This window comes from Nocardia sp. NBC_01327, from assembly GCF_035958815.1.
Classification (GTDB): Bacteria; Actinomycetota; Actinomycetes; order Mycobacteriales; family Mycobacteriaceae; genus Nocardia.
Genome location: NZ_CP108383.1, coordinates 2,418,872 through 2,880,244 on the forward strand (window position 1 = coordinate 2,418,872; position 461,373 = coordinate 2,880,244).

The window sequence follows — 461,373 nt, forward strand, 5'->3', positions numbered from 1 at the left end:
GTACCGCCCTGCTTCGTTAGGGTTTGTGTCAGCGCTGGAACTTAAGTGCTGGGACCTTCTAAGTGATCAGTAGGGCTTGGTGGGACCGAGCCGGTGAGAGAGGGCAGGTATCCGTGACAAATAATCAGGCAGGGGTGCAGATGACATCCGCGACTGCTGGTCTGAACCTCAGTGATTCGGTCTACGAGCGCCTGCTGCGCGAGCGAATCATCTTCCTGGGCAGCCAGGTCGATGACGACATCGCCAACAAGTTGTGCGCGCAGATCCTGCTGCTGTCGGCCGAGGATCCGGAGCGGGATATTTCGCTCTACATCAACTCGCCCGGTGGTTCGGTCACCGCGGGTATGGCCATCTACGACACCATGCAGTTCGCCGAATGCGATATCCGCACCGTCGGTATGGGTTTGGCCGCGTCCATGGGTCAGTTCCTGCTCGCCGCGGGTGCGAAGGGCAAGCGTTTCGCGCTGCCGCATTCGCGCATCATGATGCATCAGCCGTCCGCCGGTATCGGTGGTTCGGCCTCCGATATCGCCATCCAGGCCGAGCAGTTCTCGTACACCAAGCGGGAACTCAATCAGCTGCAGGCGCTGCACACCGGCAAGTCCGTGGAGCAGGTCACCGAGGACGCCGACCGCGACCGCTGGTTCACGCCGACGGAAGCCCTCGAATACGGCTTCATCGACCAGGTGGTCACGCACGCGCGCCAGGCCAACGGCGCCAGCTAGATCACTGCCCACCACACAGACTTTGGAGACGCATATGTCATTCGATCCGCGTGATGCGGGCATTACCTTCGCCGCTGCCGGTGCCCAGCTGCCGCAGTCGCGCTACATCCTGCCCCAGTTCACCGAGCAGACCACCTACGGCGTCAAGACGTCCGACCCGTACAACAAGCTGTTCGAGGAGCGCATCATCTTCCTCGGCGCCCAGGTCGACGACACCTCGGCGAACGACATCATGGCGCAGTTGCTGGTGCTGGAGTCGCAGGACCCCGATCGCGACATCACCATGTACATCAACTCGCCCGGTGGCTCGTTCACCGCGCTGATGGCCATCTACGACACCATGCAGTACGTCCGCGCCGATGTCGTCACGGTGTGCCTGGGCCAGGCCGCCTCCGCGGCCGCCGTGCTGCTCGCCGCCGGCGCCCCCGGCAAGCGGGCCGCACTGCCGAACGCCCGGATTCTGATCCACCAGCCGTCCACCTCGGGCGGTATCCAGGGTCAGGTGTCCGACCTGGAGATCCAGGCCGCGGAGATCGAGCGCATGCGCCGGCTCATGGAAGCCACGCTGGCGCTGCACACCGGCAAGGACGCGGAGACCATCCGCAAGGACACTGATCGCGACAAGATCCTCACCGCCGAACAGGCCAAGGACTACGGCATCGTCGACACGGTGTTCGCGTACCGCAAGCTCAGCGCCCAGAAGTGACGCGCGGGGGTGGCGGGGCCGGTGCGTCCCCGCCACCCGGGCGAGGGTGAGTCCACGCACATGTCCGATGAGAAACGTGCTCAAGTTGTCGCCCTCGGTCGCGAGAAACAGGTACGGTCACTCTAGGGACCTTGGCTCGTGGTTGTCGGCCCGCTTTGATTCAGCCGAAACGCCGTATCCCCCCATCTTGGGGAGACGGCTACGCTTTATAGGTGGCACTTCGCCGGCAGCCAGGACAGACGGTTGCACGCGGACAAGGAAGTAGGGACCCAGGAGATGGCGCGCATCGGTGATGGCGGCGATCTGCTCAAGTGCTCTTTCTGCGGGAAGAGTCAGAAGCAGGTCAAAAAGCTCATTGCGGGACCAGGGGTGTACATCTGCGACGAGTGCATCGATCTGTGCAACGAGATCATCGAGGAGGAGCTCGCCGAAAGCAGCGAGGTCAAACTCGACGAGCTGCCGAAGCCCGCGGAAATCCGCGACTTCCTCGAGCAGTATGTGATCGGGCAGGACACCGCGAAAAGAACGCTCGCGGTCGCGGTGTACAACCACTACAAGCGAATTCAGGCCGGCGACAAGGGTCGTGACTCGCGCGGCGAGACGATCGAGCTGGCCAAGTCGAATATTCTGATGCTGGGGCCGACGGGTTGCGGTAAGACCTATCTGGCGCAGACCCTGGCCAAGATGCTGAACGTGCCGTTCGCCATCGCGGACGCCACCGCACTGACCGAGGCCGGTTATGTCGGTGAGGATGTCGAGAACATCCTGCTCAAGCTGATCCAGGCCGCCGATTACGATGTGAAGCGCGCCGAGACGGGCATCATCTACATCGACGAGGTCGACAAGATCGCCCGCAAGTCGGAGAACCCGTCCATCACCCGTGACGTTTCCGGTGAGGGCGTGCAGCAGGCGCTGCTGAAGATTCTGGAAGGCACCCAGGCTTCGGTGCCGCCGCAGGGCGGTCGCAAGCATCCGCATCAGGAATTCATCCAGATCGACACCACGAATGTGCTGTTCATCGTCGCCGGTGCCTTCGCGGGCCTGGAGCGGATCGTGCAGGATCGAGTCGGCAAGCGCGGCATCGGTTTCGGCGCGGAGGTCCGGTCCAAGGCCGAGATCGATACCGCCGATCACTTCGTCGACGTCATGCCGGAGGACCTGATCAAGTTCGGGCTCATCCCCGAATTCATCGGCCGTCTCCCGGTGGTCGCCTCGGTCACCAACCTGGACAAGGAATCTCTCGTCCGCATTCTGGCCGAGCCGAAGAACGCACTGGTCAAGCAGTACGTGCGCCTGTTCGAAATGGACGGCGTTGACCTGGAATTCACCCAGGACGCCCTGGAAGCCATTGCGGACCAGGCGATTCTGCGTGGCACCGGTGCTCGTGGCCTGCGCGCCATCATGGAGGAGGTCCTCCTCCCGGTCATGTACGACATCCCCAGCCGCGACGATGTCGCCAAGGTCGTCGTCAACGAGGCCACCGTGAACGACAATGTGCTGCCGACCATCGTGCCGCGCAAGCGCCAATCCCCGGAGCGCCGCGAAAAGTCGGCGTAAGGGTTTCCACCAGCTTCGAAACGACAGCGGCTCCGCGAGATTCCTCTCGCGGAGCCGCTGTCGTTTGCCGGCAAATAAGGGCATTTCATGCGCGTTTAGTTGACGCAAGGCGCCGATTGCATGTCACGATTGCGCAGTGATTCTGTTTGCTGGGGAGTTGCCATCGGCGGAGCCGTCAGCGATTGTGTCCCTCTTCTGGATTGCCGCCGCCGCAGTGCTGGCACCGGTAATCTCCCGGCTGCTGCTGCGCGGTGCGGTACCGGGCGTGGTGCTACTGCTGCTGTTCGGTGTACTGCTCGGCCCGCATGCGCTCGGGTGGGCGGGCACCGCCGGCGGCGTCGATCTGCTCAGCGAGCTCGGCCTCGGCATGCTTTTCCTGCTCGCCGGTTATGAACTCGATCCGCGTCTGCTCGGCGGCCACTCCGGCCGCACCGCCTGGCTTACCTGGCTGGCGGGTCTGGTGCTGGCGCTGGGGATGGTCACGCTCTCGGCGACGGATGCCGACTTTCCCGCCCGCATCGCCGTGGCCATCGCCGCGACGTCGACGGCCCTCGGTACGCTGCTGCCGATCGTTAAGAAGGACGGTTTACTCGGAAAGCCGCTGGGCCGAGCGGTTCTCGCGCACGGTGCGGTGGGGGAGCTCGGCCCGGTACTGGCCATGTCGATACTGCTCACCAGTCGCAGTGTGGGCGGCGCGCTCGTGGTGCTGGCCCTGTTCGCGGTGGCGGCGGCGCTCATCGGGCTGGTGCCGCAGCGTATGCTGGACCGAATCCCGGGGCTGGGCCGGCTGCTGGGCGAATCGAGCGGCGGCAGCGAACAATTGCCGGTTCGAGTCGTCTTCCTGCTGCTGTTGACGCTCATGATGGTCGCGGAGGTCTTCGATCTCGATGTAGTGCTGGGTGCGTTCGCGGCAGGTACCATTCTGCGCCGGCTCGTCGCGTCCCAGCCTCCGTCCGCCGGGCATCCAGCACTCGAATCCAGTTTGGAGACCGTCGGTTACGGCGTGCTGATCCCGATCTTCTTCGTGACCTCCGGGATGGGAATCGATGTCAGCGCGGTGACCGCGGCGCCGGGCCTGTGGCTGCTGTTCGTGCTGGCCATCGTGCTGGCACGGGGTATTCCGGTTCTGCTCAGTGAGCGCTTCGTCCCGCATGGCGAGAATCTGTCCTCCCGGCGCGAGCGTGCGCAATTGGCGCTGTACGCGTCCACCGGATTGCCGATCATCGTCGCGGTGACCCAGGTCGCGACGAGTTCGGGTCTGCTGAGCGAGAATCTGGCCTCCACACTCGTCGCGGCCGGCGCCACGACGGTGCTGCTTTTCCCGTTCGCCGCCCGGCTGCTCGGTGACCGGCGCGTCCGCACCGCACCGGACTGAGCGCCATTGCGGGACGGTCGAATCCGATGCGACAGCCATGGCCGACTGCGGCCGGAGGCGGAATGGGGGCCGAGGTGGGCGATTCCGAGGTACTCGACGATGCGTCCGGCGCGCGGTGGCTTGCCCGATCCGCCCTGCCCGCGCTGGTGATCGGAATCGGTTGCGCGCTGATCCTGGTCGCCGTCAATACGGTCGCCGAACGCCTGCGGGATCTGCTCTGGACGACGCTGCCCGCGAGTGCGGGCGTGGACAGCCTGTCCGGTTGGTGGATCTTCGCGATCCTCACCTGCACCGGAATCATCGCGGGGCTGCTGGTGTGGAAGCTGCCCGGTCACGCCGGACCCGATCCGGCCACCATCGACTTGCTCAGCGCTCCGCTGCCGCTGCGAGTGCTGCCGGGTTTGGCGCTGGTCCTGGTCGTGGGCATGGCGGGCGGCGTCAGTCTGGGACCGGAGAATCCGATCACGGCTGTCAATACGGCGCTGGCGGTGTGGCTGGCCGCGCGATGGTGGACACGGCTGCCGAGCGCGGACGCTGCCATGCTCGCGGCGGCGGGGACCGTGGGTGCGCTGTTCGGCACCCCCATCGCCGCCGCGCTGGTGCTCACCGAGATCGCCGCCACCACCGCGGGCGGTCCGCTCTGGAACCGGCTGTTCGCGCCTTTGGTCGCCGCGGGTGCGGGAGCGATGACGACCACGGTCTTCGCGCAGCCCGCCTTCGCTATCGATGTTCCCGGCTATCACGGCCCGCCCGCCCTCGCCGATCTGGTGAGCGGCACCGTCGTCGGGCTCGTGGCGGCGCTGCTGTGCCTGCTGGCGGTGTACGCCTTTCCCTTGGTACACAGCGTATTTCACCGGCTTCGTACTCCGTTTGCGGCCATTGCGGCCGGTGGCGTCGTACTGGGTGCGCTCGGTGCGCTCGGCGGCCACCTGACGCTCTTCAAAGGGCTCGATGAGATGAAAGAGCTGACCGCCCAGGCGGATTCGATGTCGGCTACGCGGCTGGTGCTGATCACCGCGGTCAAACTCGCGGCGCTGGTCGTCGCCGCCTCCTGCGGATTTCGAGGTGGTCGCATCTTCGTGGCCGCGTTCATCGGCGTCGGCGTGGGATCGGTGGCGCACCAGCTTGTTCCGGGAATTCCGCCGGTGGTGGCGCTGGCCTGCGGCGTACTCGGCGCCGTGCTGGTCATCGCCCGCTACGGCTGGCTGGCCCTTTTCATGGGCGCCGTCATCGTCGGTGACTACCAGATCGTGCCGGTGCTGTGCCTGGTCATCGCACCGCTGTGGCTGCTCGTGATGAACCGGCCGCCCATGCTCATCCGCCCCCGGCCCGCCACGAATCCCGTATGAAGGAGATGATTCGGTGCTGCACCTGCGCGTGATTTCGCCGAGCGATCGAACTGCGGAGGTACTCGGCGTACTGGCCGCCGAACCCGGTGCGACCCATGTGACGCTCGCACGCGGCGATGCGCTGGACCCGGTGGGTGATCTGATCGAGGCGGATGTGGCGCGCGCCAGCGCCAATACCGTGCTGGCAGCCCTGTCTGCGCTGGATCTGGTTCGGGTGGGTGGTATTTCGTTCGTACCCGCGGGCACCATGCTGTCCGATGCGGGGGAACGGGCGGAGGCCGCCTCGCCGCTGCGGCCCGACGAAGCCGTGGTGTGGGAGCAGCTGCTGGGGCAGATGCGTGAGGCGTCTCGCTTCACGCCTACCTTTCTGGCCTTCCTGACCATCGCGTTTCTGCTGTCGGCGGTGGGCGTGACGACGGCCTCGCCGCTGACTCTGGTCGGGGCAATGGTTGTCGGCCCCGAATTCCGTCCGCTCGCAGCACTTTCGGTGGGACTGGTGCGCCGAGATCTCCGGCTGATTCGGCGCTCGGCGGCGACGTTGACCGTGTCGTTCCCGGTCTCCATGGCGATCACGGCCGCCGCCACCCTCGTGTGGATTCACCTGGGCTGGATCGGAATCGGTGATGTGGAGAATGCGCGGGCCTTCGATTTCATCTACGAGGTGGGGCCGTTCTCACTCGTCGTCGCACTGCTGGCGGGTGCGGCAGGGATGCTCGCCATGGTCACCTCGACCTCGGCCGTGCTTGTCGGCGTGTTCATTTCGGTGACGACCGTGCCGGCCGCCGGACTCGCCGTGGTGGCGGCTATTGCGGGCAAATGGCATGTCGCGCTGAGCTCGCTGGTGCAGCTGGGCGTCAATCTGACAGGCATCGTGGTCGCAGGGGTAGTGGTCTTGCTCTTCCGCCCGCGTCGATCGGGGCACGAAAAAGCCCGCGGCAGTGCAGGGCTGCCGCGGGCTTCTCGCTACCGATTACTTGTGGCAGGGCTGGGATTCGAACTGCGCCTTGTCGCTGTAGCTGACATTCGGCAGGTACGGACCCATGACTGCTACTTCGTCACCGGGAACCTTGGTGTTCTGGACGGCTTGATCGAATCCGGTGTCCGGCAGCATGTTCCGAATCTGCAGCATGCCGAAGTCGTGGTCCTTGTAGCCGTCGCCATTGGCCGACCATTCGACATAGCCGTAGCCGCAGTCGGTGGTGGCGTTCTTCGGGCGGTCGTCCTTGCGGCTGATGACGATCTGGTAGTTGCCGTCCTGATCGACGGGCACCTGTTCGTCATAGGTGCAGTTCATCACCCTTGTGCTGTAAGGGGATTCGTTCATGCAGAACGAGATGTAGCGGACGTCGCCGGTGCCCATCACGCCGTCGTGGTTGAACGTGCTCGGGTGCGTGGGCATCTTGCCCTTCACGACCGCGACATCGCCGTAACCGCGGTGCAGGATGGAGCGAATGTAGTTGTTGTGCACATTCGGGAAGAAGCCGCCGCCACCGGTACGGGGCGGATTCGACTCCGCGCCGATGGCGTCGTTGCCGGTCCAGGTCTGCAGCAGGAAGGTCCGGTCGTACTGCGGAGTCCATAGCGTCGACCGCTGTGTTGTGAGGTCGGCGTTCGGGTTGTAGACGCCCGGGAACTCGGCACTGACGTCCCGCTTGGTCTGGAACAGCATGCCCGGGGGCGGACTGTCGTAGGTCTTCAGATTCTTGGGGTCCGGCGGCGGGTACACCTGAGCCTGAATGCCGGGCGAATTCGGCAGCGCGTCATGGCTGTCGGCGATCTGATCGGGATAGCGCAGGTCGCTGTAGTTCTCGGTGCTCAGACCGAGGGCTGAGGCCGCCGGCAGGCGGGTGGCGCCGCCGTTCTGCTTCGCGAAATCCTTGGATTCGGTATCGGTGGCATCGCACAGTGCCTGACCGGTCAGCTTGGTGCCGTCGGCCAGGGTCAGGCTGGGCTTCGGCAGTCCGACGCCGCCGGTCAAGTCGGTGTCCTTGTCCGGGATGTAGACCCGGTACAGCATCAGATCGAGCTGATAGGTCTTGCCGTCCGAACCGGTCTCGGTGCCGAGATCGGCCTGCCCGAGCTGGGTTGCGGTGCCGGTGTACAGACTGTTGCGCTGCGGCTCGTTATTGCGCGGATCGCGGGTCGGGAACAGCTGCTGGTTCGTCGCCGGGTCGTAGTTCGCGGCCTGATCCACCGACAGTGTGAACGCGCGCTGTTCATTCGGGACATCGCGCCGCGCGCCCACCACGAACGGGTTCGTGGAACCGGGTGCGGGGGTCATCTGGTAGTCGGCGACGCCGTCGAGGACCGCGCCGAGCTTGTCGTAGGAAATCAGCGAGGAGTACCGCGAATGCGGGAAGGTGCCGTTCAGATCCAGCTTCGAACCCTCGGGGCGGCGCAGGTAGGCGGCCCAGTAGGCGGTGCCGGCGTCCGGGTAGGCGACATTGAACAGTGGGTCCGCGCCGACGGCGCCGTAGTGCCAGAAGCAGTCGCTGAACTGGCCGCCGGTCAGGTCGGTGGTAGCGCCGCCGGAGGAGGCCGCCGCGCTGGAGGTGGTGCCGCTGGAGGAGTCATCGCTCGTGGAGCTGGAGCATGCCGCGACGCTGCTCAGCAGTAGCAATGCGGCAGCACCGGCCTGCCATCGATGTCGGTTTTTGACCAGTGATCTGTGCATCCGCACTCCAGAGGTGGGTTCGAAGGTCATTGAGCTGGGCTCGATTAGCAGGAACCAAGCACCCGGTATTCCACTGGCTATTCTTGGGCAATTCTAAGGTTCGGTGGTCACCAACACGCACCGATTTGGACAAATCGACACTCACCGCATAGGGACACGAACGTCGCTACCGCCCTCACGGGTCAATCGTGTATGGACCTTCACCAGTGCCGGTGCGGGCACGAATCCGCCCGCGAAGAGCGCCTCGCCCTGCCGGAACCACGGGGAGCGCTCGAGCAGCGCCGCCGGTGCGTAGCCGAAGTAGGTGCCGAGTTCCTCGAGATCGGCGGGCGAGGTCATCTTCATCAGTGCGAGGTTGTCGCACTGAGAGATGATGCCCGGGTGCACCTTTGCGGGTCGTTGTGTCGAAAGCAGTAGCCAGAGGCCGAATTTGCGTCCCTCCGCAGCGATTTGGATGAGCCGCTCCCGCACCGCGACCGCGATCGGCGAATCCAGGCGTGGTGAGGCGAGATTGTGCGCCTCGTCGATGACCAGCAGGACCGGCCGGCGCTCCTCACGGCGTTCCCAGAGACTGTCCAGGAGTGAAAGTGCCACTACCAGTTGCTGTTCCGGTGTGGAGAAGCCGCCGAGATCGAGCACCGTGACATCCGGTCGCTCGCCGACGATTTCGGTGACCGCGGGCTCCTGGCGGGCCCAGACCTCCCAGTCCAGCAGTCCGAGGTTCTCTACCCGCTCGGCGAGCCGGCGCTGTGCGGCGTTCTCACCGGCAAGCAGCTGCGGCAGCACATCGAAGAGTTCACCGGACTCGATGATCGAGCGGAGGTGGATGAGTTCGTTGAACTCCTCCCGATCGGCGATCGGATCGATCTGCAGGATGGCGGCTTTCGACGACAGCGGCAGGCCGAGGAAGCGGGCGCGCAATCGCGCACCGGGTTCGCCGTGCGGGCGGAGCACGCGAATATCGCGCTCGCGCAAGGCTTTCGCGGTCGGCCCGGTGGCGTCCGGGTGCAGCTCGCCGAGACGCACGAAATCGGAGTTCGGATCGAAGATCACCACCGGCAGGGCGGTGTGCGCGATGAGTTGTTCGAGCACCACCCCCAGGGCATAGGTCTTACCCGAACCGCTCTGCCCGCACCAGAAGGTGTGCCGGTTGAACCGCTGCGGCAGCAGCCGCGCCGGCCCACCCGGCTGGGTGAGTCCGACGCCGACTTCGAGCATGGCGCCGGTGGTTTCGTGCAGGGTCTCCACCGTCGCGACATCGGCCGCCTCCACCAGACCGTGCTCGAAGGTGTGGCTCGCGCGAGTGTTCATCCCCTCCTCGGTGAGCTCCCCGATCAGGCGTCCGCGCAAGCGCACCGGCGTGGTCTCCGAGCGATCCTCGACGAGTGCGAGCTGGCGGTGCCGATCGCTCACGATGACGATCAGCGATCCGGCGACGAAGGCACTGCCTGCCGCGTTTGCGACGATGAACGATCGTCCATCGTCGGAACGGGCGGACAAGCGCAGGGATTCGGCGGGCATGAGCCGATCCTGACATATGCCAGCGAACTATTGGCAACTTGCGGTCCGGTCATCGATCCCGGTTCAGGTTGCTCGAGCTCAGGCCCACGGCACACGGCAGGAATCCCTACTGAAGCCCTGATCGGTGATGCCGAGGGCGTGATACGCGCGAGCTCGGGAGTTCTCCAGGCCGATCTGATACGTCAGCTCTGTGACACCCTTCGCCCCGAAGCGCAGCTTCAGGTCGGTGACCTGTTCGTCGGTGACGGTGAGCGGGGTGGCGGTCATTGCGTCGGCATAGGCGAGAGCAGCGCGTTCGTCGGCACTGTAGGCGGGGGAGGACGCGTAATCGTCGATGTAGCGGAGCTTGTCGACATCCAGGTCGGAGAGCCGCATGAGCATGGTGCCGAAGTCCACGCACCAGGAGCAGCCGACGGTCCGGGCCACCCGGTAGACGGCGATCTCGCGGACGTTCGCCGGTAATACCGTGCACGCCTTCTCGGCGAGACCTTCGTGCACGGCCGAGGCTACGAAGACACCCGGATGATTCGCGAGCACGGCGAAGGGCTCGGGCACCTCGCCCAGGCGGCGCTTCAGATACCAGTAGACAGCTCGGGTCAGTGGCCCGGCCTGCTTCGGGCTGACGGCGGGGAGTCGGGTGGCGCCCATGGTGGTCTCCTTCGATCCAGGCGGGTGCTGCTTGCACCCCTTGGACGAGATACCGCCACCCGACGTGACGCGTCGATCGGTATGCCGTGTGTCACTCCGCGCTGAGATCGCCGTACGTCGGTGCACCCGCCTTGCGGTAGCTGCTGATCACGACACCGGCAGGCGTGCTGTGGGTTTCGGTGAGAGTGAGACCGGCCGGTTGTGCGCCGTCGGCGAAGAACCGCTTGCCGCTGCCGAGAATGACCGGGAAGGTCAGCACATTCAGGGTGTCCACCAGGCCGAGCGCGAGCAGCGACTGCGCGAGATTGCCGCTGCCGTGCACCTGCAATTCCCGTCCGGGGCGCGCCTTGAGTTCGGCGACCTCCTTGCCGAGATCACCCCGCAGCAGTTCGGCGCCCGACCAGTCGGCATGGTCGAGGGTGCTGGTCGCCACGTACTTGGGCAGCGAATTGAGCTTGGACGCAAGGGGATCGGCCGGGTCGTCGTGCAGCGGCCAGTACGAGGCGAAGATGTCGTAGGTGCGCCGGCCCAGCAGGAAGGCGTCGACCCGATCGAAGACCGAGACCATGAACTCCCCGAAGGCCTCGTCGCCGTAGGGCGCCGACCAGCCGCCGTGGGTGAACCCGCCGCTGGGATCCTCCTGCGGCCCGCCCGGCGCCTGGTACACGCCGTCCAGGGTCACGAACTGGGTGACCGAGAGTTCCATGGTGATCTCCTGTGCTGCCGCCGGCCCGCCTGATGCGAGCGCTTCACCTGTCCTGACGGAGTAGGCGCCGAGAACTCATCGGTTCGGGTGTGCACGATCGACCCATCGGTCTGTTGTCCGTAGAGCTGTTTCCTGTGTGGATCGGTGACAATCGATTTCTCGATCGCGCCCTGACCGGGGATCGCCATTGATCCCCCGTGGTTCGCCGTTGAACCTTTATCCCTTTACCGGAAAATCGGTGCTTGCACTACACCTGTTACGACGGTGCGCGGCAGCGAAATTCATCGTGGCGGCCGAGTACGGGAAGACCCGCCGCGACGTGGGAATCTCAGGGTGAACGGCGCCAGCTCGGGCACGGGCCGGCGTTCGCGCGGGGCGACCAGTATGCAGGCCAGGCCGAGCGCGGGCAGGGCGATGGCGGCGGCGATGCTGAGCCCGTAGCTCACGCCGCTCATGCCGCCGGGGTGGTGGAAGGTGTGATAGATCAGGTGCGGTACGCCGAAGACCAGCCAGCCCAGCCCGGCCACCCGGGCCAGCAGACTGTCCATGAAGTACAGCGCCGCCGCGGTGAAGGCCCCGACCGCGAGGAAGAACGCACCCACGTCCGAGGCGAGATGGTGGTTGTAGGGGCCGTCCATGCTGATCCACTGCATGCCGAAGCCCGGAAAGCTGGTGTACCAGGAGTGCGGTGCGCACACCGCCCACGCGCCGATGATGAAGGCCTGTGCCGTCAGTATGCCCAGCATGATCTGCAGTGCCAGCCACCGCCGCCGGTTCACCTCCAGGCGCATGCGCACCCGGATGCCATCCCCCGTGCCGTGCAAAGAGATTCGCACCGGCCCTCCCGTCCCGCCGTCGAATCGTCAAGTGCTGTCACCGTAATTCGACGAACGGAACGGGGCAATAGGCGAGTAACGCTACTGCTGCTTGGTCAGTGCCATATCGTCCTGGCCCCAGTAGGCGCGCATGGAGACGATCTTGCCCTCGTCGTCGAATTCCATGATGTCGATCGGCGACAGCGTCATCTGCTGGTCGCCGAACTTCGTCACGAGCGTGAAGGATACGGCCGCATGCTTTCCGGCGACCTTCAGGGTGTGGATCTCGGTCTGCCGCTCCGACACATGCTCGAGCGCGGCGTACAGCTCCCGAATGGCCTCGTGCCCGCGCCGGGGCTCGCTGCCGATGGGATCCTCCACGGTCGCGTCCGCCGCATACAGCTTGACGATGTCGTCGGTGGGCCCGGTGGCCACCAACTTCACATACTGTTCGACCACATCACGGGGCTGCGCTGCCATGGAATCTCCCAATTGAATTGACACGTGTTCTACCGCGCGAGCCTAACAGCCGCGGGCCCGGATCGGACCCGTCCGCTTCACTGTCCGGGACTGGGTTATCAGGCGATCAGGGCGCTGTTCACCAGCACCGCCTGGGTGAACAGGGCCCAATCGTTGATGATGTGCGCGCCTGAGGAGACCCAGAGATTCTTGGTGCGGATATAGGCGAGGGTGAGAACCAGCCGGGCGCCGCCGATGATGATGAACGCCTGCGCGAAATTCCAGTCGTAGGTGGGCAGGTGGGCCGCGCCGAACCAGACGGCGCTGACGAGCCAGGCCAGCACGATCGCAGTGCGCCGGGACGGCTTCACCCTGCCGAAGACGAAGGACATCAGTGCGAGGAAGGGCAGCATGGTGAAGACTTCCTCACCGACCAGCTGGATGCCGGTGCCCACATAGAACGCGGCCGTATCGAGTGCGGTGCTCTGCCCGGCGTCCTCCATCACCTCGTTCGAGGCGACGCCGAACAGCGCGCTGACGATCAGGGCCAGTACGAAACTCACCACGATATTGAGCAGTGCGAATCCGAACATGGTGCGCACGTCGCGCCCGCGCACCTCGCGGAACAGGGCGCGCCAGTGGTCCCGGGTGATCAGTGCCAGCGTGAGCAGCGGAATGCCGACGAACAGCGCGCGCGGAATCAGCGCCACGAAATTGTTCGGCTGCGGGATGGCGATCAGTGCCACGAATCCGGCCACGACCGCGATGATGGCCACGACCCACTGCCGGACCGAGAGCGCCACGGGTACACCGTTGTAGAACGGGAAGTCGTCCCCGTCGTTCCGCTCGATCAGCCTGCCGAAGCGGTCCTCGGCGGACGTGCTGTCCGGTGACGGGAGCGCCCGGGTGTGGTGAGTGTTCATGGCGCGCTCCTACCGTTCGACCTTCCCGAAGTGTCATGGTCGCAGCCGCTTGTTACGAGTGGTGACGGGCGCGCGGTCGCACGGTTACGGCCAGGTCAGACCTTCAGCCGGTGGATGCCGGTGTAGGCGTTCATGGTTTCGCCGCGCAGGAAACCGACCAGCGTGAGATCTGCTTCGGCGGCCAGATCCACGGCCAGGGAACTGGGGGCGGAGACCGCGCCGAGGAACGGGATTCCGGCCATCACCGCCTTCTGGACGAGTTCGAAGGAGGCGCGGCTGCTGACCATCAGCAGCAGTTCGTGTGCGGGGATCAGGTTTTCGCGCAGGGCCCAGCCGATGACCTTGTCCACGGCATTGTGGCGGCCCACATCCTCGCGCACCACCAGGACCTCACCGTCGACGGTGAACAGGCCCGCGCCGTGCAGGCCGCCGGTGGCATCGAAAAGCGTTTGGCGGGAGCGGAGTTCACCAGGCAGGTCCGCGAGGGTGTCGGTGGAGATCGAGATGCCGTTCGCGGGCAGGGGGTAGCGGGTGCGCGTGCGGACCTCGTCGAGCGCGGTTTTCCCGCAGAGACCACAGGAGCTGCTGGTGAGAAAGCTGCGCGGGGTGATCGGGACGGGGTGCCGCAATTGCACGTCGAGCACGTTGTAGGTGTTCTGGCCGTTCTCGTCGGTGCCTGCGCAGTAGCGGGCGGTGACGATGTCCTCGAGCTCACCGATAATGCCCTCGGCGAAGAGGAAACCGTGGATGAGGTCGATATCGGCGCCCGGTGTGCGCATGGTGACGGTCAGAGATTTGCCGCCGGTGCGGATCTCCAGCGGCTCCTCTACCACCAGGGTGTCGGGCCGCTGGATATTTCCGGCGGGGGAGATGCGCAGGGTGGGGCGGCGGGCGGTGACTCGGCTCACGACGTCCTATGGGTGTGGCGCTCCAGGCGGATGGTGACCGCCTTGGAGACGGGCGTATTCGACCGCAGCGCAACATGATCCAGTGGAACCAGCGGATTGGTCTCCGGATAGTAGGCGGCGGCGTTACCGCGCGGCGTGGCGTAGCCGACCAGGCGGAAGCCTTCGACCCGGCGTTCGGTGCCGTCGGTCCATTCGGAGATCACGTCGACGAGTTCGTCTTCCGCGAACCCGAATTCGGCGATGTCCTCCGGATGCACCAGGACCACGCGGCGGCCGTTGTGGATACCGCGGTAGCGATCGTCCAGGCCGTAGATGGTGGTGTTGTACTGGTCGTGGCTGCGCAGCGTCTGCAGGATCAGGCGGCCCTGCGGGACCGGGAGCCAGTGCAGATCGTTGGCGGCGAAATTGGCCTTGCCGGTGCCGGTCCGGAATTCGCGGGAGTCCCGCGGCGGATGCGGGAGCTGGAAACCGTTGCGGCCCCGCACCTTCGTGTTGTAGTCGTCGCACCCCGGCACCACACCGGCGATGGCGTCACGGATCTTGTCGTAATCGCGCTGGAATTGCGCCCACGGCACCGAATGCGCCGGCCCGAACAGCGCCTGCGCCAGCTCGCACACGATGGCGACCTCGCTGCGCAGTTCGGTGCCGACCGGCTTCAGGCGACCGGTCGAGAGATGCACCATGGACATCGAATCCTCGACCGAAACCTGTTGGCGCGCACCGCCCTGCATATCCTCGTCGGTGCGGCCCAGGGTCGGCAGGATCAGTGCCGTCCGGCCGTGCACCACATGACTGCGATTGAGCTTCGTCGAAACCTGCACGGTGAGATCGCAATTGCGCAGCGCGGCCTCGGTCACCTCGGTGTCGGGGGTGGCGGAGACGAAATTGCCGCCCATGCCGAAGAACACCTTGCCGACGCCGTCCCGCATGGCGCGGATGGAATTGACTGTGTCCCAGCCGTGTTCACGCGGGCTGCTGATGCCGAACCGATCGTCCAGGGCGTCGAGGAAGGCGTCCGGCATCTTCTCCCAGATGCCCATGGTGCGGTCGCCCTGCACATTCGAATGCCCGCGCACCGGGCAGACACCCGCACCCGGCTTGCCGATCATGCCGCGCATGAGCAGCAGATTGGTGGCCTCCTCGATGGTGGCCACACCGTGCACCTGCTGTGTCAAACCCATTGCCCAGCAGATGATCACGGACCCTGCCTCGGCCAGCAGGGCCGCGGTGCGATCCAGATCCGCGCGGGTCAGGCCGGTGGCCTCCTCGACCACGCCGAGATCGACCGCGCGCATCTGCTTCTCGTATTCGGCGAAACCGGCGGTGTGCGCATTCACGAAGGCGTGATCCACCACGGTGCCGGGCTTGCGGTCCTCGGCCTCGAACAGCAGTTTGCCCAGGCCCTGGAACAGCGCCATATCGCCGCCGAGCCGGATCTGCAGGAAGTCGTCGGCAATGGTGATGCCGCCGGTGAAGCCCTTGACCGTCTGCGGATCCTTGAAGCCGATGAGCCCGGTCTCGGGCAGCGGGTTCACGGCGATCACCTTGGCGCCGTGCGCTTTCGCCTCACCCAGCGCCGACAGCATGCGCGGATGGTTGGTGCCCGGATTCTGCCCGGCCACGATAATGAGATCGGCCTTCTTGAAATCGTCGATCGTCACCGAACCCTTGCCGATGCCGATGGAGGCGGTCAGCGCGGTGCCGGAGGATTCGTGGCACATATTCGAGCAGTCCGGCAGATTGTTGGTGCCGAAGCTGCGCACCAGCAACTGGTACAGGAACGCCGTCTCGTTGGCGGTGCGGCCGGAGGTGTAGAACACCGATTCGTCGGGGGAGGCCAGGGCGTGCAGGTTGTCGGCGATCAGGCGGTAGGCGTCGTCCCAGGCGATGGGGGAGTAGTGGGTGTCGCCGGGGCGCAGCACCATCGGATGGGTGATGCGGCCCTGCTGCCCGAGCCAGTAGCCGGACTTGCCGTCCAGATCCGCGATCGAATGCGCGGCGAAGAATTCCGGGGTGACGGTGCGCAGCGTCGCCTCCTCGGCCACCGCCTTCGCGCCGTTCTCGCAGAATTCCGCGGGGCGGCGGGCGCCGCTGGGTTCCGGCCAGGCGCAGCCCGGGCAGTCGAAGCCGTGCCGCTGATTGACCCGGGTCAGGGTGCGGGCCGTGCGGACGACACCCATCTCCTCGACGGCGCGCTCCAGGGCCACGGTCACCGCTTTGACGCCCGCTGCCGCGGTTTTCGGCGCGGTCACGGTCAGCGCGGCCTCATCGATGTCTTTTTTCGGCGCGGCACGATGCATGGCGACCATTCTCCTCTGCGGCGGGCGGGGTGTCCCAGTAGGTCCTCCGCATCGTAGGCAGACTGCGGTGGCCGCAATCGGACAGCACCCCGGAATAGGGGGCACGACGGGTGCTCGCGGGCGTGAACGCGCGGCGAGCCGGGAGCGATATAGAGGCAACGGAACCGCGCGGTGGGGTGCTGCGGGGCCGTACCATCTAACCAGCGAGGTTACGCCGGATGGACACACCTGCATCTTTCGGTCCGCGCGCCGGTATGCAGTGCCGGCTCGCGAAACTCATACGTGGGGCGAGGAATTCGAGTCGTGCGGCCCGAATCCTCGCCATTCTCGCTGCGCTGTTCGCGCTCGCCGTGCCCGCGGCGATAGGCGCGGCGAACCCTGAAATCATGCTCGCGCCAGCGACTCCGGCCACGGCGCAGCTCGCGGATCGGCTGCCGGTGAAACTGCCTCCGGTTCCGTTGAATTCGCCCGCCACCACTACGCCGCAGCCGTACGACTCCGGCGGCGGCACCCATGACGGCCCCGTCGATCCGTGCGCTGCCGCCGTCTGTCAGCAGCAAGAGTATTGCCCGGACGGGTCGGTCAAGCCCCGGAGCGGGAAGTGTCCTGTGCAACAGGAGTACTGCCCGGATGGCTCGGTCAAACCCGCAAGCGGCCGATGCCCGGTCCAGCAGGAGTACTGCCCCGACGGTTCCGTGAAGCCCGCGAGCGGCAAATGCCCAGCGCAGCAGCAGTACTGCCCGGACGGTTCGGTGAAGCCGTCGAGCGGGACCTGTCCATCAACGCAGCCGACGTACTGCCCGGACGGTTCCGTCAAACCCGCGAGCGGGACGTGTCCGTCGGCGCAACCGACGTACTGTCCCGATGGGTCGGTCAAGCCCGCGAGTGGGGTGTGTCCGTCGGCGCAGCCGGTGCGTTGTCCGGATGGTTCGGCGCAGCCGGCGGGTGGGACGTGCCCGTCGGCGCAGCCGGCATATTGTCCCGATGGGTCGGTCAAGCCCGCGAGTGGGGTGTGTCCGTCGGCGCAGCCGGTGCGTTGTCCGGATGGTTCGGCGCAGCCGGCGGGTGGGACGTGTCCGGCCACGCAGGTGGAGCGTTGTCCGGACGGGGCGGTGAAGCCTGCGGACGGGAAGTGCGCGACGGATACCGGTGGTGTGGGTCCGGTGAATCCGGGGTCCGGTGCCGGGCAGCCGCCGGTGTCGCGATCGCCGGTCACCTCCGGCAATCCGGTGCCGCCTTCGGATCCGGCCACTCCACCGCCTTCGGTCGCCGAGTCGCCGCCGAGTGTGTCGAATGCTCCCGTTCCGGCCGCGACTTCCGGGCTGGAGTTGAATCCTCCTGCCGTAGCGCCGGGTGCGCCCGTGGCGGTCACCGGTCGCGGGTGTGATCCGAATGCGGATGTGCGGCTCTCGATCGGCGGGACGGCCGCCGCCGACACTCGTGCGGGGGCGGACGGCGGGTTCGACGCGACGCTGCCGACCGGCGCCACCGATATCGGCCGGCATCAGGTGACCGCAGAGTGCGGGCCGAAACTGGCTGCGGCGCTGGACGTGGTGCTGGTCAGCCAGGTCGGCGGCAGTGCGGCGACGGCGACGGTACTGCTGTTCTTCCTGCTCATCGGCGGCTGGTTCTACGGTCACCGCCTGGTATCCCATCTGCCCGCTCGGAGGCCACGATGAAGAACCGTCGCGCGCATTGGACCTCGGCTGTTCTGGTGGCCGTATTACTCTGTGCCGCAACCCTGTTCGGCTCCGGGACGAGTGCGGCGGACGCCGGGGTGCGGGCGAACGCCACCATCGACGGCCGGGCCATCGCCGGTGCCGGGGCGAGCAATCCGGTACGCCTGGACCCGGGCAAGGTCACCCAGGTCGTGGTGGAGGTGGTCAACGGTTCCGCCCGGCCGATCACCGTGCGGCGGGTCGATCTCGCCGGACATGTGCTCGGGCTGAACTTCTTCTCGTACTCGACCTCCGTCGAATTGACCGTCGCCGCAGGCACAACCGGGAAACTCACCTACCGGCTGGACCCGGCCGGGCTGGACGGTCAGGCGACCGGATTGATCGGCGCCGACCTCACGGTGATCGGCGCGGACGGCACACCGCTCACCTCCGAGCACACGGTCATCGATGTGCGCGGCTCGCTGGTATCGGTCTACGGCCTGTTCGGGATCATCCTGGCGGTGCTCACCGTCCTCGCCATCGCCGATGCGGCGCTGACCGTTGCGCGCCAGCGCCTTTCGGTCAACCGCTGGCAGCGCGGACTCCGCCTCCTCGCCCCGGGAATCGGCCTGGGCCTGATGATCGGCTTCACCGCCTCCGCAGCCCGCTGGTGGGTCCCCGGCACACCTCTGTGGCTGACCCTCGCCGGAGTAACCGCCGCCGTATTCTTCCTCGCCGGATACCTCTCACCCACCCCCCGCACTCCCAGCGACCTAGACCTGGATGCCGAAGACCTGGCCGCCGCCCGCGAACTCGACGCCCACGGCTACCCGGCCACAAGTGCGCCCGGCCACCCATTTCCCTTGGTCGGCAACGTATTTCAGCCGGATGGCGCGCCTACCGTCGTGTCGGGTACCCCGATCCTGGCCGGGGAGGATGAGCCGACCATTCGGAGCAGCCCTGACCCGCGGCGATTTCGGCCCGGGGGTGCGGTCGGATGAGTGTGCGTGATCTGGATCAGGGGGATATCGCCCGGGTGCGGGCGGCGTTGCCCGGGTACGACATCGGCGGGCAGATCGGCCGGGGCGGGTGCGGGGTGGTGCTGGCGGGGACGCATCGCGGACTGCAGCGACGGGTGGCCATCAAACAGATTCCGCCGCAATTCGCGGATGATATGCAGGTGCGGCGGCGGTTCGTGGCCGAGGCACGGGTGATGGCGGCGCTGGATCATCCGCATGTGGTTCCGGTGTACGACTATGTCGAGCACGAGGATCTGTGCCTGCTGGTCTTGGAGTATCTGCCCGGCGGCACTGTCGAGAACCGGTTCATCACAGCGGGATTCGAGGCGACCGCTGCCGTCGCGGTGGCGCTGTCCTGTGCGGCCGGGCTCGACGCCGCGCACCGGCACGGGATTCTGCATCGCGATGTGAAGCCGTCCAATCTCATGTTCGCCGCCAATGGGACGTTGAAGCTCACCGACTTCGGCATTGCCAAGATCGTCGGCGGGGACGAGACCCTGGTGACCCGCGCCGGCGAGATCATCGGCACCCCGTCCTATATCGCACCGGAACAGGTGCGCGGACAACAGCTTTCGCCCTCGACCGACGTCTACGCGCTGGCCACCATGCTGTACCAGCTGCTCTCCGGCTCGCTGCCCTTCCCGCCCGGCGAGGATGCGCTCGCCATGCTCTTCGCCCACGCCTACGGCGAACCGGTCCCGCTGGGCCGCGTCGCTCCCGGCATCCCGCCGCCGATCGCCGATGCCGTCATGCGCGGTCTGGCCCCCGACCCAGGCGAGCGCTTCGATACCGCCGAATCGTTCGGCATCGCCCTGGCCGAGCCCGCCGCCTTCTGCTGGGGCGCGAATTGGCTCACCCCCATAGGCATTCCGCTCATCGGCGCGGACACAATAGTCGCCGCCGCGACCGGTGGCGCCCGTCCGGCCGCACGCCCCTTCACACCCCCGCCGGGCTCTCCGCCCAGCCCCTTCACACCCCCGCCGTCCCCGCAACCGGTCCACGACCCCCGCCGCACCACCGCCCAATCCCCAGGTCCGATCGACCGCACCCCGAATGGCCCGATCCCACCCGCCCCGCCCCGTGCTTCCGGCCCCGAAACGCCACTGCCACCGCACTACTCGCGCCCCGGCTTCGGCAGAGGCTGGCGCCCCACCCCCAGCGGCTCGACCCCATTCGACGAAGCCAACGAGCCGACCCTCCGCCGAAGCCCCACACCCCCTGCGCCGCAGCCGATTCGGCCCGGCGGAGGTCCGCGCGGCCGGTCGCAAGATGCGGCGAACGCGGAGAGCGGGGCGCGGTCGCCGACTCGCCCGGAGGGAGCCGGCCGTGGGGGCCGAGGGGCCGTGCCGCCGACGTGGACACCTGGCCGGCCGCAGGGTGCGGCGAGCGGGGGAGCCGGGCCGATGCCGCGGGTGCGGCCGGTACAGCCTGTGCAGCACAGTGGGATTCGCCTGGTCGATGTCGATCGCGGTGATCTGGTGCCGATTCGAAAGGTGGTCACTCTGCGCTCGCCGCGGGTGCCGTTCTTCGCCGCGGCGGTCCTCGCCGTGCTGGTCGGCGGCGCGGCAGTGCTCGGAGTGGGTTCCGGACCGCAGCGAGATCTCCCGCCCGCCGGGCAGATTCACCTCGCGGGCATCGACCCGAGCGGCGGGAGCAGAGTCGATCTGGATCTGTCCACACCGGTGCCGCTCGTCCTCACGGGCGCAGACGCCGATACTGCGCGATTGTCACTCAGCGTCTTGGGCGTCCGGCTCGGCGGCGCCGAAACCCCTGTGCGGCAGGGCGCCTCGATCGACCTGCCCGCACCCGTCAACCCCTACGTCCTGGCGGGAGACCTCACCGCCGAATTGGTCCTGTCCCGCAACGGATCCGAAGTCACCACCTACCGATTCGGCGTCCACACCGCCCAGCGCGCCACCACGACCGCCACCGCCATCGCCCTACTCCTGCTGCTCCTGTTCGCCGCCGCCTACACCGAATCGAACGCCCGCACCCTCCGCCACGGCAGCGCCCGCATCACCGCCACTATCGGCCTCACCCTGAGCGCCGCCCTCCTCGCCGTCACTGCCGTCGGCGCCTCCTGGACACTCCTCGGCCGCGAACCCACCCTCCCCGCCGTAATCCTCTGTGCCGCACTAGGAGCCGCCGCCGGCGCCACCTTCGCCGTAGGCTGCCGCCGAATCGGCAAACGCTACCGATACGTCCGAGTCCTCCGCATGCGCGAGCGCGCCTAGCGGCGTGCGCTGCCGGTCCCGGATTGCCGGGTGGTCGTGTCGGCGAGTCAGGAAGCGGCATCCGAATGTGTGGGCGCGCCTGGCGATTTGCGCGCGGAAGCCGGATTCGCCGGTGCGGCTGTGTCGGGGCGGGAAGCCTGCATGCAGTCCGAATGCGCCGGGCACTGTGTGGGCCTGTGCTCGGGATGCGCGGAGACCGTCAGCGCCGGCGGTCCTGGTGGTAGGTGAGGATGCGGTCGCCGACGCGGAGGCTCCAGCCTGCTTTCAGTTCGGAGGGGCGCTGTCCCACGCGTATCCAGTCCTGGCCCGGGCCGGCGACGAAGGTGCCGCCGGGAGTCGCGGCGTCACGCACGAGGACGACGCCGTTCTCGGTGAAGACGTAGGCGTGGATGCGGGATACGTGACGATCGCGCGGGATGACGATCGGGACGGCCGCGCCGCGGCGGACCGAATCGTCGGTCATGGGATCGCGTCCGATCACATAGCGCCGGTCCATCGGATAGATGGCGCCGTCCACGGTGATGAGCGCGCCGTGGGGCGGACCGAGCTTGTCGGTCTCCGGTTCCGGCGTCGCCGCGAGCGGCATCACGCGTGGTGCGGGCGACTGCGCGTTGGGCGACCCGGCCTTCTCCGTGGGCGGGTCGGGTTCCTCGCCGACTGCCGCGACCGCGTGTGTGCCCCCGCCCTCCTCCGCGGCCGCGGCGTTCGAGTTGAACGCCGCCGTCGGCGGCTGGTCCGCCGGGTCGGGTCGCTGTTCGGCGCCGGGTGCCGCGCTCTCCGGCGGCGGTTTCTTGGTGAGATCGAGCGCACCCGCGGAGGGGCGGCGGAGCGGTTCCTCGCTACCCGGTGTGGAGAATCGCGTATGCGAGGGAGTGGGCACCGCAACACGCTTGGTCGAATCGATGGGCGGGACCCCGGAGGTGGGCGTGGCCGGATGAGTCTCGGGCTGCACCGCTTTCGATGACCCCGTATTCGCGGTCCGCGGCGGCGCGGTAATCCCGGTGCGCGGCGCATGCAGCACGAACCCGCCCGCGGCAGCCACACCCGAGCGCAGATCGGTATGCGGAATCTCGGTACCGGCGTCGGTCTCGCCGACCACGGTCACCCGCCGCACCGGATCCCGCAGAATTTCATCGACCCAGGTCATGGCGCGTACACCGGACAGCTGCCGGGTGCCTTCCGGACCATCGACCACCGCCCGCACCGCGCCACGCAGCAGCACCAGCATGCCGCCCGTCGTCGGCGCGACCACCCCGAAGGCCGGTGGCTGCGCATTCCCGCTGCTGAACACCGCCGCAGCCAGCCGCTGCGCGATGGCCACGCCCGGATCGGCCGCGGTCGAGGCCGTCTCGGCCGCACCGAGAATTCGCTCCGTGGACGGACTTTCGCCGGCCAGGAAAATAAGCACACTTCCGAACCGCGCGACCAGCCCTGGCCCGCGTGTCAACCCGACAGTGGTCGGAATCCGCCCCATCCGCGCCTCCTATTCCGGCGCTCATTACATCGTTGCCAAGCATAGGACCGTTCACACGCGCGTGGGATCTGTCCGGAATCGGCGCTTTGTGCGGAGCGGCCCGGGGCGGAACACGCCAGATTCCGGCAATAGTCCCCCGAAGTCGCGGAGCGCGAGCGAGGATCGAGGCAATGTGCCGGTGCATTCGGTTCCGGCAGCGCCGATGAGGACCGCACCCTATGGGCATCAGCAAGAGGAACGGGCAGGCAGCACCGGTAGCCGCTGCACTCGGCATGGCCGCGGCGCTCACCGTGCTGGCCGCACCCGCCGGGGCCACCGCCACCCGGGTGGGCGTGGAGCCCGCCCTCAGCTTCGGCTCGGCGACGAACTACGGCACCGGCTGCACCTACCCGGTCGACGCCTACGTGGACGATCCGTCCACCCCGGTCGGCTTCTACGACAATGGCATCCGCTTCGGCGTAGCCACCCCCTCCGGCAGCATCGCCATAGCGAACTGGACCCCCGCCACCACCGGCGCGCACCGCCTGCAGATCATCCAGCAGACCCCGACCCGCGGGGGTGACGTGGTCCCCTACATCGACCTCACCGTGGGCACCGGCTTGAGCACCGGCTCCGGCTGCAACGTCTTCGGCGGCGGATAGACCCGTTCCGCCGTTCCCGCACACTCTGTCGTCAAACGCGCGGTCCGCACATGCGCTCGCGCTCATCGACCACCCGGCGGCGGATCGCATGGATCCCAGCCGAAAGCATGCCGGGACGACGGGCATTCACGCCGCGGACGCAGATCTCACACACAGGTTCGTGGCCACGCGCTGAATCGCTGTGGTGGGATGCGGCGCCGCTACTCCGCCCGGGTGGGGTGGGTGAAGGCGGCTTCGGCGGCGGGGGTGGCTGCTTTGCGGTCGGAGTCGACGAGGCCGATGCGGGTGCGGCGGTCCAGGAGATCGTCGGGGTCGAGCGCGCCCTCGTGGGTGGTGGCGAAGGCGAATTCGGCTGCTATGACGTCGATTCCGGGAGCCACGGGCTCGGCCAGTTCCGGATGCTGCCGGGCGAGTTCGAGAATGGCGGCGGCTTCGCTGCCGTAGCGCTCGACCAGGCGGGTGGGGGCCTCGATGCGGTCGCGGGCGGCGCCGGAGACCGCGCCGACCAGCGGGAGATCGCGGGTGCGGCAGGGGGCGGCGGTGAGGTGGGCGTGCGCGAGGGCGGCGTCCACGGTGTCCTCGGCCATTTTGCGGTAGGTGGTGAGTTTGCCGCCTACGACGGTGATCACGCCGGTGGGGGAGGTGAGGACGGCGTGCTCGCGGGAGATATCGGCGGTGCTGTTGTCGCCGGTGCGCAGCAGCGGCCGCAGGCCCGCGTAGGTGCCGCGAATATCGTTGCGGGTCAGCGGCTCTCGCAGCACCGTATTGACGGTGTCGAGCAGGAAATCGATTTCCGGCTCGGTGGCATGCGGTACATCCGGCACCGGTCCGGGCGCTTCCTCATCGGTGAGGCCCAGGTACACCCGATTGTGCGCGGCGGGGAAGGCGAAGACGAAACGACTGATGCTGCCCGGAATCGGCACCGTCAGCGAGGCGGTCAGCCCGCCGAAGGCCGCGGCATCGAATACCAGGTGGGTACCGCGAGAGGGCCGCAACTCGATGCTCGGATCCACCTGATCCGCCCACACCCCGGTGGCATTGATGACGGAACGAGCTGTGACGGACAGGGTTTCGCCGGTCATTCGATCCAGCAGCGTCGCCGTGGTCCCGGTGACCTCGCTCGCCTCGACCCGGGTGAGAATCGAGGCCCCGTGCAGCGCCGCCGTGCGTGCGATCGCCACCACGAGACGGGCATCGTCGACCAGCTGCCCGTCCCAGGCGAGCAGTCCGCCGCGCAATCCGGCCCGCCGCACCGTCGGCGCGAGTCGCAGCGCCTCCGCGGCCGCCACGCGCCGAGACCGCGGCAGCACCGACGCCGCCGTACCCGCGGTGCGCCGCAATACGTCTCCGGCCAGGAATCCGGCGCGCACCAGCAGCTTCTGCGCCATGCCGATATTCGGCAGCAGCGGCACCACCTGCGGCAGCGCGCGGGTCAGATGCGGTGCGGTCCGGGTCAGCAGAATATCGCGCTCGACCGCACTCTCGTGGGCGATGCCCACCCCGCCGCTGGCCAGATACCGCAGCCCGCCGTGCACCAGTTTGGAACTCCACCGGCTGGTCCCGAAGGCCAGATCGTGCTTCTCCACCAGCACGGTGCGCAGACCGCGCGAGGCGGCATCGAGCGCCACGCCCACGCCGGTGATGCCGCCGCCGATCACCAGCACGTCGATGGTCCCGCCCGCGCCGAGCGCGAGCAGTTCCCGCTGCCGCCGACCGGCATTGAGCGCCGAGCTGGAGTGAGCCGAAATGCCGCTCATGAGAAGACCTTTCGCTGAGATTCCGAGGGGCCCGGCGCCAGATATCCGTCGATGGCGCGGGTGAGTTCGATATCGAGATGGTCGGAGTCGAGGAAGTCGACGACGGTGCCCGCCGACTGCACCGCGGACTGCGCCAGCAGCAGGAGCATGGCGGCCTGCCGTTCGGCATCGCCGTGCCGAATGGAGCCGTCGCGGTGGCCTTCTCGAATGCTGTCGGCGAACAGTCCGATGAGCGCCCGCTGATTACGCCCGAGCCGCTCGAACACGTAGGTGAGCATGACATCGGCATCGGTGCGGAAGATCTTGGCGAACAGCGGGTTCCGCCGCATCATGGCCCCGCCGCCGACGATCGCGGCCACCAGCCGGGCGCGGGCATTGCCGCCGGCGGGCACGGCCTCGGCAATGATCTCGTGCAATTCGCGCACCAGCAGATCCGCCACCAGCGATCCGGTATCGGCCCAGCGGCGATAGACGGTCGGGCGACTGACGCCGGCTCGGCGCGCGACCTCGGTGAGCGTGGTGCGCCGGACGCCGAATTCGGCCACGCAGGCGCGCGCCGCATCGAGAATCGCCCGATCGACAGCGGAGGACGGTTCGGTCGAAGCCATGGATGCCACCATCGGTAGGGAGGGTTCGTTACTGCTTGACATTCTATGTCAGACTGTAACGCATGGTCGACACACGAGCAGCATCCGCTTCGTCGGGAAACCCGGGCGAGCCGCAGGCCCGCGCGAGTATGGTGTGGGACGCCTGGGGCGACCCGTCCGGACACAAACCGCTGCCCGAAAACATTCGGGGATTGCTCACGCAGGTATTCGGGGTGTCCGCGGATGCGGTGACCCGTCGCGATGAGGGCGACGTGCCGCTACGTGAATCCGCGCTCTCCCCGGATCAACATGCCGGGCTAGTCGCGGTGGTCGGTTCCGAGAACGTATCGCTCGACCACCGCGATCGGCTGCGGCACGCGGGCGGTAAGAGCACACCCGATCTGCTGCGCCGGCGCGCCACCGAGCCGCAGGACGCTCCCGATGCCGTGCTGTTCCCCGGCGATCATGACGAAGTCGCCGCGCTGCTCGAATACTGCAGTGCCGGTGCGATTGCCGTGGTCCCCTTCGGCGGCGGCACCAGCGTCGTCGGCGGACTCGACCCGGCCCGTGGGGCTTTCGCCGCGGTCATCGCCCTGGATCTGCGCCGCCTGGACACCCTCACCGACGTCGACACGATCAGCGGCACCGCCACGCTGGGCGCGGGTATCACCGGCCCGCGAGCCGAGGAACTGCTTGCCGAGCACCGACTTTCGCTCGGGCACTTCCCGCAGAGCTTCGAATTCGCGACCATCGGCGGGTTCGCCGCCACCCGATCCTCGGGCCAGGCGTCGGCCGGTTACGGGCGCTTCGACGATATGATTCAGCGCCTCCGAATCGCCACGCCCAGCGGCACTCTCGACCTCGGCCGCGCCCCCGCCTCGGCCGCCGGACCCGATCTGCGCGAGCTGTTCTCCGGCTCGGAGGGCACGCTCGGCATCATTACCGGGGTCACCCTGCGCGTGCACCCGATCCCGGAGACCACCGCCTACCGGGCCTGGTCGTTCCCCGACTTCGCCACCGGCGCGAACGCGCTGCGCACCGTCATCCAGGCGGGTGCGAATCCCACCGTCATGCGACTGTCCGATGAGGCCGAGACGGGACTCAATCTGGCCCGCGCCGGCGATATCGGCGGCGGTACGGTCGGCGGCTGCCTGGCCATCACCACCTTCGAGGGCAGTGCGTCACATGTCGCGGCCCGCAGCACCGAAGCCTCCAACCTGCTCGCCGCCGCCGGTGGCACCGCACTCGGCGAAACGCCCGCCCGCGAATGGGAGCACGGCCGCTTCTCCGCCCCGTACCTGCGGGATGCGCTGCTGGACGCCGGAATTCTCTGCGAGACCCTCGAAACCGCTACCAGCTGGTCCAATCTCGGCAATCTCAAGGCGAAAGTCACCGCCGCACTGACGGATTCACTCACCGCGCAGGGCACCCCCGCCCTGGTCATGTGCCATATCTCGCACACCTACCAGACCGGCGCCTCGCTCTACTTCACCATTGTCGCCAAGCAGGCCGACGACGCCATCGCCCAATGGGCGCAGGCGAAACGGGCCGTGGGCGATGCGATCGTCGCCGCCTCGGGAACCATCACCCACCACCACGCCGTCGGCGCGGACCACCGCCCGTGGATGACCGCCGAGATCGGCGACCTCGGCGTTCAGGTGCTGCGCGCGGTCAAACAGGCCGTAGACCCCGCCGGAATCCTGAACCCTGGGAAGCTGATTCCGTGAGAGAGATCCACTCGATAGTGCTCGTGACCAACCCGCTGTCCGGTCACGGCAAGGGCGTGCAGGTCGGGATCGCGGCGGCGGACCGGTTCGCGGCGCGCGGTGTCAATGTCACCGAGATCCGCGGCAGTTCGGCGGCCGACACCGAACGGCAGGTGCGGGAGGCCCTCGCCCACCCGGACACCCGCCCCGACGCGGTGGTCGCGGCGGGTGGCGACGGCCTGACCTGCGTGGTGCTGCAGGCACTGGTCGGCACCGGCGTGCCGCTGGGGCTGGTGCCCGGCGGCACCGGCAATGACCTCGCCCGCGAGGTCGCCATCCCCGATGACACCACCGCGGCCGTCGATGTCGTGCTCGGCGGGCGGACCCGGCCCATCGACCTCGGCACCGTGCAGGCCGGGGACGCCACCGTGCCCATGTGGTTCGCCACGGTCACCGGCACCGGTTTCGATGCGCGAGTAACCTTGCGCGCCAATGAATTGCGCTGGCCGAAGGGCCCCATGCGCTATACCGTCGCCGCCCTGCTGGAATTGGTCGGCAAGCTCGCCGTCCCGTACCGCATCGAACTACACGGCTCCCCGGACCACCCGGACGGCACGATCGTCGAACTCGACGCCATCATGGTCGCGGTCGGCAATACCCGCACCTACGGCGGCGGCATGCTCATCTGCCCCGACGCGGTCATCGACGACGGCCTCCTGGACCTGACGGTCGTCGGCTCCATGTCCCGCCTGGATCTGCTCCGCCTGCTTCCGGCCCTGTCCTCGGGCAAGCGCATCGACCATCCCGCCGCCACCCAGTACCGGGCCGCCCGCTTCACCCTGACCGCCCCGAACGCCCCCGCCACCGCGGACGGCGATCCGGCGGGCCTGCTCCCCGCCACCTTCCACGCCCACCCCGGCGCGCTCGAAATCCTCGTGCCCTGAGCACCGGCATTTCTCGGCGAGCCTGAGCCCGCCGAGAAATGCCGGGTCTCCCCGCCGCTTGCGAGCCGTGCGCACCGGTAATCGGAATCGCCCCCTGCGGCTCGTCCGAACAGCGCTCGTCTGGTTCGGACAGCACGGGTTCGGGCTGTGCGGTTGGGACGTGGGCGGTGCGGTTCCTGGTCGAGGTTGGAGTGGCCGCTTATGTGGCTGGGATTGGGGTGCTGGCTGGGGTGAGGGTGCTGGAGAAGGCGCGGACTTTGTCCAGGGCGGTGAGGATGTCGTGGATATCGCGGGGGTCGCCGAGTAGGACGCTGTGGTGCATGAGGAGGGTGTGGTCGCAGTAGTGGTCCGCGCCGGGGAAGGGGCGATCGGTGGCGCGGGCGGTGTTCCAGGTGGCGGCGAAGCGGGGTTTGGTGTGGGGGCGGAGGAGATTGCTGCGGGGCAGGGGGATTCGGGGTGGGTAGACCCTGGTGTGCAGTTCGGCGGTGAGGGCTGCGGCGACCCGTTCGATGGGGGCATTGCCGAAGGTGCCGGGGTCGAAGCGGAGGCCGTACTCGTAGACGGCGCGCCGATTCACCTGTGCCGGAACCGGAATCGGCGTCAGGCCCGGGATCGCGGCGAGTCCGGCCTCCAGCTGCCGTGTCCGGGATTCGCGGTGCGCGTGCTGGGCGTCCAGCCGTGGCAGCTGATCGAGCAGTACCCCGGCGGTCAGCTCCGACATGCAGTAGTTGCCGCCCATGATCTCGCCGAGCTCGACCAGTTCGTATTCGCCGGGCAGCGGATCGTGCGCGCTGTATCCGCGCGAATCGGCGCGCAGCATGAGCATGCGCCGGTACAGCTCCGGACTGTCGGTGATCGCCGCCCCGGCCTCACCTGCCGCGAGGGTTTTGGCCGCACCGAGGCTGAACACCCCGATATCGCCGAAGGTGCCGACGGCCCGGCCCGCCCACTGCGCCCCGTGCGCCTGCGAGCAGTCCTCGATCAATGCCAGACCCATATCGCGGGCCAATTCGGCGAGCTCGTCGATCGGCGCCACGGTGCAGGCCAGATGCACCGCGATCACGGCCCGGGTGCGCCCGGAAACCGCCGCGTACACGTGATCGGCGGTGAGACAGCCGGTTTCGGGATCGACATCGACCAGCACCGGCAGCGCCCCGGCCCGCAGCACCGCGGTGGCAGGCGCGACCCAGGTGACGGCGGGCACGATGACCTCATCCCCGGGGCCGATGCCCAGGGCCTCCAGTGCGATGACCAGCGCACTGGAACCGTGGTCGACACTGACCCCGAACGCCGCACCGTTGTACCGGGCGAACGCCTCCCCGAACAGCCGCTCCCGGGACTTCCCGCCCGCCGGGCTGTACCAGCTCACCGACCAGCGCGAAGAGCGCAGCGCGGCAAGCAGTTCCGCCTCGGTATCGGCGTCGTACTGTGGCCACTGCGGCCACGACACCCCACCACGCACGGGCGCCCCGCCATGAACCGCAAGCATGAAATCTCCTACCGAGCTGATCACTGTCGTACGCGCGGTCGCCGCGCAGAGAAGGTGTGCCGCGCAGCAGATTCCGCGCGCGATATCGTCCGCCGGATCCATGCGGTGCGGCGTGCGAATCAGTGGATGCCGACCGCAGGTGACGCGGGGGAGGGCTGGGCTATGACCTCCAGCGCTTCACGGATCTCCGCTACCGAAACCTGTACCAGCGGGAGGCTTCCGGTCATGGCCGGCCGACCCAGGCTGCGCAGCAGCACGAACGGCACCGAGCCCGGCCGCGCGTCGAGATAGCCCTTCTTGTTGTCCTCCTCCACCACCCCGAGCACATCGGCCACCTGCACCGTGGCCGGCAGCCACGGCTCGACGCCCAGCCCGGCGACGATTTCGTAGTGCACGCTCACCTCGTCGTCGGACAGCCACCCGCGCGCATGCGAGATATGCGCTGCCACCAGCATTCCCACCGCAATCGCGCCGCCGTGCGTAATACCCGCCGCACCGCGCACCCGGTGATCGCAGATTTCGATGGCATGCCCGGCGGTGTGGCCGTATTCCAGGACCAATCCGGCGCGGCGCTCGAACGTATCATCCTGTGTCACCGCGGATTTGGCATCGATGCTCGCATCCAGCAGCCAGGTCAATGCCTTCGGCGCGGCCAGGGAGCCGGAGCCGATGATGGCGCGCAACGGTTCCAGCGCCGCCGGCTGAATGGCAAGGCAATTCTTAGCCATTTCGCAGAAGCCCGAACGGAGTTCGGCCTCCGGCAGCGTCTCGAAAAGCCGCACATCGGCATACACGGCCGTCGGCGCGTAATAGGTGCCGATGTGATTCTTGCCGACCGGGCTGTTGATCGCCTGCTTCAGTGACAGCACCGAATCCATGGCGGCAATGGTGGTGGTCGGCACATGCACCAGCCGCACTCCGCGGAACAGCAGATTCGCCATGAGCCCGGCCAGATTTCCGGGAACGCCGCCGCCGAAGGCCACCACCACCGAGCGCCGGGTCATCCCCGAGCGCAAGGCCTTCTCCATATGTTCCGTCAGGCATGCGAGCGTCTTCATGGACTCACCCGCGCGATGGGTCAGCGTGAGCGACGGAGTATCGCCGGCCAGCCGCTCGATGACAGTGCGGTACAGGCCCAGCACCTGATCGTCGGTCACGAAAACCAGTTTGTCGGCCGCCATTCCGGCAATGCCCTCCGCTATTTCGGCAAGACAATCGTCGCCGAAGGAATACGGATAGGACTGCTCGCCGATCCGAATGGTGCGCGAAGTGATGGCCATTGTCTTGCTCCTGATTCTGCGGCGAACTCGCTCCGAACTTCACTGCCAGCGCCGGTGCTGTCTCGCCGTGCAAATATCGAATGGTGGGTTGCCCTTTGGCAACCGGTGGGATACCCCAGTCATGGGCTGCGCCCCGGGCCGCAACCACTGGCCGGGGCAGCGCCGAGCGCCGGTGCCACTGTCAGGGGTACCGGCGCGGGTGAACTCGGGTGTGGCGGCGGGCCTCCGACCGGTACTGTGCTACTCGAGCCGGGTGGCACGAACCGGCAGTCGATCGGAGAACCGTTGTCCGACAATGAAATCGGAGTACCGACCGCAGAACTGCTGCGCGCGCCGACGCTGGCCGAGTTCATTCGCGAGCGCCGCACCCGGGGCACCTCGCGACATCCGGCCGGCCTGACCCGCAAGCAATTGGCCGAGGCCACCCACGCCAGCCTCGGTTATGTCGCCAAGATCGAACAGGGTGATGCCCTCAATCCCGGTCCGGCGATTCTGGATTCGCTCGCGACCGTGCTGTGCCTGGACTCCGCCGAGCGGGTGCACCTCTACCATCTCGCCCAGCAGCGCCCCACTCCGCCGACCCCGGAGCCGCTGCGTCCGGGCAGTGCCGCGGCGGCCACCGTCCGGACCACTTTGGACGCGCTGCTGCCGCACCTGGCCGCCGCGCTCGACGACGGCTGGCACGTGGTCGACTGCAACAGCGCCTTCGACGAGGCCTTCCCGGGTCTGCGCCGCAGCGGGCACGTACTGCGCTGGATCTTCACCGATCCGCGCGCCCGCATGGTCATCGAGGATTGGGAGCGGGAGGCGCGGCTCATGGCCGGACGCTTCCGCGCCTACGCCGCGCACGCCATGGACCGCGAGGACATCGACCTGCTACTGCGCGAACTCGGCGAGTACGCCGACTTCCGCCGCCTCTGGGAGGACGCGCACGTATCGATCGGCCGCCCGGATTCCGCCTTCCAATTGCGAAATCCGAAGACGGCCACCGTATTCGACGTGGTGGTGCAGCGGTATCGCAGCACCACGCCCGAATCCGCCCATCAGCTGTTCATCGGATTGGTCGGGCGGGGTGTGTGATCAGGCGGGCAGGCCGTCCATGAATGTCCGCAAGAGCGCATTGACCTCCTCCGGATGTGTCAGATTCGCGGCAATGGCGGCGCCGGGAATGGTGTGCGTCTCGGCCCGGCCGCCGAGCGCCTCGGCCAGTTCCCGCATGTCCTCCGGGCTGGTGGCCTGATCGCCGACGCCGCGCAGAATCATTGCGGGACAGTCGATATCGCCGAGCAGCTCGAGCACCGAATCGCGGTTGATCACACAGTCGGCCGCCTGCCGAATGCGCCCGCGATCCTCGGCCAGCCATTTCTCGCGCCACGGCCGCCGGTGCTCCTCGGTCCCGCCGATGGTCAGCGCCGACACCATCTTCATGACCGGGGCGGGCAGTACATACCCGGTCCAGAAGTCCAGTACCTCGCGATACCCCGCCCGGCGCTGCGGGGTCATGGCCGTGGCCGCCGAGCCGATCACGATCAATCCGCGCGTGCGCGGCCGGGCCAGCAGTGTCATCCGCAGCGCGGTGCACGCACCGTGCGCCACTCCGCCGGCCACCACCCGCTCGATGCCGAGGTGATCGGCCACCGCCCAGGCATCGCGTGCCAGGTCCCAATAGCTGAAAGGCGTCCCATCGTCCTCGGTGCGGCCGTGCCCGCGCGAGTCGATGCAGATCAGGCGAATCCGCTCACCCAATTCGGCCCGCTGCAGCTCGAACATCTCCTGGTCCATCAGCATGCTGTGGCCCAGCACAAGTGCCGGTCCTGTCCCTCCCGTGTCGGTGTAGTGGATCTTCGCTCCCCCACGAGCAACGAACGGCATTCTGGGACTTTACGACGTCACCTGGCACACCGGTATGTGAAATGCAATTCAGTCACACATGAAAAGCCCTGTATGCCAGCAGAATCCGGGGCTTGTAGGGAAAGGCCCACCGTCTGCGCAGCGGAACTGCGGGTCGTGGAAGCAGTGCGGCCCACGCAACGTGAATGCAACGAAATGTGGCCTACCCTGGCCCATTTGGGCCAGAACCTGAGAATTGCTTATGGATCCGAGAGAGGCGCCGCAATCGGCGGTAGGCTTGCCTTCGAAGGCGGGGCCTTCGGTGTCCCTCATCCGCCGAAAGCCCCGCCCTTCGGCTTTCTCCGGCACCACCGCGGTTGGTTCCGATTCCCGGCCATCTAGAATCTCACGGTGACCAGCACAGCCTCTGAGAACTCGCGTAATCGTGCCGATGCCCTCCCCAAGAACTGGAATCCCAGTGAGGTAGAGGGTGACATGTACGAGCGCTGGGTAGCCGCTGGTTACTTCCAGGCCGACGCCACCTCCGCCAAGCCCCCGTACTCGATCGTGCTGCCCCCGCCCAATGTGACCGGCAACCTGCACATGGGCCACGCTTTCGACCACACCCTCATGGACATCCTCACCCGCCGCAAGCGCATGCAGGGCTATGAGGTGCTGTGGCTGCCCGGCATGGACCACGCCGGCATCGCCACCCAGTCCGTGGTGGAAAAGCAGCTCGCCGTCGACGGCAAGACCAAGGAAGACTTCGGCCGCGAACTGTTCATCGACAAGGTCTGGGATTGGAAGCGCGAATCCGGCGGCGCCATCCAGGGCCAGATGCGCCGCCTCGGCGACGGCATCGACTGGAGCCGCGACCGCTTCACCATGGACGACGGCCTGTCCCGCGCCGTGCAGACCATCTTCAAGAAGCTCTACGACGCGGGCCTCATCTACCGCGCCGAACGCCTGGTGAACTGGTCGCCGGTACTGCAGACCGGCATCTCCGACCTCGAGGTCACCTACAAGGACGTCGACGGCGAACTGGTGTCGCTGCGCTACGGCTCGCTCAACGACGATGAGCCGCATGTGATTGTCGCCACCACCCGCGTGGAGACCATGCTCGGCGATACCGCGGTCGCGGTGCATCCGGAGGACGAGCGCTACCGGCACCTGGTCGGCACCACCCTCTACCACCCGATCACCGGCCGTCAGATCCCGATCGTCGCCGACGACTACGTCGACCCCGAATTCGGTTCCGGCGCAGTGAAGATCACGCCCGCGCACGACCCCAACGACTTCGAACTCGGACTGCGGCACAACCTGCCGATGCCGACCATCATGGACAAGACCGGCAAGATCGCCGACACCGGAACCGAATTCGACGGTATGGACCGCTTCGAAGCCCGGGTCAAGGTGCGCGAACGCCTCGCCGCCGAGGGCCGCGTGGTCGCCGAGAAGCGTCCCTACAGCCACAGCGTCGGTCACTCCGAGCGCTCCGGCGAACCCATCGAACCGCGCCTGTCCATGCAGTGGTGGGTCAAGGTCGAGACCCTGGCCAAGGCCGCCGGTGACGCGGTCCGCAATGGCGAGGTCAAGATTCACCCCGCCAGCCAGGAACCGCGCTGGTTCGACTGGGTCGACAATATGCACGACTGGACCATTTCCCGGCAGCTGTGGTGGGGCCACCGCATTCCGATCTGGTACGGCCCCGAGGGCCAGGTCGCCTGCGTCGGCCCGGACGAGCAGGCCCCCGAGGGCTGGGTGCAGGACCCGGACGTCCTCGACACCTGGTTCTCCTCCGGCCTGTGGCCCTTCTCCACCATGGGCTGGCCGGACTCCACCGCCGAACTCGAAAAGTTCTATCCCACCAGCGTTCTCGTCACCGGCTACGACATCCTGTTCTTCTGGGTCGCCCGGATGATGATGTTCGGCATGTTCGTCTCCGACGACCCGGTGCTCACCGAGGGCAAGGATCCGCAGCAGAAGCAGGTCCCGTTCCAGGATGTGTTCCTGCACGGCCTGATTCGCGACGAATTCGGCCGCAAGTACTCCAAGTCCAAGGGCATCGGCGTCGACCCGCTGGTGTGGATCGACGAATACGGCGCTGATGCAACACGATTCACCCTCGCGCGCGGCGCGCAGCCCGGCAGTGACCTTTCCGTGGGCACACCGCACGTGACGGCCGCGCGCAGCTTCGTCACCAAACTGTTCAACGCCTCCAAATTCGCGCTCATGAACGGCGCCGAGCCGGGCACGCTCCCGGACCGCGCCGGTCTTACCGACGCCGACCGCTGGATTCTCGACCGGCTCGAAGAGGTTCGCGCCGAAGTGGATTCGAATATCGACCGCTACGAATTCGGCAAGGCGTTCGAAGCGCTCTACCACTACACGTGGGACGAACTCTGCGACTGGTACCTGGAACTGGCCAAGGTGCAGTTCGCCGAATCCGACGAGCGCGCAGCGAGCACCCGCATCGTGCTCGGCAATGTGCTCGACGCCGTGCTGCGGCTGCTGCACCCGGCCATCCCGTTCGTCACCGAGCAACTGTGGCAGGCCCTCACCACTGATGCCGCCGGGGTGCGGACGGGTGGCGAGTCCCTGGTCATCGCGGAGTGGCCGCAGAGCTCCGGCATTGCCACCGATGAGGTTGCGGCCCGCCGCATTTCGGACACGCAGCGGCTCATTACCGAGATCCGCCGGTTCCGCAGCGATCAGGGCCTGGGCGATAAGCAGAAGGTGGCCGCCAAACTGATCGCCATCGACACCGCCGACCTGGTCGCGCAGCAGGCCGAGATCACCAACCTGGCCCGCCTCACCGAGCCCGGCGACGATTTCGCCGCCACCGCCTCCCTCGAGGTGCGGCTCACCAATGCCACCGTCACCGTCGAAATCGATACCTCCGGGACCATCGACCTCGAGGCCGAAGCGCGCCGCTTGGAGAAGGACCTGGCCGCCGCGCGGAAGGAATTGGCAGGCACCACCGCCAAACTCGGCAACGAGGCCTTCCTGGCGAAGGCTCCCGACGAGGTGGTCGCCAAGATCACCGCGCGCAAGGAGATCGCCGAATCCGAAGTCGAGCGCATCGGCGCCCGGCTCGCCGAGCTCGAGAAACTGGCGGTGCGCAAATGAATGCCGAACCCGAACCGCAGTACAACGATGCCGGTCCGCTGATCACCTCGCCGGTGGATCTGGCCGAAATGGCGCTGGTCGAGGCCGAACTCGACAAGCGCTGGCCGGAAACCAAGATCGAGCCGTCGCTGACCCGCATCGCGGCCCTCATGGATGTGCTCGGCTCACCGCAGCACGGCTACCCGGCCATCCAGATCGCCGGCACCAATGGCAAGACCTCGGTCACCCGCATGATCGATTCGCTGCTCACCGCGCTGCACCGGCGCACCGGGCGCATCACCAGCCCGCACCTGCAGCTGGCCACCGAGCGCATCGCCATCGACAATGCGCCCATCACGCCCGGCCAGTACGTCGAGCTGTACCGCGAACTGCTGCCGTTCCTCGAGATGATCGACAAGCAGTCCCTCGCGGCCGGCGGCCCGGCGCTGAGCAAGTTCGAAGTGCTCGTCGCCATGGCCTATGCGAAATTCGCCGAGGCGCCCGTCGATGTCGCGGTCGTCGAAACCGGTATGGGCGGCACCTGGGACGCCACCAATGTGATCGACGGACAGGTCGCCGTCATCACCCCGATCGGCTTGGACCACACCGAGTACCTCGGACCGGATCTGACCTCCATCGCGGGGGAGAAGGCCGGAATCATCAAGAAGGCCCCGGTCGACGAACTGGTCCCGCGCGACACCGTCACCGTCATCGCCGAACAGCAGCCCGAGGTGATGGAGGTGCTGCTCCGCCGCGCCGTCGAGATGGATGCGGCTGTGGCACGCGAGGGTTCGGAGTTCCGGGTGCTCTCGCGCCGGGTCGCCATCGGCGGCCAGGTGCTGGAACTGCAGGGCCTCGGCGGCGTCTACGACGACATCTTCCTGCCGCTGCACGGCGAACACCAGGCGCACAACGCGGTGCTGGCGCTCGCCGCGGTGGAGGCGTTCTTCGGCGCGGGCGCCTCGCGCCAGCTCGATATCGATGCTGTGCGAGCCGGATTCGCCTCCGCCGTCAGCCCCGGCCGCATGGAGCGCATGCGCAGCGCGCCGACCATCTTCCTCGACGCCGCGCACAATCCGCACGGCGCGCAGGCCCTGGCCGCCACGCTCACCAGCGAATTCGAATTCCGCAAACTGGTCGGAGTGGTTGCGGTACTGGGCGATAAGGACGCCGCGGGCATCCTCGACGCGCTCGAACCGATCTTCGACGAGATCGTCGTCACCGAGAACGGTTCTCCTCGCGCCCTGCCCGTCGAGAGCCTGGCCAACCTGGCCGTACAGCGCTTCGGCGATGAGCGGGTGGCCGTCGCCACCGATCTGCCCGACGCCATCGAGACCGCCATCGCCCTCGCCGAAGAAGGCGAGGGTGGCGAACACCTCTCCGGTGCGGGCATCGTGGTCACCGGATCGGTCGTCACCGCCGGGGCGGCCCGCTCGCTGTTCGGAAAGGACCCCGCATGAGTGAGGATCAGCCCTTGGTGCCCGAGGGCGTGCCAGCCCCCGCCACCGACCCGTGGAAGGGCTTCCGCGGCGTCATGGCCGGGACGCTCGTCCTGGAAGCCATCACCGTGCTGCTCGCGCTGCCGGTGGTCGCGACCGTCGGCGGCGGGCTCAAGTGGTGGTCCGTGCTCTACGTGGTCGGCCTGGGTGTGCTGATGTTCCTCGGCGCCGGCGTGCAGCGCCGACCATGGGCCATGGCCTACAACCTCGGCCTCCAGGTCGCCCTGCTGGCAGGCGGGTTCATCCACGTGTCCATCCTGGTCATCGGCGTGGTCTTCGTCGCCGTCTGGCTGTTCATCCTCTTCATCCGGGCGGATGTGAAGAAGCGCATGGAAGCGGGCACATTGCCCAGCCAGCGCATGTCCCAAGCCTGAAATCCGGTCGAACCGGGCGTGGCCGGGGTATGAGCCCCGGCCATCGGTTTTTCCGCAGGCCAACTTCCCAGCTACGGTATGCGCGTGACTGAGCAGACGTTGGTACTCATCAAGCCGGACGGCGTGGCCCGGGGCCTGATCGGGGAGATCATCACCCGGATCGAGCGCAAGGGTCTGAAGTTCGCGGCGCTCAAGCAGGTGAACGTCTCCGAGGAGATCGCCGCGGAGCACTACGCCGAGCACGCCGAGAAGCCTTTCTTCGGTTCGCTCATCGAGTTCATCACCTCCGGCCCGGTCGTCGCGGCCGTGCTGGAAGGCCCCCGGGCCATCGCCGCTTTCCGCCAGATCGCGGGCGGCACCGACCCGGTCGAGAAGGCAGTGACCGGCAGCATCCGTGGCGATTACGCCCTCGAGACCCAGTACAACCTGGTCCACGGCTCCGACTCGCCGGAGTCCGCCAAGCGCGAAATCGCGCTCTGGTTCCCCGAATTCACCCTCTGAGCAAACCTCACGACAGGTCCCGGCACCCTGTACCGGTCGGTACGGGGCCGGGTCCGGCTGTGCTCCGATCCGCGACGCGTGACGCCCATAAGGGGTTCGTGGGCGCGGCGCTCCGAGGTCATGTGGGATACTGGCATCGGAAGTGGCCGCTGCCCGCCGTTTGCGGCAGGTGAGGGTCACATCTGATTGACACCACGGCACGACGGACGATCATCGCTGCCGCCGACGGCTTCAAAGACTCGGCTGTCGGGCGGCCCGCTGGATGAACGCTCGTGCTGTGGGGTTGAGCCAAACCACCCAGGCGCCACGTGACCAGTTAGCCCGAACGACGAAAAAATAGGTGATAACGGGCACGCGGCGCGCAGACCACTGATCTCGCGCCCATGGGCGCGAGGCGAAGACAGCGCCCCCGCGTCGGCCGCGTCACTCTCTGGAGGGACGCGCCCGGGGGCCCAAGGAGATTTCGTGGCCGAAAAAGAGCCGCAGGAAGCAACATCACAGGTGAACGCCGCAGGGGAGGCCGCGGACACACCCCCGGCTGCCGAACAGTTGCCGGAACGGATCCGAGTGCACGCACTGGCGAAGCTGCTGGGAGTCACCAGCAAACGAATCCTGGCCCACCTGACCGAGATGGGCGCCCAGGCCCGCAGCCCGCAATCGAGCCTGGACCGCACCGTCGCCGAGACCGTCCGCGACGCCTTCGGACCCAGAGCCGTCGATCCGGCCCCCGCCACCGTCGAGGAAGCCATCGTCAAGGGCGATGAGCTGGCCGCCGACGAACTGGCCGCCGAAGAGGTCGAGGTCGCGGAAGCCGCCGTGGTTTCCACCCCGCGCAAGCGCGCCCCCAAACTTTTCACCAGCCCGTTCCAGCAGCCGGAGCTCCCGGTCGAGGAGCCGGTGCAGTACCAGCCGTCGGGCCTGGTCGCCCAGCCGCTGTTCCAGTCGCCGGACTTCGCCGCCGCCGAGGAGGCCCGCCGCAAACTGCGGGCCGAGCGCAAGACCAAGGTCGAGGACAAGCCGAAGGCCGAGAAGGCCCAGGTCGTCGAGGACAAGCCGCGCACCGAGGACAAGCCCCCGGCCGAGGAGAAGTTCCAGGCCGCCGAGAAGACCCGCGTCGAGCAGAAGACCAAGGTCGAGGCCAAGGTCGCCGAGGACAAGGCTGCCGAGGACACCTCTTCCGAAGAGGGCGACGACGAGCAGGACTGGGACGGCGAACAGCGCGGTGACGGCGCGTCGCGTCGCCGCCGTCGTGGCCGTCGCGGTCGCGGCCGTGGTCGCGGCGAACAGCACCCGGACGACGAGTCGGGCGAGATCGATCCGGAGATCGAGGATCAGATCCGGGCCGACGCCGAGGCCGAGGCCGAAGACTCCGAGGACGAGGACGACGATTCGGCCGTGCCGGAGGGCTCGAGCAGCCGTCGTCGCCGTCGCCGTCGTCGCCGCAAGGGTGGCGAGGAGGCCGAGCCCGAGGCCGTCTCCGAGGACGATCCGCCGAATACCGTCGTGCACGAGCGGGAGCCGCGCAGCAAGCGCCGCGCCGCCGCCACCAAGGATGTCGACGAGGTGCAGGGCATCAGCGGGTCCACCCGCCTGGAGGCCAAGCGCCAGCGCCGCCGGGACGGTCGTGAGGCCGGCCGCCGTCGCCCGCCGATCCTGACCGAGTCCGAGTTCCTGGCCCGCCGCGAGTCGGTGGATCGGGTGATGGTGGTGCGCGAGAAGCACTTCCAGGACCACCCGACCTCCACCACGCAGGTCGCGGTGCTCGAGGACGGCGTCCTGGTCGAGCACTTCGTGACCAGTACCGGGTCCGCGTCCATGGTGGGCAATGTCTACCTGGGCAAGGTGCAGAACGTGCTGCCGTCCATGGAGGCGGCGTTCGTCGATATCGGCCGTGGCCGCAATGGCGTGCTGTACGCGGGCGAGGTGAACTGGGAGGCCGCCGGTCTCGGTGGCCGCGAGCGCAAGATCGAGCAGGCGCTGCGCCCCGGTGACACCGTGCTGGTGCAGGTCTCCAAGGATCCGGTGGGCCATAAGGGCGCTCGCCTGACCACGCAGATCAGCCTGGCCGGTCGCTTCCTGGTGTACGTGCCCGGTGGCACCTCCACCGGTATCAGCCGCAAGCTGCCCGATACCGAGCGCAAGCGGCTCAAGGAGATCCTGCGCGATATCGTGCCGCAGGATGCCGGCGTCATCATTCGCACCGCGTCCGAGGGTGTCGAAGAGAACGAGCTGGCTCGCGATGTCGAACGGCTGCAGCAGACCTGGCGCACCATCGAGGAGCAGGCCAAGGGCGGCTCGGGTACGCCCAAGACGCTGTACGAAGAGCCGGACCTGCTGGTCAAGGTGGTTCGCGACCTCTTCAACGAGGATTTCTCCAAGCTGGTCATCGAGGGCGACCGCGCCTGGACGACCGTGGAGAACTACATCCGTACCGTCGCCCCGGATCTGCTGGTCCGCGTCGAGAAGTACGACAACAACGGCGTGGACGTCTTCGGCAGTCTCCGCATCGACGAGCAGCTGGCCAAGGCGCTCGACCGCAAGGTGTGGCTGCCCTCGGGCGGCACCCTGGTGATCGACCGCACCGAGGCCATGACGGTGGTCGACGTCAATACGGGCAAGTTCACCGGCGCCGGTGGGTCGAACCTGGAAGAGACCGTCACCCGCAACAATCTGGAGGCGGCCGAGGAGATCGTCCGCCAGATGCGGCTGCGGGATATCGGCGGCATGATCGTCGTCGACTTCATCGATATGGTCCTCGAGTCGAACCGGGATCTGGTGCTGCGCAGGCTGACCGAGGCCCTGGGCCGCGATCGCACGCGTCATCAGGTCTCCGAGGTCACCTCGCTGGGCCTGGTCCAGATGACCCGCAAGAAGCTGGGCACCGGTCTGGTCGAGGCGTTCTCCAGCACCTGTGAGCACTGCCACGGCCGCGGCCTCATCGTGCACAACTACCCGGTGGAATCCGCGCCGGTGGAGGAGGGCGCCGCCCGTCGCGAGGGTTCGCGCCGTCGTCGCAAGGACCGCGGCAATGCGGCTCCGGAGACTGCGGCCGTGCCCGAGCCCGCCGCGCCGGTGGTCGTCGAGGAGACCGCGGAGAGCAAGGAGAAGGCTGCCGCCCGGCGCGCCCATCCGGTCGCGCTCGCCATGGCCTCGCACCACGACGAGGACATGGACGACGCCACCTACGCCGAGCACGCCCTGGCGAATGCCGCGGCCGCGGGTGCGGAAGCCGTGGCCGAATCGGCCGCGGCGCGCTCCGCCGAGTCCGAGGCGGTGCGTCCGGCCGAGCCCGCCAAGGCTTCGACCAACGGAACCTCCTCGCACACAAGCGAATCCGAGGCCGCCGCGGATGCCGTGGTCGCCGAGGAGGCGATCGTGGCCGCCGCCGAGGCCGCGGTGCACGTCACCGAGGCGCAGGCCGCGGCTCCGGTCACCCGGGCGCCCGAGCCGAAGCCGGAGGTGACCGAACCCGCGCAGCCCGCTCGCCGGGCCGGCCGCCGCCGGGTCGCTCGCGCGGTCACGGCTCCGGCCTCCGCCAGTGAGGGCGCGGTGTTCGTGCTCTCCAGCGCGGATCAGCCGCAGACCCCGGGCCTGTCCCTCGCGGATCTGGCCCCGGCCGAGGTGGCTCCGCGAACTCGTCCCCGCCGTCGTGCCGCCGGTCGCCCTGCGGGCGCTCCAGAGGGCGAGAACTGATCATCTGAGTCCGATCCCGGACTCTGTCGTGGCCCCGCCCGTACCTACGGCGGGGCCACGGCTGTTCCCCAGGCCAGACCGGTTTCGCGAGTGTTCATGAGCCCGGAACCCCCGGTTTGGACGCCCCGGCCGTGTCCTGTACTCTTGGACAGTCGCTGCCCCCGGCGACAGCGCTTGCTGTGCGGCATCATTCAGCCAGTAGCGCTGTGAGAACGAGGGCCCGGTTCATGTGTGAACCACTGGCCCGAGGCGGCGGTGAATACCAGACCAGTCGTACGGCGGTTTCCGGTGCGAGCCGGAGGATCAGCCGTGTGAACACAGTGTTGATACAGCACTTGTAACAGGAAGAAGGGCAGCCGACCGATGGCAACGTACGCAATCGTCAAGACCGGCGGAAAGCAGTACAAGGTCGCGGTCGGTGACCTGGTGAAGGTCGAGAAGATCGAGGGTCTGCCGGGCACTTCCGTGTCCCTGGCGCCGGTGCTGCTTGTTGATGGCGCCGAGCTGACCACCGATGCTGACAAGCTGGCGAAGGTCTCCGTGTCCGCCGAGGTCGTCGAACAGACCAAGGGCCCGAAGATCCGCATCCACAAGTTCAAGAACAAGACCGGCTACCACAAGCGTCAGGGCCACCGTCAGAAGCTGACGGTCCTGAAGGTCACCGGCATCAAGTAATCCGACTTGGGGTTCGTCACCCCGGCACGAGGAGTTTGAAATGGCACATAAGAAGGGTGCATCCAGCTCGCGCAATGGTCGCGATTCGAATGCGCAGCGACTCGGCGTCAAGCGTTTCGGCGGCCAGGTCGTCAAGTCCGGCGAGATCCTGGTTCGCCAGCGTGGCACGCACTTCCACCCCGGCGTGAACGTCGGCCGTGGCGGCGACGACACGCTGTTCGCCCTCGAGGCGGGCTCGGTGCAGTTCGGCACCAAGCGTGGTCGCAAGACCATCAACATCGTGGTTCCGGAGCCGGTGTCGGCCTGAGCCGCACTGGAGCTAATCCACACGCACTTCGCGACGCGGGTCAGGGTGATCAACCCTGGCCCGTTTCGCTGTTTTCAGAGTCACACGTCGGCCACCCTGGCCGTGCGATAGCGATCCGACTGTCCTGAAGGAGGATGATCACCGATATGTCCAAATTCATCGACCGTGTCGTATTGCACGTACATGCGGGCAAGGGTGGGCACGGATGTTCCTCGGTACGCCGAGAGAAGTTCATGCCGCTCGGCGGACCCGATGGCGGTAACGGCGGTAATGGCGGGGATGTGATCCTCGAGGTCGACGGCAATATCCACACCCTGCTGGATTTCCACTTCCATCCGCATGCCCGTGGCGGCAACGGCAAACCGGGCGAGGGCAACGACCGCAGCGGTAAGCGCGGCGAGGGCCTGGTGCTGAAGGTGCCGGACGGCACGGTCGTGATGAGCGCCGACGGCGAGATGCTGGCCGATATGGTCGGCGTCGGCACGCAGTTCGTCGCCGCGCTGGGCGGCCGGGGCGGGCTGGGCAATGCCGCGCTGGTCTCGAAGGCGCGCAAGGCGCCCGGTTTCGCGCTGCTCGGTGAGGACGGGCAAGAGCGGGATCTGGTTCTCGAGCTCAAGTCGGTCGCGGATGTGGGCCTGGTGGGCTTCCCGTCGGCCGGTAAGTCGTCACTGGTTTCGGTGCTGTCGGCGGCCAAGCCGAAGATCGCCGACTACCCGTTCACCACACTGGTGCCGAATCTCGGTGTGGTGCAGTCGGGCGACACCACGTTCACCGTGGCCGATGTGCCCGGTCTGATTCCGGGCGCGAGCGAGGGCCGCGGTCTGGGACTCGATTTCCTGCGGCATCTGGAGCGCTGCGCGGTGCTGGCCCATGTGGTGGATTGCGCCACCATGGATCCGGGCCGTGATCCGATCTCCGATGTGGATGCGCTCGAGGCCGAGCTCGCCGCCTACAAGCCGGCGTTGAAGGCCGATGCGGAGCTGGGCGATCTGGCGGATCGTCCGCGCGTGGTCATTCTGAACAAGTCCGATGTCCCCGATGCGGCGGAGCTCGCCGAAATGGTGACCCCGGAGTTCGAGAAGCGCGGCTGGCCGGTGTTCGTCATCTCTGCCGTGAGCCGGGATGGCTTGCGGCCGTTGACCTTCGCGCTGGCGGACCTGATCAAGGAGTACCGCGAGCTGCACCCGAAGGCCGAGGCCAAGCGTGCGGTCATCCGCCCGATCATCAAGGGCGACACCGGTTTCACGGTCATTCGCGATCCCGAGGTCGAGGGCGGGTTCCTGGTCAAGGGCGAGCGCCCGGAGCGCTGGGTGGCGCAGACCCAGTTCGACAACGAAGAGGCCGTGGGTTACCTGGCCGACCGCCTGGCTCGCCTCGGTATCGAGGAGGAGCTGGTCCGGCTGGGCGCCGAGCCCGGTGCGCCGGTGACCATCGGCGATTACTTCTTCGATTGGGAACCGCAGATCTCCGCCGGTGTGGAGGTCATGATGACCCGCCGTGGCGCGGATGCGCGCCTGGATCAGACCGAGCGCATCGGTGCGGCCGAGCGTAAGCATGCTTCGCGTGCGCGCCGTGGCCTGGTGGGCGACGAAGACCAGTAGTTCGAACAGAGGTGTGGTGCAGTGAGTTCGAGTATCACGCGGGTGGATTCGGGGCTCAGTGATGCCCGCCGCGCGATCGCGACGGCGCGCAGTGTGGTCGTCAAGATCGGGTCCTCTGCGCTGACGAGTCTCGAGGGCGGTCTGGAGACCGACCGCCTCGATCGGCTGGCGGATGCGGTGGAAAGCCGCATGCGCGCCGGATCCGATGTGGTGGTGGTCTCCTCGGGTGCGATCGGCGCGGGTATGGCGCCGCTCGGATTGTCCAAGCGGCCCAAGGATCTCGCGACCAAGCAGGCGGCGGCCAGTGTCGGCCAGCTGGCTCTGGCCCATGCCTGGGGCAACTCCTTCGCCCGCTACGACCGGGTGGTCGGGCAGGTGCTGCTGAGCGCCGGTGATTTCGGCCGCCGCGAGCATCACCGCAATGCGCAGCGCACCCTGGATCGGCTGCGCTCACTGCACGCCATTGCCGTGGTGAACGAAAACGACACTGTCGCAACGGAAGAGATCCGCTTCGGCGATAACGACCGGCTGGCCGCCCTGGTGGCGCACCTGGTCGGCGCGGACGCGCTGATCCTGCTCTCCGATGTGGACGGGCTCTACGACGGCGATCCCCGTAAGGGAGCCGCCAATTTCATTCCAGAGGTGCGCAGCAGCGCCGATCTGGACGGCGTAATCGCCGGTAGCGGTGGCGCATTGGGCACCGGCGGCATGGCCTCCAAACTTTCCGCCGCCCGGCTCGCGGCCGATGCCGGTGTGCCGGTACTGCTGGCCGCCGCCTCCGATGCCGCCGCCGCCCTCTCCGGTGCGACCGTCGGCACCGCCTTCGCCGCCCGCCCGGTTCGCCTGTCCGCCCGTAAGTTCTGGGTCCGGCACGCCGCCGACAGCCATGGCGCGGTGCATATCGACGCGGGTGCGGTGCAGGCCGTCGCCGAACGCCGCCGCTCGCTGCTCGCCGCCGGAATCACGAAGGTGGACGGCCGCTTCTACGGTGGCGATGTCATCGATCTCATTGCACCGGACGGCCGTATCGTCGCCCGCGGTGTGGCTGCCTACGACAGCGATGAGCTGGAATCGATGAAAGGTCGTTCCACCGGCGACCTTTCGGACGGCATGCAGCGCCCTGTCGTGCACGCCGACGATCTGGTCAAGCTTTAGCCGAAACTCGCAGCTGCTCAGCGATTTCCAGGAAGACGAAGACGTTGGGGATGCCGTTGGTCGCAGCTCTGATCAGTGAATGACGTTGTCCGGCAACATGAATGGAAATGAATCCATTGTGATTCCGGATCTCCTGAACGTCGCTCCACGGCACCGTTTTCCCGCGCGCGGTCACCTCGTTCCGGTTCAGTGTGATCCACCCGAAGGTGAGCGTCTGCCCGGCTTCGACAGCTGCCAGTGCGCCGGGCAGCTGAGCCTCCCGCACCCGTCCCCAAATGGTCGGCCCCCACCGCCAGACTTCGAGGAATTCGTCGTTGACCTGGTAGTCGATGCCGCTCGGATCGCTCAGTAGGTAGCGGTCGCGCATTGTGACGAGGGGTAGGGCGCCGAGCAGGATGGCATTGGACTGGGCCAGGTCCTGCCGCACTGTCACGGTGTCCCAGCGGAAGACGGCGGCCGTGCCGCTGCTGCTGATCACCGCGCCCTGTTCGAACAGGCTCAGTTGTGCGTCCTTGAATCCGGTGCCCGGTTTCCGGGCGCGCGCGTATTTCACGCGCGCCGGCAGATGCCGTGGCGATCTGAGGACGTTCCTGATTTGCGTGAGGGTCAGCCCGATGCCGACGAGCGCTGTGACACCCAGTGCGCCCGCTGCCCCTTTCGTCACCGTGCCGACGACGAGGAGAGCCGCCACGATCGCAATCGGAATACCGTAGATCCACAGCGGCGATCCGCCGTACCAGCGGTGCGGGTGGGTCGAGAGATGGTGCCCGAGGAGGTGATTCGCGGCGACGGTCAGGGCGGATTCGGAAGGTCGCTGGCGTGCGGGCACATCCGCCGGCCTGGGCCCGGGTTTGTGTTCCCCGCCCGTTCCGGTGCCCCGGTCGGGGTGCAGTTCGACCTCCTGCAACGCCTGGATCGGATCGTGGCTCGGCAACGGGTCCGTATTGCTGTCGACGATCAGCGTCTGCTCGGCGCCTGTCATCGGATTCCTGGCCGTCACTGTGATCCGGTTGTCTGGATCGATCTCCCCGGCGATCTCGATTCTGTGGCCGCCGCGTGGTGCGGGCGGCAATCCGTCGAGGTGCAGGACACCCAGCAGCCGGTTGTGGCTCACGGCGTTGTAGATGCCTTGGAAGACTTCGATGGAGACACGGGATTGATTGTCGGTTGTCGTGGTGACGAAGATCGATTTCCTGCTGGGCAGGCGCGAGCCCCGCGCGATCAGTGGCGCGAATCCGCCGCCCCAGACGGCGATTCCGAGGAACGTCGGAACGCAGTCCAGCAGCGTGTGGTCGCGGACGGTGCCGTCGAGAACGCCGGTGACGGCCGCCAGGCCGAATGCGACGGCTTGCTCCGGCGGCAGGCCGCGATACGGTTCCCGCCCACCGGCGAACTCGGTGATCAGTGCATCGAAGGCTGCCATGCGACTCGCGGCGCCGACCGGGATGACGCGGTCGATATCGCGAGTCGTCAGGCCTGCGTCGGTGATGGCCGCAGTGATGAGTGAGCGACACCGATCCAGCAGATCGGCTGTCATGGAGGCGAATTCGGCGCGGGTGAGCGTTTCGGTGAGAGACAGCTGGTTACCATCCGCGTCAGTGGCGAGGGACGGTAGCTCGATGATGGTGCTGGGCACGCTGGAGAGCTCATGCTTCGCATTTCGGGCGGCCGTGGTGACCCGTAAGAACGCAGGGATATTCAGTCCTAGGTGGATACCGTTGTGCGCGTGGAACTTTCGCAGCAGATGCTGGACGATGCTCATACCCCATTCGTGCCCGCCCAGGGCGTTGTCGCCGCGCACCGCGCGCACCTCGGCGACGCCTCGGTCTATCCGCACCACCGCGACACTGAACGTGCCCCCGCCGAGGTCTGCGACGAGGATCGTCTCCGCAGGCGGGTTGGTGTGCATGGCGTAGGCGAAAGCCGCCGCGCCGGCGTCGCCGACGAGGCGCAGGGGCCGCAGTCCGGCCAGGGTGCAGGCCTGCGTGGTTGCCCGCAGTTCGGCGACGCCGAAGTACGACGGCACCGATATCACCACATCGGTGATCTCCTCGCCCAGTTGAGCTTCCGCGTCGCGCTTGAGTTTCATCAGCACACAGGCGGCGATTTTCGGTGCGCCGAAAGTGCGGCCCTCGTCGGTGAATTGCCATTCGGTGCCGAGCTGTCGCCGCCAGTTGATGGCCGAGCGTCCGGGGTGCGAATGTGCCCGTTCGAATGCTTCCTGTCCGGCGAGCACCCTGCCGCCATCGATGAAGCTGACCACGGTGGACGTGAAGGCGGAGCCTTCCGCGTTCACGAGGATTCGGGGCTGCCCGTCTTCGAGGACGCACATGACCGAGTTCAGCGATCCCAGATCGATTCCCACCACGCGCGCCATGGCCGCCCCCTGCGAGTGTTCCTGTGCGACAGCGAAAATGTCACAGATCGACGGTGCCACAGCCCGGCGGCGCCGACAATCCGAGAATCCGGACGAATCATCACGGACCGGTCGGTCTCCTTTATCACCTTCGGCCGCGTGTCGGGGCGGCGCGGCGTGCGAGGGGCACCGGAAGGCCATGGAAAGGGCAGTGGGCGGGCGCGATTTGCGGGGCATTCTGTAACTGCACCCGGCGCCGCATCGAGATGTGCCCTTCGCCGATAGCGGTTGCCTGGATCCGGCGCGGTCCGCCCTTGCCGCGCCGGGCTCGCGGTCCAGTGGCCGCCCGCGGCGCCGGGTGCGCCCGCACCGCCGTGGAGGTACGCATGTACATACCGCAACCGGACGACACCCAGCTGTCGTGGGCGAATGGCCGTGACAATGCTTTCGTACATCGCCCCCTACTCCCGGACTGGCATGAACTGCTGGCCGCGTTCTGCGGCCATATCGGGGACCAACCCGACGATCATCCCGTGACCCGCTGGGCCCGGGGCCTCGCCGAATTGCATCTGGAGCGCCGGGAACAACCCCGCGATGCCGGTGGCATCGACGAGCTTCGTGCGCAGACAGTCACTTTCATCGACGACTGGGTGGCCAAGCGGGCACGCCGCAGCGTGCTGCGCGGCGAATCGCTCGGCGCCGTCGTCGATGTGATGGCCGCCGCGCATGTGCACGCCGTGTATCTGCTCAAGACGGCGGAGAAGGTATCCGATCACGAAGTGCACGCGGCCTGGTACCGGCTGGCGAAGATGGCGGACGGCTGGACCGATCAGGCAGTGCGGGTCCTGGGTTCCCAGGAACGCCGAAACTCGCCTGCCTACCCACGACTTCAGCGTCCGGCGTGAGAGCGACCCGGCGCTGCCTCGACTTCAGTGACCTGCGGTGTATTCGCTCCTGAGCTGCGCGCGCAAGGCAGCGACGGGAGCTGTGGGGATGAGCGGCCCGGTGACTTCGGAGTGCCGGGTCGGGTGCGGTGGCGTGGTGCTGGAACCCTTTGGTGCGGCGGTTATCCGAGGATTCCGGTGCTGTGCCGATCGTGCCCACACGAGCGGTGATCGGCGCAAGGGGGCCGATCACCGTTCGGGGGTGGGGGTTCGGTCAGGGTGCCGGGCGCGCCTCGAGGATGACATCCGGTGCGGCGGTGGGGACAACGCGGGTGAGGGTGAATCCGCTGCGGGTCAGCAGATTTCGGAAGTCGGCCTCGGTCCGTTCGCGGCCGGTGGCATTGACCAGCATCTCCAGATCGATGAACTTTCCGGCGTGCGGGCGGTGGTGTTCGGGCAACACGATTTCGATGATCAGGACGCGGGCATCCGGTTCCATGGCGTTGCGCACGGTGCGCAGAATGCGTTCGGCCTCCTCATCGGACCAATCGTGAATGATGTGCTTGAGGAGGTAGGCGTCACCGCCCTTGGGCACCGACTCGAAGAAGGATCCGGCGTCGACGGTGAGCCGATCCGCCAGTCCCGCAAGCTCAACCGGTAGCGCCGTCACCACCTCGGGCAGGTCGAAGATGATGCCCCGGGTCAGGGGACTGCGCTGCAGGATGTCGATGAGCAGACTGCCCTCTCCCGCCCCGATATCCACCACCGTCCCGAAACGCCCGAAATCGTATGCGGCGAACAGCGGTTCGGTGGACAGCGTGCTGATGCTCGTCATGGCGCGGTCGAACAGTTCGCCGATATCCCGGTGCGCGGCGGCGTATTCGAAGAATCCCATGCCGTCCAGTGCCGGTCCGACGGCCTGCCCCGTGCGCACCGCGTCGGCGAGATGCGTCCAGTGATTGCGGTGGTACTCGGATCCGAAGAACAGGAACAGGTCTCGCAGCGTCACGGGGGAATCGCTGCGCAGCGCCTGGGACATCCCGGTCAGCGCGTATGACCCGTCCCGCTTCTGGGCGAAGATATCGAAGCTGATCAGTAGTCGCATGAGCCGCCGCAGTCCGTCCTCGTTCACGTCGATCGCGCGGGCCAGTTCGGCCGGGGGCCGGGGACCGTCGACGAGCGCGTCGGCAATCCCGAGCTGGGCGGCGGCGTGGATCGCCTGCGTCAGGAATCCGGTCATCTGCAGTTCGAGAATGGCGATATGCCCGGGCACCAGCCGTCGATGCAGCGCGGCCAGCCCGTCACGGAACCGTCCCAGTGCCCGCAGCAGGGGCAGTGGCGGAATCTTGGATAGTGCGGACGCCATGGTTGGACTCCAGCGGTCGGCGGCAGCGCGGATAGCTGGAGCCTACGCGGGTGCGCAGGCTCCGAGGCGCGTGCACTACGTGCGAGATTCGAGGTTCCGGGTCATGCGTTCGAGGACCGAGACGGCGGTGCGGTATTCGTCATCGCTGATGCCGGCCAGGGAGACCTCGCGGAAGGTGTTCACCTGTGCGGCTACCTCGACGAGGCGGGTGCGGCCGTCGTCGGTGAGGGCGAGGTGATCGGGGGAGGGGCGCTGCGCCCAGCCGTCGGTCAGTACGAGGGTGACCGCGGCGAGGCGATCCTCCTCGGGCGCATTGGCGAACAGCACCGAGTGGACCTCGGTATCGGGCACCTCGGTGCCGTCGCGGATGACATTGAGAACCTGCCAGGCGAGCCGGGTGAGGCCGAATTCGCCGAGGGTGTCCTGCATGTAGTGGGTGATGGCGTGGTCGGTGCGATTGAGCCAGTAGCCGATGGGCTTCATGAGAGTCATTCTCCTTCAGTGGGATTCGATGGGGGCGTGTCGCGGCAGCAGCCGGACCAGACCGCAGCAGACGAGGGTGAGGGCGGCGACGACGGCGAGACTGGTGGCGGCTCCGCCCGCGGTGTGGAAGTAGACGGTGGTGACGGCGGCGGCGCCGAGGCTGTTGGCCAGCTGCTGCACCGCGGTGAGTGAGCCGCTGGCACTGCCGGATTCGGCGGGATCGATATCGCCGAGGGTGACCCGGTAGACGGTGCCGAAGCAGGTGCCGAGGCCGAGGCCGGTGAGGAAGACGGGGGCGAGGAGCAGCCAGGCCGAGATATTCGTGCCGCAGAGCTGGACGAGGGTGAACAGCGCCAGGACGCCGGTCAGGGTGAGTAGCAGCCCGGCCAGTACGAGTGTGCGGCCGAAGCGGTCGAGCAGCCGGTAGGTCGCGATGGACGCGGCAATGATGCCGATCGACAGCGGGACCACGGCGATCGCGGTCTGCCGCGGGGTGCGGTGCAGACCGTTCTGCAGGTACAGGGCGAGCACGAAGAGCAGCCCGGAGGTGGCGGCGAAGTACACCAGGCCCAGTAGCAGACCGGAGGTGAAACCGCGATTGCGCAGCAGGGAGGGTTCGAGCAGCGGATCGGCGGCATGGCGCTGGCGCAGGCAGAACAGCCCGAAGAAGACGAGACCGGCGAGTACGGCGAGGATCGGCCGGGCGATCCAGCCATTGGCCGAACCGTCGATCAGGCCGTAGAGGACGCCGAGCATGGCCGCGCCGAGCAGGGCCGAACCGAGTCCGTCGATGGTGACGGCGCGGTCACCCGGATCGCGGGGCAGCAGCCGGACGGCGAGTGCGGTGGCGAGTCCGCCGAGCACGATATTGATCAGGAAGATGGCGCGCCAGCCGAGGCCGAAAAGGTCTGCGTCGATGAGGAATCCGGCGAGGGTGGGCCCGCTGACGGCGGAGAGGCCGAGCACGGGCGCGAAGACCCCGAATGCCTTGCCGAGTTGATCGCGGGGGAAGACCGCGCCGAGAATGCCGAAGCCCTGCGGGATCAGCAGGGCGCCGAAGGCGCCCTGTATCAAGCGGAAGGTGATGAGCGACGCGGGATCTGCGGCGAGCCCGCAGGCGAGCGAGGCGAGGGTGAAACCGATGATGCCGACGAGGAACAGCCGGCGGCGGCCGTACTTGTCGCCGAGGCAGCCGCCGACCACCAGCAGCACGCCCATGGCGAGAGCGTAAGCGGCGCCGAGCCATTGGATGAGCGCCTCGCCGCCGCCGAGATCGGCGGCAATGGCCGGGGCGGCGAGAGTGGTGATGGTCGAGTCGAGCAGATCGAGAATGGCGGCGAAGAGGACAACCGCGAGGATGGCCCAGCGGGCGCGGGCGGTGCGGTGTGCTTCGGAGACCAGCAGCGAGGACATGAGATGCCTTGGGGGAGAAGGGCCTCGCCGGGACGAGGCCGTGTTCAGGAACGTGTGAACGCGGCGGCGTTGTCCTGAGCCCACTGCCGGAAGGTGCGGGCGGGCTTGCCGAGCAGGGTTTCGGTGGTGTCGGCGATGGTCTCGGGACGTGCGGTGGCGGCGGCCCAATTGGTCAGCAGCGATTCGGCGATACCGGCGGGCATAGCGGCCGACATCTGTTGCAGCGCTTCGTCATGCGTGATGGTGGTGATCGGTATCTCGCGGCCGATGGCGTCGGCGAGGAGGGCGATCTGGGTGCGGAAGGTCAGTGTCTGCCCGCCGGTGAGAGTGACGGTGCGACCGCGCAGTGCGGTGGCGCCGGTGAGGGCGGCGACGGCGATATCGGCGATATCGGCGGTGTGGATGGGCGCGATGCCCGCCTCCGGGTAGGGGTGTTCGATCGGCTGGTGGGTGCCGATGGATCGGGCCCAGCCGAAGGAATTGCTGGCGAAGGCGCCGGGGCGGAGCACGGTGGCGGTGATACCCGAAGCGATGAGCGCGTTTTCGACGGCGTAGTGCTGTGCGCCGATCGGATGTGTTGCGACGTCGGGGGATTCGACCGAGGAGGAGGAGAGCAGCACGATGTGCTCGACTCCGGCGGCGCGGGCCGCGGTGAGGAAGGAATCGACGCCGGCGTGGGCGGCGTAGAGGAAGACCTGGTCGACACCGGTGAGCGCGGCATCGAAGGTTTCGGGGGCGTCGAAGCGCAGCGCGACGGCCTCGACGCCGGCGGGAACGGTGAGGGCGGCCGGGTCGCTGCTGGCGGCGCGCACCGGCAGTCCGGCGGTGTGCAATGCGGTGAGGACGGCGTGGCCTACTTTGCCGCGAGCGCCGGTGACGAGGGTGGTCATGGGGTTCTCCAGGGATCGATGTTCTGTGTTTGTGTACATATGCATGTTGTCATGCACACGTTTGAGAGTCAACACATGTATTCGTTCCTTCATGGATATACGATGTGCATATGACTGTGAAGGACTCGCGCACCGCCGATGAGCTGCTCGATGCTGTCGGCCCGGCATTCGGGAAGCTGCGTCGGACCTCGCTGCTGGAGGTCGAAAACCCCATCTCGGCAAAGGATTTGAGCCGAACGCTGGTGCTCAATCTGATCCAGGAGCACAACCGGGAACCGGGCTCGGAGGTCACCGTCGGCAGGGTCGCCGAACTGCTCGGCACCGATCCTTCGGTGGCCAGTCGCATGGTCAGCGACATCATCAAGGCCGGCTATCTCGTCCGCGCCGCCTCACAGCTGGACGGCCGTCGCACCGTGCTCGAGCTCAGCCCCCAGGGCGAGGAGTTGATGACCCGCTTCCGCAAACATCAGCGCGACGCCTTCGACTACATCACCGCCGACTGGTCCGACAGCGACCGCCTCGACTTCGCCCGCCTCATGCTCCAGTACGTCGACTCACTGGACGCACTCAAAACGCGCGGCCTCGCCAAAGACGCCTGAAGGGCAATCCGGCTCGTCATCCCGGCATGCGTTTTGCCGGGATCCACCGCGCCGCCCAGCATCGACGCCGCGTGGAACCCGGCCAAACGCGCCGGGATGACGGGTGTCCGCTGGGAAGGTGAGTATCGGCGGGGAGTCGTGCGACGGGGACGAGCTAAGAGGGGGTGGCCAGGGCGAAGGGGAGGACGGCGTCGGCGCCGGCGGCGCGGAGGGCGCGGGCGGCCATGGTGAAGGTCCAGCCGGTGTCGGTGAGGGCGTCGACCAGGAGGATGGGGCCCTGGACATCGGTGAGATCCGGTGTCTCCCAGGCATTGTTGAGCGCTGCCACGCGGTGGGCCGAGTTGACGGCGGAGATCGGGGGCAGGTCGGGGCGCAGGTGCAGGATGCCGAGGTCGCGCAGGCGGCCGATTTCGGCGAGGCGGGCGGCCAGTGAGGTGGTCAGCAGGCGGCGGCCGGGGGAGTCCAGGGCGATGACGGCGGTCGGCCGCTCGTTCCAATCCCATTCGCGGAGCACGATGGTGCAGGCCTTGAAGACCTCGTCGGGCACCGGGGCGTCGGGTGCGTCGAGCAGGGCGCGCAGGCGCTGACCCCAGCCGAGGTCGCTGAGGCGGCCGAGCACCCGGCCGACCTCGGGGGCGTCGGAGATCTTGCCCGACAGGGAGATTCCGAGTTTCGCCATACCGGTGGGCCACTGCTTGCGCGGCGCGAGGTCGATGCCGGGGCGGTCCAGCCGGGCGCGAATGGCGGCCAGATCGGTGGCGTCGACGGCGGTGTTCTGGCGGTCGCCGGTGCAATTGTCGCAGCGGCCGCAGCCGGGGGCGCCCGGCAGCAGATCCGGATCGTCGAGCTGACCGCGCAGGAAGTTCATCCGGCACTCGGTGGTCGACTGATAGTCGATCATGGCCTGCTGCTCGGCTTCCCGGGCAATGGTCAGGCGCTCGTAGCGCTCGGTGTCGTACTCCCAGGGCTGGCCGGTATTGAGCCAGCCGCCGCGCACCCGCTGTACCGCGCCGTCCACATCGAGCACCTTGAGCACCATTTCCAGGCGGGAGCGATTGAGCTCCACCAGCGGCTCCAGCGCGGCCGTCGAGAGGGCGCGGTCGGTGCCCAGCGCCGCCAGCACCGAGCGAACGATGTGCTCGCGCGGGAAGGCCACGGAGGCGAAGTAGCTCCAGATCTGGCGGTCCTCCGGCCCGGGCAGCAGCACCACCTCGGCGCGGTCGGTGCCACGGCCGGCGCGGCCGACCTGCTGGTAGTACGAGATCGGCGAGGACGGCGCACCCACGTGCACCACAAAGCCGAGATCGGGTTTGTCGAAACCCATGCCCAGCGCCGAGGTGGCGATGAGCGCCTTGACCTCATTGGCCAGCAGTGCGGTTTCCAGAGCCTCGCGCTCGGTCGGATCGGTCTGCCCCGTGTAGGCGGCGACATGGTGGCCGTGCGAATTCAGCACATCGGCGAGATCGTGCGCGGCGGCGACGGTGAGCGCGTAAACGATTCCCGAGCCCGGCAATTCATGCAGCCGCCTGCTGAGCCATGCGGTGCGCTCCACCGCATCGGGAATGCGCACGACCGACAGGTGCAGCGATTCGCGATCGAGCCCGCCGCGCAAAACCAAAGTGTCGGTGCCGATCTGGGTCGCCACATCGGTGACCACACGATCATTGGCGGTGGCCGTGGTGGCGAGCACCGGCACATCCGAGCCGAGATCGGCGATGAGCGTACGGATTCGGCGATAGTCGGGCCGGAAGTCGTGGCCCCAGTCGGAGACGCAGTGCGCCTCGTCGATCACCACGAGCCCGGCATCGGCGGCCAGCTTGGGCAGCACCGCATCGCGGAAGTCGGGATTGTTCAAACGTTCGGGACTGACCAGCAGCACATCGACCTCGCCCGCGGCGACCTGCGCATGGATATCGTCCCATTCGGTGACGTTGCCCGAATTGATCGTCGCCGCAACAACTCCGGCTCTCTCGGCCGCGACAACCTGGTTGCGCATGAGCGCCAGCAGCGGCGAGACGATCACCGTCGGCCCGCGCCCCGCCGCCCGCAGCAGTTTGGCCGAAATGAAGTACACCGCCGATTTACCCCAGCCGGTGCGCTGCACCACCAGTGCCCGCCGCCGCTGCACCACCAGCGCCTCGATGGCAATCCACTGATCCTCCCGCAGCCGCGCCCGCGGCCCGGCCAGCTCACGCAGCAGCCGTTCCGCATCCTCCCGCAGATCGGTGGAGAGGGTGCTGGTCGGGGTCGCGCCGCTCGAGGTCACGCGCTCCATCGTGCCTCACCGCACCGACACCACGAAGCTCCCGTCGACCCTCGCACCCCGCCGCGCCGTCGGCCGCCCGCGAGCCGAACGACACGCGCGGTGCCTCCGCGGCCGCTCACTGCCGGATTCGGCCACGAGAGAAGCGCTCGGCCGTGCGGTCACCGTGCACCCCCACGAACGCCCCGCCGTCCTTCATCGCGTCGGGTACCGATGGATGCCACTGTTCCCGAGTGACGATTACCGACGTTCCCGAGTGACGGTTACCTCGCCGCCGCGAGGTGCGCGTTCACCATGGTGTCGACCAATGTGTCCAGGGCCGGCCAGGGGAAGCTCGGGCGGTCCTGCCGCAGCGTGATCAATCCGTGCATCCCGGCCCACAGACAGGTCGCGGTGGCGGTGGGGTCCGCACTACCGCAGGCGGCGGCGGCATCGACGAGTAATTGCAGGGTCGGCAGCCCTGGCAGCTGTCCCGCGCTGGGCTCCCACCCCGGTGTGCCTGCGGTGCCGAAGAGCACGCGATAGTGGCCGGGATGCCGCGTGCCGTACTCGACGTAGGCCCGGCAAACCGCCGAAAGTCGTTCACCGGCAGCACTTTCGGGCACGGCATTGCGCGCGGACTCCAGCGTGGCGCGCAGTTCGGTGAATCGCACCTGATACACCGCCGTGAGGAGTTCGCGCCGATCGGCGAAATGCAGGTACACGCTCTGCGGCGCAATCCCGGCCGCCCGAGCGACCGCTCGCAGCGAGAGCGCCTCCTGGCCGTCCAGATCTTCCAGCAGGGTGCTGGCGGCAGCCACCAGCTCGTCCCGCAGCCGGGCACCTTCACCGCGGCGATTGCGGCTGCGTACAGGTTTGTCGGACACCTTGACAGCATAACAAGACAGCCGTCTACTTACATACGTAAGTAGACGGCTGTCTTGTTAGGAAAATCCCATGCTCACAGTCACCCGTGTTGTCCACGCCAGCGTCCTGCTCGATTTCGGCGGAGCCCGCATCCTCACCGATCCGTGGCTCTCCGAACGCCGCTTCTACTACCAGGGCGAGCCGCGCAGCATCGCCACCGCCGCCGACCTGCCCGAACTCGCGGGCATTGTGATCAGCCACGGGCACTACGATCACTGCGATCTCGACGCCCTCATCGAATATCCGGACAAGACAGTGCCTTTCGCGGTGGTCCCGGGTCTCGCGGGACGGGTCCGGGCGGCGGGTTTCGCCAATGTGGTCGAACTCGCACCATGGCAGTCAACGCATCTCGGCCCGATCGAGGTGACCGCCGCGCCTGCCAGTCACGGCGTCCCCGAGGTGACCTTCGTCCTGCGCGCCGACGGCCACACCGTCTACTTCGGCGCCGATACCCTTCGCATCCCCGAACTCGACGAGATCGCCCGCCGTTTTCCGGAGGTGGATCTGGCGCTGCTGCCCATCAATGGTTTGCGGATTCGCCCGCTGCTCAATCATCAGGTGGTCATGGATGCGGCGGAGGCCGCCGATCTGACGCGGTCGCTGCGCCCGCGCCTGGCCGTCCCGATCCACTACGCGTTCACCAGTGGCCCGCTGGGTGACCGGCTGATGACCAAATCGGACCGTAATCGGCCCGATCTCTTCCGTGCTGCCGCAGCGGATCTCGCGCCCGACACCACTGTGCACATTCTGGACACGGGCCGGTCACTGGCGGTATAGAAAAGCTGCTTCGGTGGGCGAAATACGCTGGTTGTCCGGGTTGGATTGCGGTGCGGTCAAGATCGCGCAGAAACCCCGGACGCGGCGGACAATGGGGTACCGGTAGCCGCTCGGCGTCCGGTGAGCAGGGAGACGGTGATGCCGGAGAAGTTTCCGTCGCCCGCGGGGTGGACTCCGCCGGGTGCGCAGTTTCGAAGTAGTGGAAACGTTTCGCGGACCGTGGTCGGTTCGGTGATCTGCCTGGTGGCGACGCCCATCGGGATTGCGTTCTCCGCCAACGGCGCGGCCGATACCAGACAGTGGGTGATTCTCGGGGACTTCTCGGATCGGCTGGGTTCGACCCTGCAGATTCTCCTGGGTGCGGCGCTGTTCCTGCTGGTGGCGGCGCTGGCCGCGTATTCGCCCGTGGGAACCATTGTGGCGGGGCTGGTTTGGGGTGTGCTGCCCGGACTCATCCATATGATCTTCCCGAACGACACCTTCCGGTTGATCGGCGAGATTCCCTTCGTCTCCAGCGATATGCACGTAGCGCTGTTCCAATGGCTGCAGGCGGGATTCCCGTTGATCGTCGGCATTCTCCTGACCGGAGCCGGCGTCGCGACCACTCTGCGGCGGCGCTGACGATCGAACACCTCGAACCGATGATCAGGCAGTAGTGAACCGTCGCACCCACATCGGGTGCGACGGTTCACTATTCAGCCCTTCACGCACAGCACCTGCCGCAGCGTGGCGACCACATCCACCAGATCACCCTGTGCCGCGATAACCTGATCGATGTCCTTGTAGGCCGCCGGAATCTCATCGACCACCCCCGCGTCCTTGCGCGACTCCACCCCCTCGGTCTGCGCGATGAGATCCGCCACCGTGAACTGCCGCTTGGCCGCATTCCGGCTCATCCGCCGCCCCGCCCCATGCGAAGCGGACTGGAACGACGCCGGATTCCCCTTCCCCCGAACCACATACGACCGCGTACCCATGGAGCCGGGGATGAGCGCCAGGTCCCCTGCACCGGCCCGGACCGCACCCTTGCGCGTGACGAGCATGGACATCCCGTCGATGACTTCCTCCGCCACATAGTTGTGATGGCAGGAGATGGTGTCGTCGAAGAGCACCTCGCGACCCGCGAACTCCTCGCGCACCGCCTTGCAGACCAGCGCCAGCATGACGGCCCGATTTCGTGCCGCATACTCCTGCGCCCAGGTCAGATCGCGGCGGTAGGCATCCATCTCCGGTGTACCGGAGAGGAATACGGCCAGATCTCGATCAGGCAGATCATGGTTGTGCGGCAGGGCCCGGGCAACCGACATATGCCGCTCCGCCAGTTCCTTGCCGATATTCCGGCTCCCGGAGTGCAGCAGAATCCACACGCGCTGCTCTGAATCCAGACATACCTCGCAAAAGTGATTGCCTCCGCCGAGGGTTCCCATCTGCTTGTGCGCCTTGGACTCGCGAGACTGGACGGCCGGATCGAGCGAATCGAACGCCTTCCAGAATCGATCCCAGCCCGAACGCAGAGTATTGCTGGCGCGGTGACCGGAGACCTCCGCGTTCAGCCGATTCACATTCACCGAATCCTCGTGTGCGGCAAAGCCGACCGGCACCGCCGCTTCGATCCGCGACCGCAATGCATGCAGATTATCGGGCAGATCCGCGGCAGTGAGCGAAGTGCGAACGGCTTCCATTCCGCAGCCGATATCCACGCCGACCGCAGCAGGCGCGACAGCGTCTTTCATGGCGATCACGGACCCGACAGTCGCACCCTTACCCAGGTGTACATCCGGCATGACCCGTACCCCGTATACCCACTCCAGCTTCGCAATATTGCGCAGCTGCTGCAGCGCGGCCGGCTCGACCTCGTGCTCGTGGGCCCACATAAGGGTCTGCGCTCGGGTACCGCGCAGCTCGACGGGAAACATTGGACTGTCCTTTCATTGGATTGCTACTCACGGTAGGTGCACGACCCGTCCTCGCGCACCGCATTATTCGGTCGAGCAATTCAGCGCAGGCGGAGGCCGTCGGTGATGACGGCGAAGGCGCGTTCCTGGAGGCCGGAGTTCGCGTTGTCGATGTGGACGGCGACGAAGAATCCCTTGAGGATTGTCATGAGTTCGGCGAGGCCGATATCGGCGCGGACGGCTCCGGCTTGCTGGGCGCGCGAGAGCAATTCGCCTATGGCGGTTTGCAGTTCGCGGGCCAGGCCTTCGTAGGCGTTCGCGCGCTGGGGTCCGAGAGCGTCGGCGAGATCGCGCTTGACCCCGCCGCCCGCGACCATGTGCTGCAGGAAGTCGAAGAAGGCGTCCCCGGCGTTCTCGGCGGTCAAGGCCTCCCGGGCGCTACTGGTCATCCGCTCGACGCGGTCCACCATGGCGGCCTCGAAAAGCGCTTCCTTGGTAGGGAAGTGGCGGTACACGGTGCCCGCGCCGACGCCCGCGCGGCGCGCTATCTCGTCGAGGGGTACCGAAATGCCTTCGGCGGCAAAGGCTTCCTGGGCGGCGGCCAGTACCCGCTCGCGATTGCGGCGGGCATCGGCGCGTAGCGGGCGATCCGGCACACCTGGCAGCCTACCGCCCATTGACAAGCGGGGCGAGCGCCCCGAATATTAAACGGGTTATACGTTCCGTTTCAGGAGGCATGATGTCCACTTCCGTAGAAACCCCTCGTGAGCTGGTAGAACGGCTCTTCGAAGTCCTTCCGGCCCGTGATGCCGAAGCGTTTGTCGCACTGTTCGCCCCGGATGCCGTCTTCGAGATCCCGTTTGTGATTCCCGGCTTTCCGAACCGGTTCGAGGGCCGCGAGGAGATTCGCGCGCACCTGGAGCGCTGGTGGTCGCCGCAGCGGCTCTCGGGTGTGGTGGTGCACGGCGTCCACCCGACCATCTATGAGACGTCCGATCCCGAATTGTTCTGGGTGGAAAACGATGTCGAGCTGACCAGGCCGGGCGCCGAGCGCGCCCGGGTGCGCACGTCCGTCAATGTCGTCGGCGTGCGCGACGGGCAGGTGGTGCTGTTCCGCGACTACATGGATACGAATCGCGTCGCCGGGATGATCCAGCTCATGCAGTGAGTGTGACGGGACAGACTCCTCGGATCGCGTGCCAACAGTTAGTGCATTAACTATTATTGCCCTAACGGTAGCGATGGAGGAGGGCTGAGCTGTGGAGATGGATATCGAGGATCCGCTGCGTCTGGACCGGCAGGTGTGTTTTGCGCTCGCGGTGGCCAATCGCGCGGTACTGGCCGTCTACCGGCCGCTGCTCGAACCCATGGGGCTCACACATCCGCAGTATCTGGTGATGCTGGCCCTGTGGGGTGAGGCGCCCATGTCGGTCAAGGACATAGGCGAGGCCATCCAACTCGATTCGCCGACACTGTCACCGCTGCTCAAGCGGCTCGAGGCCGCCGGGCTCATCACCCGGCGCCGGGATACCCACGATGAGCGCAATCTGGTTGTCGATCTGACCGCCGCAGGCCGGGAGCTGCGCAATGACGCGGAGCGGATTCCGCCCGCGGTGGTCGAGCGGCTCGGCGTCAGCCTGGCCGATCTGGAAGACCTGCGCGATGTGCTCAATCGCGTGAACACCGCGGCCCGCCGTGCGTCGGCCGATACGGCGAAGGGAACCCGGTGATGAAGCGTCCCAATCCGATTCAGTGGGTCGGCTACTCCATGGGCGCCCGGCTTCCGGATTCGCTGCAGGAGTGGGTCCGCAATGACCTGACCGGAAAGTTCGCCGTACCAAGGCATCTCGTGCGCGGACTGTTCCCGCTCACCCCGATCTTCGCAGCGTTCCTGCTCTTCCCCGGTGAACTGTGGCTGCGCGGCGCGATGGTCCTGCTGGCCGTCCTGCTGGCAGGTTTCTACATCATCGCCTACATGCCCATGAACAGGGTGCATCGACTGGGAAAGCACGGTCTCCCAGAGGATTTGGAGAATCCCGTCCGCGCCGGCCGCCGAGCGGCCGAGCGCGCTGCCTACGAGGCGCGCTACGGACGCTGAGCGCGACTACTGAATATTCGGGGTGCAGGCCGAGGCGACGACGTGTGCCGCCTGCGGGCTGGCGCTGCCGAGGTCCGGGAACGGCGGGTTGCTCTGGCCGAGTCCGGTGATCGCGGCCTGCTCGGCCTCATCGCGGGAACCGCCTGCGGCCCAGCCGAAAGTGCCGTCCGCGCCCTGGGCGACCGCACCGCAGCCGTCGGTGAAGTGCAGGACGAGAGTGCAGTCGTAGCTGGCGCAGTCGCGAATGGCGGCGGCATCGGCCGACACCTTGCTGCGATCGGTCGAGACGACGGCGGCATTGCGGATCTTGGACACGGCGATGGTGCCGTAGTACTGCGCGGCGGCCTCGGCATTGCCTGCGGCAGCCAGGGCGCAGGCAACGGTTACGGCGGCGGTGAGGGCGGTGGTGCGTACAACCGACAAGAGAATTCCCGATGTTTCAAACAAATGACGGACGTTCGCGATGCTAGCCGCGCCTCGGTCGCCCGGCCAGAAATTCGCCGATCGAGATGCGCTCAGCGGGTGGGGATCCGGGTCAGGGCCCGGCGCAGCGCGGCGAATGCGGCGGCATTGGCGCGCCGGGTTTCCGGCAGGTGCCAGGCCATGGACATGAAGCCGTGGATGGTGCCGTCCCAGCGCTGGATCTCGGTGTCCACCCCGGCTTCGCGCAACAGCCGGCCGTAGACCTCGCCCTCGTCGCGCAGCGGATCGAATTCCGCGGTGGCGATGTACGCGGGCGGGAGCCCGGTGAGATCCGCGCCCAGCGGAGTGGCGTAGGGGTCGTCCGCGTCGGCGGCGTTTTTCAGGTATTGCTCCCAGTACCAGCGCATTTGGGGTGCGGTGGTGAAGTAGCCCTCGGCGTTCTCGGTATAGGAGACGCTGTCGCAGGCCGGGTCCAGCATGGGGTACAGGAGCAGCTGGAAGGCGATATCCGGACCGCCGTTGTCCCGGGCCTGCAGGGCGGCGACGGTGGCGAGATTTCCGCCCGCGCTGTCACCGGCCACCGCGACGCGGGCCGGATCGCCGCCGAGGGATTCGGCATTGTCGGCGACCCAGCGCAGCACGGCGTAGGCATCGTGCGCGGCAGCGGGGAACCGGGCCTCGGGGGCGCGCCGGTAGTCCACCGAAATCACCATCACCCCAGCCTCATTCGCCATGGTGCGGCAGAACCGATCGTGGCTGTCCAGGCTGCAGAGCACAAATCCGCCGCCGTGATAGAAGACCACCACGCCCGGTGTCTTTTCGGCATTCAGCGGCCGATAGAGCCGCACCGGGATCTCGGGGGCATCGACGGGTCCGGGAATGAGCCACTCTTCCACTCCGGCAACGGGAATGGGTTCGACCACCGGTGCGGGCCGGGCGGCGAGGAAGGCGCGCGCTTCGGCGGCGTCGGTCACCTCGGTGCCGAGGGCGGGGAAGGCGGCGGTGGCCGCGTCGACGAAGACTTGCCATTCGGGCGACAGTGGCATCGCGGACTCCTCAGGTGGACAGGGGATTTCGGTTGGAATGGTGCGCCGCCCGCCTCGCAGGTGCGGGCGGCGCACCGATCCGCGCGGAACGTCCGAGACAGCTCCGCGCGGATGGTCTACATACCGCGCGGAATGAACTTGCCCGCGGCGAGCCCGCCGTCGATGGCCACCTCGGCGCCGGTGATGTACCCGGCGGCATCGGAGGCGAGGAAGGCGACCAGTTCGGCGACCTCCTCGGGCAGGCCGGAGCGCTCCAGCGGCAGGTTCGGGAAGCTGCCCGGACCGGTGGTCAGATAGGGGACCATCGGGGTGGCGATGGGGCCGGGGTACACCGAATTGACGCGGATCTGCGACAGCCCCAGCTCCAGCGCGGCGACCTTGCTCAGCCCGCGCAGACCCCACTTGGAGGAGCCGTAGGCGGCGTGGTTCATCAGGCCTTCGAGCCCGGACTGCGAGGAGATATTGACGATGGAACCGCCGCCCGCCTCGATCATGGCCGGGACGACGGCCTTGATGCCGTTGAACGCGCCGATCAGGTTCACCTTCAGAATGCGTTCCAGCTCATCGGAACCGGTCTCCATGAGCGGCTTCATGGTGTAGATGCCGGCATTGTTGACCAGGACGTCGAGCTTGCCGAAGGCCGAGACCGCGGTGCTGACGGCGGCAGCCCAGCTGTCGGTATCGGTGACGTCGTGACGCACGAACAGGGCTGCGCCGCCGAGGGATTCGGCGAGCTCCTTGCCCTCGGACTCCAGCAGATCGCTGATGATCACCTTCGCGCCCCGCTCGACGAACAGGCGTGCCTCGGCAGCGCCCTGACCGCGGGCGGCACCGGTGATCAGTGCGACTTTGCCGTTCAGATCAACCATTTCGGATTCCTTCTACTCGTTTCGACAGTGCTGGTTCGCATTACGGCTTGTTCGTCGGACAACTGCGCGTATTACGGAAGTGGGGGATGACCTTCTCGCCCCACTGGCGGATGGTCTCCATGCACGCCTCCTGCGGCACCGTGCCCATCTGGATGAGGCACAGGATCTCGTCGGCGCCGGCGGCCTGCAGTCGCTCCACATACGCGATGGCGTCCTCGGCGGTGCCGTACGCGTGCTCGGTATTGAAGATGGCGGTGGAGCCGGACTTCACCGGGATCTTGGCCTCGTGCAGGTAGGCGACGTGCTCCTCGGCGGCCTCGCGGATCTTGGCGACCTCGTCGACAGCAGGATCCACGGCTTCGTCGGGTACCGGCCCCGCGCCGTAGTAGTGCTTGATGGCCTGCGCGAAAAACCGCTGCCCGCGCGCCCCGATCTGCCGGGCCCGCTCGCGATCATCGAGCACGATGGTCGGGCACAGCGCGGCGAAATGGTCGTTGACCACGGTCGAGACGAATCGTTCGCCGGTCCGGGCGCTGATCGCGGCGTCGTAGATGCGCCGCAGTTCCGCGATCTCCTCGACCCCGGCGAATCCGAGCACCAGCGCCCCGATGCCGTATTCGGCGGCCAGCCTCAGCGTGTCCTTCCTGGTGCATGCCATGAACAGCGGCGGATGCGGGCGCTGCACCGGCCGCGGCAGCAGATGGTGCGGCTCGATATCCAAAAGCTCACCGTGGTAGGAGAATTCGCCTTCCGGATCCTGCCAGGCGCTCGCGATCAGGCGCAGCGATTCCTCGACCTCCTGAGAGGTGCGGGCGGGATCGACGCCGCACATGGAGGTCTCGACGGCGGTGGCCCCGCGCCCCGCGCCCAGGTTCACCCGCCCGCCCGAGAGCACATCGAGCATGGCGGCGCGTTCGGCGGCGCGCACCGGATGGTTGAAGTTGAAGGGCATGCAGACCACGCCGTGCCCGAGGCGAATCCGCTCGGTCCGCGCGGCGACCCAGGTCAGGAAGATCTCCGGGGCGCTCATATGCGCGTACCACTTGAGCCCGTGGTGCTCGACCGCCCAGACGGTGTCGAAGCCCATCCGATCCGCGAGCACGGCCTGCTCCACCGAGTCGCGCAGCACCTGTGCCTCGTGCTCGGCGGTGGGATTCGCCATCTGTGCTTCGAAGATCATGGAGAACTTCATCCGGGGCTCCCTACCAGCGGCAGGCTCGTCCGGCCGCTATGCCTAACCGGAATACTTCAGGACCCATACCCTCAGGTCATTCGGTTGTCTCAGTGGCCGGGACCACACCGTGCCGCCGTGCATCCCCGGTCTTAGCGTCGGTTCAAACGCTGAGGAAGGACGGGAACCGGTGGGACAGCTGGACGGGAAGGTCGCCCTGATCACGGGTGGTGCGCGGGGTATGGGCGCGGAGCATGTGCGCCGGTTCGTCGCCGAGGGCGCCCGCGTGGTGTTCGGCGATGTGCTCGATGACGAGGGCAAGGCGCTGGCGGCCGAGCTCGGCGCCGCCGTCCACTATGTGCACCACGATGTCACCAGTGAAAGCGACTGGCAGGCAGCGGTTTCCGCGGCCGTGGCCCAGTTCGGACGACTGGACGTGCTGGTCAACAATGCGGGCATCCTGCGGTTCAAGAAGCTGCTGGAGATGAGCCTGGATGAGTGGAACCTCATGCAGAACATCAATGTGACCGGCGCGTTCCTCGGTATCAAGACCGCCGCGCCCGCCATGATCGACTCCGGTGGCGGCGCCATCGTCAACGTCTCCTCGGTCGAGGGTTTTGTCGGCGCGGCCGGGCTCTCCGCCTACAGCGCGAGCAAATTCGCACTGCGCGGGCTCACCAAATCCGCCGCCCGGGAGCTGGGGCACTCGGGAATCCGGGTCAACTCCATTCACCCCGGCGGTATTGCCACACCCATGACCGCGTCCGTCGCCGGTGCGACCGGGCTGGACGGCAATAGTTTCTTCTCCGATCTGCCCATTCCGCGCTGGGGACAGCCCGTGGAGGTGTCCGAAGTGGCGCTCTTCCTGGCTTCCGATGCCTCGAGCTACTGCACCGGCGGCGAATTCGTCGTCGACGGCGGCATGCTCACCAGCTGCGGCTACTAAGGACTGATACTCAATGGAATTCGAATTCGACGTTGTTGTCGTGGGTTCCGGCGCCGCCGGTATGACCGCCGCGCTGACCGCTGCCTACCGGGGCCTGTCGGTGACCCTGATCGAGAAGAGCCGGCTCTTCGGCGGCTCCACCGCGCGCTCCGGCGGCGGCGTGTGGGTGCCCAATAATCCGGTGCTGCAGGCGGCGGGCGTGCCCGACAGCCCCACCATGGCCCGCACCTACCTGAAAGCCGTTGTCGGCGATCGGGTTCCGGAGGCCAAGCAGAACGCCTTCCTGGACAACGGCCCGGAGATGTTCTCCTACATCGGCGCTCGCTCCAAGTACTGGGAGTTCGTCTACGACCGCGGCTATTCCGACTACCACCCGGAGTTCCCCGGCGGTCTGGCGCAGGGCCGCAGCATCGAGCCCGCGGTCATCGACGGACGGCTGCTCGGCGGCGATCTGCACAAGATCAACCAGCCGACCATGTCCGCGCCCAAGGGAATCGCGATCACGGTCAGCGATTTCCACGACCTGAATATGATCGCCCGCACCTGGAACGGCAAGAAGACCGCCATGAAGGTCGGTGCCCGCACCGCGCTGGCCCTGGCCAAGGGCGCGCTGCCGCTGAGCCTCGGCAAAGCCCTCGCGGCCCGGCTGTGGCTGTCCCTGCGTGATGCGGGTGTGCCGGTATGGCTGAATACGCCGCTGACCGAACTGATTACGGAGAACGGCGTCGTGGTCGGCGTGCGCGCCGAGCACGAGGGCCGCCCGGTGGTCATCAAGGCCAAGCGCGGCGTGGTGCTGGCCGCGGGCGGGTTCGAGCACAACCTGGAAATGCGCAAGAAGTACATTGCCGGCCCGCAGTCCACCGAATGGACCGTCGGCGCCATCGAGAATGTCGGCGAAGGCATTGTGGCGGGCCAGAACATCGGCGCGGCAGTCGATCTCATGGATGACGCCTGGTGGGGTCCGTCGGTGCGCAGCCCCGAGGGCCGTCCGCCGTTCTTCTGCCTGGCCGAGCGTTCGCAGCCCGGCGCGATCATGGTGAACAACAATGGTGAGCGCTTCGTCAACGAGTCCGCGCCGTATGTGAACGTCGTGCACAAGATGTACGAGGACGAGGCGGCGGGCACCGGCAGCATTCCGGCGCATTTCATCTTCGATCAGAACTTCCGCGACCGGTACCTGTTCCTGGGCAACTTCCCCAAACGCCCACTGCCGCAGGCATATTTCGACAAGGGCATTATCAAGCAGGCCGACACGCTCGAAGAGCTGGCCGCCAAGCTCGGCGTTCCGGCCGACAAGCTGACCGCGACTGTGCAGCGCTTCAACGGTTTTGCGGCGAACGGCCGCGATGAGGACTATCTGCGCGGCGACTCAGCCTACGACCGCTACTACGGCGATCCGACGGTGAAGCCGAATCCGACCCTGGCTCCGCTGGAGCGCGGGCCGTTCTACGGCGTCGAGATGGTCCCCGGCGATCTCGGCACCAAGGGCGGCCTGGTCACCGACGAGCACTCACGCGTGCTCGACGAGAGCGGCACGGTCATCGCGGGTCTGTACGCGGCGGGCAATAATTCGGCCGCCGTCATGGGCAACGACTACGCCGGTGCCGGCGCGACCATCGGTCCCGCCATGGTGTTCGGCTATATCGCCGCCAACCATCTGGCCGACCAGGAGGCCGTCGAGCCGGCTCCGGTCGCCGAGGCAGCCCCGGCCAAGCGCACTGCCCGGCGTGCTCCGGCACAGAGCGCCACCGCGCAGAACTAGGAGGCTGTCATGGGACGCGTAGAGACCAAGAACGTCATCGTCACCGGTGGCGCCCGGGGTATGGGCGCGGCCTTCGCGCGCAAGCTCGTGGCCGAGGGCGCGACGGTGGTCATCACCGATGTGCTCACCGCCGAGGGCGCCGCGCTTGCGGCCGAACTCGGTGACGCCGCCCTCTTCCTGCCGCTCGACGTCACCGATGAGACGGCCTGGAATGACGTCGTCGCACAGGCCGAAGTGACATTCGGGCCGGTTTCCGGTCTGGTCAACAACGCCGGCATCGTGCACGTGGATCCGATCGAGAAGCTCTCGGAGGCGGACTACCGCAAGGTGATCGACGTCAATCAGGTCGGCGTCTTCCTGGGCATGAAGGCTGTCATCGGCTCCATGCGCAAGGCCGGTGTCGGGTCGATCGTGAATATCTCCTCGACCGGCGGGCTGATCGGCTACTCGAACATTCTCGGGTATGTGGCGTCCAAGTGGGCGGTGCGCGGTATGAGCAAGACCGCCGCTCAGGAGTTCGCCGCCGACAATGTGCGCGTCAACTCCGTGCACCCGGGCATCATCGCCACCGAGATGGTAGCGACTTCCGCACGCTCCCAGTCGATTGCGGCCAATCAGCCCATTGCCCGGCCGGGCACTCCCGAGGAGCTGGCCAACCTGGTGCTGTTCCTCCTCTCGGACGAATCCTCCTACAGCACCGGCTCGGAATTCATTGCCGACGGTGGCTTCACCACCCAATAGCAGTGCCACCTCAGTAAGACAGCTGCGAGACAAGGAAATTGGCAATGAAGGACTTCCACGGCAAAGTCGCCGTCATTACCGGCGCCGGTGCCGGCATCGGCCGGGCGCTCGCCCTCGAACTCGCCCGCGGTGGTGCGCAGCTGGCGCTGTCGGGCCGCAATCTCGAGAGTGTGGCCGAGACCGCGGCGCTGTGCGAGAAGCACGGCGCGAAGGCCCGCGCCTACAAGCTGGACGTCACCGACCGGGCCGCGGTCTACGCGCACGCCGATGAGGTTGTCGCCGACTTCGGCAAGGTCAATATCGTGGTCAACAATGCCGGAGTCTCGTTGACCGCCAATATCGAAGACGTCTCGTGGGAAGACTTCGAGTGGATTTTCAATATCAACTTCTGGGGCACCGCCAATGGCACCAAGGCGTTCCTGCCGCATGTCATCGCCTCCGGTGACGGGCATATCGCCAATGTCTCCAGCATGTTCGGCCTGGTGGCCTGCCCGAGCCAGAGTGGTTACAGCTCGTCGAAGTACGCCATGCACGCCTTCACCGACGCGCTGCGCCAGGAAATGATCATCGCCGGCCACCACGTCGGCGTCTCCAGTGTGCATCCGGGCATGATCAAGACCGAGATCGCCTGGAAGGCACGGGCTTCCGCCAACCGCGACCGCGACGCCCTGGCCGCCAACTTCGACGGCCTGGCCAAGACCTCGCCCGAACAGTGCGCCCAGATCATCGCCAACGGCATGAAGAAGAACAAGCCCCTCATCCTGATCGGCACCGACGCCAAGGCCATGAACTGGATGCGCCGCCTCCTCGGTTCCGCCTACATGAAGCCCCTCACCGCGCAGATGCGCAAGGAGATCTAGCTCCGGCCGCCGCCGCGATCAGCGGCCGGAGCTCCACCGGTAGCCCCGCACACCCCTAGGTGCGGGGCTACCGGCTTATGGTGGCGCCCAAGCGGATTCACGCGGATCGTGCACCATCAGGCCGGGTTGCGGAGTTGGCCCTTGATCACCTTGCCGCCGGCATTGCGGGGGAGGTGATCGGTGAGGACCACCTCGCGGGGGACCTTGTAGCCGGCGAGGCGGGTGCGGGACCATTCGATGACGGCTGCCGGGTCGAGGGTGTGGTCGGAGGTGACGACTACGGCCCGCCCTACTTCGCCCAGGCGTGGGTCGGGGATGCCGACCACCGCTACCTCGCGAATGTCCGGGTGCTGCAGGAGGACTCGTTCGATCTCGGCGGGATAGGCGTTGAAGCCGCCGACGATGAACATATCCTTCAGGCGGTCGGTGATGCGGAGGTAGCCGTCTTCGCCGAGGGTTCCGATATCGCCGGTGTGCAGGTAGCCGTCGGTGTCGATGACGGCGGCGGTGGCTTCCGGATCATCGAGGTAGCCGCGCATGACATTCGGGCCGCGGACGATGATTTCGCCCGGCTCACCGGACACCACATCGGTGCGGTCCCGATCGACAATGCGAATCTCGGTGCCGGGCAGCGGCTTTCCGACCGTCTCCGCCAGCAGTGCGGCGGGGGCGTCGGGTGGGCACACCGTGACCACGCCCACCGATTCGGTGAGGCCGTAGGCCGTGAAGACGTAGGGCACGCCGAGGTCGGAGCGAATGCGCTCCACCAGTTCGGCGGGAATGACCGCACCGCCGGTGCCTGCCAGACGGAGCGAACCGAGAATATGGTCGCGGTGGTCGGCGGCCAGCAGATCCGTGAACAGTGTGGGCGGACCGGCCAATACGGTGACGCGTTCACTCTCGATCAGGCGCAGCGCCTGTTCGGCCTCGAAGCGTTCGACCGGAATCATGGTGGCCGTGCGCAGCAGGCAGGCGATGATGCCCGCCTTGTAGCCGAAGGTGTGCGAGAACGGATTCACCAGCAGATATCGGTCGCGCGGCCGCAGGGTCACCGCATCCGCCCAGCGGCCGAACACCTCCAGGGTCTGCCGGTGCGTGGCGAGCACACCCTTCGGCTCGCCGGTCGTGCCGGAGGTGAAGAGGATGTCGGACAACGATTCCGGATCGACGCTCGCCGCAACCTCCCGCGCGGTCGCGGGCGGCACCACCGTGCCCGGCGCGAGAAACCCTGCCCAGGAACTGATATCCCAGGTGGGCGCGGCCTCGCCGCGCGAATCATCAAGCAGGATCAGGTGTTCCAGAGTCGGGAGCGGCAGACCGGACTCGGCCAGCATCGCCGGATAGTCGTGACCGAGGAACTCCTGCACCGTGCAGACCGCCTTGGCCCGGCTGCGCCGCAGAATCTCGGCCGTCTCCGGACCGCGCAGCCGAGTGCCGATCGGCACCAGCGTGGCCCCCGCGCCGAGCATGCCCAGCGCGGTCACGATCCAGCGATCGCTATTGGGCGCCCACATGCCGACCCGGTCGCCGACCTCGATGCCCGAGGCAATGGCGGCACGCGTCACCGCCCCGACCTGCTCCGCCAGCTCGGCGAAGGTCACGCGCCCGGCCGGACCGGCGATCGCCACCGCATCGGGATAACGCCGCGCTCGCTCCGCCACCAGGGCCGGAATGGTCGAAACCGGGACGGACGCAGCACCGCCGCCGATGGATGCCGCATACCGCCGATCCATGCGCCCATCCTGCCGCAAGACCGTGCCCAGGATGCCCGTTTCCCCCGTGCCATCCCGCTGACCGGGCGTGCCGTGTTTATTTTGCCCTCCGCTTCGCTCCGGGCGGGTTCGCGGCCCTGCTAGCTCGGTCTTCCCTCCTCCGCTCCTCCGCTTCGCTCCCCCGCTCCGTCAGTCCAGACCGAGCCGGGCCGCGAACTTGGGGTGGGTGCCTAGTCGGAATATGTCTACTGGGCCTTTCGCAGCTCTGTGTGTTGTTCGGTTCCGGTGATCGGGATCTGTGTTGGGGGTGAGGGGCGTCACGCGGCACGCTCGATAGCAGGTTCCCGGAGGGTGTGGGACGAGGCGGGGGCGGATGAATTCAGAACATCGAAGGAGTGACATGACCGCCGGAGCGGAGCTTGCGCAGCGACCCGATGTGGCGGCCGACGCCGTGACCGTCGTCGAACTCGACGGCGCTTGCGGGCTGTCGCGGCAGCAGATCGGCGGCAAGGCGTGGAGTATCGATCACATGCGGGCCCTCGGGCTGCCGGTGCCGCCCGCGTTCGTCATCACCACCGAAGGCTGGGCCGATTACACCCGGCGCGGTGCGATCGCCCCGGAGATCTGGGAGCAGGTGCGCGCCGGGATCGCCACCATCGAGCGCGGCACCGGGCGTGAGTTCGGATCGCCGGAGCGGCCGCTGCTGGTCTCGGTGCGCTCGGGTGCGGCCATCTCCATGCCCGGCATGATGGATACCGTCCTGAACCTCGGCATGACCGATGCGGTGCAGCAGGCGCTGGCCGATCAGACGCAGAATCCCGGCTACGCCAACGACACTCGGCAGCGTTTCGTGCACCAGTACCGCGAGACCGTGCTCGGTGACGCGAACGGCGCGGTGCCGCTGGACCCGTGGGATCAGCTGCGCGGCGCCATCGAAGCGGTGTTCCGTTCGTGGGATTCCGCCCGCGCCAAGACCTATCGCCGCAATCGCGGTGTGCCGGACACGCTCGGCACCGCGGTCACCGTGCAGGCCATGGTGTTCGGCAATCTCGACGAGCACTCCGGCACCGGCGTGCTGTTCAGCCGCAACCCCAATACCGGCGACGGTCCCGTATACGGCGAATGGCTGGTCGGCGGGCAGGGCGAGGATGTGGTCTCCGGCCGCCTCACCCCGCGGCCGCTCGACGAGCTGGCGACGACCCAGCCGCAGGTGCACGCCCGGCTGATCGCCGCCACCGAACTGCTCGAACGCGACGGCCGCGATCTGCAGGACATCGAGTTCACCGTCGAATCCGGCACGCTGTGGATGCTGCAGTCGCGCTCGGCCAAACGATCCGCGCGGGCCGCGGTGCGCACCGCTGTCGCCATGGTGGCGGAGGGTTTGATCAGCGCCGACGAGGCCCTCGATCGCATCACGCCCGATCAGGTGCGCGAGGTGCTGCGCCCGGCGTCCGGCGTGACCACCGGGCAGGAACCGCTCGCCCGTGGCGAATCGGCCTGTCCCGGACTGGCTTCCGGTGTGGTCGTCACCGATCCGGATGAGGCCGAAGCGCGTGCGGAGGCCGGTGAGGACGTCATTCTGGTGCGCCCCACCACCAGCCCCGACGATCTGCACGGCATGATCGCCGCCCGCGCCATTGTCACCGAATTGGGCGGCACCACCTCGCATGCCGCACTCGTGAGCCGCGAACTCGGCCGCCCCTGCGTGGTCGGCTGCGGCCCCGGCGTGGTCGCGGCCCTGGTCGGCCGGACCGTCACCGTCGACGGCGGCGCCGGACTGGTGCTGGCGGGCGAGATCGTCGCCAAACCGGTCGAGCAGATCATTCTCGACGATGTCGCGCAGCTGGCCCAGTGGGCGGGTGCGGAGCCCTCGCAGCTGGTGGAACGGCTGGAAGAACGCACCGCTGCTCCGGAAAGCACTGAGCAGGAAGAGGTTTCAGTGGACAGTCCTCTCACCGAACTGGCACTGCTGCGGCTGGTCGGCATCAAGGGCCGGGTGAACGCCGACAATCTGGCGCTCAGTCTCGGCGCGGATGCGGGCGAAATCGCCACGCACTGTGAGGGTCTGGTGACCGCAGGGGTCTGCGCCACCACCCCCGCCGGTTTCCGGCTCACCCCCGAGGGCCGTGCCCGGCTGGAGCAGCTGCTCACCGAGGAGCGCGCCACCGTGGACGCCGCCGCGCTCACGGCCGCGTACGACGAGTTCTGCGTCTACAACGCCGATCTCAAGGTCATCATCACCGACTGGCAGATGAAGGATCCGGCCACCGTCAACGACCATGCCGACGCCGACTACGACGGTGCGGTCCTGGGTCGTCTCACCGACACGCACCAGCGCCTGCGCCCCCTGGTGCAGCGCCTGGGCGCCCTGGCTCCCCGCCTGGTCCGCTACACCGACCGCCTCGACCGTGCCGTCGAGCGCATTGCCGAGGGCGACCACACCTACGTGGCCCGCCCCATCATGGACAGCTACCACACCGTCTGGTTCGAACTCCACGAGGATTTGATCGGACTGTGCGGCCTCACCCGCGCCGAAGAGGCAGCAGCCGGCCGTGCCCACTGATCCGGCGGTGTCTCCCAGTCGTTCAACAGCCCTCGCCGCGCAGCGCTGGATCGATTTCGCCGAGATCGACAATGTTCGTGATCTCGGCGGCCTGCCCGTCACCGGCGGCGGCACAACGCGTTTCGGCATGGTGTTCCGCTCCAGCACACTGCAGCAGGCCACCTGCGAGGATCTGACGCAGCTGCTGGAACCGCTCGGCCTGCGCACGGTCATCGACCTGCGCCTGCCGGACGAGGTGGAACGCGAGGGCTACGGGCTGTTCGCCGATGCGGCCGTCCACATCGCCAACCTGCCGATCCGTAAGTCGGCGCAGTCGTCGCTGGCCGCAAGGGATCTGGTGCCCGATAAGACCCGGGTGGATCTGACCGACCTCTACGGCCAGCTGCTGGCGGGCAGCGGTGAGCACATTGTGGAGGCGGTCCGGCTGATCATCGATCCGGCACGCCGTTCGGTCCTGTTCCACTGTGCCGCAGGCAAAGACCGCACCGGCGTGCTCGCCGCGATCCTGCTGGACGCGGTCGGAGTCACGGCCGAGGCCATTGCCGACGACTACGAGATCACCAACCAGCGTATGCAGCGAGTCCGCGACCGCCTGGACGCACTGCCCTCGTATGCCGGTCTGCCGCAGGCGAATACCGGCATTCTCGCCATCAGTGCCGACGTCATGCTCCGCTTCCTGGAGAACCTGCACGCCGAACATGGCGGCGCGGGCACGTGGCTGCTCGCCCAGGGCCTTTCCGAAGCGGAACTGAGCCGGTTGCGCGACGTGCTGGTCGAACAACCTGCCCGGTAGTACCGCCGGTCAATACACGGTCCCCATCGCGGACCGCACCTCGTCGAGGGTGCGGTCCGCGATCTCGTTCGCACGCCGATTTCCCTCGCGCAGCACCGTATGCGCGAAATCCGGATCCCGCGCCAGTGCGGCACGGCGGCGGCGATGGCCGGCGAAACGGTCGTTCACCGCATCGGCGGTGAGCTTTTTGAGCGCCCCCGCGCCGCTGTCGCCGATTCGATCCGCCAGCACCTTCTCATCGACGCCGGTGCACAGGGCGGCGGTGGTCAGCAGGGCGGAGACGCCCGGCCGCAGCTCCGGATCGAAGCTGATCCGCCGCTCCGAATCCGTGGGCGCGCGCCGGATGAGCGCCGCCGTCTCATCCGCGGTCATGGCCAGCGTGATCGCATTCCCGTAGCTCTTGGACATCTTCCGCCCGTCCAGCCCCGGCACCTCCGGAGCCGGGGTCAGCAGGGCCTCCGGTTCCGGAAAGACCTGCCCGTAGCGCTCATTGAACCGCCGCGCGATCACTCTGGTCAGTTCGACATGGGGCAGATTGTCCTTGCCCACCGGCACCAGATTGCCCTTGCAGAACAGAATGTCGGCGGCCTGATGCACCGGATAGGTCAGCAGCAGCCCGCTCAAAGCCCTACCGGCAGCGGCATGTTCGGCCTTCACCGTCGGATTGCGATGCAGCTCGGCCTCGGTCACCAGGCTGAGGAACGGCAGCATGAGCTGATTGAGCGCCGGTACCGCCGAATGCGTGAAGATCGTCGCCCGGCTCGGGTCGATGCCCGCGGCCACATAGTCCAGCACCGCGTGAAAAACGTTGTCCCGCACCGGACCCAGGCCGTCCCGATCGGTGATCACCTGATAATCGGCGAGAATGACAAAGGTCTCCACCCCGAGATCGTGCAGTCGCACCCGCTCGGAAATCGTGCCGAAGTAATGCCCCAAATGGAGCTGCCCCGTAGGCCGCTCCCCGGTGAGCACCCGGTACCGCCCAGGATTTTCCGCGATATCGGCGCCGAGCCGATCACTGCGCTCCCGTGTAGCCGAAAAAGAATCCATCGCACAGTTCCTATCGCTGAGGGACTGCACGAACCTCGTTCCGCATCACGGAACCCACAGGCTGCGTACAGCCCGTGAACATGATCAGTCGGGCTGCGGTCGCAGCCACCACCATGCCTGTCGGAGGTTCATCACCCCGCCACAATATCAACCCGCCCACCTGCGGGGCGAAAGTATTTCCACCACAGCGCCACCCGTGCGCCCCGGCGCGGCCATAACCAGTCCAGTCTCGGGCACCTGCTGGGTCAGGGGCGGTTGATGAGGATTTTGATGTCCTCGCCAGGGGCCATGAGGGAAAGCAGCCGTTCGGCTTCGGTATGGATGGCGGCCTCATCGGCGGTGGCGAGGGGATGCCACGGGGTGATGTGGAGGGCGGTGCCGGTGCGGGACCACTGGCCGTGGACGAACCCGTCGACCAGGTACATCGGGACGCCGCCGGAGGCGACCTTGGCAATGCGGGCCCGGTCTTCGTCGCTGATCACGCGGGTGCGGTCGTGGTGGCCGAGCAGGGCGTTGTCGAAGGCGGGGAGGAGGCGGACCGGGGCGGGCAGATCGGGGTCGGCCAGGGCCGCGTCGGGGAGGTCGAAGAGTTCTCGGCCGGATTCGTCGCGGTAGACCCGCAGTTGGGGACGCAGGCGTGCGACGACCTCGGCGAGGCGGGTGGTTCCGGCCCATGCCTGGATGTCCGCGACGGTGGCCGGGCCGAATGCTCCCAGGTAGCGAAGGACCATGGTCTCCGGCTGCGGCGATTCCGCGAGGGGCGCGCCCAGCCATTCGTCCGCGAGGGTGACCGCGACGCGGCGATTGCGCCACGCGCCCCACACCCCCGCCTCGGGATTGTGCACCACCGCCAGCATGACACCGAGCGCCTGGGCGAGCCTGCCGGGATGCGGGCTCGGGAAGCGATCCGCGAGCATCCGCCCGAGCTCGGTGCGGGTCAGCGTCCGGCCGGTGAGCAGTTCCTTTCCAGCAGTGGCGAATTCAACCGGATCAACCCCGCCGATCGCCTCCCGGAAGTAGGCCGCCTGCAATGCTGCCTCGATCACCGGCCGCACCGTCGGATACAACCAGCGATAGTCGGCGGCGTCGGCCAGATGTACGGTGCGGCGAATCATGGTGGACCGCACCACACTTCGATCGTGCAGCAGCGCGGCGAGCTCTTCGTGCCGGAAATCGGTCAGCCGAGTCCACAACCCGACGTACGGCCAATTCGCCTCCTGCCCCTGCACCGCGATCAGATGGCGGATGAGATCGCCCGCGGGCATCGAAACCCGTTCGGCCAGCATCTGGCGCACGAGCAGGGTCCGATTCAGCTGGCGCAGCGATATTTCCGTCATGAACACAGTGTCGATCAGAAGTAGGACAGTTTCTGTCCTAGCTTGCGCGGCGGTGTCGTTCCGCTCGATACCCGGCCGAAATCGCTGTCCGGGCGGCGCCGATCGCGCACACTCGGGAGATGAGCGGGTCGGTGACTGCGGGGGCGTTTGCGCGGGTGTTCGAGCCGCGGGGGGAGGGTGGGCGGTGGTATGTCAACGACCACACGGTGATTCGGGCGGGGGACGGGCAGTGGCATCTGTTCGGGATTACGCATCGGGAGCCGGCGGATCCGTTCGATGAGACGGTGTTCGGGCATGCCACCGCGGCGGAATTGGGCGGGCCCTGGGTGCAGGAAGCGCCTGCCTTGACGGTGGACCGGGAGTCGGGGGAGACGCATCTGTGGGCGCCGTTCGTGGTGGCGGAGGGGGCGCGGTATTTCATGTTCTACGACGGGGGCGGGGCGGATCGGACGGCTACCGGAATGTATCTGGCCACCTCGACGGATCTGTTCGAGTGGACCCGGCATCCCGGCGGGCCCTTGTTCCGGGACGGGTATGACGCCCGTGATCCGATGGTGCTGCGTATCGGGGAGTGGTGGGTTATGTACTACTGCGCCACCAGTACTCGCGCGGGCGGCAATCATGTGGTCGCCTACCGGACGAGTTCGGATCTGGTGCGGTGGGGCCCGCGTCGAATCGCCTATACCGATCCGACCGCCGGAACCGAGGCGGGCAATACCGAATCGCCGTTCGTCGTACCGCACGGCGGTTACTGGTACCTGTTCATCGGCCCGCGCCCGGAGTACGTCGGCACCGAGATCTTTCGCAGTACAGACCCTTTTCACTTCCGGCCGCAGGACCGCGTCGGCCATATCGCCGCGCATGCCGCGGAGGTGGTGGCGGACGGGGATTCGTGCTGGATCACCGCCGCCGGCTGGGGGCAGGGCGGAGTCCGGCTGGCTCCCTTGCACTTCCCGGGCTGAGGTCGATCTTCCTCATTCGGGCGTGCCCGACGCGGCGAACTGGGATTCTGGAGTACGAGTCGAGAGTCCACCCACGGTCGGGAGGCAAGGCAATGGCCCGGATCGGCGTTATCAGTATTTCCGATGGCCGTGACTACGTGCACGGGGGAATTGTCGGATTCATTCGTACAGTGGAAGATCGGCTCGTCGCCGCATTGACCGCGGCCGGTCACACGGTAGTGCGCGGGCGCGAACCGGTGGCGAGCAATCAGCAGGCCGTCGCGGTGGCGCGGCGGGTACAGGCCGCCGGGGTGGATCTCACGGTGCTGCACTATGCGGTGTGGGCCTTTCCGCACTTCACCATGCTGGCCGCGGGACAGCTGACGAGTCCGATACTGCTGCTGTCGAATATCGATCCGGTGCAGCCCGGCATGGTGGGCATGCTGGCGGCGGGCGGTGCGCTCGATCAGATCGGGCGCGAGCACGCCCGGCTCTGGGGTGATCCCGCGGACCGGGAACTGATCGAGGCCATCGGGGTGCGGGCGCGCGCCGCCGCCGCGGTGGGGAGTCTGCGGGGCAGTACCTTCGGGCGGATCGGCGGGCGGCCGATGGGCATGAATACCGCGGTGGCCAATACCGACCAGTGGCAGCACACCTTCGGGATCGATGTGGAGGAGATCGATCAGTGGGAGATCGTGCGGCGCGCCGAGCTGGCCGATGCGGGGGAGGCCAAGGGCGCCCGAGAGTGGTTGGAACGCAATACCGCCGGGGTGCACTACGACGGCCGCATACTGACGCCGGAACTGCTGGAGCGGCAGATCTGCTCCTATCTGGCCATGCGCGACCTGATCGCGGAATGGCATCTGGACTTCTCCGGCATCAAGGGCCAGCCGGAACTGACCCAGTACTTCGCCACCATGGACATCACCGAGGCCTTTCTCAACGACCCGTACGACTGGAACGGGCCGAAACAGCCGCACGTCTGCGCCACCGAGGCGGATATGGACGGCGCGCTCACCATGCAGCTGCTCAAGCAGATCTCCGGCACCCCGGTGCTTTTCGCCGATGTCCGGCACTATCACGCCGACCGTGATATCTGGGATCTGTGCAATTCCGGGCAGCACGCCACCTGGTTCGCGGCCCGCAGCGACGATCCCGCCGAGAACCTCGCTCGTGTTCACCTCTATCCGGAGGTGTTCTTCTTCCCCGCCGGTGGTGCGTCGGTGCATCATCTGGCCGCGCCCGGGCAGATGACATTCGCCCGGCTCACCCGTAAGAACGGTGCGTACCGAATGCAGTTGATGCTCGGGGATTTCGAGACCTACGACGATGCCACCAATGAGGCGCTCATGAATCAGTCCACCCGGGAATGGCCGCACGCCTTCGCCCGCCTGGATGCCGAGGCCCCGGATTTCCTGTCCCGCTTCGGCGCCAACCACATTCACGCCGTCCCCGGTGACCGCAGACCCGAGGTGCGGGCCGCCTGCGAGCTACTCGACGTCACCCTCGACGAGTTCAGCAGGGCGAGCTGACATGCTGCTCGGCATCGATATCGGAACCTCCGGATCCAAGGGTGTGCTCGTCGATCACCACGGCATGGTGGATATGAGAGCAGAACGGCCGCACCGGGTCTCGACTCCGCGCCCCGGCTGGGTGGAGCACGATGCGGAGAAGGTGTGGTGGGCGGATTTCGTCGGCATCGCCCGGGAGCTGGTGGCTGCCGCGGACGGCGCGCCCCTCGAGGCGCTCGCGGTGAGCGGGATCGGGCCGTGCCTGCTGCCCGCCGACGCCGACGGCCGGCCGCTGCGGCCCGCCATCCTGTACGGCGTCGATACCCGCGCCGGGATCGAAATCGAGGAACTGACCGCCGAATTGGGCGCGGACACCGTGCTGGAGCGCTCGGGTTCCCCGCTCACCAGTCAGGCGGTCGGCCCGAAACTACGCTGGCTGGCCCGGCACGAGCCGCAGGTCTGGAAAGAGACCCGAATGCTGTTGATGGCCAGCTCCTTTCTGGTCCATCGCCTCACCGGCCGCTATGTGCTCGATCATCAGTCCGCCAGTCAGTGCGTGCCCATGTACGACCTCATGGCCCAGACCTGGGCGACCGATTGGGCCGGTTCGGTGGCGCCCGGCCTGCCGCTGCCCGAATTGGCCTGGCCCACAGAGATAGTCGGTCACGTGACGCCGGAAGCCGCTGCGGCGACCGGCCTTCCGGTGGGTCTGCCCGTCACCACCGGCACCATCGACGCCTGGGCCGAGGCCGCCGGTGTCGGCGTCCGGGAACCGGGCGACGTCATGATCATGTACGGCACCACCCTGTTCCTCACCCAGGTGCTCACGCATCCGCATCCGCACTCCGGCCTCTGGACCACCTGCGGAACCTGGCCCGGCACATACACATCCGCCGCGGGCATGGCGACCTCGGGCGCGATCACCGATTGGCTGCGCGCACTGACCGGCAGCGATTTCGGCGATCTGCTCGACGAGGCCGCCGACGTTCCGCCCGGCAGCCGCGGCCTGCTGGTGCTGCCCTACTTCGCGGGGGAGCGCACGCCCCTCTTCGACGCCGACGCCCGCGGCGTGATCGCCGGATTGACCCTCACCCACCAGCGCGCCGATATCTACCGTGCGGTTCTGGAGGGCATCGGCTACGGCGTCCGTCACAATCTCGAAGTCATGGCCGCCGCGGGCGGTGAGGCGCGTCGCCTCATCGCGGTCGGCGGGGGCACCAAGGGCGGCCTGTGGACCCAGATCGTCTCCGATATCACCGGCCTCCCACAGCAACTGCCCGCCGACACCATCGGCGCGGCCCTCGGCGACGCCCTTCTCGCCGCCGAAGCCATCGGCCTGGACACCTCCACCTGGAACCCGCTCACCACCACTATCGACCCCAACCCGTCCCGCACCGTCCACTACACCCCCTACTACCGCCACTACCGCTCCCTCTACGAATCCACCCGCACCACAGCCCACTTCCTGGCAGCAGAACAGCACCGCGCCGCCTCCCGCGACTGACGGGGGGAGGAGGGGTGCCGCCAGCCCTACCGGCGGGTATGTGCCGGTTGCCCGGCAATCGCGGAACCCGGGACAATCCGGACTTCAGGTGGTATTACTTTCGCGTGGCATGGACGTTGCGGCTCAGCGAGCACGAAGAGGCTGCGCTGTGCGCGCAGGCGGTACTGGAGGGGCGGTCGAAGCAGGAGATCACCCGGGATGCGCTGCGCACCTATCTGGAGCGTCATCGCGCCTGGGAGGGCTTCCTGTCCGACGATACGGTCGTCTACGGGTAGTAGCCGTCACGAATGCGGGCGTAGCGCTCGCGAATCGCCACGCCGACTCCGGGCGCGACGGGATGGAATTCCGTCGGCGCCAATGTCGGCCAGCGCGGCGGTCTCGTCCCGCCCCGCAGCGCCCACGCGGCCTGCCGGGCCGCCCCGAGCGCCACGTACTCGCTCGGATTCGGCACCGAGACAGTCTGTCCGAAGATGGTCGCCGCCGCATGCGCGATGAGCCGTGACCGCGCCGCCCCGCCGATGAGCAGAATCCGGCTCGGCGTGGTCGGCAGGCGGTCGAACGCCTCGGCGATATTGCAGAGCATGCCCTCGATCGCCGCCCGCGCCAGATGATGCGGGCGCATGGTCTCCGGGCGCAGGCCGTGCAGACTTCCGGTGGCATGCGGCAGATTCGGCGTGCGCTCCCCGGCGAGATAGGGCAGCAGCGTCAATCCGTCGGCGCCCGGCGGTGATTGCGCGGCCAGCACCTCCAGCCCGGACAGATCCGTGCCGAGCAGGGTCGCGGTGGCATCGAGCACGCGTGAGGCGTTCAGCGTGCACACCAGGGGCAGGAACGCCCCCGTGGCATCGGCGAAACCATTGACCGCCCCGGAGGCGTCGGCACTGGGACGCCCCGAGCGGGTGAAGACCGTCCCGCTGGTGCCCAGCGACACCACCACATCACCGTCCCCGATGCCCAAACCGAGTGCGGCCGCGGCATTGTCACCGGTTCCGGCCGCCACCAGCCGCCCGCCCGGCGTGCGCCCCGCCACCTCCGCCGGATTCAGCACCCGCGGCAGCGCCGGGGTGCGGCCGCGGAAGGCCAGCGACAGCAGATCGGTGCGATAGTGCCCGGAGGCGGGCGACCAGTATCCGGTGCCCGAGGCATCACCGCGGTCGGTGGTGGTCTCGTCGTGCGGATCACCGCCGCGCAGTTGCCAGGTGAGGTAGTCGTGCGGCAGCAGCACCCGCACGGTGCGGTCGGCGAGCTGCGGTTCGTGATCGGCGAACCAGCGCAGTTTGGCGACGGTATGCGCCGCGAGCGGCACACTGCCGACCGCATCGGCCCACGCCTGCGGGCCGCCGAGTTCGGCGACCAACTGGGTCGCCGCCTCCGCCGAGCGAGTGTCGTTCCACATCAGCGCGTCTCGCACCGGCTGACCGGCGGCGTCCAGCGCCACCAGCCCGTGCTGCTGGCCCGCGACGGCAATGGCCTCGACATCCCGCATCATTCGATCGCAGGCCTGTCTCAGCGCATCCCACCAGATCGACGGCGCGACCTCCGTGCCGTCCGGATGCGGTATCTGGCGCTGCCGCAGGACCGTTCCGGTATCGGCGTCGCACACCACCAGCTTGCAGGATTGAGTCGAAGAATCCACTCCGGCAACGACCGTCATTGGCCTGCCCGTCTCTAGCGTGCCGTGACCCGTCCGGGCCGCAGCTGGATTTTGCGGCCGGTGCCCGCGCGGAAAGTGCGCAGGGCATCACCGAATTCACCGAGCGCGAAATCGTGGGTGATCATGGTGTCGGCATCGATGACGCCTTCGCCCATCAGATCCACGGCTCGCCCGAAACTGTGCAGGACCGCCATCGAACCGACAATGGTGATCTCGTCGTTGTAGATGCGGAAGGGTGAGATGGCCGCGCGCGCCTCCGCCGGCGCGACGCCGAATTGCTGATAGGTGCCGCCGCGCCGAACCCGCGACAGCCCGTCCTCGATGGCCGGAATCGTTCCGCTGCAATCGATGACGATCTCCCAGCCCTCGGGCCGGTCCATATCGTCGGCGGCGACGGTGGCCGCGTCCGCGCCGAGCATGCGCGCGACCGCCAGCCGATCGGGATTGGTGTCCACCACCGATACCGAGGCCGCACCGGCCGCACTGGCCAATTGCAGCATGAGCAGCCCCATGGTGCCCGCACCGTAGATCAGATAGTGCGCCCCGAGTTGCCGCGGCAGCACATCGAATCCGTGCACGGCGCACGAGAGCGGTTCCACCAGAGCGCCGTGCACGGCCGAGAGATGCCCGGGGAGCCGATAACAGTTGGCGGCCGGGACTTTCACGAACTCGGCCATGGCCCCGTCGACGGTATCGCCGATGGCGCCCCAGTTCTCACACAGATTCCCGCGCCCGATCGCGCAGTAATGACAGCGGCCGCAGAACAGCGAGGGATCGACGGCCACCCGATCACCCACCCGGACCCCGGCGGCATCGGCGCCGAGAGCCACGATCTCCCCGGCGAATTCGTGACCCGGGATGATCGGATAGGGCGTGGGCGGGAATTCACCCTCGACAATATGTATATCCGTGCCACAAATTCCGACCGCGTCGACCCGCACCACCGCTTCCCCCGCCCCCGGCGTGGGATCCGGCACCGTATCGACCGAGAACTGTCCAGGCTTCTCGACAACCAGCGCTCGCATACAAATACCATGCACCCGAACGTGGTTCACCAAGTGCGTTTTACCCAATAGAAATCACAACGGTGATGTTCCCCGGTCCTGTTCGCGGAGTGCATTAGGGGAGCGGGGTGCTCGCCGGGTGTGATTGATACCAAAACGCGGTAGTCGCGACATGCGCGTGTTCGAGCGGAAGATAGTGCCCGTCCTCGCGCCAGCCGAGCGCCTGGATGGTGGCGCTCAGACTGTGGTCGAAACAGATCGGATCCGGAATGTGCCAGCGGTACATGCCGAATCGCTGCTGCGGTTCGTAGATCCGCTCGCGCGGCTGCACCTGCACCAGCCCCAGATAAGGCGTCGAGTACGGCAGTTGCATACCGCCCAGATCGAAATTCCAGGCGCCGCCGAAATAGTCCTCGGTCCCGGTGCCGCAGATGGTCGGGAATTCGGTGTCATCGTCCAGATAGAACTTGAGCTCACCCTCACCCCACCAGCCGAGGGCCCGCGGTTCGATCGCCAAATAGGTGCCCACATAGCGGCCCGGCCCGCCGGTTACTTCGACGAGTGGATGGACGGCGGGGGAGCCGAGCGGATCACTGCAGCGCCAGCAGGCATGCAGATATCCGGATGTTTCCGGCACATCCTCTTCGGTATAGGTGATCTGGTAGTAGACCGGCGCGGCGCGCTCGGCGCCATTGTGCAGGGTGATGAGCGCATGCGTACCGAACGGCATGGGCCAGTAGCTGTTCAGCCCGCCCGCCGGCGCGACCACCACCATCTGTGAATTGACCAGCGCCAGTTGGTCCCAGCCATTGCAGAAGAAGTCGCCCAGGGGCACCGCGACGGCGGGTTCGGGCGCGCCGTCCCAGTACATCTGCAGGGTGAAGTGCTGCAGCAGACTGCGATCGGTGGTGAGCCAGAAATGCCGGATCACCCCGGGGCCGGCGATATCGGCGAGGGTGATCGTCTGCCCGGGTTCCAGATCGATCGACGGCGACACCTTCCAGCCGCGGCCGAGTCCCGCGGCCGCGAACGCCCCGGTCCCGGCGATGGCCCGCCCGCCCGCCCCGGGCGCGCCGGTGGGGTTCTCCGGACTGATCGAGCGGGTGCGCCGCCCGTCGAGATGCCAGATCTCCTGCACCATGCGAATTTTCGCACGGTGCCGCCCGGCGTGTCCCCGACATGCCGCAACGGGGTGGTCCCGGAACGCGAAATGCCGGCGTCCTCCCACACGGGGCGCCGGCATTTCAGAGCGTTACTTCAGACGGTCGGTATTAGCTGCCGAACGATCCGGTGGAGATGCCACCGGTCTTGATCAGCTTGTCCTGCAGCGCCTTGTAGGTGCCGGCATCGATGCCCAGCTTCTGCGTGATGTAGTTCGACACCGAGCCGGAGGCCGCCGTGGCCGCGGCGAAGGCCGCGTCCAGGTAGTCCTGCTGCACACCCAGCACCGGACCGAACAGTGACGGATCGGTCACCAGGCCCCGGGCCACCAGCGCATCGAGGGTGGCCTTGTTGCTGGCCGCCAGACGATCGTTGGACGCCAGGTAGTTCGCATTGATCTGGCTCTGCGGCGTGCCCAGGATGGTCATCAGGAACGCGGTCATCATGCCGGTGCGATCCTTGCCCGCGGTGCAGTGGTACAGCACCGCGCCGGAGGAGTTGGCGATCTCCTTGAGCGCCGCGCCGAACTGACCCTGCGAGGTCGGATCATTGACAACCCAAGAGTAGTAGTCGCGCATGTACTGCGCGCCCTTGCCGTCGCCCAGCGCCGCCTGCTGCGCGGCCGGGCCGCCCTGCACGAGCTTGCCGAAGAACACGTAGAAATCGTTGCTCGGATCGTAGATCGGCAGCTGCACGGTCTTGATCGAGGCCGGCACCTTGTCCGGGCTGGCGGCCCGCTCGGTGGGGCTGCGGAAATCGATGATCTCGGTGACGCCCGCGGCGGTCAGCGTCTGCTGATCGGCATCGGTCAGATTGTTGAGTGCGTCGGTGCGGTACACCAGACCGGACTTGATGGTCCCGTTCTGCGCCGTAACCCCGCCGATATCACGGGCATTAGGTGCACCTGCGAGCTTGAAGTCCGCGCCGATCGGAGCCTGGTGCAGGATCGAGATATTCGGGGCGGCGAGCGCGGGGGTGATCCCCGCCGCCGGAAGTACGGCGATGAGCGCGGCGGTTACACCGGTCAGTAGGGTGCCGCGTACTGCGCGCGAAATCGTCACTACAGGTATTCCTTTCAATCACGAGCCGAACAGTGGGTTCCCGGCCCGGGCTTCAAGCCGGGCGGCCGAGGAGATGTCCCCGGCCGCGCGACCTTCGGGAAGCGCCCCAGCGGTCGCCGGGCGCGTCCCGCACGAAGACCCGCGGTTCGGAGCGGGCCTGTCGCGCGAAGTACGTTGTGGTGCAGTGCTATTCGACGTCCGACAGCAGTGTTATGGTGCCCGCCGCGCCGTCGACCCGGACCCGCTGTCCGTCGGCGAGGCCGGTGCTGGCGGTCTTGGTGTCCACCACGCAGGGGACGCCGAACTCGCGCGCCACAATGGCGGCATGGGAGGCGGCGCCGCCGATATCGGTGACCACCGCGCCCGCATAACCGAACATGGCGGTGTGGCCGGTATCGGTGACCGCGGCGACCAGGATGTCGCCGGGCTCGATATCGTCGTCGATCGACAGCACGCGCTTGACGGTGCCCTCGACCACGCCGGGGCTGACGCCGAGACCGGTCAGGACGCCGCCGACCGGCAGTGCGCCGGAGATCTCCTCCGGCTCCCACTCGCCATTGATCACATCGGGCATGCGGACGCCCTGGTAGCGGGTGCGCTCGGCGCGGCGGCGGGCCACGCGCTCCTGCAGATCGGCAGGCGCCCACAGGATTTCGTCGAGGGTCAGGAAGGCCGAATCCTCGATTTCGGTGAGCTTGCCGACCTTGACCAGGCGGGCCGCGCGCTCCTGGGTGGCCATGCGCAGGCCGTTGGTGACCCGCACGACGGCATCGCGAGCACGCTCGCGGTAGACGGTCGCGCCGACCGCCATCTTGGCGGTGCGGCTGGTCGGCTCGGCCACCGGTTCCCGGTGCGGCGCAGGCATTTCCGCGGCGCGACCGGCGGCGGTCACCAGCAGTTCGGGGCGATCGCCGAAGGTGGCGTTGATGAGCTCGCACTCGCCGGGTCCGCGGTGGCCGATCCGGTTCAGCTCCTCGGCGAGGGCCTTGGCGAACTCCGGCGACTTCTCCCGCGCGGCGGCGACATCACCGCTCTTGGCAATGGCCTGCAGTCCGGAGTCCTTGCGGCACAGGGCCGCCAGCCGTTCGACGGCCAGCATGGTCTTGGCCGATTCCAGGCGCTCGAGGTTGATCTTCACCTCGCCCTTGTGCGCGGCGGTCGCCGCGCCGGTCATCATGACGCCGATGGAGGCGGCCTGCCACGCCTGGTTCAGGCGGTCGCGCCACAGCAGTGCGCGGGCGTGCAGCTGCTCATCGGTGAGCTCGGAGATCTGGTCCCGGGTCAGGGTTTCCGCGTGCGAGGCGGCATTGATCAGCTCGGCGGTCTTGCGGTAGCTCAGGGCGGTGGCGCCCACGCGGCCCAGCGCCTTGAAGGTGCCCAGGCGAGCGGCGAAGCCGGTCGACATGGACGGGCGGCCCTTGGGGTGCAGCTCCACATCGCCGATCGCGCCGTAGACATCGCGGCGCACGCTCTCCTCGTCCCAGCCGGGCATGTTCTCCGCGGAGAACACGCCGATGGACGCGTTGATGTACATGTGATGGCCCATGACGCCGGTGACGCGGGAGACCCAGTGCTCCAGCGCGATTCCCTCGATGGCAATCATATGGCCCATGGCCTCGTTGCCGAGCCGGATCGCACCCGCCTGCAGATCGATGGTCAGCGGAGTGAGCGGGCCGGGCAGCGCCTCGGAGGTATTGGTCGCGGTGAACACCGGAATGCGATCGTCGAGCAGATCGTCGAATTCGCCCTGAAGTCCTTCGGGCGCAGACGCTTTCAGCGTGTACCCGTCGGAGGTCGGCGCGTTCTGCGGCACCACGTGCGAGGGCAGCGGGATCGCGCCGCCGCGAGTGCGCAGACCGGAGCCGTCGGCCTTGCGGCCGTGCAGACCGCGCACCACATCGGCGACGGTTTCGCGGGCGGTCCAGCCGTAGCGGAAGCCCCACTCCTCGCGGGCGGCGGCGGTGTCGACCTGAGCGCCGTTCGGGGACGAACGATGCAGCCACGCAGCGTATTTGATGCCCGCGTCCTTCAGCGCGCGGCGCATGTCGTCGCCGGAGACCTCGCCGGGGGCGGCCAGGCCCACCGCGCCGCTGCGCTGCGAGAGCGCGGCCAGCACGAGGAAGCGCTCGAGATCGTCGTAGTGCAGCACCTGCAGGGCGGCATTGCCGCGCGCGCCGGCCAGATTCTCCAGCGTGCGCCAGCTGCCGCTGTCGATGCGGCGGCCGGCGACCAGTGCGGTGCGCACGATGAGCGCATCGACGCCACTGCTCGCCACAATGCGTTCGGTTGTCGAATCCGTGCCTGCCGCAACGGGAACCACCAGTCGCGCACCGGCTTCACGAGCTGCCGAGACGATCGCGGCGATCGCGCGCCCGGCCAGATGCACCACGACCTCCACGCCCGCGACGGCCCGGGCGCAGACCTGCGCATCGGACAGATCGCCGACGGTGACCACAACGCGCGGATCGACCAGACGATTGCGTTGCCGGTCCAGGCCGACGACCTCGTGCCCGGCCGCCAGCAGCATGCGCGCCACGGAACGTCCGCTGGGCTCGGTGACTCCGGTGACCAGAATCCGCATTGACTCTCCTCCTTGAAAGGCGACCCCAACCACAGTGACGCCGTTCACACACCATCCCCAGTGCGCTGCCCGGGGACCGGTCACAGTCCCGGTCAACGGGATCGGAGAGTCGGTGAGCAAGATGGGGCGCTATGCCCCGCCGGTGCCAGCGGGCACCGTGCAGGCATGACAGCGCGGAATTCGGTGACGCCACGGGCGGCCGGCGAGGTGAGCCACTACGACATCGACACCGATGTGGTGATCGTCGGTTACGGTGCGGCGGGTGCGGCGGCCGCCTTCGAGGCCGCTCACACCGGGGCCAAGGTCCTGGTGCTGGACCGTTCGGGCGGACCCGGCGGCGCGTCGGCCATGTCCGGCGGCGAGATCTACCTCGGCGGCGGCACCCCGGTCCAGGTGGCCTGCGGGTTCGACGACACCCCCGAGGATATGGTGGCCTTCCTGACGGCGGCCATGGGCGCGGGCGCGGATATCGCCAAGATCGAGGAGTACAGCGCGGGCAGCGTGGAGCACTTCCACTGGCTGGTCGACCGGGGTGTGCCGTTCAAGCCGACCCTGTGGGACGCGCCGACCTGGGTGCCGCCGACCGATGACGGGCTCATGTGGCTGGGCGAGAACAGCTGGCCCTTCACCGAACTGGCCAAGCCCGCCCCGCGCGGGCACCGGCCGACCGCCAATGACTTCGGCGGCAAGCTGCTGATGGAATGCCTGTCGGGTGCGGCCGAATCCGCCGGTGCCACAGCGCTGTTCGATATGTACGTCACCACGCTGATCGTCTCGGACGACAACATGGTGGTGGGAGTTGTTGCGCGGCAATACGGTAAGGAGATCGTCATCCGCGCCCGCCGCGGCGTGGTGCTCACCACCGGCGGATTCGTCGACAATGACGCCATGCTCGCCGCGCACGCCCCGGAACTGCTCGGCCACACCAAGGTCAGTGCGGGCACTGATGACGGCAGTGGCATCCGCATGGCGCAGGCGCTCGGCGCGGGGGTCCGGCACATGTCCTCCGGCCAGGTGGGCATATCCCTCATCCCCGGTCTGGCCGCGCGCGGCATGGTCGTGAATGCCCGCGGCCAGCGCTTCATGAACGAGGACACCTATCCCGGCCGCATCGGCCAGGCCGCGCTGTACCGCCAGAACATGGGCGGCAGCTGGGCGGGTGATGACACCGCCCTGTGGGTCGTCGTCGACGAGGCGGGTTTCGAGGACGTCCCCGAACCCCAGCGCTGGGGCGTCCAGCCCACCCACGTCGCCGAAACCGCCGAAGAGCTCGAACAACTCACCGGCCTGCCCACCGGATCACTGGCCGGCACCGTCCGCCGCTACAACGAATTCGCCACCGCCGGAGCCGATCTCGACCTCCACAAGGCCGCCCGCTGGCTCCGTCCCCTGACCGCTCCCCTGGCCGCCATCGACGTCAAAGCCGGCATCCGCCCACCCGCCGAAGCGGGCGACCGCCGCGGCACCGGCGCCTCCGTCTTCACCCTCGGCGGCCTCCACACCGACCTCGACGGCCACGTCCTCACCCTCGACAACACCCGCATCCCCGGCCTCTTCGCCGCCGGCCGCGCCACCAACGGCCTCCACGGCATCGGCTACATCTCCGGCACCTCCCTCGGCGACGGCACCTTCTTCGGCCGCCGCGCCGGAACCTCCGCCGCCCGCACCGAATAACCGGTCACCACACAGCCCGTCTCGCAGCCGCACAGCCCTGATGGAGCCTGTGCGGCTGAGACAAAGACTGTGCGGTCGATGAGCGGCGCGTCGGCCGGCTCGACGCGCCGTGTTCGCGCGCTGTGCCGCGACTGAGCCTCTCGCGCAGCCGGCCTCTGATCGTCACGGCCTTCGCAAAGGCTGTGCGGCTCAGGTGGCAGCTCTTCCATCGAAAGAAGCAGCGTCAGGTGCCGGGTCGCGCTGCCCGCCGATGCGGAGCAGGCACGGGCTGCGCTCGAATCGCTGCCCGGCTGGGTGGGGGCGTGTGCGTGTCGCGGGCGAGGTGGTGGCTAACTGCGGGCGACACTCGGGATATGACGGGTGAGCCACCACGTGGGCGGTCTTTCGGAGCGCGGGTTGCTGAGGCATTGCGGGCTGCTGATCGGGCGGTGCGGCCGAATTATGTGGGGGTGGTGGTCGGGGCGATCTTTTTCGCCTGGTCGGTGTCGCCGTCGCTGGTGCCCAGGGAGTGGATGTTTCAGGGGCTGGTGAGTGGGATCAGCGCGGTGATCGGGTACGGGGTGGGGTGTGTGCTGGAGTGGGTGGTGCGGCGGTGGGTGTGGCCGCTGCTGCCGGAGCCGGCGACCGGGTGGCTGCTGCGCTGGCGGCTGTCGGACCGGGCTCGGGAGATCACCAAGCTGGTGATCATGGTGGGTGCGGCGGTCGGGGCGGCCGCGATTCTGGCGCGGTCGGCGCGGTGGCAGCGCGATCTGGAAGTGCTCATGGGAATGAAGCCGACGACCACCTCCAGCTATCTGCGGGCGGAATTGCTGGCGGCGGCGACGGTGGCGCTGGTGATCGGGGCCTACCGCGCGGTGCGGTGGTTGCTGCGCTGGATCATTCGCGTGCTCAATATCGACTGGCGGATTCCACGGGCCATCGCCGCACCGGGCGCGGTGGTCCTGGTGCTGGTGCTCGCCGTGCTGCTGTTCCAGGGTGTGCTCGCGAAAGCCTTCTTCTCCGTGGCGAATTCGGCGTTCAGCGTGCGCAACGGGCACACCTCCGCCGCGGCGGTGCAGCCGACGCTGGCCGAGCGATCCGGCAGTCCCGAATCGCTGGCTCCGTGGAAGACGCTCGGGTCGGAGGGCCGCTGGTTCGTCTCCTATGCGCCGACCGCCGAGCGGATCACACAGGTGACGGGAAGGCCTGCGCGCGAACCGATTCGCGCCTACGCCGGACTGGAGTCCGCGCCCACGGCCGAGGACGTCGCCGATCTCGTGGTGCGCGAACTCGATCGCACACACGCCTGGGAGCGACAGGTCGTCGTGGTGGTGACCACGACCGGCACGGGCTGGGTGGACTCGACCACGGCCGCGGCCATCGAGTACATGTACGGCGGAGATTCCGCCATCGCGGCGACACAGTATTCCTATCTGCCGAGCGTGCTGTCGTTCCTGTCGGACAAGCAGAAGGCCGCCGACGCCGGGCGGCTGCTGGTGCACGCGGTGCACGAGCGCTGGGCCACCCTGCCGCCGGATCATCGGCCGAAATTGCTGGTGTACGGGGAGAGTCTCGGCTCGCAGGGTTCGGAGGCGGCCTTCACCGGACTCGACGACATTCGTACCCTGGTCGACGGGGTGCTGTGGGTCGGGCCGCCGAACTCCAACCGGCTCTGGAGTCAGCTCACCGCCCGCCGCGATCCGGGTACGCCCGAAATCCTGCCCATCTACGCCGACGGCCTCATCGTCCGCTTCGCGGCTGATGCGGAGAATCTGAATCGCCCTGATCGGCAATGGATTTCGCCCCGTGTCGTCTACCTCCAGCATGCCTCGGACCCGATCGTCTGGTGGTCGCCGGATCTGCTCTTCACCCAGCCCGACTGGCTGAAGGAACCGCGCGGCTCCGATGTCTCCAAATCCATCCGCTGGTGGCCCATCGTCACCTTCTGGCAGGTGAGCGCCGATATGGCGCACGCCCAGAAGGTTCCCTCCGGCCACGGCCACCGCTACGGCACCCTGTGCCTCGACGGCTGGGTGGCCGTGGCCCAGCCCGCCGACTGGAATGCCGACCTCTCCGGACGCATTCGACAAGCCCTCGATGAGGACATCGACTGGGAATACGCGCACAAGTAGCGGGATCGGCGGCCCACACGGAGCTGTGTGCGCGCGGCTGCTCCCGCTCGGCCCAGCGCCCTCGTGCTGCCCTCCCGCTGCCGCCCCGCTGCCTGGCAGTGGGGCGGCAGCTCTCCTCTGACCGGGATGAGATTCCGTTGACCGGGACTTTTCCGGCCACCGACTGCCGCACGCCATAGCGTCGGGTGCAGGAACCACTGCACGAGGAGGAAACACCCGCATGACGAACAAGGTGCTCGATCAGGTTCGGGATCTGCTGCCCGCGATCCGGGAACGGGCGGTGCAGGCCGAACAGCAGCGGCGGGTGCCCGACGCCAGCATTGCCGAGCTGACCGAAGCCGGTGTGTTCCGCATGTTGCAGCCCAAGCGTTTCGGCGGCGCGGAGGCCTCCCCGGTGGACTTCTACCAGGTGGTGCGCGCCATCGCGACCGCTTGCCCGTCCACCGCGTGGGTGACCTCGGTGCTCGGCGCCCACCCGTGGCAGCTGGCGCTGTTCGACGATCGCGCACAGCAGGATGTGTGGGGCGAGGACCCGGACATCCGGGTGTCGTCCTCCTACGCGCCGACCGGCAAGCTGACCGCCGTCGAGGGCGGGTTCGAAATGTCCGGTCGCTGGAGCTTCTCCTCCGGCTGTGATCACGCGCAGTGGGTCTTCCTCGGCGCGCTGCTGCCCACCGACAAGGGCATGGACTACTTCACGGTGCTGGTGCCGCGCACCGACTACCGCATCGACGATGTCTGGCACGTCTCCGGACTGGCGGGCACCGGCTCCAATGACATCGTCATCGAGAAGGCCTTCGTCCCGGCCTACCGCATGTACTCCGCGACCGATCAGGCCAATCTCATCGGCCCCGGCCAGGAGGTGAATACCGCTCCGCTGTACAAGATTTCGTTCGGCAGCGTGTTCTCCAACACCATCACCGCCCCGATCATCGGCGCGGCCGAAGGTGCGTACGAGGCGCATATCGAGCGGCAGCGCGAGCGCGTGCGCCTGTCCTACGGCGGCCAGAAGGTCTCCGACGATCCGTTCGCGCATGTGCGAATCGCCCGCGCCGCCAGCGAGATCGACGCCGCCATCCTGCAGATGGAGCGCAATACCTCCGAGCAGCTGCGCTATGCCGAAGCGGGCGAGGAGATCCCGTTCGAGGTCCGCCTGCGCACCCGCCGCGATCAGGTGCGCGGCACCGAACGCGCGCTGGAGGCAATCGATCTGCTGTTCAAGAACTCCGGCGGCCACTCCATCAAGCAGCCGAACCCGATCGAGCGGCACTGGCGTGATGCGCACGCCGGCAGTGTGCACGCCATCAATGACATCGAGCGCGCGCTGGCCATGTTCGGCAAGGGCGCCATGGGCCTCGAGGTCACGGATCGGATGCTGTAAATGACTCTCACCGTGGAGAATACGGAGCGCTGGGTCACCGTCGACGGGCATAAGCTGCGCTATCACGAGGCGGGCTCCGGTGCGCCGCTGGTGCTGCTGCACGGCTCCGGCGCGGGCGTCTCGGGCTGGGCCAATTTCGGCAATAATCTGCCGGTGCTGGCCGAGCACTTCCGCTGCCTGATTCTCGATCAGCCCGGCTTCGGCGCGAGCGAACGCCCGGAGGTGTACGAGCGCAACTACCTTCGCATCGCCGCCGACGCGGTGATCGGGCTGCTGGATGAGCTCGGCATCGAAAAGGCGCACCTGCTCGGCAATTCCATGGGCGGCGGCGTGGCCGCCATGCTCGCGCTGGACCATCCGGGCCGGGTGGACCGCGTGGTGCTCATGGCGCCCGGCGGCGTGGGCGTGAATGTGCTCGGACCCGAACCGTCCGAAGGCATTCGGCGGCTGATGGAATACAACGCGGCCCCCTCCGACGAACGCGCCATGGGCTTCCTGCGCGCCATGGTGTTCAACGAGGCCACGCTCACCCCGGAACTGGTGGCGACCCGCCTCGAGGCCGCCGCCGATCTCCGCGGCCAGGCCGCCCTGCGCGATGCCTACGCCACCTTCTACAACCCGAAGTTCGCCGAACCGCTCCCGCTGTGGGCGCGGCTCAAGAGTCTGCAGCACGAGGTCCTGATGCTGTGGGGCCGCGATGACCGCGTCACCCCCGTCGAGGGCTCGCTCTTCCCGGCTCGGCAGCTGCCGAACTCGGATCTGCGCATCTTCTCCCGCTGCGGCCACTGGGTCCAGGTGGAGCGCAAGGACGCCTTCGAGCGCTCGGTGATCGACTTCCTGAACAACGGTCTGTAGGACACCGGTTCTCGCGCCCGTCCCACGCCCCGAATCCGGGCGCGGGGCGGGCGCGAAGTCGTCTGCGCAAAGTCGGTTTCGCGCCACCGCCGCCGGAGGTAGGTTCCGATGATGACGTGGACAGCGCCCGAGATCGAACGCACCCCGCAGCAGCTCGTCGGTGACGAGCGAGCCATGCTCCAGTCCCTGCTCGACCGCGGCCGCAATGTGCTGCTGTGGAAATGTCAGGGCCTCAACGGAACCCAGCTCGCGACCCGCAGCGTAGAACCCTCCTCGATGTCACTGCTCGGCCTGCTGCGGCATATGACCGAGACCGAGCGCGGCTGGTTCCGCAAGCGAGCGGCCGCCGAAGATCTCGACTACCTCTACTGCACCCTCGGCACCAACGAGGACGGCGACTTCGACGACACCGTGCCCGCCGCGGCCGAGGCGGACTACGCCCGCTACCTCGACGAAATCACCCTGTGCGACAAGGCCGTTGCCACGCTGCCCCTGGATCACACCGTCACCCATCCCCGCACCGGCACCGACCTGTCCCTGCGCTGGATCTATCTCCACATGATCGAGGAGTACGGCCGCCACGCCGGCCACGCCGACCTGCTCCGCGAACGCATCGACGGCGCCACCGGATACTGACCGGCGGCTCGTTCGAACCCTGGTCTCCCCGCAGGGTGCGATAGAGTTGCTGACTGATTGCTGTGTCATGGGCATGAGCCCGTTTCAGGATGGCTCCACGAACACGAGGAGACGGCAGGGATGCAGCAGAACAACGGCGGACCCCGAACCGGCCCGAGCAGGGCGGTGCGGCTCGAATCATTTGGCGGCCCTGAGGTACTCACCGTCCAGGACGTGCCCGAACCCCAGGCGGGCGCCGGGCAGATCCGCGTCCGGGTCGCCGCGGCCGGCTTGAACCCCATGGACTGGTTCATGACCGCGGACGCCGAGACCGCGGCGAGGTTCGGCCTGAGCCTGCCCGCCGGATTCGGCACCGATTACGCGGGGGTCGTCGACCAGGTCGGTGCGGGCGCGAGCGGTTATGCGGTCGGCGACCGGGTGTTCGGGTCGGCCCTGTCCCGAGCCGTCGCAGACTTCGTCGTGGTCGACGCGAACGGGAATATCGCGACCGGCGTCGCCCATCACACCCCGGACCGGGTCGATGATCGCACCGCCGCCACGCTCTCGATCGCGGGCAGCACCGCGTCCGCCGCTCTCGACGTCCTCGATCTCGGTCCCGAGGACACGGTGCTGATCGGCGGCGCGGGCGGCGGGGTCGGCGTATTCGCCGTCCAGCTGGCCCGCATCACGGGCGCGCGAGTCATCGGCACCGGCTCGCCGTCGACCGCGGAGTATCTGCGCAGCCTCGGCGCCGAACCGGTCGCATACGGCGACGGCCTGACCGCCCGGGTCCGCGACCTCGAGGGAGGGCCCGTCACCGCGGCATTGGACCTGCACGGGACGGACACCGTGCATGTCGCACGCGAGCTGGGAATTCCGGATCGTCGCATCTGCACAATTGCGACCGTGGTCGACGGTGTCCCGGCCGCCAATGGAGCCAATGCCGCGCCGGATGCGCTGGAGAACATCGCGCGCCTGGTCGCCTCCGACCGTCTGCACGTCCCGATCGCCGCGGCCTTCCCCATCGAAGACATCCGCGCGGCAGTCGAACTCCAGTCGGCCCGGCACGTCCGCGGCAAGGTCGTGATCGACCTCTAGGCCTAGCATCGCTGCTATGCGGTTCATCATTATCGGTGCGGGTGCGGTCGGTGGCGTCATCGGCGGGAGATTGGCTCAGGGCGGCAATGAGGTGGTGCTCGTCGCGCGCGGAGCGCATCTCACCGCTCTGCGAGAGAACGGGCTGCGGCTCGTGACCCCCAGCGGGACAGCAACACTGGCGGTGCCCGCGATCGCTGATCCTGCCGAACTCGGTGAACTTCGCGCCGATGATCTGCTGGTGCTCGCCGTGAAGTCGCAGGACACGATGGCGGCGGTGGCGCAGTGGGGCCGGGCGCCGGTGGCCGGTGGCGGCACAGCCGCGGACCGGGTTGCGCTGGTGTGCGCGCAGAACGGCGTCGAGAACGAGCGGGTCGCCCAGCGGGTCTTCCGCACTGTCTACGGGCTGTGCGTGTGGTTGCCCGCGACGCATGTGGAGCCGGGGATCGTGGTGGCGCACACCGCTCCGATGAGCGGCATCCTGACACTGGGCCGGTATCCGCACGGAAGCGACTCCGTAATAGGCGAATTCGGAAAACGGCTGGCGGCGAGCAACTTCGACGCCCCTGTGGTCGACGATGTGATGCGCTGGAAGTACGGAAAACTTCTCAACAATCTCGGCAATGCCCTGCTGGCCCTGCTCGATACCAGCACCGACCCGGCGGCGGACCTGTGGCAGGCCTGCCGGGCCGAGGGTGAGGCGGTCCTGAACAAGGCGGGTATCGCCTACAACACCGAAGCCGAACGTCAAGCGGTGCAGGGTGATCGGATGCGGATGCAGTCGATCGAGGGTGCGGCGCGGAACGGCGGCTCGACCTGGCAGAGCCTGGCCCGGGAAACCGGCTCGGTGGAGACCGACTACCTCAATGGGGAGATCGCCCTGCTCGGAAGGCTGCACGGCATAGCGACGCCGGTCAACGATCTGCTGCAGCGACTGGTCACCGAACATGCCCTCGCCCGGCGGCGACCCGGTGATCTGCCGCCGAGCCGACTGCGCGCGATGCTCGGTTGATCGGCACATCCGAAAAGTGTGAGCCGACACAGGCTCACGGCGGACATTGGTGCGACGAGACTCAGAGGGCGTGCTCGTGAGCCCAGGCGGCCACCTGGGTGCGGGAGGTGAAGCCGAGCTTGGTGAGGATGTGTTCGACGTGGGTTTCCGCGGTGCGAATGGAGATCACCAGGTCGGCGGCTATGCGCTTATTGCTGTGGCCGGCGGCGACGAGGCGGGCGACATCCTTTTCGCGGCGGGTCAGGACGCTGGTTTCCGAGGCTGCGGCGGCGGACTTGTGCACGACGCGCTTGGGTGTGGCGGGGACCGGTTCGGGGGCGGGGGCGCTGGTGCGGCCGAGGGCGTAGTCGATCGCCTCGCTGAGGGGCATATTCGCGCCCGCGCCGAAGGCGGAGCGGAAACCCTCCTCGCCCAGGGCATCTCGCACCTTCAGGCGTTCCTTGTCGCCCACGGCGACGGTAATGGTGTGCGCGAGTCGAATGGTGCTGCGCTGCAGTGATTCCGCCGCGCCCAGCAGGGTGGCCGCGCGCAGGTGGTCACCGCCGGCGGAGATCGTCCACGCCAGGCCCTCGAAGGCCGAGGACAGCCAGACGCAGCGATCGAACAGTGCGAGGGCTTCGATAGCGCGACTGTGGAATTCGGCCGAGGCCTCCAGATCGCCCAGCCGCCAGTGATCGATGCCGACCGTCCACAGCGCCAGCCCGCCCAGCAGATGCGAGCCGCTCGCGGTGGTGAGTTCCAGGAAGCGGTTCGCCAGCTCGGTGCGGCCCGGCGCCTCCAGCACCATGGCGCACATGAACGAGAAAGCGTGACTGTCCATTTCGATGGCGTGCTGGCCGTTCGCGGCCGCCAGATCGATGGATTCGCGCCCCAGTTCCAGCGACCGTTCGCGATCGCCGTCGGCGAAGGCGAGCAGCGACCGATCCAGCGCGGCCTCCGCCATGATGTCGGTATCGTCCAGCGACGCAGCCAATTCCAGGCATTCGACGACCAACCGCGCGGCCGACTCCCGGTCGCCCAGCAGCGCCGCCAGGGAGGCGGCCGAGGACAGCGCCTTGGCCCGCTCCGCCGTCGGCTCCGGATTGCGGGCCAGGGCGTCGGTGAGCCAGCGATAGCCCTCGGACAGGAACCGATTGTGCTCCCAGAACGGCCGCAGCACGGTCACCGTGGCAATGGTCTCGAGCGGGTCGTCCTCGAGCCCGGAGCGCAGTGCCGCACGCAGATTCGCGTGTTCGCGGCTCAATTCGCGGAACCAGGCCACATCCGCCGACGTCCAGTACGCGGTCTGCCCGCGCATGGCCAGATCGCGGTAGTGCGTGCGATGGCGGCCGCGCACCGCCGGTGCGTCGCCGCGCTCCCGGAGCCGGTCCGCGGCGAACTGGCGAATCGGCTCCAGCATCGAAAACCGTGCGGTATCACCGTCATAGCGCTGCATGACCACGGATTTGTCGACCAGCCCGGTGAGCGCGTCGATGAGCGATCCGGAGCCGAGCTCGCAGACCGCCTCGGCGGCCTCGATATCGAATCCGCCCGAGAACACCGAAAGCTGTTCCCACAGCCGCTGTTCGGCGGGCGTGCACAGGTTGTAGCTCCAGCGAATGGCGCCCTCGATGGTCTGCTGCCGCTCCGGCGCGGTGCGCGGCCCGGCGCTGAGCAGGCCCATGGTGTCGTCGAGCCGGTGCAGGATCTGTTCGGGGGTGAACATGCGCAGCCGCAGCGCCGCCAATTCCAGTGCCAGCGGCATACCTTCGAGGCGGCGGCAGATCTCGGTCAGCACCGCGCGATTGCCCGCGGTGAGGGTGAATTCGGGATTGGCGGCGCTGGCGCGTTCGATGAACAGCTGCAGCGCATCGCTGTCGCCGTGCGCATCATCGTCGGGCATGGCCAGCGGCGGCACCGTCATCACCTGTTCGCCCGGAATGCCGAGCACCTCGCGACTGGTGGCCAGTACCCGCACATCCGGTGTGGTGGCGATGATCCGGCCGACCAGCGTGGCGCAGGCCTCGATCAGATGCTCGCAATTGTCGAGGATCAGCAGCAGCCGCTTATCGGCCAGGAATTCGGTCAGCCGGGGGAGCGGTGCGGTGGTCTCATCGCTCAGATTCAAGGCCTCGGCGACGCTGAGCGTGACCAGAGTGGGATCCTGCAGATCGGCGAGCTCGACCAGCCAGACTCCGTCGGGAAACGCGCGCGCCACCAGCTGCCCGATCTGCCGGGACAATCGGGTCTTTCCCATACCGCCGGGACCGAGCAGGGTGAGAACCCGAGTGGTGGGCAGCAGCCGTTTCGCGGTAGCCAGCTCGTCGCGACGGCCCACAAAACTGGTGACCTCCGCCGGGAGGTTTCCATTGACACGCCGCGCCATGAGCACCAACCTATGTGATCCGTGACGCTGATTGCCACCGGCGGTGGCATAAACGCAGTTCGCGTCGTTCTGGTAAGTGCTTGCCAAGCACTGTGCCCCCGCTTACAACTCGGCAGGCGCCGAGCAGGGGGTGCCCCGCTCAGGTGTCCGAATTGTCGGTACAACCCATGTGCGGAGCGAATAAGTAGTTAAGCTCGATTCGTGTCGAGCAGACCGCGCCGCGCCCGCCTCGAGGATGTGCACGCCCTAGCCGAGGCCATGCCGCACGTCACCGTCGAACAGGGCCCGGCCGGTAATCCGGTGTACCAGGTGGGCCGCAAATCCTTCATTTTCTTCCGCACTCCCCGGCCGGACGCCTTCGATCCGGACACCGGCGAGCGCTACAGCGATGTCATCGTCTTCTGGGTGCCCTCCGAATCGGACAAACTGGCCCTCGTCCAGGACCCGGATTCGCCGTTCTTCACCACACCGCACTTCCAGGGGCATCTGTCGGTCCTGCTGCGCGCCTCTCGCCTGAAGGAGCTGACGGTCCGGGAACTGGCCGAGGTGATCCAGGACGCCTGGCTCTCCCGGGCGTCCCCGACCCGGGCCCGTCAGTGGCTGGCAGCGCACCCCTAGCCGCGCCGTCGGCCGTTAACCGGACTCACCTGCGGCGCAGCGCTTCTCGGCCGCCAGGGCGTCACACAGCGCCGCGATGATCACCGCGCGCCCGGCCCGGCCCTCGGGTGTCGGAGTCAATGGATAGACGTGCACCAGCCCGGTGCCCTCGTAGTAGTCGGTCTCCACGCCCGCCGCCCGCGCCTTCGCCACCAGCAGTCGCACATCCGGCAGCACGATGTCCCGGGTGCCGCTGAAGATCGTCAGCGGACCCAGGCCGCGTAGGTCGGCGGCCAGCGGGCTGACCCGGGGATCGGACAGGGACAGCTGCCCGCGCCAGTGCTCGATGAAGACCCGCGTGCCCTCCTTGCCGAGCCACGGATCCTCCGGCAGCACCACGTCGATCTCCGGATTGCTCAGCGACAGATCGACCGCGGGCGAAATGAGCACTGTCCGAGGCACACTCAGCTGATGCTCATCGCGCAGCACCACGGCGGTCGAGAGCGCTATCTGCCCGCCCGCCGAATCCCCGGCGAGGCAGACCTCCCCGTACCGGGCCCGATTGTCCAGCACCAGCCCGGCGATCTCGTCGACCACCTCCAGCGCGGTGCCGATGGGAACCAGCGGATAGATGGGAACGGTGACGGTGGTGCCCACCCGGGCGGCGACCTCCGCCGCCAAAGCCCAATGCTGCGGCGCGATTTCATTCACCCAGGCGCCGCCGTGCACGTATACGACATTGCCGCGCACCGGACCGCTGCGCGGCGCGATGGTGTACACCGGCCAGCCCAGGCTGTGATCCACCGACACCACCACATCCGAGCGCAGTCGCCGCGGCGGGCCGTAGCTTTTGGGTCGCAGGCTGCGCTCCCGAAGATGCTTGCGTGCCGCGTCCGGCCTGAGGAACGCCCGGTTGGCTCGAATCACGCGCAGGTACGCGGGGACAACCCAGCGGCTGGCGAAGCTCGGCATCATTGCCTCCTGCGAAGAGTCGTACGCCGTCATCTGGCGACCCTACCGTCGCCGGGCGGCACTGCTATCCGAACAGTGTCTTGATGTCGCTGACCAGCCAGCGGCCGTCCGATTGTTCCTGCAGGGTCATCAGCATCGGAACGACCGTCGCGCCCGGCGTGGGATTGGTCGCGGTCGCCCTGGTCTGCTTGGCGCTGACCAGCACCTCCGCATCGTGCGCGGTCAGGGAGCTCACACCGCAGTGCACATCCGTGACGGAACTGCGCACCTGTGCCTGCACCATCGCCGGCCGCAGCCCGGTCGAGCTCTCGGAGAAGTTCTGATGCCAGGAGCCCGTCGAGCCGTTCAGCACCGCCTTGAAGTAGGGGTCGAGATCGGTGTACGAGTAGGTGGACATGGCCGTCGCGTAATCGCAGGCCGCGCGCCGCGCCGTCACCTCCCGCGCGTCCACATCCGAAACCTGCTGCCGCATTTGGTCGATGGTGCCGGCCCGCTCCTGCGCGGTGTGGTGCTCCTGGGTGTACATGACGAAGAAGGTGACGGCGATGGCCACGCACAGCACCGCCAGCGCCGCCGAGATCACCGGAATCATGGTTGCGGCGCGCGACCGCGGTGCGACCGGAGGCGGCATCGAATATGCCTGTGGCTGCGCCGAATACGGAGGCTGCGATATGGCCATCGGCTGCTGCTGAATCTGGTGCTGCACGATGGGACCCTGCTGCGGTTGCGGTTGCGACTGCGGCGATACGGAGTGCGGCTGCGGTACGTCGTCGGGCGTCGACACTGAATCCCCCTCGCGATGACTGTGCGCAGATGCTATCCCGCCGCGTCGACCTCGGTCAGCTGGTGGCTCATCCGATCCCGTTTGGTACGCAGGTAGTGCACATTGTGTTCGGTGGGCAGCGTCTGCAGGGGAACGCGGCGCCGCACCGCGATGCCGTGCGCCTGCAGGCCGGACTGTTTGGCGGGGTTGTTGCTCAGCAGCAGAACGGAGTTCACGCCGAGGTCGGCCAGGATGCGGGCGGCCGCACCGTAGTCGCGGGCATCGATGGGGAGGCCGAGCTGTACGTTGGCGTCCACGGTATCGGCGCCCTGATCCTGTAATTCGTAGGCGCGCAACTTGTTCAGCAGGCCGATGCCCCGGCCCTCCTGTCCGCGCAGGTAGATCACGACGCCGCGGCCCTGTGCGGCCACCGCCTCCAGCGCGGTGTCGAGCTGTTCGCCGCAGTCGCAGCGCTGGGAGCCGAAGGCATCGCCGGTGAGGCATTCCGAGTGCACCCGGGTGAGGACTTCATCGCCGGCGGGATCGCCGTAGACGAGGGCGAGATGCTCTGTGCCGGAATGCTCATCGGCATAGCCGACCACCCGGAAGTCGCCGAAGCGGGTGGGCAGGCGGGTCTCGACCACCCGCGAGATGCCGTTCTCCAGGCTCTTGCGGTACACGATGAGATCGGCGATGGAGATGATCGGAATACCGTGCGCGCGGGCCATGACCAGCAGTTCGGGCAGCCGCGCCATGGAGCCGTCGTCATTCACGACCTCGGCGATCACTCCGGCCGGTCGCAATCCGGCCAGCCGCATGAGATCGACGGCGGCCTCGGTATGGCCCGGACGTCCCAGTACGCCACGGGAATTCGCGCGCAGCGGAAAGACGTGCCCGGGGCGGGAGAGCTCCTCGGGCCCGGTGCGCGGATCAGCGAGCATTCGCATGGTGCGCGCCCGATCGGCGGCCGAAATCCCGGTGCTGACACCGGAAATCGCATCCACCGACACGGTGTACGCGGTCCCCTTGGGGTCCTGATTGACGGCCGCCATGGGCGGCAGCCGCAGCCGGTCCAGATCCTCGCCCGCCATGGGCACGCAGAGGACGCCGCTGGTGTAGCGCACCAGGAAGGCGATGTTCGCGGGCGTCGCCTTCTCGGCGGCGAGGATCAGATCGCCCTCGTTCTCGCGGTCCTCGTCGTCCACCACGAGCACCATGCCGCCGGCCGCGATCGCGGCCACCGCGGTCGTCACGCTGTCGAGTTCACCGGTCATCGTCGACCACCTCCTCTGGGTATTCCTAATAGAAATATGCGCAGCGCAGAACAACGAGGTGGGGTCCCGCTCACCGGAAAGAAATGCGGAAAGAAAGGTGGCCCGGAGGCGTGCTGCCTCCGGGCCACTTCTCATTCAGCCGGACTGATGCCCGATACGGGTGGTCAGTACGCGGTACCGCCCGTGGCGGGCGTGCGCCCGGCCTTCATGATCACCGCGCCGATGAGCGCGATCACGGCCGCGGCGGCGATGAAGTAGTAGCTGATCTCATAGCCCTTGTCGGAGAAGAGCATCGGGATGTCCTGCAGGACCGTATTCGGTCCCTTCGGGGTCAGCACCGTGACCTCCGCCTTGACCGGGTTGGCATTGAGGAAGGCCGTGGCCACCGCCAATCCGATGCCCGCGCCCATGGATTGCATGACGCCGAGCATGCCCGCGCTGATGCCCTGCTGTTCCGCGGGCACCGCCTCCACCATGAGGTTCGGTGTGGCCGCGTAATAGAGGCCGAACGCGATGCCGAAGATCGCGCTGATCAGCGCCTGCATACCCCAGCCGTGCGAGGTGGTCGCATAGGCGATGGCCGCGCCGACGAAGATGACCAGTGCGAACACCAGCGGCTGGCGCCCGCCCCTGCGGCGAATCCAGAGACCACCGAGGAAGCCGAAGAGCATGGCGATGATCGACTGTGCGACCGCGAGATGCGTGGCGTACTTCAGCAGACTGAAACCATTGCCGTAGGTATAGCCCGGATCCAGTTTCACATCGACCATATTCGGCGGCAGCTGCGAGTAGACGGCCTCCGGCGGCACCTTGACCGCGCCCGGCGGCAGTTCGACGCCCGGCGGCAGTGCGGCCTTCGCCTGAGCTTCGGCCCCGGCCTGTGCCTGCTGCAGCGCACCGGCCTTCACCTGATCCCAGGTGGCGGTCTTGACCTGATCGACGACCTCGGCGGCCGGCGGGGACTGGGTCATATAACCCGTTGCGTAGGACTGGTAGCCGATCATGAGCGAGGCCAGCAGGGCGATGAACAGCAGCACACTCACCCGCGGTGTGAACAGCAGCTTCATATCCATGATCGGGTTCTTCACGCGCATTTCCACGATCGGGAAGAGCACCAGCAGCACCAGGCCGCCGATGAGCCACGCCAGCGTGGACGGCTTGCTCCAGCCCCAGTCCTGGCCGTTGTCCAGGTAGATCAGGGTGAAGACCAGGCCGGCGCCGAGCAGTACCGCACCGACGAGGTCCAGCCGCTGCGGGGTGCGCAGCTTGGATTCCGGGACGATCGCGATCACCAGGGGAATCATCACCACGGTGAAGGCGAACAGGAACCAGAAGATGGAGCGCCAGCTGTAGTGATCGACGATGAAGCCGCCGATCAGCGGGCCGGCCAGCGCCGAGACGCCCAGACCGGTGGAGGCGATGCCCAGGCCGATCGGAACCAGCTTGCGCGGCATCAGGTCTCGAATGAGGCCGTAGGAGATGACCGCTGTCGCAATGGCGGTCGCCTGCAGGCCGCGGCCCAGCAGGAACAGCATCCAGTTGCTGGTGATCGCGCAGATGGCGCAGCCGATCATGAACAGCACGCCGCAGACGAGGAACATCCGCTTCTTGCCGACGATATCGCTGAGCTTGCCGATGACCGGTGAGGTCGCGGCGCCGACGACGCCGAAAATGATGATGGCCCAGTTGATATTCGCGCCGTGGGTCGGGAAGGTGGGCGCGATCTGGCGCAGTGCCGCGGAAACCATGACGTACTGCATGGGTGCGACCTCGGTGAACAGCACGATCACGGCGAGGACGGAGAAGATCCGTAGCTTGGAGGCCCCGTCGAGGCGGCCGGTGTTGTCGTCGGCGCTGGGGGGCGCCGTGGTATCGACGGAGGTAGACATGTGGCGTCCTCCAGATTGGGTGGGTAACACGGTGACGTGAACCGTGTCACAACCCGGGGACGCCGACTATGGGCTAGTCCGTTGAGTGGGACTTTTCTGAATTTGGCCTTTTCACATTCTTGCGGCGGCTACGCTGCCTCGCGAGTTTGTCCAGATCAGCCAGGAGATCGGCGGCGAATTCGCGCTCGGCCTCGTAATGCTTGACGCACCAGCGCAATACCGCGCTCGGATACGCCCAGTCCGGATTGGCGTCCGCGCCGTCGGCATCGATCTGCGCCCGGCGCTGCATGCGCTCGGCGTAATCGATGTGCTGGGTGAGGATTTCGCGCATGCGATCCGGTTCGGCGAGATGTCCGAGCCAAGCCCGCAGCATCACACTGTGTTTCAGGACCGGGGCCTCGACGGGGGAGTTGTTCACCCAGTGCGAGGCGGCTTCGCGGCCGCTGTCGGTAATGGCGTACATGCGCTTACCGCGCATGCCGTCCTCGGAGACCACGGTCCGCGAGGTCGCGTAGCCGTGCTTCTCCAGCCGTTTGAGCTCGGCGTAGATCTGGCTGAAGGAGGGACTCCAGTAGAAGAACTGCAGACTCCAGTCGGCCCACTTCTTCAGGTCGTAACCGGAGAGTTCGTCTGCGTGCGAGAGCATTCCGAGCACGGCCCAGGCTGTGGTGGGCAGATCCGGGATCGGCTGTTCCTCGCCGTGGGCGGGGCGCGTGGCGCCCTCGGTCATAGTCGAACTGTATCGCTCTCGCACGCGCGTTCCTTCTGTGTCCGGTTCGAACATTCGGTCAGCGCCAGTGCGCACGACGCGGGAACAGGGTGCGCCCGGCCTCGTGGGCGACCTCGAGCACAACGCGGGCCAGCCGGTCGTAGCTCATGCCATCGGCGCGACCCGAGAGCGACAGGGCGGCCGGTGCGGTACCGCGGCCCCGCAGCGGCGCTGCGACACAGGCGATTCCGACGACGGCTTCCTCGCGGTCGATGGCGACGCCCTGGCGCAGGCGGATCTGCGCGAGTTCGCGCGAGAGCGCTTCCGGCTCGCAGATGGTGCGCGGGGTCAGGCGCGGCAGCCGCACGCGCAGGGCGGCCTCGGCGATATTGGGCTCGAGACAGGCGAGCATGGCCTTGCCGACACCCGTTGCGTGCGCGGGCATCCGGCCGCCGAGCCGGGTGGGCAGGCTGGAGGCGAAGCGGCCGCCGGCCTTGTCCAGGTAGACGACATCGCGGCCGTCGAGCACCGCGAGGTGGCCGACCATGCCGGTGCGCTGGCTCAATTCGTGCAGCAGCGGGCTGACGGCATCGCGAATCTCGTTGTGATCAGCGGTGAGTCCGCCGAGTTCGAGAGTGCGCATGCCCAGGCGGTAGCCGCCGGAGGTGTGTGCCAGCCAGCGCAGCTTGATCATTTGATCGAGGATGCGGTGCACGGTGGAACGCGGCAGCCCGGTGCGCTCGACCAGGCCGAGCAGGGTGAGCGTGGGGGTGGAGGTGTCGAACGCGTCCAGGATCAGGGTCATCCGCTCGATCATCGAGACGGGGACTTCGGCGCTGGCGTTTCGAGTCTGGTTGGCGCGCATGGGGGTATGAGGGTTTCGAGCTTCCGCGGAGGGGAGCAGTGCGACGGACATTTGAGCCTCCGTTGGTTCCGACATCCAGTCTAGGGATATTCCGATTAGGCATGTGCCGGGTTCGGACCTTGTGCTACCCATCACAGTGCCCTGCACCACACGCTGGGGAATCGGGAGAACTACGTAGCTTTTGTCCCGTTCTACGGATTCATGTCTCGGTGACCGAACCATCATATTGACGCCTCCTCGTCCTGACCTGCTGTTATGACTGACAGCCATATTTCGAACCGAAATAAAGGAGGCGCCGTGGAACCGGTGCTGGAGGTGGATCGCATGCCTACGGAGATCGACCCGACCGCTTTCAAAGCAGTGCTCGGGCGGTTCGCCTCCGGGGTCACTGTGATCACCGCCATTGACGAGGGGGAGCCGGTCGGCTTCGCCTGCCAGTCCTTCGCATCGCTGTCCCTCGAACCGCCGTTGGTGAGCTTCTTCCCCGCCCGGACCTCGAGCACCTGGCCGCGCATTCGGCGCGCCGGGCGGTTCTGCGTGAACATTCTGGCCGATCATCAGACCGAGATCTGCCGCCAGCTCGGCCGCCCCGGCGCCGACAAGTTCGCGGGCGTCGAGTGGACCGGCTCGGAGAACGGGTCGCCACTGCTCACCGGGGCCCTGGCAACGATCGACTGCGAACTGCACGACGAGGTCGACGGCGGTGACCACACGGTGGTGATCGCCCGGGTGACCGGCTTGAACGAGCACTCCGAGGCGGCACCGCTGCTCTTCTACCGCGCGAGCTTCGGACGTCTCGCAGACCGATAGCAACCTCCCGGCCAGTGGGACAGCCATTGTCATCGGCGTCACATCGGCCGCAACCATCAATACAAGGCAAGGGAGAGGAACTCACATGACCACCACGGATGGTGCTGTCACGGAAGTGCGAGTCATCGATGCGGGCGCGCCGCCCACCCGATTCGCGCGCGGCTGGCACTGCCTGGGCCTGGCCGACTCCTTCCGGGACGGAAAGCCGCACACCGTCAAGGCGTTCGGCACCGAGATCGTGGTGTTCGCGGCCGAGGACGGCACCCTGAACGTGCTCAACGCGTACTGCCCGCATATGGGCGGAAACCTCGCCGACGGCACCGTCAAGGGTGATTCGCTGGCCTGTCCGTTCCACGATTGGCGCTGGAACGGCAAGGGCAAGTGCACCGGCATTCCGTACGCGCGCCGCGTACCGCCGCTGGCCCGCACCAAGGCGTGGCCGACCATGGTCGAGAACAAGCAGCTGTTCGTCTGGAACGATCCGGAGAACAAGCAGCCGCCGGCCGAGGCCGCGATTCCGCGCGTGGACGCCGCCTTCGACGAGCAGTGGACCGACTGGACCTGGAACTCCATGATCGTGGACGCCAACTGCCGCGAGGTCATCGACAATGTCGTGGATATGGCGCACTTCTTCTATGTGCACTACGGCTTCCCGACCTTCTTCAAGAACGTCTTCGAGGGCCATATCGCCAGCCAGTACATGACCTCGGTCTCGCGCGAGGACATGATGGGCGCGACCGCGAAAGCGCTGGGCGGCAAGAACGTACTGCAGTCCGAGGCCTCGTACTACGGCCCGTCCTACATGATCGACTACCTCAAGAGCGAGAGCGCGAACGGTCTGGTCGTCGAGGGCTACCTCATCAACTGCCACTACCCGATCAATGAGAACCAGTTCGTGCTCATGTACGGCGCGATCGCCAAGAAGCCCGAGGGCGTCTCGCCCGAACAGGCCGCGGAGATCGCGGAGAAGTTCGTCGGCGGACTCGGCAAGGGCTTCGAGCAGGACGCGAATATCTGGAAGCGCAAGTCGCGCATCAACAATCCGCTGCTGTGCGAGGAGGACGGGCCGGTCTACCAGCTGCGTCGCTGGTACGAGCAGTTCTACACCGATGCGGCCGACGTCACCGAGGAGATGACCACCCGCTTCGAATTCGAGGTGGACACCACCCGCGCGGTCACCGCCTGGGAGGCCGAGGTCGCCGACAATCTCGCCAAGCGCGCAGAAGCCGACGCCGCCGCGGCGCAGGCCTGAGAGGCACTGTCATGGAACAGGTTTCGTGCCGGTCCTGCGGGACCTGCGTGCTGGTGGAGAAATTCAGCCCCCAGCACACCAGCGTGCAATGGAACAACGCCGCCGTCGCGGCCTGCACGGAGCTCTCGACCACCGGCCTGAAATCGCACACCTGCGCAGCCCTGCGCGCCAGCATCGACGAGGCCGTCGCCTCGGGCGCGCTGAGCTCCAGCACGCGTGACGTGGATGTGCGCACCCGCGGCCGGACCCTGACGTAGACGGCCTGCCGCCGCACTGATCGAAATAGACAGCACAGGAATGGAACTGGTGGAGCGATGACCGTGACAGACATCGAACCTAATGCCGCGTCGCTCGACCGCGAAGCGGTAGAGCTCGAGGTCGATGCCGTGCTGGAGTCCGCGCAGGCGAGTGGGATCGCGTCGGTGCGGGTGGTGCGCGTGGTGCGGGAGACCGAGGATGCGGTGTCGATCGAGCTGGCGCCGGAGGCGGCGCATGCCGAGCGGTTCTCCTATAAGCCGGGCCAGTTTCTGACACTGTGCATTCCGAGCGAGCTGACCGGGTCGGTGAGCCGCTGCTATTCGCTCTCCAGCGCGCCGCACGAGGACGGGCCGCTGAAGGTCACCGTCAAGCGGACGGTCGAGGGCTACGGCTCGAACTGGTTGTGCGACAACGCCACCGAGGGCATGTCCCTCGATGTGCTGCCGCCCGCCGGACTGTTCACGCCGGGCTCCCTCGATACCGATCTGCTGCTGTTCGGCGGCGGCAGCGGTATCACCCCGGTGCTGTCGATTCTGAAGTCGGCGCTGGCGCAGGGCTCCGGCCACGTCACGCTGATCTACGCCAATCAGCACGAGAATGCGGTCATCTTCCGCGAGGAACTGGCGGAACTGGCAGCGGCGCACCCGGATCGGCTGCTGGTGCTGCACTGGTTGCAGTCGGTGCAGGGCCTGCCGCGCGTCGAACAGCTTGCCGCACTGGCGAAACCGTGGGCGGCACGCGAGGTGTTCGTCTGCGGGCCCGGACCGTTCATGGACGCGGTCAGCGCCGCCATGACCTCACTCGGCGCGGAGCGCAAGCGCGTCCATGTCGAGAAGTTCGTCTCGCTCTCGGGCAACCCGTTCGAGACCGAGACCACCGCGGTCGATATGGAGGCCGCCGCCGAGGCCGGTGACAATGCCACCGCCCAGGTCGAACTCGATGGCGAAAACCACGAAATCACCTGGCCACGGCAGCAGACACTGTTAGATGTGCTGCTCGCCAAGGGGCTGGAAGCGCCCTACTCGTGCCGCGAAGGCGCGTGCAGCGCCTGCGTGTGCCGGGTGGTCTCCGGCGAAGTCACCATGCGGCGCAATGAAGTTCTCGAAGACGCCGACCTGGAAGACGGCTATGTGCTGGCCTGCCAGGCGGTTCCGGTGACCGACAACGTCTCCGTCACCTATTCCTGATTCCAAGGAGTGTTCACCATGGCTGCTTTCAGCTCTCTCGGCTACGTCCGGGCCCGCATCGCCGATGTCGAGGCCTGGCGCAAGTTCGCCTTCGACACCATCGGTTTCGCCGAGGGGACCGGGCCCAATCCGGACTCGATCTACCTGCGCACCGATGAGCACACCTACCGGCTGGAATTGGTGCCCGGTGAGCGTGACGAGGTCATCGCGGTCGGCTGGCAGGTCGCCGACACCCGCTCGCTGAGTCTGGTGCGCGAGACCCTCGAGAAGGCCGGAATCGCCGTCACCGCGCTATCGGTGGCGGAGGCTGCGAACCGGCATGTCGAAGAGGCCATCAGCTTCGTCGACCTGTCCGGCTTCACCGTCGAGGTCTTCCACGGCCCGCTACTCGATCACACTCCGGTGCTGACCAAGTACGGTGCGCGGTTCGTCAATGGCGATCTGGGTCTCGGCCACGTGGTGCTGCCGGTCCGCGATATCGAGGACGCGCGCAAGTTCTACACCGAGGTCCTGGGTTTCGCCTCGCGCGGTTCGTTCCGCGTCGGCCCGCCCGACCATCCGATCTGGATTCGCTTCATGGGTGTGAACCCGCGCCACCACAGCCTCGCGCTGATTCCGGGCACGCGCGCGGACGGCCCGGGCATCGTGCACATCATGGTCGAGGTCGACTCGCTCGACGATGTGGGCCGGGCGCTCGATCGGGTCACCAAGGCGGGCTACCACCTGTCCTCCACGCTGGGCAGGCACACCAACGACAAGATGATCTCCTTCTATGTCCGCACCCCCGGCAACTGGGATATCGAATTCGGTTGCGAGGGAGCGCTTGTCGGCCCCGACTACGTCGCGGAGGAGATGACCGCGGACAGCTACTGGGGCCATGAATGGGCCCGCGGCTGACCCACCCAGACCAGGCCCGTCGTCCTCGGTGACGGCGGGCCGCCGCGTATCTGCCAGAGCCCCGGCGGTTATGCGGCGAAGTTCGGAGCACAACTGAATATCTCGCAAAGGAGCGACGAACATTGAACCAGCCCAACGCGACACCTGCCGGACCCACTCGCTTCGGCTTCTTCATCGCGCCGTATCACCCGCTCGACGGCAATCCCACCCTGCAGATCCAGCGGGATCTGGAACTGGTGGAACTGGCCGACCGGCTCGGTTATGCCGAAGCCTGGGTCGGTGAACATCATTCCGCCGGAATGGAAATCATCGCCGCCCCCGAGGTATTCCTGGCTGCCGCCGCGCAGCGCACCCAGCAGATCCGGCTGGGCACCGGCGTGAATTCGCTGCCGTACCACCAGCCCATGATGCTCGCCGACCGGCTCGCGCTGGCCGATCATCTCAGCAAGGGCCGCATGATGATGGGCATCGGTCCCGGTCAGCTGGCCTCCGACGCCGCCATGATGGGGGTGCCGCCGGCCCGGCAGCGCGAGATGATGCACGAATCGCTCGAGGCGCTCGCGCCGCTGCTGCGCGGTGAGGTGGTCAGTGCCAAGACGGACTGGTTCGAGCTGAACGACGCCCGTCTGCAACTGCTGCCGTATCAGCAGGACGGCATAGAACTGGCTGTGGCATCGACGATTTCGCCGTCCGGTGCGGTGCTGGCCGGTAAGCACGGCGCGGGGCTGCTTTCACTGGCGGCCTCCGACCCGAGCGGGTACGAGGCGCTCATGCCGAACTGGAAGGTCTACGAGCAGACCATGGCCGCCAACGGCCATACCGTCGATCGCGCCAAGTGGCGGCTCGTCGCGCCCATGCATATCGCGGAGACTCGCGAGCAGGCCAGGCGCGAAGCCGAATGGGGCGTAGGACATCTCGTCGATTACATGAAGCGGCTCAGCGGTATGGAGATGCCGTGGGGCGATACCGCCGCGGCGGCCGTCGAGCAGTGGACCGGGCCCGGGTTCCCGTCCTTCGGCCGCGCCACCATCGGCACCCCCGACGATGCCATCGCCACCATCGAGGCCCTCACCGAGCAGTCCGGCGGCTTCGGCACCTTCCTGGTGCTCGGCCTCAATGTCGCGGACTGGGACGCCACCCAGCGTTCCGCGCGGCTGTTCGCCGAACACGTCATCCCGCACTTCACCCGCGCCAACCGCAATCGTGAGGCCTCGCTGAACTGGGCCAACGACAATAGCGAACGCTTCATGACCGGTCTGCGCGCCGGCATCGAAGCCGCCTTCGAAAAGCACGGCCAAGCCTTGGCCGCCGCACTGCAGCCCGAGGAAGGAAACTGATATGCGCGCGGTAGTCATGCGCAACCGGAAGCTGGTCGTCGACGAGGTCCCCGATCCCGTCCCCGGTCCCGGGCAGGTGCTGGTGGAAACCATCGCCTGCGGAATCTGCGGATCCGACAAGGCCGCACTGGATTACACCGACGATTTCCTGCAGGCGTCGCGGGACAGCGGTGTTCCCACCTTCCTCTTCGATCCGTGCCGCGACATGGTCATGGGTCACGAGCTGTCCGCCCGCGTCATCGGCGCGGGCCCCGACACCCCATTTGTCGAGGGGCAGAACGTGGTTGCCCTGCCGTGGGCGCTGGACACCGCCGGTGGAATCCACGGCGTCGGCTACTCCAACGACTTCCCCGGCGGCTTCGGCGAACGCATGGTGCTCCAGGCCATGGCCCTGGAGCCGATCCCCGAGCACGTGCCCCCGCACGTGGCCGCCATGACCGAACCGCTCGCCGTCGGCTTCGGCAATGTGGCGCGCACCGGCATCGGTCCCGAGGGCACCGGAATCGTCATCGGTTGCGGCCCGGTCGGTTTGGGTGCGGTCGCGGCCCTCGTCGAACGCGGCGTCGCCCCGATCGTGGCCTCCGATCCGTCCAAACTGCGCCGTGAAGCGGCACTGCGGCTGGGCGCGCACCGGGTGGTCGATCCGGCTGTGGAAGATCCGGTCGAGGTGTGGGGCGAACTGGCCTCCCCCGGCCAGCAGCTGCACGTCTGGGTCTGCGCCGGCGTCCCCGGCCTGCTCAACGACCTCATGTACAAGGTCCCGCGGGAAACCAAGATCCTGCAGATCGGCTCGGTCATGACCGATGACGTCATCCGCCCGATCGTCGGCATCTACAAGGACATCTCCCTCCAGATGTGCATGGTCTACCCCCACGAGGAATACGCAAAAACCCTGCACCGCATAGCCGATGGCGTCATCGACGCCGAATCCCTCGTCACCACCCAGGTCGGCTTCGACGGCGTGGCCGACGCCATCGAATCCCTCCGCCACCCCGACGACCACATCCAAATCCTGGTCCGCCCCCACCTGTAACCGCCCGAAACGCAGCCCCGTCGCCAGTCGGGTGCTGCGGTATGGCGGCACATGAACTCCGCACAGCCCGTCTCCAGATCACGCAGCTCCCGTAGGTGCTGTGCGATCCGGAGACGGGCTGTTCGGTTGGTGGTGACTAGCGGTCGGTGAAGGTGATTCGTACTGTGACCGGGGTTGTTTCGAGGGCAGCGAAGGCGGTGCGGGCCAGGGGAGCGAGCAGGGGGTGGGGTGCGAAGGTGCGGGAACGGGCGTCCACGTCGTCCTCGGGGAGGAGGACGGCGGTGCCGGTGCGCCATCGATTGCCCTGGCGGACACGCACATTCGGGTTAGCGGAGATATTCAGACCCCAGCCGGAGCGGAGGCCGTGCTGGCAGATGCCCCAGGCGCCGGATTCGTCGAAGAGCAGGGAGATGGGGACGGTGCGGGGCCGGCCGGACTTGCGGCCGGTGGTCTCGAGTTCGGTGGCCAGGGCGGTGCGGACGCCGATGCGGCCGAGAGCGCGGACGGCCGGGTTCATGACGTAGCGGCCGATAGCGCGTTCGCGCTGGAATTTGCGGGCCTCGCGGGCGGTGGCATTGCGCGGGGCGGGGGAGCGCTTACTGCGGAAGGCGTCGAAACCATTGCGGCGCACCATGGTTACGGCGGTGCGCCAGGGCGAACGATCCGGGTCGGGGTCGTTGCCCGCGCCGAGAATGTGCAGCTGGTCGGTGTGCCACTGCAGATCGAGTGCGCCGTCGAAGGCTTTCAGACCGGAATTGGCGGCCAGCCGCGGGGGCAGGCCGAGCGTAATGGCCGGGGGCCGCAGGGTTTCGGTGCCATTGGTGAGCAGATCCGCTGCGGCGGCGGGGAAGACGGCGGTCGGGCGGCCGAGGCCGACCATATCGCAGGTGGCGGTGGCCACGGCGTCCGACATGGCTGCGCGCGAACGGAATCCGCCGGTGACGGCGATCGGTACGCTGCCCGCCGCGGCGCGCGCCGATTCGGCGTAGTCCAGGAAGTACGCCTCACGCGCCCGCGTGCTGTCCGAGACCGTGCTCGGGCGATCCAGCATCGCCGGGGATTCGTAACTGCCGCCGCTGATTTCGATCATGTCCACGCGTTCGGCGGACAGCTGCTCGATCACGGCGCGCGACTCGTCCTCGGTGAAGCCGCCGCGCTGGAAGTCCGCGGAATTGAGCTTGATGCCCAGTCCGAAGCCGGGGCTCACCGCATCGCGGATGCTGCGCACCACCTCCAGCACGAAGCGCATGCGCCGCTTGGGATCGCCGCCCCAGTCGTCGGTGCGCTGGTTGGAGCGCGGCGACAGGAACTGCGACACCAGGTATCCGTGTGCGCCGTGAATCTGCACGCCGTCGAATCCGGCAGCCTCCGCAATTCGGGCGGACGTGCCGAAACGCCGGATGATGTCGAGGATTTCGTCCTCGGCGAGCGCGCGCGGCGCGGGAATGCCCGGAATGCTCACGCCGATGGCCGACGGCGCTACCGTGCGAGTCCGGGTGACGAGCGGATTCGCCTGGCGGCCAGGGTGATTCAACTGCACCCACACCTTGCTGCCCCCGGCCTTGGCGACCGTGGCCCAGCGGGTGAGCGCGCCGAGGTGCCGTTCGTCCTCCATGGCCACATTGCCCGGTTCACCGCAGTGCCGGCTGTCCACCATCACATTGCCGGTGACGATCAACCCGTACCCACCGGCGCTCCAGCGCGCGTAGAGTCGTTCCAGCCGTTCGTCGGGGGCGTTATCGGCGGTGCCGAGTCCCTCGCTCAGGGCTGATTTCATAATCCGGTTCGGCAGTACCTGGCCACTGGCCAGCGGCAGGGGATCGTGCAGGGTCGTCACGGCTGGGCCCCGATCGTCGTGGAGTGGTGTGGGCGGCGGTCTACACTCGGCGGTAGACCAATCGGTATATTGGAACGGTAGTACACCGATCGGTATACAGCAAGGAAAGGAATATCCATGGGAGCGCGCGACCGCCTCATCGACAGCGCCATTGCTCTCATGCGCTGTAAAGGCATCGCCGGCACCGGTATTTCGCAGCTGCTCGAGCACAGCGGCATCTCCCGCCGCTCGGTCTACCTGAACTTCCCGGGCGGCAAATCCGAACTCGTCGCCGAGGCCACCCGCACCGCGGGTCAGGCCTCCAGCGCACTCATGCGCACCCTCACCGCGGGGGCGGATCTGGCCACCGTCATCGCCGCCTTCCCGGCCATGTGGCGGGAGGTCGTGGTCTCCAGTGATTTCTCGGCCGGCTGCCCGATTGTCGCCGCGGCGCTGGGTCGCAGCGAATCGCCGGAGGCGGCGGATGTGGCGGGAACGACCTTCCTCGAATGGGAGGGGATTCTCGCCGATCGCCTCGAGGCCGAAGCCGTCGAGCCCGAGGCGGCGCGGTCGCTCGCCACCACCATCGTGGCGGCCGTCGAGGGCGCGGTCATCATGTCACTGGCCACCCGCTCCACCGATCCGCTGGAGCGCGCCGGTAAGCAGATGGCTCAGCTGGTCGGCATGTACACCGGCAAGCCCGTCGCCTGAGTCGGCGCGACAGCCGAATCAGCGCGACAGCAGCCGTTCGATCTCACTGCGGGTCGGAATCGACGCGCTGGCGCCGAGTTTCGTGGTCGCGAGCGCGCCCGCGGTGCTCGCCCAGGCCAGCGCGATCTCCGGGCCCTCATGCCAGTGCGCGGCGAGCGCTCCGGTGAAAGTGTCTCCGGCAGCGGTGGTATCGACGACGTTCACCCGCACGCCGGGCTGGGGCAGCGTTATCCCGTCCGGTCCACGGTAGATCGCGCCGTCCGCACCGAGTGTGGTGATCACATGCGGCACCGCGTCCAGGGCCGATCCGAACTGGGCGGCCTCACCCTCATTGACCACCGCGATATCGATCTGCGCCCACAGTTCGTCCGGAAGCTCCTGTACCGGTGAGGGATTGAGCACCACCGTGGTTCCCCGGGCGCGTGCGTGCCGGGCCGCGGCCACCACTGTCGGCACCGGAATCTCCAACTGGCACAGCAGCACATCCGCCGCCGCGATGGCCTCGAGGTCCGCGTGCTCCAACTCGGTCATCCGAGAATTGGCCCCGCCCACCACGATAATGCTGTTCTCACCGTTACCGTCCACCACGATCGCCGCGACCCCGCTGGGCCCGTCCACCCGCCGCAAGCGCGAAACCCCCACGCCCGCATCGTGCAGCACCCGCCGCAGCTCATCGGCGAACACGTCATCGCCCACGGCTCCCACGAACTTCACCTCACCCCCGGCCCGCCGCGCCGCGATCGCCTGATTCGACCCTTTCCCGCCCGGTACCAGCGCGAACCCTTCTCCGGACACCGTCTCCCCGGGCTCTGGCCGCCGCCGCACGGTCGTCACCAAATCCATATTGATGCTGCCCACCACCACAATCCGCGCCATAACCGCGACCCTAGACGAGCAGCCTCCGATCCCGGCTCTACGCGCTCACTCGGGTGTTGCCGGTGCGCGTGCTTCGCCGCTTCCCGGTATCGCTCGGTCGGGCTCGAGCGGTGGGGCGCCGATGGCGCAGTGCACCTTGCACTGTGGGGCTGCTGAGGGTGGGGCGGTGCTTAGGGCGTCGTCGCGGACGGTGAGGAAGGCGAGGACGGCGGCGGCGATCATGAGTGCGGCGCAGGTCAGCAGGGCCATGCGGAAGCCGTGTTCGAATTTCGAGGGGTTGGTGTAGGCATCGCCGGTGAGTCCGGCCAGGGGCGGGATGGCCGCCACCGCAAGCAGTCCCGCCGCGCGGGCGACCGCATTGTTGACTCCGCTGGCGACTCCCGCGTGCCGTTCGTCGGCGGTGGCCAGGACCGTTGCCGTCAGCGGCGCCACCGCCAGGGTCAGGCCGATGCCGAAAACTATGGCGGCGGGCAGGACGACGCCGACATAGGAGGAGTGCGGGCCGATGCGAGTCATGAGCAACATGCCCGCGGCGGCCAGCAGTACGCCCAGGGTGATCGGCTTGCGCGGTCCGATCCGCTGGGCCAGCGCGCCGGAGCGGGCCGAGAAGAAGAGCATCAGCACCGTGCCGGGCAGCATGGCGGTGCCCGCCGCGATCGGACTGAAACCACCGACCACCTGCAGGGTGAGCACCAGGAGGAAGAACACGACGCTCATGGCGCCGTACATGACGAAGGTGACCGCATTGATCGCGGTGAACTGCTTGGAGCCGAACACATCCACCGGCACCATCGGCTGCGGTCCGTCGCCGCGGGCCGAGCGTCGCCGCTCGACCATGACGAATACGACGCCCGCCACCACGCCGACTATCGCGCTGCCCACCACCAGCGCCCGGTTCGAATCCTTTTCCGACATCATGGTCAGCGCATAGGTGATTCCGGCCAGGCACAGCGCCGCCATTGCCGCACCCAGCACATCGAACCTGCCGTGCGCGTTGGCATCCCGGGTCTCGGGCACATGCCGCGCCGTGACCGCGACCACCACCGCCGCCAGCGGGATATTGAGCAGGAACACCCAGCGCCACCCGGCGTACTCGACCAGCCATCCGCCCACGAACGGTCCGATGGCTCCGGCCACGCCGCCCAGACCCGACCACGCACCCACCGCTCGCGCGCGGTCACCGGGGAGGAAGGAGGCCTGGATGATCGCCAGCGATCCGGGTGTCAGCAGCGCACCGCCGACCCCCTGCAGGGCGCGGGCCGCGATGAGCATCGAAATGTCCTGCGCCGCACCGCACAGCGCCGAGGCGATGGCGAACCACACCACCCCGATCAGGAACATCCGCCGCCGCCCGAACCGATCTCCCAGCGCCCCGCCCAGCAGAATCAACCCCGCGAGGGTCAGGGCGTACGCATTGATCGTCCACTGCAACCCGGCCATCGACGATCCGAACTCGTCGGCGATCTTGGGCAGCGCCACATTGACGACGGTCGCATCCAGCATCGCCATCCCGGATCCGAGCACGGTGGCCAGTAGAACCCAACGTCCGGCAGCTGAAGACAGCCTGATGCTCGCGGTCATTGCGCCACCGTAACCCGCCGCAGGGCGGTACGACCGTGGATCGGAATCGGGCGAGCCATGCCGATGCGGAGGGAGTGCGGGCGATCGGACTTACGTCCCGCTGCCGGGCATTGTTCGCGGTGGGCGATGATGCGATGGACCGATAGCGTCACCCGAACTCGCTCAATGGCGGGTCCGACTCGGAAAGTAGGCTGTACCCATGACAGCTTCGACCACCACTGAACTGGACAACGTCCGCGAGGTGGTGCACGCCGCGGCGCGCCGGGCCCGGGTGGCGTCGCGCACGCTCGCCCAGCTCACGACCGCACAGAAGGATGCCGCGCTGCACGCCGCGGCCGATGCGCTGCTCGCCGCCAAGGATCGGCTGCTCGCCGCCAATGGCGAGGACATCGAGATCGCGCGTACCGGTGGCACCGCGGAGGCCCAGCTGGACCGGCTGCGACTGACCGAACCCCGTATCGACGGGATCGCGTCGGGGTTGCGCCAGGTCGCGGGGCTGCCGGATCCGGTGGGCGATGTGGTGCGCGGGTCCACGCTGCCGAACGGCCTGGAGATCCGGCAGGTGCGGGTGCCGCTCGGTGTGGTCGGCATGGTGTACGAGGCGCGCCCCAATGTCACCGTCGACGCCTTCGGGCTGACGCTCAAGTCGGGGAATGCCGCGCTGCTGCGCGGTTCGTCCTCGGCGGTCCGATCCAATGTGGCGCTCGTGACGGTGCTGCGGGAAGCGCTTGCGGCGCAGGGGCTTCCGGAGGATGCCGTACAGCTGCTGCCCGCCGAGGATCGTTCCAGCGTCACGCATCTGATCCAGGCGCGCGGTCTGGTGGATGTGGTCATTCCGCGCGGCGGCGCGGGGCTGATCAATGCCGTGGTGCGCGATGCGCTGGTGCCGACCATCGAGACCGGCACCGGCAACTGCCATATCTACGTGCACCGGGACGCCGATCTGGCGATGGCCGAAGCCATTCTGATCAATGCCAAGACCCGCCGTCCGAGCGTCTGCAATACCGCCGAGACGGTGCTCATCGACGCCGCTGTCGCCGAGACCGCGGTGCCGCGACTGATCAAGGCCCTCGAGGACAAGGGCGTCACCATTCACGGTGACCTGCCCGGCCTGGTGCCCGCCACCGAGACCGACTGGGCCGACGAATACCTGTCCCTGGATATCGCACTCGCGGTCGTCCCCGATCTGGATGCCGCGATCGAGCACATCAACCGGTGGGGCACCGGCCACACCGAAGCCATTGTCACCGGCGATCTGAAGGCCGCCCGCGAATTCACCAACCGGGTGGACGCCGCCGCCGTTATGGTCAACGCCTCCACCGCCTTCACCGACGGCGAACAATTCGGGTTCGGCGCGGAGATCGGCATCTCCACCCAGAAATTGCACGCCCGCGGCCCCATGGGCCTGCCGGAACTGACCTCCACCAAATGGATTGTGTGGGGCGACGGCCACATTCGGGCTGTCTAGAACATTCGAAGAAAGGGCAGCACCCGTGGCTCCTACCGCAGCACCCATTCAGGAGCCGATCTTCTCGTCGGTCGACGATGTGATCGAGCGCCTCGCCGGAACCGGCTACCTGGCCGACAAGGCCACCGCCACTTCGGTTTTCCTCGCCGACCGGCTCGGCAAGCCGCTGCTCATCGAGGGTCCGGCCGGTGTCGGCAAGACCGAACTGTCCAAGGCCGTGGCCGAGGTGGCCGGCGCGGAACTGGTGCGCCTGCAGTGCTACGAGGGTGTGGACGAGGCGCGGGCGCTCTACGAGTGGAACCACGCCAAGCAGATCCTGCGCATTCAGGCCACCTCCGAAAACGACTGGGCGGAAACCAAAGCCGACGTTTTCACCGAGGAGTTCCTGCTCTCGCGGCCGCTGCTGACCGCCATCCGCCGCACCGAGCCGACCGTGCTGCTCATCGACGAAACCGATAAGGCGGACGTCGAGATCGAGGGCCTGCTGCTCGAGGTGTTGAGCGACTTCTCGGTCACCGTGCCGGAACTGGGCACCATCACCGCCACCCGCAAGCCGTTCGTGGTGCTGACCTCCAATGCCACCCGCGAACTGTCGGAGGCGCTCAAGCGTCGCTGCCTCTACCTGCACATCGACTTCCCGGACGAGGATCTCGAGCGCCGCATCCTGGCCAGCCGGGTGCCCGAGCTCAAGCCCGCCATGGCCGCGCAGCTGGTGCGGATCGTGCATGTGCTGCGCGGTATGCAGCTCAAGAAGCTACCGTCGGTCGCCGAATCCATCGACTGGGCAAGGACTCTGCTCGCCCTGGGCGTCAAGGATCTCGACGACAAGACCGTGCGCGCCACGCTCGGAGTGGTGCTCAAGCATCAGGCCGATCACGTGCGCGCCCAGTCCGAGCTGAAGCTGGCCTGAGGCCATGGCCGGCGGTGGATCGAACAAACCCCGGGGGCTCGTGTCCGCGGCCAAGCGCGCCGTGATCGGAGGCGCACCCGGGACCAGACCCGCCGCTGTGCCCGGGCCGGCCGCCGAGTACGGGATCTCCGGGCATCTGGTCGGGTTCGTGGAGGCCTTGCGCGCCCGGGGGATTCCGGTCGGGCCGTCCGAAACCGTGGATGCCGCACAGGTGATGACCGTGCTCGATCTGATGGATCGTGAGGCGCTGCGCGAGGGACTGGCCTGCGCGGTGCTGCGCCGCACCACCCAGCGCGCCACCTACGACGGGCTCTTCGACCTGTGGTTCCCGGCCGCGCTCGGTGAGCGCCTCGGGGCCGAGGAAGTCGAGATCCCGTACAAGCCGGACGGCGCGGTCGACATTATCGAACTGCGGAAGATGCTGGCGGAGTTGCTCGTTCAGAGTCCCTCGCCGGAGCAGGAACGGCAGCTGCAGGCGCTGGCCGCGCAGATGGTCGAGCAGATGGGGCAGTACCAGGGCGCCAGCGGGGAGTCCTTCTCCGCATATCAGGCGCTCAAGGATCTGCAGCCCGAGATTCTCGTGGCCAAGCTGATCGCCGGGCTTTCCGCGGGTATGGATAATTCCGACTTCGATACCGAGGTCGCCCGCCGCACCGCGCGGCAGCGCATCAAATCCTTCCGCGGCACCGTCGAAGCCGAAACCCGCCGCCGGGTCGCCGAACGCATCGGCCGCGAACGGGTCGCCACCTACGGCGTCGCCCGCCAAGCCGAAGACGCCGACTTCCTGCGCATCTCGCAGAACGAACTCGACGATCTGCGCCGCAGCAGTCAGCGCCTGGCCCGAATCCTGGCCTCCCGCCTGGCGTCTCGCCGCCGCCGCTCCCGCCGCGGTGAGATCGATCTGCGCAAGACGCTGCGCAAGTCCATGTCCACCGGTGGCGTCCCCATCAACCTGATCACCCGCAAGCCCCGCCCCGGCCGTCCCGATCTGGTGCTCTTCTGCGATATCTCCGGCTCGGTGGCCGGATTCTCCAGCTTCACCATGGTGCTGGTGAACGCACTGCGCGAACAGTTCTCCCGTGTCCGCATCTTCGCCTTCGTGGATCGCGCCGACGAGGTCACGCACCTGTTCGACCCCACCACCCCGCTCGATCAAATAACGCGCCGCATCTTCACCGAAGCCGACGTCGTAGGCATCGAAGGCCACTCCGACTACGGCTCGGCCCTCGAAGGTTTCGCCGAAAAATTCCCCGACGCCATCACCAGCCGCACCTCCCTGCTCATCCTCGGCGACGCCCGCAACAACTACCGCGACCCCGCCCTGGCCACCCTCGAACAGCTGGTGAGCGTAGCGAAACACGCCTACTGGCTGAACCCGGAAGCCGAGAAAATGTGGGGCACAGGCGATTCCGCCGCCAAGAAATACGCCGAAATAATCGAAATGCACGAATGCCGCTCCGCCCGCCAGCTCACCGCCGTAGTAGGCCGCCTACTCCCCGTCTGAGGAGTAGGCGGGCTACTGCCTCGCCAACCCGAGCGCCCACCGGTCTGGGCTGTGAATCCGCTGGTCACTACCAGCGGGCTTTAAGGAAACCGTAGGTTTCGGGCTCGACAATTAGGGAGTCGTCGAGGTTGTTCGGCGCATTGGTGTTTCGGAGCCGACATGATGCGAGAGTTCATTGCTTATCTGTTGATCGCGCTGGCGTTCGTGGCGCTCATGATGGGTGCGGGGACGTTGGTGGCACGGGCTGACACGCCGTCCGCGGGTGCCGGTGTGGCGGCGCACAGCGTTGTCGTGGCAGGGGTTTCGGGTGCGGCGGCGCCGAAGTGGACTGCCGCCGCGTAACACTGGGATTCGCCCCCGGTAAGCTCGTTTTTTGTGCATACGACAGGGCGCCGCAAGTTGGGGGTGATGGGCGGCACCTTCGACCCCATCCACCATGGACACCTGGTCGCAGCCAGTGAGGTTGCCGATCGGTTCGAGTTGGACGAGGTGCTGTTCGTACCGACGGGCCAGCCGTGGCAGAAGGCTGACCGGTACGTGAGCCCCGCCGAAGACCGCTATCTGATGACGGTCATCGCGACCGCGTCGAATCCGAGCTTCTCCGTCAGTCGCGCCGATATCGAGCGCGGGAAGAAGACCTACACCGTCGATACCCTGCGTGAGCTGCGAGAACTATACGCGGACGCGGATCTCTACTTCATCACCGGTGCCGACGCGCTGGCCAGCATCCTCACCTGGCAGGATTGGGCGGAACTGTTCGAGCTGGCGAAATTCGTGGGAGTGACCCGGCCTGGGTATGAATTGAACATCGACCACCTGGCCGAACACCTCAGCGACTTCCCTGCCGACGCCATCACCATGATCGAGATCCCCGCACTGGCGATCTCCTCCAGTGAATGCCGGCGGCGGGCGAGCGAAGGCCGGCCGGTCTGGTACCTCGTCCCCGACGGGGTCGTGCAATACATATCTAAGCGGCACCTCTACGTGCCGGAAAGCAACGGGAAGGTAGCAGGGTGAGCGCATCCGTCGAAGCGGTGAAGATGGCTACGGTGGCCGCATTGGCGGCCGACGAGAAGCTGGCATCGGACGTAGTGATTCTGGACGTTTCGGAGCAGTTGGTGATCACCGACTGCTTCGTCATCGCGTCCGCGCCGAATGAGCGCCAGGTCAACGCCATCGTCGACAATATCGAGGACCGCCTGCGCGATGCCGGGCACAAGCCGGTGCGCCGCGAGGGCACCCGCGAGGGCCGCTGGGCGCTGCTCGACTACGTCGAGATCGTCATCCACATCCAGCACAATGACGAGCGCGACTTCTACGGCCTCGAGCGTCTGTGGAAGGACTGCCCGCAGGTGCCGGTCGAAGGACTCGACGATCAGCGCGCCAAGGCTCAGACGGCAGAGACCGATGCTTCCGAGGCCGGAGACGCCGAGGCCGGGGAAGAGTAGTGAGCAAGCTTGCCGGCGTCCGCCGGTTGATCCTGTTGCGCCACGGGCAAACCGAATGGAATGCCACCGACCGCATGCAGGGCCAGATCGACACCGAACTCAGTGAAGTCGGCCGGCGCCAGGCCAAGGATTGCGCACCCGAGATGGCATCCAGCGATGTCATCGCCATCATCGCCTCGGATCTGCGGCGCGCGCACGACACCGCGCTCTGCGTCGGCGAACACGCGGGGCTCTCGGTGGTCACCGATGCCCGGCTGCGCGAAACCGACCTCGGCCAGTGGGAGGGTCTGACCCACCACGAGGTCGACGCCATCTCCCCGGGCGCCCGCAAGGAATGGCGGCTCGACGCCACCTTCACCCCGCCCGGCGGCGAATCCAAGCTGCAGGTCGGCGCTCGCGCGCTGCCCCTGGTGCAGGAATTGCTCACCGAGCGCACCGACTGGCCCGGCCGTACCATCATCCTGGTTGCGCACGGCGGGTTGATCGCAGCGCTGACCGCGGCGCTGCTCGAACTCCCGCCGGTGAACTGGCCGGCCCTGGGCGGGCTTGCCAACACCAGCTGGGTACAGCTCACCAGCCACGGTCCGAGCATCGATCGGCCCGGCTGGCGCCTCGATGTGTGGAACGCACTGGCGAAGGTAGCTCCCGATGTCCTCTGACAATCCCGAACGGCACGTCTCCGACGAACTGCTGCGGCAGGCCTCCGAGGTGACGAAGGTCCGGGCGGTACCGGACACCCTGTTCGGCGCTCCCGCCGACAACGCGCCGGTGGCTCCCGCCGCAAGCAGCGAGCCGGTCGAGGCCGAACCGGCCCAGCGGCCGGTGCTGCTGGTCATCGCCGACTCCCTGTCCTACTTCGGGCCCAAGGGCGGACTGGCCGCGGACCATCCCCGCATCTGGCCGAATCTTGTTGCGGCCGAACTGGGCTGGGACGTGGAGCTGGTCGCGCGCATCGGCTGGACCTGCCGGGACGCCTACTGGGCGCTCATCGGCGATCCGCGGGTCTGGGCGACCGTGCCGCGCGCCGGGGCCGTGGTGTTCGCGACGGCCGGTATGGATTCGCTGCCCTCGCCGCTGCCGACCGCGCTGCGCGAGCTGATCCGTTATGTCCGGCCGTCCTCCGTGCGGCGGCAGGTGCGCACCGCCTACAACTGGGTGCAGCCCAAGCTTTCTCCGCTGGGCTGGCCCGTGGCGCTGCCGCCGGCGGTCAGCGTCGACTACCTCGAGCAGTCGCGCAATGCGCTGGCGGGGTTGCGACCAGAGCTGCCGATGATCGCGGTGCTGCCGTCCGTGCACCAGTGTGATGCGTACGCGCGCCACCACAGTGGGCGCGATCCCATGGTGCGGGCCGTGCAGGCCTGGGCCGACGAGAAGTCGATCCCGCTGGTGGATCTCGGTGAAGCCGTGTACGACAACGTCTTCAACGGTGAATCCAACCCGGATGGCATCCACTGGGGCTGGGAGGGCCACAGCGCCGTCGCCCGCGCCATGGTCAAGGTGCTCTCCGAGGTTTCCGCCCGCGAGGTCCGAGCTGTATGAAAGGCGTTGCGCGCGAGGGGTCTGCCGGCCGATGACCGTGGTGGTTGTCACCGACTCGTCGGCCAGTCTGCCCGCCGATCTCGTCGCCGAACTGGGTGTGCTCGCGGTACCGCTGCATGTCCTCGTCGATGACCGGGAAATCCGGGAGGGTATCGACGATTGCGATATCGACTACGGGTCCTCCACTGTCACCACCTCGGGCGCCTCGCCCGGTGATCTGAAGGCCGTGTACGAGCGGGCCTGGGAGCTGAGCGAGGGCGATGGTGTTGTCGCCGTGCATATTTCGCGGCAGCTCTCGGGCACCTGGGAGGCCGGTCGGCAGGCGATTCGCGATATGGACGCGGGGGACCGGGTTCGCCTGGTGGACTCGCTCAGTGCGGGGCTGGGTACCGGGTTGCCGGTGCTGGCCGCCGCACGCCGTGCGCGCGGCGGGGCTGTCCTGGATGTGGTGTACGACGCGGCGGTGGCTGCGGCCGCTCGTGGTCGCGCGTTCATCGTGGTCAATCGGACCGAACAGCTGCGTCGCGGCGGTCGGCTGAGTACCGCCGCGGCCTTCTTCGGGACCGAGCTGGTCACCAAGCCGATTCTGCAGATTGTCGAAGGCCGGCTGGAGTTGCGCGAAAAGGCGCGGACCCGGTCGAAGGCCTTCGCCAAACTCATTGCCGCGGCGGTGGATGCGGCCGGTGACGACGGTGCCGCGGTCGCGGTTCAGCACCTCGGCGCGGAGGAGTCGGCCAACACCATCGCGGCGCAGCTGCGCGACCTCATTCCGGGGATTCGCGAGCTCATCGTCGCGGAATTCGGTCCGACTCTCGGAGTGCATCTCGGCATGGGTGCGGTGGGTGCGCTGGTTGTTCCCGGCGGCTGCGGCTGATCAGCTGACGGTGCAGGTCAGCGCGATCTGCGCGCCCGGGTAGCCCGGGCGGAATCCGGTTGTTCACAACCACTTTCGTTATCCACAGGCTCGGCGAAAGCCCAGGTCGGCGTCGTCGGCTGAACTCGCTCCGGTCATACCGTGGGCCTCATGCCACGAACCGACGAACGTACCGAGGTCCGCCGCCGTCTCGGCGGCCTGTCCGAACCGTCCGGCGCTGCCCCGGAATTCAGCCCGGATTCGGCGCATCCGCCGCGCTGGGATGCGGAATCGCTCGATCCGCCGAGCCCGGCGCCGGTCTCGGCAGGGTGCCGCGCGGACGGGTTCGAGCACGATGCCGCCGACGGCGATCCGGAGCCGCCGCACGAATCATCCACGCCCGCTTGGCTGTCCGAGCCCTGCGGCAGCGTCTCGCTGTGGCACGAGCGATTGGTGCCGGAACGCTTCCGGGGGACCAGATGGGACCCGGGCCCGCGCGGAGTACTGATCCTGGCCGCCGTCGCGGCGCTCGTCGTTGTGCTGACGGCACTGATGTCATTTCAGGAAAGGCCGGTGACACAGGCGGTTCCGCCGATTGCGGTGGCCGGGGAGAGCGCGGGGGCGGAGCCGGAGTCCGGCTCGGGAGAAGGTGCGGCAAATCCGGCGCCGGGGGCCGGGTCGAAAGGTGCTGCGCCCAGTAGTGCTGCGCCCAGTAGTGCTGCGCCCAACGGTGTTGTGCCCAGTGCTGCCGCACCTCGTAGTGCGGTGCCCTACGGTGCTGCACCCGGTAGTGCTGCGCCGGCCGTGCCGCCGAATTCTCCTGGAGCGGTATCGATTCCGGAGGCATCCGCCGGCGACAGGGGACCTGCCGGCACCGTGCCGACCGATATCAACGGACATCCGGCGTCGTCCGGTGAACTTGTCGTCAGCGTCGTGGGCTTGGTCGAACACGGCGGCCTGCGACGTTTCCCCTCCGGAGCTCGTATCGCCGACGCCATTCGCGCGGCCGCCCCGCGCCCCGAAGCCGACCTGTCCGGCCTCAATCTCGCCCAGCACCTCTGCGACGGCGACCAACTCATCATCGGCCGCAACGGCCCCCGCCCAGGCCAGCAGCAGGTCGGCAGCACAGTCGTCAACTCTGCCGGCCCCGCGCCCGCCACCGTGGCAGCCTCGGGCTCACCCCGCCCCTCCGGCCCCGCACCCAAGGTAAACCTCAACACCGCCACCGAAACCCAGCTCGACACCCTCCCCGGCGTAGGCCCCGTCACCGCCCGCGCCATCCTCACCTGGCGCACCACCCACGGCCGCTTCACCTCAGTCGACCAACTCGCCGAAATAGAAGGCATAGGCCCGTCCCGCCTCGCCCGCCTTCGCGCCGCGGTGACCATATGACCGCCCATCGCGCCCGCACACGGAGCCCGTACCTGCGATCGCGCTGCCAGCGGAGACAGCTCTCGCTCGGCCGCAATCGGTTGCTGGTTCGACGATGGACGTCAGTTCGCTGCCGGATCGTCCTCATCCGGAGCGCCTGGTGCCGTGGTGTCGCTGCTCGCCGGCGGCGCAGCAGGTGGTCAGAGTGCACCGGGGAGTACGACCCGGCACCGAGAACGCCGCAGCGGCAGTGGGATCGGAGCGCGTGGGCCGCTTCGTGCTCCTCCTCAGGCTGGGCTGTAGTGGGGGTACCACGATGACGGCGGTTGGCGGCAGACGGCCTGGGGAGAATCGAGGGCCGGGGGAGGTGCCGGGGGAGGATCGAGGTCCGGTGGAATTGCCGGAGGAGTTGGATGCGCGGTTGGTGCCCTCAACGGTGTGTTGTTGGGGGGCAACGATTGTTGCGGTGATTTTGGGGTGGCGGGCGGGGATGGTGTTGGCGGTGGGGTGTGGGGTGGTGGCGGTTGGGTTGTGGGGGTTGGTGATTCGGCGGGCTGCGGGTGGGCGGAGTGCGCGGGGAGTGTGGGTGGTGTTGGCGGCGGTGGTTGTCGGGGCGGGGTTTGCGGCGGCGGGGGGCTGGCAGGAGTACCTGGTGGCGGGGCATCCGCTGCATGAGGTGGCGAATGGGCGGCGGGTGTGGGTGCGGGCGGTGATGTCGGATGATCCGAAGGCGTTGGCGGAGAAGCGGTTCGGTGGGAAGAAGGTGATGGTTCGGGCGGAGTTGGTGGAGTTTCGGGAAGGCGGGGAAGTGGTTCGGGCCGGGGGAGCGGTGGTGGTGATGGCTCCGGAGGCGGGGTGGCGGGGATTGTTGCCGGGGCAGGAGGTGGAATTTCGGGCGAAGGTGAGTCCTCCGTGGCGGTCGGATTTGACGGTGGCGGTATTGCGGGCGGACGGGCCGCCGGTGTCGGTGGGGGAGCCGCCGTGGTGGCAGCGGGTGGCGGGGCGGGTGCGTGGTCACTTCGCCGATGCCGCACAGCGGGCGCTGCCGGATGATGCGGCGGGGCTGCTGCCGGGTCTGGTCATCGGCGATACGTCGCGGCTGACCGAACGGGTGCGGGGGAACTTCGAGGAGACCGATCTGGCGCATCTGACGGCCGTCAGCGGTGCGAATATTACGATTCTGCTTGGGGCGGTGCTGGTTTCGATGCGGGCGCTGACCGTCGATCCGCGGGTGGGCGCGGTGGTGGCGGGGCTCGCGCTGGTGATGTTCGTGATTCTGGCGCGGCCTTCGCCGAGTGTGCTGCGGGCGGCGGTCATGGGTGCGGTGGCGCTGCTCGCCCTGTGTACGGGGCGCCGGAAACAGGCGCTGCCCGCACTGTGCACGGCGATCATCGGATTGCTCGCATGGTCGCCCGCGCTGGCGGTGGATGTCGGGTTCGCACTGTCGGTCCTGGCCACCGCCGGGCTGATTGTGCTCGCCCCTGGATGGTCGGATTGGCTTCGGGCACACGGGTGGTGGCGCATTCCGGCGGACGGGCTCGCCGTCGCGGCGGCGGCATTCGTGGTCACCACACCGGTCGTCATCGCCATGACCGGACACCTCAGCCTGGTCGCCATAGCGGTGAATGTGCTGGTGGAACCGGTCATAGCGCCGATCACCGTGCTTGGCGCGCTGGGCGCGCTACTGGCCTGCCTCTGGACACCGCCGGCCGCCTTCGTCCTGCACTGCACCTCGCCACCACTGTGGTGGCTGCTCACCGTCGCAGATCGGGCGGCCGCACTCGGCGCCTCGGTCGCGCTACCCACCGGAATCCGCTCCGGCCTCATCACCGCGGTGCTGTGCGCCCTCCTGATCACGGCACTACGCCCGCGCTCGCACGGCACGACCATCGAGTCCGGTCCCGCAGTCGAGTCCGGCCCGGCAATCGAGTCCGAATCGGCGGGCCGGGTGTGACGGGTGCGGGAGTTGTCGGGGCGGGCTCGTAGGATCGGGGCGTGAGCCAACGACCCGCACCACTGCATCTTGTGCTCGGCGATGAAGAACTGCTGATCGAGCGGGCGGTATCGGCGATTGCCGCGCAGGCGCGGGCCGCCTCCGAGAATCCGGATTCCATGCCGGTGGACCGGCTGCGGGCCGGTGATGCCAGCACCCCGGAACTCGCTGAACTGCTGAGCCCCTCGCTGTTCGCCGAGGAGCGGGTGATCGTGCTGGAGTCGGCGGCCGAGGCGGGTAAGGATGCGGTAGCGGTGGTCCTGGACGCCGCCGCCTCACCCCCGGAGGGTGCGGTGCTGGTGGTGGTGCACACCGGTGGCGGTCGCGCCAAGGCCATGGTTCCCGCGCTGCAGAAACTGGGCGCGGTCGTGCATCAGGCCGCCAAGCTGACCAAGGCGGGCGAGCGAGTCGAGTTCGTGCGCAATGAATTCCGCGCCGCGAATGTGCGGGTCTCGTCCGATGTGGTCCAGGCGATCATCGAATCGGTCGGCTCCGAACTGCGCGAATTGGCCGCGGCCGCTTCCCAGTTGGCGGCCGACACCGGCGGCAAGATCGATGTGGCCGCCGTGCACCGCTACTACTCCGGCAAGGCCGAGGTCACCGGCTTCGACGTCGCCGACCTCGCGGTCTCCGGCGATCGTCCCGCCGCCATGGAGGCGCTGCGCTGGGCCACCGACCGCGGCGTCCCCGCGGTCCTACTGGCCGACGCCCTCGCCGATTCCGTGCACACCATCGCCCGGGTCGGTTCCGCCGGTCGCGGTGACCCGTTCAAACTCGCGGGCGATCTGGGCATGGCGCCGTGGAAGGTCAAGAAGGCGCAGGCCCAGGCCCGCGGCTGGACCGGCGTGACCATCGGCGCGGCCCTGCAGATCGTCGCGGGCCTGAACGCTGACGTCAAAGGCGGTGCGGCCGACACCAATTACGCCCTCGAACACGCGCTGGCCCGCATTCTCGACCTCCGCGAATCCGCCTAGCTGTCCGGCGACCAGGTGATTTTGCCGCCGGAGAAGTCCTGGGCCTTGCCGCCCTTGTAGTCGTACTCGTCGCCGGTCGGGTAGCCGTAGCGGCCGTTCTCCGCGCCATTGCGCACCCACTCGTCGCGGATGGCGCCCCAGGTGATGTGCGTGCCGGACTTCTGCGAGGAGTAGATGGCGCCGCCCTCGAACATCATGTAGCGGGCATCACCCTTATTGGTGTTGGCCTCATCGGAGATGGGGAAGCCCAGCGGGCTGTTCTCCCAGCCGGCGGCCGCGTACTTGTCGCGAATGGTGCCATTGATCATGTGGGTCCCGGACCCGATCGACCAGTAGATGGACCCGCCCTGGAAATGCTGGAAACGCCCGGGCTTCCCGGTCGCACCCTCATCGACGGTCGGGTACTTCAGCACCCCGGACTCGGAGCCCAGCGCACGCCACTTGTCGCGGATCGCGCCGCCGACGGAATGCGCATCGGTCGCCGGTGTCCAGTAGATCGAGACGCTGTTGGTGAAGTCCTGCTTCTTACCGCCGGCCGCGGCATCGGTCTCCGGACTCGTCGGATCGCCGAACATGCCAGGCCCCCCGGCCTGGTCGTACTCGACCTCGATCGCCCCGCCCACATCGAACGGCCCGATCGGCCGCGCGGCGGCCGTACCGCTCATACCCACGGCGGCAACCCCGAGCCCGGTCGTCAGCGCGACCGCGACCGCTCCGGCGGCCACAGCACCACGGTTCCAAGACGATTTCAAGCGGCGTACCGATGACAAGTGAACTCCCAACGCAGGCGGTATCGAATGCCCCCCGACAGTCGCCGCCATCCTTCCGGGAACTGTCCGGCTCAGCAAGTTCCCAGACCAAATGTCACACATACAACAAAAACCGCCGTGGTCGTCAAAGCCACGGCGGCTGTTCGAAGCATATTTGCCCGATATGTATACCGGGGTTGTCAGCTGACCTTGTAGAAGGAAATCAGCCGAGCTTGTTGACGGCCAGCGACAGCGCCGACTTCTTGTTGGCGGCCTGGTTGGCGTGGATGACGCCCTTCGAGGCAGCCTTGTCGAGGCTCTTGCTCGCGGACTGCAGCAGCTCGATCGCCTTGTCCTTCTCGCCCGCAGCAGCGGCCTCGCGGAACTTGCGGATCGAGGTACGCAGCGCGGACTTGACCGACTGGTTACGCAGACGCGCATCCTCGTTGGTGCGGATCCGCTTCATCTGGGACTTGATGTTGGCCACGCGTGTTTCCTCGTGTTCCTTCGTTTGGTGGTTTATGCGGGAAGCAAAGTCTCCGGGCGCACTACGCAGTCGTAGCGCAGCACCGACGAACGAGGTTACCAGGCAACGACTCGGGCATGAAATCGGCCCCGTTCGCAACGGGGCTGATGCGAGAAATTTACCCCGGTCCAACTGCGTGTTGCTCCTGCGTGATGGACCATTTTGGCATGACCCCCGCTGCAGCCGCACGATCGGCCGCGGCCGCTCACCATTCGAACGGCCGCGTCGAGACCGACGATGCGGCGGTGGGTGTCTTCGCGGGATACCGACCCGGCCGCTACGCCCGGGCTTATGACGAAATGTTCGATCCCACGGGACGGGCGCGCGCTCCCTACAAGGGCATCTATGCCGCGCTGGCCACCATCGACGCATCGGATCTGGCGGCCAGGGCCGAGGCGCTGGCCCGTGCCTTCGTGGACCAGGGCATCACCTTCTCGCTGTCCGGTCAGGAGCGGCCGTTCCCGCTCGATCTGGTGCCCCGAGTAATAGCCGCCACCGAGTGGACCAAACTCGAGCGCGGCATCAAACAGCGCGTGCGGGCGCTCGAGGCCTTCCTGGCCGATGTGTACGGCGAGCAGACCATCCTGCGCGATCAGGTCATCCCCAAACGGCTCGTCACCTCGTGCGCGCATTTCCACCGCGAGGCCACCGGCCTGGTGCCGCCCAACGGTGTGCGCATTCATGTCGCCGGCATCGATGTGATCCGCGACGAACACGGCGATTTCCGTGTGCTGGAAGACAATCTGCGCTCGCCGTCCGGGGTGTCGTATGTGATGGAGAATCGCCGCACCATGGCGCGCGTGTTCCCCGATCTGTTCGCCTCCCATCGGGTGCGGGCCGTCGGCGACTATCCCAGCCAGCTGCTGCGCGCCCTGCGCGCGGCCGCCGCGCCCAATGAAGCCGATCCGACCGTGGTGGTGCTCACCCCCGGCGTCTACAACTCCGCCTATTTCGAACATTCGCTGCTGGCCCGCCAGATGGGTGTCGAATTGGTCGAGGGCCGAGACCTGTTCTGCCGCGACAGCACCGTCTATATGCGCACTACCGCGGGGGAGCGGCAGGTCGATGTCATCTACCGCCGCATCGACGACACCTTCCTCGATCCCATGCAGTTCCGGCCGGATTCGATGCTGGGCGTCGCGGGTGTGCTGAATGCGGCGCGTGCGGGCACGGTGGTGCTGGCCAATGCGGTCGGCAACGGTGTCGGCGACGACAAACTCGTCTACACCTATGTGCCCGCGTTCATCGAGTACTACCTGGGCGAGAAACCGATTCTGCCCAATGTGGATTCGTATCGCTGCTGGGAGCCGGACGAGCGCGACGAGGTGCTCGACCGGGTCGCCGAACTGGTGGTGAAACCGGTGGAGGGTTCCGGCGGCTACGGCATTGTCATCGGCCCCGACGCCAGCCAGAAGGAATTGGATGCCGTGCGCCGAAAAGTGCGCGCCGATCCGCGCGGTTGGATCGCCCAGCCGGTAGTCCAATTGTCCACGGTGCCAAGCAAAATCGGTGGCCGACTAGCGCCGAGGCATGTGGATCTGCGCCCCTTCGCGGTCAATGACGGCGACGATATCTGGGTACTGCCGGGCGGTTTGACCCGTGTGGCACTGCCCGACGGTTCCCTGGTGGTGAATTCCAGCCAGGGCGGCGGCAGTAAGGACACCTGGGTCCTGGCCCCGAGAACCTCTGTGGAAGAACGCGAACTGGCAGGCACGCAGCTGGTGAGCGAACAGCACATCTCGCGTGATCGTGAGCAGTCGCGAGAACCCTCGCCCACTCGGGCAAGTCAACAACAGCAATAGCAACGGCGCTGCTGGGCAGGTGAAGTAATACGTTAGGCGGTCGAATTATGCTGGCGCGCAATGCCGAATCTCTCTTCTGGATCGGTCGTTACGTCGAACGCGCCGAGTACACGGCGCGCATCCTGGATGTGGCGGTGCATCAATTGCTCGAGGAGGCGACGGTCGACCCGGATCGAACATCCCGGGTGCTGTTGCGGGTACTCGGGATCGAAACTCCGGAAGAGGAACTCGATGTGTGGTCGGTGACCGAGCTGGTCGCCTTCGGCCGGGAGCATGACGGCTCCATTGTCGATTCCGTCAGCCGGGCCCGCGAGAATGCCAGGGGTGCAAGGGAAGTCGCCTCGACCGAAATGTGGGAATGTCTAAATTCCACCTATAACGGCCTGGCCGCGGCCGAACGAGCCGCGCGGGCGCTCGGCCCGCACGAGTTCTGCCACTACATCACCGATCGCGCGGCCATGTTCGCCGGACTTTCCGATTCGACGCTGAGCCGCGACGACGGTTATCGATTCCTGCTCCTGGGCCGTTCCATCGAGCGCGTCGATATGACTGTGCGCCTATTGCTTTCGCGTGCGGGCGACCGCACCTCCTCCCCGGCCTGGGTGACCGTGCTGCGGTCCGCCGGTGCGCACGATCCGTATCTGCGCACCCAGCGCGGTGTGCTCGACGCCAATCAGATCGCCGAATTCATCCTGCTGGACCGGCTTTTCCCGCGTTCGGTCTTCCATTCCCTGCGAGTCGCGGAAACCTGTCTGCAGGAACTGGATCAGCGCCCCAACAGCCGATTCGCGGCCCGGCAGGAAGCGCATCGACTACTCGGCCGGGCTCGCAGCGAACTGGAGTTCCTGCCGGCCGCCGTACTGCTCGAGGATCTGCCCGCCCGGCTGCTGTGGTTGCAGGAGACCTGCCGGGAAGTCGGGGAAGCGGTGGCGCTGCAGTACTTTCACGCCGAAACCTGGGTGGCCTGGACCGGTCTGCACGGCCGCAACGGCGCCCTGGTGGAGGAGACGATATGAGCTGGCGGATGCGGGTGGTGCACACCACCGGTTATGTGTACGACGCGCCGGTCTCCCGCTCGTTCAACGAGGCGCGGCTCACCCCGCGCGCGGACAGCCGCCAGAACGTGATCCTGAACCGGGTGGAGACCGTGCCCTCGACCCGCTCCTTCCGCTATGTCGACTATTGGGGCACCGCGGTGACCGCCTTCGACCTGCACGCTCCGCACAGCGAATTGGAGATCACCAGCGCCTCCGTGGTGGAGACCGAACCGTTCGCGGGCCCCGCCGAGGAACTCTCATGGGAGGAGTTGCGCGGCGACGATATCGTCGACCGTTTCGACGAATTGCTCTCGCCCACCGGATATGTCCCGCGCGAGCGCCGGCTGTCCCCGATCGCGCGGCAGCTCTCGCGCGGTGTCCCGCCCGCCAAAGCCGTTGTGCGCGCGGCGGAATGGGTGCATCAGGAAATGACCTACCTGGCCGGGAGCACCTCCGTGCACACCTCGGCCGTACAGGCCTTCGCCGAAAGGCAAGGCGTATGCCAGGACTACGCGCACCTGACCCTGCTGCTGTTGCGGACCATGGGGATTCCCAGCCGATACGTCTCGGGCTATCTGCATCCCGATCCCGCCGCCGAGGTGGGCAATACCGTCGCCGGCCAGATGCACGCCTGGGTGGAGGCCTGGACGGGGCAGTGGTGGGGCTACGACCCGACCAATAATATCCCCGTCACGGAGCAACACGTGTCAGTCGGTGTCGGGCGTGATTACGCGGATGTGCCGCCTCTGAAAGGTATCTTCAGCGGGAGTGGCTCGACCGATCTCGAGGTGGTAGTGGAGATCACCAGGCTCGCATGACCGTAAGTCGGCAGGACACAGATGCTCTCCGCGATAGGCGGGGACGATCCCGGAAGGTGGCTGATGTCTCCTACAGCTCAGGAAGTCGTCGAGGATCTAACCGAGTTAGAAGAGGTTTCGCTGGCGCGGAAGCTGCTCGCCGAGACGTTCGGCACCTTTGTGCTGGTACTCGGCGGTGTCGGCACCGCGGTGATCGCGGGTGACCGGGTGGGCGCGCTCGGAGTCGCGCTGGCCTTCGGGTTGACCCTGCTCTTCCTGGTGTACGCCATCGGACCGATCTCCGGCTGCCATGTGAATCCGGCGGTCACCGTCGGACAGCTGCTGCTGGGCCGGGTCACCGCGGGTGTCGCCGCGGCCTACTGGGTGGCGCAGGTGATCGGCGGTCTGATCGGTGGCGCGGTGATCTACGCCATCGCCAAGAATCTGCCGTCCTACGACCGCGCCACCAACGGGCTCGGCGCCAATGGCTGGGGTGCGCACAGTCCCTCGAAGGTGGAGCTCGGCGGCATCGTCACCAATGGTTACGGCCTGGCCGCGACCATCACCGTCGAGATCATCCTGACCGCGCTGCTGGTGTTCGTGGTGCTGGCCTCCACCGATCAGCTCTCGGATGTGCCGCTGGCAGGTCTGTCGATCGGTTTCACGCTGGCCGTCATCCACCTGATCTCGATCCCGATCGACAACACCTCCGTCAACCCGGCGCGCAGCCTCGGTGTGGCCTTCTATCAGGACGGTGCGCTCGCGCAGGTGTGGGTCTTCCTCGTTTTCCCGCTGGTCGGCGGTGTCCTCGGCGCCCTCGTCTACAGCGGCATCTTCGGTCGCTCCCGCAACCTGGTGAGCTGACAGCTCTTTCGCGATTCGAATGCCCCGTTCCCCGCGGAACGGGGCATTCGCTCGTTCAGTGCCAGTGGTATTCGGCGCACAGCCGGTGCGCGACCCGGTCGAAGATCTTGCGGGGGACGATGGCGCCCTCGCGGCGGATGCCGTCCTCGGGGACATCGAGCACCCGATCCAGGCGCACCCAGCTCGACCGGCCCTCGTGATCCCAGGCGCCGGGGCCGATGCCGACCCAATTGTGGTGGTGCTCATGGTCTTCGTTGGAGGAGAGCATCAGTCCCAGTAGCGTGCCGCGCTCGCGGCCGACGACCAGCACCGGCCGGTCCTTGCCATTGCTGGGGTCCTCCTCGTACGGCACCCAGGTCCAGACGATTTCACCCGGATCGGCACGCCCGTCCAATTGCGGGCTGTAGACGATCATCCGGGCGCGTTCCCCCGAGGGCACCCCGGCCGAGGAGGTCGGCCGGACCGAAACCGGTGGTGCGGGCCGCGCGGCCACCGCGCGCAGGGCCCGGCCCCACATCGAGGAGTTCTGCATCCGCCCGAACAATTTGGGCGCCTGCTGCTTGACGATATGCGTGCCCTGCTCTTTTGCCACGATCCCCAACTGCTTCCCCAGAGCGTTCCACCTGCCGGCCATCTCGGCAGCCTAGTGGCGGATGTCCGGTTTCTCATCCGGGCCGGATTCGCCTGTGCTGAGCGGCGGTTCGCCGCCCGGGTGCTCCACTGGCGAGAGCGGTTCACCGCGCACCGTAGACTTCGGGGTTGACATGCCGCTGTTTCGCCATGCCGAGGAGTGACTCCGATTAGCAGTTTCGCCGATACGACGTTCACCGATCCGTCCCGGATCAGGAACTTCTGCATCATCGCGCACATCGACCACGGGAAATCGACCCTGGCCGACCGCATGCTGCAGCTCACCGGGGTGGTCGACCCGCGGCAGATGCGCGCCCAGTATCTGGACCGCATGGATATCGAGCGGGAACGCGGTATCACCATCAAGGCCCAGAACGTGCGCCTGCCGTGGGTGGTCGATGGTGAGGAATTCGTCCTGCACCTCATCGACACGCCCGGTCACGTGGACTTCACCTACGAGGTGTCGCGTGCGCTCGAGGCCTGCGAGGGTGCGATTCTGCTGGTCGACGCCGCACAGGGGATCGAGGCGCAGACGCTCGCCAACCTGTATCTGGCCATGGACAAGGACCTCACGGTCATCCCGGTGCTGAACAAGATCGACCTGCCTGCCGCGGATCCCGATCGCTATGCCGCCGAGATCGCGCACATCGTCGGCTGTGAGCCCGATGACGTGCTGCGGGTCTCCGGTAAGACCGGTGTCGGCGTGGCCGAACTGCTGAACAAGGTCATCGCGGAGATTCCGGCGCCCGTCGGCAAGGACGACGCGCCCGCCCGCGCACTGATCTTCGACTCGGTCTACGACACCTACCGCGGCGTCATCACGTATGTGCGTGTGGTCGACGGCAGGCTGACCCCGCGGCAGAAGATCAAGATGATGTCCACCGGCGCCACCCATGAGCTGCTGGAGATCGGCATCGTCTCGCCCGAGCCGAAGCCCACCGTGGGCCTGGGCGTCGGCGAGGTCGGTTACCTGATCACCGGTGTGAAGGATGTGCGGCAGTCGAAGGTCGGTGACACCGTCACGACCATGCGCGACGGCGCGACCGAGCCGCTGACCGGCTATCGCGAACCGCGGCCGATGGTCTACTCGGGTCTGTACCCGGTCGACGGCTCCGACTATCCGGACCTGCGCGATGCGCTCGACAAATTGCAGCTCAACGACGCCGCCCTCACCTATGAGCCGGAAACGTCTGTGGCACTTGGCTTCGGCTTCCGCTGCGGCTTCCTCGGACTGCTGCATATGGAGATCACCCGAGAGCGGCTCGAACGCGAGTTCAATCTGGATCTGATCTCCACCGCGCCCAATGTGATCTACCGCGTGGTGCTGGAGGACGGTTCCGAACAGGTTGTCACCAACCCCTCGTACTGGCCCGAGGGCAAGGTCCGCGAGATCTACGAGCCCATCACCAAGTGCACGGTGATCGCGCCCAGTGAATTCATCGGCACCATCATGGAGCTGTGCCAGAACCGCCGCGGCGAGCTGCTCGGTATGGACTACCTGTCCGAGACCCGCGTCGAGATGCGGTACACGCTGCCGATGGCGGAGATCATCTTCGACTTCTTCGATTCGCTGAAGTCGCGCACCCGCGGTTACGCCTCGCTCGACTACGAGGAGGTCGGCGAGCAGGCGGCCGCTCTGGTCAAGGTCGACATCCTGCTGCAGGGTGAGGCGGTGGACGCGTTCTCGGCCATCATGCACAAGGATTCGGCCCAGGCATACGGCCACAAGATGACCAGCAAGCTGCGCGAGCTCATTCCGCGTCAGCAGTTCGAGGTGCCGATCCAGGCGGCCATCGGCTCGAAGGTCATCTCGCGCGAGAACATTCGCGCCATCCGCAAGGACGTGCTCGCCAAGTGCTACGGCGGTGACATCAGCCGTAAGCGCAAGCTGCTGGAGAAGCAGAAGGAGGGCAAGAAGCGGATGAAGACCATCGGCCGCGTCGAGGTCCCGCAGGAAGCCTTCGTGGCGGCGCTGTCCACCGATTCGCCGTCGGACAGCAAGACCAAGAAGTAGAGCGCCGCTTCGGTACTCGTGCCCCGCTGCCATTCGGTAGCGGGGCACGGTGCTGTTCGGGGCCGGACTACTGATTTCGTGAGATCGGGGTAACTCGCCGGGTACGTCCAAAATCGGTTTGGCACACGACCGCCGGCACGCGTGCACGACAGTCCACGGCTCTCGGCCGTGCGCCGAAGGGTCGGAGAGGCGGCCCAGCAATCTGGGGCTTCCGAAGTCATATGCCGGATGACAAGCTATGTGTCGCACCACTGTGCACACCGCCTTCTACCTGGTGGATGTGACAGACCGGGTATCCGGAAATAGGGTGTGAAACGAGTTGAGAACGGCGGTCCGCCAGGTGCGGACCGCCGATCCTTGAGAGTGGAGCTTGTATGACGCGTGACCTGCCCTTCGACGACGCACCAGCTGTGGGCGGCGATGATGCGGGTGACGCCGCGTATCGGATTGCCGACGGGGTCGCGCGCGTGGCGAGGGCGGGCGCATATGTCACCGGCGGAGCTCTCATCGCCTCGGCCGGCACGCGCGGGGGTCCCACCCCGGCGATCGATCACGACAGCCGCAATGTGGGCTGGTCGCAGGTCGATGATCCGCATCCGGACGTGCCCAGCCCGACCCTCACCTTCCCGGATCTGACCGTCGATCGCATGCCGCCCGCGCACGGCGGTTACGGCGGCATCGCGCCGGTCGCGGCGCCGGACGATCATTTCGGCACCGATGCCGGGCTGCTGCCGTCGCACTTCGATGCCAGCTCCATGCCGGATCCGAGCATGGCGGGCTTCCACGGTGTGGGTCTGCCCGATACGGATCTGCCCGCCAGCTTCACCCTGCCGTCCTCGCACGATTACCAGTCGCAGTCCGGTTTCGAGCTACCCGGCGACGGACAGTCCACGGGCCTGCCCTTCGGGGCGCAGCCCGGTCTGCCCGTCGAGGATCAGCAGTTCCAGATTCCGGGCGGGTTCCATCTGCCGGACTTCGACGGACTGCACCTACCCGGCCTGAGCAATGACGGCTTCGCCACGCACGGTTTCGACGGACTGCACCTACCTGGGTTGCCCGGCGGCGGTTTCGGTCAACCCGGTGGTGGTTTCGGTCAACCCGGTGGTGGTTTCGGACAGCCCGGTGGTGGTTTCGGACAGCACGGCGGTGGTTTCGGCCCGCACGGTAGCGGCGAAGGTTTCGGAGACGGTTCGCACGCAGGCATTTTCGACGGTATCGGCAATGGCCCCGTCGGGGTGTACGTCAGCACCGACTGGGCCGTCAATATGCACGTCGGACTCGACGGTGTGCAGTTCGAATCGGATTTGAAGGTCGATGTCGCGGTAGGCAATGTCGGCCACCAGCTCGATCAGTTCACACAGGATATGGGACAGGGGATTTCGCATATCCCCGCCGGTCTGCCGGGCACGCCCGTCGACCCGAACAACCCGTTCGCCTCCGCCGCGGGACTGACCGGCAGCCCGAACTCGGCCGCGAATCCCGCAGGCCCGCAGGCTAATTCGCAGGCATTCGGCGCGGCCGGTCCGGTGAGTGGCCTGCCCGGTTCCCCGGTCGGGGCCGCCGGTGCGCCGGGTCTCGGCGCTGCCGGTACTCCCGGGGCCGCCCCCGGAGCTCCCGGACTCGCCGCTCCCGCCGGTGCGCCTGTGTACAGCGCCCCGAGCGCTCCCGCCTTCGCTCCGGCCGCTCCGCTGCCCGCCGCTGCCGCCCCGATCGCCATCGCCCCGATCGCGCCCGTCGCGGCCGCCCCGGTCTTCATGCCCCCGGTCGCCGTCGCGCAGCCGGTGGTCACCACTCCGCTGCAGACCACGATTCAGCCGGATGCCGCGACGCATCCGATCGCGAATCTCCTGACCACACCCGGCCAGTCGCCACTGACCGCTTCGGCGGCGAATGCCCCGGCGCTGTTCAACCACGCCGGTCCGGTGCTGCTGGCCTCGGGCGCACGCGGTGATTCCGAGCATCCGGTGAGCGCCATCGCCAAGCCGATGCCGCTGACCACCGCGCCCGGTGGGTCGGTACCGCAGATCAGCGTGCCCGCGAAGCCGGACCCGGTGCTCACCACGGCGCCCTCGGTCCCGCCGGTCACCAAGATGCCCGGTATCGATCCGGTGACCAAGGTGCCGGTGCTCACCACCGCTCCCACCGTGCCGACGACTGCGCACGCGCCCGTCACGGTCGCCCCGGTCACGCCGGATCCGGACTCCGATACCACCACGCGCCCGCACTATCCGGCCGATGACACCGACACCCACGGCACCGTGCCGCCGGTCACCGTGCCGAGCGATACCGATTCGGCGCCGACGCATCAGCCGCCGGTCACCAATCCGTCGCCGCCGAGCGTGCCGACCACGCAGCCGGATCTGCCGACTCACGGTGCCCAGCCCCCTGTTTCGCTGGATCCGCCGGTGCCGGTGATGCCGAACGTGGTGCAGCCGCCGACCACCCAGCCGCATGTGCCGGATGCGCCCAAACCGGTGAAACCCGCTGGGGACCCGATAGATTCGGGTCTGCACGTGATGCCGATCGCCGATGATTCCACGCTGCACCCGGTCTTCCTGATGCATGACGGCGGGCTCACGACGGGGCTCATGCCGACCGACACCTCCTTCGCCGACACCCACTATCAGGTACACGGCCCGTTCGATCACACGCTGCTGTGAGCGGTGTCGAACGCCTTGTCGCAGTGAAGAATCCGGATGCGATGGCGCCGCTGCTCGGTCTGCTCGACGAGCTGCTGGAGCCCATCCACGCCGCGGGCCGCGCTGATCTGGCCGGCCGCCTCGGGATCGCGCGCGCCCGGCTCGCCGATCCCCGGGTGCGCCTGGTCGTGGTGGGCGAGTCCAAGAGCGGGATGAGCACGCTGGTCAACAGTCTGATCGGGACGACGGTCAGCGCCACGGAGAATGCCGTCAGTGTGCCGGTGATCGCCGAATACGGGCCGCAGTCCACGGCGACCCTGGTGCGGGTCGGTCCGGGCGGAACCACCGAACGACTGCCGATCGATCCCGGGAACGCGGTGTCCGCCATGGATGCCGAGGGCGTGATCCGCGCCGAATTCACCGAGCCGAGCCCGCTGCTGGCGGAGGGTTTCGTGGTGCTGGACGCACCCGGCTCGCCTGCCGACACCCCGGCCACCTGGTCGCTGCTCGCGGTCGCCGATGCGGTGCTCTATGTCGCGGACGCCGCGGCGCCGTTCACCAGTGGGCAGATCGGGCAGCTGCAGCGCATTCAGCAGGTGTGCCCGACCGTGGTCTGCGTGCTCAACAAGATCGATCAGTCGCCGCAGTGGCCGGAGGTGCAGCAGCACGATCGGCGGCTGCTGGACGCGGCCGGACTGGCCTTCGCCGTCGCGCCCGCCTCGGCGCGGCTGCACGAGCAGGCGGTCGCCACCGGTGATCAGCAGCTGGATCTGGAATCCGGTGTGCCGCAACTGCTCGACCATCTGCGCGGCTATGTGCTCGGCAATGCCGACGCGGTGGCCGCCGACGCCGCGGTGCGCGATATCGGGCTGATCACCGACCATCTGGCGCTGGCCCTGCGGACCGAGGCCGAGACGCTGCGGGATCCGCGCCGCTACGGCGTCATCACCGAGCAGCTGCGGCGCACCCGCGAGGAGGCCGAGCAGCTGCGGCAGCGCAGCGCCAACTGGCAGGTCACCCTCGCCGATGGTGCGGGTGAGCTGATGGCCGATACCGAACACGATCTGCGGCACCGCCTGCGCAGTCTGATCCGTGATGCCGAGTCCGACATCATGAAGCGTGATCCGGTGCGGCGCTGGCACGATTTCGGCGCCGATCTCGATGCCAAGATCTGTGAGGCGGTGGAGGAGAACTTCGTCATCGCGCACTACCGCTCGGTCGAGCTGGCCGAGCAGGTGGCGGCGAAGTTCCCCGACCGCGGCATTCCGACACCTGAACTGCGCCTGGACAATCCGGGTGAGGTGGGTGCGGTGCTGGAGCCGGTGACCTCGCTGGAAACACTGGACAGCGCGAAACCGGCGGTGGCGCAGACGGCGCTGAACACGCTGCGCGGGTCCTACGGTGGCATCCTGATGGTCGGCCTGGCCACCAGCCTGCTGGGCATGTCCCTGGTCAACTGGTATTCGGCCGGCGCGGGTGTGCTGCTCGGCATCAATGCCCTGTGGGACGACCGCAAGAACCGCCGCCAGCGCCGTCAGTCCGAGGCCAAGGTCGCGGTATCGCGCCTCATGGACGATGTGATCTTCCAGGTGAGCAAGGAATCGCGCTACCGCCTGCGGGCCGTACAGCGCAATCTCCGCGACCATTTCACCGAAATCGCCAATGAGACACTGCGTTCGGTGGACGCCTCGCTGCGCGCCGCCGAGGAGGCCGCCGCCGTGCACTCCGGTCAGCGCCGCGAGCAGCGTCTCACCGAAATCGAAGCCGCCCTCGTCCGCCTGCACGACCTCCGCGAACGCGCCGACGCCCGCGGCGGTAACGCCGAGTACTGATCGGCTGCACCGGATCCGATAGTCAGCCCTGCGAGAACCGCCCCGCGCGTATACGCGTGGGGCGGTCCGGAATCTATTGCGGTCGAACGATTTACCGGCCGGGGTGGGCCGGGTGGAACTGGCCGGAGCTGTGTGATTCCTCGGCGCGGATCACGTGCATGACAGCATTGATCAGCGCCAGGTGGGTGAAGGCCTGCGGGAAGTTGCCGAGGTGCCGGCCGGTGCGGGTGTCGATCTCCTCGGCGTAGAGCTTGAGCGGGCTGGCATAGCCGAGCAGGCGCTGGCAGAGTTGTTGTGCGCGTTGCAGTTCGCCGATTTCCACGAGCGCCGACACCAGCCAGAACGAGCAGATGGTGAAGGAGCCCTCCGCGCCGATGAGGCCGTCGTCGGTGGTTTCGGTGCGGTACCGCAGCACCAGCCCGTTCTCGGTGAGCCGGTCGGCGATGGCCAGCACGGTGGCGCGCACGCGGTGATCGTCGGGCGGCAGGAAGCGCAGCAGCGGCACCAGCAGCAGTGAGGCGTCCAGGCTTTCGCTGCCGTAGCTCTGCGTGAACACGCCGTCGGCATTGACACCGTTGTCGAGGATGTCCTGGCGGATCTCGTCGGCGATATCGTGCCACTTCTTGGCGTAGTCGTATTCGCTGTGCAGTTCGGCCAGTTTCGCGCCGCGATCCAGCGCGACCCAGCACATCACCTTGGACGAGGTGAAATGCTGTGGCTCGCCGCGCACCTCCCAGATGCCGCGATCGGGATTGCGCCAGTTCTCGATGGCGGCCTGCACCTGGCGTTCCAGCATGGGCCACAGCGTCTCCGGCACCTGCTGCCGCGACTTCACGTGCAGGTAGACGGAATCCAGAATCGTGCCCCAGATATCGTGCTGTTCCTGGTTGTACGCGCCGTTGCCGATGCGCACCGGTTGCGCGCCGTCATAGCCGGACAGGTGCGGGAGTTCGGTCTCGGTGATCTCACGTTCGCCGCCGATGCCGTAAAGCACCTGCAGCGGAAGGGCTCTGCCGTTTCCGTCGGTGGCGACATCGTGCAGGAAGGCGAAGAAGTCGTCGGCCTCCCGGTCCAGGCCGAGGGTGTACAGACCCCACAGTGCGAAGCTGGAGTCCCGCACCCAGGTGTAGCGGTAGTCCCAATTGCGTTCCCCGCCAGGTGTTTCCGGGAGCGAGGTGGTGGCCGCGGCGAGCAGCGCACCGGTCGGCGCGTAGGTGAGCCCCTTCAGGGTGAGCGCACTGCGCTGCAGGTATCCGCGCCACGGATGATCGGGGAAGCGCCCCAGGGTGATCCACTGCCGCCACGCCTCGGTGGTCTGCCACATCTTGTCCGCGGCGGCCTCGAATGTCTTGGGGGGCGGCAGATCCGACCACGACAGCGCCACGAAGATCTGATCGCCCTCCTTCATGCGGGTGCGGGCCCGAGCCTCCCGGCCCTCCAGTCCGAGGCGCAGATCGGTGGTGATGGTCAGCGTCGGGCAGCTCTCGATATCGCAAGTGGCCGAGGCCTGTTCGTACACATCGCCGCTGTACTCCCAATTGGCCGCCTGCTGGTGGTAGTCGAAGGCCGGTTCGCAGCTCATCTCCAGTTCGACGACGCCGTTCACACACCGCACGGTGCGCAGCAGCATGTGCTCGGCATCCCAATCCATCGGAGTGCGCCTGTGGCTGCGACTGCGTGATCGATTGTTGTGCCAGGGCCCCATGACCAGCGCGTCGCGCACGATGATCCAGCCGGTTTCGGTCTGCCAGGTGGTCTCCACGATCAGTCCGCCGGGCAGATACCGCCGGGCGGCGGGCACATTGCGGCCGTAGGGGCCGAGCCGGAAGTGTCCGGCGCTGCGGTCGAGTGCGGCGCCGAAGATGCTGGGGGAGTCGGGTCGCGGGATGCACATCCACTCCACCGAGCCGTTGCGGGCGATGAGGCAGTTGGTCTCGCAGTCGGAGAGGAATGCGTAATCGTCGATCGGCGGGAAGTTCGAATAGTGCGACTCACCGATGGCGGCCGGGACGTAGCCGTCCGAAAGCTGGGCGTCGGGCCGGTCGAGCGCATCCCGGGGCGGGCCGAGCGTCTCGGACTCGATATCGGCCGCACCGCTACTCAGCGGGCGGTCGTACGACTCCGGTTCGTCATAGGACTCCATAGTCACCATCTTCTGTCCTGTCGGCCCGAATCGTCCACCCTCAGGCTTTCGGCCTAGGGTGGTGTCGTGCATGCGATCGCAGGATGGTGGGACGGCGTCGAACTATGGGTGGCCGGCCTGCCCTTCGTCCCCCAGTTCGCCGTGGTGCTCGCCGCCATGGTGCCGGTCTGTTTCGCCATTGCCTATGTGCTGGATCGAGTGCTGCGAGTTGCGCTGCGTGCGCTGGGCCGTGATCGAGTGGTCGCCCAGGAGGCCGCGGCGCCCGCCGCGCAGCCGCGTCGCATGCGTAAGGAAGCCGCCTGATGCCTCGTTCCCGTGTTCAGCTCGCTCTGTTCGCGCTGCTCGTACTGGTTGTCATCGCCTGGCTCTTCACACGCTGAAGTCCGGCTCGCGCTGAGTTCGCCTGCTATTCATCGGGCGAATCGGACTTCAGGCCCTCATTGTCGGATGCTGCGCGTACGCTGCTGCACCATGTCAACCGATGAAGGCTTGGAACTGGTGACGTTGCTGTCCGAAGAGGATTTCGAAGAGGACGAGCCGCGTCTGATCGCGACTCACTACACGGGCCCCGAAGAGGCGCTCGAAATGGTGAAGGCGGCGCAGCTGCTGGGCCTGGGCGTCCGGCTCAGCAACCGCATCCGCCCCGACGAGGATGATGCCGAGAGTGCCACGGAGGAGTGGGTTCTCGACATTCTGGAGAACCCGCCCGTGGTCGAAGGCGACGAGTAACCGATCTGTACCGACGGCGAATAGCTATGCGGGCCGCATGCCGGTAGCTATTCGTCGTCCCGCTCGCGCCATTCGCTGAACCGCTTGCCGATCTTCGATACGGTCTCACCGACCTCCTGCCCGACGGTCCCCACCGCGGAGCCCACATCGCGGCCGAGATTGCGCACGGCCCGAATGAGCGGGTCTTCCGACTGATCGAAATTCTGCCGGTAGGTGCGCGCGGCCTCCTTCACCTGATCGCTGATGCGGGCGTTCTTGTCCTGCTCCCGCAGCGGATAGCGACCATCCAGAATCCGGTCGTATTCACCGCTCGCGATCCAGCGCCGCAGTTCGGCCGCCCGCAGCACCGAGAACGGGTGCGTCTGCAATTCCAGATTCAGCAGCTTCAGCACCCCGTCGCGCAGATCGCCCGCGCGGTCGTAGGCATCGGCCTGTTCCAGGAATGACGCATGGCTCATCTCGTCCACGCGGGAGCCGCCGGCGAGCTTCATATGCACCCGCACCGAGGCGTCCACGTCCTGTCCGCACAGCAGCCCGGCCCGGTCGCCGGACAGTTCGGATTTGCGGCTCCATTCCATCAGGGCCGCGACAATGGCGCGTAATGCCCAGCCGCCCAAAGGAATCCAGCCGACGCCGTCGGCCAGTCGCATGAGATGCATGAGCATGGTCCGGTACACCGCATGCCCGGACAGGGCGTGCCCGAGCTCGTGCCCGACCACGAATCGCAGCTCCTCGGGATCGAGCAGATCCAGCAGTCCAGTGGTCAGGACGATGAAGGGCCGATCCATGCCGATGGTGAAGGCGTTCACCTCCGGGTCCTGCAGCACGAACATCTCGGGCGTGGTGTTCGCGTCCAGAATGCGCACGGCGTCCTCGCGCAGCTGGTGCACCTTCTTGAACTGCCGCTCGTCCACCCGCACCGCGGTCGCCAGATACATCAGCCGGTACTGACGTTCGGCGAGCAGTCCGGAGAGCGCGCGCAGCAGCGTGTCGAAGCCCGAGAGCGAGCGCAGGGTGACCAACGCGGTGCGGTCGGCGGGATGTTCCCAGGTGCGGGTCGAAATGCCGGGAAAGGTCCGGCGGACCCGATCTGGAGCAGTCATGTATTTCCCCCGTGGGTATGTTCACAGTGATAGGCGGCCCGTTCCGTTTCCTGTGAGACGTTCCGCCCTGCTACAGTCTGCCCCGTGTCGTCGAGTGTTGTGCCCCAGGTCCGCCATGAATTGGCGTTGATCGCTGTGGGCTGCCTCGCGGTCGCTGACATCCTCTGTCGTTGATCGTCAACCGGGCACTACTGCACGTCTGAAGTAGACTGGCGCGCGTTCCTTTTCGCAGTCGTGTCCGATTCCCGACGGCCTTCGGGCTGTAGCGCCACCGTCGCCTTCCTTCTTCGCGACGGGTCTACGGCAGTACCTTCCTTCACCCGCCCCCAGGTCCCCGGGGGTTTCTCGAAAGGTCCACCCGATGTCCAGCAGCTCCAGGCTCTCTCGCCGATCTCTCGTCGCAGTCGCATTGACCGCGGTCGCCGCCACCGTTCTCTCCGCGTGCGGCGGCGGCTCGAGCGACTCCACCGACAAGGGCGCGGTTGCCGACGGCAGTGGCGGCACCCTGAACCTCTACGCCTACTCGGTCCCGAAGCCCGGTTTCGACAATGAGATCCCGGCGTTCAACAAGACCGATGCCGGCAAGGGCGTGAAGTTCCAGCAGTCCTACGGCGCCTCGGGTGATCAGTCCCGCAAGGTGAAGGACGGCGCCGAGGCCGATATCGTCAACTTCTCGGTCGAGCCCGACATCACCCGCCTGGTGGATGCCGGTCTGGTGGATGCGAGCTGGAATGCGGACGCCAACAAGGGAATTCCGTTCGGCTCGGTCGTCGTCATCGCGACCCGCAAGGGCAACCCCAAGGGCATCAAGGACTGGGACGACCTGCTGAAGCCGGGTGTCGAGGTCGTGACCCCGAACCCGTTCTCCTCCGGTTCGGCCAAATGGAACCTGCTGGCCCCGTACGCCGCCAAGAGCGACGGCGGCAAGAACCCGCAGGCCGGTCTGGACTACCTGTCGCAGCTGATCACCAAGGATCACGTGAAGGTGCAGCCGAAGTCGGGCCGTGAAGCCACCGAGACCTTCCTGCAGGGCACCGGTGACGTGCTGCTGAGCTATGAGAGCGAAGCCCTCTTCTCCGAGCGCAACGGCGATCCGATCGAGCACTTCATCCCGCCGACCACCTTCAAGATCGAGAACCCGGTCGCGGTGACCAAGAACAGCAAGAACCCGGCCAAGGCCGTGGCGTTCCACGACTTCATGTTCACCCCGGACGGCCAGAAGGCGTTCGCCGCCGCCGGCCTGCGCCCGGTCGACCCGAAGGTGGCCGCCGACTTCGCCAAGGACTTCCCGACCCCGCAGAAGGAATGGACCATCGCGGACCTGGGCGGCTGGAAGGCTGTGGACAAGGATCTGTTCACTCCCAACACCGGCAGCGTCGCGGTTATCTACGACAAGGCCACCAAGTAGCCGGGTGACCTGGGACACAAGCGATACTCGATAGCGTGAGTGACAGCAGCACGAGCGCCGGGACCACCTCGGGTCCCGGCGTTTCGGTAGACAAGCAACCCAAGCCGGCCCGGTCCTGGCTTCGGGTGACCGGGTCCGTGGGCCCGTTCGGCATCGCCACGGCGGCGCTGTGGCTCAGCATTATCGTGCTGCTGCCGTTGGCGGCACTGACCTACAACTCCTTCGGGAACGGCTGGTCCGGATTCTGGGATGCGGTGAGCGCGCCCGCAGCCATCGATTCGCTGAAGGTGACCATTTTCGTCTCGGTCATCGTGGCGCTCATCAATGTCTTCATGGGCACCCTCATCGCCTGGGTGCTGGTGCGCGATGAGTTCCCGGGCAAATCGATCGTCAACGCACTCATCGATCTGCCGTTCGCACTGCCCACCATCGTGGCCAGCATTGTGCTGCTGGCGCTGTACGGGCCGGAGAGCCCGATCGATATTCAGCTCAATGCGACCCAGCCGGGTCTGGTGGTGGCACTGGCCTTCGTGACGCTGCCGTTCGTGGTGCGTTCGGTGCAGCCGGTGCTCATGGAGGTGGACCGGGAGGTGGAGCAGGCGGCCGCGTCCCTGGGCGCGGACAACTGGACCACCTTCCGCAGCATTGTGCTGCCCACGCTGACCCCGGCCATCATCAGCGGCGGCGGCCTGGCCTTCGCCCGCGCCATCGGTGAGTACGGGTCCGTGGTGCTCATCGGCGGCAATATTCCGCGCGAAACGCAGATGACCTCGCAGTACATCCAGCAGCAGATCGAGGTGGATCGTCCGGTCAATGCGGCGGCGGTCTCCGTTGCGCTGCTGGTGATTTCGTTCGCGACCCTGCTGGTGCTGCGCTTTGCCGCCGACCGCACCGCCCGAAAGGAGCAGGAGGCCCGATGAAACTTGCTCCCTGGACCCGGATTTCGCTGCGCACGATCGTGCTGGTCTATCTGGCCGTACTGCTGATCCTGCCGCTGGGCATTATTCTCTGGCGCACCTTCGGGCACGGTGTCGGTGAGTTCTTCACCTCCATCACCACGCCCGCCGCGGTGTCGGCATTCAATCTCTCGATTCTCATCGTGGCGATCGTGGTGCCGCTGAACGTGGTGTTCGGCGTGCTGACCGCGCTCGCGCTGGTGCGCGGAAAGTTCCCCGGCCGCAACCTGATTCAGGGTCTGGTGGATCTGCCGTTCGCGGTGTCCCCGGTGGTGGTCGGCGTCTCGCTGATCATGCTGTGGGGTGTGAACGGCTGGTTCGGCGGGCTGGAACACCACGGTCTGAAGGTGATCTTCAATCTGCCGGGCATGGTGCTGGCCACCATCTTCGTGACGCTGCCCTTCGTGGTGCGCGAGGTGGAGCCGGTGCTGCACGAGATCGGCGACGATCAGGAGCAGGCCGCCGCGACCCTGGGCGCCTCGCGCTGGCAGACCTTCTGGCGGATCACGCTCCCGGCGATCCGCTGGGGTCTGACCTACGGCATCGTGCTGACCGTGGCGCGTGCGCTCGGCGAATTCGGCGCGGTCATCATGGTCTCCACCGCGCTGCCCGGTAAATCGCAGACGCTGACCCTGCTCGTCGAGGGCCGCTACACCAATGACCACAACACCTTCGGCGCGTACTGCGCGGCGACCCTGCTCATGGGTATCGCCCTGGTCGTCCTTCTGTTGATGACTCTCCTCGAACGGAAGCGGGGCACTGCCAAATGATCACCGTGACCAATGCCAACAAGCGCTACGGCACCTTCGCCGCGCTCGACGACGTCACCCTGGACATCCCGTCCGGTGAGCTGACCGCGCTGCTCGGCCCGTCCGGATCGGGTAAGTCGACGCTGCTGCGTTCGATCGCCGGTCTGGAATCGCTGGACGGCGGCATCGTCACCATTGCCGGAAAAGACGTGACCCGGGTGTCGCCGCAGAAGCGCGATATCGGATTCGTATTCCAGCATTACGCCGCGTTCAAGCACATGACCGTGCGCGACAATGTGGCCTTCGGCTTGAAGATTCGGAAGCGGCCGAAGCCGGAGATCAAGAAGAAGGTCGACGATCTGCTGGAGATCGTCGGGCTGGACGGCTTTCAGCATCGGTATCCGGCGCAGCTCTCGGGTGGTCAGCGGCAGCGTATGGCCCTGGCCCGCGCGCTCGCCGTGGACCCACAGGTGCTGCTGCTGGACGAGCCTTTCGGCGCGCTCGATGCGAAAGTTCGTGCGGACCTGCGCACCTGGCTGCGCCGGCTGCACGAAGAGGTGCACGTCACCACCGTGCTGGTCACTCACGACCAGGAGGAAGCCCTGGATGTGGCCGACCGGATCGCGGTGATGAACAAGGGGCGGATCGAGCAGGTCGGGTCGCCGGAAGATGTATACGACCGTCCCGCAAACGATTTCGTCATGTCGTTCCTGGGCGCGGTGGCCAAGCTCAACGGGCATCTGGTGCGCCCGCACGATATTCGCGTGGGTCGTGATCCGAGCATGGCGCTGGCCGCGCACGAGGGTACGGCGTCCTCCGCCGGTGTCACCCGGGCCACGGTCGAGCGGATTGTCCACCTGGGCTTCGAGGTTCGGGTGGAACTGCGCAATGCGGCCACCGGTGATATTTTCACCGCCCAGGTGACCCGGGGTGACGCCGAGGCGCTGCATCTCGCCGAGGGTGAGACCGTCTACGCTCGCGCGACGCGAATTCCGGAGCTCCCGGTCTCCCGGATCGCGGAAGTCACGGGCGTTCCGGAACTTCCGGTCGCATAGGCGCCGACACACCGAGTGCGGGGGTGCGAAGCTTTCGCATCGCTTTCCCTTTGCCCGCTGCTGGGCGAGGCTGGTAGGGCACCGGCTACCGAGCCGGTCGCGCACCGCCCGCCCAGCAGAAGGCGCACCTCATGGCCTTGACCGAACCCGAAGCGAAAGTGCTTGCCGCGCTTTCCCTCCCGGACCTGCCCGCCGCCCGCACCGTCCGGCAGCTGTGCACCGCAACAGGTCTCACCTCCGGGGCCGCCCGCCGTGCCCTGCACCACCTCTCCGGCGCGGGTCTAGCGCTCGCGACCCGGCACACCCCCGCCACCTGGCAGGCCACCCATCGCGGGCGCCTCACCATCCACACCCCCACCTACCGCGACTACCTCGCCAGTACCCTCACAGTGCCGGAACACCGTCCCCGCACCAGGAGGCCCCCGCTATGCTCGCAGCTTTCTCCATCACCCCGATCGGCGCAGGCGAAGACGTAGGCGAGCCGGTAGCCGCCGCCATCCGGGTAATCCGGGCCAGCGGCCTGCCCAACCGCACCTCGGCCAGCTTCACCGAGATCGAAGGCGACTGGGACGAAGTCTTCGCCGTGATCAAGCAGGCCACCGACGCCGTCATGGCGATCTCCACCCGCTGCAGCGTCGTCATCAAAGCCGATATCCGCCCCGGCCACCCGGACATGCTCACCGCCAAAGTGGAAACGGTGGAACGCTATCTGGCCCAGGACTAGCCGACCGGTCTCCATTGCCGGTGGTCCACGAACCGGGCTGCGGCGGGGCACTCCGACCAGCCCCGGTGATCTTGGTGAGGGCTAGGAGACTGAGGCGGAGTCCGGGACGTAGCGCCAGATGGGGAGTAGCGCTTGGTCGTTCAGCGGGGTGGGGGAGGTGTGGATGGTGGATTCGAGGCGCGTGATTACCGAGGCTGGGTCCAGGCCGGCGCCTATCAGGACCAGGTTGCTGGTGCGGGGTTCGTTGCGGGACCAGGTGGTGGGCTCGATGGTGATGTGGCGGCCGACCATGTGGAGCAGGAACTTTCGGGAGTCTTCGGGGACGGCGAAGGCCAGGACGCCTTTGGCTCGGAAGAGGCCAGGAGGTGGGTCTTCCAGCATTGCGATGAGTTCTCGCGGGTTGAGGTCGGTGGGGCTGGTGAAGGAGACGCTTTGGTACGCGTCGTGCAGGTGATGATGATGATGGCCGCCGCACCCGTGGTCGCCGTCGTGCCCGTGCTGGCCGCTACCGCAGGATTCGCCGCCGTGACTGTCTTCGCCGGATTCGTCGTCGAGGAGTAGTTCGTCGAAGCTGAGTTGCCGGCCGGCCCGCAGTGTGCCCGGATCGCGGGTGGGGATGTCGAAGAGCAGGGCGGGGTCAATGCGGCCGTGGCTGGTGGCGTAGACGGGGACCTGGCCCACCAGGGTGCGGATGTCGGTGTGGAGTTTTTCGAGCGCGGCGGGCGGGACCCGGTCGGCCTTGTTGAGGACGACCAGATCGGCCATGCGCAGGTGCGTATCGAGTTCGGGGTGCTGGGCGCGGCTTTCGGGGAAGTGTTCGGCGTCGACCAGTTCGATCAGGCCGCCGTAGCGAATGCGTGGGTTGTCGCTGCCGGTCACCATGCGGATCAGATTGCGGGGTTCGGCGAGGCCGCTGGCCTCTACGACAATGACGTCGATGCGCTGTTTGGGCTGGGCCAGGCGGTCGAAGAGCTCATCCAGTTCGGTGACATCCACTGCGCAGCAGACACAACCGTTGCCGAGCGAGACCATCGCGTCGACCTGGCCCGCCACCAGCATGGCATCGATATTCACCGCGCCGAAGTCATTGACCACCACGCCTATGCGCAGGTCACGACTGCGCAGGAGGCGATTGAGGAGGGTGGTTTTGCCGGAACCCAGGAAACCGGCCACGATCAGAACTGGTATGCGCCGACTCACTCGGCCCACCCTACCGAGGGGCTGTGCGGTGGACGCAGCATGGCGGAAACGGGCCGGAAATACCGGCGTCCTACCGTGGCGGTCAATCGGACCGATCCCGGAGGTGGCGCAGTGCTGGTGCGGGACATTCTCGACGCGCCGCAGTTGCGCATGCAGCTGCTGCACGGGGACGACGCCGAATTGGCGCGACCCGTGGCCCGGGTGTGCGCGACCGATATGCCTGATCCTCGACCGTTCGTGACGCCGGGCGCGCTGGTCTGCACCGGCTTGATCTGGCGGCAGCAGGCGCAGGATTCGGATCGATATGTGGGACTTCTCGCCGCGGCGGGAGTGGCGGGCATAGTCGCGGGCCAGGCATTGCACGGGCATGTGCCCGAGGATGTGGTGGCGGCGTGCGCGCGCCACGGATTGCCACTGCTGTCCGCACCGCAGAGCGTGCCGTTCAGCCGGATCATCGAATACCTGGCCGAGCAGGCCGCCGAATTACGCTGGCGGCGTGTGCAATCCAGGGTCGATCGGCAGCGCAGACTGCTGGCGGCCGTCGCGGGCGGGAGCAGTGTCGGTGATCTGATCGCCGATATTGCCGTGGAGCAGGAGATTTCGGCATGGCTGGTGACCGCGACCGGCCACGTCATCGCCGGAACCGCACCGCTCACCGAGGCCGACCGCGACCGGATCGTCGCGACCGCGCTCACCGCGCCCCGGCTGCCCGCCGTCACGGGAGGCGCCATGCGGGTACTCCAGGTCGGCGGCGGTGATCGAATCACCGCCTGGTACCTGGTGGTTCGACCGGCTGCCGCGGAGCCGGAAACATTTGCCGCCGATCTGGCCGCCGTCATCGAGTTCTACCGGCAGCGCAGCACCGACCGCCTGCACCTGGATTGGGAACTCGTCGACCGGTTCCCGGCCCCGATGGTGGAGCTGCCCGGCGGATCGGCCGTGGCGGTCGTCTGCGATATCCATCCGCCCGAGACCCTGTCCTCCGTCGGACTCCCGGAAGTGCGTGTGGCACTGCATGATGTGCTGTCCGGCGTCACCACCTCGGTAGACCGGGAGGGCCGGCTCGTCGCGGTGGTGCCGGGCACCCAGGACGACATCGCTGCCACGCTGCGCCACCGAATGGGACGACTCGCGCCCGCGCTCAATGGCATTCGACTCTCCTTCGGTGTCAGCGCCCAGCAGCGCGACGAATCCCTCTCGGGCGCGATCGCGGCCGCCGCGGCCGCCGCCACCGCAGCCGCTGACGACGACACCGCGGTATCCGTCCGCATTGCCGATATCGACACGGCCGTAGGCCTTTTCACTGCGGTCCCCGGCGGCCTGCAGCGCCGCTTCGCCGAACGCGTGCTCGGCCCCGTCGTCGACTACGACCGCAAGACCGGCGCGGGACTACTGGAAACCCTGGAGGTATATCTCGGATGCGAGGGCTCCTGGCGCCAGGCCGCCGACCGAATGCACCTGCACCTCAACACAGTTCGCTACCGCATAGGCCGCGTAGAGGAACTCACCGGCCGCGACCTCGGCCGCATAGACGACCGCCTCGACCTCTACCTGGCCGTCCGCACCCTAACCAGCCACACCGCAGCCTGACCGACTCCCTACCCCGTCTCAGCGCCTGCCCACCCCGTCATTCCGGCGTGCTTTTGGCCGGAATCCACTGCGCTGAGGGAGATCCCGGCCAACAGCACGCCGGGATGACGAGTGGTGTCAGTGCCAAGAAGACAGGTGGTGCCCGTGCCGGACTGGCAGATGCCGGTGCCGGGATGACAGGTGGGGCCAGTGCCGGATTGGCAGGTGCCAAAGCCGGGATGGCGGGTGGTGTCGGTGCCAAGAAGGCAGGTGGTGCCCGTGCCGGACTGGCAGATGCCGGTGCCGGGATGACAGGTGGTGCCAGTGCCGGATTGGCAGGTGCCAAAGCCGGCAGGGCGGGTGGTGTCGGTGCCGGGAGGCGATTGGAATTTCGGTCGCCGGGCCCGGCTGGGTCAGACCGCGCCGGTGTAGGGGTCCCAGGCGGTTCCGGCGGCGGGGGCGTCTTCGCGCAGGACTGCGGCATGGATCAGGCCGTACGGGCGGTCGTCGGCGTAGAAGACCTCGCCGTTGTTCTCGACGCCGAAGCGCGAGAGGTCGAAGTACCAGTGGTGCTTATTGGGGGCCGACATGCGGATCTCGGCGAGGCACGGGTAGGCCTGCAGTGCCGCCTGTCCCATCTCGAACAGCGTCTGCTGCAACGCCTTCGAATGCTGGGTGGCGAATGTGGCGACCATGACGGCGCGAATGCCCGCGTAGGTGGCGTCCCAGTCCTCCGGTGCGGTGGCGAAGCGCCAGCGGGCGGTGAGGCTGGTGGCGAGAATGCGGTCGTAGGCGGGCTCGAGCACGGTGAATTCGTCGGTGAGGAAGTCCGCGAACTCCGAACCGGTGGACTTCAGAATGACCAGATCCTTGACGCCGCCGATCACCCACTCCTGCTGGGCCGCCCCGGTGCCGCTGACGGTGATCGCGGCAATGCGCACCTCCGGCCCGACCCGGGTCCAGGTGTGATCATGTCCGGTCCCGTCGACCGGAACCCTTTGCCACGCATACTCTTCGATCTCGATGCGCGCCGAATCCACCGTCTCGATGTCGTCGACGAAATGCCGGGCCAGCGCCTGCCCGTAGGTTTCGATGCTCCCGTCGCCGTGCGATTTGGCGTACGTGAAGATGGTCTGCTTCTGCGAATCGGTCGGCAGCACCCCGCCCTGATCGCCGACGGTATGCGCCTCGTCGAAAGCCCCACGCAGGCAGGACGATACGTTCAGATCGCGAATCTCGTGCCGCGCGGTGTCGCGGTAGATGCGCACCACCCGGTTCTCGGCCTTGCCGTACTGGTGCGGGCCGAGCACGATCTTGCCGGTCAATTCGGTCATGGTCGCCTCCCGTGGTCGATGAACACCTTGCCCCACTGTGGCGCACCCGAGCCGCCGCACACGCTGGTTCGGCGGACAAAACATCGCCCGCGACACGCCCCGCGGTTGGCGAATCAGACAAACCCCCGGGCGGCTGCGGCTGCCTAGCCTGACCATCAACCGATGCGCCGCAAGGAGCTGCCATGACAACGCCTCATTCCGTCGACACCCGATTGCCCTGGCATCGGCTGTTGGCGTTCGGCATTCAGCATGTGCTGATCATGTACACGGGATGTGTGACCGTGCCGCTGGTCTTCGGTGCGGCCGCGGGTCTCGACAAGTCCACCGTCGGCCTGTTGATCAGCGCCGATCTGCTGGTGGCGGGCATTATCACGCTGGTGCAGAGCCTCGGGCTGGGCCGGTTCGCGGGTGCCCGGCTGCCGATCATCACCGGCGCGACCTTTGTGGCCATGAGTCCGATGATCTTGATCGCCAAGCAGTACGGGCTGCCCGCCGTCTACGGCTCCATGCTCATCGGCGGTCTGGTCGGTATCGCCCTGGCCTGGCCGTTCGCCATGGTGGTTCGCTTCTTCCCGCCGCTGGTCACCGGCACCGTCCTGACCGTCGTCGGTGTTTCGCTCATCGGTGTGGCGGGCGGGCTCATCGTGGGCAGCGATCCCAAATCACCGTCGTTCGGTGCGATCTCGAATATCGTGCTGGCCACCGTGGTCCTGCTCATCGCGCTGGCCGGTACGGTCCTCGGGCGCGGCGTGTGGTCGCAGCTCGGCATTCTCATCGCACTCGTCGCGGGTGTGCTGATCGCCATCCCGATGGGGCTGATCAAGCTCGACGGTGTGTCGAACGCTGCTTGGCTCGGTGCACCGCACGTATTCCACTTCGGCGCACCGCAGTTCCCGATCACCGCGGTGGTGGCCATGAGCATTGTGATGGTCGTGGTCTTCGCCGAATCCACCGCCAGCATGCTTGCCATCGGCGAGATCACCGGAAAGCCTTTGGCGCGAGCCGATCTGGCGCGCGGTCTCATCGGTGACGGTCTGTCGGCCGTACTGGCCGGCGTCTTCAGCTCGTTCGTCGACACCGTGTTCAATCAGAATGTCGGCGCGGTCGCCAGCACCCGGGTGCACAGCCGCTATGTGACGGCCGTCAGCGGTGCGCTGCTGGTGATGCTCGGCCTGGTGCCGCGCTTCGGCGCGATCGTGGCCGCGGTGCCGCAGCCCGTGGTCGGCGGCGTCGGCCTGGTGCTGTTCGCCACCATCGCGGTGATCGGCGTGGACACCCTGCGCCGGGCCGATCTCACCGATCGCGTGAATCTGTCGATTGTCGCGGTCGCCATCGGCGTAGGTCTGGTACCGGTCCTCACCAAGGGCATGTTCGACAAATTCCCCACCTCGGCGCAAATCCTGCTCAACAGCGGAATCGCCCTGGCCGCCGCCACCGCATTCCTGCTCAATCTGCTCTTCAACCACACCAAGCTGGGCGAAATCGCCCGCGGCGCAATCGAACCCGTCCCGGCCGTCCCGGAACCGCAGGACCCGATCGCCGCCTGAAACCCCGCCTCCTCATCGGGGACCGAGGCCGCAGCCTCCGCCGACGCAACCAGCTGGGCGTCGAAGAAGTCTGCGGCCTCGGCTACATCTCCACCAGAACAGTTTCGCCGAGAGGGCTCTCATGGTGGCGACACGCCGACATCCGCCACCGTCAGAGCCCTCTCGATGGGTCTAGCCGCAGGCGTTGACCCATTCGGAGAGGCCGTCGGCGAATTGCTGGCGCTTCCAGATGGGGACCTCGTGTTTGATGCGATCCACCAGGGTCGCGCAGGTGGTGAAGGCTTCCGCGCGATGGGGGGCCGCGACGGCGACCGCGATGGCGAGATCGCCGATGGCGAGCGGGCCGATCCGGTGCACCGCGGCGACCGGGAGGCCGGAGGATTCGGCCACCTCGGCGCATACCCGCCGCAGGAACTTCTCGGCCTCCGGATGCGCCGAATACTCCAGCGTCGAAACCGCTTGGCCGCCATCGTGATTGCGCACCATACCGGTGAAGACCACGACCGCGCCGTGCTCCGGCCCGAGTACCGCCTTCTCGACCTCGGCCGGGTCGAGCGGCTGATCGCTGATCCAGGCGCGCAGTTCGCCGCTGTCACTCATGGCTGCCTCCTCCGGCCACCTGGGCCAGCAGATGTTCGAGAAGTGGTTCCAGCACCGCGATTCCGTCCTTCACCCCACCCGGCGAGCCCGGCAGATTGACGATCACCGTGCGCCGGGACAGTCCGGCAACACCCCGGCTCAGTGCCGCGAGTGGGAATTTCGCGGTGCCACGCTGCCGGATCGCCTCGGCAATGCCGGGCAATTCCCGATCCAGCACGGCGAGAGTCGCCTCCGGCGTCGCATCGGTGGGCGACGCCCCGGTGCCGCCGGTGCTGATCACCAGCGCGGGCTCGCCCGCCAGTGCTTCCGACAACCCGTCCGCGATATCGGCATCGGCGGAAATCAGCGGCCCCCGCACCGAGAACCCCTGTTCCTCGAGCCATTTCACGAGCACCGGCCCGGTGGTGTCCACCCGCGTACCCGCCGCCGCACCGCTCGATGCGACAACCACGGCCGCCGTCCGCCCCGCACCCGCAGCACCCGCCGAAACGACCGTCGAGTTGGCAGTCCCGCCCGCAGCCTCTGTCACCCCGGTCACCGTGTTCACCGGATCGGTCGCAGAGTTTGCGGTGGTGCTGGAACTCCCCGACTGGGTGGTGTCGGCGTGATGGTCGTGCCCGGCCTGATCTGCGGACTGTGAAACCTCGTCCGTCCGGACCCAATGTCCGTGCTTGCCACCATCTTTGGTGAGCACCCGTACCCCGTGCAGGGAGGCCGACGGATCGACCGCCTTGATCATGTCGTGCAGGGTGAGCCCGGCGACCGCGACCGCGGTGAGCGCCTCCATCTCGACCCCGGTGGGCCCCTTGGTCTTCGCGACGGCCTCGATGGTGATCGTGGAATCGGTGAACCCGAAGCTCACATTCACCGAGGAGAGCGCCAGCTGATGGCACAGCGGAATCAGCTCGGACGTCTTCTTCGCGCCATTGATGCCGGCCAGTCGCGCGGTGGTCAGCACATCGGCCTTGGGCATCCCGTCGGCGCGCACCAGCCGCACCACCTCCGCGGTGGTGTGCAGCTCACCGGCCGCAACCGCGACCCGTGCCGTGTCCGCCTTCGCACTCACATCGACCATGCGAGCGCGACCTTCCCGGTCGACGTGGGACAACTCACTCATAACTCCAGCCTGGCACAGCCGTCCCCGCGAGGTCGCGCGGGGGATCCCGGGGCAGGATCACCGAGTGCGCGGGCCGCCCGCACCTCCGCCGGTCGTCATGGCGACGGCGGTCGTATGGCCGGCGGCCGGATAGAGCGCTACCACGTGCAGGGGGGATCGGTGCAGGTCGCATCCCCAGCTGCGCAGGAATGACCGCTTCCGCGCGGGCCGAGGCGCGGTGTGGAGGATGCCGACGCCGACGTGATGTCGCCTCGGCCGGGTGCGTGGGTGGTGCTAGAGCGGCCAGGTGCGGACGAGGGAGCCGGGGGGCAGGTCGGTGGTGGCGGCCGGGATGTCGATCAGGACGTTGGCGTGGGCCATGGCGGCGATGAGGTGGGAGCCCTGGCCGGAGGTGAGTTCTACGCCGTGGTCGGTGGTGCGGCCGCGTAGGAACTGGCGTTTTCCGGCGGGGGAGTGGACCGGATCACGCAGGGGCAGTTCGGAACTGGTGATTTCGGGGAGTCCGGTCAGGGCGCGCAGGATCGGGCGGGCGAAGACCTCGAAGGACACCATGGTGCTCACCGGATTGCCGGGGAAGCTCAGCACCGGAATCCCGCCGATCACGCTCAGGCCCTGCGGACCGCCGGGTTGCATGGCGACATGGCCGAACTCGCCGCCGAGCGGGGTGAGCACATCCTTGACCACCTCGAAGTCGCCCATGGACACGCCACCGGAGGTGAACACCACGTCGGCGGCGGTGACGGCCTCGTCGAGGCGGCGCCGGAACTCCTCCGGATCGTCGGTGGAGTGCGTCAGCGAGACGACCTCGGCGCCATTGTCTTCCAGCGCCGCCGCCAGCGCGATGCCATTGGAGTTGTAGATCTGGCCCGGCAGCAGGCGCAGTCCGGCCTGCACCAGTTCGTCGCCGGTGGTGATCACGGCCGCCCGCACCTTCCGGCGCACGGGGAGTTCGGCCAGGCCGACGGCCGCCAATGCCGCGATGTGCCGGGGCCGCAGGACGGTTCCGGCCGCGGCCAGCAGTTGCCCGGCCCGGACGTCGGTCCCGGGTTCGCGCACGAAATCCCCTGTGGCGCGGCCTCGTTCGATGGTGACCGTTTTCCCGTCGGACTGCGTGTGCTCGACCGGCACCACACAGTCGGCGCCCTGCGGGATCGGCGCTCCCGTCATCACTTTCATGGCCGCGCCCGCGGGAAGCACCGGCGCACCGGTGTTTCCGGCCGCCACCACACCGGCCAGCGGCAGTGTGGCCGGCACGATCGCCACCGAATCCGCCAGCACCGCGTACCCGTCCATGGACGAATTGCGGAACATCGGCAGATCCAGGGGGGAGTACACATCCTGGGTCAGCCGCCGTCCGAGCGCATGCGCCATCGGAACCGGTTCCGTCTCGCGTCCGGCGAGCGGTCGCAGCAAATCCTCGATGCGCTGCCGGTGGTCTTCGACGGAGCGGGCCGGGGCCAGAGTGTGCCGGGAACTCATGCCGGTGAGCCTATACGCGCACGCCGCGGGCGAAACCTTGCCGCCGGACCGGGCAGGGGGTTGCGCGGGCAGACATAATGGTCGAATGACCGTGGTCGCTATGGGGATGCCCGCCGTACGCAGCGGGCGACCCTCGATGGACGGCCGCCCCGACACTCCATACCTGGTGGATCGTTTCGGCCGCACCGCACGCGACCTGCGAGTTTCCATTACCGAGAAGTGCTCGCTGCGGTGTACCTACTGCATGCCGGAAGAGGGTTTACCACCCATTCCGGCCGATGAGCTGCTCACGACCGCCGAGATCGTCCGCCTCGTGGTGCTCGCCGTGCGTGAGATGGGTATTCACGAGGTCCGCTTCACCGGCGGGGAACCGCTCATGCGCCATGACCTGGAGCAGATCATCGCGGGCTGCCGTGCCGAACTGCCGGAGACGCCCATGGCCATGACCACCAATGGCATCGGCCTCGAGCATCGCGCCCGCAAACTTGTCGCGGCCGGGTTGAACCGCATCAATGTCTCCCTCGACACCGTCGACCGCGAGGGCTTCGCCCGCCTCACCCGGCGGGATCGCCTTCCGTCGGTATTCGCTGGTATCCGCGCCGCCCGGCAAGCGGGTCTGACCCCGATCAAGGTCAATGCCGTGCTCATGCGGGAGAACCTCGCCGGTGCCGCCGACCTGCTGCAGTGGTGTATCCAGGAGGGCTGCGAACTCCGCTTCATCGAGGAGATGCCGCTCGATGCCGATCACGAGTGGGCGCGCGCGAACATGATCACCGCGGCCGAACTGCTCGAGGTGCTGGGCACTCGCTTCACACTGACCGAGGCCGGCCGTGAGGACCCCTCCGCACCCGCCGAACGCTGGCAGGTCGACGGCGGCCCGGCAACCGTCGGCATCATCGCCTCGGTGACCCGCAGCTTCTGCGGCGACTGCGACCGCACCCGCCTCACCGCGGACGGCCGAATTCGCTCCTGCCTGTTCAGTGATCAGGAGTACGACGTGCGCGCGGCCCTGCGCTCCGAAGCGACCGACGGTGATATCGCTACGCTGTGGCGCGGTGCCATGTGGAACAAGTGGGCCGGCCATGGCATTGCCGAGGCCGGTTTCGTCCCGCCCGAGCGAACGATGGGAGCCATCGGTGGTTGAGGTCCGTTATTTCGCCGCCATTGCCGACGCGGTCGGCAAACCCGGCGAACTCCTGGATCTCCCCACCGGATCCACCATCGCCGATCTGCGCGCCACCATCACCGCGGCCTACGGCCCGAAGCTCGCACCGATGCTCGCCGTCTGCGCCTACCTGATCGGCGACGAACTCACCCGCGACACCACCACCCCCCTGACCCCCCGCGTCGACGTCCTCCCCCCGTTCGCGGGCGGCTGACCCCTTCTCGGTCACCTGACCAGCAATTATGTAGGTAACGCGCCACGCCCCACCCCGATATCCGGACTGTCCAGTCCGACGATTCGGGAGGTTTCGCTTTGGCGCGACTGTTGCCCGCTCTACTCCTCGGCGCATTCATCATCGCCGCCGTCGCTCTAGCCAATGACGTTTCACTGACAACTCTCCACTGCGGAACGATCGCATTACCGCGTGGTCGCCTCGTGTACTGAATCTCCTTGCCGGACCTGGTTATACAAATGCGCCCGCTGCCTGTGGAAGGCAGCGGGCGCATGGTGTGGAGCGTGGCTTACTTCCACCAGGTGTCGTGCGGGGTGACCGGGACTGCGCGCTTGTGGCGGGTGTTCTGGAAGATCGATTCGACGCGGTCGGCGACTTCCTGGTCGACGTCCTTGCCTTCGAGGTAGTCGTCGATCTGGGAGTACTTGAGGCCCAGGGCTTCCTCGTCGGGGAGGGCGGGGCGGTCGTCCTCGAGGTCGGCGGTGGGGACCTTCTGCCAGACGCTCGGCGGGGCGCCGAGTTCCTGCAGCAGGGCGGCGCCCTGGCGCTTGGTGAGGCCGGTGAGCGGGGTGATATCGACTGCGCCGTCACCGAATTTGGTGAAGAAGCCGGTGACCGCCTCGGCGGCATGGTCGGTGCCGACAACGAGCAGATTCAGCTGACCGGCGATGGCGTACTGCAGCACCATGCGCTCGCGGGCCTTGATATTGCCGCGCACGAAATCACGCAGTCGTGTTGCCCCGCCGAGCAATTCGTCGATGCCGTAGGCGGATTCCTCGGCGGCGGCGTCGGCGCTCGGCTTGACGTTCACCGTGATGGAGCGGTCGGGCTTGATGAAGCGCAGCGCGATCTGCGCGTCCTTCTCATCGGCCTGCTTGCCGTAGGGCAGCCGCACCGCGACGAAGGTCGTTTCACGGCCTTCCGCGCGCAGTTCCTCGGAGGCGATCTGGCACAGCCGCCCGGCCAGTGTGGAGTCCTGGCCGCCGCTGATGCCGAGCACAAAACCTGTCGCCGGTGTCGATCGTAGATAGTCCTTGAGGAAGTCGATGCGCCGCCGCACTTCGGTTTTCGGTTCGATGGCCGGCAGTACGCCTAATTCGGCGATGATCGCTTCGCGCAGGTTGCCCATGGGGGGACACTCTACTGCGCGGTCTCCGGGACGACACGGCGGACGAGGGCCTCCCAATTGTCGCCGACCTGCTGCAGAGTGAAGCCCAGTACTCGAATCTGATGCAGCACCAGTGCGGCGTCGAGCGGAGCCAGCAGCGCGTCCGCGAGCAGCGAGATCTCACCGGGCGCCGCGGCCTGCCGCAACAGTATGGAGACGTGCGTTTTTGTCAGCTGATACGGCGCATTGCCGAAGCGTTCGGGCCGGTCGGTGGCCGCGCGCAGTACATCGCCCTCGATCTCGGTGAAGGACAGCCGCGCCCGTCCGTAGGCGAGCAGCCGATCCAGCGGCGGCGCTCCGGGGCCCAGTGGCGGCGGCCCGAACATGTAGGCGCCCTGCAGGTTTCGATCCGATTCGTCGAGCAGCGCGTACATCAGCCCGGCCCGATTGCCGAAGCGCCGGAATACCGTGCCCTTGCCGACACCGGCGTGTTTGGCGACCGCGTCCATGGTGACCGCATCCGCGCCGAACTCCCGGACGAGTTCAGCGGCCGCGTCCAGCAGCAGCTTTCGATTGCGTGCGGCATCGGCGCGCTCGACGGGTCCGCCATCGGCGAGTGTCACGGGCGGTCCGACGCCCAGGCCCGGTCCGCTGATACTGATGCCCGTCGCCCCGGGTGGGATGCCCGTTGTCACTGTGCCGACCCCTTTGTCGCGTTGGTAAATGGACCGTGGTCCGTTTAATGCTACCGCATCGCATTCTCCCGGAAAGGTATGACGCAGGTCACGTCTTGTGTGCTGCACCCCCGGGAATGCAAACGGACCGCAGTCCGGTTAACCTGTGATGAATCAGCCGCCACCGGCAGCCCCACCCAAGTACGCAGGAGTGATCACCATGTCGCAGACTCGCCTTCTCGCCCTCGTCGGCAGCCTCCGCGCCGCCTCGATCAACCGCCGCCTCGCCGAGGCCGCCGCCCAGACCGCCCCCGAGGGCGTCGAGATCACCCTCTACGAGGGTCTCGGCGATATTCCTTTCTACAACGAGGATCTCGATGTGGAGGGCCAGGTCCCGGCCGCCGCGGTCGCGCTGCGCGCCGCCGTCACCGCCGCCGACGGTCTGCTGCTGCTGACCCCCGAATACAACGGCACGCTGCCCGCCGTCCTCAAGAACGCCATCGACTGGGCCTCCCGCCCCTACGGCGCCGGCTCGCTGAAGGGTAAGCCGACCGCCGTGGTCAGCGCGTCCATCAGTTCGAATGCCGCCAAGTGGTCGCACGGCGACGCGGTCAAGGCGCTGGGTGTCGCGGGCGCGACCGTGGTCGAAGAGGCCTCGCTGCACTTCGGCACCATCGGCCAGCGTTTCGTCGAGACCCATCCGTCCGACGACGCCGAGGCGCTGACCCAGTTGGCCGCCTCCGTGCGCCTGCTGGTCGAGTCGGTGAAAGCGAAGTCGAACGCCTGACGGTAAATATTCGGCAATCATGTCGATCAGTCGCTGAATACAGCGCGATGCCACGGCTTTTCAGTCGTGGCATGCCGCTATTTCGGGCACTTCTGAGCTAACTTCAGCTGATGAAGCTACCGAGTGGCAATACTGCCTGGAGTCGGTGTTGCTTGGCTGCCGTGCTCGCTGTCTCGGCCGTCACGGTGGCGGTCACCGCGGCCGATGCCGGTGCGCAATCGAATGTGCGCCTCTATCTGGGCAATTGGGCCGGATACGTGGTGAAGGGCGATTTCCGCGAGGTCGGCGCGACCTGGACGCAGCCGGAGATCGACTGTCTCAACCCGGGCACACTGCAGCGCGTGGTGCCGTGGGTCGGCCTGAACGGCGCGACCGGACTCGACGGTCATGTGGCGCTGCCGCTCATGCAGACCGGTGTCGAATCGCTCTGTGCCAGTGACGCGGCCTTCTATGCCGCGCTGCCCGGTCTGCAATTGGAGGACGCGGCCGCGGGCCTGTCCTATGCCGACCCCCACCTGTCGAACCTGGTGATGCGGGCCGGCGATCAGGTGTCGAACGCGCTCAGTGGCGTGATGGACGGTGTCTGCGCCCTGCCGCTGCTCGGCGGATTGTGTACTCCCGAAAGGGATGTGGACGCCTGGTGGGAGGGGTACCCCGCGCCGCCGGTCAGCTATGACGATGTCACGACACAACCGGGCGATGTCATGCACTCCACGGTCGGCTGGGACGGGCACAACTACATCATGACGCTGGAGAACCGCACCAAGAATTGGGTGCGCAGCACGGTGCAGCCCTCGGACACGCCCCCGCGCACGGCCGAGATCGTGGTGGAGGGTCACCTCGACGCGGCTCTGCCGGGTTTCGCGCCGATCACCTTCGCCGACGTCGAGATCGACGGCAAACCGCTGTCGGCCTACGACGCGCAGACCTACGGCATTGCCGCCACCAACCGGTTGCTCGCTCCCGGTCCGGTGAACGGCGCCGGCTTCACCATCGGCTGATGGCCGGAACGCGTGCACTCTTTCGCGACACGCCGGGGCGGGTCCGATCTTCCGGATTTTTCGGGCGCGGGATCGGTCCTGCGGTCGCTCCCGGAGCCGCCGGCGCTCGAGTCGCGTGTGGCTCGCGTGAAGGCTGTTGATCAGGGTGAATGGTGTGTTTGCTGAGAATGTGCTGGAGGCAGAAAATGTGATCTGCGCCTCACTTGTGCCAGCTTGCGAATCGAGCGTCCTGGCACTTCGTTCATATGAATTTCACCTTTGTGAGTCGCAACATGTCGTGTCGGAAGATTCTGTCGGCCACTAGGTGTAGTGTCTTGGGAGCTGGAAGGGCATGCGGCGGGACCCTAGAGGGGAGCTGCACGACCTGGGATTTCGGTTCCGCTTCCAGGGGTTTGCGCACTTACAACATGGTTCTTGTTTCAGCCGTGCACAGCATCGGATCTAAGGCAAGGAGAAGGGGATACCAATGACCATCACCGTTTACACCAAGCCCGCTTGTGTCCAGTGCAACGCCACCTACCGCGCGCTCGACAAGGCCGGTGTCCCCTACGACATCATCGACATTTCCGAGAACCCCGAGGCGCGCGACTACGTGATGGCCCTGGGCTACCTGCAGGCCCCCGTCGTCGTCGCCGGTGACAATCACTGGTCGGGCTTTCGCCCGGATCGCATCAAGGCGCTCGCCGACGCTGTCGCCGTCGCCTAGCGGGCCCGGGACCGCCGATCAGGGTCGGCGGGCTCCGCGGGTTCCTTCGGACGAGAGGAGGGGAGATGGCCGAGTTGTCCACGCAGACAGCGAATCTGGTCTACTTCTCCAGCGCATCGGAGAACACGCACCGCTTCGTGGAACGGCTGGGGGTGCCCGCCGTTCGCATACCGCTACATACCGCCGACTCTCTGCGTGTCGACGAACCCTATGTGCTGATCGTTCCGACGTATGGCGGCGGTCGGCACGTACTGGGTGGTGCGCGATCCGATAAGGAATTCGTCCCCCGTCAGGTGGCCAAGTTTCTCAACGATCCGCACAACCGCGCGCTCCTGCGCGGCGTCATCGCGGCCGGCAATACGAACTTCGGCGATACGTACTGCTTTGCGGGCGAAGTGATTTCGCGTAAATGCGCAGTGGAGTACCTGTACCGCTTCGAACTCATGGGAACTGCTGAGGACGTCGAGCGCGTCCGAGAGGGATTGGGATTGTTTTGGCAACGACAACCGCACCGGTCGGAAAGACTGCCCGCGTAGAACGCACCGTGAGTGGCGAGTCCACCGCGGGCATGGACTACCACGCGCTCAACGCGATGCTGAACCTGTACGGCCCGAACGGGGAGATCCAGTTCGAGAAGGATCGCGAGGCCGCGAACCAGTACTTCCTGCAGCACGTCAATCAGAACACTGTCTTCTTCCACAACCTGGACGAGAAGCTCGACTACCTCGTCAAGGAGAACTATTACGAGACAGAGGTTTTGGACCAGTACAGCCGCGACTACATCAAGCGGCTGTTCCAGCAGGCGTACGCCAAGAAGTTCCGCTTCCCGACCTTCCTGGGCGCGTTCAAGTACTACACCTCGTACACGCTGAAGACCTTCGACGGTAAGCGCTATCTGGAGCGTTTCGAAGACCGCGTGTGCATGGTGGCGCTGACGCTGGCCGCCGGTGACGAGGTGCTCGCCGGTGAACTGGTCGAGGAGATCATGTCCGGCCGTTTCCAGCCGGCCACCCCGACCTTCCTCAATTCGGGCAAGAAGCAGCGCGGCGAGCCGGTGTCCTGCTTCCTGCTGCGCATCGAGGACAATATGGAGTCCATCGGGCGCTCCATCAACTCCGCGCTGCAGCTGTCCAAGCGCGGCGGCGGTGTTGCCTTGCTGCTGAGCAATATTCGTGAGACCGGCGCCCCGATCAAGAAGATCGAGAACCAGTCCTCGGGTGTCATCCCGATCATGAAGCTGCTCGAGGATTCCTTCTCCTACGCCAACCAGCTCGGTGCGCGTCAGGGTGCGGGCGCGGTCTACCTGCAGGCCCACCACCCGGACATCTACCGCTTCCTGGACACCAAGCGCGAGAACGCGGACGAGAAGATCCGCATCAAGACGCTCTCGCTGGGTGTGGTCATCCCGGACATCACGTTCGAGCTGGCGAAGAAGAACGAGGACATGTACCTGTTCTCGCCGTACGACGTGGAGCGCATCTACGGCGTGCCGTTCGCCGATATCAATATCACCGAGAAGTACTACGAGATGGTCGACGACAAGCGGATCCGCAAGTCGAAGATCAAAGCGCGCGAGTTCTTCCAGACCATTGCCGAGCTGCAGTTCGAGTCGGGCTACCCGTACATCATGTACGAGGACACCGTGAACCGGGCGAACCCGATCAAGGGCAAGATCACCCACTCGAACCTGTGCTCGGAGATCCTGCAGGTATCGACGCCGTCGCTGTACAACGACGACCTCACCTATTCCAAGGTGGGCAAGGACATTTCGTGCAACCTGGGTTCGCTGAACATTGCGAAGACCATGGATTCGCCGGATCTGGCCAAGTCGATCGAGACCGCGATCCGCGCGCTGACCGCCGTGTCGGACCAGACGCACATCTTCTCGGTGCCCTCGATCGAGCAGGGCAACAACGAGTCGCACGCCATCGGCCTCGGGCAGATGAACCTGCACGGTTATCTGGCGCGTGAGCACGTGCACTACGGGTCCGAAGAGGGCGTCGACTTCACGAACATCTACTTCTATACCGTTGCCTACCACGCGGTCCGGGCGTCGAACCTGATCGCCAAGGAGCGCGGGCAGTACTTCGGCGGATTCCCCGAGTCCAAGTACGCCAGCGGCGAGTACTTCGACAAGTACACCGAGCAGGCCTGGGAGCCCGCCACCGACCGGGTCCGCGAGATCTTCGCCGACGCCGGCGTGCACGTCCCCACCCAGGACGATTGGCGCGAGCTCAAGGCGTCGGTCATGGAGTACGGCATCTACAACCAGAACCTGCAGGCCGTCCCGCCGACCGGTTCCATCTCCTACATCAACCACTCGACCAGTTCGATCCACCCGGTCGCCTCGAAGATCGAGATCCGCAAGGAAGGCAAGATCGGCCGCGTCTACTACCCGGCCCCCTACCTGACCAACGAGAATCTCGAATACTTCCAGGACGCCTACGAAATCGGCTTCGAGAAGGTCATCGACACCTACGCCGCCGCCACCCAGCACGTAGACCAGGGCCTGTCCCTCACCCTGTTCTTCAAGGACAGCGCCACCACCCGCGACGTCAACCGCGCCCAGATCTACGCCTGGCGCAAGGGCATCAAAACCCTCTACTACATCCGCATCCGCCAGATGGCCCTGGAGGGAACCGAAGTCGAGGGCTGCGTGAGCTGCATGCTGTAACCACAGCGATCGAAAAGGGTGCCACCGGTGAAAACCGTTGGCACCCTTCTCGCTTTTCAGAACCCTTCGTTCAGGGGCCGATGCTGGCCATCGGTAATCTCAGGGGCACGACTCGTAGGGGGTCGATGGGTTCGGTGCGGGGGTTCGAGTGGAGACATCGCAGCGGTATCGGCGGTTCGCTGAGTTGGAGGTGCGGGGGTTTTCGCCGTGTTACGAGGAGTGGAGCGGCGGAATCGCTGGTAGCCCACGGATTCTCGGGCTGATCGATCAGCTGCCGGAGCCTCGGCGGCAGCCGAATCTGGTGTTCGGGGCGGCGCGCTATGTGGGCGCGGTGGAGTCGGGTTTCGCGGAGTTCGCGGATTTCCTGATCACCCACTGGGCCGAGGTGTACGAGGTGGCGATGACGCATCGTACGCAGACCAATGAGGCCGGGCGTACCGCCACGCTGTTGCCGGTGCTGAATCTGTATCCCGCGCAGCCGGTGGCGCTGATCGAGTTCGGCGCCTCCGCCGGACTGTGTCTCTATCCGGATCGGTACAGCTACCGCTACGACGACCGGCCGATTCTCGATCCCGCGGACGGGCGTTCGGATGTTGTGCTCTCCTGCACTACTTCCGGGCGTCCGCCCATTCCGGAGGTGCTGCCGCAGGTGGCGTACCGGGCCGGGGTGGATCTCAACCCGCTCGATCTCGCCGATGCCGAGAATCTGCGCTGGCTCGAATGTCTGATCTGGCCCGAACAGCGGGATCGCCTGGTGCGCTTACGAAGTGCGGCGGCGATCGTTCGCCGCGATCCGCCGGAGCTGGTGGCGGGTGATCTGGTGGATGCGATTGCGGACCTGGTTCACGCGGTGCCGCAAGACATTCCGGTCATCGTCTTCGGTAGCGCGGTTCTGACGTATCTGCCGCCGGAGCGCCGCGCTGCCTTCCGGGAGGTCATGCGCGCCCTGCCGTGTCGTTGGATCACCAACGAAGGAACGGCAGTTCTCGATTTCGGTTCGGCCGCACTGCCAGCCGCTCCTGCCGGTATTCGGATGATCACCGCACTGGACGGCGATCCCGTGGCCTACGCGGCCCCGCACGGGCAGACCTTGGACTGGTTCGGCTCGGCGGGGTAGTCCGAATCGGGGTTGCGGGCCGTGGGGCCGGGCACCGCTGTGGCCGGTCCCGGCCCTTGCGGACCGCAATTGTGAAGTGTCCAAGAGGTGCCGCGCGTGGTTCCGGAGGCAGGGCGCCGTCGCTACGCTCGACCTGGTCACGGCATCGAACATCAGGTGCTGCGCGGTCGATACCGTGGCTGGAAACCGAATCGGGACAAGAGCTTCGGAGGTGAGGCCGGGTCCTTCCCTGCCCCCGCAACGAAGGACTGCTGCGAATTCGACACCTCCGGTGCGGCACTGCCGCATTCCCAGCCGGAGGAGTGCCCGCCGAGCGGACGCCCTCGCATCTGCTCGGCGGGTTTCCGCACGTCGCAATGGGTTTCCGGGAATTCCCGGATTTTGTGACCGGCAACAGCGCGTGAGGTCGAAAACCGTGGGTACCCCAAGACTTGTCCGGAATCGAATGTGCAGCAGCGTGATCGGGCCTACATTCGGTCCCCTCACGCCGGGACCACCGTCAGGAGCCACCGTGCCGTACGAACCGATCGATATCAGTCATAAACCCGTATGGGCGGCGGTGTGACGCGGCGGGCGGCGCTGGCCGGGACCGCGGTCGCGCTGGCCTTGGTGGCGGGACTGCCGGGGGCCACGCTGGGCAGTGGGCTGGCGCCGACTCGAATCGCCCTGCAGTCGGTGGCATTTCCCGTGGATGCGGTCGGACCGCACTGGGAGCAGGTGGATGTCCCCTCCGCGGCCATGGGCCGCACCGTCACCGTGGATGTCCTGCGCGGCGCGGGCGCCGGACCCCGCCCGACCCTCTATCTCCTGGACGGCGTCGACGCCAGCAAGGTTTCGGACTGGCTGACCAAGGGCAGCGTGGCGGACTTCTTCGCCGACAAACCCGTCGACGTGGTCCTGCCGACCGGCGGCACCGGCAGCATGTACAGCGATTGGGACAGCCCGGATCCCGCTCTCGGCTGGAATCGCTGGGAGACCTTCCTGACCGCGGAGCTGCCGGGAGTCATCGAGCCCTACCTGCACTCGAACGGTCAGCGCGCCGTCGCGGGCGTGTCGATGGGCGCGCAGGGCGCGATGATGCTCGCGCACCGGCATCCCGGCTTCTACCGGGCCGTAGCGGGTTTGAGCGGTTGCTACTCCACCATGGACGTCATCGGTGCGGCCGTCACCACCATCACCGTGGCCTCGCGCGGCGGCAATGTGACCAATATGTGGGGGCCGCCCGGTACGCCGGAATGGCGTGAGCACGACAGCACCGTGGGTGCGGAAGCCCTGCGCGGCACGGTGATCTACCTCTCGGCCGGATCCGGTATGCCCACTCCCAGTGATCTGTCCGATATCGCGGCCGCCCGGGACGTCATGGGGGCGTTGAAGGAGGCGGGTGGCGGTGTCGCCTTGGAGGCGGGGGCCCGGGCCTGTACCGAACAATTCGCACAGCACCTGAGCGACTTGGGAATTCCCGCCACCGTGCATTACGAGGATGCGGGAATTCACGATTGGGAGGACTTCGCGGCCCAGATCGGCCCGGCGTGGCAGACCCTGGAAACGGCGTTCGAGTCAGTGCCGCAGGCCGTTCCGAGGTAGCCGGCGCAGGCCCGGCCGAATGCGGCCGTCCACGGTGACGATCAGTCCCGCGCGGACGGCCGCCGCGGTGAAGTCGGAGGCCTCGGGCCAGGTGGCCGCGTACTCCATGGCGAGTTCGGCGCCGTCGTCCGGCCCGCCGAGATAGACGGTGACCCGGTGGGTGAGGGCTTCTCCGGAGCTGTCGAACACGGTTTTATTCGCAGCAGTGCTGGTCATAGCGGTGCTCCTCGTCAATGGTGCGGTGGAGATCCGCTGCCGGAGCGGCAGCTGAAGTCTCTGTAACCGACCGTAACTGGAACCTGTTGCTGCTGACCGCGATCCGCGTCCGGCTTGGAAACCTCACAACATTCAGCCCGCCTGATATGTGCGGGCGACCAGCGCGGATCGCAGATACCAGAGTCCGGCCGCCTGGGTCGGATCGAATCCGGTCAGCTGACCGATGCGCTTGAGCCGGTAGTCCACGGTATTGGTGTGCACGTGCAGGATTCGCGCGGTGCGCTGCCGGTTGAGGTTATTGCTGATGTGGGTCCGCAGCGTCTCCAGCAGTTCCGGATGCGCATCGAGCGAATCGAGCAGTGAGCCGAGGTGATCGCGGCCCGGCCCCGGACGGGTGAGCTGATACTCGAGCGCCAGTTCGTCGAAACGGAACAGCCCGCGGGTCAGGCGCAGCCGGTGCACGATATCGAGCAGTTCGTGCGCCTGATCGGCGGCATCCGGAATCTGTTGCGGCGTAGCCGAAACCATGGTCGCGGCAATCGGCACCCGCGCCGCCCGCGAGAGCCGCTCGATCAATTCGTCGAGCTGCTCATCGGGAAGTTCGTTGGCGGGCACCAGAATCGTGCCGCCGTCCACGCTCAGCAGCGACAGCACCTTCCCGGCGTACTTGGTGGCGAGTTCGGCCTGCAGCCGGCGCAGCTTCCGCCGCGCCACCACCGCGCCCTCGACGGTCGGTGAATGCTCCTCCGGATGCTCCGGAATCGATACGGCCAGTACATGATACGAGTCGGCGATCTCGATACCGCACTCGCGGACCATGGTGGAGGTGCTGTGCCCGCCCAGTAGCGCCGAGGTGAGCGTGTGCACGGCGGTGTGGTGTTCGCTGACCACCGAGCGCAGTTCGCGCACATAGGCCCGGGAGACCGCGGAGGTCATGCGGTCCAGCAGTTCCATCACCATTTTCGCGCCGCCCATGATGTTGTCCACATCCGCGGCGGCGATGACGAATTCGGCATTCCCGTCCGGCCCGCTGCGCTGCAGATGCCGCGGCATGGCGCCGGTGATCACCAGATCGGAGCCGATCTTGAAGCCCTCGTGGATGGCGTGGTGGATGGTATCGATGGGTATGCCCTCGCGCGCCCACTGGGCCGCGGCCTCCTCCAGCCGCTTGGTCTTCTCCGGCAGGTCCTGCCCATCGAGCATGCCCACCGCCAGTTCCAGGCACATGCGGGTGATGGTGGTGACATCACCGTGTATGGCATCGCCCGGCAGTGTCCCGCACGGTGCGACGGTCTCGACGAAGTGCCCGACCATATGCCGTGCCAAACCGCGCACATCCTGCAGTGGCGACGACATCGGCGTACCCGAGATAATGAGCCCGGTGCGGGCCGGATTGTCGACGGACATCGGCGACTCCTCCAACCTCCGGAGGCAGGGCCTCCGGTCACGGAACGATAACGCATACCGGGCGGCCCGTGGTGAGGTTGCTTTCGCATTGTGATCGACCGCAGCGGCAAGCCCCGACTTCCGTGACTTCTCACAAGGCCCGGTATCTGCTATTCGAGATGTCCGATGTCGTTGTACTTGAGCAGGCGCAGTCCCGAATGGTCCCGCTCCCAGCGGCTGATCGAGGCATTGGCGAGCTGATTGCTCTCGATCTTGAGGATGGTGGATTCGTCCAGGTCGTCGAGGATGTAGCGGACCATGACGATCACCAGATCGTGCGCGAAAACCAGGACATGGCCCTCCAATTCGGGCAGGAGCGTCCGCAGCCGCAGCGCCACATCGGTCCACGCCTCACCGCCCGGCGGCCGATAGTAGAAGCGGCCCATCAATTCCCGCGCGGCCGCCTCGGCCGGATACCGCCGCTGCACGCCCAGTTCGGTCAGCCCTCCGAGTAAGCCCTGCTCGCGATCCCGCAATCGCTCATCGACCTGCACCGCAGGGGCCCGCCCGGGACGCAGGGCGATCTCGGCGGTCTCCAATGCCCGCACATAGGGCGAACACAGCACCGCATCCACCGAATCCCACTGTCGTGCCAGCCACTTCCCGACCGCACCCGCCTGCGCCCGGCCCAAATCGGAGAGTGGAATGTCGGAATCGCGCAGCCCTAGACCGGATTCCTCCGCCCCCGCTGTGATCGCCCCCGCCAGCGCCGCATTCCCGACACTCTCCCCGTGCCGAACCATCGTGAGCGACTCCAACATCAGTACTCTCTCCGTTCCGCCGATATCGCACTCCATGGTGCGCCGAATCGCACCGAACCGGTGTGATTCGACATGCACACATTGGGGCCTTACCCAGCCACGGCGTTTCAGCGTCCCGATCGCCGCGAAGTGATAGAGCTCGCATTCACCGATCCGGGGGAGTGGTGGCAGATTCGTTCCGACGGCCATCGGGCCGACTGGCAGCCGAATGACAAGGGAAGGCACCGCATGCGAGCTCTGACGTTCGACCGAATCGGCACTCTGGACGCGCTGGCGCTGGGCACCGTGCCCGATCCGGAACCCGCGGCGGGGGAGGTGCTGGTGCGCATTGTCGCCGCCGGTGTGAATCCGAGCGATGTGAAGAATGTGCTGGGTCGCTTCCCGTATACGACGGTGCCGCGGGTGCCCGGCCGTGATTTCGCGGGCGTGGTCGTGGCGGGGCCGGACGAGCTGGTCGGCCGCGAAGTATGGGGCAGCGGAAAGGGATTGGGCTTCACCCGCGACGGCACGCACGCCGAAATGCTGGCCCTTCCGGCGGGCGGCGTCGCGCTCAAGCCGGAAACCCTGACCTTCGAACAGGCCGCGTCCTGCGGAACCCCGTACCTCACCGCGTTCGAAGCCATCGAGCGCGGTGGCGTCACCGCCGGCACCACACTGCTGCTCATCGGACTCGGCGCGGTCGGTAGCGCCGCGCTGGATATCGCACGAGGGCGCGGCGCGGATGTGATTGTCGGAGTGCGCCGTCCGGAACTCGCCGAGAAATTGCGCGGCGAAGGCATCGAGACGGTGCTGCTCGACGATCCGGGCCGACTCGCCGCCACCGTGCACGCGCGCCGTCCGGAAGGCGCCGAGGTCGTCTTCGAAACCACCGGTCACTGGCTTCCCGCCGTGGTGCCGGTGCTCGCCGTCGGCGGCCGAGTCTGCATCATCGCCGCGCCCGCCGACGGCCATGTCCGCGTACCGGTCCTCGATCTGTACCGCCGCGGCGCGGTCATCATCGGCGTCAATTCACTCCTGCACGACGTCGTCGCCAGCGCCGCGTCCCTGGAGAAACTGCGCGTCACCTTCGACTCCGGCGAGCTCCCCGCACCCGACCCGGCGGTGCTGCGCCCACTGGAGGAAGCGGTGCGCGTCTACCACGACCTCAACGGAGGCGCATCCGCCAAATACGTACTCGTCAACCAGAACTGAGTGTTGCGCTACATGCGCACTCCGGCGGGGACGCCGACGGTGATGTCGGCGGGTGGGAGCCAGAGGGTGGCTATGGTGCCGCCGCCGACGGCGGGTTCGATGGAGGCATTGCCGCCGTGGGTCTGGGCTACCCAGGCCACGAGGGCGAGGCCGATGCCATTGCGGCCGGAGCGGCCGGCGGCACCGCGGTCGAAGGGGCTGGCGGACATGACCGGGTCTACGCCGGGACCGTGGTCGCGGACGCTGACTCGGCCCTCGGCGATGTGGACTTCCACAGGGGCGGAACGGTTTACGGCGCCGTGGGTCAGGCCGTTCTCCAGCATGTTCCGGATGGCGAGGCCGAGGAGCTGGGGGTCGCCCACGACGACGGTGGGGTGGGCGGTGACGGTGATGCGGTCGTCGCCGGCTTCCTCGGCGACGGCCTCGGCCAGCTGGTCCAGGCGCAGCAGGGTGCGCTCGGGTTCGGCTATGCCGGTTTGCATTCGGGCGCGGGCGAGCAGGCCGGTGACGAGGCGGGCCATGCGATCGGCCAGTTTCCGGGCTTCGGCCAGAGTCTGTTGCACCTCTTCGGGTTTGGGCCGCGATTCGGTGAGCAGTTTCAAAGTGGTGAGGGGAGTGCGCAATTCGTGTGCGGCATCGCCGAGGAACTGTTCGTGCTCGTCGAGCAGGCGCAGGGCCTGGCGGAGACTGCGGCCGGAGAGCAGATAGGCGGCGGCGGTGGACAGCAGTACCAGCAGGCTGCCGCCGATCGCCAAGGCCCACACCAGCATTCGATGCTGACCGGGATTATCCATGGACTCGCCGCTGGCCAGGATGACCACGAAATTGTCCCAGTCCGTCCAGTACACCGGCGTTCCCGCCACCCGCACCTTCCGCCCGGTGATATCGGTCGAGGTATTGAGCATCGAGGCGTAGAGGTCGCCGTTGGAATGGTCCTCGGTTTGCGTGGCGAGAGTGGTGATCTCGGTATCGCTGGGCATGAGCGAGCGCAGATAGGTGTGCTCCTGCTTCCATGACTCACCCTGCTTGCGCACCAGCACGACCACCGCCGTCGGTCCCTTGGCCAGATCGTCGTCGATCACCGTGGACAGATCCAGCACATTCTTGTCATCGTGCTGGATGGCGCGCGCCAGTCCGCCCGCCACCTTCTCCACCTGACGGTCGGCTTCGATTGCGCGCGAGTGCGAATCGATGGTGGAGGCCACGAATCCGAGCGCCAGCACGGCCGTCGCGGTGATGACGGTGACCAGACCGGTCATCAGCCAGCGCGCCCGCCGCAGCCGGGCCACAGCGGGCAGCCGATGTGAACTCATACCGCTCCACCGATGAGAAACCCGGTGCCACGCACGGTTTCGATCACGCAGGGCTCACCGAGCTTGCGCCGCAACTTCGCCACGACGGCATCCACCACATTCGATGCGGGCTCGGCCATTTCGTCCCAGCAGCATTCGATGAGATCGGTGCGGGTCACCACGCTGCCGAGCCGCGTCGCCATGAGTTCCAGGACGGCGAATTCCTTGGGCGTCAGGGTCAGCATGATCCCGCCCCGCGTCACCCGCCGGCGCATGAGGTCGATATCGATGTCCGCCACCGCGATTCGCGAGGCGGTGGGCTGCTCCCGCCGCCGGCACAGGGCGCGCACCCGCATCACCAGTTCGGGCAGTGCGAACGGTTTGGTCAGATAGTCGTCGGCGCCCTGCTCGAATCCGGCGAGCCGATCATCGAGTCCGTCGCGGCCGGTCAGCATGAGCGCGGGCATGGTGTGCCCCGCGGTCCGGGCCCCGGCGACCAGATCCAGGCCGTCACCGTCGGGCAGGCCGCGATCGACGACCAGGCAGTCGTAGCGATTGATGGCGATCTTGAAATCGGCGTCGGCGATGTCGTACGCGAAGTCGACAGCAAACCCCGCCGATCGCAATCCGGCGGTTACCTCATGACTGAGTTGCTGATCGTCCTCCAACACCAAAACACGCACAGGGCCAGACAGTAAGGCATTCGGAACAGGCGCCCAACGCAGAGAACGCAGGTGGTCGCCGCGAAATGATCGGAAAATGATGGGTAAGGTCGTGAGGGTGAGCCGGACACCTACTTACCGAGGCTGAAATCGGTGCCGGGCATCTGCTCGGCAAACCGATCCGGGGCAGGCCGGCACGACCACTGCGACCTGCTGTGACCGATTGCACGACTGCGGATTTGCGGTCAACGGAGTGCCCGGCCCCACCCTTTTCGGCATTCTCGCAGGACAGTAGGAAGACACAAGGTCTTGTGCTGGCGGATGATCTCCGCCACCAGTAGTAGTGTTCAGGTGAAGGACTTCTGGAACGGGCCGGTGTGCTGGGAAGGGTGAGTGAACAGGCGTGAAACTGATCGATCGGGTATCCGCGATCAACTGGAACCGCGTGCTTGATGAGAAGGATGCGGAGGTCTGGGATCGACTCACCGGCAACTTCTGGTTGCCGGAAAAGGTGCCGGTGTCCAACGACATTCCGTCGTGGGCGACGCTGACCCCCAGCGAGAAGCAGCTGACCATGCGGGTCTTCACCGGCCTCACCCTGCTGGACACCATCCAGGGCACCGTCGGCGCGGTCAGCCTCATCCCGGATGCGCTGACCCCGCACGAAGAAGCGGTCTACACCAATATCGCCTTCATGGAGTCGGTGCACGCCAAGAGCTACAGCCAGATCTTCTCGACGCTGTGCTCCTCCAAGGAGATCGACGAAGCCTTCCGCTGGTCCGAGGAGAATCGGAACCTGCAGCGCAAGGCCGAGATCGTGCTCGGGTACTACAACGGCGAGGACCCGCTCAAGCGCAAGGTGGCCTCCACCCTGCTGGAGAGCTTCCTGTTCTACTCCGGCTTCTACCTGCCGATGCACTGGTCCTCGCGGGCCAAGCTCACCAATACCGCCGATATGATCCGCCTGATCATTCGCGATGAGGCCGTGCACGGCTACTACATCGGCTACAAGTACCAGAAGGGCCTCGAGCTCCGGTCCGAGGCCGAGCGCGACGAACTCAAGTCCTACACCTTCGAGCTGCTGTTCGAGCTGTACGAGAACGAGGTCGAGTACACCCAGGATCTCTACGACGAGGTCGGCCTGACCGAGGACGTCAAGAAGTTCCTGCGCTACAACGCCAACAAGGCCCTGATGAACCTCGGCTACGAGGGCCTGTTCCCCAAGGACGAGTGCGACGTCAACCCCGCCATCCTCTCGGCCCTCTCACCCAATGCCGACGAGAACCACGACTTCTTCTCCGGCTCGGGTTCCAGCTACGTCATCGGCAAGGCCGTCAACACCGAAGACGAAGACTGGGAGTTTTAGTCGCGGAGCTAATTTCGCTCTGTAGGTCATGAAAAACAAAGCCCGGCACTCCGATTCACGGATGCCGGGCTTTTGCATACGGCGGAGCGAAATCTAGCCCGTCACATATCCGTTGAGGGACTTGCGCATATCGTCGAGGAGGGCGCGGGCGGCGGTGATGCCGGAGCCGTGCCAGATGGTGTCCTCGACCACGAAATCGCGGTTGTCGCCGACGACGCTCAGGGATTTCCAATTGTCGCTGTGCATTACCGATTCGCCGTACTTCTGGCCGTCGGCGCCGTCGAACATGATGTAGACGATGTCGCCCTCGAGCTTGTTGCGGTCCGCCTCCGTGCCCAGGGTCGGCACATCGTACGAATCACCGCGCTGCGACTGCGGACGCTGTACGCCGGCATCGCCGAGCACCTGCCCGGCGAAGCTGTTACCGCCTTGCACCTGAATGGATTTCGCGTCGAAGCGCAGGATGGAGGCCTGAGAAAGGTTGGCCGCCTGCGAGTTTCCGGCATCGTGGGCCGCGGTGCGGTAGTCGTCGAGCGCCTTGGCGGCGGCGGTCTTGCGATCGAGCGCCTCGCCGATCGCGCTGAACTGCGCCTGCCAGCCATTGTCGGAGCCGACCAGCACGGTGGGTGCGATGGCCTTCATGGCGTCGTACTCGGGGCCGTCCGAGGCCGCGCCGATAATCAGATCCGGCTTCAGGTCAGCGATTTTCGCGGTATCGGGGCTGCCGACCGCGCCCACACCGGGAATGGCGGAGACGCCCGTGCCCAGGTAGGCGGGCTGCGGTGTCGGGCCGGAAATCGTTGCGGCGCCGACCACTCGCTCCCACAGACCCAGCGCGCAGACCCCGTCCAGCGCCGCGGTGGACAGCACCACCACGCGCTTCGCATCGGCCGGAACATCGGAGGTGCCCGCGGCGTGCGTGATCGTCCGGGTTCCGGAGGTCGCATCGGGGGAACTCGGCAGCGCGCACGCCGTCCGGGTATCGCGCTCCAGTCCCACCACGCCCGCGCCCGCGATGCTGGTGGTGGTCTTCACGATCGCGCTCTCGGCGTCGTCCGACCCTTTACTGCAGCCTGCGAGCAACCCCGCCGGTAGCACCGCCGCCGCGGCCAGAACCGCGCCCCAGGTGCGCAAACGCCGCGCGGGGGTGTGGGTGGAGGCGAACATGTTTCGGGTGGAAGCGGACTCGCGCACCGGCATGGCAGGCAGCGTACATCCGGCGACCGCGACACCCAATTACGACACAGAGTAGGAGCTGCCCGCGACCGGTGTGAGAGCACGGTTTACGATCCTTGGAGCGCTACGCCCCCCGTCGTTCGTCATGCGTCGAACCGGACGCCGGAGCACCGCGTACGAACGACCAGAAGGCACCTGTTCAGGAGGAAGAGTGACTGCCGTAGAGCCACAGCCAGTCCGTGAAGTGGAAGCGGCTCGGCCATACCCGCAACGTGTGGGTCCGAAGGGTTCGTTTATCTACAAGATGGTCACCACGACGGACCCGAAGGTTCTCGGCGTCATGTACCTCGTGACCGCCATGTCCTTCTTCCTCATCGGTGGCCTCATGGCCCTGCTGATGCGCGCCGAGCTCGCCCGACCGGGCATGCAGTTCCTGTCGCCGGAACAGTTCAACCAGCTGTTCACCATGCACGGCACGATCATGCTGCTCTTCTACGCCACCGCGATCGTGTTCGGCTTCGCCAACATCGTGCTGCCGCTGCAGATCGGCGCGCCGGACGTGGCATTCCCGCGACTGAACGCCTTCAGCTACTGGCTGTACCTGTTCGGCGGAACCATGGCCACCGCGGGCTTCGTGACCCCCGGCGGCGCGGCCGACTTCGGCTGGACCGCGTACACCCCGCTGTCGGACATCGTCCACAGCCCGGGCGTCGGCGCCGACCTGTGGATCCTGGGCCTGGCCGTTTCCGGTCTGGGCACCATCCTCGGTGGCGTCAATATGCTCACCACCGTGGTCTGCCTGCGCTGCCCCGGTATGACCATGTTCCGCATGCCGATCTTCACCTGGAACATCGCCGTCACCAGTGTGCTTGTGCTGCTGGCCTTCCCGCTGCTCACCGCGGCGCTGTTCGGCCTGGCGTACGACCGTCACCTGGGTGGTCATATCTATGACCCGGCGAACGGCGGTGCGCTGCTCTACCAGCACTTGTTCTGGTACTTCGGTCATCCAGAGGTGTACATCATCGCCTTGCCGTTCTTCGGCATCGTCTCGGAGATCTTCCCGGTCTTCAGCCGCAAGCCGATCTTCGGTTACACCACGCTGGTCTACGCCACGCTCGGTATCGCCGCGCTGTCCATCGCCGTGTGGGCGCACCACATGTACGCCACCGGCGCCGTGCTGCTGCCGTACTTCTCCTTCATGACGTTCCTCATCGCGGTTCCGACCGGCGTGAAGTTCTTCAACTGGATCGGCACCATGTGGCGAGGTCAGCTGACCTTCGAAACGCCCATGCTGTGGTCCATCGGCTTCCTGGTGACGTTCCTCTTCGGTGGTCTGTCCGGTGTCATCCTGGCCGCCCCGCCGATCGACTTCCACGTCTCCGATACGTACTTCGTGGTCGCGCACTTCCACTACGTGCTCTTCGGCACCATCGTGTTCGCCACCTTCGCGGGCATCTACTTCTGGTTCCCGAAGATCACCGGCCGCATGATGGACGAGCGCCTGGGCAAGTGGCACTTCTGGGCCACCTTCATCGGCTTCCACACCACATTCCTCGTCCAGCACTGGCTGGGCAACGAAGGTATGCCGCGCCGGTACGCCGACTACCTGCCGACCGACGGCTTCACGACCCTGAACACCATCTCCACGATCGGTGCCTTCATCCTGGGTTCGTCGATGCTGCCGTTCATCTGGAACGTCTTCAAGTCCTACCGCTACGGCGAGGTCGTGACCGTGGACGATCCGTGGGGCTACGGCAACTCCCTCGAGTGGGCGACGTCCTGCCCGCCGCCGCGGCACAACTTCTACGAGCTGCCGCGCATCCGCTCCGAGCGTCCCGCGTTCGAGCTGCACTACCCGCACATGGTCGAGCGCATGCGCGCCGAGGCCCATGTCGGCTGGGGCACCAAGTCCCACAATGTGACCGAGCTGGAGAAGGCTTCCCACTAGCCTGAACTGAGCGATACGAACGGCGGCTGTCCTACGACAGCCGCCGTTCGCGTATTCGGAGATCGCCGGGTCGGTGGCCGCGCTGGAATGGGAGCCGCCGTATCCGAAGGGGCCGCGGTCCTCCTGTGACGGCCGTGACGGCGGGCGGCGGGAACCGGGGGCGATTCGCCTGACAGAATGAGCACCGCCCCCATGCGCGGGTGGCCGGTGTTGCGAGGAACGGAGTCATGGATTGAGTACAAGCGCGGAGGGGCGGAGCGCTGACACGACGGTTCTGGTCACGGTCACTGGACCCGACAAACCGGGCGTGACGTCGGTACTCCTCGCGGCACTGTCCAATAACGCCGTCAGTCTGCTGGATGTCGAGCAGGTCGTGATTCGCGGACGCCTCACGCTGGGCGTGCTGGTGTCGTGTCCCACCGATCCCGAAGCGCTGCAGGATCAGCTCGAGGACGCCATGGCCAGCGTCGGCATGAATGTGGATGTGGAGATCGGCGCGGATTCCGTCGCGGGCGCACGCCTGTCCACGCATGCGATCGTGGTGCTGGGCAGTCCGGTCACCGCGCGCGCCTTCAGCGTCATGTCGCGCAAGCTTGCCGCGCAGCGGGTCAATATCGACTCCATTCGCGGTATCGCCGATTATCCGGTGACCGGTCTGGAGCTCATGGTCACCGTGCCGGACTCGGAGGTGGACACCGAGACCTCGCTGCGCACCATGCTGGCCGTGGTGGCCGCCAAGGAGAGCGTGGATATCGCGGTCGAGCGCGCGGGTCTGGCGCGCCGATCCAAGCGGCTCATCGTATTCGACGTGGACTCCACCCTCATTCAGGGCGAGGTCATCGAAATGCTGGCCGCGCACGCCGGTGTCGAGGACGAGGTGCGCGCGGTCACCGAGGCCGCCATGCGCGGTGAGATCGACTTCGCGGAATCGCTGCGCCAGCGCGTGGCCACCCTCGCGGGTCTGGACGCCTCCGTCATCGACGAGGTCGCCGAGCAGATCGAGCTGACCCCGGGCGCCCGCACCACCATTCGCACCCTGCGCCGCATCGGTTTCCGCTGCGGTGTGGTGTCCGGCGGCTTCCGCCAGGTCATCGAACCCCTCGCGCACGAACTGGAATTGGATTTCGTGCAGGCCAACACCCTCGAGGTGATCGACGGCAAACTCACCGGCCGCGTGGTCGGGGAGATCGTGGACCGGGCCGCGAAAGCCGTTGCGCTGCGCCGCTTCGCCGCCGAGACCGGGGTCGCCATGGAGCAGACCGTCGCGGTCGGCGATGGCGCGAACGATATCGACATGCTCAATGCGGCGGGTCTGGGCATCGCGTTCAATGCCAAGCCCGCACTGCGCGAAGTCGCCGATGCCGCACTCTCGCACCCGTTCCTGGATGCCGTGCTCTTCATCCTCGGCGTCACCCGCGCCGAACTCGAGGCCGCCGACGCCCGCGACGGTGGCATCCGCCGCGTCCCGCTGCCCCGCTAGTCCAGCGCCGCGAGCTCAGGTCCGGCCCTGCGCTGTTGTCCCGTTAGTCCGGCGGCGTGAGGTTGGGTTCGCTGCGTGCTGTTGTAGTCCGGCGGCGTGAGGTTGGGTTCGCTGCGTGCTGTTGTAGTCCGGCGGCGTGAGGCTGGGTTTGCAGCCTGCTGTTGTCGTCCGACAGCGCGAGCCTGGGTTTGCAGCGTGCTGTTGCCGACTCGGCGCGCGGGCCGGGCGCCTGCGCTGTCGGCGGCGCCGCCATCGGTAGCGTGGTCGGATACTTCGGCCACGACGATGGGAGGCTGTCCGTGCGGATGCGCACACCACTGGCGGTAGTGATGCTGGGTCTGGCGCTGGCCGGCTGCGGCAGCAGCAATCCGAACGAGGTCGCCGCGACCACCACCAGCTCCGTCGCCAACCCGGCGCCCGCCCCCGTCACCGTGGGTAAGGACTCCGACGGCAAAGACATCCCTTTGCAGGTCGGCCAGGGCCTCGAGGTGAAACTCGCGGCCAACCCCACCACCGGATTCGCCTGGCAGCTGGCCGAATTGGACCAGAACACCGTCAAGGAGAACGGCGGCGCGGAGTACCAGCAGGACCCGAGCCCCGAGGGTATGGCCGGCGTCGGCGGCCAGTCCACCTGGAAGTTCACCGCCACCGCCCCCGGCGCCACCCACCTGCTCCTCGAATACCGCCGCTCCTGGGAGCAGGGCGTGCCCCCAGCCGAAACCTTCGCCCTGAACCTCACCGTCAGCTGACCCCGCGCCATCCCGGCGTGCTTTCGGCCGGGATCCACTGAAACCCATGGCGCGCTGCCTGTGTGGATCCCGGCTAAACCGTGCAGGGATGACGAGAGCCCGTGCAGGGATGACGAGAGCCTGCGCAGGGAAGGCGAGAGCCTGTGCAGGGAAGGCGGGAGCTTTTGCCGGGGAAGGCGACAGCCCGTGCCGGGAAGGCGAGAGTCTCTGCCGGGGAAGGCGAGAGCCTGTGCAGGGAAGGTGAGAGCCTGTGCCGGGATGACGGCCGAGTGGGTTGACGGCGATCGTGTCGGCTCGGTGCGGCGGGCAGCTTTCGGGGTGTGGTTACGCTGGCTAAGAGTTATCGGGTGTGAGGAGTGATGCCGGTGTCAAGCGTTGAGTCCACCATCGATGCCGGGTTCGCGGCGCGGCATGCGGAGTTGGCGCGCGGGTACGGGGGTGGGGGAGACCCGGCGGATCCGGCGCTCGTGCAGGCCATGCAGATGGTGTTGCACATGCCGAAAGCCGATCCGCCGCTGCGCAATGCGCTGCTCGCCGCGGCGGCGACCGCGGTGGTCGCGCTGTGCCTGGACGAGCGGGTCGGACCCGAGGGGGAGTGGCAGGAGCGGTATCTCACCTGGAAGCGGTCGCGGATTCGCAAGGTGGCGCGGCGGGCGCGCGGTGCGCAGTGGCTGGCCGCACAGGAGGTCGACGGGGTGACCGTCGAATTCGCGGGCGCGCAGGCGCGGGCGCTGGTGCCGGGCCCGGTCGGCGATATCGATCCGCGAATAAAACGCCTCCAGATCAGCGGCACCGAATTAGCTTCCGAGGAACCGGAATTGATCACCCCCGGATTTCCGACGCTATGGGTCGATTCGAAATTGGGTATGACAGTAGGTAAGGCCGCCGCGCAGGTCGGGCATGCCAGCATGCTGTTGGCCGGTGCTATGCCGGTGCAGCAGGCGCACGCCTGGGCCGAGCGCGGTTTCCGATGCAACGTTGCCGAAGCCGATCGCGATCTTTGGGCAGAGCTACAGCAGAAGGTGGCCGAGGGAACGGCGGTCGCGGTCCGCGATGCCGGGTTCACCGAGGTGGCGCCCGGTTCGATGACTGTGATTGCGGTTCCGGCGCGTTGAAGGCCCAATGGATGGTGATGGGCTGCTGAACTAGGAGGGTGTCCACGCCGTGGACCGTTCGGTCGGTGCTGGCATATGTGTGCTGCGGGTATCGACTTCATCGGGCGGCAGGAGAAGGATTCGGTGCACGAGTTTCCGCGGGAGGAAACACGGATATGACTACAGTGCTGGTAATTCTCATCGTGTGGGTTGTGCTGTCGGTTCCGGCGGCGCTGCTGCTGGCGCGCATGTTCCGATCGGGCGGCGCCGCGAAACGCGGCCGCAAGGAGCCCGAGCTATCCCCGGGCGCGACGGAATTCGACCGTCACGCCGAGGAATTCACGCACGGACCGCGCGCCGGAGAAGGTGACACGCATCGCGTTTTTCCACCACGTTGACGCGTGAGTGGGGCGGTGGTCCAAGATGGACCCCGTGCCGCAACCGGATCCCGATCTGCTCATCGACTTCAACGATGTGACCGTCCGACGCTCGGGCCATACGCTCGTCGGCCCGGTCACCTGGCAGGTGGAACTCGACGAACGCTGGGTTGTGCTCGGCCCCAACGGCGCCGGCAAGACCTCCCTGCTGCGCATGGCCGCCGCGGAGATGTATCCGACGTCGGGTCAGGCCAATCTGCTCGGCGAGACGCTCGGCAAGGTCGATATCAACGAGTTGCGCCCGCGCATCGGAATCTCCTCCGCCGCGGTGGCCGGCCGCGTCCCGATCGACGAGAAGGTCGCCGATCTGGTGGTGTCGGCCGGTTATGCGGTCATGGGCCGCTGGCGTGAGCAGTACGACGAGATCGATACCGACCGTGCCGTGGACATTCTGGAAAGCCTGGGCGCCGAACATCTTTCCGATCGCACCTACGGCACGCTGTCGGAGGGTGAGCGCAAGCGGGTGCTGATCGCGCGGGCCCTCATGACCGATCCGGAACTGCTGCTGCTGGACGAGCCCGCGGCGGGCCTGGACCTGGGCGGCCGCGAGGAGCTGGTCGAGCGCCTCGGCGATCTGGCCGCGGATGCGGACGCCCCCGCGACCGTGCTGGTCACCCATCACGTGGAGGAGATCCCGCCCGGGTTCACCCACGGCCTGCTGCTCAATGAGGGCAGTGTGGTGGCGCAGGGCCTGCTCGAGGATGTCCTCACCGCCGAGAATCTGAGCGACGCGTTCCGGCAATCGATTGCGCTCGATCGCATCGACGGCCGCTATTTCGCGCGCCGCGCCCAGCGTTTCGGACGGCACCGCAACCGCTGATCAGATATCGCGACTGCTGAATTTCCGTATCCGCGCACGACTTCCGCGCGCTGCCGTTGCATCGTGTGTATTCGACGGGCAAACTATCGGCAACGCTGTCAGTATCGAACTGATCTGGCATGGAAGCGCAATAGCTGAGTATTTGTCGAATTTCGGCGAATATTCGGCATGGGGCGGTGGCGCGGGTGGTTCCACCGCGGACGGAGGGAGCAGGGGATGGGTCGCTTATCCGGTGTCGTGGCGCTCGTGGCCGTCGCACTGTCCGCAGCCGGTTGTGTCGCCGATCCGGCGCCGCCGCACAAGGTTTCGGCCTCCGAATCCGCCGTCGGGATGAGCGCCACCAGCCTGCCGGCGGATCTGCACGGCAAGAGCGTGCTGCTGAGCTACGACAGCGGTTCGGGCGGGACCGCGACCTTCGCCGACGACGGCCGCACCATCACGTATATCGCCGCCGATACCGGCCGCAAGACCACCTCGCCCGTTGTTGTCGAGCCACTCGATACCGGCGTCTTCCTGGTTACCTGGACCGATGAGGGCAGCGGCGCGGTGGTCAGTCAGGTGCAGGACTATCGCACCGGCAAGGTGCAGGGCACCTGGTCCCGTCATTCCGATGCCGCGGCGGCCCCGGCCATCGAAACTCGCACGGGTTCGGTTCACCTGGCGGACTGACAGTCCACCTGGCGGACTGACACCGCACCGGGTTCTGTCCCTGTGCCCTAGCAACCGTTAGGGTGCGAAATGTGAGTGAGACAGTTGCCCAGCCCGATTCCCAGCCTGCCTTCGCGCCCGTGAAGGACGCTTCCACGGTCATGCTGGTGCGCGACGGAGCGCGCGGGCCCGAGGTGTTCCTGCAGCGCCGCGTCGTCGAGATGGCCTTCGCGGCCGGAATGACGGTCTTCCCCGGCGGCGGCGTGGACCGCTCCGATGCCGCCGTCACCCTCGACTGGGCCGGACCCGAACCCGCCTGGTGGGCCGAGCGGTTCGGCACCGATGCCGCGCGCGCCCAGACCCTGGTCTGCGCCGCCGTCCGGGAAACCTTCGAGGAGTGCGGCGTCCTGCTCGCCGGTCCGACCGCCGATACCGTCGTCTCCGACACCTCGATCTACGCCGAGGCGCGCGGGCAGCTGGAACGCCGCGAACTGTCCTTCGCCGAATTCCTCACCCGCGAACACCTGGTCCTGCGTGCCGATCTGCTGCGCCCGTGGGACAACTGGATCACCCCCGAGGTCGAGCCGCGCCGCTACGACACCCGCTTCTTCGTCGCGGTGCTCCCGGAGGGTCAGCTCGCCGACGGCGCCACCTCCGAGGCCGATGTGGTCACCTGGTCCACCCCCGCCGAGGCGATCGCCCGCTGGCAGCAGGGCCTGGACGTACTGCTGCCCCCGACCTGGACCCAGCTCGACGCCCTCCGCGAATTCGGCTCGACCGCAGAGATTCTCGCGGCCACCCGCACCATCGACCCGATCATGCCCATCTACAACCCGGACGGTCACCCGGCCCTGGCCTTCCCCCTCGCCGACCGCTACTTCGCCGACCTCCCCAAGGATGCCCGCCTCCGCGGCTCCCAGCGTCCGGAGTAGCCGCCCACCGGGCTCCGAGGCGGCGCGTCCGCTCAGTTCCTGGCCCACCGCCTGCGAGATGTGCGGGACCGCCACCGGTCCGGGCGCGCGGAATGGACCTCCACCGGGGCCCTCGCTTCGCCGTCCAGGGTGGAGTCGCTGAAACCGGACGTGAAATCTGGTCCCGGCCGTGCACTGTCTGCCTAGCGAGCCGCCTTCTGTAGCAGGCTGTCCGCCGGGACCCGCTCGAACCACGGCCGGGCGCTTTCGATTTCGGCGGCCAGCTGCAGGAGCAGGTATTCGCTGGACGGCGGGCCCACGAACTGGGTGCCCAGGGGCAGGCCCGTCTCGGTCCAGTAGCTGGGGACGCTCATCGCCGGACGGCCGGTGATATTGGCCAGCTGGGTGAAGGGCACGGCCGACAGATTCGCGGTGATCAGGTCGACATAGAAGTCGGTGCGGGACAGCAGCTTTCCCGCGCCCAGCCGGAGCAGTGGCGGCAGCAGTGTGTCCGCGATGGCGGGCGTGCGGTTCTGGCCGATGCGCAGCGCCGGTTCGGCCAGGGTCGGGGTCAGCAGTAGGTCGTAGGTCGAGTGGAATTCGCCGAGTGATCGGGTGTAGGTGTTCCAGCGCCCGTGCGCCGTCATCAGATCCGTGGCGGGGACGGCGCGGCCGACCGCCGCGAGTACCTGGGTGTCGATATCGAAATCGGCGGGGGAGGCCCCCGTGATCCGGCAGGCCTGTGCGAGTTCGGTGGCCGCCGAGGCGGTCCAGACGGTCATGAAGTCCAGCGCCAGCTGCTTGCCGTCGATCACCGGTGCGGCGGGTTCGACTGTGTGACCGAGGCTTTCGAGCAGGTGAGCCATATCCTCGACCGCCCGCACCGCTTCGGGATCGACCGGTGTGCCCTGGGGGGACTCATGGGTGAAGCCGATCCGCAGCCGGCGCGGCAGCTCGGTGACGGCCTCGCGGAACGGGCGTTCGGGGCGCGCCACCATGAAGGGCCCGCCCGGGTCCGGCGGGCTCAGAATGTCGAGCATGACCGCGGTGTCGCGCACACTGCGGGAGATGACACCCTCCGACACCGCACCGAACAGCGGATCGCCGGACAGCGGTCCGCTCGAGACCAGCCCCCGGCCCGCCTTGAGTCCGAACAGGCCGGTGCAGCCGGCCGGGATTCGAATGGATCCGCCGCCATCGCTGGCGCCGGCGACGGGCACGATGCCCGCGGCGACCGCGGCCGCCGAACCGCCCGACGACCCGCCCGGGGTGCGGTTCGGATCCCACGGATTTCGAGTCGCCCCGAATGTCCGGGTCTCGGTGATCGCCTTGCTGCCGAATTCCGGTGTGGTCGTCTTACCGAAGATCACCAGACCGGCCTCGAGCCAGCGCTCGACGGCAGTGCTGTGCCGCTCGGCGCGCACCGCGCGCAGCGGTCCGGTGCCCCCGGAGGTCGGATAACCGGCGTAATCCTGGACGAGATCCTTGATGAGGAACGGCACGCCCGCGAGCGGTCCGGTGCCGGGCCGCTCGGCGAGTTCCTTGCCGACCTCCGGCATCAGCAGGCTCACGAGATCGAGCACCGGATCGACTTCGGCGCAGCGGTCGAGCGCGAGCTGCAGCAGTTCGGCCGCATGCACTTCGCCCCGGGCGACCAGCTCGGCCAATCCGACCGCGTCATGGGCGCGGTACTCGTCGAACCTCATCATTGCCTCCTCACGCCGGGTCACCGATTCGACCCGCACCTTCGAAGAATAGCCGTACCGATCGGTTACGTAACCGCTCGGAACGGTAAAATTTCGCCATGCGTGTACCCGATAAGCTGCCCGCGGTGACCGCGAAGAAGATCGACGGCCGAACGCTGCGCTTTCAGCATCGCCGTCCGGAGCTGCTGGCCGCCGCCACCGAATACGTGCTCGACAACGGCATTCACGATCTCTCCCTCCGCCCGGTCGCCCAGGCCCTCGGGGTCAGTCACGCCACGCTGATCCGGCACTTCGATACCAAGGATGCGCTGCTCGTCGAAATCCTGGACCGGATCCGGACCGATTTCGAGGAGCGACTGCTGTCGGAGGAGATTCGCCGCGTCGATTCGGCCGCCGACCTGCTGCGTGCCGCCTGGCGGCATCTGTGCCGGCCCCGTGAACAGCGCCAGTTCCTGATCCTGTTCGAACTGGTGGCCACCGCCGCCCGCACTCCCGACCACCCGGCGTCCCGGCTGGTCACCGACTGGCTCACGGTCATCGAGCGTGAGCTGGTGCGCTATCACTGGCCTGCCGAAACCACTTCCCGCACAGCCACTTTCATCCTCGCGCAGATCCGGGGTCTGCAGCTCGATCTCATCACCACCGGCGATCGCCGCCGCGTGGACGAGGCCTTCGAGACCACCGTCGAATTGCTGACCGGCGGGTAGTACGGGCAGCAGAGGTGTAGCCCCCTGCCGCATCCCGCTAGGGTGACGCCCGTGGCCGAATTCGTAACCGTGGACCGGGGTGTGGCGGAGGGCGTTGCCGTCCTCCGGATCGCTCGCCCGCCGATGAATCTGATCGATCTGCAGGTGGCCCTGGAGGTTCAGGCCGCCGCCGAGCAGATCGCGGCGGACCCGGCCATTGCGGCGGTGGTCGTCTACGGCGATGAGCGGGTGTTCTCGGCCGGTGATGAGATGGCCGAATTGGCGCGGTTCGGTCCCGAGCAGGCGCAGGCGGTGGTCGCGGATCTGCAGGCGGCCCTGAGCAGTCTGGCCAAGGTGCCGCAGCCGACCGTCGCGGCCATCAGCGGTTACGCGCTGGGCGCGGGACTGGAACTGGCGCTGGGCGCGGACCGTCGGATTATCGGCGACAACGTGAAACTGGGCCTGCCGCAGATCAAGGCCGGACTGATTCCGGTCGCCGGAATCCGCCGGCTGAGTCTGCTCGTCGGCCCCTCGCACGCGAAGGATCTGGTCTACAGCGGCCGCTTCGTGGATGCGAAGGAAGCCGCGAAGATCGGCCTGGTCGACGAGGTGGTCGCGCCCGACGATGTGTTCCAGGCGGCCCTGCGCTGGGCCCGGCAGTTCGCCGGCAGTCCGGCCCTCGCGCTCGCCGCGGCCAAGCGCGTCTTCGAGGCCGGGACGCACGGCCACGATCGCGCCCGCACCGAATGGGTCGCGCTGTTCGGCACCGAAGATCAGCAGGTTGGAACACGTTCTTATTTGGCGGACGGCCCGGGCTCGGCCCGATTCGTGGGCCGATAAGCGGCCCCACCGGGGCGTTCATTAGGCTGCCCTGTTATGACCGTTCGTCCTGAAGACCCCGCGCCCAACCCGCACGCCACCGAGGCGCAGGTCCAGGCCGCGTATTCCGACAACAAGCTCGCGCAGGTCCTCTACCACGACTGGGAAGCGGAGACCTACGACGACAAATGGTCCATCTCCTATGACGAGCGTTGTATCGAGTACGCGCGCGGTCGCTTCGACGCGGTGGTGCCGGATGCGCAGCTGCCGTACGAGCGGGCTCTCGAACTCGGTTGTGGCACCGGCTTCTTCCTGCTGAACCTCATGCAGGGTGGCGTTGCCAAGCGGGGTTCCGTCACGGACCTGTCCCCGGGCATGGTCAAGGTCGCCACCCGCAATGGCCAGAACCTGGGCCTGGATGTGGACGGCCGCGTCGCCGACGCCGAGACCATCCCGTACGAGGACGACACCTTCGACCTTGTTGTCGGTCACGCGGTGCTGCACCACATTCCCGATGTGGAACTGGCGCTCAAGGAATGCCTGCGCGTACTCAAGCCCGGCGGCCGTTTCGTCTTCGCCGGCGAACCGACCACCATCGGCAATATCTACGCGCGCCGCCTGGGCCAGGCCACCTGGAAGGTGACCACCGAGATCACCAAGCTGCCGTTCCTGTCCGATTGGCGTCGCCCGCAGTCGGAGCTGGACGAGTCCTCCCGCGCCGCCGCGCTCGAGGCCGTCGTGGATCTGCACACCTTCGATCCCTCCGACCTGGAGTCGATGGCTCGCAGTGCGGGCGCGGTCGAGGTCAAGGCCGAGACCGAGGAATTCGCCGCCGCTCTCTGGGGCTGGCCGGTGCGTACCTTCGAGGCCGCCGTGCCCGAGGAGAAGCTGACCGTCCGCTACCGGATGGCGCAGTACAAGGCGTGGCTGGGCCTGAGCTGGCTGGACGAGAAGGTCATGCGCCATGTCGTTCCGCGCCAGTTCTTCTACAACGCCATGATCACCGGCGTGAAGCCCGGCAATTCCGCCAAGTAAGAGTGGGCTACGCCTTCCCTCGTGACGATATCGCCTACCTGGGCAGCGCGGCCGCCACGGCCGCGCTGACCGAGGTCGGCGCCTTCGCTCTCACCCCCGCGTCGCTGCTGGCGGATCTGGACAAGGTCCGCCGCACGCACGGTGATCGGACCGCGGCCCTGGTCGAGACGGTCCGGCTGCGCCGCCGCGCCACCGCCAAACTGGCGGGAGCCGAGCAGTGGCTCTTCACCGATGACGCGCTGCAGCAGGCGACACCCTCCGCCGTGGCCCGGCACCGCGCCACTCGTCTGGCCGGTCGGACCGTGCACGACGTAACCTGTTCCATCGGTGCGGAACTCGCCGAATTGGCGCGGGTCTGCCCGGCTGTGATCGGCAGCGACCTGGATGATGTTCGGCTCGCTATTGCCGCGCACAACCTCGGTGTGGCCGCGCTGGGCTCCGGCGCCCGCACCGCCGTGCCGACTGATGCGGGTGGCCCACAGGGGCGAAATGTGTTGCTGGTCAAGGCCGATGCGCTGCGGCCGTGCAGCACCGCCGAGGTGGTAATCGCCGATCCCGCCCGCCGGGCCGACGGCCGCCGCACCCACGATCCGGCCAAACTGCAACCGCCGCTGCCGGATCTGCTGTCCGCCTACGCCGGTCGTGATCTGGCCGTGAAGTGCGCTCCCGGACTGGATTTCGACAGGCTGGGCTGGGCGGGCGAGATCGAGGTGGCCTCGCTCGACGGCGCGGTGCGGGAGGCCTGCCTGTGGTCACCCGGACTGGCGGAATCCGGCGTGACCCGCCGTGCCACGGTGCTCTCCTCCACCCGTGCCCCCGAGGTTCTCACCGACGCCGATCCGGACGAGATTCCCGAGCGGGACCCCGGCGCGTTCATAGTCGACCCCGACGGTGCGATCGTCCGGTCCGGCCTGGTCCGCCACTACGCCGCGAAACACGGTCTGTGGCAATTGGACCCGCGCATCGCCTATCTGACCGGCGACACCGTCCCCGAGGGCGTGCGCGGCTTCCGCATTCTCGACCGAATGGACTTCCGCGAGAAGCCCTTACGCGCCGAGCTGCACCGTCGCGACTGCGGACCGCTCGAGATCCTCACCCGTGGCGTGGATCTCGACCCCGATGCGCTCCGCGCCCGCCTCAAGCCCCGAGGTAAACAGCCGCACACGCTGGTTGTCACCCGCGTCGGCAGCGCGGCCACGGTCTTCCTCTGCGCCACAACCTGATTCGCCGCTAGATACCGTCCACGGCAGCCACGGTGAAGGGCCCCGGAGTGCCGGCGCCGTACGGCCCGTTCTTGTCGAACTGCGAGATGGACACCAGCGCATGGTCTCCCACGTGCACGATGGAGGTGGGGATATCCAGCGCTGGATCCGTGACACGCTGCTGCAGTTCGGCATTCGCCCCGTCATCGGTAATGCGCCAGCGGCTGATGGCATCACTCTTGTTGTGCACCACCCAGAGCGTGTCGCCGCGCAATTCCAGGCCGTCGCCGTCCACCATAGTGCCGCCGTGCAGGCTCACCTCGGAAGTCTGCCCGTTCGGTGCCACCCGATACAGAGCGCCATTGGGCATATCGACCGCGAGTAGATAGCGGCCCGCCGGATCGGCGACGAGGCCATTGAGAGTCATGGGGTTCTGGGCCGCAGCGTCTTTCGCGGAACCGAGATCGCTGAAGGCGGACAGGTCGGCGCGGCCCCCGTGTGCGACCGCGTCATCGAACTGCTGCGGCGTGATGCGATAGATCACCGGTCGCACGCTGTCGGTCAGGTAGACGGTGCCATCCGCGGTGATGGCCAGATCGTTCACGAACGGCTGCGCCTCTCGCACATCGAAGCGGGCGATGAGCGCGCGAGTCCCGGTGTCGTACACCGCGACTCCGTGCGTGTGGTCGATGACCCACAGCCGCCCCGCGGCATCGACCTTCACCCCGTTGGCGGTCTGCCTGCCATCGGTACCGGCGGGCAGGAAGACCTCGGCCTGCTGTGTGCCGGGTGTGGCCCGGTAGACCGCACCGTCGAGGAAGGAGCTCACATAAATCGCCCCGCTACGCGCATCTGCCGCAATGCTTTCCGGGTAAGCCTGCGCGTCGGGCAGTTCATAGGCGGTGCTGATGTGTGTGGCGGGCGAAGTCGCGGCGGGAGCGGCATCCGTGTCATTCGAACAGGCCGCCAGTGTGAGCAGCAGTGCGGCAGGCGCGGCGAATCGGAGTCGTGTCAGGCGGAACATGCGGGTGCCTTCCGATGGCAGTTCGATAGTGGTCACACCATAGTGTGGACACGAACATAGATTAGAGTTCTAATGATCGTCAACACACGAACAGCTAGAAGAGTCGATTACCATGCACCCTGTGACGTCGATGCCCGCCTCCGAGCGCCTGGGTTCCTACATCAAGCGCGCCGAACAGGCCCTTCAGGGCGCGAAGAACCCCGCCCTCAAACCCGCGGGCGTCACCGTCCCCCAATACGCCGCCCTCTTCGTCCTGAGCTCCAACCCCGGCATCTCCGCCGCCGCCCTGGCCCGCGAATGCGGCGTCACCCCACCCACCATGAACACCATCCTGGCCAACCTCCAAGACCGCGCCCTCATCACCCGCACCCCCCACGCCTGGCACAAGAACGTCCTCGAAACCCGCCTCACCGACACCGGCGAACAAACCCTCCGCGACGCCGACCACCGCGCAGTCCGAGTAGAACGCGCCCTGGCCGAAGAATTCACCGCCGCCGAACGCAAAGCCCTGGCGGAGCTACTGGAACGCGCCGCCACCCGCCTCGACTCGATCCGCCCCGAATAGCTCGCCCTACAACGCGGTTCGGCCCCCGGATTGCTCCGGGGGCCGAATCTGCTGCCGTGCGTTTACTTCTTGGTGGGCTTGAAGACGAAGAGTTCGCCGATGCGGGTGGCGACGACGACCTGGCCGTCGGGGCCGATGGTGGTGCCTGCGGTGCTGCCCTGGGCGCCGGGGAGTTCGTGGGAGTCGACGGTGGCGCCGGAGTGGGTGTCGAAGGTGACGAGGTTGAGGTTGTCGCCTATGGGGGCGACGGTGTAGCCGGTGTCGCCGGCGGTTTGGACGGGGTGGCCGCGCAGGGCGAGATCCTTGCGCTCCCAGGCGATTTCGGCGCTGTCGCCATTATCGCGAATGGCCATCAGGTGGCCGTCGTCCCCGGCGGGGATGAGCAGGCCGTCGGCGGCGGATATGGCGCCGCGGGCCGGGAAGCCAAGGTCCTGAACCCATTTGGTGCGGCCGTTCGAGGTGTCCACGGCCAGTAGCCGATTGGTGTTGTCGCCCACGTAGAGGGTGGAGCCGTCGGGGGAGAGGGTGGGGCTGGTGGCGCTGCCGCCGGTGAGCATTTCGGCGCTCCAGTCGCGCTTGATCTCTTTGCCGCTGTAGGTCAGCGCGACAAGATCGGCGGTGCCCTCACCGGGCCGCCAGACGGTGGCGTAGAACCGGCCCGACTTCTCGTCCACCGCTGACACATTCGCGACCGGGCACTGCGGGCCGCCGGTGGCGCAGTCGTCCAGGCCGGAGAAGTCCGGCGGCCGGGGCAGATCCGGATGGGCCAGGAAATCGGGTTCGCCGAGCAGTTGGAAGGTGGAGACCTGGCGGTTGCCGGTCTGCCGGCTCAGCACGTCGACCTGCCCGAACTGGGTCACCGACAGCACATTTCCGTCACCGGTGAACTGCACCGACACCGGAACCCCGGCGGCGGGGGTACGCCAGCGCGGCTGTCCGAGATTATTGAACGCGTTCACACCGCCGTCGTCGCCGACATAGATATTGGTGGCGCCGTCGATGGCCGCCCCGCCCTCGATGGCGCTGATCCCCATGGGATTACAGAACCGCTTGCGCCCGGTCGGCATGAGGAACGAGAAGATATCGCAGGAATCGGTGCGGGTGGTGACCACCACCTGCCCCTCCGGGCCGACCATGGCCGGCTGTGCCAGCGGTCCGCCGACCGGTCGCGACCAGCTCAGTGCGAGGGATCGGGATCCGGTGACCGGACTGGTCGCACTATTGCGGGCATCGTGGAAGGCGACCGGCCACCCCCGGCCCGATCCGACCTTGATGTCGTCGACCGTGGTGCTGCCGCAGGCGCTCAGCGCGAGTACTCCGACCGCCGCCAGCGCGAAGACTCGCGACACCGGCCCCAGCCAGGACGGCCCGCGGCGATCCCGGGTATGACCGATGCGCGGTCCCTGCTGGTCACGTCCGGTCTGCCGCCTGCCGCTTCGCACCTGCTGGTGTCCCTTCTGCCAGTACGGAGTCTGTCGTATGCCGTGGTGGCTGATGCAGCTAAGTGGTGGGGCTGACGCAGCCGGAGCACAGCCTACTTTCGCCGCCCGAGGCCGGGACCGATACCCCGTGCGGAGCACCGATTCGCGGGTCGCGGCAGGTGGGCGTGCAGGGTGCGGAGCTTGTCCGCGGGCAGCGCGCGGCGGGGTTTCGGGATGCGCTATTGCGGTGGGGTCCGGGCGGTTCGGTGCGCGTACACGGCGAGCCGCACGCGGTTGTCGCAACCGGTCTTCTCCATGAGATTGCCGATATGGGTTTTGACGGTGGTGACGCCCAGATGCAGGGCGTCCGCGATCTCCTGATTGCTGAGTCCGTCGCCGACGAGCACCAGCACCTCCCGCTCGCGCGGTGTCAGATCCGCTTGCGCGGGAACAGGTTCCACCGGCTCCCGGGTGGTGACGACCCGATCGACCAGCCGCCGCAGCAGAGGAGGGGAGAACAGCATGTCGCCCTCGGCGGTGCGCCGGATGGCGGTCAGCAACTCGGCGGGTTCGGTGTCCTTGACGAGGTATCCGGTCGCGCCCGCCGCCAGCGCGGGGAACAGATGATCATCGTCATCGAAGGTGGTGAGCACCAGGATGTTCGCGCGGGACCCGGCGCGCACGATGGCCTCGGTCGCCGCGACACCGTCCAGACCGGGCATGCGCAGATCCATCAGAATCAGATCCGGCGCGAGTTCGGCGGCGAGGCGAATGGCCTCGACCCCATTGGCGGCCTCGCCGACCACGCTCAGATCCTCGGTGGATTCGATGAGCATGCGCAGTCCGGCGCGCACCAGCCGCTGATCGTCGACCAGCAATACGGTGATCATGCGCGGTTCTCCCCGTTCGGCAGCCAGGCATCGACGATCCACTCCGAGCCGGTGGCGCCGGCGGTGACCCGGCCGCCCGCGAGCTGAGCCCGTTCCCGCATGCCGATAATGCCGTGCCCGGTCGGCGGATTCGCGACCCGATCCGCCGCGGCACTGCGTACCCGCACCGCTATGCCGCCGTCCATGCCGTCGATTGTGAGCAGGACGGGCGCACCGGGCCGTGCGTGCTTCATCACATTGGTCAGCGATTCCTGCACCAGCCGCAGCAGCGTGAGCCGCCCGATGGCATCCAATCCGCCTACTCCGGTACGGATTTCGGCCGTGACGTCGAACCCGGCCGCCCGCACCCGCTCGACCGCGGCCTCGATCTCGGTGCGCGCCGCCTCCGAATCCACCAGTGCGACTTCACCGAGCGCCGGATCACGCAGCGCGGTCAGCAGCCGCCGAATATCGGTGAGCGCGTCCGAGGCTGTGCCGTGCACATCGTCCAGCACCGCCCGCACCCGCGGATCGGCCTCGGCCACCACATGCCGTGCGACGCCGATGCGCAGCACGATCGAGGCCATATGGTGCGCGACCAGATCATGCAGTTCCCGCGCCAGTGCGCCGCGTTCGACCAGCCGGGTGCGCTGTTCGGCTTCGGCGCGCCGGTTTTCGGCATCGGCGGCGCGCAGGGCCAGATTGGCCGCCAGCTGGCGCTGCCCGCGCAGATACAGCCCGAGCAGCAGCGGCAGCCCGACATAGGTGCTCACCTCGAGAATGAGCGAGGCCCGCGACAGCGACGGATCGTGGAGATTCCAGCGCCCGAACGCCACCGCGAGGGCCCAGCACGCGGCGGCGAGCGCCACGGCCGCCGTGCGATGGGTGCGGCGCACGACATCCACCAGTGCGATCGCCCCGAGGAACGGCACCAGCCCCGACAATCCCCATGCGGGAATCCGGAACAGCGGAACCGCGAGCGCCGACAGTGCGATCGAGACCGTCAGCGGCCACCGGCCACCGAGCGCGAACACCACGCTCGCGGCGACGGACAACACCCAGTAAACCCAGGGCACCCGGTACTGCCCGGGAAAGGTGCTCGCCGCCAGCAGCAGTGGGACCAGAACCAGCGGCAGGCAGCGCACCACCGTCTCGAAATGCTGCCGCGTCCGGATCTCGTTCACGCCCCCACGGTAGGGGACGCGATGAACAAGAGGGTCTGCGGGGAGGGCGGGGCGCGCCGGTAAAAGCGCTGGTTAGCACGTTTCGACAGGCTTCGCCTCCTCCGCTGGGAGGAGGCGGCCCGCCTCTGTCACGGACCCTTCGGAGGAGTTGAGGCAATCGGTCGGCAAACGATGCTGGAGGGGTATCGATAGAAGGAGTGCGCTGTGGTCTCGAGACGAGGCTTTCTCACCGGATTCGCCGTGGCATCGGTGGCTCTCACCGCCGGGTGCACCCGGTCCTCGAGCCCCGTGGTCGTCGCGGGCGGATCACGACCGCTGCCGATCCCGCCGCTGGCCCCGTCCACGGTGGGCTCCGACGGAATTCGCCGCTTCAGCCTGCGGGCCCAAGCGGGCAAAACCGAGATCCTCGCCGGAAAGTCCACGCCCACCTGGGGATTCAACGGCCCCATGCTCGGTCCGACCCTGCGCGCCAAGCGCGGCGAGACGGTGGCCTTCACCGTGCACAATGCGCTGCCGGAGGCGACCACCGTGCACTGGCACGGCATGCATGTCCCCGCCAGTTGTGACGGCGGCCCGCATCAGACCATTCAGCCGGGCGGCACCTGGCAGCCCAGCTGGACCGTGGATCAACCGGCCGCGACGCTCTGGTACCACCCGCATCCGCACGGTGCCACCGAGAAGCACGTCTATCGCGGGCTCGCGGGCATCTTCCTCATCGACGACGAGTCCTCGGCCTTGGATCTGCCCAAAGACTATGGCGTAGACGATATTCCGCTCATCATCCAGGACCGTCGGCTCACGCCCGACGGCGCGCTGGACGAAACCGACCCCTCCGATATCGGCCTGCTCGGCAAGACTATTCTCACCAATGGCATTGCCGGAGCGCATCTTCCAGTTCGCACCGAACGCGTGCGCTTGCGCATTCTCAACGGTTCCTCCGGCCGCATCTACCGTCTGGCATTCTCCGACAATCGCGAATTCCAGATGATCGCCAGCGACGGCGGCCTGCTCACCGCGCCGATTCCCTTGCGCGCCCTCCAGATCAGCCCCGGCGAGCGCGTCGAAATCGTCGTGAGCCTGCGCGGGGGAGACCCGGTCACCCTGCGTTCCCTGCCGATCGAACAGCGCGCGGGCATCAGCAAGGCCGCCGCTTTCGGCTTCGACGACACCTTCGACATCCTGAGTCTGGAACCGGACCAGAAGCTGAAACCCGCTGCACCCCTCCCCAATTCGCTCGTCGCCATTCCAGCCCTGGTAGGGCCCGGCACCCCCGCAACCCGCACCTTCGACCTGCGCTGGCACATGATCAACAACCAGCGCATGGACATGAACCGCATAGACATGACCATTCCCGTGGACACCACCGAAGTCTGGTCCGTCCGCAACAGCGACAACTGGCCCCACAACTTCCACGTCCACGACGTCCAATTCCAGGTCGTTTCCATCGACGGCCAAGCTCCACCCCCGGAACTCTCCGGCTGGAAGGACACCGTCTACACCACCCCGGGCCCCACCTATCTGCTGGCCATGCGCTTCGCCGGCCACAGCGACCCTACTTACCCGTACATGTATCACTGCCATCTGCTATTACACGAAGATCAGGGCATGATGGGCCAATTCCTCGTCCTGGCCCCGGGCCAGCAGCCCGCACCCATGCAGATGGGCATGGGCGAGACGAGCATGCCGGGTATGGACATGCCCGGCATGGAAGGTCACGGCACACACGGTTCCTGAACCAGCGTGTCCACCGCATCCCGACAAGACCCAACCGCATCCCGGCGTATCCGCCCCGTCATCCCGGCATGTTTTCGGCCGGGATCCACACAGTCTGTGCTCCAGCCGTTTTCGTGGATGCGAATCAGCCGTGCGACGCCAGCACGGCGGAGCCGAGCAGTGAGGCGCTGATGGCATCGCCCGCGTATATCCGCATCTGCTCCTCGTAGGCGGCGACTGCGGCGATCGGATCGGCGGGCCTCTCTCCCAAGGCGGCAGCGAGGGTCGCGGCGTCCCGCAGTGCGGTATTCGCGCCGAGCCCGGCGGCCGGGCTCATCGCGTGGATGGCATCGCCGAGCAGCGTCACGCGACCGGCCGGCCGCGGTTCCGGGGCGGCGGCGGTGCGAACGGTCATGGCGGCCACGGTGTTTCGGTCGCTGGTGGCGAAGACCTCGCGCAGCGCGGGATGCCAGTCGCGGGTCGACCGTTCGATGACGGCGAGCGCATCCTGATCCGGATCGTCGGCAGCGTCGAGTCCGAATCGAATGCGCGGGCCGAACACAGCCCAGTACAGGTAGTCGGGGACCGCTGTCAGACCGTTCTCGGGCGTGAACAGCGACTGCCGGAAGGTCATCGAGTCGAGCACCGCCACGAAGCCGTCGGCGAATACGACCGACGTACCGGTCAGCAGATCGACCGGGATGGTATCGCCGAGCGCGCCGGTGAGAACCGTCTTGCCGTAGAGGCAGACCGCGCCGGTATCGGCCGGTTCGGTGTGCGGCAGCCGCTGGCGGCGGATCGTCGAATTGACCCCGTCCGCGGCCACGACCACATCCGCGACCGCGGTGCTCCCGTCCTCGAAGTGCACGGTCACGCCGTCATCGGTTTCGGTGACATGGCTGAGCGCCTTGCCGAAGTGCACCCGATCGGCGATCCCGTCCAGCAGCACCTCGCGCAGTGTCAGCCGATTCGCGCTCAGATCGCCCGCCGCCTCTTCGCCCGGTGCGTCCTCCACTTCCGAAGGCCGCCAGGTCTCGACCGCGCGCCCGCCGATCACACTCATATCCGGGCCGATGAACTGCCCGCCGGTCGTCGTGACCGCGCAGCTCGCCCGGAACAGGTCGTAGCGATCCGCGGGCAGGCACTGCGCGAGACTGCGCTGCCCGGTCTCGTCGATCCGAATGCGGTATCCCTGTGTCCGGCTGCTCGGGCTCGAATCCTTCTCGTAGATATCGAATGCGATCCCGTGCCGTCGCAGCCCCTGACCCATACAGAGTCCGCCCAGCCCCGCACCGATGATGGCAATTCGCAACATAACCAAGGCCTCAATCTCCCCAAAGGGCTCTACAGCTGCACGAACCGTGCCACCTCACCCTGGTGGAGCGCGCTTGCACATGGCTTGCGCGCCGCTGTCGCACCCGCAAGCTGCGAGCGGTATTCCGAGCGGGTATCAATCCCCGCGTCGTCCGCCCTATGAGCGAAGTCATATGGTGGACGCTGAGATCGCCCGCCCCGCCCGATCGGAGCGGTGGGCCGACCAGCGAAAAACAGGAGTAGTTCGTGACGAGCATGTGGGGCGCGCCATTGAGTGCGCGTTGGCGCGGGTCGCGTCGCCAGGATCCGGAGCAGGCGCGTTTCCTGACGGTGGCCTCGGCCAAGTGGGTGCTCGCCAATCGGGCCTACACCCCCTGGTACATCGTGCGGTACTACCGGCTGTGGAAGTTCAAGATGGCCAATCCGCATATCGTGCTGCGCGGCATGGTCTTCCTGGGCCGCAATGTCGAGGTGCACTGCACGCCGGATCTGGCCCGCCTGGAAATCGGCCGCTGGGTGCACATCGGCGACGGCAATGCCATTCGCTGCCACGAGGGTTCGCTGCGCATCGGCGACAAGGTGGTCTTCGGCAAGGACAATGTCGTCAATACCTACCTGGATATCGAAATCGGCGAATCCACCCTGGTCGCGGACTGGTGCTACATCTGCGATTTCGACCATGTCACCGATGACATCAATCTGCCCATCAAGGACCAGGGCATTGTGAAGTCCCCGGTCCGCATCGGCCCCGATACCTGGATCGCCGCCAAGGTCACCGTCCTGCGCAGCACCCGCGTCGGCCGCGGCTGCGTCCTCGGCGCGCACGCCGTGGTGAAGGGCGACGTCCCCGACTACGGCATTGCCGTCGGCGCCCCCGCCCGAGTGGTCAAGAACCGCAAGGACGCCTGGGACGCCGCTGCCGAAGCCCGCGCCGCGCACATGGCCGCCCTCGCTGATATCGAACGTAAGAAGAACGGCGTCACCGCATAGCGCAGCGCCTGTGACAGTGCAGCGCCGCTGACGAATGGCCGGGCCCGGATGCCCGGCCATTGTCGTATCCGCCCGGTACCGTCGGCGGCATGAGTCGTTACGCCGCTTTCCTGCGCGGGATCATGCCGAGCAATCCGAATATGAAGAACGACAAGCTGCGCGGCGTATTCGAGGGGCTCGGCTTCGACGAGGTGAGCACGCTGCTCTCCAGCGGCAATCTGGTGTTCTCCAGCGATGAGACCGATATGCCCGCACTGGAAGACCGGATTCAGCAGGCGCTGCAGGCCGAACTCGGCATCGGCGGCGGAACCTTGATTCGCAGCCGAGAGCAACTGCAGGCGCTGGTGGACCTCGACCCCTTCGCCGGGCTGACCCATTGCCGCGAAACGTATTTGACGGTGACGTTCGTCAAGAACCCCGCGGTGGGTCCGCCCGGAGCCAATACCGAGGAGACGGTGCGCGTGCTCGGCTATGACAAGCACGCTGCCGCGATCCTGTCGGTCATCGACAACACCAATCCGAATACCACGACCTACATGCAGTGGCTGCAGAAGAAGTACGGCAAGGACGTCACCACCCGCACCTTCCTGACCGTGCAGAAGACCTTGAAGAAGCTCGGGTAGCCCCGGCCCGGATTATGCTGTGGCGGTGACTATCGGTCTCCGTAGTGCATGCGCCGGTCTGGCCGCGCTCGCCCTGATGGGTTCGATCGCGGGTATCGCGCAGGCCACCCCGCCCGATGGTGTCACCGGGGTGATTCTGACGCGGACCACGATCGGCGGCACCGACTACATTCTGCGCGAAATCACCATCGCTCCAGGCGGTTCCACCGGCTGGCACTATCACGACGGCACCCTGTACGCGGTCCTGCGGCAGGGGCAGATGAGCCATTTCGACGCGACCTGCGCATCGGATATGACCGGCGGACCGGGCACCACCTTCGTCGAGCGGGCAGGCACGGGCAATATCCACATCGAACGCAATCTGGGCACCGAGCCGCAGATTCTCGATGTGCTGTATGTGCTGCCCGCCGGCAGTCCGCTCTCCGAGGACGCGCCGAACCCGGGCTGCCCGTTCAACTGACGGTTGGCACCTGTCCCGCTCAGTCGCGGACTATGAGTTCGGCGGTGAAAACCTCTGAGGGCGGCCGGATTCCGGTGCGGATCTGGGCGATGAGCAGGCGGGTCGCCGCGACGGCCTGTTCCTCGCGCTTGGTGTCCACCGCGGTGAGCGGCGGGTGGCTCAGGCGGGCGATCATGCCGTCGGCGGTGATCAGGGCGATGGGGCGGCCGGTTGCGGTCAGGGCTGTGGAGACGCCTCGGGCGATCGAATCCAGTGGGGCATAAACACAGTCGGTGTCGGGGAAGCGTCGCAGGAGGTCGGTGGCGGCCTGGTGGCCGGCCGCGACGCGGGCATCGCCGGCGTCCGCGATTGCCACTCGTGGCGGAATGCCCTGGTGGGCACACCAATCCAGGAAGGCGCGGTGCGTTCCGGCGGCGGTCTGGCGGCGGCTGGAGTCGACGATGAGGGCGGGGCGGGTGTATCCGCGTGCCAGGAAATGGCTCATGGCGCACTCCACCGCGCTGCCGCGATCGAGGGAAACCGTTGCCACATCCTGTCTTTCGGTATCTCCGCTGATCAGCACCACGGGGAGGTCGCGGTCGACGAGCGCGGTGACCAGTCCGTCGTCGGGATCCGGATCGACGAGCAGGATGCCGTCCACACTGAGGTTCTGCACCCAATTCTGTTGATCCGAAGGCGGAACGAGGGTGAGCGCATACCCCTGGGCGAGGCTTTCCGCGGCCGCGGCCACGGCGGTGCGCATGTACCAGTCGAGCCGGCTGTCGCGGTCGGCGCTCTCATCGGACATGAGCGAGGCGACAATGGCGAGGGTATTGCCCGCGCCGGTGCGCAGCGCGCGGGCCCGGGGGTCGGCCTGGTATCCGAGGTCGGCGGCGACCTGCTGAATGCGTTCCCGGGTGCGGCTGTCGATGCGGCCCTTGCCGTTCAGGGCGTGCGAGACGGTGGCGACCGATACTCCGGCGGCCCCCGCGACATCGCGAATGGTGGGTCGGGAACCGGCCACCGGTATCTCCTCATCTCGATGCGTTGGCGAACTCGCTGCCCGATGCTACACGCTCTGCCAAAACGTTTTTGCAACACGGTCGTAAAGCGCGTTCACGCCCACGAAATCTGCGGCGCGCAAGCTGTTTCGCACAGGTGCTGAAACGTTTTGGCATCCAGGATCGGAGGCAGCAGATGGCCCATCGCACCGTGTTCACCGACGCCGTCGTCTTTCCGGTGCACGACGAAAGCCTCGATCCCTACCGTGGCTACCTCGTGGCCGATGAGGCGGGAATTCTCCTCGAGACCGGCGCGGGCGACTACCGCCCGCGGTCCGAACAGGAGGCCATCGTCGATCTCGGCGGCGCCCTGGTCTTCCCGGGATTCGTCTCCGCGCACAGTCACCTGTGGCAGAGCGTCTTCCGCGGCGTCGCCGACGGCTGCTCGACCATGGGCTGGATCGGCAAGCTGCACAAGCGATTCGGCGCGGCCATGGAACCGGGCGATATGTATGCCTTCACCAGGCACGGCCAGCACGATCTGCTGCGCCACGGAATCACCCTGGTGTGCAATCACACTCACGAGTTCGGCGGCGGCCCCGCCGAACAGTGGCAGGCGGCGCTCGACGGCCCGCAGCGGACGGTGTACTCGTTCTCGCCCCCGCTGTGGCTCTCGGCCGACGAACGCCTCAGTGAGCTGGACAAATTCATGCACCTCATCGCCGAGGACCGGCATCGCCTGCCCGCGATCTCGGTGAACACCACCGCCCTGCACAGCGTCGAGCAGATGCGCCGCGAGAGCGAGATCCTGCGCGAGCTCGGCCTCGGCCTGCACGCGCACTATCTCGAGGACCCGACAGTGGCTGCCGAACAACAGCATTCGTTCGACGACCTGGTGGCCGCCGATCGCCTCGGCCCCGACACCGTCTTCGCGCACTTCATCCACACCACTCCGCATATTCGCGATACCGCCGCCCGCGCCGGTGCGGCCATGGTCTGGAATCCGCTCTCCAACGGACGCCTCGGCTCCGGCATCGCTGATATTCCGGGCTATCGCGCCGCCGGTCTGCGCATCGGCATGGGCGTCGACGGTCAGGCCAGCGCCGATACCGCCGATCCCTTCCAGAACATGCGCACCGGCCTCTACCTGCTGCGCGCCGCGGCGCAGGACCCGGTCGTGCTCGATGCCCGCACGGTGCTGCGCATGCACACCCTCGACAGCGCCGCCGTGCTCGGCGTCGGTCATCTCGCGGGCAGCCTCGAGGTCGGCAAGGCCGCCGATTTTGTGGTCTGCGATCCGCCCGCGCCGTACACCCACCTGCCGGCCGCGGAACTGTGGCCGTTCGCGGTGCTCTCACTCTCGGCGGCCGATATCACCGATGTGTACGTGGGCGGTCAGCGCGTCAGCGGCGGCACCGCCGATCGTGACCGGGCCCTCGAAAAAGACTGCGGCGCGCGGGTTTCCCGCCTGTACAGCGCCGTCTGAACCATTCCTGCCAGGAAGAAGGAGAACAACCATGTCCGCATCCGTCGATTTCTCACCGATCGAGAGTCTTGTCGCCGACCTGGGTGAGATCGAGCATTCGGTGGACGAGCGCATACTGCGCGCCAAGAGCCGGGACCGCTTCGCGCAGAGCCCACTGCTGCGCGAGGTCATGCGCGGCCTGCTCGCCGATATCTACATCGCCCCGACCTCCAAGGAAGAACTGCGCACCGTCGTGGCTTCCTGTGCGCGCCATCGCATTCCGATCACCATTCGAGGCGGGGGCACCGGCCAGTTCGGTCAGGGCGTTCCGCTGACCGGTGGTGCGGTCATCGATGTCACCGGCATCGTGGGCGTCGTCGGTCAGAAGTTCGGCACCGTCCGGGCCCTGTGCGGCACGCTCATCACCGATATCGACGCCGAAATCCGGCCCACCGGCTGGGAATTGCGCATGCATCCCTCCACCACCCGCAAGGCCACCATCGGCGGCTTCGTCGCGGGCGGTCACGCCGGAATCGGCAGTTGCCAGTGGGGAATTCTGCGCGACCGCGGCAATATCACCGCCATCGAGGTCATGACGGTGGAGGAGGAGCCGCAGCTGATCGAGTTGATCGGCGACGACGTCAATATCGCGCATCACGCGTACGGCGCCACCGGGATCATCACCGAGGTGGAATTGCCGACCGCGCCCGCCTGGAAGTGGCAGGAGCTGATCATCTCCTTCCCCGAATTCTCCCAGGCCGTCCGCTTCTCCATCGACGTCTGCAAGAGCGAGGGCGTCCTGAAGAAAGTGGTGTCCCCGCAACAGCATCCGCTGCCTGCGCTCTACCCCGACCTGGCGCGGTTCGTCCCGGAGGGGCATTCGATGGTGCTCATGATGGCCGCCGAGCAGAGCATGCCCAATGTGGCGGATCTGGTGGCCGACAATGGCGGCGAGATTCGCAATCGCTCCGAGGAGGAGGCGGGCCCGTACCGGCTGCCGCTCTACGAATACACGTGGGGCCATTCGATGATGCATTTCCAGCGCAAGAATCGCAGTCTCATCGGCCTGCTCGCGCTGTACCCGCAGGACGGCCTCTACGAATCGATCATGAAGGTCTGCGAGGAGTTCGCCGATCTGGGCCCGACCCACGTGGAGATGAAGCGCTTCGACGGCGGACTGTCCGCACAGGGATCTCCGGTGTGGGACTTCCAGAGTCAGGAACACCTGGCCGAAGTCACCCGCCGGCTCCAGGAGGCCGGGCTCGTGATCGCGAACACGCACACCCCGACACTGCTCGCCAGCGGAATGAAGCCGTGGGCGCAGGCCGAAGCCGAATTCAAACGCCGCGTCGACCCGCATCGCCTTCTCGCCCAAGGCAAATCCGACGACGAGGTAGAAGACGAGGTCACCCTCTCCACCCAGCTCCCCAACAGCGGCTGGTCCTACAGCCTCACCGACTCCGCCGCGCCCGCCCAAACTACAGCGCCTGTCGAGACTGCTGCGTCCGCTCAAACTCTCGCGCCTGTCGCGGCTGTCGAGACTGTCGCGCCCGCCGAGACTGCTGCCACCGCCCAAACTGCCGCGCCCGCCCAAACTGCCGCGCCCGCCGAGATTGCCGCGCCCGCCGAGATTGCCGCGCCCGCCGAGACTGCCGCAACGATCCAGACCGCTCCGCCCGGCCAGACTGCCCCGACCGCGCAGGCTGTCGCGCCTGCCGAGATCGCCGCGCCCGCACAGACTGTGGAGCAGGTTCGATGACCGCGTGGTGGAGCCGGGCAGGCGCAGCCGCTCTGGCCATTGCCGCGGTCGGCTCACTGGCCGCGTGTTCCTCTTCCTCCGACAGCACCGCGGCTTCCGGATTCACAGGGCCGATCGGCTCGGTGAATCTGAAGGATGTCTGCCCGGCCAAGATCGTCGTGCAGAGCGGCTGGAATCCGGAGTCGGAGTTCGGTTTTCTCTACAACCTGGTCAGCGCGCACCCGAAGATCGACGCCGGGAGCAAGTCTGTCAGCGGCCCGCTGTTCTCGCACGGTGAATACACCGGCGTGGATATCGAAATCCGCGCCGGCGGACCGGCAATCGGCTTCCAGCCGGTCATGTCGCGCATGTATCAGGACCACGACATCATGCTCGGCTCGGTGGACACCGAGCAGGCGGTCTCCACCTCGTCCTCCGCGCCGGTGACCAGCGTCTTCGCGCCGATGGTCAAGAGCCCGCAGATGATCATGTGGGATCCGGCCACCTACCCGCAGGTCAAGACCATCGCCGATCTCAAGGCCACCAAGGCCAAGGTGCTGTACTTCCAGGGCGAGGCGTACATGGACTATCTGACCGGCTCCGGCATTCTCGACAAGGGTCAGGTCGATTCCAGCTACGACGGCACACCCTCGTATTTTGTTGCGGCAGGCGGGAAAGCGGCACAGCAGGGCTTCTCCAGCACCGAGCCGTACGTGTACGAGCACCAGGTACAGGCGTGGAACAAGCCGGTGGCCTACCAGCTCGTCGCCGACGCGGGCTTCCCCACCTACAAGTCGACCGTGGCCGTGCGCACCGGTGACCTGGCGAGCGAATCGGCCTGCCTGAAGAAGCTCGTCCCGGTCCTGCAGCGCAGCCAGGTCGACTTCCTCGGTTCGCCGGATGCCGCGAACAAGGTCATCGTCGACGCGGTCTCGGCCTACAACACCGGCTGGGCCTACGACGACGACAATGCCAAGTTCGCGGTGAAGTCCATGCTGGCGGACGGCATCGTCGGCAATGGAACCGGCTCCGCCATAGGCGATTTCGACCAGGCCCGCGTCGCCAAGATCCTCGACATCACCAAGCCGATCTTCGCCTCGGGCGGCGTCTCCATGGCGGGCACGCTCACCCCCGCCGTGCTGGCCACCAATGAATTCATCGATCCGGCAATCGGATTGACCAAGTGAGGTTCGAGACATGACCACCATGCAGCGTGTCCGGGCCGATCTCGGACCGGAACTCGTCGGATTCGATCAGGCGGCGGTGGTGTTCGGCAACGGCATCCCCGCGCTCGAACAGGTCGATTTGGCCGTCCGCGCAGGCGAATTCGTCAGTATTGTCGGCCCGTCCGGCTGCGGGAAGTCCACGCTGCTGCGGGTGGCGGCCGGACTGCAATCCCTCACCGCCGGTCACGCGCGCATCCAGGCGCGTCGCATCGGATTCGTCTTCCAGGACGCCACCCTGCTGCCCTGGCGGACGGTCCGCCAGAATGTCGCTCTGCCAGGCGAACTCGACAAGCTCGACCGCGCCGAACGCATCAGCCGGGCGGACCGCGCCATCGACAGTGTGGGCCTCACCGGATTCGCAGATCACCTGCCGCACATGCTGTCCGGCGGTATGCGCATGCGAGTCTCGGTGGCCCGCGCCCTCACCTCCGACCCCGAACTGTTCCTCTTCGACGAACCGTTCGGCGCGCTGGACGAGATCACCCGCGAACACCTCAATGACGAGACCGCGAAACTCTTCGCGGACAGGCGATTCGCGGGCCTGTTCGTCACTCACTCGGTCGCCGAGGCGGTCTACCTCTCCACCCGCGTCGTGGTCATGTCCGGCCGCCCGGGCAGGGTCCTCGCGGATATTCCCATCCCGTTCGATCACCCCCGCGAGCGTGCGCTGCGATTCACCCCCGAATTCAATGACATTGCCGCGCACATCAGCGATCTGCTCCGAGGAGGACACAAATGAAGCGCCCCTCCCGTGTGCTCGCCCCGGTGGCAGTCCTGTCGGCGCTGCTCGGCTGCTGGTACCTCATCGCCTACGTGGTCCTGGCCCCGTCCCGCCGTTTCCTCATGCCACCCCCGCAGCAGGTGCTCACCCAGGGCGTCTTCGGCGCCCACTCCGATCAGATGTGGGATGCCCTGGGCCGCACCACCATTGTCGCCCTCACCGGCCTCGCCATCGCCGCGGTCCTGGGCATCGCCTGGGCGACGCTGATGTCCCAGTTCCGCTGGGCCGAAACCGCACTCTTCCCCTACGCGGTTGTCCTGCAGTGCATCCCGATCCTGGCGCTGGTCCCGCTGATCGGCTTCTGGTTCGGCTTCGGCTTCAATGCCCGAGTCCTGGTCTGCGTCCTCATCGCCCTGTTCCCGATCGTCTCCAACACCGTCTTCGGCCTGAAATCCGTAGACGCCGCCCACCGAGACCTGTTCGCCCTACACCACACCGGAACCCTCACCCGCCTGCGCAAACTCGACTTCCCCGCCGCCATGCCCGCGATCTTCGCCGGCCTGCGCATCTCCGCCGGCCTCTCCGTCGTAGGCGCCATAGTCGGCGACGTCTTCTTCAAACAAGGCCAACCCGGCATAGGCGTCCTCATCGACACCTACCGCGCCCGCCTGCAATCCCCCCAACTCTTCGCCGCCATCATCATCGCCTCACTCCTGGGCGTAGCGGTCTTCGTCCTCTTCGGCTGGCTCTCGAAACTAGTGGTCGGCAAGTGGTACCAGCCCACCCGCCAGTGAAGCCCGCACCCCTCGAAAGTCCGCAGGGCACAACAGTTCTCACAGCGCCGCGTACACGGCCTCGATGAGCCGGTAGGCCCGACGGTCGCCGGCCAGCCAGTCGCGCCGCAGATTGGGGATGAAGGCGAACGCGACCTGATTCTCCAGATCTCCGAGGCCGACCGATCCGCCCGCACCCGGATGGCCGAAGACAGTGGCGCGCGCCGACTCCGGGACGATGAAGTTCTGCGACGGCAGCATGTACCCGAGACCGTAGGCGCTCTCCAATTCGAGCACGGCGTCGGTACCGCGGGCGCGTTCACGAGTTGCGTCCCGCAGCAGGCTCGGCGGCAGCAATCGGCCTTGCACCAGCGCGCGATAGAACCCGGCCAGTGCGCGGGCCGTCGTGACCAGACCGGTGCCGGGCCAGCCGCCCGCCAGCACCGCAGGACTGTTGTAGGAGCCGAAGGGGCTTGCGACGGCGCGCAAGATCCTCGATTGCGGATCGCGATAGGCCGCCGACATCCGGGCGACGGTGCCGGCGTCGATGCCCTCAGCTTCGGCCTGCCATACCTGCTGTTCGGCGGGAGGAAACTCCGAGCGTGCCGCTCGCGCACGGACGCCCGCATCCGCACCGATATGCAGATTCGGGGAGATACGCCGGTGCGTGAACTCGCCCACGGTCGAATCGGTATGGCGCCGAACCAATTCGCCGACGAGCCAGCCGAAAGTCAGTGCGTGATAACCGTGCTGAGTTCCGGGCGCCCACTCCGGGGCCTGCGCGGCCAGCAGCGCCGCCATTCCCGCCGCATCGGCGGCTGCGGTCGCATCGATCGTCCGATCGAATGCGGGCACGCCTGCGCGATGAGTCAGCAGATCCGCGGTGGTCGTGGATTCCTTTCCGGCGCAGCCGTATTCGTTCCACCACCGAGCCACCGGGTCATCCATCGCGATGCCGTGTTCCGCGGCGACCATGAGCGCGGCCGTCGCGGTGACAGCCTTGGTGCACGAGAAGGCAATACAGGGCGTATCTCGCTCCCATGCGCTTCCGGTCCGGGAGTCCGCGAGGCCGCCCCACAGGTCGACCACCGGCCGGCCCCGCACGTACACCGCGACCGCGCCGCCGACATTCTGCCCGTCTGCGAAGCTCGATTCGAAGACTTCGCGCACCGCCTGGAACGCCGGATCGGTATGGCCCGTGACGTATGCACCCACCCTTGAATTAGAACACGTTCTAATTCAAGGCAAAAGGGTGTGCCTTGCGAACCGCTACCGGTTCGGCGTGTCGGTTCAGTACGGCTGGTTCGGATCCCGTTCCGGCAGTGGACGTTCCACGATGACCGGGCGACCCATCGGGTTGCGCACTCCGCGTTTGGCGGACTGATAGACCAGTGCGGTCTCCTGCGCCACCACATCCCAGGCGAAATCGGCGGTGAGGCGTTCGCGGGCGGCCCAGGCGCGATCCTGCGCCGCGGCGGGATCGTCGAGGACGGTGCGGACGGCGTCGACGATGCCGTTCACATCGGCGGGCTCGAAGGACGCGCCGGTGACGCCGTCGGTGACCAGATCGCCGAGACCACCGGCGGTCGAGGTGACCAGGGGGGTACCCGCGGCGGCGGCTTCCAGGGCCACGATGCCGAAGGGCTCGTAGCGGCTCGGCAGCACGATCGCGTCGGCGCTGTGCAGCCAGCCGAGCAGATCCGTATGGTCCAGCCGTCCGACAAAATTCACGGCCCGCGCGACCCGATGGGCGCGGGCGCGCTCACGCAGCCAATCGATCTGGGTGCCGATACCGGCAATGGTGAGGGTCGCGCCCGGATGCGCCTTGCGAATACGCGGCAGCGCGGCGATCGCGTCCTGCACACCCTTCTCGTATTCGAGCCTGCCGACATAGAGCAGCCGCGGCGGACCCGAGCGGGGCGCGCGTTCGCGGAAGGTCCAGGAACTCACGTCGATGCCATTGCGAATCACCGTGACCGGTGTCCGCTCCGGCGTGTACAGCCGTTCGACCTCGTCCTTCATGGATGCCGAACAGGTGATGAGCGCATCGGAGTCGTGCGCCAGCCACCACTCGACCGAATGCACCTGCTTGTTCACCCGGCCGGACACCCAGCCGCTGTGCCGTCCGGCCTCGGTGGCGTGAATGGTCGAGACCAGCGGAACGTCGTAGTGCTCGGCCAGGGTGATGCCCGGATGCGCGACCAGCCAGTCGTGCGCGTGCACCACATCCGGCGTCCAGCCCTCGCCGATGCCCGGCTTGTTGAGCGCGATACCGGCCCGCACCATGGCGTGACCCATGGCCAGGGTCCAGGCCAGCATGTCCTCGCCGAAATCGAAGCACGGCGGGTCCTCGGCGACCGCGACCACCAGCACCCCGTCCTCGATGAACGAGTGCGTCGGGTGCGTGGTGGCATCGCTGCCCATGGGCCGCCGGGCCAGCACGACCACTTCGTGCCCGGCGGCGGCCAGCTCCGTGGCCAGGTGATGGACGTGACGGCCCAGCCCACCGACTACGACGGGTGGGTACTCCCACGACACCATCAAGATCTTCATTGGGGTCCTTCTGAGGCGGGGCCGAGCCGGCGCGCATCGAGCGCTGGGAAGAATCCGTCGGCCGCGTACCATCCTGCCGCCAACTGCTCTGCTTTGGCGAGTTGTCCACCGGCGACGGCGGCTGCGATCTCGCGCACCGCGTGGGCGTGTTCATGGGCTCGGTCACGCGCGTAGCCGGCCGCCGAATCCTTCGAGACCATGAAGGCCCAGTCGCTGGAGACGGTCAGAATCGCCTCGCGCAGCAGTTGATCGGCGACCCGGTTACGCAGCCCACCGACCGCGAATTCGCCACTGCCGGAACCGGTTTCGACATGCATCTTGTCCAGGGTGTCCAGCGCCAGCCGGACGATCTCGGCATTGAGCTCGACCAGATCGGACACCTGATCCCCGGCCCAGACGCGCCAATCCTTGCCCGAACCCCAGGACGAGTCGCTGAGCTGCACGGATTCTCCGACATACCCATTGGCCCGGGCATCGGCGAGCGTGCCGACGGTGATGCCCGCCTCGGGCAGCGCGCGCAGCACCTGCTCGAGCCACTGCGGTCCCTCGTGCCACCAGTGCCCGAAGAGCTCGGTGTCGAATGCCGCTACGACCAGGGCTCCCCGGCCGATTCGCGCGGACTCGGCAATGAGCCGCTCGCGCACGGTCGCCACGAAGTCGGCGACATCCTGCCGCACGGCCGCGGCGGCGAGCTGCGGATCGTAGGGCGCCTTGTCCGCACCCTCGACGGTCTTGCCGGTCACCCGCGACGGTTTGAGGCCCGTGGCGTGATCATAGTGATGGAAATCACGGTAGGCGGCATGCCCCGGATACCCGGATTTCGGCGACCACACCCGATAACTGACCTGCAGATCGCGTCCGAACGCCACCACATCCGAATCCCACACCGGTCGCCCGAGCGTGGTGTCGCCGCGCAGCGCGGGACCGTCCACCATGAAATGGGTCACACCGGCGGCGGCGTAACCATGTTCCATTCCGGGCGTGAAACCGCATTCGGGCGCCCAGATTCCGGTGGGCGTGGTGCCCCAGCGCTGCTGTGCGTCGGCCAGTCCCTCGCGGAGCTGGTAGCTGCGCAGCCGCTCGTCCAGCAGCGGCTGGAACGGATGCGCCAGCGGCCCGCCCAGCAATTCGATGGCCTCGGCATCGATGAGCTCGCGCCACACCGGTGACGCACCGTGCCGCCATCGGGTTTCGAAGTCGCTGAGGGCCTCGCCGGCCAGCCGATGCTCATGGCTGCCCAGCGCGACATTGCCCGACATGGCGGCCTCGTCGGCCCGCAGCTGCCAATTGCCCAGCCAGTGGTGCATGGCCGAGAGGCTGTGCGGGTCATCCAGCTGCGCCGCGAGCACCGGCGTGATGCCCAGGCTCAGCAGGTGTGAACGTCCTTCTGCCGCAAGGGTTCTCAGAACCTTCGCCACGGGAAGGTAAGACGCCGCCCAGGATTGGTAGAGCCATTCCTCGCCGACCGGCCAGCGACCGTGATGCGCCAGCCACGGCAGATGGGAGTGCAGGACCAGTGTGAACTGGCCCGGTACGGGAGATTGCTTGCCACTCACGGTTTCACCGCGATGGCGACCAGATCGAGGCTGGCGTCGATATCGGATTCGGTGTCCGCGAGCAGCGCGAAATCATCGGTGCGCACGGCGGCCACATCGGCGGTCAGATCGGCGGGCCACGGCTCACCCGCGAGCGCGCGCTCGATCTGCGCGTCGATGATCGAGCCGCCCCACTTCTCGTCCAGCGCGACCAGTGCCGCGCCGTGGAAGACACCCGCCATGAGTTCCACCTGGAAACCGGCCTCGACGCACAGTTCGGTCAGCTCGGCGGCATTGAGCTCGCGGGTGTGGAACGGGTTGAGCGGGGTGTCGCGGCCGGGGGAGAAGGTGATCCGGTTGGGCGTGCTGATCAGCAGCTTGCCGCCCGGCTTCAGCACCCGCAGGCATTCGCGAACGAACTGCGCCTGATCCCAAAGATGCTCGATGACCTGGAAATTCACCACGACGTCGACGGATTCGTCCTCGAGCGGCAGTGCGGCCAGATTGCCCTGGATCATTTCCACGGCCGGGTACTTGGAACGCACGTGTGCCACGGCGCTGTCGTCGTAGTCGAGGCCGATCACGCGCGCGGCGACCCCGGCGATCATATTGGCGCCGTAGCCTTCTCCGGATCCCGCTTCCAGCACGGTCTTTCCGGCGCAGTGCTCCAGCAGGCGCACATAGGCGATCTCGTGCCGACGGAACCAGTAGTTCTCCTCGGCGATTCCGGGCACCGTCCGTTCACCGGTCAAAGGCAGGGGATCGGTGTGGTTTTCGGTGGGTATCACGGCCTCGCTCATTGGATCGACGTTAGCGGTTGCCCATATCACAGCAGCAGCCGGATCTGTTGATGGAGAAGATCACAGCCTAAGTTACCGGTGAGTAACTTAACGTAGGGTAATCTCCATCGCGAGCTACTTGTGGACGTACGGCCAGTCGATCGTGCGACCGCCACACCCGTGCCATCAGAACAGGAGGTCGACGAAGACCCATGCCTAACATCGTCGTACTGATCAAGCAGGTTCCTGACACCTGGTCCGAGCGCAAGCTGACCGATGGTGACTACACCCTGGACCGCGAGGCCGCCGATGCCATCCTCGACGAGATCAACGAGCGCGCTGTCGAAGAGGCGCTGCTGATCAAGGAGGCCCAGGGCGGCGAGGTGACCGTGCTGGCCATGGGCCCGCAGCGTGCCACCGAGGCCATTCGCAAGGCGCTGTCGATGGGTGCCGACAAGGCCATCCACATCAACGATGCCGCCATCCACGGCTCCGACGCCGTGCAGACCGCCTACGTGCTGGCCGCCGCTCTCGGCCAGATCGAGGGCATCGAACTGGTCATCGCCGGTAACGAGGCCACCGACGGTCGCTCCGGCGCCGTGCCGGCCATCATTGCCGAGTACCTCGGTCTGCCGCAGCTGACCCACCTGCGCAAGCTGGTTGTCGACGGCGAGCGCATCACCGGTGAGCGCGAGACCGACGAAGGCGTTTTCAAGCTCGAGGCCACGCTTCCGGCCATCGTCTCGGTCACCGAGAAGATCAACGAGCCGCGCTTCCCCTCCTTCAAGGGCATCATGGCCGCGAAGAAGAAGGAAGTTCAGACCTTCACGCTGGCCGATCTGGGCGTCGACCCGGAGACCGTCGGTGTTGCGAACGCCGGCACCCAGGTGACCGGTGTGACCCCGAAGCCGGCGCGCACGGCGGGCGAGAAGATCGTCGACGAGGGTGAGGGCGGCCAGCAGATCGCCACCTACCTGGTCGGCCAGAAGATCATCTAAAGCCCCTCGAGCCCAACGAACTTCAGGAGAAAGAACAATGGCAGAAGTACTGGTGCTCGTGGAGCACGCTGACGGTGCACCCAAGAAGGTGACCACCGAACTCCTCACCGCCGCCCGTGGCCTGGGCACCCCGGCCGCTGTCGTCGTTGCCACCCCCGGCACCGCCGACAAGCTGGCCGACGCGCTGGCCGCCGCCGGCGCCGAGAAGATCTACGTCGCGGAATCCGATGAGGCCGAAGGCTTCCTGGTGACCCCGAAGGTCGACGTCCTGGCCGCGCTGTCCGAGTCCGCGACTCCGGCCGCGATCCTGGTCGCCGCCACCGCCGACGGCAAGGAGGTGTCGGGCCGCCTTGCCGCCCGCATCGGCTCCGGCCTGCTCGTGGATGTCATCGCGGTCGACGCCGATGGCACCGTGCAGCACTCCATCTTCGGTGGCGCGTTCACCGTGGCCGCCAAGGCCACCGGCGATGTGCCGGTCATCTCGGTGCGCCCCGGCGCCGTCGAGGCGGCCCCGCAGGCCGGCGCCGGCGAGAAGGTCGTCGTCGAGGTGCCCGCCCAGGAAGAGGGCGTCACCAAGGTCGTCTCGCGTGAGCCGAACGCCGGTGGCGATCGTCCCGAGCTGACCGAGGCCGCGATCGTGGTCTCCGGTGGCCGTGGCGTCGGCTCGGCCGACAACTTCGGCAAGGTCATCGAGCCGCTGGCCGATGCGCTGGGTGCCGCTGTCGGCGCCTCGCGTGCCGCTGTCGACTCGGGCTACTACCCGGGCCAGTTCCAGGTCGGTCAGACCGGTAAGACGGTCTCCCCGCAGCTGTACATCGCCCTCGGCATCTCGGGCGCGATCCAGCACCGCGCCGGCATGCAGACCTCGAAGACCATCGTCGCTGTCAACAAGGACGAGGAAGCCCCCATCTTCGAGATCAGCGATTACGGCATCGTCGGCGACCTGTTCAACGTCGCCCCCCAGCTGACCGAGGCAGTCAAGGCCCACAAGGGCTGAAACACCTCGCGCTGAGCGCAATTCGGTGGCCCCGGCTGGGAAACAGCCGGGGCCACTGGCATTTCCGCCCAGGACTTCAGGGGCAGTGCGGGAGGCTCGTTACGCCTATATCTGAAACGAATTTGCTTTAGATTCGAGTGGCGGCTGCGCGGCTGTGCGGGCTGCTCATCTAGGCTTTCGGTGTGGGCCGATCGGCTCGCAGAGATCGAGATGGCCGGTATGTCTTCCATTCCCGACGTGACCGACGTGGTCGCCGCCCTGCACTGGGACCTGGCCGAGTGGCTGGGGTCCGATGCGCTGCCCAAGGTCTTCGACCGGATCGGCATTGCCCTGGACAATCAGTTCTCGTCGGTGGTGACCACCGGTCAGGCCGTGGATCGGGAGACCTTCCTGGCCGGGATCTGGTCGGCGCGAAATGTGCAGCCGGGGTTGGAGATCGAGGTCTCCGACGTACAGGAGCTGGCCCGCAGCGGCAATCTCATCGTGGTCCGATTCGTTGCCGAGAATGTGGTCGGCGAGGCGCGGTCCGGCCGCCTGGTGACCGCGGTGCTGATGACGGACGGCCGCACCTATCAGTGGCGATCGGTGCACGAGACCGCGGCGCCGGCCGCCTCCTGACGTCCTCGCTCAGGATGATTCGGGGACGCCCACGCAGGTCAGGGTGAAGTAGGAGTACGGGCTGGGGTGCCGCCAGGAGTCGTGGGTGACCTCACCGGGTGACTCGAAACCGAAGTGCCGCAGGAAGATCGCGGTCAACTGCGCGGCCTCGGTGATGGCGGTGGGGTCGGCGGTGTAGTCGCGGGCCTGGACGCCGTCGCCGTAGGGCTTGAAACCCTTGGCGGTCAGCTCGTCCTGCCACTCGTCGCCGTCGCTGACGAGCAGCAGGAGCGTGTCGGGGTACAGCACGATCTGCACCTTGAGCTCGCTGTCGACGGCGCTCGCGTCCCGGTCCTCGTCGTCCTGCTCGTCCTCCTCGTCGAGATCGGTATCGGCCTGCAGCGTGATCACCAGCCGATCGGGCCCGAGTTCCGGATCGGGATCGGCGGTGCCCAGCGCCCACATGCCCAATTGCACGTCGAGCAGGGTGTTCCTCAATGCTTCGGCGACGTCGTCCCAGTTCGAGACGACCTTCTCGCCCATGGCGAACCCGTCCATCCCGGGCCCGTCCTTATCGCCCATCCAGGTGAAGGGCACCTCGGTAAGGTCGTCCTCGAAATCCCAGGCGCGATAGTCCCATTCCTCGAACACCTCGGTCGAGGCCGCGCGCAGGTTGATCTCGCCGGAGTGGTCCATGGACAGCTCGCGGAAGGTCACCTTGTCGCGCCAGCGCACGAAGACATTGCGGCTGCCGCCGAACATCGACGGTTCACCCCACACCTCGATCGCGGCGGCAAGATAGGTCGGGAACTGATCGGGTTCGGCGTGTCCCACGTACATGCCGACGGCATCGTATTCGGGTGCGCCCGGATCGGTCCGGTGATCGTTGTCCGACATCCAGCCGCCGCGCTCGGCCCCCGGGATATCGGCGATCTCGTCGTCATCGTCCACGGTCCAGCCCGCTGTGGTGCAGGCCGTGACCACCGCGGCGCGATCCCACGCGCCGAAGTCGGCGGCCAGCCCCGTCAGTGCGGCGTGAAACTGCTGATCTGTCATCCCTTGCACGGCCGGACCCTATCGCGTCGATCCGGCTGTGCCGCCGAGGCAGCGCCTTGTGTACGGCACCGGATTGCTCGGCCGGTGCGTTTTCGGGCAGGCTGGTTCGATGTCGATCACACTGCCGCCGGAGGTCTCCGACAATATTGCCACGGCATTCGGGGTGCGCGGTCGTGAGTGGTTGCGGGATCTGCCGGGGGTCGTGGCGCAGCGGTGTACGGCCTGGGAGCTCGAGGTGGCGGGGGATGGATTCGGCGGCGGGACGCATTCCTATGTCGCGCCGGTGCGGCGGGCCGACGGATCTTTCGCGGTGTTGAAGGTTCCGGTCGTGGACGAGGAGAACTGCGGCGAGGCGGCCGGAATGTTCTGCTATCGCGGTGAGGGTGCAGTGCGGCTGTACGAATTCGATTCCGCCAGTAGCTCTTTACTACTGGAGTGGGCGCGGCCCGGCACACCCCTGCTCGAGCAGCCGGGATTTCCGAGCCTGGAGGGCCGGGCCGAGAATGTCGGTAAGATCGAGTTCGCGTGCGCGCTGTATCGGCGACTGCGCCGGGAACCGGAAGCAATCCCCGCGGGGTATCCCGCACTGCCCACGGCGGCGGGCATGGTGGAGCAGTGGGCTGAAATGTTCACCGACCCGGAAGCCGCTGTATCGCAGGTGATTCCGGCTCGGCTGCTGGAGCGCGCTGTTGAACGGTGTGGCGAGCTGGCGGTGCCCGACGGCCCGCTGCTCATCGTCAATCGGGATACACATCTCGGCAATATCGTTGCGGCGGAACGGGAGCCCTGGCTGCTGATCGATCCCAAGGCGTATCTGGGTGAAGCCGCGTTCGATGCGGGGTTCCTGGTGATGATCCAGGTGCAGAGCGCTCCGGTCGCCGAACACGCACGCGCGGTGGTGAACCGGACCGCGGCGGCCCTGGACGTCTCGGCGGACCGCGCACACGGCTGGGCCTTCATGCGGTCGATGGAGGAGATCGTCTGGGCGATCGAGGACGACAACCCCACGGACCTGCGCCTGCACCTGGCGGTAGCGACCGCCCTGGCGTAAACCTCAGTGCCGGTGCTGTTCCCGCGCCCGCTCGGTCCGGCTACTGTCCCGCCCGACAACAATGCCGATCGTGCTCGGAATGAGCAGCGCCAGCCCCCACGGCACCGCCACCCAGAACGGCCAGAAGTACCCCGCACCCGTCGCCAGCCAGATGACCAGGCACAGAATATTCACGAACACCCACGGGATCCACATAATGATCACCCAGGTCGGCAACCCACCCCCGCCGCTCCCGCCACCCGCCCCAGACCGGGAAACCCGTTGCACGGGAAGGTCGGACAGCACCGGCGCCAACTCCCCATAGGTCTTGGCCGCATACACCTGCTGCAGTCGCTCATCGAATTCATGCAGATCGATCCTGCCGTCATCCATGGCCGTCTTGAGTTTGGCGACAATCTGCTCGCGATCAGCATCAGACGCCCGCATGTGCTCCTGGCTCACACCAGCCAGCGTAAGTCGCCGCCCGCTCCGCTGTCGCTGCAATAGCTTTCAGGCGCAGTGCAGGGCGGCGAGGAGGGTGGTGAGGATGGGGGAGGGGCGGATGTCGCTGCGGATGACGGCGGAGACGGGGATGCGGAGGGGGTTGCCGGTGAGGCGGAGGATGGCTATGCCTTCGGTTTGGCTGTCGGCGTAGAGGATGGTCCAGGCGTCGGGGCGGTTGATCAGTTCCATGGTGGCGGTGTGGTCCGGGGGGATGGGGGGACCGTAGGCCGGGCCGGTGGGCAGATCGGCGAAGGCGGCGCGGACGACATTGTGCAGCAGCACCTGATCGAGTTCGGGCGGTAGTAGTAATGGGTACGCGCCGAGATCGGCGAGGGTGGCGTCGTCGCGTCCGGCGAGAGGGTGCGCGGTGGAGGTGGCGATGACCAAGTCCTCCACCCAGAGCTTCTCCACGGTCAGTCCGGGCTGATCCACACTCCCTCGGATGAGAGCAAGATCACAGTCGCCGTCCGCTACCGCCTGAATGCGCTGGCGGAAGGGCTTGATGACGAATTCGATCTCCGCACCCGGATGCGCCTCGCGTGCTCCGGCGATGGCGGACAGCGATCTTGTTGCGAAGGACATATTGGCTGCCAGGCGAATCCGCGGCCCGGAGGCCCTTACAGCTGCGCGAATGGCGGATTCCAGGCTCAGCATTTGCTTCGCAAGGGGAAGTAGCCGAGTGGTCGCGTCGGTGGGTACGACCGACCGGGTGGACCGCTCGAACAGGGGTACGCCGAGGTCGCGTTCCAGGCGCGCGATCTGGTGGCTGATGGCCGACTGCGAAATGAAGCAGCGCGTGGCCGCGCGGCTGAAGCTGAGCTCCTCGCAGACGGCGACGAAGTAGGCCAGCTGTCGCAGCTCCACGGCATTTCTCCCATTCATGATCGATCTAGATAAGAGTCATATTGATTATGCGCCCTGACCCCTGGAACAACTGCGTTCCGAATTACGGTTAGTCATGAGAGAAGGAGGCTGTCATGCAGAGTGTGGACGCGGGTATCGAGACCGTCGAGGTCGTCATTGTTGGTTCGGGGTTCGGTGGGCTGTCTGCCGCCAAGCAACTCAATAAGTCGGGAGTTCCGTACGTCCTTATTTCGAGTACCCCCGAACACCTCTTCCAGCCTCTGCTCTACCAAGTTGCGACGGGTGTGCTGGCCTCCGATGAGATCGCACCGCCCATCAAGAACATCCTGAAGCACCACAAGAACGGTCAGACCCGTGTCGGCAAGGTCGTCGCCATCGACGCCGAGGCTGCCGTGCTGACCTATGAAACCGCCGAGGGGCAGCGCAAGATCCGCTACGGCTCGCTCATCGCGGCGACCGGCGCCAGCCAGTCCTACTTCGGCCGTGACGATTTCGCCGAGAAGACGTACTCGCTCAAGACCATCGACGATGCCCGGGACCTGCGCGCGCAGATCGACCGCGTATTCACCGAGGCCAAGGACGCCGATCCGGAGACCCGCCGCCGGCTGCTCAGCTTTGTCGTGGTCGGCGCCGGCGCCACGGGCGTCGAGGTCGCTGGCCAGCTCAAGGAGCTCGCGAAAAGGTACTACCACCAGGATGATTCGGTGATCCTGGTCGAGGGCGCGGGCGTGGTGCTGCCGCCGTTCGGCGGCGGCCTGTCGGAGTACACCAAGAAGTCGCTCACCAAGAGCGGCGTCGAGGTGCTGGTCGACACCTTCGTCACCGATATCGACGAGGGCAAGGTGACCGTCAAGAGCAAGGACGGTGTGGAGCGCGGCATTGCCGCTGAGACCGTGGTGTGGTCGGCGGGCGTGGCCGTGGGCGGTTTCGCGCAACTGCTGGCCGAGGCCACCGGCTGCGAAACCGACAGGGCCGGACGCCTTCTCATCAATCCGGACTGCACCGTCGGCGGCCACGCCGATATCTACGCCATCGGCGATATGACCTCCCTCAAGGGCTACCCCGGCCAGTCGCCGGTCGCCATGCAGGAGGGCCGCCACGTCGCGGACATCATTCGCGGCAAGAAGCACGCCGCCACCGAGTTCAACTACTGGGACAAGGGCAGCATGGCGGTGATCAGCCGTTTCAGCGCCGTCACCAAGCTGAACGACAAGATCAAGTTCACCGGCACCCTCGCCTGGTTCACCTGGCTGGCGGTGCACCTGTTCTACCTCGTCGGCTTCCGCAACCGCTTCGCGGCCGTCTTCTCCTGGCTGGTCGCCTTCATCGGCACCGGCCGCCCCGGCTTCAACGAGGTCCAGAAGACCTCGGCGGCAAAGGATCAGGCCGAACCCCGAGCCGCCTGACCCGCGCCCCGAAATGAGCCGCCCGGCAGTCCCCGCCGGGCGGCTCCTTCGTGTTCGGCCGCAGCTCGTGCCGCTGCTAGCCTGCGAATATGGCTGTTCCTACAACGCGGTTGCTGGTGCTGTCGGTGGTGCGGCTGCTGCAACCGGTGCACGGGTACGACGTGCGGCGCGAATTGTTGTCCTGGCATGCGGATGACTGGGCGAATGTGAAGCCCGGGTCGGTGTACGGGGCTTTGAACACATTGCAGCGCGATGCGCTGATCTCGGTGGATGAGGTGGGGCAGGACGGGGCTCGGCCGGAGCGGACGACGTATCGGCTGACCGCGGAGGGGGAGAAGGAGTTCGGGCAGCTGCTGCGGGATGCGCTGTTCGATGCCGATCAGCTCAAGCATCCGTACTTCGCGACGGTGGCCTTGTTCCCGCATGCGCCGCGGGAGGATGTGGTCGCGGCATTGCGCAGCCGGATTCTGAAGTTCGAGGCGGCGATCGTCTTCCTCGAGCGGGAGGAGCAGCGGATTCTCGCCGGCAGCGGGAAGCCCGAGGAGTCGGAGCCCTTCCATGTGGCCGATGCGGTGCGACTGTCCGCCGATCACACCCGGGCGGATCTGGAGTGGTCGCGAAAAACCCTGCGGCGCATCGAGAGCGGTGAGCTGGATGTGTGGAGCGAGGGGATGGGCGGGTCGATGATCCCTGCCCCGCTCGCTGATTAGTCAAGTCTTAATAGTCAAGCTTGACTAAGCCGCCGATCGTTTCTACGGTAGACATGTGGAAACGACATCACTGGCTCGTCGCCACTCCGCGGAACCGGCGATCCGGGTCCGCGGTCTGGCTCGAACCTTCAAATCCAAAACCGGTGCCGTGCAAGCGGTTACCGGTATCGACTTCGATGTGTACGACGGTGAGATCATCGGCCTGCTCGGCCCCAACGGCGCGGGCAAGACCACTACGCTGCGAATGATCGCCACCCTGCTCGCGCCCAGCGCGGGCGAGGCCACCGTCGCCGGTGCGGATCTGCGTGGTGCACCGCGCACCGTGCGCTCCCGGATCGGCTACGTCCCGCAGGGCGGCTCGACCTCGGATACTGAACTGGTCGAGGACGAATTGATCTTGCAGGCAAGGCTTTTCGGTCTGTCCAAGGCCGAAGCGGTCGCCAATGCGGCGGAGCTGTCCAAGGCCCTGGAGTTCGACGGCATGGGCCGGCGCAAGTGCGGTCAGCTCTCCGGCGGCCAGCGCCGGCGAGTCGATATCGCCCTCGGCATGATTCACCGCCCGTTCCTGATCTACCTGGACGAGCCCACCACCGGGCTCGATCCGCAGAGCCGCGCGAATCTGTGGGAGCACATCCGGCGGCTGCGCGATGAGGGCACCACGGTCGTGCTGACCACCCACTATCTGGAGGAGGCCGACGCCCTCTGCGATCGGGTGCTGGTCATGGATCACGGCGGCATTGTCGCCGAGGGCACGCCCGACGAGCTCAAGCGCCGCATCTCCGGCGATGTGATCAGTCTCGAGATCGGCACTGGCAGTGCCGATCTCGCCCTGGAGATCGCCGAATCGGTGCTTACTGTGCGAAATAGTCTCAATACCGGCGAAAACGGCCGTGCCGGAATGTCTCTCGTCCATCTCACGGTCGATCGGGGTGACGAGGCCGTGGTTCCGCTGCTGCGCGCGCTCGGCGAGAACGGCATCACCCCCGGCGCGCTCACCGTGAAACGCCCCAGCCTCGACGATGTGTTTCTCACACTCACCGGACGATCACTGCGAGAAGGGAACCAGTCATGACATTCGTGCGCGACACCCGGCTGGTGTTCTGGTCCCAGCTGCGATCGAATCTGCGAAATCCGGTGTGGGTCATGATCGGATTGACGCAGCCGATCCTCTATCTCGTGCTGTTCGGACCGCTGGTGAAGGGCGTGTCGTCGTCCTTCGGCGCGAGTTCGGATCCGTGGAAGCTCCTGACTCCGGCGCTGGTCATCCAGATCGGCCTGTTCGGCGCCATGTTCGCCGGGTTCGCCATTGTGTCCGAGCTGCGGTCGGGTGTGATCGAGCGGCAGCGGGTGACGCCCGCCGCGCGTGGCGCTCTGCTCCTGGGCCGTGTCCTCAAGGACATGGTCGTGCTGATCGTGCAGGCGCTGGTGCTGGTCGCGGTGGCAATGCTGGCATTCGATCTGCGGCCCGATCCGCTCGGGCTGGTGCTGTCGGTGCTGCTGATCTCCGTGATGGCGGCCGGTCTGGCGTCGGCGTCGTACGCACTGGGGCTGTGGGCGAAGGAGGAGGGGACTCTCGCCTCGGTGCTCAACTCGGTGTCGGTGCCGATCATGCTGCTGTCGGGCATTCTGCTGCCGATGAGCGTCGGGCCGCAGTGGCTGCAGGACATCGCGAAGGTGAATCCCTTCTCGCATACCGTCGATGCGGCGCGAGCGCTGTTCCGCGGTGACTTCGGCTCCTCCGATGTGTACGTCGGGACCACGGTCACGATCGCCCTGGCTCTGGTGCTCATGGTGATAGGCGCCCGCAGTTTCGCCCGTGAAAACGCCTGACGGCAGGACAGCTCGCCGTGCCATCGGGCTTCGCTCCGAGTGAACGACCTTGACCTGAACTGAGGTTCAGGTTTCACGATGGAGTCATGACGAAGAACAGAAGAGCCCTGATCACGGGCGCCTCGGCGGGATTGGGCCGGGCCGTCGCGCTCGCCCTCGCCGAACAGGGATGGGAATTGATCCTCACCGCACGCGGCGGCGATGAGCTGGACAAGGTCCGCGTCGCAACCGGAGCCCGCGCGGTGGTAGGCGATATCGCCGATCCCGCGCACCGGGACGAACTGGCCGCCGCCCTCGGCTCAGCCCCGCTGGACCTGCTGATCAACAATGCCAGCGCCCTCGGCCCCAGCCCGCTGCCGCCGCTGGACCGCTATCCGATCGGTGAACTCACCGCCGTACTGGATACCAATGTGATCGCACCCCTGGCCGTGCTGCAATCAGCCCTCCCCGCAGTGCGGGCCGCCGCCGGGACGGTGGTGAACATCAGCTCCGATGCCGCGGTGGGCGCGTATCCGGGCTGGGGTGGTTACGGCGCCTCCAAGGCCGCCCTGGACCAGCTCACGGCCGTGCTGGCCGCCGAGAATCCGGACCTGCGGATCTACGCCTTCGATCCGGGGGATATGCGCACCGCCATGCATCAGGCCGCATTCCCCGGGGAGGACATCTCCGACCGTCCCGAGCCGGAAACCGTTGTGCCCGCGCTGCTTCACCTCCTCGAGACCAGGCCGCCGAGCGGGCGCTATCTGGCCTCGGAACTGCCGGTGGTGTCATGACGGTGGGGATGGAGGCGGTGGAGTTCGTCCTGCCCGACGAGCTGTCGGCGACCAGCCCGCCGGAGGCGCGCGGACTGGCGCGGGACGAGGTGCGGCTCATGGTGTGCGAGAACGGTGCCGTGACCCATGCCCGATTCCGGGAACTGCCGGGCTTCCTGCATCCCGGAGACCTTGTGGTGGTGAACAATTCGGCCATGGTCACTGCGGCCGTACCGGCTCGGTACGGCCGGGAAGAAGCGGTGCTGCACTTCTCGACTCCGCTCGACGACGGCCGCTGGGTGGTCGAGCTGCGCGATCCGGGCGGCACGCCCTGGCGCGGAGCCGACCCGGAACCCGGTGCCCACGTACGGCTTCCGGACGGGCACAGCGCCACCCTGCGTGCTCCGTGGCTGCCGGACGCCCAGCGCCTGTGGACCGCCGATATCGATACCGACGTGCCCCGACTGCTGGCCCGGAGCGGGCGGCCGATCACGTATTCGTATGTCCGCGAACGCTGGTCCGCCTCCTATTATCAAACCGTCTTCGGCCGGGAACCGGGCAGTGCGGAAATGCCCAGCGCCGGAAGACCGTTCACCGATGCCCTGGTGACCGAGCTGGTGGCAAGCGGTGTGGGCCTGGCGTCGATCACCCTGCACACGGGTGTTTCCTCGCCGGAATCGGGCGAGCCGCCCAGCCCGGAGCGCTTCGCGGTTCCCGAACTGACCGCCCGGCTGGCGAATCTCACCCGGGAGACGGGCGGACGGGTGGTGGCGGTGGGAACCACCGTGACGCGGGCACTCGAATCCGCCGTCGGCGCTGATGATCTGGTCCATCCGGTATCGGGCTGGACCGATCTGGTACTTGGCGGTGAGCGCCCGACCCGTGTGGTCGACGGGCTGATCACCGGCTGGCATGCGCCCGGTGCGTCGCATCTGCATCTGCTCGAGGCGGTGGCCGGAGCCGAGGTGGTTCGGCAGGCGTATCGGGCCGCGCTCGACGGTGGTTATCTCTGGCACGAATTCGGCGATACGGCCCTGCTCCTGCGTAGCCGACCCGGCGCGAACGAGGGCCGCGCGGTGGCGTAGCCTTCCGTAATTCGCCCTTTGCGGCAGGCTCGCCCGGTGCCTGGAAAGAGCGGTCCGCGGTGGTGAAAACCCCGCTGTACCCAGCCAGGATACGAGCGTTTGTCCTGGTAGAGAACGTTCAGCGGCCCTGCGATGAACTCCGGGTGTGGTGTGCGTCGCGTTCACCGGACTGGCATCGAGCCGCCATCTGACCGTCGCTCCAGCGCATTCTGAGCCTCGTTTGATCAACCGTATGACCACCATGGCAGCGTCGAGCTCCAGCCGGCTCACACCCGCGTCATATGTCACTCCGGAGCCGCTGCGCACGTCGGGCCGCTCCCAGTACTCACTGGTTGTGTCCTCCGATGCGGAGCATCGCGAGGCCGCGCAGCGCCTGCGCTACCAGGTCTTCGCCAATGAGCCGGGATTCACCATCCCGGTCAACGAGAACGGCCTGGACGCAGACCGTTTCGACGACCACTGCGACCACCTGCTGGTGCGAGACGATCTCACCGATCAGTTCGTCGGCTGCTACCGGATGCTGCCGCCCGATAAGGTGACCGCCGCCGGCGGTTACTACACCGCCACCGAATTCGACCTCACCGCAATGGATCCCGCCGGGAACCGGATGGTCGAAATGGGTCGTGCCTGCGTGGTGCCCGATCACCGCAACGGTTCCACGCTGACCCTCATGTGGGCGGGCATCCTGCACTACATCCAGCTCACCGGCTACGAATGGATCATGGGCTGCGTTTCGGTGCCCATGCAGACCACTCCCGAGGAAGCGCCGGGCCGGAATGTGCGGGCCGTGCGTGATCAGCTGCTCGGCAAGTACGCGCTGGAGCCGGAACGCCATGTGCGCCCGTACAACCCGGTGGTCGTCGACGGTCTGACCCTCGACGAGCTGGACGCTCCGGCCCGCCCGAAGCTCCCGCCGCTCATGAGCGGCTACCTGCGCCTGGGTGCGCAGATCTGTGGCGAGCCCGCACACGATCCCGACTTCGCGGTCGCGGACTTCGTTGCGCTGCTGGGCCTTTCGACCATCAACACTCGCTACCTGGAGCGCCTGCAGGGCGCGGTGGCCACTCTCGAGCGGTGATGAATCATGATGCCTGCCTTCCTTTCCCCCGGCGTGGGTTCGCTGCCGTGTCCCCCGGCCGCACCCGCCGCCCACGCCTGGATGCCGTCCAGCCCCTGCGGCCCGGACTGCGTCGAAACCGCCCCTGAGGCCGGAAACCTCCTGGTCGCCGCCCGCGCCCTCGGCGTAGGTGCGGTGCTGGTGAGTTTTCCCGTCGCGCACCTGGCCACACCGCGTCGCTGGCGGACCGCCCTGCACAAGCGGTACGCCCGAACGCTGCTGCACTGCTGCGGAATTCGCCTGCGCATCGTCGACAATCGCGCCGGTGGCGCTGCCACCGGTGATTGCGCCGATTTGACCGGCGTACAGCAGAATTCGCTGTTCGCCGGACCTCGGTCCACGGGTTTGGGCACTGCGGAAGCGGCCGACGCCGAAGCGGCGCCACCAGTGGCCGGCGCTGAGATCGCGGTGCAGTCCGCGACAGCCCGTCAGGTGGAGTTCGCTACGCAGGCTGGGCCTGATTCGGCTGTGGCACAGGGTGATACCGCTGCGCCCGCGCCGCAGGGCCGCCTCATGGTGGCCGGGCATATCGGCTGGACCGATATCTTCGCACTGTCCGCCGTCGAGTCCATGGGTTTCGTGGCCCGTGCCGATATGGTCGATTGGCCGCTGGTCGGCGATATCGCGCGACTGGTGCGGGTGATCCCGATCGAGCGGGAGCGGCTGCGCGCCCTTCCCGGCGTTGTGAACCAGATTGCCGAGCGGCTGGCGGCAGGCGAGCGGGTCGGCCTCTTCCCGGAAGGCACCACCTGGTGCGGCCGTGCCCGTGGTCGCCTGCGCCCCGCGCTCTTCCAGGCCGCCATCGACACCGGCACCCCGGTGCAGCCGATCCGGCTGCGCTACCTGGACGCGCACGGCCAGGTGTCCACTGTCCCGGGTTTCGTGGGTGTGGACACCATGGGCGATTCGGTTCGCCGCGTGCTGCGTTCGCGCGGCATCGTCGCGGAGATCGTGCTGCAACCGCTCGAACTCCCCGGCACCGACCGCCGTGACCTGGCCCGCCGCTGTGAGCGTGCCATTCACGGTGACGCCGTGGACCGCGCCTTCGCCGGCATCGTCCGCCGCGCCGAAGAGGGCGCCGTCCTGCTGGATTCGGAGCGGCACCCCGAACTCCATACCCAGGTAAAGCTCCCCGCCCGCGTGTGAATTCACGTCGATAGCGCCGATCCGCCGTCTTCCCCCGGCGGGTCGGCGCTGTTGTTTTCCAGCAGCCGCTCTAGTCCGGCTGCTGAATCAGCTTCGCGTGCAAGGCTTTGAGGGTCCGCAGGGTGGCCTCCACATCCGCCTCCGGCAGATCCCCGAACCCGTCGACCTCGGACTGCTCGATCAGCGTCTTCGCCCGCGCGAGTAGGTCTTTGCCCGCCGCCGTGAGGGTCAGGGTGTGCTGGCGGCGGGACTGTTCGGAGACCTCCACCTGAATCCAGCCCGCCTGCCTGGCGATATCGATATGCCTGCTCACCGCGCTTTTGGCAATGCCGAGGCGGTCGGCGAGGAGCTGCTGGGAGGGCACGTTCGGCCCGGCTTCGAAGAGCCGCAGAAGTGTGAACTGCCGCAGGCTGATACCCAGCTCGGTGCGGAACATCGCCTCGCCGCGCTTATCGATCAGGGCCACGGTCTGGTGGATGTAGAAGCCGAATTCGCTGTACAGATCGGTCGGCTTCGGCATGCCCGCAGTGTATTCGATCGGCGTTCGAAAGTGAACTGTTCACATGTGAACGATTCTGCGCTACGCTTCTTTCCGGAGCTACTCCCAGGAAGGACTTTGAGATGAGCAATGAGATTCAGACCGCCGGCCGGGCGCGCAACGGTGCGGTATCGATCGCCTACGAGGTCTTCGGGCCCGCCACCGGTGAGCCGATGCTGCTGCTCATGGGCACCGGTATGCAGATGCTCGTGTGGAACGAGGACTTCTGCAATGACCTGGTGCGCGACGGGTTTCAGGTGATTCGCATGGACAACCGTGACGTCGGGCTGTCCACGCACCTTGCCGACGCGGGGGAGCCGGGAATGTTCGACATGATCCTGCGGCCGAAGGCGGCGGCGTCCTATTCACTCGCGGATATGGCCGCCGATGCGGTGGCGGTACTGGATGACATGAGCTGGGACGCAGCGCATATCGTGGGCGGCTCGCTCGGCGGCATGATCGCCCAGACGATGGCGATCGAATTCCCGCGGCGGGTGCGTTCCCTGACCTCCATCATGTCGTCGCCGTCGGCGCGCATCGGCCGTGCGACCATTCGCAACAGCATGCGGGTCGCGGGATTGCTTCAGCAGCCGGTGCATTCCGCGGCCGAGGCGGCTGATCAGATGATCGCGATGTACCGGATGATCGGCACCCCCGCGGAAAACTATCCGCTCGATATCGAATGGCTTCGGGAGGTCGGTGCGGAGAGTTTCCGGCGGGCCTACGATCCGGCGGGCAAACTGCGCCAGCAGGTCGCGCTGCTCGCGGCTCCGGATCGCACCAAAGCCCTTGGCGCAGTCCGTGTACCGACCCTCGTCATGCACGGCACCGCCGATGTGATGATCCGCCCGGAAGGCGGTCGTGCGACCGCGAACGCGGTGCCGGGCGCGAAGCTGGTACTGCTACCGGGCGTCGGGCACGGTGCGTTCCCGAGGGCGGTATGGCCGACGATGATCGACAATATCCGCGCCATCGCGCACTGATCGCCGCATTCCCAGCGTCGGGGGCGATGGCGGTCTATGCGGGTGGGCCTGCGATGCGGGACATGTAGGCGTTGAGCGTTTCGGCGATATGGTCCTCTGCGGCGAACCCGATGTATCCGTCCGGCCGTATGAGGAACGCGATGGTGTCGCCGGGGGTGACGTCGTAGGTGACCTGCAAGATATCGGCGGTCGCGGGCGAATCGAGTGCTACCGCGAGTATCCGGACGGCGATGTCCGAATGGTGTTGGTGTGCAATCGCATTGACTGCATCGGTGGCGTTGCTGCCGAATACGAGGCATGTCAGCTCTGGATCGCGCAGCAGGTCGAAAATCCGCTGCGCCGCACCGCTCTCGAGCTTCAATGGCCCATCCGGCGCGCGGTCGCCGGCTCGCACCTCGCCCGGTGTGGTCCGGTACTCCTCGCTGAGTCCGCGTTCTCGATAGTTGTTGCGCAGCTGGAAGATATCGGGTGTCTCGCCGTGCTCGTCGGCGGTGCTCAGACCCGCCATCAGCCGGGCCGCGATCGGTCGGCGCTCCTGCTCGTAACTGTCGAGCAGGCGGTCCGGTGCGCCCTCGAGCACTGCGGCCAGCTTCCAAGCCAGATTGTGTGAATCCTGAACCGCGGTATTGAGCCCCTGTCCACCGGCGGCCGGAACGGCGTGTGCGGCATCGCCGACGAGGAATACCCGCCCGTCACGGAATCGGCTCGCCAGCCGTTCATTGGTGCGGTGCAGCGTGATCCAGGGTGCGTCGGTGAAGCGCACAGTCGTGTTGCCGGAGCGCTCCTCGAACAGCCGCTGCAGGGTCGAAAGCATCAATTCCGTCGCTTCCTCGTCCGGTGCGAGGGGCGCGACGAATTGGAAGGTATCGGTGCCGGGCAGCGGGCAGATCGATACGCGCGCCGCCGGATCGTCCGGTTTCGACCAGTTGTGCCAGAACTCGCGATCCAGATCGGCGGTGCGCACGTCGGCGGTCAGGAAGCGTTCGTCCTCCCGGGTTATGCCGTCGAACGAGATGCCGAGCAGACCCCGGACGGTACTGGCCGCGCCGTCGGCGGCGATCACATAGGACGCCCGGATCTGTTCGGACGCACCGGATCGCCGGATGGTCGCCGTGACGCCGTCACCATCCTGGTCCACAGTGTCCAGCGCCGAACCGTATTCGACCTCGACGCCCTGTTCGGACAGCGCGCGTCGCAGTATGTCCTCGGTCCGCCACTGCGCGACCATCCACGTCTCGGGGTAGGGGATGGCAGTGGTCGCGACGGGGTCACCGGTGCCGAGAAGTTCGTAAATGGACTTCTCCCACGCCAATTCGCCGGACCGGTAACTGCGCCAGCGCGGAAACCGGCCGCCGGCGGCGAGTATCTCGTCGAGCACTCCGAGCTGCTCGAGCATCTCGAGTGTTCGTGGCTGCAGACCCTTCGCACGTGAAGCGGCGGACGGCCCTTCGGCTTGTTCGAGGAGCCGCACGCCGGCACCGCGCCGCGCCAATCCGAGCGCGGCGACAAGCCCCGCCGGTCCACCGCCCACGACAAGTACCGGAGTCTGCACCGGATCAGTCTTGTCGATGGGTGGCGGCGTCGCGGCCCGGGGTGCTAGTTGCAGCCGGCGAGCAGCTTGTCCATGGCGTCGTGCTCACCGGACGTGATCCATAGTCCGTACGCGGTTTTGACCGCGATCTGCCGCTCGACGTATACGCACCGATAGGCGTTATTGGGCGGCAGCCAGGTCGCCGCGTCGCCATCACCCTTCGCCTCATTGGTCGGCCCGTCGACGGCCTGCAGGTTCAGCGGGTCGTTGGCGAGATCCTGCCTGCGCTCCGCCGTGAGCTGCTGCGCCCCGGTCTGCCAGGCATCGCCGAGCGGAACCATATGATCGATCTGGACCACCGAACTCTTCGGCCCGCGTTGGAAGGCAATGGTTTTGCCCGTATAGACATCGTGCAGCGTGCCCGACTGAATGGTGCAGCCCGAGGCGGGGGAGACGTCGGTGAGATCGCGGCGCAGGATGTCGTCACGGGTATCGCAGCCGTTGTGCCCGCCCGGATCATTGTTGTTATCGGTCCAGGCCGGCCCGAATTGATCTCGGGTGTAACCGGTCATGGCCGCGCGGCCCTTGACCGGCAGTGCGGCCAATTGGGTGCGGGCCTGGGCGGCGCTCACCCCGGCCGGTGGCGCGATGGCCGGCTGACTCCCGGACGGTTGCGCGGCCGCCGGAGCCATCGGAGCCTTGGCCGGTGTGGATGCCTTGCAACCTGCCAGTCCGGGAATGATCAAAGCGCACAACCCGATTGCCACGAAAACCTTCATCAGATGATCCTTCGGTACAGCGCCGATCGTTCCGCCGTCAATGAAAGCAGATCGGCTGGACCGAAGTACCGGCAAGCGCCAAGCTGATCTCCTGACCAAGACTTATTGCGCGCCAACGGCATCCATATCAGATTGTGGCAAATCCTCCGCTAGCTACCGGACTTCGGTGTGAGAGCATCGACCACCAGGGTCAGGGCACGCCGGAAACTCTCGATATCGAGCTCCGGCTCCCACGACTGCTGCAGGATGAAACCCTGGATGATGGCCAGGATGATTCGGGTGAAGGCGTCGGCATCGACCTGATCGGGAACCGTCCCTGCCGCCTGCGCCGCGCGGACGAAGTCCAATGCCAGCGTGCGCTGGCCGATACCCTCGCTGATGGATTGCCGGAGTTGATCGTTGACCAGAGATTCGGCCCACACCTGCACGCCGACACGCCGCCGCTGCTGCTCCTCGGGATCGGCGAGCCATTCGAAATAGCTGTCCAGGAACGAGTGCAGGCTCGCCCGCGGGTCGGCGGTGCGGAGCGCTGTCTCGAGGATTTCGCGCTCGCGCCGATGCCGCTGCTCGGCAACGGCATTCACGATCGATTCCTTGCTGGGATACCAGCAGTACACCGCGCCCGGGCTCAAACCCGCTGTCCGGCAAATATCCTGCATGGTGGTCGCGTGCAGGCCGCGTGTCGCGAAGCATTCCATGGCCGCGTCGATGATCCGGCCGCGCCGCTCCTCGGCCGTGCGGGCGGTCAGGCGGGGCATGCGACTCGGGCGAGGGCCACTCGGTACAGCTCGGAGGCGCGGTCCGGCCGACCGGCCGTGCCGAAGTAGCGCCGTCCGGCCGCAGCGGTCGATTCCTCCCACAGCAGTTCGTAGCCGCGTCCGATCAGGAAGTCGCGCAATTGTTCCGGCCGCAGACCGAAGGTCCACGGCTCGCCGACCGTGGCCACACTGCGCATCCAGCGCGCGGCCTCCGGAAATTCGGTGCTGCCATCGATGACTCCGGCATGCACGAAGGTGAAGACCAGGCGGCTGCCGGGCGCGCTGAGACCGTGCACGATCTCCAGGGTGCGATCGACGGCCTCGGCGGTCAGATAGTTGGTGACGCCTTCCCAGAGGAACAGGGACTGCGCGTCCTCGGCGAATCCGGCTGCCCGGAGCGCGGTTTCGAGATCGTCCCGTTCGAAGTCGACCGCGACGAATCGGACATGGTCGACCGATCTGCCCGAGCGCCGGACGGCGGCGATCTTCTCCGCCTGAGTCTCGTGCCGGTCGATTTCGATCACCTTGACATCGCGCAGCCCGTCCAGTCGCCATGCGCGGCTGTCGAATCCCGCGCCGAGCACCACGAATTGCCGAATCCCGGCCTCGAGAGCCTCCGAGACGGCGTCGTCGATCAGCCGGGTGCGCGCTACGGCAGACGGCCGCGGCCCCGGAAAGGCCAGGTCGTACACGCGCGGCACGATCCGCCCCAGCACCGGTATGCGAGCCAGCGCCGCCACGCCGCGCAGGGGCCCGGACAGGAATGCCGTAGCGAGGGGATCGGTGAACAGTCGTGAATTCGCCGGCTGCGCGGTCTCCATGGCCCGCTGAAGTGCCATGGTCTGCGCGGTGAAGCTCGGTGCCATAAACAGAATATAGATTCTGTTTATGGCCTTCGCAAGAGTTCGCGCGACTCGAATGCGCGAACGACACCGCGACGTAAGTCCGATGCAAGCGGGTCCGCGAACGCTTGACCTATGGCACACAACGACATCCGCACCGGCGCTGCCTCTCTCGCCGGTATGGCAATGACCTTCGAGACCGGATCGGTGCGGTCGAGTGACGGCACGACCATCGGGTATCGGCGCATCGGCGTCGGTCCCGGGGTGGTCCTCGTGCACGGCGCGATGATGACCGGACGGCTCTTCGAACTGCTGGCCCGCATGCTGGCCGATCGCTTCACCGTGTACATCCCCGACCGCCGTGGTCGCGGTCTGAGTGGACCGTTCGGCCCGGACTACAGCATCCAGACGGAGATCGACGACCTCGCCGCCCTGCTTCGAGAGAGCAATGCGCACAATGTCTTCGGGCTCAGCTCCGGTGCGGTGATCGCATTGCACGCCGCGCGGCAGCTGCCGCAGATCACCAAACTCGCACTGTACGAGCCGCCGCTGGCCACCGACGGCGTCTCGCCGACCGCATGGTCGGGCCGCTACGAAAGCGATCTGGACGCAGGCCGGACCGCGTCGGCCTTCGTCTCGGTGCTCAAGGGAACCGGTGACCTCCGGGGCATGGCCCTACTTCCCCGAGTGATTCTGGTGCCGCTGATGGCACTGTTCCTGCGCCTGGACAAGGGCGATTCGGACCACGGCCCGCTCCGCGAACTCATCCCGACGGTCCGATACGACATCGAAGTGGTGCGCGGCGCCGAGCCCGATCTGTCCGTGTTCTCCACACTGCGGTGCGACACCCTGCTGCTCGGTGGCAGCCGGAGTGTCGGATATCTGGGTGTGGCGTTGCGGAAGCTTGCGGCAATACTGCCGAATGCCCGATCCGTCACGCTGAACGGCGTCGGCCACACCGCGACCTTCAATGATGAAAAACCCCAGCTCGCGGCCGCCGAACTGCGTGAGTTCTTCTGAGCGGTCGCGGTATTCATAGAAGGTCCGCATGAAACCCTTCGGTCCGGGGGTGTAGCGGACTAGCCTGTCCACGTAGATGTGTGGCCGGTCGATCGAAGTGGTGATGGGATGGAAAAAGTTATGCCACTGGATCTGCCGCACACTTCGCGCATCTATGACTACTTCCTCGGGGGCAAGGACAACTACGAGGCCGACCGCAAGGCTGCGGAGGAGATTCTGCAGGCGTGGCCGGATATTCGGACCGCGGCGCGGGTGAATCGGCAGTTCATGCAGCGCAGTACGCGGTTCCTGGCCGAGGCGGGGATTCGGCAGTTCCTCGATATCGGGACCGGGATTCCGACCGAGCCGAATCTGCATCAGATCGCGCAGCGGGCCGCTCCGGATGCGCGGGTGGTGTACGTGGACAACGATCCGGTGGTGCTGGCCCACGCGCGGGCGTTGATGCCCGGCGGAACCTCGGGGGCGACAACCTACATCCAGGGGGATGTGACCGATCCGCTGTCCATTCTCGCGGCATTGTCCGGGGTGCTGGATCTGTCCGAGCCGATCGGTTTGAGCATGATCGCGCTGCTGCATTTCGTCGAGGCGAGCATCCCGCTGATCGTGTCGACGTTCCTGGACGCGCTGGCGCCGGGTTCGTTCCTGGTGATCTGCACGATTACCGCCGATTTCGCGCCGGAGCAGGTGGTCGCTGCCCAGGATGTGTATCGCGTGCGTAAGTTGCCGGCGCAGGTGCGGACCCGTGACGAGGTCACCGGGTGGTTCTCCGGCCTGGACCTGGTCGAGCCGGGTGTGGTGCCGCCGCATCGATGGGGTCTGGTGGAGACGACCGAGATCTCCCCGGCCTTCGATGCCAAGGTGTCCTGCTACTGCGGTGTGGGCCGCAAACCCTGATCGGGCGCGGCGCGCGGACCGAGGGAATAACCGACAGCCATCGGCCTGTTGCCGAAACCGTGCGCAGAATCGTTGGGAAATCGTAGACCGCCCGGGGATACCCCAAGGAAGCGCAGGTCAACGATGGGATAGGCTTTGTCGGTCATGAAGTCGGTTTTCCCGGGTCCGGTCGGTGCCCAGACGGTCTACCTCGATCACGCGGCCACAACACCCATGTTCCCGGTCGCTGTCGAGGCAATGAGTGCTGTCCTGGGGTCGGCGGGCAATGCGTCCTCGCTGCACGCCTCCGGGCGCGCCGCGCGGCGGCTGCTCGAGGAGGCTCGGGAGTCGATCGCGGCGGGGCTGGGAGCGCGGCCGTCCGAGGTGATCTTCACCTCCGGCGGGACCGAGAGCGACAATCTCGCCGTCAAGGGCATCTACTGGGCGCGCCGTGACGCCGATCCGAAGCGCACCCGGATTCTGGTCAGCTCGGTCGAGCATCATGCGGTGCTCGATGCGGTCGAGTGGCTGGAGCAGCACGAGGGCGCGCAGATCACCTGGCTGGATCCGGATGCCGAAGGCGTCGTTTCGCCCCGCACCCTGCGCGATGCCCTGGCCGCACATGCCGGTGACACCGCGCTGGTGAGCGTCATGTGGGCCAATAACGAGGTCGGCGCCATTCAGCCCATTGCCGAATTGGCCGCGGTGGCACAGGAATTCGATGTGCCCATGCACAGCGATGCGGTACAGGCGGGCGCGCAACTGCCCATCGCCTTCGGCCGGAGTGGTTTGGCGGCAGCGAGTTTCGCGGGCCACAAGGTCGGCGGGCCGCACGGTGTCGGTGTTCTGCTGCTGGGCCGTCAGGTGCCCGCGGTGCCCATGCTGCACGGCGGCGGGCACGAGCGGGATCTGCGCTCCGGTACCTCGGATGTGCCCGGTGCGGCCGGTCTGGCCGCCGCCATCCGCGAGACCGTCGCCGGAATGTCTACGCGCACACTCGAATTGAACAGACTGCGGGATCGTCTCATCGACGGCGTGTACGCCGAGGTGCCGGAGGCGATTCTCAACGGGCCCACCGGCGACCGCCGGCTGCCCGGCAATGTCCACTTCACGTTCCCCGGCTGTGAGGGCGATTCGCTGCTCATGCTGCTCGATGCCGCCGGGATCGAATGCTCGACCGGATCGGCCTGCAATGCCGGTGTCGCCGGACCCAGCCATGTGCTGCTCGCCATGGGTGTGGATCCGGGACTGGCACGCGGGTCGCTGCGATTCACCCTGGGACACAACTCGACCGACGCCGATGTCGACGCCCTGCTGGCAGTGCTGCCGCAGGTTGTCGAGCGGGCGAAGGCGGCCGGAATGGCCGGCGCGAAAGGAGGCTTCTAGATGCGAGTACTTGCCGCGATGAGTGGTGGTGTGGATTCCGCGGTAGCGGCCGCGCGCGCCGTTGCCGCCGGACACGATGTGGTCGGGGTGCACCTGGCGCTGTCCGCGTCACCGGGCACGCTGCGCACCGGATCGCGCGGTTGCTGCTCCAAGGAGGACGCCGGTGATGCCCGGCGCGCCGCGGACGTGCTCGGAATCCCCTTCTACGTCTGGGATTTCGCCGACCGCTTCAAGGAAGACGTGATCGACGATTTCGTCGCCGCGTACGCCGCCGGGGAAACCCCCAATCCGTGCCTGCGCTGCAACGAGAAGATCAAGTTCTCGGCGCTCGCTGATCGCGCGGTGGCACTGGGCTTCGACGCGGTGGCCACCGGCCACTACGCGCGCCTCGAGGACGGCGTGCTGCGCCGTGCGGTGGACGCCGACAAAGACCAGTCCTATGTGCTCGCGGTGCTCACCGCCGAGCAGCTCTCGCGCGCCATGTTCCCGATCGGCGACACCCCCAAGCCGCAGATTCGCGAGGAGGCCGCCGAGCGCGGCCTGGCCGTCGCGGACAAGCCGGACAGTCACGACATCTGCTTCATTCCCTCCGGTGACACCCAGGCGTTCCTGGGCGCCAAGATCGGTATCCGCCCGGGTGCGCTGCGCGATGCCGACGGCACCAAGCTCGGCGATCACAAGGGCGTGCACGAGTTCACCATCGGCCAGCGCAAGGGCCTGGGCCTGCCCGGCCCGGCGGCCGACGGCAAGCCCCGCTACGTCACCGGCATCGACCCCGACTCGGGCGATGTGCACGTGGGCTCCGCCAAGGACCTCGAGGTGTGGACGGTCCTGGCCGCCCGCGCCATCTGGACCTCCGGCGAGACCCCCGACGGCCCGATCGAATGCGTGGCCCAGGTCCGCGCCCACGGCGGCACCGCCCCCGCGGTCGCCGAGGCCGTCGGCGACGGCCTGATCGTCCGCCTCCGCGAACCCCTCACCGGCGTGGCCCGCGGCCAGGCGGTAGTCCTCTACCGCCCGGACACCGACGGCGACGAGGTCCTCGGCAGCGGCACCATCTCCGGCACCGAGCGCGAACCCCACTCCTACGCAACCGAACTGGTCGCGGACACCGCGCAGTGACACTGGTGGGGTCGTCCCTCGCTCCGCCATGGTCGGTGGCAGTCGAGCGGCCGGTGTAGCGTCCGGCGTGCCGTGATGTCATCGAATGTCGTGGGTGGTGCGGAGCGGTTGTGTGAGTGCTGGATCTGGATGGCCGAGTGATGCGGAGTGGCGCGGATGAGTGACATCGAGACCGGTGGCGGAGTTTTGCGCGGCGGGATCGCGACCGGGGTCGGGTCGTGGCCCGGGACCGAGTCGCGGGAGGCTGCGGCGACCGTGGTGGGGGAGCTGGGGGAGCTGCCGCATCTGGTGGAATTGCCGGGGCGCGGGGTGGGTGCGGACATGATCGGGCGGGTGTCGGCGCTGCTGGTCGATATGCGGTTCGACAGCACCACGCGCGGGTATCGGCTGGCTGTGCGGCCGGGCGCGGTGGCGCGGCGGGCACGCGATTTCCTGCACGCCGATCTCGACGCGCTCGAAGAGGCTTGGGAGACAGCCGGTCTCATGGGGTCCGGGCGGCCGATCAAGGTTCAGGTCACCGGGCCGCTGACGCTCGCCGCCGAGGTGGAATTGCCGCTCGGGCACCGGGTGATCACCGATTCCGGTGCGCTGCGCGATCTTTCGGAATCGCTGGCCGAGGGGTTGGCCACCCATGTCGCCGAGGTCGGTAAGCGACTGTCCACAGATGTGCTGGTGCAGTTGGACGAACCGCTGCTGACCGATGTGCTGGAGGGCTCGCTGAGCGGTGTCAGCATGCTCAATACCGTGCGCGCCATGCCGGAGCCGGAGGCGCTGCACGTCCTCGATACGGTGATCGGCGCGCAGTCGGGGCCGGTGCTGGTGCACAGTTGCGCCGCCAAGCCCCCGCTCGGATTCCTGCGCCGGAGTGGCGCTGCCGCAGTCGGTTTCGATATCTCCACCATCCATACGGCCGATCTCGATCGCATCGGCGAATTGCTGGACGACGGCAGGTATCTGGTCCTCGGGCTGGTGCCGACCACCGCTCCGGACAAGCCCGTCACCTGGCGTGAGATCGCCGAACCCGGTGTGCGGCTGATCGATCGGCTGGGCTTCCGGCGTCGCCTGCTGGCCGAGCAGATTCTGGTCTCCCCGGCCTGCGGGCTGGCGGGCGCACCGCTGTCCTGGGCGCGGCAGGCGCTGAGCCTCGCGGCCGAGACAGCGCGCGTCTACGCGGACGAGCCGGAGTCGATCAACTTCGAATAATCCGGTGCGGCACCGGTATTCACATATCGGCGAGAATGCCCGAGGCGATGCGCGCGGCGGCGGCATTGCACTGCTCGTCGGTGAGTTCGAGGTCGCTCATCATGGTGATGCTCCAGCTGATGGCCAGCAGTGCCTGGCGGGCGTGGAAGACGGCCAGCGCCGCATCGTCCGGCGCTGCCATCAGATCGGCCAGCACCCGGAACTGGTAGCGCAGGCCGACCCCGAACCCGAGTTGGCGGAAGGCGGGCTGGTTTTCGTGCCAGAACCGCATCATGTCCTTGCCCAGGCTGTGCAGCAGCGTGCCGTAGCGGGTGAGGATCTCCTGCGCCCGCTCCCGGCCGGGCGGTGTGGCCTCGGCCCAGGTGACGATGTCGTCGATGCCGCTGCGCAGATCGTCGGAGAGGCTTGCGACAATGTCTTCCTTGGTCCGGAAGTGGTAGTACAGCGCGGCTTTCGTGACGCCGAGCTGTTCGGCGATCTCGCGCAGTGAGGTCTTCTCGTAGCCGTGCTCGCCGAAAAGCTCCATGGCCACGGCGCGAATGCGCTCCCGCGTATCGCTGCGACGCCCGTCCATGGGTCCCTCCGGTCGTATTCGGGTTCCGGTTGCTTGACGACCGGCAAGGGAGCAGCCTAGCGTCGTCGGCAGGCCCGGATAACTAGTCGGGCGGCAAGTTAATTGTACGGGGAGATTTGATATGACCGAGGCAGGGCAAGTACCCGTTGCCGGTGTGGCCATGACGGCGATCGGGGTCGCCGTCATCCGGGCCAGGGAGTCGCAGCGACCGGATCGGCTCTATGACGATCCTTTCGCACAGCTTTTCGTCGACGCCGCGAAACCGTTCTTCGGACAGCGCTGGGATCGGCTGCTGCCACTGGTCGACATGTTCTTCGACGCACGCACCATCGGGGTGCGGCTGGTCGACGATCATGTCGAAGATGCTGTCCGCCAGGGTAATCGGCAGGTTATCATCATAGGCGCCGGGCTCGATACCCGCGCGTTCCGCATGGACCTGCCCGCGGACACCCGCTTCTTCGAGCTCGACCTCCCGGTCACCTTCGACTTCAAGGAGCCGGTGCTGGATCGCGCCGGGGTGACCCCGCGCTACGAAAGGCATGTACTGCCGGTCGATCTGCGCGAGGAGTGGGCCGAACCGCTACTGGCACAGGGCTTCCGGCCGGAGGAGCCGACGCACTGGGTGGACGAGGGCGTGCTCGGCTATCTGACCCGCCCGGATGCACAGCGGGTGGTCGAGAAGATCACCGAATTGTCCGCGCCGGGAAGCCGATTCGGTGTCGCGAAGTTCGCGGTGGACGCGGATACCGGGCCGTACCCGGAACTGCGCCGGCTCGTCTCGGGTGATGATGCCGCTCCCGGCGAGCTGGGTGGTCTTGGCTCCGATATCGGGGACTGGCTGATCGCCAACGGCTGGGACACCGAATTCCGCACCTGGGACGATATGGTCGCCGGATACGGCCGTCCCGCCGGAGATGCTGCTGGTGACCCCACCAACGGCACCATCTTGGCCGTCCGCCGCTGACCGACTCGCGCTGCGCCCGAGCCTGCGCGCCGCGCACGGGGTTGCGCCGGGCGGGCTGGACGCTTGCGCGGGCGCGCGAGCTTGCCTGGGCGCGAATACGTGCGCAGCGAAGCGGTCAGTTGCGCTGATCGCGCTGACGGGAGCCGAAGTAGGGGCGTGCGCCGGGGTGGGCGAGTTGCCAGCGGTCGGGCTTCCCCGAGGGGTAGGCGACGGGAATCTGGTCGCCGATGGATGGCCACTGGTTCACATCCCAGGCGAAACGGCTGTACACCTCGTGCGCGACCACCGACGGCCCGGAGATGCTGCCGCTGAGTGTCACGTACTGCTCGCCGGTGGCGTCCGGGCGCGGACTGACCCCGGTCACGTAGAGCATGCCGGATTCCGGAGCGACCATCTGACCGCCGCCGCCCCGGCCGCGCCGGAAGGCCATGATGGTCGCCACCAGCGCGCCGCCGATCAATATGATGAACGTGAGCTGCATGAGCATGACCCCATGCTAGGCGGACCGGCCGAACATTGGGTCAATGTGGTTGCTGACCAGTTGCTCGGCGGCCCGCCGTAAGGGGTAATCCGGTTCAGCCCGCGGTGATCGCCGCGATGGCCCCGGCCGGTAGCGATGTGGTGGTGCCTGCCGGCAGGGCGGGGCGATCGGCGGGGGTGAGCTCCGAGGTGCCCTTCATGGTCCGCCGCACTCCCCAGACGATGGTGCGCTTGGACTGCGAGCGCCCGTTGCCGCGATCGATCAGCATGCGATTGGCGGTGGTGAAGACCAATTGCGCACCGTGAGTGTTGGTTTCGGGGTTCTGGAAGAGCTGGATGAGGCTGTCTGCCGTCTCGGGGGCGAGATGCTCGTCGATATCGTCGACCATGAGGACGCCGCCGGCGTCGAGCGCGTCCAGCATGGGCGGCAGCAGCCGCAGCATGGCCAGGGTGGCGCTGGACTCGTCGGTGATATCGAAGGCGGTATCGATGCCTTCGTGCGCCAGGCCGAGGCCGACGCCCCGCCGCGCGACCATGCGGGAGTAGAGGGCATCACGCGCACCGAACAGATTCGACAGCTCACGCTGCAGCAGGGTGATAGTGATGCCGTGCTCGAGGAACAGCTCCTCCGCATAACTGGAGGAGGTCGTGCAGGACTCGATTTCCTTTGTGGTGCTGGCAATATCGGTATCGAGGTCGTGCAGATAGTCGGCGTACATGGGATCGTCGCTGGGCAGCAGCAGATCGGTGATACCCAGATCGGCCGAGCGCAGCACCGTCAGCAGGCGTACCGCATGCTCGGTGGAGCGGGAGATGTGGCTGCCCACCCGCTGCGCGATATCGGCCGGATCCGGTTGTCCGCACTGCACTTCCAGCAGTGACTGGAACCAGCGGTAGGCGGGTACCAGGGGTTCGGCGTACAACTGCCCGGACAGGCTGAGCAGCAGGGCATTCGGGCGCACCAGCGGCACCACCGCGCCGAGTCCGTAACGAGCGGCCTCGAACATGGGCCCGATGCGAATATCCTCGCCCGCGCGCTCGAACACGATGCGCTTGCGATTATGCGGGTACGAATGCAGCCATTCGGCGCTCACATCGGCATTGTCGAGCCGGAACCCGTAGGTGTACGGGCACCCCTCGGCGACGAAATGCGCCACGAAGGTCGAAGGGCGGTCCGCGAATCCGAGGTGCGGGGTGCGCACCGGTCCGGAGAAGGGGTCCCAGCCGGTGACCGAGTTCAGCACCGCGTCACGCATGCGGTCCAGGGCGCCGACAAGACTGGATTTGCCCGAGGCGGCGGCGCCGTACACCGCGGTGACCGGAGCGGCGACAGGACCATTGCCGCGGGTGAGCCGCAACTCCTGCGGCTCGGCGAGGGATCGGTGGTTCGCCACCTGAAAACTGCGCAACACCCTGGTCATCCTGCCGGTCGGCGCGCGTTAAAGCCATCCGCCCGTATCGGACACGTGTCGCGCGAACCGTTTTCATCGACACGGCAGTTGACGTGAGCATTGACAGGCAACCGTGAGGCTGCCTATTCTTGCCATGCAACCATTAGGTTGCATATCGCGAGAACGTGGATAGAGGTGCAGGTGGACGAGGTATTCAAGGCACTGGCCGACCCCAGTCGCCGCCGCCTGCTCGACAGCCTGAACGAGCGCACCGGCCAGACCCTGCGGGAGTTGTGCACCGGCCTGGAAATGTCCCGGCAGGCGGTCAGCAAGCATCTGGCCGTCCTGGAGGCGGCCAACCTGGTCACCACCCTGTGGCGCGGCCGCGAAAAGCTGCACTATCTCAATGCCGAACCCGTCAACGCCATCGCCGAGCGCTGGATCAACCGATACGACCGCGGCCGGGTACACGCCCTCGCCGACCTCAAAACCGCATTGGAGAGCGCCACCATGAGTGAGGAATTCGTCTACACCACCTACATCAGGACCACGCCGGAGAAGCTCTGGCAGGCCCTGACCGACCCAGCCTTCACCAAGCGCTACTGGGGCGCCACCTTCGAAACCGATTGGCAGCCCGGCTCACCCATGATCTGGGAGCAGTCCGGCTGGATCGGCAAGGACCCGGAACAGGTGATCGTCACCGCCGACCCCTACCGCACCCTGTCCTACACCTGGCACACCGTAGACCAGGCCTTCGCAGACCAGTTCGGCTTCAGCCCAGAGGATTTCGCCCAACTCGCCGGCGAGCCCCGATCCACCGTGACCTTCGACCTCGTCCCCCTCCGAGACATGGTCAAACTCACCGTCGTACACAACGGCTTCGGCCCCGAAAGCCTCATGCTCTCCGGCATCCGCGAAGGCTGGCCCGCCATCCTCGCCAACCTCAAAACCCTACTCGAAACCGGGGAAACCTTGCCCGAACCAGAGACGACGTCCTAGCTGGAACCAGCAGCGCGGTCGTCCATGCCAGCGTTCCCCCTCTTCCCTCTTCTCTCTCTTCGTGTTTCGTACTTAGTTCTTTGTTCTTGAGAACGGGACCACAGCCGGTCGACCCCGCTGGTACCGCAGGTATCTCTCCCCACTGCGGGAGGTAAATCGGGTACGTCTCTCGACGTGCCCAGCACGGCCATCTCGGGCTTTGCCCGCACCCCCTGCTGACCAACCCCGCCCGGGAGGCAAGGAACCCAGGTGCACCGACCGTTTCGGCATAGAAACCGTCGGTGCACCTGGGTTGCGTGCGGCGAGAGGCGGTGGTGGGTTCCTGGGTGCGGGCAGGGCCCGAGATGGCTGTGCTGGTGGCGTCGGGTGGGGTACCCGATTTACCTCCCGCAGTACGGAGGTACCTGCGGTACCGGCTCGGTCGACCGGCTGTGGTCCGGTTTCAAAGACAAATACGAAAAGACGAAGACCCGAAAAGTGAGGAGCCGGAAGGAATTCGGACAGTGAGGGTTTGGTCTGTCAGGCTGCCTGGTTCTGTTCGGACCATTCGGACTCTACCTCGTTGGGTGTGCGGTAGCCAATCGCTGAGTGCAGCCGAATCTGGTTGTACCGCAACTCGATATAACGAGTGATGTCTTCCTCGGCAGCTGCCCTGGTCCGATAGTGCGTCCGATAGACACGTTCATTCTTCAAGGTCCCGTTGAATGATTCAGCCCAGGCGTTGTCGTAGCAGACCCCGGTCCGCCCCACCGACCGGAGAATGTTCAATTCCTTCGCGACACCGGCGAACTCCGCGGACAGATATTGAGTACCGCGGTCGGAATGGAATACCGTGACCCCTGGCACGAAAGCAACTGTGCGGCAGGCCATTCGCAACGCGTCTGTGACGAGTTCGGCACGCATGTGTTCGGCCATCGCGTAGCCGACTACCTTCTTGGAAAAACAATCCAGCACAGTCGCGAGATAGAGCCAGCCCTCCGCAGTGCGAACGTAGGTGATGTCGCCGACCAGCTTGAGGCCGGGCCGGTCGGCGGTGAAGTCACGCCGTACCAGGTCCAGCAACACGCCTGCGTCGCCGGCAAGGGTCGTGACCGGCCGGAACGGGCGCGGCTGGCAGGCCACCAAACCCAGCTCACGCATGATCGACCGCACCGTCTCCGGATCGGCGATGGTGCCCCACCGGGCGAGCTGAGCGTGGACGCGACGATACCCATACGTGCCGTCGGAATGTTCGAACGCGAATTGAACTTCAGCAGAAAGGATCTCGCGCCGAACAGTAGTCACCGAGACCGATCTGCTCTTCCAATCATAATAGCCGGACCTGGATACTTTCGACCACCTGCACATCCTTGAGACCGGGTAGTTTCCTTCTTCGGATTCGATGAACGCGTACTTCGCGGTCACCGGAACCTCTTCGCGAAGAAGGCCGCCGATTTTCCCAGGAACTCGTTCTCCGCCTCCAACTCTCGCACCCGGCGCTCGAGTTCGGCCAACCGCGCCTTATCAGGTATCGACAACTCCGGCTCCACGACCACATGGGTTTGCCGATAGTTCTTCACCCAGTAGTTCAAGGTCTGCTCGATCAACCCCAACTCGCGCGCAACCTCGGCCACCGTCCGTGACCGCTCGACCACTTCTCTGGCCGCCGCCTCACGAAACTCCGGCGAATACCGCGTATTCCTCCGTGCCACAACAACTCCGTTCGGTGAACCCCGACTCTACTTCGGGGCCACTGTCCGAGAACCTTCCAGCACCTCAAAGATGCCTGGATCACAGGGATCGAAGACCAAGAACCCGAAAGAGCAAGACAGGCAACGGCTTGTAGCACCGTCAGGACCAGCCTGACGGTGTCTACAAGGGGGTGGCCCGCTTATTCGCGGACGGGGGTGGTTTTGCGGGCATCGAGCCAGGCTTGCCGCCGCGCCCGTTGTGCCCGTTCGCGGGTGCGGATCTGGTTCAGGGCACCGGCCATCAGCTCACCGGTGTGGTGCAGGTGATTGACCTGCGGGGTGCCGGTGGGGTCGATATGGGTGGGGGCGATCCACCCGGTCCGGCCCGGAAAGGGTGTGTCTTCGCCCATGACAATGGTTTTCCAGCCGCCGGGGCCGTCGTGGATCATGGCGTGGCACCCATCGCACGCCAAGGTCAGGTTGTCGATATCGGTCGGGCCGCCTTCGGCCCACCCGGTGACATGATGGGCGGCGGACACCGACGCGGGGGCACTGCAGCCGGGGCGGGTGCAGCCCTTGTCGGAGGCGATCAACGCCAGTCGTTGTGCGGGACTGGCCAACCGGTCCCGACCCCGGCCGAGGTAGAGCGGAAGCCCGGCCTTGTTCAGTACTGCGAGCAACGGGCGGGTTCCGGCGGCCAGTTCCAGGGCTTGCGCGATGGTCAGGGTGCCCCCGGTGGCGGTGGTCGCGATCCCGGCACCCCGCTCCACATCTTCCAGGCGCATGGTGATGATCGCTTCGACGGGCAGTCCGCGGTGGGAGCCGAGCTTGGGGCGGTCGAGCTGAAACCGCAGCACCGCCAGCAACGCATCATGGTTGCGTTGCGCGGCCGAGCGGGTATCACGCTCGGCAGCAGCCTTGAGTTTCGTTCGGTCGAGGGTGCGGTCGGCGACCTTCGGGCTATCCGGATCAGCGGGGTTGCACATGCCGGGGCGGGCGAACTTGGCCAGCAACGGTTCCAGGACTTCCCGCAGCGGTTCGGTGATCTCCCCGATCAGCGGTGACATGGCGTCGGCACGCTTGCGGCCCAGAGTCAACCCGCGCATGCGGTCGCGGTCCTTGTCCTGGGTCAAGGTGCCATCCGGATCGATGTGGGCCAGGATGATCTCCCCGAGGTCGATCAGTTTGTCGGGGCTGCCGGTACGCGCGTAGGTGGTCAAAACATCCTGGGCGAGGTCTTTCTGGCCGGGGTCGGCGGCGCAGGGGATGCGCTTGAGGACCTGCGTGATCCGGCGTACATGGTCGACCGAGATCGCCCCGGCCCGTTGGGCTTCGGCGACATACGCCAGTTCCGGTTCCAGGTCCCCGCCGAGGGCGGGTTGCGGGCTGAGCTGTTTGGCGGCGTTGACTCTCGAGGCGGCGTCGGCGTGGGACAGGCGGAGAGTTTGTTCGAGGAATTTGATCGGGGAGGTTGATCCGGCGCGGGCGGCCAGGGAGCGGGTGCAGGTTTCGGTGACGAAGCGGTGTTTGACGGCTTCGAGTTTGCGCATGCTGGTCTCGACCTCGCCCATGAGCGTGATGAATTGTTCGTCGCACAGTGGGGTGAGGGAGGTGTTGAGGAGGTATTCCACGGCGGTATCGAGTGCGTGTGCACTCGATACGATTGTGGTTTCTGCCCCCGGATTCATGCTTCTATTCTACCGTCGGGGAACGGCCCCGGAAAGGCGAATTGTGTTGTGATATAAGGATATTCAGACTGGCGGACCGTCCAGCATCTTTCTCAAGCTTGTTCTTTGTCGTTTCCTCCTTCTTGTCCAGGCGTCCTTTTCTTTGTCCCTTTGTCGCCTATTTCCAAGACCGCAGTGTGCGAAAATTCCTACAGTCGAGGAACCAACCAATGGGAGAATCCAATGACTGGATACGTAGCCACTGCAGAAACCGACATCGCCGCCGCTCCTAAGCAGGTATGGGCTGTCTTGACCGACCCCGAGCACATCCGCGAGTTCATGTTCGGGGCTGAGGTGAGCACTGACTGGCAGGTGAACAGCCCCATTACTTGGAAGGGCGTCTACGAGGGCCGCCCGTATGAGGACAAGGGTGAGTTGCTCGCGGTCGAGCCGGATCGGCTTCTGAAGATGACCCACTACAGCCCGCTCAGTGGCCAGCCGGATGTCCCGGCGAACTATCACACGCTTACCTATGAGCTGACCGGCAATGGTGAGACGACGCACCTGTCGCTGAGTCAGGACAACAATGCCAGCGAGGCAGAGGCCGAGCATTCCCGTGGCATGTGGGAGATGCTCGTGGCCGGTGTCAAGGAAGCCGCTGAACGCGGCTAAACCGCTGCGAGATCAGCGAATTCGTCGATGAGCGGGCTGTGGCGGACGCTGTCCCAGGCCAGGTTCACTTCGCCGGGGGACAGGTCCGCGACTGCGATGTAGGTGATGTCGGGGCGGGTGTAGAAGGTGGCCACCGAGAGCGGCAGGAAGGCGATGCCTCGGCCTACCGCGACATGTTCGAGCTTCTCTTCGACACTGTAGAATACCGGGACGGGGCGGCTTTGTGCACGCGGATCTGTTGCGGCAGCACGCCATTCGGGGAACATGTCCGGATCCTGCAGTAGGTGATCGTCGGCCAGGTCGGACAGCACGACGGATTCCTTGCCTGCCAGGGGGTGATCCGTGGACACCAGGACGACTCGGGGCTCGGTGTAGAGCGGACGGGTGCGCAGGCCCTCCGGATCGATCGGGGGGCGGACGAAGCTGATGTCGACGCGGCCGTCGCGGACGACGGCGGTCTGGTCGTCCCAGGTTGTGCGCACCAGTTCGACAGTGAGCTCGGGGTGGCGGGCGGCCATGGCGCGTACGGGAGCGGACACGATGAGGCCGGGCATGAAGCCGATCGTGAAGGTATCGGTACCGTGGGCGGCGCGAACGGCCCTGCGGTGCAACGCTTGTGCGCCTTCCAGCAGTGGCCGGGCATCGATCAGCAATTGCTCGCCCGCGGCGGTGAGCGCGGTGCCGCGGCGGTCCCGTTCGAACAGCCGCACCCCGAGCTCGTCCTCCAGCGCGCGAATCTGCCGGGACAGCACCGGCTGGGCGATGTAGAGCTGTTCGGCTGCCCGGCCGAAATGCATGTGCTCGGCCACGGCGACGAAGTATCGCAGCTTGCGGAGATCGAGATCGGTCATGATGCCCTCAGGGTATTACAGGGGACGGTTTAGGTCTTGGACGAGTGTGACCTGCGGAAGCGACAGTAGGAGAGCAGTTTCCGACAGCACGAAAGGCTCTCCAATGTCCCTCGCAGGCCAGCATGTAGTAGTTCTCGGCGGCACCTCCGGCATCGGTTTCGCGGTCGCGGCATCCGCCGCGGAGCGGGGCGCGAAGGTCACCGTGGTTTCCAGCAGCCGTGCCAATATCGATCGAACCCTGGCCGAATTGCCCTCGGGCAGTAGCGGTTACGTCGCCGATCTGACCGACGGCAATCGGGTGCGTGCGCTGTTCGAGGAGATCGGCGCGCTCGATCATCTGGTGTACACCGCCGGTGAGGCGCTGCTGCTGTCGCCGCTCGCCGATCTGGATCTCGCCGAGGCGCGAAAGTTCTTCGAGCTCCGCTACTTCGGCGTGCTGGCGGCGGTCCAGGCGGCGGTGCCGCAGCTGCGGCCGGACGGTTCGATCACGCTGACCACCGGTACCGCCGGCCCGCGTCCGGTGCCGGGTTCCACGGTCACCTCCAGCCTGTGCGGTGCGGTGGAGACGCTGGCCCGTGCGCTCGCCGTCGAGCTCGCGCCGATCCGGGTCAATGCCGTCATGCCGGGCGTTGTCCGGTCCCCGCTCTGGGCGTTCCCCGAGGAGGTGCGCGAGCAGTTCTACGCCGACACCGCCGCGAATACTCCGCTGCAAAGGATTGCCGAGGTCGAGGACATCGCGCAGGCGTACCTGTTCTTCCTCACGCAGCCGCATGCGACCGGCACCGTGCTGACGCTGGACGGCGGGGCCGTGCTCGCCTGATCAACGCACCAATCCATACGCGTGCGAGGGCGTGATCCGGACGACCACGCGGCGGTCGGCGACCATGGCCCGGCGGTAATCGTCCCAATCGGGATGCTCGCCGGTGAGTGTGCGGTAGTAGGCCACCAACTCCTCTACCGTCGCATCGTCCGGGTCGGCCGCCACCGGCGAGACCTCGGCCGTGCCCTCGAGCACCGCATAGGACCAGAAGTCGTCACTGCTCACATGCAGCGCAGCCCAGGGCTCGCGGAGCAGATTGAAGTATTTGGCCCGATCGGCCGTGATCGAGATGCGAATGACCCCGTCGTCGCCGGTCCAGTGCAGCACATTGGAGAGCTGCGGGCGACCGTCCTTGCGGAGGGTGGTGAGCACCGACTTGCTGTGCGAGCGCGCGAATTCGACCGCTGTAGCGATGTCCATGACCGGTCCAACCCGCGCTGCGGCGGTGGTGTTCCCCGGGCGCGGGACTGGGCGGAGCGATACCGCGATGATCGCCGCGCAACCCGCGCGACGTGCGGGAATGTCGCGCGAAGGTGTCGGCCGGACCCGCTAATGTGCCTGTTGTGAGCGAATCGGGTATCGAAATCACCCCGGCGAGTGGGGACGAGCGCACCCCTGCGAGCGGGGACGAACGGGTCGAGTGGCAGCAGCTGGCCGAGCTCGTGCGCGATCACCAGTTCCGGTACTACGTGCGGGACGCGGCGATCATCACCGATGGCGAGTTCGATGAGCTGTTCCAGCGGCTGGTCGCGCTGGAGGAGGCGCATCCGGACCTACGCACGCCCGATTCACCGACCCAGGTCGTCGGTGGTGGCTTCACCACCGAATTCGCGCCGGTCGATCACCTCGAGCGGATGTACTCGCTCGACAATGTGTTCAACGAGGAGGAGATGCGGGTCTGGATCAGCCGCGTCGAAACCGAGACGGGGGCGGATACGCACTTCGTGTGCGAGGTCAAGATCGACGGTGTCGCGCTCAATCTCGTCTACGAGGACGGGAAACTGGTGCGCGGCGCCACCCGCGGCGACGGCCGCACAGGCGAGAACGTCACCCTCAATGCCCGCACCATCGACGATATCCCGCACGAGCTGATCGGCACCGACGAGTTCCCGGTGCCGAAGCTGCTCGAGGTGCGCGGTGAGGCGTATATGACGCTGGCCGATTTCGAGGCGCTCAATGCCTCGATCGTCGCGGAAGGTAAAGCGCCGTACGCGAATCCGCGCAATACCGCGGCCGGATCGCTGCGGCAGAAGGATCCCGCGGTCACCGCGCGGCGGCGGCTGCACATGATCTGCCACGGCTTCGGCCGGACCGAAGGCTTCAGCGCCGCATCGCAATACGAGGCCTACCGCGCGCTGGCCGCCTGGGGGCTGCCGGTCTCCGCGCACACCGTGCGGGTGCAGGGCGTGCAGGCGGTGCTCGATCGTGTCGCCTACTGGGGCGAGCACCGCCACGATATCGAGCACGAGATCGACGGCCAGGTGGTCAAGGTCGACGATTTCGCCCTGCAGCGCCGGCTGGGCGCCACCTCACGGGCCCCGCGCTGGGCCATCGCCTACAAATATCCGCCCGAGGAAGCCACCACCAAGCTGCTCGATATCCAGGTGAATGTCGGTCGCACCGGCCGGGTTACGCCGTTCGCTGTCATGGCGCCGGTCAGTATCGCGGGCTCCACCGTCGCCATGGCCACCCTGCACAATGCGTCCGAGGTGAAGCGCAAGGGCGTGCTCATCGGTGACACCGTCACCATCCGCAAGGCCGGTGACGTCATTCCCGAGGTGCTCGGTCCCGTGGTGGACGCCCGCACCGGCGCGGAACGCGAGTTCGTCATGCCGACGCACTGCCCGGAGTGCGGCACCGAACTGGCGCCGGCCAAGGAGGGCGACGCCGATATTCGCTGCCCCAATCAGCAGTACTGCCCGGCGCAGTTGCGGGAGCGGGTCTTTCACGTCGCGGGGCGCGGCGCGTTCGATATCGAAGCGCTCGGCTACGAGGCGGCCATCCATCTGCTCAAGTCCGGCGCCATCAGCGATGAGGGCGAACTGTTCGCCCTCGACGAGGACACGCTGCTCACCACCACACTTTTCACGAACAAGGACGGCACCCTCTCCGCCAATGGTAAACGCCTGCTGCAGAATCTGGACGCCGCCAAGGATCGCCCGCTCTGGCGGGTGCTGGTGGGATTGTCCATCCGGCACGTAGGCCCCACGGCCGCACGGGCTTTGGCGACTGCGTTCGGCAGCATGGACCGGATAAGGGAAGCCTCCGATGAGGAACTGGCCGCCGTCGACGGCGTCGGCCCAACCATTGCCGCCGCACTGCAGGAATGGTTCACCGTGCCCTGGCATATCGATATCGTCGATCGGTGGGCCGCGGCCGGAGTACGCATGGAGGACGAGCGGGACGAATCCATCGAGCGCAATCTCGAGGGTCTCTCGATCGTGGTAACCGGCTCGCTGCAAAGGTTTACCCGGGACGGCGCCAAGGAGGCCATCCTCATCCGGGGCGGCAAGGCCGCCGGATCGGTCTCCAAGAAGACGGCCTTCGTGGTCATCGGCGAGTCTCCCGGTTCCAAGGCGGAGAAGGCCGAGGAACTCGGTGTCCCGATCCTGGACGAGGACGCCTTCGAGCGGCTGCTGGAGGGCGGGCCGGACGCCGTCTCCTGACGGAGTACGGGCCGGTGCGGACGCCGGACGTCCGCACCGGCCCGTGGGGGAGGACCACCGATTGTGCTGGGGGACCGTTGCTGAGGATGGAGTTGTGGTGATGAGTGATGTGCGGATTCGGGATGCCGAGCCCGGCGATTACGCGGCGATCGGCGCATTGACGGTCGACGTGTACGTGGGTGAGGGCTATGTGATGCCCGAAAGCCCCTATGTGGCAGAGCTTGCCGATACCCTTACCCGCGCCGAGGCGGCCGAGATTCTGGTGGCCGTGCAGGACGATACGGTCATCGGCTCGCTGACCATGGCGCGGCCGGGGACGCCGTTCGCCGACATCGCCCGGCCGGGTGAGCTGGAGTTCCGCATGCTGGCCACGGCCAAGCAGGCCCGCGGGTCCGGCGTCGGTACGGCACTGGTGCGCTATGTCATCGAGGCCGCGCGCACCGAAGGCTGTGCGGCCGTGGTGCTCACCACCATGCCCGATATGGTCGACGCCCGGCGCATGTACGAGCGCCTGGGCTTCACCCCAGTGCCCGAACGCGGCTGGAAGACCATGGCTGGCCTGCCGCTGACCGTCATGCGGCTGCCGCTCAGCTGACACGTGGCCGCGCCGGACCGACCGCGCTCGGATCTACGCGGACGCGTCAGCTCACATCAAACTGCCGTCGTAGCACAGGCTTCCGGTGCGCCAGGTGGGGTCCGGCCGCGCGGAATCGAACTTCCACTGGGAGATCGGTGCGGCGGCCTTCCACATCATCGTGCCGTCGCCCGCCCGGACGACCTGGTACACGTCGTCGGTGCCGGGGATGAGCTGATTGGTGACGCAGTAGTCGTTGTAACTGGTGCCGGGTTGCCGTGCGCCCGTGCTGAATTGACCGGCGGGGGCGGTGACGGCCCCCGGATTGCGTACGGTGCTGGCCTTGCCGGTGGAGCCCTCATGGAACCAGTGCGGCGCATCCTGATCGGTGCCGCAGCGGTAGGCGCCGCCGCCCGCGATCACCGTCGCACCGGGCTGATAGGTGGCCCCGGACCACAGGCAGGCCGCGCCTGGGCGTGTCTTACGCTCGTCGGCTTCCGCGAACCCCGCCCCGAAAGTTATTCCGGCAGTGGTCAATACGGCCACAGCCACCGGTGTGAACGCGCCGCGGCGCAGGTTGCGGGTGGTCCGGGTATCGGTCGTGGTAGTCATTCAGCACCAACTCGCTTGCGGGCGGCAGACGGCCCAGCCGGCGCCGTCCGGATTATCGATCGCGTTCCACGTGCTATTGGTATTGCCGCCGCCGTTGCCGGTGCTCGGAGGCGTCTGCGGCGACGAGCCCAGCTCGCGCCGATTCTGCCAATGTTCGTTCTGCCGTTGCGGATTCGCATCGGTGTGGTGATAGCCGAGCGGATCGCCGTGATGGGCGCCGGAGGTATCACGCTGGGAGTTGGCGCCGCCCGGCGACTCGCCGCGCGAATAGGGTTCCGCCGCAGCGGTTCCCGCCGCGATGGTGGCGGCAGCGGTGGCGCCGACCAGTTGCGCCACTGTGACGGATATCCGCCGGGCACGCGATTTCGGTGTCGATCGGTAATTGAGCAAGGCGACTCTGCCTCTCTGTTCGCAGGTGCGCCGCGCGATCGGCGGCTTTTCTACGTAGCTACATAGTAGATGACCTACTGAGCTGAATAGTAGATAAAACCTGAGAATATGACGCGGAGCAGGCGCGACGGCAGGAAAACCCCTGCCCGGCAAACGAATCGCGCCGGTGCGAGAGAGCTCACACCGGCGCGAAAGGGGAGAAAATCAGCCCAGGACGGTGGCGACTATCCCCGCCAGATAACCCAGGCGCGCCACCTCGGAGGGGCGGAAATCGGGACCGCCCGGGCGGCCCAGCATGAGTACCTTGCCGGTATTGCCCAGCGGCGCGGCGGCCAGCTTGGTGTCCATGTCCTTCCACAGCTCCGGCACCCAATCGCCTTCGCCGTCGAGGATGGCCGGCTTCTCGAGCGGCATCCACGGCGCCGAGGACGCCTGTGTGGACGGGGCGCTCTGGCTGCCCACCACGCGGTAGGCGCCCTGCGGGCCCATATCTATGACCGTGCTCCAGCCGACCCGCAGCACCCGCGGTACGCCGTCGACCAGCACCTGCAGCCGGTCGTCGCGTGCATTGGCGACCTGGTCGATGAGCTCGAGTTCGCGATGGGTGTCGAGCATGCCCGAGTACGGGCGCAGCGAATCGACCTGTACGTCGTGTACCGATTCCGCTGCGGTAATGAGGGTGTCCGGAAGTGCGCCCGTCGGAACCTCGACCACTATGTCGTCGATCGCAAAACCGTCACCGCGGTCGACGACATCCAGCGAGAGGATATCGGCGCCTACGGAACCGAGCGCGAGAGCGAGCGAACCGAGACTGCCTGGACGATCCGGAAGTTGCACGCGAAGCAGGTATGACACGTGCCTTCCTTTCTTTCCTGTGCGACCGAGACTTTCGGACGGGTACCCGAGTCCCGCAATATTTACACCCTCCGGTGCGGGTTATCGAATCGAAGCCATGGGTGTGACCTAGGACACTTACCGGTCGGTCACCTATCGATGCGACTGGGTGTCCAACCAAGGTATCGCGGGCGGTGATCCGGCGCCCGATGGCACCTGCCACGGCGGTCCCGGTGCACCCCGCTAGGCTGTCGGATGCCGAATCTTCATGCTCGAACCAGCCGAAAGGGGTCCCGCGGTGCCCGCCATCTCCAGGGACGAGGTCGCACATCTCGCCCGGTTGTCCCGGCTCGCTTTGACCGATGACGAACTCGATCTGTACGCCGGTCAGTTGGATTCCATCCTGACCTACGTCGCGCAGATTTCCGAGGTCGCCGCGGCCGATGTCCCCGCCACCGCCTCCCCGAACCCCGCGACCAATGTGACGCGCCCGGATGTGGAGCAGCCGTGCCTCACGCCTGAGCAGGCGCTCTCCGGTGCGCCCGCGGCCGAGGACCAGCGGTTCCTGGTGCCACAGATTCTGGGAGAGGGTGCATGAGCGAGCGAACAATGGGCGCAGCCGAGCTGACCAAGCTTTCCGCCGCGGAGCTTGCCGAGAAGATCCACGCCCGCGAGGTTTCCTCGGTCGAGGTCACCGAGGCGCACATTCAGCGCATCGGCGAGGTCGACGGCGAGATCAATGCCTTCCTGCACGTGGCGGGTGAGCAGGCGCTGCTGACCGCCGCCGAGGTGGATCGCGCGATCGCCGCAGGCACCGTCGCCTCACCGCTGGCCGGTGTTCCCTTGGCGCTCAAGGACGTTTTCACCACCACCGATATGCCGACCACCTGTGGATCGAAGATCCTCGAGGGCTGGGTCTCGCCGTACGACGCGACGCTGACCACGCGGCTGCGGCAGGCGGGCATCCCGATTCTGGGCAAGACCAATATGGACGAGTTCGCCATGGGCTCCTCCACCGAGAACTCGGCGTACGGCCCGACCCGGAACCCGTGGGATACCACCCGAATTCCGGGCGGCTCCGGCGGTGGTTCGGCGGCGGCGCTCGCCTCCTATCAGGCTCCGCTGGCCATCGGCACCGATACCGGTGGTTCCATTCGCCAGCCCGCCGCGGTCACCGCGACCGTCGGCACCAAGCCCACCTACGGCACCGTCTCGCGGTACGGCCTCATCGCCTGCGCGTCCTCGCTGGATCAGGGTGGGCCGTGCGGTCGCACCGTGCTGGATACCGCGCTGCTGCACGAGGTTATCGCCGGGTACGACCCGCGCGACTCCACCTCGCGCAATGTGCCGGTGCCGCCGGTGGTCGCCGCCGCCCGCGAGGGCGCCAAGGGCGATCTGACCGGTGTGAAGGTCGGTGTGGTGCGCGAGCTGCACTCCGACAGCTACCAGCCGGGTGTCATCAATTCCTTCGATGCCGCTGTGGCGCAGTTGAAGGAGCTCGGCGCCGAGGTGCTGGAGGTGTCCTGCCCGAACTTCGTGCACGCGCTGGCCGCCTACTACCTCATCCTGCCGTCCGAGGTGTCCTCGAACCTGGCGCGCTTCGATTCCATGCGGTACGGGGTGCGCGTCGGTGACGACGGGTCGCACAGTGCGGATCAGGTCATGTCGCTCAGCCGTGCGGCCGGCTTCGGCCCGGAGGTCAAGCGCCGCATCATGATCGGCACCTATGCGCTGTCGGCCGGTTACTACGACGCCTATTACGGTCAGGCGCTGAAGGTCCGCACGCTCATCGCGCGCGACTTCGACCGGGCGTACGAGTCGGTGGATGTGCTGGTCTCGCCGACCAGCCCGTTCACGCCGTGGAAGCTGGGCGAGAAGGTCAACGATCCGCTGGCCATGTACCTGTCCGACCTGTGCACGCTGCCGACCAACCTGGCCGGGCACTGCGGTATGTCGGTCCCGTCCGGGCTGAGCAAGGACGACGGTATGCCGGTGGGTCTGCAGATCATGGCGCCGGCGCTGGCCGATGATCGGCTCTATCGGGTCGGCGCGGCCTACGAGGCGGCGCGCGGCCCGGTCGCTTGAGACCGAGCCCGATCATCTGATCGGACAGGCTGATTCGGCTCCCGGCTGGTTCTTACCGGCCGGGAGCTGTTTTCTTTGCGCCGCGCCGGTTCAGCAGCTGCCGAGTGCCGTGCCCTGATCGGTGCCGTAGCGGTGGCCGTGCCCGGAGGGAGCGTCGAGGGCCCCGAGCAGATCCGCACTGGTCTGAATGAAGCTGACGAAGGGAATCCAGCCGGGGACAGGGGCATCCGGGCGGGTGCCGGTGAGATTCGGTGCGCGCCACAACAATGCCGGAGACCAGCGGACCACGGGGTCGGACGCGTTCGCGAGAATCGTTGCGCCGCTGCGGTGTACCGCACCGGCAGGCGGTCCGGCCCACAGCACCGCGCAGGTGCGGCGCGCCTGATCGGCATCATCGGTGAAGATCGAACTGCCGCCCAGTGCGCCGAGGCTCTGACCGTAGACGTACAGCTTCGGCCGCTGCGGCAGTGTCGAAATCCGTTGTTCGACAGCATCGAACAGGGCGCGGGCGGACTGTTCGGCGGCCTTGCGGCCGAACACGAAGGTCGCCCAGCTGGGCGCCTCCGAATACTGGAGTCCGACCAGCGTCACATCGCCGCCGAAGCGCCGATCGAGACCGGCGGCCGCCTCGCCGTCGATCCAGCCCGACCCGGTCGGCACGGTGACCACCAGATTCCCGCGCTGCAGTCCGCCCGAGCGCTCCAGCTCTCGAATGACCAGCGCCACCCGCGCATTCAGATCCGGCGCGGAATTCAATCCCACATACACCCGCACCGCCTGCGCCGGAGTCCCGGCCACGAACTTGCGCCCCTGCGCGCCCAGAGACGGCCAGCTCGCTGCCGACACCGGGCTACCCGACCTCGACGACGAAATCGGTTGTGACAGGCCCGGATCGACAAAGGCATTCGCCGACGCATAGGCCGCCTTCCGCCAGTCGACAACGGTGGGCACCACCACGAACTGTGCCGCCACCCCGGCACCCAGCAGCAGCGCCAGACTGCGCATCCGGCCCAATCGCCGCACCACCCAGCGGATTCCGAGAATCCCGCCGACCACCACCCCGGTGATCAGCGCCGATCCGACCGCCCACTGCACCCAGTACCAGGGACCGACGGCCGACACCCCCATCGCGCCTCGCAGCCGGTTCTGCCAATCCTGTGCCTGCGCCATCGCGACAAGCACCGCCGCCCCGGCCACCACCAGCGCTGCTCCTCGCCACCGCGCCGCTATGCCATGGAACCCCATCCGCCGCAGGACAATCCGCCCGAGCCCCACCACGGCCAGGCCGAGTAGCACCAGCACCGCGGTCACGACCGCCTGCGCGGTCGGGGTCCGCGGCAACAACCCCGGCGCCAGCGAAGCCAGCACCCCGAACACCACCCCCACCGTGGTCCCCACCCGGGGCATTCCGACTCTCACACGCGCAGGAGGGGGTTCGTATGCGTTGCCCTCCGCACCGATGCGGCCCGGCGCAGTGCTGTGGTTGTTCATTACGCCACCGCCATCACGCGCGGGCGGCTGCCGGAGTTGCGGGCTGCACGGCGGAATGTCACTGCGGCTGCGATGGATCCGATGGTCAGGGCGGCGATTCCGGCGGGGAGGAGGGAGTGGGAGGGGCCGAAGGAGTTGTCGAGGGCCGGTTCGTAGACGGGAACGCCGTAGTGCTGGCGGATGGAGTTGAGGTCTACGAAGGTGCTGGCTACGCCTGCCATGACCTGGCATTCGGCGCGGGAGACGGGGTTGGCGCGGGTATCGCAGGAGGCGTACATGCGCTGTTCCAGTGCGGCGTCGGCGGTTTGGCGGGCCCAGGGGCCGAGGGGGTGGCCGCGGTTGTCGGCGTAGCGGAGCAGGTCGTAGCCGAGATCGTGGGCCTTGCAGGCGAGGTCGAACTCCCGGGGGAGGGGGATGGGGGAGGAGCAGTCGCCGTGCGGGTTGACCAGCATGCCCGCCTCGATGACCGGGCGGTATCCGGCTTCGGTGACGAAGGCCTCGGGGATATCGGACGGGTCGGGCTGTGCGGCAGCCGATTCGAGGATTCCGGCGCGTGCCCCGGCGTCCTCCGCGACCGCCGGTGCGGCTGCGGCGGCGCTCGCGGAAGGCGCGAAAGCTACTGCGACGGAGAACAGTACGGACGCGGCGGTGGCGAGCATGCCGAAGCGGTACAGGCGACCTGGCGTCGACGACGCACTCGCCGCGAGCGGCGGGTCCCGGTCGATGCGAGTGGATACCGACTCTGCCGCGCGGTGATCGGATACCGACACTGCCGCGCGGCGGTCGTCGTGGGAGGTTCGATTGCTGAGGTGGCCGCCGCGATCGGCACTGGTCGCCACGTTCGGTGCGGCGTCGGTGTCGGCGGGCAGGGCTCGGGCGGTGTCACTCGCGAGCGGAGTGGAGTGGGGCGCAGTGACCGGGTCGGACGGGAACGCTCTCATGTGGAATGACGCTAGGAATCAGAGCGATATCCGGGCTTCACGCTGGGGGGCTGTTCCCGCATGGGCGGGGTGGGGGAGCCAAAGGGGCCGGCAGTACTGCGGTATGGGGTGCGAGATCACTCGGGGGTATGACGTGCCGGGCCGCGGAGTTCTCTACCGTCGAGAGCATGGTCGGTAAATTGGCGAAGAGTGGGCGCTCGCCGGCGTCACGGCAGCGGGCGCGGCAGTGGTTCGACGGATTCACGGTGCTGGTCGCGATCATCTTCATCGCGGTCGCGTGGCCGACGCTGCACATCACCCATCAGGTGCCGGCGGCGGCGCAGCCCTTCATCGCCGGGTTCGCGGCCTTCCCGATTCTGCTCATGCGGGTGAATCCCGCTCTGGGATGGGCGGTTTCGGCCGGATCGGCGCTGCTCATCTCGCTCGCGGTGCCGCATCAGCACGGGAACAGTCTGCCGTTCCAGGTGGTGCACATCCTGTGCCTGTTCGCGCTGGTGTTCGCGGTGGCGGTGCGCTCGCCCATGCAGATCGTGGGCGTGGCGTGGCTGGCCACCTCGCTGCTGTTCGCCACCACCATGGCGGCCACCGGGGACAGTTTCGCGCAGGCCGGCCTGGGCTGGCCGATCGCCATTACCGGCCTGGTGGTGCTGGGTCTGCTGGTGCGCTGGGTGGTGGTGTCCCGGCAGGCGCTGCTCAAGCAGGCCGAGGAGACGGATCTGGAGCGGGCCCGCCGCGCCATCCTCGAGGAGAAGGCGCGCATCGCCCGCGACCTGCACGATGTGGTCGCGCACCATATGTCCATGGTGGTGGTGCAGGCGCAGACCGCGCCCTACCGCATCGACGGATTGTCGCCGGAGGCGCGCGAGGAGTTCGAATCCATCGGTACGGGCGCCCGGGCCGCGCTCAACGAGATTCGCGGACTGCTGGGGGTGCTGCGCAGTGACGGTCAGCTGCCCGAGCACGCACCTCAGCCCGCCGCCGCCGATGTGCTGACCCTGCTCGAGGGCGCCCGCCGCGCCGGGGTGCCGCTCACCTGGACCATCGACGGCAGTCTCGACCTCGTGCCCGCGACCACCGGGCTCGCGCTGTACCGCATTGTGCAGGAGTCGCTGGCGAATACGTCGCGGCACGCACCCGGTGCGCCGGTGTGGGTGCGGATCGCCAGCACAACCGCGCTGACCCTGTCAATCACCAATGATCGCCCGCACGGTCCGGGCCACGGCGATCAGTCCGGCGGCAGTGGCATCGCAGGGATGCAGGCGAGGGCGCTGGCGGTCGGCGGGACACTCACTGCCGCACCGCGTCCCGACGGCGGATTCGAGGTGCGCGCCGAACTGCCGCTGATTGCTGTTGTCGGAGACGGAAGCGCGACGGCTGTACTGGGATCCGACGCACTGGCCGGAATGTAGGCGCGGCAATCGCTGCCGCCATCGCGTGGCCGGGATCCGTTGTGGATCCCGGCCACAAGCGTGCCGGGAAGCGGCCGATCAACGGCCGCACCCTCACTCTCGACGACGGGGGTCCAGCATCGCCGTATGAGGGGGACGGCGTGGTCGTATGAGAGAACGGGCATCCTCGCGCGAGGGCGATCGGAACGGCGCGGGGAGAGGATCGACGTACTCGTATGAGGGGGATCGGCATGGCGTGCGGCACGCTCGATGATCGGGGTGGGCGTGTTGGGGTGCGAGGTTGCGGGGGTGGGGGCTGTGGGGTGGGGGACGTGGCAAACTCGGTGGGGTGTGCGAGGTGGGATTGTGGCGATAACGGTATTGATCGCTGACGACCAGGCGATGGTTCGGCAGGGGTTCGGTGCGCTGCTGTCCGCGCAACCCGATATCAGCGTGATCGGGGATGCGCCCGACGGCAAAACCGCTGTGGCGGAGGCGAAACGATTGCGCCCTGATGTGGTGCTCATGGATGTGCGCATGCCGGAGATGAACGGGCTCGACGCGGCCCGGGCGATTCTCTCGGCGGGCTTCGATCCGCCGGTGCGGGTGCTCATGCTCACCACCTTCGATATCGACGACTATGTGTACGAGGCACTGGGTATCGGCGCGAGCGGCTTCCTGCTCAAGGACGCCCCCGCCGAAGAACTGGTGCGCGCCGTGCGCGTGGTCGCCGCCGGTGATGCGCTACTCGCGCCGACCGTGACGCGCCGGCTCATCGCCGATGTCACCAGGCGCCGCAATCGCCGCGCCCCGGCGCCCGCGCTCTCGGTGCTCACACCGCGCGAGCGGGAGGTGCTGGAATTGGTCGCACGCGGTCTGTCCAATGCCGAGATCGCCGATAATCTTTTCGTCGCGGAACAGACCGTGAAGACCCATGTATCGAAGGTTTTCGCCAAACTGAATCTGCGTGATCGCGCGCAGGCGGTGGTGCTGGCCTACGAATCCGGGCTGGTGACACCGGGCTGAGAGGGCCGTCGCTCCGGGCTGTTCCCAGCCCGGGTCAGGCAGCGCTCGGCGCGGTAGGCTCACGGACTTGTACGTCACCGGAAGGGGGTCGGGCAGTGTTGAACAGCGGTGACGTGTTCGCTGGTTTCACCATTGAGCGGCTGCTCGGGCAGGGCGGGATGGGATCGGTGTATCTCGCCCGCCATCCACGGCTGGGGCGGCTCACCGCCTTGAAGCTGCTGAATCGGGAGCTCTTCGCGGACAGGGAGATCCGCATTCGCTTCAATCGCGAGGCCGATCTGGTGGCGCAGCTCGATCACCCCAATATCGTCGAGGTGTACGACCGCGGCACCGAAGACGAACAGCTCTGGATCTCCATGCAGTACATCGACGGTGTCGATGCCGCCGGGGTGGATGTCACCATGCTGCCGCCGGAGCGGGCCGTGCAGATCATCGAAGGTGTCGCCGCCGCACTGGATTACGCGCACACCATGGGTGTGCTGCACCGGGATGTGAAGCCCGCCAATATCATTCTGGCGCGCGCCGTCGGCGGGCACGGCGAGCGGGTGTTCCTCACCGACTTCGGGATCGCCCGCCTGCGTGAGGATTCCACCCACCTGACCCAGCGCGGAATGTTCACCGCCACCCTGGCTTACGCCTCGCCGGAGCAGATGACCGGCGCACACCTCGACCACACCACCGATCAGTACTCCCTGGCGTGCGCCCTCTACTGGCTGCTCATCGGCGCGGGCCCCTTCGACTCCCCGGACCCGTCCGAACTCATTCGCGGCCACCTGCAACTGCTGCCCCCACCGGTCAGCCTCCGCCGCCCCGGCCTCACCCCCGCCATGGACGCGGTCATCACCAAGGGCATGGCCAAACGCCCCATGGACCGCTTCCCCTCCTGCAGCGAATTCGCCAAGGCCGCCCGACGCGCGCTCACCGCCTCCCCGGGCCAGCCCGTCTACCCGAATCAGCCTGCCCCCCAACTGTCTTCCCCACCCGGCTACGCCCCCGCACCGGCCGCCTACGCCCCACCCGCCGGCTACCCCGCCCCGCCCCAGAACTACCCGCCCGGCGCTCCGGCGCAGAACTACCCGCCTGCCCCCGCTGCCCCGCCTGGCGCTCCGGCGCAGAACTACCCGCCTGTCCCCGCTGCCCCGCAGGGCTACCCGGCCGCCTATCCGATGCCCTCGCAGGGCTATCCCGCCGGTTACCCTGCGGCGCAACAACCGGCCCTCGCCCCGCAGCAGCCGATCCCCGCCGCCCTGCCACATCCGCAGACCCCCTCCGCGCATACTTCGAACCCCAATGCCTCTGTACCGCAACAGGTCGCGCCACCGCCGTCCTCCGACCCGGCGAATCCAGAAGTGCCACCTACGGATTCATCCGGTCAGTTGACGGATGTCGTTCCGCACCCGGTGGCTTCGCCGACACCACAGGAGGCCCTGTACTCCCAACCCACCGACTCTTTCCCGACCCCAAGGGTTCCCCCGCACTCGGAGCCCTCCCCGTCCCTCCCCGGCGCCATCGAGCGATCTGTCTCCGGCACCGCTGAGCGGCAGCCCGGGAGCGCTGTTGCGCAGCCCGAAGATCTCGCTGCAGGTTCGAAGCCCGAAACGCAGGTGGCGGGCGCGGACACGCGGCTGTCGTGCGACACCGGCGCGGAGTCTCCCCCCGCAGTTCCACCACAGTCGATTCCGCCCGGGACTGCCCCTGTCGCTGCCGAACCGCCGACGAGCCTCGGGCCGCGGCCCGCAGATCCCGGCGCGCATCCGAAACATGCAGCGCGGACATCGGGCGGCGCCCCGTCGAACGCCGCCGATTCAGAGCCGCAGTCGGACATTCCGCCGCGTGGAGAAGGGGATTGGCAACCGGCGACTTCGACCGACAGCGCGCCGGACCCTGCTGAGGGAGTGTCGGAGTCTGCGCAGGGCTCGGCGAAGACCGCAGTAGGAGAGCCGAATACGGACGGGTCGACGGCGGCAAGTGGGTCGGCACCAGATGCTGAGGGCACGCGGGGCAGGACTACCGGGGCGGACGTCGAGGTGACTGGAGGGGTCCCCGGTGCGGTGGATCAGGACAGCATGCTGACAGCTGACAGTCCGATCGTGGCGGCGGGGGCGGAGCCGAGTGTCGAATCCGCGGAAGTCCGTGGTGCGGAGGTGTATCCGGGTCCGGGTTTGCGGCATCCGCAGTCCGGGGAGTTCGTGCCTGCGGAGGGCGGCGGTTCCGGGGCTGGGGGCTCGGCGGTGGAACGTAGGTGGGCTCGCGGCGCGGCACCTGCTGGGAGTGCGGCCACGGGTGCGGAGGCCACGGGCGCTGGAATGCACTTCGGCGGTGTGGATTCCACGGGGTCGGGGGCGCAGTTCCCCGGTGTGGAATCTACGGGGTCGGGGGCGCAGTTCTCCGGTGTGGAATCCACGGGGCCGGGGGCGCCATTCTCCGGTGTGGAATCCACGGGCCCCGGGCCGCAGTTCCCCGGTGTGGACGGCACGGGACGGGGGTTCGGGCCGCCGCCGGGGTATCCGATGAATTCCGGTCCGCAGCAGTCGGTTCCGGAGGGCGACGGGGTGGGGCGGTCGCAGGTTGCGGCGTTGGTGGTGCTGGGGGTGGCGGCGGTGGCGCTGCTGGTGATGTTGGCGATTGTGGTGGTGCAGGTCGTCGGGTAGGGGTGCGGGGGCTGCCGCGCAGGGGTGAAGGGGACTGCCGCGCTTGGCGGTAGGAGGTTGGCGCGCCCGGCTCGGGGGACGAGGGGGACCAGGATCAGGCTCCGGCTCTTACCGGGCGCGGGTTCAAGTCCAGCATTGCCGTAGCCGCCGGGCAACCGCATTCGCGCGTCCCGGGAAAGTTTGCGAAAGCGCCAGGTCGGCATTCATACCGCATGGGAGCATCGTTCATAGTGACCGAAAACTGCCTTCGCGGGGGAGGACTCGATGTCCGAGCATGGTTCTACACTGCCACGCCGTCAACTGGGGCGATATCTGCGTGAGGGGCGGATGCAATGCAATGTGACCATTGCCGAAGCGGCCGCCCTGATGGAGTGGAGCGAGTCGAAACTCCAGCGCCTGGAAACCGGTAACGCGGAAAAGATTCGCGTACTGGACATTAAGGAATTATGTCGCATATACGACTTCGATGAAGAATTCACCACCGCGGTGGTCGGCCTCGCCCAGCAGGCGAGTGTCAAGTCCTGGTGGCACGAATACGACGACCTCATTCCCGAGGGCTTCAATGTGTATGTGGGCCTGGAGGCTTCGGCCCGCGGCCTGATCTCCTACCAGCCCGATCTGATCCCCGGCCTGCTGCAGACCGCCGACTACGCGCGCGTCCTGATCAGTGATTACTGGCCGGATGCTGCACGCGAAGAGATTGACCGCAGAGTGCAATTGAAGGTGCGCCGACAGTCCCTTTTGACCAGAAAACGAAGTGCCGCAAGCCTCGATATCGTGCTGCACGAAACAGCATTACGCCGGGTCGTGGGCAGTCCGCGCATCATGGCCGCGCAACTGCGACGCGTCGCGGATATGTCGACACTCCCGACGATTGCTGTGCGTGTACTACCCTTCTCTGCGGGCGTCCCGATCGGGCATACCGTCGGGCCCTTCGTGATTCTGGATTTCGGCCGGGACAGCGGTAACAAGCCGGTCGAACCCACCGTGGTGTACCTGGAGAACTTCCTGGGCGATCTGTACCTGGAGAAGCAGGCCGCAGTCGACCGGTATCTCGAGGCGTACCAGGCACTTCAGCGTTCTGCGCTGGACGATGCCACCAGTAGGGAACTCTTGCGGAAGGCAGCGAAGGAGTACGAGACGTGAACGTCGACCCGTCCGGCGTGAGGTGGTTCAAGAGCGCGCGCAGTACCGGCGCGAAAGAATGTGTGGAAATCGCTTTTCTCGATAGCGGTGTGGGAGTGCGGGACAGCAAGAACCCGGCAGGCCCGAAACTGGTATTCGGACCGGCCGAATGGGACAACTTCACCGCCGCACTGGTGAGTGGCAACTTCGATCGCGTCTAGGCCGATTGCACTGAAAAAATAGCGCAGTACCGACAATTGGGGCCCCGCGCACCGTGCGCGGGGCCCCAATTGTGTCGATTGTCGTCTCAGCCGAAGAAGGCCGCGGCTTCCCGGTAGCGGTCCTGCGGAACGAGTTTGAGCTGCTTGGTGGCTTCCGAGAGCGGTACCAGGTCGACCTCGGTTCCGTGCAGCGCCACCATCTGCCCGAAATTCCCGGCGTGCACGGCTTCTGCCGCATGCACCCCGAAGCGGGTGGCGAGCACCCGGTCGTACGGTGTCGGGGTCCCGCCGCGCTGCACATGGCCCAGCACGGTCACCCGCACCTCTTTTCCGATGCGCCGCTCGATTTCCGGAGCCAGCTGCTGTGCCACGCCGGTGAACTTCACATGCCCGAATTCGTCGATTCCGCCGTCGCGCAGCGACATCGAATCGGGAGCCGGATGCGCGCCCTCGGCGACCACGCAGATGAAGTGCGAATCACCGCGCTGGAAGCGGCGTTTCACCATGGCGCAGACCTCGTCCACATCGAACGGCACCTCGGGCACCAGGGTCAGGTGCGCACCGGAGGCGATACCGCAGTTCATGGCGATCCAGCCGGCATGCCGTCCCATGACCTCGACCAGCATGACGCGCTGATGCGATTCCGCGGTGGTGTGCAGCCGGTCGATGGCCTCGGTGGCAATGGCGACCGCGGTGTCGTGGCCGAAGGTGGTGTCGGTGCAGTCGATGTCATTGTCGATGGTCTTGGGCACGCCGACCACCGGCACGCCCTCCTCGGCCAGCCAGCTGGCCGCGGTCAGCGTGCCCTCGCCGCCGATGGGGATGAGGGCGTCGATGCCGTTGTCGTCGAGAGTCTGCTTGATACGCGGCAATCCGGCGCGCAGCACATCCGGATTGGTGCGCGCGGTGCCGAGGATGGTGCCGCCCTTGGTGAGCAGCCGGTCGGTGCGGTCATTGTTCAGGATCTGGATCTTGCGATCCTCGAGTAGCCCGCGCCACCCGTCCTGGAAGCCGATGATCGCATCACCCCAGCGGCCGTTCGAGGTGCGAACGACAGCACGGATCACCGCGTTCAGGCCTGGGCAGTCTCCGCCTCCGGTCAAGACTCCGATGCGCATATGCCCTATCTTGCCCCGAGTACGGCGCCCCGTGGGTCGCGCCCCCGTGAACCGCTGGTTAAGCCTGGTTTTTCCAGGACCCGATCAGCAGGTGCCGCCGCGGAGTTCGCCCAGATGCTTGCCGATGAGCGCCGAGATCTTGGTGAGCATGGCGGTGCCCTCGTCGAAGGAACCCGAAGTGGGCTGCGCGGCAATCGCGATGGCGATCTGCCCGCCGTCGACCGGCACCAGCCCGAATTGCCGGACCAGGTAGTTCCCGCTCGGATCGGGCCCCCATCCGCCCTTGAATTCGGCGCCGTCCAGCGAGCCGAGTCCCCAGCGCTGCCCGTAGACGATCTTGCCCATGAGCGCGGTGACCGGATCGGATTGCGGCAGGCAGGGCAGTCGCGCCGCGAATTTCAGCTGATCGGCAATGGACCAGTCGGCTTGGCCGAAGGCCGAGTATTCGGCACGGGCCCGGGTGGCGGGCACCGTGGTGACGGTGTCGCCGCCCTCTCGCAGCACCGCCTGCACGGTTGCCGCGGCGGTGGGCGCGGAGCCCAGCGACTGCCACAGCACGTCGGCGGCCGCATTATCGGATTCGGTGATGGCCTCGCTCGCGGCGGTGGTGTACCCGCTCGGATTCTGGCGCAGCGCAGCCAGTGTGAGCGGCACCTTCATGGTCGACCAGGCCGCTCCGGTGGTCCAATCGCCCAGCGCCACCACCCGATCGCTGCCGACGGGCATGAGGGCCAGGCCGACCCTGCCGCTCAGGGTGGGCTGCAGCGTATTGGCGAAATCCCAGGCGAGCGTGCCGGGTAGCGCGAGGTTGACGGCGGAGGTGGTGGTGGTCGCTCCGGCCGCGGCGGTGGTGGTGTCGGGCACCAGCACCGGCTTGCTGGTGCAACCGGTCAGGAGCGCCACCAGCAGAACCGCCGCACCACCGCCCGCGACACGTGCGAAGCGGCGACGTAGCGAATACGGTGCGTCCACCCGGTTACCTCCAACGTCTGCGGTGAGTCCCTGTTTCCTAGCGGACTCACCGGTATGCGTCAATCTCGAGGATTGCCGTGTGCCCCGGGGGATTCCATATGCTACTAGTGCGTGCAGAGACCCCCGGGCAGATCAGGCAGGTGATCGCCGACCAGCAGTGCGAGCTTGTCCATCATGTCGGTGGCGTCGTCGAAGGAGCCGGAGGTGGGCTCGGCGGCCATGGCCACCGCGATCGGCCCGGCGAGGGTCGGCACCAGACCGAATTGCCGCACAGTGTATTTGCCGGTGTCGTCGTCCGGACCCCAGCCGCCCTTGAATTCCGCGCCGATCAGCCGGCCCAGACCCCAGCTCTGACTCGGGGTGATGTCACTCATCAGCGAGACAACCGAATTGGCTCGCGGCAGGCAGGGCAGTTTGGACGCGAAGCGCACCTGATCGGTCAGCGACCAATCGGTCGCGCCGAAGGCGAGTTCGTCATCGGCCCCCATCATGGCCAGGCGGGTGTGCCGGGCCGCGACATCGGTGAAACCGTCGCCTGCTTCGCGCAGGATCGATTCGACCGCGTCGGCGGCCTCGGCCCCGTTCCCGAGCGAGTTCCAGAGTTCCTGCGCCGCATCATTATCGGAGAAGGTGATGGCCGCCTCGGCGGTGGAGCGCAAGCCGGTCGGATCTCGCCGCAGCGCGGCGAGCGCGAGCGGCACCTTGATGGTCGACCAGGCGACCCCGGAGCTCCAGTTCCCCAGCACCGTCATATCGCCGCCGCCGACCGGCATGACCGCGAGACCGATGCGGCCGTCCAGCCCGGACTGCAGATCAGCGAAATCCGCGGCGAACGTAATGGACTTCGGCAGCCCGAACAGGCCCGGCAAGTTCGGCGCGACCATCGAGAGACCCGGCGCCGCAGCCGGTTCGGCGGCGGGCGCCACACTCGCGGACCCCGCCGTGGGCGAACCCGCCGAGCTCACATGCACCGCGCATGCGGACGCCGCTAGTAACGTCGCCAAGGTAAAGCCCCGAGCAATGGCCTTGCGACAGGCCGGAATCGGGTCAGTAGACATACACCACCGCGTTCTCACCACCGATGCAGGTGACCAATTTCCCTGTCGCCGTGCAGTTCATCGTGTACGCCCGATTTGTTACCGGGCTGACAACCACCACACTACTTGCCGAACCCGGCCGGCCCGAAGTCGCCTCGGCATATGCCTGGCGAACCTGTTCCGCGAAAGGGCAACTGGTAACAGTGGATCCGATCGCGGAGCCGGTGTAACCGTTGAGCGCCGGATAGACCAGTGGACAGGGAGTCGAACCCGCCGGCAGCTGGACGGTGGTCTGCGCCGGGGGAGCGGTCGAGGCCTTCGGTCCCGACAGCGGCACGGTGATGCTCGGATTGCCCTGCGTCACAGCCGGACTCGATGAGTCGCTGCGGGAATGGTCCAGAACCTGCCAGCCCACCGCACCGGCGATCGCGGCAATGGCGACCACCAGCACGCCGATCGATATCGGCGCCGCCATCGATTTGCGGCGCGGCCGGTAGGACGGCGCGGGCTCCGGATCCACCCGGGGATGATCCGAGGTCGGGTACAGCGAGGGATCGGGCGTGGGCGCATACGGGAAATCCGGCTGCTGCGGCGCACCGTAGCCCCATACCGGCTGCTGCGCCTGCGCCTGTGGCTGCTGCGCGCTCTGCGGCAGCGGCTGATAGTGGAAATCGCTGACCCGCACCCGGGTCGGGTCCGAGGGCAGGATGACCGGCAGATCCGAGGTGCCCGGTCCCTCCTCGGGCGGTGGGAAGGCGCCGGTGGTGTACACCGGGTAGCCGCCGGAATTCGATTGCACCACGGTCGGATCCGAGCTGCGGACGGACGGCAGCACGGTGGTGGGCGCGGCGGGCGGCGGGGTGGGGGTCAGCGTGCCGGGCGCGGCGGGGGGCACCACACGGCCGGGCTGCAGGATCTCCGTCGGCGCGGCCTGCACCGGACCGCCGGCGAGGGCGGTGCGGGCGGCCCGGGCGAATTCACCCGCCGTGAGATAGCGGCTACCCGGATCCTTGGCCAGCGCCCGCGCCAGCACATCGTCGAGCGCGGCCGGAATCCCGGAGTGCTGCAGGCTCGGTCGCGGCGGCGCTTCGGAAAGATGGCCGCGGATGAGCACACTCATATTGGTCGCCGGGAACGGCTTGTTGCCGGTGAGGCATTCGTGCAGCACACAGCCGAGCGAGTACAGATCGGCGCGCCCGGTCACCGGCCCGGAGTCGTCGAAGCGCTCCGGAGCCATATACGCGTACGAGCCGACGGCGGTGCCCGCCATGGTGATACCGGTCTCGCCCTCGGTACGGGCGATGCCGAAGTCGGCGAGATATGCGAAATCCGCATCGGTCACCAGAATATTGGCCGGCTTCACATCGCGGTGCACCAGACCCGAGTAGTGCGCCGCGTCCAGGGCCGCGGCAATCTGCTCGACAATCCCGACCGCGCGCTGCGGCGGCAGCGCGCCCTGGGTGTTCAGCAGACTGCGCAGATCCTGTCCGCGCACCAGCCGCATATCGATATAGAGCTGACCGTCGTACTCGCCCCAATCGTGGATCGGGATGATGTGCGGTTCGGCCAGCCGCGCCGCCGCCTGCGATTCGCGACGGAAACGTTCCTGGTAGGAGGGGTCTTTCGCGAGTTCGGCGGGGAGCAGTTTGACGGCGACGACACGATCCTTGGAGGTGTCGTAGGCCTCGTAGACCTCCCCCATGCCGCCTCTGCCCAGCAACGAGCGCAACTCGTACGGCCCGAATCTGCTGCCGGCCCGCGATGGCGGTGCTTGCACGCCGTCCAACCTCCAACTCCCTGGGCCGGATGCGATGACTGTTTCCGCACCTCACCCCTCAAGAGTTGGATTCTCCGGGTGCAACCACACCGTGGTCAAACGCGAACACGATCGCCGCGGCCCGATCGCGCAGGCCGAGCTTCCCGAAAATGTGCCCCACGTGGCTTTTTACGGTTACCTCCGAGATACCGAGGGCGCGTGCGATCTCCGTGTTGACACGCCCCTTGGCAATGAGCTCGAGCACCTCGAGTTCGCGTGCGGTCAATTCGGTGAGGCGGCTGTCGGCCGGGGCCGGTGTCGGACGTGCCGACCGGTATGCCGTCAGCACTCGCGGAGTGACCGACGGATCCAGCCAGGAGCCGCCCAGCGCCACGGTGCGCACCGCGCGGATCAGATCCTCGGCGGGGGAATCCTTGAGCAGGAATCCCGCCGCGCCCGCGCGTAATGCGCCTGATAGCAATTGATCATCATCGAAGGTGGTGAGCACCAGCACCGGCGGTGCGTCGGGGCGGCCCCGCAGCGTGCGGGTGGCCTCGATACCGCCGATGCGCTTCATTCGCAGATCCATCAGCACCACGTCCGGGCGGTGCGCGCTGACCGCGGCCGGCACCTCATCGCCGTCGGCGCATTCGCTCACCGCGAAACCGTCACGGCGGCGCAGAATTCGGCGCAGGCCGCCGCGCACCAGCTCCTGATCGTCGACCACCAGCACGTCGATGAGCTGCTCGTCCGGCTGGGAGGTCACATACTCTCCTGAATATCGTTGGACGCCAGGGGATTCGGGCGGTCGTAGATCTTGCGGGTCACCGAATGCAGCGCGGTGCGCAGCGAATCCTCCGCTGCCACAGCCATACACGCCACGGCCCCGGCCATCGGGATGTGCGCGACCACCTGCCAGCCCTCGTCGACCGGTCCGGACGAGAGCGTGCCCCCGAGCAGATCGGCCCGCTGGCGCATACCGGAGATCCCCATCCCGCGCCCCGGTCGTGCCGCGGCGCCCGCGGGCAGGGTATTGGTCACCGTCACGGTGATATCCCTGGTGCGCAGGACGATTCGCAGCCGAGCCGTCGCGCCCGGTGCGTGCTTGGCGATATTGGCCAGCGATTCCTGGCTGATGCGGTACAGCGCCAGACCCACACCCGCCGTGATGCCGGAGCGATCGCCGTCGAGGCTGTACTCCACCGGCATACCGGCACGGACGAAATCGGCTACCAGATCGTCGATATCGTCCAGGTCGGGTTCCGGAGCCTGCGGCGTCGGCAACTGACCGAGCAGTCCCACGGTGCGCCGAATATCGGCCATGGCCTGGCGGCCCAGGCGCTCGGCATCGGTGAGCGCCTCCACCGCATCGTCCACATCGCGATCGGTTTGCAACGCATGGCGGGCGGCGGTCACATGCAGCAGGGTGATGCTGAGCGAATGCGCGATGACATCGTGGACCTCGCGGGCAATGCGGCGGCGCTCCTCATCGGCGGCCCGCACCGCGCGGATCTCCTGCGATTCCCGCTCCTGATACAGGTAGCGGCGCTGGTAGTTCAGCATCTGGCCGGTCATCCAACCGCAGGTCACCGCGAAGATCCAGATCGGCGCGCCGATATCCAGATGTCCGATGGACTCGAAGAAGAGCAGTTCCGCGATCATGGCGCAGGCCACCGGGATACTCGCGATCAGCGGCGCGATGGCCGCGATCTCCCCGGCCGCGGCGATCACCACGAACGGCGCGGAATCGGTCGGCACCGGCTGGGCCAGGAACAGGGCCTCGGCGGTCATGGTGAAAGCGGCGATCAGCAGCGGTTTCGGAACCACGCCGAAGAACGCGTACAGCGGCCCGGTGCTGTAGGTCAGGGCGAGCGCCAGAATCGGCACGAGGCTCGGCCAATAGCCGTGACCGTATCGCTGGATGACCGAGAGGGCGGCGACGGTGAGCAGCACGATATCGATGAGCACGACCACATTGGCCGGATAGCCGAACTGCTCGGCATTGCGCCGGAACTCGGCGACCGGATTGCGCACGAAGGCCCGGATCCGCTGTCCGCTCGCTCGCGCCCAGTCCCGCGTATCCCGCAGCGTCCGCCCGACTGCCGCGGGGGTGGCGCTGGTCACGTTCATTCTGCAAGGCTAGTGGCCGAATTGGACGGCGTACATCGTTCGGCGGCAGGGGCCCGGCTCCTACCGGGGTAGGAGGTCAAGTCGCGTCCGCGGCACGAAGACAGGGCGGCGCGGGCTCTCGTAGCGTCTGGAGTAACTGGTACCGGACCCGTACACCACCGGCCGGGCCACTACGAAAGGTTGGGGGCCATGTCCTGGGCAGACCTGCATGCTCGCACCGACATCCTGCACACCGTCCTGGATCGGGCGGCGCGGAATCCCGCTGATGCCACGCTGTTCGACGAGCTACCCGAGATGGAGCGGCTCTTCGGCAGCCGGGACGGCGTCCTGCTCGCGCTGCGGAACCGCTGGGAGAACCATTTGAATGTGAAGCTGGACAACGCACTGGCACAGGGCAAGTCGGCGGTCGAGGTGTATCTCGAACTCGCCGGTGAGCAACCCGCGCTGCGCGCGATCCTGGACACCTACGACACCGATCACCTCTTCATCCGTCCGCGTCCGCGGGCACTGGCTCGCTGATCCACGAGGGGAACCACCATGCTGGAATTGACCGACGTCACGAAGGAATACCGGGTAGGCGGGCAGGCCGTGCGGGCGCTGGACGGCATCAGCCTGCGCATCGAACCGGGGGAGTTCACCGCCATCATCGGGCCTTCCGGGTCGGGCAAATCCACACTGCTGCATCTGCTCGGGGCGCTGGACTCCCCGGACACCGGGTCGATTCGGTTCCAGGACAGGGAGATCGGCGATCTGGACGATGACAGTCAATCCGAATTCCGGCGGCATCAGGTGGGTTTCATCTTCCAGTTCTTCAATCTGCTGCCCACTCTGACCGCCTGGGAGAACGTCGCCATTCCGAAGCTGTTGGACGGCACCGGATTGCGCAAGGCCAAGCCGCGGGCGCTGGAGCTGCTCGATCTGGTCGGCCTGGCCGATCGCGCCGAGCACCGGCCCGCGGAACTGTCCGGCGGTCAGATGCAGCGGGTCGCGGTGGCGCGGGCGCTCATTATGGATCCGCCGCTCATTCTCGCCGACGAACCCACCGGCAATCTCGATTCCAAAACCGGCGCCGCCATATTGCAGCTGCTCGGCGATATCACCCGCGCCGGCAATTCGGTGGTCATGGTGACCCACGATATGGGTGCGGTGCGCTACTGCGATCGGGTGATCACCCTGCGGGACGGGCAGATCGGCTCCATCGAGAAGGTGGAGCGTGATGACAACGGCGAGGTGCGGACCACGCCGGTGGGCTTCGGCTCCGACGGTGAAACAGCCGTGGCGGCCGAGGGCAGCGCCGACGACGCCGGTGTGGTGCGCGCATGATCCAGGCGAGCTGGGATCGACTGCGGCTGTTCAACATCGGTGAATTGCTCGCACACCGCGGTCGCACCATCATGTCCATGGTCGTGATGGGAATCTCCGCGGGACTGCTGGTTTCGGTGTTCAGCATTTCCGGCTCCATCACCGGTTCGGTGGACAAGCTCACGCACAGCCTCGGCGGCAATGCGGCGCTGGAGGTCAGCGGCATTACCGATGCCGGATTCGATCAGGCGCTGCTGCCGCAGATCAGAGCCGTCCCGGGGGTCGGCACCGCGGTGCCCATGCTGCGCGAATCCATTGGCGCGGACGCGAATCGGGCGATGCTCATCGGCGCGGACGCGAGTGTGTCGAAGCTCGGCAGCGATCTGGGCGGGGCGCTGCAGGATCAGGCGAGCAAGCTGCTCAATGTGTCCAACGGCGTCCTCGTCGGCTCCGCCATGGGGCATAAAGAGGGAGAGCAGATCCAGCTCGGGTCCGTCACCGCGACGGTGGCCGGGGTGCTCGACGAATCCACCTCCAAGCGGCTCAACTCCGGGCATATCGTGATCGCCCTGCTGCCGGTGGCGCAGAAGATCGCCGATCGGGCCGGGCGGCTGGACTCCATCCAGATCATTCCCGCCGCGAAAACCGATGTGGAGCAATTGCGTTCGGACCTGACCAAGCTGGTCGCGGGCCATGCGGTGGTCGCCGATCCGGACCTGCGCACCGCGCAGGCCGGCGGATCACTGCAGCTGGTGAAGTATTCGACGCTGGCCTCGTCCGCGGCGGCGCTCATCGTCTCGTCGTTCCTCATCTACAACGCCATGAGTATGGCTGTGGCGCAACGCCGTCCGATGCTGTCGCTCTTGCGGGCCATCGGCGGCAGGCGCGGACCCGTGGTGCGCGGACTGCTCGCCGAGGCGGCCATACTCGGACTGTTCGGCGGATTCGTGGGTTCGCTCGTCGGAATTGTCATGGGCCGCATCGCCATCGGTAGGCTCCCGGCCGCCATCGTGCAGTCGGTGGAGGCGCGCACCGAATACGAGGTGCCCGGCTATGCGATTCCGGTGGCCGTGGCCGCCTGTGTGCTGGCCAGCGTCATCGCCGCGGCCATCGCGGCCCGGCAGGTGTACAAGGTCGCACCCATCGAGGCGCTGGCTCCCGTCGGGACCTCCACCTCCGATGAGGTGAGCCCGCTGCTCAAATGGGGTTCGCTGGTGGTCGGCGCGGCCATGGTCGGCGCGGGGGTCGTGGTCGCCGACGCCGATCTCGGGCGCCTGTCGCTGGTCTCCATCTCGCTCGCCATCGCCGGGGCGGTTGTCCTGTGCTTCTCCGCCACCGGTCCCATCGTGCGGGTAATCGCGGCGGTGGCACGGCTTTTCGGCGCACCGGGCGCGCTCGGCGCGACCACCATCGAACGCGCGCCGCGCCGGGTGTGGGCCACCACCATGACCGTCATGATCGGCATCGCCGCCATCGTGGCCATGGGCAATGCCTCCCGCAATATGGTCGACGCGGCGGCGCAGACCTTCCAGGGTCTCGGCCGCACAGACGTTTTCGTCAGCGCGACCGCCATGGAGCAGTTCCCCACCGGTCCGCTGCTGCCTTCGGATCTGAAGGCCAAGCTGAGCGGTATTCCGGGCATCGGCGATATCGGTTCGGCCCAAATGGCTTTCGCCACCCTGGGGCGCGGCCGCGTCATGCTGCAGGGCTACGAGGGCGGTGTGGCCCGCAGTTCGGCGCTGGATGGCACGAGCCGGCAGGATCTGGACCGCATGGCAGCCGGGCAGGGCATTGTCATATCTCGCGATGTGGCCCGCTCGCTCGGTGTCAGCGAGGGTTCCGGCGTGGATCTGCCGACACCGACCGGGGTGCACCATGTGACGGTATTGCGGGTGGTGCCGTACTTCTCCGCCATCGCGGGCGTGGTCGTACTGGATCTGAATATTCTGCGGCAGTGGTATCAGCGGCCCGGCGAGACCATTATCGGTATCGACTTCGCGCCGAATGCCGATCACGAGGCCGTTTTCAATGCCATCCGCGCCGCGGTCCCCGCGCAATTGCATGTTGTCACCGGTGAGCAGGCGGTGACCGCCATCTCCAGCAGTGTCCGGCAGGGGATGTCCATCAGCAGCGCGATTCTCTGGATCGTGGTGCTGGTCTCCACGGTCGCGCTGCTGAACACCCTGATGCTCTCGGTGCTGGAACGCCGCCGGGAACTAGGCGTCCTGCGCGCCATGGGCACCAGTCGGCGCTTCCTGCTGCGCACCGTCCTCACCGAGGCGGCGGGTATCGGAGTGACCGGCGCCGCACTGGGTCTCGCGGTGGGTTCGGCCACGCACTATCTGGCCACGGTGGCCCTCGGGCACGCGATCTCCATCGATATCCGCTATCAACCCAGTCCGCTGCTGCTGGTCTACGCCATCGTGGCGCTGGCATTGTCGCTGCTCGGCTCCATCCCGCCCGCGCTGCGCGCCGCCCACCTCCCCATCGTGGAGGCCATTGCCGCCGACTGAATAGGATGGTGGCCATGAGCGCAGCCACGGTCGACTTGATGGACTACACCGACGTCATCAGCCGGTACGAGCCGGTGCTGGGTATGGAGGTGCACGTCGAGCTGGGTACCGCGACCAAGATGTTCTGCGGATGCCCGACCGAATTCGGCGCCGAGCCCAACACCCAGGTGTGTCCGGTGTGTTTGGGCCTGCCCGGATCGCTGCCGGTGGTGAACGAGAAGGCCGTCGAATCGGCCATTCGGATCGGCCTCGCGCTGAACTGCTCGATCACCCCGTGGGGGCGGTTCGCGCGCAAGAACTACTTCTACCCGGACCAGCCGAAGAACTACCAGATCAGCCAGTACGACGAGCCGATCGCCACCGACGGCTACCTCGATGTGATCCTCGACGACGGTGCGGTCTTCCGCGTGGAGATCGAGCGCGCGCATATGGAGGAGGACACCGGTAAGTCGCTGCACGTCGGCGGCGCGACCGGTCGCATCGTCGGCGCCTCGCACTCGCTGCTGGACTACAACCGCGCGGGCGTGCCGCTCATCGAGATCGTCACCAAGACGATTACGGGCGCGGGGGAGCGGGCGCCGGAGGTGGCGCGCGCCTATGTCACCGCGCTGCGTGAGGTGCTCAAATCGCTGAACGTCTCCGATGTGAAGATGGAACAGGGTTCGCTGCGCTGCGACGCCAATGTTTCGCTGATGCCCAAGGGCGCCAAGGTATTCGGCACCCGCACCGAGACCAAGAACGTGAACTCGCTCAAGAGCGTCGAGATCGCGGTGCGCTACGAGATGCGCCGCCAGGCCGCGGTGCTGACCGCCGGCGGCGAGATCATCCAGGAGACCCGGCACTTCCACGAGGTCGACGGCTCCACCTCCTCCGGCCGGGTCAAGGAGACCGCCGAGGACTACCGCTACTTCCCGGAGCCGGACCTCGAGCCCGTCGCGCCGGACGCCGCCTGGGTCGAGGAGCTGCGCGGCACCATTCCGGAGTACCCGTGGCTGCGCCGCGCGCGCATTCAGGCCGATTGGGAACTCTCCGATGAGGTGTTCCGCGATCTGGTCAATGCCGGTGCGCTGGATCTGATCATCGCGACGGTCGATGCCGGGGCCTCCGTCAACGAGGCGCGTTCCTGGTGGGTGTCCTACCTGACCGAGAAGGCCAAGGAGCGTGAGATCGCGCTCGACGAACTGCCGATCACCCCGAAGCAGGTCGCCGAGGTGGCCGGGCTGGTCGAGGCCAAGACCATCAACAACAAGAGCGCCAAGCAGGTTGTCGACCTCGTGCTCGCCGGCGAGGGTGAGCCCGCCGCGATCGTCGAGGCCAAGGGCCTGGGCATGGTCAGCGACGATTCGGCGCTGCAGAGCGAGGTGGACAAGGCGCTCGAGGCCAATCCGGCCATTGCCGAGAAGATCCGCTCCGGCAAGATCCAGGCCGCGGGCAAGGTGGTCGGCGATGTCATGAAGGCCACCCGGGGCCAGGCCGATGCCGCGCGGGTGCGCGAACTCGTGCTGGCGGCCTGCGGCGTCTCCGAATAAGAACTGCGACAACGCCAATGGCGCACGGCTATGCCGTGCGCCATTGTCAGTTCGGGCTGATCACTTCAGTTCGCCGAAGAATTGGCGGACGTCGGTGGTGAACAGGTCCGGCGCCTCCATGGCCGCGAAGTGGCCGCCGCGGTCGAATTCCGACCAGTGCACGATATTGTTGCCGTACTCGCCGAAACGGCGAATCGCGATGTCCTGTGCGAAGACCGCGACGCCGACGGGGGTCGGGGAGCGTTCCGCCTTCCAGCCCTGGACGTGCATGTTCTCGTAGTAGAGCCGCGCGGCCGAGCCCGCGGTGCCGGTGAGCCAGTACAGCATCACATTGGTGAGCAGCCGGTCCCGGTCGATGGCCTGCTCCGGCAGGTCGTTCGAGGGGAAGGTCCACTCCTTGAACTTCTCCATGATCCAGGCCAGCTGCCCGATGGGGGAGTCGACCAGGCTGTAGGCAATGGTCTGCGGCTTGGTGGCCTGAATCTTGAAGTAGCCGTTGTCATCACCGTTGAAATGGGCCAGCCGCTCGAGTCGCGCCTGCTCGGATTCGGTGAGGGTGGCGCGCTCCTCCTCGGACACCTTCCCGAACGGGATGAATCCGAAGGTCGCCGCATTGAGGTGAACTCCCGCAACGTGTTCGGCGTCGATCTTGCCGAGCTCCGCAGAGACGAACGCGCCCATATCGCCGCCCTGCACGCCGTAGCGCTCATAACCCAGGCGTCGCATCAACTCTGCCCACGCCGCCGCGATACGGCCTGTGTTCCAGCCCTTTTCGGTGGTCGGTCCGGAGAAGCCGAAACCGGGCAGCGCGGGAATCACCACGTGGAAGGCGCTCGCCGGATCACCGCCGTGCGCCACCGGATCGGTGAGCGGGCCGATCACGTCGAGGAATTCGACCATCGAACCCGGCCAGCCGTGCGTGAGGATGAGCGGCATCGCCTCCGGCTCCGCCGAGCGAATGTGCACGAAATGCACGTTCTGGCCGTCGATTTCGGTAGTGAACTGCGGCAGTTCGTTCAGCTCCGCCTCATGGCGGCGCCAGTCGTAGCCGGTGCGCCAGTACTCGGCGAGCTCCCGGACGTAGTCGAGGGGAATCCCGTACTCCCAGCCGACGCCGGGCAGCTCGTCGGGCCAGCGGGCGCCGGCCAGCCGGTTGCCCAGATCATCCAGATCGGACTGGGCGATATCGATACGGAAGGGGGTGATGGCCTCGTTGTTCATGGTTATAACGGTAGAAGGACTATAGGACACCTTCGGTCCTATAGTCCTGGCAGACTGCCGGATATGAAAGAAACTTCCGGGCGACTGCTGCGGCTGCTCGGTCTCCTGCAGATGCGGCGCGAATGGTCCGGGCAGGAGCTGGCAGATCGGCTGGGCATCACCACGCGCACGGTGCGGCGCGATATCGACAAGTTGCGTGAGCTCGACTATCCGGTGCAGGCATCGAAGGGCATTACCGGCGGCTACCGGCTCGGGTCGGGTGCGCAACTGCCGCCGCTGCTGCTCGACGATGAGGAGGCGGTGGCCATCGCCATCGCGCTGCGCACCGCGACCGGGAGCGGAGTGGCGGGGCAGGGCGAAACGGCGCTGCGCGCGCTTGTGAAGCTGGAGCAGGTGCTGCCCAATCGATTGCGTAATCGACTGGAGGCCTTGCAGATTGCCACGGTGTACGCGCCGGGCAGAGGCCCGACGGTGGACCCCGAAACGCTCAGCGTGATCGCCACGGCCTGTCGTGATGAACAGCAGCTGCGATTCCGCTACGGCGACTCCGAGACCGTCCGCACCGTCGAACCGCATCAGGTGGTGACCTGGGGCCGCCGCTGGTATCTGGTGGCCTGGGACCTCGGTCGCGACGACTGGCGCACCTTCCGGGTGGATCGCATGCAGCCGAAAGTGCCTGCGGGACCGCGCTTCACACCCCGGGAACTCCCCGGCGGCGATGCCGCCGCCTTCGTCGCAGGTGGCATTGCCCAGCGCTGGCCCTATCAGGCCACGGTCCGACTGCACACCTCCGCCGATTCCGAACCGGCACGCCTGTCGGCGACCTACGGCCGCATCGAACCCGTCGACAATCGTAGCTGTCTATTGCACATCGGCGCGGACGATGCGCGCGCACTCGTCTTCCTGCTCGGCGCGATCACCGTCGATTTCGAGGTGATCGAAGCGCCCGAGCTGTCCCGCGAACTCCGTTCTGCCGCAGCACGTTTCAATGCTGCGGCCGACTCTGATCAATGAGCGCGCGGCCGGGGTGTAGTCAGCCTGCGGTCACGAGTTACCCCGTCATCGCGGCGCGAGCCACCGCATAACCCCGCGCGCCTTTCAGCCGGGGCCAGCGGAAACACAGTGGCGCACTACCGATGCAGATCCCGGCCGAAAGCATGCCGGGATGGCGGGGCGCCGATCTAGTCCGGTCCGCCGCCCTGGCCGGCGGACGGCGGCGGGATGCGGACGACGCGATCGTCGTACTGGTTGGGCTGGCCGCCGTCGGATTTGTTCACCGTCGAGGACCAGATGCTGCCGTCGCCGCCGATCGAGGCGCCGTCGAGCCGCCCGTACTTGTCCTGTGCCAGCAGCGTCGGGGACGCGGTGACGGCGTGAGTTGTCTTGTCGGCCTTCGCGATTGCCAGGGCCTTCTGGTTGGTGAGGGCAATGGCCACGCCGTCGGTGGCGGCGGCGCAACCGGCCACACCCGGATGATCGGGCCAGCTCCAGGCCTTGGTGGCGGTGCCGTCGGGCGCGACGCGCTGCAGACGATCCTCGGTGGCGGTGCGGTCGGTGATCCAGATGGAATCCTGGTGGTCCGAGCACACGCCGCCCGCGACGCCGATACCGGCGAGCATGACCTGCGCGGTGGCGCCCGGCGCGGGTGAGTTGACGCTCAGCAGTTTTCCGGCCCAGGAACCATTGTCGGCCGCCGACGAGGGGTTGCCCGCATCGCCGGTGAGCACCAGCATCTTGTCGGCGGTGTGGAAGTCGAGGGCGCCGCGATTACCGTTGGCGCCCTTCGGGATTCCGGTGAGAATCGGCTTGGGCGCGCCGCCGTCGGTGGATACGCGCACCACCCGGTTATCGCTGCCGGTGGTGATGTACGCGTAGATCAGGCCGTCCTCGGCGAAACTGGGGGACAGCGCCAGCGCGGTGAGACCGCCGTCGCCGGTCGCGTCCACATCGAGATGGGCGATCTCCACCGGCGCGGGCGGAACGCCCTCATCGGTGGCGACCACCTTCAGAATCCGCCCGGTCAGCCGTTCCGCGACCAGTCCGCTGGTGCCGTCCGGCAGGGTGACCACGCCGCCGGTGGTATCCAGGCATGAGATGACCACGGCCGGATCGGGATCCACACACGGCAGATCCGGCCGCTTCGCCGAACTGCTCGGCGCATTCGGCTTGGTACTGCCCTGATCGGCATCCTGCCAGTTCGGCTCGGTGGTGAACGGCGTCGAAGCACGATCGTCGAACCGTGCACAGCCGGAGAGCAGCATGACGCCGAGCATCGCGCCCACCACGATTCTCCGTGCGCCCACCCCGAACCGGCCCGCGGCAACCCAACTCATGGTGCAGACGTTACGGAAAACCCGGCGCGGATGTGCGGACGGGGTCGCTGACCACCCCGGCGCACCGCGAACTGGACATCGGACACGCCCGCGACTGTCGTGTCTCCGGCGCTCTCGCCGCATACTCTGACCCGCGTGACCGAGAAGCCGAACGAGCCCTCCGCCGACGCGCCGGGCAGCATCCCGCCCGGATCGCCACGGACGACGGGTGAGCCGGTGCGCAGCCCCTACGATTCGCCGACCGAGCAGTTCACGACCTCCAGTGTGAAAGCCGATCTCACCAAGGATCTGCCGCGCACCGACGAGGAGCTCGGCCTGGATCCGGAAGTGCCGCTGTACACGGAGGTGAAGGAGGCCATCGCCGCCGGCCCGACGCCCCCGGCAGCCGGCAACGGCGTGCCTGCCGCCGACGACACCGCGCCCACCTACGCCTTCGCCAGCATTCCGCCCGCACCCAACGGCGGCGCCGAGCCCACCACCCGTATCCGCCGGCGCGACGACCGCCGCGGCACGCTGGACCTCGGACTGCTGCTGTTGCGCTTGGTCATCGGCGGCACCTTCGTCTACCACGGACTGCAGAAGGCGGCGGGCTGGTTCCACGGCCCCGGCTACGACGGCATCCGCACCTCCATGGAGCACGGCGGCTGGAAGCATGCCGATTTCGCCGCACCCATGCTGATCGCCGGTGAGCTCGGCGGCGGCATCCTGGTGGCTGTCGGACTCGCGACGCCGCTGGCCGCCGGAGCCGTGCTCGCGGTGATTCTGGACGCCTGGATGTGGAAGCAGGGCATGGTCGCCGGGTTCCAGTACAAGGCGGGCACGGGTGTGGAGCTGGAATCCATTCTCGCGGGCGGCGCGGCCGCCATCATGCTCACCGGCCCCGGCCGCCTCTCGCTCGACCGCAATCGCGGCTGGGCGACCAGACCGTTCCTCGGCTCTCTCGCAGCGCTGGTCGCCGCGGTTGCCGCCGCGATCCTCACCTACATCTACCTGCACGGCGGCAATCCCCTGGAAGGCATCCGCCCCTTCAACTGACCTCGCCCGAAAAGCCAGGTGGCCCGGAGCGATCCACTGGATCGTCCGGGCCACTTGCCGTTTGCGCAGACTCGCGTGGATTCGCTTCTCCGGTGGGAGCGGACTAGGCGAATCCCTCCCCGCGGTGGGCGGGAGCCACGCCCCCGCCGAGCTTCACCACTGAGTGGCGTTGAAGCGCTCCCACTCCTGGAAGGTCTCCTGGTGTAGTCGCAATACCTGCCCGGACTTCGCATCGATCTGCTCGTTCAAAAAGGAACGGTGAGCGGCGATCGCGGCGGCGTCGGCGGGCGAGGCCATGAACTCCGTGCTGCCCAGTTCGCGAGACTGTGCGGCGAGCTCCTCGGCCTCGGCCAGCAGTACCTTCGCCTGGGCCTTGCGGTAATCGCAACGCTCCAGCATCGAGGAGTACTCGGCCAGCATCGTGTCGGCCTTGCCGACATATTCGATTGTCATTCCCTCTGATCTTTCTTACGGCACCCGCCGCACAGCACCCTTGTCGGCCGAGGTCGCCAGCGCGGCATACGCGCGCAGCGCGGTGGTTACCGAGCGCTCGCGATTCACGGGCTGCCAAGGCCGTTCTGACGCTTCCATTTTCACGCGTCGCTCCGCGAGAACCTCATCGGGGACCAGCAATTCGAGCGCGCGGGTGTGCACATCGATGCGAATGCGGTCACCGTTCTCGATCAGGCCGATGCCGCCGCCACTGGCCGCCTCCGGCGAAATGTGGCCGATGGACAGGCCCGATGTGCCGCCGGAGAAGCGGCCGTCGGTGATGAGCGCGCAGACCTTGCCCAGACCCGTGCCCTTCAGGAACGAGGTGGGGTGCAGCATTTCCTGCATGCCGGGACCGCCCGAGGGACCCTCGTAGCGGATCACGATCACATCGCCCGGCTGGATCTTCTTATTGAGGATGAGCGAGACCGCCTCCTCCTGGGATTCGACCACCACGGCCGGACCCTCGAAGGTGTACAGATCCTCGTCGATGCCCGCGGTCTTGAGGATCGCGCCGTCCGGTGCGATATTGCCGCGCAGCACGCACAGCCCGCCCTCGACGGTGTAGGCGTGCGCCAGATCGCGGATGCAGCCGCCCTCGGCATCGGTATCGAGGGAGGACCAGCGGTTCTCGGTGGAGAACGGCTCGATGGTGCGCACGCCGCCGGGCGCGGCGTGGAACAGCTCGATGGCCTCGTCGGAAGCCTTGCCGGAGCGGATATCCCAGGTGTCGAGCCAGTCCTCGAAGGAGGCGCTGTGCACATTGGTGACATCGGTTTCCAGCAGGCCGGCGCGGCGCAGCTCGCCCATGATGGCCGGAATGCCACCGGCGCGGTGCACATCCTCCATGTGGTAATCGGAGTTGGGGGAGACCTTCGACAGGCAGGGCACCCGGCGGGAGATCTCGTCGATGGTCTGCAGATCGAAGTCGATCTCACCCTCCTGCGCGGCGGCGAGGGTGTGCAGCACGGTATTGGTGGAACCGCCCATGGCCACGTCCAGCGCCATCGCATTGCGGAAAGCCTTGGCGGTGGCCACATTCCGCGGCAACACCGAGGCGTCGTCATCGCGGTACCAGCGGGTGGCGATATCCACGATGACCTGCCCGGCGCGGGTGAACAGCGCGCGGCGCGCGGCATGGGTGGCCAGCGTGGAGCCATTGCCGGGCAGCGCCAGACCCAGGGCCTCGGTGAGGCAGTTCATGGAGTTCGCGGTGAACATGCCCGAGCAGGAACCACAGGTCGGACAGGCGCTGCGCTCGACCTCGTCCAGGCCCGCATCGCTGACGGCCTGCGAGGCGCTGGCGGCGATGGCGGTGATGAGGTCGGTCGGCGCCTGCGCCACACCGCCCACGACGACGGCCTTACCGGCCTCCATCGGACCGCCGGAGACGAAGACGGCCGGAATGTTCAGCCGCATGGCCGCATTGAGCATGCCGGGAGTGATCTTGTCGCAGTTGGAGATACACACCAGTGCGTCGGCGGTGTGCGCATTCGCCATGTACTCGACCGAATCGGCGATGATCTCGCGCGAGGGCAGCGAGTACAGCATGCCGCCGTGACCCATGGCGATGCCGTCGTCCACCGCGATGGTGTGGAACTCGCGCGGTACGCCGCCCGCCGCCCAAATCGCCTCGGCCACAATCTCGCCGACGTTCTTCAGATGAACATGGCCGGGTACGAACTGCGTGTACGAGTTCGCGATGGCGATGATCGGCTTACCGAAATCGGAGTCGGTCATACCGGTCGCACGCCAGAGGGCGCGAGCGCCCGCGGCATTGCGTCCGGCGGTGGTGGTACGTGAGCGAAGCGGTGGCATGGGGTCCTCGGGGTCTCGTCGCAGGGGGCTGGTCGGCGACTTCGCCGATAACTTTCGGCGGGTCCCAACGTTACTCCCGCGCCTGCTGATCCCCGTCGGCGGCCGAAACCTCGCACCCCGACACGCGGGAGGCCGGAGCCCTCGGCCCTCAGGGCTTCGGGTTCTCCGGCTGCGCGGACTCGGACTCGGTTGCCACAGCGTCGGTCTCGGTTGCCACGGCGTCGGTCTCGGGCGCTGCGCTCGCCTCGGCGGTGGCGGCGCTCGCCTCGGCGGCAGTCTCGTCGGTATCGCTGCCGTCGGCCGCGTCCGCGTCCTCGGGTCCGATGAACGGATCCGGAATTCGCCCGCCGGATGCTGCGACCAGATCCGCCAGCCGGTCGTAGCCGACCGCGGGCAGCCGCACATCCGAATCATCGGCGAGGTGCAGCTGCAGGTACCCGCGCTTCGGTATGCGCAGACCCTTCACCTCGGACCAGTCGATGTGCCGGCTGGAGAACATGCTGCGCGCATCGATCCCCGACTCCGACACCGTGGTCCGGGTGCGTTCGATCCATACGGCCACGGCAACCGGTATGGCGAACAACACCCAGAGTCCCGCGGGCCACCCGAAGAACGGGAAAGCAGCGCAGAACAGCAGGAGGAACACCCCGATATGCGCGAGCCGGGGGATCCGGATCACGCGACCCGTGTCCGATCCGGAGTCGGGCGTGTGGGACGATCGAGCTGGTGGCACGGACTGATGCGGTGATGACACACCCCCATCCTCGCATTGTGTTGAACGAACCCGAACAACCGCTCTGTCTCACATAATGAGACACACATGGTCAGATGTTTGACTCAGCGGCTCATGCGCACTTACCGTCGGACGCGTGAATCGAATCGAGTTGCTCGTAATCGGCCGGCGCGTCCAGCGCTGAGCCGACGACTATAGGTCTATTACGTCAGCTCGCAGCTGCGACGCGCCACCCTCGAACAGCCCCTGGCTGTCGAGGGCTTTTTTGTGTTCAGGCAAGTCCATGGACTGGAACGACAAGCAGTAAGGAACCAAGACGGTGAGCGCACCTACCGCCCGACCCGGGCCTTCGGCCCGCAGGCCCGCGCCCTCGGCCACGCCGGCCGTGGCTCCGGCCACTACTCCGAATCGCCGCCAGGTCCCGCCCGAGCGGGTCACCGGCGCGCAGTCTGTTGTCCGCTCGCTCGAGGAGCTCGGCGTCGACACGGTTTTCGGTATTCCGGGCGGCGCGATCCTTCCCGTCTACGACCCGCTGTTCGATTCGACCAAGGTCCGCCACGTGCTGGTGCGGCATGAGCAGGGCGGCGGCCACGCGGCCACCGGTTATGCGCAGGCCACCGGCAAGGTCGGTGTGTGCATGGCCACGTCCGGCCCCGGCGCGACCAACCTGGTGACCCCGATCGCGGACGCCCAGATGGATTCGGTGCCGCTGGTGGCCATCACCGGCCAGGTCGGGCGCAGCCTGATCGGCACCGACGCCTTCCAGGAAGCCGATATCTCCGGCATCACCATGGCGTGTACCAAGCACAACTTCCTGGTCACCGATCCGATCGATATCCCGCGCATGCTGGCCGAGGCCTTCCATCTGGCCTCCTCCGGCCGCCCGGGCGCGGTCCTGGTCGATATCCCGAAGGATGTGCTGCAGGCGCAGACCACCTTCAGCTGGCCGCCGGAGATGCGCCTGCCCGGGTACCGTCCGGTCACCAAGCCGCACGGCAAGCAGGTGCGCGAGGCCGCCCGCATGATCCTCGAGGCCAAGTCCCCGGTGCTCTACGTCGGCGGCGGCGTCATCAAGTCCGACGCCTCCCCGGAACTGCTGGAACTGGCCGAGCTGACCGGTATCCCGGTCGTCACCACGCTGATGGCCCGCGGCGCGTTCCCCGATACGCACACCCTGAACATGGGTATGCCCGGTATGCACGGCACCGTGGGAGCCGTTGCGGCGCTGCAGAAGTCGGACCTCATGGTTGTGCTCGGCGCGCGTTTCGACGACCGTGTCACCGGCCAGCTGGACTCCTTCGCGCCCAATGCCAAGGTCATCCACGCCGATATCGACCCGGCCGAGATCGGCAAGAACCGGCACGCGGACGTCCCGATCGTGGGCGACTGCCGTGAGGTCATCACCGAGCTCATCGAAACCCTCAAGGCCGATCCGGCCGTCGGCGAAGCGCCGCTGCTCGAGCTCGGCGCCTGGTGGACCTACCTGGACGGGATCCGCAAGGCCTACCCGCTGGGCTGGAAGACCCCGAGCGACGGTTCGCTGTCCCCGGAATTCGTCATCGAGACGCTGGGCCGGCTCGCCGGACCGGACGCCATCTACTGCGCCGGCGTCGGCCAGCACCAGATGTGGGCCGCCCAGTTCATCAAGTACGAGAAGCCGCGCACCTGGCTGAACTCCGGTGGCCTCGGCACCATGGGCTACGCGGTCCCCGCGGCCATGGGCGCCAAGATGGGCCTGCCGGACCGCGAGGTCTGGGCCATCGACGGTGACGGCTGCTTCCAGATGACCAATCAGGAACTGGCGACCTGTGCCGTCGAGGGTGTGCCGATCAAGGTCGCGCTCATCAACAACGGCAATCTCGGCATGGTCCGCCAGTGGCAGACCCTGTTCTACGAGAAGCGCTACTCGAACACCGATCTGGGCACCCACACCCTGCGCATCCCCGATTTCGTGAAGCTCGCGGAAGCCCTTGGCTGCCATGGCATCCGGGTCGAGAAGGAAGAGGATGTGGAGGCCGCGATCCTCGAGGCGCAGTCCATCAACGACCGTCCCGTGGTGATCGATTTCATCGTCGGCAAGGACGCGCAGGTGTGGCCGATGGTCGCCGCCGGCACCTCCAATGACGAGATCATGGCCGCGCGCGGCATCCGCCCGCTCTTCGATGACGATGAGGCCGTGGACGAGCCCGCCGTGATCCACGAGGCGATGCTGCACGAGAAGGCCACCCTGACTGCCCACGAAAAGGCCGCCCAGAAGGGTTCCGAGGAATGAGCACGACCCATACCCTCTCCGTGTTGGTGGAGGACAAGCCCGGCGTGCTCGCGCGCGTCGCCAGCCTGTTCTCCCGCCGCGGCTTCAATATCGAGTCGCTGGCGGTCGGCGGCACCGAGATCCCCGAGATCTCGCGCATGACCATCGTCGTGACGGTCGAGGACCTGCCGCTCGAGCAGGTCACCAAGCAGCTCAACAAGCTGATCAATGTCATCAAGATCGTGGAGCAGGACGACGACAGTTCCGTTGCCCGCGAACTGATCCTGGTGAAGGTGCGCGCTGACGCCAGCGTCCGCACCCAGGTCATCGAAGCCGTGAACCTGTTCCGCGCCAAGGTGATCGACGTGTCACCCGACGCGCTGACCATCGAGGCGACCGGGACCCGGTCCAAGCTCGACGCGCTGCTGCGCATGATGGAGCCCTACGGCATCCGTGAGATCGTGCAGTCCGGCGTCGTGGCCGTCGGCCGCGGCCCCAAGTCGATCACAGCTACCCGATAAGCGTTGCGCAACAGCGCGCGCTGATACTTCAACTAACCAAATCCGAGAAGGGAACCACCAAAGTGGCAGTCGAGATGTTCTATGACGACGATGCTGACCTGTCGATCATCCAGGGCAAGAAGGTCGCGGTCATCGGCTACGGCAGCCAGGGCCACGCCCACTCGCTGAGCCTGCGTGACTCCGGCGTCGACGTCCGCGTCGGCCTGGCCGAGGGTTCGAAGTCCCGCCCGAAGGCCGAAGAGGCCGGTCTGACCGTCGGCACTCCCGCCGAGGTCTCCGCGTGGGCCGACGTGATCATGGTCCTGGCCCCCGACACCGCCCAGGCGTCGATCTTCACCAATGACATCGAGCCCAACCTCAAGGACGGCGACGCGCTGTTCTTCGGCCACGGCCTGAACATTCACTTCGGTCTGATCAAGGCTCCGGCCAATGTCACCGTCGCCATGGTCGCCCCCAAGGGCCCGGGCCACCTGGTGCGCCGCCAGTTCGTCGACGGCAAGGGCGTTCCGGCTCTGATCGCGGTCGATCAGGACCCGACCGGCGAGGGCCAGGCCCTGGCGCTGTCCTACGCCAAGGGCATCGGCGGCACCCGCGCGGGCGTCATCAAGACCTCGTTCAAGGAAGAGACCGAGACCGACCTCTTCGGTGAGCAGGCCGTGCTCTGCGGCGGCACCGAGGAACTGGTCAAGACCGGCTTCGAGGTCATGGTCGAGGCCGGCTACGCGCCCGAGATGGCGTACTTCGAGGTGCTGCACGAGCTCAAGCTGATCGTCGACCTCATGTACGAGGGTGGCATCGCCCGCATGAACTACTCGGTCTCCGACACCGCCGAATTCGGCGGCTACCTGTCGGGCCCGCGCGTTATCGACGCCGGCACCAAGGAGCGCATGAAGGCGATCCTGTCCGACATCCAGGACGGCACCTTCGTCAAGCGCCTCGTCGCGAATGTCGAGGGCGGCAACAAGGAGCTCGAGGGCCTCCGCAAGGAGAACGCCGAGCACCCGATCGAGGTCACCGGTGCCAAGCTGCGCGGCCTGATGAGCTGGGTCGATCGCCCGATCACCGAAACCGCGTAATTTCCACGCGGATTCGCGTTCAACGGCCCGGCACCTTTCGGGGGTGCCGGGCCGTTGCGTATTTCCGGGGCTTGTTCAGCTGCTTCCGAATAGTCCGCGCGGCAGCGTGTTCCGGAGCCAGCCGTTGTCGTCCCATCGGTCGTGGCGATTGTGGTCGCGCCACCAGTCGGACTGGTTGTTGTTGCGCCACCAGTCCTGGTCGTGGTTGTTCCAGGGGTTGTTGTTCCAGGGGTCGTTGGACCAGGGATTCCGATCCCAGTGCGGCCGTGACACATCGGTGGCGCCGGCCTGGGTGGTGTCCGCTGAAGCCGTAGCGGCCAGCACCGCGATCGGAGTGACAGTGAGCGCACCCACCACGGCGATTCGAGCGAACATTCCTTGTGCGGAAGTGAATTTCGAGCTCATGGGTCCGAGTGTGCTGAGTTTCCGGCCGGAAAGATATTGATACGGACGAGATTCCGTGAGAGATCAGGGTTCCGGTGGTCCTGAAGGATGACCCGCACCCGGGTGATGTCCCCCTCGGTACGACGTAATGTCCCTCGTGATACGACAACGGCCCCGCACTTGCGGGGCCGTTCGCGACGTCTCGTATTCGACTCGGCTGCGCCGTAATTCGACTCAGTAGTGCGTGCCGCCGTCGATGCGGATCTCGGTGCCGGTGATGAACGCGCCGTCATCGGAGGCGAGCATCGCGACCACGCCGGCCACGGTGTCCGGGGAGGCGAAGCCCTGGCCGATGCCCGGGATCAGCTTCATGAACAGGCTGATATCGGCATCTTCGGGCAGGCCCGGGCCCTTGCCGTCGGTCATATCGCTGGAGATGGATCCCGGCGCCACGGCCACCACGCGCAGGCCCTGCTTGCTGTATTCGGCAGCCAGCGCGTGCGTCATGGACATGATGCCGCCCTTGGACGCGGCATACGCGGCCATGTACGGGTGCGCGAAGAACGCCGACGTCGAGGTGAAGTTCACGATGACGCCCTTGCTCGACGCGAGCAGCGCCGGCAGCGATTCGCGAATCATCAGGAACGTGCCGGTGAGGTTCACCGTGATGATCTTGTTGAAATCAGCCAGCGGCATGGTCTCGGTATGCGCCGACCGCAGAATGCCCGCCGCATTGATGAGCGCGTCCAGCCCGCCGAGGGTCTCGACCGCACTCGCGACGCCGGCCTTCACCGAATCCTCATTGCCGATATCGACCGTGACCGTGCTCAGCCGCTCACCATTGCCCTGCTCAGCAGCCTGCTTCGCAGTCTCGGCCAGCCCGGCCTCATTGATATCCGCGGCAACAACCTGCCCGCCCTCATTGAGAACCCGATGCACAGTAGCCCGGCCGATGCCCGAGCCCGCGCCGGTGATCAGTACTCGGCGATCGGTAAAACGCTCCATTGCGAACTTCTCCTCTGATGTCTTCTTCCCCCGTACCTGACACGCTACGCCCGAATGGCACAACGTGCCACACTGACATCCAAAGACTAGGATGAGTCTTGCCACCCCAACGACAAGGACGTCCAATGCCCGCCCCCGCCCCGCAGCGCCCCACCCTGGCCGAGCGCCGCAAGGCCGAAACGCGCCTGGACATAGCCCGCACCGCCGCCCGCCTCTTCGCCGAACACGGCACCGCCGACGTCACCGCCGAACAAATAGCGGAAGCCAGCGGCATAGCCCTCCGCACCTTCTACCGCTACTCGCGCACGAAGGAAGACGCCGTCGAACCAATGCTCACGACCGGCGCCCAACGCTGGTTCGAAGCAATAGCCTCCGGCCCCCGCCGGCTCCCCACGCTGGCCGACCTCGAGGCCACCGCAGTCCAATCCCTGACCATCGACGGCGGCGAAGACTTCGACCTCACCCGCGGCCTACTCCAAGCCATGGAAACCGACCCTGCCCTCCGCGCGGTGTGGCACCGCATCAATATGGAGGGCGAACGCGAATTACGCAGAGTCCTCACCGAATTGGCAGGCTCCGACGCTGACACTCTGCATCTCCGCCTCCTCGCTGCTGCAGCCGCGGGCGCGATCCGCATAGCCTTGGAACAGTGGGCAGCCGGCGACGGTAGTGAGGCGCCCGCCTCCCTCGTGGTCCGCTGCATCCGTGCCCTCGGCGTCGGGGTGTAATTCGAACTATCCGTCCGCCCAGTTTGGTTGTATCCGTTGATGAATCGGTCACTTCCTCGTATTCGGTAACGCCACGATGTACAACGCGGATCATTCGCTAGAGTTCTCATTCGGGAGTTGTAGTTCAGGGGTGGTCATGGTCGAAGAGTGGAAGTTCGATGTTCCAACCGTCGGCACCAAGCACCTTCCGCCCGACCCCCGGTACATGGAGGCCCTGACCAGCCAGGGCTACGGATTCGAAGCCGCCGTAGCGGATCTCGTCGACAACTCCATCGATGCGGGCGCCAAGGATGTCGTCATCCACTTTCTGCGCGACGGCGACCGATTGGTCAGTCTGCTGATCGTCGATGACGGTTGCGGAATGGCCGAGGATGAACTCGATGTGGCCATGACCGTCGGCGGCCGCCGCGACTACCAGCACGGTGCGCTCGGCATGTTCGGCACCGGACTCAAATCCGCATCATTGAGCCATGCTGCAGCGGTCACGGTGGTGAGTCGAACCCGCATGAGCCGGCCGATGGGTCGGCGCTGGAATATGGAGCGCGCCAAGACCGGATTCCAGTGCGACATAGTCGAACCGGGCTACGCGCAGTCCCTCATCGACCGATACGCCGGGAAGCCGATCACGTGGCACGGCACGGTTGTGCGCTGGGACGGCGTGAAGGACTTTCCCCGCAATGGCGGACCCGAGCAGACCGAACGCTATCTGGCCCGGATCATCAGCAAGCTCGGCATGCACCTCGGACTGCAATTGCATCGATTCCTGGCCCGTGGGAACTTCAACATCACCATTGCCGTCGAGGACATTGCTACTGGTCTCGTAGTGATGGATTTCGGTGTGCAACCGGTGGATCCGTTCGGCTACCCCGTGGTCGGGCACCCCGGGTATCCACGCACCTTCAAGGTGGAGGTTCCCTCCGCCGGCATTGTGCCGATGCACGCGCACATCTGGCCGCCGAAGTCGTCGCTCGCACAGTTCCGCGGCATCGGCTCGCTGCTGGAGACGCAGGGCTTCTATCTCTACCGCAATGATCGGCTCGTACAGGCGGGCGGCTGGAACAACTTCCGTCAGCCCGAACAGCATTTGTCCCTGGCGCGAGTCGCAGTCGAGCTGCCGCCCGGCGCGAGTGACGTATTCCGCCTGACCGTCAAGAAGGACGGCGTCTCGATCTCACCGGAATTCATTGCCGCGCTGGAGAATGCGACAGACGACGACAGCGTCACCTTTACCGGATACCTCAGCGCCGCCGACACCGTCTACCGCGAGGCGCGCAAACGCGCAGGCGTCGAACGCAAGCCGGTGATCCCGCCCGGCAAGGGTCTGGATCCGGCTGTTCGAGAAGTGATTTCAGAGGAACTGCCTCCGTTGATCGGTGAAGACCCCATCGTGATCCGGTGGCAGACCTTCGAGGGCGACACATTCTTCGAGATCGACCGCGAGGAACGCGAGATCCTGCTCAACCAGCGCTACCGTGCCGCAGTTCTTGGGGGCCGTCGAGGCGGCCTCAACGACGCCCCCATGATCAAGTCTCTGCTGTATCTGATGCTGCACGAAGTATTTCAGCGAGAGCGGCTCGGTAGCCGCGACAAAGACAATCTGCAGCTGTGGCAATCGGTGTTGGTGGCCGCGGCCCGGGCGGAAATGGATCGCCTCGGCGATCGGGACGGGGAATGACAGTGGAGTCGCTGCACACACCGGATGCCGCACCGCGGATTGCATTGCACCACGCGGTCCTTGCTGATCTGGCGGGGAGTAAGCCCAAACGTCTGGAACGCGCGATGCGGTATCAGGCCGAGGATCTCTCCGGTGCAGACCCGTACGCTTCGGAAGCGGACTTCCAGCAGGCATTGCGGGCGGCTGACGCCGGTGACCAACTGGTGGAGATGTGGCGAAAGCAATTGCGCGCCTGGGACTTCGCCCAGGGGCCGCAGTGGTCGTCCGCAGACCCGTGTACCGACGAACGCCGCGGTGACGTGTACCGCGAACTCTCGCTGGAGGCGACCACCGGCAAGCTGCTCGACGTAGTAGCGCCGGTGGTCAAGGCTCCCCGGCCGGTCGTGATCAGTAAGGAGTTCGTCCCGTGGTACGCCACGCATCAGGGCCGCGAATGGTACTGGCCCATGTACACCGAGCTGTTGGCCCGCAAAGGCTGGACCGACCAGGCGATCACGACCCTCGATATGGCGACCGAGAGTGTGGTGGAACGACTTTCGGATCCGACGCGGCCAGAGGCGTACCAGTCCAAGGGCCTGGTTGTCGGTTACGTTCAGTCCGGGAAGACCGCGAACTTCACCGGAGTGATCGCGCGCGCAATGGATGCAGGTTATCGGCTGGTCATCGTGCTGGGCGGCACGATGAACCTGCTTCGCGATCAGACTCAGCGCCGTCTCGATATGGAGCTGGTCGGGCGTGAGAACGTCCTGCGCGGGGCAAGTGAGTTCGAGTCCGACTACGCCGACGACCCGGAATGGATCCAGCGCAAGTTCGTCGAATTCGGCACCGCCCCATCGGTATTGGGCGGGTTCGACATCCATCGCCTGACTACCCGCTACGACGACTACAAGAGCCTGCTGCAAGGCATCGTCGCGCTTGAGTTCGAGAAGCAGGAGCCCGCGCTCCCGCTCTACGATCCGGTGAACCTGCACCGCGCCGCGGCCCGGCTGATGGTGGTGAAGAAGAACAAGTCGGTTCTCACCAAATTGGTCAAGGACCTCAATAAGATTCGCACCCCGCTGCACGAGATCCCTGTCCTGATCATCGATGACGAATCCGACGAAGCCTCGGTCAACACCTCGAAGCCGAAGCCCGACGCCGACCGCACCGCCATCAATCAGAAGATCTCCCAGCTGCTGACCATGCTGCCCCGAGCGCAGTACGTCGGCTACACGGCCACCCCGTACGCGAACGTCTTCATCGACCCCAGCGACAGCGCCGACATCTTCCCCAAGGACTTCATCATCTCTCTCGCTCGTCCCGAGGGATACATGGGCGCCAGCGACTTCCACGACTTCGACTTCGATGACGGGGATGAGGAGCGGTCTTACAGCAATTCGAACGAGCTGGCGCATGTCCGCGACGTAGTCGTTTCCGACGAGGACGACACCGAACCCTTGGAGCGTGCCGTCGACATGTTCGTCCTCACCGGCGCCATGAAGCTCTACCGGCAAGACCGAGATGAACTGGGCGAGGGCTACTTCCGCCACCACACCATGCTCATCCACGAGTCCAACTGGGTCGAATCCCACCGCGAGCTACTGGGCCGCGTTACCAAAATCTGGTGGGAAGCAGGCTATTCCAGCTCCCGAGGTCATCAGCGACTACGTGAACTCTTCGGGTCCGACATAGCCCCCGTATCTGCTGTCCGCGCCGCCGGTTGCGCCACGCCCACCATCTACGACGACCTCATGCCCTACGTCGGCCCGGTCGTTATGAACGTCAGTGCCGACCAAAAACCGATCATCGTCGTCAATGGCGATGCCGACATCGCCACCGGCGAAGCAGATTTCGACCGCCGCTCCATCTGGAAGATTCTCATCGGCGGCCAAAAACTCTCCCGCGGCTTCACGGTCGAAGGCCTGACCGTCTCCTACTTCCGCCGCCGCTCCGCGAACGCCTCAGCCCTCATGCAGATGGGCCGCTGGTTCGGATTCCGCAAGGGCTACCGAGATCTGGTGCGGCTCTACATCGGTCGCGAAGAATCTCATGGTAAGCAGGACCTGGATCTGTACAAGGCGTTCGAGGCCGTGTGCATGGATGAGGAGAGCTTCCGCAGCGAGCTCGAGCAGTACGCGGTAATGATCGACGGGGTACCGCAGGTGACCCCAGCCCAGGTGCCGCCACTGGTGTCCCAGCACCGACCGACTCTGAAGCCGACCAGCCCCAACAAGATGTACAACGCTCAACTGTTGGAGATTCGTTCGCCAGGGAGCTGGCGGGAGCCGTTCGCATACCCGATCAAGTCCGCGGATATGCGCCACAACACCGAACTGTGGTCGCCGGTGTTCGACCGACTATCTACCGCAACAACAGATTTCGCCTACCATCTCGACAACAAGCCGGTCCACCGCTTCTCTGCTCTGACCGGTCGATTTGCCACATCCGAATTGATCGAGATCATCGAACAAATGCGCTGGCTGACCCCAGGCCAGTTTGCCCCACACGCGGAGTATCTATCCGCGATCAGTCGCGGCGCATCACCTCAGGTCGACGACTGGATCCTCCTGGCACCACAAACCGACCGCTCCCGCAAAGACATCGTTCTAGGCAGTGAAGGCCGCACCTTCACCCGCTGGGAACGAGTCCGCCGCCGCGACCCCCTATTCGGCGCCATCAGCACCAGCCGCCACCGCACCATCGCCCGCCGCATAGCCGGCGCCCTCCCCGACTCCCGCGACCCGAACACCGAATCGCTGGTGGCTCCCCGCCGAGGCGTTGTCATGCTCTACCCGGTAGTCGAACCCCGCTTCAACGCCGACATCACGCCGGAAGGCCGGATAGACCCAGCCAAGGTAGTCATAGGCTTCGGCTTCGTAGCCCCTGCCTCGGCCGCCGGCCCCGACGACCGAATCATCCGCTTCACCACTATCGACTCCAGTGATGCGCCAATCGTGGATATTCGCGACGATGAGGACACGAACTTGGGCTAGTTGCTGGCCAGACTCGAATCAGACTGGACCGTTTGCCAGTTGTGTTGTCTGAAGCTACTTTGGTTCACATGGTTCGTAGTCCTGCGTGGGTCCGGGATGAACTGATCCTGGCATGCGACTTGGTTGCGCAGAACGGCTGGCGCGAGCTAAGGCAGGGCGATCCGCGGGTACGGGATTTGTCCGAACTTCTTCGTTCGCTGCCACTGCATTCATCAACGGTGCGGACCGAGACCTTCCGCAGTTCCGATAGCGTGTCGCGCAAGACCACGGACATTGCGACGCATCACCCGGGCTACACTGGCAAGAAGACCCGCGGCGGGGCGCTGGACGTTGTGGTTCTGGACGACTTCCTGACCGAGCCCGCTGAAATGCATCAGTTGGCGCAAACGATTCGTGATGCTGCCCGACTAGGTCATTTCGACACCGACGTCGCTGCCGAGGTTGAACTGCTCGACGATGACGAGCCTGCCCGCGAAGGCCGCTTGATGGTGGCGGTCCATCGCCGCCGCGAACGAGATGCAAAGTTACGCAACAAAAAGGTCGCCGAGTTTCTTCGCGCGAATGATCGAATATTCTGCGAAATATGTGAGTTCGATTTCGAGCTCGTCTATGGTGTTCACGGCAAAGGTTACATCGAATGCCATCATGTGGTTCCACTCCACGTTTCCGGTGAAACCAAAACTCGCACAGAGGATTTAGTTCTTCTATGTGCTAATTGCCACCGGATGATTCACCGCCAGTCCCGCTGGCTTCAACCCGCCGAGCTGCGCGATCTGGTCAAGGCCGGCGGTCGCTGACTACCGAATCGTCGGATTTCGGCTTTGCCGAGCTGGATGACTCCGAGGCCACGATCCACTCGGCCCGGGTCAGCAGTTCATCGAAAGTCAGTACTTCGGGCTCGACGAGTTGTCGCCGGTATAGCTCGAAGGATTGGAACTTGTCCTCGTGAACGCCGCCTTTTTCGCCATGAAGCTCGTCCAAGGTGCCAATGATCAGGTAAGAGCGCGGGCGTAGCAGGTAGGTGTAGTCATAGGGGTCTTTGCTGCCGTCTGTGACCGTGCCCTGCAATCGCTCGCCGATTTCTTTGACGGCGCGATGGACTGTGCCCTGGACCTGTGCGACTCCGCCCGACAACTCGTCGGAGGGTGCCCAGCAACCTGATCGGTAGGGGGTTTTCTGAAGCAGATCTTTTTTGTGTGTCTTGAACTCGGCGAACACCATCGACTTGATACGTCCGGAAGTGCGGAGCAGCGCGTCAGTACGTTTACCTACTCCCGAGATAGAGTGACCTGCAACAACTTGCTCCAACTTCTGGTCATTCCACGATGTCAGCAGCTGGCCCGTGAGTGAAATTCCTAGAATCCACGGATTCTCCTCGAAGAAGTGCTGCCAGACGGGTTCGTTACCCTTCTGCGCGAGTTGGTCGGACTCCGACTGGAAGTAGGATTCATTATTGAGCAGCTTGCGAAACCTCTCCACCTGGCTCCTGCGGTGGGCCATCGCGACGACGTCTCGTGCGGCCTCGTCGTTGCTGATCAGTTCTCTGAAGAGTTCGGGATCTCGCCCGTAAGCCTGGGCCAGCAGCGCTGGGTCCACGGCAACTCCCGACGGAAACGCGACATCGATACGGGACTGGATGTTCAGTGCCGCGTCCCCGAAAGCATCACGGAAGACTCGAGTGAGATCGGCCGCCACTTTGGCATCGAACTGTAGCGATTGACTGCTCTTGGGATCGGACTCACGGTCCTTCGATCCGAACGTCGACAGATGTAGGAGTGTGGTGCCGTCGTCGTCGGCGACGACTTGATGCTCACACACAACGCCCTTGTCGACGCTGTGCGCCGTGATTCGCTGCTTGTTCGGGCCGAGATCAAGGATGCGCGCCACTGACTGATTGTGAAAGCCGGATGACCCGGCGTCAAGCGGCATAGGCAGAATTGGTTGCCATTTCGTGGGCTGTGGCGCATTCGAGCTGTCCATCACTCGAGCCACGCTGTTCCCTCACGGCCGGTGATGAACTCACCGCCGGGTGGATCGGCATATGCCGCGAATAGCCGCTCGCGCGCTGCGGGCGAGGCGGCCGCAAGGTTGACATCTCGCGCTGCAACCCAGTCGTTCCAGGTCCAGCCGGCGCGTGCATCGACGGTGAATTCGGTGATCGGTGCCTCGGCGCCGTCGATGAACACGCGAATGACGCTCGGGCCATCAGGGTCTCGGACAATCACTGCCTCCACGTTCGGCTCGATTCGTCCGCTGTCGGCGTTTCGCGGCATAGTCATCTCGCTCAGCGATTGTGCCCCGTGAGATACCATCTGCTTGAGAGTTGCAGTGTCCAAGGAGATTTCGAACTCTCGCTGCATATCGCCGAGTATCAGGGTTGTGAACTGCCCGCCTTCGTCGATCACGAAACGAACCGAGCAGCCTGGTGTGGTGATGGCCCAAGCTCCGATAGTCAGTCGCTCGAACATCTTCCGCTCCTTTCGTGCTTTGCCTGTCTGCTAGAAAGCACACCACGTGTGACCTGGCGTGATTACCCTTAACTGGGTAACCCAGTTCTATCGATCTGAATGCCCAGGGCCACTGTCAGTTCGGGGGCCGAGGTGACCCAGTACGGGTGGTTGTCGACGAGGGGGTTGTCATGTTGGAGAGCGGTTCGACCTTGCCCAGGCGTCAGCTCGGGCGGTATCTGAGGGAAGCGCGGTCGGCGCTGGGGATGTCGCAGGAGCAGGTTGCGCGGGTGGCGGATGTGAGTTCTTCCGTGCTGCAGCGGTTGGAGAGGGGGATACCTACTCGGCTGAAAGTGCGGGATCTTCAAGCAATTTGCGAGGTTTTGGAGATGTCGGGGGATATGGCGACGGCCATGGTTGGGTTGCTTCGGCAGGCGGCCGAGAAGAGTTGGTGGCATGAGTACGGGAGCTTGATACCGGCCAATTTCGATGTCTACGTTGGGCTGGAGACTGCTGCGCGGACGTTGACTACGTATCAACCTGCGCTGGTTCCCGGGCTGCTGCAGACTCCCGACTATGCGCGTGCGCTCATTCGTGCGGCCAAGCCGGAAGAGTCGGCAGTAGAGCACGAGCGGCGGGTGGAGCTCCGCACGAAACGTCAGGCAGCGGTGACTCGCAGGCACCAACCGGTCACCCTGGACGTAGTGCTGCACGAGTCTGTGTTGCGCAGCACTGTCGGCGGGCCCGAGGTCATGGCTGCGCAGCTTCGTCATCTGGCGGAGATCGGAAAGCTGCTGAACGTTTCGGTACAGGTGTTGCCGTTTTCGGCGGGGGCTCCGGTCGGTGATCCGGTGGGGCAGTTCGCGATTCTGGAATTCGGTGAGGATGCGAAGGGCGAGCCAGTCTGGCCTGCGGTTGTCTACTTGGAGTCCTTTATCGGGTGTATGTACCTCGAGAAGGACGAGGACTTGGAGCGGTACGATCGGGTTCTCGAGACTCTCCGGCGTGCTTCGCTGGATGAGGCGACCAGCCGTAGTCTGCTGCGGCAGGTGACGAAGGAGTTCTCAACGTGACTGGCGAGCTAGACGGTGTCCAGTGGTTCAAGAGCAGCTATAGCGGTGACAAGGCCGACTGCATTGAAGTGGCTTTCGTGGGTGATCTTGTCGGCGTGCGTGACTCGAAGGATATGGCTGGTCCTTCGTTGATTTTCGCTCCAGCTGAGTGGCATGCGTTTACCGGTGCAGTGGTGGCCGGGAAGCTCTGAGGGGGTGAAGGCTGGCACCTGCACCTGCACCTGCACCTGCACCTGCGGCGACCAGACGAGCGTGATTGGGCTCTGGGGCTGAAGTTTTCGTGCAAACCGCAGGCGAGTGTGCGGGAAGTCGACGGGGACGGTGGGAAGTTGCAGGGAAACTTCAGCGGGGTGGTCGGTTGTGGCGGCGGCGTCGGATGACCGTGGCTGCCTCATCGGCGCAGGAGTCGAGGTTGGTGTAGATGTCGGCTGCGGCGTAGCGGAGGACGAGCCAGCCGGCGAGGACGAGGGCGTTCTGGCGGCGGCGGTCAGTGCGGAATGTGCTGGGGTCGCTGTGGAATTCGCGGCCGTCGATTTCGATGATGGTGTGGGAGCGGGTGTCTGCGAAGTCGGCGTAATAGGGGCCGACTGGGTGGTTGGCGAGGAGGTGCACGCCGCGGTGGGCGAGGGCGCGGGCGAAGAGGCGCTCGGGGTCGGAGGCGGCGTCGAATGCTGCGGTGCGGAGTTGTCGGCGGAGGGCCGGGGAACCTCGCAGGTGGGTGCACAGTTCGAGGAGTTGTGGCCACGTGGTGCGTGTGTGCTCGTCGACGAGGCGGTCTGCGTCGTGTTGGGGGAGGACGGTCAAGCAGTCCAGGAGGGTTCGGGCGGGAGTTGTAGCGGGCAGGTCCCAGGCTTCGTCGATCCAATCGGGGAGCAGGTCGCGGCGGTACAAGTGCAGCCAGGGTGGGGTTTGGCGGTAGATGGAAAGCGGCGTGGTGGCTTCGATCGATGCGGGTTCGGGGAGCATGTTCCACAGCCACGCGGCGGTGCGGTGGCTGAATACCGCCTCCGGGAGCCACGTGGTGACGGCCTGGCATTTCGCGTAAGTGGACGGTGCGCCGATGGAGTAGATGCCAGGCAGTAGGCGGGTGTACTCGCCGCGCTGGCAGCGGTTGGTGATGGTGGCGGAGGAGACTTCGGTCAGTAGGTCTCTGCGGGTTCGGATCACGAGAGTCGACCATCCAGGATTGGCGGCCGATGAGCGGGGCGGCGTGCTGCGAAAACAGCGGAACTGTGGATAGTTCGATTAGCTGTGGATAACGGAGTTCGCGCTGGGCTGAGGCTATTTGGCGGCTGTCGCATTTTCGGGGTCCGAGTCGCCATCCGAGTGCTGCTCGGAGGGCTGTCGGTACTGCTGCATCCCAGCCCAGGCGTCGGGGATGTAGCGGAGGCGTTCGGGGGTGAGGGTCCAGGTTGTGCGGACTGCGCGGCGGAAGAGGTCGAAGGCTAGTTGGTCGGCTCGGGACCAGGTCCAGCCGAGGATCTTTCGGGCCTCTGGGGGCATTGTGGCGTTGGAGATCCAGACGCCGATGGCCATGACGGGGTAGCGAATCAGGGGCCAGAGGGGAGCTGGGACGAAGGGTGGGGCGGGGACTTTGGCGGTGTGGATGTTGGCGGCGAAGTCTGTGGTGGTGTTGGATTCCAGGACTTCTTGCCACATGTGGGTCCAGTAGGACTTGTAGTTTTCGTAGTCGCCGAAGGCTGGGCGGTCGGACATGCCGTAGAGGCGCCACCAGGTTAGGCCCTCTGCTACCAGTTGGGCCTTCTCCGCCTCCGTGAACGGGGTGCCGAAAAATTCTTGGGTGGCGATGATGGATTCGTAGAAGGTTACGTGGGTCCACCAGAAGACTTCCGGGTCTAAGGCGTGGTAGCGGTTGCCCTGGGGGGCAACGCCTTTGATGGGTTTGTGGAAGTCCCGGACGGTTGTTGCCCTGGCTTCGGCGTCGGGCTGGTAGATCATGGCTTGGATGGGGGCTACCGAGCGGTCGAAGCGGTCCATGGGGTCGGTGAAGAAGTTGGAGTGTTCTTGGAGGGCGGCGTCAAGGACGGGGTGCATGTTTTGTAAGGTGCCGGCTCGGCCGAGGATCAGCATGGAGCGGATGTCGCCGAAGTGCTTCCAGGTCAGGGAGTTTGGGCCTAGGGGGAGGGAGACGTTCCAGCCTGGGTGCTTTTCGAACATCGCTGGTCCTAACGGGGTGGTTCGGTCAGGGTGGTCAGGCCTGGGGTGATCAGGGTGAGGGTGGTGTCGACCAGGGTGTCGAGGGGGACTTCGGGGTGGGTGAGCCACCAATTCGCCACGGCGACTACGGAAGATACGAGGATCGTGGACGCGATCTCGAGCTTGTGGGAGTCGTCCTTGCGCGTCGGCGGAGGACTCGCTGCAGCTGTCTCCGGCTTGCCTGCCGGAGATGACCGGGGTTCGCTGGCTGCGGTGAGCTGGGGTGTGCGGGCTGCAATGGGCCGAGATGTGCTGGCCTGGGCGCGTTGAAGGGTATTGGCCGCCGTGGGCTCGGGAGCGCTGGCTACGGGTGACCCGGGCGCGCTGGGTGGGGCTGGTTCGAGTGCCAGGAGGGTTCGTACGCCGTGTTCGGCCAGTTCGCGCAGGTGGGCGCTCACCTCGGCTACGTCCGGATCCGTTGCGGGGGTGAGGATCAGGCGGGAGGTCAGGGGGCGGTCGATCATGAACTCGAAATATGCGCGGAGTGCTGCGGACATGCGGTCGGGCGGGGCGGCATCGGTGCGGACGGCGACGGTGATGCGGGCTATCAGGGCCTCGGTCTCCGCGGTGAGCAGGTCTAGGACGAGCGCCTTTTTCGAGGCGAAGTGGTCGTAGAGGACTGGGCGGGTGACGCCGGCGGAAACGGCAATGTCGCGCATGGAGATTGCGTCGTAGCCGTTCGCGGAGAACAGGGTTCGGGCGGCTTCGAGGATCAGGGCGCGGCGCTCGTGGCCTTTCAGGCGGCGGACTGGATCTTGGTTAACCGACACATGTGTAGGTTAACGCGCCCGATCTCGGTCCGAGGAGGAATCGGTGGCAGATGGCCACGGATCAGTGCCAAGTGACGACGTTGTCGAGATCCTCACGGGTGGTGCGGAATCCGTTGACGACGTGGTGGGGGTCGGGGTAGCCGAAGGAGACGCCGGCGATGACTTGGCGGTGCTCCGGGATGTTGAAGTACTCGTGGAGGAAGGGGGAGTAGGAGGCCAGGGCGGCTTGGGGGGCGGTGGCTACGCCGAGGCTTTGGGCGGCTAGGAGGAAGGAGGTGAGGTAGAGGCCGCAGTCGACGGCGCCGTAGACGCCCAGGTCGGCTTCGGTGGTGAGGATGGCTACGTGGGGGGCGTCGAAAAGTTCGAAGTTGCGGACCATTTGGCGCATGGAGCCCTCGTGGTCGCCTCGGGCTACGCCGACCGCGGTGTACAGGGCTGCGCCGCATTCGCGGCGGCGGTCGCGGAAGACGCCGTTGTAGGCGGCGGGGAAGGGGAGGTCGGATTGTGTTGCGGTGCCGTTGATGTGGTCGAGCAGGGCCTTGCGGAAGCGGTCGGTGGAATCGGCTTCGGTGATGGCGAGCTGCCACGGTTGGGTGTTGCACCAGGAGGGGGTGCGCTGCGCCAGGGTGAGGATCTGTTCGATGGTGGCGCGGGGGACCGGGTCGGGGCTGAAGGCGCGGCAGGTATAGCGGTCCTCGAGAAGTGATTGCAGGGCGGTGTAGCGGTCGGTCTGGGCCGGGTCGGTGGTGGCGGCGCGGTTCGGCATGTCATCCCCTTCGGATCTGGTCTCGTTTTGAGACCGAAGCAACTTGGTCTCATATTAAGACCAGTTCGGTAGGATGGGAAGATGCGATACGAGGAGTTGGCCGACGAACCCTGTTCGATCACGCGGTCGCTGGTCGTACTCGGCGACCGGTGGACTCTGCTGGTGTTGAAGGCGGCCTTCTCCGGCGTGCGGCGGTTCAACGGGTTCCAGTCCTACCTCGGCATCTCCCGCAGCCGGTTGCAGGATCGACTGGATCGCCTGGTCGAGCATGGGATTCTGGTCAAACGGCCGGCGGCGGTGGGCGCGTACGAGGAGTACCGGCTCACGCCCAAGGGGCATGACGTGTACCCGATCCTGATGGCCTTCAAGGACTGGGGCGACGACTATATGGCCCCGGACGGCCCGCCCGTGCACTACCGGCACCGCGAATGCAGCGGCGAGGCGCACGTGCAGCTCACCTGTGATCACTGCGCCGCCGCGATCACCGCCCGCGAGGTCGCGCCCGAGCCCGGGCCGGGAATGCTGGCGGGAACCGTATAGTCGCTGCGGTGTCCAGCGTGTTTGTGCGTCCGGCCGAGGCGGCGGACGAGAAGTTTCTGTGGTCGATGCTCTTCGAAGCCTCGTACTCCCAGGAGCAGGGGAGGGTGTCCCCTGATGAGCTGCGGGCGGTGCCCTCACTCGCGCATTACGTCGAAGGTTGGGGCGCCGCAGGCGATCTCGGCACCATTGGCGAGGTCGACGGGGTGCCGCGAGGAGCCGCATGGCTGCGACTTTTCACCGGTGACAATGCCGCATACGGATATGTGGACGACGGCACGCCGGAACTGGCCATCGGTGTCGCGCCCGGAATGCGTGGCACCGGATTGGGCACGGCCCTCATGACCGCACTGCTCGATGCGGCGCGACCGCTGCACGATGCGGTGAGTCTGAGTGTGCGAGAAGAGAATCCGGCGCTGCGGCTCTACGAGCGATTGGGATTCGTCGCCGTGCCGAGTTCCGCGCATACGAACCCGGCGGGCAGCACCAGCGTGACGATGGTGCTGCGCTTCCGCTGATTACCCGCCTAGTTTGAACGCCAAGCGCCCCGGTGCGACATAGTCGTCCGGGTCGAGCAGCATGCGCAGCTCCGGCCCGTCCGGAATGCGCGCCAACTCGGCTTCCAGCGGCGCGCGGAAGGCCGCGCCACGTGCGGTGATCAGCGGGAACCAATTGTCATGATGGTTGGGCACGAACACCTTCGGGCGCAGCGCCTCGATATAACTCCGCGGGTCGCGCAGCCCGTTGGTGAATTGGTTGTAGCCCTGCACCGCGCCGACGTGCACATCGGACGCGGGCAGTGTGCGCAGCACCTCCAGTACCCCGGGAGCTTTGTCCAGCAGCGGCCCGGACGAGTCATGCCATGTGAGAGTGAAGTTTTCGGTGCGGAACTGGTAGAGCAGCACCCCACCCTCCGGATCGCCGAGCCGTCGCACCAGCTGTGCGGTATCGGCGAGAGTTGTTGGGTACCGGAGCATATCGCCGAGACCGGGGGTGGGTATCACGCGTGCACAGGCGTCGGGGCCTTCGTGCCTCGCGGTGCGGGCCGAATGAATGTGACGCACCGCGGTCACGGAAAGGCCCTCGGCGAGTTCGAAATCGTAGCGATCACCCGGCCTCGACGATGCGGAACCCAGTTCCTCGCAGTCGAATTCAGGTGAGTTGATCTGAGTGCGTGCCGTCGCGCAGTGTTCGGCCGTGCCGTACAACACCGCGCCACTGGCCTGCGCGATCGCCCCGGCATCCGCCGCATGGTCGAAATGCCCGTGGCCGATGAAGAGTGCGGCCGGACGCAGCGCCGCGACCTCCGCGGGCGTGGTCGGCACATAGCCGGAGGTCGCGCCGCGCGGCACCCACGCATCCAGCAGGAAGACCGTGCCGCCCAGGGCCACCGCGAAACTCGCGCAGCCGAACCAGGTGAGGATCGCCTGGTCCGCGCGCACCGCCCCGGTCTCGGAATCCACCGCGTCGGCGCCGAAGAAGCGCTGCCGCGCGGCAATGGTCTCGGCCAGCGTGGGCCGGGGCAGGTCGGGGGCGGCAAACCGTTCGGCGAGCCCGCTCAGGCCCCGGGTAATGGGATTGTTCGCCACCCGTATTCCTCACTTCGCACAGGGGCGGAATGCCCGCCGACCCGCATTCTTCCCGTCTCGGACAGCTCTGTCACCTAGCCCGACCGCACCGCACGCGTGCTGATCCCCGTGACCAGGCGTTCGAGTGGCCCACGGCCGAAGGTCGAGACCCAGATCGTCGCCGCCGCGACCGTGAATACCAGGAAGACCACCAGCAGCACATTGCCCTCGGACTCCGGTACGGAATCGCCGAGGATCCAGATGGCGACGATATGCGCCGCATACGCGGTGAGCGGGACGGAACCCACCGCCGCGATCGGAAACAGCAATGGCCGCAAGCGATCCACGGTGAAGAGCAGCGTTCCGAGTAGCACTAGACCGAATCCGAGTGATCCGGCGATTTCGAAGGTCGATCCCGAATGCGGTTCGGCCGTAAGGAGTTGCGCCCACTCCGAGGCTTCGGCATCAGCCTTGCCGCTCGCCAGCCAAGCCCCGCCGTAGCCGAGCAGCATGAGCCCGACACCGGTGGCGAGCATGCGAACGCGCACTGTCGTGGAGCCGAGATCACTGCGGCCCAGCGCGAGCCCGACGAGGGCGAAGGTCATCCACACCACGCCGGGGTAGTCGCCGAGCACGGCGAGATCGGTTATCTGTGCGCCGGAACAGGTTTCGGCAGAACTGTCGCAGCCGCCCGGAATCACCTGCGCCAGCCACACGGTCAGCGCGGGCGCGACAACCGCCCATCCCGCGGCCAGGAGCAGCAGCCTGCGCGGCGTCCACGTCAGGAACGGCAGGCAGCAGGCGAACAGCAGCGCATAGGTCTGCAGAATCACCGAGATATCGGTGCCGAGTGCGGTCAGCAGTCCGCCGATCGCGAACAATAGCAAGGCGCGCACCAGGATTCGCAGCCGCACCGCCACCAGCTGCTGCCCGCTCGGTGGTCGTTCCCGCCCACTCATCAAGGCGATGGATATGCCCGCGAGCGTGGCGAACAGTATCGAGGAGCGGCCGTTCGCAATCGACAGCCAGCTGCCCGGATCACCCCACGCCAGATCGCGGGTGACGCCGATATGGGCCACGATCATGCCGAGCACCGCCAGCCCGCGCGCGACATCGAGAGCCACCAGTCTCGCTGCCGCCGGCGCAGACGACTCCCTGGGTGACATGGTGAGCGTTGAGGTCATCCCCGCATGGTGCCCACCCGACCATGAGGAGATCGTGAGGCGCCCGGGAGGCAACGGTTCAGTGTGCGCTGGAGCACGATTCGGGTGCGCAATCGGTTGCCGAGACCTTGCCGTTGCAATGGGCAACCGGTCGGTGAATGTCGGAACGCGAACGTGACTAACTGGTAGGTGAATGTTCAGCCCTTTGTTAATCGCGTGGCGTTGCATCGATATCAGTGGTAGCTGAACGGAGGCTATCGAGAGGGCAATTGGGGGCCCACCATGTACACGGACGTGCATGCGGCCACGCAGGAATGCGGCGACCACAAATACACGATGCGGATCAGCAGGCTTGCCATAGACAAGCTCGGAATCCGGCTCTACGACAGGGTTTCGGCGGTGCTCGCCGAGCTCATCGCCAACTCCTACGATGCCGATGCCACCGAGGTGGAGGTGTCACTACCGTGGGGCGTCACGCTGGCCGGCACCGTCCGGGCCGCGGACGAACCCGCCTACGAGATCGTGGTGTCCGACAACGGACATGGCATGACCACCGACGAGATCAATGCGCACTATCTGATGGTCGGCTCGGATCGGCGCATTCGCACCGGGTCCGATCTGTCGCGGGAGCGGCGGCGGCCGGTCATGGGGCGCAAGGGAATCGGAAAGCTCGCGGCCTTCGGCATCTGCAGCACCATCGAGGTCATCACCGCGGGCAGTCATCCGGACGACTACACGCCGCTGGGCTGGCCGGTATCGCACCTGGTGATGGATCTCGGAGAGATGCTCTCGGACACCGAACGCGACTACTACCCGCAGCCGGGCCCGCTGGACGGCTCCTTCATGAGCAAGCGCGGCACCACCGTCATCCTGCGAAACTTCTTCCGCAAGAGGGTGAATAGCGGTACCGAGCTGAGCCGGCAATTGGCCTCGCGCTTCGGTATCGAGCGCTCGGATTGGCGGGTGCAGGTCCGCAATTGCATTGGGCAGGAGAGCTTCACGCTCAGTGACCTGCCGATCGATGTCATGGAGGACACCCGCATCGATCTGAGCCGGGTGCCGGTGCGCTTCGGGCACAAGTTCTTACCGGTCAGCGGTTGGATCGCGTACTCGAAACAGCCCTACCGCGATGAGGCGATGGCGGGTGTGCGCATCTACGCACGCGGCAAGATCGTCGCCCAGACAAGGGATTTCGGCATTCCCGCCGGGTTCACCGGTGAGTTCAAGCTGCGCTCCTATCTGGTCGGCGCCGTCCATGTGGACTGGCTCGACGATGAGGAGGACCTCGTCCGCTCCGATCGCCAGGACATTATGTGGAACTCCCCGCGCGGTGAGGCGCTCGCGCAGTGGGGGCAGGCCCTGATCAAGGAGATCGGCCGGGTCGGTGAGAAATCCATTCGCCGCCGGGTGTGGGAGGAGTTCGTCGAACGCTCCCGTATTCGCGAGACGCTGGAGGCGATCGCACCGGGGGACAGGCAGTTTCGCGATTCGGTGATCGAAGCCGCGCGAATCCTGGTGACGCACAAGGATCGTGCCTCGCTCGATGATCCGGCGCATATCGAGAATATGGTGCGCCTGGCATTGTCTCTGGGCCCGCAGCGCAGTCTGCTGGAAACGCTCCGGGAGATCGCGGAGGACGCCGAACCGGAGATGGATGTTGTTGTGGCACTGTTCGAACGGGCTCGGGTCGCCGAGGTCTACTCGCTCGGCCAGATCGCGAGTGAACGCGTCGCCGTGGTGGAGCGGCTGGGCGCCCTCATCGACGACCGCCGCTCCCTGGAACGCCCCTTCCAGGAACTGATCGAACGGGCGCCCTGGCTGCTCGCGCCGGAGTGGACCCCGCTGGGCATGAACGAATCGCTCAAACGCGTCCGCGCCAGTTTCGAACGCTGGTACGCACAGAAATTCGGGACCACACTGCTCACCTCCGCCATCGGCAGTGAGCGTCGCGAACCGGACTTCGTGCTGCTGCACGATTCGGGCGAACTGTGGATCGTGGAGATCAAGCGCATGGACTATCACCTCACCGACGAGGAGTACAACCGTGCCGTCAACTACCTCTACGAACTGGATCGCTTCCTCGATGAGAACCCGCGCATCGGCGCTCAATTCCCGCGCCGCAGACTGACTTTCATCGTGGACCACATCGACCGGCTCGGCCCCGCCGCGCTCTCGTCGCTGATGAGCGACCAGCGAGTGGACCGCCGCACCTGGCGTGAACTCCTGGACGCCACGCTCCGCGCCCACCGCGACTTCCTCGACCGCGTCTACTCCATGCGCGGATCCGACGAGGAAAACGGCGCCGCCCGCGCCGGATAGCCCTGTCCCGCATCGCACAGCCCCTGTCTCGCACCGCACGTCGCTTGTCTGCGCTTCACAGCGTGTGCAGGCGCTGTGTGATTCCGACGTAGGTTGTGCGGTCCAGTGACGCGGACTGTGCGGTACCGGGCGCCGGCGCGGACTGTGCGGCGCGGATGCGGGCTGTGTGATGTGCTGGTGCGCGGGTGGGTGCACGCGGCAATGGTTGCCGTGACACCATGGACCGCGGCGCGCGTGGGGACGTCGCCCAGGTTGTCCCGGCGGTCGACGAGGTTTGGGGATATTGGTGCACGGCACTGTGAAATGGTTCGACAGCGAGAAGGGCTTCGGCTTCATCAGCCCCGACGACGGTGGTCCCGATGTGTTCGTGGAGTACACCGCCGTCGAAGGCGCCGGCTTCCGGTCGCTCCTCGAGGGTCAGCGGGTCGAGTTCGAGGTGCGCCGGACCAAGCCGGGGCCCGAGGCCGTGATCGTGCGGGTCATCGCAGCAGCTGGCTTCTGAAGAAGTCGGCGGCCAGCGCCTGGGCGCGCTCGCGGTATGCCGGCTCGTTCCCGGTGAACTCCGCGGCGGCCCGCTCGAACTCGGCGGCGATGAACTCGGCGATCGGCGCGGGCACGCCTCCGCTACCCATTTCCCGGGTGCGCGATTTCAACTCCGTCAGTTCGGCCACCGATTCGACGAATTCGGTTGGCAATTCGCATTCGTCGAGCAGGGTTGGCAAATGCATGGGCGCCACTGCTTTATCGGAGTGTTCGTGCAGCCAGCGCAATGCCATGGCCGGGCGCAGCGAATAGAACACCTTCTTCAGCGACCGGCTCTCGTCGAATAGTCGCCACTGGCGGCCGCCCAGGTGCAGATAGTGCCGCGCGACCCGATCGCGATCGGCGACAGCGCCTGCGAGATCACGCAATTCCGCGAGGAATTGCGGATCTCCGCTGTACACGATCGGTGACATGACCCATTCGATCAGCACCGCGTTCCCGCGCACCAGCAGGCGCAGCGCCTTCACCAGATCCCAGCCGTTGACGTCGAGCAGGCCGATCAGCGGGGTCTCGATGACATCGCGGCCCGGCCAGGGCGTCAGATAGTCGTCCAGGTGGCCGACGTAGACGAACCGGCAGTCGTAGTCGGAGTCGGGAGACGGGAAACCCCAGGCCCGGCTGCCACTTTCGATGGCGAGCCGCACGGTGACGCGGTGTTCGCGCTCGATCCGGGCCAGTTCGCCGTCGATCGTCGCGACCACTGCCGGGTCCATGGAGGAGGGGATCGAGCGCAAGGTCATGGACGGTGACGGTAGCGGTGGAAGCGCCGCTGGTCCACGGGATTTCGGAGCCGTCATGCCCCCTGAAATAGGGGCGTGATTTGCCCGTTATAGGCGGGAATTCGCGGCGGATGTGATCTGGACCACCGACCAGTTGATCAGTGACCCCCATCACATACTGCTTATCCCCCGTAACGGGCGTGAAATGGCCGCCGATATGGTCAGCGTTCGAAGTTAATTTGAGATTCACGAGAGGTTATTCCATGATCCCCGTTATCATCGACACCGGTTCCGCTGCTCTCGACGGCCTGCTCAGCACCGGCTCCGCCGCGCTGCACGGCATCCTGAACACGCTGTTCACCGGCTCTTTCGGCGCGTAATTCCGCCGTCTCACAGCTAAAAGGCCGACCTCGGGTTTCGCAGCCCTGAGGTCGGCCTTTGTCTGTATTCGAAGACAATTCCACACCGAAGTATGCCCGGTCCTGTCGATCTGTGGCCCCCGTCGCACCGCGCCTCGATTGCGGATGAATTGCTGGTAGGAGCCGTTTTCGCTCGTTTCGACAGCGCTCACACCATGCCCTAGGTTGACCGATGTTCGGACGGTCGTCCAGGGCAAGTGATAGCTGCTGACAGCAGCTATCGGCCGTGCCCCGGGAAGTGTGGAGTGTTGATGATTCAGGATCTGTCGCCGTGCGACGGGCCTCGACTAAAGCGGCATCGATGAATGTCGATGCGCTGAAGGCCAGTTGGCGCCTCGTCGAACGTGCCGGTGACGAAGCCATCCAATACTTCTATGCGCACCTGTTTCTCGCGCATCCGGAGGTCCGGGACATGTTCCCGATCCGGATGACCACCCAGCGCAGCAAGTTCTTCGCGGCCCTCGGGCGCATTGTCAGCAATGTCGAAACCCTTGCCGCCGATCCGGAGTTCGTCGCCCAGCTGGGTCGCGACCACCGCCGCTTCGGTGCGATTGCCGCCCACTATCCGGCGGCCGGGGGATCGCTGCTGGCCACCCTGGCCCACTTCCACGGTCCCCGCTGGACCGAGGAACTCGCGCAGACCTGGACCGCCGCCTATCAGGCGGTCGCCGGAATCATGATCGCCGCGGCCGAGCATGCCGAACAGGTCGACGGTCAGCCCGCGTGGTGGGAGGCGGATATCGTCGCCACCGAGAAGCGCAGCATCGACGTCACCGTGCACACCGTGCGGCCGCTGCAGCCCTACACCTACGCGGCGGGTCAGTCGCTCGCCATCGAGATTCCGCAGCGCCCGCGGCTGTGGCGCTACTTCTCACCGGCCAACGCACCGCGAGCGGACGGCACCTTCGATATCCACGTGCAGGTCGTCGACGGCGGTGAGGTGAGTGCGACGTTCGCGCGATCCGTGCGGCCGGGTGACCGGATCCGGCTGGGTTCGCCGGTCGGCACCGCCTTCGTCATCCCGCCGCAGGCGGTCGACAATCTGCTGCTCATCGCGGGCGGATCCGGTCTCGCCCCGCTGCGGGCGGTGCTCGATCGTGTCGGTGCGGAAGTCGGGCACGGTGGTTACGCACCGCGTGTGCACCTGTTCCACGGTGTTCGCACCTCCTGGAACCTCTACGACCACGAGGCGCTGACCGCTCGCACCGAGCACCCGTGGTTCACCTACACCCCGGTGGTCTCCGAAGACCCCGGATTCCACGGCGTACAGGGCACGGTCGGCGCGGTGGCCGCGCGCGGTCGCGACCTGACCGGCGCCACCGCACTCGTCTGCGGTTCGCCGACCATGGTCGCCGCCACCGTTTCCGCGCTCACCGGCGCCGGAATGCCGCGGCACGCCATCAGATTCGAGACGTTCGGCCAGGCGCCGGCGTCCGACCACGCCGCCGGTTCGGCCGACGCGCAGCCCAGCTTCGACAAGGTTGGCCAATGGATGTGACACCCGAAGACATTCAATCCGCCCGGTTCAAGGGCGCACGGCTGGGACGCCGGGGATACGACGCGGACGATGTGGACCTGTTCCTCACCCATGTGCGCGCGACCGTGCTGCGGCTGGCTCGTGAGAACGGTCTGCTGACGCTCACCAGCAATTCCGAAGAACTGCTGCGACTGCAGCGGGAGAATCGGCAGCTGTCCGCGAAATGCGATGTGCTGCAAGGTCAGATGCAGACCATGTCCTCGGCGGGAGAGAAGGCCGAACTGCAGCGGCAACTGTCCAATGCCAATTGGGAGATTTCGCGGCTGCAGGACGAGATGGCCAAGGACGCACAGGGAATCAGCGCCCAGGCCGTCGATATCCTCAATCGCGCACAGCTCTCCGCGGATTCCATTATCGGCCAGGCCGAGGAGCATGCCCGCGATCTGATGCGGGTCGCGCGCGAGCAGCATCGCGAAATGCTGTACCAGGCAAGGGTATCCGGGTCCAATGGCGCCAATCGGTACACCGATCAGGCCGCCGAGGACCAGCGGTACGAACAGCTGCGCACCTATTCCGGACTGCTGCGCAGCCAATTGCAGGCCATGATCATGACGCTCTCGGTCGAGGTCGACAAGCTCGCACTACTGCCCATGCCCGGCGCTGCCGACGGCGCCGGGGAAATTGATCACGCAGGAAAGGGAAGTGGGGGATACCACGATGAATATCGAAGCGTTGCAGTCGAGTTGGAGCCAGGTCGGTGAGGTAGGTCCGGAGGCGGTGGCGTATTTCTATGCGCACCTGTTCGAGAACCACCCCGAGGTGCGGGGCATGTTCGCCGAAGATATGAGCGAACAGCGCGATCGCTTCCTGGCCGGACTCGGCGCGATCGTGACCAATGTCGAAACCCTCGCCGCCGACCCGTCTTTCGTGCAGCGGCTGGGGCAGCGGCATGCGCAGCTCGGTGTGGTGGCCGATCACTATCCGGTGGCCGGGGCCTCGCTGCTGGCCACTCTCGAGCATTTCCTCGGCGAGCAGTGGACTCCCGAGTTGGCGCAGACCTGGACCGCCGCCTACGGCGCTGTGGTCGAGATCATGCTGTCGGCGGAGGAAGCGGCGGCCTGATCACACCTGGTGAGCCGGTCTCGGAGTCGTTCCGAGACCGGCTTTCCGTGTGTAAACCTCGCCCACTAAGCTTGCGCCCGTAAATCCCGGATCCCTTTCCCGCAGGAGTACCCCACAGTGAGCCAAGCAGGCCGTCCTGTAGTTCTGATCGCCGACAAGCTCGCCCAGTCGACCGTCGACGCACTCGGTGACGGCGTCGAGGTTCGTTGGGTCGATGGCCCCAACCGCCCCGAGCTGCTCGCCGCTGTGCCCGAAGCCGATGCGCTACTGGTGCGTTCCGCGACCACCGTCGATGCCGAGGTGCTCGAGGCCGGCAAGAACCTGAAGATCGTCGCCCGCGCGGGCGTCGGCCTCGACAATGTCGATGTGCCGGCCGCCACCGAGCGGGGCGTCATGGTCGTCAACGCCCCCACCTCGAATATTCACACCGCCGCCGAGCACGCTGTCACGCTGCTGCTGGCCGCCGCGCGCCAGATTCCGGCCGCCGATGCCACGCTGCGCGAGCACACCTGGCAGCGCAGCAAGTTCAACGGTGTCGAGATCTTCGGCAAGACCGTCGGCGTCATCGGCCTGGGCCGCATCGGCCAGCTGTTCGCGCAGCGTCTCGCCGCCTTCGAGACCAAGATCGTCGCGTACGACCCCTACACCTCGCCGGCCCGCGCCGCCCAGCTCGGCATCGAACTGCTGACCCTGGACGAGGTGCTCGAGCGCGCCGACTTCATCTCCATCCACCTGCCGAAGACGCCCGAGACCAAGGGCATGCTGAACGCGGAGACGCTCGCCAAGACCAAGAAGGGCGTCATCATCGTCAATGCCGCCCGCGGCGGTCTGATCGATGAGCAGGCGCTCGCCGACGCCATTATCTCCGGCCACGTGCGCGCCGCCGGTCTCGATGTGTTCGAGACCGAACCCTGCACCGACAGCCCGCTTTTCGAGCTGCCGCAGGTGGTGGTGACCCCGCACCTGGGCGCCTCCACCTCCGAGGCGCAGGATCGCGCCGGCACCGATGTCGCCAAGTCCGTGCAGCTGGCCCTCGCGGGTGAGTTCGTGCCCGGCGCCGTGAACGTCACCGGCGGTTCGGTGACCGAAGAGGTCGCCCCGTGGCTGGAGATCGTCCGCAAGCAGGGCGCCCTGCTGGGTGCGCTCGCCTCCGAGCTGCCGGTCAGCCTCGAGGTCCAGGTGCGCGGTGAGCTGACTGCCAATGATGTTGCGGTGCTGGAGCTTTCGGCCCTGCGCGGCGTCTTCTCCGCCCTCATCGAAGATTCGGTCACCTTCGTCAACGCCCCGTCGCTGGCCAAGGAGCGCGGCCTCGAGGCCACCGTCACCACCGTGTCGGAGAGCCCCACCCACCGCAGCCTGGTCGATCTGCGCGCCGTGTTCGGCGACGGCAGCACCCTGAATGTGGCCGGCACCCTGACCGAGCCGCACCAGGTCCAGAAGATCGTGAACATCAACGGCCGCAATTACGATATGCGCGCCGAGGGCCTGAACCTGGCCGTGCTGGCGTACGACGACAAGCCGGGTCAGCTCGGCCGTCTCGCCACCAAGCTCGGCGAGGCCGGCATCGACATCCTGGCCGCGCAGCTGACCCAGGACCTCGATCAGGACGGCGCGACCGTCGTCCTGCGCGTCAACAAGGAGGTCCCCGCAGACGTCCAGGCCGCGATCGCCGAGGCCGTCGGCGCCGCGAAGGTCGCCCAGGTCGACCTGAGCTAGCCCGCCTCCCCGGACCTTCAGCGCCCGGCTGAGCGCCGTGGCCGGTTGCGCAGGCGTGCCGGCGGTCGGGTGCCGAACCGATTTTGGGGGTGCCCGGGGAGTTACCCGGGCCTCGCGAAATCAGTTGTCGCCGTTGCCACTGCGTCCCCTCCCATGGCCATGGGAGGGGACGCAGTGCTGTGTGCCGCCGATTTCGCCGTGTCGGCGCGAAGAGCGGGGTTTCCTCGGATCATTGATGAATGCGAGGGAAGACACCGCCTACGGACCCGCTCTCACCGCGTGAGCGCCGCAGGATGCTGATCGGTACCGCGGTCGTGACTGTGGTTCTTGCGGTGGGGGTGCTGATGTGGGCGCTGCTGGATCGTTCGCCCGATTACAGCCGCTCCGAAAATGGTTGTGTCACAGTGCAATCCGCCGGTCCGATGGGTGGTCAGCAGCAGCGGGCGTGCGGTGATCAGGCGCGGGCCTGGTGCCGGTCCGAGTACGCGAAGCAGGATGCGGCCGCGGTGCGGGTGCAGGAGCAGTGCAGGCTCGCCGGAATCCTGCCGTCCCAGTAGCTGAGAGCGGTTCGCCCTGGTGACAGGGGTTGTGGGACTACCCGCTATCGTGGCTGGCGGGCTCCTAGTGAGCCGCGGAAAGTGTCACGGGCGCATATTCGAACGGAGCAATGTTTCATGAAACTCGCTGTCATCCCGGGCGACGGAATCGGTCCCGAGGTCATTGCCGAGGCACTCAAGGTGCTCGATGTGGTGGTCCCCGGTGTGGAGAAGACCGAATACGACCTGGGCGCCAAGCGGTTCCATGCGACCGGTGAGATCCTGCCGGACAATGTGCTGCCGGAGCTGAAGCAGCACGACGCGATCCTGCTCGGCGCGATCGGCGATCCCTCGGTGCAGAGCGGTCTGCTCGAGCGCGGTCTGCTGCTGCGCACCCGGTTCGAGCTCGATCACCATGTGAACCTGCGCCCGTCCAAGCTGTACCCGGGCGTCACCAGCCCGCTGAGCGGTAATCCGGATATCGACTTCGTTGTCGTCCGCGAGGGCACCGAGGGTCCGTACACCGGCACCGGCGGCGCGATTCGCGTGAACACCCCGCACGAGGTCGCCACCGAGGTCTCCACCAATACCCGTTTCGGCGTCGAGCGCGTGGTGCGCTACGCCTTCGAGACCGCGCGTCAGCGTCGCAAGCATCTGACCCTGGTGCACAAGAACAATGTGCTGTCCTTCGCCGGTTCGCTGTGGACGCGCACCGTCAACGAGGTCGCCACCGAGTACCCGGACATCGAAACCGCGTACCAGCACATCGATGCCGCGACCATCCACATGGTCACCGATCCGGGCCGCTTCGATGTGATCGTCACCGACAACCTGTTCGGCGACATCATCACCGACCTCGCCGCCGCGGTGTCCGGTGGTATCGGCCTGGCCGCATCCGGCAATATCGACGCCTCGGGCGCCAATCCGTCGATGTTCGAGCCGGTGCACGGCAGCGCCCCCGATATCGCGGGCCAGTCCAAGGCCGATCCGACCGCCGCCATCCTGTCGGTCTCGCTGCTGCTGAACCACCTGGGCAAGACCGAGGAGGCCGCCCGCATCGAGGCCGCCGTCGCCAAGGATCTGGCCTCGCGCACCGCCCCCGCCTCGACCGTGGAGGTCGGCGACCGCATCGCCGCCGCACTCTGATCCGACATTTCGGCTTCGACATTTCGGCGGCCCCGCACCCCTTCCGGGATGCGGGGCCGCTGTCGTATGAGGCCGCTGTGAAGGCCGCTCAATCACCGAGGTGCACACCGTAATTACCGCCGAGTACGGTACTAACAGGGCGACTCGGACTGTCGATCATCGAAACCAACTGCGGCAGTGAGACATATCGCATTCATGCATTCGGATGCGAAAACGTAACGGGTGCAGCTCTTCCGGATTTGCCGGATATCAGCGGTTCGTTCCGGTCAGCGGGAATCCCTGGGCACCAAGGGGACTGCGGCCGCCGCAACCACCGCCGCCAGCACGTAGGTGATCGAGAAGCCGGAGACGCTGATGAGCGCGCCGAAGGTCGGGGCGACGGCGGCCATGGCCAGGTTCTGGCCGGTATTCTGGATGCCCAGGCCGCGCCCGGACCAGTAGGGGCCCGCGATCTCGGCCACCGCGGTGAAGGCCAGGCCGTTATCGCTCACGGTGATGACCGAGGCGGCCACCAGGATCGGCACCGCGGCCCACCACCAGTGCGCCCAGGAGGTTACGGCCAAGGCGCCCATGGAGATTGCGGCCGCGATGGCGACGGTGCGCAGCGGGCCCAGCCGGCTCGCGACCCGGTCCGACCAGATGCCCGCGCCGATACGTCCTCCCGCGCCCAGGATTTGGGTGACGGTGACCAGCACGCCCGCCGCCGCCAGCGACCAGCCCACATCGCGGTGCAGCCACAGCAGTGCGAAGGTCCACAGGGCGGCCTGCGGAATGCACAGCAGCACCGAGACGGCGTGAATGCGCCACAGTGTGGAATCGCCGCGATACGGATTCACGGGACGGCCTGTGTCCCCGGAGGATTCGGGCCGGGGCGGGTCGATGATGCCGAACAGGCAGGCGACGGCGGCGGCCCCCGCCATCGCCGCGGGTACCAGGATGGCGGTCGAGAAACCGTGTGCCGCAGCGACGGCCGGAATGGTCAGCGCGCCGATGGCGACGCCCAGCGGCTGTGCGGTCTGGCGAATGCCCATGGCCAAGCCGCGCTGATCCTTCGGGAACCAGCCGACGATGACCCGGCCGCTGGCGCCGTTCGTGCTGGCAGCGCCCATACCGCCGACGAACAGCAGCGCGCCCAGCGCGATGTAGTTCGTGACGGTGGCGGCGGCCACGCCCGCGACCAGCATCACCGCGGGACCGGCGACCAGCACCTTGTGCTCGCCGATGCGGTCGACCACATAGCCCCAGGCGATCAGCGTGCACACCAGGCCCAGGGTCGGCATGGCGACCAGCAGACCGGCGGTGGCCAGCGACAATCCGCGATCGGTCAAGGCGGGCAGCAGGAATGGCGTGCCGTTGATGAATACCGCGCTCGAACCCTGCGCGAAGACGCCGAGGCCCAGCATGCTCCACCGTCTGGCCGAACCGATCTGTGTCACGGTGGTCATGGCATTCACCTCGAGTCTCAATATGTGGGACGGTATTCTTATCTATTGAACATCGGCTCTTACCGTACACCTGCTGCCCCGGACTCATTTCGCGGCACGCTGTCGATTTGCTCACACCCTTTCCGGGCATTCGGCGGGGACGGAAATCTGCCCGAGTTATCTTGCGTACAAGGGCTTTCCACATTTTTCGCCACCCGATGCGAGGGCGGATGCCGCATCCTCGCGGTGGGCGGTCCGGTGGCGTGCCCGCGGGGCCGCCCACTTCCGCTCGTGTCCCGCGGTCGGGCGCGTTCGGGCAGGTGGAAGCCGGTCGATAGGATGCCAGCCATGCGCCTAGGTCGAGTTGCCAGCCCAGATGGGGTCGCTTTCGTCAGTATCGAAGGAGACGGCGGTGACGCCGTGGTCCGCGAGATCGCCGAACATCCGTTCGGCAATCCGACGTTCACCGGCCGCAGCTGGCCGCTCGCGGACGTGCGGCTGCTCGCGCCGATCCTCGCCAGCAAGGTGATCTGCATCGGCAAGAACTACGCGGCCCACGCCGCCGAAATGGGCGGACCGGCCCCGGCCGATCCGGTCATCTTCATGAAGCCCAATACCTCCATCATCGGCCCGAACGTGCCGATCATGTTGCCGCCCAGCTCCTCTCAGGTGGATTACGAGGGTGAGCTGGCCATCGTCATCGGCCGCCCCTGCAAGGACGTGCCCGCCGCCCGCGCGCATGAGGTGATCCTGGGTTACACGGTCGCCAACGACGTCACCGCCCGCGATCAGCAGCGCCACGACGGCCAGTGGACCCGCGCCAAGGGCTATGACACCTTCTGCCCGCTCGGCCCGTGGATCGAGACCTCGCTGGACCCTTCGGATCTGGAGATCGTCACCGAGCTCGACGGCGAGGTCAAACAGCGCAGCCGCACTTCACTTCTGCTGCACGATATTCCGAAGCTGATCGAATGGGTGACCACCGTGATGACGCTGCTGCCCGGCGATGTCATCCTCACCGGCACTCCCGAGGGTGTCGGCCCGATCCAGGCCGGTCAGAACGTGTCGGTGACCGTCGAAGGCATCGGCACCCTCACCAATCCCGTTGCCGCCAAGCGCTGATCGAGAGAGAGACATGACTGAAGTTCGGGTCCGATTCTGCCCGTCTCCCACCGGCACACCGCATGTCGGCCTGGTCCGGACCGCTCTGTTCAATTGGGCATACGCCCGCCACACCGGCGGCAAATTCGTCTTCCGTATCGAAGACACCGATGCCGCACGGGATTCCGAAGAGTCTTATCAGGCAATCCTGGATGCGCTGCGCTGGCTCGGCTTGACGTGGGACGAGGGCCCGGAAGTCGGCGGCCCGTACGGCCCGTACCGGCAATCACAGCGGCGTGACATTCATCTCGATGTGGTGGCGCGGCTATTGGCGGCGGGGGAGGCCTACGAATCCTTCTCCACCCCTGAGGAAGTCGAGGCCCGGCACAAGGCGGTAGGCCGCGATCCCAAACTCGGCTATGACAATTTCGATCGCGATCTGACGCCCGAGCAGATTGCCGCCTACCGGGCCGAGGGACGCCCGGCGGTCATCCGCCTGCGCATGCCCGCTCACGACCTCACCTGGCACGACCTGGTGCGCGGTGAGACCACCTTCCGGGCCGGCACGGTGCCGGACTTCGCGCTGACCCGCGGTAATGGCGATCCGCTCTATACGCTGGTAAACCCCGTAGACGACGCGCTGATGAAGATCACCCACGTGTTGCGGGGCGAGGATCTTTTGTCCTCCACACCGCGGCAAATCGCGCTCTATGAAGCCATGCAGCGTATCGGTGTAGCCGAGCGCACGCCGGAGTTCGGGCATCTTCCGTTTGTCATGGGACAGGGCAACAAGAAGCTCTCGAAGCGCGATCCGGAGTCGAATCTCTTCCATCACCGCGACCGCGGGTTCATTCCCGAGGGTTTGCTGAATTATCTGGCGCTGCTCGGCTGGAGCATCGCCGATGATCATGACGTCTTCTCCATGGCGGAGATGGTGGCGGCGTTCGATATCTCGAAAGTTAATTCGAACCCGGCGCGTTTCGACCAGAAGAAGGCCGATGCGCTGAACGCCGAACATATTCGGTTGCTGGAGTCGGGTGATTTCGCTCACCGACTGCGCGAGTACCTCACCGAAAACGGCCATATCGGCGCGGAGATCGATGAGAAGCTCTTCGCAACAGCCGCAGATTTGGTGCAGACCCGCATCGTGGTTCTCGGTGATTCATGGGATCTCTTGAAGTTCCTGTTCGTTCCCGCGGATGAGTTCGAGATCGACCCGGCGGCACGGGAAAAGAATCTCGGACCCGATGCGGTTCCGGTATTACAGGCGGCCGTGACGGCGCTGGATAGCATTTCCGAATGGACGGCCGCCGCACTCGAGGAGTCGCTCAAGGCGGCGCTGATCGACGAGCTCGGCCTGAAGCCGCGCAAGGCATTCGCACCCGTGCGGGTGGCGGTCACCGGATCGCACATCAGTCCGCCGCTGTACGAGTCGCTCGAACTGCTGGGCCGTCAGGTGTCCATGGATCGGCTGCGCAGTGCGCTGGCGGCTGGGTCTGCGTCCTGAGGATGGCTCGAAAGTGGCCCAAAACCGGCCTCTGACCAGCCGATTTGTATAACCCCGGTATCGGCCTGCTAATCTCTTCTCGGCTCGCAAAGCGGTCGGGAAGCTCCCCTGAGGAGCAGGCCGAATGCCTGGGTCATTGGGGTATGGTGTAATTGGCAACACAGCTGTTTCTGGTACAGCCATTCTAGGTTCGAGTCCTGGTACCCCAGCCGAGAGAGCTTCACGGCTCTCTTTTTAGTTGGAGATTCGGTGGCACTGCCACCACATAATTCACCAACAATCCTGGTCCCGTCGTCTAGCGGCCTAGGACGCCGCCCTCTCAAGGCGGTAGCGCGGGTTCAAATCCCGTCGGGACTACCACGCGAAGGGCCTCAGCCGATATGGCTGGGGCCCTTCGCTTTTGTCTCTGCCGGGCCGGCGCGACTAGTCCAGCGCGCCGGCGGTGCTGCCGCCCAGCGGGATCGCGGGCATGCCGAGTTTCCGGTGGTCCCAGCTGCGCACGCGCTCGGGCACGATGCGAATCGCGATGCGCTTGTTCAGCATCTGATCCACGAACGGCTTCATCTCTTCGCTGTAGGGCCCGGTGTAGCGCTCCCACACACTGATTCCGACCTGGAACAGCGCGTCGGCGTCCTCGATGATCTCCGCGCGGCCCTCGATCGAGAGCCCGCGCAGCTGGTCATAGGTATCGCCGGCCTCGACCAGCACGGTTACCCGCGGATCGCGGCGCAGATTCACGGCCTTCTGCGATTTGGCCTTGGTCTCGAACCAGATTTCGCCGTTGATCAGGCCGTACCACATGGCGGTCAGGTGCGGGGTGCCCGCGGGACCGAGGGTGGCGAGCGTGGCGATTCGACTGCGCTGCAGGAATTCCGCGATCTCCTGGTCGGACATCGTGATCTGAGCGCGTTGATTGACTCCCATCAGCCGACTGTAATTTACGGCGTATGAGCCGGGTCACAGCCCCTGTGCGCGGGGCTGCGCGATCCCACTGAGTGGTCACGCTGTAAGCCCGCGCTCACCCCTCGCTGTAGCCCCTCAAAATGCCGACGCCCCCACCCGGATTCCCGGCGAGGGCGTCAAAGCGGCTGTGCGAGGCCGTCAGAGGCGTTTGTGGAGGGCGTCCGCAGCCGCCACGAGGTCGGCGGCCCAGCGGGCGCCGGGCCGGCGGCCCATGCGATCGATGGGTCCGGAGACCGACACGGCCGCGATGACCGTGCCCCCGGCATCGCGCACCGGCGCGGACACACTGGCCACGCCCGCGGCGCGTTCGGCCGCGCTCTGCGCCCAGCCGCGGCGGCGCACCTCGGCGAGTGCGCGTTCGCCGAATACCGCCTCCGGCAGCACGGTCCGCTGCAATTCGGGATCGGCCCAGGCCAGCAGGACTTTGGCGGCCGAGCCGGCGGTCATGGGCATGCGCGCGCCGACCGGAACGGTGTCGCGCAACCCGGACGCCGGTTCCATCGAGGCCACGCAGACGCGGGCACTGCCGTCCCGGCGATAGAGCTGCACGCTCTCGCCGGTGATCTCGCGCAGGCGCGGCAGGATGGTGGCGGCCGCGTCCAGCAGCGGATCACTGGCGGTGGTAGCCAGTTCGGACAGGGCCGGGCCCGGCCGCCACAGCCCCTGGCTGTCACGGGCCAGCATCCGATGCGTCTCCAGGCCCACGGCCAGGCGATGGGCGGTGGCGCGGGGCAGGCCGGTACGGGCGCACAGGTCATTGAGGCCGCAGGGTTGCTCGGCGACGGCGTGCAGGACCGCCATGGCTTTGTCCAGAACACCGATACCGCTATGCTGTCTCATAGAACGATATTAGCGTCTCGCATGCTGGGAATTGCAAATAGGCTCCCGGCATCGGACCTTCCGGTCCAGCGCGGCGCACTCCCCGCGTCAACAGCCCGGACGCGGGTTATGTCCTATCGAGAGGTGATGGAGATATGGCCGATCGGCCACGCACTCTGGCGGAGAAGGTCTGGGAGCAGCACGTCGTCGTACAAGGCGACGGCGAAGGCGCGAACCGCGAACCGGACCTCATCTACATCGATCTGCACCTGGTGCACGAGGTGACCAGCCCGCAGGCCTTCGACGGCCTGCGCGCGGCCGGCCGCCCGGTGCGCCGCCCGGACCTCACCATCGCGACCGAGGACCACAATGTCCCGACCGTCGATATCGACAAGCCGATCGCCGACCCGATCTCGCGCCTGCAGGTGGAAACCCTGCGCCGCAACTGCGAGGAATTCGGTATCCGCCTGCACCCCATGGGCGATCTCGATCAGGGCATCGTGCACGTGGTCGGCCCGCAGCTGGGTCTGACCCAGCCGGGCACCACGGTGGTGTGCGGTGATTCGCACACCTCCACACACGGTGCATTCGGCGCGCTCGCAATGGGTATCGGCACCAGCGAGGTGGAACACGTGCTGGCGACACAGACTCTGTCGCTGCGCCCGTTCCGGACCATGGCCGTCAATATCGACGGCACGCTGCCGGACGGCGTCACCTCCAAGGACGTCATTCTCGCGGTCATCGCGCAGATCGGCACCGGCGGCGGCCAGGGCTATGTGCTGGAGTACCGCGGCGAGGCCGTGCGCGCCATGTCCATGGAGGCGCGGATGACCATGTGCAACATGTCGATCGAGGCGGGCGCCCGGGCCGGCATGGTCGCGCCGGACGAGATCACCTACGCCTTCCTGAAGGGCCGCCCGCACGCCCCCGAGGGCGCGGACTGGGATGCCGCCGTCGAGGCATGGGAAGCCCTGAAGACCGATGAGGGCGCGACTTTCGATACCGAGGTGCATATCGACGCCTCCACGCTGACCCCCTTCGTGACCTGGGGTACCAACCCGGGACAGGGCCTGCCGCTGGGTGACTCGGTGCCGGACCCGGAGCTGATCCACGACGAGAACGAGCGTCAGGCTGCCGAAAAAGCACTGCAGTACATGGACCTGACGCCGGGTATGGCGCTGCGAGATGTCTCTGTGGACACCGTTTTCGTGGGTTCCTGCACAAATGGCCGTATCGAGGATTTGCGCGCCGTTGCCGACGTTCTGAAGGGCCGCAAGGTCGCCGAGAGCGTTCGCATGCTGATTGTGCCGGGCTCCATGCGCGTGCGGTTGCAGGCGGAAAAGGAAGGCCTGGGCGAGATTTTCACCGCGGCGGGCGCGGAATGGCGGCAGGCGGGTTGCTCTATGTGCCTGGGCATGAACCCCGATCAGCTTTCGCCCGGTCAGCGTTGCGCTTCGACCTCGAACCGGAACTTCGAAGGGCGACAGGGCAAGGGCGCTCGGACGCATCTGGTGTCGCCGCTGGTCGCGGCCGCCACCGCGGTGCGCGGAACCCTGTCCTCACCGGCGGATCTGAACTGATTCAGCTCCCTACGGCCACATAGACATCAGGAGAATCACGATGGAAGCCTTCAAGGTCCACAAGGGGATCGGTGTCCCGTTTCGCCGGTCCAACGTCGATACCGATCAGATCATCCCCGCCGTCTACCTGAAGCGCGTTACCCGAACGGGTTTCGAGGACGGACTGTTCGCGGCATGGCGGTCGGATCCGAACTTCATTCTGAACGCCGAGCCCTACAACCGCGGCAGTGTGCTGGTCGCCGGTCCGGATTTCGGTACCGGTTCCTCACGCGAGCATGCCGTTTGGGCGCTGAAGGACTACGGCTTCCGGGTGGTGATCTCCTCGCGCTTCGCCGACATCTTCCGCGGAAACGCCGGTAAGGACGGGCTTCTGACGGCGCTGATGGCCCAGAGCGATGTGGAATTGCTCTGGAAGTTGCTCGAGGAACAGCCGGGTCTGGAATTGGAAACCGACCTCGAGGCGCGCACCGTCACGGCCGGAACCGTTGTGTTGCCGTTCAATATTGACGACTACACACGGTGGCGCCTGCTGGAAGGTCTGGACGACATCGGCCTCACTCTGCGGCGCCACGACGAGATCGACCAGTTCGAAAACGCAAGGCCGACTTGGAAACCCAGGACCATTCCGGCCCGTATTTCGCAGACGTAATCATTGGGGGGCGTTAGCTGAACGCCCCCAAACGCGGTAGCTGGTCGTGTGCCATCTCTCATCAAAATGGGTGTGGCAGATAGACTCTTGCCCAAAGAAGGTTTACCGTGGTACCTAGTCGGTCCGACGACGGGCCATTAGTCTGCGGAGGATTCAATGAACAAGGCGGAACTGATCGATGTTCTGACCGAGAAGTTGGGTACTGACAGGCGCACGGCAACTGCTGCAGTTGAGCAGATGGTCGACACGATCGTGCGTGCTGTGAACAAAGGTCAGAGTGTCACTATCACGGGATTCGGTGTCTTCGAACAGCGTAAGCGCGCCGCTCGCGTCGCTCGGAACCCGCGCACCGGTGAAACCGTCAAGGTGAAGCCGACTTCGGTGCCGGCCTTCCGTCCCGGTGCTCAGTTCAAGGCGATCATCGCCGGCAAGCAGAAGATCACCGCGAGCGGCCCGGCCGTGAAACGTGGTGTGGCTGCTCCGGTATCGGGTAAGCCCGGCGCCAAGAAGACCGCTGCCAAGAAGACGGCCAAGAAGGCCGCCACCAAGGCACCGGCGAAGACCACTGCCAAGAAGGCTGCCACCAAGGCTCCGGCCAAGAAGGCAACGGCCAAGAAGACAGTCGCAGCCAAGACGGTTGCGAAGAAGGCTCCGGCCAAGGTCACTGCGGCCAAGAAGGCTCCGGCCAAGAAGGCTGCCGTCAAGGCCAGCGCGGTCAAGAAGACCACCGCTGCCAAGAAGACGACCGCGAAGAAGGCTCCGGCCGCCAAGAAGACCGCGGCGAAGCGTACTGCCCGTCGCTGACGGGCTCGAACAGCCCGTCGCTGACGGGTTTTCGACGCAGCACCACATGTGAGACGGCCCGGCACTGCCGGGCCGTTTCGCATGACCGACCACGAAAAGGCCCTGAGGGCGGGAGAACCCGGCCCCCAGGGCCTTTTTACGGGACGAAATAGGGCGCTGACGGGCCCGACATCAATTGCCGCACAGTTATAGTGCGAAATCCCCGCGGCGCTATTTACCCAGCGTCGAATGGTCGACCGGTGTCAGTGCCCGATCGATATGATCGGCCGCGACCAGGCGGCCCTGGTGTACCGAAAGCACCCAGACACTGCCCTTGCGATTGCGGGCCGAGGGCAGCGTGACGCCGTCCTTGTCGGCCCACCACTCGAGCAGATCCGGAATCACCTTGCCCTGGCTGCAGATCACCGGCACCGACTGTGCCGACACCAGGTCGCGCAGGCGTTTGCGGGCCGCGTCCGGGGCAGCGGCATAACCGGATTCGGAGAACTGCGGCTCCAGTTCGATGTCCGCGCCCACGGCCACCGCGAGCGGAGTAACGGTTTGGACACAGCGCAGCGGTGGGGCCGAATGGATTTCGTCGGCGCCGAAGGCGAGCAGATTCGGCGTCAGCGCGCGAGCCTGTGCGCGACCGGCCTTTTCGAGCGGCCGCTCGTCGTCCGCGGGATCGGAATGGTCGTGCCGGCCCGCCTTGGCGTGGCGAACCAGCAGCAGTGTGGCCGTATCCGCCGGTAGCCGAAGGAAATTGCGCACCATGTGGCGATCCATGGGGTAGGACAGCGCATCCATCAGGCCATCGGTCCGATGCCACTGGAGCACATCGACTTCCGCATTGGATTCGAAGGAGCCGCCGAGAATCTGCGCGGCCCAGTAGTCGACCCGCTTGAGCTTGCGATGGCCGGTCACGGGATAGGTGACGTGCCCGAGGTAGCGGCCCAGGCGGGACCGGATCCCGGTCTCCTCGGCGACTTCTCGCACCGCGGCGACGAGGGCGGTCTCACCGGGATCGAGTTTCCCCTTGGGCAGTGACCAGTCGTCGTACTTGGGGCGGTGTACGAGGGCGATTTCGACGGCCCCGTCGTCCGCGTAACGCCACAGCACCGCACCCGCTGCCGGGATGTTCGCTTTGACCCTGGGGTCCGGGAAATCGGCAGCGGGTGAATTCGTCTTACTCACGGGCGATCCGGACGTCGCAGTCGCATGAGGTAGTCCTGGTGATCGCGAATCTCTTCGCCGGCGATATCTCGATCGGGCTGGGCCTGCCAGCTGCCGTCGGGGCCGAGCACCCAGCAGCGGGTGGTGGCGTCCAGCGCCGAGTCGAACATCCCGCCCAGCCGGCCTGACAGCTTCGGATCCTTCACCTGTGCCAGCACTTCCACGCGCCGGTCCAGATTGCGGTGCATCATATCGGCGCTGCCGATCCAGTACTCGTTCTGCGCCTGGAAGTGCAGGACCCGCGAATGTTCCAGGTAGCGGCCGAGAATCGAGCGCACCTCGATATTCTCGCTCATGCCGGGCACGCCCGGGCGCAGTCCGCAGATGCCGCGGACCACGATCTGTACCGGTACACCGGCCTGCGAGGCCCGGTACAGCGCGTCGATGATCTCCTCGTCGACGATGGCATTGGCCTTCAGCCGGATTCGCGCCGCCTCGCCCGCGGCGGCCAGTTCGACCTCACGTTCGATGCGTTCGATGATTCCGGCGCGCACGCCGATCGGAGCCACCAGCAGGTTGCGGTAGTTGGCTTTTCGCGAGTACCCGGTCAGCGAGTTGAACAGGTCCGTGAGGTCCGCGCCGATCTCCGGTGCGGCGGTGAGCAATCCGACGTCCTCGTACAGCCGCGCGGTCTTCGGATTGTAATTACCGGTGCCGATGTGGCAGTAGCGACGGATGGTGGCTCCCTCGCGCCGCACCACCAGGCAGGTCTTGCAGTGCGTCTTGAGGCCGACGAGGCCGTACACCACGTGCACGCCCGCCTGCTCCAGTGCGCGTGCCCATTTGATGTTGGCCTGCTCGTCGAAGCGGGCCTTGATCTCGACCAGCGCCACGACCTGCTTACCGGCCTCGGCGGCGTCGATCAGGGCATTGACGATGGGGGAGTCGCCGGAGGTGCGGTACAGCGTCTGCTTGATGGCGAGCACCTGCGGGTCGGCGGCCGCCTGCTCGATGAAACGCTGCACGCTGGTGGAGAAGGAGTCGTACGGGTGGTGCACCAGCACATCGCCCTCGCGCAATGCCGCGAAAACGTTTCGGGGCGTTTCCCGTTCGCCGAAGGCGGGCGGGGTGACGGGCACGTAGGGCGCGTCCTTGAGGCCGGGCCGGTCCACGCCGTACACCTGCCACAGGCAGGACAGATCCAGCAGGCCGGGCACCTGGATGACATCGCCGGGATCGACATCCAGTTCGCGCAGCAGCAGATCGAGCATGTGCTCGGTCATATCGTCCGAGACTTCCAGCCGCACCGGGGATCCGAAGCGGCGGCGGGCGAGTTCGCGCTCCAGGGCCTGCAGCAGGTCCTCGTCGCGATCCTCCTCGACCTCCAGATCGGCATTGCGGGTGATGCGGAACGAATGATGTTCCACCACTTCCATTCCCGGGAACAGCTGATCGAGATGCGCGGCGATCAGTTCTTCCATCGGGAGGAAGGGGGCGAGCGTGGCGCCCTGTGCCGCACCGGAATCCCGGATGGCGGGGGAGCGGCGGACCCGGACGAAGCGGTCCACATTGTCGGGCACCTTGACGCGGGCGAAATGCTCGCCGCCGGTGACCGAATCCTTAACCGTCACGGCGAGATTCAGACTCAGGCCGCTGATGTACGGGAACGGATGCGCGGGATCGACGGCCAGCGGGGTCAGCACCGGGAAGACCTGATCCTGGAAATACCCCGAGAGCCGCTGCTTTTCGTCCTCGTCGAGGTCGTGCCAGCGCACGATGGCGATGTTCTCGGCGGTCAGCGCGGGCAGCACCTGGTCCAGGAAGACCTGCGCGTGCCGGGCCGCGATCTCCTGCGTGCGGGCCGCGATCATCTCCAGCTGCTCGGTGGGGGAGAGGCCGTCGGCCGAGCGCACCGATAATCCGGTTTCCGCACGGCGTTTCAGTCCGGCGACCCGGACCATATAGAACTCGTCGAGATTGGACGCGAAGATCGCGAGGAATTTAGCGCGCTCCAGCAGTGGCTGCGAAGTGTCCTCGGCCAGCGCGAGCACGCGGGCATTGAAGTCGAGCCAGCTCAGTTCCCGGTTCAGGTAGCGGTCCTGTGGCAAACGCGTAGTTGCCGAGGCCGTGGGCGGTGGGGTGGCCGCGGGCGGGGCCGCGGGTAGTAGCGGCGGTTGCTTGACGGTGTCCGTATCGCTCACTCTCACGATCATTCCTTATGTCGTGGGCGGGGTGCCGTTCTGACACCGTCCATTGCAGCGCAGATCACGCCCGGTCAGCACAGTGAGGAACTCGTCCGATGCACTTGTTTCGCTTCCCGACACGCCCGAGACACGCCGATTTCATGCAGCAGCGTCCTGGTGGCCTCACCGACGCCGAGCGCGGCGGCGCGATCGAGGTCCTCGGCGGTGTCGACGTCCTGTCGCAGACCCGGCCAGTCGCCGAGCAACTCCACGGCACCCGCCGCGATATGGCGGCGGGCCGAATCCGGGCCGAACAGCGGATCGAGCGTCGCCGCGCGGTCGCGGACGAGCAGGGCGACGGTGCCGCTGCCGTCGTGATCGGTGACCACCGAGCGGGCGGGCCCGGCGGCGATCAGCATGTCGGACAGTTCCTGTGCGCGTAGTGCGGGCAGATCCGCTTGCAGGGCAAGTAGATCGACCGCGCCGTGCCGGTGCCGGGCCGACGCGGCCCCGGCCGACAGCGCGGCATTCAGGCCACCGGCGCCCTGGGGCTCCGGATGGACGTACGCGCCGAGGCTGCGCACCAGTTCGGTGACCACGGGATCCGGGGTCACCACGGTCACCGAGGCGATCTGCGCCGTCGAGACTGCCGCGCGCACCGTATCGGTGAGCATGGCCAGCACCAGCCGTGGCCGATCCTGCGGAGGCAGGCGATCGGCGAGCCGGCTCTTGGCCAGCTCGAGGTTCTTCACCGCAATCACGGCGTGAACGGTGTTAATTTTGCCCTCCGCTTCGCTCCGAGCGGATTCGCGGCCCTGCAAGCTCGGTCTTCCCTCCTCCGCTCCTCCGCTGCGCTCCCCCGCTCCGTCAGTCCAGACCGAGCCGGGCCGCGAATTATGGGTGCCGATGCGCCAGGGCGTGCACATGTCCGAATCCTCCCACTCCAATATGACGGCGAAGTGAGCGGCCGTCCTTGGAAGTCGATAACCCGTGCGCGGCGCCATCGCTTCCCGAGTCTCTGAGTACCCGCTGTGCGGTGCTCGGCGCGGTGGATTTCGTGCGCGCTTATATTGGCAGGATGGCTAGGGCTGCAGTGCTGGGGGCGGGTTCTTGGGGGACCGCGTTCGCGAAGGTGTTGGCGGAGGCCGGAACCGAGGTCACCATGTGGGCTCGGCGGCCGGAGGTGGCGAAGGTGCTCGATACCGAGCATCGCAATCCCTGGTATCTGCCGGGGATCGAACTGCCGCCGATCGCCGCGACCCATGATCACCGCGCCGCGCTGGCGGGCGCGGACATCGTGGTGCTGGCGGTGCCGTCGCAGTCGCTGCGCGCCAATCTGGCGGAGTGGCAGGGCGATATCCCCGGGGACGCCACGCTGCTGAGCCTGGCCAAGGGCATCGAGACCGGCACGCTGCTGCGCATGAGCCAGGTGATCGCCGAGGTCAGCGGCGCGGATTCGAGCCGGGTCGCGGTGCTGTCCGGGCCGAATCTGGCGCGGGAGATCGCCGATCGGCAACCGGCCGCGACCGTGGTCGCCTGCACCGATACCGCGCGGGCCGAGGCGGTGCAGCTGGCCAGTGCCACCGGATACTTCCGGCCGTACACCAATGCCGATGTGATCGGCTGCGAGATCGGCGGCGCCTGTAAGAACGTGATCGCGCTGGCCTGCGGTATCGCCTCCGGAATGGGATTGGGCGACAACTCGATTGCCAGTCTCATCACCCGCGGCCTGGCCGAGATCATTCGCCTCGGCGTCGCGGTGGGCGCGGAACCGGTCACCCTCGCGGGGCTGGCCGGGGTCGGCGATCTGGTCGCCACCTGCACCTCGCCGCTGTCGCGCAATAGGTCCTTCGGGCATGTGCTCGGCGCGGGCGGGACCATGGAATCCGCGCAGCAGGCCACTCATGGGCAGGTCGCCGAGGGAGTGAAGTCCTGCACATCGGTGCGGGCGCTCGCCGCCGCGCACGGCGTGGAGATGCCGCTGACCAATGCCATGCACCAGGTATGTCATGAGGGGCTGGCCACCTCCGAGGCCGTCGGGCAGTTGCTGGGGCGCCGGCTCAAACCGGAGTGACCACGTAACCGCGTCGGCATCCACGCCCGATAGGGTTCCGGGCATGACCAACAGGATCCGGGTGGCGGTGGTGTTCGGCGGGCGCAGCAACGAGCATGGCGTCTCGTGCGTGTCGGCCCGTACGGTATTGGCCAGCCTCGATCCGCAACGGTACGAGGCGGTTCCGATCGGCATCACGCGCGAGGGCACCTGGGTGCTCAGCGCGGCCGATTCGCAGGCGCTGACCGCCGATGCGAGCCGTGAACTTCCCTCGGTGGACAACCTCGGCGCCTCGCTGGCGCTGACCGCCGACCCCAGCCGCCCCGGCACCCTGGTCCGGCTCGACGGCGTGGACGCCGTGCTCGGCCGGGTGGATGTGGTGTTTCCGGTGCTGCACGGCGCTTTCGGTGAGGACGGCACCATGCAGGGGCTGCTCGAGCTCGCAGGAATCCCGTACGTCGGGCCGGGCGTGCTGGCCAGTGCCGCCGGTATGGACAAGGAGTTCACCAAGAAACTCCTTGCGGCCGAAGGGCTTCCGATCGGGACGCAGGTGGTGCTGCGGCCCGGTGTCGCGACGCTGTCGGACGGCGACCGGGACCGGCTCGGCCTGCCGGTGTTCGTGAAGCCCGCGCGGGGCGGCTCGTCCATCGGCATCACCAAGGTCGATGACTGGTCCGGGCTCGATGCCGCGATTACCGCTGCGCGCCAACATGATCCGAAGGTGATCGTCGAGGCGGGCATCGTGGGTCGCGAAGTCGAGTGCGGTGTACTGGAATTCCCGGACGGTCGGGTGGAAGCCAGTGTGGTGGCGGAGATCCGGATGCCGGAGGAAACCCCCGAGGGGCCCGAGTTCTACGACTTCGATACCAAATACCTCGACGACGTCTGCGAATTCGATGTGCCGGCCAAGCTGGACGATGATGTGTCGCAACAGATTCGCGAGCTCGCCGTGCAGGCGTTCCGGGCGCTGGACTGCCAGGGGCTGGCGCGCGTGGACTTCTTCGTGACCGAGGACGGGCCGGTCATCAATGAGATCAACACCATGCCCGGTTTCACCGCCATCTCCATGTACCCCAAGATGTGGGAGGCCACCGGTCTCGATCGCAAGGATCTGGTGACCAATCTGGTGGAGACCGCCCTCGCCCGGGGGATCGGCCTGCGCTGAATCCGCGTACTTTCGAATGCCGGACCGTGCCCGCGCGGCGCGGTCCGGTGCTCGTCCATCCCCCTGTCGGTGGAGCGCGGCGTGCGACTTCAGGGTGACGTCAGGCGCGGCGGCGCGGCGTAATCTCGGTGATGTGCTCATGGCTATGACAATCCCCGGGCTGGCCCTGCTGATCATCGTGGTGGCCTTCGCCGAACTGGGCTATCGCAAGGTGACCGGCCGCGCCGGGCTGCCGTGGATGCGCGGCACCGAGGCCGAGGAGCGCAGTGCCGCGGCCATCGGATTCGAACAGTTCGGGTCGGTCTTCGAGTCCGGGAAGAAGCACGAATTCGAGCAGCGGCAATCGGTGCTCATGCACCGGGAGAATCCGGGCGATGGGGCCGACGGTCTGGAGATCGACCTCACCAAGGGCAAGGCGACGCTGCGCAAGCCCTGACGGCCGTACCCGCGCCGGGGCTTCGCGGACTTCCGGGTCAGCTCGGCAGCGGGCCGGGATCGAGCGGCTTCTGCGGAATCACCTTGGTGATGGCGTCCGAAATCTCCTGCAGCGGAGTCGGTCCCGCATTGTCCGGCATGGTCAGCGCGATATAGGTGCCCCGATCGACCGCCCACCAGGTGCCGGAGGTCGCGCCACTGGTCTGGTCACGCACATCGAACCAGCTGACATTGTTCACGACCTGCAGCGGTGAGGCCCGATTGAATTCCATCGGCCGATCCATCCCGCAGCGCAGCACAATCGCATCCCCGCCCTCGGGCAATTGCCACGCCTTGGTCGCGACGGGCGCGGGCTGCACCAACTCGGAAGTGGTGTAATCGCCCAGCTTCTCCGGCAGCGCGGGCAGCAGCGCCGAACACTCCGGCCCACCCGCCGCGGGCGCCTGCACCGACCCGAGCACGAGCGCCGACCGCGCCGGATGCCGATTGGCCATCACACCCATCACCAGCACACCCACGACCAGCGCGATCGGCAGCGCGATCGCCGTAGCGATGAGCGCGGGCGACCGCCGCTCATCCAGCTCCTCGACCACGGTCCCGGCTGCGGCAGCCTCCGCGCCGTCGGTCGCAGAATCGCCGGATCCGCCTTCGTCCGGGCCTGCGCCGGCGGCAGAATCGTCCTGGTCCCCGGTAGCACCTTCGGCAGTGTGGGAATCGCCTGCGGCAGTGGTGGAACCTGCGGCCTCGGTGGAACCTGCGGCAGTGGTGGAACTTGCGGCAGTGGTGGAACCTGCAGCAGCGGCGGAATCGCCGAGGATCGTGGCGGTATCAGCTGACGCTGCACGGTCGACTTTGCCCGATTCGTCGGAGGTGGTGGGGGCGGCCGGGGTTTCGGTCGGCGCGGGGGTGTCCGTGCCCGGCTCGGCGGTCGTCCGAGGTGCGGAGGCCGATTCGCTGGTGGCGTCCGGGTGGGTGGATTCCGGTTCGCTGCCGCGGGTGTCGTTGCTCATCCGGTTGTCGGTCCCCGATCGTGCCGTGCCGGGCACAGCGGGTCCCGGCGGGTGGTCGTCGATTGCGTGTCCGAGGGTACCGTTCTCAGGTCCGCGATCCGCAGCCCACTCACCGCCGAGGAGACCGTCATCACCGCCAGCAGCAGTGCGCGCAGGCCGAAGACCGTGCGGGAGCTCGGGGAGTTCGGGCTGATCGCGCGGATGAATGCCGGGCGGATCCAGGGGCCGAATGTGCTGCTCGGGCCGGGGGACGATGCGGCCGTGGTGGCGGCGCCGGCCGGTCGGTTCGTGGTGACCACCGACATGCTGGTGCAGGACCGGCACTTCCGGCTGGACTGGTCGAGCGCGCACGATATCGGGCGCAAGGCCATTGCCCAGAATGCCGCGGATGTGGTGGCCATGGGCGCCACGCCGAGCGCCTTCGTGGTGTCGTTCGGCTGCCCCTCGGACACGCCCGTCGACTTCGTCACCGAACTCGCGGACGGTATGTGGGCCGAGGCGGAGCGGGCCGGTGCGTCGATTGCCGGTGGCGATGTGGTGCGCAGCCCGCTGCTGGTGATTTCGGTGACCGCCTTCGGTGATCCGGGGGAGCGCGAGCCGATTCTCAAATCCGGCGCCCGGCCCGGTGATATCGCGGCGGTGGCCGGACTGCTGGGTTGGTCGGGTGCGGGTTATGCGGTGCTCGCCGCGGGCCACTCCGCCGCCGATTCCGCGTCCTTCGCGGATGTGGTTGCCGTGCACCGGGTTCCACAGCCGCCGTACGCGGCCGTTCTGGACCTGCCCGCCTCCGTGGCCATCACCGCCCTCACCGATGTGTCCGACGGCCTGCTCGCCGATATGGGACATATCGCCGAATCTTCCGGTGTCGCCATCGATCTCGATTCCGCCGCCCTGCACGACCCGGTGCTGGAGTCGATTGCCGCCACGCTCGGCGGGGATGCGCTCGACTGGATTCTGGCCGGCGGCGAAGATCATGCCTTCGCCGCGACTTTCGCCGCCGTCGGCGATGTGCCCGCAGGTTGGCGGCCTGTGGGGCGGGTGGTTGCCGGGTCGGGAGTGACCGTCGACGGCATCGCCCGAAACGGACCTACCGGTTGGGAATCCTTCGCATAGGTGGGCGGGGTTCCGCCAGGAATCGGGCCACGATAAGTTTTCCCGACATGGGCGCCAAACCACTGTCGGAGGTCATGGATTCGGGCTGGGCCGAGGCCCTCGAACCAGTGACCGATCGCATCGCCGAGATGGGCGAATTCCTTCGAATCGAAAACGCCGAGGGGCGTGGCTATCTCCCCAAGGGGGAGAACGTGCTGCGCGCATTCCAGCGGCCGTTCGACAAAGTACGGGTACTGGTCGTCGGCCAGGATCCGTATCCGACCCCGGGCCATGCCATGGGATTGAGTTTCTCGGTGGCGCCGGATGTTTCGCCGGTGCCGCGCAGTCTCGGCAATATCTTCTCCGAGTACACCAAGGATCTGGAATACCCGACGCCGTCCTGCGGTGATCTGTCGCCGTGGTCGGATCAGGGGGTGCTCATGCTGAACCGAGTGCTGACCGTGCAGCCGGGCCAGGCGGCCTCGCATCGCGGTAAAGGCTGGGAAGCGGTGACCGAGCAGGCGATTCGCGCATTGGTCGGCCGTGACCAGCCGCTCGTCGCGATTCTGTGGGGCCGGGACGCCTCGACATTGAAGCCGATGCTGGGGTCGACCCCCTTCATCGAATCCGCCCATCCCTCACCGTTGTCCGCCTCGCGCGGATTCTTCGGATCGAGGCCGTTCTCACGAACCAACGAATTGCTGGGTACATTGGGTGCCGCGCCGGTGGACTGGCGTCTGCCCTAAGCGCGAATCCGTTGATCCGATTCAGGAGCATGTGTATGCAGAAGAAGACTGCCCGTGGCGTTTTCGCCGTTCTCGCCGCGGGCGCCGCGCTGGCCGCTCCGGCGGTCGCGAATGCCGAACCGCTGACGCTGGAACCGGCTCCGGCCGCCACCACCACGACGACGACCAATTCGTCGCCCGTGGCCAGCCTGTTCGATACCAATAGCGCCACCTCGATGTCGTCTCAGGTGACGTCGCAGACGGCGTGCATGTTCCAGTCGATCAGCCAGCAGGTGGATTGCTTCACCGGCAATCGCTGATTCAGCTCGACCGCTCGCCGATGCGGCGCACCATGCGCACTTCGATTGCGGGCGTGAAGGCCTCGGCTCGGCGGGTGCCGTCGAGTTCGAAGCCGTATTTGCGGTAGAAGGCCCGGGCACGCGGATTCTCCTCGAACACCCAGAGGGAGGTATCGGCGTCCTGGGCCAATACCGTCTCGATGAGTCCGTGCGCCACGCCTGTGCCGTACCAGGCGGCGCGCACGTACATGGCGCTGAGTTCCCGCTCGGCTGTGGGTGATTCATCCCTATTCGGCCCGCTACTGGCGAATCCGACAACCGTATTGTCGCTGACCGCGACCGCGATCGTCCCCGGGTATTCGACCCGGATCCGTTCCCACTGCTGCGCCCGGCGGTCGACGTCGAAGGCGGCGAGCACATGGGCGGGCACCAAATCCTGGTATGCCTCACGCCAGCAGGCGATATGGCATTCGGCCATGCTGTAGGTGTGTTCGGGTCCCAGCGGAACTACCTGCCACTCAGCCATTTCAGCGTCTCCCACTACCGGTCGGGGCGGCCCGTGCACAGCAAAAACCCCGGACGACCCATTCTGGGCGCCGGGGCTTTTGTTCGAAAGTACTTAAATCAGCGAGTGACCTTGCCGGCCTTGAGGCAGGAGGTGCACACGTTCATGCGCCGGGTGTTGCCGGGGGCAACCTGGGCGCGGACGGTCTGGATGTTCGGATTCCAACGACGGTTGGTGCGCCGGTGCGAATGCGAAACCGACTTACCGAAGCCGGGGCCCTTGGCGCAGACGTCGCAGACGGCAGCCATAGTCGCGAGCTCCTTCATGTCATGTTCGGACGCTGCTCGAAAAACAGCGAGTCCGGAAACGTAATGTCTGGGGACGTGCCTGCCAGCGAATCGCTAGCGAACGCGTTTCTGATACCTGATAAGGATCAGTGCCCGCGTCGGGCAACCGCACAAGAGTAACCGCCCCCCAACTGCCATGTCCAATTGCCCCCCGTTCGGCGCCGGGTGAACACGGGCGAACGGCAGGTGACGGCGGGGTGTCGGTGTTCCCGACTAGGCTGGCGGCCGGATCGTAAGGTCGGGAAATGCGGCGGAAGGACGGTGACGGTGCCCGCGGTTGGGGACGTGCTCGACGGTGCTGCGCTGCTGCGCTGGGGGCAGGGCTGCCTACACGCCCTGGAACGCCACCGTGACGAGATCAACGCGCTGAACGTTTTCCCGGTCGCCGACTCCGATACCGGCACCAATCTCTTCAGCACCATGCGCGCGGCGGTCCGAGCCGCCGAAGCCCTCGCCGCAGACCGGTCCCGCGGCAGCGACCGGTCAGCGGCCGACCAGGCTGTGGGCGAGACCACGTCAGGTGCGGCAGCTCGGCGCGCCGAGCGGGATTTCGGCGTCGTGAGTGCACCGAATTCGGATGCCGAGAGCGCTGAGCAGGTCAGGTCCGCCGATGCGGTACTGAATACGCGGTTGTCCGCGCAGGAGGTTGCCGGAGCCATGGCTCGGGCGGCGACGATCGGGGCGCGAGGCAATTCGGGAATCATCCTGTCGCAGGTGCTGCGTGGCGTGGCCGAGGCGGTGAGTGACGGGCCGCTCGATGAACGGACATTGCGGGAAGGGCTGCGGCGAGCGGCGCTGCTGGTGCGGGAGGCGCTGAGTTCGCCGGTCGAGGGGACCATGCTGACCGTGCTGGACTGTGCGGCTGAGCGGGCCGTCGATTGTTCGGAGCGCACCCTGGCCGCTGTTGCGCTCGCTGCTGCCGATGGTGCGGCGAAGGCGCTCGGTGAGACTCCCGGACAACTCGGAGTATTGCGGCAGGCCGGGGTTGTGGACGCCGGCGCGCGCGGATTGCTGGTCCTGCTGGACGAATTGGTGGCCGCGACCGGTGGACAGCCGGTGGCTCGGCCCGCGTATGTGAGGAATGGCGAGCGTGGGGCGCGACCGGGGGGCGGCATGAGCTCGGTCGGTCCATCAGGTGTGGCCCCAGGGAACTCCGGGACCGTCCTCGACGCGACCCCTGCAACGGCCACTGGGGCAGAGGCCGGTGCACGTGCGGCGACTGCGGACGGCGTGGCAACCGGAACTGCGGGTGCGGCGGCTGCGCATGCCCAGAATGTCAGCGGGACGATGGGGACCCCGAATGCGTTGGGGCCCAGTGGGATCGGGATGCGGGGCGGAAGTCTCGGCGGTGGCGAGCATGAGACGGTGGAGGGGTTCGGGGGTGGGTATGCGCCGCAGTATGAGGTCATGTATCTGCTGAGTGGGACCGATGAGCGGCGGGTTGCCCGGTTGCGGGAACAGCTCGACGGGCTGGGGGATTCGGTGGTCGTCGTGGGGGACGGGGGCGGGATCTGGTCGGCGCATGTGCATTGCGCGGATGCGGGGGCGGCGGTGGAGGCCGGGCTGGCGGCGGGGCGGGTGAGCGGGATTCGGATCGAGACGCTGGCGGTGTCGGCGCATGCGCCGGGCGGGCCGGGCGAGCGGGGGATTCTCGCGGTGGCCTCGGGGGCGGGGGCGGTGCGCCTGTTCGAGGATGCGGGAGCCGAGGTGCTCGAGGGGGATGTGACGGCCCAGGCCCTGCTGGCCGGGATTCGGCGACTGCCCCACCGTGAGGTGCTGGTGCTGCCGAACGGCGCCCTGCCTGCACACGAGTTGATGGCGGTGAGTGTGGCCGCGCGCGACGGGAATCGCGATGTGCTCATGCTGCCGAGCGCCTCGATGGTGCAGGGGCTGGCGGCATTGTCCATGCACGACGGCGGGCGGATCGCGGCCGACGATGTCTTCGCCATGTCCGAGGCTGCCGCCGGAACCCGCTGGGGCGCTTTGCAAATCGCGCCGGAGCGCGCCCTCACGATTGTCGGCACCTGCGAGGCGGGTGACGGGCTCGGCCTCGTCGGGCACGATGTGGTGGTCATCGATTCGAATGTGGCCTCCGCCGGATGCACCCTGCTGGACCGAATGCTCGGTCTCGGTGGGGAATTGGTGACCATGCTCATCGGTGCGGAAGTGCCGCAGGGGCTTTCGGAAGAATTGGCCGAGCATGTCGGCGCCTCGTTCCCGGGTGTCGAGGTGGTGGTGTATCCCGGTGGTCAGGCCGGTGATCTGGTGCAGATCGGGGTGGAATAGGTGGCGACACTGGGTGATCGGCTCGACCATGTGCTCGGCGTGAAGGCCGCCGAACCGCTGGCCGAGGCGTTCGATATGAGCACCGTCGAGGACCTGCTACGGCACTATCCGCTGCGCTATGCCACGCAGGGGCAGCCGCTCACCGAGGAGGCGCCGGAGGAGGGCCAGCACATCACCGTCATGGGCCGGGTCACCAAAACCGATCTGCGCCCCATGAAGAATCGGCGCGGCAGCCTGCTGAAGGTGAGTCTGGACACCGGCTCCGCGAAGCCGATCGAGGTCACCTTCTTCAATGGCGACAAGGTCCGCCACCTCGTGAAGGAGGGTGTGCGCGCCATGATGTCCGGCACCGTGCACTGGTGGCGGCCGGACCGGTGGAACCTCTCGCATCCGGATTATCTGATCCTGCCCGACAAGGGCGAGGGCTCCGTCGAGAGCCTCACCTCGGTGCGCGGCGGCGGCGCCCTGCGCGGACTGGCGCAGAGCGCGAAAGGCGCCGGGGGCGTGGATATCTCGTTCTTCGAACGAGAGTTCATCCCGGTGTACCCGGCCACCGCGAAGGTGCAGAGCTGGGATCTGCTGCGCTGTGTGCGGCAGGTGCTCGATCAGCTCGATCCCATCGAGGATCCGCTGCCCGAGGACCTGCGCGCCGAACATGCCCTGGTGCCGGTCTCCGATGCGCTGCGGCTCATTCACCTACCCGAGAGCAAGTCCGATATCGAACAGGCCAGGGGCCGACTGCGTTTCGACGAAGCCCTGGCCCTGCAGCTGGTGCTGGCCGAGCGCCGGCATCAGGCGGAGGGGCGCACCGCGAAGGCGAGCCTGCCGCGCACCGACGGCATTGCCGCCGCCTTCGACAAGCGGCTGCCGTTCGAGTTGACGGAGGGTCAGCAGGCCGTCATCGAGGAGATCTCCGCCGATCTGTCGCGCACCCATCCCATGCACCGGCTGCTGCAGGGCGAGGTGGGTTCCGGCAAAACCATCGTCTCCCTGCTCGCCATGCTGCAGGTGGTCGACAACGGTCAGCAGTGCGCACTGCTCGCTCCGACGGAAGTTCTTGCCTCCCAGCACTATCGGTCGCTGAAGAATATGCTCGGCGATCTCGGCAATGCCGGTGAACTGGGCGCGTCCGATATCGCCACCAAGGTGGTGCTGGTGACCGGTTCCATGTCGGTGGGCCAGAAGCGGGCCGCGCTGCTGGACGCCGTCACCGGTGAGGCGGGCATCCTGATCGGCACGCACGCCCTCATCCAGGATTCGGTGGAGTTCTTCGACCTCGGCATGGTGGTGGTCGACGAACAGCACCGCTTCGGTGTGGAGCAGCGAGATGCCCTGCGCGCCAAGGCCAAGAACGGCATCAGCCCGCACCTGCTGGTCATGACCGCCACCCCCATCCCGCGCACCATCGCCATGACCACCCTCGGCGATCTCGAGACCTCCACCCTCACCCAGCTGCCGCGCGGCCGCTCGCCCATCACCTCGAAGGTGGTGCCCGCGAAGGCGAAACCGTCCTGGGTGGATCGCGCGTGGGAGCGCATTCACGAGGAGGTGCAGGCGGGCCGCCAGGCGTACGTGGTGTGCTCCCGCATCGGTGACGAGGAGGAGAACGGTAAAACCAAGGGCCGCAAGGCGAAATCCGAGGAGGAGAAGGAAGGCCCCACCACGCACTCCGCCGTCGACATCTACGAGATGCTGAGCACCGGCGCGCTGAAGGATCTGCGCATCGGCCTGCTGCACGGCCGTCTGCCCTCGGACGAGAAGGACCGCGTCATGCGGGCTTTCAACGATGCCGAGATCGATGTGCTGGTCTGCACCACGGTCGTCGAAGTCGGCGTGGACGTCCCGAACGCGACCGTCATGGTGATCGTCGACGCCGACCGCTTCGGCGTGAGCCAGCTGCACCAGCTCCGCGGCCGCGTCGGCCGCGGCAAACACCCCGGCCTCTGCCTCCTCATCACCGAATCCGGCCCCGTAGGAACGGCAATGGCCCGCCTCGAAGCGGTAGCAGCCACCACCGACGGCTTCGAACTGGCAGTCCTGGACCTCCGCCAACGCCGCGAAGGCGACGTCCTCGGCTCGGCCCAATCCGGCACCGCCCGCAGCCTCCGCCTCCTCTCCCTCCTCGACGACCTCGAAGTAATCACCGCCGCACAACAACTGGCCCGCGAAGTAGTCACCGCCGACCCAGGCCTGCAAAAACACCCCGGCCTAGCCGGCATGATGACCGCCGCCGTAGACGGCGAACGCCTGGAATACCTCGCCAAGTCATAACCCGCCGAAGTCAGCACCGACCCGCGTACCGGCGAGCTGTACCGAGTGGGCTCTTCAGGGTCGACGGAACAGGTTGTCTCAGTACCGAACAGCGCTTACAGCGTCTGTTCGGTCGAGAGACGACCGGTGTGGTCGCGGAGACGGGCTGTGAGGTGAAGGGGAGGGTCGCCGGGTGCGGTTACTGGGGGAGGCGGGGGTAGGGGAGGTCGCTGCTGGTGTTTTCGGTGATGGCCAGGGGGCGGCCTATTTGGGGGAAGGCGCGTTGGGAGCAGCTGGGGCGTTCGCAGACTTTGCAGCCGGCGCCGATCGGGATGGCGGTGGTGGGGTCCTCGAGTGGGAGGCCTCGGGAGTAGGTGAGGCGGTCGGCGTATTCGATATCGCAGCCCAGGCCGATGGCGAATTCTTTTCCGGCGGTGCCGAATCCGGTCGGGGTGGGGGTGGTGGTGCGGGCGATCCACAGGTAGCGGCGGCCGTCGGGCATGGCGGCGACCTGGGTCAGCATGCGGCCGGGGTGGGCGAAGGCCTCGTGCACCACCCAGAGCGGGCAGCTGCCGCCGACTCTGGAGAAGTGGAATGCGGTGGCGGACTGGCGTTTCGAGATATTGCCGGCGCGGTCGGTGCGGACCAGGAAGAAGGGCACCCCGCGCTGGCCCTGCCGCTGCAGGGTGCTGAGCCGGTGGCAGATGGTTTCGAAGCCGACCTCGAAACGCAGGCTGAGCAGGTCGATATCGTAATGGAGCTCTTCGGCCGAGCGCAGGAATTTGCTGTACGGCAGCACCAGCGCGCCGGCGAAGTAGTTGGCCAGCCCGAGGCGGGCGAGAGTGCGGGATTCTCCTGCGAGCGACGGTGTTTCGTCCAGCACCTCGTCGAGCAGATTGCCGTGCAACAGGAAGGCGAGGGTGGACGCGATCTGGAAGGCGCGCTGCCCCGGCCGGAGTCTTCGGGCGAGCGTGAGCGTCCGGGTCTCCGGTTCGTAGTGGCGCTTGGGCACATTCGGGTCGGCCCCGTCGCCGCGCACCAGCACGGTGACGCCCGCGCGCTCCTCGGCCACCCGTGCCAGCTGCCGGTCCAGCGAGCCGACGGTGAGCCCGCAGTCGTCGAACAGTCGCTCGGCCGCGAGGTCGAGCTGGGCGATGTGATTGTGATGGTCGTAGAAGAAGTCGCGCACATCCTCGTACGGCATCGGCACGCCCGGAGCGCCGGTCGGCGTGGCGACCTTGGCCGAGAGCAGATCCAGTTGATCGGTGGCCGCTCGTAGTCGGCGGTGCATGGCCACAACGATTTTCGAGACCTCCGGCATGCGGGTCGCCAGATCCTCGACCTCGGCGACGGGCGCGGCATTGCCGCCCGCGGCCTCCACCAGGATCTCGTGTAGATCGGAGACGAGGCGGGCATCGGAATCCGCGGCGAAGAACTGCACATCCAGATCGAAGGTGGAGTTCAGTTTGAGAAGCACCGGAATGGTCAGTGGCCGCTGATCTCGCTCGAGCTGGTTGAGGTAGCTGGGGGACAGATCCAGGGATTTGGCCAAGGCCGCCTGGGTCATCCGGCGTTCCTCGCGCAACCGTCGTAGTCGGGCACCCGCATACATCTTGCGCACAATGCGAGATGCTACCGATCAGGCTTTGCAATCATCGCAATATGAAGGTACTTGTCCGCATTTCTTATTCCTGCATGGGATTTCGCCGCCGCGCTCCGACTGCGTAGCATGCGAATTCGGCAATTCGGGCAGTTCCGGGCCGGTGCGATCGGCCATTTCAGGTCAGCAGCAGGTGAACCTGAAGTTCGCCGACGAGGAAGCCGAGCACCGCGCCGATAGCCACCAGTTTCCACTCGTCCTGTTTGAACGCGGGGCGCAGCAGGCCCTCGTACTCGTCGTCGCTGAGCTGCTCGGTCTTCTCGATGACCAGGCTGCGCACGTCCAGGGCCTCGATGGCATGCCGGTCGAAGCCCGAATTCGCCGCGGCCCGCACATGATCGAGCACGAAGGCGACGGCATCGCGCTGCAGGCCGGGCCGGTCTGCAGGTCGAGGAATTCGGTGACGTGATGATCGAGGATCGAAGCCAACCGGTCGGCTCGCTGTCCGTTCAGCACCGCCTCCAGAATGCGTGCGGGGGTGAGGATTTCGGTGGCGATGAGATCGCCGTAATCGGTGCAGACCTCCTCGCGGCGCTTGTGGAACAGGCCCTGCCAGCGCAGCGGTCCGATACCGACCGGGCGGATCGGACGGAAGATCATCTGCAGCGCCAGCCAGTCGGTGACCAAGCCGGTGAAACCACCGAAAGCGGGCATGAGCCAGGAGGAATGGGTGAACGCCCAGGTGATCATCTGCACGAAACCGAGGACCGTGCCGAAGATCAGCCCGGAGCGCACGATGAACCGCAGCTCATTGCGGCCGACCCGGCGCACCATCTCCACCAGCAGCGTCTTATCGTCCACCAGCGCGCTGATCGCCATCCCGCGCAGGTCCATCACCTGATCGAGATTGGTGCGCAGATCGACGACGATATCCTCGATGAGCTGCGGCAGATCCCGTTGTGCGCGTTCGATGATGGCGCGCCGGCCCGCCTCGGGCATGTTCACCCACAGCCGCGGCTGATGCTTCATCATCATTTCGCGGACCATGTAGTCCACGCCCGCGTCCAGGGGTTCGCGCAGGCGCGTGGTCAGTTCCGCGATATCGATGCGGGCGATGATGTCCTGTGGATCGATGAGCTTGCCGAACATGAGGTCGACCGCGATGGTCGCCATGCGCGGCGCGGAGCGCGGGATGACGCCCTGCCAGCCCAACCACGGTGGGATGCCGCGGAATTCGAGCGGATACATGAGCATCTGCACGGCGACGATCTTGGTCACCCAGCCGATGAGCGCGGCGACGAGCGGAATCGAGCAGTACAGCAGCCAGTGGTCGGCGAAATCGGCGATCACGACGGGTTCGGCCCCTGGTTCCTGTGTATTGCCATGCCCGCTCCTCGATGCGACTATTCGAATAGAATGATCCGGTTATTCGTATCGTGAGGCTAGGAGAAACACGTGCCCGCTGGCAAGACGGAGAGCTCGCCGCCTACCCAGCGCGTCATCGCCATCGTGGAACTGCTCGCGGCACAGCGCAACACCCTCACCTCCGCCGAAATCGCCGACGGCCTCGACCTCAACCGTTCCACGGCAGGTGCGATCCTGTCCGCGCTCGCCGAACGCGGATGGGTGCGGCGGTTGCCGGATCTGACCTACCAACTCGGCCCGGCCGTCGCCGCGCTCGGCAGGCGGGAGGCGGATTCCCGGGGCGATCGGATCTGGCTGAACGAAGAATTGGAGCGGCTCGCGGCCCGCGTCGACTGCGGCGCGGCGCTCACCGCTCTCGCCGGTGAGCGCATCGAGTTCGTCGCCGTGACTCGTGATCGGCTTACCGTCGGCATCGAATCCGGGGCGCGCATCCCGCTGCGGGCGCCCGCGGGCGCGGCCATCATCGCGCACTCCAGCGCTGCGCGCCAACAGGATTGGCTGCAGACCCGCGGACCCGAACGCCGTGAGGAATACCGCGACGTGCTGTCCACCCTGCGCACCACCGGCTACTGCGCCTGGCGGCTGGAACCCGACAGTATGCCCACCGTCCGGGTGCTCTCCGAGGTCGCCGATCACCTCGCCGATCATCCGGCGAGCAAGGATCTGCGCGGCCGCGTGCTGGCCCAGCTCGGCACCATTATCGGCAGCGCCTACGACCAGGAGACCCTCGACGAGGAGATCCCGCTGCCGATCAGCTACCTGAGCGCACCGGTGTTCGACGGTGGCGGGCGTGCGGTCATGGAACTCCAGATCGGCCCGCTCCGAATGGATGTCACCCGCGAGGAACGCCGCCGCTACCTCGCCGAACTGGCCACCGCCGCCCGCCGCATCGGCGACGGCGTCAACAGCAAGAACCAGTCGCAGACCTAGCGCGGAACCACGGCTGTGCCGATCAACCCGCGGGCGCCCGGCCGTCCTCGGGGGCGGCGCCGAACCGGATGCCCTTGGCCTCCTTGCCTATCGAGGTGAGGACGATGACGGCGATGAGAACCGGGATGATGGTCGCGGCGAGGGCGAAGGGGTAGCCGTGTGATTCGGCCAGGCGCTCCTGGATGGGGAGGTTCAGCGAGGCGAGCAGGTTGCCGAGCTGGTAGGTGACGCCGGGGTAGAAGCCGCGGATCGCATCGGGGGACATCTCGGTGAGATGTGCGGGGATGACGCCCCACGCGCCCTGCACCATGAGCTGCATCAGGAATGAGCCGAGGCACAGCATGGCCGCGGTGTGCGAATACGCCCACAGCGGCACGATCGGCAATCCGAGCAGGGCGCAGAAGATGATCGTGTAGCGGCGGCCGTACCGCTGCGAAAGCGTGCCGAAGACCAGGCCGCCGATGATCGCGCCGATGTTGTAGATCACCGCGATCCATTTGGCGGTGACGGTGGAGAGTCCCGCACCGCCGTGCTGGGTGGCCGACAGGAATGTCGGATAGACGTCCTGCGTACCGTGGCTCATCCAGTTGAACGCCGTCATCAGCAGCACCAGATACAGGAAGCGGCGCACGATGACCGGGTTGGTCAGGATGTCGCGGAACGAGGTCGTGGTGACGCGGAGCTTCTCCTGCGCGGCCTCCCACACCTCCGATTCGCGCACCCGGGTACGCAGAAGCAGGATGATGAGCGCGGGAATGATCGACAGCGCGAACAGCCAGCGCCACGACAGGCCGAGCCAATTCGACACCAGCAGTGAGGCGAGCGAGGCCAGCAGGTACCCGAACGAGTAGCCCTCCTGGAGCAATCCGGAGAAGAACCCGCGCCGCTCGGCCGGAATCTTCTCCATCGCCAGCGCCGCGCCGAGACCCCACTCACCGCCCATGCCGATCCCGTAGAGCATGCGCAGAATCACCAGCACGGTGAAGTTCGGCGCGAACGCGCAGAGGAATCCGACCACCGAGTACACGGCGACGTTCACCATGAGCGGAACGCGCCGCCCGATCCGGTCGGCCCACAATCCGAACAGCAGCGCCCCCACCGGGCGCATGATCAGCGTCGCGGTGGTGATGAACGCGACCTCACCCTTGGACTTGCCGAAACTCGTGGCGATATCGGCGTAGACGAAGATCACGATGAAGTAGTCGAAGGCGTCCATGGTCCAGCCGAGCTGGGCGGCGATGAACGAATTACGTTGATCCGCAGTGAGTTTTGTCCTCGGTACCGTCGTCATGATTCCCCTCGTCCGCCACCGACCACGCCTCGGCGACAAGAACCCGACCGGTTCGGAAACACCCGAGACAGCAAGCGCATCCATACTGGACCGTTCTCGCCGATCTTGTCGGCCCTTCGCCGACATCCCAGGTCAGTACGGTGTGCCCGCGGCGAAAAGCGCCCGCAGTCGGCTGACTGCGGGCGCTTTGCGTGGGTCGGGCTAGGGGGCGAATCAGCGCACCGCGCGGGCCGCTTCGACCAGATTGCGCAGCGAGGCCTCGACCTCGGCCTGGCCGCGGGTCTTCAGGCCGCAGTCCGGATTGACCCAGAGACGTTCGGCGGGAACCGCTTTCAGCGCCTCACGCAGGGAGGTGGTGATCTCCTCGACCTCCGGGACGCGCGGGGAGTGGATGTCGTAGACACCCGGGCCGACGCCCAGTGAGAAGCCCGCCGCAGTGAGATCGTCGAGGACCTCCATATGCGAGCGCGCGGCCTCGATGGAGGTGACGTCGGCGTCGAGGGCGGCGATGGCGCCGATGACCTCACCGAACTCGGAATAGCAGAGATGCGTGTGGATCTGGGTGGCATCCGAGACGCCGGAGGTCGCGAGCCGGAAGGCGTCGACCGCCCAGGCCAGGTACTGCTGCTTGGCATCGGCCCGCAGCGGGAGCAGCTCGCGCAGGGCGGGCTCGTCGACCTGGATGACGCGGATGCCCGCGGCCTGCAGATCGACCGTCTCGTCCCGAATCGCGAGCGCCACCTGGCGGGCGGTGTCCTCGATCGGCTGGTCGTCGCGCACGAACGACCACGCGAGAATGGTGACCGGACCGGTCAGCATGCCCTTGACCGGCTTATCGGTGAGCGACTGTGCGTAGGCGATCCACTCGACCGTCATCGGATTCGGCCGTGTCACATCGCCGTACAGGATCGGCGGGCGCACGCAGCGGCTGCCGTAGGACTGCACCCAGGCATGTGCGGTGGCATGGAAGCCGGTCAGCTGCTCGGCGAAGTACTGCACCATGTCATTGCGCTCGGGCTCGCCGTGCACCAGCACGTCCAGGCCCAGCTTCTCCTGCAGCGCTATGACATCGGCGATCTCGGCACGCATGCGATCGCGGTACTGCTCGGCCGTGATCGCGCCCTTGGTGAAGGCCGCGCGGTCCTTGCGGATCGCGGTCGTCTGCGGGTAGGAGCCGATCGTGGTGGTCGGCAGCAGCGGCAGCTGCAGCCGTTCCTGTTGCAGCACACGGCGATCCGCGGCCGGGGCGCGGTGGGTGGCGGACTCGCCGAGTGCGCTGAGGCGGGCACGCACGGTGTCATTGCGCAGCCGGGGATCGGTGGCGCGGGCCGCGTGAGCCGCACGGGCAGCGGCCAATTCATCGGCCACCGCCTCGGTGCCCTCGTGCAGTGCGGTGGCCAGCAGGCGCACCTCGGCGACCTTCTCCGCGCCGAAGGCGAGCCACGAGCGCAGCGCCGCATCGATATCGGTCTCCGCCGCAAGCGAATACGGCACATGCAGCAGTGAGCAGGAGGTCGATACCACCAGTGCGCCGGTGCTGCCGAGCAGTGTGCCCAGCACGGCGAGCGCGCGATCGGCATCGGTGCGCCACACATTGCGGCCGTCCACCACACCGGCCACGATCAGCTTGCCCGCGAGTGCCGGGATCGCCGCAATGGCATCGACGGTGGCCCCGGCGGTGAGATCCAGGGTGATGCCCTCGATCCCGGTCGCCGCCAGCACCGGCAGGGCCGCGCCCGGGCGGCCGAAATAGGTGGCCACCAGCAGCGCGGGCCGCTCGGCGAGCGCCGACAGTTCCTCGTACACCCGGCCCACGACGGTGAGCTCGGCCTCGGTCAGATCGGTGACCAGCACCGGCTCGTCGAGCTGCACCCACTGCGCACCCGCCGCGGCGAGCTGACCCAGCAGGTCGATGTACAGCGGCAGCAGGGCGTCGATGCGCCGCAGCGGATCACCCTCGGCGTCCTTGGCCAGCTTCAGGAAGGTGACCGGGCCGATCACGACCGGACGGGCGGGGACGCCGAGCTCCAGGGCCTCGCGCAGCTCGGCGAGGATCTTCTCGGCGTTCAGCGTGAATTCGGTGTGTGCGCCCAGCTCCGGCACCAGGTAGTGGTAGTTGGTGTCGAACCACTTGGTCATTTCCAGGGGTTCGACCGAATCATTGCCGCGCGCCGCCGCGAAATAGCGGTCCAGCGGATCGGCGATACCGGTGACCCGCGGTGGCAGCGCGCCGAACATGGCCGCGGTGTCCAGGATCTGGTCGTAGTAGGAGAAGGTGCCGACCGGAATCGAATCCAGTCCGGCCGCGACGAGCTCGGTGAGCTGGGCGCGGCGCAGCTGCGCGGCGACCGCGTGCAGTTCGTCGGCACCGCTGCGTCCCGCCCAGTAGGACTCGGTCGCGCGCTTGAGTTCACGGTTGGGCCCGATCCGGGGGAGGCCGAGAACTGTTGCGGTGAAAGGGGAATTGTTGGTCACGGCTGTGCTCCAAATGTTCCAATGCCACTGGTCGACGCCACAGGTGAGCACGAACGCAGGAGTCCCCGGGCGCGACGTCGATACGGCGTGCGGGAAGCACCGGTCCGTCCACCCAGTCCACGAGGCGGAGACCGCCGGGTACGGCGTACCCGGCGCATTCGGCAGGTCTTCGGACTCGCAGGCACCGGCCTCTCGGCCGACCTAGTGGCCGTCGCTTCCCAGGTATGAACCCAGTGCTTGTGACGGCGGTCGTTCCTGCATACCGCTGCGGGACAGTGCTGGATTCTCACCAGCTTCCCTCTCACATCCGCATTCGAGGTCGAGTGCGGAAGCTTCGACGCGCGGTGCGATAGGCGGAGGCCTCCAACGCACGCACCGAGCGAACCGATTGCAATACGAGCATATCGGCTCCGCCGGTCGGCCCGGCGCGGGGCAGCGCTTCGCCCCTACCGACGGGTATGCCGGCCGGTCCGTACCGGCGGCTCTTCACCGACTCGACTTAGCAAGTCGGCGAACCCCGGCGGCCGCAATGCGTGGACCTCACAGGAGTGCATGTGTCCAGGTGATGAACAGAAATTCGCAACCGCCCGGTATGTGACTGTGAAGATTGCTGCGAACCCGGCTTCGATGCCCGCCGGGCATACCGGGGCAGGTACCTTAGGCGAATGTTCTCCAAAGTCCTGGTCGCCAACCGCGGCGAGATCGCCATTCGCGCATTCCGCGCGGCCTACGAACTCGGCATCGGCACCGTCGCGGTGTTTCCGTACGAGGACCGCAACTCGGTTCATCGTTTGAAAGCCGACGAGGCGTACCAGATCGGCGAGCCCGGACATCCGGTACGCGCGTACCTGTCCATTGCGGAGATCATCAGCGCGGCCAAGTCCGCCGGCGCCGACGCCATCTACCCCGGCTACGGATTTCTTTCCGAGAACCCGGATCTGGCGGCAGCGTGTGCGGCGGAGGGCATCACCTTCGTCGGGCCGTCGGCGCATGTGCTCGAGCTGACCGGTAACAAGGCGCGCGCGATCGCCGCCGCCAAGGCCGCCGGATTGCCGGTGCTCGCCTCCAGTGAGCCGTCCTCGGAGGTGGACGAATTGGTCGCCGCTGCCGAGAGCATGCACTTCCCGCTCTTCGTGAAGGCTGTGGCCGGTGGTGGCGGGCGCGGTATGCGCCGGGTCGCGGACAAGGCGCAGTTGCGTGAGGCCATCGAAGCCGCTGCGCGGGAGGCGGAGTCGGCGTTCGGTGATGCGACGGTGTTCCTGGAGCAGGCGGTGATCAATCCTCGTCATATCGAGGTGCAGATTCTTGCTGATCAGCGGGGCAATGTGATTCATCTGTTCGAGCGGGATTGTTCGTTGCAGCGGCGGCATCAGAAGGTGATCGAGATGGCGCCCGCGCCGAATCTGGATCCTGCACTGCGGGAGCGGATTTGCGCGGATGCGGTGGCATTCGCGAAGGAGATCAACTATTCCTGCGCGGGGACGGTGGAGTTCCTGCTGGATGAGCGTGGCAATCACGTATTCATCGAGATGAATCCGCGTATTCAGGTGGAGCACACGGTGACCGAGGAGATCACCGATGTGGATCTGGTGCAGTCGCAGATGCGGATCGCGGCGGGGGAGACCCTGGAAGATCTTGGGTTGAGCCAGGATTCGATCGTCATCCGGGGCGCGGCCCTGCAGTGCCGTATCACCACCGAGGATCCGGCCAACGGCTTCCGCCCGGACACCGGTCGTATCACCGGTTACCGCAGTCCCGGCGGCGCGGGTGTGCGCCTCGACGGCGGTACCAATGTCGGTGCGGAGGTCGGTGCGTACTTCGATTCTATGCTGGTGAAGCTCACCTGCCGCGGCCGCGACTTCCAGACCGCCATGGCCCGCGCCCGGCGGTCGGTGGCCGAGTTCCGCATTCGTGGCGTCACGACCAATATTCCGTTCCTGCTGGCGGTGCTCGACGATCCGGACTTCCGGGCCGGACGCGTCACCACCTCGTTCATCGACGAGCGCCCGCAGCTGCTGACGCTGAAGAGCTCGGCCGACCGCGGCACCAAGATCTTGAACTACCTCGCCGACGTCACCGTGAACAAGCCGCACGGGACCCGGCCCACGAAGCTGTACCCGCACGACAAGCTGCCCGCCATCGACACCACCGTGCCGCCGCCGGCCGGATCGCGGCAGCGTCTGCTGGAACTGGGGCCGGAGGGCTTCGCCCGGGCGCTGCGGGCGCAGCCCGGTGTGGCGGTCACCGACACCACCTTCCGTGACGCGCACCAGTCGCTGCTGGCCACCCGGGTGCGGACCAATGGTCTGCTGGATGTGGCGGGGCATGTCGCGCGTTTGACGCCGGAGCTGCTGTCTATCGAATGCTGGGGTGGGGCAACGTATGACGTGGCGTTGCGGTTCCTGTACGAGGATCCGTGGGAGCGGTTGGCCGTACTGCGTGAAGCCGTGCCGAATATCAACCTGCAGATGCTGCTGCGCGGTCGTAATACCGTCGGCTATACGCCCTACCCCGAAAAGGTCACGCGCGCTTTCGTTTCCGAAGCGACGGCAACGGGCATCGATATCTTCCGTATCTTCGACGCGCTCAACAATGTCGATCAGATGCGCCCGGCGATCGACGCGGTGTGCGAAACCGGCACTGCCGTAGCGGAAGTCGCCATGAGCTACACCGGCGATCTGTCCAACCCGAACGAGAACCTCTACACCCTCGACTACTACCTCAAGCTCGCCGAGCAGATCGTCGAGGCCGGGGCGCACATCATCGGCATCAAGGACATGGCGGGCCTGCTGCGTGCACCGGCCGCCGCGACCCTGGTGACCGCGCTGCGGCGCGAATTCGACCTGCCGGTGCATGTGCACACCCACGACACCCCGGGCGGGCAGCTCGCCACCTATCTGTCGGCGTGGCAGGCCGGAGCGGATGCCGTCGACGGTGCGAGTGCGCCGATGGCCGGTACCACCAGTCAGCCCGCGCTGTCGGCAATCGTTGCCGCAGCGGCGAATTCACCGCACGATACCGGGCTGAGCCTGCAGAATGTGTGTGACCTGGAGCCGTACTGGGAGTCGCTGCGCAAGGTCTACGGGCCCTTCGAATCCGGGCTGCCGGGCCCGACGGGACGCGTGTACACCCACGAGATTCCCGGCGGGCAGTTGTCGAATCTGCGGCAGCAGGCGATTGCGCTGGGTCTGGGTGATCAGTTCGAGGAGGTCGAGGCCAAATATGCTGCGGCCGACCGTCTTCTGGGTCGTTTGGTCAAGGTGACCCCGTCCTCCAAGGTCGTCGGCGACCTGGCTTTGGCGCTCGTCGGCTCCGGTGTTGATGTCGAGGATTTCGCTTCCGATCCGGGTCGTTACGACATTCCGGATTCGGTGATCGGTTTCCTGCGTGGTGAACTCGGCACTCCGGCCGGTGGCTGGCCTGAACCGTTCCGCACCCGTGCGCTTGCCGGTCGTGGTCCGGCCAAGCCGGAAACCCAGCTCACCGCCACCGACGAAGCGGGCCTCGCCGGTAGCTCCGAAGAGCGGCGCGGGACGCTGAACCGGCTGCTGTTCCCCGCCCCGACCGCCGAATTCCTCGCGCACCGTGAGAAGTTCGGCGATACCACCGGCCTGTCCGCCAACCAGTTCTTCTACGGCCTGCGCCACGACGAAGAGCACCGCGTCCAGCTGGACAAGGGCGTCACGCTGCTCATCGGCCTGGAAGCCATCTCCGAGCCCGACGAGCGCGGTATGCGCACGGTCATGTGCATCCTCAATGGCCAGCTCCGCCCCATCACCGTGCGGGACCGCTCCATAGCCAGTGAGGTCCCGGCCGCCGAGAAGGCAGACAAGAACAACGCCGGCCATATCGCCGCACCGTTTGCCGGCGTGGTCACCCTCGCTGTCTCCGAAGGTGATTCGGTCACGGCGGGCGACACCATCGGCACCATCGAGGCCATGAAGATGGAGGCCGCCATCACCGCCCCGCGGGCGGGCACGGTGCGCCGGGTCGCCATCAGCAAGGTCCAGCAGGTCGAAGGCGGGGATCTGCTGGTGGACGTGAACATCACCGAGACAGCCGCCGAATGACCCGGATCATCGGAGGCACCGCGGGCGGACGCCGGCTACGCGTCCCGCCCGAGGGCACCCGCCCCACCTCGGACCGTGTCCGCGAGGCGCTCTTCAATATGCTCGCCTCCCGCATGGATTTCGACGACACCCGCGTCCTGGACCTGTACGCCGGTTCCGGCGCGCTCGGCCTGGAAGCCCTGTCCCGTGGCGCGTCCCACGCCCTGCTGGTCGAAGCCGACCGCAAGGCCGCCACGGTGATTCGCGGCAATATGACCGACCTCGGTCTCTCCGGCGCGGACCTGCGCACCACTACGGTCGCCTCCCTGCTCGGCCGCAGCGCAGTAGGCGTCGGCGCATCCTCGCCGGCAGGCGGCCCCTACGACCTGGTCTTCTCCGATCCGCCCTACGACCTCGACGTCACCGAGGTGGAAGACGACCTGCGCGCCCTCGTGCAGGGCGGCTGGCTCCACCCCGAAGCCCTGGTCGTCGTGGAACGCTCCACCCGTTCCCCCGAACTGAAGTGGCCCGAGGGCTTCACACCCCTGAAATCCCGCACCTACGGCGAAACCCGACTGGATCTCGCCGAATACGAGCCGTAGACAAGATCACCAGGAACTGACGGCGGCATCGTTCGAGTAGGTCCTGCCGTCAGTTCCTGGTCGACGGCCATCACCGGCCCCGATCAGCCATGACGGGCATGAGGTTTCGGGTGGGCGCTGGTGGTGGCCTTTCGCGGATACAAGCTATGTGCGGGTGCCTACTCCGGCGGCGAGTCCGCAGCAGTAGGGACTAGTGCGCTGCGGTAGCGTGCGGCCATGGCTGGAGCACTCTGCCCGGGGTCGTTCGACCCGGTGACCAATGGACATCTCGATGTGATCACGCGAGCGGCCGCGCAATTCGACGAGGTCGTTGTGACGGTGATGATCAACCCCAACAAGAAGGGGATGTTCACCGTCGAGGAGCGGATGGAGCTGATTCGGGAGGTCACTGCGCACCTGCCGAATGTTCGCACCGAATCCTGGCAAGGCCTGCTCGTGGATTTCGCTCGCGCACAAGGCCTTACCGCCATCATCAAGGGATTGCGGGATGCCACGGACTTCGGGTACGAGCTGCAGATGGCGCAGATGAACCGCAAGCTGTCCGGGGTCGACACCTTCTTCATCGCCACCAACCCGCTCTACGGCTTCGTCTCCAGCTCGCTGGTGAAGGAGGTCGCCTCCTACGGCGGCGATATCGCGGATCTGCTGCCGCCGGCCGTGCACAAGCAACTGCTCGCGCGCATTGCCGAACGACGCGGCTGAACCGCACGGGCGTCCCCTCGCCCGCGCGGTCCTGCCTGAACTGCGTCGTGGCCCGCTAGAACCGGCTGTGCGGTGTCCGCCCGACCAATTACGCGGGCGGGCCCGAACCGCCGTTCACGGTGACGCGCCTGAACCGAATGGCGTGATCTGCTTTCGCCCCGTCGTGCTCGTTCACGACGGGGCGAACTAGTAGCGGTGGATGCGTCCATACCCGGCGCCTCACAGTGCGCGCACCAGGGCCTGGCGCGGTTCCGGCGCGGGGGCGGGTTCGATGCGGCCGTCGGCTCGTGCCGAGCGTCCGCGGGCCAGGGCGGTGCGCAGGCGGCGGGCCGCCGTATCTTCCTGCAGTTCGTTCCAGGTCCAGCGGACCACCTGGAAACCCAAGGCGCGCAGGTAGTTTTCGCGGGTCTGTTCACGGCGGACGACATCGGCCGCGGGCTGACCGTGCTGCAGTAGCCGGCCGTAGCGGATCGGCCCGTCGAACTCGCAGAGCACGCCGGCATCCTCGTAGTAGAAGTCGACGCGGCCCACGAATCGGCCGTCGGGGGTCAGCACATTGCCCTGTGATCGCGGCATGGGCAGATATCGGCGATGCAGCATCACCCGGCTCAGCGATTCGCCGACGCTCTGACTGCGCCCGTCCACCAGGGCGACCACCTGTTTGGCCTGCGTGATGCCGTGCCGGCATTTCGCCTGCGCCAGTTCGGCTGTCAGCTCGGACGCGGTGATTCCGAAGGCCCCGGTGAGGGCATCGCAGGCGACCACGGCCGCATCGAACGGCAGGGTGAGCGCCAGATCGACCACGGTGCGGGCGGGCGTGGTGACCAGCAGGCCGTCCACCTCCACCGCCGAATCGATGGGGGAGCCATACACTTTCGCGTACGGCCGGATGCGGCCGCCGCCACGGCGATTGCGGGTCACGCAGACTCGGTCCAGGGGCGTGCGCCACAGGGTGGTGCCGTACAGGACGGCCGCCGATTGATGGCTCACCACAGTCGCTTCGGCCATCTCCGGCAGTACCGCCTCGATGAGCAGCCGATGCCGGTCCCGCCAGTTGTGCGCCTCCGCACCGGGCGCCGGAGCGCCGCAGCCCTCGAGCAGTCTGCGCGCCAATCTCTGCGGCGCACACTGGCGTCGAGACCTGGCCACTGCCGTCTCGGTACTCGGCCGATCAGGAGTCATTCGCCCTCCTTGCGTGGACGCCCCCGCCGCCAACTGTGTTGCACACACGATCTGTCGACCCGGCCCAGCGGACGTTGCACACCGGGCCCGCGCGTATCCCGCCGTCCCCCAAGGCATCCATGCGATCGCCGCATCTTCGGAACCCCTTTCATTCGGTCGATGCTTGCTTTGACGCAGACATGCCCGATGCGGTTCCCCACCTCCGGAAACAGCGAATCCTCGCACCCCCCGCCGGATTTCGGCCCGGTCGGCGAATGCGAGGATTCGGAAAGCTGGAACTCAGAACACGCGGGAGATCAGAACACCCACAGACGCAGCGTCAGGAAGCGGAAGGTGCCCACGGCCGCCGTGATCGCCAGTACCGCAGCGGCTTCCGCGAAGCCGCCCAGTCCGGGCGCGGTATTGGTCAGGATCGCGAGCCCGCCCGAGGTGATGGCCAGACCCGCCAGCGCCAGCCCGCCGCCCTCGATCTGCGCGGTGTACCAGCGCACGCGGCCGGCCGCGTGGAAGGTCAGCCGCCGATGCAGTTCATTGGCGATCGCGGTGCTCACGATCGAACCGGTCAGATTCGCGAGCTGCGGTCCCTCACCGTAGAAGGCCAGGAACAGCAGCAGGTAGCCGACATTGCTGAGCCCGCCGACCAACGCGAAGCGAATGAGCTGGGCGAGGGTGTGGTCGCTGCGCAACCAGTCGCCGAGCTGTGCGGTCCAGCGCACTCCGGCTGTCCGGACGGCCTCGGTACCGGTGGCCACGGCTTCGGTGCCGTAGGCGATGGCCTCGGTGCCGTACGAGTATGCGTCGGCGAGACCGGGGACGGGTGTCGCGCCCCGCTGCGGGATGTCCAGCACAGCCATGGTCTTTTCCCTCGAACACGTCGGGGTGCTCCGTTGCCCCGACCCAACACTTTTCTGCTACCTAAATTTAACATCAACTGGAGGGGATTCCTCCACTTCTTTTCCGATGTGTGAAACAGCTCTCCGACACGCCGCGAACGAACCTTGTCCCCTGCGCGCAGGAGGGCAGACTTATACAAACGGAGGAGTCTCGCCGTTTAGTCCAGGCAGGAGAGTGGGGTAGCACATGTACCGCGTATTCGAAGCACTCGACGAACTCGTGGCCATCATCGAGGAGGCGCGGGGTATCCCGCCGACTCGGAACTGCATCGTGCCGCGTGGTGAGGTGCTCGAACTACTCGACGATGTGCGTGAGGCGCTGCCCGGCGAGCTCGACGACGCCCAGGACGTGCTCGATCACCGCGACAAGATCGTCACCGACGCCCGCAATTCCGCCGATACCACCGTGACCGGCGCGAACGAGCAGGCGCACCTGACCGTCACCGGTGCTCGCGACGAAGCCGATCGCATCCTCTCCGATGCCAAGGCGCACGCCGATCGCATGGTCGCCGAGGCCCGCGCGCACGCCGAGCACCTCGTCGGTTCGGCGGAGGCGGAGGCCGAGCGGGTGGTCACCGACGGCAATAACGAGTACGAGGCCGTCACCGGCCGGGCCCGTTCCGAGGCCGATCGCATGGTCGCCTCCGGTCAGGCCTCCTACGACCGTTCGGTCGCCGAGGGCAAGGCCGAGCAGGATCGATTGGTCTCCGCGACCGAGGTGGTGCGGGCCGCGCACGCCGAATCCGCCCGTCTCATCGACGGCGCGACGGCCGACTCCGACCGCCTGCGCACCGAATGCGACGAGTACGTCGACGGCAAGCTGGCCGATTTCGAGGAGACCCTGCACAGCACGCTGCGTATCATCGGCCGCGGCCGCCACCAGGTGCGTTCCGGTACGCCCGTGCAGGATTATGCGGGGGAGTTCCGCCGGTAGCCGGTTTGGGCTGATTGGGAGCGCTTCGGTATTGTTGGGTGGTTGCCCATTCCATACCGAGCGTGAGTGAGTCCCTGATGTCCGCCGAATCCGGTTCCAAGCCGCGTCATCGTCTTACGACGTCCGACGACGTCGGCTTCATGCTGGACACGCGCAGCCTCGGGCGTAAGCCCGGCTCGATGCGTGAGCTGAAGCGGACGGTTGTCACCGACGAGAAGATCGGCCTCGAAATGGTCGGCATTCCCGCAGGTGCGCAGGTCGAGCTCGACCTCACCATGCAGTCGGTGTCCGAGGGCGTGCTGATCATCGGCACGGTGTCGGCGCCCGTCGAAGGCGAATGCTCGCGCTGCCTGGAACCGTTCACGGACCAGGTCGAGCTGTACCTCACCGAGCTGTTCGCCTACCCGGACAGCAATACCGAGAAGACCACCGAGGAAGACGAGATCCATCGTCTGGTGGACGACATGATCGAACTCGAGCCGGTGGTCATCGACTCCGTCGGGTTGGAACTGTCGCTGCAGCCGGTCTGCGAGCCGGACTGTGCGGGATTGTGCCCGGAATGCGGTGTACGGATGGCGATTGCGGGTTCCGGCCATGGTCATGACATACTTGACCCTCGCTGGGCCGGGCTCGCGAAATTGACCGTCGCCGACGACGAAGTCGTCAGTGATCTAGCCCCCGGAAGCGGCGCCTCTGGCGCTGCGCCGGACCCATCAACAGATTCTGAACTCACGGGGCACAGTGGCGCCGTGAGTCCGAGGACAGAGGAGAAGTAGTCGTGGCCGTTCCGAAGCGCCGGATGTCCCGTTCCAACACCCACTCGCGCCGGAGCCAGTGGAAGGCCAGTGCGCCTACCCTGATCACCTGCCCGAACCGGGCCTGCGGCCAGGCGACCCTGCCGCACATCGCGTGCCCTTCCTGCGGCACGTACAAGGGCCGCCAGGTCACCGCTGCGGTTTGATTCTCTGATCCAGCCGACCGTGACCGCCAGCAAGGACGCGGCGGAGGGGCCCGCCGTGGGTGACTCCGCCGACCATTCCAGCCTGCTCGAAGCGCTCGGCGTCGGCCTGCGTCCGGACCTGTTGCGCCTCGCGCTCACCCACCGGTCGTATGCCTACGAGAACGGCGGGCTGCCGACCAACGAGCGCCTGGAATTTCTGGGCGACTCCGTGCTCGGCCTGAGCATTACCGAACGCCTGTACCTCGAGCATCCCGAAAAATCCGAAGGCGAGTTGGCGAAGCTGCGCGCGAGCGTAGTGAATATGCACGCCCTCGCCGAGGTGGCCCGGGTGCTTGGTCCGGGTGGTCTCGGTGTGCACCTGCTGCTTGGTAAGGGCGAAGAGCTCACCGGTGGCCGGGACAAGCCGAGCATCCTTGCCGATGGCATGGAATCACTGCTCGGAGCCGTGCATCTCGAGCACGGCATCGATGTGGCACGCACTGTGGTGCTGACGCTGTTCGCGGCGTTGCTCGAGCGTGGCCCCCGCATGGGAGCCGGGCTCGACTGGAAGACCAGCCTGCAGGAGCTGACCGCCGAACGCGGAATCGGCGTGCCCAGTTACGAAATCACCTCCACCGGGCCCGACCACGACAAGGAGTTCACCGCCACCGCGGTGATCGGTGGGAAGGCGTACGGCCAGGGGGTGGGCCGTTCCAAGAAGGAAGCGGAGCAGAAGGCCGCGGGCGCTGCCTATCAGCAGCTGAACGCCGCCGAGAAGCCCGCCGAAGGCACGGCGCAGTAAACGCCGATGCCCGAACTTCCCGAAGTCGAAGTCGTCCGACGCGGTCTCACCGAACATGTGGTGGGCCGCGTCGTTCGCGCTGTTACGGTCGGGCACCCGCGATCGGTGCGGCGGCACGAGCCCGGCGGCGCGGATCTCGCCGCCCGTCTCACCGGCCTGCGGGTCGAATCCGCCAAGCGGCGCGGCAAATTCCTGTGGCTCACCTTCGATGAGCCCGATACCTCACTCGTGGTGCACCTGGGCATGAGCGGGCAGATGCTGGTGCAGCCTGCCGACGCTCCCCGGGAGAAGCACGCGCATATCATCGCGACCCTCGATTCCGGGCAGGAGTTGCGCTTCATCGATCAGCGCACCTTCGGCGGCTGGCAGTTGGCCGATCTGGTCGAGGTCGAGGGGACGCTGCTGCCGGAACCGGTGGCGCATATCGGCCGCGACCCCCTGGATCCGCTGTTCGACGCGGATCGGGTGGTGAAGGGCTTGCGCGCCAAGCAGTCCGAGATCAAGCGGGTGCTGCTGGATCAGACCATCGTGTCCGGCGTCGGCAATATCTATGCCGACGAGGCGCTGTGGCGGGCCGGAATTCACGGCGAGCGGGTGGCGGCCAAGCTGACTCGCCCCGCACTGCACGGACTGCTCACCGAGGCCGGGACGGTGATGAGCGAGGCGCTGCAGGCGGGCGGCACGTCCTTCGACGCCCTCTACGTGAACGTGAACGGCCAGTCCGGCTACTTCGAGCGTTCCCTCAACGCCTACGGCCGCGAGCACGAGCCGTGCCGTCGCTGCGGTGCGCCGATGGTCCGCGAGAAGTTCATGAACCGTTCGTCCTTCTCCTGCCCGCGCTGCCAGCCGCGCCCGCGCGGCTGACCGGTCGCGCGGTTGACCTGCGCCCCTGTGGCTGACCGATCGTGCCGCGCAAGCCGACGGGCCGCGCCGTCCGTGTGATCGATGCCTCCCGCTCTTCGGTCTTGCCTCCCTATGGAACGGCGTGAAGCGCTACCTTTTTGGGAGCGGCACGTGTGGTGCCGGCTGGAGGGACCAATGCGCAAACTGACCTATTACGTCGCGGCCACCATCGACGGGTTCATCGCCACCGAGAACGGTTCGGTGGACTTCTTCCCGGTGGGAGGTGATCACGGTCCCGCGATCGTCGCGCAGTATCCGGAGACGCTGCCCACCAAGGTGCGGGAATCGCTCGGTGTGGACACCAAGCCGAGCATGACCTTCGACACGGTGATCATGGGCCGTAAGACGCACGATTTCGGCGTGCGGACGGGCACCTCCAGCCCGTATTCGCATCTGCGGCAGTACGTGGTGTCGCAGACGCTGCCGGAGGCCCCCGATCCGGATGTGGAACTCATCGCCGAGGATCCGCTGGCGCGGGTGCGCGAGCTCAAGCGGGAGAAGGGGCTCGGCATCTGGTTGTGCGGCGGTGGCGAGCTGGCCCAGACCCTGCTGCCGGAGATCGATCAGATCTTCCTGAAGGTCTATCCCATCGTGCTGGGCACGGGCCGGCCGCTGTTCGGTGCGGGCGCCCGGCTGCCCGAGGCCACCCGCTTCCGGGTGCTCACCAGCCGCATCTTCGAGGACGGCGTGGCCTTCCTGAAGTACAGCCGGGTGCGCTAGAGGATCGCGACGGCGACGACCAGGCCGAGGGCGAAGTGGGCGGCGGCCACGATCAGGGAATCGGTGCTGAACTCGGGAGCCTCGAGGACGGCGCCGATGTCTATGCCGAGGGCGTATTCGATGACGCGGACCGAGATCACCTGGGCGACGATGCCGACCAGGCCGTAGATGAGGGCCGCGATGAGGCCCTCGGACAGCTTGCCCGCCTGCGCGTAGATGGCCAGCACCACGATGAAGGCCATGCTGAGCATGCCCGCGGCGCTGACCACCACCGCATTGGGCAGGCCCTGGGAGACCATGGCGCGCAGCTTGCCGGGGGTGGTCAGGTCCACCGCGTAGAAGCCGATGAGCATGAGCCCGAGGCCGACCAGGGCGTAGAGGACGATGGCGCCTACGCCACGGCCCACTGAACTCCAATATCCCGCTTCGAGCGCCACGGTGGTGATCATCGGGTCGTCCTCCGGAGTTGTCGGGTCGGAACGGCGGAATGTGCGGTCAGGACTGCGGGATACGGTGCGGTACGAAAGTAGAAGTATCGTCGGTGATCAGGCCGACCGTCTCGCGAATGCCGAGTCCGGCGGAGGTGTCGCCGACGATCCAGGCGCCCAGCACCGGCCGCATACCGTCGAATTCCGGTAGCGGGTCCAGCATCTGGTAGACGAAGCCCTCCTCGCCGTAGACGCCGCCGGTGGCGGTTTCCATGCCCGGGCCGACAATGGTCATATTCGCGCCCTCGCGGCCGAGTTTCGGCTTGCGGATGTATTCGGTGAGCTCGTGCGGGTCATCGAGGTAGGCGGGCAACAGGTTCGGGTGGCCGGGGTACATCTCCCAGAGCACCGCGAGCAGCGCCTTGTTGGAAAGCATTGTCTTCCACAGTGGTTCGATCCACATGGTGCTCGGCAGCGATTGTGTGATGCGCTTGCCGAAGTCGTCGTCGAGCGCCCACTCCCACGGGTACAGCTTGAAGATGGATTCGATCGGGGCCTCGGCCAGATCGACGAAACGTTCGAGCTCCGTATCGAATCCGACCTCTTCGATGGGCAGGGCGATGGTGTCGAAGCCGGCCTCGGCGGCGGTCTCCTGCATATAGGCGGTGGTGACATTGTCCTCACCGCTGCCGTCCGCGCCCGACCAGGTGAAGTGCAATTGGGTGCTGGGCAGAACGTCGCGCATTTCACCCCAGCGCTCGACCAGCTTCTCGTGCAGGGAGTTCCACTGATCGTCGTCCGGGTGCAGGTCGGTCAGCCAGTGCCACTGCACAATTGACGCCTCGAGCAGGGAGGTCGGCGTATCGGCGTTGTACTCCAGCAGTTTTGCCGGTCCGCGGCCGTCGTAGCGCAGATCGAAGCGGCCGTAGATGTGCGGGTCCGAGCGCTTCCAGGAGTTGGTGATGTGCTCCCAACTCCATTGCGGCAGACCGAAATCCGCGAGTCGCTCGGTGAGGATGATGTTGTCGATGGCATGCAGGCACATGGTGTGCAGCACTTCGACCTGGGCCTCGAGCGCGAGGATCTCGTCCATATCGAACTCGTAGTGCACCGATTCGTCCCAGTAGGGCCGGGGCTGGCCGTTGGTATCGACGCCGGGGGAGCCGTACACCAGCCCCTGGCCCTCGATGATCTGCTTCCAGCCCGGGCGCGGGGCGCTGCGCACACGGCGCACTAGGAACCTCCTCCGTGCAGCTTGGAGCCGAGGCCGCCGCGCTGAATCGTGGTGCCGCTCTTGGTCTTTACGTTCGCGCCCTTGGGGATCGTGGTGCTGCCGCCGGTGGGTGCGTGGCCGATCGTCTGGCTGGGGCCGCCGTAGTAGTAGCGGTACTGGTGCCCGGCGAGGAAGAACAGACCCGCGGTGGCGAGCCCGCTGCCGCCGCGGTTGGGGTCCTGCGCGTCCTGGCAGTACTGATCGGGGACGACGATTTCCTGATTGTCCTGGGTGGCGGTGATCGTCTGGTTCGGGCCGATGGGCACGGTCTCGCCGTTCTTGGCCACCACCGTGCAGGATGCGGTCACGTCAGGGGTGGTGATGGCGTCGTAAGCCAGGTATCCGCCACCCACGAGTGCCGCGACACCGACCACGGCCGCGCCGCCGAGCAGGACCTTCTTGCGCTTCTTGCGTTTGCCTTCGGCGGCGTCGATCTCCGCCTGAGCCTGTTCTTCGGCGCGTTTGCGGGCCTTCTCGCGGGCTCGCGCCTCGGCGACCGTCGGCGGTCGCGGCTGGGTGATGCCGGCCTCCTGCGACTGCATGCTGCCGTGCCGGGGCGCCTCGGACGCACCCGGAAGCTGGGACGCATCGAATTCGACTGTCGGGCCCGGGAGATCGAGAGTCGGGTTCGAGACCGGCGGCGGGTAGACCGGGACGCCGGGAAGCGGATAGTTCCCCCACTGCGGATCCGGCCCCGGGGGAGTCGCGGAACCCGATGCGGCGGATTCGTCGCGCAGCGGCTCGGTGGGGTGGGCTTCGCCCGCGGGCGGGGTATCGGGATTGGGGCGGTGGTCGGGGTCCTCAGGGGTGCCGCCGAGACGTTCAATGGCCAACGATGGACTCCTCGGACTCGCCGAACTCTGTTCGCCTCAGCGACTCTATGTGCTGCGACGACTCGGTGCTGGTCAATAGCGACCGGGTGCGCGTCAACGCTCTTCGAATCCGATTATGCCTCCCGATGCGGGCCCCCAGTCCTCTACGACGAGGTTGACCCGGCCCGGTGTGTCGCCCGAGCGCAGCAGGGTGAGCAGCGTGTCGCAATTCTCGCGCGGTCCCTCGGCGATCACATGCACGCGGCCGTCCCGATGATTGCGGGCGTACCCGGTCAGGCCCAGTTCCAGTGCGCGTGACCGAGTCCACCAGCGGAACCCGACACCCTGCACCCGACCGTGCACCCAGGCGCTGAGCCGGACCGGGGTTGCCGTCATTCGTCTACGCGGAAGGTCAGATTGACCGTGGTGCCCGCCTTGAGCGTGCGGCCGACGGTGCAGACCTTGTCGATGGCGCGCTGCGCGGCGACCAGCATGCGCTGCCGGGTTTCCTCGTCGAGTTCGCTGAGGTCCAGCTCGAAGGACTCGTTGAGCTCCGGATAGGTCTCGTTCTCGCGGTCGGCGTCGCCGGAGACGCGCACGGTCGAATCGAAGTTGTCGCCGAGCTTGCGCGAGAGGGTGAAGTCGGCGCTCAAACCGGTGCATCCGGCGAGCGCGATCTTCAGCAGCTCACCCGGGGTGAAGGCGCCGGGCACGCCCGCGGAGGCGATGAGCACTTCGCCGCCACGATTATTGCGACCGGTGTAGGCCCGGGTCCCGGTGCGCTCGGCCCACAGTTCGACCGGTTCGGCGGCCTGGGCGGGTGCGGCGGTCTGCGGTGCGGCGGTCTGTTCGGACATGCCTAGATCCTCGCATTCGTTCTCGGTTCACTACCGTTCGGTTCGGAACGCTCGCGAGGTCAGCGGAATTCCGACACCGGTGCCAGGCTCGCCGCGAGCTCCGGTGTGACGGATCTCAATCCGCCGTCGGCAATGTATGAGGCCAGCGCGAGGGCGTCCGGTGCGGGTGGGTAGCGCGGGTGCGGGACGGCGATGACCGTCATGCCCGCCGCGTAGGCGGCGCGCAGGCCGTTGCTGGAGTCCTCGATGGCCACGCACTGTTCGGGCGGGATGCCGAGCCCTGCCGCCGCGGCGAGGTAACCGTCGGGTGCGGGCTTGCCGCGCTCGACCTCCTCGGTCGAGACGGTGGTGCGGAACAGGTCGGTGACGCCCATATGGTCCAGCACCACATCGATGAGCCGGCGGGGCGAGGAGCTGGCCAGGCCGAGCACGAACTGTCCGGCGAAGCGGCGCACGGTCTCCGCGGCATCGGGCATGAGCGGCAGATGATCGGCGTAGCGCGCAGCCATGCGCGAGATGACATCCTCGGCCACCTGCTCCGGGGTACGTCGCCCGTCGAGCAGGTCCTCGCTGGTGTAAATCGACCATTCAGAGGTGCTCATCCCCATGAACCGGTCCTGGGTATCGGCCAGCCAGCGCCCGTCCATCTCACCGATGTACTCACGCCGCACCTCCTCCCAGATGGGTTCGGTGTCGATGAGTACGCCATCCATATCGAAAATGACTGCCTTGGTGGACATGGTCTACATGGTCATCCATGCGCGATCGGGAGGCTGCTCCGGGCCTGGTGTTCGGGGCCGGAGGATGGGGGGAGAGGGCAGAGACAAAGACGCCTGGAAAAGAAGGAAGAAAACGAAAGGCGCAGAACGGAAAGCGGCAAAAGGTGAAGATCGGATATTCTGAATATCCTTATATCACAACGGAATTCGCCTTTCCGGGTCTGTTTTCGCGGAGTAGAATAAAGGCATGGAATCAGGGGGAGAATCCGCAATCGCGACCGGTGCAGCCGCGCTGGCCGCTGCGGTCGATTCCCTGACCAACCTGCCGTTGATTCCGTTGCCGGACACCGACATTGTGGCGTTGATGCAGCAGATCGAGACCAGCACCCGCCGGTTGGCATCGGTACAACGGGATCTGATCGTGCAAGCCTGCGCGCGTTCCTTGCCCGCCCTCAACGGGTCCGGTAGTCCGGCGTTGTATCTGCAATCGGTGCTGCACATTTCGCACGGGGACGCGATCAACCGGTGGCGCACCGCCGAGGATCTCGCGGTGTGGCACCGGGTCGGCGACGAGCCCGACGCGGCCCCGGTGCTGCCGAACGCCGCCCAAGCCCTCGACGAGGGGGCGATCTCCCTCGATCATGTGCGGGTGATCCGGCAGGTGATGAACCGGTTGCCCGGCAAGGTCCCTGCCGAGGCTCGCGCGTATGCCGAGCAGGAGTTGGCCCGGCAGGCGCGCGCTTTGGATCCGACGCATCTGCCGAGGATCGGGGAGATGATCCTGGGATACCTCGACCCGGACGGCAAGCTGACCGAGAACGCGGACCGGCAGAACCAGCGCAGCGCGGTTCTGAGCCCGCAACGCTACGACCTCATGTCCACCCTCACTGTCGAGCTCACCCCCGATGCCCGTGCGGCGTTCGATGCGGTGATGGCGAAGCTGGCGCGTCCGGGGATGTGCAATCCCGCGGACAAGGAAAGCCCGTGGGCCGAGGATGAGGACAACCCGGTGCCCCGGGATGTGCTGGAAGCGTGCGCGGCCCGGGACGAGCGCAGCAAGGCCCAACGCCAGCATGATGCGTTGCTGGCGGTGTTGCACCCGGACTTCAACCCCGCCAAACTCGGTTCGCATCGCGGCCTGCCGGTGTCGACGATCATGACCATCGACATCGAAGATGTCGAACGCGCCTCGGGGGTGGCGACTTTGGCCACCGGTGGGCACATCCCGGTCGAGAACGCCCTTGCGTTGATGGCCCGCGACTCCAAGACGTTCGTCCTCGTGAAGAACAAGCACGGGATGCCGTTGCATATCGGGGAAATCCGCCTGGCGAACCCGGCACAACGGTTGGCGTTGATCGCCACCGAACGCGGGTGCACTCGCCCGGGCTGCAGCGCTCCGGCGAGTATGGCTGCGGCCCATCATGTGACCGAGTTCAGCAAGGGCGGCCCGACCGACATCGAGAACCTCACTCTGGCGTGCGATCACTGCCATGCCTTGGTCAAGGACGGCCCACGCGGCTGGAAGACGATCAAACTCGGTGCGGATTCGGACTTCCCGGGCCGTACGGCGTGGATCGCGCCTGCGCATGTGGATCCGACCCGGACTCCACGGGTCAATCACCTGCATCATCCTGGTGAGTTGTTGACCGAGGTTCCGCCGTCGCTGCGGCCCCGCAGGGTGTGTCGTGCCTCGGGGTTGTCCCCGGTTCGGTACCGGGTGGTCGGCCGGGCCATCACACCCCCACCGCGACAATAGATTTCCCGCCTCTGGTGTCACCGACAGGTTGATCCTGTCGGTGCTAGAGGTCGTTGCCGCATCGGCTTTCGGGCCGGTTCGCTCGCCGAACAGTGACAACCCCACCGCGGCAACAGGTTTCCGTGCCCCGGGCACGGACTTGCAGGGCGGCAACACCACTGAGGGCCACCACCGAATCTGCTCGCCCACCGGACCACACCACCACGCCAGACCGCGAGTCTTCCCTGCCCCTGCCCCTGCCCTGCCCTGCGGGCCTGATCCCGCTCCTGCGGCAGGCCGTTGCCCGACGTGGCCTTCCGGGTTCGTGTTCTTCGATCCCTTGTTTCCAGGCGTCCTTGTCTTTCGGCTCTTGTCTTTTCGTCTTGTGTCTTTGAGACCGGACCACAGCCGGTCGACCCCGCCGGTACCGCGGGTATCTCCTTGGTCCGGAAGGTAAATCGGGTACCCCACCTGACGCCACCAGCACGGCCATCTCGGGCCCTGCCCGCACCCAGAGACCCATCACAGCCTCTCGGCGCAAGCAACCCAGGTGCACCGGCCTGTCTCGGTCTCGAATCCCCCCGAAGCAGGCACTGCACAGGCCTTCTCTCCGACCGCACAGCAGGTGTCTACGCGGGATAGACCTGATAACCGTTGTGCCGCTGAGAGACCCGCTATTGCGTCCATGGTGGCCGATGGTTTCTATGCCGAAACCGTCGGTGCACCTGGGTTTCTTGCCCCTCGGGCAGGGTTGGTCAGCAGGGGGTGCGGGCAAAGCCCGAGATGGCCGTGCTGGGCACGTGGGGAGGGGTACCCGGCTTACCTTCCGCGGTTGGGACGATTACCTGCGGTACCAGCTCGGTCGACCGGCTGTGGTGCCGTTCTCGAGAACAAAACACAAAAGAGCAAGACTCGGAGTCCAGGGGGGAGGGGGCTGAGGTGTGGGGTGGTGGGGGTGTCCACTGAATGGGATTGGTGGTGGGTATGGGCTCGGGGTGGGTGGGGGCGAGTTAGCGTCCGAAGGGAAGACGGATACTTGCCAGTGAATGCCGAGGTGTGCTGTGGGCGTGGATATCTACGATCCGGAGCTGTATGTGGGTGGGCCTATTCATGAGCTCTTTGCGGAGTTGCGGGGGTCGCAGCCGGTGTACTGGCAGGAGATGCCGGGGGAGCCGGGGTATTGGGCGGTGTTGAAGCATGCGGATGTGGCGCATGTGGCGCGGAATCCGCAGTTGTTCTCGGCTGAGGTGGGGGGTGTGATTCTGGAGGATCAGCCTGCGGAGCGGCTGGAGCAGACCCGGAATATGTTGCTGATGATGGATCCGCCTCGGCATACCGAGTACCGCAGGCCGTTGGCCGAGCATTTCAAGGCGCGGGTGATCGGGGAGCTGGAGGGGCGGGTGCGGGAGTTGACCCGGCAGCTGCTCGAAAGTGTCGGCGGTGACGTCGAATTCGTGCACGACGTGGCGGGGGTGCTGCCGAGTCAGGTGGTCGGCGGGCTGTTCGGTATTCCCGAAGCTGACTGGCCGGATATCCGGCATTGGGCGGAACAGTCCACCAGTCAGCAGGATCCAGAACTCGTCGGTGATTTCGACGTCACAGCCGAGCTGACCAAGATGGCCATCTATGCCATCCAATTCTCCATGGCGCGGCGCGAGCAGGAGCCGCAGGCCGATCTGACATCGCTCATTCTGGCGGGTGAGTTCGGTGGAAAGGCCATGTCGGACATCGAGTTCGGCAGCTTCTTCACGCAGCTGGTCACCGCGGGCAATGACACGACCAAGACCATGCTGTCGGCGGGATTGCAACTGTTGCTGCAGCATCCGGAGCAGATGCGGGCGCTACGCGCGGATCCGGCGCTGATTCCCGGTGCGGTGGAAGAGATTCTGCGCTACGCCAATCCGCTGCACTACTTCCGGCGCACCGCCACCGCCGATACCGAGATCCGCGGCGTTCCGATCAAGGCCGGGGACAAGGTGGCCATGTGGTACACCTCGGCCAATCGTGACGAGGAGGTGTTCGCCGATTCCCAGCGGTTCGATATTCGCCGGAACCCTAACCCGCACTTGTCTTTCGGGCTCGCCCAGCATTTCTGCCTCGGTGTGCATCTGGCTCGTATGGAAGGCCGGGTGTTCTTCGAGGAGCTGCTCGCCCGCTTCCCGGATATCGAGCAGATCGGCCCGGCCCGGCGGATCCGCTCCAACCTCAACAATGGCCTGAAGTCGTTGCCGATCCGCCTGTCGCGCTGACTCAGACCTGGAAGCGGTATCCCATACCGGCCTCTGTGAGCAGGTGTTTGGGCTGTGACGGGTCGTCCTCGAGCTTGCGCCGCAATTGCGCGAGATACACCCGCAGGTAATGGGTTTCGGTGGCGTAGGACGGTCCCCACACCTCGCGCAGCAGTTCGCGGCGGCCGACGAGTTTGCCCTTGTTGCGCACGAGCATTTCCAGCATGCCCCATTCGGTGGGGGTGAGGTGCACGTCGTGGCCTTGCTTGGTGACCTTCTTGGCGCTCAGATCGACTGTGAAGGAAGAGGTTTCGATCACCGGCTCGGAGGTGTCCGCGGTGGAGGAGGACCGGCGCACGGCGGCGCGCAGCCGGGCCAGCAGCTCGTCCATGCCGAAGGGCTTGGTGACGTAGTCGTCCGCGCCCGCGTCCAGCGCTTCGACCTTGTCCGAGGAATCGGTGCGGGCCGACAGCACGATCACCGGCGCGGTCGACCAGCCGCGCAGTCCGGCCAGCACCTCGATGCCGTCCATATCGGGCAGGCCGAGGTCGAGCACAACCACATCCGGGTGTTTCTCGGCGGCCGCGCGCAGGGCCGCGGCCCCGGTGGACGCGGTGGTCACCTCATAGCCGCGGACCGACAGATTGATGCGCAGGGCGCGCAGAATCTGTGGTTCGTCATCGACCACCAGGACTTTGGTCGGCGCCGGCGCCGGCTTCGTCACCCGATCTCCTGTTCCTCGCAAGGCTGCGAATCGTCGCAGGCTTGTAGTTCGATCACCATTGTCAACCCTCCACCGGGGGTGGTCTCGGCGTGCACGGTGCCGTCCATGGCGTCCACGAACCCGCGGACCACCGACAGCCCGAGTCCGACGCCGGTGGAATTATCGCGGTCGCCGAGCCGCTGGAACGGCTCGAACAGCTGATCTTCCATACCGGCCGGTACGCCGGGACCGGCGTCGACGATGGTGATGGCGACCTGTGCGCCGGTCGGTTCGGCCGTCACGCGCACGGGCGTGTCGCTGGGGGAGTAGCGCACCGCATTGTCGATCAGGTTGGCGAGCACGCGTTCCAGCAATCCGGTGTCGGCCAGCACCGAGACCGTGCCCACCTCGACCTTCACCCGGTTCATGGCGGTGCGCCGCAGACCGCGCGTGCCCATGCTCATGAGTGCGTGGTGCACCACCTCGTCGAGGTAGACGCGGCGCATCTGGGGTTTGATCACTCCGACCGCGAGCCGTGAGGAGTCGAGCAGATTGCCGACGAGTGCGGTGAGCTGATCCACCGATTCCTCGATGGTCTCCAGCAATTCGGCGGTGTCCTCGGGGGAGAACTCCACATCATTGCTGCGCAGGCTGGACACCGACGCCTTGGCCGCGGCCAGCGGGGTGCGCAGATCGTGGCTCACCGCCGACAGCAGGGCGCGGCGCAGCTTATCGGTCTCGACCACCGCCTGCGCGGAGCTCGCCTCCTCCTGCAGCTGCTTCTGATGCACCAGTCCCGCAGCCTGATTCGCGACGGCGCCGAGCACGAGGCGGTCGCCGGCGGTCACCGAGCGCCCGCTGAGCAGCAGCCAGTGGATGTCATCGCCCGCCTCCAGTGCGGTTTCGGCGTCGATGACCCGCAGCGGCGGGTTCTCGCCCACCGAGGAGACCACGCCGTTATCGGTGACGAGGCTGACCGCGTCCTGGTTGTAGGTCTCGCGCGCTCGCTCCAGCAGATCCTGCAGATCCGCGCCGCTGAGCACCGAGCCCGCGAACAGTGCGAGCAGCTCGGCCTGCCGGGATGCCTTGCGCGCCTCCCGCGTTCGTTTGGCCGCCACATCGACCAGGGCCGCCACCGCGACCGCCACCAGCAGCATCACCACGATGGTGAGGAAGTTGTCCAGCTCGGCAATGGTGAGGCTGTAGCGGGGCGCGGTGAAATACCAGTTGAGCAGCAGGCCGCCCAGCAGTGCCGACAGCGCCGCCGGAGCCACACCGCCGAACAGCGCGACGGCGATGACGCCGATGAAGAACAGCGCGCTCTCACCGCCGAGATCCAGCCAGCGATCCAGCCAGAAGTACGTCACCGTGCAGATCAGCGACGGTACGAGCACCGCGGCGGACCAGGCGCCGAGGCTGCGTTCCCTGCGGGTCAGCGACGACCAGCGGAACCCGCGGTTGGATTCCTCGTGAGTGACCATGTGCACGTCGATCTTTCCCGACTGCTGCACCACATTGGCGCCGATGCCCTCATCGAGCACGCGGGCCCAGCGGGAGCGCCGCGAGGTGCCCAGCACCAGCTGGGTCGCGTTCACCTGTCGTGCGAAATCCAGGAGCGCCGTGGGCACATCCTCTCCGGTCACGGTGTGCAGGCTGGCGCCCAGGCCGGTCGCCAGCTCTCGGAGCCGGGTCAATCGCTGTGCCGATACCCCGGCCAGGCCGTCACCGCGCACGACGTGCACCACGATCAGCTCGGCACTGGATTTGGCGGCGATGCGGCTGGCGCGGCGCAGGATGGTCTCCGATTCGGCGCCGCCGGTGACGGCCACCACCAGGCGCTCGCGCGCCTCCCAGGTGGCCGTGATCTTGTGGTCCGCACGGTATTTCGCGAGCGCGGAGTCCACCTGGTCGGCCAGCCACAGCAGCGCCAGTTCGCGCAGCGCGGTCAGGTTGCCGGGCCGGAAGTAATTGCGCAGTGCGGCATCCACTTTCTCCGCGGCGTAGACATTGCCGTGAGACATCCTGCGGCGCAGTGCTTCCGGTGTGATGTCCACCAGCTCGACCTGATCCGCGGAGCGAACGACCCAGTCCGGCACGGTTTCTCGCTGCACGATCCCGGTGATCTGCTCGACCACGTCGTTGAGACTCTCCAGGTGCTGCACATTGACCGTCGAGACCACGTCGATCCCGGCCTCGAGCAGCTCCTGCACGTCCTGCCAGCGCTTCTCGTTCTTGCTTCCGGTCACATTGGTGTGTGCCAGCTCGTCCACCAGCACCACGGCGGGGTGCCGGCGCAGCACCGCTTCGACGTCCAGTTCCGGCATGGTCGTCCCGCGATACTCGATCATCCGGGGCGGGATGCGCTCGATGCCGGCCAGCATTTCCGCGGTCTTGGATCGTCCGTGCGTCTCGACGACGGCCGCGACTACATCGCGCCCGCGTTCGAGCCTGCGGTGCGCCTCCGACAGCATGGCGAAGGTCTTGCCGACGCCAGGGGCTGCACCCAGATAGATCCGTAGTTGGCCGCGTTTCACTCGTTCATCATTGCGTGCCGCGCGCGTAGCTCGGGCTCGGCCGCGCGGACGGGGGTGCGAGCGGGCACGGAATTGGCGAGCACCCGCAGGCACAGCGCGGCACCCAGGAACCCGAATATCACCATCAGGCTCACGGCGAGATGCGGCACGGTCGTCTCCTTGTTCAGGCGGATCGATGGGGCCCGCCGAACAGCCGGTCGGGTCCCTTTTGTTTACCGCTGACCTGGTTCGATAGCTCGGTACTGACGGTTTCTTTACGGATCCCCCGCCGATGTTGACGGCATGTGTGCGCCCGGTTCCGGAATGCTGCGCCTAGACCGAAGTGGATACGGGGATATCGGCTTTCGTATCGGCCCAATTCTCGGGTGCGGAACCGAATGTGTTGTGTGCGTTGGTGATCACAGTCTTACCGAGCGCGTGATTGCCGACACCGCCGATGACCGCGCCGATTCCGGCGGGCAGCGTCTTACCGAACATGAGGACACCGCGCTTGACGATGAACCCGCCGATGAACCGTTTCGCCATGGCATTGTCGATATTGCGGACGACGGGAAGTTTGTCGGCCACCACGGTGGCCCAGTCCCGGGCCGATTGGCTGGCGCTCTTGCCGAGCATTTCCGAACCCGCCTCGCCGAGAACGACACCGGCGATGAGCGTGCGCCGCTGCTTCGGCGGCAGCGACTCCATACCGTGCACCGCGCTCATCGAGGCCGCGTACAGCGCGGACGCCTCCAGGAAGAACACCGATTCGACGCCGCTGACGGCCAATCCGATCAGCGTGCCCACGCCGGGAACCGCGGCGCTCAGGCCCGCGACCGTGCCGCTGACGGTGACGATGGTCAGGTATCGCCATTCCAGCCCGTGCGTAATGTCCTCGGGCGAACGGCCGGGGTGCTTGCGGCGCAGCCTGCCCACATACTTCGCCGCCAGCGGGGCCTGTAAGCCCGTCCCGCCGCGGATCACCATTTCCACGGACTTCTGCAGCGCACGTTCGAACATTGCGGCATCCCCTTCTTGTCGGCCTGCCCGAGATTACGGACGGCGTGCAGCGGTTCGACGGTCCGACACGAGGATTCGCCGACCCGTTACGCCGGATACCCCGGCTGCGGTATCTCAACCCGTGACCTAGATCAACTAGGTAATGCCTGGTCCTGACGCTTTCTTTACGGCATTACGGCGGATGTTGACGGAGCGCGTTCGACACTCCGGGAACCTCTGTAAGCGGAACGTCAATGCGTCGGTTTGAGACGCTAAGAGAGCGTAAAGACCCTCGAAATCGGACCAAACGAGCGTTTGACTCACTCCCGTCGCATCTGAGGTGCGGCATGTAGAGAGAGGTTTCGAAGAGATGTCCGTCGTCGTTTTCACAGTGCTGACCGTGGCGATTTTCGCCCTGTTCGGCTTGATCCAACGCGGGGTGGAACGGCTGTGACTCAGAACATCATCGGTCTGGTCCTGGCCATCGCTATCGCCATCTATCTGGTTGCGGCGCTGCTTTACCCGGAGAGGTTCTAGGTGAGTACGACTACAGCGGGGATCATCTTCGTCATATCCCTGATTGTCGCGCTGGCCCTGGTTCATGTCCCCCTGGGCGACTACATGTACCGGGTTTACAGCAGCGAGAAGAATTCCAAGGTCGAACGCGGCATCTACAAGCTGATCGGCGTCAAGCCGGGCGTGGAGATGACCTGGGCGGTCTACGCACGCAGTGTGCTGGCCTTCTCGGCCGTCAGCGTGCTGTTCCTGTTCTTCATGCAGCTGCTGCAGGGCAAACTGCCGCTGCACCAGAACAATCCGGGCACCAAGATGACCCCGGATCTGGCATGGAACACCGCGATCAGCTTCGTCACCAATACCAACTGGCAGAACTACGCCGGTGAGTCGACGATGGGTCACCTCGTGCAGGCCATGGGCCTCGGGGTGCAGAACTTCGTCTCCGCCGCCGTGGGCATGGCGGTCGCGATCGCGCTGGTGCGCGGTTTCGCGCGCCGGCACACCGGCGAGCTCGGCAACTTCTGGGTGGATCTGGTGAGGGGAACCACCCGCATTCTGCTGCCGTTCGCGATCCTGTTCGCCATCGTGCTCATCGCCGGTGGCGTGATCCAGAACCTGCACATGTACGACCAGGTCGCGACAACTGTCGGCAACACCGGTTCACAAACCCTGCCGGGTGGACTCGTTGCCAGCCAGGAGACGATCAAGGAACTCGGCACCAATGGTGGCGGCTTCTACAACGTCAACTCCGCGCACCCGTTCGAGAACCCGACCGCGTGGACCAACTGGCTGGAGATCTTCCTGCTGCTGGTCATCAGCTTCTCGCTGCCGCGCACCTTCGGCCGCATGGTCGGTTCCAAGAAGCAGGGCGTCGCCATCGCCGCAGTCATGGGCGTGCTGGCGATCCTGAGCGTCACGGTCATGAATTTGTTCCAGCTGCAGCACCACGGCACGGTGCCGAGTGCGATCGGCGCCTCCATGGAGGGCGTGGAAACCCGCTTCGGCGTATCGAATTCGGCGACCTTCGCCGATGCGACCACGCTGACCTCGACCGGTGCGGTGGACTCCGCGCACGATTCGATGACCAGCCTCGGCGGCATGATGACCATGTTCAACATGCAGCTCGGTGAGGTCGCGCCCGGTGGTACCGGCTCCGGCCTGTACGGCATGCTGATCCTCGCCGTGATCACGGTCTTCGTCGCCGGCCTGATGGTCGGTCGCACCCCGGAGTACCTGGGCAAGAAGATCAATCCGCGCGAAATCAAGCTTGCTGCTTCGTATTTCCTGGTCACGCCGCTGATCGCTCTGACCGGCACGGCCATTGCGATGGCACTGCCCGGTGAACGAGCCGGTATGGCCAACAGCGGAGCACACGGTTTGTCGGAAGTGTTGTACGCCTTCACTTCCGCGGCCAACAACAATGGTTCCGCCTTCGCCGGTCTCTCCGGAAACACCCAATGGTGGAACACGGCACTGGGTTTGGCCATGGTGTTCGGCCGCTTCGTCCCCATGATCTTCGTGCTGGCTCTGGCCGGTTCGCTGGCGAAGCAGGGCTTCACCCCGGAATCCGAGGGCACCCTGCCGACGCATCGGCCGCAGTTCGTCGGCATGGTCGCGGGTGTGACGGTCATTCTCGTCGCGCTCACCTTCCTGCCCATGCTTGCGCTCGGGCCGCTCGCTGAAGGAATCCACTCATGACCACTCCCACTATCGATTCCGCACCGGTGACAGCGCCGCAGGACGTCCCGAAGGGGCGCGTCGCGAGCGGGGCGTTCGATCCGAAGATGCTGGTGAAGGCGCTTCCGGACGCCTGTAAGAAGCTCGATCCGCGCACCATGTGGCGCAATCCGGTCATGCTGATCGTCGAGATCGGCGCGGTCTGGTCCACCATCCTGGCCATCGCGCATCCGACGTTCTTCGCCTGGGCGATCGTCGTATGGCTCTGGCTCACAGTGATTTTCGCCAATCTGGCCGAAGCCGTCGCCGAGGGGCGCGGTAAGGCGCAGGCGGACGCACTGCGAAAGGCCAAGACCGACACCGTCGCTCGTCGCCTGGCGAACTGGTCGCCCGGCGCCCGCGTGGTGGAGGAGAGCGTTCCCGCACCGCAGTTGCAGCGCGGCGACTATGTGGTCGTCGAAGCCGGACAGGTCATCCCCGGTGACGGTGATGTCGTGGAAGGCATTGCCTCCGTGGATGAATCGGCCATCACCGGTGAATCCGCGCCGGTGATCCGTGAGTCCGGCGGTGACCGCTCGGCCGTCACCGGCGGCACCACAGTGCTGTCGGACCGGGTGGTCGTCAAGATCACCCAGGAGCCCGGCGGCTCGTTCATCGACAAGATGATCGCGCTCGTCGAGGGCGCGAGCCGGCAGAAGACGCCGAACGAGATCGCGCTGAACATCCTGCTCGCCGCGCTGACGATCATCTTCGTCTTCGCGGTGGCGACGCTGCAGCCGCTGGCCATCTTCTCGAAGATCAGCAACCCGGGTGTGCCGGACAATCAGGCGCTCGATATCAACGGCGTCACCGGCATCGTCATGGTGTCGCTGCTGGTCTGCCTGATTCCGACCACCATCGGCGCGCTGCTGTCCGCCATCGGCATCGCCGGTATGGACCGCCTGGTGCAGCGCAATGTGCTGGCCATGTCCGGTCGTGCCGTCGAGGCCGCCGGCGACGTCAACACCCTGCTGCTGGACAAGACCGGCACCATCACCCTCGGTAACCGCCAGGCCGCGGACTTCGTGCCCGTGCCCGGCGTCACCGCGGACGAATTGGCCGATGCCGCACAGCTTTCCAGCCTCGCGGACGAAACCCCCGAGGGTCGCTCGATCGTGGTGTACGCCAAGACGGCGTACAACAAGCGCGAGCGCACCGCCGGGGAACTGACCGGCGCGACCTGGGTGGAGTTCACCGCTCAGACCCGGATGTCCGGTGTGGACCTGTCCGACGGTCATCAGCTGCGCAAGGGCGCCGCCAGCGCCGTCACCGAATGGGTGCGGGCGCAGGGCGGTCAGGTTCCGGACGCGCTCGGCGCGGCCGTGGACGGCATCTCCGCCTCCGGTGGTACGCCGCTGGTCGTCGGTGAGGTCGTCAAGGGCAAGCCCCGCGTGCTCGGCGTCATCCACCTCAAGGATGTCGTCAAGCAGGGCATGCGCGAGCGCTTCGACGAGATGCGCAAGATGGGCATCCGCACCGTCATGATCACCGGCGACAATCCGCTGACCGCCAAGGCGATCGCGGACGAGGCCGGAGTCGACGACTTCCTCGCCGAGGCCACTCCCGAGGACAAGCTGGCGCTGATCCGCAAGGAGCAGCAGGGTGGCCGCATGGTCGCCATGACCGGTGACGGCACCAATGACGCTCCCGCGCTTGCCCAGGCGGATGTCGGTGTCGCCATGAACACCGGGACGTCGGCGGCCAAGGAAGCCGGCAATATGGTCGATCTGGATTCGGATCCGACCAAGCTCATCGAGATCGTGGAGATCGGCAAGCAGTTGCTGATCACCCGTGGCGCGCTCACCACGTTCTCGATCGCCAACGACATCGCCAAGTACTTCGCGATCATTCCCGCGATGTTCGTGGTGCTGTTCCCGGGCCTGGACGTGCTGAACATCATGCGCCTGCACAGCCCGCAGTCGGCGATCCTGTCCGCGGTCATCTTCAACGCCCTCGTCATCGTGGGCCTGATTCCGCTGGCGCTGCGAGGAGTCAACTACACGCCCTCGAGTGCCTCGAAGCTGTTGAGCCGCAATCTCCTCATCTACGGCATCGGCGGCATCGTCGCGCCGTTCATCGGGATCAAGCTCATCGACCTTGTCATCCAATTCTTCCCGGGGATGTCCTAATGCGTATGTCAACCTGGATCCGGCAGCACCTCGCGGCGCTGCGTGCGCTGCTGGTGCTCACCGTCATTACCGGAATCATCTATCCCGCAGTGGTTCTCGGTGTCGGTCAGCTGCCCGGTCTGAAGGACAAGGCAGAAGGTTCCCTGCTGAAGCAGGACGGCAAGCTCGTCGGCAGCAGCCTGATCGGCCAGGCCTACACCGACGGTAAGGGCACGGCGCTGAACCAGTACTTCCAGACCCGCCCGTCCAACTCCGCGCCGACCGACGGCAGCATTCCCGACGGCTACGACCCGACGAACACCGCGTTCGGCAATATGGGCCCGGAGTCCGTGGTGGATTCGCTGGACGCGAGCGATCCGAAGAAGGACAAGGCCAGCCTGCTCACCACGGTGTGCTCGCGCAGCGCCGCGGTCGCCACGCTCGAGGGTGTGGACGGCAGCCGGCCGTTCTGCACCTCCGGCGGCGTCGGCTCGGTGCTGTCGGTCATCGGACCGCGGGACGCGCACGGCAATGTCACGCATCCGGCGCAGGTGATCAGCGTCAACGAGGCCTGCGCGACCAGCGGACCGGCGACCAAGCCGTTCCAGGACGCCTATGAGGGCGTCAAGGTCGAATGCGCCAAGCGCGGCGAGGATTACTCGGCCGGCCAGATCGTGCCGATCCGGGGCGACGCCTCGGTCGATACGGCGGTTCCGTCCGATGCGGTCACCGCCTCGGCCTCGGGGCTGGACCCGGATATCTCGCCGGAGTACGCGGCCATTCAGGTCGCCCGGGTGGCCAAGACCCGCGGTATCTCCGCGGATCAGGTTCGGGCGCTGGTGGATTCGAATACGCACGGCCGGGCCCTCGGGTTCATGGGTGAGAAGCGGGTGAACGTGGTCGAGCTCAATCTGGATCTGGACGGCAAGTACCCGTTCAAGGGCTGAGGCGCCGCAGAATTACCGCAAGCAACGGCTGACCACCGCAGAGGTCGGCCGCGAAGGGCCGCAGTCACTTCCGCACAGGGAAGGGACTGCGGCTCTTGCGCTTCCCGCAGTGCGCGACTGTATGGATTCGGTAAATGTGGGCAGGTGCGCCGCATGGGCTTCGTCAAGGCAGCTGCCGCCGCATCCCTCTCCCGAATAGCGTTGAAGCAAGCAAGGATTCGGCCCCGAAGGTGAGGCAGTGGTTCGATGGACAACCAGGCGTACGAGCTCAGCGCACTGCGCGAGCTGGTGAATCACCGTGGGGTGGTGGAGCTTCTGGACCTGCTGGCCCAGGAGCCGCAGACCGTCGATGAATTGCGAGGCGCGCTCGGCATGCGCCGCCAGGGCGCCGCGCGCGTGCTGCGCGTACTCGCCGCGCACGGACTGGTCGCCACCGACGGCGTCGGCAGCTGGGATGAGTCGCTGCAATTCCAGGGACCGATCCGGCTGACCGAAAGCGGCTGGCGCACCGTCGAAATGCTCTCCGACTTCGCGGTCTGGGTCGAACTGTACGAACAGTCCGACGCGGCCCGCGACCGGTGAATCAGCTCGGCCACAGCTGAATCACCCCGGCCGCGGCCGCCGCCCCCGAGAGCGGCGGCCGTGGCCGGGCCGTATCTCCGTGATCGCTGACGGCGGGCGGCGCAGGGGGCCGCTCGTCACCGATATCGGTTGTCGCCCTGACGGACTCGGTCACCACCAGCCGAGGATCGGCTGCAGCTGGCGGTCGAGTTCCGGTGCGAGCGAACGTGAATAGCTGGCTGTCAGGTGGTGTTCGTCGTGGTAGACGAGGATGTTGCCCTCGACTACGGCGCAGACGGACGGTTCGCAGACGGCGTTGTTCAGGTCGATGTTGTGCACGCTGGGCAGGCCTGCGGCTGCGGCGATGGCGGGGTTCACGGGGTTGAGGGCGTCGGTGCGCTTCATTCCGCATTCGACGCGGTTGCCGCCCGAGGCCAGGCAGTCGATGGCGCGGTAGCGAATACCGTTGCGGCGCAACCAGGGGGTGTCGCGGATGGTGATCAGCTGCAGGCCGCGGTCCGACAGGGCCGACCACACGTCGCGGTAGTCGTCCGGAACCTCGTCGCCGCCATTGTCCGCGGGGCGGGTGCCGGTGGTGAAGACCCAGTCGGGGCGTTCGGTGCCGAGCCGTTCGATCACATCGTGCGACCAGTCGCGGCAGTCCGGATTGTGCTGGCCCTTGTACATGGGGTCCTCGTCGGCGACGGTGAGCGGACACCCCATCTTCAAGTACACGACAATGCGGAAGCGGTACTTCTCGCCCAGGATCTGCAGCGCCGGAATCCAGTGCTCGGCATGGGAATTGCCGACCACGGCCAGTGTGCGATGCGCATTGGTATCACCGTAGTTGCAGGTGATGACCGTGCGATTGTCGAAGTCGGCGATGCAGCCGTCCCGGGTGGGATAGGCGATATCGGCCGGCGCCTCTTCGGTGGTGGGGCGCATGGGCGCGCGCGGCACCAGCGCGTGATCGGTCAGGGCCGAGGCGCCCGGGTACTTGGCCGGGTCCAGTTCGCCCACCGCATGGGCCTTGGCGCTATTGCTCCACTGCCACGCCAGCGTCGAACCCAGCAGCAGCACACCGACGGTCGAGACCGCGACCCCGGCGAGCATGCGCGTGCGGGACGGCACGATCGGGCCGGACCGCAGCCGCAGCGGCTCCTCCACGAACCGGTGGATGCCGTAGGCCACCACGAACGAGATCGCGATGATGATCAGGCCGCCGAGCGCACCCGCCTCGCGTTCGTGCCGTTCGCCCAGATAGAAGATGAGCATCGGCCAGTGCCACAGGTACAGCGCGTACGCGAAGCCGCCCAGTCCCACCATGGGCGCGGTGGCCAGCAGCCGGTTGACGACCGGTTGATCGGCGGTGTCCTGCCCGGCGCCCGCCAGAATGAGCGCCGCGGTCGCGGCCACCGGCAGCAGTGCGGCGGGGCCGGGGAACACCATGACGCCGTTGAACACCCAGCCGCAGGCCACGATCGCGGCGATACCGGCCCAGGCGAATATCTCGCGCACCGGCTTCGGAAGTTTGACCAGGGGAGCGGCAATGGCCAGCAGCGCACCCGCGAGCGGTTCCCAGGCGCGGGCCAGGGTGTCGTAGTAGTTCCAGCCCTGCTGTGTCGAAACACCCTGGGCGGCATACCAGAACGAGGCCGCGGCGATACCGGTGAACAGCACGGCCGTCGCGAGTCGCAGTCGTTCGGGGCGGTCGGCGCGGCGGCAGAACCAGGCCAGCAGCGCGATGAGCAGCAGCATTCCCAGATAGCACTGGCCCTGCACCGACATCGACCACAGGTGCTGCAGCGGGCTCACCGAGGGATCGGCGGCCAGATAGTCCGACCAGGACAGGGCCAGATACCAGTTCTGGTAGTAGAAGAGCGAGGCGAGCGTCTGTCCCGCGATATCGGACCAGCGGGTGTGGGGGAGCAGGATCACCGCGGTGACCACGACCGCGGCCAGCACCACCACCATCGCGGGTAGTAGGCGGCGCAGTGTCCGCCGGATAGTCGCGGGCACGCCCACCGGGCCGTGGTCGGCGCGGCGCAGCAGCATGCCGCCGAAGAAGAAGCCCGACAGCACCAGGAAGACGTCCACGCCGCCGGAGACCCGCCCGAACCAGATGTGGAAGGCGACGACCAGGGCGATGGCGATACCGCGCAGCCCGTCCAGATCGTGCCGGTAGGCGCCGGGAACTCGACTCGGCGCCGGCGCGACCTGCGGGTCGCTGTCCGGCGTTCTGGGCGCGGGTTGCTCGGTGCTGGATAAGGACATGGCGGCGACCATTCTTGTATCGGCAACGCGAAATTTGCCAATCGCCACACATATCTTGACCTGAATGTGCTCTTCGTCCCTGTTCGAAGGGGTTCTCAGGCGAAGGCGAAATACCGCAACCACAGATACGGCGCAGCTACCACGATGGTGACCACCGTCACTACTATGCCCTTGCGGGTGAATTCCCAGAACGAGATGGGATGGTCCGAACGCCGCGCGATTCCGAGCATCACCACATTCGCGCTCGCGCCCACGGCGGTCAGATTGCCGCCGAAATCCGCGCCCAATGCCAGCGCCCACCACAGCGCATGCGCCTGACTTTCATTGCCGACGGTCGCCGCCAGCTGTGCGACCAGCGGACTCATGGTGGCCACGTACGGAATATTGTCGATGACGCCGGACAGGACCGCCGAGACCACCAGGATGAGCATGGTGGCCACCAGGGCATTGCCGCCGGTGAGCTCGGTCGCGTATTTCGCGAGTCGCCCGATCACACCGGTTTTCACCAGTGCGCCGATCATGACGAACAGACCCGCGAAGAACAGCAGCGTCTCCCATTCCACCGCGGCCAGGTAATCCCGCTGTGGCAAACCCGAAATCAGCACCAGCGCGCCCGCGCCGAGCAATGCGACGAGTGACGGTTCGAGGTGGAAAAGCGGCTGCCCGAAGAAGCCCGCGAATACCGCGGCCAGGACGACCGCGCTCTTGATCAGCAGTTTCGGATCGCGAATGGCCTCACGCTCGTTCAGTGCCATGATGTCGGCCACGCGTTCGGGATCGACGGAGAACGAACCGCGGAACAGGCGCGGCAGCAGCAGGGTGAACACCGCCAGTTCGATCAGCACGATCGGGGTCATATTCACCACGAAGTCGTTGAACGACAGGCCCGCCCGGCTGCCGATGATGATATTGGGCGGATCGCCGATCAGGGTGCCCGCGCCGCCGATATTGGAGGCCAGCACCTCGGCGATGAGGAACGGCGCGGGCGGGATATCGAGGCGCTCGCACACCAGCATGGTCACCGGGGCGATGAGCAGGATCGTGGTGACATTGTCGAGGAAGCCCGAGGCGGTGGCGGTGATGAGCGTCAGCAGGATCATCACCCGCAGTGCGGAACCCTTGGCGCGCTTGGCCGCCCAGATGGCGGCCCATTCGAACACACCGGTCTGCCGCAGCACGCCGACGATGATCATCATGCCGAGCAGCAGGAAGATGACATTCCAGTCGATGCCGGTCTCGTGGGAGTAGAAGGCATCGTCGGAGTCCATGACCCCGAGCGCGATCACCACGCCCGCGCCGGTCAGCGCCGCAATGGTTTTGTGGACGCGTTCGGTCGCGATCAGGATGTAGGCGATCGTGAAGACCGCCACGGCCACCGCGGTCACGTGGACCGCGCCGGGGTCAGTGCGTCAGGGCCACTTCGAGCAGCCGCGACGCGGTGATCACGCCGAGCAGCTTCTCGCCGTCCAGCACCGCGATGAGCGGCGTCTTGTACCGCGCCATGAGTGCCGCCACCTCGACGGTGTTGTCGTCGGCCTGCGCGGCCGGAATCTTGGTGAGCCGCTCCGGAATCACATCGCGAACCTTCTTGCCGCGCAGCCGATTCGCCACCTGATTGCACATGCTCTCGTTGAGCACCCCGGCCAGTGACGGATCGTCCTGCACATACTTCGGCACGATGAACAGCACCACCTGCGAGGCCGGCAGCACCGAATGCGGCGCGCCCTGGGCATCGGTCACCAGGATGCCCGGTAGTCGATGTTCGGCCAGTAGTCGCGCCGCGTCCATCGCGTCGGAGTCCAGGTCGATCATCGGGTATTCCTCGGCCATCTGAGCGGCATGCATACGTGCAGGATACGACGCTGCGCCGGGGTATCACGCGAAGAGAATACGTCAAGATCGAATACAGCGGCCGCACCGAAGCTCCCACGTCGAGGCGCACGACCCGAGGCTTCGGGCCGCACGCCGACCAGGCTTCCCGGCACACCGCAAGACAGAATTCCGTCAAAGAATACGTCGAGCGGGCCGGCGGCTCGGCATCGGTGAATGGTTTGCCGCTTCAGAGCCGCGGATAGGGGTCCATGGTGCAGAGGCGTTGCCGGTGTGTCTGTTGCAGTTCGCTCACCCGGGTGAGAAAGCCTGCGATCATTTCGAGTTCGGCGGGGGCGTACCAGCTCAGCATCATCTTGTAGCCCTCGTCGACCAGTGTCGAGATGAGGTCCTGGACGCGGCGGGCGGCGAGTTCGGTGGCCACCACGATCACGCGGCGACGATCGGTGGGGTGCAGCGAGCGGGTGATATAGCCCTGCTTCTCCAGCCGGTTGAGCATGATGGTGGCGCCCGCGGCGGTGAGGCCCAGCCGTTCGGCCAGCATTCCGGGTGTGGTGGACTTCGCGTCTCCGAGCAGGACGATTTCCAGCGCACGCCGGTCGGTCTCGTTCACGCCCAGCAGCCGGATCAATTCGCGGGCAAGATCTTCGAGAGTTCCGTGATAGAACTCCAGGGCTTTTCTGAGCTCTACCGCGATCGGGGCCGGTTCGGTTGACATCGGACGCACAGGCTCCCACCCTCGAACACTTGAAACATGAAACCTCTCAACAGGAGTCACCGTCCACGTCTGGGCCGGACATGCACTGTACGACACAGGGGCGTCGCTATAGTCCGCATTACACACCCGGGCCAGATCGGTTTTCGCGCATGAAAACCGAAGCGGGGCACGGTAATTACCTGATACAACTCGTGGAACCTGGACCGGGCCGCTGCGGGCGGCCCGGTCCAGGCCTTCACCACATGGCGCCGGGGGGTATGCCGGCGGTCATGCTGATCCTTCTGCCCTGCGGATCAGCTGACGGTTGTTGTGGTGAGCGTGGGGGACGGGCTCGGGTAGCACGCGGTCGCGACATTGCCGACGATGGCCACCTTGGTCGTCATCGTCATGCCCGGGTTGGAATAGCTGGTCCCCGCATATTTGCTGGTGATCGGCGTTCCGGGGGTACCGGCGGTGACATTGATGGTCACCGCGGGCGGGGTGAAGCTGGTGCCGCCCGCGATCGGACCCGGCACGGTGAGAACGACATTCCCGCCGGAGGTGGAGACGGTGCCGGCCACGCTACCGCCGGAGGCGGTGGCCGAGACCAGCGTCGAATTCGCCGGAGTCGGGAAGGTCATCTTCAGATTGCTGATGTTCGTCACAGTGAAGCCGGAGGCCGAACTGGGAACCGAGGACGCACCCGGGGTGAGGGTGATGGCCACCGCGGAGCCGGAGGCCGCCGAACCCGGCGCGGTGCCGGTGACCGAGGTGGACATGCTCGAGGTTTGGCTAATGCCGAAAATGGTGCCCTGACAACTCCAGTTCACGCTGACCGGCGTGGCATTTGCGGGGGCGGCCAAACAGAAGAGAGTGGCAAGTGCCACCGGAGTAACAACGCCGGCACGAAGCAGCACAGATGCGGTTGATCGCATAATAATCTCCAAAATGTGAAGCAATGGCACGACCCGGGGGTGGTGGGCCGTAACCGTAAGAGATTTGAAATGTAACCTGTTCTCATCTGACCGCGGGCGGAATTGAAAATAACGGTTTGGCATCGATGATACATACCGGACGATCTGCCCGGTATGTATTTATCTGCAGTTAGTAACTCACTCTGGAAAATTAATATTAGCTCTGAACAGGGGATCGACCGTATTCTCGACTATTAATTTCCCTGCATAGTCTTTTGTTCTCGGGAATTCACTCTTTCGTAAGACGGAGATATCTATCCGATTACGGACGGGTCAGTGCCGCATAGCGTGCGGTGTGGTGGGCGGTGGTGCCGTATTCGTACTGGATTGCGGTGAGACGCTTGAAAAAGTGCCCGATGGGCAATTCCTCGGTCATGCCCATGGCGCCGTGCAGCTGGACCGACTCCTGGCCGATGAGGCGGGCGGCGCGGCCGATGGTCACCTTGGCTGCGGCGGCGGCCTTGGCCCGCTCGACGGGGTCGGCGGTCAGTTTCAACGTCACCAGATATGTTGCGGCTACCGCCTGTTCGAGCTCCAGATGCATATTCACCATGCGGTGCTGCAGCGCCTGGAAACTGGCGATCGGGACGCCGAACTGGTGGCGCTGCCTGGTGTATTCGACGGTATCGCCGACGACCTTGCGCATGATGCCCACCGCCTCGGCGGCGACGGCAGCGATGGCCTCGTCCACAGTGGCGGCCACGGCCTCGCTCGCATTCGCCAGCAGCAGGGAATCCGCTGGGAGGCGCAGGTTTTCGAAGGTGAGGTCGGCGGCGGGGCGCTCGTCGATGGTGCGGAACGGTTCGGCGGTGAGACCGGCGGGCGGGGCCGTGGGGTCGACATCCAGGACGAAGAGCGCGATCTCACCGTCGGCCACGGCGGTCACCAGCAGGTGGGTGGCGAGCGGGGCGGAGGTGACCACGCACTTGCTTCCGGTGAGCAGCCAGTCGTCACCGTCGCGGCGGGCGATGGTGGCGACATTGGTGTAGTCGTAGCCCGATTGTGCTTCCAGCGCGGCGAATCCGGTGATGACCTCGCCCTCGGTGATGCCGGCGAGCAAATCCTCGGCCCGCTTACCGGTGGCGCGCCGCAGCAGGCCGCCGCCCACCACCACGGTGTCGATATACGGCTCGACCACGAGCGCGCCGCCCAGTGCTTCGGCGATGATCATCGTCTCGACGGGTCCGCCGCCGATGCCGCCGACCGATTCGGGCAGCGCCGCGCCCAGAATGCCGACCTCCTGCGCCAGTCCACGCCAGACCTGTGGCTGCCAGCCCGCCCCGATACGGGCTGCGGCGCGGCTGTTTTCGAGGTTGTAGCGAGCCGCGAGGAACTCCGTGACGGTCTCGCGGAGCAGTTCTTGTTCAGCGGTGAAGGAGAAGTCCATGGCTACAGTCCCAGGGTCGCTTTGGCGATGATATTGCGCTGAATCTCATTGCTGCCGGCATAGATCGAGCCGGCGCGGTCGTTGAAATACCGCAGGGGTGCGACCGCCTGCCACTCCTCGCCGCTGACGAAACCGTCTGCGGGCGGGGTGAAGTCGGCGATCGGGCCGCCCGGCATGGTGGCGTGCGGCTGATACGCGCGACCGCGCGGGCCCGCGGCCTCCAGGGCCAGTTCGGTGAGGACCTGGCTCAATTCGGTGCCCAGGATCTTGATGGTGGAGGCGGCCGGACCCGGATCCTTGCCGCTGGAAACCAGTGCCAGCGTGCGATATTCGAGGATCTCCAGCACATCCGCGCGAATCCGCGCATCGGCGAGCTGTGCGGCGAATGCCGGATCATCGATCAGCGCACCGCCGTTCGGTCCCGGCTGGGTCTGCGCGGCCTGCGCCAGCTCCTCGGCCATCACCTGCAGCGCCGGTGCGGCCGCGCCGCCGCCGCGCTCGAAATTGAGCAGGAATTTGGCGACGGTCCAGCCGTCGTCGATGCGGCCCAGCACATTCGCCTTCGGTGCGCGCACCTGATCGAAGAAGACCTGGTTCTGCACCTGCTCACCGGAGGTCATGACCAGCGGCCGGACCGTGATGCCGGGCGCGTCCATCGGTATCAGCAGGAAGGTGATGCCCTGCTGCTTCTTGGCCTGCCGGGAGGTGCGCACCAGGGCGAAGATCCAATTGGCCTCGGTGGCATGGGTGGTCCAGATCTTGGAGCCGGTGATCACCAGATCCTCGCCGTCCTCGACCGCGGCCATGGACAGCGAGGCGAGGTCCGAACCGGCCTCGGGCTCCGAATAGCCCTGGCAGAAGAAGACCTCGCCGGTCAGGATGCGCGGCAGGAAGAAGTCCCGCTGCTCCGCGGTGCCGAACGCCATGATGGCGTGCGAGACCATGCGAATACCCATGGGGGACAGGTTCGGTGCGCCGGCGAGGGTGCATTCGCGGCCGAAGATGTAGTGCTGGGTGAGGCTCCAGTCGCAGCCGCCGTATTTCACCGGCCACGCGGGCGCGGCCCAGCCCCGGGCGTGCAGGATGTGCTGCCACTCCATGCTGGCTTCATGATCCGGGTAGACGCTGGTGGCCAGCCGCCCGGCCCGCCGCAGTCGCGGAGTCAGATTCTCATCGAGGAAGTGGCGCACTTCATCGCGAAACGCCAGATCACCGGGCGACCAGTCGAGGTCCACAAAAACTCCTCTTGTGCGAAGAACTGGCCCCCACCATCTCACTGCCTCACCCTCGCTGGCAAATGTGCTGGCACCCGCCCTCACTTGACTCTCTTGACACTCCATTGTGGAGGTTTATTCTGGAGAAATACATTCCACTTTGGAATATCCCCGAAAGGCCCGATATGGACATCACCGCCGGTACCCGCGCCTCCGACGCCGAGCGCGCCCAGGTCGCCGACGCCCTCGGCCGCCATATGGCCGAGGGTCGCCTCGACGTCACCGAATACAACGAACGCCTCGGCCGGGTCTACGGCACCGCCACCATCGAAGACCTGCGACCGCTGCTGAGCGATCTCCCCCCGCTGACGATCAAGCCCGCCGCTCCGCACACTGCCCGCATCCCGATCTGGCAGCGCATCGAAGGCAGCGCCTGGCTCGGGGTAAGCGTGCTCTGCCTCTTCATCTGGGCCGCGATCTCTTTCGGCACAGGCGAATTCACCTACCCCTGGCCCCTGTGGGTCATCGGCCCGTGGGGTGCGGTCCTGGTCTTCCGAGTCCTCACGGGCTGGGAAGCCGGCGCCTTGAACCCCCACCATCACCGTCGCCACCACGTCCGGTAGATCGCCATGGCCGGATACACGGCGTTAATCGCCCCGCTGCTCGAAATCTGGCGGCAGCGACTGCGAGTCCCATTGGCAGCAGCAAGCTTTCGTTGAGAGCACCGCAAACGCGGTCGCCGAGAGTGGTGGGCATGCCCGGCGGCCGGGCCTTGTCCAGCCATGGCAAAGGCCCGGCGGGGAGAGCGGTGACAACCGCTCTCGTCCTACCGGGCCCGCAACGAACGGCGGCCCGGCGTATCAGATACGCCGGGCCGCCGTTCGATCACCTGCTAAAACTTAGGCAGGGGTGATGTTCTCGGCCTGGGGGCCCTTCTGGCCCTGCGCGATGTCGAAGGAGACCTTCTGGCCTTCCTGGAGCTCGCGGAAGCCCTGTGCGGCAATGTTCGAGTAGTGAGCGAACACGTCAGGGCCGCCACCGTCCTGCTCGATGAAGCCGAAGCCCTTTTCGGTGTTGAACCACTTCACGGTACCGGTAGCCACGATTGACTCTCCTCTTTGTTTTGGTGCGACCCGCACTTTACGGATCTGATGTCGCTGTAATGACCCCGTCAGGAATCACTGGAAACACAAATGCGCGCCTGCGTGATGGTCAGCAGGCGCGTACTGAAGTCTGTGAGAACCAAAAGTTGCAACACCCAGAGAGTACCTGATCTTAGGGACATCCGACGAATTCCCACCTCGCCGACGTGTCGCAAGTCTCTGCGCCGCAGGATCGCGACGCAGCGCACTCCCTGGACCCTACGCGCCGGCTCGTCGGGGAACCGGACGCGTTCCCGGCATACCCGGGGCAATCGGGGCAGAGCGGGTAACCTGAGCGGCTGTGCATCTGAAGAGTCTGACGCTGAAGGGATTCAAGTCCTTCGCGTCCGCGACGACGCTGCGGTTCGAGCCCGGCATCACCTGTGTGGTGGGGCCGAACGGTTCCGGCAAGTCGAACGTCGTCGACGCGCTCACCTGGGTAATGGGGGAACAGGGCGCGAAAGCGCTGCGTGGCGGGAAGATGGAGGACGTCATCTTCGCGGGCACCTCCGGCCGCGCCGCGCTCGGCCGCGCCGAGGTCACCCTCACCATCGACAATTCCGACGGCGTGCTGCCGATCGAGTACTCCGAGGTCTCCATTACCCGGCGCATGTTCCGCGACGGGGCCGGTGAGTACGAGATCAATGGCAGCTCCTGCCGCCTGATGGATGTGCAGGAACTGCTCAGCGACTCCGGTATCGGCAGAGAAATGCACGTGATCGTGGGTCAGGGCCGGCTCTCGGCCATCCTCGAGTCGCGACCGGAGGACCGGCGGGCCTTCATCGAGGAGGCGGCGGGCGTGCTCAAGCACCGCCGGCGCAAGGAGAAGGCCGTCCGCAAGCTCGACGCAATGCAGTCGAATCTGGCCCGGCTCAATGACCTCACCACCGAACTGCGCCGCCAGCTCAAGCCGCTCGGGCGGCAGGCCGAGGTGGCCCGGCGCGCCGCCACCGTGCAGTCCGAACTGCGCGATTCCCGCCTGCGGCTGGCCGCCGATGATCTGGTGAGCCGCCGCGGCGAGCTGGAGAGCCAGCAGAGTAAGGAGTCGTACGCGCGCGAGCAGCAGGTCAATGTGCATGCCGAGCTGGATGCCGCCAATGCCGCGCTGGCACAGCAGGAATTCGAACTGTCCCGGCTCACCCCGAGTGCGGAGGCCGCGGCGCAGACCTGGTTCCAGCTCTCGGCGCTGACCGAACGTGTCAACGCCACTATCCGGATCGCCCGCGATCGCGCGCGCAATCTGACCATCGAACAGCCCACCGGCGCCGGTCGCGACCCGGAGCAACTGGAGCGCGAAGCCGAGCGGGTCGAAGCCGAAGAGGCGGAACTTCTCGAAGCGGTCGAAATGGCCACCGCCACTCTGGAAGCCGCACGCGATCAGCTCTACGACCGCGAACAAGCTGCCAAGGCCGCTGAACAGGCGCACCTGGCCGCGGTGCGTGCCATCGCCGACCGCCGCGAGGGTCTCGCCAGGCTATCGGGCCAGGTAGACACGCTGCGCTCGCGGGCACAGTCGGTGGATGGCGAGATCACCCGCATCTCGGCCTCCATTGCCGAGGCCCGGGAGCGCGGTGCGACCGCCGATACCGAATTCGAAGCGGTACAGGAGGAATTGAACGAGCTCGACGCGGGCGAGGCGGGCCTCGACGCCCAGTACGAGCACGCCGCCGAGGCACTGCACAGCGCCGATGAGCGCGTCACCGAACTGCGCGAGAAGGATCGCGAAGCCGGTAAGCGCGTCGCCTCGCTGGGCGCGCGCATCGAGGCGCTCACCATGGGCCTGGCGCGGCGCGACGGCGCGGCCTGGCTGCTCGAACATCGCAGTGACGGGCTGCTGGGCCCGCTGTCCGGGCTCATTCGGGTGCACGGCGGGTTCGAGGCCGCGGTGGCCGCGGCGCTCGGGCCGCTCGCCGATGCGGTGGCCGCCGATACCGGGCCGTCCGCGCACGCCGCCGTGCGCGCGCTCAAGGAAGCCGACGGCGGGCGGGTCGCACTGGTGTATGCCGGTGCCGCACAGCCGAATACGCGCACCGGGGGAGAGCTACCGGGTGCGGCGCGCTGGCTCGCCGACGTTGTCGACTGCCCCGATCATCTGCGCGGCGCGATCACCGCGCTCACCACCGGCATTGCCGTCGCCGACGGTCTCGATGCCGCCGCGCAGGTCATCGCGGCCCGCCCGGAATTGCGCGTGGTCACCCGCGAGGGCGATCTCACCGGCGCCGGCTGGGTCCTCGGCGGCTCCGATCGCGCCCCGAGCCAGCTCGAGGTGCAGGCCGAGATCGACTCCGCCGGAATCGAACTCGCCGATTGGCAGCGGCAGGCCGAGACCCTCGAGGCCGCGCTCGCGGGCGCGCTCGCCGAACAGGCCGACCGCCGCGAAGCCGTCGATCACGCACTGCTGGCCCTGCACGAATCCGATCAGTCGCTGGTCGCCATCTACGACCGGCTCGGACGGCTCGGTCAGACCGCCCGCAATGCCCAGCGGGAATGCGAACGACTGCTCGCACAGCGCGCCGAGACCGAGACCGGGCGCGAGGAGACCCTCACCAAGCTCGCCGAGCTGGAGGACCGGCTGCGGCACGTCGAAGACGAACAGTCCGGCATCGGCTCGGAATCCGAGAGCACCGAGACCGCGGGATACGCCCGCGAACAGGCCGCCGCGGCGCTCGCCGAATCCCGCTCCATGGAGGTCGAGGCGCGGCTCACCGTGCGCACCGCCGAGGAACGCGCGGAATCGGTGCGCGGTAAGGCCGACGGTCTGCGCCGCACCGCCCGCGCCGAACGCGAGAACCGGGCCCGCGCCGAACGCCAGCACGCCGCGCGCCGGCAGGCCTCCGCGGTCGCCGCGGTGGTGGCCGAATCCGCCGAGAAGGTCGCCGCCGAACTGGAGAAGGTGGTCGCGCAGGCCGCCGTCCGCCGGGACGAATTGGTGCGCCGCCGTACCGAATTCGCGGCGCAGGTGGATCAGACCAAGGAGCGCGCCCGCGCGCTGAATACGGCACTGGCCCAGCTCACCGATGCCGTGCACCGCGACGAGGTCGCCCGCGCACAGGCCGCACTGCGCATCGAACAGCTCGAAACCAATATCTCCGAACAGTTCGGGCTCGCGCTCGAGGATCTGATCAACGAGTACGGCCCGGACACGCTCATGCCGCCGACCGCGCTGGAGCTGATGGAGTACGAGCAGGCCAGGGAGCGCGGCGAACAGGTCACCGAACCGCAGCCCATGCCGTACGACCGCGCCACCCAGGAGCGCCGGGCCAAGCGGGCCGAGAAGGATCTCACGACGCTCGGCAAGGTCAATCCCCTTGCGCTGGAAGAGTTCGCGGCGCTCGAGGAACGCTACAACTTCCTGGCCACCCAGCTCGAGGATGTCAAGAAGGCGCGACAGGATCTGCTCGATGTGGTCACCGAGGTGGACGCCCGCATTCTGCAGGTGTTCACCGAGGCCTGGGAGGACGTCGAGCGCGAATTCGTCGGCGTCTTCAGCAAGCTGTTCCCGGGCGGGGAGGGGCGGCTGCTGCTCACCGACCCCAGCGACATGCTCTCCACCGGAGTCGAAGTGGAGGCGCGCCCGCCGGGCAAGAAGGTCAAGCGGCTGTCGCTGCTCTCCGGCGGTGAGAAGTCGCTGACGGCGGTGGCTCTGTTGGTGGCCATCTTCCGGGCCCGCCCCTCCCCGTTCTATGTCATGGACGAGGTCGAGGCGGCCCTGGACGACACCAACCTGCGCCGCCTGATCGGGCTGTTCGAGCAGTTGCGGGAGAAGAGCCAGCTCATCGTCATCACCCACCAGAAGCCGACCATGGAGATCGCCGATGCGCTGTACGGCGTCAGCATGCGCGGCGACGGCATCACCCAGGTGATCTCGCAGCGCCTGCGCGGGGAGAATCTGGTCGGCGCGACGACGTAATCGGGCGGTCCGGTCACCGCGCGGCTACTCGGCTCCCGAGTGCCTCGAGGGGCCGGTGGCGGACGTATCGTCGTCGCTGTCCGCCGCATCTTCGCCGCTGTCCGCGATGCCCGGCGGGCGGATCCCGGTGACCGGGATTCCTTTGTGCGACAGTGTGAAACGGCTGCGCGTCGCACAATACGGCCGCTAGCGTCCCGTGCTCATGAGACGTTCTATCGCAGGTATTGCTCTCGGTGTTGCTGTCACTGTCGCCGTCCCGCTGCCCGCCGCGCTGGCGGACAGCGGGTCCTCGTCGCTGTCGGGAGGGACCGGATCCTCCTCGCTGTCCGGGGGTGGCTCCGGCTCCGGTGGCGGCGGCAGTCTGCCCAGTGAATCCCAGTGGATTTCCGATGTCACCACGGTCATCAACTCCGCACAGTCCTATCTCACCACCGCGCTGCCCGGCGCGACCAAGCCGGCCATCGTCCTCGATATCGACAATACGAGCCTGGAGACCCAGTACAGCCCGGGTCTGATCACGCCCGCCATCCCGCCCGTGCTGGCGCTCACGCAGTGGGCGAAACAGCAAGGCGCCGCGATCATTTTCGTGACCGGCCGCCCGTCGCTGCTGAACATCTACACCCAGCTCAATCTGTCCGCCGTCGGATACACCGTGGACGGGCTGTACGGCGGCGGACTCACCACCGGCTCCAGCGGTGCGGGTGCGCTCGCCGACTACAAGACGGCGACCCGCATCTCCATCGAGCAGCAGGGGTACACCATTGTCGCGAATATCGGCAACAGCGCTTCAGATCTGTCGGGCGGGCACGCCCAGCAGACCTTCAAACTGCCCGATTACAATGGCGCACTTTCCTGATTCAGCCGGCCAGTAGCGGCTTCAGCTGGGCCGCACCGGTTTCGGCGAGCCAGGTATCGAAAGTGCGCAGACCCGAATGGATTTCGCGAAGGGCGGGGATATCGGCATGCCAGCCCCCGCCCTCTCGTGACATCCGCCAGACATTGACGATCGAGTTGCCGAGCGTGCTCGCCTCCGCCTCCGAGACTTCCTCGTAGCGCACCGGGTGGCCGGTGACCTCACTGATCGTCGCGGCCGCCGCCACCATGGTGCGCGCGTCACCGGCCAGCTCGATCACATGTCCGTGGAAACGCCCGGGATCGGTGAAGGCGAGGACCGCGAAGTCCGCGATATCATCCAGCGCGATCATCTGGATCGGACGGTCGGCGGGGAACAGGTGCCGGTGCACGCCGTGGTGGATACCGTCCACCACCAGGCCGCGCGCCAGGTAGTTCTCCATGAACCGGACCGGGCGCAGGATGGTCCAGTGCAGGCCGCTGTGCTGGACGGCCTCCTCGATGCGCCGTTTGCCATTGGCGCCCCACGAATCCTCCTGATCGAACGAGGCGATACCCGTGAAGACGAGGTGCTCGACGCCGGCGGTGCGGGCGGCCGCGACCAGATCCAGACCGCGGCGCGCCTCCAGTTCGATATTCCAGCCGTCGGGCCCGAATACCGCGGGCGGCACCAGGAAAACCGCACGCGCGCCGGACATCGCGGCGGCTACGGACTGCGAATCGTCGAAGTCACCACGTGCCAGTTCCGCGCCCGCCGCGGCAAGTTCCTGTGCCGCAGGCGATTCCGGATTCCGTACCAGTGCGCGTACCGGACGGCCAGCGGCCAGGAGGCGGCGCGCGGTCGCGCCGCCCTGCTGTCCGGTCGCGCCGGTGACCAGAACCAGATCATTGCGAGGCCCAGCATTGTGAACAGACATTGTCACCCTTGTCGTTTCGGTAGTATTCGGGTCGGACAACCCGAATACCGAAGCTACGAGCAGGCGTATCCGGTTGGCCAGCACCGGAAAGGAACGCCGTAACGAAATGACCGCAGCAACCCCGGTCCGCTCCGGACCCAATGCCCGCGCCGATGCCCGCCGCAATCGCGCCCTCGTACTGGCGGCCGCGCAGCGGGCCTTCGTCGAGTTCGGCACCGAGGTGTCGCTGGCGGAGATCGCGCGCCGCGCCGGGGTCGGCGCGGGCACCGTGCACCGGCATTTCCCCAGCAAAAACCATCTGCTGGAGGCGGTGATGCAATTGCGGATCGACCGTCTCACCGCCCTCGCGCTGGGATATCGGGACGCACCCGATGCCGGAGCCGCCTACTTCGCCTTCTGCGCCGAGGTGGTGACCTCCACCATCGGAAACGGTGCGCTCTGCGAACTCTTCGACAATGACGGCTGGCCGCGCGACGGCCTGCGCGAGGCGGGGGAGCGCTTCCACCTGGCGCTGGGGCAATTGCTCGCCGCCGCACAGCGGCAGCATGCGGTGCGCGGCGACCTCACGGTGCCCGATGTGCTGGCCCTGTTCACCGGATGTGTTGCCATCCAGCGCATATCGACGGCCCAGCCCGGTCTCGCCCGGCCCGCGGCGCTCGTGCTGGAGGCCATGCGCGCGACCACCCCGGAGCGGCGCGTAACGAAACCCCGAAATCCCGCCGCTGCCCGTGACGAAAACGCCCCGCGTAACGTAACCGCGCTCTGCCCGGTCTGCGCCACCCCCCTGCGCCCCACCGGCACCGGCCGCCCGGCCCGGTACTGCTCACCCGCCTGCCGCCAGAAGGCCCACCGCCGCCGCCATTCCGTCGCCGCCGCCGGAACAGCAGCAGATGCGGTCGCCGGGGCCGCCATCGGCACTGCCGCCATCGCCGATACCGGCGGCACGACGGCCATCGCCGCTGCGGGCGCTACCGCGATTGCTGTCGGAGCGACCGTTGCCCCCGGGCGCCACACGGCCAATTAGGCTGGCGGACATGGCAGAACAGAGCGACGGCCGAACCCTACCGGCGACGGTGACGCGCACGATCGAGCTGGATGTGCGGTTCCCGCAGCCGAAACTCACAGAGCGAGTGGAGGTTCGCCGCATTCGCATGTCCGCCGGCACCCTCGCGGGACTACACGTCCACAATGGCCCGGTATTCGGCAGCATTGTTACCGGAACCGTCCTCTTCCAACTGGAGGGCGAGCCCGAAACCGTCCTCGGCCCCGGCGACGTCTTCTACGAGCCCGAAACCGCGCGCATCGCCCGCTTCGATGCGGGCGACACCGACGTCGAATTCCTCGGCTACTTCCTCCTGGCGGCAGATCAGCAGCCCGAACTCGAATTCCCGGAGTAGCAGGCTTGATTCGCCTCGGCATCGCTCTTGTCGAATGTCCCGGCCGCTCTCACCGCCCGGCGGCTGAATTCCACGATCGCATCGTCTGCTGCCGCGTGGTTCGTGGCAGTGAAAGCGACTGTGCCGGAGCATCTTTCGATGAGATCTGTGAACTATGCAGGAGTCGCATGCCGGTTCGCGGTCACGGGGTCGCGCCCATCGCCGCCATCGCCTGCGGCAGGAAGGCCCGCAGGGCGTCGAAATCGTAGAAGCGGTTGAGGTCGTCGGGGCCGGGGTGGGTGCCGTGGTGGAATTCGGTGGTGACCGGGACGTCGTGCTGGTTCAGTGCGGCGACGAAGTCGTCGGTGAGGTGCCGGATGAGCACCTCGAGCACGGCGAAACGGGCTTCGGTGGAGGCGTCGTCGTGCACGCCGGGGAGGCCGTCGCCCGCGGTGACGTACAGGGATGTGCCGCGCAGCCGGTCGGCCAGATCCGTGGGATTGTGGGCTGCCCAGTTCGCGGCCTGCGCCGTTCGGTCGCCCCAGATGCACGGATCGGCGGCGTCGAGCAGCAGCGGCACCGTGGCGGACAGGCCGTCGATATTCACCGCGCCGGAAAGCGATGCGGCCGCGTCGAATACGCCGGGATTGCGGGCCGCATAGGACATTGCGCCGAAGCTGCCCATGGAACTGCCCGCGACCGCGCGGTGCCCGGTGGTGCGGAAGGTGGCGTCCACCCAGGGCAGCAGTTCGCGGAGGTGGAAGGTCTCCCACGCCGGGGGCGGGAACGGCACCGGCCCGTTCAAGGGATCCGATCCGCTCACCGGAGTGCCGTACCAGTCGCTGTAGAAGCCGCCCGGTCCGCCTTCGGGCTGCACGACGATCACGGGCGTGTCCCCGATGACCTGCTCGACCTCGGCGGCGGGCCAGGTGGTCGGTGAGTTGTTGGCTCCGTGCAGGTGCATCAGCACGGGATAGCGGGCGGTTCCGGTCTCGTATCCGCTGGGCAGTGTGACCCGGACGCGGACGAGCCCGTCCGGCGCGATATCGCCGACCGCGGCCGACCGGAACGTGTAGAGCGTGGTGCGCGAATCCACCGGGGTGCCCGACACGGGGACGAGTCCGGCCATCGGCGCCGAGGTTCTCGGCCGGCACTGCGGTGCGTCCTGTGCGGTCGCGGGCCCCGCACTGAGCAGTCCGGACAGCAGCACCGGGGCGATGATCGCGGTCCAGCGGCGCCTCATCGGGTCCGCCCGGACTGGCTACCGCGCGAGCAGGCGCTGGCGGATGTGGCGGCCTCGGTGCCGACTTCATCGTCGATCATGGCGTCTCCGTGCTGTTCATATACGCTAATTCGTATTAGTTACCCGACGATAGTGAGGGCGGCCACAGAACGCAATAGACTGCGGGCAGGTGACGAGGAGTGAGGTGCAGCGTGGCGCGGGTGACAGCGCGGGACGTCGCGCAAGCGGCGGGCGTTTCGCAGACGACGGTGAGCTTCGTGCTCAATGATCGTGCCGACCAGACGATTTCGGAGAGCACCCGGCTGGCGGTCCTGAACGCGGCCCGCAGGCTCGACTACGTTCCCTCCGGCGCGGCACGGAATCTGCGCCGCGGACGCAGCAATGTCGTGCTGTGCGTGATTCCTGACATTCCCGTCACCGAGGTCATGGAGGTATTCCGCCGCGGACTGAGCCGTGTGCTCGAGGCGTCCGGATTGACGTGCGTATTCCTGCACACCGAGGACGGCACGCAACTCACCGGCCTGTGGTCGCACGTCGACCCGGTTGTAGTGCTGTCCTTCGGCGCTCTCGGCCGGGCCGACGCCGAGCACATTCGGCGGACCGGCGTCGCCCTCATCGATGACCTGCTCGGCACCTCCGGGAAGGCTCTGACCGGCCTGGATCAGACGCAGATCGGCACGCTGCAGGTGCAGCACCTCGTGGCGCGCGGGCACACCCGCATCGGGTTCGGCGCAGTCGGCGATCCCCGCGAAGCCGCCTTCTGCGCGCCGCGCCTGCGAGGTGCGCAGGAGGCGTGCAGTGGCCTCGGGCTGCTCCCGCCGGTCGTGTTGCCGGTCGAATACACCCGGGCGAGCGGTCTCGCTGCCGCGCGCCACTGGGCTGATCAGCAGGTCACCGCCGTCGCCGCTTTCAACGACCTCGTCGGGTTGACCCTGTTGGCCGGTGCGCGCGATGCCGGCCTCGAAGTGCCCGCAGACCTGGCGGTTGTCGGCGTGGACGACCTCCCCATTGCGGCGCTGGTCTCCCCGCAGCTGTCGACGGTGGCGATCGACCCGCTCGTCCTGGCCACCGCACTCGCTGGTCACATTGTCGCCGCCGCCGGAATGCCCGAATCTCCCACCGAGTCAAGTGGATCCGCGCTGCGGCTCATCGAACGGGAGTCGACCTGACCGATCGACTGCGGTCCGCGGAGAACCCCATATCGCGTGCATCCACTGCGCGAACACCCCGATACGGTGTAACTTTCTGCCCCACTGGGTTCCGTTAACGTCCGAGGTCAGGCGCTCGGCTCGACTTGAATTCCGGTCGAATGGGAGATCTCGCGCCATGCTCGGAATCAGGCAACACACGCTTCGAATCATCAGCAGTTGGACTCTGGCACTGCTGATCTCGGCCACCCTGGCGCTCAGCGCCGTACTGGCCGCAGCCGGTCCGTCCGGTGCCGCGACGGGCGGGGTCCCGTCGATCACATCGCGGATCGAGTCGGCGTCGGCGCCCGGGCCGACTATGCCCGCGCCCGCCCGTCGCAGCCACGGGCACACGCACCACCACTTCTTCGGCTCGACGAATTCCCACTCCGGCGTGGGTGGAGCCATCGCAATCGTGGTCCTGCTTCTCATTGCCGGCGTCATCGGCGCAATCGTCTTCGTGATCATCCGGATTCGCCGCCGGCGGCGCTGACCGACTCCTGACCACCGGCGGCCGTCCACTCCCGCTATGAATGCTGTTGTGGCCGTAGGCCGTCGATCATGATCCTCATGACGCGGTCGACCGCGTCGGTGTAGGACTCGTCGCCGCGGGTGTAGACCTGCACGGTCATCAGCAGGGCGATGTCCTCGGGGCCGATATCGGCGCGGAGGTCGCCGTCGGCTTGGGCCTGGGCCGTCATTCGGGTGACCAGATCGACTGCGGCGGCGCGGACTCCGGTCAGGCGCGGGTCGACGTGCATGGCCTGGTGGGTGGCGGGGCCGACCGCGGCGGCCTGTGCGCCCAATTGCATTTCGGCGCATTCGCGGAGGAAGCGGCACATGCCGAGCCAGGCGGTGTGCTCCTCACGCCAGGCGGCGGTGGCCAGCTCCGCCAGGCGCTCCAGATGGGCGCGCGCGGTGGCGATCAGGAGGGCGTCCCGGTCGGGGAAGCGCCGGTAGAGCGTGCCGACTCCGACGCCGGCGTGGTCGGCGATGTCCTTCATCGGAACCTCGGTGCCGCGTTCGCGGAAGACGTCCAGCGCGGCATTCAGGATCTGGTCGCGATTGCTCCGCGCGTCCGCCCGCAACTGCTCGGCCGTGATACCCACCTCCAATAAGTGGACGAAATGCTTCCGGTTAGCCTAACATGAAGATAAGTGGACGAAATTCGTCCAGTTAGAACATTGGGGTGATGGTCATGAGCGCAAAAGTCCTGATTTCCGGAGCCGGTGTCGGCGGCTCGACCCTGGCTCACTGGCTCGGCCGCAGTGGGTTCGAGGTGACGGTGGTCGAGCGCGCCGCCGGGCAGCGGTCCAGTGGTAACCCCGTCGATGTGCGCGGCGCCGCGGCGGATGTGGTGGCCGACATGGGCGTACTGCCGGAATTGCGCAAGGCGGCAACGAATGTCGCGCGCATCAGTTTCGTCGACGCGAACGGCCGTCGCCGAGTCTCGATGCCCACCAAGAACTCCGGCGTCTCCGCCGACCGGGATATCGAGCTGGCCCGCGCCGACCTCGCCCGCATCCTCCTCGACGCGGCGCGCGAGCATGCCGAAATGCGCTGGGGCGACACCATCACCGGACTCACGCCGCGGGATTCCGGTGTCGCGGTGACCTTCGAGAACAGTGCGCCGCAGACCTTCGACTATGTGGTCGGCGCGGACGGGCTGCACTCGAATGTGCGCAGGCTCGCCTTCGGCCCGGAGTCGCAGTTCGTGCGGCATATGGGCATCTACGTCGCCACGCTTCCGGTGGACCGGGTGTACGGCGATGCGGACGAGGTCGTCATGTACAACATGCCCGGGCGCTCGATCTCGGTGCATCCGGCGGGTGGAAAGCCGCTCGCGGCCTTCATGTTCCGCAGTCCTGTCGTGCCCGGCTTCGACTATCGCGATATCGAGCAGCATCGGCGGTTACTGCTGGAGACCTTCGACGGACCGGCCGGAATCTTCGGTGATCTCTTCGATCAGGTGCGCGCGGCCGACGACCTCTACTTCGATGCCGTCAGCCGAGTCGACCTGCCCCGCTGGTCGAAGGGCCGCATCACGCTGCTCGGCGATTCCGCCTCCAGCGTCTCACTTTTCGGTGACGGTTCCAGTCTCGCCATCGCGGCGGGGCACACCCTCGCCGAGGAATTGGGCCGCACTCCAGGCGAACCGGACATCGCGCTGCGCCGCTACGAACAGCGGCACCGCCGGGTGGCGGGCCCCAAGCAGCGCGGCGCCCGCGCCGCCGGGGCTCTCATCGTGCCCGGCAGCCGGCTGGCAATCCTGCTGCGCGACACCGCCGCCCGGTTCGTGCGCTGAGCGCGGCCCGGATCAGAGCAGATCGCTGACATCGTCCGGAACGTCCACGGCGTATTTGCGGAGAGTTTCCATGGGGACCACTTCGAGCGCGTTCTCATGGGTGGCGGCCAGCACCACCGGCGCCGCCACTCCGTCCTCGTGGGCGTGCAGCCAGCGCACCGCCACCACACACCAGCGGTCACCGGGTTGCAGGCCGGGGAAGTTGTTCTCCGGCCGCGGAGTGAGAAGGTCGTTGCCGATCGACTTCTGGTGCTCCAGGAATTCTGCGGTCACCACGGTGCACACGGTGTGGCTACCAAGGTCTTCGGGACCGGTGCTGCAGCAGCCGTCCCGGTAGAAGCCGGTGAGAGGATCGGTGCCACACTCCTCCAGCGATCCCCCAAGCACATTTCGATCGGTCACGCCGCCGATCCTATTGTCTCGGTGTCTCATTCGCCGCTCCTTCCGCACTGTGGTGCGTTCTTGAACAGACCGGTCGGTCGCAACCAGGGCCGAGGGCAGCCATTTCGGCGTGTTCATAGCCGGTATGCATCGATATGTGCTAGGCGACACTGCTCCCAACTCGTGGGTAGGTGTGTGAAACCGGCAATAGCCGGGCCTCTGAAAGGATGGGGGTGTGACTGCACAAGCTTGGATCCTCATTGCCGCCATCGCCGCGGTCCTGCTGGTGGCGTTCGTTTCCGGATTCGTCCTGTACAAGCGCCGCCGCATCTCTCTGACCCCGGCCGCCGAAGAGACGCAGGCGGAACTCACCGACCGGTCGGGAGGGTATGCGGCATCGGGAGGATTCAACTTCAGTCAGGGCGGCGGCACAGCCACGCTGCCCAAGCCCGAACCGGAGCCGGTGCGCATCGAGCGCACCGATACCGATGGGCAGCCGCAGATCGGCGACGATGCGGCGGTTCCCCGGGATTCGGGCAAGCGCACCATCCAGGACATCCCGCTGCCCGCGCCGGTTCAGGGACCGGAGCTCGCGCCGGAGGCTCCTGCCGAGGAGCAGGCCGCCGAGGCGGTAGCGCCTGCCGACGCCGAGACGGTCGAGCCGACCGCAGCTCCCGTCGAAGCCGAAGCCGAAGCGCCGGTCGAAGCCGCAGCCCCCGAGATCATCGAGCCGGCCGCGCCAGCCGAGACCGCTGTCGACACCGCCCCTGTCGCAGCCGACACGGCCACCCCGGCCGCGCCCGAACTCGATATCGACTTCATCCCCGAAATCGACCCCACCGCAGGCCGTCTCACCCGCCTGCGCGGCCGTCTCGCCCGCTCCCAGAACGCTGTCGGCAAATCCCTGCTCGGCCTGCTCGGCGGCGGCGATCTCGATGAGGACTCCTGGGAGGAGATCGAGGACACCCTGGTCATGGCCGATCTGGGCACCGCCGTCACCGCCACCATCGTCGCGCGGTTGCGCGAGGAGATGGCCGCGCGGACCGTGCGTACCGCCGACGAGGCGCGCGCCGTGCTCCGCGAGGTGCTGATCGAGGCCCTGTGCCCGGAACTGGACCGCTCGATTCGCGCCCTACCGCATGCCGATCACCCGGCCGTGCTGCTGGTCGTGGGCGTGAACGGCACCGGAAAGACCACCACCACAGGCAAACTCGCGCGCGTCCTGGTGGCCGACGGCCGCCGCGTCCTGCTCGGCGCCGCGGACACCTTCCGCGCCGCCGCCGCCGATCAGCTGCAAACCTGGGGCGAACGGGTCGGCGCGGACACCGTGCGCGGCAAGGAGGCCGCGGATCCGGCCTCGGTCGCCTTCGACGCCGTCAGCGTCGGGATCGAGCGTGGCGTGGATGTGGTGCTCATCGATACCGCCGGCCGCCTGCACACCAAAACCGGCCTGATGGACGAGCTGGACAAGGTCAAGCGGGTCGTGGAGAAGCGGGCCAAGGTCGACGAGGTGCTGCTGGTGCTCGATGCCACGGTGGGTCAGAACGGGCTCACGCAGGCCCGGGTTTTCGCGGAGGTCGTCGATATCACCGGCGTCGCGCTGACGAAGCTGGACGGTACTGCCAAGGGCGGCATCGTTTTCCAGGTGCAGCACGAGCTCGGCGTACCGGTGAAACTGGTCGGTTTGGGAGAGGGAGCGGACGATCTCGCACCCTTCGAACCGGGCGCCTTCGTGGACGCTTTGCTCGGCTGAGCAGCACCGAACTGGGCGAACCACGCGAATCACCACAAGCCTCACGTCCCATGCGTAACAGCGGTGCGATTTCGGAAACCTGACCGAAACAGTGCAATCTCATCCGTTCACCTACGCGAAACGCCGCAGGATCACGTCGGAAACACCACTTGCGCAACCTTCATGTCAGGCTCGTTCGCCGGTTGCGGCAGAGCCCGAGATGAGGAGGAACGAAGGTGGCTTATCCCTTGCTCGGTGTGCCGGACACCGGCGACACCGCATGGATGTTGGCTAGCTCCGCGCTAGTGCTGTTGATGACGCCTGGACTGGCGTTCTTCTACGGCGGCATGGTCCGTGGCAAGAACGTCCTGAACATGATCATGATGAGTATCAGCGCGATGGGCCTCATCGGCGTGCTCTGGGTGATCTACGGATTCTCGGTCGGCTTCGCGAACGACAAGTTCGGCGGTCTGATCGGTGACCCCGGCCAGTTCTTCGGTCTGAAGGGCCTGATCGGCAGCAATGGCGCGGCGGCAGTCGCAGCCGACGCGGCGAACGGGGTGACGGCCGCCGATGCGGTGAAGATCCCGCTCGCCGGAACTATCCCGATGACCGTGTTCGTCGCTTTCCAGCTGATGTTCGCGATCATCACCGTCGCCCTGATTTCGGGCGCCGTCGCCGACCGCCTGAAGTTCGGCGCCTGGCTGCTGTTCGCCGGCGTCTGGGCAACGGTCGTGTACTTCCCGGTCGCGCACTGGGTCTTCGACGCGGACGTGAAGGACGCCGCGGGCAATGTGATCCACCACGGTGGCTGGCTGATCAACAAAGTGCAGGCCATCGACTTCGCGGGTGGTACCGCGGTCCACATCAACGCCGGTGCGGCAGGCCTCGCGCTCTGCATCGTGCTCGGTAAGCGCAAGGGTTGGCCGACCACCCCGATGCGCCCGCACAACCTGACCATGGTCATGCTCGGCGCCGGTCTGCTGTGGTTCGGCTGGTACGGCTTCAACGCCGGTTCGGCTGTCAGCTCGAACGGTCTCGCCGGCTCGACCTTCATGACCACCAGCATCGCCACCTGTGCCGCCATGCTCGCCTGGCTGCTCGTGGAGAAGATCCGCGACGGCAAGCCCACCACCCTCGGTGCCGCTTCGGGCATCGTGGCCGGTCTGGTCGCCATCACCCCGTCCTGCTCCTCGGTCAACGTGCTCGGCGCGCTGGCTGTCGGCGCCGTGGCCGGTATCGCCTGCGCCCTGGCCGTCGGCCTGAAGTTCAAGCTCGGCTTCGACGATTCGCTCGATGTCGTCGGCGTCCACCTCGTCGGTGGTGTCATCGGCACCCTGATGATCGGTTTCTTCCTGGCTCCCGAGTCCGGCGCCTCGCAGGGCCTGGGCGGCGCCAAGGGCATCTTCTACGGTGGCGGTTTCGATCAGCTCGGCAAGCAGGCCATCGGCGCCTTCTCGGTGCTGGCCTTCTCCTTCATCGTCTCGCTGATTCTCGCGTACGCCATCAAGTTCACCATCGGCCTGCGCGTCGACGAAGAAGCCGAGTTTGTGGGCTTGGACGAGTCGGAGCACGCTGAATCGGCATACGATTTCGCTGCTGTGGGTGGCACGGCACGTTCCACCGCCGTCAAGGAGGCATGACGCAAATGAAACTGATCACTGCAATCGTCAAACCGTTCACGCTCGAGGATGTCAAGACCGGGCTGGAGCAGGCAGGCGTGCTCGGTATGACTGTCAGCGAAGTGCAGGGCTACGGTCGTCAGAAGGGCCACACCGAGGTCTACCGCGGTGCGGAGTACTCCGTCGACTTCGTCCCGAAGGTCCGGGTCGAGGTAGTCGTGGACGATGCCTCCGTCGAGAAGGTCGTCGAGGTCATCGTCGAGGCCGCCCGCACCGGCAAGATCGGTGACGGCAAGGTCTGGGTCACCCCGGTCGAGGCCATCATCCGGGTTCGCACCGGTGAGCGCGGGTCCGACGCTCTCTAGCACTACAGGGATCGAGCGAGCGGCGGCCCCGCTCCCCGCCGGATGAGGACCGGAGGGGACGGGGCCGTCGCCGTGTTCGGGCAGAGTTGAAAGTTCCGGGCCGCAGCCGGAATGACGAACTGAATGAGATGGGTGGTGGGTTTGTGGGATTCCAGCAGGCACGCGACGAGAAGGGCTCCGAGGAGACGATCTCCAACGGCGCTTCGGATCTGGTCCGGGCTCGAAACCAACTGCTCGCCGAGCACCCCGGCGGCCGCACGGCCCGCCTGGAACCCGAGGCGCTGCGCCAGGCGCTGGTGGATCTCTACGAATTATGGCTGACGACAAAGGGACACGAGGTCGGCATCACCGCCGACAGCGGTCTGGCGATCGTCGCGGTGGGCGGTCTGGGACGCCGGGAAATGCTCCCGTACTCGGATCTGGATCTGGTACTGCTCTACGACGATGTCGATCCGGCGCGGGTCGCCGAGGTCGCCGATCAACTCTGGTATCCGCTGTGGGACGCGCACATCAAGCTCGACCACAGCGTGCGCACGGTGCCGCAGGCGCTGCGCGTGGCCGCGGACGATCTGACCGCCGCGCTCGGCATGCTGGAGGCCCGCCATATCGTCGGCGACGAAGGCCTGAGCAATCTGCTGATCAGCGGCGTGCGGCGGGACTGGCGCTCGGGGGTGCGCTCCCGGTTCGACGGGCTCATCGCACAGGCCGAAACCCGTTGGCGCCGTAGCGGAGAGATCGCGCATCGGGCCGAACCCGATCTGAAGAACGGCCGCGGCGGACTGCGGGACATCCAGCTGCTGGACGCCCTCGCCATCGCACAGCTGACCGATGCCATGCCGGGGCTCGGTCCGGATGTGCCCGGCGGCGGGCTGAAGCAGGCGCACCGCCGGCTGCTGGACGTTCGCACCGAACTGCACCGGGTCGCCGGTCGCGCCCGCGACCAATTGCGCGCACAGGACGCCGATGAGATCGGCGCCGCGCTGCGCATCGGCGACCGCTTCGATCTGGCCCGCACGCTCAGCGATGCGGCCCGGACCGTCAGCTATTCGACCGATGTCGGATTGCGGACTGCCGCAAACGCCCTGCCGCGCCGCGGACTCGCCCGCCTGCGCCGCATGCCGGTGCGCCGACCGCTCGATGAGGGGGTGGTCGAGCACTCCGGCGAGGTGGTGCTGGCGCGTGATGCGCGGCCGCAGCGGGATCCCGGTTTGATACTGCGGGTGGCCGCGGCCTCCGCGCAGTCCGGATTGCCCATGTCCGCAACCACGTTGAACCGTCTCTCCGAGGATGCGCCCGAGCTACGCGAGCCGTGGCCCAAGGAGGCGCTCAACGATCTGCTGGTACTGCTGGGTGCGGGCCGCGGCACTATCGACGCCATCGAGGCCCTCGACCGAACCGGTTTGTGGGGCAGGCTCTTTCCGGAGTGGGGCGTGGTGCGGGATCTGCCGCCGCGCGATGCCATGCACACCTGGACCGTCGACCGTCACCTCATGGAGGCCGTCGCGCAGGCCGGTGCGCTCTCCACCCGCGTGGCCCGCCCGGACCTGCTGCTCATCGGTGCGCTGCTGCACGATATCGGCAAGGGGCGCACGGAGGATCACAGTGTGGTCGGCGCGGAGCTGGCCACCTCCATCGGCCGCCGGCTCGGACTGTGGCCCTCGGATGTGCGCACGCTCTCGGCCATGGTGCGCCAGCACCTGCTGCTGCCCGATACCGCGACCCGCCGCGACATCTCCGACCCGGACACCGTGAAGGCGGTGGTCGAGGCGCTGGACGGCGATCCGCTGCTGCTGGAACTGCTGCACGCGCTGGCCGAGGCCGATTCGCTGGCGACCGGCCCGGGCGTCTGGAACGACTGGAAGGCCTCGCTCATCGGCGATCTGGTGCGCCGCTGCCGGTTGTCCATGGCGGGGGAGGAGCTGCCGCAGCCCGAGCCGATACCGGACGATCTGCGCGCTCGCGCCGAAAACGGCGGTGTGCACGTGGAATTGAAGCCCGGCGACGGCCGCTACACCCATATCGTCACCGTGGTCGCGCCGGACACCGCGGGCCTGCTCTCGGATGCGGCCGGAATCCTGGCCCTGCATTCGCTGCGGGTGCTCTCGGCCGAACTGGTGAGCGTCGGCGCTTCGGCGATCGACACGTTTGTGGTCGCACCGCGTTTCGGTGATCCGCCGGATCCGGGTCTGCTGCGCCAGGAATTGATCAGGGCGATAAACGGAGATCTGGACTTGGTTTCGGTGCTCGCACGCAAGGAACGGGAAGCCGGGGGCACCCAGCGAAGTCCGTTCGCACAGGCGGAGCCGCGCGTGATTTGGGTGGATACGGCAGAACCGGGACGGGTGCTCCTGGAATTGCGCGCGGAGGATCGTATCGGTTTACTGAGTCGTTTGGCAGCCGCTTTCGCGGAATGCGATGTAAATGTGTCGTGGGCGAAGGTTGTCACCCTCGGTGCGGCGGTGGTGGACTCGTTCTACCTGGATCTCGGCGCCTCCGACACGCCGGAACGCCGCGCGGAAATCGAAGCGGCGGTACTTTCCGTGGTGCCTCCGCAACAACCGAAGAAAACGCCCGAATCAGACACTGAAATAGGATCAACCTCGGGTTTCTGACCATTCGCCAGGTTGCTTGATTAACTGGCAAACCGTACGTTTGCCAGTTAATCCGATCGTTGCACGTAATTTGCTGAAATACCGATCTGGCGGTCCGCGTTCCCCCCTAATATCGCCCTCAACCAATGGTGTCGCGCGTATGAGGGGAGCTGGTCGGTGGCAATTGAAGTTGTTTCGGCGTCGATGATGACGAGCGATATGACCCCGCATATAGCGCGCTGCGTAGGCGGTGATCGCTGGGTGGTTTCCTGGCTGCCCGGTCGCACCCTCTCCGGTCAGCAGGCGGTGACGGCCATGACCATTGCCGGGACGGTGACCATGCCCCCGGTGACAGACTCCGAATGGATCACGCTCGACGGCCTCGCCCTCGAACTCGGGCTCACCGCGCGCGAGGCGGTCGGCATGGTCGCGAGTGAGCCGCACGCCCTCCGGCGCCCCTCCACGAAGCCGCGCCCGCGCAGTCTCGAATAGCCTGGAATAACAGCTCACCGCGGATCCCACTACCCTGGTATCTCGAGTGACGTCCCCGAGATACCAGGAGCGCGATCGGTGTTCGAATCCCTTTCCGACCGGTTGGCCGGTGCCCTCAAGGATCTGCGTGGGAAGGGGCGCCTGTCACCGGCCGATATCGATGCGACCGCCCGCGAGATCCGCCTCGCCCTACTCGAAGCGGACGTGGCGCTGCCGGTGGTGCGCACGTTCATCGCCAAGATCAAGGAGCGCGCCAAGGGCGCGGAGGTCTCCGCGGCGCTGAACCCGGCCCAGCAGGTCGTCAAGATCGTCAACGAGGAGCTTGTCGGCATCCTCGGCGGTGAGACCCGGCGACTGCAGTACGCCAAGAACCCGCCCACCGTCATCATGCTGGCGGGTCTGCAGGGCGCGGGTAAGACCACGCTCGCGGGCAAGCTCGCGAAATGGCTGAAGGGCCAGGGGCATCAGCCGCTGCTCGTCGCCTGTGACCTGCAGCGCCCCGGCGCGGTCACCCAGCTCCAAGTGGTCGGCGAACGGGCCGGTGTGCCGGTCTTCGCGCCCAATCCGGGCACCTCCATCGGCGGTGGTGACAACCCGCTCGGTGTTTCCGCGGCCGATCCGGTGGATGTGGCCCGGCGCGGTATCGAAGAGGCCAAGTCCAAGCAGTACGACATCGTCATCGTCGATACCGCCGGTCGCCTCGGTATCGATGCCGAGCTCATGACGCAGGCCTCCGGTATTCGCGACGCCGTCAACCCCGACGAGATCCTCTTCGTCCTGGACTCCATGATCGGTCAGGACGCGGTCACCACGGCCGAGGCCTTCCGCGACGGCGTCGGCTTCACCGGTGTCGTGCTCACCAAGCTCGACGGTGACGCCCGCGGTGGTGCGGCGCTGTCGGTGCGTGAAATCACCGGGCGCCCCATCCTTTTCGCCTCCACCGGTGAGAAGCTCGAAGACTTCGACGTCTTCCACCCGGACCGCATGGCCAGTCGCATTCTCGGCATGGGTGATCTGCTCACCCTGATCGAGCAGGCCGAACAGGTCTACGACGCCCAGCAGGCCGAGGAAGCCGCCCGCAAGATGGGCTCCGGCGAGCTCACCCTCGAGGATTTCCTCGAGCAGATGCTCGCCATCCGCAAGATGGGCCCGATCGGCAATCTGCTCGGCATGCTGCCGGGCGCGGCGGGGATGAAGGATGTGCTCGCGCAGGTCGACGACAAGCAGCTCGACCGGGTGCAGGCCATCATTCGCGGCATGACGCCCACCGAGCGCGACAACCCGAAGATCATCAACGCCTCCCGCCGCCTGCGCATCGCGAACGGTTCCGGCGTCTCGGTCTCCGAGGTCAACCAGCTCGTCGACCGCTTCTTCGAAGCCAAGAAGATGATGGGCGCCATGAGCCGCCAGTTCGGCCTCCCCGGCGCACGCGGCGGCAACAATAAAAAAGGCAAAGGCAAAAAGGGCAAAAAGGGCGGCCGCGGCCCCACCCCGCCGAAGATGCGCGGCGGCTTCCCCGGCATGCCCGCCCTCCCCGGCGGCATGCCCGGCGCCATGCCGGACATCTCCAACCTCCCCGCCGGCCTCAACGAACTCCCCCCGGGCCTGGAAGGCTTCGACCTCTCCAAGCTGAACTTCCCCAAGAAGTAAGCCCCACACTCGAATTCGCCTCGGCCCCGTCGGATCTCGACGGGGCCGAGGTGCGTCCGATCCGCTCATCGCACCGCATCGGCCGGCCGATTGTCCTCCGACCCGGGCATTCATGATCACCAGGAACTGGTGGAGACCTTTTCTTGGGCGATGCCGCCACCACTTCCTGGTGATCGCTTGACCAGTCGGCCGGATGCGCTAGGTCATCAGCGCGGACCGAGTTGATGGCTGCTGTCGAAGGTGTTGGGGGACAGCCATATTCGGACTGTGCCGCAGGTGCAGCGGGTGTAGGTGACCAGACCCTCGGAGGTGTGGTGGCGGGAGAGGGTGGTCGGGGGCCGGGTGGTCGGCCAGCCGCAGGTGTTGCAGTGCTCGTTTGATCCGGTCATGTGATCGAGTCTTTCCGGGGGCGATAGGTGCGGTCCATCGAATAATTCCGCAGTGAATCGTGTGGAATGTGCACATGATCGATCCACGGTTGCAGTCGTTGCGGGTGCTGCGGGAGCAGGGGACGGTGACGGCGGCTGCGGCGGCGCTGCATTTGACGCCGTCGACGGTGTCGCAGCAGTTGCGGGGGCTGGCGCGGGATTTCGAGGTGGAGTTGCTGGAGCATGTCGGGCGGCGGGTGCAGTTGACGCCTGCCGCGTTCGCACTGCTGCGGCATGCGGATCTGCTTGCGGCGCAGGGGGAGTTGGCGCGGGCGGAGTTGGCTGCGCATCGGGCGGGCATTGCGGGGCGGCTGCGGTTGAGCGCCATGCCGACCGCGCTCGCGGCCGTGGTGGCTCCGGCGGCGGCGCGGCTGCGGGATACCCATCCGCGCTTGAGCGTTTCGCTGATCGAGGACGAGAGCACGCACTGTTTCGAGCTGTTGCTGGCCGGGGACTGCGATATCGCCGTGGTCCTGCCCGCGCCTGGCAGTCCCAGTGCGGACGATCCGCGGTTCGAGCAGCGGCCGTTGCTCGCGGAACCGATGGATCTGCTGGTTCCGGCCGGACATCGGCTCGCGGGGCGCTCGCAGGTGCAGCTGATCGAGGCGGCCGCGGAGCCGTGGATCACCGGCCGGGATTGGATCACGCACTCCCTGGTGGTGTCGGCCGCCTGTGCCGCCGCCGGTTTCACCCCTCGAATTGCCGGGCAGGCAGTGCATTTCGTCGGCGTATCGGCAATGGTCGCGAACGGATTCGGGGTCAGCCTGATCGCGCGGCTGGCCTTGATCCCGCCGGAGCTGGCGGTGGTGCGGGTGCCGCTGCGGGGTGACCCCGTGCCCATTCGGCGGCATCTGGTCGCGGTGCGCCGGGGTTCCGCCGAGCATCCGGTCATCGCGGCCGGGGTCGCCGCGATCCGGGCGGTGTGTCGTGAGCGAGCGGACATCTCCGTGCTGGGCGAATAGGGGGACTCGCGGGTTCGGGGGGTGCGAGGCCGCGCGAATTCTTGCGGGGCGGGGCGCAGTAGTTTGTAGTGGAGCAGGGTTTGTGTCGAGGCACGGTGGGCGTGGCGAGGAGGCTGATCATGCGTCTGCATTTTCGCGGAGTGGTGCTGCCGGACGGGGATATGCGGGACCTGTGGGTTCATGACGGCGTCCTGTCCTATGAACCGGTCGCCGAGGCCGAGACGGTGCACGCCTCGGGCTGGATCGTGCCGGGGCTGGTGGACGCGCACTGCCACGTCGGCATCAAATACGGTGGGGGAGACGAGGATTCCGCGGGCGCGATCGCCCAGGCCGAGGTCGAGCGGGATGCGGGCGCGCTCCTGCTGCGTGATGCGGGCTCACCCATCGACACCCGCTTCATCGACGACCGCGAGGATCTGCCCAAGATCATTCGCGCGGGCCGCCATATCGCCCGGCCGCGCCGCTATATCCGGGAACTCGGCATCGAACTCGAGGACGAACGCGATCTGCCGGAGATCATTGCCGAACAGGCCCGCCGCGGCGACGGCTGGGTCAAGATCGTCGGCGACTGGATCGACCGTTCGGCAGGCGATCTGGCCCCGCTGTGGTCGGACACCATTCTCAAGGAATCCATCGACGCCGCCCACCGTGAGGGCGCCCGCGTCACCGCGCACGTCTTCGGCGAGGACGCCCTCTACGGCCTGCTCGACGCGGGTATCGACTGCATCGAACACGGCACCGGCCTCACCGACGAGACCATCGGCATGATGGTCGCGCACGGCACCGCCCTGGTGCCCACCCTCGTCAATATCGACACCTTCCCCGAAATCGCCGACAGCGCAGGCAAATTCCCCGTCTACGCCGCCCATATGCGTGATCTGCACCGGCGTTCGCGCGAAACCGTCGCGAAGGCGCACGAGGCCGGCGTGCCGATCTACACCGGCACCGATGCGGGCGGTTCCATCCCGCACGGCCGCATCGCCGACGAGATCACCGCCCTCATGGGCGCGGGCTTCTCACCGCACGATGCCCTCGGCGCATCCTCGTGGAATGCCCGGACGTGGCTGGGCCGCACCGGGATCGAACCGGGCGCGCCCGCGGACTTCGTCGTCTATCAGGAGGATCCGCGCACCAGTCCGCACGTGCTGTCCACACCGTCCTGGGTGGTGCTCCGCGGCCGCGCCTACGACCGGCGCGATCCGGTCACCGGCCACCGCTGAGCGGATACCATCGACAGCGGGTGTTTCGGGGTTCACGCTCCAAGCGTCCAATGGTCTTGCGGCACACCATATGACGGAAGGTGAGCGGTATGAGCACGGTCTCGCCCGCGCAGCGCAACGGTTCCTACGGTGTGGACGCACCCGCCCAGATCCTCTGGATGGGCGGTTTCGCGGTCGTGTTCTTCGTGGTCGCCGTGGTTTTCGGACTCCTCGGCAGTGCCGGCGCCCTCGGCTGGTTCGTCTTCCTCGGCATCGTCATGCTCATCCAGCTGGCCCTGTACGTACATTCCACGCGCCGGGGCAAATTCGAGGTCTGGGAGCAGGTGCTCGACGACCTCCGGCTCCACGGCGACGAACGCCTGCTCGATATGGGGTGCGGTCGCGGTGCGGTGTTGCTCGCAGCCGCACGCCGCCTCCCCAGCGGCAGTGCGGTCGGCATCGACCTCTGGCGCACGGTCGACCAGTCCGGCAATGCGGAGGAGGTCACCGCCCGCAATGCCGTGGCGGAGGGCGTAGCCGACCGAGTGGAACTCCGGACCGCGGATATGACCGAATTACCCTTCGGTGACGGCGAATTCGACCTGATCGTCTCCAGTCTCGCCATCCACAACATCCCCACCGCCGAGCTACGCGCCCGAGCCGTCCGCGAGGCCCTCCGCGTCCTGCGCCCCGGCGGCCGCCTGGTCATCGCCGACATCTTCAAGACCCGCGAATACAACACCGTGCTCAAAGCCGCGGGCGCCTCCGACGTCACCCTGCGCAGCCTCGGCTGGCGCATGTGGTGGGGCGGCCCCTGGGTCTCCACCCGCCTGGTCACCGCACTGGCTCCCTGAAAGGTGGCCGCCGACCTTGCGATTTGCCTGCGCGCTCGAAGTGAATAGGTCATGCTTCACATGTTTCAGTTCCAATCTGGTGAGGAGAATGACCTATGGGTTCTGCCGAGAACTTCCTGACTGCCGTACTGGCGGGTCTGGTCGTGAAGCTGCTGACGTCCGGTAGCTCCGGCAACTAGCGGCCGGAAACGGTCGGCAGCCCATCGGAGTCGCGCGGGCTCCGGTGGGCTGTGTCGTCTCCGAACCATGGCGAGCCCGGCTCTGGGCGAGGGCGATTTCTTCGCGCCGGGACCCCTCTGGCAGAATGGACCACCGTTCTCATCGAGAACAGTGAAGCCCGTCTCCGGATACGTTCCGCGCGGCGGTCACACACTCAACGCAAAACCGGGTCCACCCCGCGTGGACTGCTGAATTGCGGCCGTGACCAACCAGGCTGCCCCATGGGCGGCCGCCACCGAAAGGCACAGCTAATGGCTGTTCGCATCAAGCTGACCCGCATGGGCAAGATCCGCAACCCCCAGTACCGCATCGTGGTCGCCGACGCGCGCACCCGTCGCGACGGCCGGGCCATCGAGTCCATCGGCATCTACCAGCCCAAGGAAGAGCCCTCGCTCATCGAGGTCAACTCCGAGCGCGCGCAGTACTGGCTGAGCGTCGGCGCGCAGCCGACCGAGCCGGTGCAGCGTCTGCTGGAGATCACCGGTGACTGGCAGAAGTTCAAGGGTCTGCCGGGCCAGGAGGGCACCCTCAAGGTCAAGGCCCCGAAGCCGTCCAAGCTGGACCTCTTCAACGCCGCGCTGGCTTCCGCTGACAGCGAGCCGGTCGCCGAGGCCGTCACCCCGAAGAAGAAGGCCGCCAAGAAGGAAGAGGCCGCCGAGGCTGCCTCTGAGGCGACCGAGACCCCGGCCGCCGAGTAATGACAGCCGTCGTCGCCGATGCCGTCGAACATCTCGTTCGCGGCATCGTCGCCAATCCGGACGATGTCCACGTCGAGCTGATCACCAGCCGTCGTGGCCGGACCGTCGAGGTGCACGTGCACCCCGAGGATCTGGGCAAGGTGATCGGCCGCGGTGGACGTACCGCGACCGCGCTGCGCACTCTCGTCGCCGGTATCGGCGGTAAGGGCATTCGCGTCGACGTGGTCGACACGGATCAGTAGATGGAACTTGTCGTCGGTCGGGTCGCCAAGTCGCACGGTGTGCGCGGCGAACTCGTCGTAGAAGTCCGAACCGACGAGCCTGATCTGCGTTTCGCGCCCGGCACCACCCTCACGGGCCGGTTGCCGCGCGCGAAGCAGACGCAGCAGTACGTAGTGGAGTCGGCCCGGGAGCATTCGGGCCGGCTTCTCGTGCGTCTGGAAGGGCTCGACGATCGCACCGTGGCAGATGGGTTGCGCGGCATGCTCTTTGTCGTCGACACCGCCGATCTGCCGCCCTCGCAGGATCCGGACGAGTACTACGACCACGAACTCGAAGGCCTCACCGTGCAACTCGGTGACGGCACCCTCGTGGGCACGGTCCGGGAAGTACTGCATTCCGCTGCGGGAGAACTGCTTTCGATCACCGCGGCCGAGGGCTTCCCGCCCGCGGGCCGGGAGATCCTGGTGCCCTTCGTGAATGCCATGGTGCCGACCGTGTCCCTCGCAGACTCCCTGATTGTGATCGACCCGCCCGAAGGCCTGCTGGATCCGGAGTGAGCACGATGCGCATCGACGTCGTCACGATCTTCCCGGAATACCTGGAGCCGCTGCGAACCGCCTTGCTGGGCAAGGCAATCGACAAGGGTATCCTGGAGGTCGGCGTGCACGATCTGCGCGGCTGGACGCACGATGTGCACAAGGCCGTGGACGACACCCCGTACGGCGGCGGACCGGGCATGGTCATGAAGCCGACCGTATGGGGCGACGCCCTGGACGAGGTGTGCCCGGACGACGCACTGCTGGTGGTCCCCACCCCCGCGGGTCGCCCGTTCACCCAGGCCATGGCCGAAAGCTGGTCTGCCGAAAAGCATCTGGTCTTCGCGTGTGGCCGCTACGAGGGTATCGATCAGCGCGTTTTCGACGATGCCGCCCGGCGCGTACGCGTCGAGGAGGTCAGCATCGGCGACTATGTGCTGATCGGCGGCGAGGCCGCGGTCCTCGTCATGACCGAGGCGATCGTGCGCCTCATCCCCGGCGTACTGGGCAATCAGCAATCGCACCAACAGGATTCGTTCTCCGACGGTCTCCTCGAAGGCCCCAGCTATACCCGCCCCGTCTCCTGGCGCGAGCTGGACGTCCCGGACATCCTGCTGTCCGGCAACCATGCCAGGATCGAGGCCTGGCGCCGCGAGCAGTCGCTGGAACGCACGCGCGACCGCCGCCCCGATCTGCTCCCACCGGACTGATGTGATCGCCGCGCAAAATCTTGCGCGGCACCTGTCGCACCCCCGATCTACATTCCCGGAATCTCCATAAACTTTTTCGGCGGATTCGCCGCCGGGGGAGTGTGATCCACTGCATACTCCTCAATCAACACGAGTTGATTGAGGTCGATATGGTGACGCGGCGCGATGTGGCGCAACTGGCGGGGACGTCGGAAGCCATGGTCAGTTACGTGCTCAATGACGGGCCGCGCGGCGTGGCCCCGGCCACCCGGGCTCGAATCGTCGCCGCCATCAAGGAATTGGGCTATCGGCCGAATGCGGTCGCCCGGTCGCTGAAGACCTCGCGGACGATGACGCTCGGGCTCGTCGTGCCGGACAATTCGAACCCCTTCTTCGCCGAACTCGCCAGGGCGATCGAGGATGTCGCGTTCGAGGCCGGATATGTGCTGCTGCTCGGCAATGCCGTCGACAATGACGAGCGCGAGGCCGCCTACATCCGGATACTGATCGACCGGCAGGTGGACGGGCTGATCGTCGCACCCGCACACGGGGCGGGCAGCTGGGTCACCGAACTCTCCGGGACGGCCGTTCCGCGTCTGGTGCTGGATCGCGAAATCGAGTTGCCGGGCGCCTCGCATGTGCTGGTCGACAATGCGGGCGGCGCCTACACGGCGACGAAACACCTACTGGAACACGGATTTACGCGGATCGGATGCATTTCGGGCCTAGCGGGCATGCACCCGACGGTGGAGCGCGTCGCGGGCTGGCGACGGGCACTCGCCGACGCCGGACAAGGTCCGCAGGACGGCATGCTGGTGCATGCGGCGTTCGGCCGGGCGCACGGATACCGTGCGGGCCGGGAACTGCTGGCGGGCGCGGACCGTCCCGAAGCACTGTTCGTGGCCAGCGATGAACAGGCGCTCGGCGTGCTGCGCGCCGCCGCGGAGCTGGGCCTGCGGGTACCGCAGGACCTGGCGATCTGCGCCTTCGACGGTATCGAGGGCAGCGCCTACACGGTGCCCGCGCTCACCACCATGCGTCAGCCCTTCGAAAGTCTGGGCCGCTCGGCGGTGGAGTGGTTGCTGGCCAAGATCGCCGATCCCGCACTCGCGCCGAGCCGGATCACCCATGCCACCACGCTCGTCGCGCGCGGATCCTGCGGTTGCCCCGATCCGCTCGGCGGCGATTCGGCCATCGGGTAGCGCCTCGTCCGACATAGCTCCAACAAGAGAGGGTTACCCGAAATGCGAAGAAGCACAAGGCTGGTACTCGCTGTTCTGACCGTGGCGACCACGGCGACGCTCAGCGCCTGCGGCACCGAACAGACGGCGTCGAGCCCGGCCACGAATGCCAATGGCAAGCCCACGGTCTGCCTGATCATGAAGTCGCTCGCCAACGAGTACTTCCAGCAGATGCAGAAGGGCGCCAAGGATCACGTCGACAAGCTCGGCACGCTCGAACTGCAGACCGCGGGCATTCAGAACGAGACGGATGTCGACGGGCAGATCGCCCTGGTCGACAAGTGCATCACCCAGCAGGTGCAGGCCATTGTCATCGCACCGGCCGATTCGAAGGCGCTGGTGCAGTCGGTGGTCAAGGCCGGCAAGGCCGGTATCAAGGTCGTCAATATCGATGTGGCGCTCGACCCCGACGCACTCGCGGCGGCGGGCGTGCAGATCCCGCTGGTCGGCCCGGACAATCGGGCCGGGGCCGAGCAGGTCGGCGACGTGCTGGCCAAGGCGGTCGGACCGGGCGGCAAAGTGGTTGTGCTGGAGGGCAATCCAGGTGCGGACAATGCGCTGCAGCGGAAGAACGGCTTCAACGACACCATCGGCGCGTCGAAGTTGAACCTGCTCGATTCCAAGACCGCGCACTGGGAAACCGACGAGGCCTACACCGTTTTCGGCAATATGCTCACCGCGCACCCGGATATCCAGGGCGTCATGGCCTCCAATGATTCGATGGCGCTGGGCGTCATCAAGGTCATTCAGGAGCGGCACGCGAACGTCAAAGTTGTTTCCATCGACAATATTCCGGCCGTGAAGACCTTCCTGCAGAACGGCCCGATGCTGGCGACCCTCGACCAGTTCGGCTCCGAGCAGGCGGGCGACGGTATCGACGTCGCCATGCGACTGATCGGCGGCCAGGCCGTCACCGGTTGGCAGAAGACCCGGATGAACGTCGTCACCGCCGGGGCGTGAGGGGCCCGACGCGGACAACGGCCGGGGTGGAGCCGACCGGAATCGACTCCACCCCGGCATATCCCGAGATCACTGGGAGCAGTATGAACCCCGAGCCAGAGACCGGTGCACTCCTCGAGATCACCGGTTTGACCAAGCGCTATCCGGGCGTCACCGCCCTGGACGGTGTGGACCTGAGCGTTATCGCCGGTAAAATCCATGTGCTGATAGGCGAAAACGGAGCAGGTAAATCTACGCTGGTGAAATGCCTTGCGGGCGTGGAACAACCGGATGCGGGCCGGATGATCCTGGGCGGCTCCGAGCACCACCCCGCCGATACCGCGGCCGCGCTGCGCGCCGGAATCCAGGTCGTGCACCAGGAATTGGCGCTGCTGCCCGCCCTGACCGTCGCAGAGAACCTCTTCCTGCAGCATCTGCCGCGCCGATTCGGCATCGTCGACCGCCGCGCCATGCGGGCGCGCGCGGAGAATCTGCTCGAACAGGTCGGCCTCGAGGTCTCACCGGATACGCCGGTGGGGCGGCTGGGCATCGCGCAGCGGCAACTGATCGAGATCGCCAAGGCGCTCTCCACCGAATGCCGGCTGCTGATCATGGACGAGCCGACCGCGACGCTCACCCCGCGCGAGACCGCGACCCTGTTCACAGTGATGCGCCGGCTTCGAGCCGACGGTGTCGCGATCATCTTCATCTCCCATCACCTCGACGAAATCTTCGAGATCGGCGACCGGGTCACGGTGCTGCGTAATGGAACCAGCGTCGCCGCACGCGAGATCGCCGACATCGATATTCCGGGACTGGTCCGGATGATGGTCGGCCGGGACTTGGCCGCCGAGTACCCGCCGGTCACTGCGCGGCCGCTGGGGGACGAAATACTCTGTGTCAGAGACTTTTCCGTCACCGCGCGGACGCCACCGATCTCGTTCGCCGTGCGCGCGGGTGAGGTCGTCGGCGTCGCGGGACTGGTGGGCTCCGGTCGGACCGAGGCCATGCGGGCGATCTTCGGCGCGGATCAGGCTGTGCGCGGGGCCGTTTCGGTACGCGGCCGCGATGCGCGGATCAAGAGTCCGCGCGATGCCGTCCGGCGTGGCATCAGCTTCCTGACCGAGGACCGCAAAGCTCGGGGGCTGGTGCTGGATCTGTCCATTGCCGCCAATCTCAGCCTGGCGTCCCTGGACAAGGTCAGCCGGTCGGGCTTGCTTCGAAAGAAGAGTGAAACAGCCTCTGCACGTGATCTTTCCGAAAAACTCCGAATCAAGGCCAGCGGTCCGGAGCAGGCGGTCCGAGCCTTGTCCGGCGGCAATCAGCAGAAGGTCGTGCTCGGTCGCTGGCTGGCGACCGACGCCGATCTGCTGATCGTCGACGAGCCCACGCGCGGCATCGATGTCGGCGCCCGCTACGAGATCCACCAGCTCCTGCTCGATCTGGCCGCCGCGGGCAAGGGCGTACTGGTGGTCTCCTCGGATCTGTCCGAACTGATCGGGATCTGCGACCGCATTCTGGTCTTTTCGGCCGGGCGGATCGCCGGTGTGGTCGCCCGCGCGGATTTCGACGCCGAGCACATTCTCAATCTCGCCTACTCCGGCTATCTGAAGAACGGCAGTGCAGCATGACTTCTCTCAGCGCGGCGCGCACCGACAACCGGGCCGGCCGGGTGCTGAGCCAGGTGCTCGGCGAGGCCGGAATCGGTGTCGCGCTGGTGGCACTGGCGGCGTTCTTCCTCGCTGCCGCACCGCATTTCGCGACCACGGGCAATATTCGCGACATCATGACCCAGATCACGCTCAATACCGTGCTGGCAGTGGGCATGACGTTCGTGATCCTGGTCGGCGGCATCGATCTGTCGGTCGGTTCGGTCATCGCGCTGTGCGCGGTGGTGGCGGGCAAGGCGATGGAGAACGGCGGCTCGTCGGCCATCCCCGCCGCCCTCGGCCTCAGCGTGCTCATCGGCGCGATCTGCGGTCTGATCAACGGTTTTGTCACCGAGCGCTGGCGGGTGCCGTCGTTCATCGTCACGCTCGGCATGCTCTACGTCGCGCGCGGCGCCGCCGAGCAGTACACCGGCGCCCGGACGATCTACAACCTGCCGGCCGCGATGACCAGCTTCGGCACGGCCACCGTCGCCGGTATTCCGGCGGTCTTCGCGGTGGCGCTGCTGATAGTCGCGGTGGCCTGGTTCGTGCTGTCCCGCACGGTCTTCGGCCGACTGGTCTATGCGACGGGGAATAATGAAGAGGCGGTACGACTTTCGGGGCATCGAACCAATCTGATCAAGATCGTATGCTTTGTCATCGGCGGACTGTGCGTCGGTGTGGCCGCCGTGATCTACATGGCCCGGCTCGGTGTCGCCAGCCCCATTCTCGGCCAGGGCTACGAGCTCAATGCCATTGCGGCAGTGGTGATCGGCGGCGCCAGCCTGTCCGGCGGACGCGGTTCGGTGATCGGCACCCTGCTCGGCGCCTGCCTGCTCGGTGTGCTGACCAACGGTCTGCTGCTGATGGGCGTCTCGGATTTCCAGCGCACCATGGTGACCGGCACCGTCATTATCGTCGCCGTCATCCTCGACTCCTACCGCAAACAATTGATGACCCGCCTCTCCGGCAGCTCCTGATCGGGCCCCGGGACCGCGTGTCGCCGCAGCGTTTCGGTGCGGCACTGTCCCAGCGTGTCAGCGGACGCCGGTAGTGTCTGCGGGCGTGACGACAGCCTCCGAACCCGTCAGCGCGGAAACCACAGGTCCCGCGAGCACCGTGACCACCGGCACCGAGAGCGCCGTTCGACTCGGCAGCGTCAGCCGGCGCATTGCCGATGAGCTGGGCGTGCGCGACGAGCAGGTGCGCGCGACCATCGAACTACTGGACGCCGGCTCGACCGTGCCGTTCGTGGCCCGCTATCGCAAGGAGGTCACCGGCGGGCTCGACGACGCTCAGCTGCGTACCCTCGACGAGCGCCTGCACTACCTGCGCGAACTCGACGAGCGCCGCGGTTCGATCATCGAATCCATTCGGGGCCAGGGCAAATTGGATCCGGAACTGCATTCGCAGCTCATGCTCGCCGATACCAAGGCCCGCCTCGAGGACATCTACCTGCCGTACAAGCCCAAGCGGCGCACCAAGGCGCAGATCGCGCGCGAGGCCGGGCACGAGCCCGTCGCCGACGCCCTGATCAACGATCCGGCCACCGATCCCGCGCAGTACAGCGCCGAACAGCTCGACGGTGCGCGCTCCATCCTGGTCGAGCGTTTCGCCGAGGATGCCGACCTGGTCGGTGAACTGCGCGAGCTCATGTGGACGCGCGGACAGGTCAGCTCCAGCGTGCGCCCGGGCAAGGAGGAGGCGGGGTCCAAGTTCTCCGACTACTTCGAATTCAGCGAGCCGTTCACCAAGCTGCCCTCGCACCGCATTCTGGCGCTGCTGCGCGGTGAGAAGGAGGAGGTGCTCACCCTGCACCTCGCCGCCGACGCGGAAGAGCCGGAGCCCGGCGAGCGCACCGTCTACGAGGGCCGCATCGCCTACAAGTTCGGCATTGCCGAGCAGGGCCGTGCCGCCGACACCTGGCTGCTCGATACCGTGCGCTGGGCGTGGCGGACCAAACTGCTGGTGAGCCTGGGCATCGATACCCGAATGCGCCTGCGCCAGTCCGCCGAACGCGACGCCGTCGACGTCTTCGCCATGAACCTGCGCGATCTGCTGCTGGCCGCGCCCGCCGGTACCCGCACCACCATGGGCCTGGACCCGGGTTTCCGCACCGGGGTGAAGGTGGCCGTGGTCGATTCCACCGGTAAGGCCGTCGCCACCGAGGTCATCTACCCGCATACGGGTCAGACCGAGAAGTCGCTCGCCGTGCTGGGCGCGCTGGTCGCGCGCTTCAATGTGGAGCTCATCGCCATCGGCAACGGCACCGCCTCCCGCGAGACCGATGCCCTTGCGGCCGAACTCATCTCGCGCATTCCGGAGAACAAGCCCACCAAGATCGTGGTCTCCGAGGCGGGCGCCTCGGTGTACTCGGCCTCGGCGTACGCCTCGGTGGAGCTGCCCGATATGGATGTGTCCCTGCGCGGCGCGGTCTCCATCGCACGCCGGCTGCAGGATCCGCTCGCGGAGTTGGTGAAGATCGATCCGAAGTCCATCGGCGTCGGCCAGTACCAGCACGACATCTCCGAAACGCTGCTGGCCCGCTCGCTCGGCGCGGTGGTCGAAGATGCGGTGAACGCGGTCGGTGTGGACGTCAATACCGCCTCGGTGCCGCTGCTCTCGCGCGTGTCCGGCATTACCGGTTCGGTCGCGGAAAGCATTGTCGCGCACCGCGATGCCAATGGTCCCTTCCGTAGCCGCACCGCACTGCTGAGCGTGCCGCGCCTGGGCCCCAAGGCTTTCGAGCAGTGCGCGGGCTTCCTCCGCATCCGCGAGGGCGAGGATCCGCTCGACACCTCGTCCGTGCACCCGGAGGCGTACCCCGTCGTCCGCCGCATGCTCGAGGCCAGCGGCCGCGGCGTGCACGAGCTCATCGGCAACACCACGGCGCTGCGCGCGCTGCGGCCCGCGGACTTCACCGATGAGCGCTTCGGTGTCCCGACCGTCACCGATATCATCGCCGAGCTCGAGAAGCCCGGCCGTGACCCGCGACCGGAATTCAAGACCGCCGAATTCGCCGCGGGCATCGAGAAGGTCGGCGATCTCGAGCCCGGCATGGTGCTCGAGGGTGTGGTCACCAATGTGGCCGCCTTCGGCGCCTTCATCGATATCGGCGTCCACCAGGACGGCCTGGTGCACGTCTCGGCCATGTCGCACAACTTCATCAAGGACCCGCGCGAGGTCGTGAAGTCCGGCGATGTGGTGAAGGTCAAGGTCATGGAGGTGGATGTGCAGCGCCAGCGCATCGGCCTGTCCCTGCGCCTGGACGACGAGCCCGGCGCGCCGAAACCCGAACGCGGCGAAGGCCGTCCGCGCGGCGGGCAGGGCCAGCGCCCGGCCGGTAATGACAACCGCCCCCGCCAGGGCGGCCAGGGCAACCCGCGTCAGGGTGGTCAGGGCGGGGCTGCCCGTCAGGGCGGTCAAGGCGGCGCGGCCCGCCAGGGTGGTCAGGGCGGCGGCGCCCGTCAGCAGGGCAATCGCCCGCAGTCCGCCCCGAGCGGTTCCATGGCCGACGCCCTCCGCAAGGCCGGGTTCGGCAAGTAACTCCGGCTCGAAAACCACAGGCCGGCCACAGGAAGTGGCCGGCCTGCGGCATTCCGCGACGTTGCGCCACCAGCCCAGCCCAGCCCAGCCCGTCTCCGATCCGATCGGGCCTGGCCTCCGGTCCAGCCACGTCTTCAGTCCGATCAGGCTCTGTCCTCTGGCAGGTCGGCTCTGTCCTGCCTCAGCTTGGCCGTCCTGCCTCAGCTCGGCCCCGTCCTATCTCAGGTCGGCCCCGTCCTTCGGCAGGGGCCCCGTCTTGCGGGAATTGGCCTGTCCCTGCGGAAGACGGTCCGTCATCCCGGCATGCGTTTGGCCGGAATCCGCCTTCTGACCATCACAACGCGCGAGGAATTCAGGCGGTTTCTGAGCGACAGGTAGCGTTGCTTCGTCAGGTGGTGCGAATTGATCGCGGAGGCGACGAGGGCATGGGGCATGTGCGGCGGTGGTGGATCGATGGTGTCGTGGATACCGGACGACTGCCCCTGGCCTGCCTACTGCTCGGATTCATCGTCGGATTCCTGCTGATCCGAATCAGCGTGCGGCTCATCCGCAAGGAGGTGCGCTGGTGGCCGGGCAATGTGCGGGCCGGCGACGTGCACATCCACCACATGGTCTTCGGCGTGGTGCTGGTGCTCAGCTCGGGGGTCGGCCTGGTCACCCTCTACGACAGCAGTGTCGGGGTCATCAGTGCCTTCGCGGCGGTCTTCGGGGTCGGCGCGGCGCTGGTGCTCGACGAGTTCGCGCTCATCTACTACCTGCGTGATGTGTATTGGGAGGAGCAGGGCCGCACCTCGGTGGATGCCGTCTTCGTGGCGGTCGCCGTCACCGGTCTGCTGCTGCTCGGCTTCCATCCGCTGTGGCTGCTCAATCTCGGTGATGTCCGCCATGATCCGAACTCCGCCGATCGCACCTTCGTCATCGTGTTCGCACTGGTGAATCTGGTGCTGGCCGCGATCGTCATTGCCAAGGGCAAAATCTGGACGGGTCTGTTCGGCATGTTCTTCCTGCCGCTGCTGCTGATCGGCGCGCTGCGCCTGAGCCGTCCGGGTGCGCCCTGGGCGCGGTGGCGCTATTCCTCGCGCGCCGGGCTCATGCGGCGAGCGGTGGTGCGCGAACGCCGGTACCGGCGGCCGATGATCCGGGCCAAGATTTTCGTCCAGGATCTGGTGGCCGGTAAGCCCGATGTCGCGCATGTCCGCCGGGCCGCGGAGGAGGAGTTGGCGCGCACGGTGCTCCCGGCTCCGCCCGCTCCGCCCTCGACGCACCATCTCGTAAGTAGCCGTAAGGTTGCTGACTGACGACTGGCGTGCCACTGTAGCCGAATGGGCTACGTTGTCGGCGATTACCTGCTCGATCGGCTCCACGAACTCGGAGTCACCGAAATATTCGGTGTCCCCGGGGATTTCAATCTGCAATTCCTCGATCACGTGGTCGAGCACCGCGGCATCCGCTGGGTCGGCAGCGCCAATGAACTCAATGCCGGGTACGCCGCCGATGGTTACGCCCGGCTGCGCGGCATCGGCGCGGTGGTCACCACCTACGGCGTCGGCGAGCTCAGCGCGGTCAATGCCATTGCGGGCAGCTATGCCGAATACGTACCGGTCGTGCACATCGTCGGGGTGCCGGCCAAGGACATCCAGGCCAATCACCGCGTCATCCACCACACTCTCGGCGACGGCGACTTCCACCACTTCCGGCGCATTGCCGCCGAAGTCACCTGTGCCCAGGCCGATCTCGGCGCGGCCGACGCCTGCCAGGAAATCGACCGGGTGCTGAATTCGGTACTGGTGCACCGGCGTCCGGGCTATCTGATGCTCGCCACCGATACGGCACGGGTGGAGGTCCAGCCGCCGGCCACGCCGCTGTCCCCGCCCGCGGACTTCAGCAGTGCCGGTGCGCGAATGGCTTTCGAGCAGGCCGCCCTCGATTTCCTCGTCGACCGCCGGGTGACCGTGCTGGCCGACGTCTTCGTCAACCGCATAGGCGCGACCGATCAATTGCGGTCACTGCTGCACGCTGCCGATTTGCCGCATGCCACGCTCGCCTGGGGCAAAACGCTCGTGGACGAATCGACCCCGAACTTCCTCGGCGTCTACACCGGTGCGGCCTCGCCCGAGGCGGTGCGCGCGGCGGTCGAGGATTCCGAGCGCCTGGTCACGGTCGGCGTGCAGTACACCGACAGCATCACCGCCGGATTCAGTCATCGCATCGACCCGCGCCGGACCATCGATATCGGCCCGGAGCGCACCGTCATCGGCGGTATGGACGCCTATGCGCCGCTATCGCTGACCGCCGCGCTGGAAATCCTGACCAGGATCTCCGGCGCGTTCGCCGAACCGGACGCGACCACCCCGGCCGCCGATGTCATCCCCGTCATCACCGATCCCGGCGAGACCCCGCTCACCCAGGCGACCCTGTGGCCGCTCGTGGCCGGAGCGCTGGACAACAACAATGTGGTTGTGGCAGACCAGGGTTCGGCCTTCTTCGGCCTGGCCGCCCTGCGCATGCCCGCCGGCATCACCTTCGTCGGCCAGCCGCTGTGGGGTTCCATCGGCTACGCGCTGCCCGCCGCGCTCGGCGCCGGACTGGCCTGTCCGGACCGCCGCCCCGTGCTGGTGATCGGCGACGGCGCGGCGCAGCTGTCCATCCAGGAGCTCGGCACCTGGATCCGCGAACGCCTGACCGGCGTCATCATCCTGGTCGACAACAGCGGTTACGCCATCGAGCGCGCCATTCACGGTGCGAGCGCGCCCTACAACGACATCGCACCCTGGCGCTGGGGTGAACTGCCGCACGCTTTCGGCGGTGACGAGGATTCGGTGCTGACGCTGCGAGCCACTACGGTCGGAGAACTGCGCGAGTGCATGGAGGTTGCCGCGGCCGCCCAGGACTGCCTGGTATTTCTGCAGGTCGTCACCGGCGCTACCGACTATCCGCCGCTCGTGTCGGATATCGCCTCCGCGATCACCCGCGCGAACACCGGGTCGTAGCCGGTGCGAGGGGCCCCGATTTCCGGGTGGGCCGGGCCGTCTGGCACTATGGTCAGGTTGCCTTGGGCGCTTTCATGCCTGGGCACCGCCCAATATCCGGAGCACGAACCGGTAGAGCATCTCCACTCGAGGTAGCCACCAGGTTCCTCTGTTCGCGCGAACATCATAAGGACGGAAATGAACACCCTCGACTTCGTCGACGAAAAGTCGCTCCGCAGCGACATCCCGGCTTTCCGCCCGGGTGACACGGTCAACGTGCACGTGAAGGTTATCGAAGGCAACAAGGAGCGCGTCCAGGTCTTCAAGGGCGTCGTCATCCGCCGCCAGAACGGTGGCATCCGCGAGACCTTCACGGTCCGCAAGGTGTCGTTCGGTGTCGGCGTGGAGCGCACCTTCCCGGTGCACTCCCCGAACATCGCGACCCTCGAGGTCGTCACCCGTGGTGACGTCCGCCGCGCCAAGCTGTACTACCTGCGCGATCTGCGCGGCAAGGCCGCGAAGATCAAGGAAAAGCGCTGAAGTAGCTTTTCGCTCCGAACGCCGAGTAGCCCGGCACCGCATGGTTTCTTCGCGGTGCCGGGCTACTCTGTTCCGGTGGCAGACGAGAGCGAGTCGTTGACGGTGTCCGGGCCCGGCGATGAGAGCCGTGCGGATGAGCCGGCGACCACCAAGCCGAAGAAGAAGCAGCGCCCGTTCTGGCAGGAACTGCCGATGCTCATCGGCATTGCCGCAGTGATCACCGCGCTGGTCGTGACATTCATCGGCCGGCCGTATGTGATCCCGTCGCAGTCGATGGAACCGACCCTGCACGGATGCACGGGTTGTACGGGTGACCGCATCTACGTGCAGAAGCTGAGCTACTACTTCGGCGATCCCAAGCCGGGTGATGTGGTGGTGTTCGTCGGGCCGAGTGATTCCTGGAACAAGCACTACACGTCGATCCGCTCGCGGAACACCGTGGTGCGCGGCGCCCAGAACTTCTTCTCCTTCTTCGGACTGGTCCCGCCGGACGAGAACGATCTGGTGAAGCGGGTCATCGCCACCGGCGGGCAGACCGTGCAGTGCTGTGATGCGCAGGGCCGCATCCTGGTCGACGGGAAGCCGCTCGACGAGCCGTACATCGGCACCTACCCCGACGGCCGCAGCCGCAACAATCCGTTCAATCCCGCACAGCCCACGCTGCCGTACAACGCCGGCGGCCGGGCGTTCGGACCGGTCAAGGTGCCCGACGGCAATCTGTGGGTGATGGGCGACAACCGCGCCGAATCCGCGGATTCGCGCTACCACCAGGACGATCAGTACCAGGGCACCGTGCCGATCAAGGATGTGCGCGGCAAGGCGGTCTACAAGATCTGGCCGCTGGGCCGGATCGGATCTGTGCGCTCCCAAGACCCGCAGACCAACTGAGTCCTGCGGGATAATCGACCGGTGGGGAAGATGGCGAACGGTGCGGGCACGCGGGCCGCGAGCGGTCCGGCGCGGAAGTCGCGCGGCGGCACACTGATTCAGCAGCCGACAGAACGCGGCGACTGGCCGCCGCGCGTGGTCATGCGCCGCGCCGGCGGGCTACGCACGCTGGAATCGGCGCTCATCCGCAGCGGGCTGGGTCCGGTCGCGGGTGTCGACGAGGCGGGCCGCGGCCCGTGTGCGGGACCGCTGGTGGTGGCCGCCTGCCTGCTGGCGCCCAAGGCGTACACCTCCCTCGCCGGACTCGACGATTCCAAGAAACTCACCGAAAACGCACGGGAAGAGCTGTTCCCGATCATCAAGCGGGTCGCGCTGGCCTGGAAGGTGATCGTGGTCCCGGCCTGGGAGATCGACTCCATCGGTATCCACGTCGCCAATATCGAAGGCATGCGGCGTGCGGTGGCGGGGCTGGACCCGGTGCCCGGGTACGTTCTCACCGATGGGTTCCGCGTACCGGGCATTCCGGTGCCGTCGCTGCCGGTGATCGGTGGCGACGCGACGGCGGCCTGTATCGCGGCGGCGAGCGTGCTCGCCAAGGTGACCAGGGACCGCATGATGGTGCAGCTCGACGAGCAATTCCCCGGCTATGGATTCGCCGGGCACAAGGGCTACAACACGCCCGAACACACCGAGGCCCTGCAGCGGTTGGGCGTCACCAGTGAGCACCGGCGGTCCTGGCGCAATGTGCGGGAGACCGGCCGGGTGGCTACCGATACCGCGTATGCGGGATGATGTCTCTACACCCAGTTGGGCGACAAGGAGGACGTTCCACCCGATGAGCGCCGAGGATCTCGAGAAATACGAAACCGAGATGGAACTCTCGCTATATCGAGAGTACAAGGACATCGTCGGCCAGTTCTCGTATGTGGTGGAGACCGAGCGCCGCTTCTACCTGGCCAACACAGTCGAACTGCGGCCGCAGAACGCTGACGGCGAGGTGTACTTCGAGGTGCGTATGTCCGATGCGTGGGTCTGGGATATGTACCGGCCCGCCCGCTTCGTGAAGCACGTTCGAGTCATCACCTTCAAGGATGTCAATATCGAGGAGCTGGAGAAGCCTGACCTGCGGCTTCCCGAGTAGTCCACACGCTTCTCGCTATCCACAGGCAATCTGTTTCCGCAGGTCGGCATGGCCGGGTCCGTTCTGGGCCCGGCCATGCTGGCTGAATGGGACACAATCTCGCGCTGGGCGCACACGGGGAGGAACTGGCGGCGCGGTATCTGAGCGCCGCCGGTATGGAGATCGTTGCCCGCAATTGGCGGTGCCGGTACGGCGAACTCGATCTGATCGGCCGGGACAGCGCGGGCGTCACGGCGTTCATCGAGGTCAAGACCCGCCGCGGCGTGGGCTTCGGCTCGCCCGCCGAGGCCGTCACCTTCCTCAAACAGCAGCGCATACGCCGCCTCGCGCTGCTGTGGCTGCACGAGCAGTCCGGCCCGTGGTCGCGGGTCCGGTTCGATGTGGTGTCGGTGCTCATGCGGCCCGGGACAGAGCCGGTGATCGATCATCTGAAGGCGGTGTTCTGACATGCCTTTGGGGAGGGCGTATTCGGTGGCGATTGCCGGGGTGGACGGGCAATTGGTGGAGATCGAGGCCGATATCGGGCAGGGCCTGCCGTCGGTGCACCTGGTGGGGCGGCCGGACACCACGCTGCAGGAATCCCGGGACCGAGTGCGGGCGGCGGTCACGAATACAGGGGAGAAGTGGCCGGACGGGCGGGTGATCCTGGCGCTGTCGCCGGCCACCCTGCCCAAGGTCGGCAGTGTCTACGATCTCGCGCTGGCGGCGGCAGTGCTCGATGCGGCCGGTTCCATTCCGGCGCAGCGTCTCGCCGATGCGGTGCTACTCGGTGAATTGGCCCTCGACGGGCGCGTGCGGCGGGTGCGCGGCATCCTGCCCGCGGTGCTGGCGGCACGTACCGCCGGGCGTAGTACGGTCGTCGTCCCCACCGCGGCACTGGCCGAAGCCGGGCTGGTGGACGGCATTCGCGTACTCGGCGCCTCGACACTGGGCGAGCTGGTGGACTGGCTGCGCGGTGCCACCGATCTCGCGCTGCCCGATCCGGTCCAGCCCGCCCCCACCCCCTCCATCGGCGATCTGAGCGAGGTGGTGGGCCAGGACGAGGCCCGCTGGGCCCTGGAGGTGGCGGCGGCCGGCGGCCACCACCTGCTGCTCACCGGCCCGCCCGGGATCGGCAAAACCATGCTGGCACAGCGCCTTCCGAGTCTCCTCCCGCCCCTGCGGGAACGAGAATCCCTGGAGGTCACCGCCATCCACTCGGTGGCGGGCATTCTCTCCGACGATCACCCCCTGATCTTCGCCCCACCCTTCGTCGCCCCGCACCACTCGTCCTCGGTGACGTCCATGATCGGCGGCGGATCGGGCACCGCCCGCCCGGGTGCGGTCAGCCGTGCCCATCGCGGGGTGCTCTTCCTCGACGAATGCGCCGAGATCGGAAGCAAAGTCCTCGAAGCCTTGCGAACTCCCTTGGAGGAGGGCGAAGTTCGCATTGCCCGTCGTGACGGGGTCGCGCGGTATCCGGCCAGATTTCAGCTGGTCCTGGCAGCCAACCCGTGCCCGTGCGCGCCCGCCCGCGATATCGATTGCATCTGTGCGCCTTTGGCCCGCCGCCGCTATCTCGGCAAACTGTCCGGTCCACTGCTCGACCGCATCGATCTGGCGGTCCAGATGCATGCGCAGTCGGCAGGAGCCTTCAGCGGTGACGAGGTCGAGAACAGCGAGGTGGTCCGGGCCCGCGTGACCGCGGCCCGCAATGCCGCGGCCAAGCGCTGGGAAGGTCTGGGCCTCTCGACCAATGCCGAAGTCCCCGGACACGTTCTGCGGCAGCAATTCCGGCTGCCCCGGGAGGCGCTGGCCCCCGTCGAGACCGCCCTGAGCCACGGCCGCATGTCGGCCCGCGGCGCGGATCGCGCCATCCGAGTCGCCTGGACCGTCAGCGATTTACGCGGCGGCGACATTCCCAATGCCCAGGACGTCCTGCAGGCATTGAGCTTCCGTCAGCGAGGTGTGGCATGAGTGATATGCCGCCTGAACAACATCGAACGGTGGCAGCCCCGGAGCGGTCACCCGCTCGAGGCACTGTCGCCGCGGCGGAGATGTCGGCCCGATGCCCTACTGCCGAACCCGCCGGTGGAATCGTCGACGTGCCCGAGCGCGCGGCCGAGCAGGGCGATCCTGCTGCGGCGGTGCGTAAGTCTCCTGCCGACTCGGTCGGCGTTGCGGGGGCGCGGGCCGAATCGGTCTCCAGTCTGAACCGGGATACTGCTGTTCTGAACGGCCGACCTTCTGGGCCGAGCGGGTCGGCCGTGAGGTCGGACAGTTCGGCCAGGTCGGCCGCCGATCCCATTGAGCCAGTGGCCGATTGCGAGACTCCGGACAGCCCGGGCTGCGCGGTGGGTGGTGCTGACGAGTCGATTCGAGTGGATCGGTCCGATGGTGATGAGCGGAGGTTGGCCTGGGTCTATTTGTCCCGGGTGGTCGAGGGGCCTTGTGCGGCACTGTCTTCGCTGATCGAGTCGGTGGGGGTGGTGGAGGCGGCCCGGGCGGTGCGGGAGTGTGCGCTGCCGGAGGTGTTGCGGGGGCCGACCGAGTTGCGGCGTGGGATCGAGCGGGCCGAGCAGGATTTGGCATTGATGGATCGGCTGGGTGGGCGGGTGGTGACGCCTGATGATCCGGAGTGGCCTGCCTGGCGGATGCTCGGGTTGCGGCAGTTGGATCCGGCGCAGGATGAGGCCGCGGCGGTGCCGCTCGTGCTGTGGGCGCGCGGACCACGATCGCTGCTCGAGTGCACCGAGCGGGCGATCGCGGTGGTGGGTGCGCGGTGCAGCACCGGGTACGGGAATCACGCGACGGGGGAGATTGCCGGGGAATTGGCGGTGCGGGGGTGGACCGTGGTGTCCGGCGCGGCTTTCGGAATCGATGGGATGGCTCATCGCGCGGCGCTGGCGGTGGGCGGCTGCACCGTCGCCGTGCTGGCCTGCGGGCCGGACCGCCCGTATCCGGTGCAGCATGATCGGCTGCTGGCCGAGATTGCCGCGACCGGGCTGGTCGTCACCGAATATCCACCCGGAACCGGAGTGCGCAAACACTATTTCCTGGCCCGCAACCGCCTCATAGCGGCGCTGGCCGATGCCGTGGTGGTGGTCGAAGCGGGTGCCCGCAGCGGTGCCCGCAATACGGTGAAATGGACTCGCCGCCTGGGCCGTCCGGCTCTCGCCGTCCCGGGCCCGATCACCTCTGCCGCCTCGGTCGGCTGCCACCGCATGATTCGCGAAGGCGAGGCCTTCATCGCCACCACCGCCGCGGAAATTCTCGACGAAGCAGGCCCGCTGCGCCTGTCCCTGCCCGGCGTCGTCCCGCCCGCCCCGGAGGACAATCTCTCCGAGCACGAGGCACTCCTGTTCACCGCCCTTCCCGCAGTAGGTTCCCGTCTCCCACGTGCCTTGGTGACAGACACCGGTCTGGCCCTACCACTGGTGCGCGCGACCCTCTCCGCCCTGGAGATCGCAGGCCTGGTTGCCTGCGACGACAACGGCTGGCACCGCCTGGCCCAATCGAAGCGGCAGCAGGCGCAATCCGAACCCGCGGTCCGTGACCGGTCTCGCTGAACTGTGGATCTGCTCCGAGCAGACCGGCATACCCGCGCGGCCCGCCGAGAGGTGCCCTGCCGTGCCGCGCTGGGTCCTTGCCCTGCGGTCTCGCGCCGAGCCCTCCCGCATTGCGCTGGTCTACCTCGCCGAGATGGGCACCGCCACAGCCCGATGCGGCCTGGATGCACTCGGAAGGGGCGTTGCCGGTCATCGGTTCGATGGGGAAAACCGCGCTGTGACCTCTGCGGAGGTGGGGAGTCGGCGGCGCGGGGGCTTGCTTTGCGGGGGAGGGGCGGTGACCGTGGGGGCATGAGTGGATTGCCCGAAGACCTGGAGGCATTGCTGGCCGAGTACGGGCGGCATTTGCGGCTGGGGCGGAACCGGTCGGAGCACACGGTGCGGGCCTATGTGGGGGATGCGCGGTCGCTCCTGGAGCATCTGCTGGAGCGGGCGGCGGATTCCGGTGTGGGCGAGGTGGATTTGGCATTGCTGCGGTCCTGGTTGGCGCAGCAGGCCTCGGCCGGGGCGGCGCGGACCACCATGGCGCGCCGAACTTCGGCGGCACGCACGTTCACCGCCTGGTTGGCGCATACCGGGCGACTGGGCGTGGATCCGGGGCCCCGCCTGGGATCGGCGCGGGCGCATCGGGTGCTGCCCGCGGTACTGGGGCAGGATCAGGCGCGGGCGGCCATGGACGCCGCGGAATCCGGTGCGGCACAGCATGATCCGATGGCGCTGCGCGATCGGCTGATCGTGGAGATGTTGTACGCGACCGGGATTCGGGTCAGCGAGCTGTGCGGGCTCGATATCGAGGATGTGGATCGGGAGCGGCGGCTGGTGCGGGTGCTGGGTAAGGGCAACAGGGAGCGGGCGGTGCCGTTCGGCGGACCGGCCGACAAGGCGCTGGACGACTGGCTCCGGCACGGTCGTGCCGCCTTCGCGACCGCGACCTCCGGCCGGGCGCTGCTGCTCGGCCGCCGCGGTGGCCGGCTGGATCAGCGGCAGGCCAGAACTGTTGTGCACGAGGTGGTTTCCGCCATTCCCGGCGCACCCGATATGGGCCCGCACGGTTTCCGGCACACCGCTGCCACACACCTGCTGGAGGGCGGCGCGGATCTGCGTGTGGTGCAGGAGATTCTGGGTCATGCCAGCATGGCCACCACCCAGCTCTACACGCACGTCTCCATCGACCGGCTGAAGAAGGTCCACGATCAAGCCCACCCCCGCGCCTGACCGCATGCCCCGGATTCCCGACTCCGTCGAAGTCCGCCCGGGCGCGGCGGATTCGGCTGTGATCCTGCATGTTCCGCATTCCGCGCGTGCCATCCCGCCGCAGGTCCGCTCCGATATCCCGCTCGACGACCGGCAGCTCGCACACGAACTGGACCACATCACGGATGCGCACACCGCGGCACTGGCCGAAACGGCCGCCGGGCTCTCGGCAATCCGCCCCTGGCAGTTCGTGAACCGGCTCTCCCGCCTGGTGGTCGACCCCGAACGCTTTCCGGACGAGCGGGAGGAGATGCGCGCGGTGGGCATGGGTGCGGTCTACACGCGGACGACGCACCGAACTCCGCTGCGCCCCGAGAACTTCGATCCCACCGCACTGCTGGACCGCTACTTCCATCCGTATGCCCGGGCGATGACGGCGGTGGTCGCCGATCGCCTGCGCGCGACCGGCCGGGCCGTCATCATCGATGTGCACTCCTATCCCACCGTCCGGCTGCCGTACGAATTGCACGGCGACGGCAGCCGTCCGCCGATTTGCCTGGGCTCGGACGACTTCCACACTCCGCCGGCCCTGCTTGCCCGGGCCTCGCGGAATTTCGGCGATTTCGGCGGTGTTGGCACCAACAGCCCGTTCGCGGGCGCCTATGTACCCCTGGATTTCTACGGCACCGAGCCGCGGTTGACCGCCCTCATGGTGGAGATCCGCCGCGACAACTACATGATCGAACCGGGCGGCCCCGCCGGGCCGGGTCTCGCTGTTCTCGCCGCGGCGCTGGCGGCGCTCGTCGATGAATTGCACTGATCGGCACCGTATCGAAACTCTATCGACGAGCTATCGACAATCATGCTACGGTCTATTAGGTAACCCTAATTATGGAGGTGCCCTCTTGGCTCGCGCCCGCACAACTTTTGTCGTTCAGAACACCATCCGCCTGACCGACCACCTCATTCGTGTCCACCTGGGCGGCCCCGGCTTCGCGTCGTTCCAGCCCAACGGCTTCACCGACGCCTACGTCAAACTCGCCTTCCCCGGCGCGGACGGCGACACCATGCGCACCTACACCGTGCGCGCGGTCGATACCGCCGCCGAGGAGATCGCCATCGATTTCGTGTACCACGGCGATGAGGGCGTCGCCGGTCCCTGGGCCGCGGCGGCGGAGCCCGGCGACACCATTGACCTGCTCGGCCCGGGTGGCGCGTACGCACCCCGCGCCGACGCCGACTGGCATCTGCTGGCCGGCGACGACTCCGCCCTGCCCGCCATCGCAGCGGCCTCCGAGGCGCTGCCCTCCGATGCGGTCGGCCGCATATTCGTCGAGGTCGACGGTCCCGCAGACGAACTCGCCTTCGTGCACCCCGAGGGCGTAACCCTCACCTGGGTGCACCGCGAGGGCGCGGAACCCGGAGTGCGCCTGGCCGCGGCCGTGCGCGCGGAGTCCTGGCTCGACGGTCAGGCCCAGGTCTTCATCCACGGTGAAGCCCAGGCCGTCATGCACGATCTGCGCCCGTACGTGCGCAAGGAGCACGGCGTGACCGCCGAATGGGCCTCGATCTCCGGCTATTGGCGGCGCGGCCGCACCGAAGAGGGCTTCCGCCGCTGGAAGTCCGAGCTCGCCGAGAGCGAGAAGTCCGCTACCGCAGCGGTATAGCGCGTTCGCCGGGCGCATGAGGGTTCTTCTGGTCGACGCGGTGGTCGAAAGTCCCCCGCATCGACCAGTCCCTCGACGCAACCGCCGGCGTTAAACGGGGAAGCAACCGCCAGCGTTAAATGATCGACGCGTGCGGCACTCGGCCGTAGCGTCTTCGATCATGATGACCGAACAACCCGCAGGTCCCAAGCCCCTGCGCGAGCGTCTCCGCGCCGCCCTGCCCACTGCCATGAAGGCTCGCGACAAAACCGCCACGGCAGCTCTGCGTTCCGCCCTCGGCGCCATCGACAATGCCGAAGCGGTCGACAGTTCGGATGTCCGCGCAGGCGCAATCGAAACCAGCGCAATCGGAGTGGGCGCCGCCGAGCGCCCTCGCCGCGATCTCACCGAATCCGATATCGAAGCGATAGTCCGCACCGAAATCGACGAACGCCTCACCGCCGCAAAGGAATACGAATCCCTGACAGGCGGCGCAGACCGGGCGACAGCATTGCGAGCCGAAGCCGCCGCCCTGGCGACACATCTCGACAACGGCTGACTGGGCTTCCTTCGCCACTGACCGCAGCGGAATCGGACGGGTGACCCGAGTTGGCATCCGAGGTCGCCCCGCAGTACCGCCGCCCCCGGCCGCTGGTGAGGCGCAGCACCAATCACCATGCGCCGCAGCCCGAACCGGCCGCGTGCGAGCGCCGATGATCGGTCGCAGGTTCCCTGGCGGGCTTCTCAGCGCGGTTGAATGGTGGCGATGTAGCGCGCTGCGAACCAGTGCTGGATGAGCCGGACCACCGGTCCGCCGAGCCGGGTGTACCAGGCGCCGGGGCGGGAGAACGCGGCAACGATCCCGTAGACCGATTCGTCGGCCGGGTCGTATTCGACGGCGAACAGCTCCTCTCCACTCTCGGGATGACCGGGCAGCGTGCCGTAGGCGAAGCCGCGGCGGTTCGGTTCGTCCAGGACGTACACCACCCGGCAGGGTGCACTGATGCCGAGCGGGCCGAGGCCGAGGCGGACGGTCAGTTCGGTGCCGGGCTCGGCGTTCGGCGTGGTGGCCTGCTCGAAGATGCCGGTGCCCCGCTGCATGCGGTAGGCCAGGATCTGGATCCCCGCCTCTTCGAACAGCGCACGGCCGGAACCGATTCGGCGGCGTATCCGGAAGTGGTGATACCCCGGCGGGAACTCACCCCTGGTAGCTCCGGCATCGGCGTATGTGAACGGGACCGTTGCGGGGTTCTGCGGCATACCCTCATCCTGACCGCCCGCCCCGGCCTCGGATAGAGGCAGGCCTGGTGCGGCTCGTCTCAGCCGACCCCGGGTAGCGACTGCGATGCCAGCGGCTGGAGCCGAATGGGCCCGTGCCGAACCAGTCCGAGCGGATCGAGATAGTCGTGCCCGCGCCGCAGGCCCCAGTGCAGACACGCGCTGACGGGGCACCGGTCATGGCCGGATTGCAGCTCGCCGATCGGCATGCCACGAATTACCCTGCGCCCCAATGGAAGCGATGACTTCACCGGCTCATAGGTGGTGCGCAGCCCGCCGGTGTGGTCGATCGACAGCACGGGTTTGCCCGCCACGATCCCCGCGAATGCGACCGTCCCGTCGCCCGCCGCCAGCACCTGTTGCCCGGGACTTCCGCCCAGATCCACGCCGCGATGCCCGGGCAACCAGTCCCGTTCGGGTTTGTCGAATGCCCGCACCACCGCCGGTCGCGGCCGTAGCGGCCAGTCGAACCCGCTGATCGGCGCGGCAGCACCCGGTGCGGCCAGACACTGCGGTGTGAGCAGGACCAGCCAGCCGAGGACGATCGACACGATCAGGCGCATACCTTCACTGTGCGCTCCGGCAAACCCGTCCGGGCTACCGTGAATGCGAATTGTGGATAGCCGCACGATTGTGAATACCGTGTGGTTGAGAAGGCCGGATCAGCTGTCCGCTGCCGCGCACGCGCAGACGAAGGAGAAATCGAATGGGCTCCGCCGAGCCGTCCGGCAGCGCCGCCGATTCGGAGATGGCAGCGGTCGAACACGAGATCGCCGCGACCGAAGCGAAGATCGAGGAGCTCATCGAGGCCGAGGAGCAGGAGCTCGACTACCGCTTCACCCTCGCCAACGAGCGCACCTTCCTGGCCTGGATTCGCACCGCCCTGGGCCTGCTCGCCGGCGGTGTCGCGGTCCATGAACTGGTGAAACCCTTCCGCCACCACGGTGTCCGCTCCGCGGTCGCGATGAGTTGCATCGTGCTGGCCGGTGTTGTCGCGCTCGGCGCCTACGGCCGCTGGCGGCATGTGCAGGAGTCCATGCAGCGCGGTGACAAACTCCCGCGCACGCTCATGGTTCCGATTCTGGCCTGCGGTATCGCGGTCATCGCGGTACTCGCGGGCATCGGCCTGCTGCTGTCGTGACCAGCCCGGAGGCGGGTCTCGCGGCCGAGCGCACCGCGCTGGCGTGGCGCCGGACGGCGATCTCGTCGATGGCGAACGCGGTGCTGTTCCTCAAGGCCGCGTACAGCAGCGATTGGCCTCCGGTCTCGGTGGCCGCGTTCATGGCGACCATCGCATTGCTGGTGGTCACGGCGGTGTGCGTACAGCGCGGGCGGGTGCTGCATTCGCATCGCAGGGGTGCGTGGAGCCGGGGCTCTCGCGGCATTACCGCGGTGGCGGTGGCGGTCGGCGTCGTAGCGGTGGTAGCGCTGGTGCTCTCGATCGAATACGCGGTCACCCAGAGGTGAGTATGCCCAGGTCAAAAGCCTGCTGACAGGGCGATTTCGGTCTCGGATAACAACACCGTAAACTGATCGAGCGGTTTGCTTGACTGCAGACCGACTTCGCGCGCCCACATCGAGGGTCGTCGGCTGGTCCCCCTGGTTTTTGCGGAGGGTCCGGCGGCCGTGGGCGCCAGGGCAGAGGTCGCCGACCTTTGCGTCAACCAGCAATTGAAAGGGTTACGTAGCCATGCCTGTCGTAACAATGAGGCAGCTGCTCGACAGCGGCGCGCACTTCGGTCACCAGACCCGTCGGTGGAACCCGAAGATGAAGCGTTTCATCTTCACCGACCGCAACGGCATCTACATCATCGATCTGCAGCAGACGCTGACCTACATCGATAAGGCCTACGAGTTCGTCAAGGAGACTGTCGCCCACGGTGGCACCGTTCTCTTCGTCGGTACCAAGAAGCAGGCCCAGGAATCGATCGCGGCCGAGGCCACTCGCGTCGGCATGCCGTACGTCAACCAGCGTTGGCTCGGTGGCATGCTCACCAACTTCGGCACCGTGCACAAGCGCCTTCAGCGTATGAAGGAGCTCGAGGCCATGGAGCAGACCGGTGGCTTCGAGGGTCGCACCAAGAAGGAAATCCTCATGCTCACGCGTGAGAAGAACAAGCTCGAGCGCACCCTCGGCGGCATCCGGGACATGGCCAAGGTTCCCTCGGCCATCTGGGTCGTCGACACCAACAAGGAGCACATCGCCGTCGGCGAGGCTCGCAAGCTGAACATCCCGGTCATCGCGATCCTGGATACCAACTGCGATCCCGACCTGGTCGACTACCCGATCCCGGGTAACGACGATGCGATCCGTTCGGCCGCGCTGCTGACCCGCGTTGTCGCTTCCGCCGTTGCCGAAGGTGTGCAGGCCCGTGCCGCGCGCGCCGGTGGCGACTCCAAGCCGGAAGCCGGCGCCGCCGGCGAGCCGCTCGCCGAGTGGGAGCAGGAGCTGCTGTCTTCGGCGACTCCGGCTGCCGAGGCCACCGAGGCTGTTGCCGAGGCGCCCGTCGAGACCGCGGCCGAGGCCGCTGTGGCCGAGGTTCCCCCGGCTGCCACCCCGGCCGACTTCTGAGTCGCGACAACGAAGTTCGTTCACTCTGCCGCCCCTTCCTGTTAGGAAGCGGGCGGCAAGGTGTGACCACCACATTCCCACACTGAGGAGGCTCGCCCGACATGGCGAACTACACCGCCGCTGACGTGAAGAAGCTTCGCGACCTCACCGGCTCCGGCATGATGGACTGCAAGCGGGCGCTCGAGGAGACCGACGGCGACTTCGAGAAGTCAGTCGAGATCCTGCGTATCAAGGGCGCCAAGGACGTCGGCAAGCGCGCTGAGCGCTCGACGGCCGAGGGCCTGGTTGCCTCGCAGGACGGCGTCCTGATCGAGATCAACTCCGAGACCGACTTCGTCGCCAAGAACGCGGAGTTCCAGGAGCTGGCCAACAGCATCGTCGCGGCTGCCGCCAAGACGCGCCCGGCCGACCTGGATGCGCTCAAGGCTGTCGACCTGGGCGGCAAGACCGCCGACCAGGCCGTGCAGGAGCTGGCCGCCCGTATCGGCGAGAAGCTCGAGCTGCGCCGCGCCGTCGCTTTCGACGGCCCGGTCGCGACCTACCTGCACAAGCGCGCTACCGACCTGCCGCCCGCCGTCGGCGTGCTGGTCCAGTACACCGGTGACAGCGAAGCTGCCGCCGAGGCCGCCCGCGCCGCCGCCATGCAGGTTGCCGCGCTCAAGGCCAAGTACGTCACCCGCGACCAGGTCCCCGCCGACCTCGTCGAGAAGGAGCGTTCGATCGCCGAGGCGACCGCGCGCGAAGAGGGCAAGCCCGAGGCCGCCCTCGCCAAGATCACCGAAGGCCGCGTCAACGGCTTCTACAAGGACGTTGTCCTGCTGGAGCAGTCGTCGGTCACCGACAGCAAGAAGACCGTGAAGCAGCAGCTCGACGAGGCCGGTGCCACCATCACCGCCTTCGCTCGCTTCGAGGTCGGCCAGGCCTGATCGCCTGACACACCCGAAAGGGCCTCTTGCTCATCGATATTCGATGAGCAAGAGGCCCTTTTTTGTGGCACGTTCTCAGGCCGGGCCGCCGGAAGCGGTCTCGCAACCATCGTTCCCGGTCAGCGCCACTACGAAGTTGCAATACAACCCGAAGATGCTGTTACCGATGCTCGAGCCCGTTTCGGCGCTGGAGGTGATGACCGGCGGGAGGGGCGAAGTGGTGCCGCCCTGGGGCGTGTTGGAGCCAGTGGCGGAACTGGTCGCGGGAAGATCCGCAGTGGCGGTGCCTGCCCCGGCAGCGAGCACGGAGGCGAGCGTCAGAGCAGTGAATCCGGCGCGGAGGGCCCTGCGGGATGGAGATGTCATGCTCGGTGACATTATCTGAAACGCTGTCATTTCAACTTGTTTCAGTGTCTTTGGTGTGATCGCCCCTGGATGCCGAAGAGGTGGTAGGGGGTGTTTTGCTGGCGACGCTTGATGGTTGTCGCGTGGAGTGCGGCGGGGCTTCACCCCGTCAGCAGGTCGTCCCGCAGCCGATCGGAGGGTGTGTGCTGGGGCCGCTTCCGGTCGCATCGTTCAGGAGGTTCAGGAGCCCGACGAGTAGGGGCGGCACGTCGAAGGTGCTCTGTGTAGCACCGGAGCCGGAGCTGGGAGTTGATGCGATCGGGCTCGCGTTCGTGAAGGTCGAGGGGGCGACGGTCGCCGAGGCTTGGCCGGCTGCGGCGATCACCCCTGCGGCGAGTGCTAATGCGGCGAATCCTGTTCGCGCCCCGCGACGCGTGGTGATGATCATGGTCGGACGGTATATGAAATGCAGTTACTTCAAAATGTTTTCGGTCCCGGGGTCAGTACCCCTGCGGCCTGTTCGGTGGTGAAGCCGGTACCACTGTGGCCTGGGTGCGTCTCACTCCGGAAGTGTCCCCGGTCCGGATCAATGGGCGCCTGCCGAGCCCATTGTCGGGACCGTGCTTCCGCTCAGTGAGGCGAGGTCGAGGACGACGCCCAGGAGTGGGTATGCGAACGCACTGCCCGCCGAACCCGTATTGCCGTCGGGGCCGACGCCGGCGGAACCGCTGTTGTCGATCGCGTTGACGGCGGGGGAGAGGGGAATGCCGGCGGCGGCGACGCCGGCTCCTGCAATTAGTGCGGCGGCAAGTGTCAGGGTGGCGATTCCGCCGTTGAGGGCCCGGCTGGAGAGGCGTGTCATGGCCGGAGATGTTATTTGAAGCCAAGCCATTTCACTGTGTTTCGATGCCCCCAATCCTAGGGGCGCACTGCCTTTCGATCAGCCGGTTCCTCCTCATGTCAGATGTCTGAGTCCTGGCCGCTGGGCGGATGTGGCCAGGTTGTCTAGGAGTGGCGCCCGCAGCCTGCCGAGCCGCAGAAGCCCAGCTCGATCGCGTCTGCGAATGGCTTCCACAGTGCCGCCAGAATCGGATTCCGGGCGGCATCGGCGCTCAGTGAGAGGATGTCACCGGATCCGGTTGTGGCCGCATCGGAGACGGTCGAGGTCGAAACGCTCTCGGCGGGGTCGAGCGAGACGTTCGCCGCGGCCTGCCCGGCCGTGGAGACAATGGCCGCGGAGAGTGCGAGGACGGCGAATCCGGTTCGGGCGCTGCGATTGTGGGGGTTCATACAGCGGAGGCTATTCGAAACCGAGATGTTTCAAAGTGGATCGGCTGCCATCGATTCCGGGGTCTGGACCGATCAGCCGATCGGTCCGCAGATTAGCGCCCATGGCGGGCAGCTGGAGCTGCCGGACGTCAGGTATGCAGCGAGCCTGTCGAGGAAGTAGCTGCCGCTTCCGGTTCCGGTGGAGCCGCTGGAGGCGACCGGCTGCGGGGCGAGCTCGGCCGTTGCCTGACCCGCTGTCATAGCGAGGGCGGCGGCCAGTGTGAAGGTCGCGAATCCGATTCGGAGGGAACGGGTTTGGGGGTTCATGGGCTGGACCATATCTGAAATGAATTGTCTTCAAAGCTGATCCGGTGCCGATGATTCCATGGTCTGGACGGATCCTCGGGGCGCCTGATTCCAGGAGTAACGGGTGGTCGGTCACCTTGCTGCCGATTTACCGGAAGGTCGGGCTGCTGGGCGGTTCCGCAGCGGGATGGGCTGGTACCGGTCGGATTGCCGTACCGTCGGCCCGTGCGGCACGCGCCGAATATCACGAATTCGGGCACCGTATAGAGGGTCGCCGCATGGTCGTGACCGCCCGTGGTGCAGGATAGAACCCAGTTTGTTGCCGTCCCGTGCGATGCATGCGCCGGGGTGGCCTTTTCATGTGCGTGGCTGCGCGACTGCCGAGGACAAGGAGACCGATGACGGACCCCGATACGGCCCCCGACCGCAAGGGCTATCGCCGAGTGCTCCTCAAGCTGGGCGGCGAGATGTTCGGCGGTGGCCGGGTCGGTCTCGACCCGGATGTGGTGCAGGCGGTCGCCGAGCAGATCGCGGAGGTCGTCGAGGACGGTGTCCAGGTGGCCGTAGTCATCGGCGGCGGCAATTTCTTCCGTGGCGCCGAGCTCGAGGAGCGCGGTATGGAACGCGCCCGCTCCGATTACATGGGCATGCTCGGTACCGTGATGAACAGCCTTGCGCTGCAAGACTTTCTGCAGAAGCAGGGCATCGACACCCGGGTGCAGACCGCCATCACCATGGGGCAGGTCGCCGAGCCGTATCTCCCGTTGCGCGCCAAGCGGCATCTGGAGAAGGGCCGGGTCGTGATCTTCGGCGCCGGAATGGGCATGCCGTACTTCTCCACCGACACCACTGCCGCGCAGCGCGCGCTGGAGATCGGTGCGGAGGTCGTGCTGATGGCCAAGGGCGTCGACGGTGTCTTCAATGCGGACCCGCGCGAGGACCCGGATGCGGTCATGTTCACCGAGATCACGCATAAAGAGGTCCTGGAACGTGGCCTGAAGGTGGCCGACGCCACCGCGTTCAGCCTGTGTATGGACAACCAGATGCCGATGCTGGTGTTCAATTTGTTGACGAAGGGCAATATTGCCCGTGCCGTCGCCGGTGAGAAGATCGGCACGCTGGTCCGTTCGTGACCAGTGGAAAGAACGATGACGCTGTGGAGGAAACGCCGTGATTGAAGAAGCGCTCTTCGACGCCGAGGAAAAGATGGAGAAGGCTGTCTCGGTGGCGAAGGACGATCTGGGTTCCATTCGGACCGGTCGCGCGAATCCGGGCATGTTCTCCCGGGTTGTCGTGGACTACTACGGGTCGCCCACGCCTATCACCCAGATCGCCGGTATCAGCACGCCCGAGCCGCGCATGCTGATCATCAAGCCGTACGAGCAGAGCCAGTTGCAGCCGATCGAGACCGCGATCCGCAATTCGGATCTGGGTGTGAACCCGACCAACAATGGCGACATCATCCGCGTGTCCGTCCCGCAGCTGACCGAGGAGCGGCGCCGCGAGATGGTCAAGCAGGCCAAGTCCAAGGGTGAGGACGCCAAGATCTCCATCCGCAATGTGCGGCGCAAGACCATGGAGGAGCTCGGCCGCATCCAGAAGGACGGTGAGGCCGGCGAGGACGAGGTCGGTCGCGCCGAGAAGGAACTGGACAAGACCACCGCGAAGTACGTCAGCTCCATCGACGAACTGGTGAAGCACAAGGAATCTGAGCTGCTCGAGGTCTGAGTCGCTCGAATCTGACACGGACGGCCGGCGATGCCTGCCGGGGGTAGGGACGAACGGACGACAAGTGAGCGACAGGACAATCGTGGCCGAAGAAACTGCCGCCTCCGGCGCGGTGACGCCGCCCGGCGAGGACACCGCGGGGGCGGTGCCGTCGGCTCCCGGGTCGGTGCCACCGGCTCCCGAGCCGGAGTCGCCGGCGGCAGCACCGTCGGCTCCGGCCGCGCCCGCCTCGAAGGCCGGGCGCAATCTGCCTGCCGCGCTGGCGGTCGGCATGGGTCTGGGCCTGTCGCTCATCGCGATTCTGCTGTTCGCGCCCAAGGTGCTCATCGGCGTGATCGCCGCGGCCATCGCGGTCGCCACCTGGGAGGTGGCCAAGCGACTGCGTGAGGCCGATGTCCTGGTGCCGCGGATTCCGCTGCTGGCGGGTGGTCAGGCGATCGTCTGGCTGGCGTGGCCGTGGGGTCCGCAGGGTGTGCTCGGGGCCTTCGGCGCGACGGCGCTCGCGGTCATGGTGTGGCGGCTGTTCGATCACGGTCTGCGGGCGACGCCCCGAAACTATTTGCGCGACACCGCGATCAGTGTTTTCGTCCTGGCCTGGATTCCGCTGCTGGCGTCCTTCGCGGTATTGATGCTGCAGCAGGACGACGGCAATCTGCGGGTGCTGACCTTCATGATTCTGGTGGTCTGCTCGGATGTCGGCGGTTACGTCGCGGGTGTGCTGTTCGGCAAGCATCCGATGGTTCCGCACATCAGCCCGAAGAAGTCCTGGGAGGGTTTCGGCGGTTCGCTGGTCTTCTGTGTCATCGGCGGCCTGCTGACGGTAACCCTGCTGCTGCAGGCCAATTCGATGATCGGTGTGCTGCTCGGTGTCGGCCTGGTGCTGATCGCCACCACCGGCGATCTCATCGAATCGCAGGTCAAGCGCGAACTCGGCATCAAGGATATGGGCACCCTGCTCCCCGGCCACGGCGGCATCATGGACCGCCTGGACTCCATGCTGCCCTCCGCCTTCGTGGCCTGGCTGGTACTGACCGCACTGCTCTGAGCTGCGGCCGATTCACGAAACGTCGAGTGCGGTGCCGTACAGCCGCGACAGCCGAATTGCTGCGCACCTGCTTGGCCTTTGAGCCGCTCGGCCGTGGTCGAGATGCGGAGGACGCGCTCGGTGGGCGGGCAGAAGTGTGACCGCGCGCCCTGTTCATCCCCACGACGACAAGGGTCTCTCGATGCTGAATCCTCCCGGCCTGGTGCCCCGCACGGGCATTCCCGCCCACCTGGCCGCGCATATGACGATGGCCGAGCAGTACGACTGGCATCGGTCGTTCCTGCGGCGGCACGCGGTGAGCCGCCGGTCGTTCCTGCGCGGCAGCGCGGCGGCGGCCATGGTGGGCGCCGCATCGTTCGGCCGGACGGGTTATGCGTACGCGGAGGACGCGCCGCTCGGGGTGGCGGGCAGGCATGTCGGCTACGGCCCGGATGCCGCCAGTCAGTTGCGGTTCTCGGCACAGCTGTCGCGGAATCCGCAGGGCGCCAAGGTCTTTCTCGATCACGGGCCGACGCCCGCGCTGGGCGGCACGGTCGAGGGCGAGGTGCGCAATCTGGTGACCCAGCTGCCGCGTACCGATGGGGGAGTGCTGGCCGCCGAGCAGTTCTACGTGCACGCGCCGGTCGACGGCCTGCCCGGCCGCATGCCGCACTTCTACCGCTGGCGCAGTTCCGATGGCTTTGCGGGAGAGGTGGTTTCGGCGAATACCGCCATGCCGAGCGCCCGCGCGGCGCTGCTGCCGTTCCGCTTCACCATGGTCGGCGACCAGGGTGTGGACGATGCTCCCGCGCAGCCCGGCGGCATGCCCGCCGGTGCGTATCGCAACAAGTACGGCGAGGGCGATGCGCCGGGTGCGCGCAATGCCGAGAACATCCAGCGCCAGATCGTGGCCTCCGCCCCGGAGTTCCACATTCTCGCCGGTGACCTCTGCTATGCCGACACCTCGCACGGCGGCGGCCCGGATTGGTTCGTGCCCAGCGGAACTGCGCCGCGCCCGGATATCGACGCCTACAACCCGTTCGTATGGGACACCTATCTGCAGGCCATCGAGGGCAGTGCCGCGCGGGTGCCGTGGATGTTCGCGACCGGTAATCACGATATGGAAGCCGTGTACGGCAATCAGGGATACGGCGGTCTGCAGGCGCGTTTCGAGTTCTCCGGTGGTGATCCGCTGGTCGGCGGCGGTGCGCCGGGTTGCCCGTCGGTGTATTCGTTCCGCTACGGCAATGTGGCGGTGCTGTCCCTCGATGCGAACGAGGTCAGCTATCAGGTGCAGGCCAATCTCGGCTATTCCGGTGGGGCGCAGACGAGTTGGGTCGAGCGCACGCTCGCCGCCTACCGCGCGGATCCGACTATCGACTTCATCGTGTGCTTCTACCACGAGTGCGCCTACGCGACCGGTATCGGCGGCGCGAGCGACGGTGGCGTGCGCGGGGCGTGGTCGGATCTGTTCGACAGGTACCGCGTCGATCTCGTACTACAGGGCCACAACCACAATTTCGAGCGCACCGATCCGCTGCGTGCCGGGCAGCCGACCAAAGCCGCACCCGATAATTCGATCGTCTATCCCGATACCGACGGCACCACCTACTACGTGGTCGGCGGTGGCGGCGCGGCGCATGGCGTCTTCCCCGGCGGTGAAAGCTACCGCGGCAATGTCGCGGCCGATACGACCCCGGTGCGGAGCACGCTGTGGGGCGCGGACGGCAAGGACCAGCAGGAAACCGTCGCCTGGTCCCGAGTGCGTTTCAACCGCTACTCGTTCATCCGGGTAGATGTGCGCCCGGGCGTGTTCTCCAGCGAAATGGACGTGACAGCCGTCGACGAATTCGGCCGTGAATTCGACCGCATCACCTATCGACGGCTGGTCACCCGCTAGAGGTTCTTCTTGGCGGCGCGACGCAGCTGCAGGATTCGGTAGCCGCCGACCAGCGCTGTGACCAGCGCGCCGGAGATCACCGAGAGCAGGACGAGCACGCCGATGGGCAGGTTCCAGTTCCATCCGAACAGGGAGACCTGGGCCTGGTCCAGGTTCTGCAGGATGAAGATCAGCAGCACGATCCCCAGGATGGCGGCGATGACGAGGCCGATCCACGCATAGCCGGCACGGGTCTTGAGGACGCGCGGGTTGCTGCTCTTGTCTGTGCTCGGGGTCGGTTCGGACCCAGCGGTCGGTACGGCGTCGGTGGTCATTGCTTGATCATTGCCGATTGCTATGACCGGTGCACGTATATCGCCCCTTATCTCCGGTATGTCGTTCATGCCCGGTATTAGCCGGGTCACTGTCGGCGAGCTCACGGTGACTGTGACGAGCGCATCGCACCCCGCACGCCCGAAACAGCGGTTCGGATGGAACACTGGAAGGGTTATGACTGCCACCCCCTTGCCCCTCGTGTTCGACGCCCCTCGCCGTGGCCTGCCGCCGCGGCATCTCGCCGACCTCGATCCGCAGGAACGCCGGGCGGCCGTCGAGGAGCTAGGCCTCCCGAAATTCCGCGCCGATCAGATCGCCCGCCAGTACTACGGCCGCCTCGTGGCCGACCCGGCGCTGATGACCGACCTGCCGGAGGCCATGCGCGCGAAAGTGGGCGAGGCGCTCTTCCCGCCGCTGCTCACCGAGGTCCGCAATGTGGTCTGCGATGACGGCAGTACCCGCAAGACGCTGTGGCGCGCCGGTGACGGCACGCTGCTCGAGAGCGTTCTCATGCGGTACACCGACCGCAATACCCTCTGCATCTCCAGTCAGGCCGGCTGCGGTATGGCCTGCCCGTTCTGCGCGACCGGCCAGGCGGGCCTGACCCGCAACCTGTCCACCGCCGAAATCGTCGATCAGGTGCGCGCCGCCGCGGCCGCCCTGCGCGACGGTGAGGTCGCCGGTGGTCCCGGCCGCCTGTCCAACATCGTCTTCATGGGTATGGGTGAGCCGCTCGCCAATTACAAGCGCGTGGTGAATGCGGTGCGCCGCATTACTTCTCCCGCGCCCGACGGCCTGGGCATCTCCCAGCGCAGCGTGGTGGTCTCCACCGTCGGCCTGGCCCCGGCCATCCGCAAGCTCGCCGATGAGGACATGTCGGTGACCCTCGCGGTCTCCCTGCACACCCCCGACGACGAACTCCGCGACACCCTGGTCCCGGTCAACAACCGCTGGCCGATCGCCGAAGTCCTCGATGCCGCAAGGTATTACGCCGACAAGTCCGGCCGCCGCGTCTCCATCGAGTACGCCCTGATCCGCGATATCAACGACCAGCCCTGGCGCGCGGATCTCCTCGGCAAGAAACTCCACAAGGCGTTGGGTTCGCGGGTCCACGTGAACCTCATCCCCCTGAACCCGACCCCGGGCAGCAAGTGGGACGCCTCCCCGAAACCCGTTGAGCGCGAATTCGTCCGCCGCGTCAACGAACAGGGCGTCCCCTGCACCGTCCGCGACACCCGCGGCCAGGAAATCGCCGCCGCCTGCGGCCAGCTCGCCGCCGAAGGCTAGCGAAGGGCCGCTCGGTGCTTGCCGTCAGTGCTGGACGGTGACGACGATTTTGCCTGCCTGCTCGTTGGATTCGAGATATCGGTGGGCCTCGACGATTTCGGTGAGGTCGAAGGTTCGATCGATCACCGGGGTCAGTGCGCCGTCGCGCAGTCCGTTGCCGATGAATGTTTCTGCGCGACAGGCTCGTTCGGTGTCGGCGTAGACGTGGAAGACCGCGTAGCCGTAGACGTTGATCGGCCACCACATCGGGAGTGGAGTGGTGCGGGTATCGAGTGATCCGTAAACCAGGAAGATGCCGTCGGGTGCGACGGCGCGGGCCAGATCGGGTAGTCCGGGTCCGGCAACGCCGTCGAAGATGATCCGTGCGCCCGTGCCGTCGGTGAGCGCGCGAATCCGTTCTGCGACATCGCCGTTGTCGCCGGCGATGACATGTTCCGCGCCGGCGTTGCGAAGCCGATCGGCCTTCTTGCCGGTGCGTGTCACGGCAATCGGTGTGGCGCCCAGGTAGCGCGCGATCTGCAGCGCGGCCATGCCGACGCCGCTGGATGCCGCCGTGACGACGACGGTATCGCCCGCCCGGACCCGGCCGATCTCCACGAGCGCGCCGTAGGCGGTGAACGCCGAGGTCCAGACCGCGGCGCCGGTGATCGCATCGATGTGGGCGGGGCGATGCAGCAACCGATTCGCGCCCACCAGCACGCGGTCGGCGTACACACCGTGTGCCGACATCCCTTCATCGGTCGGCTTGGCCACGATGCTGACCGTGTCACCGATATCGAATCCGGTGACACCGGATCCGACAGCTTCGATGACCCCGGCGGCTTCATTGCCCAGCCGGGAATCGGGCAGCACGGCGTCGTAGTAGTAACTCCCGGCCCGCAGCAGTGCCTCGCCGCGATTCAGTCCGATGGCGTCGATGCGAACCCGAACCTGCCCCGCACCGGGTTCGCCGATGTCGAGTTCCGCCAGGCGCAGTACATCCGGGCCGCCGGTCTCGTCGAACAGTACGGTTCTGGCCTTCAACAGCGTTTCCATGAGATGACCGTAAATCTGTGTGGTCGGATGATAAATGGTCTTCTGTCTGGATTTCCTGTCCCATCGTCTGACTGGTCCGGTGCTAGTTTGTCTCCGTGGACGTTCTCAGTGACGTGCTCGCCGCTATGCGGGCGGGCCGGCCGTATGCGGGTCGCAGCATCTGCCGGGCCCCGTGGGGTGTGCGTTTTCCCGCAGGCGATGCCGCCTGCTGTCACATTGTTCTGCAGGGTGGATGCAGCCTCGTTCCGGCCGACGGGACGCCACCGGTGACCCTGGGGGTCGGAGACATCCTGTTCACCGGGCCCCGGCATGCGCATACGCTGGCAGACCGCCCCGGCAGTCCCGCCGTCGAATTCCAGCCGGATCGGGGCAGCGGCTACTCCGTGGTGGAGTTGGACATCCCCGGCCCCGGCGCCATCACCGAAATGCTGTGTGTCTGCTACACATTCGATCTCGCTCGCCCTCATCCGCTGCTGCGAACCCTGCCGCCGATGATCCACCTGCCTGCCCGTATCGGCGACCATCGCGCGCTCCGGGCCACGGTCGACATGCTCGGCAATGAACTGCACCGCCCGGGCTCCGGCACCGATGCGATTCTGCCCGCGCTCATCGATATGTTGCTGCTGTATGTGCTGCGCGCGTGGCTCGACGAGAACGCCGATACCGCCACCGACGGCTGGGCCACCGCCCTCACCGATCCGGTGATCGCCACCGCGCTACACCACATCCACCGGGAACCCGAAAACCAGTGGACCGTCGAGGAATTGGCCACTCGTGCCGGAGTCTCCCGCGCGACGTTCGCCAAGCGTTTCACCACCGTCGTCGGCCAACCGCCCCTGACGTACCTCACCTGGTGGCGAATGATCACCGCGGCCCGCCTGCTGGACCGCACCGACGACCCGATCCACGCCATCGCTCAACGCTGTGGATACAGCTCGGAATACGCCTTCTCCAAAGCATTCAAACGTGAATACGGCCTTCCTCCGGGCCGGTACCGCCGACAACAACAACCGGTGTAATCGTCAGGCGTCGTCCGGTGGAATCTTATTGCTGGGCAGTGCTTGTCGAAGTTCGGCGAGGGCCAGGGCTGCCAGGGCGAGGAAGGTGATCGCGCCGATGGCGGCCACCGTGTGCAGGCCGGTGGTGAATGCGGTGCGGGCGGATTCGAGTACTTCGTTGTGCAGTGCGGGCGGCAGGTCTCGGGCGATTGTTACTGCGCCGGTGATGCTTTCGTGGGCCCGGTCGGCTGCGACCGGGGGTAGTGCGGTGAGGGTGGGCATGTGGGCGCGATAGACCGCGGCGCCGATGCTGCCCAGGACGGCTACGCCTGCGGCGACACCGAATTGGCCGCCGGTTTCCGCGGTTGCGGAGGCGGAGCCCGCCATTTCGGGGGGTGCGGCGCCGAGTACGAGGTCGTAGCCCAGGGACATACCGGGGCCGATGCCTGCCATGGCGATGGCGAAACCGATGATCAGCGGGGGTAGGCCGGTGGTGGTGTCCACCTGGGTGATCAGGGCGTAGCCGAGTGCGGCGACAGTGAGCCCGGTGGCGGTGATGTAGGCCGGGCGGACTGTGCGGGCCAGGGCCGGGCCGAGTCCGATGGTCAGCAGCATGGCGAAAGCCGGTGGCACCATCCACAATCCGGCCCGGAGCGTCGAGTATCCGAGCGCCGTCTGCAGATACAGGTTGATCATCAGGATGCTGCCGCCCTGCACCGCGCCGACGAGCAGGCTGAGGGTGAAGGCGCCGCGGAAGATTCGGTTGGCGAACAGGCGCAGTTCCAGGAGCGGCTGCCGGAGTGTGCGCTGCCGCAGCACGAATGCGGTGAAGACGATCGCGCCCAGGGCGACACTCAGCCAGGCCAGGGGCTGGCGGCTGTCCCGGGACAGCTCGGTGATGCCGTAGACCGTGGGCAGTATTGCCGCCAATGACAGTGCGACGCTGAGGATATCGAGCCGGGCCGCGTCGGGATTGCGGTATTCGGGCAGTAGCAGCGGGCCCGCGATCAGCAGTAGCAGCATGACCGGCACCGCCAGCAGAAATACCGAGCCCCACCAGAAGTGGTCCAGGAGTGCACCTCCCGCGATCGGGCCGATGATTGCGCCGCCCATGAAGCAGCCGGTGAAGGCCGCCACGGCCGCCGCGCGCTGCCTGGGGTCGGCGAACATGGTGCCGATCAGCGCCAGTCCGGAGGGGGAACGGACCGATGGTCAATGCCGTTGCAGGAATTGGTCTTTCAGCATGAGCGACACGACTGAGGGAGCGATGTCGTGATTCTGCCCGGCGAGTACGTGCAGGCGGAAAGTCGAATTCGCCGAGGCGATCGCCGCTGCGGAATCATGCAGCATCGGTGGACTCTGCTCGCCCACCATCACAACCGTCGGCACCGAAACCGCGGCCGCGGAATCGGCCGGATGCACAACCCCGCCGAGAATGGTCATCTCATAGACCAGAGTGTGCGCCATTGCCTCCAAGGCCGGCCGGAACGGCGCATTACGCATCTGGGAGACAATGGATTCCGGTATTCCGATGATGTCGGTCTGGAAATACTCCACCGCCGCGCCGCGCTCTCCCGCCGTGATCAGTCGATCCAGCTGCTCGGCGAAAGGCTGGTCCGTGCGCACCGGCGGCGGCTCGTAGAGCGCGAGACCGCGCACCGGAACTCCGGCGGCCGCCGCAGCCAGCGCGAGCACCGCACCGGAGGAGTAGCCGAAAACCACAGGCGCACTGGATGTCTGCCTGACAATGGCGGCCAGGTCGGCGATTTCGGCCTCGACGGAGTACTCCGGCGCATCGCCGCTGCCGCCCCGCCCTCGCCGGTCGTAGTTGAACACCGTGAAATACGCGGCCAACTCCTCGGCGAAGGCCTGATGGGTCGATCTGTCATTGAACGCGCCGAGTACGAGCACCAGCGGCGGCCCGTCCCCGCGCCGATCGAAGGCGATGACGGTGCCGTCCGCGGAGACGACCTTGCCGGTGTGCGGGTCTGGACTCATGGCAGAACTCCTTCGGGTCGATGTGTCCTCCCGACGAACGGCATGACCCGATACGGACATCAGCGCGAGAGTTCCTCGAGTCGCCGGGTGAGATACCGGCGCTCGGCCTCGGTCGTGACCAGCTCCAGCGCCCGTTCATAGGAGGCCGCCGCCGCTTCGGCTCTCCCGAGCCGCCGCAGCAGATCGGCCCTGGTCGCAGGCAGCAGATGGTTCTCGGCGAGCGCCTTCTCGGCCTCCAGATCGGCCAGTAGCGCGAGGCCCGCGTCCGGTCCCTCCGCCATGGCGATCGCGACGACCCGATTGAGCCGGACGATGGGCGAGGGCACCAGCCGGACGAGGTGGTCGTACAGCCCGGCGATCTGCGCCCAGTCGGTCGCCGCGGCGGTCGGCGCGGTCGCATGGCAGGCCGCGATCGCCGCCTGCACCCGGTACGGGCCGACCGGTCCGCGCAGCATCGCGCTGTCGAGAATCGCTGTGCCCTCGGCGATCTCGCCTCGATCCCACCTCGATCGATCCTGGAATTCGAGCGATACCAGCTCCCCGGCCTCGTTCACCCGGGTGGTGCGCCGCGCATCGTGCAGCAGCATCAATGCCAGCAGCCCCTGCGCCTCCGGCTCATCGGGCATCAATTCGACCAGCAGTCGCTGCAGCCGAATCGCCTCGGCGCTCAGGCTTTCCCGAATCAGATCGGCGCCCGTTGTCGCCGCATACCCCTCATTGAAGATCAGATACAGCACCCCCAGCACCGCGGTCGTCCGTTCCGGCAGCAGATGCGCGGGCGGCACCCGGTACGGAATGCCCGCATTCTTGATCTTCGCCCTGGCGCGCACGAGCCGTTTGGCCAGCGTCTGCTCCGGCATCAGAAAGGCCCGCGCGATCTGCGCCGTGCTCAGCCCGGCCAGTGTCCGCAGGGTGAGCGCGATCTGCGATTCGAACGCCAGCGCCGGATGACAGCAGGTGAATATGAGCCGCAGCCGATCATCGCGGATCTCCTCCGCCTCGAATAGGCCGGAATCCGAAGGTGGTGTCAGCACAGCCAACTCCCGTAATTTGGCCCCGCCCACAGTATTCCGGCGCATTCGATCGATGGCGTGATTGCGTGCCGTGGTGGTCAGCCAGGCCCCCGGCCTGCGCGGCACCCCGTCCCGCGGCCACACCTGCACGGCGGTGGCGAAGGCCTCCTGCGCCGCCTCCTCGGCCAATTCCCAATCCCCGGTCACCCGAATCAGCGTGGCGACAATATGCCCCCACTCACCGCGGAACGCCTCCGCGACCGCATCATCGACCTCGCCGCTCACTGCACCATCAGCGGTCGAACCTCGATCGCCCCCAGCGCCGCCGCCGGATGCCGCGACGCGATATCAATGGCCTCATCCAAATCAGCACATTCGATCAACGCCGCCCCGCCGATCTGATCCTTGGTCTCCGCAAACGGCCCATCCGACAGCAGCACCTCCGCCCCCCGAACCCGCACAGTCGTCGCATCACTGGTCGGCCGCAACCCCGTAACCTCCTGCAACACCCCCCGAGCCCGCATCTCCCGAGCCCACTCCCCACACCCGGCAACCTCCGACACTTCAGCCTCATCGGTCGCGATCATGAGCAAATACTTCATCGCTCCTCCTCCAGGTTCGATTTGCCTTCACCGATACGACGAACAGCCCGGGCTGACAAGGACCGCTGTGCACATCGAACACCGCACAGCCCGCCCACGTGCCGCACCGCACGCGTGCGGACTGCGCGGTTCAGAGACCGGCTGTGCGGATCCGTCGCGATATCGGGCGATATCGCAGCGGTCAGTTTCGGGTTCCGCGGGTGGCCAGGTGCCGGAAGTCGCTAGTCAGGTGGGTGGGGTCGCGAGCGAAGTCGTGGTCGATCCACCAGGCCAGGAGGCCGACTGTGGCGGCGGCGTAGAACTCGGCGATGACCTCGGGGGGTGGGGCGTGGTCGGTGCCGGGGTTGTGCGGGAGGTGGTCCGCGAGGAGTTGGACTATGAAGTCGTGGAGGTGGCGGGTTACTACGGTGCCGCCCTGTTTGCCGCAGAGGGCGCGGTAGACGCGCTGGTTGCGGTGGGCGTGGTCGAAGAGGAGGGCGGCGGGGCGGTCCACCTCGAGGGGCAGGCCGGCGGAGGCGGTATGGGCGAAGTCGGCTTCGAGTTGTGCCCGCATGCTGTCGAAGGTGGCGGTGAGCAGGGCTTCTTTATCGCGGTAGTGGACGTAGAAGGTGGAGCGGCCGATATCGGCGCGGTCGAGGATGTCCTGCACCGTCATGTTTTCGTAGCCCTTGTCCAGGACGAGGGCGATGAAGGCTTCGTGCAGGGTTTTTCGCGTGCGGCGCACCCGGCGGTCCGGCTCGGCCACGGTTGCCTCCTCGACTTTCCGGACAACCACTCGGCTGATGTCCGGTAGTGAACGAATGCCCGGAACTGGTTGTTGACCAGCAGCTCCTCACCGACAGCATAATCGAACATGTTGTTCAGAAACATATGCGATGTTCGGCAAGCTGGCCGTGGCGAAGGAGCTTGGGCATGAAAGACACACTGATCGATACCCAGTACTCGACCGGCGTATCGCGGCGAAATATCGAGCAGGCCTTGCTGGCCGCGGGCAAAGACCTCGACCACCTCCGGCCCGAGGATCTCGCGCTGCTCGAAGACTTCCATACGATGGGTCGTTATGCCACAGGGCAATTGGTGGATCTTGCCGGGGTCACCGCGGCGGACGCAGTGCTCGACGCGGGCAGTGGAATCGGCGGAACGGCACGCTTCGTCGCCGACCACTGTCACTGCCGGGTGACCGCCGTCGACCTGACCGAGGAGTACTGCGATACGGCGCGCTGGCTCAATCAGCGTGTGGGACTGGATGATCGAATCTCGGTACAGCGCGCCGACGTCACCGATCTGCCGTTCGCCGACGCCACCTTCCAGATCGCTTTCAGTCAGCACGTGCAGATGAACGTGGCAGACAAGCCTCGCCTCTACCGGGAAGCGCGCCGGGTTCTGGTGGACGGCGGCCGGCTTGCCATGTGGGACATCACCTCTGGCGAGACCGGTGAGCTCGACTATCCGCTGCCGTGGGCCGATCGACCCGACCTGGGTCACCTGATCGGGGCCGGCGAATTGCACGCCATCGTCGAGTCCTCGGGATTCGAGATCGACCACTGGAACGATCTCACCGACCAGGCGGCCGCGCTGATGCAGGCGATTCTGGCGCTGCCGCCCGCACCACTCGGACTGCACGCCTTCGTCACCGACTTCGCCCAGAAGGCGGCGAACCTGACCCGCGCTCTCGCCGACGGACGCCTTCGAGTCATCCAGGGCGTGGCGCGAGCAGTCGCCCCTCAGTCGCGTTCGTAAGTGCCCGTGAGCTTTCCGCGACCGAGGACATGCCCATCGATGGCCGCGAGCGTCTCGGCGAGCGTCGCCTCGCCGCCGAGCCCACTCGGGGCATCCAGTGCGAAGAGCTGAAAGATGTAGCGGTGCGGCCCATGACCGGGAATCGGACGAGGCCCGGCATATCCACGCCGTTTGAACGAACCGACGCCGATCTGAAATGCCGGCCTCGCCGAATACTCCAGTGCGAGAGCCCCTTCGGGAATCCCCCCGCAGTCGGCAGCTATTCCGGAGAAGAGGCCGTGCACAATCGGCCGCGGTAGCGGCACATCGGGATCCTCGACGATGAGGACCAACTCCACCGCCGCAGCGGGCACGCCGGACCAGTACAGCGCCGGCGAAATATTCGCACCGACTCCTGCGCCCGCATGCCGCTGCGGTATGGCCGCCCCCTCGGCAAAAGCGGTGCTCGTCACCGTAATCAGCTCCGGTGCACCGGCAATCGCGCTGTGATGCCATGCGATCTTGCCGATGCCCGCGCGCACGGGCCGCAGCAGCCGGGCGATCGGATGCTTGATCATCAGAACTTCCTCTCCATCGTCATGCGCTGGTCCCACTGTCGACCGGGATGGCGCCCGAGCGGAAGACGTCGAGTAGTTCGATCGGGAGGAATCCCTGCTCGGCCAGCCGGGCCAGGACTCCGCCGCTGGCCAGGATTTCCAGGATGAGGGGCGGCAGTGCGGGCGCCCGGCCGGAGGCGCCGGTGGTGTCGTTTCCGAAAGCGCCGCTGGCGAAGTCGAAGCTGCCGTGGTCGCCGTCGGAGAACATCGCGGTGACTCCGGGCACGGTGAGGGCGGGCAGGCCGGCATTGACGGCATTGCGGAAGAACAGCGAATTGAATTCCTCCGCGATCAGCGCCGCCACCCCCAGGCTGCGGAACAGTGCGGCCACCGGTCGTGAGGATCCGACGCCGAAGTTCTTGCCCGCCAGGACAATATCGCCGGGTGCGACAAGCTCGGTCCAGCCCGGCCGGATCTGATAGAAGACATGCTTCGCCGCTTCGGGGATATCGAGCTTCATGGCGAACGCGGGATACATGGCATCGGTGTCGATCGAATCGCCGAAGACCCAGACCCGGCCGGAAATACTGGTGCTCATGCGGTCACGCTCCGGGGATCGGTGATGTAGCCGGCCACCGCCGAGGCGGCGACGGTGGCGGGGGAGGCCATATAGATCTCGGCCTCCGTACTGCCCATCCGGCCGGTGAAATTGCGGGTGCTGGAGGTGAGGCAGACTTCGCCGGCCCCGATGACGCCCATGTGGTATCCGAAGCAGGCCCCGCAGGTCGAATTGGTCACTACGCCACCGGCATCGGCAATATCCTGCAGATAGCCCAGGCGCATGGCATCGCGATACACCTGCTGCGACGCCGGTGTCACCAGCAGCCGCACTCCGGGCGCCACGGCCCTGCCCCGCAGGATCTGCGCGGTAATGCGCAGATCCTCGAGCTGACCATTGGCGCAGGACCCGATGAAGGCCTGATGAATCGTGCGCCGCTCGATCTGCGAGACCGGTAATCCATTGCGGCTCACCGTGCCCGGCCGTGCCACATAGGGTTCGAGACCGCTCAGATCGACCTCACGCACCGCGAAGTACTCGGCATCCGCATCGGCATCGGCGGGCTCGAAATCGTGGACGCCGCGCTCGTGCAGGAAGTCCCGCAGGATCTCGTCGACACCGAAAGTTGCGAAATCAGCGGAGATTTCGGCCGCCTGCGTGGCTATGGTGCGCCGGTCGCTGAGCGGAATGCTCGCCATACCGGAGCCGCCGAACTCCAGATTCATATTGGTGGCGTCACCATAGGAATCGGCGATGTAGAGGAACACGTCCTTACCGCTGATCCCTTCGGGCAGTGCACCATTGAGCTCATAGCGAATGGTCGGCGCGACCTGGAACCAGGTGGACCCGGTGCACATGATCGAGTACAGCTCGGCGGGCCCGAGACCCCGCGCCGCGGTGTTGTACGCACCACCCGCGCAGGTGTGCGAGTCGGTACAGGCCAGCACCTCGCCGGGGCGGGCGAGACCGTTCTCCGCGATCACCTGATGGCAGATGCCGTGCCGCCCGACATCGAAGAACTTCTCGATGCCGAAGTCCGCGACGAACTTTCGCGCCTTGGGCCCGCCCTCGGCATCCTTGAGCGTCGGCGCCGGGACCGCGTGGTCCATGATGACGGCCACTTTGTCAGGGTCGTGGATCCGGGAGGGCGGGATCCACAGCGTCGCGAACTGCAGGTCGATCATGACGCACATGTCGACGTCGACGGTGACGATGTCACCCGGGCGCACCTGTGCGACACCGGCTTTGCGGGCCAGCAGATTCTCGATCATTGTCATGCCCATGGTTCAGGCTCCTTCGAAACGGTAGCGCTCGCCGAGCTCGGACCATTCGGTCAAGCCGACCAGAGTGAAGAATTCGCCGGGACTTCCCGGCAGCAGCGGTGCGGGATCACGCCCGAGCAGCCCGGTGAGACCGGTCAGCATGGCGAATGCGGCCGCCCCCAAGGGGTTCGACGGATGGATGACGATCGAGTAGCCCAGCTCCTGGAGCCGCGCGGTCGATTCGATCGGCGTCAGGCCGCCGATCACGAGATTGATCAGGAGCGGTGCGGACACCTCCTTCGCAATCCGCTCGATCTCGTCGATGCCCTGCGGCGCTTCGACGAAGAGGACATCCGCGCCCGCGGCGGCATACGCATTGGCGCGTTCGATCGCGGCATCGATACCCAGCGGCCCGCGTGCGTCGGTGCGGGCGATCACCACGAGATCGGGATCGGTGCGGGCATCGAGCGCTGCCTCGAGTTTGACCACGAACTCACCGGTGCTGATGAGTTCCTTCTCCGGCAGATGTCCGCACTTCTTCGGAAAAGCCTGATCCTCCAACTGAATCGCGGCAACTCCGGCGGCCTCGTACTCACGGACGGTGCGGATGACATTCAGGGGTGCGCCGTATCCGGTATCGGCATCGGCGATGAGCGGGATATCGCCGAGCGCGCGCACCAGAACCCGTGCGCGCTCGACCATTTCGGTCTGGGTGACCAGCCCGATATCCGGCAGCCCGAATCCGGAGGCCGCGACACCCGCACCGGTCAGGTAGGCCGCGGTGAACCCGATCCGGCTCACCAGCGATGCCGAGAGCCCATCGAAAACACCTGGTGCGATGACGATCTCGTCATCGGCAATGGCCGCGCGCAGGCGGGTCCGGGCCTCGTGTGGATTCATGTCTTATTCCTCTCCGTCGAGGGCGCCGGCGACCGGTGCGGCCAGCAGTTCGGCCAGCACGCGAATATCGTCGAGTTCGTCGAGGTGCAGTACCGCGTCCTGAATGGCATCGAGCCGGTCGGCGTCGAGCAACGGGCCTGCCAGTGAGCGGTATTTGGCGATCAGTTCGGCATTGGTGACCGGATCGGCCGGACCGCCGTGCGGCTGCTCGATCCGCTTGTGCAGCGTGCTGCCGTCCTCCAGCGTGATGGTCAACTCGGTGGCGAAACGTCCTGTGATCGGCCCGTTCTGGATTTTCTCGTCCAGTTCGACCCGCACCTTGCCGAGCAGATCCCACACATCGTCGGCATCGAGGCGGGCCTCGGTGAACTGCGCGGTCAGCGCGGCACCGTCGAGGAGCGCCACGGCCGCGGCATACCCCAGATTCATCTGCGCGCCGATCGGCGTCAGCGGCCGCTCGGGCTCCCACCAGCCGTGGTGGTAGACGGTATGGCCGACCCGAATCTCTATGTGCGCGATGGATTTCGGATCGATATCGTATTCGGCCCGCAATTCCAGCGCGGCCTGGATCGTCCCGTGCAGCCCACCCTGTGCGGCATAGGACTTCACCATGATCAGTTCGGTATGCCACCCCTCGCCGAGTCCCGCGATGACCTGCGCGGGGTCGGGATCGTGGCCTTCGCCGAACACCGACAGGTACCCGCCGTAGGGGCGATCGAAGACCTGCTTGATCCCGGTGTAGCCGCCCGCGGCCAGCCCGGCGGCGTAATAGCCGTTGCGCGCGGCGAATCCGTGCTGCATCCGCTTGGACATCGCCTCGTACTGCGCGGCCATCAGCCCGGCCGACTGCGTACCCGCCATGCCGAGGGCGTCTTCGAGTTGCGCGGTGTCGAGGCCGCGCAGCTTGCCCGCGGTCATGGCGGCGGTATGCGTGCCGAACACCGGTCCGCTGTGCCAGCCTCGCGAGAGCATCTCGGATCCGTGCAGCGCCAACCCGACTCGCGGCCCGACCTCGAAACCGGCGATGGCAGCGGTCAGGGCAGCCGCGCCGGAAGCTCCGCCGAACTGCTGCGCCGCGGCCAGAAGTACCGGCAGCACAAGGGAATTGCTGTGCAGCGGTGCCAGCGGATGGAAATCGTCCAGCTCGAAACCTTGAATGAAGGTGCTGTTCAACAGCACCGCCGCCGGACCGCTGGTGGTCGCGCCGGCGCCGATGACGGTCACCTCACCCTTGCCCTCGAGTCCCAGCACCGATTCCGTCGCCACCCGCGACCAGGGCAGCTGCGCACCGACCAGGGCACAGGCCACGCCGTCGAGCAGCAGATGCTTGGCGCGGGTGCGCACCCGTTCCGGAATCGAGTCGAGCGTCAGTTGCTCGACCCAGGAGGCAAGCGGAACGGTGACATCGGAGGTTGTCGTATCGCTCATGCACACAGTGAACAGCCGGTGGTGACGGTGCTCGCAGATCTGAAGGTAAATGCATGTCTGAGTGCCCATATAGATGGAAAACGTCGAGTGAAGCTCATCTACGTAGGAAATGTGCGATATCGTCCGTACTCGGAACCTATCGAATTCGACCCTCCGGAACAGGGTGACCGTGGCTGAGAACCGCTCGCGCAAGTCCGGTGTGGATGAGCTCGACGTGACCCTGCTCGATGCGCTGCACATGAATCCCCGGGTCAGCTTCGAGCGACTCGGCGCCGCCCTCGATATCTCCGCCGTGACCGCGGCCCGGCGCTGGCAGCGACTCTCGGACTCCGGTCGCGCCTGGGTGTCCGCGGTGCCCGGTGCGCGGCTGGCACTGTCGGCGGCGGTCTTCGAGGTCGAGGCCGAGCCCGGCCGTCTGCTCGAGGTGGGGCAGGCACTGGCCGATATCCCTCAGGTCGGGAGCGTGTACTTCACCGCCGGTGAGTTCGATGTGCTGGCCCTGGTATTCGCCGCGGATATGAAGTCGCTGACGGCGCTGCTGCTGGAGCGCTTGGCCCAGCTTCCGGGGATCGCCCGCACCCGAGCCCATATCGGCCTGCACTGGCACAGTGGAGTCCAGTGGCGGCTGGGCGCGATCGATACGACCCAGCGTTCGGTGATCGACGAATCCGAGCCCGGTGCTGGGCGCACTGCCCGCGACAGCTCCCTCGATCCCGCCGATCGCGCCCTGTTCCTGGCGCTGCAACGCGACGGTCGTGCCCGATACCGCGACCTCGCAAGGGATCTCGGAT

Annotated in this window: 428 protein-coding genes, 2 tRNA genes, 1 pseudogene and 1 riboswitch (1 of these 432 running past the window's edge); of the genes and pseudogenes, 257 read left to right on the forward strand and 174 right to left on the reverse strand. The window is 66.8% G+C overall.

Features of this window, described 5'->3' with window-relative positions:
* Positions 1 to 140 precede the first annotated feature (140 nt).
* The 6 genes and pseudogenes from OG326_RS10580 to OG326_RS43005 form a co-directional block, all read left to right on the forward strand.
* Positions 141 to 725, forward strand: a complete 585-nt coding sequence (locus OG326_RS10580) for an ATP-dependent Clp protease proteolytic subunit (protein WP_297617686.1) — start codon at positions 141 to 143, stop codon at positions 723 to 725.
* Positions 726 to 759: 34 nt separating this feature from the next.
* Positions 760 to 1,431, forward strand: coding sequence for an ATP-dependent Clp protease proteolytic subunit (locus tag OG326_RS10585; RefSeq protein ID WP_327144449.1), 672 nt, complete (start codon positions 760 to 762; stop codon positions 1,429 to 1,431).
* 276 nt (positions 1,432 to 1,707) lie between these two features.
* Positions 1,708 to 2,988 carry an ATP-dependent Clp protease ATP-binding subunit ClpX gene (clpX, locus tag OG326_RS10590; RefSeq protein ID WP_327144450.1) on the forward strand — a complete coding sequence of 427 codons (1,281 nt, stop codon included), beginning with the start codon at positions 1,708 to 1,710 and terminating at the stop codon, positions 2,986 to 2,988.
* 142 nt (positions 2,989 to 3,130) lie between these two features.
* Positions 3,131 to 4,363: a cation:proton antiporter gene (locus OG326_RS10595; protein ID WP_442791020.1), complete on the forward strand. Its 1,233-nt coding sequence runs from the start codon at positions 3,131 to 3,133 to the stop codon at positions 4,361 to 4,363.
* Between the two features lie 62 nt (positions 4,364 to 4,425).
* Complete coding sequence (locus OG326_RS10600) at positions 4,426 to 5,712, forward strand: ion channel protein (RefSeq protein ID WP_327144451.1); 1,287 nt, start codon at positions 4,426 to 4,428, stop codon at positions 5,710 to 5,712.
* Positions 5,713 to 5,725: 13 nt separating this feature from the next.
* Positions 5,726 to 6,673, forward strand: a pseudogene (locus tag OG326_RS43005) (DUF389 domain-containing protein); the annotation flags it as partial.
* 9 nt (positions 6,674 to 6,682) lie between these two features.
* Here the strand turns inward: OG326_RS43005 and OG326_RS10610 are convergent.
* The 9 genes from OG326_RS10610 to OG326_RS10650 all read right to left on the reverse strand — a co-directional run bounded on the left by OG326_RS10610 (position 6,683) and on the right by OG326_RS10650 (position 16,666).
* Entirely contained in the window at positions 6,683 to 8,386 is a 1,704-nt protein-coding gene (locus OG326_RS10610; protein ID WP_327144452.1) for a hypothetical protein, read from the reverse strand.
* 141 nt (positions 8,387 to 8,527) lie between these two features.
* A complete protein-coding gene (locus OG326_RS10615) occupies positions 8,528 to 9,907 on the reverse strand; it encodes an ATP-binding protein (protein WP_327144453.1) in 1,380 nt (459 codons plus the stop codon).
* A gap of 78 nt (positions 9,908 to 9,985) precedes the next feature.
* Complete coding sequence (locus OG326_RS10620) at positions 9,986 to 10,555, reverse strand: carboxymuconolactone decarboxylase family protein (RefSeq protein WP_327144454.1); 570 nt, start codon at positions 10,553 to 10,555, stop codon at positions 9,986 to 9,988.
* A 91-nt stretch (positions 10,556 to 10,646) separates the two neighbouring features.
* Entirely contained in the window at positions 10,647 to 11,261 is a 615-nt protein-coding gene (locus OG326_RS10625; RefSeq protein ID WP_327144455.1) for a dihydrofolate reductase family protein, read from the reverse strand.
* Between the two features lie 281 nt (positions 11,262 to 11,542).
* On the reverse strand, positions 11,543 to 12,097 hold the full coding sequence (locus OG326_RS10630; protein ID WP_327144456.1) for a hypothetical protein: 555 nt from the start codon (positions 12,095 to 12,097) through the stop codon (positions 11,543 to 11,545).
* Positions 12,098 to 12,178: 81 nt separating this feature from the next.
* Positions 12,179 to 12,556: a nuclear transport factor 2 family protein gene (locus OG326_RS10635; RefSeq protein WP_327144457.1), complete on the reverse strand. Its 378-nt coding sequence runs from the start codon at positions 12,554 to 12,556 to the stop codon at positions 12,179 to 12,181.
* A 98-nt stretch (positions 12,557 to 12,654) separates the two neighbouring features.
* Complete coding sequence (locus tag OG326_RS10640; RefSeq protein ID WP_327144458.1) at positions 12,655 to 13,458, reverse strand: CPBP family intramembrane glutamic endopeptidase; 804 nt, start codon at positions 13,456 to 13,458, stop codon at positions 12,655 to 12,657.
* Between the two features lie 95 nt (positions 13,459 to 13,553).
* A complete protein-coding gene (gene fdhD / locus OG326_RS10645; RefSeq protein WP_327144459.1) occupies positions 13,554 to 14,366 on the reverse strand; it encodes a formate dehydrogenase accessory sulfurtransferase FdhD in 813 nt (270 codons plus the stop codon).
* Complete coding sequence (locus OG326_RS10650) at positions 14,363 to 16,666, reverse strand: FdhF/YdeP family oxidoreductase (RefSeq protein WP_327144460.1); 2,304 nt, start codon at positions 16,664 to 16,666, stop codon at positions 14,363 to 14,365. The genes fdhD and OG326_RS10650 overlap by 4 nt, the downstream gene beginning before the upstream one ends.
* 1,196 nt (positions 16,667 to 17,862) lie before the next feature.
* Here OG326_RS10650 and OG326_RS10655 point away from each other — a divergent pair.
* The 3 genes from OG326_RS10655 to OG326_RS10665 are packed head-to-tail and all read left to right on the forward strand — an operon-like array spanning position 17,863 to position 21,577.
* Positions 17,863 to 18,345: a hypothetical protein gene (locus OG326_RS10655; protein WP_327144461.1), complete on the forward strand. Its 483-nt coding sequence runs from the start codon at positions 17,863 to 17,865 to the stop codon at positions 18,343 to 18,345.
* On the forward strand, positions 18,342 to 19,325 hold the full coding sequence (locus tag OG326_RS10660) for a hypothetical protein (protein WP_327144462.1): 984 nt from the start codon (positions 18,342 to 18,344) through the stop codon (positions 19,323 to 19,325). Before OG326_RS10655 ends, OG326_RS10660 begins: the two co-directional genes overlap by 4 nt.
* Positions 19,322 to 21,577 carry a serine/threonine-protein kinase gene (locus OG326_RS10665; RefSeq protein ID WP_327144463.1) on the forward strand — a complete coding sequence of 752 codons (2,256 nt, stop codon included), beginning with the start codon at positions 19,322 to 19,324 and terminating at the stop codon, positions 21,575 to 21,577. The genes OG326_RS10660 and OG326_RS10665 overlap by 4 nt, the downstream gene beginning before the upstream one ends.
* 199 nt (positions 21,578 to 21,776) lie before the next feature.
* On the opposite strand, the gene OG326_RS10670 is transcribed toward OG326_RS10665, so the two are convergent.
* Positions 21,777 to 22,985, reverse strand: coding sequence for an FHA domain-containing protein (locus OG326_RS10670; RefSeq protein ID WP_327144464.1), 1,209 nt, complete (start codon positions 22,983 to 22,985; stop codon positions 21,777 to 21,779).
* A 284-nt stretch (positions 22,986 to 23,269) separates the two neighbouring features.
* Here OG326_RS10670 and OG326_RS10675 point away from each other — a divergent pair, with 284 nt between their 5' ends.
* Positions 23,270 to 23,692, forward strand: a complete 423-nt coding sequence (locus OG326_RS10675; protein WP_327144465.1) for a hypothetical protein — start codon at positions 23,270 to 23,272, stop codon at positions 23,690 to 23,692.
* 200 nt (positions 23,693 to 23,892) lie between these two features.
* On the opposite strand, the gene OG326_RS10680 is transcribed toward OG326_RS10675, so the two are convergent.
* The gene (locus tag OG326_RS10680) at positions 23,893 to 25,449 is read right to left on the reverse strand and encodes a glycerol-3-phosphate dehydrogenase/oxidase (RefSeq protein WP_327144466.1); all 1,557 of its coding nucleotides are present in this window, start codon (positions 25,447 to 25,449) and stop codon (positions 23,893 to 23,895) included.
* Positions 25,446 to 26,057 (reverse strand): TetR/AcrR family transcriptional regulator, encoded by a 612-nt coding sequence (locus OG326_RS10685; RefSeq protein WP_327144468.1) that lies wholly within the window; start codon positions 26,055 to 26,057, stop codon positions 25,446 to 25,448. Before OG326_RS10685 ends, OG326_RS10680 begins: the two co-directional genes overlap by 4 nt.
* A 128-nt stretch (positions 26,058 to 26,185) precedes the next feature.
* Between OG326_RS10685 and OG326_RS10690 the strand changes: the two genes are divergently transcribed.
* Together OG326_RS10690 and OG326_RS10695 are read left to right on the forward strand one after the other, a co-directional pair.
* On the forward strand, positions 26,186 to 27,763 hold the full coding sequence (locus OG326_RS10690) for an FAD-linked oxidase C-terminal domain-containing protein (RefSeq protein ID WP_327146433.1): 1,578 nt from the start codon (positions 26,186 to 26,188) through the stop codon (positions 27,761 to 27,763).
* Positions 27,760 to 28,686: a YegS/Rv2252/BmrU family lipid kinase gene (locus OG326_RS10695; protein ID WP_327144469.1), complete on the forward strand. Its 927-nt coding sequence runs from the start codon at positions 27,760 to 27,762 to the stop codon at positions 28,684 to 28,686. The genes OG326_RS10690 and OG326_RS10695 overlap by 4 nt, the downstream gene beginning before the upstream one ends.
* A gap of 199 nt (positions 28,687 to 28,885) precedes the next feature.
* Here the strand turns inward: OG326_RS10695 and OG326_RS10700 are convergent, their stop codons facing one another.
* Together OG326_RS10700 and OG326_RS10705 are read right to left on the reverse strand one after the other, a co-directional pair.
* On the reverse strand, positions 28,886 to 30,175 hold the full coding sequence (locus tag OG326_RS10700) for a DegT/DnrJ/EryC1/StrS family aminotransferase (RefSeq protein ID WP_327144470.1): 1,290 nt from the start codon (positions 30,173 to 30,175) through the stop codon (positions 28,886 to 28,888).
* A gap of 119 nt (positions 30,176 to 30,294) precedes the next feature.
* On the reverse strand, positions 30,295 to 31,455 hold the full coding sequence (locus OG326_RS10705; RefSeq protein WP_327144471.1) for a 2-deoxy-scyllo-inosose synthase: 1,161 nt from the start codon (positions 31,453 to 31,455) through the stop codon (positions 30,295 to 30,297).
* A gap of 285 nt (positions 31,456 to 31,740) precedes the next feature.
* Between OG326_RS10705 and OG326_RS10710 the strand changes: the two genes are divergently transcribed.
* A complete protein-coding gene (locus OG326_RS10710) occupies positions 31,741 to 32,535 on the forward strand; it encodes an MmyB family transcriptional regulator (protein WP_327144472.1) in 795 nt (264 codons plus the stop codon).
* Here OG326_RS10710 and OG326_RS10715 read toward each other — a convergent pair whose 3' ends face one another.
* Positions 32,536 to 33,327 (reverse strand): alpha/beta fold hydrolase, encoded by a 792-nt coding sequence (locus OG326_RS10715; protein ID WP_327144473.1) that lies wholly within the window; start codon positions 33,325 to 33,327, stop codon positions 32,536 to 32,538.
* Between the two features lie 369 nt (positions 33,328 to 33,696).
* On the opposite strand from OG326_RS10715, the gene OG326_RS10720 reads away from it, so the two are divergent.
* The 9 genes from OG326_RS10720 (at position 33,697) to proB (ending at position 46,198) form a co-directional block, all read left to right on the forward strand.
* Positions 33,697 to 36,414, forward strand: coding sequence for a valine--tRNA ligase (locus OG326_RS10720; protein WP_327144474.1), 2,718 nt, complete (start codon positions 33,697 to 33,699; stop codon positions 36,412 to 36,414).
* Positions 36,411 to 37,853 (forward strand): bifunctional tetrahydrofolate synthase/dihydrofolate synthase, encoded by a 1,443-nt coding sequence (folC, locus tag OG326_RS10725; RefSeq protein WP_327144475.1) that lies wholly within the window; start codon positions 36,411 to 36,413, stop codon positions 37,851 to 37,853. Before OG326_RS10720 ends, folC begins: the two co-directional genes overlap by 4 nt.
* The gene (locus tag OG326_RS10730; RefSeq protein WP_327144476.1) at positions 37,850 to 38,266 is read left to right on the forward strand and encodes a DUF4233 domain-containing protein; all 417 of its coding nucleotides are present in this window, start codon (positions 37,850 to 37,852) and stop codon (positions 38,264 to 38,266) included. Before folC ends, OG326_RS10730 begins: the two co-directional genes overlap by 4 nt.
* Before the next feature lie 84 nt (positions 38,267 to 38,350).
* The gene (gene ndk, locus OG326_RS10735) at positions 38,351 to 38,767 is read left to right on the forward strand and encodes a nucleoside-diphosphate kinase (protein WP_297616851.1); all 417 of its coding nucleotides are present in this window, start codon (positions 38,351 to 38,353) and stop codon (positions 38,765 to 38,767) included.
* Between the two features lie 465 nt (positions 38,768 to 39,232).
* Entirely contained in the window at positions 39,233 to 42,460 is a 3,228-nt protein-coding gene (locus tag OG326_RS10740; RefSeq protein WP_442790939.1) for a translation initiation factor IF-2 N-terminal domain-containing protein, read from the forward strand.
* Positions 42,461 to 42,823: 363 nt separating this feature from the next.
* A complete protein-coding gene (rplU, locus tag OG326_RS10745) occupies positions 42,824 to 43,135 on the forward strand; it encodes a 50S ribosomal protein L21 (RefSeq protein ID WP_067568881.1) in 312 nt (103 codons plus the stop codon).
* Between the two features lie 40 nt (positions 43,136 to 43,175).
* Positions 43,176 to 43,442, forward strand: coding sequence for a 50S ribosomal protein L27 (rpmA, locus tag OG326_RS10750; protein WP_327144477.1), 267 nt, complete (start codon positions 43,176 to 43,178; stop codon positions 43,440 to 43,442).
* A gap of 146 nt (positions 43,443 to 43,588) precedes the next feature.
* Positions 43,589 to 45,043 carry a GTPase ObgE gene (gene obgE, locus OG326_RS10755; RefSeq protein ID WP_327144478.1) on the forward strand — a complete coding sequence of 485 codons (1,455 nt, stop codon included), beginning with the start codon at positions 43,589 to 43,591 and terminating at the stop codon, positions 45,041 to 45,043.
* Positions 45,044 to 45,064: 21 nt separating this feature from the next.
* Positions 45,065 to 46,198, forward strand: a complete 1,134-nt coding sequence (gene proB, locus OG326_RS10760; protein WP_327144479.1) for a glutamate 5-kinase — start codon at positions 45,065 to 45,067, stop codon at positions 46,196 to 46,198.
* On the opposite strand, the gene OG326_RS10765 is transcribed toward proB, so the two are convergent.
* Positions 46,188 to 48,575 (reverse strand): DUF6585 family protein, encoded by a 2,388-nt coding sequence (locus tag OG326_RS10765; protein ID WP_327144480.1) that lies wholly within the window; start codon positions 48,573 to 48,575, stop codon positions 46,188 to 46,190. The genes proB and OG326_RS10765 overlap by 11 nt on opposite strands.
* Positions 48,576 to 48,940: 365 nt before the next feature.
* Here OG326_RS10765 and OG326_RS10770 point away from each other — a divergent pair, with 365 nt between their 5' ends.
* Positions 48,941 to 49,459, forward strand: coding sequence for a DUF4254 domain-containing protein (locus OG326_RS10770; protein WP_327144481.1), 519 nt, complete (start codon positions 48,941 to 48,943; stop codon positions 49,457 to 49,459).
* Positions 49,460 to 49,712: 253 nt separating this feature from the next.
* Here the strand turns inward: OG326_RS10770 and OG326_RS10775 are convergent, their stop codons facing one another.
* The 4 genes from OG326_RS10775 to OG326_RS10790 all read right to left on the reverse strand — a co-directional run bounded on the left by OG326_RS10775 (position 49,713) and on the right by OG326_RS10790 (position 53,590).
* Entirely contained in the window at positions 49,713 to 50,804 is a 1,092-nt protein-coding gene (locus OG326_RS10775) for a methyltransferase (RefSeq protein WP_327144482.1), read from the reverse strand.
* A gap of 75 nt (positions 50,805 to 50,879) precedes the next feature.
* Entirely contained in the window at positions 50,880 to 51,287 is a 408-nt protein-coding gene (locus OG326_RS10780; RefSeq protein WP_327144483.1) for a MarR family winged helix-turn-helix transcriptional regulator, read from the reverse strand.
* 15 nt (positions 51,288 to 51,302) lie between these two features.
* A complete protein-coding gene (locus OG326_RS10785) occupies positions 51,303 to 52,700 on the reverse strand; it encodes an MFS transporter (RefSeq protein ID WP_327144484.1) in 1,398 nt (465 codons plus the stop codon).
* Between the two features lie 44 nt (positions 52,701 to 52,744).
* Positions 52,745 to 53,590, reverse strand: a complete 846-nt coding sequence (locus OG326_RS10790; protein ID WP_327144485.1) for an NAD(P)H-binding protein — start codon at positions 53,588 to 53,590, stop codon at positions 52,745 to 52,747.
* Positions 53,591 to 53,700: 110 nt separating this feature from the next.
* Between OG326_RS10790 and OG326_RS10795 the strand changes: the two genes are divergently transcribed.
* Positions 53,701 to 54,189 carry a MarR family winged helix-turn-helix transcriptional regulator gene (locus OG326_RS10795; protein WP_327144486.1) on the forward strand — a complete coding sequence of 163 codons (489 nt, stop codon included), beginning with the start codon at positions 53,701 to 53,703 and terminating at the stop codon, positions 54,187 to 54,189.
* Between the two features lie 154 nt (positions 54,190 to 54,343).
* Here the strand turns inward: OG326_RS10795 and OG326_RS10800 are convergent, their stop codons facing one another.
* Positions 54,344 to 56,464 (reverse strand): RecQ family ATP-dependent DNA helicase, encoded by a 2,121-nt coding sequence (locus OG326_RS10800; RefSeq protein ID WP_327144487.1) that lies wholly within the window; start codon positions 56,462 to 56,464, stop codon positions 54,344 to 54,346.
* 251 nt (positions 56,465 to 56,715) lie between these two features.
* Entirely contained in the window at positions 56,716 to 57,318 is a 603-nt protein-coding gene (locus tag OG326_RS10805; RefSeq protein ID WP_327144488.1) for a TetR/AcrR family transcriptional regulator, read from the reverse strand.
* Between the two features lie 70 nt (positions 57,319 to 57,388).
* Between OG326_RS10805 and OG326_RS10810 the strand changes: the two genes are divergently transcribed.
* Both OG326_RS10810 and OG326_RS10815 read left to right on the forward strand, forming a co-directional pair.
* Positions 57,389 to 58,135, forward strand: a complete 747-nt coding sequence (locus OG326_RS10810) for an MBL fold metallo-hydrolase (RefSeq protein WP_327144489.1) — start codon at positions 57,389 to 57,391, stop codon at positions 58,133 to 58,135.
* A 138-nt stretch (positions 58,136 to 58,273) separates the two neighbouring features.
* Positions 58,274 to 58,756: a hypothetical protein gene (locus tag OG326_RS10815; protein ID WP_327144490.1), complete on the forward strand. Its 483-nt coding sequence runs from the start codon at positions 58,274 to 58,276 to the stop codon at positions 58,754 to 58,756.
* 74 nt (positions 58,757 to 58,830) lie between these two features.
* Here OG326_RS10815 and OG326_RS10820 read toward each other — a convergent pair whose 3' ends face one another.
* Both OG326_RS10820 and OG326_RS10825 read right to left on the reverse strand, forming a co-directional pair.
* Positions 58,831 to 60,051, reverse strand: a complete 1,221-nt coding sequence (locus OG326_RS10820) for an RtcB family protein (RefSeq protein WP_327144491.1) — start codon at positions 60,049 to 60,051, stop codon at positions 58,831 to 58,833.
* A gap of 80 nt (positions 60,052 to 60,131) precedes the next feature.
* Complete coding sequence (locus OG326_RS10825; RefSeq protein WP_327144492.1) at positions 60,132 to 60,686, reverse strand: TetR/AcrR family transcriptional regulator; 555 nt, start codon at positions 60,684 to 60,686, stop codon at positions 60,132 to 60,134.
* A gap of 83 nt (positions 60,687 to 60,769) precedes the next feature.
* Here OG326_RS10825 and OG326_RS10830 point away from each other — a divergent pair, with 83 nt between their 5' ends.
* From OG326_RS10830 to OG326_RS10840, 3 genes are all read left to right on the forward strand, one after another.
* Positions 60,770 to 61,198, forward strand: coding sequence for a nuclear transport factor 2 family protein (locus OG326_RS10830; RefSeq protein ID WP_327144493.1), 429 nt, complete (start codon positions 60,770 to 60,772; stop codon positions 61,196 to 61,198).
* Between the two features lie 97 nt (positions 61,199 to 61,295).
* The gene (locus tag OG326_RS10835) at positions 61,296 to 61,760 is read left to right on the forward strand and encodes a MarR family winged helix-turn-helix transcriptional regulator (RefSeq protein WP_327146435.1); all 465 of its coding nucleotides are present in this window, start codon (positions 61,296 to 61,298) and stop codon (positions 61,758 to 61,760) included.
* Positions 61,760 to 62,128 (forward strand): DUF5313 family protein, encoded by a 369-nt coding sequence (locus tag OG326_RS10840; protein WP_327144494.1) that lies wholly within the window; start codon positions 61,760 to 61,762, stop codon positions 62,126 to 62,128. The genes OG326_RS10835 and OG326_RS10840 overlap by 1 nt, the downstream gene beginning before the upstream one ends.
* A 6-nt stretch (positions 62,129 to 62,134) precedes the next feature.
* Here the strand turns inward: OG326_RS10840 and OG326_RS10845 are convergent, their stop codons facing one another.
* From OG326_RS10845 to OG326_RS10860, 4 genes are all read right to left on the reverse strand, one after another.
* On the reverse strand, positions 62,135 to 62,551 hold the full coding sequence (locus OG326_RS10845) for a DUF4189 domain-containing protein (RefSeq protein ID WP_327144495.1): 417 nt from the start codon (positions 62,549 to 62,551) through the stop codon (positions 62,135 to 62,137).
* A 92-nt stretch (positions 62,552 to 62,643) separates the two neighbouring features.
* A complete protein-coding gene (locus tag OG326_RS10850) occupies positions 62,644 to 63,597 on the reverse strand; it encodes an alpha/beta hydrolase (protein WP_327144496.1) in 954 nt (317 codons plus the stop codon).
* Between the two features lie 116 nt (positions 63,598 to 63,713).
* Complete coding sequence (locus OG326_RS10855) at positions 63,714 to 64,466, reverse strand: glucose 1-dehydrogenase (RefSeq protein WP_327144497.1); 753 nt, start codon at positions 64,464 to 64,466, stop codon at positions 63,714 to 63,716.
* A 40-nt stretch (positions 64,467 to 64,506) separates the two neighbouring features.
* Positions 64,507 to 65,658, reverse strand: a complete 1,152-nt coding sequence (locus OG326_RS10860; RefSeq protein ID WP_327144498.1) for an LLM class flavin-dependent oxidoreductase — start codon at positions 65,656 to 65,658, stop codon at positions 64,507 to 64,509.
* Between the two features lie 169 nt (positions 65,659 to 65,827).
* Here OG326_RS10860 and OG326_RS10865 point away from each other — a divergent pair, with 169 nt between their 5' ends.
* From OG326_RS10865 to OG326_RS10880, 4 genes are read left to right on the forward strand one after another with little or no spacing between them, the layout of a single operon-like run.
* A complete protein-coding gene (locus OG326_RS10865) occupies positions 65,828 to 66,583 on the forward strand; it encodes a glucose 1-dehydrogenase (RefSeq protein WP_327144499.1) in 756 nt (251 codons plus the stop codon).
* Positions 66,584 to 66,596: 13 nt separating this feature from the next.
* Positions 66,597 to 68,345, forward strand: coding sequence for a 3-oxosteroid 1-dehydrogenase (kstD, locus tag OG326_RS10870; protein ID WP_327144500.1), 1,749 nt, complete (start codon positions 66,597 to 66,599; stop codon positions 68,343 to 68,345).
* Positions 68,346 to 68,354: 9 nt separating this feature from the next.
* Positions 68,355 to 69,086: a glucose 1-dehydrogenase gene (locus OG326_RS10875; RefSeq protein WP_327144501.1), complete on the forward strand. Its 732-nt coding sequence runs from the start codon at positions 68,355 to 68,357 to the stop codon at positions 69,084 to 69,086.
* Positions 69,087 to 69,130: 44 nt separating this feature from the next.
* Positions 69,131 to 69,946: an SDR family NAD(P)-dependent oxidoreductase gene (locus OG326_RS10880; RefSeq protein WP_327144502.1), complete on the forward strand. Its 816-nt coding sequence runs from the start codon at positions 69,131 to 69,133 to the stop codon at positions 69,944 to 69,946.
* Positions 69,947 to 70,062: 116 nt separating this feature from the next.
* Here OG326_RS10880 and OG326_RS10885 read toward each other — a convergent pair whose 3' ends face one another.
* Positions 70,063 to 71,679, reverse strand: a complete 1,617-nt coding sequence (locus OG326_RS10885; protein WP_327144504.1) for a FadD3 family acyl-CoA ligase — start codon at positions 71,677 to 71,679, stop codon at positions 70,063 to 70,065.
* Positions 71,680 to 72,058: 379 nt separating this feature from the next.
* Between OG326_RS10885 and OG326_RS10890 the strand changes: the two genes are divergently transcribed.
* Both OG326_RS10890 and OG326_RS10895 read left to right on the forward strand, forming a co-directional pair.
* Positions 72,059 to 74,221 (forward strand): pyruvate, phosphate dikinase, encoded by a 2,163-nt coding sequence (locus tag OG326_RS10890; RefSeq protein WP_327144505.1) that lies wholly within the window; start codon positions 72,059 to 72,061, stop codon positions 74,219 to 74,221.
* A complete protein-coding gene (locus tag OG326_RS10895; protein WP_327144506.1) occupies positions 74,211 to 75,014 on the forward strand; it encodes a tyrosine-protein phosphatase in 804 nt (267 codons plus the stop codon). Before OG326_RS10890 ends, OG326_RS10895 begins: the two co-directional genes overlap by 11 nt.
* A gap of 9 nt (positions 75,015 to 75,023) precedes the next feature.
* Here OG326_RS10895 and trpS read toward each other — a convergent pair whose 3' ends face one another.
* Together trpS and OG326_RS10905 are read right to left on the reverse strand one after the other, a co-directional pair.
* Positions 75,024 to 76,064, reverse strand: coding sequence for a tryptophan--tRNA ligase (gene trpS, locus OG326_RS10900; protein WP_327144507.1), 1,041 nt, complete (start codon positions 76,062 to 76,064; stop codon positions 75,024 to 75,026).
* 245 nt (positions 76,065 to 76,309) lie between these two features.
* Entirely contained in the window at positions 76,310 to 77,401 is a 1,092-nt protein-coding gene (locus OG326_RS10905) for a winged helix DNA-binding domain-containing protein (protein ID WP_327144508.1), read from the reverse strand.
* Between the two features lie 119 nt (positions 77,402 to 77,520).
* Here OG326_RS10905 and OG326_RS10910 point away from each other — a divergent pair, with 119 nt between their 5' ends.
* The 4 genes from OG326_RS10910 (at position 77,521) to OG326_RS10925 (ending at position 81,632) form a co-directional block, all read left to right on the forward strand.
* Positions 77,521 to 78,363 (forward strand): glycosyl hydrolase family 32, encoded by an 843-nt coding sequence (locus OG326_RS10910; RefSeq protein WP_327144509.1) that lies wholly within the window; start codon positions 77,521 to 77,523, stop codon positions 78,361 to 78,363.
* Between the two features lie 92 nt (positions 78,364 to 78,455).
* Entirely contained in the window at positions 78,456 to 79,874 is a 1,419-nt protein-coding gene (locus tag OG326_RS10915) for an L-fucose/L-arabinose isomerase family protein (RefSeq protein WP_327144510.1), read from the forward strand.
* 1 nt (position 79,875) lies between these two features.
* Positions 79,876 to 81,357: an FGGY-family carbohydrate kinase gene (locus tag OG326_RS10920; RefSeq protein ID WP_327144511.1), complete on the forward strand. Its 1,482-nt coding sequence runs from the start codon at positions 79,876 to 79,878 to the stop codon at positions 81,355 to 81,357.
* A gap of 104 nt (positions 81,358 to 81,461) precedes the next feature.
* Positions 81,462 to 81,632, forward strand: coding sequence for a hypothetical protein (locus OG326_RS10925; protein WP_327144512.1), 171 nt, complete (start codon positions 81,462 to 81,464; stop codon positions 81,630 to 81,632).
* Here the strand turns inward: OG326_RS10925 and xylB are convergent.
* The 5 genes from xylB to OG326_RS10950 form a co-directional block, all read right to left on the reverse strand.
* Positions 81,623 to 83,011, reverse strand: coding sequence for a xylulokinase (gene xylB / locus OG326_RS10930; protein ID WP_327144513.1), 1,389 nt, complete (start codon positions 83,009 to 83,011; stop codon positions 81,623 to 81,625). The genes OG326_RS10925 and xylB overlap by 10 nt on opposite strands.
* A 14-nt stretch (positions 83,012 to 83,025) precedes the next feature.
* Positions 83,026 to 84,036 carry a zinc-dependent alcohol dehydrogenase family protein gene (locus tag OG326_RS10935; RefSeq protein WP_327144514.1) on the reverse strand — a complete coding sequence of 337 codons (1,011 nt, stop codon included), beginning with the start codon at positions 84,034 to 84,036 and terminating at the stop codon, positions 83,026 to 83,028.
* A gap of 94 nt (positions 84,037 to 84,130) precedes the next feature.
* Positions 84,131 to 85,153, reverse strand: coding sequence for a glycoside hydrolase family 172 protein (locus tag OG326_RS10940; RefSeq protein WP_442790940.1), 1,023 nt, complete (start codon positions 85,151 to 85,153; stop codon positions 84,131 to 84,133).
* 133 nt (positions 85,154 to 85,286) lie between these two features.
* Positions 85,287 to 86,237, reverse strand: a complete 951-nt coding sequence (locus tag OG326_RS10945) for a tyrosine-protein phosphatase (protein WP_327144516.1) — start codon at positions 86,235 to 86,237, stop codon at positions 85,287 to 85,289.
* 187 nt (positions 86,238 to 86,424) lie between these two features.
* Positions 86,425 to 88,818, reverse strand: coding sequence for a PEP-utilizing enzyme (locus OG326_RS10950; RefSeq protein ID WP_327144517.1), 2,394 nt, complete (start codon positions 88,816 to 88,818; stop codon positions 86,425 to 86,427).
* A 165-nt stretch (positions 88,819 to 88,983) separates the two neighbouring features.
* Here OG326_RS10950 and OG326_RS10955 point away from each other — a divergent pair, with 165 nt between their 5' ends.
* The 7 genes from OG326_RS10955 to OG326_RS10985 all read left to right on the forward strand — a co-directional run bounded on the left by OG326_RS10955 (position 88,984) and on the right by OG326_RS10985 (position 97,561).
* Positions 88,984 to 90,492, forward strand: a complete 1,509-nt coding sequence (locus tag OG326_RS10955; protein WP_327144518.1) for an FAD-dependent oxidoreductase — start codon at positions 88,984 to 88,986, stop codon at positions 90,490 to 90,492.
* A 428-nt stretch (positions 90,493 to 90,920) separates the two neighbouring features.
* Positions 90,921 to 92,603 (forward strand): alpha/beta hydrolase, encoded by a 1,683-nt coding sequence (locus OG326_RS10960; protein ID WP_327144519.1) that lies wholly within the window; start codon positions 90,921 to 90,923, stop codon positions 92,601 to 92,603.
* 220 nt (positions 92,604 to 92,823) lie between these two features.
* Positions 92,824 to 93,984: a 3-hydroxy-9,10-secoandrosta-1,3,5(10)-triene-9,17-dione monooxygenase oxygenase subunit gene (gene hsaA, locus OG326_RS10965; protein WP_327144520.1), complete on the forward strand. Its 1,161-nt coding sequence runs from the start codon at positions 92,824 to 92,826 to the stop codon at positions 93,982 to 93,984.
* The gene (locus tag OG326_RS10970) at positions 93,985 to 94,839 is read left to right on the forward strand and encodes an alpha/beta fold hydrolase (protein WP_327144521.1); all 855 of its coding nucleotides are present in this window, start codon (positions 93,985 to 93,987) and stop codon (positions 94,837 to 94,839) included. It abuts the gene before it with no gap.
* Between the two features lie 111 nt (positions 94,840 to 94,950).
* Complete coding sequence (locus OG326_RS10975; RefSeq protein WP_327144522.1) at positions 94,951 to 95,475, forward strand: DinB family protein; 525 nt, start codon at positions 94,951 to 94,953, stop codon at positions 95,473 to 95,475.
* 120 nt (positions 95,476 to 95,595) lie between these two features.
* Positions 95,596 to 96,552 carry an NADP-dependent oxidoreductase gene (locus tag OG326_RS10980; protein WP_327144523.1) on the forward strand — a complete coding sequence of 319 codons (957 nt, stop codon included), beginning with the start codon at positions 95,596 to 95,598 and terminating at the stop codon, positions 96,550 to 96,552.
* Between the two features lie 16 nt (positions 96,553 to 96,568).
* Complete coding sequence (locus OG326_RS10985) at positions 96,569 to 97,561, forward strand: ketopantoate reductase family protein (RefSeq protein ID WP_327144524.1); 993 nt, start codon at positions 96,569 to 96,571, stop codon at positions 97,559 to 97,561.
* A gap of 61 nt (positions 97,562 to 97,622) precedes the next feature.
* Here the strand turns inward: OG326_RS10985 and OG326_RS10990 are convergent, their stop codons facing one another.
* On the reverse strand, positions 97,623 to 99,926 hold the full coding sequence (locus OG326_RS10990) for an ATP-binding protein (RefSeq protein WP_327144525.1): 2,304 nt from the start codon (positions 99,924 to 99,926) through the stop codon (positions 97,623 to 97,625).
* 258 nt (positions 99,927 to 100,184) lie between these two features.
* Here OG326_RS10990 and OG326_RS10995 point away from each other — a divergent pair, with 258 nt between their 5' ends.
* Positions 100,185 to 100,544 (forward strand): hypothetical protein, encoded by a 360-nt coding sequence (locus tag OG326_RS10995; RefSeq protein WP_442791021.1) that lies wholly within the window; start codon positions 100,185 to 100,187, stop codon positions 100,542 to 100,544.
* A gap of 15 nt (positions 100,545 to 100,559) precedes the next feature.
* On the opposite strand, the gene OG326_RS11000 is transcribed toward OG326_RS10995, so the two are convergent.
* The 6 genes from OG326_RS11000 to OG326_RS11025 form a co-directional block, all read right to left on the reverse strand.
* Complete coding sequence (locus OG326_RS11000) at positions 100,560 to 101,528, reverse strand: alpha/beta hydrolase (protein WP_327144527.1); 969 nt, start codon at positions 101,526 to 101,528, stop codon at positions 100,560 to 100,562.
* A 31-nt stretch (positions 101,529 to 101,559) separates the two neighbouring features.
* Positions 101,560 to 102,279 carry a VirB8/TrbF family protein gene (locus OG326_RS11005; RefSeq protein ID WP_327144528.1) on the reverse strand — a complete coding sequence of 240 codons (720 nt, stop codon included), beginning with the start codon at positions 102,277 to 102,279 and terminating at the stop codon, positions 101,560 to 101,562.
* A 32-nt stretch (positions 102,280 to 102,311) separates the two neighbouring features.
* Positions 102,312 to 103,532, reverse strand: coding sequence for a bifunctional 3,4-dihydroxy-2-butanone-4-phosphate synthase/GTP cyclohydrolase II (locus OG326_RS11010; RefSeq protein ID WP_327144529.1), 1,221 nt, complete (start codon positions 103,530 to 103,532; stop codon positions 102,312 to 102,314).
* A gap of 164 nt (positions 103,533 to 103,696) precedes the next feature.
* On the reverse strand, positions 103,697 to 105,421 hold the full coding sequence (locus OG326_RS11015; protein ID WP_327144530.1) for an MFS transporter: 1,725 nt from the start codon (positions 105,419 to 105,421) through the stop codon (positions 103,697 to 103,699).
* A 73-nt stretch (positions 105,422 to 105,494) separates the two neighbouring features.
* The gene (locus OG326_RS11020) at positions 105,495 to 106,151 is read right to left on the reverse strand and encodes a PadR family transcriptional regulator (RefSeq protein ID WP_327144531.1); all 657 of its coding nucleotides are present in this window, start codon (positions 106,149 to 106,151) and stop codon (positions 105,495 to 105,497) included.
* Positions 106,152 to 106,209: 58 nt separating this feature from the next.
* On the reverse strand, positions 106,210 to 107,046 hold the full coding sequence (locus OG326_RS11025) for an IclR family transcriptional regulator (RefSeq protein ID WP_327144532.1): 837 nt from the start codon (positions 107,044 to 107,046) through the stop codon (positions 106,210 to 106,212).
* Between the two features lie 246 nt (positions 107,047 to 107,292).
* On the opposite strand from OG326_RS11025, the gene OG326_RS11030 reads away from it, so the two are divergent.
* The 7 genes from OG326_RS11030 to OG326_RS11060 all read left to right on the forward strand — a co-directional run bounded on the left by OG326_RS11030 (position 107,293) and on the right by OG326_RS11060 (position 113,769).
* Positions 107,293 to 107,805 carry a flavin reductase family protein gene (locus tag OG326_RS11030; protein ID WP_327144533.1) on the forward strand — a complete coding sequence of 171 codons (513 nt, stop codon included), beginning with the start codon at positions 107,293 to 107,295 and terminating at the stop codon, positions 107,803 to 107,805.
* 85 nt (positions 107,806 to 107,890) lie between these two features.
* Positions 107,891 to 109,057 (forward strand): Rieske 2Fe-2S domain-containing protein, encoded by a 1,167-nt coding sequence (locus OG326_RS11035; protein ID WP_327144534.1) that lies wholly within the window; start codon positions 107,891 to 107,893, stop codon positions 109,055 to 109,057.
* An 11-nt stretch (positions 109,058 to 109,068) separates the two neighbouring features.
* On the forward strand, positions 109,069 to 109,314 hold the full coding sequence (locus tag OG326_RS11040; RefSeq protein WP_327144535.1) for a hypothetical protein: 246 nt from the start codon (positions 109,069 to 109,071) through the stop codon (positions 109,312 to 109,314).
* Between the two features lie 57 nt (positions 109,315 to 109,371).
* Positions 109,372 to 110,502 (forward strand): ferredoxin--NADP reductase, encoded by a 1,131-nt coding sequence (locus tag OG326_RS11045; RefSeq protein ID WP_327144536.1) that lies wholly within the window; start codon positions 109,372 to 109,374, stop codon positions 110,500 to 110,502.
* Between the two features lie 18 nt (positions 110,503 to 110,520).
* Positions 110,521 to 111,399 (forward strand): VOC family protein, encoded by an 879-nt coding sequence (locus tag OG326_RS11050; protein ID WP_327144537.1) that lies wholly within the window; start codon positions 110,521 to 110,523, stop codon positions 111,397 to 111,399.
* Between the two features lie 122 nt (positions 111,400 to 111,521).
* The gene (locus OG326_RS11055) at positions 111,522 to 112,736 is read left to right on the forward strand and encodes an LLM class flavin-dependent oxidoreductase (RefSeq protein WP_327144538.1); all 1,215 of its coding nucleotides are present in this window, start codon (positions 111,522 to 111,524) and stop codon (positions 112,734 to 112,736) included.
* Between the two features lies 1 nt (position 112,737).
* Positions 112,738 to 113,769 (forward strand): zinc-binding dehydrogenase, encoded by a 1,032-nt coding sequence (locus OG326_RS11060; protein ID WP_327144539.1) that lies wholly within the window; start codon positions 112,738 to 112,740, stop codon positions 113,767 to 113,769.
* 136 nt (positions 113,770 to 113,905) lie between these two features.
* Here OG326_RS11060 and OG326_RS43010 read toward each other — a convergent pair whose 3' ends face one another.
* Positions 113,906 to 115,606, reverse strand: coding sequence for a nitroreductase family deazaflavin-dependent oxidoreductase (locus OG326_RS43010; protein ID WP_442790941.1), 1,701 nt, complete (start codon positions 115,604 to 115,606; stop codon positions 113,906 to 113,908).
* A gap of 117 nt (positions 115,607 to 115,723) precedes the next feature.
* On the opposite strand from OG326_RS43010, the gene OG326_RS11075 reads away from it, so the two are divergent.
* Positions 115,724 to 116,296 carry a TetR/AcrR family transcriptional regulator gene (locus OG326_RS11075; RefSeq protein ID WP_327144540.1) on the forward strand — a complete coding sequence of 191 codons (573 nt, stop codon included), beginning with the start codon at positions 115,724 to 115,726 and terminating at the stop codon, positions 116,294 to 116,296.
* A gap of 18 nt (positions 116,297 to 116,314) precedes the next feature.
* Here the strand turns inward: OG326_RS11075 and OG326_RS11080 are convergent, their stop codons facing one another.
* Positions 116,315 to 117,172 (reverse strand): ribokinase, encoded by an 858-nt coding sequence (locus OG326_RS11080; RefSeq protein ID WP_327144541.1) that lies wholly within the window; start codon positions 117,170 to 117,172, stop codon positions 116,315 to 116,317.
* A gap of 45 nt (positions 117,173 to 117,217) precedes the next feature.
* Positions 117,218 to 118,753, reverse strand: a complete 1,536-nt coding sequence (locus tag OG326_RS11085; protein ID WP_327144542.1) for an MFS transporter — start codon at positions 118,751 to 118,753, stop codon at positions 117,218 to 117,220.
* Between the two features lie 199 nt (positions 118,754 to 118,952).
* Here OG326_RS11085 and OG326_RS11090 point away from each other — a divergent pair, with 199 nt between their 5' ends.
* From OG326_RS11090 to holA, 12 genes are all read left to right on the forward strand, one after another.
* On the forward strand, positions 118,953 to 120,221 hold the full coding sequence (locus tag OG326_RS11090; RefSeq protein ID WP_327144543.1) for a glutamate-5-semialdehyde dehydrogenase: 1,269 nt from the start codon (positions 118,953 to 118,955) through the stop codon (positions 120,219 to 120,221).
* A gap of 25 nt (positions 120,222 to 120,246) precedes the next feature.
* Positions 120,247 to 121,131 carry an AAA family ATPase gene (locus tag OG326_RS11095; protein WP_297627443.1) on the forward strand — a complete coding sequence of 295 codons (885 nt, stop codon included), beginning with the start codon at positions 120,247 to 120,249 and terminating at the stop codon, positions 121,129 to 121,131.
* A gap of 61 nt (positions 121,132 to 121,192) precedes the next feature.
* The gene (locus OG326_RS11100; protein WP_442791022.1) at positions 121,193 to 122,635 is read left to right on the forward strand and encodes a vWA domain-containing protein; all 1,443 of its coding nucleotides are present in this window, start codon (positions 121,193 to 121,195) and stop codon (positions 122,633 to 122,635) included.
* A 162-nt stretch (positions 122,636 to 122,797) separates the two neighbouring features.
* Positions 122,798 to 122,977, forward strand: a complete 180-nt coding sequence (locus OG326_RS11105) for a hypothetical protein (protein WP_327144545.1) — start codon at positions 122,798 to 122,800, stop codon at positions 122,975 to 122,977.
* Positions 122,978 to 123,010: 33 nt separating this feature from the next.
* Positions 123,011 to 123,652 carry a nicotinate-nucleotide adenylyltransferase gene (gene nadD / locus OG326_RS11110; RefSeq protein WP_355123434.1) on the forward strand — a complete coding sequence of 214 codons (642 nt, stop codon included), beginning with the start codon at positions 123,011 to 123,013 and terminating at the stop codon, positions 123,650 to 123,652.
* Positions 123,649 to 124,083 carry a ribosome silencing factor gene (gene rsfS, locus OG326_RS11115; protein WP_327144546.1) on the forward strand — a complete coding sequence of 145 codons (435 nt, stop codon included), beginning with the start codon at positions 123,649 to 123,651 and terminating at the stop codon, positions 124,081 to 124,083. The genes nadD and rsfS overlap by 4 nt, the downstream gene beginning before the upstream one ends.
* Positions 124,083 to 124,742, forward strand: a complete 660-nt coding sequence (locus tag OG326_RS11120) for a histidine phosphatase family protein (protein WP_327144547.1) — start codon at positions 124,083 to 124,085, stop codon at positions 124,740 to 124,742. The genes rsfS and OG326_RS11120 overlap by 1 nt, the downstream gene beginning before the upstream one ends.
* The gene (gene octT / locus OG326_RS11125) at positions 124,732 to 125,622 is read left to right on the forward strand and encodes a diglucosylglycerate octanoyltransferase (RefSeq protein ID WP_327144548.1); all 891 of its coding nucleotides are present in this window, start codon (positions 124,732 to 124,734) and stop codon (positions 125,620 to 125,622) included. Before OG326_RS11120 ends, octT begins: the two co-directional genes overlap by 11 nt.
* A gap of 31 nt (positions 125,623 to 125,653) precedes the next feature.
* Positions 125,654 to 126,496, forward strand: coding sequence for a DegV family protein (locus OG326_RS11130; RefSeq protein WP_327144549.1), 843 nt, complete (start codon positions 125,654 to 125,656; stop codon positions 126,494 to 126,496).
* Positions 126,497 to 126,646: 150 nt separating this feature from the next.
* On the forward strand, positions 126,647 to 127,867 hold the full coding sequence (locus OG326_RS11135) for a ComEA family DNA-binding protein (RefSeq protein ID WP_327144550.1): 1,221 nt from the start codon (positions 126,647 to 126,649) through the stop codon (positions 127,865 to 127,867).
* A 565-nt stretch (positions 127,868 to 128,432) separates the two neighbouring features.
* On the forward strand, positions 128,433 to 129,800 hold the full coding sequence (locus OG326_RS11140) for a ComEC/Rec2 family competence protein (RefSeq protein ID WP_327144551.1): 1,368 nt from the start codon (positions 128,433 to 128,435) through the stop codon (positions 129,798 to 129,800).
* Positions 129,801 to 129,841: 41 nt separating this feature from the next.
* Positions 129,842 to 130,813, forward strand: a complete 972-nt coding sequence (holA, locus tag OG326_RS11145) for a DNA polymerase III subunit delta (protein ID WP_327144552.1) — start codon at positions 129,842 to 129,844, stop codon at positions 130,811 to 130,813.
* Here holA and OG326_RS11150 read toward each other — a convergent pair.
* Both OG326_RS11150 and rpsT read right to left on the reverse strand, forming a co-directional pair.
* Positions 130,810 to 131,538: an LGFP repeat-containing protein gene (locus tag OG326_RS11150; RefSeq protein ID WP_327144553.1), complete on the reverse strand. Its 729-nt coding sequence runs from the start codon at positions 131,536 to 131,538 to the stop codon at positions 130,810 to 130,812. The genes holA and OG326_RS11150 overlap by 4 nt on opposite strands.
* A 247-nt stretch (positions 131,539 to 131,785) precedes the next feature.
* Positions 131,786 to 132,049, reverse strand: coding sequence for a 30S ribosomal protein S20 (gene rpsT, locus OG326_RS11155; protein ID WP_327144554.1), 264 nt, complete (start codon positions 132,047 to 132,049; stop codon positions 131,786 to 131,788).
* A gap of 206 nt (positions 132,050 to 132,255) precedes the next feature.
* Between rpsT and OG326_RS11160 the strand changes: the two genes are divergently transcribed.
* The 4 genes from OG326_RS11160 (at position 132,256) to OG326_RS11175 (ending at position 136,588) form a co-directional block, all read left to right on the forward strand.
* Entirely contained in the window at positions 132,256 to 133,890 is a 1,635-nt protein-coding gene (locus OG326_RS11160) for a circularly permuted type 2 ATP-grasp protein (protein WP_442790942.1), read from the forward strand.
* Between the two features lie 47 nt (positions 133,891 to 133,937).
* On the forward strand, positions 133,938 to 134,906 hold the full coding sequence (locus OG326_RS11165) for an alpha-E domain-containing protein (protein WP_327144556.1): 969 nt from the start codon (positions 133,938 to 133,940) through the stop codon (positions 134,904 to 134,906).
* Positions 134,903 to 135,745, forward strand: coding sequence for a transglutaminase family protein (locus tag OG326_RS11170; protein WP_327144557.1), 843 nt, complete (start codon positions 134,903 to 134,905; stop codon positions 135,743 to 135,745). Before OG326_RS11165 ends, OG326_RS11170 begins: the two co-directional genes overlap by 4 nt.
* 63 nt (positions 135,746 to 135,808) lie before the next feature.
* Positions 135,809 to 136,588: an aquaporin gene (locus OG326_RS11175; RefSeq protein ID WP_327144558.1), complete on the forward strand. Its 780-nt coding sequence runs from the start codon at positions 135,809 to 135,811 to the stop codon at positions 136,586 to 136,588.
* Positions 136,589 to 136,643: 55 nt separating this feature from the next.
* Here the strand turns inward: OG326_RS11175 and OG326_RS11180 are convergent, their stop codons facing one another.
* A complete protein-coding gene (locus tag OG326_RS11180; protein ID WP_327144560.1) occupies positions 136,644 to 137,222 on the reverse strand; it encodes a type II toxin-antitoxin system PemK/MazF family toxin in 579 nt (192 codons plus the stop codon).
* A gap of 156 nt (positions 137,223 to 137,378) precedes the next feature.
* On the opposite strand from OG326_RS11180, the gene lepA reads away from it, so the two are divergent.
* From lepA to OG326_RS11195, 3 genes are all read left to right on the forward strand, one after another.
* On the forward strand, positions 137,379 to 139,232 hold the full coding sequence (gene lepA / locus OG326_RS11185) for a translation elongation factor 4 (RefSeq protein WP_327144561.1): 1,854 nt from the start codon (positions 137,379 to 137,381) through the stop codon (positions 139,230 to 139,232).
* 374 nt (positions 139,233 to 139,606) lie between these two features.
* Positions 139,607 to 141,892 carry a hypothetical protein gene (locus OG326_RS11190; protein ID WP_327144562.1) on the forward strand — a complete coding sequence of 762 codons (2,286 nt, stop codon included), beginning with the start codon at positions 139,607 to 139,609 and terminating at the stop codon, positions 141,890 to 141,892.
* A 23-nt stretch (positions 141,893 to 141,915) separates the two neighbouring features.
* A complete protein-coding gene (locus tag OG326_RS11195) occupies positions 141,916 to 143,703 on the forward strand; it encodes a hypothetical protein (RefSeq protein WP_327144563.1) in 1,788 nt (595 codons plus the stop codon).
* A gap of 91 nt (positions 143,704 to 143,794) precedes the next feature.
* Here the strand turns inward: OG326_RS11195 and OG326_RS11200 are convergent, their stop codons facing one another.
* Positions 143,795 to 145,846, reverse strand: coding sequence for a glycoside hydrolase family 15 protein (locus OG326_RS11200; RefSeq protein WP_442791023.1), 2,052 nt, complete (start codon positions 145,844 to 145,846; stop codon positions 143,795 to 143,797).
* Positions 145,847 to 145,912: 66 nt separating this feature from the next.
* Between OG326_RS11200 and OG326_RS11205 the strand changes: the two genes are divergently transcribed.
* Positions 145,913 to 146,149: a hypothetical protein gene (locus OG326_RS11205; protein WP_327144565.1), complete on the forward strand. Its 237-nt coding sequence runs from the start codon at positions 145,913 to 145,915 to the stop codon at positions 146,147 to 146,149.
* Positions 146,150 to 146,317: 168 nt separating this feature from the next.
* Entirely contained in the window at positions 146,318 to 146,575 is a 258-nt protein-coding gene (locus OG326_RS11210) for a hypothetical protein (protein WP_297627502.1), read from the forward strand.
* 47 nt (positions 146,576 to 146,622) lie between these two features.
* On the opposite strand, the gene OG326_RS11215 is transcribed toward OG326_RS11210, so the two are convergent.
* Positions 146,623 to 147,678, reverse strand: a complete 1,056-nt coding sequence (locus OG326_RS11215; protein ID WP_327144566.1) for a M48 family metallopeptidase — start codon at positions 147,676 to 147,678, stop codon at positions 146,623 to 146,625.
* 84 nt (positions 147,679 to 147,762) lie between these two features.
* Here OG326_RS11215 and OG326_RS11220 point away from each other — a divergent pair, with 84 nt between their 5' ends.
* The 7 genes from OG326_RS11220 to OG326_RS11250 all read left to right on the forward strand — a co-directional run bounded on the left by OG326_RS11220 (position 147,763) and on the right by OG326_RS11250 (position 152,570).
* Positions 147,763 to 147,852, forward strand: coding sequence for an Ms4533A family Cys-rich leader peptide (locus OG326_RS11220; protein ID WP_327144567.1), 90 nt, complete (start codon positions 147,763 to 147,765; stop codon positions 147,850 to 147,852).
* Between the two features lie 187 nt (positions 147,853 to 148,039).
* The gene (locus OG326_RS11225) at positions 148,040 to 149,086 is read left to right on the forward strand and encodes a sulfate ABC transporter substrate-binding protein (protein ID WP_327144568.1); all 1,047 of its coding nucleotides are present in this window, start codon (positions 148,040 to 148,042) and stop codon (positions 149,084 to 149,086) included.
* A gap of 35 nt (positions 149,087 to 149,121) precedes the next feature.
* Positions 149,122 to 150,006, forward strand: coding sequence for a sulfate ABC transporter permease subunit CysT (gene cysT / locus OG326_RS11230; RefSeq protein WP_327144570.1), 885 nt, complete (start codon positions 149,122 to 149,124; stop codon positions 150,004 to 150,006).
* Positions 150,003 to 150,812, forward strand: a complete 810-nt coding sequence (cysW, locus tag OG326_RS11235; RefSeq protein WP_327144571.1) for a sulfate ABC transporter permease subunit CysW — start codon at positions 150,003 to 150,005, stop codon at positions 150,810 to 150,812. Before cysT ends, cysW begins: the two co-directional genes overlap by 4 nt.
* Positions 150,809 to 151,846, forward strand: coding sequence for a sulfate/molybdate ABC transporter ATP-binding protein (locus tag OG326_RS11240; RefSeq protein WP_327144572.1), 1,038 nt, complete (start codon positions 150,809 to 150,811; stop codon positions 151,844 to 151,846). The genes cysW and OG326_RS11240 overlap by 4 nt, the downstream gene beginning before the upstream one ends.
* 131 nt (positions 151,847 to 151,977) lie before the next feature.
* The gene (locus tag OG326_RS11245; protein ID WP_327144573.1) at positions 151,978 to 152,322 is read left to right on the forward strand and encodes a hypothetical protein; all 345 of its coding nucleotides are present in this window, start codon (positions 151,978 to 151,980) and stop codon (positions 152,320 to 152,322) included.
* Positions 152,274 to 152,570, forward strand: a complete 297-nt coding sequence (locus OG326_RS11250) for an MTH1187 family thiamine-binding protein (RefSeq protein WP_327144574.1) — start codon at positions 152,274 to 152,276, stop codon at positions 152,568 to 152,570. Before OG326_RS11245 ends, OG326_RS11250 begins: the two co-directional genes overlap by 49 nt.
* Positions 152,571 to 152,651: 81 nt before the next feature.
* Here OG326_RS11250 and OG326_RS11255 read toward each other — a convergent pair whose 3' ends face one another.
* Entirely contained in the window at positions 152,652 to 153,770 is a 1,119-nt protein-coding gene (locus tag OG326_RS11255) for a CobW family GTP-binding protein (protein WP_327144575.1), read from the reverse strand.
* Positions 153,771 to 153,881: 111 nt separating this feature from the next.
* Here OG326_RS11255 and OG326_RS11260 point away from each other — a divergent pair, with 111 nt between their 5' ends.
* Positions 153,882 to 155,360 carry a helix-turn-helix domain-containing protein gene (locus tag OG326_RS11260; protein WP_327144576.1) on the forward strand — a complete coding sequence of 493 codons (1,479 nt, stop codon included), beginning with the start codon at positions 153,882 to 153,884 and terminating at the stop codon, positions 155,358 to 155,360.
* A 392-nt stretch (positions 155,361 to 155,752) separates the two neighbouring features.
* Here OG326_RS11260 and pucL read toward each other — a convergent pair whose 3' ends face one another.
* Positions 155,753 to 156,673, reverse strand: coding sequence for a factor-independent urate hydroxylase (gene pucL / locus OG326_RS11265; RefSeq protein WP_327144577.1), 921 nt, complete (start codon positions 156,671 to 156,673; stop codon positions 155,753 to 155,755).
* Between the two features lie 182 nt (positions 156,674 to 156,855).
* On the opposite strand from pucL, the gene OG326_RS11270 reads away from it, so the two are divergent.
* Complete coding sequence (locus OG326_RS11270; RefSeq protein ID WP_327144578.1) at positions 156,856 to 158,220, forward strand: uracil-xanthine permease family protein; 1,365 nt, start codon at positions 156,856 to 156,858, stop codon at positions 158,218 to 158,220.
* 171 nt (positions 158,221 to 158,391) lie between these two features.
* Here the strand turns inward: OG326_RS11270 and OG326_RS11275 are convergent, their stop codons facing one another.
* The 3 genes from OG326_RS11275 to OG326_RS11285 form a co-directional block, all read right to left on the reverse strand.
* Positions 158,392 to 158,820, reverse strand: coding sequence for a molybdenum cofactor biosynthesis protein MoaE (locus OG326_RS11275; RefSeq protein ID WP_327144579.1), 429 nt, complete (start codon positions 158,818 to 158,820; stop codon positions 158,392 to 158,394).
* Entirely contained in the window at positions 158,813 to 159,937 is a 1,125-nt protein-coding gene (gene moaCB, locus OG326_RS11280) for a bifunctional molybdenum cofactor biosynthesis protein MoaC/MoaB (RefSeq protein ID WP_327144580.1), read from the reverse strand. Before moaCB ends, OG326_RS11275 begins: the two co-directional genes overlap by 8 nt.
* Positions 159,938 to 160,210: 273 nt before the next feature.
* Positions 160,211 to 161,416 (reverse strand): molybdopterin molybdotransferase MoeA, encoded by a 1,206-nt coding sequence (locus tag OG326_RS11285; RefSeq protein WP_327144581.1) that lies wholly within the window; start codon positions 161,414 to 161,416, stop codon positions 160,211 to 160,213.
* Positions 161,417 to 161,501: 85 nt separating this feature from the next.
* Between OG326_RS11285 and moaA the strand changes: the two genes are divergently transcribed.
* Both moaA and OG326_RS11295 read left to right on the forward strand, forming a co-directional pair.
* A complete protein-coding gene (gene moaA, locus OG326_RS11290) occupies positions 161,502 to 162,560 on the forward strand; it encodes a GTP 3',8-cyclase MoaA (protein WP_327144582.1) in 1,059 nt (352 codons plus the stop codon).
* Positions 162,553 to 162,795: a MoaD/ThiS family protein gene (locus tag OG326_RS11295; RefSeq protein WP_327144583.1), complete on the forward strand. Its 243-nt coding sequence runs from the start codon at positions 162,553 to 162,555 to the stop codon at positions 162,793 to 162,795. Before moaA ends, OG326_RS11295 begins: the two co-directional genes overlap by 8 nt.
* A gap of 307 nt (positions 162,796 to 163,102) precedes the next feature.
* Here the strand turns inward: OG326_RS11295 and nadE are convergent, their stop codons facing one another.
* Positions 163,103 to 163,942, reverse strand: a complete 840-nt coding sequence (nadE, locus tag OG326_RS11300) for an ammonia-dependent NAD(+) synthetase (protein WP_327144584.1) — start codon at positions 163,940 to 163,942, stop codon at positions 163,103 to 163,105.
* Between the two features lie 11 nt (positions 163,943 to 163,953).
* On the reverse strand, positions 163,954 to 164,616 hold the full coding sequence (locus OG326_RS11305) for a TetR/AcrR family transcriptional regulator (protein WP_442790943.1): 663 nt from the start codon (positions 164,614 to 164,616) through the stop codon (positions 163,954 to 163,956).
* 199 nt (positions 164,617 to 164,815) lie between these two features.
* Between OG326_RS11305 and OG326_RS11310 the strand changes: the two genes are divergently transcribed.
* The 7 genes from OG326_RS11310 to OG326_RS11340 all read left to right on the forward strand — a co-directional run bounded on the left by OG326_RS11310 (position 164,816) and on the right by OG326_RS11340 (position 172,464).
* Positions 164,816 to 165,382 carry an NAD(P)H-dependent oxidoreductase gene (locus tag OG326_RS11310; protein WP_327144585.1) on the forward strand — a complete coding sequence of 189 codons (567 nt, stop codon included), beginning with the start codon at positions 164,816 to 164,818 and terminating at the stop codon, positions 165,380 to 165,382.
* Between the two features lie 161 nt (positions 165,383 to 165,543).
* Positions 165,544 to 166,383 carry a G1 family glutamic endopeptidase gene (locus tag OG326_RS11315; RefSeq protein ID WP_327146440.1) on the forward strand — a complete coding sequence of 280 codons (840 nt, stop codon included), beginning with the start codon at positions 165,544 to 165,546 and terminating at the stop codon, positions 166,381 to 166,383.
* 466 nt (positions 166,384 to 166,849) lie between these two features.
* On the forward strand, positions 166,850 to 167,089 hold the full coding sequence (locus OG326_RS11320) for a redoxin NrdH (protein ID WP_297627556.1): 240 nt from the start codon (positions 166,850 to 166,852) through the stop codon (positions 167,087 to 167,089).
* Positions 167,090 to 167,154: 65 nt separating this feature from the next.
* Complete coding sequence (gene nrdI / locus OG326_RS11325; RefSeq protein WP_327144586.1) at positions 167,155 to 167,625, forward strand: class Ib ribonucleoside-diphosphate reductase assembly flavoprotein NrdI; 471 nt, start codon at positions 167,155 to 167,157, stop codon at positions 167,623 to 167,625.
* Between the two features lie 32 nt (positions 167,626 to 167,657).
* Positions 167,658 to 169,763: a class 1b ribonucleoside-diphosphate reductase subunit alpha gene (nrdE, locus tag OG326_RS11330; RefSeq protein WP_327146441.1), complete on the forward strand. Its 2,106-nt coding sequence runs from the start codon at positions 167,658 to 167,660 to the stop codon at positions 169,761 to 169,763.
* A gap of 148 nt (positions 169,764 to 169,911) precedes the next feature.
* A complete protein-coding gene (locus tag OG326_RS11335) occupies positions 169,912 to 170,880 on the forward strand; it encodes a DUF2332 domain-containing protein (protein ID WP_327144587.1) in 969 nt (322 codons plus the stop codon).
* A gap of 561 nt (positions 170,881 to 171,441) precedes the next feature.
* Entirely contained in the window at positions 171,442 to 172,464 is a 1,023-nt protein-coding gene (locus tag OG326_RS11340) for an alpha/beta hydrolase (protein WP_327144588.1), read from the forward strand.
* Here OG326_RS11340 and OG326_RS11345 read toward each other — a convergent pair.
* From OG326_RS11345 to OG326_RS11355, 3 genes are all read right to left on the reverse strand, one after another.
* Positions 172,438 to 172,680, reverse strand: coding sequence for a hypothetical protein (locus OG326_RS11345; RefSeq protein ID WP_327144589.1), 243 nt, complete (start codon positions 172,678 to 172,680; stop codon positions 172,438 to 172,440). The genes OG326_RS11340 and OG326_RS11345 overlap by 27 nt on opposite strands.
* Before the next feature lie 132 nt (positions 172,681 to 172,812).
* Positions 172,813 to 174,087 (reverse strand): PucR family transcriptional regulator, encoded by a 1,275-nt coding sequence (locus OG326_RS11350; RefSeq protein WP_327144590.1) that lies wholly within the window; start codon positions 174,085 to 174,087, stop codon positions 172,813 to 172,815.
* A gap of 149 nt (positions 174,088 to 174,236) precedes the next feature.
* Positions 174,237 to 174,887 carry a histidine phosphatase family protein gene (locus tag OG326_RS11355; RefSeq protein ID WP_327144591.1) on the reverse strand — a complete coding sequence of 217 codons (651 nt, stop codon included), beginning with the start codon at positions 174,885 to 174,887 and terminating at the stop codon, positions 174,237 to 174,239.
* A gap of 228 nt (positions 174,888 to 175,115) precedes the next feature.
* Between OG326_RS11355 and OG326_RS11360 the strand changes: the two genes are divergently transcribed.
* The gene (locus OG326_RS11360; protein WP_327144592.1) at positions 175,116 to 176,078 is read left to right on the forward strand and encodes a quinone oxidoreductase family protein; all 963 of its coding nucleotides are present in this window, start codon (positions 175,116 to 175,118) and stop codon (positions 176,076 to 176,078) included.
* An 8-nt stretch (positions 176,079 to 176,086) separates the two neighbouring features.
* Here the strand turns inward: OG326_RS11360 and OG326_RS11365 are convergent, their stop codons facing one another.
* Together OG326_RS11365 and OG326_RS11370 are read right to left on the reverse strand one after the other, a co-directional pair.
* Positions 176,087 to 177,391: a sensor histidine kinase gene (locus OG326_RS11365; RefSeq protein WP_327144593.1), complete on the reverse strand. Its 1,305-nt coding sequence runs from the start codon at positions 177,389 to 177,391 to the stop codon at positions 176,087 to 176,089.
* Positions 177,388 to 178,053: a response regulator transcription factor gene (locus tag OG326_RS11370; protein WP_327144594.1), complete on the reverse strand. Its 666-nt coding sequence runs from the start codon at positions 178,051 to 178,053 to the stop codon at positions 177,388 to 177,390. The genes OG326_RS11365 and OG326_RS11370 overlap by 4 nt, the downstream gene beginning before the upstream one ends.
* A gap of 382 nt (positions 178,054 to 178,435) precedes the next feature.
* Between OG326_RS11370 and nrdF the strand changes: the two genes are divergently transcribed.
* On the forward strand, positions 178,436 to 179,398 hold the full coding sequence (gene nrdF / locus OG326_RS11375; RefSeq protein ID WP_297621309.1) for a class 1b ribonucleoside-diphosphate reductase subunit beta: 963 nt from the start codon (positions 178,436 to 178,438) through the stop codon (positions 179,396 to 179,398).
* A 93-nt stretch (positions 179,399 to 179,491) separates the two neighbouring features.
* Here the strand turns inward: nrdF and OG326_RS11380 are convergent, their stop codons facing one another.
* Positions 179,492 to 180,598, reverse strand: coding sequence for an ABC transporter substrate-binding protein (locus tag OG326_RS11380; RefSeq protein ID WP_327144595.1), 1,107 nt, complete (start codon positions 180,596 to 180,598; stop codon positions 179,492 to 179,494).
* 187 nt (positions 180,599 to 180,785) lie between these two features.
* Between OG326_RS11380 and ctaD the strand changes: the two genes are divergently transcribed.
* The 8 genes from ctaD to OG326_RS11420 all read left to right on the forward strand — a co-directional run bounded on the left by ctaD (position 180,786) and on the right by OG326_RS11420 (position 188,682).
* Entirely contained in the window at positions 180,786 to 182,522 is a 1,737-nt protein-coding gene (gene ctaD, locus OG326_RS11385; RefSeq protein ID WP_327144596.1) for an aa3-type cytochrome oxidase subunit I, read from the forward strand.
* 232 nt (positions 182,523 to 182,754) lie between these two features.
* Entirely contained in the window at positions 182,755 to 184,002 is a 1,248-nt protein-coding gene (serB, locus tag OG326_RS11390) for a phosphoserine phosphatase SerB (protein WP_327144597.1), read from the forward strand.
* A gap of 161 nt (positions 184,003 to 184,163) precedes the next feature.
* Positions 184,164 to 184,751, forward strand: coding sequence for a protease inhibitor I42 family protein (locus OG326_RS11395; RefSeq protein WP_327144598.1), 588 nt, complete (start codon positions 184,164 to 184,166; stop codon positions 184,749 to 184,751).
* A 359-nt stretch (positions 184,752 to 185,110) separates the two neighbouring features.
* Positions 185,111 to 185,866, forward strand: a complete 756-nt coding sequence (locus OG326_RS11400; protein ID WP_442790944.1) for an aminoacyl-tRNA hydrolase — start codon at positions 185,111 to 185,113, stop codon at positions 185,864 to 185,866.
* 155 nt (positions 185,867 to 186,021) lie between these two features.
* Entirely contained in the window at positions 186,022 to 186,243 is a 222-nt protein-coding gene (locus OG326_RS11405; protein WP_327144600.1) for a hypothetical protein, read from the forward strand.
* A 25-nt stretch (positions 186,244 to 186,268) separates the two neighbouring features.
* Positions 186,269 to 187,102 carry an ABC transporter ATP-binding protein gene (locus tag OG326_RS11410; RefSeq protein WP_327144601.1) on the forward strand — a complete coding sequence of 278 codons (834 nt, stop codon included), beginning with the start codon at positions 186,269 to 186,271 and terminating at the stop codon, positions 187,100 to 187,102.
* A gap of 216 nt (positions 187,103 to 187,318) precedes the next feature.
* A complete protein-coding gene (locus OG326_RS11415) occupies positions 187,319 to 187,771 on the forward strand; it encodes a MoaF-related domain-containing protein (protein WP_327144602.1) in 453 nt (150 codons plus the stop codon).
* Positions 187,772 to 187,911: 140 nt separating this feature from the next.
* Positions 187,912 to 188,682: an NUDIX hydrolase gene (locus OG326_RS11420; protein WP_327146442.1), complete on the forward strand. Its 771-nt coding sequence runs from the start codon at positions 187,912 to 187,914 to the stop codon at positions 188,680 to 188,682.
* A 182-nt stretch (positions 188,683 to 188,864) separates the two neighbouring features.
* Here the strand turns inward: OG326_RS11420 and OG326_RS11425 are convergent, their stop codons facing one another.
* Positions 188,865 to 190,367: an amidase gene (locus tag OG326_RS11425; RefSeq protein ID WP_327144603.1), complete on the reverse strand. Its 1,503-nt coding sequence runs from the start codon at positions 190,365 to 190,367 to the stop codon at positions 188,865 to 188,867.
* A 98-nt stretch (positions 190,368 to 190,465) separates the two neighbouring features.
* Here OG326_RS11425 and OG326_RS11430 point away from each other — a divergent pair, with 98 nt between their 5' ends.
* The 4 genes from OG326_RS11430 to OG326_RS11445 are packed head-to-tail and all read left to right on the forward strand — an operon-like array spanning position 190,466 to position 194,130.
* Positions 190,466 to 191,074 carry a TetR/AcrR family transcriptional regulator gene (locus tag OG326_RS11430; protein WP_327144604.1) on the forward strand — a complete coding sequence of 203 codons (609 nt, stop codon included), beginning with the start codon at positions 190,466 to 190,468 and terminating at the stop codon, positions 191,072 to 191,074.
* Between the two features lie 51 nt (positions 191,075 to 191,125).
* Positions 191,126 to 191,893: an enoyl-CoA hydratase-related protein gene (locus OG326_RS11435; protein WP_327144605.1), complete on the forward strand. Its 768-nt coding sequence runs from the start codon at positions 191,126 to 191,128 to the stop codon at positions 191,891 to 191,893.
* A 36-nt stretch (positions 191,894 to 191,929) separates the two neighbouring features.
* Positions 191,930 to 192,907 carry a class I SAM-dependent methyltransferase gene (locus tag OG326_RS11440; RefSeq protein WP_327144606.1) on the forward strand — a complete coding sequence of 326 codons (978 nt, stop codon included), beginning with the start codon at positions 191,930 to 191,932 and terminating at the stop codon, positions 192,905 to 192,907.
* A gap of 2 nt (positions 192,908 to 192,909) precedes the next feature.
* Positions 192,910 to 194,130, forward strand: a complete 1,221-nt coding sequence (locus OG326_RS11445) for a class I SAM-dependent methyltransferase (protein ID WP_327144607.1) — start codon at positions 192,910 to 192,912, stop codon at positions 194,128 to 194,130.
* 7 nt (positions 194,131 to 194,137) lie between these two features.
* Here OG326_RS11445 and OG326_RS11450 read toward each other — a convergent pair whose 3' ends face one another.
* Complete coding sequence (locus tag OG326_RS11450; RefSeq protein ID WP_327144608.1) at positions 194,138 to 195,169, reverse strand: SMP-30/gluconolactonase/LRE family protein; 1,032 nt, start codon at positions 195,167 to 195,169, stop codon at positions 194,138 to 194,140.
* A 94-nt stretch (positions 195,170 to 195,263) separates the two neighbouring features.
* Between OG326_RS11450 and OG326_RS11455 the strand changes: the two genes are divergently transcribed.
* Positions 195,264 to 195,698: a MarR family winged helix-turn-helix transcriptional regulator gene (locus OG326_RS11455; protein WP_327146443.1), complete on the forward strand. Its 435-nt coding sequence runs from the start codon at positions 195,264 to 195,266 to the stop codon at positions 195,696 to 195,698.
* A 62-nt stretch (positions 195,699 to 195,760) separates the two neighbouring features.
* Here the strand turns inward: OG326_RS11455 and OG326_RS11460 are convergent, their stop codons facing one another.
* From OG326_RS11460 to OG326_RS11470, 3 genes are all read right to left on the reverse strand, one after another.
* The gene (locus tag OG326_RS11460; RefSeq protein ID WP_327144609.1) at positions 195,761 to 197,140 is read right to left on the reverse strand and encodes an outer membrane protein assembly factor BamB family protein; all 1,380 of its coding nucleotides are present in this window, start codon (positions 197,138 to 197,140) and stop codon (positions 195,761 to 195,763) included.
* Between the two features lie 218 nt (positions 197,141 to 197,358).
* Positions 197,359 to 198,009 (reverse strand): response regulator transcription factor, encoded by a 651-nt coding sequence (locus OG326_RS11465; protein ID WP_327144610.1) that lies wholly within the window; start codon positions 198,007 to 198,009, stop codon positions 197,359 to 197,361.
* Entirely contained in the window at positions 198,006 to 199,172 is a 1,167-nt protein-coding gene (locus tag OG326_RS11470) for a sensor histidine kinase (protein WP_327144611.1), read from the reverse strand. The genes OG326_RS11465 and OG326_RS11470 overlap by 4 nt, the downstream gene beginning before the upstream one ends.
* A 204-nt stretch (positions 199,173 to 199,376) precedes the next feature.
* On the opposite strand from OG326_RS11470, the gene OG326_RS11475 reads away from it, so the two are divergent.
* The gene (locus tag OG326_RS11475) at positions 199,377 to 200,906 is read left to right on the forward strand and encodes a multicopper oxidase family protein (RefSeq protein WP_327144612.1); all 1,530 of its coding nucleotides are present in this window, start codon (positions 199,377 to 199,379) and stop codon (positions 200,904 to 200,906) included.
* Positions 200,907 to 201,030: 124 nt separating this feature from the next.
* Here OG326_RS11475 and OG326_RS11480 read toward each other — a convergent pair whose 3' ends face one another.
* The gene (locus tag OG326_RS11480; RefSeq protein WP_327146444.1) at positions 201,031 to 202,200 is read right to left on the reverse strand and encodes an FAD-dependent oxidoreductase; all 1,170 of its coding nucleotides are present in this window, start codon (positions 202,198 to 202,200) and stop codon (positions 201,031 to 201,033) included.
* Positions 202,201 to 202,445: 245 nt separating this feature from the next.
* On the opposite strand from OG326_RS11480, the gene OG326_RS11485 reads away from it, so the two are divergent.
* The 3 genes from OG326_RS11485 (at position 202,446) to OG326_RS11495 (ending at position 204,272) form a co-directional block, all read left to right on the forward strand.
* Positions 202,446 to 203,189, forward strand: coding sequence for an acyltransferase (locus tag OG326_RS11485; protein ID WP_327144613.1), 744 nt, complete (start codon positions 202,446 to 202,448; stop codon positions 203,187 to 203,189).
* 89 nt (positions 203,190 to 203,278) lie between these two features.
* Positions 203,279 to 203,812 (forward strand): DUF1697 domain-containing protein, encoded by a 534-nt coding sequence (locus OG326_RS11490; protein WP_327144614.1) that lies wholly within the window; start codon positions 203,279 to 203,281, stop codon positions 203,810 to 203,812.
* Positions 203,813 to 203,837: 25 nt separating this feature from the next.
* Complete coding sequence (locus tag OG326_RS11495) at positions 203,838 to 204,272, forward strand: cupin (protein WP_327144615.1); 435 nt, start codon at positions 203,838 to 203,840, stop codon at positions 204,270 to 204,272.
* 19 nt (positions 204,273 to 204,291) lie between these two features.
* Here OG326_RS11495 and OG326_RS11500 read toward each other — a convergent pair whose 3' ends face one another.
* Positions 204,292 to 205,275, reverse strand: a complete 984-nt coding sequence (locus OG326_RS11500; protein ID WP_327144616.1) for a LacI family DNA-binding transcriptional regulator — start codon at positions 205,273 to 205,275, stop codon at positions 204,292 to 204,294.
* A 173-nt stretch (positions 205,276 to 205,448) separates the two neighbouring features.
* Between OG326_RS11500 and OG326_RS11505 the strand changes: the two genes are divergently transcribed.
* The 5 genes from OG326_RS11505 to OG326_RS11525 are packed head-to-tail and all read left to right on the forward strand — an operon-like array spanning position 205,449 to position 211,196.
* Entirely contained in the window at positions 205,449 to 206,738 is a 1,290-nt protein-coding gene (locus OG326_RS11505; protein WP_327144618.1) for an amidohydrolase family protein, read from the forward strand.
* 31 nt (positions 206,739 to 206,769) lie between these two features.
* The gene (locus OG326_RS11510) at positions 206,770 to 208,476 is read left to right on the forward strand and encodes an FAD-binding oxidoreductase (RefSeq protein ID WP_327144619.1); all 1,707 of its coding nucleotides are present in this window, start codon (positions 206,770 to 206,772) and stop codon (positions 208,474 to 208,476) included.
* Positions 208,473 to 209,642, forward strand: coding sequence for an ABC transporter substrate-binding protein (locus tag OG326_RS11515; RefSeq protein ID WP_327144620.1), 1,170 nt, complete (start codon positions 208,473 to 208,475; stop codon positions 209,640 to 209,642). Before OG326_RS11510 ends, OG326_RS11515 begins: the two co-directional genes overlap by 4 nt.
* Before the next feature lie 10 nt (positions 209,643 to 209,652).
* Complete coding sequence (locus OG326_RS11520; protein WP_442790945.1) at positions 209,653 to 210,420, forward strand: ABC transporter ATP-binding protein; 768 nt, start codon at positions 209,653 to 209,655, stop codon at positions 210,418 to 210,420.
* Positions 210,417 to 211,196, forward strand: a complete 780-nt coding sequence (locus tag OG326_RS11525; protein ID WP_327144621.1) for an ABC transporter permease — start codon at positions 210,417 to 210,419, stop codon at positions 211,194 to 211,196. Before OG326_RS11520 ends, OG326_RS11525 begins: the two co-directional genes overlap by 4 nt.
* Positions 211,197 to 211,235: 39 nt before the next feature.
* Here the strand turns inward: OG326_RS11525 and OG326_RS11530 are convergent, their stop codons facing one another.
* The 4 genes from OG326_RS11530 to OG326_RS11545 form a co-directional block, all read right to left on the reverse strand.
* A complete protein-coding gene (locus tag OG326_RS11530) occupies positions 211,236 to 212,390 on the reverse strand; it encodes a serine hydrolase domain-containing protein (protein WP_327144622.1) in 1,155 nt (384 codons plus the stop codon).
* Between the two features lie 75 nt (positions 212,391 to 212,465).
* Positions 212,466 to 213,728 carry a glycosyltransferase family 4 protein gene (locus OG326_RS11535; RefSeq protein ID WP_297621365.1) on the reverse strand — a complete coding sequence of 421 codons (1,263 nt, stop codon included), beginning with the start codon at positions 213,726 to 213,728 and terminating at the stop codon, positions 212,466 to 212,468.
* Positions 213,725 to 215,284 carry a glycoside hydrolase family 57 protein gene (locus OG326_RS11540; RefSeq protein ID WP_327144623.1) on the reverse strand — a complete coding sequence of 520 codons (1,560 nt, stop codon included), beginning with the start codon at positions 215,282 to 215,284 and terminating at the stop codon, positions 213,725 to 213,727. The genes OG326_RS11535 and OG326_RS11540 overlap by 4 nt, the downstream gene beginning before the upstream one ends.
* Entirely contained in the window at positions 215,281 to 216,063 is a 783-nt protein-coding gene (locus OG326_RS11545) for a class I SAM-dependent methyltransferase (protein WP_327144624.1), read from the reverse strand. Before OG326_RS11545 ends, OG326_RS11540 begins: the two co-directional genes overlap by 4 nt.
* 191 nt (positions 216,064 to 216,254) lie before the next feature.
* On the opposite strand from OG326_RS11545, the gene OG326_RS11550 reads away from it, so the two are divergent.
* The 3 genes from OG326_RS11550 (at position 216,255) to OG326_RS11560 (ending at position 218,655) form a co-directional block, all read left to right on the forward strand.
* A complete protein-coding gene (locus tag OG326_RS11550) occupies positions 216,255 to 217,040 on the forward strand; it encodes an electron transfer flavoprotein subunit beta/FixA family protein (protein WP_327144625.1) in 786 nt (261 codons plus the stop codon).
* A 37-nt stretch (positions 217,041 to 217,077) separates the two neighbouring features.
* Positions 217,078 to 218,037, forward strand: a complete 960-nt coding sequence (locus OG326_RS11555; RefSeq protein WP_327144626.1) for an electron transfer flavoprotein subunit alpha/FixB family protein — start codon at positions 217,078 to 217,080, stop codon at positions 218,035 to 218,037.
* A 219-nt stretch (positions 218,038 to 218,256) separates the two neighbouring features.
* Positions 218,257 to 218,655 carry a hypothetical protein gene (locus OG326_RS11560; protein WP_327144627.1) on the forward strand — a complete coding sequence of 133 codons (399 nt, stop codon included), beginning with the start codon at positions 218,257 to 218,259 and terminating at the stop codon, positions 218,653 to 218,655.
* 9 nt (positions 218,656 to 218,664) lie between these two features.
* On the opposite strand, the gene OG326_RS11565 is transcribed toward OG326_RS11560, so the two are convergent.
* Positions 218,665 to 219,699, reverse strand: coding sequence for a hypothetical protein (locus OG326_RS11565; RefSeq protein WP_327144628.1), 1,035 nt, complete (start codon positions 219,697 to 219,699; stop codon positions 218,665 to 218,667).
* Positions 219,700 to 219,799: 100 nt separating this feature from the next.
* On the opposite strand from OG326_RS11565, the gene OG326_RS11570 reads away from it, so the two are divergent.
* Positions 219,800 to 220,741: an aminoglycoside phosphotransferase family protein gene (locus OG326_RS11570; RefSeq protein ID WP_327144629.1), complete on the forward strand. Its 942-nt coding sequence runs from the start codon at positions 219,800 to 219,802 to the stop codon at positions 220,739 to 220,741.
* Between the two features lie 3 nt (positions 220,742 to 220,744).
* Here the strand turns inward: OG326_RS11570 and OG326_RS11575 are convergent, their stop codons facing one another.
* Both OG326_RS11575 and OG326_RS11580 read right to left on the reverse strand, forming a co-directional pair.
* Positions 220,745 to 221,182 carry a DUF1707 domain-containing protein gene (locus OG326_RS11575; RefSeq protein ID WP_327144630.1) on the reverse strand — a complete coding sequence of 146 codons (438 nt, stop codon included), beginning with the start codon at positions 221,180 to 221,182 and terminating at the stop codon, positions 220,745 to 220,747.
* A 48-nt stretch (positions 221,183 to 221,230) separates the two neighbouring features.
* Complete coding sequence (locus tag OG326_RS11580; protein ID WP_327144631.1) at positions 221,231 to 222,088, reverse strand: LysR family transcriptional regulator; 858 nt, start codon at positions 222,086 to 222,088, stop codon at positions 221,231 to 221,233.
* 113 nt (positions 222,089 to 222,201) lie between these two features.
* On the opposite strand from OG326_RS11580, the gene OG326_RS11585 reads away from it, so the two are divergent.
* The 8 genes from OG326_RS11585 to OG326_RS11620 all read left to right on the forward strand — a co-directional run bounded on the left by OG326_RS11585 (position 222,202) and on the right by OG326_RS11620 (position 230,134).
* Complete coding sequence (locus tag OG326_RS11585; RefSeq protein ID WP_327144632.1) at positions 222,202 to 223,494, forward strand: NAD(P)/FAD-dependent oxidoreductase; 1,293 nt, start codon at positions 222,202 to 222,204, stop codon at positions 223,492 to 223,494.
* An 89-nt stretch (positions 223,495 to 223,583) separates the two neighbouring features.
* On the forward strand, positions 223,584 to 224,204 hold the full coding sequence (locus OG326_RS11590; RefSeq protein WP_327144633.1) for a PadR family transcriptional regulator: 621 nt from the start codon (positions 223,584 to 223,586) through the stop codon (positions 224,202 to 224,204).
* A gap of 55 nt (positions 224,205 to 224,259) precedes the next feature.
* On the forward strand, positions 224,260 to 225,276 hold the full coding sequence (locus OG326_RS11595) for an ATP-binding cassette domain-containing protein (protein WP_327144634.1): 1,017 nt from the start codon (positions 224,260 to 224,262) through the stop codon (positions 225,274 to 225,276).
* Complete coding sequence (locus tag OG326_RS11600; RefSeq protein ID WP_327144635.1) at positions 225,273 to 226,034, forward strand: ABC transporter permease; 762 nt, start codon at positions 225,273 to 225,275, stop codon at positions 226,032 to 226,034. The genes OG326_RS11595 and OG326_RS11600 overlap by 4 nt, the downstream gene beginning before the upstream one ends.
* Before the next feature lie 86 nt (positions 226,035 to 226,120).
* Positions 226,121 to 226,807, forward strand: coding sequence for an SDR family NAD(P)-dependent oxidoreductase (locus OG326_RS11605; RefSeq protein ID WP_327144636.1), 687 nt, complete (start codon positions 226,121 to 226,123; stop codon positions 226,805 to 226,807).
* Entirely contained in the window at positions 226,804 to 227,871 is a 1,068-nt protein-coding gene (locus tag OG326_RS11610) for an S-adenosylmethionine:tRNA ribosyltransferase-isomerase (protein ID WP_327144637.1), read from the forward strand. The genes OG326_RS11605 and OG326_RS11610 overlap by 4 nt, the downstream gene beginning before the upstream one ends.
* 232 nt (positions 227,872 to 228,103) lie before the next feature.
* Positions 228,104 to 228,949, forward strand: a complete 846-nt coding sequence (locus tag OG326_RS11615; RefSeq protein WP_327144638.1) for a GNAT family N-acetyltransferase — start codon at positions 228,104 to 228,106, stop codon at positions 228,947 to 228,949.
* 9 nt (positions 228,950 to 228,958) lie between these two features.
* Positions 228,959 to 230,134 carry a lysophospholipid acyltransferase family protein gene (locus OG326_RS11620; protein WP_327144639.1) on the forward strand — a complete coding sequence of 392 codons (1,176 nt, stop codon included), beginning with the start codon at positions 228,959 to 228,961 and terminating at the stop codon, positions 230,132 to 230,134.
* A gap of 70 nt (positions 230,135 to 230,204) precedes the next feature.
* On the opposite strand, the gene OG326_RS11625 is transcribed toward OG326_RS11620, so the two are convergent.
* Positions 230,205 to 230,654 carry a MarR family winged helix-turn-helix transcriptional regulator gene (locus tag OG326_RS11625; RefSeq protein ID WP_327144640.1) on the reverse strand — a complete coding sequence of 150 codons (450 nt, stop codon included), beginning with the start codon at positions 230,652 to 230,654 and terminating at the stop codon, positions 230,205 to 230,207.
* Between the two features lie 101 nt (positions 230,655 to 230,755).
* Between OG326_RS11625 and OG326_RS11630 the strand changes: the two genes are divergently transcribed.
* Positions 230,756 to 231,655, forward strand: a complete 900-nt coding sequence (locus OG326_RS11630) for an alpha/beta fold hydrolase (RefSeq protein WP_327144641.1) — start codon at positions 230,756 to 230,758, stop codon at positions 231,653 to 231,655.
* 34 nt (positions 231,656 to 231,689) lie between these two features.
* On the opposite strand, the gene OG326_RS11635 is transcribed toward OG326_RS11630, so the two are convergent.
* The 4 genes from OG326_RS11635 to OG326_RS11650 form a co-directional block, all read right to left on the reverse strand.
* Positions 231,690 to 233,207 carry an FAD-dependent monooxygenase gene (locus OG326_RS11635; protein WP_327144642.1) on the reverse strand — a complete coding sequence of 506 codons (1,518 nt, stop codon included), beginning with the start codon at positions 233,205 to 233,207 and terminating at the stop codon, positions 231,690 to 231,692.
* Between the two features lie 44 nt (positions 233,208 to 233,251).
* Complete coding sequence (locus OG326_RS11640; protein WP_327144643.1) at positions 233,252 to 233,965, reverse strand: HNH endonuclease family protein; 714 nt, start codon at positions 233,963 to 233,965, stop codon at positions 233,252 to 233,254.
* 149 nt (positions 233,966 to 234,114) lie between these two features.
* On the reverse strand, positions 234,115 to 234,723 hold the full coding sequence (locus OG326_RS11645) for a TetR/AcrR family transcriptional regulator (protein ID WP_327144644.1): 609 nt from the start codon (positions 234,721 to 234,723) through the stop codon (positions 234,115 to 234,117).
* On the reverse strand, positions 234,711 to 235,589 hold the full coding sequence (locus OG326_RS11650) for a class I SAM-dependent methyltransferase (protein WP_327144645.1): 879 nt from the start codon (positions 235,587 to 235,589) through the stop codon (positions 234,711 to 234,713). Before OG326_RS11650 ends, OG326_RS11645 begins: the two co-directional genes overlap by 13 nt.
* A gap of 111 nt (positions 235,590 to 235,700) precedes the next feature.
* Between OG326_RS11650 and OG326_RS11655 the strand changes: the two genes are divergently transcribed.
* The 5 genes from OG326_RS11655 to OG326_RS11675 all read left to right on the forward strand — a co-directional run bounded on the left by OG326_RS11655 (position 235,701) and on the right by OG326_RS11675 (position 241,169).
* Complete coding sequence (locus tag OG326_RS11655; RefSeq protein WP_327144646.1) at positions 235,701 to 236,585, forward strand: alpha/beta fold hydrolase; 885 nt, start codon at positions 235,701 to 235,703, stop codon at positions 236,583 to 236,585.
* A 120-nt stretch (positions 236,586 to 236,705) separates the two neighbouring features.
* Positions 236,706 to 237,479, forward strand: coding sequence for an SAM-dependent methyltransferase (locus OG326_RS11660; protein WP_327144647.1), 774 nt, complete (start codon positions 236,706 to 236,708; stop codon positions 237,477 to 237,479).
* 144 nt (positions 237,480 to 237,623) lie between these two features.
* Entirely contained in the window at positions 237,624 to 238,844 is a 1,221-nt protein-coding gene (locus OG326_RS11665) for a cysteine desulfurase family protein (RefSeq protein WP_327144648.1), read from the forward strand.
* Positions 238,845 to 239,966 (forward strand): tRNA 2-thiouridine(34) synthase MnmA, encoded by a 1,122-nt coding sequence (mnmA, locus tag OG326_RS11670; RefSeq protein ID WP_327144649.1) that lies wholly within the window; start codon positions 238,845 to 238,847, stop codon positions 239,964 to 239,966.
* A gap of 156 nt (positions 239,967 to 240,122) precedes the next feature.
* Positions 240,123 to 241,169, forward strand: a complete 1,047-nt coding sequence (locus OG326_RS11675; RefSeq protein WP_327144650.1) for a methionine synthase — start codon at positions 240,123 to 240,125, stop codon at positions 241,167 to 241,169.
* 19 nt (positions 241,170 to 241,188) lie between these two features.
* Here the strand turns inward: OG326_RS11675 and OG326_RS11680 are convergent, their stop codons facing one another.
* Positions 241,189 to 241,743, reverse strand: coding sequence for a TetR/AcrR family transcriptional regulator (locus OG326_RS11680; protein WP_327144651.1), 555 nt, complete (start codon positions 241,741 to 241,743; stop codon positions 241,189 to 241,191).
* Positions 241,744 to 241,864: 121 nt separating this feature from the next.
* On the opposite strand from OG326_RS11680, the gene OG326_RS11685 reads away from it, so the two are divergent.
* Positions 241,865 to 242,707 carry an SAM-dependent methyltransferase gene (locus tag OG326_RS11685; protein ID WP_327144652.1) on the forward strand — a complete coding sequence of 281 codons (843 nt, stop codon included), beginning with the start codon at positions 241,865 to 241,867 and terminating at the stop codon, positions 242,705 to 242,707.
* 115 nt (positions 242,708 to 242,822) lie between these two features.
* Here the strand turns inward: OG326_RS11685 and OG326_RS11690 are convergent, their stop codons facing one another.
* Both OG326_RS11690 and OG326_RS11695 read right to left on the reverse strand, forming a co-directional pair.
* Complete coding sequence (locus OG326_RS11690) at positions 242,823 to 243,194, reverse strand: hypothetical protein (RefSeq protein WP_442790946.1); 372 nt, start codon at positions 243,192 to 243,194, stop codon at positions 242,823 to 242,825.
* Positions 243,195 to 243,282: 88 nt separating this feature from the next.
* Positions 243,283 to 244,608, reverse strand: a complete 1,326-nt coding sequence (locus OG326_RS11695; RefSeq protein WP_327144653.1) for an AAA family ATPase — start codon at positions 244,606 to 244,608, stop codon at positions 243,283 to 243,285.
* Between the two features lie 171 nt (positions 244,609 to 244,779).
* On the opposite strand from OG326_RS11695, the gene OG326_RS11700 reads away from it, so the two are divergent.
* Entirely contained in the window at positions 244,780 to 245,577 is a 798-nt protein-coding gene (locus OG326_RS11700; protein ID WP_327144654.1) for an ArsR/SmtB family transcription factor, read from the forward strand.
* Between the two features lie 519 nt (positions 245,578 to 246,096).
* Here OG326_RS11700 and OG326_RS11705 read toward each other — a convergent pair.
* Positions 246,097 to 247,268, reverse strand: a protein-coding gene (locus OG326_RS11705; protein WP_442790947.1) for an IS3 family transposase whose coding sequence is annotated in 2 segments (ribosomal slippage) — positions 246,097 to 247,016 and positions 247,016 to 247,268 — 1,173 coding nt in all. Because the reading frame shifts where the segments join, the coding sequence is not laid out codon by codon here.
* Positions 247,269 to 247,447: 179 nt separating this feature from the next.
* Positions 247,448 to 248,935 (reverse strand): HNH endonuclease signature motif containing protein, encoded by a 1,488-nt coding sequence (locus OG326_RS11710; protein ID WP_327144656.1) that lies wholly within the window; start codon positions 248,933 to 248,935, stop codon positions 247,448 to 247,450.
* Positions 248,936 to 249,157: 222 nt separating this feature from the next.
* Between OG326_RS11710 and OG326_RS11715 the strand changes: the two genes are divergently transcribed.
* The gene (locus tag OG326_RS11715; protein ID WP_327144658.1) at positions 249,158 to 249,586 is read left to right on the forward strand and encodes an SRPBCC domain-containing protein; all 429 of its coding nucleotides are present in this window, start codon (positions 249,158 to 249,160) and stop codon (positions 249,584 to 249,586) included.
* Here the strand turns inward: OG326_RS11715 and OG326_RS11720 are convergent.
* Entirely contained in the window at positions 249,583 to 250,437 is an 855-nt protein-coding gene (locus OG326_RS11720; protein ID WP_327144659.1) for a LysR family transcriptional regulator, read from the reverse strand. The genes OG326_RS11715 and OG326_RS11720 overlap by 4 nt on opposite strands.
* A gap of 103 nt (positions 250,438 to 250,540) precedes the next feature.
* On the opposite strand from OG326_RS11720, the gene OG326_RS11725 reads away from it, so the two are divergent.
* Entirely contained in the window at positions 250,541 to 251,257 is a 717-nt protein-coding gene (locus OG326_RS11725; RefSeq protein WP_327144660.1) for an SDR family oxidoreductase, read from the forward strand.
* Here the strand turns inward: OG326_RS11725 and OG326_RS11730 are convergent, their stop codons facing one another.
* Positions 251,258 to 251,677: a PPOX class F420-dependent oxidoreductase gene (locus tag OG326_RS11730; RefSeq protein WP_327144661.1), complete on the reverse strand. Its 420-nt coding sequence runs from the start codon at positions 251,675 to 251,677 to the stop codon at positions 251,258 to 251,260.
* A 164-nt stretch (positions 251,678 to 251,841) separates the two neighbouring features.
* On the opposite strand from OG326_RS11730, the gene ligA reads away from it, so the two are divergent.
* Positions 251,842 to 253,923: an NAD-dependent DNA ligase LigA gene (gene ligA / locus OG326_RS11735; protein ID WP_442791024.1), complete on the forward strand. Its 2,082-nt coding sequence runs from the start codon at positions 251,842 to 251,844 to the stop codon at positions 253,921 to 253,923.
* A gap of 100 nt (positions 253,924 to 254,023) precedes the next feature.
* Positions 254,024 to 254,518 carry a GNAT family N-acetyltransferase gene (locus OG326_RS11740; protein WP_327144663.1) on the forward strand — a complete coding sequence of 165 codons (495 nt, stop codon included), beginning with the start codon at positions 254,024 to 254,026 and terminating at the stop codon, positions 254,516 to 254,518.
* 51 nt (positions 254,519 to 254,569) lie between these two features.
* Here OG326_RS11740 and OG326_RS11745 read toward each other — a convergent pair whose 3' ends face one another.
* The 3 genes from OG326_RS11745 to OG326_RS11755 all read right to left on the reverse strand — a co-directional run bounded on the left by OG326_RS11745 (position 254,570) and on the right by OG326_RS11755 (position 256,354).
* Complete coding sequence (locus OG326_RS11745; RefSeq protein WP_327144664.1) at positions 254,570 to 255,109, reverse strand: hypothetical protein; 540 nt, start codon at positions 255,107 to 255,109, stop codon at positions 254,570 to 254,572.
* Positions 255,110 to 255,445 carry a hypothetical protein gene (locus OG326_RS11750; RefSeq protein ID WP_327144665.1) on the reverse strand — a complete coding sequence of 112 codons (336 nt, stop codon included), beginning with the start codon at positions 255,443 to 255,445 and terminating at the stop codon, positions 255,110 to 255,112.
* Between the two features lie 258 nt (positions 255,446 to 255,703).
* Entirely contained in the window at positions 255,704 to 256,354 is a 651-nt protein-coding gene (locus OG326_RS11755) for an amino acid-binding protein (RefSeq protein WP_327144666.1), read from the reverse strand.
* A gap of 277 nt (positions 256,355 to 256,631) precedes the next feature.
* Here OG326_RS11755 and gatC point away from each other — a divergent pair, with 277 nt between their 5' ends.
* Together gatC and gatA are read left to right on the forward strand one after the other, a co-directional pair.
* Entirely contained in the window at positions 256,632 to 256,931 is a 300-nt protein-coding gene (gene gatC / locus OG326_RS11760) for an Asp-tRNA(Asn)/Glu-tRNA(Gln) amidotransferase subunit GatC (protein ID WP_297611537.1), read from the forward strand.
* Complete coding sequence (gene gatA / locus OG326_RS11765) at positions 256,928 to 258,418, forward strand: Asp-tRNA(Asn)/Glu-tRNA(Gln) amidotransferase subunit GatA (RefSeq protein ID WP_327144667.1); 1,491 nt, start codon at positions 256,928 to 256,930, stop codon at positions 258,416 to 258,418. The genes gatC and gatA overlap by 4 nt, the downstream gene beginning before the upstream one ends.
* 90 nt (positions 258,419 to 258,508) lie before the next feature.
* Here the strand turns inward: gatA and OG326_RS11770 are convergent, their stop codons facing one another.
* Together OG326_RS11770 and OG326_RS11775 are read right to left on the reverse strand one after the other, a co-directional pair.
* Complete coding sequence (locus OG326_RS11770; protein ID WP_327144668.1) at positions 258,509 to 259,825, reverse strand: alpha/beta-hydrolase family protein; 1,317 nt, start codon at positions 259,823 to 259,825, stop codon at positions 258,509 to 258,511.
* Positions 259,826 to 259,908: 83 nt separating this feature from the next.
* Entirely contained in the window at positions 259,909 to 260,850 is a 942-nt protein-coding gene (locus OG326_RS11775; RefSeq protein ID WP_327144669.1) for a hypothetical protein, read from the reverse strand.
* Positions 260,851 to 261,017: 167 nt separating this feature from the next.
* On the opposite strand from OG326_RS11775, the gene OG326_RS11780 reads away from it, so the two are divergent.
* The 5 genes from OG326_RS11780 (at position 261,018) to OG326_RS11800 (ending at position 267,261) form a co-directional block, all read left to right on the forward strand.
* Positions 261,018 to 262,259: a sensor histidine kinase gene (locus tag OG326_RS11780; RefSeq protein ID WP_327144670.1), complete on the forward strand. Its 1,242-nt coding sequence runs from the start codon at positions 261,018 to 261,020 to the stop codon at positions 262,257 to 262,259.
* A 345-nt stretch (positions 262,260 to 262,604) separates the two neighbouring features.
* Positions 262,605 to 263,264 carry a response regulator transcription factor gene (locus tag OG326_RS11785; RefSeq protein WP_327144671.1) on the forward strand — a complete coding sequence of 220 codons (660 nt, stop codon included), beginning with the start codon at positions 262,605 to 262,607 and terminating at the stop codon, positions 263,262 to 263,264.
* A 95-nt stretch (positions 263,265 to 263,359) separates the two neighbouring features.
* Complete coding sequence (locus OG326_RS11790; protein WP_327144672.1) at positions 263,360 to 265,915, forward strand: serine/threonine-protein kinase; 2,556 nt, start codon at positions 263,360 to 263,362, stop codon at positions 265,913 to 265,915.
* A 264-nt stretch (positions 265,916 to 266,179) separates the two neighbouring features.
* On the forward strand, positions 266,180 to 267,061 hold the full coding sequence (locus OG326_RS11795) for a helix-turn-helix domain-containing protein (RefSeq protein ID WP_327144673.1): 882 nt from the start codon (positions 266,180 to 266,182) through the stop codon (positions 267,059 to 267,061).
* A complete protein-coding gene (locus tag OG326_RS11800) occupies positions 267,058 to 267,261 on the forward strand; it encodes a DUF397 domain-containing protein (RefSeq protein WP_327144674.1) in 204 nt (67 codons plus the stop codon). The genes OG326_RS11795 and OG326_RS11800 overlap by 4 nt, the downstream gene beginning before the upstream one ends.
* 86 nt (positions 267,262 to 267,347) lie before the next feature.
* Here the strand turns inward: OG326_RS11800 and OG326_RS11805 are convergent, their stop codons facing one another.
* The 6 genes from OG326_RS11805 to OG326_RS11830 all read right to left on the reverse strand — a co-directional run bounded on the left by OG326_RS11805 (position 267,348) and on the right by OG326_RS11830 (position 274,274).
* Positions 267,348 to 268,379, reverse strand: coding sequence for an ATP-dependent 6-phosphofructokinase (locus OG326_RS11805; RefSeq protein ID WP_297611418.1), 1,032 nt, complete (start codon positions 268,377 to 268,379; stop codon positions 267,348 to 267,350).
* Positions 268,380 to 268,463: 84 nt separating this feature from the next.
* Positions 268,464 to 269,351, reverse strand: a complete 888-nt coding sequence (locus OG326_RS11810; protein ID WP_327144675.1) for a hypothetical protein — start codon at positions 269,349 to 269,351, stop codon at positions 268,464 to 268,466.
* 104 nt (positions 269,352 to 269,455) lie between these two features.
* Positions 269,456 to 270,355, reverse strand: a complete 900-nt coding sequence (locus OG326_RS11815) for a hypothetical protein (RefSeq protein WP_327144676.1) — start codon at positions 270,353 to 270,355, stop codon at positions 269,456 to 269,458.
* A 43-nt stretch (positions 270,356 to 270,398) separates the two neighbouring features.
* Positions 270,399 to 272,165 carry a serine/threonine-protein kinase gene (locus OG326_RS11820; protein WP_327144677.1) on the reverse strand — a complete coding sequence of 589 codons (1,767 nt, stop codon included), beginning with the start codon at positions 272,163 to 272,165 and terminating at the stop codon, positions 270,399 to 270,401.
* Between the two features lie 58 nt (positions 272,166 to 272,223).
* Positions 272,224 to 272,877 (reverse strand): response regulator transcription factor, encoded by a 654-nt coding sequence (locus tag OG326_RS11825; protein ID WP_327146447.1) that lies wholly within the window; start codon positions 272,875 to 272,877, stop codon positions 272,224 to 272,226.
* A 29-nt stretch (positions 272,878 to 272,906) separates the two neighbouring features.
* Entirely contained in the window at positions 272,907 to 274,274 is a 1,368-nt protein-coding gene (locus OG326_RS11830; protein WP_327144678.1) for a sensor histidine kinase, read from the reverse strand.
* A 189-nt stretch (positions 274,275 to 274,463) separates the two neighbouring features.
* Here OG326_RS11830 and OG326_RS11835 point away from each other — a divergent pair, with 189 nt between their 5' ends.
* The 4 genes from OG326_RS11835 to gatB are packed head-to-tail and all read left to right on the forward strand — an operon-like array spanning position 274,464 to position 279,618.
* Complete coding sequence (locus tag OG326_RS11835) at positions 274,464 to 274,793, forward strand: hypothetical protein (RefSeq protein ID WP_327144679.1); 330 nt, start codon at positions 274,464 to 274,466, stop codon at positions 274,791 to 274,793.
* A gap of 18 nt (positions 274,794 to 274,811) precedes the next feature.
* Positions 274,812 to 275,597, forward strand: coding sequence for an ABC transporter ATP-binding protein (locus tag OG326_RS11840; RefSeq protein ID WP_327144680.1), 786 nt, complete (start codon positions 274,812 to 274,814; stop codon positions 275,595 to 275,597).
* Positions 275,594 to 278,089, forward strand: coding sequence for an FtsX-like permease family protein (locus OG326_RS11845; protein WP_327144681.1), 2,496 nt, complete (start codon positions 275,594 to 275,596; stop codon positions 278,087 to 278,089). The genes OG326_RS11840 and OG326_RS11845 overlap by 4 nt, the downstream gene beginning before the upstream one ends.
* Positions 278,090 to 278,103: 14 nt before the next feature.
* Positions 278,104 to 279,618, forward strand: coding sequence for an Asp-tRNA(Asn)/Glu-tRNA(Gln) amidotransferase subunit GatB (gatB, locus tag OG326_RS11850; protein WP_327144682.1), 1,515 nt, complete (start codon positions 278,104 to 278,106; stop codon positions 279,616 to 279,618).
* 60 nt (positions 279,619 to 279,678) lie between these two features.
* Here gatB and OG326_RS11855 read toward each other — a convergent pair whose 3' ends face one another.
* Positions 279,679 to 280,839: an epoxide hydrolase family protein gene (locus tag OG326_RS11855; protein ID WP_327144683.1), complete on the reverse strand. Its 1,161-nt coding sequence runs from the start codon at positions 280,837 to 280,839 to the stop codon at positions 279,679 to 279,681.
* Between the two features lie 63 nt (positions 280,840 to 280,902).
* Between OG326_RS11855 and OG326_RS11860 the strand changes: the two genes are divergently transcribed.
* Entirely contained in the window at positions 280,903 to 281,853 is a 951-nt protein-coding gene (locus OG326_RS11860; RefSeq protein WP_327144684.1) for a helix-turn-helix transcriptional regulator, read from the forward strand.
* A 167-nt stretch (positions 281,854 to 282,020) separates the two neighbouring features.
* Here OG326_RS11860 and OG326_RS11865 read toward each other — a convergent pair whose 3' ends face one another.
* Positions 282,021 to 283,172: a PQQ-dependent sugar dehydrogenase gene (locus OG326_RS11865; protein WP_327144685.1), complete on the reverse strand. Its 1,152-nt coding sequence runs from the start codon at positions 283,170 to 283,172 to the stop codon at positions 282,021 to 282,023.
* 135 nt (positions 283,173 to 283,307) lie between these two features.
* On the opposite strand from OG326_RS11865, the gene OG326_RS11870 reads away from it, so the two are divergent.
* Positions 283,308 to 284,207, forward strand: coding sequence for a DoxX family protein (locus OG326_RS11870; protein ID WP_327144686.1), 900 nt, complete (start codon positions 283,308 to 283,310; stop codon positions 284,205 to 284,207).
* Positions 284,208 to 284,360: 153 nt separating this feature from the next.
* Here the strand turns inward: OG326_RS11870 and OG326_RS11875 are convergent, their stop codons facing one another.
* The 3 genes from OG326_RS11875 to OG326_RS11885 all read right to left on the reverse strand — a co-directional run bounded on the left by OG326_RS11875 (position 284,361) and on the right by OG326_RS11885 (position 287,196).
* Positions 284,361 to 284,660 carry a hypothetical protein gene (locus tag OG326_RS11875; RefSeq protein WP_327144687.1) on the reverse strand — a complete coding sequence of 100 codons (300 nt, stop codon included), beginning with the start codon at positions 284,658 to 284,660 and terminating at the stop codon, positions 284,361 to 284,363.
* 15 nt (positions 284,661 to 284,675) lie between these two features.
* Positions 284,676 to 286,517, reverse strand: coding sequence for a dihydroxy-acid dehydratase (gene ilvD, locus OG326_RS11880; RefSeq protein WP_327144688.1), 1,842 nt, complete (start codon positions 286,515 to 286,517; stop codon positions 284,676 to 284,678).
* A gap of 148 nt (positions 286,518 to 286,665) precedes the next feature.
* Complete coding sequence (locus tag OG326_RS11885; protein WP_327144689.1) at positions 286,666 to 287,196, reverse strand: PH domain-containing protein; 531 nt, start codon at positions 287,194 to 287,196, stop codon at positions 286,666 to 286,668.
* Positions 287,197 to 287,569: 373 nt separating this feature from the next.
* On the opposite strand from OG326_RS11885, the gene OG326_RS11890 reads away from it, so the two are divergent.
* The 3 genes from OG326_RS11890 to ilvC all read left to right on the forward strand — a co-directional run bounded on the left by OG326_RS11890 (position 287,570) and on the right by ilvC (position 291,098).
* Positions 287,570 to 289,522, forward strand: coding sequence for an acetolactate synthase large subunit (locus tag OG326_RS11890; RefSeq protein WP_327144690.1), 1,953 nt, complete (start codon positions 287,570 to 287,572; stop codon positions 289,520 to 289,522).
* Positions 289,519 to 290,022: an acetolactate synthase small subunit gene (ilvN, locus tag OG326_RS11895; RefSeq protein WP_297611378.1), complete on the forward strand. Its 504-nt coding sequence runs from the start codon at positions 289,519 to 289,521 to the stop codon at positions 290,020 to 290,022. Before OG326_RS11890 ends, ilvN begins: the two co-directional genes overlap by 4 nt.
* Positions 290,023 to 290,096: 74 nt before the next feature.
* Positions 290,097 to 291,098 (forward strand): ketol-acid reductoisomerase, encoded by a 1,002-nt coding sequence (gene ilvC / locus OG326_RS11900; protein WP_327146448.1) that lies wholly within the window; start codon positions 290,097 to 290,099, stop codon positions 291,096 to 291,098.
* A gap of 75 nt (positions 291,099 to 291,173) precedes the next feature.
* Here the strand turns inward: ilvC and OG326_RS11905 are convergent, their stop codons facing one another.
* Complete coding sequence (locus OG326_RS11905) at positions 291,174 to 291,503, reverse strand: hypothetical protein (protein ID WP_327144691.1); 330 nt, start codon at positions 291,501 to 291,503, stop codon at positions 291,174 to 291,176.
* 213 nt (positions 291,504 to 291,716) lie between these two features.
* Positions 291,717 to 292,487, reverse strand: coding sequence for an SDR family NAD(P)-dependent oxidoreductase (locus OG326_RS11910; RefSeq protein WP_327144692.1), 771 nt, complete (start codon positions 292,485 to 292,487; stop codon positions 291,717 to 291,719).
* Positions 292,488 to 292,612: 125 nt separating this feature from the next.
* Between OG326_RS11910 and OG326_RS11915 the strand changes: the two genes are divergently transcribed.
* The 4 genes from OG326_RS11915 (at position 292,613) to OG326_RS11930 (ending at position 298,659) form a co-directional block, all read left to right on the forward strand.
* Positions 292,613 to 293,215: a TetR/AcrR family transcriptional regulator gene (locus OG326_RS11915; RefSeq protein WP_327144693.1), complete on the forward strand. Its 603-nt coding sequence runs from the start codon at positions 292,613 to 292,615 to the stop codon at positions 293,213 to 293,215.
* 76 nt (positions 293,216 to 293,291) lie between these two features.
* Positions 293,292 to 294,890 carry an ATP-binding protein gene (locus OG326_RS11920; protein ID WP_327144694.1) on the forward strand — a complete coding sequence of 533 codons (1,599 nt, stop codon included), beginning with the start codon at positions 293,292 to 293,294 and terminating at the stop codon, positions 294,888 to 294,890.
* On the forward strand, positions 294,887 to 297,862 hold the full coding sequence (locus tag OG326_RS11925; RefSeq protein WP_327144695.1) for a Z1 domain-containing protein: 2,976 nt from the start codon (positions 294,887 to 294,889) through the stop codon (positions 297,860 to 297,862). The genes OG326_RS11920 and OG326_RS11925 overlap by 4 nt, the downstream gene beginning before the upstream one ends.
* 68 nt (positions 297,863 to 297,930) lie before the next feature.
* Positions 297,931 to 298,659, forward strand: a complete 729-nt coding sequence (locus OG326_RS11930) for an HNH endonuclease (protein WP_327144696.1) — start codon at positions 297,931 to 297,933, stop codon at positions 298,657 to 298,659.
* Here OG326_RS11930 and OG326_RS11935 read toward each other — a convergent pair.
* Together OG326_RS11935 and OG326_RS11940 are read right to left on the reverse strand one after the other, a co-directional pair.
* Positions 298,640 to 299,749 (reverse strand): Shedu immune nuclease family protein, encoded by a 1,110-nt coding sequence (locus OG326_RS11935; RefSeq protein ID WP_327144697.1) that lies wholly within the window; start codon positions 299,747 to 299,749, stop codon positions 298,640 to 298,642. The genes OG326_RS11930 and OG326_RS11935 overlap by 20 nt on opposite strands.
* A gap of 92 nt (positions 299,750 to 299,841) precedes the next feature.
* Complete coding sequence (locus tag OG326_RS11940) at positions 299,842 to 300,330, reverse strand: hypothetical protein (RefSeq protein WP_327144698.1); 489 nt, start codon at positions 300,328 to 300,330, stop codon at positions 299,842 to 299,844.
* Positions 300,331 to 300,476: 146 nt separating this feature from the next.
* Here OG326_RS11940 and OG326_RS11945 point away from each other — a divergent pair, with 146 nt between their 5' ends.
* Together OG326_RS11945 and OG326_RS11950 are read left to right on the forward strand one after the other, a co-directional pair.
* A complete protein-coding gene (locus OG326_RS11945) occupies positions 300,477 to 301,382 on the forward strand; it encodes a helix-turn-helix domain-containing protein (RefSeq protein WP_327144699.1) in 906 nt (301 codons plus the stop codon).
* A complete protein-coding gene (locus OG326_RS11950; protein ID WP_327144700.1) occupies positions 301,379 to 301,573 on the forward strand; it encodes a DUF397 domain-containing protein in 195 nt (64 codons plus the stop codon). Before OG326_RS11945 ends, OG326_RS11950 begins: the two co-directional genes overlap by 4 nt.
* A 151-nt stretch (positions 301,574 to 301,724) precedes the next feature.
* On the opposite strand, the gene OG326_RS11955 is transcribed toward OG326_RS11950, so the two are convergent.
* The 4 genes from OG326_RS11955 to OG326_RS11970 form a co-directional block, all read right to left on the reverse strand.
* Positions 301,725 to 302,549 carry a DUF559 domain-containing protein gene (locus tag OG326_RS11955; RefSeq protein WP_327144701.1) on the reverse strand — a complete coding sequence of 275 codons (825 nt, stop codon included), beginning with the start codon at positions 302,547 to 302,549 and terminating at the stop codon, positions 301,725 to 301,727.
* 114 nt (positions 302,550 to 302,663) lie between these two features.
* The gene (locus OG326_RS11960) at positions 302,664 to 303,560 is read right to left on the reverse strand and encodes an oxygenase MpaB family protein (RefSeq protein WP_327144702.1); all 897 of its coding nucleotides are present in this window, start codon (positions 303,558 to 303,560) and stop codon (positions 302,664 to 302,666) included.
* 8 nt (positions 303,561 to 303,568) lie between these two features.
* Entirely contained in the window at positions 303,569 to 304,369 is an 801-nt protein-coding gene (locus tag OG326_RS11965) for a TetR/AcrR family transcriptional regulator (protein ID WP_327144703.1), read from the reverse strand.
* A 61-nt stretch (positions 304,370 to 304,430) separates the two neighbouring features.
* Entirely contained in the window at positions 304,431 to 305,135 is a 705-nt protein-coding gene (locus tag OG326_RS11970; RefSeq protein WP_327144704.1) for a nitroreductase, read from the reverse strand.
* Positions 305,136 to 305,216: 81 nt separating this feature from the next.
* On the opposite strand from OG326_RS11970, the gene OG326_RS11975 reads away from it, so the two are divergent.
* Both OG326_RS11975 and OG326_RS11980 read left to right on the forward strand, forming a co-directional pair.
* Positions 305,217 to 305,675 (forward strand): winged helix-turn-helix transcriptional regulator, encoded by a 459-nt coding sequence (locus OG326_RS11975; RefSeq protein ID WP_327144705.1) that lies wholly within the window; start codon positions 305,217 to 305,219, stop codon positions 305,673 to 305,675.
* An 8-nt stretch (positions 305,676 to 305,683) separates the two neighbouring features.
* A complete protein-coding gene (locus OG326_RS11980) occupies positions 305,684 to 306,190 on the forward strand; it encodes a GNAT family N-acetyltransferase (protein WP_327144706.1) in 507 nt (168 codons plus the stop codon).
* Here the strand turns inward: OG326_RS11980 and OG326_RS11985 are convergent, their stop codons facing one another.
* On the reverse strand, positions 306,191 to 307,261 hold the full coding sequence (locus OG326_RS11985) for an MBL fold metallo-hydrolase (protein WP_327144707.1): 1,071 nt from the start codon (positions 307,259 to 307,261) through the stop codon (positions 306,191 to 306,193).
* A gap of 74 nt (positions 307,262 to 307,335) precedes the next feature.
* A complete protein-coding gene (locus tag OG326_RS11990) occupies positions 307,336 to 308,424 on the reverse strand; it encodes a DUF418 domain-containing protein (protein ID WP_327144708.1) in 1,089 nt (362 codons plus the stop codon).
* Between the two features lie 261 nt (positions 308,425 to 308,685).
* Here OG326_RS11990 and OG326_RS11995 point away from each other — a divergent pair, with 261 nt between their 5' ends.
* Together OG326_RS11995 and OG326_RS12000 are read left to right on the forward strand one after the other, a co-directional pair.
* On the forward strand, positions 308,686 to 310,722 hold the full coding sequence (locus OG326_RS11995; protein WP_327144709.1) for an ATP-binding protein: 2,037 nt from the start codon (positions 308,686 to 308,688) through the stop codon (positions 310,720 to 310,722).
* Between the two features lie 283 nt (positions 310,723 to 311,005).
* Positions 311,006 to 311,224 (forward strand): cold-shock protein, encoded by a 219-nt coding sequence (locus tag OG326_RS12000; protein WP_327144710.1) that lies wholly within the window; start codon positions 311,006 to 311,008, stop codon positions 311,222 to 311,224.
* Here OG326_RS12000 and OG326_RS12005 read toward each other — a convergent pair.
* On the reverse strand, positions 311,202 to 312,005 hold the full coding sequence (locus OG326_RS12005; protein ID WP_327144711.1) for a nucleotidyltransferase domain-containing protein: 804 nt from the start codon (positions 312,003 to 312,005) through the stop codon (positions 311,202 to 311,204). The two genes, OG326_RS12000 and OG326_RS12005, sit on opposite strands and share 23 nt — an antisense overlap.
* Positions 312,006 to 312,704: 699 nt before the next feature.
* Between OG326_RS12005 and OG326_RS12010 the strand changes: the two genes are divergently transcribed.
* The 6 genes from OG326_RS12010 (at position 312,705) to OG326_RS12035 (ending at position 318,400) form a co-directional block, all read left to right on the forward strand.
* Positions 312,705 to 313,901, forward strand: coding sequence for a globin domain-containing protein (locus tag OG326_RS12010; RefSeq protein ID WP_327144712.1), 1,197 nt, complete (start codon positions 312,705 to 312,707; stop codon positions 313,899 to 313,901).
* Complete coding sequence (locus tag OG326_RS12015; protein WP_327144713.1) at positions 313,892 to 314,641, forward strand: DivIVA domain-containing protein; 750 nt, start codon at positions 313,892 to 313,894, stop codon at positions 314,639 to 314,641. The genes OG326_RS12010 and OG326_RS12015 overlap by 10 nt, the downstream gene beginning before the upstream one ends.
* Entirely contained in the window at positions 314,598 to 315,002 is a 405-nt protein-coding gene (locus OG326_RS12020) for a globin domain-containing protein (protein WP_327144714.1), read from the forward strand. Before OG326_RS12015 ends, OG326_RS12020 begins: the two co-directional genes overlap by 44 nt.
* A gap of 117 nt (positions 315,003 to 315,119) precedes the next feature.
* Complete coding sequence (gene serA / locus OG326_RS12025; RefSeq protein ID WP_327144715.1) at positions 315,120 to 316,718, forward strand: phosphoglycerate dehydrogenase; 1,599 nt, start codon at positions 315,120 to 315,122, stop codon at positions 316,716 to 316,718.
* Between the two features lie 239 nt (positions 316,719 to 316,957).
* On the forward strand, positions 316,958 to 317,275 hold the full coding sequence (locus OG326_RS12030; RefSeq protein ID WP_327144716.1) for a hypothetical protein: 318 nt from the start codon (positions 316,958 to 316,960) through the stop codon (positions 317,273 to 317,275).
* A gap of 117 nt (positions 317,276 to 317,392) precedes the next feature.
* Positions 317,393 to 318,400, forward strand: a complete 1,008-nt coding sequence (locus OG326_RS12035) for a 3-isopropylmalate dehydrogenase (protein ID WP_327144717.1) — start codon at positions 317,393 to 317,395, stop codon at positions 318,398 to 318,400.
* 266 nt (positions 318,401 to 318,666) lie between these two features.
* Here the strand turns inward: OG326_RS12035 and OG326_RS12040 are convergent, their stop codons facing one another.
* Positions 318,667 to 319,845 carry an MFS transporter gene (locus OG326_RS12040; RefSeq protein ID WP_327144718.1) on the reverse strand — a complete coding sequence of 393 codons (1,179 nt, stop codon included), beginning with the start codon at positions 319,843 to 319,845 and terminating at the stop codon, positions 318,667 to 318,669.
* Positions 319,846 to 320,172: 327 nt separating this feature from the next.
* Here OG326_RS12040 and OG326_RS12045 point away from each other — a divergent pair, with 327 nt between their 5' ends.
* The 4 genes from OG326_RS12045 to OG326_RS12060 all read left to right on the forward strand — a co-directional run bounded on the left by OG326_RS12045 (position 320,173) and on the right by OG326_RS12060 (position 322,792).
* Entirely contained in the window at positions 320,173 to 320,946 is a 774-nt protein-coding gene (locus tag OG326_RS12045) for a fumarylacetoacetate hydrolase family protein (protein WP_327144719.1), read from the forward strand.
* A gap of 13 nt (positions 320,947 to 320,959) precedes the next feature.
* A complete protein-coding gene (gene gltX, locus OG326_RS12050) occupies positions 320,960 to 322,432 on the forward strand; it encodes a glutamate--tRNA ligase (RefSeq protein WP_327144720.1) in 1,473 nt (490 codons plus the stop codon).
* A 137-nt stretch (positions 322,433 to 322,569) separates the two neighbouring features.
* A tRNA-Gln gene (locus tag OG326_RS12055) sits at positions 322,570 to 322,641 on the forward strand.
* 75 nt (positions 322,642 to 322,716) lie between these two features.
* Positions 322,717 to 322,792, forward strand: a tRNA-Glu gene (locus OG326_RS12060).
* A 63-nt stretch (positions 322,793 to 322,855) separates the two neighbouring features.
* Here OG326_RS12060 and OG326_RS12065 read toward each other — a convergent pair.
* Together OG326_RS12065 and OG326_RS12070 are read right to left on the reverse strand one after the other, a co-directional pair.
* Positions 322,856 to 323,356 (reverse strand): PPOX class F420-dependent oxidoreductase, encoded by a 501-nt coding sequence (locus OG326_RS12065; RefSeq protein WP_327144721.1) that lies wholly within the window; start codon positions 323,354 to 323,356, stop codon positions 322,856 to 322,858.
* Between the two features lie 177 nt (positions 323,357 to 323,533).
* Positions 323,534 to 324,235, reverse strand: coding sequence for an IclR family transcriptional regulator (locus tag OG326_RS12070; protein WP_327144722.1), 702 nt, complete (start codon positions 324,233 to 324,235; stop codon positions 323,534 to 323,536).
* 134 nt (positions 324,236 to 324,369) lie between these two features.
* On the opposite strand from OG326_RS12070, the gene leuC reads away from it, so the two are divergent.
* From leuC to OG326_RS12085, 3 genes are all read left to right on the forward strand, one after another.
* Complete coding sequence (gene leuC, locus OG326_RS12075) at positions 324,370 to 325,794, forward strand: 3-isopropylmalate dehydratase large subunit (protein WP_327144723.1); 1,425 nt, start codon at positions 324,370 to 324,372, stop codon at positions 325,792 to 325,794.
* Positions 325,795 to 325,834: 40 nt separating this feature from the next.
* Positions 325,835 to 326,443, forward strand: coding sequence for a 3-isopropylmalate dehydratase small subunit (gene leuD, locus OG326_RS12080; protein WP_327144724.1), 609 nt, complete (start codon positions 325,835 to 325,837; stop codon positions 326,441 to 326,443).
* 156 nt (positions 326,444 to 326,599) lie between these two features.
* Positions 326,600 to 327,247, forward strand: a complete 648-nt coding sequence (locus tag OG326_RS12085) for an HU family DNA-binding protein (RefSeq protein ID WP_327144725.1) — start codon at positions 326,600 to 326,602, stop codon at positions 327,245 to 327,247.
* Positions 327,248 to 327,457: 210 nt separating this feature from the next.
* Here the strand turns inward: OG326_RS12085 and OG326_RS12090 are convergent, their stop codons facing one another.
* From OG326_RS12090 to cofC, 3 genes are all read right to left on the reverse strand, one after another.
* Positions 327,458 to 328,420 (reverse strand): NUDIX hydrolase, encoded by a 963-nt coding sequence (locus OG326_RS12090; protein ID WP_327144726.1) that lies wholly within the window; start codon positions 328,418 to 328,420, stop codon positions 327,458 to 327,460.
* On the reverse strand, positions 328,417 to 330,612 hold the full coding sequence (locus OG326_RS12095; RefSeq protein WP_327144727.1) for an RNA degradosome polyphosphate kinase: 2,196 nt from the start codon (positions 330,610 to 330,612) through the stop codon (positions 328,417 to 328,419). Before OG326_RS12095 ends, OG326_RS12090 begins: the two co-directional genes overlap by 4 nt.
* A gap of 62 nt (positions 330,613 to 330,674) precedes the next feature.
* Positions 330,675 to 331,343, reverse strand: a complete 669-nt coding sequence (cofC, locus tag OG326_RS12100; RefSeq protein ID WP_327144728.1) for a 2-phospho-L-lactate guanylyltransferase — start codon at positions 331,341 to 331,343, stop codon at positions 330,675 to 330,677.
* A 317-nt stretch (positions 331,344 to 331,660) separates the two neighbouring features.
* On the opposite strand from cofC, the gene OG326_RS12105 reads away from it, so the two are divergent.
* From OG326_RS12105 to OG326_RS12115, 3 genes are all read left to right on the forward strand, one after another.
* Positions 331,661 to 332,656, forward strand: coding sequence for an NAD(P)H-dependent glycerol-3-phosphate dehydrogenase (locus OG326_RS12105; RefSeq protein WP_327144729.1), 996 nt, complete (start codon positions 331,661 to 331,663; stop codon positions 332,654 to 332,656).
* A gap of 43 nt (positions 332,657 to 332,699) precedes the next feature.
* The gene (locus tag OG326_RS12110) at positions 332,700 to 333,800 is read left to right on the forward strand and encodes a D-alanine--D-alanine ligase family protein (protein WP_327144730.1); all 1,101 of its coding nucleotides are present in this window, start codon (positions 332,700 to 332,702) and stop codon (positions 333,798 to 333,800) included.
* 139 nt (positions 333,801 to 333,939) lie between these two features.
* Complete coding sequence (locus tag OG326_RS12115; RefSeq protein ID WP_327144731.1) at positions 333,940 to 334,236, forward strand: DUF6191 domain-containing protein; 297 nt, start codon at positions 333,940 to 333,942, stop codon at positions 334,234 to 334,236.
* 37 nt (positions 334,237 to 334,273) lie between these two features.
* Here the strand turns inward: OG326_RS12115 and OG326_RS12120 are convergent, their stop codons facing one another.
* Positions 334,274 to 335,245 (reverse strand): DUF3515 domain-containing protein, encoded by a 972-nt coding sequence (locus tag OG326_RS12120; RefSeq protein ID WP_327144732.1) that lies wholly within the window; start codon positions 335,243 to 335,245, stop codon positions 334,274 to 334,276.
* Positions 335,246 to 335,446: 201 nt separating this feature from the next.
* Between OG326_RS12120 and OG326_RS12125 the strand changes: the two genes are divergently transcribed.
* From OG326_RS12125 to OG326_RS12135, 3 genes are read left to right on the forward strand one after another with little or no spacing between them, the layout of a single operon-like run.
* A complete protein-coding gene (locus OG326_RS12125) occupies positions 335,447 to 336,358 on the forward strand; it encodes a thiamine-phosphate kinase (RefSeq protein ID WP_442791025.1) in 912 nt (303 codons plus the stop codon).
* Between the two features lie 47 nt (positions 336,359 to 336,405).
* A complete protein-coding gene (locus OG326_RS12130; RefSeq protein ID WP_327144734.1) occupies positions 336,406 to 337,083 on the forward strand; it encodes a uracil-DNA glycosylase in 678 nt (225 codons plus the stop codon).
* Positions 337,084 to 337,118: 35 nt separating this feature from the next.
* Positions 337,119 to 337,382 carry a hypothetical protein gene (locus OG326_RS12135; RefSeq protein ID WP_297611236.1) on the forward strand — a complete coding sequence of 88 codons (264 nt, stop codon included), beginning with the start codon at positions 337,119 to 337,121 and terminating at the stop codon, positions 337,380 to 337,382.
* A gap of 1 nt (position 337,383) precedes the next feature.
* On the opposite strand, the gene OG326_RS12140 is transcribed toward OG326_RS12135, so the two are convergent.
* Positions 337,384 to 337,887 carry a GNAT family N-acetyltransferase gene (locus tag OG326_RS12140; protein WP_327144735.1) on the reverse strand — a complete coding sequence of 168 codons (504 nt, stop codon included), beginning with the start codon at positions 337,885 to 337,887 and terminating at the stop codon, positions 337,384 to 337,386.
* A gap of 98 nt (positions 337,888 to 337,985) precedes the next feature.
* A complete protein-coding gene (rpmB, locus tag OG326_RS12145; RefSeq protein ID WP_209889521.1) occupies positions 337,986 to 338,174 on the reverse strand; it encodes a 50S ribosomal protein L28 in 189 nt (62 codons plus the stop codon).
* Between the two features lie 306 nt (positions 338,175 to 338,480).
* Between rpmB and OG326_RS12150 the strand changes: the two genes are divergently transcribed.
* Both OG326_RS12150 and recG read left to right on the forward strand, forming a co-directional pair.
* Entirely contained in the window at positions 338,481 to 340,499 is a 2,019-nt protein-coding gene (locus OG326_RS12150; protein ID WP_327144736.1) for a DAK2 domain-containing protein, read from the forward strand.
* A complete protein-coding gene (gene recG / locus OG326_RS12155; RefSeq protein WP_327144737.1) occupies positions 340,500 to 342,770 on the forward strand; it encodes an ATP-dependent DNA helicase RecG in 2,271 nt (756 codons plus the stop codon). It abuts the gene before it with no gap.
* A gap of 178 nt (positions 342,771 to 342,948) precedes the next feature.
* Here the strand turns inward: recG and OG326_RS12160 are convergent, their stop codons facing one another.
* The gene (locus tag OG326_RS12160; protein WP_327144738.1) at positions 342,949 to 344,370 is read right to left on the reverse strand and encodes a short-chain fatty acyl-CoA regulator family protein; all 1,422 of its coding nucleotides are present in this window, start codon (positions 344,368 to 344,370) and stop codon (positions 342,949 to 342,951) included.
* Positions 344,371 to 344,532: 162 nt separating this feature from the next.
* The gene (locus tag OG326_RS12165) at positions 344,533 to 345,699 is read right to left on the reverse strand and encodes a DUF445 domain-containing protein (RefSeq protein ID WP_327144739.1); all 1,167 of its coding nucleotides are present in this window, start codon (positions 345,697 to 345,699) and stop codon (positions 344,533 to 344,535) included.
* A gap of 105 nt (positions 345,700 to 345,804) precedes the next feature.
* On the opposite strand from OG326_RS12165, the gene OG326_RS12170 reads away from it, so the two are divergent.
* The gene (locus OG326_RS12170) at positions 345,805 to 346,704 is read left to right on the forward strand and encodes a helix-turn-helix domain-containing protein (RefSeq protein ID WP_327144740.1); all 900 of its coding nucleotides are present in this window, start codon (positions 345,805 to 345,807) and stop codon (positions 346,702 to 346,704) included.
* 22 nt (positions 346,705 to 346,726) lie between these two features.
* Here the strand turns inward: OG326_RS12170 and OG326_RS12175 are convergent, their stop codons facing one another.
* Together OG326_RS12175 and metE are read right to left on the reverse strand one after the other, a co-directional pair.
* The gene (locus OG326_RS12175) at positions 346,727 to 347,995 is read right to left on the reverse strand and encodes an MFS transporter (protein WP_327144741.1); all 1,269 of its coding nucleotides are present in this window, start codon (positions 347,993 to 347,995) and stop codon (positions 346,727 to 346,729) included.
* A gap of 213 nt (positions 347,996 to 348,208) precedes the next feature.
* Complete coding sequence (gene metE / locus OG326_RS12180; RefSeq protein ID WP_327144742.1) at positions 348,209 to 350,470, reverse strand: 5-methyltetrahydropteroyltriglutamate--homocysteine S-methyltransferase; 2,262 nt, start codon at positions 350,468 to 350,470, stop codon at positions 348,209 to 348,211.
* 143 nt (positions 350,471 to 350,613) lie between these two features.
* A riboswitch (cobalamin riboswitch) is annotated at positions 350,614 to 350,809 on the reverse strand.
* 326 nt (positions 350,810 to 351,135) lie between these two features.
* Between metE and OG326_RS12185 the strand changes: the two genes are divergently transcribed.
* The 3 genes from OG326_RS12185 to coaD all read left to right on the forward strand — a co-directional run bounded on the left by OG326_RS12185 (position 351,136) and on the right by coaD (position 355,823).
* On the forward strand, positions 351,136 to 354,540 hold the full coding sequence (locus OG326_RS12185; RefSeq protein ID WP_327144743.1) for a pyruvate carboxylase: 3,405 nt from the start codon (positions 351,136 to 351,138) through the stop codon (positions 354,538 to 354,540).
* Positions 354,537 to 355,121, forward strand: coding sequence for a 16S rRNA (guanine(966)-N(2))-methyltransferase RsmD (gene rsmD, locus OG326_RS12190; protein ID WP_327144744.1), 585 nt, complete (start codon positions 354,537 to 354,539; stop codon positions 355,119 to 355,121). Before OG326_RS12185 ends, rsmD begins: the two co-directional genes overlap by 4 nt.
* 216 nt (positions 355,122 to 355,337) lie before the next feature.
* Positions 355,338 to 355,823 carry a pantetheine-phosphate adenylyltransferase gene (coaD, locus tag OG326_RS12195; protein ID WP_327144745.1) on the forward strand — a complete coding sequence of 162 codons (486 nt, stop codon included), beginning with the start codon at positions 355,338 to 355,340 and terminating at the stop codon, positions 355,821 to 355,823.
* A 219-nt stretch (positions 355,824 to 356,042) separates the two neighbouring features.
* Here the strand turns inward: coaD and OG326_RS12200 are convergent, their stop codons facing one another.
* Together OG326_RS12200 and OG326_RS12205 are read right to left on the reverse strand one after the other, a co-directional pair.
* Positions 356,043 to 357,005 carry a hypothetical protein gene (locus OG326_RS12200; RefSeq protein WP_327144746.1) on the reverse strand — a complete coding sequence of 321 codons (963 nt, stop codon included), beginning with the start codon at positions 357,003 to 357,005 and terminating at the stop codon, positions 356,043 to 356,045.
* 296 nt (positions 357,006 to 357,301) lie between these two features.
* A complete protein-coding gene (locus tag OG326_RS12205; protein ID WP_327144747.1) occupies positions 357,302 to 357,859 on the reverse strand; it encodes a GtrA family protein in 558 nt (185 codons plus the stop codon).
* Positions 357,860 to 358,085: 226 nt separating this feature from the next.
* Here OG326_RS12205 and OG326_RS12210 point away from each other — a divergent pair, with 226 nt between their 5' ends.
* The 6 genes from OG326_RS12210 (at position 358,086) to OG326_RS12235 (ending at position 362,197) form a co-directional block, all read left to right on the forward strand.
* Positions 358,086 to 358,832 carry a DivIVA domain-containing protein gene (locus OG326_RS12210; protein ID WP_327144748.1) on the forward strand — a complete coding sequence of 249 codons (747 nt, stop codon included), beginning with the start codon at positions 358,086 to 358,088 and terminating at the stop codon, positions 358,830 to 358,832.
* 77 nt (positions 358,833 to 358,909) lie between these two features.
* On the forward strand, positions 358,910 to 359,608 hold the full coding sequence (locus OG326_RS12215) for a YceD family protein (protein ID WP_442791026.1): 699 nt from the start codon (positions 358,910 to 358,912) through the stop codon (positions 359,606 to 359,608).
* A 2-nt stretch (positions 359,609 to 359,610) separates the two neighbouring features.
* Entirely contained in the window at positions 359,611 to 359,793 is a 183-nt protein-coding gene (gene rpmF / locus OG326_RS12220; RefSeq protein ID WP_297611186.1) for a 50S ribosomal protein L32, read from the forward strand.
* Between the two features lie 19 nt (positions 359,794 to 359,812).
* A complete protein-coding gene (gene rnc, locus OG326_RS12225) occupies positions 359,813 to 360,574 on the forward strand; it encodes a ribonuclease III (RefSeq protein ID WP_327144749.1) in 762 nt (253 codons plus the stop codon).
* Between the two features lie 6 nt (positions 360,575 to 360,580).
* Positions 360,581 to 361,438 carry a bifunctional DNA-formamidopyrimidine glycosylase/DNA-(apurinic or apyrimidinic site) lyase gene (gene mutM, locus OG326_RS12230; RefSeq protein WP_327144750.1) on the forward strand — a complete coding sequence of 286 codons (858 nt, stop codon included), beginning with the start codon at positions 360,581 to 360,583 and terminating at the stop codon, positions 361,436 to 361,438.
* A gap of 174 nt (positions 361,439 to 361,612) precedes the next feature.
* Positions 361,613 to 362,197, forward strand: coding sequence for a dihydrofolate reductase family protein (locus OG326_RS12235; protein WP_327144751.1), 585 nt, complete (start codon positions 361,613 to 361,615; stop codon positions 362,195 to 362,197).
* On the opposite strand, the gene OG326_RS12240 is transcribed toward OG326_RS12235, so the two are convergent.
* From OG326_RS12240 to OG326_RS12265, 6 genes are all read right to left on the reverse strand, one after another.
* Complete coding sequence (locus tag OG326_RS12240; RefSeq protein ID WP_442790948.1) at positions 362,194 to 362,646, reverse strand: DUF350 domain-containing protein; 453 nt, start codon at positions 362,644 to 362,646, stop codon at positions 362,194 to 362,196. The two genes, OG326_RS12235 and OG326_RS12240, sit on opposite strands and share 4 nt — an antisense overlap.
* A gap of 46 nt (positions 362,647 to 362,692) precedes the next feature.
* Positions 362,693 to 363,859 carry a glutathionylspermidine synthase family protein gene (locus OG326_RS12245; protein WP_327144752.1) on the reverse strand — a complete coding sequence of 389 codons (1,167 nt, stop codon included), beginning with the start codon at positions 363,857 to 363,859 and terminating at the stop codon, positions 362,693 to 362,695.
* The gene (locus OG326_RS12250; protein WP_327144753.1) at positions 363,859 to 364,731 is read right to left on the reverse strand and encodes a hypothetical protein; all 873 of its coding nucleotides are present in this window, start codon (positions 364,729 to 364,731) and stop codon (positions 363,859 to 363,861) included. The genes OG326_RS12245 and OG326_RS12250 overlap by 1 nt, the downstream gene beginning before the upstream one ends.
* 93 nt (positions 364,732 to 364,824) lie before the next feature.
* Positions 364,825 to 365,106: an acylphosphatase gene (locus OG326_RS12255; protein ID WP_327144754.1), complete on the reverse strand. Its 282-nt coding sequence runs from the start codon at positions 365,104 to 365,106 to the stop codon at positions 364,825 to 364,827.
* On the reverse strand, positions 365,103 to 365,567 hold the full coding sequence (locus tag OG326_RS12260) for an OsmC family protein (RefSeq protein WP_327144755.1): 465 nt from the start codon (positions 365,565 to 365,567) through the stop codon (positions 365,103 to 365,105). The genes OG326_RS12255 and OG326_RS12260 overlap by 4 nt, the downstream gene beginning before the upstream one ends.
* Before the next feature lie 59 nt (positions 365,568 to 365,626).
* Positions 365,627 to 366,307: an HAD family hydrolase gene (locus OG326_RS12265; protein WP_327144756.1), complete on the reverse strand. Its 681-nt coding sequence runs from the start codon at positions 366,305 to 366,307 to the stop codon at positions 365,627 to 365,629.
* Positions 366,308 to 366,533: 226 nt separating this feature from the next.
* Between OG326_RS12265 and OG326_RS12270 the strand changes: the two genes are divergently transcribed.
* Together OG326_RS12270 and OG326_RS12275 are read left to right on the forward strand one after the other, a co-directional pair.
* Positions 366,534 to 368,042 (forward strand): HNH endonuclease signature motif containing protein, encoded by a 1,509-nt coding sequence (locus OG326_RS12270; RefSeq protein WP_327144757.1) that lies wholly within the window; start codon positions 366,534 to 366,536, stop codon positions 368,040 to 368,042.
* Between the two features lie 1,046 nt (positions 368,043 to 369,088).
* Entirely contained in the window at positions 369,089 to 370,270 is a 1,182-nt protein-coding gene (locus OG326_RS12275; protein WP_327144758.1) for a cytochrome P450, read from the forward strand.
* A gap of 1 nt (position 370,271) precedes the next feature.
* On the opposite strand, the gene OG326_RS12280 is transcribed toward OG326_RS12275, so the two are convergent.
* The 4 genes from OG326_RS12280 to OG326_RS12295 all read right to left on the reverse strand — a co-directional run bounded on the left by OG326_RS12280 (position 370,272) and on the right by OG326_RS12295 (position 374,485).
* Positions 370,272 to 370,973 (reverse strand): response regulator, encoded by a 702-nt coding sequence (locus tag OG326_RS12280; RefSeq protein ID WP_327144759.1) that lies wholly within the window; start codon positions 370,971 to 370,973, stop codon positions 370,272 to 370,274.
* Positions 370,970 to 373,486 carry a sensor histidine kinase KdpD gene (locus tag OG326_RS12285; protein ID WP_327144760.1) on the reverse strand — a complete coding sequence of 839 codons (2,517 nt, stop codon included), beginning with the start codon at positions 373,484 to 373,486 and terminating at the stop codon, positions 370,970 to 370,972. Before OG326_RS12285 ends, OG326_RS12280 begins: the two co-directional genes overlap by 4 nt.
* Entirely contained in the window at positions 373,483 to 373,635 is a 153-nt protein-coding gene (locus tag OG326_RS12290) for a hypothetical protein (protein WP_327144761.1), read from the reverse strand. The genes OG326_RS12285 and OG326_RS12290 overlap by 4 nt, the downstream gene beginning before the upstream one ends.
* 163 nt (positions 373,636 to 373,798) lie before the next feature.
* A complete protein-coding gene (locus tag OG326_RS12295; RefSeq protein WP_327144762.1) occupies positions 373,799 to 374,485 on the reverse strand; it encodes a hypothetical protein in 687 nt (228 codons plus the stop codon).
* A 429-nt stretch (positions 374,486 to 374,914) separates the two neighbouring features.
* On the opposite strand from OG326_RS12295, the gene kdpF reads away from it, so the two are divergent.
* From kdpF to OG326_RS12320, 5 genes are all read left to right on the forward strand, one after another.
* Positions 374,915 to 375,001, forward strand: coding sequence for a K(+)-transporting ATPase subunit F (gene kdpF, locus OG326_RS12300; RefSeq protein ID WP_327146451.1), 87 nt, complete (start codon positions 374,915 to 374,917; stop codon positions 374,999 to 375,001).
* Positions 375,002 to 376,678: a potassium-transporting ATPase subunit KdpA gene (gene kdpA / locus OG326_RS12305; RefSeq protein WP_327144763.1), complete on the forward strand. Its 1,677-nt coding sequence runs from the start codon at positions 375,002 to 375,004 to the stop codon at positions 376,676 to 376,678.
* Positions 376,675 to 378,825, forward strand: a complete 2,151-nt coding sequence (gene kdpB, locus OG326_RS12310; RefSeq protein ID WP_327144764.1) for a potassium-transporting ATPase subunit KdpB — start codon at positions 376,675 to 376,677, stop codon at positions 378,823 to 378,825. The genes kdpA and kdpB overlap by 4 nt, the downstream gene beginning before the upstream one ends.
* Positions 378,825 to 379,751 (forward strand): potassium-transporting ATPase subunit C, encoded by a 927-nt coding sequence (locus OG326_RS12315; protein WP_327144765.1) that lies wholly within the window; start codon positions 378,825 to 378,827, stop codon positions 379,749 to 379,751. The genes kdpB and OG326_RS12315 overlap by 1 nt, the downstream gene beginning before the upstream one ends.
* Before the next feature lie 246 nt (positions 379,752 to 379,997).
* Positions 379,998 to 380,333 (forward strand): winged helix-turn-helix domain-containing protein, encoded by a 336-nt coding sequence (locus OG326_RS12320; RefSeq protein ID WP_327144766.1) that lies wholly within the window; start codon positions 379,998 to 380,000, stop codon positions 380,331 to 380,333.
* A 1-nt stretch (position 380,334) separates the two neighbouring features.
* Here OG326_RS12320 and OG326_RS12325 read toward each other — a convergent pair whose 3' ends face one another.
* From OG326_RS12325 to OG326_RS12360, 8 genes are all read right to left on the reverse strand, one after another.
* Positions 380,335 to 380,490 carry a hypothetical protein gene (locus tag OG326_RS12325; protein ID WP_327144767.1) on the reverse strand — a complete coding sequence of 52 codons (156 nt, stop codon included), beginning with the start codon at positions 380,488 to 380,490 and terminating at the stop codon, positions 380,335 to 380,337.
* The gene (locus tag OG326_RS12330; protein ID WP_327144768.1) at positions 380,484 to 382,586 is read right to left on the reverse strand and encodes an acyltransferase family protein; all 2,103 of its coding nucleotides are present in this window, start codon (positions 382,584 to 382,586) and stop codon (positions 380,484 to 380,486) included. The genes OG326_RS12325 and OG326_RS12330 overlap by 7 nt, the downstream gene beginning before the upstream one ends.
* A 95-nt stretch (positions 382,587 to 382,681) precedes the next feature.
* Positions 382,682 to 383,971 (reverse strand): ArsB/NhaD family transporter, encoded by a 1,290-nt coding sequence (locus tag OG326_RS12335; RefSeq protein WP_327144769.1) that lies wholly within the window; start codon positions 383,969 to 383,971, stop codon positions 382,682 to 382,684.
* Between the two features lie 16 nt (positions 383,972 to 383,987).
* On the reverse strand, positions 383,988 to 384,431 hold the full coding sequence (locus OG326_RS12340; protein ID WP_327144770.1) for a CBS domain-containing protein: 444 nt from the start codon (positions 384,429 to 384,431) through the stop codon (positions 383,988 to 383,990).
* A 214-nt stretch (positions 384,432 to 384,645) separates the two neighbouring features.
* Positions 384,646 to 385,134 carry a MarR family winged helix-turn-helix transcriptional regulator gene (locus OG326_RS12345; RefSeq protein ID WP_327144771.1) on the reverse strand — a complete coding sequence of 163 codons (489 nt, stop codon included), beginning with the start codon at positions 385,132 to 385,134 and terminating at the stop codon, positions 384,646 to 384,648.
* Between the two features lie 293 nt (positions 385,135 to 385,427).
* Complete coding sequence (locus OG326_RS12350; protein WP_327144772.1) at positions 385,428 to 385,976, reverse strand: hypothetical protein; 549 nt, start codon at positions 385,974 to 385,976, stop codon at positions 385,428 to 385,430.
* A gap of 373 nt (positions 385,977 to 386,349) precedes the next feature.
* On the reverse strand, positions 386,350 to 387,474 hold the full coding sequence (locus OG326_RS12355; protein WP_327144773.1) for an acyl-CoA dehydrogenase family protein: 1,125 nt from the start codon (positions 387,472 to 387,474) through the stop codon (positions 386,350 to 386,352).
* 2 nt (positions 387,475 to 387,476) lie between these two features.
* A complete protein-coding gene (locus OG326_RS12360; RefSeq protein ID WP_327144774.1) occupies positions 387,477 to 388,709 on the reverse strand; it encodes an acyl-CoA dehydrogenase family protein in 1,233 nt (410 codons plus the stop codon).
* 164 nt (positions 388,710 to 388,873) lie between these two features.
* Between OG326_RS12360 and OG326_RS12365 the strand changes: the two genes are divergently transcribed.
* Positions 388,874 to 389,311 (forward strand): DUF1707 SHOCT-like domain-containing protein, encoded by a 438-nt coding sequence (locus tag OG326_RS12365; protein ID WP_327144775.1) that lies wholly within the window; start codon positions 388,874 to 388,876, stop codon positions 389,309 to 389,311.
* Between the two features lie 276 nt (positions 389,312 to 389,587).
* On the opposite strand, the gene OG326_RS12370 is transcribed toward OG326_RS12365, so the two are convergent.
* On the reverse strand, positions 389,588 to 389,791 hold the full coding sequence (locus tag OG326_RS12370) for a cold-shock protein (protein WP_297628059.1): 204 nt from the start codon (positions 389,789 to 389,791) through the stop codon (positions 389,588 to 389,590).
* Between the two features lie 340 nt (positions 389,792 to 390,131).
* Between OG326_RS12370 and smc the strand changes: the two genes are divergently transcribed.
* Together smc and OG326_RS12380 are read left to right on the forward strand one after the other, a co-directional pair.
* On the forward strand, positions 390,132 to 393,740 hold the full coding sequence (gene smc, locus OG326_RS12375) for a chromosome segregation protein SMC (protein WP_327144776.1): 3,609 nt from the start codon (positions 390,132 to 390,134) through the stop codon (positions 393,738 to 393,740).
* 202 nt (positions 393,741 to 393,942) lie between these two features.
* Positions 393,943 to 394,596, forward strand: coding sequence for an HAD family acid phosphatase (locus tag OG326_RS12380; RefSeq protein ID WP_327144777.1), 654 nt, complete (start codon positions 393,943 to 393,945; stop codon positions 394,594 to 394,596).
* Between the two features lies 1 nt (position 394,597).
* Here OG326_RS12380 and OG326_RS12385 read toward each other — a convergent pair whose 3' ends face one another.
* Positions 394,598 to 395,509 carry an NmrA/HSCARG family protein gene (locus OG326_RS12385; RefSeq protein WP_327144778.1) on the reverse strand — a complete coding sequence of 304 codons (912 nt, stop codon included), beginning with the start codon at positions 395,507 to 395,509 and terminating at the stop codon, positions 394,598 to 394,600.
* A gap of 106 nt (positions 395,510 to 395,615) precedes the next feature.
* On the opposite strand from OG326_RS12385, the gene OG326_RS12390 reads away from it, so the two are divergent.
* Positions 395,616 to 396,533: a TetR/AcrR family transcriptional regulator gene (locus tag OG326_RS12390; protein ID WP_327144779.1), complete on the forward strand. Its 918-nt coding sequence runs from the start codon at positions 395,616 to 395,618 to the stop codon at positions 396,531 to 396,533.
* Positions 396,534 to 396,543: 10 nt separating this feature from the next.
* On the forward strand, positions 396,544 to 396,906 hold the full coding sequence (locus OG326_RS12395) for a cupin domain-containing protein (RefSeq protein WP_327144780.1): 363 nt from the start codon (positions 396,544 to 396,546) through the stop codon (positions 396,904 to 396,906).
* A gap of 181 nt (positions 396,907 to 397,087) precedes the next feature.
* Here OG326_RS12395 and OG326_RS12400 read toward each other — a convergent pair whose 3' ends face one another.
* Positions 397,088 to 398,128 (reverse strand): alpha/beta hydrolase, encoded by a 1,041-nt coding sequence (locus tag OG326_RS12400; protein WP_327144781.1) that lies wholly within the window; start codon positions 398,126 to 398,128, stop codon positions 397,088 to 397,090.
* 200 nt (positions 398,129 to 398,328) lie between these two features.
* On the opposite strand from OG326_RS12400, the gene OG326_RS12405 reads away from it, so the two are divergent.
* Together OG326_RS12405 and OG326_RS12410 are read left to right on the forward strand one after the other, a co-directional pair.
* Positions 398,329 to 399,297 carry a LacI family DNA-binding transcriptional regulator gene (locus OG326_RS12405; protein WP_327144782.1) on the forward strand — a complete coding sequence of 323 codons (969 nt, stop codon included), beginning with the start codon at positions 398,329 to 398,331 and terminating at the stop codon, positions 399,295 to 399,297.
* Positions 399,298 to 399,454: 157 nt separating this feature from the next.
* Positions 399,455 to 399,808, forward strand: a complete 354-nt coding sequence (locus OG326_RS12410) for a hypothetical protein (RefSeq protein WP_327144783.1) — start codon at positions 399,455 to 399,457, stop codon at positions 399,806 to 399,808.
* A 34-nt stretch (positions 399,809 to 399,842) separates the two neighbouring features.
* Here the strand turns inward: OG326_RS12410 and OG326_RS12415 are convergent, their stop codons facing one another.
* Entirely contained in the window at positions 399,843 to 400,424 is a 582-nt protein-coding gene (locus OG326_RS12415) for a TetR/AcrR family transcriptional regulator (RefSeq protein WP_327144784.1), read from the reverse strand.
* Between the two features lie 89 nt (positions 400,425 to 400,513).
* Here OG326_RS12415 and OG326_RS12420 point away from each other — a divergent pair, with 89 nt between their 5' ends.
* Positions 400,514 to 401,620, forward strand: a complete 1,107-nt coding sequence (locus OG326_RS12420) for an FAD-dependent monooxygenase (protein WP_327144785.1) — start codon at positions 400,514 to 400,516, stop codon at positions 401,618 to 401,620.
* Between the two features lie 12 nt (positions 401,621 to 401,632).
* Here the strand turns inward: OG326_RS12420 and OG326_RS12425 are convergent, their stop codons facing one another.
* On the reverse strand, positions 401,633 to 402,022 hold the full coding sequence (locus OG326_RS12425; protein WP_327144786.1) for a DUF2237 family protein: 390 nt from the start codon (positions 402,020 to 402,022) through the stop codon (positions 401,633 to 401,635).
* Between the two features lie 214 nt (positions 402,023 to 402,236).
* On the opposite strand from OG326_RS12425, the gene ftsY reads away from it, so the two are divergent.
* From ftsY to ffh, 6 genes are all read left to right on the forward strand, one after another.
* Positions 402,237 to 403,754 (forward strand): signal recognition particle-docking protein FtsY, encoded by a 1,518-nt coding sequence (ftsY, locus tag OG326_RS12430; RefSeq protein WP_327144787.1) that lies wholly within the window; start codon positions 402,237 to 402,239, stop codon positions 403,752 to 403,754.
* 263 nt (positions 403,755 to 404,017) lie between these two features.
* Entirely contained in the window at positions 404,018 to 405,376 is a 1,359-nt protein-coding gene (locus OG326_RS12435) for an ammonium transporter (protein ID WP_327146452.1), read from the forward strand.
* Between the two features lie 5 nt (positions 405,377 to 405,381).
* Positions 405,382 to 405,720, forward strand: a complete 339-nt coding sequence (locus tag OG326_RS12440) for a P-II family nitrogen regulator (RefSeq protein ID WP_297628039.1) — start codon at positions 405,382 to 405,384, stop codon at positions 405,718 to 405,720.
* A gap of 128 nt (positions 405,721 to 405,848) precedes the next feature.
* Positions 405,849 to 408,332 (forward strand): [protein-PII] uridylyltransferase, encoded by a 2,484-nt coding sequence (locus tag OG326_RS12445; RefSeq protein WP_442790949.1) that lies wholly within the window; start codon positions 405,849 to 405,851, stop codon positions 408,330 to 408,332.
* A gap of 156 nt (positions 408,333 to 408,488) precedes the next feature.
* Positions 408,489 to 408,803: a hypothetical protein gene (locus OG326_RS12450; protein WP_327144789.1), complete on the forward strand. Its 315-nt coding sequence runs from the start codon at positions 408,489 to 408,491 to the stop codon at positions 408,801 to 408,803.
* A gap of 78 nt (positions 408,804 to 408,881) precedes the next feature.
* Complete coding sequence (ffh, locus tag OG326_RS12455) at positions 408,882 to 410,453, forward strand: signal recognition particle protein (RefSeq protein WP_327144790.1); 1,572 nt, start codon at positions 408,882 to 408,884, stop codon at positions 410,451 to 410,453.
* A 206-nt stretch (positions 410,454 to 410,659) separates the two neighbouring features.
* Here ffh and OG326_RS12460 read toward each other — a convergent pair whose 3' ends face one another.
* Positions 410,660 to 410,842 (reverse strand): hypothetical protein, encoded by a 183-nt coding sequence (locus OG326_RS12460; protein ID WP_327144791.1) that lies wholly within the window; start codon positions 410,840 to 410,842, stop codon positions 410,660 to 410,662.
* 74 nt (positions 410,843 to 410,916) lie between these two features.
* Between OG326_RS12460 and OG326_RS12465 the strand changes: the two genes are divergently transcribed.
* The 25 genes from OG326_RS12465 to OG326_RS12585 all read left to right on the forward strand — a co-directional run bounded on the left by OG326_RS12465 (position 410,917) and on the right by OG326_RS12585 (position 436,120).
* Positions 410,917 to 411,843, forward strand: a complete 927-nt coding sequence (locus OG326_RS12465) for a LysR family transcriptional regulator (protein ID WP_327144792.1) — start codon at positions 410,917 to 410,919, stop codon at positions 411,841 to 411,843.
* Between the two features lie 116 nt (positions 411,844 to 411,959).
* Complete coding sequence (locus tag OG326_RS12470) at positions 411,960 to 413,063, forward strand: amidohydrolase family protein (protein ID WP_442791027.1); 1,104 nt, start codon at positions 411,960 to 411,962, stop codon at positions 413,061 to 413,063.
* An 89-nt stretch (positions 413,064 to 413,152) separates the two neighbouring features.
* Entirely contained in the window at positions 413,153 to 413,896 is a 744-nt protein-coding gene (locus OG326_RS12475) for a class I SAM-dependent methyltransferase (protein ID WP_442790950.1), read from the forward strand.
* A gap of 470 nt (positions 413,897 to 414,366) precedes the next feature.
* A complete protein-coding gene (rpsP, locus tag OG326_RS12480; protein ID WP_327144794.1) occupies positions 414,367 to 414,813 on the forward strand; it encodes a 30S ribosomal protein S16 in 447 nt (148 codons plus the stop codon).
* Complete coding sequence (locus OG326_RS12485; RefSeq protein ID WP_067827290.1) at positions 414,813 to 415,055, forward strand: RNA-binding protein; 243 nt, start codon at positions 414,813 to 414,815, stop codon at positions 415,053 to 415,055. Before rpsP ends, OG326_RS12485 begins: the two co-directional genes overlap by 1 nt.
* Positions 415,056 to 415,592 carry a ribosome maturation factor RimM gene (rimM, locus tag OG326_RS12490; protein ID WP_327144795.1) on the forward strand — a complete coding sequence of 179 codons (537 nt, stop codon included), beginning with the start codon at positions 415,056 to 415,058 and terminating at the stop codon, positions 415,590 to 415,592. It abuts the gene before it with no gap.
* Positions 415,593 to 415,597: 5 nt separating this feature from the next.
* Complete coding sequence (trmD, locus tag OG326_RS12495; RefSeq protein ID WP_327146454.1) at positions 415,598 to 416,281, forward strand: tRNA (guanosine(37)-N1)-methyltransferase TrmD; 684 nt, start codon at positions 415,598 to 415,600, stop codon at positions 416,279 to 416,281.
* 134 nt (positions 416,282 to 416,415) lie between these two features.
* The gene (locus tag OG326_RS12500; RefSeq protein WP_327144796.1) at positions 416,416 to 417,462 is read left to right on the forward strand and encodes a LacI family DNA-binding transcriptional regulator; all 1,047 of its coding nucleotides are present in this window, start codon (positions 416,416 to 416,418) and stop codon (positions 417,460 to 417,462) included.
* Between the two features lie 42 nt (positions 417,463 to 417,504).
* Positions 417,505 to 418,461 carry a sugar ABC transporter substrate-binding protein gene (locus tag OG326_RS12505; RefSeq protein WP_327144797.1) on the forward strand — a complete coding sequence of 319 codons (957 nt, stop codon included), beginning with the start codon at positions 417,505 to 417,507 and terminating at the stop codon, positions 418,459 to 418,461.
* A gap of 83 nt (positions 418,462 to 418,544) precedes the next feature.
* Positions 418,545 to 420,071 (forward strand): sugar ABC transporter ATP-binding protein, encoded by a 1,527-nt coding sequence (locus tag OG326_RS12510; RefSeq protein WP_327144798.1) that lies wholly within the window; start codon positions 418,545 to 418,547, stop codon positions 420,069 to 420,071.
* Positions 420,068 to 421,069 (forward strand): ABC transporter permease, encoded by a 1,002-nt coding sequence (locus tag OG326_RS12515; protein ID WP_327144799.1) that lies wholly within the window; start codon positions 420,068 to 420,070, stop codon positions 421,067 to 421,069. The genes OG326_RS12510 and OG326_RS12515 overlap by 4 nt, the downstream gene beginning before the upstream one ends.
* 139 nt (positions 421,070 to 421,208) lie before the next feature.
* Positions 421,209 to 423,635 carry a Tex family protein gene (locus OG326_RS12520; RefSeq protein ID WP_327146455.1) on the forward strand — a complete coding sequence of 809 codons (2,427 nt, stop codon included), beginning with the start codon at positions 421,209 to 421,211 and terminating at the stop codon, positions 423,633 to 423,635.
* Positions 423,636 to 424,060: 425 nt separating this feature from the next.
* The gene (locus tag OG326_RS12525; RefSeq protein ID WP_327146456.1) at positions 424,061 to 424,933 is read left to right on the forward strand and encodes a hypothetical protein; all 873 of its coding nucleotides are present in this window, start codon (positions 424,061 to 424,063) and stop codon (positions 424,931 to 424,933) included.
* A gap of 24 nt (positions 424,934 to 424,957) precedes the next feature.
* Entirely contained in the window at positions 424,958 to 426,625 is a 1,668-nt protein-coding gene (locus OG326_RS12530; RefSeq protein ID WP_327144800.1) for an alpha-keto acid decarboxylase family protein, read from the forward strand.
* A gap of 177 nt (positions 426,626 to 426,802) precedes the next feature.
* Positions 426,803 to 427,144, forward strand: a complete 342-nt coding sequence (gene rplS / locus OG326_RS12535) for a 50S ribosomal protein L19 (protein WP_327144801.1) — start codon at positions 426,803 to 426,805, stop codon at positions 427,142 to 427,144.
* Positions 427,145 to 427,219: 75 nt separating this feature from the next.
* Entirely contained in the window at positions 427,220 to 428,032 is an 813-nt protein-coding gene (lepB, locus tag OG326_RS12540; protein ID WP_442790951.1) for a signal peptidase I, read from the forward strand.
* A 21-nt stretch (positions 428,033 to 428,053) separates the two neighbouring features.
* On the forward strand, positions 428,054 to 428,824 hold the full coding sequence (locus OG326_RS12545) for a ribonuclease HII (protein ID WP_327144802.1): 771 nt from the start codon (positions 428,054 to 428,056) through the stop codon (positions 428,822 to 428,824).
* 43 nt (positions 428,825 to 428,867) lie between these two features.
* Positions 428,868 to 429,173, forward strand: a complete 306-nt coding sequence (locus OG326_RS12550) for a DUF2469 domain-containing protein (RefSeq protein WP_067514125.1) — start codon at positions 428,868 to 428,870, stop codon at positions 429,171 to 429,173.
* Positions 429,174 to 429,259: 86 nt separating this feature from the next.
* Positions 429,260 to 429,619: a YraN family protein gene (locus OG326_RS12555; protein ID WP_327144803.1), complete on the forward strand. Its 360-nt coding sequence runs from the start codon at positions 429,260 to 429,262 to the stop codon at positions 429,617 to 429,619.
* Position 429,620: 1 nt separating this feature from the next.
* Entirely contained in the window at positions 429,621 to 431,129 is a 1,509-nt protein-coding gene (locus OG326_RS12560) for a YifB family Mg chelatase-like AAA ATPase (RefSeq protein ID WP_327144804.1), read from the forward strand.
* A gap of 434 nt (positions 431,130 to 431,563) precedes the next feature.
* Entirely contained in the window at positions 431,564 to 432,721 is a 1,158-nt protein-coding gene (gene dprA / locus OG326_RS12565; RefSeq protein WP_327144805.1) for a DNA-processing protein DprA, read from the forward strand.
* 291 nt (positions 432,722 to 433,012) lie between these two features.
* Positions 433,013 to 433,936, forward strand: a complete 924-nt coding sequence (locus tag OG326_RS12570) for a tyrosine recombinase XerC (RefSeq protein WP_327144806.1) — start codon at positions 433,013 to 433,015, stop codon at positions 433,934 to 433,936.
* Between the two features lie 4 nt (positions 433,937 to 433,940).
* Positions 433,941 to 434,735 (forward strand): N-formylglutamate amidohydrolase, encoded by a 795-nt coding sequence (locus OG326_RS12575; protein WP_327144807.1) that lies wholly within the window; start codon positions 433,941 to 433,943, stop codon positions 434,733 to 434,735.
* 85 nt (positions 434,736 to 434,820) lie between these two features.
* Positions 434,821 to 435,582 carry a siderophore-interacting protein gene (locus OG326_RS12580; protein ID WP_327144808.1) on the forward strand — a complete coding sequence of 254 codons (762 nt, stop codon included), beginning with the start codon at positions 434,821 to 434,823 and terminating at the stop codon, positions 435,580 to 435,582.
* A 160-nt stretch (positions 435,583 to 435,742) separates the two neighbouring features.
* Positions 435,743 to 436,120 carry a hypothetical protein gene (locus tag OG326_RS12585; RefSeq protein ID WP_327144809.1) on the forward strand — a complete coding sequence of 126 codons (378 nt, stop codon included), beginning with the start codon at positions 435,743 to 435,745 and terminating at the stop codon, positions 436,118 to 436,120.
* A 185-nt stretch (positions 436,121 to 436,305) separates the two neighbouring features.
* Here the strand turns inward: OG326_RS12585 and OG326_RS12590 are convergent, their stop codons facing one another.
* A complete protein-coding gene (locus OG326_RS12590) occupies positions 436,306 to 436,821 on the reverse strand; it encodes a DUF1990 family protein (RefSeq protein ID WP_327144810.1) in 516 nt (171 codons plus the stop codon).
* A gap of 59 nt (positions 436,822 to 436,880) precedes the next feature.
* Complete coding sequence (locus OG326_RS12595; protein ID WP_327144811.1) at positions 436,881 to 437,402, reverse strand: M23 family metallopeptidase; 522 nt, start codon at positions 437,400 to 437,402, stop codon at positions 436,881 to 436,883.
* A 143-nt stretch (positions 437,403 to 437,545) separates the two neighbouring features.
* On the opposite strand from OG326_RS12595, the gene OG326_RS12600 reads away from it, so the two are divergent.
* The 4 genes from OG326_RS12600 (at position 437,546) to tsf (ending at position 440,337) form a co-directional block, all read left to right on the forward strand.
* Positions 437,546 to 437,980, forward strand: a complete 435-nt coding sequence (locus OG326_RS12600) for a YidH family protein (protein ID WP_327144812.1) — start codon at positions 437,546 to 437,548, stop codon at positions 437,978 to 437,980.
* Entirely contained in the window at positions 437,977 to 438,306 is a 330-nt protein-coding gene (locus OG326_RS12605; RefSeq protein ID WP_327144813.1) for a DUF202 domain-containing protein, read from the forward strand. The genes OG326_RS12600 and OG326_RS12605 overlap by 4 nt, the downstream gene beginning before the upstream one ends.
* Positions 438,307 to 438,529: 223 nt before the next feature.
* A complete protein-coding gene (rpsB, locus tag OG326_RS12610; protein ID WP_327144814.1) occupies positions 438,530 to 439,411 on the forward strand; it encodes a 30S ribosomal protein S2 in 882 nt (293 codons plus the stop codon).
* A gap of 101 nt (positions 439,412 to 439,512) precedes the next feature.
* The gene (tsf, locus tag OG326_RS12615; RefSeq protein WP_327144815.1) at positions 439,513 to 440,337 is read left to right on the forward strand and encodes a translation elongation factor Ts; all 825 of its coding nucleotides are present in this window, start codon (positions 439,513 to 439,515) and stop codon (positions 440,335 to 440,337) included.
* Between the two features lie 75 nt (positions 440,338 to 440,412).
* Here the strand turns inward: tsf and OG326_RS12620 are convergent, their stop codons facing one another.
* The 4 genes from OG326_RS12620 to OG326_RS12635 form a co-directional block, all read right to left on the reverse strand.
* Positions 440,413 to 440,703, reverse strand: coding sequence for a hypothetical protein (locus OG326_RS12620; protein ID WP_327144816.1), 291 nt, complete (start codon positions 440,701 to 440,703; stop codon positions 440,413 to 440,415).
* A 565-nt stretch (positions 440,704 to 441,268) separates the two neighbouring features.
* On the reverse strand, positions 441,269 to 441,544 hold the full coding sequence (locus OG326_RS12625; protein WP_327144817.1) for a hypothetical protein: 276 nt from the start codon (positions 441,542 to 441,544) through the stop codon (positions 441,269 to 441,271).
* Between the two features lie 143 nt (positions 441,545 to 441,687).
* Positions 441,688 to 441,972: a hypothetical protein gene (locus OG326_RS12630; protein WP_327144818.1), complete on the reverse strand. Its 285-nt coding sequence runs from the start codon at positions 441,970 to 441,972 to the stop codon at positions 441,688 to 441,690.
* 72 nt (positions 441,973 to 442,044) lie between these two features.
* Positions 442,045 to 442,278, reverse strand: coding sequence for a hypothetical protein (locus OG326_RS12635; RefSeq protein WP_327144819.1), 234 nt, complete (start codon positions 442,276 to 442,278; stop codon positions 442,045 to 442,047).
* Between the two features lie 377 nt (positions 442,279 to 442,655).
* Between OG326_RS12635 and pyrH the strand changes: the two genes are divergently transcribed.
* The 4 genes from pyrH (at position 442,656) to OG326_RS12655 (ending at position 446,909) form a co-directional block, all read left to right on the forward strand.
* Positions 442,656 to 443,390 (forward strand): UMP kinase, encoded by a 735-nt coding sequence (gene pyrH / locus OG326_RS12640; RefSeq protein ID WP_327144820.1) that lies wholly within the window; start codon positions 442,656 to 442,658, stop codon positions 443,388 to 443,390.
* 37 nt (positions 443,391 to 443,427) lie between these two features.
* Positions 443,428 to 443,985, forward strand: coding sequence for a ribosome recycling factor (gene frr / locus OG326_RS12645; protein WP_327144821.1), 558 nt, complete (start codon positions 443,428 to 443,430; stop codon positions 443,983 to 443,985).
* Positions 443,986 to 444,097: 112 nt separating this feature from the next.
* The gene (locus OG326_RS12650; protein ID WP_442791028.1) at positions 444,098 to 445,030 is read left to right on the forward strand and encodes a phosphatidate cytidylyltransferase; all 933 of its coding nucleotides are present in this window, start codon (positions 444,098 to 444,100) and stop codon (positions 445,028 to 445,030) included.
* A 181-nt stretch (positions 445,031 to 445,211) separates the two neighbouring features.
* The gene (locus OG326_RS12655) at positions 445,212 to 446,909 is read left to right on the forward strand and encodes a metallophosphoesterase (protein ID WP_327144822.1); all 1,698 of its coding nucleotides are present in this window, start codon (positions 445,212 to 445,214) and stop codon (positions 446,907 to 446,909) included.
* Here OG326_RS12655 and OG326_RS12660 read toward each other — a convergent pair.
* Positions 446,906 to 447,223: a LapA family protein gene (locus OG326_RS12660; RefSeq protein WP_327144823.1), complete on the reverse strand. Its 318-nt coding sequence runs from the start codon at positions 447,221 to 447,223 to the stop codon at positions 446,906 to 446,908. The genes OG326_RS12655 and OG326_RS12660 overlap by 4 nt on opposite strands.
* 175 nt (positions 447,224 to 447,398) lie before the next feature.
* Here OG326_RS12660 and rlmN point away from each other — a divergent pair, with 175 nt between their 5' ends.
* Positions 447,399 to 448,511: a 23S rRNA (adenine(2503)-C(2))-methyltransferase RlmN gene (gene rlmN / locus OG326_RS12665; protein ID WP_327144824.1), complete on the forward strand. Its 1,113-nt coding sequence runs from the start codon at positions 447,399 to 447,401 to the stop codon at positions 448,509 to 448,511.
* Between the two features lie 24 nt (positions 448,512 to 448,535).
* Here the strand turns inward: rlmN and OG326_RS12670 are convergent, their stop codons facing one another.
* A complete protein-coding gene (locus OG326_RS12670) occupies positions 448,536 to 449,546 on the reverse strand; it encodes a zinc-dependent alcohol dehydrogenase family protein (protein ID WP_327144825.1) in 1,011 nt (336 codons plus the stop codon).
* 95 nt (positions 449,547 to 449,641) lie between these two features.
* Here OG326_RS12670 and OG326_RS12675 point away from each other — a divergent pair, with 95 nt between their 5' ends.
* Positions 449,642 to 450,565, forward strand: coding sequence for an AraC family transcriptional regulator (locus OG326_RS12675; RefSeq protein ID WP_327144826.1), 924 nt, complete (start codon positions 449,642 to 449,644; stop codon positions 450,563 to 450,565).
* Between the two features lie 3 nt (positions 450,566 to 450,568).
* On the opposite strand, the gene OG326_RS12680 is transcribed toward OG326_RS12675, so the two are convergent.
* The 5 genes from OG326_RS12680 to OG326_RS12700 form a co-directional block, all read right to left on the reverse strand.
* Entirely contained in the window at positions 450,569 to 451,732 is a 1,164-nt protein-coding gene (locus OG326_RS12680) for an MFS transporter (RefSeq protein WP_327146459.1), read from the reverse strand.
* Between the two features lie 24 nt (positions 451,733 to 451,756).
* Positions 451,757 to 452,542 (reverse strand): alpha/beta fold hydrolase, encoded by a 786-nt coding sequence (locus tag OG326_RS12685; RefSeq protein ID WP_327144827.1) that lies wholly within the window; start codon positions 452,540 to 452,542, stop codon positions 451,757 to 451,759.
* Between the two features lie 59 nt (positions 452,543 to 452,601).
* On the reverse strand, positions 452,602 to 453,840 hold the full coding sequence (locus tag OG326_RS12690; RefSeq protein WP_327144828.1) for an RNA polymerase sigma factor: 1,239 nt from the start codon (positions 453,838 to 453,840) through the stop codon (positions 452,602 to 452,604).
* On the reverse strand, positions 453,837 to 454,157 hold the full coding sequence (locus tag OG326_RS12695) for a YciI family protein (protein ID WP_327144829.1): 321 nt from the start codon (positions 454,155 to 454,157) through the stop codon (positions 453,837 to 453,839). Before OG326_RS12695 ends, OG326_RS12690 begins: the two co-directional genes overlap by 4 nt.
* A gap of 181 nt (positions 454,158 to 454,338) precedes the next feature.
* Complete coding sequence (locus tag OG326_RS12700; protein WP_327144830.1) at positions 454,339 to 454,902, reverse strand: TetR/AcrR family transcriptional regulator; 564 nt, start codon at positions 454,900 to 454,902, stop codon at positions 454,339 to 454,341.
* A 167-nt stretch (positions 454,903 to 455,069) separates the two neighbouring features.
* Between OG326_RS12700 and OG326_RS12705 the strand changes: the two genes are divergently transcribed.
* Positions 455,070 to 455,897: a class I SAM-dependent methyltransferase gene (locus OG326_RS12705; protein WP_327144831.1), complete on the forward strand. Its 828-nt coding sequence runs from the start codon at positions 455,070 to 455,072 to the stop codon at positions 455,895 to 455,897.
* Here the strand turns inward: OG326_RS12705 and OG326_RS12710 are convergent.
* Genes OG326_RS12710 through OG326_RS12730 form a run of 5 tightly spaced genes read right to left on the reverse strand, consistent with a single transcriptional unit; the run spans position 455,882 to position 460,582 of the window.
* Positions 455,882 to 456,454, reverse strand: a complete 573-nt coding sequence (locus OG326_RS12710; protein WP_327144832.1) for a YbhB/YbcL family Raf kinase inhibitor-like protein — start codon at positions 456,452 to 456,454, stop codon at positions 455,882 to 455,884. The two genes, OG326_RS12705 and OG326_RS12710, sit on opposite strands and share 16 nt — an antisense overlap.
* A 19-nt stretch (positions 456,455 to 456,473) precedes the next feature.
* Positions 456,474 to 457,019, reverse strand: a complete 546-nt coding sequence (locus OG326_RS12715) for a LeuD/DmdB family oxidoreductase small subunit (RefSeq protein WP_327146460.1) — start codon at positions 457,017 to 457,019, stop codon at positions 456,474 to 456,476.
* An 8-nt stretch (positions 457,020 to 457,027) separates the two neighbouring features.
* Positions 457,028 to 458,275 (reverse strand): 3-isopropylmalate dehydratase large subunit, encoded by a 1,248-nt coding sequence (locus OG326_RS12720; RefSeq protein ID WP_327144833.1) that lies wholly within the window; start codon positions 458,273 to 458,275, stop codon positions 457,028 to 457,030.
* Between the two features lie 3 nt (positions 458,276 to 458,278).
* Complete coding sequence (locus OG326_RS12725; protein ID WP_327144834.1) at positions 458,279 to 459,154, reverse strand: isocitrate lyase/PEP mutase family protein; 876 nt, start codon at positions 459,152 to 459,154, stop codon at positions 458,279 to 458,281.
* A gap of 3 nt (positions 459,155 to 459,157) precedes the next feature.
* Positions 459,158 to 460,582: an MmgE/PrpD family protein gene (locus tag OG326_RS12730; RefSeq protein WP_327144835.1), complete on the reverse strand. Its 1,425-nt coding sequence runs from the start codon at positions 460,580 to 460,582 to the stop codon at positions 459,158 to 459,160.
* 169 nt (positions 460,583 to 460,751) lie between these two features.
* Here OG326_RS12730 and OG326_RS12735 point away from each other — a divergent pair, with 169 nt between their 5' ends.
* On the forward strand, positions 460,752 to 461,373 hold the 5' portion of the coding sequence (locus tag OG326_RS12735) for an Lrp/AsnC family transcriptional regulator (RefSeq protein WP_327144836.1). It continues 440 nt past the right edge of the window; 622 of the gene's 1,062 nt are visible here — the first part of the coding sequence; its start codon is at positions 460,752 to 460,754; its stop codon lies beyond the right edge, outside the window.

Coding starts and splice junctions, on each gene's coding strand:
- OG326_RS12570 (WP_327144806.1), top strand. CDS start 433,013: ATGAGTGGATTGCCCGAAGACCTGGAGGCATTGCTGGCCGAGTACGGG.
- OG326_RS11175 (WP_327144558.1), top strand. CDS start 135,809: ATGTCTCCTACAGCTCAGGAAGTCGTCGAGGATCTAACCGAGTTAGAA.
- OG326_RS11560 (WP_327144627.1), top strand. CDS start 218,257: ATGTCTTCCATTCCCGACGTGACCGACGTGGTCGCCGCCCTGCACTGG.
- OG326_RS11710 (WP_327144656.1), bottom strand. CDS start 248,935: ATGAATCCGGGGGCAGAAACCACAATCGTATCGAGTGCACACGCACTC.
- OG326_RS11270 (WP_327144578.1), top strand. CDS start 156,856: ATGACAACGCCTCATTCCGTCGACACCCGATTGCCCTGGCATCGGCTG.
- OG326_RS10880 (WP_327144502.1), top strand. CDS start 69,131: ATGAAGGACTTCCACGGCAAAGTCGCCGTCATTACCGGCGCCGGTGCC.
- OG326_RS11520 (WP_442790945.1), top strand. CDS start 209,653: ATGACCACCATGCAGCGTGTCCGGGCCGATCTCGGACCGGAACTCGTC.
- OG326_RS10850 (WP_327144496.1), bottom strand. CDS start 63,597: ATGCCACTGTCGCCCGAATGGCAAGTCTTCGTCGACGCGGCCACCGCC.
- OG326_RS10810 (WP_327144489.1), top strand. CDS start 57,389: ATGCTCACAGTCACCCGTGTTGTCCACGCCAGCGTCCTGCTCGATTTC.
- OG326_RS10800 (WP_327144487.1), bottom strand. CDS start 56,464: ATGGAGCGCGTGACCTCGAGCGGCGCGACCCCGACCAGCACCCTCTCC.
- OG326_RS11380 (WP_327144595.1), bottom strand. CDS start 180,598: ATGCCGGTGCGCGAGTCCGCTTCCACCCGAAACATGTTCGCCTCCACC.
- OG326_RS11180 (WP_327144560.1), bottom strand. CDS start 137,222: ATGGCCGGCAGGTGGAACGCTCTGGGGAAGCAGTTGGGGATCGTGGCA.
- OG326_RS11570 (WP_327144629.1), top strand. CDS start 219,800: ATGTCGATCACACTGCCGCCGGAGGTCTCCGACAATATTGCCACGGCA.
- OG326_RS10815 (WP_327144490.1), top strand. CDS start 58,274: ATGCCGGAGAAGTTTCCGTCGCCCGCGGGGTGGACTCCGCCGGGTGCG.
- OG326_RS11845 (WP_327144681.1), top strand. CDS start 275,594: ATGATCCAGGCGAGCTGGGATCGACTGCGGCTGTTCAACATCGGTGAA.
- rsmD (WP_327144744.1), top strand. CDS start 354,537: ATGACCCGGATCATCGGAGGCACCGCGGGCGGACGCCGGCTACGCGTC.
- OG326_RS11665 (WP_327144648.1), top strand. CDS start 237,624: ATGAAGTCGGTTTTCCCGGGTCCGGTCGGTGCCCAGACGGTCTACCTC.
- OG326_RS12295 (WP_327144762.1), bottom strand. CDS start 374,485: ATGTTCGAACGTGCGCTGCAGAAGTCCGTGGAAATGGTGATCCGCGGC.
- OG326_RS12085 (WP_327144725.1), top strand. CDS start 326,600: ATGAACAAGGCGGAACTGATCGATGTTCTGACCGAGAAGTTGGGTACT.
- OG326_RS11795 (WP_327144673.1), top strand. CDS start 266,180: ATGTCCGAGCATGGTTCTACACTGCCACGCCGTCAACTGGGGCGATAT.
- OG326_RS10920 (WP_327144511.1), top strand. CDS start 79,876: ATGCTGCTCGGCATCGATATCGGAACCTCCGGATCCAAGGGTGTGCTC.
- xylB (WP_327144513.1), bottom strand. CDS start 83,011: ATGACGGTCGTTGCCGGAGTGGATTCTTCGACTCAATCCTGCAAGCTG.
- OG326_RS11310 (WP_327144585.1), top strand. CDS start 164,816: ATGTCGCAGACTCGCCTTCTCGCCCTCGTCGGCAGCCTCCGCGCCGCC.
- OG326_RS12035 (WP_327144717.1), top strand. CDS start 317,393: ATGAAACTCGCTGTCATCCCGGGCGACGGAATCGGTCCCGAGGTCATT.
- OG326_RS12635 (WP_327144819.1), bottom strand. CDS start 442,278: ATGAACCCCCAAACCCGTTCCCTCCGAATCGGATTCGCGACCTTCACA.
- OG326_RS12655 (WP_327144822.1), top strand. CDS start 445,212: ATGCTGAATCCTCCCGGCCTGGTGCCCCGCACGGGCATTCCCGCCCAC.
- OG326_RS12630 (WP_327144818.1), bottom strand. CDS start 441,972: ATGAACCCCCACAATCGCAGCGCCCGAACCGGATTCGCCGTCCTCGCA.
- OG326_RS10915 (WP_327144510.1), top strand. CDS start 78,456: ATGGCCCGGATCGGCGTTATCAGTATTTCCGATGGCCGTGACTACGTG.
- OG326_RS12555 (WP_327144803.1), top strand. CDS start 429,260: ATGGGACACAATCTCGCGCTGGGCGCACACGGGGAGGAACTGGCGGCG.
- OG326_RS11050 (WP_327144537.1), top strand. CDS start 110,521: ATGGCTGCTTTCAGCTCTCTCGGCTACGTCCGGGCCCGCATCGCCGAT.
- OG326_RS12625 (WP_327144817.1), bottom strand. CDS start 441,544: ATGACACGCCTCTCCAGCCGGGCCCTCAACGGCGGAATCGCCACCCTG.
- OG326_RS11585 (WP_327144632.1), top strand. CDS start 222,202: ATGCAGAGTGTGGACGCGGGTATCGAGACCGTCGAGGTCGTCATTGTT.
- OG326_RS11040 (WP_327144535.1), top strand. CDS start 109,069: ATGGAACAGGTTTCGTGCCGGTCCTGCGGGACCTGCGTGCTGGTGGAG.
- OG326_RS11995 (WP_327144709.1), top strand. CDS start 308,686: ATGTACACGGACGTGCATGCGGCCACGCAGGAATGCGGCGACCACAAA.
- OG326_RS11685 (WP_327144652.1), top strand. CDS start 241,865: ATGACCGAGGCAGGGCAAGTACCCGTTGCCGGTGTGGCCATGACGGCG.
- OG326_RS11645 (WP_327144644.1), bottom strand. CDS start 234,723: ATGCCCCGCCTGACCGCCCGCACGGCCGAGGAGCGGCGCGGCCGGATC.
- OG326_RS11000 (WP_327144527.1), bottom strand. CDS start 101,528: ATGACGGCGTACGACTCTTCGCAGGAGGCAATGATGCCGAGCTTCGCC.
- OG326_RS10675 (WP_327144465.1), top strand. CDS start 23,270: ATGGGCATCAGCAAGAGGAACGGGCAGGCAGCACCGGTAGCCGCTGCA.
- OG326_RS12620 (WP_327144816.1), bottom strand. CDS start 440,703: ATGACATCTCCATCCCGCAGGGCCCTCCGCGCCGGATTCACTGCTCTG.
- OG326_RS12590 (WP_327144810.1), bottom strand. CDS start 436,821: ATGCCGCAGAACCCCGCAACGGTCCCGTTCACATACGCCGATGCCGGA.
- OG326_RS11655 (WP_327144646.1), top strand. CDS start 235,701: ATGGCACACAACGACATCCGCACCGGCGCTGCCTCTCTCGCCGGTATG.
- OG326_RS11975 (WP_327144705.1), top strand. CDS start 305,217: ATGCGATACGAGGAGTTGGCCGACGAACCCTGTTCGATCACGCGGTCG.
- OG326_RS12550 (WP_067514125.1), top strand. CDS start 428,868: ATGAGCGCCGAGGATCTCGAGAAATACGAAACCGAGATGGAACTCTCG.
- OG326_RS11400 (WP_442790944.1), top strand. CDS start 185,111: ATGCCGGTGTCAAGCGTTGAGTCCACCATCGATGCCGGGTTCGCGGCG.
- rpmA (WP_327144477.1), top strand. CDS start 43,176: ATGGCACATAAGAAGGGTGCATCCAGCTCGCGCAATGGTCGCGATTCG.
- OG326_RS12020 (WP_327144714.1), top strand. CDS start 314,598: ATGAATATCGAAGCGTTGCAGTCGAGTTGGAGCCAGGTCGGTGAGGTA.
- OG326_RS12365 (WP_327144775.1), top strand. CDS start 388,874: ATGGACATCACCGCCGGTACCCGCGCCTCCGACGCCGAGCGCGCCCAG.
- OG326_RS12465 (WP_327144792.1), top strand. CDS start 410,917: ATGATCGATCCACGGTTGCAGTCGTTGCGGGTGCTGCGGGAGCAGGGG.
- OG326_RS11940 (WP_327144698.1), bottom strand. CDS start 300,330: ATGTTCGAGCGACTGACTATCGGAGCTTGGGCCATCACCACACCAGGC.
- OG326_RS12255 (WP_327144754.1), bottom strand. CDS start 365,106: ATGACGGCAACCCCGGTCCGGCTCAGCGCCTGGGTGCACGGTCGGGTG.
- OG326_RS12600 (WP_327144812.1), top strand. CDS start 437,546: ATGGGCTCCGCCGAGCCGTCCGGCAGCGCCGCCGATTCGGAGATGGCA.
- OG326_RS10730 (WP_327144476.1), top strand. CDS start 37,850: ATGAGTGAGGATCAGCCCTTGGTGCCCGAGGGCGTGCCAGCCCCCGCC.
- OG326_RS12235 (WP_327144751.1), top strand. CDS start 361,613: ATGCGCAAACTGACCTATTACGTCGCGGCCACCATCGACGGGTTCATC.
- OG326_RS12330 (WP_327144768.1), bottom strand. CDS start 382,586: ATGTCCTTATCCAGCACCGAGCAACCCGCGCCCAGAACGCCGGACAGC.
- OG326_RS12420 (WP_327144785.1), top strand. CDS start 400,514: ATGAGCGCAAAAGTCCTGATTTCCGGAGCCGGTGTCGGCGGCTCGACC.
- OG326_RS10625 (WP_327144455.1), bottom strand. CDS start 11,261: ATGGAACTCTCGGTCACCCAGTTCGTGACCCTGGACGGCGTGTACCAG.
- OG326_RS12440 (WP_297628039.1), top strand. CDS start 405,382: ATGAAACTGATCACTGCAATCGTCAAACCGTTCACGCTCGAGGATGTC.
- OG326_RS10970 (WP_327144521.1), top strand. CDS start 93,985: ATGACTCTCACCGTGGAGAATACGGAGCGCTGGGTCACCGTCGACGGG.
- moaA (WP_327144582.1), top strand. CDS start 161,502: ATGACCGTGGTCGCTATGGGGATGCCCGCCGTACGCAGCGGGCGACCC.
- mnmA (WP_327144649.1), top strand. CDS start 238,845: ATGCGAGTACTTGCCGCGATGAGTGGTGGTGTGGATTCCGCGGTAGCG.
- OG326_RS10700 (WP_327144470.1), bottom strand. CDS start 30,175: ATGCTTGCGGTTCATGGCGGGGCGCCCGTGCGTGGTGGGGTGTCGTGG.
- moaCB (WP_327144580.1), bottom strand. CDS start 159,937: ATGAGTGAGTTGTCCCACGTCGACCGGGAAGGTCGCGCTCGCATGGTC.
- mutM (WP_327144750.1), top strand. CDS start 360,581: ATGCCCGAACTTCCCGAAGTCGAAGTCGTCCGACGCGGTCTCACCGAA.
- obgE (WP_327144478.1), top strand. CDS start 43,589: ATGTCCAAATTCATCGACCGTGTCGTATTGCACGTACATGCGGGCAAG.
- OG326_RS11960 (WP_327144702.1), bottom strand. CDS start 303,560: ATGTTCGAAAAGCACCCAGGCTGGAACGTCTCCCTCCCCCTAGGCCCA.
- OG326_RS12595 (WP_327144811.1), bottom strand. CDS start 437,402: ATGCGCCTGATCGTGTCGATCGTCCTCGGCTGGCTGGTCCTGCTCACA.
- OG326_RS11910 (WP_327144692.1), bottom strand. CDS start 292,487: ATGGAGCGTTTTACCGATCGCCGAGTACTGATCACCGGCGCGGGCTCG.
- OG326_RS10620 (WP_327144454.1), bottom strand. CDS start 10,555: ATGGGCGCCACCCGACTCCCCGCCGTCAGCCCGAAGCAGGCCGGGCCA.
- OG326_RS11275 (WP_327144579.1), bottom strand. CDS start 158,820: ATGAGTGACAGCGGCGAACTGCGCGCCTGGATCAGCGATCAGCCGCTC.
- OG326_RS12320 (WP_327144766.1), top strand. CDS start 379,998: ATGGACAACCAGGCGTACGAGCTCAGCGCACTGCGCGAGCTGGTGAAT.
- OG326_RS12525 (WP_327146456.1), top strand. CDS start 424,061: ATGGGGCATGTGCGGCGGTGGTGGATCGATGGTGTCGTGGATACCGGA.
- OG326_RS12460 (WP_327144791.1), bottom strand. CDS start 410,842: ATGACCGGATCAAACGAGCACTGCAACACCTGCGGCTGGCCGACCACC.
- OG326_RS12030 (WP_327144716.1), top strand. CDS start 316,958: ATGCGAGGGAAGACACCGCCTACGGACCCGCTCTCACCGCGTGAGCGC.
- OG326_RS12390 (WP_327144779.1), top strand. CDS start 395,616: ATGACCGCAGCAACCCCGGTCCGCTCCGGACCCAATGCCCGCGCCGAT.
- OG326_RS12720 (WP_327144833.1), bottom strand. CDS start 458,275: ATGGGCATGACAATGATCGAGAATCTGCTGGCCCGCAAAGCCGGTGTC.
- OG326_RS11080 (WP_327144541.1), bottom strand. CDS start 117,172: ATGGCGCGGATTGTGGTGGTGGGCAGCATCAATATGGATTTGGTGACG.
- hsaA (WP_327144520.1), top strand. CDS start 92,824: ATGACGAACAAGGTGCTCGATCAGGTTCGGGATCTGCTGCCCGCGATC.
- OG326_RS12240 (WP_442790948.1), bottom strand. CDS start 362,646: ATGATCACCACCGTGGCGCTCGAAGCGGGATATTGGAGTTCAGTGGGC.
- OG326_RS12070 (WP_327144722.1), bottom strand. CDS start 324,235: ATGAGACAGCATAGCGGTATCGGTGTTCTGGACAAAGCCATGGCGGTC.
- rplS (WP_327144801.1), top strand. CDS start 426,803: ATGAACACCCTCGACTTCGTCGACGAAAAGTCGCTCCGCAGCGACATC.
- OG326_RS10875 (WP_327144501.1), top strand. CDS start 68,355: ATGGGACGCGTAGAGACCAAGAACGTCATCGTCACCGGTGGCGCCCGG.
- OG326_RS10950 (WP_327144517.1), bottom strand. CDS start 88,818: ATGCGGATTCTGGTCACCGGAGTCACCGAGCCCAGCGGACGTTCCGTG.
- OG326_RS12560 (WP_327144804.1), top strand. CDS start 429,621: ATGCCTTTGGGGAGGGCGTATTCGGTGGCGATTGCCGGGGTGGACGGG.
- OG326_RS10890 (WP_327144505.1), top strand. CDS start 72,059: ATGACCGCCGGAGCGGAGCTTGCGCAGCGACCCGATGTGGCGGCCGAC.
- OG326_RS11515 (WP_327144620.1), top strand. CDS start 208,473: ATGACCGCGTGGTGGAGCCGGGCAGGCGCAGCCGCTCTGGCCATTGCC.
- rpsP (WP_327144794.1), top strand. CDS start 414,367: ATGGCTGTTCGCATCAAGCTGACCCGCATGGGCAAGATCCGCAACCCC.
- trpS (WP_327144507.1), bottom strand. CDS start 76,064: ATGGATTCTTTTTCGGCTACACGGGAGCGCAGTGATCGGCTCGGCGCC.
- OG326_RS11905 (WP_327144691.1), bottom strand. CDS start 291,503: ATGAGCTCGAAATTCACTTCCGCACAAGGAATGTTCGCTCGAATCGCC.
- OG326_RS11695 (WP_327144653.1), bottom strand. CDS start 244,608: ATGACCAGGGTGTTGCGCAGTTTTCAGGTGGCGAACCACCGATCCCTC.
- tsf (WP_327144815.1), top strand. CDS start 439,513: ATGGCGAACTACACCGCCGCTGACGTGAAGAAGCTTCGCGACCTCACC.
- OG326_RS11930 (WP_327144696.1), top strand. CDS start 297,931: ATGGTTCGTAGTCCTGCGTGGGTCCGGGATGAACTGATCCTGGCATGC.
- OG326_RS11990 (WP_327144708.1), bottom strand. CDS start 308,424: ATGACCTCAACGCTCACCATGTCACCCAGGGAGTCGTCTGCGCCGGCG.
- OG326_RS12095 (WP_327144727.1), bottom strand. CDS start 330,612: ATGATCGTGAGAGTGAGCGATACGGACACCGTCAAGCAACCGCCGCTA.
- OG326_RS12380 (WP_327144777.1), top strand. CDS start 393,943: ATGAGACGTTCTATCGCAGGTATTGCTCTCGGTGTTGCTGTCACTGTC.
- cysW (WP_327144571.1), top strand. CDS start 150,003: ATGAAACTTGCTCCCTGGACCCGGATTTCGCTGCGCACGATCGTGCTG.
- OG326_RS11970 (WP_327144704.1), bottom strand. CDS start 305,135: ATGCCGAACCGCGCCGCCACCACCGACCCGGCCCAGACCGACCGCTAC.
- OG326_RS10770 (WP_327144481.1), top strand. CDS start 48,941: ATGTACATACCGCAACCGGACGACACCCAGCTGTCGTGGGCGAATGGC.
- OG326_RS12355 (WP_327144773.1), bottom strand. CDS start 387,474: ATGGACTTCTCCTTCACCGCTGAACAAGAACTGCTCCGCGAGACCGTC.
- OG326_RS11770 (WP_327144668.1), bottom strand. CDS start 259,825: ATGCCCCGGGTGGGGACCACGGTGGGGGTGGTGTTCGGGGTGCTGGCT.
- OG326_RS10665 (WP_327144463.1), top strand. CDS start 19,322: ATGAGTGTGCGTGATCTGGATCAGGGGGATATCGCCCGGGTGCGGGCG.
- OG326_RS10910 (WP_327144509.1), top strand. CDS start 77,521: ATGAGCGGGTCGGTGACTGCGGGGGCGTTTGCGCGGGTGTTCGAGCCG.
- OG326_RS12575 (WP_327144807.1), top strand. CDS start 433,941: ATGCCCCGGATTCCCGACTCCGTCGAAGTCCGCCCGGGCGCGGCGGAT.
- OG326_RS11345 (WP_327144589.1), bottom strand. CDS start 172,680: ATGACCAGCACTGCTGCGAATAAAACCGTGTTCGACAGCTCCGGAGAA.
- OG326_RS11915 (WP_327144693.1), top strand. CDS start 292,613: ATGCCCGCCCCCGCCCCGCAGCGCCCCACCCTGGCCGAGCGCCGCAAG.
- OG326_RS10715 (WP_327144473.1), bottom strand. CDS start 33,327: ATGCCGTTCGTTGCTCGTGGGGGAGCGAAGATCCACTACACCGACACG.
- OG326_RS10690 (WP_327146433.1), top strand. CDS start 26,186: ATGGTGTGGGACGCCTGGGGCGACCCGTCCGGACACAAACCGCTGCCC.
- OG326_RS12110 (WP_327144730.1), top strand. CDS start 332,700: ATGACCAACAGGATCCGGGTGGCGGTGGTGTTCGGCGGGCGCAGCAAC.
- OG326_RS10795 (WP_327144486.1), top strand. CDS start 53,701: ATGACTGTGAAGGACTCGCGCACCGCCGATGAGCTGCTCGATGCTGTC.
- OG326_RS11625 (WP_327144640.1), bottom strand. CDS start 230,654: ATGCCGAAGCCGACCGATCTGTACAGCGAATTCGGCTTCTACATCCAC.
- OG326_RS11085 (WP_327144542.1), bottom strand. CDS start 118,753: ATGACCGCGAGCATCAGGCTGTCTTCAGCTGCCGGACGTTGGGTTCTA.
- OG326_RS11545 (WP_327144624.1), bottom strand. CDS start 216,063: ATGAGCGAGGCCGTGATACCCACCGAAAACCACACCGATCCCCTGCCT.
- OG326_RS12530 (WP_327144800.1), top strand. CDS start 424,958: ATGGGCTACGTTGTCGGCGATTACCTGCTCGATCGGCTCCACGAACTC.
- OG326_RS10685 (WP_327144468.1), bottom strand. CDS start 26,057: ATGGCTTCGACCGAACCGTCCTCCGCTGTCGATCGGGCGATTCTCGAT.
- OG326_RS10820 (WP_327144491.1), bottom strand. CDS start 60,051: ATGTTTCCCGTCGAGCTGCGCGGTACCCGAGCGCAGACCCTTATGTGG.
- rpsB (WP_327144814.1), top strand. CDS start 438,530: ATGCCTGTCGTAACAATGAGGCAGCTGCTCGACAGCGGCGCGCACTTC.
- OG326_RS11200 (WP_442791023.1), bottom strand. CDS start 145,846: ATGGAGTCCTATGACGAACCGGAGTCGTACGACCGCCCGCTGAGTAGC.
- OG326_RS11715 (WP_327144658.1), top strand. CDS start 249,158: ATGACTGGATACGTAGCCACTGCAGAAACCGACATCGCCGCCGCTCCT.
- kstD (WP_327144500.1), top strand. CDS start 66,597: ATGGAATTCGAATTCGACGTTGTTGTCGTGGGTTCCGGCGCCGCCGGT.
- rimM (WP_327144795.1), top strand. CDS start 415,056: ATGGAACTTGTCGTCGGTCGGGTCGCCAAGTCGCACGGTGTGCGCGGC.
- coaD (WP_327144745.1), top strand. CDS start 355,338: ATGGCTGGAGCACTCTGCCCGGGGTCGTTCGACCCGGTGACCAATGGA.
- OG326_RS11245 (WP_327144573.1), top strand. CDS start 151,978: ATGGCCTTGACCGAACCCGAAGCGAAAGTGCTTGCCGCGCTTTCCCTC.
- OG326_RS12205 (WP_327144747.1), bottom strand. CDS start 357,859: ATGGCTGTGCTGGACATCCCGCAGCGGGGCGCGACACCCGTCCCCGGT.
- OG326_RS12040 (WP_327144718.1), bottom strand. CDS start 319,845: ATGACCACCGTGACACAGATCGGTTCGGCCAGACGGTGGAGCATGCTG.
- OG326_RS10780 (WP_327144483.1), bottom strand. CDS start 51,287: ATGAAGCCCATCGGCTACTGGCTCAATCGCACCGACCACGCCATCACC.
- OG326_RS11430 (WP_327144604.1), top strand. CDS start 190,466: ATGCGTGTACCCGATAAGCTGCCCGCGGTGACCGCGAAGAAGATCGAC.
- octT (WP_327144548.1), top strand. CDS start 124,732: ATGTCCTCTGACAATCCCGAACGGCACGTCTCCGACGAACTGCTGCGG.
- OG326_RS11105 (WP_327144545.1), top strand. CDS start 122,798: ATGCGAGAGTTCATTGCTTATCTGTTGATCGCGCTGGCGTTCGTGGCG.
- OG326_RS11215 (WP_327144566.1), bottom strand. CDS start 147,678: ATGACTGCTCCAGATCGGGTCCGCCGGACCTTTCCCGGCATTTCGACC.
- OG326_RS12485 (WP_067827290.1), top strand. CDS start 414,813: ATGACAGCCGTCGTCGCCGATGCCGTCGAACATCTCGTTCGCGGCATC.
- OG326_RS12340 (WP_327144770.1), bottom strand. CDS start 384,431: ATGCATGCCGCTCAGATGGCCGAGGAATACCCGATGATCGACCTGGAC.
- OG326_RS12065 (WP_327144721.1), bottom strand. CDS start 323,356: ATGGGAGTCAATCAACGCGCTCAGATCACGATGTCCGACCAGGAGATC.
- gatB (WP_327144682.1), top strand. CDS start 278,104: ATGAGCGCAGCCACGGTCGACTTGATGGACTACACCGACGTCATCAGC.
- OG326_RS10885 (WP_327144504.1), bottom strand. CDS start 71,679: ATGGATCGGCGGTATGCGGCATCCATCGGCGGCGGTGCTGCGTCCGTC.
- OG326_RS12435 (WP_327146452.1), top strand. CDS start 404,018: ATGTTGGCTAGCTCCGCGCTAGTGCTGTTGATGACGCCTGGACTGGCG.
- OG326_RS11165 (WP_327144556.1), top strand. CDS start 133,938: ATGCTGGCGCGCAATGCCGAATCTCTCTTCTGGATCGGTCGTTACGTC.
- OG326_RS11855 (WP_327144683.1), bottom strand. CDS start 280,839: ATGAACAACGAGGCCATCACCCCCTTCCGTATCGATATCGCCCAGTCC.
- OG326_RS11775 (WP_327144669.1), bottom strand. CDS start 260,850: ATGAGAGCGTTCCCGTCCGACCCGGTCACTGCGCCCCACTCCACTCCG.
- OG326_RS10935 (WP_327144514.1), bottom strand. CDS start 84,036: ATGCGAGCGCTGGTTGTCGAGAAGCCTGGACAGTTCTCGGTCGATACG.
- OG326_RS12120 (WP_327144732.1), bottom strand. CDS start 335,245: ATGAGCAACGACACCCGCGGCAGCGAACCGGAATCCACCCACCCGGAC.
- OG326_RS11660 (WP_327144647.1), top strand. CDS start 236,706: ATGCCACTGGATCTGCCGCACACTTCGCGCATCTATGACTACTTCCTC.
- OG326_RS12270 (WP_327144757.1), top strand. CDS start 366,534: ATGGAATCAGGGGGAGAATCCGCAATCGCGACCGGTGCAGCCGCGCTG.
- OG326_RS11550 (WP_327144625.1), top strand. CDS start 216,255: ATGCCTAACATCGTCGTACTGATCAAGCAGGTTCCTGACACCTGGTCC.
- OG326_RS11920 (WP_327144694.1), top strand. CDS start 293,292: ATGTACAACGCGGATCATTCGCTAGAGTTCTCATTCGGGAGTTGTAGT.
- OG326_RS10860 (WP_327144498.1), bottom strand. CDS start 65,658: ATGAAGTTCTCCATGATCTTCGAAGCACAGATGGCGAATCCCACCGCC.
- OG326_RS11010 (WP_327144529.1), bottom strand. CDS start 103,532: ATGACCGGTGAACTCGACAGCGTGACGACCGCGGTGGCCGCGATCGCG.
- rpmB (WP_209889521.1), bottom strand. CDS start 338,174: ATGGCTGCCGTCTGCGACGTCTGCGCCAAGGGCCCCGGCTTCGGTAAG.
- OG326_RS11510 (WP_327144619.1), top strand. CDS start 206,770: ATGTCCGCATCCGTCGATTTCTCACCGATCGAGAGTCTTGTCGCCGAC.
- trmD (WP_327146454.1), top strand. CDS start 415,598: ATGCGCATCGACGTCGTCACGATCTTCCCGGAATACCTGGAGCCGCTG.
- OG326_RS11620 (WP_327144639.1), top strand. CDS start 228,959: ATGCCTGCCTTCCTTTCCCCCGGCGTGGGTTCGCTGCCGTGTCCCCCG.
- OG326_RS12135 (WP_297611236.1), top strand. CDS start 337,119: ATGCAGAAGAAGACTGCCCGTGGCGTTTTCGCCGTTCTCGCCGCGGGC.
- OG326_RS11490 (WP_327144614.1), top strand. CDS start 203,279: ATGAGTCGTTACGCCGCTTTCCTGCGCGGGATCATGCCGAGCAATCCG.
- OG326_RS12115 (WP_327144731.1), top strand. CDS start 333,940: ATGGCTATGACAATCCCCGGGCTGGCCCTGCTGATCATCGTGGTGGCC.
- OG326_RS11745 (WP_327144664.1), bottom strand. CDS start 255,109: ATGACTACCACGACCGATACCCGGACCACCCGCAACCTGCGCCGCGGC.
- OG326_RS11225 (WP_327144568.1), top strand. CDS start 148,040: ATGTCCAGCAGCTCCAGGCTCTCTCGCCGATCTCTCGTCGCAGTCGCA.
- OG326_RS11875 (WP_327144687.1), bottom strand. CDS start 284,660: ATGACAATCGAATATGTCGGCAAGGCCGACACGATGCTGGCCGAGTAC.
- OG326_RS10985 (WP_327144524.1), top strand. CDS start 96,569: ATGCGGTTCATCATTATCGGTGCGGGTGCGGTCGGTGGCGTCATCGGC.
- OG326_RS10615 (WP_327144453.1), bottom strand. CDS start 9,907: ATGCCCGCCGAATCCCTGCGCTTGTCCGCCCGTTCCGACGATGGACGA.
- OG326_RS10635 (WP_327144457.1), bottom strand. CDS start 12,556: ATGGCAGCGCAGCCCCGTGATGTGGTCGAACAGTATGTGAAGTTGGTG.
- OG326_RS10955 (WP_327144518.1), top strand. CDS start 88,984: ATGACAGCGCGGAATTCGGTGACGCCACGGGCGGCCGGCGAGGTGAGC.
- OG326_RS12670 (WP_327144825.1), bottom strand. CDS start 449,546: ATGGAAACGCTGTTGAAGGCCAGAACCGTACTGTTCGACGAGACCGGC.
- OG326_RS12175 (WP_327144741.1), bottom strand. CDS start 347,995: ATGACGACGGTACCGAGGACAAAACTCACTGCGGATCAACGTAATTCG.
- OG326_RS10840 (WP_327144494.1), top strand. CDS start 61,760: ATGAAGCGTCCCAATCCGATTCAGTGGGTCGGCTACTCCATGGGCGCC.
- folC (WP_327144475.1), top strand. CDS start 36,411: ATGAATGCCGAACCCGAACCGCAGTACAACGATGCCGGTCCGCTGATC.
- OG326_RS11060 (WP_327144539.1), top strand. CDS start 112,738: ATGCGCGCGGTAGTCATGCGCAACCGGAAGCTGGTCGTCGACGAGGTC.
- leuD (WP_327144724.1), top strand. CDS start 325,835: ATGGAAGCCTTCAAGGTCCACAAGGGGATCGGTGTCCCGTTTCGCCGG.
- nadE (WP_327144584.1), bottom strand. CDS start 163,942: ATGGGCAACCTGCGCGAAGCGATCATCGCCGAATTAGGCGTACTGCCG.
- OG326_RS12505 (WP_327144797.1), top strand. CDS start 417,505: ATGCGAAGAAGCACAAGGCTGGTACTCGCTGTTCTGACCGTGGCGACC.
- OG326_RS11250 (WP_327144574.1), top strand. CDS start 152,274: ATGCTCGCAGCTTTCTCCATCACCCCGATCGGCGCAGGCGAAGACGTA.
- OG326_RS12015 (WP_327144713.1), top strand. CDS start 313,892: ATGGATGTGACACCCGAAGACATTCAATCCGCCCGGTTCAAGGGCGCA.
- leuC (WP_327144723.1), top strand. CDS start 324,370: ATGGCCGATCGGCCACGCACTCTGGCGGAGAAGGTCTGGGAGCAGCAC.
- ilvC (WP_327146448.1), top strand. CDS start 290,097: ATGTTCTATGACGACGATGCTGACCTGTCGATCATCCAGGGCAAGAAG.
- OG326_RS11640 (WP_327144643.1), bottom strand. CDS start 233,965: ATGAAGGTTTTCGTGGCAATCGGGTTGTGCGCTTTGATCATTCCCGGA.
- OG326_RS11780 (WP_327144670.1), top strand. CDS start 261,018: ATGGTCGGTAAATTGGCGAAGAGTGGGCGCTCGCCGGCGTCACGGCAG.
- OG326_RS10835 (WP_327146435.1), top strand. CDS start 61,296: ATGGATATCGAGGATCCGCTGCGTCTGGACCGGCAGGTGTGTTTTGCG.
- OG326_RS11730 (WP_327144661.1), bottom strand. CDS start 251,677: ATGGACATCGCTACAGCGGTCGAATTCGCGCGCTCGCACAGCAAGTCG.
- ilvN (WP_297611378.1), top strand. CDS start 289,519: ATGAGCACGACCCATACCCTCTCCGTGTTGGTGGAGGACAAGCCCGGC.
- OG326_RS12385 (WP_327144778.1), bottom strand. CDS start 395,509: ATGTCTGTTCACAATGCTGGGCCTCGCAATGATCTGGTTCTGGTCACC.
- OG326_RS10660 (WP_327144462.1), top strand. CDS start 18,342: ATGAAGAACCGTCGCGCGCATTGGACCTCGGCTGTTCTGGTGGCCGTA.
- OG326_RS11425 (WP_327144603.1), bottom strand. CDS start 190,367: ATGAGGTTCGACGAGTACCGCGCCCATGACGCGGTCGGATTGGCCGAG.
- OG326_RS12685 (WP_327144827.1), bottom strand. CDS start 452,542: ATGAGTCCAGACCCGCACACCGGCAAGGTCGTCTCCGCGGACGGCACC.
- OG326_RS11740 (WP_327144663.1), top strand. CDS start 254,024: ATGAGTGATGTGCGGATTCGGGATGCCGAGCCCGGCGATTACGCGGCG.
- OG326_RS11720 (WP_327144659.1), bottom strand. CDS start 250,437: ATGACCGATCTCGATCTCCGCAAGCTGCGATACTTCGTCGCCGTGGCC.
- OG326_RS12445 (WP_442790949.1), top strand. CDS start 405,849: ATGGGTGGTGGGTTTGTGGGATTCCAGCAGGCACGCGACGAGAAGGGC.
- OG326_RS11600 (WP_327144635.1), top strand. CDS start 225,273: ATGACATTCGTGCGCGACACCCGGCTGGTGTTCTGGTCCCAGCTGCGA.
- OG326_RS12725 (WP_327144834.1), bottom strand. CDS start 459,154: ATGAATCCACACGAGGCCCGGACCCGCCTGCGCGCGGCCATTGCCGAT.
- OG326_RS12185 (WP_327144743.1), top strand. CDS start 351,136: ATGTTCTCCAAAGTCCTGGTCGCCAACCGCGGCGAGATCGCCATTCGC.
- OG326_RS12200 (WP_327144746.1), bottom strand. CDS start 357,005: ATGACTCCTGATCGGCCGAGTACCGAGACGGCAGTGGCCAGGTCTCGA.
- rplU (WP_067568881.1), top strand. CDS start 42,824: ATGGCAACGTACGCAATCGTCAAGACCGGCGGAAAGCAGTACAAGGTC.
- OG326_RS11045 (WP_327144536.1), top strand. CDS start 109,372: ATGACCGTGACAGACATCGAACCTAATGCCGCGTCGCTCGACCGCGAA.
- OG326_RS11680 (WP_327144651.1), bottom strand. CDS start 241,743: ATGGACGGGCGTCGCAGCGATACGCGGGAGCGCATTCGCGCCGTGGCC.
- OG326_RS12105 (WP_327144729.1), top strand. CDS start 331,661: ATGGCTAGGGCTGCAGTGCTGGGGGCGGGTTCTTGGGGGACCGCGTTC.
- OG326_RS10995 (WP_442791021.1), top strand. CDS start 100,185: ATGCCGCACGTCACCGTCGAACAGGGCCCGGCCGGTAATCCGGTGTAC.
- OG326_RS12215 (WP_442791026.1), top strand. CDS start 358,910: ATGTCCGCCGAATCCGGTTCCAAGCCGCGTCATCGTCTTACGACGTCC.
- OG326_RS11525 (WP_327144621.1), top strand. CDS start 210,417: ATGAAGCGCCCCTCCCGTGTGCTCGCCCCGGTGGCAGTCCTGTCGGCG.
- OG326_RS12730 (WP_327144835.1), bottom strand. CDS start 460,582: ATGAGCGATACGACAACCTCCGATGTCACCGTTCCGCTTGCCTCCTGG.
- OG326_RS11190 (WP_327144562.1), top strand. CDS start 139,607: ATGACGCGTGACCTGCCCTTCGACGACGCACCAGCTGTGGGCGGCGAT.
- OG326_RS10905 (WP_327144508.1), bottom strand. CDS start 77,401: ATGACGGAAATATCGCTGCGCCAGCTGAATCGGACCCTGCTCGTGCGC.
- OG326_RS11420 (WP_327146442.1), top strand. CDS start 187,912: ATGCTGGTGCGCGACGGAGCGCGCGGGCCCGAGGTGTTCCTGCAGCGC.
- OG326_RS10600 (WP_327144451.1), top strand. CDS start 4,426: ATGGGGGCCGAGGTGGGCGATTCCGAGGTACTCGACGATGCGTCCGGC.
- clpX (WP_327144450.1), top strand. CDS start 1,708: ATGGCGCGCATCGGTGATGGCGGCGATCTGCTCAAGTGCTCTTTCTGC.
- OG326_RS11075 (WP_327144540.1), top strand. CDS start 115,724: ATGGGAGCGCGCGACCGCCTCATCGACAGCGCCATTGCTCTCATGCGC.
- OG326_RS10705 (WP_327144471.1), bottom strand. CDS start 31,455: ATGGCCATCACTTCGCGCACCATTCGGATCGGCGAGCAGTCCTATCCG.
- OG326_RS10680 (WP_327144466.1), bottom strand. CDS start 25,449: ATGAGCGGCATTTCGGCTCACTCCAGCTCGGCGCTCAATGCCGGTCGG.
- OG326_RS11130 (WP_327144549.1), top strand. CDS start 125,654: ATGACCGTGGTGGTTGTCACCGACTCGTCGGCCAGTCTGCCCGCCGAT.
- OG326_RS11555 (WP_327144626.1), top strand. CDS start 217,078: ATGGCAGAAGTACTGGTGCTCGTGGAGCACGCTGACGGTGCACCCAAG.
- OG326_RS12395 (WP_327144780.1), top strand. CDS start 396,544: ATGGCAGAACAGAGCGACGGCCGAACCCTACCGGCGACGGTGACGCGC.
- OG326_RS12125 (WP_442791025.1), top strand. CDS start 335,447: ATGAATGCCGGGCGGATCCAGGGGCCGAATGTGCTGCTCGGGCCGGGG.
- OG326_RS11465 (WP_327144610.1), bottom strand. CDS start 198,009: ATGATCACCGTATTGCTGGTCGACGATCAGCGGCTGGTGCGCGCCGGA.
- OG326_RS12585 (WP_327144809.1), top strand. CDS start 435,743: ATGATGACCGAACAACCCGCAGGTCCCAAGCCCCTGCGCGAGCGTCTC.
- OG326_RS11020 (WP_327144531.1), bottom strand. CDS start 106,151: ATGACCGAGGGCGCCACGCGCCCCGCCCACGGCGAGGAACAGCCGATC.
- OG326_RS11160 (WP_442790942.1), top strand. CDS start 132,256: ATGACCCCCGCTGCAGCCGCACGATCGGCCGCGGCCGCTCACCATTCG.
- OG326_RS11630 (WP_327144641.1), top strand. CDS start 230,756: ATGAGCAATGAGATTCAGACCGCCGGCCGGGCGCGCAACGGTGCGGTA.
- OG326_RS10980 (WP_327144523.1), top strand. CDS start 95,596: ATGCAGCAGAACAACGGCGGACCCCGAACCGGCCCGAGCAGGGCGGTG.
- OG326_RS11480 (WP_327146444.1), bottom strand. CDS start 202,200: ATGTTGCGAATTGCCATCATCGGTGCGGGGCTGGGCGGACTCTGTATG.
- ilvD (WP_327144688.1), bottom strand. CDS start 286,517: ATGCCACCGCTTCGCTCACGTACCACCACCGCCGGACGCAATGCCGCG.
- OG326_RS12265 (WP_327144756.1), bottom strand. CDS start 366,307: ATGTCCACCAAGGCAGTCATTTTCGATATGGATGGCGTACTCATCGAC.
- OG326_RS11320 (WP_297627556.1), top strand. CDS start 166,850: ATGACCATCACCGTTTACACCAAGCCCGCTTGTGTCCAGTGCAACGCC.
- kdpB (WP_327144764.1), top strand. CDS start 376,675: ATGACCACTCCCACTATCGATTCCGCACCGGTGACAGCGCCGCAGGAC.
- OG326_RS11015 (WP_327144530.1), bottom strand. CDS start 105,421: ATGTCTACCTCCGTCGATACCACGGCGCCCCCCAGCGCCGACGACAAC.
- rlmN (WP_327144824.1), top strand. CDS start 447,399: ATGACTGCCACCCCCTTGCCCCTCGTGTTCGACGCCCCTCGCCGTGGC.
- OG326_RS12510 (WP_327144798.1), top strand. CDS start 418,545: ATGAACCCCGAGCCAGAGACCGGTGCACTCCTCGAGATCACCGGTTTG.
- OG326_RS11675 (WP_327144650.1), top strand. CDS start 240,123: ATGAGTGACATCGAGACCGGTGGCGGAGTTTTGCGCGGCGGGATCGCG.
- OG326_RS12130 (WP_327144734.1), top strand. CDS start 336,406: ATGGGCGCCAAACCACTGTCGGAGGTCATGGATTCGGGCTGGGCCGAG.
- OG326_RS10790 (WP_327144485.1), bottom strand. CDS start 53,590: ATGACCACCCTCGTCACCGGCGCTCGCGGCAAAGTAGGCCACGCCGTC.
- OG326_RS11805 (WP_297611418.1), bottom strand. CDS start 268,379: ATGCGCATCGGAGTCTTGACCGGAGGCGGAGACTGCCCAGGCCTGAAC.
- OG326_RS12315 (WP_327144765.1), top strand. CDS start 378,825: ATGCGTATGTCAACCTGGATCCGGCAGCACCTCGCGGCGCTGCGTGCG.
- OG326_RS11360 (WP_327144592.1), top strand. CDS start 175,116: ATGCGAGCTCTGACGTTCGACCGAATCGGCACTCTGGACGCGCTGGCG.
- OG326_RS12210 (WP_327144748.1), top strand. CDS start 358,086: ATGTACCGCGTATTCGAAGCACTCGACGAACTCGTGGCCATCATCGAG.
- OG326_RS11210 (WP_297627502.1), top strand. CDS start 146,318: ATGTCAACCGATGAAGGCTTGGAACTGGTGACGTTGCTGTCCGAAGAG.
- OG326_RS12010 (WP_327144712.1), top strand. CDS start 312,705: ATGAATGTCGATGCGCTGAAGGCCAGTTGGCGCCTCGTCGAACGTGCC.
- OG326_RS12345 (WP_327144771.1), bottom strand. CDS start 385,134: ATGTCAACCGAACCGGCCCCGATCGCGGTAGAGCTCAGAAAAGCCCTG.
- OG326_RS11830 (WP_327144678.1), bottom strand. CDS start 274,274: ATGAACGTGACCAGCGCCACCCCCGCGGCAGTCGGGCGGACGCTGCGG.
- OG326_RS10765 (WP_327144480.1), bottom strand. CDS start 48,575: ATGGCGCGCGTGGTGGGAATCGATCTGGGATCGCTGAACTCGGTCATG.
- OG326_RS11650 (WP_327144645.1), bottom strand. CDS start 235,589: ATGGCACCGAGCTTCACCGCGCAGACCATGGCACTTCAGCGGGCCATG.
- OG326_RS12260 (WP_327144755.1), bottom strand. CDS start 365,567: ATGTCCGAACAGACCGCCGCACCGCAGACCGCCGCACCCGCCCAGGCC.
- OG326_RS12710 (WP_327144832.1), bottom strand. CDS start 456,454: ATGATCAAGCATCCGATCGCCCGGCTGCTGCGGCCCGTGCGCGCGGGC.
- OG326_RS11170 (WP_327144557.1), top strand. CDS start 134,903: ATGAGCTGGCGGATGCGGGTGGTGCACACCACCGGTTATGTGTACGAC.
- OG326_RS11025 (WP_327144532.1), bottom strand. CDS start 107,046: ATGTCCGTCGCACTGCTCCCCTCCGCGGAAGCTCGAAACCCTCATACC.
- OG326_RS11135 (WP_327144550.1), top strand. CDS start 126,647: ATGCCACGAACCGACGAACGTACCGAGGTCCGCCGCCGTCTCGGCGGC.
- OG326_RS11415 (WP_327144602.1), top strand. CDS start 187,319: ATGGGTCGCTTATCCGGTGTCGTGGCGCTCGTGGCCGTCGCACTGTCC.
- gltX (WP_327144720.1), top strand. CDS start 320,960: ATGACTGAAGTTCGGGTCCGATTCTGCCCGTCTCCCACCGGCACACCG.
- OG326_RS12705 (WP_327144831.1), top strand. CDS start 455,070: ATGAAAGACACACTGATCGATACCCAGTACTCGACCGGCGTATCGCGG.
- OG326_RS11090 (WP_327144543.1), top strand. CDS start 118,953: ATGACAGCTTCGACCACCACTGAACTGGACAACGTCCGCGAGGTGGTG.
- OG326_RS12045 (WP_327144719.1), top strand. CDS start 320,173: ATGCGCCTAGGTCGAGTTGCCAGCCCAGATGGGGTCGCTTTCGTCAGT.
- OG326_RS11365 (WP_327144593.1), bottom strand. CDS start 177,391: ATGAGTTCACATCGGCTGCCCGCTGTGGCCCGGCTGCGGCGGGCGCGC.
- OG326_RS11690 (WP_442790946.1), bottom strand. CDS start 243,194: ATGCTCATGCAGCTCACGTTCATCATATTGATCGGCGGCGCGCTGGTG.
- OG326_RS11865 (WP_327144685.1), bottom strand. CDS start 283,172: ATGAGTTGGGTTGCCGCGGGCCGGTTCGGGGTGGGCGCACGGAGAATC.
- OG326_RS12400 (WP_327144781.1), bottom strand. CDS start 398,128: ATGAGGCGCCGCTGGACCGCGATCATCGCCCCGGTGCTGCTGTCCGGA.
- OG326_RS10610 (WP_327144452.1), bottom strand. CDS start 8,386: ATGCACAGATCACTGGTCAAAAACCGACATCGATGGCAGGCCGGTGCT.
- OG326_RS12140 (WP_327144735.1), bottom strand. CDS start 337,887: ATGGCTGAGTGGCAGGTAGTTCCGCTGGGACCCGAACACACCTACAGC.
- OG326_RS12695 (WP_327144829.1), bottom strand. CDS start 454,157: ATGAAGTATTTGCTCATGATCGCGACCGATGAGGCTGAAGTGTCGGAG.
- OG326_RS10580 (WP_297617686.1), top strand. CDS start 141: ATGACATCCGCGACTGCTGGTCTGAACCTCAGTGATTCGGTCTACGAG.
- OG326_RS10640 (WP_327144458.1), bottom strand. CDS start 13,458: ATGAACACTCACCACACCCGGGCGCTCCCGTCACCGGACAGCACGTCC.
- OG326_RS10785 (WP_327144484.1), bottom strand. CDS start 52,700: ATGTCCTCGCTGCTGGTCTCCGAAGCACACCGCACCGCCCGCGCCCGC.
- OG326_RS11455 (WP_327146443.1), top strand. CDS start 195,264: ATGCCCGCCTCCGAGCGCCTGGGTTCCTACATCAAGCGCGCCGAACAG.
- OG326_RS11285 (WP_327144581.1), bottom strand. CDS start 161,416: ATGAGTTCCCGGCACACTCTGGCCCCGGCCCGCTCCGTCGAAGACCAC.
- OG326_RS11035 (WP_327144534.1), top strand. CDS start 107,891: ATGACCACCACGGATGGTGCTGTCACGGAAGTGCGAGTCATCGATGCG.
- nrdE (WP_327146441.1), top strand. CDS start 167,658: ATGGACTACCACGCGCTCAACGCGATGCTGAACCTGTACGGCCCGAAC.
- OG326_RS11505 (WP_327144618.1), top strand. CDS start 205,449: ATGGCCCATCGCACCGTGTTCACCGACGCCGTCGTCTTTCCGGTGCAC.
- nrdI (WP_327144586.1), top strand. CDS start 167,155: ATGGCCGAGTTGTCCACGCAGACAGCGAATCTGGTCTACTTCTCCAGC.
- pucL (WP_327144577.1), bottom strand. CDS start 156,673: ATGACCGAATTGACCGGCAAGATCGTGCTCGGCCCGCACCAGTACGGC.
- OG326_RS11440 (WP_327144606.1), top strand. CDS start 191,930: ATGACCGTTCGTCCTGAAGACCCCGCGCCCAACCCGCACGCCACCGAG.
- OG326_RS10585 (WP_327144449.1), top strand. CDS start 760: ATGTCATTCGATCCGCGTGATGCGGGCATTACCTTCGCCGCTGCCGGT.
- OG326_RS11615 (WP_327144638.1), top strand. CDS start 228,104: ATGACCACCATGGCAGCGTCGAGCTCCAGCCGGCTCACACCCGCGTCA.
- OG326_RS11355 (WP_327144591.1), bottom strand. CDS start 174,887: ATGTTGGAGTCGCTCACGATGGTTCGGCACGGGGAGAGTGTCGGGAAT.
- OG326_RS11410 (WP_327144601.1), top strand. CDS start 186,269: ATGGACCCCGTGCCGCAACCGGATCCCGATCTGCTCATCGACTTCAAC.
- OG326_RS12660 (WP_327144823.1), bottom strand. CDS start 447,223: ATGACCACCGACGCCGTACCGACCGCTGGGTCCGAACCGACCCCGAGC.
- OG326_RS11405 (WP_327144600.1), top strand. CDS start 186,022: ATGACTACAGTGCTGGTAATTCTCATCGTGTGGGTTGTGCTGTCGGTT.
- OG326_RS11535 (WP_297621365.1), bottom strand. CDS start 213,728: ATGAAGATCTTGATGGTGTCGTGGGAGTACCCACCCGTCGTAGTCGGT.
- OG326_RS12475 (WP_442790950.1), top strand. CDS start 413,153: ATGAGCACGGTCTCGCCCGCGCAGCGCAACGGTTCCTACGGTGTGGAC.
- pyrH (WP_327144820.1), top strand. CDS start 442,656: ATGACGGACCCCGATACGGCCCCCGACCGCAAGGGCTATCGCCGAGTG.
- OG326_RS11590 (WP_327144633.1), top strand. CDS start 223,584: ATGGCTGTTCCTACAACGCGGTTGCTGGTGCTGTCGGTGGTGCGGCTG.
- OG326_RS11610 (WP_327144637.1), top strand. CDS start 226,804: ATGACGGTGGGGATGGAGGCGGTGGAGTTCGTCCTGCCCGACGAGCTG.
- OG326_RS12410 (WP_327144783.1), top strand. CDS start 399,455: ATGCTCGGAATCAGGCAACACACGCTTCGAATCATCAGCAGTTGGACT.
- OG326_RS11605 (WP_327144636.1), top strand. CDS start 226,121: ATGACGAAGAACAGAAGAGCCCTGATCACGGGCGCCTCGGCGGGATTG.
- OG326_RS10650 (WP_327144460.1), bottom strand. CDS start 16,666: ATGCATCGTGCCGCGCCGAAAAAAGACATCGATGAGGCCGCGCTGACC.
- OG326_RS11350 (WP_327144590.1), bottom strand. CDS start 174,087: ATGTCCGTCGACAATCCGGCCCGCACCGGGCTCATTATCTCGGGTACG.
- OG326_RS11240 (WP_327144572.1), top strand. CDS start 150,809: ATGATCACCGTGACCAATGCCAACAAGCGCTACGGCACCTTCGCCGCG.
- OG326_RS10855 (WP_327144497.1), bottom strand. CDS start 64,466: ATGGTTGATCTGAACGGCAAAGTCGCACTGATCACCGGTGCCGCCCGC.
- OG326_RS11925 (WP_327144695.1), top strand. CDS start 294,887: ATGACAGTGGAGTCGCTGCACACACCGGATGCCGCACCGCGGATTGCA.
- OG326_RS11725 (WP_327144660.1), top strand. CDS start 250,541: ATGTCCCTCGCAGGCCAGCATGTAGTAGTTCTCGGCGGCACCTCCGGC.
- OG326_RS11860 (WP_327144684.1), top strand. CDS start 280,903: ATGAAAGAAACTTCCGGGCGACTGCTGCGGCTGCTCGGTCTCCTGCAG.
- OG326_RS12005 (WP_327144711.1), bottom strand. CDS start 312,005: ATGACCTTGCGCTCGATCCCCTCCTCCATGGACCCGGCAGTGGTCGCG.
- OG326_RS11840 (WP_327144680.1), top strand. CDS start 274,812: ATGCTGGAATTGACCGACGTCACGAAGGAATACCGGGTAGGCGGGCAG.
- gatA (WP_327144667.1), top strand. CDS start 256,928: ATGAGCGAGCGAACAATGGGCGCAGCCGAGCTGACCAAGCTTTCCGCC.
- OG326_RS11835 (WP_327144679.1), top strand. CDS start 274,464: ATGTCCTGGGCAGACCTGCATGCTCGCACCGACATCCTGCACACCGTC.
- OG326_RS10830 (WP_327144493.1), top strand. CDS start 60,770: ATGTCCACTTCCGTAGAAACCCCTCGTGAGCTGGTAGAACGGCTCTTC.
- OG326_RS10975 (WP_327144522.1), top strand. CDS start 94,951: ATGACGTGGACAGCGCCCGAGATCGAACGCACCCCGCAGCAGCTCGTC.
- OG326_RS10990 (WP_327144525.1), bottom strand. CDS start 99,926: ATGGCGCGGCGTGTCAATGGAAACCTCCCGGCGGAGGTCACCAGTTTT.
- OG326_RS10775 (WP_327144482.1), bottom strand. CDS start 50,804: ATGGCGTCCGCACTATCCAAGATTCCGCCACTGCCCCTGCTGCGGGCA.
- OG326_RS12515 (WP_327144799.1), top strand. CDS start 420,068: ATGACTTCTCTCAGCGCGGCGCGCACCGACAACCGGGCCGGCCGGGTG.